The sequence below is a fragment of the Burkholderia sp. MR1-5-21 genome, assembly GCF_053427715.1.
This window is the reverse complement of the sequence record NZ_JBSAXD010000002.1, coordinates 1-460343: the sequence shown is the minus strand read 5'-3', so window position 1 is coordinate 460343 and position 460343 is coordinate 1. Positions and strand designations below refer to the sequence as shown.

Here is a 460343-nt window from a genome sequence, read left to right as displayed (position 1 = left end):
ACGGTCTGCTGAACCTGCAGGTGGAAGGTGGGGCAGTGGACGCGCAGGCGCACAACGGCGGCCTGCTGAAGGCGGACGGCGGCGAGGTGCTGATGACGGCGCGCGCGGCGAACGGGCTGCTGAACGCGGTGGTGAACAACAGCGGGACGATCGAGGCGCAGGGGCTGAACACGCGCGACGGGAAGATCGTGCTGGACGGCGGTCAGGTGCAGGTTGCAGGCAAGCTGAGCGCAGCAGGCGGCGACGTGACGACGCGCGGCGAGCGTGTGAAGGTGTCGGGCGATGCACAGGTCGATACGCGTTCGGCCTCGGGCCGCACGGGCACGTGGACGATCGAGTCGGCGAACGCGAACGTCGATAACGTGGAAGGCGCACTGAACGCGCAGACGCTGTCGCGCACGCTGGGCACGACGAACGTGGCGCTGACCAACACGTCGGGCGACCTGACGGTGGATGGCGCGGTGAACTGGACGAGCGACCATGCACTGACGCTGACGTCGCAGAAGGGTGACGTCGCGCTGAAGCAGTCGGTGACGGCGAGCGGCGCGAAGGCGAGCGTGGCGGCGAACGCGGCGGGCGAGATCCGCGTGGACGACAAGCTGGCGCTGACGGGCGAGCAGGCACGGCTGGAGCTGAACTCGACGAAGGGCCACCGGTTCACGCAGGACAACGCGTCGGTGACGCTGTCGGGCCGCGACGCGTCGTTCTCGTCGAACGGCGACGCGTATCAGGTAATCCACGACGTGGCGGGCCTGCGCAACGTGGATGCGAACCTGAAGGGCCGCTACGTGCTGGGCAACGCGGTCGACGGCAAGGGCGCAGCGTTCCGGAGCATCGGCGCGAACAGCTCGTTCGACGGCGTGTTCGACGGCCTCGGCAACACGATCGGCGATCTGTCGATCTCCAATCAGCGCAGCAACGCCGTCGGCCTCTTCGCGTTCAACTCTGGCCGCATTGCCAACCTCGGCCTGGACAAGGTGACGACGCACGTAGTCGTGCCGTCCTACTGGTCGCCCGTCACCGTCGGCACGCTGGCCGGCTACAACATGGGCACCATCTCGGACGTGAAGGCGACGAACGTCTACGTCAGCAGCGAGGGGCGCACGATCGTCGGCGGGCTCGTCGGCAGCAACTTCGGCGGATCGATCGAGCGCGCATCCGTTGCGGGGCGCGTCAGCGGCGGCAGGGATGCGCTGCAGGTCGGCGGTCTCGCCGGTGAAAACATCTCGTTCATGTCGCCGGGCGGCGACGACGCGATGATCCGCAACAGCCGTGCCGATGTCACGGTCGTCAGTTCGTCGACCGGCAGCGCAGGGGGGCTGGTCGGCGACAACCGTGGTGTCGTCGACGCGTCGACGGTCAAGGGGATGGTCACGGCGCTCGGCACCGGCGCGCGCGTCGGTGGCCTGGTCGGCACCAACGGCGGCGTGGTCAAGGCATCGACGGCCTACGGCGATGTGCGGGCCGCGCGCAATGCGGCCGTGGGCGGTCTCGTCGGCCACAATGCGGGGCGCGTGGACGCGTCCGGGTTCAAGGGGATCGTGGCGGCGGGCGACAGTGCTCGCGTGGGCGGCCTCGTCGGTGAAAACCGCGGTGTCGTCGACGCGTCGACGGCCGCCGGCAGGGTGATGGCCGGTGCGTCGAACGTCGGCGGCCTCGTCGGCGCCAACTTCGCGAGCGTCAGCAAGTCGACGTCCAGCGCCAACGTGGAAGCGGGTGCTGCCGGCGTGGCCGGCGGGCTGGTCGGGCACAACGCCGGCAAGGTCGATGCGTCGAGCGCGAACGGTTACGTCACGGCGGGCGCGAGAGGCATCGCGGGCGGGGTGGCCGGCCGCAATGCGGCGAGCGGCGAAGTGCTCGCTTCGTCCGCGAACGGCGACGTCGTCGTGCACGACTACGCGACGGCGGGCGGTCTCGTCGGCGCGAACGACGGCACGATCCGCGCGTCGTCGTCGCTCGGCACCGTGGCGGCTGGCATGCTCGCACAGGCCGGCGGGCTCGTCGGCGTCAATGCGGGCACCGTGCAGGCGTCCAGCGCGAAAGGTTCGGTGGCAGGTGACATCTCGAGCATCGTCGGCGGCCTCGCGGCGACCAACAGCGGTGTCGTCGACGGATCGTCCGCGTCGGGCGAGGTCTGGGCTGCATTCGACAGCACCGCCGGCGGGCTCGTCGGCCGCAACACGGGTTCGGTACTCGAGTCCGACGCGGAGGGCGCGGTGACGGTCGCGGGTTCGGGCAAGGCAGGCGGCCTGATCGGCTTCAACGCCGGGCGCGTGTCGTCGTCGAACGCATCCGGCGACGTCGCGGCGGGCGCCTACGGCTATGTCGGCGGTCTGATCGGCGACAACAACGTGGGCGCGTCGGTCGAGAAGTCCGGCGCGACCGGGTCGGCGACCGGCAGCCACAACAGCTATGTCGGCGGCCTGCTCGGCTTCAACAGCGGGAGGGTTGCATCGTCGTCGTCTGCGGGCACGGTTTCCGGCGGCTACTACGCGCGGCTCGGCGGTCTGGCCGGCGGGAATTTCGGCGTGATCGACAGCTCGACGACGAAAACCCGCGTTGCGCTGATGCCGGGGGCTGCCCAGCAGGCCGGCGCGCTCGTCGGCATGAACTTCGGCAACGTGACGGGCAGCAGCGCAACCGACAATGCCGCGGGGATGCCGCTCGCCGGCATCAACTACGGCATCATCCGCGACTGACCGGCGCCGTCCACGCCGGTGGTGCGGTCTGACCGACCTGCCGGCATTCCGGACGCCGGCGACGGTCTGTGCGGGACGGCAGACCGTCGCATTCCGGAAGCAGGACGCGGCGCGCCGGGCGTGTGCATCCGCATGCGCACCGGCGCGCCGACCGGCCGGAGCGAACGCAGGCGAATCGCATCGCGCGCGCCGTTCGGACCGGTTCGCCTGTCGTCGCGGAAAGCCTCGTTACGGCGCAAACTCGCTAGAATCGAGACTTTCCCGCGCCGAGCGTGAACGGGGCCGCCTGTGCAGGCGGCCCCGTTCGCCATGTCCTGATCGATGACCACCGCCGACTACCGCTTTTGCCCGCGCTGCGCGCGCCCGCTGACCGAGCGCGCCGATCCCGAACACGAAGGCGGCCGCGTTCGCCAGGCCTGCCCCGACGACACCTGCGGCTACGTGCACTGGAACAACCCGCTGCCCGTCGTCGCCGCGATCATCGAGCTCGACGGCAAGATCCTGCTCGCGCGCAATGCGGCGTGGCCCGAAGGGATGTTCGCGCTGATCACCGGCTTCCTCGAGCACGGCGAGACGCCCGAGGACGGCATCGCGCGCGAGGTGTTCGAGGAAACGGCGCTGAAGGCCGAGCACGTGTCACTCGTCGGCGTCTACGAATTCATCCGCAAGAACGAACTGATCATCGCGTACCACGTGCGCGCGTCCGGTACGGTCGCGCTGTCGCCGGAACTGCTCGAATACAAGCTCGTCGATCCGCCGCTGCTGCGCCCGTGGCGCGCCGGCACGGGCGTCGCACTCGCCGACTGGATGCGCGCGCGCGGCCTCGATTTCCAGTTCGTCGACCGGCCGGGGCAGTGACGGGCCGGCCCGCTCGCACAACCGCATGCGCCGTGCCGCGAGCGATCGCGATGCAGCGGCCGCCCGCATGCAGGCAGCACGCCGCCCGCGGTTTCGCCGCGCCGCCCGGCTGCCGCGCCTTCCTTTCATCGACCTGACCACCCTCTCCGCCGCCATGTCCGACAAGCCGCAGCCGCGTTCCCGCGACGCCTATCGCCACTTCCTGCCGATCACGACCCGCTGGATGGACAACGACGTCTACGGGCACGTGAACAACGTCGTCTACTACAGCTACTTCGACACGGTCGTGAACGAGTACCTGATCCGCGCCGGCGTGCTCGACATCGAGCACGCGCAGACGATCGGACTCGTCGTCGAGACGCAGTGCAACTACTTCGCGCCGCTCGTGTTCCCGCAGGCGGTCGATGCGGGGCTGCGCGTCGCGAAGCTCGGCACGTCGAGCGTGCGCTACGAGATCGGGCTGTTCGCGCAAGGCGACGCGGCGCCCGCTGCGCAGGGCCATTTCGTGCACGTGTACGTCGACCGCGCCACGCGCCGGCCCGTGCCGCTGCCCGACGCGCTGCGCGCGGCGCTCGATCCGCTCGCCGCCTGACGGCACACACGGTGCAGGCGTTCGCGATCCAGGCGTTCAACGGCCTCAGCTACGGCTTGCTGCTGTTCATGCTGTCGGCGGGCCTCACGCTGATCTTCAGCGTGCAGGGCGTGCTCAATTTCGCGCACGCGAGCTTCTACATGCTCGGCGCGTATGTCGGCTACAGCATCGCCGCGCGGCTCGGCTTCTGGCCGGCGCTCGTGCTCGCGCCGCTGCTGGTCGGCCTCGCGGGCGCGGCCTGCGAGCGCACGCTGCTGCGCCGCGTGCAGGCGCGCGGCCATACGAGCGAGTTGCTGCTGACGTTCGGTCTCGCGTACCTGATCGGCGAGGGCGCGAAGCTCGTCTGGGGCCTCGCGCCACTGGCAGCGCCGGTGCCGCCGCTGTTCGACGGCGCGCCGGTGACGGTGCTCGGGCTCGCGCTGCCGCGCTACCGGCTGTTCATGATGACGATGTCCGCCGCGATGCTGGTTGCGCTGGCCGGGCTGCTGCGCGCGTCGCGCATCGGCCTCGTCGTGCGTGCGGCGCTCACGCATCGCGCAGCCGTCGAGACGCTCGGCTACGACGTGCCGCGCCTGATGACGGGCCTGTTTGGCGCCGGCACCGCGCTCGCGGCACTGGCCGGCGTGATCGGCGCGCCGCTCGCGGTGATCGAGCCCGCGCTCGCCGAGACGGTCGGCTCGATCGTGTTCGCGGTCGTCGTGATCGGCGGGCTCGGCTCGCTCGGCGGTGCGTTCGCCGCGTCGCTCGCGGTCGGTTTCGCGCAGACCTTCGCGGCCGCCAGCGACACGTCGCTGCGCGACGTCGCGCAGTGGACAGGCGTCGCGTTGCCCGACAGCATCGCCGCGGTGACGGTCGCGCAACTCGCGCCGCTCGTTCCATACCTGCTGCTCGTCGCGGTGCTGGTCGTGCGTCCGCGCGGACTGTTCGGCGAGCGTGCCGATGCGTAGCCGCGCACATCCGGACGTGCTGCGCTGGGCGCTGTTCGCAGTTTGTCTCGTGCTGCCCGCTTGGCTGTGGCCGCAAGGCGCGGTGCTCGGCTATCTCGCGCAGACGGCCGCGCTCGTCGTGCTTGCCCTGTCGTACAACCTGCAGCTCGGCACGACGGGCCTGCTGTCGTTCTGCCATGCGGCGTTCGCCGGCCTCGGCGCGTTCGCGGCCGCGCACTGGTTCAACCGCTTCGGCGGCCCGCTGCCGCTGTTGCCGCTTGTCGGCGGCGCGGCGGGCGCCGCATTCGGCCTGCTGTTCGGCGTGCTCGCGACGCGCCGCGCGGGCACTGCGTTCGCGATGATCACGCTCGGCCTCGGCGAGTGCGTCGCGGCGGCCGCGTGGAGCGTGCCCGCATGGTTCGGCGGCATCGGCGGCGTGCCGATCGACCGGGCGAGCGGCACGTCGTTCGGCGGCTGGCAGTTCGGCGCGCCGGCGCACGCGTATGCGGTGATCGCCGCGTGGTGTTTCGTCTGCGCGTTCGCGATGCGCGCGCTGACGCGCACGCCGTTCGCGCGTCTCGCGAACGCGGTGCGCGACAACCCGGCGCGAGTTGCCGCGCTCGGCACCGATCCGCGGCGCGTGCGCCTCGCGATGGTCACGTGCGCGTCGTTCTTCGCAGGCGTTGCCGGCACGCTGACGCTGATCGACATCGAGCTCGCGACGCCCGACAGCGTCGCGATGTCCCGTTCGGCGACCGTACTGATCGCCGCGGTGATCGGCGGCACGGGCTCGTTCTTCGGGCCGGCGGCCGGCGCGGCCGTGCTGACGGCGCTGAGCGTCGCGGTCGCGGGCGTGTCGCGCGCATGGGCGCTGTATCTGGGGCTGCTGTTCGTCGTCGTCGTGGTTGCCGCGCCGCGCGGGCTCGCGGGCATCGCGGCGGCGCTCGGCGCGGCATTGCGGCCCGGCGCGCCGGCGCACGAACGGAGGCGGATGCTGGCCGGTGCCGCCGCGTGCCTGTGCTGGGGCGCCGCGATCGTCGTTGCGGCAGAACTCGGCTACGCATGGCGCTTCGCGCAGGACGACGGCACGTCGGCCGCGTTCGGCGCGTGGCACGTCGATGCCGGCGTGCCGCTCGGCTGGGCGCTGGCGGGCGCGGCAGCCGTCGCCGGCACGCTGCTGTGGCGCTGGCGGCGCAGGATCGCAGGCGAATCGAACGGAGGCGTGCGATGAACGGCAACGCGGTCGCCTTGCATGGCGTGACGCAGCGCTTCGGCGCGCAGACGGTGCTCGACGGCGTCGAGCTGTGCGTCGCGGCCGGCGAGCGCCATGCGCTGATCGGGCCGAACGGCGCGGGCAAGTCGACGCTCTTCAACGTGATCGCGGGCGCCGTGCGGCCGACGCGCGGACGCGTCGTGCTGCACGGCGTCGAACTGCGCGGGCGCGGGCCCGTTGCCGCGAGCCGGCTCGGCATCGGCCGCAGCTTCCAGCAGACGAGCGCGTTCGCGCGTCTCAGCGTATTCGACAACCTGCGCTGCGCGGCGCTGCATGCGCCGGCCGAGCGGCGGCGCTGGTGGAACCGCGTGCGCGAATCTGCGTCGGTCGACCGCGTCGCCGCGCAGGTGCTGCGCGACATCGGTCTCGACCCGCACCGCGACACGCCGGCCGCCGCGCTCGGCTACGCGGAGCAGCGCGCGCTCGATCTCGGGATCGCGCTCGCGAGCGGCGCGCGCACGCTGCTGCTCGACGAGCCGACGGCCGGCATGAGCCGCGCGCAGGCCGCGCGGATGATCGAGCTGATCCGCACGACGACGCGAGGCCGCACGGTGTTGATGATCGAGCACGACATGGACACGGTGTTCGGCTTCGCCGAACGGATTACGGTGCTCGTGCGCGGCGCGGTGGTCGCGACCGGCGCGCCGGATGCGATCCGCGCCGATCCGGCCGTGCGTGCGGCCTATCTCGGCGAGGGTTTCGCATGAACGCGCTGCTCGAGCTGAGCGGCCTGCGCGCGTGGTACGGGATGCAGCCCGTGCTCGACGGCGTCGACCTTGCGCTGGCGCCGGGCGAGACGCTCGCGCTGCTCGGGCGCAACGGCTCGGGGCGCTCGACGCTCGCGAAGGCCGTGATGGGACTCGTGCGCACCGCCGGTTCGGTGCGGATCGCGGGCGTCGAATGCGCGGGCGCGCGGACCTTCGAAATCGCGCGGCACGGCATCGCGTACGTCGCCGAGAGCCGCGACGTGTTCCCGTTGCTGAGCGTGCGCGACAACCTGCTGCTCGGCCTGCGAGGGTCGGGCGGCGCGGCGGCGCGCGCCGCGCTCGACCGGCTGTTCGCGCGTTTTCCGCTGCTTGCCGCACGCGCGGACGTAAAGGCCGGCCATCTGTCCGGCGGTGAGCAGCAGGTGCTCGCACTGGTACGGGCGCTCGCCGGCAGGCCGCGCGTGCTGATCGTCGACGAGCCCGCGGAAGGGCTCGCGCCGCTCGCGGTCGACGAGGTCGGCGCGTGTCTTGCAGGACTGCAGTCGGACGGCGTCGCGATCGTGCTGATCGAACAGCGGCTGCTGCTCGCGCCGCGGCTGACGCGGCGGGCCGCAGTGATGGGGCGGGGGCAGATCGTGTACGACGGCGCGCTAGAAGGCGTGGGCGGGGAGGTGGCCGACGCGTGGCTGAGTGCCGGCTGATGCGCGCGCCTGACGATTGTTCGGCTGGTCCCGCAACTCAATTCGTCCCGAGCCGCTTTATCGACGCCGATGAAGCGCCTAGATTTTCGTCAGCGTCGGCTACCTGCTTCGGCAGGACAGCCGGTCCGATTCATCATGCGATATCGAATTGAGGATGGAGATCATGAGCAAGCTTGCAGGCAAGGTAGCGGTCGTGACGGGCGGTTCGAAGGGTATCGGTGCGGCGATTGCAAAGGCGCTCGCCGCCGAAGGGGCGTCGGTCGTCGTCAACTACGCGAGCAGCAAGGCCGGCGCGGAAGCTGTCGTGAGCGCGATCGCCGCGGCCGGCGGCAACGCGGTCGCCGTCGGCGGCGACGTGTCGAAGGCCGCCGATGCGCAGCGCATCGTCGAGACGGCCGTCGAAACGTATGGCCGCCTCGACATCCTTGTCAACAATTCCGGCGTGTACGAATTCGCGCCGATCGAAGCGATCACGGAAGAGCATTTCCGCAGGCAGTTCGACACGAACGTGCTCGGCGTGCTGCTGACGACGCAGGCCGCCGTGAAGCACCTCGGCGAAGGCGCGAGCATCATCAATATCAGCTCGGTGGTGACCACCATCACGCCGCCGGCAAGCGCGGTCTACACCGGCACGAAGGGCGCCGTGGACGCGATCACCGGCGTGCTCGCGCGCGAACTCGGGCCGAGGCAGATCCGTGTGAACGCGATCAACCCGGGCGTGGTGGTGACCGAGGGCACGCACACCGCGGGGGTCATCGGCTCCGAGCTCGAATCGTCCGCGATCAGCCAGACGCCGCTGGGCCGCGTGGGGCAGCCGGACGACATCGCGTCCATTGCCGTCTTTCTCGCGTCGGACGACGCGCGCTGGATGACCGGCGAACTCGTCCGGGCCAGCGGCGGCATGCGCTGAGCGGGCAGGCGGGTTCGCCTGCCCCCGAATGCCCGCGCAGCAGCGCCGGGCGAATGTGCCGACGGGTGACGACCCTGTCGGCGCCTACGCGATCCGCAGCATGCCGGCCGCGCCGACATGCCAGCGGATGCTCTCGACGACGAGTTCGTGATTGCGGACCGAATCGAGTCCCGCGATCGTCATCGCGCCGACGAGCCCCGCGTGCTCGATGCGCAGCGGCACGCCGCCGCCATCCAGCGCGTAGTCGTCTCCGGACAGTCCTTCGGACTGCAGCGACAGTCCGGCGCGCGCGAATGCCGCGCCTACTTCGAGCGAACTCTTGCCGAAGCGGAGCACCGTGTTCTGTTTGCGCCGGATCGCTTCGCAGTCGTCCGCGCCGCTGCCGTCCAGCGCGCAGTAGAACAGCGGAGCGCGGGCGGAGACGACGCTCACCGCGATCGGCAGGCCGCGGCGCGACGCGATGTTGACGGCGATGTCGCCGAGCCGCCGCGCGGCGTCGGCGTTGAAGCAACGCAGCATCGTGCTCGACGCCTGTTGCTCGAAGGTGTCGTCCTCGATGCGGAAGAGTGATCTCATCATTGCCTCCAGTCACGGCGCGTCTCGTCCGTCCGGTTCCGGCGCGCGCGCCGGCATTGCCCCGCGCGTCGCCGCCCGATCAACCAGCCGCCGGCGGCTCGAGCATCCACTCGTGGGCCGGGTCGTTCTTGAACGCCCACGCGCGGCTCGGGCCGGCCATCACGTTCAGGTAGTACAGGTTGTAGCCGTGCGGCGCGACGACCGGATGGTAGCCGCGCGGCACCATCACGACGTCGTGGTTCTCGACGACGCATGCTTCGTCGAGACTGCGGTCGTCGGTGTACACGCGCTGGAACGCGAAACCCTGCGGCGGGTCGATCCGGTGATAGTAGGTTTCCTCGAGCACGGTTTCTTCGGGCGCGGCGTCGCGGTCGTGCTTGTGCGGCGGATAGCTGCTCGAATGGCTGGCCGGCGTGATCACCTCGACGACGAGCAGCCGGTCGGCCGCCGGGTTGTCGCCCATCAGGATGTCGCACACGTAGCGCGTGTTGGTGCCTTTGCCACGCACCATCCGGCGCATGTGTTCGCCGTCGAGGCGCCGCACCGTCTTGTCGCCGCTCACGTACGGCGCGGTGCACAGCGCGACTTCCGCGTCGCGCGTGGCGGTCACGGTGACGGTATGGCCGCCCGGCACGTACAGCGCGTCCGGCGAGACTTCCTCGAACACGCTGTCGCGCTTGCCAAGCCCGTCGAACGTGGCGCCGCCGGCTTCCGCGCGCACCGTGCCGGTGAGCACGACCACGCACAGCTCGCGCGAACCGGTGTCGACGGTTTCATGGTCGCCGGCCTTCAGGCGCAGCACGCGAAAGCCGACGTGTTTCCAGCCGGCCGATTCAGGCGTGACGTTGCAAATTTCGCGGTCGGGCGAGGCCTTGACCAGCAGGGGGGAGATCGTCATGGAAGCAGCTCCGCAAATCGGTGGCAGGGGGGCTCAGGCGCTCAGCCGGTCGACGATCGCGCGCAGCGACTCGTAGCCCTTCTTCGCGTACTGGTAGCTCGGCGCGACGGCCGGATCCTGCTCGGCCTCGACCACCAGCCAGCCCTCGTAGTTGGCGTCCTTCAACGTGCGCAGCGTCGCTTCGTAATCGAGCGCGCCGTCGCCCGGCACGGTGAAGGTGCCGTTGATCACGCCGTTCAGGAAGCTCCAGCCATCGTTGCGCGCCTGCGTGACGACCTGCGGGCGCACGTCCTTGCAATGCACGTGCGCGACGCGCGCGACGTGCTTCGTCAGCAATGCGACCGGATCGGCGGCGCCACCGAAGTACGCATGGCCGGTGTCGAACAGCAGGAACACCTTCGCCGGATCGGTCAGGGCCATCAGGCGGTCGACGTCGTCGGGCGACTCGACGTAGGCGCCCATGTGGTGGTGATACGCGAGCTTGATCCCGTAGGTGGCGAGCAGGTGCGCGCCGAATGCGTTCAGGCGCTCGGCGTAGCGCTGCCACGATGCGTCGTCGATGAAGCGCGGCCGCTTCGCGACGGGCGTGTCGATGTTGCCCTGGATCGTACCCGCGCACTCGCCGTAGACCACCACCTTCACGTCGTTGTACTGCAGCTTGGCCATATGCGCGTGGCAGCGCTCGATCTCGGCCGCGATCGCGTCCGTGTCGCTCATGCCGGGCGGGACTTCCGCGAGGAAGCCCGAATACCAGCCGGACACGCACACGAGCCCGTACTCGGCCAGCTTCGCCTTCAGCGCGGGGCCGGTCTTCGGAAACTTGTTGCCGAGCTCGAAACCGGCATAGCCGATTTCCGCGCCTTCCTGCAGCGCCGTTTCGAGCGGCGTTTCGCCGCCGAGGGACGGCAGGTCGTCGTTCATCCACGACAGGGGATTGATGCCGATGCGAACGTTCCAGCTCATGTCATTGTTCCTTGTATGGGGTGAGCCCCGGCGCGGACAGGTGCGCGTCGGGGCAGCATGTCAGTGCCGCTGCCGGGTCTTTTTGTCGAGATAGTCGCGATGCGCGCGCTCGACGTCGGGACGCGCGGACACCTGCGGCACCGCGACCTCCCACCATGCGCCGCCGTCGTCGGTCGTGCGATGGTGGGTCGTGTCGATCACGAGTACCTGGCTCGTCGTCGCGTCGCGCGCGCGGCGCAGCTCGCGGCGCAGCTCCGCGACGTCGCGCACGTGCACGGCTTCGGCGCCCATCGCGCGCGCGTGCATCGCGAAATCGATCGTCGAGCGCGCGCCGCCTTCCGGCACGCAGTCGTCGAGCATGTTGTTGAAGCTCGCGCCGCCGCACTTGAGCTGCAGGCGCTCGATGCAGCCGTAGCCGCGGTTGTCGAGGATCACGACGATGATCTTCCTGCCGAGCATCACCGACGTCGCGAGTTCGGCGTTGAGCATCATGTACGACCCGTCGCCGACCATCACGATGACCTCACGCTCCGGCCGCGCGAGCTTCGCGCCGAGGCCGCCCGCGACCTCGTAGCCCATGCACGAATACGCGTAGTCCATGTGGTAGTTGCCGGGCAGGCCGCTGCGCCACAGCTTGTGCAGCTCGGCCGGCAGCGTGCCGGCCGCGCACACGACGAGGTCGTCGCGCGCGCTGTCGCGGCCCGCGTCGGCCGCCGATTCACGCACCGCGCCGATCACCTCGGCGTCGTACGGCAGCGTGTCCTTCGGCACATGGTTCGTCAGCTCGGTCACGCGGGCGGCCCATGCGGCGCCCTGGTCGCGGCAGCTCGCGGTCCACGCGGCGTCGGCGCGCCAGCCGGCCAGCGCGGCCGACACCTGGCCGAGCCCGGTGCGGGCGTCCGCGACAAGCTGCTGGCCGCGCTTCTTGCCCGCGTCGAACGGCTGCACGTTCAGGCTCAGCAGCTTTGCATGGCCGAAGAGCGCGTGCGAGCCGGTCGTGAAATCCTGCAGCCGGGTGCCGACCGCGAACACCACGTCGCACTGTGCGGCCGCGCGATTCGCGGCGGGCGAGCCCGTCACGCCGATCGAGCCGAGATTCAGCGGGTGGTCCCACGCGAGGCTGCCCTTGCCGGCCTGCGATTCGGCCACCGGCACGCCGTGCGTGTCGGCGAACGCGCGCAGCGCATCCCACGCCTGGCTGTAAAGCACGCCGCCGCCGGCGACGATCAGCGGCTTCTTCGCGGACTTCAGCAGGTCGATCGCGTCGGCCAGCTCGATCGCGTCGGCGGGTGGGCGGCGCATCCGGATCACCGGCGGCGCGAAGAAATCCTCCGGCCAGTCGTACGCGAAGGTCTGCACGTCCTGCGGCAGCGCAAGGCACACGGGCCCGCATTGCGCAGGGTCGGTCATCACCTGGATCGCACGCGGCAGCGCGACCAGCAGCTGCTCGGGCGACGTGATCCGGTCGAAGTAGCGCGTGACCGGCCGGAAGCAGTCGTTCGCGCTGACGTCGCCCTGTTCGAAGCTCTCGACCTGCTGCAGCACGGGGTCGGGCTGGCGCGACACGAAGATGTCGCCCGGCAGCAGCAGCAGCGGCAGCCGCGCGACGTGCGCGAGCGCCGCCGACGTCAGCATGTTGGTCGCGCCCGGACCGATGCTCGACGTCACGGCCATCATGCGCTGGCGGAAGTTCGTTTTCGCGAACGCGACCGCCGCGTTGGCCATCCCTTGCTCGTTGTGCGCGCGCAGCGTCGGCAGCCGGTCCTGCTCGGCCTGCAGCGCCTCGCCGAGCCCGGCCACGTTGCCGTGGCCGAAGATCGCGAACACGCCGCCGCAATATGGCAGGATCTCGGTACGGCCGTCGGGCTGGATCACTTCGGCCCGCAGCGCGGCAAGGTAGCGCACGAGCGCCTGGCTGACGGTCAGTCTCACGGTTGTTTTCATCGTCTGTCGATCTCGTTTGTCGTCACGCCCGGGCGGTTCAGGCCGCGGGCCGCGCGAGCGCACGGCGGCCGAGCCACGCGTCCACCAGTTGCGCGAAGTTGCCGGCCACCTCGTCGATGAACGCCTGGTCGTCGATGTCGCCCGCCAGCCACTTCAGCGACGCGTCTGCCCACAGCGTCCGTCCCACCATGAAGCCCTTGACGATCGGGTTGGTCGCGAAGCGGAAGCTGTCGACCAGGTATTGCAGCGGCTGGTTCAGCCCGAGGATCACCGCGCCGCGGCAATGCGGGTCGCGTTCGGCGACCAGCGTCTCGAGCCGGGCCCAGCCATCCGCGCTCATCGGCGCGAGCTTCCACCATTCGGGCCGCACGCCGAGGTTGTAGAAACGCGCGACCGTGCGCAGCACCGCGTCGTCCTCGGTGCCCGCCGGCGTGACCGCGCGCGGCGGGATGATTTCCAGCAGCAGTTCGTTGCCGCTCGCGCGGGTCGCTTCCCACAGTTCGAGCACGCGCTGCTCCTGCGCGACGCGCAGGTCGACCGGGTCGTCCGGGTGATAGTGCACGAGGCACTTGACCACCTGTTCCGTCGGCCAGTGGGTGAGGGCGGAGCCGACCGAGCGCGTGTCGTCGAAGCGCAGCGGCCGGGAGCCCGGCAGTTCGACCGGCCGGCCGACCCACCAGCCGCGCCCGGTCGCGGACGCGAGCGCGTCGCTGCCGTATGCGCCGCCGTCGATCAGCACGCCGACGTGGCCGCCGATGCCGCGGTCGCGCTCGACCTGCTCGGCGGCGCGCACGAGCAGCCGCTTGAGCGTCTTGATCCGCGACTCGTCGGCGCCGGCCTGCACGGCGAGATCGTAGAACTGGCTGCGGTGGTCGAACGCCATCACGCACAGGTCGTTCCAGTCGCGGCGCGCGACCGTCACGCGATGCAGGTGCGCGAGCTCGCGGTCCGCATCGACGACCGGGTTGCGGCTGCCGTCGAACCAGTGGTCGAGTTCCGCGGGCGTCGGCATCGCTGCCGAGCACGCATGACGCGACACGACGATCGCGCCGCACGCATTGGCGATGCGCGTGGAGTCGGCCCAATCGCGGCCGCGCAGCAGGCCCGACAGCAGGCCCGACAGGAACGCGTCGCCCGCGCCGAGCACGTTGAGCACTTCGACACGTTCGCCGGCATAGGTCGGCGCGTCGTCGATGCGCTCGGGAATGACGCCGTCGATCAAGCAGCAGCCGAGCGCGCCGCGCTTGACCACCAGCACCGCGTCCGTGACCCGGCGGACCGCGCGCAGCGACGCCATCAGGTCGTGCGGCACGCCGCCGGCGATCAGGAATTCCTCCTCGGTGCCGACCAGCAGGTCGAATTCGCCGAGCACCTGCTGCAGCTGCCGTGACACGTGCTCGTCCGCGACGTAGCGGTTCTCGCCGGCGCCGCGGCCGGTCAGGCCCCACAGAACCGGCCGATAGTCGATGTCGAGGATCCGCACGACGCCGTGGCGGCGCGCATAGCCGAGCGCCGTCAGCGACGCCTCGCGCGTGGCCGGGGTCGACAGGTGCGTGCCCGTGATCGCCAGCGCGCGGCAGCCGGCGATGAAGTCCTCGCGGATCTCGTCGGCGCGCACGGCCATGTCGGCGCAGTTCTCGCGCACGAACAGCAGCGGGAACGTGTCGCGGTCCTTCAGCCCGAGCAGCACCAGCGCGGTCAGGCGTTCCGGGTCGGTCTGCAGCTGGCTCGTGTCGCAGCCTTCACGCTCGAGCGTTTCGCGCACGAAGCGGCCCATCTGCTCGTCACCGACCCGCGAGATCATCGCGGTCTTCAGGCCCAGCCGCGCGACGCCGAACGCGACGTTGCCCGACGAGCCGCCCAGATACATCTGGAAGCTGCGCGCGTCTTCGAGACGGCTGCCGTACTGCTGCGCATAAAGGTCGACGGCGACCCGGCCGAGACAGGCCAGATCGATGGGGCGACCACTCGGAAAGTTCAACAGGCTCATATCACTCGTCACGCTCGCGGCCGGCGTCTGACCTTGCCGGCAGATTGAGGACAGGTCGGGCGGCTGGCCGTCGCAAGCACTGGCGCGCAATGCGACGGACAGCCACCCTCCGGGGATTCGGGGCTACGGACGAAGTCTAGTGTTTTTGGAAATCCAGTTCCCTAGGTGAAATCACGTAGAAATTTATTTCCAAAAAGTAGTCGGAGTGCTCTACAGTTTCGTCCTGAAGCTTCGGTCCGTATCGGACTCGGTCGGACTCGGCCTGGTGGTGCATCGCACCCCACTTCCCCGCCCAAGAGAATGAAGGAGACAGATTGATCATGAAAACCAAGCTGATGGCTGTCGCTGCCGCCGCGATCCTGGTCATGCCGCTCGCGCATGCCGAGAAGATCGGGGTGACCATGGCGTCCTTCGACGACACGTTCCTGACGATCCTGCGCAACAGCATCGCCGACGCGGCGAAGAAGGACGGCGCTGGCGTGCAGATCGAGGATGCCGGCAACGACGTCGGCAAGCAGCTTAGCCAGGTGCAGAACATGATCGCGCAGAAGGTCGACGCGATCATCGTGAATCCGGTCGACACCGACGCGACGCCGAAGATCACGAAGATGGTCACCGCGGCGAAGATTCCGCTCGTCTACGTGAACCGCAAGCCGGTCGATTTCGACAAGCTGCCGGCCGGCGTCGCGGTGGTCGCGTCGGACGAGAAGCAGTCGGGCACGCTGCAGGCCCGCGAGGTGTGCAAGCTGCTCGGCGGCAAGGGCGACATCCTGGTGCTGATGGGCGAGCTGTCCAACGAGTCGGCGCGCGCGCGGACCCAGGACATCCAGGACGTGATCGCATCGAAGGATTGTTCCGGCATGAAGATCGTCGACAAGCGCGAAGGCAAGTGGAGCCGCACGCAGGGCCAGGACATCACGATGAACTGGCTCAGCTCCGGCACCCGGTTCGACGCGATCGTCTCGAACAACGACGAAATGGCGATCGGCGCGATCAACGCGCTGAAGGCCGCGCGCAAGTGGACGCCGAAGACGATCGTCGCGGGCATCGACGCGACGCCCGACGGGCTCGCGTCGATGAAGAGCGGCGACCTGAAGGTGTCCGTGTTCCAGAATGCGGCAGGGCAGGGTTCGCAGGCGGTCGACGCGGCGCTCAAGCTCGCGAAGAAGCAGAACGTGGACCGCTTCGTGAACGTGCCGTTCGAGCTCGTCACGCCCGACAACATGAGCAAGTACGCGAAGCACTGACCGGCCATCCGTCGCAGCGCGGGCCGGCGGCAACGCGGCCCGCGCGCGACATTCGAGGAACGTCCATGTCCACAGCCAAGATGATGGCCCGGCCGATGTCCAGCGAGGACGCGCCGTCCGGTGCGTCCACTTCGTCCGCCTCGTCTGCCCCGATCGCTTCGGACTGCCTGCTGGAAGTCCGCGGCGTGGGCAAATCCTTTCCCGGCGTCGTCGCGCTCGACGGCGTGCAGTTCCGCGTGCGGCGCGGCACCGTTCATGCGCTGATGGGCGAGAACGGCGCCGGCAAGTCGACGCTGATGAAGATCATCGCCGGCGTCTATACGCCGGACAAGGGCGAGATCCGCCTGAATGGCGAGCCCGTCACGCTGAACGGCCCGCTCGACGCGCTCGACCGCGGCATCGCGATGATCCACCAGGAACTCAACCTGATGCCGTACATGACGGTCGCGGAGAACATCTGGATCCGCCGCGAACCGAAGAACCGCTTCGGCCTGATCGACCATGCGGCGCTGCGCCGGCAGACCGCGGCGCTGTTCGAGCGCCTGTCGATCGATGTCGATCCGGACGCCGAGGTGCGCACGCTGACGGTCGCGAGCCGCCAGATGGTCGAGATCGCGAAGGCCGTGTCGTTCGACTCGGACGTGCTGATCATGGACGAGCCGACGTCGGCGCTGACCGACAAGGAAGTCGTCCACCTGTTCCGCATCATTCGGCAACTGCGCGAGCAGGGCAAGGGCATCGTCTACATCACGCACAAGATGAACGAGCTGTTCGAGATCGCCGACGAGTTCTCGGTGTTCCGCGACGGCAAGTACATCGGCACGCATGCGTCCAGCGACGTCACGCGCGACGACATCATCCGCATGATGGTCGGGCGCGAGATCACGCAGATGTTCCCGAAGGAGGCGGTGCCGATCGGCGACGTCGTGCTGTCGGTGAAGAACCTCTGCGTCGACGGCGTGTTCCGCGACGTGAGCTTCGATTTGCGCGCGGGCGAAATTCTCGGCGTCGCGGGCCTCGTCGGCTCCGGGCGCTCGAACGTCGCGGAGGCGCTGTTCGGCGTCGTGCCGGCTACCTCCGGCGAGCTCCGCATCGACGGCAAGCCGGTACGGATCGCATCGCCCGCGCAGGCAATGAAGCTCGGGATGGCGTTCCTGACCGAGGACCGCAAGGACACGGGCTGCTTCCTGAACCTCGACCTGCTCGCGAACATGGAAGCGGCGGTGCTGAAGAACCGCTACGTGAAGCTCAACTTCGTGCAGCACGCGCAGTTGAAGCGCGACTGCGAAGCGATGAGCAGGATGCTGCGGGTGAAGACGCCCGGGCTGCACGAGGAAATCCAGAACCTGTCGGGCGGCAACCAGCAGAAGGTGCTGATCGGCCGCTGGCTGCTGACCCAGCCGCGCATCCTGATCCTCGACGAGCCGACGCGCGGCATCGACGTCGGCGCGAAGGCCGAGATCCACCGCCTCGTGAGCGCGCTGGCCGGCAAGGGCGTCGCGGTGCTGATGATCTCGTCGGAAATGCCGGAAGTGCTCGGCATGAGCGACCGGATCATGGTCATGCACGAAGGGCGGATGACCGGCATCGTCGAGCGCAAGGATGCCGACCAGGTGCGCATCATGGACCTGGCGTCGCAGTGAGCCGAATCAAGCATGGAGACAACTGAAATGGGCAACCTCAATTCGATCGCGGACGCACAGTCCATGACAGCCAAGACGCGGCGCGCCAAGTGGCCGCCTGAACTCAGCATCTTCCTCGTGCTGGTGGGCATCAGCCTGTTCTTCGAGGTGGCGGGCTGGATCATCGTCGGCCAGAGCTTCCTCTTCAACGCGGAACGGCTCGAGATCATCATCCTGCAGATGGCCGTGATCGGCATCATCGCGGTGGGCGTGAACCTCGTCATCATCACGAGCGGCATCGACCTGTCGTCCGGGTCGGTGGTCGCGGCGGCAGCGGTGGTGTCCGCGAGCCTCGCGCAGGTATCCGACTTCCCGCGCGCCGTGTTCCCGCACCTGACGGACCTGCCGGTGATCTGGCCGATCCTCGCCGGCGTGTGCGTCGGCCTGCTGGTCGGGCTGCTCAACGGTTCGCTGATCGCGTTCACGGGAATCCCGCCGTTCATCGCGACGCTCGGCACGATGGTGGCCGCGCGCGGCTTCGCGAAATGGTTCACCAACGGGATGCCGGTGTCGATGCTGACCGACCCGTTCGCGGCGATCGGCGCAGGCGCGAACCCCGTGATCATCTTCATCGTGATTGCGGCGATCTTCCACGTCGTGCTGCGCTACACGCGGTTCGGCAAGTACACGTACGCGATCGGCGCGAACCGCCAGGCGGCGGTCGTGTCGGGCATCAACGTGACCCGTCACCTGGTGTTCGTGTACGCGATCGCGGGCCTCTTGAGCGGCATCGCGGGCACCGTGACGGCGGCGCGCGCGATTTCCGGCCAGTCGGGAATGGGCGTGATGTACGAGCTCGACGCGATCGCGGCCGTCGTGATCGGCGGCACGTCGCTGTCGGGCGGCCTCGGGCGCGTGACGGGCACCGTGATCGGCGTGCTGATCCTCGGCGTGATGACGTCGGGCTTCACGTTCATCCGCATCGACGCGTATTACCAGGAGATGGTCAAGGGCGCGATCATCGTCGCGGCCGTGATCGCCGACCAATATCGCAACAAGAAGTCGCGCCGCTGACCCGAAATCAACATCGAACGGACGGCACGGCCGAACGAGGCCGGCCGCCGGTCAATCGAATCACTTGAGTCACTTCAAGGAAACGCCATGAAGATTGCTCTGGATCCCTACATGATCCGACACGTGCCGATCGACCAGCTGCCGCGCGCGGTGGCCGAGCTCGGCTACGACCAGATCGAGCTGTCGCCGCGCAGCGACTTCCTCGACTGGTGGGTGATGCCCCGCGCGACGCGCGAACGCATGACGGCGTTCAAGCACGCGCTGCGCGCGAGCGGCGTCGGTCTCGCGTCGCTGCAGCCGATGTACCGCTGGGCGAGCCCGTTCGACGACGAACGGCAATGGGCCGTGCGCTGCTGGAAGAAGGCGATCGAGGTCGCCGTCGAGATGGAATGCCGGCTGATGGTGTCCGAGTTCGGCCGCGGCGCGTCGCCGGAGCGCTCGGTCGGCGAGCGGCCGGGCGCGAACCCGAAGGAGATGTGCGAAGCCGCGTGGTTCCGCTCGATGGACGAGCTGCTGCCGATCCTCGAGCGCGAAGGCATCACGCTGTCGGTCGAGCCGCACCCCGAGGACTGGATCGAGCAGCTCCAGCCGGCCGTCGACATCGTCACGAACATCGGTTCGTCCGCGCTGAAGGTTTCGTATATCGCGCCGCATACGTTCTATTACGGCGACGACATGGCCGCGATGATCCGCGAGGCCGCGCCGGTGCTCGCGCACGTGCGCGTCGCCGATACGTTCGACCACAAGAAGAGCAGCCAGCTCCGCTACATCGTCAATCCGCCGGGCTCGAACCAGATCCGCGTGCACCAGCATCTGGACATCGGGCAGGGCGAGATCGACTGGGACGTGTTCTTCCGCACGCTCGGCGAGGCCGGCTTCGACGGCGTGATGTCGTCGTGCGTGTTCGCGTGGGAAGAGCGCGCGGAAGCGTCGTCACGCTTCATGCGCGAGGAAATGCAGCGTTACGTCGACCGGTACTTCCGTGCCGCGGCGCGCTGAAATCGCCGGCGCGGTCCTGCCGGCGGCAAGCATCGACGGCCCGCGCGACGCGCGGGTCTGACAACGTGGAGACAAACATGACTTTGCAAATCGGCGTGATCGGCTGCGGCGCGATCGGCCAGGATCACATCCGCAGGCTGACCCGCACGCTGTCGGGCGCGAAGGTGGTCGCGGTAACCGACATCGACCCGCGGCACGCGCACGACGCGGTGACGAAATACGGGCTGTCGGCCGAGGTGTACGGCGACGGGCACCAGGTGATCGATGCGGCGGACGTGCAGGCGGTGCTGGTCACGTCGTGGGGTCCGACGCACGAGGCGTTCGTGCTGAAGGCGATCGCGCGCGGCAAGCCGGTGTTCTGCGAGAAACCGCTCGCGACCACGGCCGAAGGCTGCCTGCGGATCGTCGAGGCCGAACGGGCGCACGGCCGCCGGCTCGTGCAGGTCGGTTTCATGCGCCCGTACGACGAAGGCTACCGGGCGCTGAAGCAGGTGATCGCGAGCGGTACGATCGGCGCGCCGCTGATGCTGCATTGCGCGCATCGCAACCAGTCGGTCGGCGACCGCTACACGACGGACATGGCGATCACCGATACGCTGATCCACGAGCTCGACGTGCTGCGCTGGCTGCTCGACGACGACTACGTGAGCGCGCAGGTCGTGTATCCGAAGAAGACCCGCCACGCATCGGCCCATCTCGCCGATCCGCAGATCGTGCTGCTGGAAACGGCGGCTGGCGTGCGCATCGACGTGGAGATCTTCGTCAACTGCCAGTATGGCTACGACATCCAGTGCGAAGTGGTGGGCGAGGACGGCATCGCGAAGCTGCCCGATCCGCCCGCGGTCTCGATGAAGCACGCGGCCCGGCATGCGACGGCGATCATGACCGACTGGAAGGAGCGCTTCATCGCGTCCTACGACGTCGAGCTGCAGGCGTTCATCGACGGCGTGCGGCAGGGGGTGCTGACGGGGCCGACCGCATGGGACGGCTATGCAGCCGCGGTGGCCGCGGACGCATGCGTGCGTGCGCAGCAAAGCGGCGCGGTGGAGCGCATCGCGATGGCGGCGCGTCCGGCGTTCTATCAGGCGTGACGGCGGAACGGACATGAAACGACCCCCACGATCACTTTGTTCGCTGCCCCCCGAGGGGGCGGTCAGCCGTCCACGGCCGGCTTTGCAAAGCCGGCCGGCTACGCAGGCGCAGAGCGGTGCTCTGCGAATTCCCTGCTACGCCCTTGGGGCGGCCCGGCGGAGACTGACATGACAATGAAAATTGGTTGCGCGCCGTGCTGCTGGGGCGTCGACGACGTGAACAACCCGCATCTGCCGTCGTGGCGGCACGTGCTGTCCGAGGCATCCGAAGCCGGGTACTCGGGCATCGAGCTCGGCCCGTACGGCTACATCCCGCTGGAGCCGGACGTCGTCCGCGCGGAGCTGGACCTGCGCCGCCTGAGCATCACGGCCGGCACGATCTTCGACGATCTCGTGTCGCCGGAGAACCTGCCGAGCCTGTTGCGCCAGACGCGCGAGATCTGCGCGCTGATCAAGCAGTTGCCGCAACAGCCGACCCAGGACGGGCAGCGCTACGCGGCGCCGTACCTCGTCGTGATGGACTGGGGACACCCGGAGCGCGATTACGCGGCCGGCCATTCCGAGCGCGCGCCGCGCCTGTCGGCCGAACGCTGGGCGGGCATGGTCGCGCATATCCGCCAGATCGCCGAGATCGCGCGCGACGAGTTCGGCGTGCGCGCGGTCATCCATCCGCACGCGGGCGGCCATATCGAATTCGCGGACGAAATCGACCGGATCGTGGCCGACATTCCGGCCGAGACGGCCGGCCTGTGTCTCGACACCGGCCATCTCTACTACTCGGGCATGGATCCGGAAACGTGGCTGCGCCGGCATGCCGAACGTCTCGACTACGTCCATTTCAAGGACATCGACGCGACGACCTACGACGCGGTGATGGGCGAGCACATCGCGTTCTTCGCCGCGTGCGCGCGCGGCGTGATGTGCCCGATCGGCAAGGGCGTGCTCGACTACCCGGCCATCAAGCGCACGCTCGACGACATCGGCTACGCGGGCTACATCACGATCGAGCAGGAGCGCGATCCGCGCAACGCAGGCACCAGCCTGCGCGACGTCGCGGCGAGCCGCGCCTTCCTCGCGTCGGCGGGATTCGCCTGAACAGGCCTGATCAAATCACAAGGATCGCAAGGATCACAAGGAACGCAATCATCATGATCGACGGACAGATTTTGCTTGGACACTCGATTCCCTGGGGCATGGTCGGCGGCGGTCTGGGCAGCCAGATCGGCTACAGCCACCGCTCGGCCGCATTGCGCGACGGCAGCTTCCAGCTCGTCGCCGGCGCGTTCGACATCGATCCGGCGCGCGGCCGCCAGTTCGGCGTGAAGCTCGGCGTGGCCGCCGAGCGCTGCTATGCGGACTACCGGACGATGTTCGAGGTCGAGGCGAGCCGCCCGGACGGCATCCGCGCGGTGTCGATCGCGACGCCGAACAATACGCATTTCGAAATTTGCCGGGCCGCGCTGAACGCGGGGCTGCACGTGGTCTGCGAGAAGCCGCTGTGCTTCACGACCGCCGAGGCGGAGGAGCTGCAGCGCCTGGCGGCCGAGAAGAACAAGATCGTCGGCGTCGCGTACGGCTATTCGGGACACCAGATGATCGAGCAGGCGCGCGAGATGATCGCGCGCGGCGATCTCGGCGAGATCCGCATCGTGCAGATGCAGTTTGCGCACGGCTTCCACAGCGAGGGCGTCGAGGCCGCGAGCCCGGCCGCCCGCTGGCGCGTGGATCCGAAATTCGCGGGCCCGAGCTACGTGCTCGGCGATATCGGCACGCACCCGCTGTACATCTCCGAAGTAATGGTGCCGGACCTGAAGATCAAGCGGCTGATGTGCTCGCGGCAGAGCTTCGTGAAGAGTCGCGCGCCGCTCGAGGACAACGCGTTCACGATCATGGAGTACGACAGCGGCGCGATCGGCTACGTGTGGTCGAGCGCGGTAAACGCGGGCTCGATGCACGGCCAGAAAGTGCGCGTGATCGGCTCGAAGGCGAGCGTCGAATGGTGGGACGAGCATCCGAACCAGTTGCGCTATGAAGTCCAGGGGCAGCCTGCGCAGGTTCTCGATCGCGGGATGGGCTACCTGCATCCGCATGCGCTGCGCGACGACCGGATCGGCGCGGGGCACCCGGAAGGCCTGTTCGAAGCGTGGTCGAACCTGTACTCGCGGTTCGCGCTCGCGATGGACGCGACCGACCGGCGCGACGAGCAGACGCTGAAGGGGATCCGCTATCCGGACGTCCATGCGGGCGTCGAAGGGGTGCGCTGGGTCGAGAACTGCGTGCGCTCCGCGGACGGCGGCGGCGTCTGGGTCGACTATCGCTGAGCGCGAGCATCGCGTGCCGGCGCGACGGTTGCGTATCCTGACGTATGACGACTGGTCGCGCCGCGACCGATGTGCATTGGTAGACGCCCTAATATTGTCGGCGCAGGACGGCCGTTGGAAAATATTTTCCAATCGTGTCGTGCCGCGCTGGCAACGGTGAAACGGTGATCGAGCGCGTGGACGCGGCGACGTTGTCTGCGCAACGGGTTTAGAATCGCCCACCACGCATGTGTCCAGGTGAGCCCCGGGCCGGATCCTCCGCCGCAGGAGGCGAGTGCCGGGACTGTCAACTTCGTGCCATCCGATGAGTCCATCCCAGAAACCTCCCGCCACCGTCGAGCAGTTCCTGCAGCGTCTGACGCAGGAGTACGACGGGCTGAGCAATCGCCTCAAGGTGATCGCCCGTCACGTCGAGACGCAGCGGGACCAGCTTGGCCTCGAAGGCATCCAGTCGCTCGCCGAGCAGTGCGGCGTGCAGCCGTCCGCGGTGGTGCGCTTCGCGAAGCATTTCGGCTTCTCGGGTTTTTCCGAGATGCAGCGGCTGTTCCGCGACGGGCTTGCGCAGCAGATCGCGCCGGGTCGCGCGTACAACCTGCGCCTGCGCGACGTGATCGAATCGGGCTCGGCGAGCCTGCAGCCCGAGCAGATCGTCGACGAGTTCATCAAGGGCAGCATTGCCGGCATGCAGCAGCTGCGCCAGACGCTGGATCCGCAAGCGTTCGCGCAGGCCGTCGACATGCTCGCCGATACCCAGGCGATCTGGATCGCCGGCTCCCGGCGCGCGTTTCCGATCGCCGTGTACCTGGACTACGCGCTGCAGCACACCGACAAGCGCGTCGGCCTGTTCAGCGCGCTGGGCAGCATGCAGCTCGGGCAGATCCGCTCGGTGCGGGCCGGCGACGTGCTGATCGCGATTTCGTTCATGCCGTATGCGGAAGAGACGGTGCAGGTCGCGCAGCAGGCCGCGCAGCGCGGCGCGCGCGTGATCGCGATCACCGACAGCCGCATGAGCCCGCTCGCGCGCGACGCCGAAGCGACGCTGCTCGTGCAGGACAGCGCGACATTCGGTTTTCGCGCGCTGACGGCGACGATGGGCCTCGCGCAGAGCCTGTTCGTCGCGCTGGCCTATCGGCTCGAGCTGTCCTATCTGCCGACGACGCCCGACGGCTCGCGCGATACCAAGGCGACGACCTGACGGTTCGCGCCGGCCGGGGTCCGGCAGGCGCGGCAGACGCGGCGGGGCTGCGGTAAAATTGCCGTTTCCTCCAGCGCCGCATGCGGCGCGTCTTTCGAAGGTCGACAGCCGATGCAGATTCACAAGGAAGTGGACGCGCGCGGGCTCAATTGCCCGCTGCCGATTCTGCGCGCGAAGAAAGCGCTTGCGGACATGGAAAGCGGGCAGATTCTGAAGGTGCTCGCGACCGATCCCGGCTCGCAGCGCGATTTCGCCGCATTCGCGAAACAGACGGGCAACGAGATCGTCGAATCGTCGACGCAGGACAAGACCTTCGTGTTCCTGATGCGCCGCCGCTGACGGCGGTCGCGTTGCGCCGTGTCCCGCGGCGCACCCCGGCGCGTGCGTCGCCCGGTTCCGTGCCGCCGCGCCTCGGATTTCTGACAATCCTTAAACCTCGCTTCGCCGCCGGCTGCGTATACTGACCCGGCCGGTCGTCCGCGCTCGACGCACGCGCCGGCCACGGTACGTCGATTCGAGGCGGGCACGGGGGCCCTGCCTGACGCTGCCGTCGTACAACGGGGAAAGGACATGTCCTTCAGACCAGGGACCATTCGCAGTCCGTCCGCAGCGAATCGCACCGCGCATGCACGCGCATCGGGGTCGAGCCCGGGGTTGAGCCGTGTCGAGCTCGACCCGCAACGGGATCGTCACGCGCGCGCCGCGCTGGAAGCCTATGCTGATTCTGCCGCGGCGGACATGCCGTGGCTCGCCGAATGGCTGCGCGAAGCCGCACCGGACGGGGAGCCGGGCCTCACGCATTGCGGGGCCACCGTCGAACGCGTGTTCGACCTGGCCCATGCGTGGGCGGCGAGTCAGCCCGACTACGCCGCTGCTGCGTGGGAACGGGTGCGCGGCCAGCTGCAGCGGGTGCTGCGGCAACCCGCGCCGGCCGGCGATCTGCACGCGTGGGCCGAGCCCGCCGAATAGGCGTGCCGGCAGCGCTGCAAGAAGGATTATTCGAAGAAAGGACCGTAGTCCGCGCAAATCCTTGGCGAATTTCATACTACTATGGTGAAATCGCCGGTTCGTCCGTGCCCCGTTTTTGAGATATATGCCGGGACCGTCCGCATGCGCGTCGCGCTTGCGGGTGTAGACGCAGGTTGCCGGCCGGCAGTACCGATGCAGGTGCGTGTGTCGTGCAAGGTGCACGGCGGTGTGCGAGCGGCTGAACTGGACGACTGGATTTCGTTTTGCGGGGTGCTATGAGAATTGCTGTACTGGATGACGATCCGGCCCAGACGGACTTCGTCAGTCAAACGCTGACGGCCGCGGGCCATACGTGCTACGCCTTCAAGGAAGGCAAGGCGCTGAAGAAGCGTTTGCAACGCGAAACGTTCGATCTGCTCGTGCTCGACTGGAACGTGCCCGACATGTCCGGCGAGGAAGTGCTGAAGTGGGTGCGCGCGAATCAGACCGAGCACAGCCTGCCGATCATCTTCATGACGAGCCGCGACGACGAAGCGGGGATCACGCAGATCCTCAACGCCGGCGCGGACGACTACGTCGTCAAGCCTGTGTCGGGCCCGATCCTGCGCGCGCGCATCGGCTCGCTGCTGCGCCGCGCGTATCCGGTCAATGCCGAGGCGACGGTGCGCGAATTCGACCAGTTCCGCTTCGACGTCAACCTGAAGCAGGCGTACGTCGGCGACAAGCCGGTGAGCCTCACGCAGAAGGAATTCGAGCTCGCGCTGCTGCTGTTCCAGCATCTCGACCGGCCGCTGTCGCGCGCGCACATTCTCGATCTCGTGTGGAAGCAGGCCACCGACATTCCATCGCGCACGATGGATACGCACATCTCGATGCTGCGCACGAAGCTCGGCCTGCGGCCGGAGAACGGCTATCGACTCGCGCCGATCTACGGCTACGGCTACCGGCTCGAACGGGTCGGCCAGGGAGAACCGGAGTGACCATGTCGATCACGCAACGCGGATGGCGCGCGGCGGGGCTGCGGGCGGCGTGCGTGCTCGCCGCCGCGTTCGCGGTCCTGCAGGCGGTCGCGGCGCCGCCGGCCGGCGCCGCCGCGGGCAAGACGGTCACCTACCTGACGCGCGGGGGCGACACGCTGTACGACGTCGCCGCGCGCTACCTGCAGGGGCCGGACGACTGGCAGATTCTCCAGCAGCTGAACGGCGTGCCGGCGCCGAAGCGCCTGCAGCCGGGCGTCGCGCTGAAGCTCCCGGTCGCGCGGCTGCGCAAGGAGCGGCTGAGCGCGCGCGTGGTGGCCGTGCAGGGGCCGGCCGAGCGCGCATCGGGCGACGCTTTCGTGCCGCTTGCGGCCGATGCGACGCTGACCGAAGGCGACCGTGTGCGCACCGGCGCGAACGGTTTCGTCACGCTCGAGCTGGCCGACGGCACGCACATGAGCCTGCCGCCCGACAGCCAGCTCGACCTGAAGACGTTGCGCCGCACCGTGCTGACGGGCACGCTCGACCGCGAGTTCGAGCTGTCGCGCGGCTCGGTCGAAAGCGAGGTCACTCATCTGAAGAAACGCGACGACCGCTTCCAGATCCGCTCGCCGTCGGTCGTGGCCGGCGTGCGCGGCACGCGCTTCCGCGTCAACTACGATACGGCCGGCAACGCGACGACGCGTGTCGAGGTGCTCGACGGCGCGGTGGGCGTCGCGGGCAACCGGCGTCCGGCGGATACGACGCTCGTGCATGCGAACTACGGCAGCGTCGCGACGTCGTCCGGCTCGGTCGGCGCGCCCGTCCAGCTGTTGCCGCCGCCGGCGCTCGAGCATCCCGACGCGGTGCAGGACGAGCCGGACGTCGCGTTCGATCTCGCGCCGCTTCCGCGCGCGCTTGCGTACCGCGTGCAGCTCGCGCACGACGCCGGGCTGCTCGACCTGTTCAGCGAGGCGCGCATCGACACGCCGCACGCGGTGTTCCACGGCGTGCCGAACGGCAACTATTTCGTGCGGATCGCCGCGATCGACGACAACGGCCTCCAGGGCTTGCCGCGTACCTACGCGTTCGAACGGCGCCAGATGGGTCTCGATGCGAGCGCCGGTCCCGGCGAGGGCGGCTACGTGTTCCGCTGGTCGCCGAACGGCGCGGGCGCGAGCGCGCGCTACCGGTTCGTGCTGTCGAAGTCGAAGGACCTGAGCGCCCCGGTCGTCGACCAGGTCGGCCTGCAGGCGCACACGATCACGGTCGCGCATCTGCCGCCCGGCGATTATTTCTGGGCGGTGACCGTCGAGGAATTCGACGGCGGCAAGTTCTACGAGAAGACGAGTCCGGTCAGCGCGTTCACGCTGTCGCGCTGACACGCGGCGCATGAAACCCGAATCCGTGTCCCCGCGGCGGCGGCTTGGCCGCCGCTTCCTGATCGAATGGATCGCGATCGGCTGTCTCGGGGTCGCGGTGATCCTGTCGAGCGCGCTCGGCCGCGTGGCGGCGAGCGTCGACGGGCTGATCTACGATCGGCTCCTGATGCTGCGCAGCCTGCCGCTGTCGCCCGACATCGTCGTCGTCGACATCGACAACCCGAGCGTCCAGGCGCTCGGCCGCTGGCCGTGGCCGCGCAGCGTGCATGCGCGGCTGCTCGACACGCTCGCGCGTGCCCAGCCGGCCGCCGTCGTCTACGACGTGCTGTTCACGGAGCCGTCGCCGGACGACCGCACCTTCGCGGACGGGCTCGGCCGCGTGCCGACCTTCCTGCCGATCCTGCTGAGCCCGGAGCGTCCGGACGGCACGCGCAGCGTCGATCCGCCGGTGCCCGCGCTCGCTGCGCGTGCGGCGGGCCTCGGCCACATCAATCTCGAAGTCGACCCGGACGGCATCGTGCGCAGCGTCTCGCTGTTCGAAAGCGACGGCCGCGTGCGCTGGCCGCAGCTGACGGTGCCCGTGTTCGAATCGATCGCGGCCGGCAAGCTGCATCCGGCGGGCGGCGCACCGGACGCGCGCACGCACGACCTCGCGCGCGACGCGAGCGGCGAGGGCCGCTACCTGATCCCGTTCAACCGCAATACGCCGGCCTATCCGACGCTGTCGTTCGACGACGTGCTCGAAGGGCACGTGAAGCCGGACGCGCTGCGCGGCAAGATCGTCGTCGTCGGCGTGACGGCGTCGGGCCTGTACGACCGGTTCGCGACCCCCGTTTCCGGCGACTTCGGCCCGCTCGCGGGGGTCTACATCCACGCGAGCGTGCTCGACATGCTGATGACCGGCCGCGCGATTTCGCCGGTGTCGCGCGCGGGGCTGTTTGCCGTGTCGCTGCTGCCGCTTGCGGTGCTGCTTGCGGGCTTCCTGATGCTGTCGCCGTGGCGCGCGCTGCTGCTGACGCTGAGTCTCGCGGGGTTGTCCGTGATCGCGAGCGCGGCGCTGCTGTACGAAGCGCGGCTGTGGCTGTCGCCCGCGCCCGCGATCTTCGGGCTGATCGCCGTGTATCCGATCTGGAACTGGCGCCGGCTCGAGATGACGATGTCGTACCTGCGCCGCGAACTGCAGCGGCTCGCGGACGAGCCGCACCTGCTGCCGGAGGCGCCGGGCACGCGCAGCGTCGGCGGCGACGTGCTCGAACGGCAGATGGCGCTGATGGCGCAGGCGGCGCAGCGCGTGCAGGACATGAAGCGCTTCGTGTGGGACAGCCTCGACAGCATGCCCGAGCCGATCTTCGTCACCGACCTCGCCGGCACCGTGCTGATCGCGAACCACGCGGCGAAACGGTATGGGTCGCGGCTCGCGCTGTCGCTGCCGGAAGGGCGCCCGCTGCGCAGCGCGCTCGGCGAGCTGACGTTCGTCAAGACCGTCGAAGGCAATGCCGAGCACGACGCGGAGATCCGCCAGCACTGGCCGGCCGCGCTCGACCCGACGCTCGAGGCGGAAAACGACGCGATGGCGCGCGGCATCGAGGTGCGCGATCGCGACGGCCTCGATCATCTGCTACGCTACGCGCCGTGTACGAACGCGCAGGGCCACGTGACGGGCTGGATCGCCGGCCTCGTCGACGTGACCGAACTGCATGCGGCCGAACGCCAGCGCGAGGAGGCGCTGCACCTGCTGTCGCACGACATGCGTTCGCCGCAGTCGTCGATACTCGCGCTCGTCGAAATCGAGCGGCAGCGCGTCGAATCCGATGCGATGCGCGGGCTGCTCGCGCGCATCGAGCGCTATGCGCACCGCGCGCTGTCGCTTGCCGACGAGTTCGTGCAGCTCGCGCGGGCGGAATCGCAGGCGTACCAGCTCGAGGCGACGAGTTTTGTCGACGTGCTGATCGACGCGTGCGACGAGGTATGGCCGCAGGCGCAGGCGAAGCGCATCCGCATCGATACCGACGTCGGTGCCGAAATGAGCTGGGTGCGCGCGGACCGTTCGCTGATCACGCGCGCGTTCGTGAACCTGCTGAACAACGCGGTCAAGTACAGTCCGGCCGATACGGTGATCTCGTGTACGCTCGCGGTCGAGCACGCGTCGAAGCGGATGTTCTGTACGATTCGCGATCAGGGGTACGGCATTTCGCCGGAAGATCAGCGGCATCTGTTTGAGCGTTTCAAGCGGTTCCATGCCGGCGAGCGGCCCGAGATTTCCGGGTCGGGGCTCGGCATGGCATTCGTGAAGACGGTCGTCACGCGCCACGGCGGCAGCGTGTCGGTCGACAGCGAAGTGGGCGTCGGCACCGTGGTGACGGTGGCGCTGCCCGCGATCGACGAGCCGCCGGCCTGACAGGGCCGGGTGCGGCGGCAAGCATTTGGGGAAAGTCATGAAAATCGAATGGACGGCGGCCGTGCTCGCGGCGGCGCTGTTGACGGGCTGCGCCGGCATGACGGCCGGCGTGAGCGCGGTCGGGCAGCCGGACGTGTTCGCGTCGGGCGCGCCCGGCTACGGGTTTGTGCGCTCCGATGCGCAGGCGGACGATGCGGAATACCGGCAGATCGAGACGCTCGTGCACGACGAGCTCGCGCACCGCGGGTTCGACGCGCAGCCGCTCAAGGATGCACGCTACCGGCTGTCGATCGCCTATGCGACGCAGGCTGCCGCGATCGCGGCGACGGCCGAGCAGTGTGGCGGCGCGAGCAGCGCGTGCGTCGCGGTCGACGGGCCGGCGCCGTTCGGGCTGCCGTTCGCCGGCAAGGTCTATCGCCACGTGCTGACGCTGCGTTTCGTCGACGCGAAGTCGGGCGCGGATGTCTACCGCGTGTCGGCGGCGCTGCGCGACCGCGAGCCGGGTACGCAGCAGGCGGCGCCGGCGCTCGTGAAGAGCGCGCTCGCGAAGCTGCCGTTCGAGACGGGCGAGGGCTGGCTCGTGAAGACGAAAAAAGACGGCGCGGGCGGGATGCCGGGCGTCGTCTCGGTGAAGCCGGCCGCCGCGCACTGAGCGAGGCGGCGCTGCCGGGGCCCGCGGTGCCGCGGGCCCCGGCAGTCGCTATCGCAATCAGGCAGCGGGCGTGTCGCCGCCGCGCGTACGCAGGTATTCCTCGAATTCCGTCGCGACTTCGGGGTGGCGCAGCGCGAATTCGACGGTGGCCTTCAGGTAGCCGAGCTTGCTGCCGCAGTCGTAGCGCGTGCCCTGGTACTTGTAGGCCAGCACCTGCTCGTCGGCGAGCAGCGCCTGGATCGCGTCCGTCAGCTGCAGTTCGCCGCCCGCGCCCGGCTTCAGCGCGCGCAGGTGCTCGAAGATCCGCGGCTTCAGCACGTAGCGGCCGACCACGCCGAGGTTCGACGGCGCGACTTCGGGCGCCGGCTTCTCGACGATCGCCGACATCTTGATGATCGACTCTTCCCACTCCTTGCCGTCGACGATGCCGTACGACTTCGTGTCCGACGGCGGGATCTCTTCGACGCCGATCACCGAGCTGTGATAGTGGTCGAACACGTCGACCATCTGCTTCATCACGGGCGGGGTGCCGTCCAGCAGGTCGTCCGCGAGAATCACCGCGAACGGGTTGTCCGCGACGAGTTTCTCCGCGCACAGCACCGCGTGGCCGAGGCCGAGCGCTTCCGGCTGGCGCACGTAGAAGCAGTCGACGTGACTCGGCTTGATGCTGCGCACCAGCTCGAGCAGCTTTTCCTTGCCGCGTGCCTCGAGCTCTGCCTCGATCTCGTATGACTTGTCGAAATGGTCCTCGATCGCGCGCTTGCTACGCCCGGTGACGAAGATCATTTCCGTGATGCCCGCGGCGATCGCTTCCTCGACTGCATACTGGATCAGAGGCTTGTCGACAACGGGCAGCATTTCCTTCGGGCTGGCCTTCGTCGCGGGCAGGAAGCGCGTGCCGAGGCCTGCAACCGGGAAGACTGCCTTGGTGACTTTCAACATGATCGAACCTTTGCTCCTCTAATCGACTCGTCTATCGGGACTATGGTCATTCGCGCATTATAGTGAACGCAAATGACCTTACCGTTTGTTACGCGGGCAGCCGTTCGAGCTGGGCGCTGAGTTTCGCCAGCGTGCTCTGGAATTCGGCGAGCCGTTTCTGCTCCTGCTCGACCACCGCGGGCGGCGCTTTCGCGACGAACGCCTCGTTGCCGAGCTTCGCGTTGCACTTCACGATCTCGCCCGTCAGGCGCGCGACTTCCTTCGACAGGCGCTCGCGTTCGGCCGCAACGTCGATTTCCACCTTCAGCACGAGCTTGTTCTGGCCGACGATCGCGATCGGCGCGCCATGCGCTTCCTTGTCGAGCGCGGCTTCGTCGGCGAGGATCTGCACGTCGGACAGGCGGGCGAGGGCCTGCACGTACGGCGCGAATGCACGCAGGCGATCGGCTTCGCCCGCTGCGAGCAGCGGCACCTTCGTCGCCGGCGACAGGTTCATCTCGCCGCGCAGGTTGCGGCATGCGTCGATGATCGCCTTCAGGTCGGCCGCCCATTGTTCGGACGCCTCGTCGATCTTCTTCAGGTCGGCGACCGGGTACGCCTGCGTCATCAGCGACGCTTCGCCCTCGGCCTTGCCTTGCGGATAACGGCCCGCGAGCGGCGCGACCTTCTGCCACAGCGCTTCGGTGATGAACGGGATGACCGGGTGCGCGAGGCGCAGCACCGTTTCCAGCACGCGCAGCAGCGTGCGGCGCGTCGCGCGCTGCTGCTCGGGCGTGCCGTTCTGGATCTGCACCTTCGCGAGTTCGAGGTACCAGTCGCAGTATTCGTCCCAGACGAACTTGTAGATGCTGGTCGCGATGTTGTCGAAGCGGTAGTCGGCAAAGCCCTTCGCGATGTCGGCCTCGGTGCGCTGCAACAGCGACACGATCCAGCGGTCGGCGGCGGAGAAGTCGAGGTAGCCGCCCGGGCCGCAGTCGCCCGCGCCGCAGGCTTCCGGCTTGTCGAGCCCGCAGTCGTGGCCTTCGCAGTTCATCAGTACGAAGCGCGTCGCGTTCCACAGCTTGTTGCAGAAGTTGCGGTAGCCTTCGCAGCGCGCGAGGTCGAAGTTCACGTTGCGGCCGAGCGTCGCCATCGACGCCATCGTGAAGCGCAGCGCGTCGGTGCCGAACGCGGCGATGCCGTCCGGGAATTCCTTGCGGGTCTTCTTCTCGATCGTCGCGGCCTGCTTCGGGTTCATCAGGCCCGTCGTGCGCTTCGCAACGAGCGCCTCGAGGTCGATGCCGTCGACGATGTCGATCGGGTCGAGCGTGTTGCCCTTGCTCTTCGACATCTTCTGGCCTTCCGCATCGCGCACGAGCCCGTGCACGTACACGGTGTGGAACGGCACCTTGCCCGTGAAGTGGGTCGTCATCATCACCATCCGGGCGACCCAGAAGAAGATGATGTCGAAGCCCGTGACGAGCACCGACGACGGCAGGAAGTGCGCGAGCTCCGGCGTCTCGTTCGGCCAGCCGAGCGACGAGAACGGCACGAGCGCCGACGAGAACCACGTGTCGAGCACGTCCTCGTCACGCCTGAGCGCGCCCGTGTAGCCGTTCGCGGCGGCCTGCGCGCGCGCTTCTTCCTCGTTGCGCGCGACGAACACTTCGCCGCTTTCGCCGTACCACGCGGGGATCTGGTGGCCCCACCACAGCTGGCGCGAGATGCACCAGTCCTGGATGTTCTCGAGCCACTGGTAATAGGTGGTCGTCCAGTTTTCCGGCACGAACTTGATCTGGCCGCTGCGCACGGCGTCGAGCGACACGTCGGTGATCGACTTGCCCGGGTTGAACGTGCCTTCCGGCGCGGGCTTCGTCATCGCGACGAACCACTGGTCGGTCAGCATCGGCTCGATCACGACGCCCGTGCGGTCGCCGCGCGGCACCATCAGCTTGTGCGGCTTCACGGATTCGAGGAAGCCCTGCGCATCGAGGTCGGCGACGATCGCCTTGCGCGCGTCGAAGCGGTCGAGGCCGCGGTATTGCACGGGGCCGTTGTCGTTGATCTTCGCGTCGAGCGTCAGGATCTCGATCGGCGCGAGGTTGTGGCGCAGGCCGACCTGGTAGTCGTTGAAGTCGTGCGCGGGCGTGACCTTCACGACGCCGGTGCCGAACGCGAGGTCGACGTAGTCGTCGGCGATCACCGGGATCTCGCGGTCGGTCAGCGGCAGCTTCACGAACTGGCCGATCAGGTGCTTGTAGCGCTCGTCTTCCGGATGAACCATCACCGCGACGTCGCCGAGCATCGTCTCGGGACGGGTCGTCGCGACGGTCAGCGTGCCCGAGCCGTCGACGAGCGGGTAGCGGATGTGCCACAGGTGGCCGTTTTCCTCTTCGCTCGCGACCTCGAGATCCGACACGGCCGTCAGCAGCACCGGATCCCAGTTGACGAGGCGCTTGCCGCGGTAGATCAGGCCCTGTTCATAGAGCGTGACGAACACGTCGCGCACGGCGGCCGACATCTTGTCGTCCATCGTGAAGTATTCGCGCGACCAGTCGGGTGACGCGCCGAGGCGGCGCACCTGGCCCGTGATCGTCGAGCCGGACTGCTGCTTCCATTCCCACACGCGCTCGACGAACTTTTCGCGGCCGAGGTCGTGGCGCGACACGCCCTGCGCATCGAGCTGGCGCTCGACGACGATCTGGGTTGCGATCCCCGCGTGGTCGGTGCCCGGCACCCACAGCGTGTTTTCGCCGAGCATCCGGTGATAGCGGGTGAGGCCGTCCATGATCGTCTGGTTGAACGCGTGCCCCATGTGCAGCGTGCCCGTGACGTTCGGCGGCGGCAGCTGGATCGCGAAATCGGGGCGGCCCGGATCGAAGGCCGGGGCTGCGTAGCCGCGTTTTTCCCACTCGGGCCCCCATTGGGCTTCGATGGTGTGGGGTTCGAAACTCTTCGCCAGCGTGCTGTCGCTCATGGTCGGAAATCTGCTGAAAATTGCGTGAATTGGATACGTAAACTGGCAATTATAAATGGATGCGCATCGGCCGGTCACCGGCAGGCGCGCCGATGGGTCGCGCAGCGGCGGCGTCGGCAACGTGCGCGGCGGATTTATAATGGCGGGTCCGCATTCTTACGCTCGTCCGTTGCCACTCCATGCCCGATCTGCTCGCCAATCTCAACCCTGAACAATATGCGGCCGTCACGTTGCCGAACGAACCGGCGCTGATCCTCGCGGGGGCGGGCAGCGGCAAGACGCGGGTGCTGATCACGCGGATCGCGTGGCTGATCCGGCAGGGCTATGCGTCGCCCGCGACCGTGCTCGCCGTCACGTTCACGAACAAGGCCGCGCGCGAGATGATGGCGCGCCTGTCGGCGATGATGCCGATCGACACGCGCGGCATGTGGATCGGCACGTTCCACGGCCTGTGCAACCGGATGCTGCGCGCGCATTACCGCGACGCGGGCCTGCCGCAGACGTTCCAGATCCTCGACACGGCCGACCAGCTGTCGGCGATCAAGCGGCTGATGAAGGCCGCGAACATCGACGACGAGAAGTATCCGCCGAAGAACGTCCAGTACTTCATCAACAACGCGAAGGAGCAGGGGCTGCGGCCGGACAAGGTCGACGCGACCGACAGCTTCAACCGCAAGTTCGTCGAGATCTACCAGGCGTACGACCAGCAGTGCCAGCGCGAAGGCGTCGTCGACTTCCCCGAGCTGCTGCTGCGCTGCTACGAGCTGCTCGCGCACAACCCGCCGCTGCGCGCGCATTACCAGGCGCGCTTCAAGCACATCCTCGTCGACGAGTTCCAGGATACGAACAAGCTGCAGTACGCGTGGCTCAAGCTGCTCGCGGGCGGCCAGAACGCGATCTTCGCGGTCGGCGACGACGACCAGTCGATCTACGCGTTCCGCGGTGCGAACGTCGGCAACATGCGGGACTTCGAGGACGAGTTCCGCGTGCGCAACCTGATCAAGCTCGAGCAGAACTACCGGTCGCACGGCAACATCCTCGACGCGGCGAACCAGCTGATCTCGAACAACGCGCACCGGCTCGGCAAGAACCTGCGCACCGACGCCGGCCACGGCGAGCCCGTGCGCGTGTACGAGGCAACGACCGATTCGCAGGAGGCCGGCTGGATCGTCGAGGAGGTCCGCTCGCTGATCAATACCGGGATGGCGCGCAGCGAGGTCGCGATCCTGTACCGCAGCAACGCACAGTCGCGCGCGATCGAGCACACGCTGATGACCGCGGGCATTCCGTATCGCGTGTATGGCGGGCTGCGCTTCTTCGAGCGGCAGGAGGTCAAGCACGCGCTTGCGTACCTGCGCCTGATCGACAACCCGAGCGACGACACCGCGTTCGCGCGGGTCGTGAACTTCCCGGCGCGCGGCATCGGCGCGCGCTCGATCGAGCAGCTCGCCGACGCGGCGCGCCTGTACGGCTGCGCGATGGCCGCGGCGATTCCGTACGTGACGGGCAAGGCCGGCACGAGTCTCGGCGCGTTCGCGAACCTGATCGCGAAGATGCGTGCCGACACGCAGCAGATGAGCCTGCCCGAGACGGTCGAGTATGTCGTGCGCGCGAGCGGCCTCGCCGATTTCTACCAGGGCGAGCGCGAAGGCCAGGATCGCCTCGAGAACCTGCAGGAACTCGTCAACGCGGCAACGGCATTCGTCAGCGAGGAAGGCTACGGCCTCGACACGCCGGCCCGCTCGATCCCGTTGCGCGCCGGCGCGATCGCCGCGCCGGAAATTACCGCGGCGCCGGATGGCGCGGCGGCCGACGTGCTGGACCCGGCCGCGCTCGGCGATCCGTCACAGAACCCCGATACGATGACGCCGCTCGCGGGCTTCCTGTCGCACGCGTCGCTCGAGGCCGGCGACAACCAGGCGCAGGCCGGGCAGGACGCGGTGCAGCTGATGACCGTGCACGCGGCGAAGGGGCTCGAATTCGCGGCGGTGTTCATCACCGGTCTCGAGGAAGGGCTGTTCCCGCACGAGAACAGCGCGATGGAAGCCGCCGGGCTCGAGGAAGAGCGGCGCCTGATGTACGTCGCGATCACGCGCGCGAAGGAGCGGCTCTACCTGTCGTTCGCGCAGAGCCGGATGCTGCACGGGCAGACGCGCTACAACGTGCGCTCGCGCTTCTTCGACGAACTGCCGCAGCACGTGCTGAAGTGGCTGACGCCGAAGGTCGAGGCGGGCTCGCGCTGGGGCGGCCGCGCCGACAATGCAGGCTGGGGCCGCGACTGGTTCGCGCGGCCGGGCGGCTCGCGCGAGCAGATCGTCGACGCGGCTGTGTCGGCGCCGCTGCCCGCGTTCGCAAACCAGCAGCGTGCGGCCGACAGCGGTTTCAGGGTCGGTCAGCAGGTGTTCCACAACAAGTTCGGCGAAGGCACCGTCACCGCGCTCGAAGGCAGCGGTGCGGATGCAAAAGCCCAGGTGAAATTCAAGCGGCACGGCGAGAAATGGCTCGCACTCGCGGTCGCAAAACTACAGGCGGTTGAATGAGCGCATACACGACTTCTGCTTTGTCCACCCGGCCGCTCGGCATTCTCGCCGCGCTGCCCGAGGAACTCGGCGACCTGATTGCCGAGATGCGTGCAGAGGGCACGGTCAAGACGGTCACGTTCGGCCGTCGCGACTATCACGTCGGTTTCGTGCGCGGCGCGGCATGCGTCGTCACGCTCGCGCGGATCGGCAAGGTCGCGGCCGCCGCGACGGTCAGTGCGCTGATCCACGTGTTCGGGGTCGCGGGGATCGTATTTACCGGGGTCGCCGGCGGCGTCGCGCATGCGGTGCGGGTCGGCGACGTCGTCGTCGCGGACACGCTGATGCAGCACGATCTCGATGCGTCGCCGCTCTTTCCGCGCTACGAGGTGCCGTTGCTCGGCATCACGCATTTCGCAGCCGATCCCGAGCTGAGCGCCCGGCTGAAGACCGCGTGCGCGCAGTTCATCGCCGAGGAGGGCGGCGTGCTCGCGGACCGTTTCCGGCTCGCCGGCGCGCAATTGCGCAGCGGGCTCGTGATCAGCGGCGACCGCTTCGTGTCGAGCGAACGGGAAGTCGTCGCATTGCGCGACGCGCTGCCCGACGCGCTCGCGGTGGAGATGGAGGGCGCCGCGATCGCGCAGGTGTGCGTCGAGCACAACGTGCCGTTCGCGCTCGTGCGCACGATCTCCGATACCGCCGACGATCACGCGACCCAGTCGTTCTCGCACTTCCTGTCGGCGATCGCGGGCACCTATTCGACCGGCATCCTCAAGCGTTTCCTGGCGCTGCATGCGGCGACGGCGGCCTGAGGGCCGCCGCCGTTCGCGAATCCGTGATACCCCGGCACGCATCGACGCGCGCCGGCGGCAACCGCACTCCCGTCACGCCTTCTTCTTGCGCAGGCTCCCTTCGAGATCCGGCAGGAACACCGTCAGCACGCCGATGAGCGGCAGGAACGAGCACACCTTGTAGACGAACGCGATGCTCGTCGCGTCGGCGAGCTGGCCGAGCACCGCGGCGCCGACGCCGCCGAGACCGAACGCGAAGCCGAAGAACAGCCCCGCGACCATGCCGACCTTGCCGGGCATCAGTTCCGTCGCATAGACGAGGATGGCCGCGAACGCCGAGGCGAGCACGACGCCGATGATCACGGTCAGCACGCTGGTCCAGAACAGGTTCGCGTACGGCAGCAGCAGCGTGAACGGCGCGACGCCGAGGATCGACACCCAGATCACGTACTTGCGGCCGATGCGGTCGCCGATCGGCCCGCCGATCAGCGTGCCGGCGGCGACGGCCGCGAGGAACACGAACAAGTGGAACTGCGCGGCCTGCACCGACAGGTGGAACTTGTCGATCAGGTAGAACGTGAAATAACTGTTGATGCTCGCAAGGTAGAAATATTTCGAGAACACGAGCAGCACCAGCACGCCCATCGCGGCCATCACGCGGCCGCGCGGCAGCGTCGCGTGGGCGGCGTGCGCGGCCTTCTTCTTGATCGACGGATGCTTCTTGTACCAGTGGCCGATCTGCGTGAGCACGACGATCGCGACGAGCGCAGCCGCCGAGAACCACGCGATGCTGTGCTGGCCGTGCGGAATGATCACGAGCGCGGCGAGCAGCGGCCCGAGCGCGGAACCCGCATTGCCGCCGACCTGGAACACCGACTGCGCGAGCCCGTGCTGGCCGCCCGACGCCATCCGCGCGACGCGCGACGACTCGGGATGGAACACCGACGACCCGCAGCCTACCAGCGCGGCGGCAACCAGCAGCACCGGAAAGCTCGGCGCGACCGACATCAGCAGCAGCCCCGACAGCGTGAAGCCCATCCCGACCGGCAGCGAATAAGGCTGCGGGCGCTTGTCGGTATAGAGGCCGACGATCGGCTGCAGCAGCGACGCGGTGATCTGGTAGGTGAGCGTGATCAGCCCGATCTGCGCGAACGACAGCGCGAACTGGCTCTTGAGCATCGGGTAGATCGCGAGGATCAACGACTGGATCATGTCGTTGAGCATGTGCGAGAAGCTGATCGCGCCGAGCACCGGGTAGACGGTGCTCGATGCGGGAGCGGCGGGCGGCTGGGCTGTCGCCGGCGCGACTTGGCCGGCGGCACGCGTGTCGAGGCTGGTTTCCATGTGAGCTGAGCGAGTTGAGGTTGGGGCGCGCTCTGGGCGAAACGGCGCGTTGGAATCGTTGCAGCGTCAAAGAAGTCTAATGTGGCGCGTGGCGAATGTCAGGCCAACTTTTATCGCAAATCGGACATCTGTCCCGAAAATCGAGTTCCGAACGCCTTTTTGGCCGGCTATAACGCTGGCGGCGCGCGGTGTGGCGTGCGGCGTCGTACCGGATGCGCGTTTTACCGGACTCAAGGAATGCCGCCGGCCGCCGTTGAACCGACGCAACGACAGACGCAATCGCCGTCGCGATAACAAGACGAACGCGCCGATCCTGGCGCTGGCCGCGCGTCAGGCCGGACGCGCGGACGGCGGGCAGCCAGTGTGGTAACGCCGGAACCGACCTTTCCGGCGGCAAGGTCAATACGGGGACATATCGATGAAAGCAGCTTCACTGCGCCCGCAGGCGGGCGCTCCGGCCGCGATGAAGAACGACGGCGCCGCGCGTGCACGCCAACCCTGGAGCGTCAAGGCGACGCTGCGTGCCGCGTTCGCGGTGCTGCTGGCCGGCACACTCGCGATCGGCGTGTTTTCGCTCGCGCAGATCAACCGGCTGAACGGCTCGATCGCGTCGGTCTACGAGCAGGGACACGTTGCGAGCCGCGCGGCGGAGGAGGTCCGGGCCGAGATGCTGCGCGCGAGCCGCGCGCAGAAGTCGCTGCTGACCGCCACGACCGCGAAGGAGCGCGACGAACTCGGCGCGGAGATCGATGCGGGACTCGCATCGATCGGCCGCGCGCTCGGCACGCTGCAGCGCTACGCGGATCCGGCCGACGCGGACGATTCGGCGCGGCTGCGCGCGTTCGCGTCGGCCGTCGGCACGTGGAGCGGGCATCTGCGCGACTTCGTCACGCTGGTGCGCGCGCAGCCGCTCGACCTGTCGCAGATGAACTGGCAGGTCGGCACGCAGGACGTGTCGCTGCTCGTCGAGACCGGCAAGCTCGAAAAGCTCGTCGCCGATCTCGTCAAGACGCGCGGCGCGAAATCGAAGGCGACGCTCGATGCATCCGCAACGATCTTCTCGTCGTCGGTCGCGATGATCGCCGTGATGACCGTCGCATTGTTCGTGCTCGCGTTCGTGATCGCCGAGCGCGTCGTGCGCCGGCTCGTCGCGCAGCTCGGCGGGGAGCCCGCGTACGCGAAGGCGATCGCGGCAGGCATCGCGAGCGGCGACCTGACCCGGACGATCGCGCTCGGCCGGCACGACCGCGACAGCATGGTCCGCGCGCTGTCCGACATGCAGGCGGGGCTTGCGGCGACCGTCGGCGAGATTGCCGTCAGCGCCGAGGCGATCGCGGCCGCGTCCGGCGAGATCTCGATGGGCAACCTCGACCTGTCGCAACGCACCGAACAGCAGGCGGTTGCGCTCGAGCGGACCGCGGCCAGCATGGAGCAGCTCACGTCGACCGTGCGCCAGAACGCCGAGAACGCGCGGCAGGCGAGCGCGCTCGCGGCGAACGCGTCGGCGGTGGCGGAGGCGGGCGGCGAGGTCGTCGGCCGGGTCGTCGCGACGATGAGCGAGATCGACGACAGCGCGAAGAGCATCCGCGACATCATCGGCGTGATCGAGGGCATCGCGTTCCAGACCAACATCCTTGCGCTGAATGCGGCCGTCGAGGCGGCGCGCGCCGGCGAGCAGGGGCGCGGCTTCTCGGTGGTCGCCGGCGAGGTGCGCTCGCTCGCGCAGCGCGCGGCGACCGCCGCGAAGGAGATCCGCTCGCTGATCGGCGCGTCGGTCGAACGGGTCGCGAACGGCGCGGCGCTTGCGCACGACGCCGGCCGCACGATGGACGACATGGTGCGCGCGGTGAAGCGCGTGACCGACATCATGGGCGAAATCTCGGCCGCGTCGAGCGAGCAGAGCGCAGGCATCGACGAGATCGGCCGCGCGGTCACGCAGATGGACGCCGGCACCCAGCAGAATGCGGCGCTCGTCGAGCAGGCGGCGGCCGCGGCGCATGCGCTCGACGAGCAGGCGCAGTCCCTCAAGGCGCTGGTCGGGCGCTTCCGGTACGCGGCGTGACGGGGGCACACGCACGCGTTTGATCGCGCGACGCCGTTTGTGTCGCGCCAGCGCGGCCGTGTCCGGCGCGCCGATACCAACGCCCGTGACAGCAGCACGACCTATAGCACGCACGATCATGTCGATCAGGGACAAAACCAGCAGCCACGGCGCACGTTATCACTTACAATGCGCGTCCGATTTGACGGGGGCAGTGGCTGCGTGGGGGCCGCGCATCGCGATGGGTGCGGGTGGCGGCAGGCGAGCCGATCGACATAAGAATGATCGTTTATCTGACGGGGTATCTTTGCGTGTTCGCGGCGGCGCTGATCGGGACGCGCGCGCGCGTCGCAAGCTGGCGCTGGCTTGCCGCCGGCATCGCGCCGGCTGCGGTGATTGCCGTGCTTCGCGGGAGCACGGGCACCGACACGGCAGCCTATCTCGAAATGATCGAGGGCATCTGGACCGGCAACGTCGTCAACGTTCCGCGCACGCTCGAGCCCGGGTTCGCCTGGCTCGTGCGCGCACTCGAATGGGCCGGGCACGACCCGCACATCACGGTCGCGATCATTACGCTGCTGATCGTGGTCGCATGCGTCGTCGCGTTCGGGCGGACCGACGAGGACGCGCTTGTGTTCGCAACGCTGATCTTCCCGTTGTTTTTCTACGATATGGCGATGAGCGGCCTGCGCTATGGCCTCGCGTTCTGCCTCGCCAAGATCGCATCGGATGCATGGGACCGGCGCCGGCGCGGCACGTCGATCGCACTAGCGGTTGCGGGCGTCGGCATGCACGTATCGGCGGTATTGCTGGTCGTGCTGCTGCAGATCAGGCGGATGCGCGCGCTACGCTACGTAGGGCTCGTCGTGGCAATCGCTGTGGTCGTCGCGGCGACGCATCTGCAGGCGCTGCTCGCGAAGATCGGCTTCTATGCGGCGTTCACGCCGCCCGCGCAGATGTCGGGCACCGCGCCGCTCGCGCTTGCGCTATTGGCGTTGGCAATGGGCGGCGGCCTGCTCCGGCGCGTGCCGCGCACACTGGTTTTCCTGTTCCTGTGTGAAATTGCGAGCTTCCTGCTGTCGCGGATCAGCTACGCGGGCCTGCGTTTCCAGTGGCTCGTGCTGTTCGCGATGGGCTGCCAGTTCGTGCCGCTGCTGCGCGTGCCGAACGTGAACCGGCGCTGGGTGACCATTGCGCTCGTCGTGCTCGGCGCGATCGGCTTCGCGCTGCGGCTGCGCAACATGCTGGGGGAGTACGGGATCGGCCCGTCGCCGTTCCTGCCTTACCGGTTCTTCTGGAGCTGACGCGGCCGCGCGGACATGCCGCCGCGGCCGCGCACGGCCCTGCGGCCTACGACTTCTTCTGCTTGCTGTCCGGATCGATGACGACCGTGCACGTCGTGCCGGCCGACAGCAGCACACCGTCCGGCACCTCGTCGATCTTGATCCGCACCGGCACGCGCTGCGCGAGGCGCACCCAGTTGAAGGTCGGGTTCACGTCGGCGACGAGATCGCGGCTTTGCGGGTTGTCGCGATCGTAGATGCCGCGCGAGATGCTCTCGACGTGGCCCTTCAGCACGCCGCCGCTCATCAGCCGCATTTCGGCCGGCGCGCCGAGCTTCACGCGCGGCAGCTTCGTTTCCTCGAAATACCCGTACACCCAGAATGAATGGCTGTCGACGATCGCGAGCTTGGCCTGGCCGGCGGTCGCGTAGTTGCCCTTGAACGTCTGCAGGTTCGTGATGTAGCCGTCGACCGGCGCGACGACGCGTGTGCGCTCGAGATTGAGCTTCGCAGCGTCGAGCGCGGCAAGCGCCTGCTGGTACTGCGCATCGGCGCTCGATGCGCTGTGCGCGGCGTTCTCGCGGTTTTCCTTCGACACGACGAGCGCATCGAGGTCCGCGCGGCGGGCTGCGTCGTCGCGCCGCATCTGCAGTTCCGCGCGGCGGGCGGCGACGGCGGCCTCCGCCTGTTCGACCGCGATCTGGTAGTGCGACGGGTCGATCTGCATGATCAGGTCGCCTTTCTTCACGAGCTGGTTGTCGTGCACCGGCAGCTCGACGATCGCGCCCGACACGTCCGGCGCGACGTTGACGATGTCGGCGCGCACTCGCCCGTCGCGGGTCCACGGATCGTCCATGTAGTGCACCCATAACGAGCGCCCGATCAGAATCGCGACGATGAGGATGACGGCTGTCGCGACGAAGCCGAAGAGTTTTCGCAGGATCATGATTCTTCTATATCAACGCTATTTCAACGATAAACGGCGAGGCTGAGTCCGCCGCAGATGCAGACGAGGAGGCACGCCCGGAACAGCGACGGGTGCCAGACGAGACGGTAGAGCCCGGTGTAGGCGAGCAGGCGGTCGACTGCCCACGTGCCCAGCGCGCCGACGACGAACATCAGCACGACCGTGGGCATGTAGGCATCGAGAATGGCGATTTCACGCGGCATCATGACGAGGCTCCTTGTTGGGGACGCGCGGGGCGGTTGCGGTTCAGCGCCGCGAGCGGCGATTCCTGATCGAGCAGCGCAGTGCGCACGAAATGCAGGTGGCTCAGGATCCGCTGCAGCCGGTGGCGTTCGTCGCGCGGCGGCGCGAACGCGACGAGCGCCTGCTGGGTCGCGTCGATCGCGGCCGCGGTCGCGGCGAGCGTCGCGTCGAAACGGGCCGCGGACGGTTTCGTGAACAGCGCGGACAGCGCGGCGCGCATCGTCTCGATCGCGCGGCGCCACGGCATCGACGGCGCATAGCGCGGGTCGGCCGGCAGTGCCGCAAGCTCGTCGCGCAGGTCGATCGTCGCGTTGCCCGTCTCGAGCACGGCGAACATCCAGCGCAGCGCGTCGCGCTGCACGTCCGGCTGGTCGGCGGAAATCGTATGCGCCTGGTACATCAGGTCGCGCGCGCCGCTCTCGAAGCGCGTGCGCAGGCCGGCGAGCCGCGCGTGGCAGGCCGCGACGGCCTGGTGGCGCAGGTCCGCGAACAGGCGCTTCTTGAGCCATGGCGCGCTCGGCGGGAACAGCACCGCGAACGCGATCGCCGACACGAGCATCGACAGCACGAGTGCGAGCGCGTCGTTCATGAAGCCGCTCGGATCGTAGTGCACCAGGTTTTCCGGGCCCGCGAGCGTACAGAAGAAGATGCAGTAGCCGACGCCGTAGCCGGCCGTCTTCGGCTTCATCGTCAGGTACAGCCCGAGCGCGAGGAACGGCGCGAGCCCGACGCACAGCATCACGAAGCCATCGATGCGCGGATAGACGCCGAACATCGTGATCAGCCCCATGAACGACGCGAGCACGGTGCCCATCGCCATCTGGTACGCCATCGTGGTCGGCCGCGGCATCGACGACGCGAGCGCGCAGACGGCCGCCGCGTTCAGCACCATCGTCACGCCGTTCGGCCAGGCGCTCTGGATCCAGAACCAGCCGAGCACGAGCATCACGGTGGCCGTGCGGATGCCGGCGATCAGCGCGGCGGTCGCGTTCGTGCGCGGCTCGTAGCGTTCGATCCAGCGTTCGCGTTCGTGCGTCGCGGTCGCGAGCGACGCGTAGGTCGCCGCATACGCGTGCAGGTCGGTGATGAAGCGGTACAGCAGTTCGGCGGCGGTGTCGAAGTCGAGCAGCGGGACGTCCGACTGCGTCGCGAGCGCGGCGCGCGTCGCGCGGATGCGGCGCGGCAGCGCGTCGCGCCACGCGAGCAGCTTTTCGGCCGCGTGCGCCGCATCGGCCGACGTGCGCACCGGTTCGCCGCCGCGCGTGAGCAGCGGCGCGATCTCGCGGAAATACGGCTCGATCGCGTCGATCGCGGCCGTGGCGCCGGCCGCGTGCAGCCGGTTCATCAGCTGATGCAGCGCATGGAAGCGGCTCGACGCGCTCATGAACTCGCTGTTCAGGCGCGCGAGGCGGCCGCTCCTCATCCGCGTGTCGGGATTCTCGAACACGGCCATGCTGCGCGCGGCCTCGAAGCCGACCACGTCGGCGACGAAGCGGGTATGCACGCTTTCGATGTGCGCGCGGTCGAGCTGGCCGGACAGCGCGGACGCGACATAGTCGACGAACGCGCCGAAGCGCCGGCGGACCGTCGTGCGCATCTGCTCGCCGGTGTACTGCGGAAACACGAGCGCGCTGACGACGCCGGCCGACAGGATCCCGACCACGATCTCGGCGACGCGGGTCATCGCGGTCATGAACGCGCCGTCCGGGTGCTGCGACGCGGGCAGGCCGATCAGCGCGGCCGTGTAGCCGGCGAGCAGGAAGCCGTAGCTGCGGAAGTTGCGGTTGCGTGCGGCGCCCGCCGTGCACATCGCGACCCACAGTGCGACGGCCAGCAGGAACAGCGTCGGCTGCTGCGGAAACAGGCCGACGAACGCGAGCGTCGCGACGAGTCCGAAGAAGGTGCCCATCAGCCGGTAGAAGCTCTTCGCGAGCACGGCGCCGCTTTGCGGCTGCATCACGATGAACACGGTCGTCATCGCGGTCTTCGGCGCCGGCAGGTCGAGCCGCATCGATACGCCGAGTGCGATGAACGCCGCGAGCAGCGCCTTGACGAGATAGAGCCACGCGACGCCGTCGGTGCGGGCCCAGTCGCCGACGGCGACGAGCCAGGCCGAAAGCGGGCGGCCGGCGGATGTGGAGGCGGAGGAGGCTGACATCGCGCAGGCTCCGCGTTATCGGGCGGCCGGCGCGCTGGCCGCAGCGGCCACCGCACCCGCCACTACTTGAGTGGACGGCGCGGCGGCCGAACGTGCGGCGCCAGTCGCCGGCGTGTCCGACGCGACAGCGCCGGCGGGCGCCTTGGTGCCCGATGCTTGCGCACCCGGCACATCTTCACCCGTCTCGACGCCGCCGCCGAGCGCCGCCATCAACTGCGCATGCGCGGCAAGCCGTTCGGCGTCGATCCGGGCGCCCGTTTCCTGCGCACGCAGCAACTGCTGCTGCGCGACCAGCACGTTCACGTAGTCGGTCAGCCCGCGCCGGAAGCCCTCGCGCGACAGCTGATAGCTGCGGTCGTTCGCGGCGACCGAGCGCGCGGCGTCCTTCTGCTGCGTGTCGAGCGAGCGGATCCGCACGACCTGGTCGGCGATATCCTTCAGCGCGCCGACGATCGTCTGGTTGTAGTGCTCGACGGCCTGGTCGTAGCCGGCCGACGCCGCGCCGAGCTGCGCACGCAGGCGCCCGCCTTCGAAGATCGGCAGCGACAGCGCGGGGCCGGCAGTCCAGCCGCCGTTCATCGCGCGCAGGAAGTCGGCGAACGGCGCGGTCACGCCGAAGCCGCCGACGGTCGCGAGCAGGTCGATGTTCGGGTAGAACGCGGCCTTCGCGACATCGATGCCGCGCGCCTGCGCGTCGACCGTCCAGCGCGCCGCGACGACGTCCGGACGACGGCCGAGCAGGTCGGCCGGCATCGCGGACGGCAGGCCGGCCGGCGCATCGAGCGCGAGCTTCGGTCGCGTGATCGAATCGCCGGCGCCCGGGCCCTTGCCGGCGAGCGCGGCGAGCTGGTGGTGGGCGAGCTGGATGGCTTCCTCGTACGAATCGATCTGGCGCTCGTAGTCGGGCAGCGACGATTCCGCCTGGCTGACCTCGAGCTGCGTGCCGATGCCGGCCTGCAGCCGCTTGCGCGCGAGATCGGCGACCGCGCGCTGGCGCTCGAACGTCTCGTGCGCGAGGTCGAGCAGCGCGTAGTTCATCGACAGGCCGATGTACGCGCGCACGACATTGACCTCGAGTTCGAGCCGCGCGGCGCGGGCGTCGGCCGCGGTCGCATGCGCGACGTCGAGCGCACGCTCGGTCGCGTTCCTGTCCTTGCCCCACAGGTCGAGGTGATATGACAGGCTGAGCGTGCCGGTGTTGTTCCAGGTGTCGTTGTTCGCGAGCGGGCCGGGGCCGTAATACACGTTGTCCGGCCAGTGCTCGCGCATCAGCGACAGGTTGCCGTTGATCTGCGGCAGTTCGGCCGAGCGGGCGACGCGGGCCATCGCCTGCGCCTCGCGCACGCGTGCCTGGGCGGCCGCGAGCGACGGGTTGCCGGCCTGCGCGGCGGCGATCCACGCGTCGAGCTGCGGATCCTGATAAGCGCGCCACCAGTCGGCGGCGGGCCAGCCGGCGTCGCGGTCGGCCGCGCGAATCGCGGCACCGGCGTCGAGCGACGCCGGGTCGGTCTGCGTGGACTGCGGCTTGTTGTCGCCCATGCTCGCGCATCCGGTCATTATTAATGAGACTGCAAGAACCGCGACTGCAAGCGTCCCTTTTATTGCCGGAGACTGCACGATTTTCTCCCTTTCGGATATAGATGAGCCGAAGGGGATTATATTTTTCAGTGATTCCTGAATAAACGGACAACGGTGCAAGTCATTTTTACAGTAGCTGAGACAATATTTGTGCGCCTCTGTGCAACAATCCTCCCGGATTCAAACGGGTAATGGCATGGATACGTTACAGAACATGCGGGTATTCGTCCGCGTGGTCGACGCGGGGAGCTTCACCGCGGCAGCACAGCAGATGAATTCGACGACCGCCTATGCGTCGCGCGCCGTCTCGGACCTGGAGGCGCACCTGCGCACCCGGCTCCTGAACCGGACCACGCGCCGGATCGCGCTGACCGAGGCCGGCGAGCGTTATCTGCAGCGCTGCGAGCAGATTCTCGCGTACGTCGACCAGGCGGAAGCGGAGGCGAGCGACGCGCATGCGCGCCCGTCGGGCAAGCTGAAGGTGCATTGCTTCACGAGCCTCGGCCAGCACTACACGGTGCCGGCCGTGTCGCGTTATCGCGAACGTTATCCGGACGTGCACGTCGATCTGACGCTCGCGCAGCGGATGCCCGACCTGCTCGACGAGGGCTACGACGTCGCGATCGTCGTCGGCCGCGACCTGCCGGACTCGGGGCTCGTGTCGCAGCGGCTCGGCGAAAGCTACAGCGTCGTCTGCGCGTCGCCCGGGTACCTCGAGCAGCACGGCGTGCCGCAACGGCCGCAGGACCTCGCGCAGCACGTCTGTCTCGGCATGGTCGCGCCCGGTTTTCACTTCGACGAATGGACGCTGTCGGGGCCGAGCGGCGACGAGCGCATCGCGCTGTCCGGGCCGCCTTTCCGCGTGAACGTCGCCGAGGCGCTCGCGGTGGCCGTGCGGGAAGGGATGGGGATCGGCGTGCTGCCGCTGTACTCGGCGATCGCCGGGCTGCGCAACGGCAACTTCGTGCGCGTGATGCCCGAATACCGGTCGCACGTGATGAGCATCTACGCGCTGTATCCGTCGCGCCAGTATCTCGACGCGAAGATCCGGACCTGGGTCGATTTCCTGCGTGACGAGTTGCCGGCGACGCTCGAAGCCGACGAGGCCGCGCTCGAGCGGTACACGCGCGCGACATGATGTCGCGTCCTTACGCAATCTAACGAGATTTGTCGTTCGCGCAACACTTTTTTACCTTCGTCCGGCGGACAGTTTGATACTGTCTGATCCAGAGTGATCTGCAACACGGAGAAGCAATGGATACGCACCTGATGATCGGCCTTGGAATCCTGTTCGGCGTGATCGGCGCCGTCGCGTCGCGCGACCTGCTGCGCGCGATGAAGGCGCGGATGCAGCCGTTGCCGGTCCGCGTGCGCTCGGCGTCGGAAGCCGCCCGCCGCCTCGGGCGCTGAAGCGCCCGCCTACCCCTCACGCCGTCATTGCTGCCGCTCGGCGGGGACCGTCCCACGGATGGCGGCCCCGCCGACCGTCACGACCTTGTCCCACGCGAATGCCGTGTTTTCCCGCGCACCGGTGCGCCGGCGTATGTAGCCGCGCGGATTGCAGACGACGCGCGTGCCGTCCTCCGTCACGTAATCGAATGACGTGTGCGTGTGCCCGTGCACCCAGAGTGCGACCGGCGGGCGCACGAGTTCCGCCAGATCGCAGACGAATCCTGCCGACACCGGATCCTGCGCGTAACGCTCGGCGAGCGAACGCCGGTGCGGCGCGTGATGGGTGACGACGATCGTCGTGCCCGCAAACGGGGTCGCAAGCTGCGCTTCGAGCCACGCGCGCGAGCGGCGGTGCAGCGCAAGCGCATCGGCCGGCGTGAAATCCCGTTCGGCGCCGCGTTCCGGCGCAGCGTCGCCCGCATGCAGCGCCGCGTCGTGCGGCCACGTCACCTGGATCAGCCCCTTGAAATCGAGCATCACGCGCGACGCCGCGTCGATTGCGAGCGCGATGCTGGCGTCGTCACCGCCGAACAGCGCGAAGTCGGTCCACAGCGTCGTGCCGAGCACCCGGAAGCGCCCGGCGGGATCGACGTACACGTCGTTGTTCAGGTAATGCACGTTGTCGAGCGCACGCGCCGCGTCGCGCATCGCCGCTTCGAGCGCACCGAACTCGCCGTCGTAATACTCGTGATTGCCCGGCACGTAAATGACGGGCACATCCGGGTCGAACGTCTCGGCCGCCCAGCGCAGGCCCTCCGCATGGTTGTGGATGTCACCCGCCAGCACGACGAGATCCGCGCCGGCGTGCGGGATGACTTCGGGGACATTGCCTTCGAGATGCAGGTCGGACAGCACGCGGACTTTCACGGACGTTGCTCCGGGAGGGGGTGTCTTCAGCGTAGCACTTTGCCGGGGTTCATCAGGCCGTGTGGATCGAGCGCGGCCTTCAGCGCGCGCATCAGCCCGATTTCGACCGGCGACTTGTAGCGCTGCGCGTCGTCGATCTTCAGCTGGCCGATGCCGTGTTCCGCGCTGATCGTGCCGTGGTGGCGGTGCACGTTGTCGTAGACGACGCGGTTGATCGGCGCCTGGTATTCGGCGAGGAACGCCTTCGGGTCGCCGCCGTCGGGCGTCTGCACGTTGTAGTGGAGGTTGCCGTCGCCGAGATGGCCGAACGTCACCATCCGTGCGCCGGGCGCCGCCTGCTGGATCGCCGCGTCGGTCTCGTCGATGAAGCGTGCGATCGACGAGATCGGCACCGCGATGTCGTGCTTGATGTTGAGCCCTTCGTCGGCCTGCGCGAGCGGGATGTGTTCGCGCAGGTCCCAGAACGCGCGCGATTGCGCGAGATTCTCCGCGACCACCGCATCGACGACGATGCCGGCCTCGAACGCTTCTTCCATCAGCTTCTCGAACAGTGCTCGCGCATGCGCTTCGCTTTCGTTGTCCGACAGTTCGAGCAGCACCGTCTGCGGATGCGTCTGCTCGAACGGATAGCGCAGTTGCGGATAGTGCTTGCCGACGAGCTGCATGCAGAAATCCGACATCAGCTCGAAGCCGGTCAGGAGCGGCCCGGCCGCGCGCTGCGCGAGCGCGAGGAAGTCGAGCGCCGCATGCGGCGAGTCGAGCGCGGCGAGCGCGGTGACCTGCGCGGCCGGCAGCGGATGCAGCTTCATCACGGCTGCGGTGATGATGCCGAGCGTTCCTTCGGCGCCGATGAAGACGTCGCGCAGGTCGTAGCCGGTGTTGTCCTTGCGCAGCCCGCGCAGGCCGTCCCAGATCTCGCCTTGCGGCGTCACGACCTCGAGCCCGAGGCACAGCTCGCGCGCGTTGCCGTAGCGCAGCACCGCGGTGCCGCCGGCGTTGGTCGCGAGGTTGCCGCCGATCGTGCAGCTGCCCTCGGCCGCGAGGCTCAGCGCGAACAGCCGGCCGGCGTCGCGCGCGCGTGCCTGCACGTCGGCGAGGATCACGCCGGCGTCGACGGTGATCGTGTTGTTGTGCGGATCGAGCGCGCGCACGCGATTGAGGCGCGCGAGGCTCAGCACGGCCTGGCCGCCGCTCGCGTCGGGCGTCGCGCCGCCGGCGAGGCCCGTATTGCCGCCTTGCGGCACGAGCGCGACGCCGTGCGCGTTCGCGAGCTTCACGAGCGCCGCGACGTCGGCGGTGTTCGCGGGCTTCAGCACTGCGCAGGCGGCGCCCTTGTAGCGGCGGCGCCAGTCGGTCAGGAACGGTTCGGTGTCGTGCGGGTCGGTCAGCACGTAGTCGGCGCCGATCGCCTCGCGGCAGGCGGAGACGAAAGCTTCGGAAGAATTCATGACGTTCGGTCGCTCAAAGGGCAAGAGGCAGTCAGGGCGTTCGGGGCGCTCACGGCGCCGCGCGCTGCTTTTTCGCCGCGCGTTTGAATGGCGCGACGTACGCAAGCGCCGCCGCGAAGAAGCCGACGGCGAGCGCGGTCTCGCACCAGCCGAGCGTCGCGGACAGGCCGCGATCGGACATGCCGCGCACGACGCCTTCGGCGAAATAGACGAGGATCAGCATGCTCGCCCATTGCATCGTGTAGATGTTACGCCGCCAGACGCCCGGCAGCGCGAGCGCGAGCGGCACGGCCTTCAGCATCAGTGCGGACCCGCCGGGGCGCAGCGGGGCGAGCCACAGCTCCCATGCGAGCGACAGAGCGATCAGTGCGACGAGGCATGCGGCGGCGGCCTGCGCGCAGCGCGGCCGGGCGGCGACGGCGGGATCGTGGGCAGCGGCGGGCCGATTCATGCGGCGGCGAGGGCGGCGGCCGCGCGGGCCAGCCGCGCGCCGAGCGCGGCGGCGAGCGCCTTCTCGTCGGCGGACAGCCCGGCGGGCGCGGCGCGCTCATGCCGCGACACGTGCGACGCGCCGTACGGCGTGCCGCCCGTCTGCGTCGTGGTGAGTGCGGATTCGGTGTACGGGATGCCGACGATCATCATCCCGTGATGGAGCAGCGGCAGCATCATCGACAGCAGCGTCGATTCCTGGCCGCCGTGCAGGCTGCCGGTCGACGTGAATACGCACGCGGGCTTGCCGGTCAGCGCGCCGGACAGCCATTGCGGCGTCGTGCCGTCGAGGAAATACTTAAGCGGCGCAGCCATGTTGCCGAAGCGGGTCGGCGAGCCGAGCGCGAGGCCCGCGCATTCTTCGAGATCGCGCAATTCGGCGTATGGCGGGCCGTCGTCCGGGATGTCGGGCGCGCTCGCCTCGCAGACGGTGGACACGGGCGGCACGGTACGGATGCGCGCCTGCATGCCCGGCACGCTGTCGACGCCGTTCGCGATCGCGAGCGCGAGGTCGCGCGTCGCGCCGTGACGGCTGTAGTAAAGGACGAGGATGTCTTTCATAGGCCCCTGAATTGAGCGGCTATTATAGGGGCTGAAGCCGCCGCGCAGCGTGGCGGCGCGCGCCGTGCCGCGCGTGGCATGAAGAAGGAGAAGCCGTTTGCCGAAGCTGAGCGTCGATCTCGACACCATCAAGCGCCTCGCGCGCTTTGCGGCGAAACGCAGCGCCGAGGACCGCATCCCGCAAGTGGCGGGCAGCCTCACGTTCACGACGATGCTGGCGCTCGTGCCGCTCGTGACGGTCGCGTTCGCGCTGTTCACCGCGTTCCCGATGTTCGCGTCGTTCCAGATCTCACTGCAGGGGTTCCTCGCCGATCACCTGATGCCCACGCAGTTCAACATCCAGATCTTCAAGTACCTGAACCAGTTCGCATCGAAGGCGAAAGGCCTGACGACGGCCGGCCTGATCGTGCTGGTCGTCACGTCCGTGATGACGATGATGACGATCGAATCCGCGTTCAACCTGATCTGGCGCGTGCGCAAGCCGCGGCCGTTCGCGCAGCGGGTGCTCGCGTACTGGGCGCTGATCACGCTCGGGCCGCTGCTGTTCGGCGTGAGCCTGTCGATTTCGTCGTACCTGTTCACGCAGTCGCTCGCGTTTGCCGGTGCATCGTCGACGCCGCCCGTCGTCGATTGGCTGCTCACGTTCGCGTCGCTGCCGCTGACGGTGCTCGCATTCACGCTCCTTTACATTTTTTTGCCCAACTGCACGGTTGCATGGCGCGACGCGGTGATCGGCGGCCTGTTCGCGGCGATCGCGTTCGAGCTCACGAAGCGCGGCTTCGGCTACTACGTGCGCCGGATTCCGACCTACACGGCCGTGTACGGCGCGTTCGCCGCGCTCCCGGCGTTCCTGCTGTGGATGTACCTGAGCTGGTTCATCGCGCTGCTGGGCGCAATGCTGACGTCGGCGCTGCCGGCGATCCGCGTCGGCCAGTTCCACCGCGTCCATTACCCGGGCAGCGACCTGCTCGACGCGCTGGAACTGCTCGCGCGGCTTGCCGAGGCGCGCGCGGCCGGCAAGCCGGGCCATTCGGCGGTGCGGCTCGCGACGATGCTGCGCTGCGACATCGAGACCGCGCAGCGGTTGCTGGCATTGCTGGAGGAGCGCGAGTGGATCGCGCGGCTGGAGGGCGGCAACGGCGCGGCGCGCTACGTGCTGCTGGCGAACCCCGAGCAGCTGACGCTCGCGCAGCTGTTCGACGTGCTGGTGATCGACCGCACCGAACTGACCTACCAGTTGCAGCGGCGCCGCACCCACGTCGACGGCGCGGCGCTGCTCGACGTGCTGTCGAGCGACCGCTTCGACGTATCGCTCGCGTCGCTGATCGCCGCGCACCGGCACGCGGGCGCGCATCCGGCCGCTGCGGTGGCCACGCCCGCACCCGCGCAGGTACCGGACCCGGCGGACCCGCACGCGAGTCCGCACCGCACGGCTTAAGCCCGCGCCGTCGGCGCTCGGCGGGCGGGTGCAGGCTGCGAAGGCGGGGTTACAGCGGGATCTTGCCGGTGCAGATGTCCTTGAACATCACCCAGTCGCCCATCAGGCTGTAGATCGGGTGGCGGAAGGTGGCCGGTCGGTTCTTCTCGAAGAAGAAGTGTCCGACCCAGGCGAACGCGTAGCCGCAGGCGACGGCGGCCGGCAGCCAAGGCCAGTCACCGGTTGCGACCGCCATCGCGACGCAGCCGATCACGCCGAGCGAGCCGATGAAGTGCAGCCGCCGCGACGTCAGGTTCTGATGTTCGTTCAGGTAATACGGGTAGAAATCAGCGAAGCTGGCGAAATGCTCGGTATGCGAATGCGCCATGGCCGTCTCCTCGGGCCGCTGTCCATGGGGTCATTGTGCGGCGAGCGCCGGGTGTCCGCAAGCGGACCGGCTGGAGCGCCGGCTCGACGTTTGCCGCGGGCGTGCGGGGCGGGCAGGGCGCCCGTGGCCGGCCGCGCCGGCCGCCGCTTTCCTTTTGACAGGCTTTCCGATAGGATCGAAAGCCGGTTTTGCATATATGCATGAGGGGACTACGATGCGCGTCAGCGACATTCTGAAAGTGAAGGGCAACACGCTGTTTACGGTGACGCCCGATATGCCGCTGCGCGAAGCGGTCGATACGATGGCCGAGCACGACATCGGTTCGCTCGTCGTGATGGAGTACGGCGATCTCGTTGGAATGCTGACCTTCCGCGAGATCATCCTGCGCCTGCACGTGAACGGCGGCGCGATCGGCGACGTGCAGGTGCGCAAGGTGATGGACGAGCCGCTCACGTGCACGCCGGAAACGGACGTCAACGAAGTGCGCCGCATGATGCTCGAGCGTCACGCGCGCTACATGCCGGTGCTCGACAAGAAGGTGCTGATGGGCGTCATTTCGTTCTACGACGTCGCGAAGACGGTCGTCGAGGCGCAGAGCTTCGAGAACCGGATGCTGAAGGCCTATATCCGCGACTGGCCGGAACCGGAAGCCGAAGCCCACAAGCCGGTCGCCGGCTGAGCGCCGCGCCCGGGCCGCGGCGCGCGGGCGCAATCGCCCGGCGTCGGGCGGCGCGGGCCACGCGGCGAGCCTCCGGGGGCTGCTTTTCCGATGACCATACCAACAACACAGGGCCCGCGCAGCTTCGCCTGGACGAAGTGCGCACATTCGACATGAGCGATCACACGACAGTCTCGTCCGAGCGCGGCAGCGAACGGCGCGCGCACGCTTCCCAGTTCGACCTGCTGCGCGAACGCCGTTTCGCGCCGTTCTTCACGACCCAGTTCCTGGGCGCGCTGAACGACAACGTGTTCAAGATCGGGTTCACGTCGCTCGTCACCTATCACACCGCGCGGTTTTCCGGCGTCGACGCGAAGACCGCCGCATTCCTGATTTCCGCGATCTTCATCCTGCCGTTCGTGCTGTTCTCGGCGACGTCCGGCCAGATCGCCGACAAGTACGACAAGGCGCGCCTCACGCGCTTCGTGAAGACCTTCGAGATCGCGCTGATGCTGATCGGCGCCGCGGGCTTCGTGCTGCACAGCGCGGTGCTGCTGTACCTGTGCACGTTCATGATGGGGATGCACTCGACGCTGTTCGGGCCGGTCAAGTATTCGTACCTGCCGCAGCACCTGGCCGAGCACGAGCTGGTCGGCGGCAACGGCCTCGTCGAGATGGGCACGTTCATCGCGATCCTGATCGGTACGATCGTCGGCGGTGCGGCGGCGGGGCTCGCCGGCAGCGGCGAGACCGTGCTCGCCGTGAGCGTCGTCGCGATCGCGCTCGCGGGGCGGCTGGTTGCGCAGCGCGTGCCGCCGACGCCCGCGCCGCAGCCCGACCTCGTGATCAACTGGAATCCGTTCAGCGAGACGTGGCGCAACCTCGCGCTCGCGCGGCAGAACCGCACGGTGTTCCTGAGCCTGCTCGGCATCTCGTGGCTGTGGTTCGTCGGCGCGACGTTCCTCACGTCGTTCTTCAATTTCGCGAAGGACGTGCTGTCCGCGAGCCCCGATGTCGTCACGATCCTGCTCGCAACATTTTCGGTCGGCATCGGCCTCGGTTCGCTGCTGTGCGAGCGGCTGTCGCAGCGACGTGTCGAGATCGGCCTCGTGCCGCTCGGCTCGATCGGCATCAGCTTCTTCGCGATCGAGCTGTATTTCGCGAGCCATGCGTTGCCGCAGCCGGGGCACCTGCTGTCGGTCGGCGAGTTCCTGGCCGGCGCGCGCCACTGGCGCATCCTCGCCGACCTGTTCCTGCTCGCGATGTTCGGCGGCTTCTACAGCGTGCCGCTCTATGCGCTGATCCAGAGCCGCAGCGCGCCGACGCACCGCGCGCGGATCATCGCGGCGAACAACATCCTGAACGCGCTGTTCATGATCGTATCGGCGGTGATGGCGATGGGTCTCACGAAGGCCGGCGTCGACATCCCCGGCATCTTCCTCGTCACCGCGCTGCTCAACGTCGCGGTCGCGGCGTACATCTACCTGCTCGTGCCCGAATTCCTGCTGCGCTTCGTCGCATGGGTGCTCGTGCACACGTTCTATCGGATCCGCCTCATGCATGCGGAGCGGATTCCGGAAGAAGGGGCGGCCATACTCGTGTGCAACCACGTCAGCTACGTCGACGCGCTGGTGCTCGCGGCCGCGAGCCCGCGGCCGATCCGCTTCGTGATGGACCACCGGATCTTCAAGACGCGTTTCGCGGGCTGGGTATTCCGGCACGCGAAGGCGATTCCGATCGCGCCGCGCCACGAGGATCCGGCCATGCTCGCGCGCGCGTACGACGCATGCAAGGCGGCGCTCGACGAAGGGGAGCTGGTGTGCATCTTCCCCGAGGGCAAGCTGACGAAAACGGGCGACATCAACACGTTCCATCACGGCATCTCCGAAATCCTGCGCCGCACGCCGGCACCCGTGATCCCGATGGCGCTGCGCGGGCTGTGGGGCAGCGTGTTTTCGCGGCACGCCGATGCGCACTGGCCGCGGCCCGTCAAACGGGGCGTGATGAGCCGGCTGACGCTCGCGGTCGGCGAGGCGATACCGGCGGCGGTCGCGACGCCGGAAGCGCTGCAGGCCGCAGTGGCCGAGTTGCGCGGCGCGCGGAAGTAGCCGCGCGAGGGCGGGCGGCATCGCACGGCCCGCGTCGCCGGGACGGCTGGCATAATAACGGCTTACTCATTTTTTCGACCGGCGAACCAGCGATCTGCCCGTTGCGCGACAGGCAGCGTTCGGGTTTGCCTATTTCTCTTTGGGCGGTCCCACCATGTCCGGCAATACCCTCGGCACGCTTTTCACTGTCACGACCTTCGGCGAATCGCACGGCCCCGCGATCGGCTGCGTGATCGACGGCTGCCCGCCGGGCATGGGGCTGACCGAGGTCGACATCCAGGCCGAACTCGACCGCCGCAAGCCCGGCACGTCGCGGCACGTCACGCAGCGGCAGGAAGCCGACGAGGTCGAGATCCTGTCGGGCGTGTTCGAAGGCACGACCACCGGCGCGCCGATCGCACTGCTGATCCGCAACACCGACCAGCGCAGCAAGGACTACGGCAACATCGTCGAGACCTTCCGGCCGGGCCACGCCGACTATACGTACTGGCAGAAATACGGCATCCGCGACTACCGCGGCGGCGGCCGTTCGTCCGCGCGCCTGACCGCGCCGATCGTCGGCGCAGGCGCGGTCGCGAAGAAATGGCTGCGCGAGCGGTTCGGCGTCGAGGTGCGCGGTTGCATGAGCGCGCTCGGCGAGATCGAGGTGCCGTTCGTCGATTGGTCGCACGTGCCCGAGAATCCGTTCTTCGCACCGAATGCGGAGATCGTCCCGCAGCTCGAGGCCTACATGGACGCACTGCGCAAGGACGGCGACTCGATCGGCGCACGGATCGACGTCGTCGCGTCGGGCGTGCCGGTCGGCTGGGGCGAGCCCGTGTTCGACCGTCTCGATGCGGATATCGCGAAGGCGATGATGAGCATCAACGCAGTGAAGGGTGTCGAGATCGGCGCCGGGTTTGCGAGCGTCGCGCAGCGCGGTTCCGTGCATGGCGACGAGCTGACGCCGGGCGGTTTCGTCGGCAATCACGCGGGCGGCGTGCTCGGCGGCATTTCGACCGGGCAGGACATCACGGTGTCGATCGCGATCAAGCCGACGTCGAGCATCCGCACGCCGCGCCGGTCGATCACGAAGGCCGGCGACCCCGCGACGGTGGAGACGTTCGGCCGCCACGATCCGTGCGTCGGCATCCGCGCGACGCCGATCGCCGAATCGATGCTCGCGCTCGTGCTGATCGATCACGCGCTGCGCCATCGCGCGCAGTGCGGCGACGTCGAGACGACGACGCCGAAGATCGCCGGCAGCGCGACCTGACGAACGCGGGCAGGGCGCTTTGTTTGCGCTTTGTCCCCTGTGTCGTCAACATCTTCGATTTGAAATGGAACGGGGCGCTGCGGCAAGCAGCGCCCCGTTTTGCATTGGCCGGCCGCGCATCGCCGCGGCCAGCTTGCGGTGCCGGCGCGCCTGACGGCACCGTGGTCCGCTGCGTTCTTCGGCGGACCGTCAGTTCGATGCCGCGCTGCCCGGCGGCGGCGCGGCCGATTCCCGCGTCCTCAATTCGGGCAGCACGGCGCAGCCGGGCCCGGGCGCGCCGTTTTCGAGTGCGTCGAGCAGCGCATGGGCGGCCTTGCGCCCGATCGCATCGGTATCGACCCACATCGTCGTCAGCGAGGGCCGGATTTCGCGGGCGAGCGCGATATCGTCGAACCCGGTGATCGACAGTTGCGACGGCACGTCGATGCCGAGCGCCTGCGCCTCGAGCAACGCACCGAGCGCGAGCGCGTCGTTGCCGCAGATGACTGCGGTTGGCCGGGTCGTCCCGCTGTCGGCGATCGCGCGCAGGCTCGCGCGCCCGAACCCGATCGTGGCCGCACCTTCGTGCTGATGCACCGGGCGGACCGCGAGCCCGTGTGCGGCGAGCGTGTCGTGAATGCCGCGCAGGCGCGCCTGCACACGGTCGTTGTCGGTCGACGGCTGCATGATGATCGCGAAGTCGCGATGCCCGAGACCGAGCAGATGCTCGGTGAGTCGCGCGAAGGCCGCGCGGTTGTCGAAACCCACGCAGCAATGCGGGCTGTCGTCGCGATACGCGTAAGTGACGACATACGGCACACGATGCATCGAGAGCAGTTCGAACAGCTCCGGCGGATACGCCTCGCCGACCAGCGATACGGCTTCCACGCCGCGCGAGAGCATCGCGCGCACCTGCGTCAGCGCCTGTGCGGGATCGTAGTTCGAGCAGCCCAGGAACAGCGTGATGCCATGCTCGGCCATCACGGCCTGCATGCCCGCGACCTGCGACGCGAACACCTGGTCGTCGAGCGTCGGGATGATGGCGCCCGTGATGTGGGTGCGGGTCGACGCGAGCGCGCGTCCGGCCGCGTTCGGAATCCAGTTGAGCGCGCGCGCGGCGTCGCGCACGCGCTGCTGCACGTCGGCCGAAACCTTGCCGGGGTCGTTGTAGACGCGCGAAACGGTCGCGGTCGACACGCCGGCAAGCTTCGCGACGTCGCCGAGCACCGAGCGGCCGGTACCGCGGCGGGCCCGCGACGCGCCGCCGCGGGGCGGGGCGTCGCTCATCGGCTGGCTCCCGGCGTCCGTGTCCGGCGGACGCGGCAAGGTGTGAAAAGCGTCATCGTTTACCCTCGATTCGATGTAGCGGTGCTTGCATCCTCGCTTCCGCTTGTGAGAATGTAAGCGCTATCCGACATGATAGCCTGCATTATGTACGACGCAAATCCCGTCAAAACCCCGTGTTCTTTGTCGCTGCCGATCCACCCGGCCATTTTGTCGGGTGCTTATGTAAGCGATTACATTTGCCAGAGAACGACATGAATCCCCCGCGGATCGCCGTGGTCGGCAGCACCAACATCGATCTCGTCGTGCGCGCGCCGCGCCTGCCGTTGCCGGGCGAAACGGTGCCCGGTAGCACATTCCAGACCGTTCACGGCGGCAAGGGCGCGAACCAGGCGGTCGCCGCCGCGCGCCTCGGCGCGTCGGTCGCGATGATCGGCTGCGTCGGCGACGACGCGTTCGGCGCGCGTCTCCATGACGCGCTGGCGGCGGAGCGGATCGATGTGACGCACCTGCAGCGGATCGCCGGGGCCACGACCGGCGTTGCGGCGATCACGGTCGGCGAGGACGGCGCGAACAGCATCGTCGTCGTGCCGGGCGCGAATGCGTGCCTCGACGCCGCACGGATCGACGTGGCGCGCGAGACGATCGCGCAGGCCGCGCTGCTCGTCTGTCAACTGGAAGTGCCGATGCCGACCGTCGCGCGAGCGATCGCGTGCGCGGCCGCCCATCGCACGCCGGTGCTGCTGAATCCGGCGCCAGCGCAACCGCTGACGGACACGCTGCTGGCGCAAGTCGACTACCTCGTCGTGAACGAGAGCGAAGCGGCATCGCTGACCGGCATCGCGGTCGACGACGACGCGGGCGCGGCGCGCGCGGCCGACGCGCTCCGCGCGAAGGGCGTTCGCAACGTGCTCGTGACGCTCGGCGCGCGCGGCGTCTGCTGGCGCGGCGATGCCGGCTGCGGACGCCGTGATGCGAAGACGGTGGTCGCGGTCGACACGACTGCCGCCGGCGACACGTTCGTCGGCGGGTTCGCGGCGGCACGCGCCGGCGGCGCGTCGATGGACGACGCAATCGACTACGGCCAGCGCGCGGCCGCGATCAGCGTCACGCGCCACGGCGCGCAGACGTCGATCCCGACGCGCGATGAGGTTCCCGGCGCGCCCGTTATCAGCGGGAACAGGCCCTAGGCCCCGCGCGCCACCAGAACGGCCGGAACTGGACGAAACCGGCCGACACATACGACATGGAGACAATCGTCATGAGCGAAGCTGAAACCTTTCCGAGCGCGCCGCCGCGCATCCGGCGCGGGCAGCGCATCGCGCTTGCACTGCTGATGGTGAGCGGGATCGTCAACTACCTCGATCGCGGCACGCTGGCCGTCGCGAATGCGGCAATCCGGGGCGACCTCGGGCTGTCGCTCGGGCAGATGGGGCTGCTGCTGTCGGCGTTCTCGTGGAGTTACGCGCTATGCCAGTTGCCGATCGGCGGCCTCGTCGACCGCATCGGGCCGCGCCGGCTGCTCGGCATCGGGCTGATCGTCTGGTCGCTCGCGCAGGCGGCGGGCGGCATCGTGTCGACGTTCGGCTGGTTCATCGTCGCGCGTATCGTGCTCGGCATCGGCGAGGCGCCGCAGTTCCCGTCCGCCGCGCGGGTCGTCAGCAACTGGTTTCCGCTGCGCGCACGCGGCACGCCGACCGGCATCTTCAACTCGGCGTCGCCGCTCGGCACCGCATTGGCGCCGTTGCTGCTGTCGATTCTCGTTGTGTCGTTCAACTGGCGCTGGGCGTTCGTCGCGACGGGCGCGTTGGGCCTCGTCGTCGCCGTGGCGTGGTTCGCGTTGTACCGCGATCCGGCACGTGCGCAATTGTCGGCGGCCGAGCGCGACTATCTGGATGCCGGCGCGGACAGTGCGATCGCCACGCCGAAGCTGACCTTCGGCGACTGGCGCAGCCTGTTCTCGCATGGGACGACGTGGGGCATGCTGATCGGCTTCTTCGGTTCCGTGTACCTGAACTGGGTCTATCTGACCTGGCTGCCCGGTTACCTGACGATGGAGCGGCACATGAGCCTGATCCGCACCGGGTTTGCCGCGTCGGTGCCGTTCCTGTGCGGATTCGTCGGCTCGCTGGTCGCCGGCTGGTTCTCGGACCTGGTCACGCGCCGCAGCCACTCACCGGTCGCGAGCCGGCGCAACGCGGTGGTGGTCGCGATGCTCGGGATGGTCGCGTTCACGATTCCGGCCGCGCTCGTCGAGAGCAACACGGTCGCACTCGCGTGCATCTCGGTCGTGATCTTTCTCGCGAACGCGGCATCGGCCTGTTCGTGGGCGCTCGCAACGGCGGCCGCGCCGCCGAGCCGGGTCGCGTCGCTCGGCGCGATCCAGAATTTCGGCGGTTTCATCGGCGGCGCGCTGGCCCCGATCCTGACCGGTTTCATCGCGCAGCAATGGTCGTTCGTCCCGGCGCTGCTGACCGCGGCGGCGATCGCGTTCGCGGGCGCCATGGCTTATCTGCTGCTGGTGCGCAAGCCGATTCCCGAACAATCCGCGAGCGCCGCGCACGGGCCGTTGCCGGCCTGAGCGTGCGCTTCGCGTCACGCATTCACTGAAGGAAGGAGAGACAGATGCAATCACAGCGGCAATCGACCGTGACGATCGAGGGGATCGTGCCGGTGATGCTGACGCCGTTCGACGACACCGGCGCGATCGATTATGCGGGGCTCGAGCGGCTCATCGAATGGTATCTGGCGCATGGTTCGGATGCGCTGTTCGCCGTCGCGCAGTCGAGCGAGATGCAGTTCCTGAGCCTTGCCGAACGCGCGGCGCTCGCACGCTTCGTCGTCGACCGGGTCGCCGGGCGCGTGCCGGTCGTCGCGTCGGGACACGTCAGCGACAGCCTCGACGCGCAGGTCGCGGAACTGCGCGCGGCGGCCGAATCGGGCGCGCAGGGCGTCGTGCTCGTGACCAACCGGATCGATCCGGAGCGCAAGGGCAGTGCGGCGTTTCTCGACCACCTGCACCGGCTGCTCGCGCAACTGCCGTCGGATCTGCCGCTCGGCCTGTACGAGTGCCCGGCGCCTTACCGGCGGCTCCTGTCCGATGACGAGCTGCGCGCGTGCATCGACACCGGACGCTTCGTGATGCTCAAGGACGTGAGCTGCGACCTGGAGACGGTGAAGCGGCGTGTCGCGCTCGCCGAAGGGTCGCCGCTGAAGATCCTGAACGCGAACGCCGCGATCGCTTGGGACGCGATGAAGGCAGGCTCGGCTGGATTCAACGGCGTGTTCACGAACTTCCACCCCGATCTCTATCAGTGGCTGCGCACGCAAGGCGAGTCGGATCCGGCGCTCGCCGACGAGCTCTCGACGTTCCTGGTTGTCGCGGCCGTGTCGGAGGCGCTCGGCTACCCGGCGCTGGCGAAGCTCTATCACCAGCGGATCGGCACGTTCCAGTCGATCCGTTGCCGTGCGATCGACTACGACATTCGCGAGCGCTTCTGGGCGCTGGATGCCGTGCTCGACAAGATCGTGGCCGGCACCGAACATTTCCGCCGGCGGATCGCGGCGCGATAGCGCGTGCGGCGTCGCGCGGCACGTGTGCATGCCGCAGGCGCCTGACGGAATCGCGAGCGACGTGCGCGAAATGAAACGGGGCGCTGCGTCGAGCAGCGCCCCGTTTCGGTTCGGCGATGAAAAGGCGCCGCTCGAAGCGGCGCTTTCCGGTGCGTTACATGTTCGGGTAGTTCGGCCCGCCGCCGCCTTCCGGCGTCACCCACACGATGTTCTGCGTCGGGTCCTTGATGTCGCACGTCTTGCAGTGCACGCAGTTCTGCGCGTTGATCACCAGGCGATCGCTGCCGTCGTCGTTCTTCACGAACTCGTACACGGCCGCCGGGCAGAACCGGCCTTCCGGGCCTGCATACGTGCGCAGGTTCACGTTCACCGGCACGCTCGCATCCTTCAGCGTCAGGTGCGCCGGCTGGTTTTCCTCGTGGTTCGTGTTCGAGATGAACACCGACGACAGCCGGTCGAACGTCAGCTTGCCATCCGGCTTCGGATACTCGATCGGCTGGCATTGCGACGCGGGCTTCAGCATCTCGTGGTCCGCATGCTTGTGATGCAGCGTCCACGGCACGTTGCCGCCCATCAGCTTCTGTTCGATGCCGACCATCAGCGTGCCGAGGTACAGGCCCTTCGCCATCCATTGCTTGAAGTTGCGCGCACGGTACAGCTCGTTGTACAGCCACGATTGCTTGAACGCATCCGGATACGCGTTCAGTTCGTCGCTTTGACGACCGGCCTGCACCGCGTCGAATGCCGCCTCCGCCGCCAGCATGCCGGTCTTGATCGCCGCGTGGCTGCCCTTGATCCGCGATGCGTTCAGGAAGCCCGCGTCATCGCCGATCAACGCGCCGCCCGGGAACACCGTCTTCGGCAGCGACATCAGGCCACCGGCGGTGATCGCGCGCGCGCCGTACGACACGCGCTTGCCGCCTTCGAGGAATGCGCGGATCGACGGGTGCGTCTTGTAGCGCTGGAATTCCTCGAACGGCGACAGGTACGGGTTCGTGTAGCCGAGGCCGACCACGAAGCCGACGACGACCTGGTTGTTGTCCATGTGGTACAGGAACGAGCCGCCGTAGGTATCGGGCTTCAGCGGCCAGCCGGCCGTGTGGATCACGAGACCCGGCTTGTGCTTCGCCGGGTCGATTTCCCACAGCTCCTTGATGCCGATCCCGTACGCCTGCGGATCGGCGTTCGCGTCCAGCTTGTACTTCGCGATCAGCTGACGGCCGAGGTGGCCGCGGCAGCCTTCCGCGAACAGCGTGTACTTCGCGTGCAGCTCTATGCCGAGCTGGAAGTTCTCGGTCGGCTCGCCGTCCTTGCCGACGCCCATGTTGCCGGTCGCGACGCCCTTCACAGAGCCGTCGTCGTTGTACAGGATCTCCGCGGCCGGAAAGCCCGGGAAGATCTCGACGCCCAGCGCTTCCGCCTGTGCCCCAAGCCAGCGCGTGACGTTGCCGAGCGAAATCACGTAGTTGCCGTGATTCTTGAAGTTGTCCGGCAGCGCCCAGTTCGGCGTCTGCTTCGCGCTGTTCTCGGACAGGAACAGGAAGCGGTCTTCCGTGACCTCGACGGTCAGCGGCGCGCCTTGCTCCTTCCAGTCGGGGAACAGTTCGGTGATCGCACGCGGATCCATCACCGCGCCGGACAGGATGTGCGCGCCGATCTCGGAACCCTTCTCGAGCACGCACACGCCGATCTCGGCGCCTTTCCCGGCGGCGAGCTGCTTGAGCCGGATCGCCGCCGACAGCCCGGCGGGGCCGCCGCCGACGATCACGACGTCGTATTCCATCGATTCGCGCGGGCCGTACTGCTCGATGAGGCTTGCGGGGGTCATGGGCGTTCCTCTAACCGTTAGAATGCTTTTATTCGGGAGCGTATTGTCTGCGAAACGAAACGCTTGCCGCAACAGAATGCGGATAGATTAGCACGATCGTTCTATTTTTATGCTAGGGTAATGCCGCATGGACCGTGCCGTCCGCGGCGGTGAAACGACTTCGAAAGGGGATGCGCAATGGGTCGGTCGATCAATCTGGAAGGCAAGGTCGCGCTGGTAACGGGTGCTTCGAGCGGGCTCGGCCAGCGCTTTGCGCAGGTGCTGTCGCAGGCCGGCGCGAAGGTCGTGCTCGCGAGCCGCCGCGTCGAACGGCTCAAGGAGCTGCGCGCGGAGATCGAGGCGGCAGGCGGTGCCGCGCACGTGGTGTCGCTCGACGTCACTGACGTGCAGAGCATCAAGGCTGCCGTCGCGCACGCCGAAACGGAAGCGGGTACGATCGACATCCTCGTGAACAATTCCGGCGTGTCGACGATGCAGAAGCTGGTCGACGTGACACCCGCCGATTTCGAGTTCGTGTTCGACACCAACACGCGCGGCGCGTTTTTCGTCGCGCAGGAAGTCGCGAAGCGGATGATCATGCGCGCCAACAGCAACGGCAAGCCGCCGTACCGGATCATCAACATCGCGTCGGTGGCCGGCCAGCGCGTGTTCCCGCAGATCGGCCTGTACGCGATGAGCAAGGCGGCGGTCGTGCACATGACGCGTGCGATGGCGCTCGAATGGGGGCGCCATGGAATCAACGTCAATGCGATCTGTCCGGGCTATATCGATACCGAAATCAATCATTACCTGTGGGAAACCGAGCAAGGCCAGAAGCTGCAAGCGATGCTGCCGCGCCGGCGCGTCGGCAAGCCGCAGGATCTCGACGGGCTGTTGTTGCTGCTCGCGGCCGACGAGTCGCAGTTCATCAACGGCTCGATTATCTCCGCGGACGACGGCTTCGGCCTCGCCTGACTGGATGACCCTGAGCAACGAAGAAGACTGCAATGAGTGACTATTCCCCCGTTTTTGAAATGTCGATGCCGATCCGCTGGGGCGACATGGACGCGTTCGGACACGTGAACAACACGGTCTATTTCCGTTACATGGAGCAGGCGCGGATTTCCTGGTTCGAGCAGCTCGGCATCGCCGGCGGCAATGGCGAGGGGCAGGGGCCGGTCATCGTCACCGCATCGATGGAATTCCTGAAGCAGCTGCACTACCCGGGCGACGTGATCGCGAAGATGACGGTCGCGAAGCCGGGGCGCAGCAGTTTCGACACGGGTTTCGAACTGACCCGCGCGGACGATCCGACTCACCTCTACGCACGCGGCAATGCGCGTTGCGTGTGGGTCGACTACGCGCTCGGCAAGTCGGTGCCGCTGCCGCAGCTGCTGCGCGACACGATCGAGCGCGCGCTTGAGGCGAAGGTCGGCTGAACGCCGGCGCGGCAAGACCGGCATCCGGCGGTTGTCGCGCCATCGTTCGTTTTCACGGGATCGGCCGCGCTGCGCGGCCGATCGTCATTCCGGCGGTTCCCGCCGCTCAATGTCCGAGCAGACGCTGCAGCAGCTCGGCCGTATTGCCCGTCCCGTACTTGCGCATCAGCCGTGCGCGATAGATGTCGACCGTGCGCGAGCTGATGTCGAGCACGCGGCCGATCTGCTTGCTCGTCTTGCCGGTCGCGAGCTGCGCGGCGATTTCCCGCTCGCGCGGCGTCAGCTCGACCGCGACCCGGCGCGTCGCGCTCAGGTCTTCGAACGTCCACACCCCGGCCGCCAGCGGCGCGGCGCGGTCGAGCGCGCGGCCCGTCACATGGCACCAGAACAGGTCGCCGTCGGCGCGCTTCATGATCCGGTCGTCCGCATAGGTGCCGTTCGCGGCCATGCCCCGCGAAATGCGCTCGCCGATCCGCTGGAATTCGTCCGGCGACGGGTACAGCACCTCGTACGACTTGCCGATCAGGTCGGCCCGCGCGCAGCGGAAGATCGCCGCGACCGCGTCGTTGCAATCCTCGATCACGCGGTCGCGCGACAAGACGAGGCCGATCGGCGCGAGGTGGAAGGCGGTCTGGTAATCGAGAGCGGTCATGGACGCAGGCGGACGTGTGGCAAATGCTTATGTATTTTTGCGTATTGTGCCGCAACCGCGCCGCATCGTACCCTTTCAGACATCTCGCGGCGCTTGCCGCGGCATAAAAAGAAGCGCGTCGTCACGGCAGGCTTTGCCGCGCATGCATAGAATGATGCGGCGGGCTCGTGAGCCACGCCGGCGCGCGAACCCAGTTTCGCTGGTTTCCATAGAGGAAGGGACATACAGATGAACAAAGTCTATCCAAGCGCGGCCGCCGCGCTGGAAGGGATCGTCCATGACGGGCAGACCTTCGCGGTGGGCGGTTTCGGCCTGTGCGGCATTCCGGAGGCGCTGATCGCCGCGCTGCGCGATTCGGGCGTCAAGGGCATTACCTGCATCAGCAACAACGCGGGTGTCGACGGCTTCGGTCTCGGCCTGCTGCTGGAAACGCGCCAGATCAAGAAGATGATCTCGTCGTACGTCGGCGAGAACAAGGAGTTCGAGCGTCAGTACCTGGCGGGCGAACTGGAGCTGGAATTCACGCCGCAGGGCACGCTCGCCGAGAAGCTGCGCGCGGGCGGCGCGGGCATCCCGGCGTTCTTCACCAACACCGGCTACGGCACCGTGATCGCTGAAGGCAAGGAAACGCGCCAGTTCGGCGATCGCCATTACGTGCTCGAGCCGTCGCTGACGGCCGACGTCGCACTCGTGAAGGCGTGGAAGGCCGACAAGTCGGGCAACCTGATCTATCGCCGCACTGCGCGCAACTTCAACCCGATGTGCGCGATGGCCGGCCGGGTCACGGTCGCCGAGGTCGAGGAGATCGTCGAGAACGGCGAGCTCGATCCGGATCAGATCCACACGCCGGGGATTTTCGTGCAGCGGCTCGTGCTGAATGCGACGCCCGAGAAACGCATCGAACAACGCGTCGTGCGCGCGAAAGGAGACTGACATGGCTTGGAATCGTGACCAGATGGCCGCGCGCGCGGCGAAGGAACTGCAGGACGGTTTCTACGTGAACCTCGGCATCGGCCTGCCGACGCTCGTCGCGAACCACGTGCCGGAAGGTGTCGAGGTGTGGCTGCAATCGGAAAACGGCCTGCTCGGCATCGGCCCGTCGCCGACCGAAGAGGAAGTCGACGCGGACCTGATCAACGCCGGCAAGCAGACCGTCACGACGCTGCCGGGCTCGTCGATCTTTTCGTCGGCCGACTCGTTCGCGATGATCCGCGGCGGCCACATCAACCTCGCGATCCTCGGCGCGATGCAGGTCAGCAAGAAGGGCGACCTCGCGAACTGGATGATCCCGGGCAAGATGATCAAGGGGATGGGCGGCGCGATGGACCTCGTCGCGGGCGTGAAGCGCGTCGTCGTGCTGATGGAGCATGTCGCGAAGGGCGATCAGCACAAGATCCTCGAAGAGTGCAACCTGCCGCTGACGGGTGTCGGCGTGGTCGACCTGATCATCACCGACCTCGGCGTGATCGAAGTGACGCCGGCCGGCCTCAAGGTCATCGAACTCGCGGACGGCGTGACCGTCGACGAGATCCAGGCGAAGACGGGCGCGCCGCTCGACGTGAGCGCGGTCGCGTAAGCCGCAGTCGAGCGTATCGCGCGTCGAGCGCATCGCCTCTGGCGCCCCGCATGCCTGACGGTATGCGGGGCGTTTGTCATTGATGGCGCACAAGCCGGGCCGTCCTGTCTGCTGCCGGATGCAGGAGAACTGGCCGAAAGGCCGGGCGAGCCGACTCCGGCAACGGAAGCGGTTTACAATCGATCGCATCGGGCGGCGTGGTTCTTGCGCCGCCGTGCAGCACCCGTTCGACAGGATGCCACCGATGCCAACGACCTCAGCGAATCCCCCGGTTCCCCGCCAGCGGCGCGTGCAATGCGCGAGCATTGCCGGCCTTCACCATGTCGCCTATACCGAATGGGGCGACCCCGCCAATTCGCGCGTGCTGGTCTGCGTGCACGGGCTGACCCGCTCCGGACGCGATTTCGATCGGCTTGCCGCAGCGCTGTCCGATACGTATCGCGTCGTCTGCCCCGACGTCGTCGGGCGCGGCCAGTCGGACTGGCTCGCGGATCCGCGGCTCTATGCGATCCCGCAATACGTGGCCGACATGGTGACGCTGATCGCGCGCGCCGACGTCGAATCCGTCGACTGGTTCGGCACGTCGATGGGCGGCCTGATCGGTCTCGCGCTCGCGGGGCTGCCGGGCTCGCCGGTGCGGCGGATGATCATCAACGACGTCGGGCCGCGCATCGAGCCGGATTCGCTCACGCGAATCGGCGAATATCTCGGCGTGCAGCCGCGCTTCGCGACCGAGCAGGAGGGGATCGACTACCTGACGTCGCTGTCGCTGCCGTTCGGCGCACTGTCGGGCGACGAGTGGCGCGAGATCAATGCGCCGTTGCTGCGTGCGCAGCCGGACGGCAGCTGGACGATACGCTATGACCCGCGGATCGCGGAGCCGTTCAAGGCGACGACACCCGAACTCGCCGTGCTCGGCGAGGCCGCGCTGTGGCGCGCGGTCGAGACGACGGATGCGACGCTGCTGGTCGTGCGCGGCGCGTCGTCCGATCTGCTGTCGCGCGAGACGGTCGCTGAAATGCAGCAACGTGGCCGGCACGTATCGCAGGCGGAGATCGCCGGCACGGGCCACGCACCGGCGTTCATGAGCGCGGACCAGATCGCGCTCGCGCGCGGGTTTTTCCTCGGAGAGCGCACATACGCGTCATAATATACGGTTCGGCGATACGCGGGCCGCGTGGCCGCCGAACTCTTCACTGATTCATACAACCGGAACACTCCATGGCAGTTACTCGTCACCACGTCGGCGCCCGTCTTTCAGAAACCGCGATCCACAACGGTACCGTGTACCTCGCCGGCCAGATTGCCGAAGACACCACGCAGGACATCAAGGGCCAGACGCGCGAAGTGCTCGGCCACATCGACCGCCTGCTTGCCGAAGCGAACAGCGACAAGGCACATCTGCTATCGGTGCAGATCTACATCTCCGACCTTGCGAACTTCGCGGGCATGAATGAAGTATGGGACGCATGGGTCGCGCAGGGCAACACGCCGCCGCGTGCCACCGTCGAGGCGAAGCTCGCGGATCCCGCGCTGCTCGTCGAAATCGTCGTTGTCGCTGCGCAGCGGAGCTGAGCCCCGTCTCGCGATGAGCGCATTCCGTCAGGCCGCAAGATGACCGTCGAATCCGTATCCGCCGCCGCTGCGCCGTCGTTCGACGACGTGCTCGCGTTCGTGCGCGGTCATGCCGGCGACGTGCGACTGTCGTCGGGCGAATTGCTCGCCGATCACGCGGCCGGCACGGCGTCGATCATGCGCACGCTGAACGTCGACCCGCCCGCCGTGCAGGCGGCGGCGCTGTTCGCGCTGACGCCGCACCTGAGCGATCCGGAGCGCGAACTCGCGGAACGGTTCGGCGACGAGGTTGCGCGCCTCGTGTCCGACGTGCGCAAGCTGTTGCGGCTCGGCACGGTCAGCCTGCGTGCCGCGCAGAACGCGGTGCCCGACGTCGGGCGCGACGCCGCGGCCGCACGGCGTGCGCAGATCGAGGCGCTGCGCAAGATGCTGCTCGCGTTCGCGCAGGACATCCGCGTGGTGCTGATCCGGCTCGCGTCACGGCTGCAGTCGCTGCGCTATTACGCGGCGGCCAAGCTCGATCCGCCGCCGGACGTCGCGCGCGAGACGCTCGATATCTACGCGCCGCTCGCGAACCGTCTCGGCATCTGGCAGCTGAAGTGGGAGCTGGAGGACCTGGCGTTCCGCTTCGAGGATCCGGTGACGTACAAGCGGATCGCGAAGCTGCTCGACGAGAAGCGCATCGAGCGCGAGGCGTATGTGGCGGAGGCGATCGAGCGCCTGCAGCGCGAGCTGGCCGCCGCGCACATCCAGGCGGAGGTGAGCGGCCGGCCGAAACACATCTACAGCATCTGGCGCAAGATGCGCGGCAAGGAGCTCGATTTCTCCGAGCTGTACGACGTGCGTGCGTTTCGCGTGATCGTGCCGGACATCAAGGATTGCTACACGGTGCTCGGCATCGTGCATCACCTGTGGCAGCCGGTGCCGAAGGAGTTCGACGACTACATCTCGCGTCCGAAGCCGAACGGCTACAAGTCGCTGCACACGGTCGTGATCGGCGACGACGGGCGCGCGTTCGAAGTGCAGATCCGCACGCACGAGATGCACAACTTCGCGGAATACGGCGTGGCTGCGCACTGGCGCTACAAGGAAGCGGGCGCGCGCGGCTACGGCGGACAGTTCTCCGCGAGCGACAAGTACGACGAGAAGATCGCGTGGCTGCGCCAGCTGCTCGCGTGGAAGGACGACGTCGAGGACGGCAGCGGCGCGGCGGGCGGCAAGGCATGGGCGCAGTTGCGCGAAACGTCGCTCGACGACGATCACATCTACGTGCTGACGCCGCAGGCGCGCGTGATCGCGTTGCCGCAGGGCGCGACGCCGGTGGATTTCGCGTATCACCTGCACAGCGAGGTCGGGCATCGTTGCCGCGGCGCGCGCGTCGACGGCGCGATGGTGCCGCTCAATACGCCGCTTGCGAACGGGCAGACGGTCGAGATCGTCGCGGTGAAGGAAGGCGGGCCGTCGCGCGACTGGCTGAATCCGCAGCTCGGATACATGAAGAGTTCGCGTGCGCGGCAGAAGGTGCGCGCATGGTTCAACTCGATCGAGCACGAAGAGAACATCGCGCATGGCCGCGCGCTCGTCGAAAAGACGCTGCAGCGCGAAGGCAAGACGTCGGTCAATCTCGACAACCTGGCTGCGAAGCTCGGCTTCAAGACGCCCGACGAGCTGTTCTCGGTCGTCGGCAAGGAAGAGTTCAGCCTGCGCAATGTCGAGCACGCGCTGTCCGATGCGCCGCCGCCCGAGCCCGCGCCCGAGGCGCCCGCCGACTTCGAGAAGCGCAGCAGCGGCGCGAGTGTCGCGCACGGCGCGTCGACCGGCGTGCTCGTGGTCGGCGTCGACGCGTTGCTGACGCAGCTTGCGCGCTGCTGCCGGCCCGCGCCGCCGGATCCGATCAGCGGCTTCGTCACGCGCGGCAAGGGCATGTCGATCCATCGCAGCGATTGCGAGACGTTCCGCCGGATGGCCGAGCGCGCGCCCGAGCGCGTGCTGCAGACCACGTGGTCTGCCGACGTGCTGGGCGGCCGCGGCGTGTCGGTCTATCCGGTCGACCTGATGATCGAGGCGACCGACCGGCAGGGGCTGCTGCGCGACATCTCGGAAGTGTTCGCGCGCGAGAAGATCAACGTCGTCGGCGTGAAGACGCAGAGCCGCCGCAACGCTGCATTCATGCAGTTCACGGTCGAGATTTCGAATTCCGCGCAGGTGCAGCGTGCATGCACGCTGCTCGGCGAGGTGCAAGGCGTCGTCCGCGCCGCCCGGAAGGCCTGACGCAACGATCGGGTCCGAAACAATTTTGCTGCAGGTGCATAAAAACCCTTGCCAAGTGAAGGGCGGCTCCATATAATCTCTTTTCTTCAGGCTCGTAGCTCAGCTGGTTAGAGCACCACCTTGACATGGTGGGGGTCGTTGGTTCGAGTCCAATCGAGCCTACCAACGAACAGGAGCATCCGGCTTGCCGGGTGTTCGAAGCAGTAAATGCTCAACGCGCACAAGGCGAATACGGTTATGACACCGCGAACGTTGACCGAAACCACTTCGGAGCGACGCTAGTCGAGGAACGTTTTCGCCCTTACGGTTGAGTGAAGTATCGAATGCGGCCCCTCGAAAGCGGGGCCGCATTTTTTTTGTCGCGAAATTTCGCGCGTGACTGACATCGCGTGCTTGGTCTGCCGCCCACTGCCGGCATCACGGAGATTGCTATGGTTTCGATACGCTTGCCTGATGGCTCAGTTCGACAATACGAGCATCCGGTGACAGTCGCCGAAGTGGCGGCCTCGATCGGTCCCGGTCTCGCAAAGGCTGCGCTCGGCGGCAAGCTCGACGGCGAGCTCGTGGATACGTCCACGGTGATCGACCGCGATGCATCGCTCGCGATCGTGACGGACAAGGACGCCGACGGCCTCGACATCATTCGCCACTCGACCGCCCACTTGCTCGCCTACGCGGTGAAGGATCTGTATCCGGACGCGCAGGTGACGATCGGGCCGGTGATCGACAACGGCTTCTATTACGACTTCTCGTATCACCGGCCGTTCACGCCGGAAGATCTGGAAAAGATCGAAAAGCGCATGCAGGAGCTCGCGAAGAAGGACGAGCCCGTGACGCGACGCGTCGTGTCGCGCGACGAGGCGGCCGGGTACTTCCGCAGCATCGGCGAGAAATACAAGGCCGAGATCATCGAGTCGATCCCGCAAAGCGACGAAATCAAGCTGTACGCGCACGGCGGCTTCACCGACCTGTGCCGCGGCCCGCACGTGCCGTCGACCGGCAAGCTGAAGGTCTTCAAGCTGATGAAGGTCGCGGGCGCGTACTGGCGCGGCGACTCGAAGAACGAGCAGCTGCAGCGCATCTACGGCACGGCCTGGACGAAGAAGGAGGACCAGGACCAGTACCTGCACATGCTCGAGGAAGCGGAAAAGCGCGACCACCGCAAGCTCGGCAAGCAGCTCGACCTGTTCCACATGCAGGAAGAGTCGCCGGGCATGGTGTTCTGGCATCCGAAGGGCTGGGCGCTGTGGCAGCAGGTCGAACAGTACATGCGCCGCCGCGTGAACGAGGCCGGCTACCTCGAGATCAAGACGCCGATGATCATGGACCGCTCGCTGTGGGAAGCGTCCGGCCACTGGCAGAACTACCGCGAGAACATGTTCACGACGGAGTCGGAGAAGCGCGACTACGCGATCAAGCCGATGAACTGCCCGGGTCACGTCCAGGTGTTCAAGCATGGCCTGCGCTCGTACCGCGACCTGCCGCTGCGCTACGCGGAATTCGGTTCGTGCCACCGCAACGAGGCGTCGGGCGCGCTGCACGGCCTGATGCGCGTGCGCGGCTTCGTGCAGGACGATGCGCACATCTTCTGTACGGAAGACCAGATCATTGCCGAGTCGATCGCGTTCAACCGGCTCGCGATGAGCGTGTACAAGGATTTCGGCTTCGACCACATCGACATCAAGCTGTCGCTGCGCCCGGAGCAGCGCATGGGTTCCGACGAAACCTGGGACCGTGCGGAGCAAGGGCTGCGCGAAGCGCTGACTGCATGCGGCCTCACGTGGGATGAGCTGCCGGGCGAAGGTGCGTTCTACGGTCCGAAGATCGAGTACCACATCAAGGATGCGCTCGGCCGTTCGTGGCAGTGCGGCACGCTGCAGCTCGACATGATGCTGCCGGAGCGCCTCGGCGCCGAGTACGTCGCGGAAGACAACAGCCGCCGCCGGCCGGTGATGCTGCACCGGGCGATCGTCGGTTCGATGGAGCGCTTCCTCGGCATTCTGATCGAGCACCACGCTGGTGCAATGCCGGTCTGGCTCGCGCCGTTCCAGGCTGTTGTGCTCAATATCGCCGAAAGTCAGGCCGAATATGCGCAATCTCTGGCCCAAACGTTGCAAAAACAAGGGGTTAGAGTGACGGCCGATTTGCGTAACGAGAAAATTAGCTATAAAATACGCGAGCACACGCTGGAAAAGGTGCCTTATCTGCTCGTCGTGGGCGACAAGGAGCGTGATGCACAAACGGTAGCCGTGCGTGCCCGTGGCGGCATCGATCTGGGCGTAATGCCGGTCGAGGCCTTCGTTGAGCGACTGCAGGATGACCTGCGTTCGTTCAAGTAACCGCCCTGGCAGCGCGGCTCGTTTTTTTAATTTTTAGAGGAAACGTAACATCGCTACTGATAAGTCGTCGCATCGCATCAACGGTGAAATCACTGCGCCGGAAGTGCGTCTGGTCGGGGTCGATGGCGAGCCCATCGGCATCGTGAAGCTCGTCGAGGCTTTCCGCAAGTCGGAAGAACTGGATGTTGACCTGGTGGAAATCGCGCCGCAAGCGGTTCCCCCGGTGTGCCGTCTGATGGACTACGGCAAGTTCAAGTACCAGGAGTCCAAGAAGCAGCACGAAGCGAAGCTGAAGCAGAAGGTCATCCAGGTCAAGGAAGTGAAATTCCGCCCGGGTACCGATGACGGGGATTACAACGTCAAGCTGCGTAACCTCGTGCGCTTCCTCGAAGAAGGCGACAAGACGAAGATCACGTTGCGTTTCCGCGGCCGCGAAATGGCTCACCAGGAAATCGGCATGCGGATGCTCGAGCGTCTGCGTACCGATCTCGAGGAAGTCGGCCAGGTCGAGCAGATGCCGAAGATGGAAGGGCGCCAGATGATCATGGTGCTTTCCCCGAAGAAGAAGAAATAACGGGCCTGCGCGTGAAACACGCGCGGGTTCGGAAGTGGTTCGGCGCGTCGCCCGGTGAGGGCGGCGCGCCAACAATGACGGCGGCTGCGCAAGCAGCATGCCGTACACAAGTGGACTGGGTTTCGAAGGGCGGGTCAAGGGCGCAAGCCAACCGCACACCCATCGCCATCTAATAAACTGGAGTTGTTCGTCATGCCTAAGATGAAGACCAAGAAGAGCGCTGCAAAGCGCTTCGTGGTGCGTCCGGGCGGTACCGTCAAGCGCGGTCAAGCCTTCAAGCGCCACATCCTGACCAAGAAAACCACGAAGAACAAGCGTCACCTGCGCGGCGCAACGGCAGTTCATGATTCCGATCTGAACTCCGTCCGCGCGATGCTGCCGTTCGCGTAACCCCTCAATCGATACTCACAGGAGAGAAACATGCCTCGAGTCAAACGTGGGGTAACCGCACGGGCCCGTCACAAGAAGATCATCAACCTGGCCAAGGGTTATCGCGGTCGCCGCAATAACGTCTACCGCATCGCCAAGCAGGCGGTGATGCGCGCTGGTCAGTACGCTTATCGCGACCGTCGCAACAAGAAGCGTGTGTTCCGCGCACTGTGGATCACGCGTATCAACGCGGCAGTCCGCCAGCACGACATGACCTACAGCGTGTTCATCAACGGCCTGAAGAAGGCGTCGATCGAACTCGACCGTAAGGTGCTGGCCGACATGGCGGTGTTCGACAAGGCTGCTTTTGCTGCGATCGTCAAGCAGGTGAAAGCCGCCGTTGCAGCCTAATTGCGAAATTAGCACTGCGTGGTTAGTTGCAGCGATGTTCCGGTAGTCTCGGCCGCTGCAGCGAAAACGGGGCTCTTCCGAGCCCCTTTTTTTATCGGCCCTCGCTGGGCCGCCCCAAGAGGGCCGACCGCCCCCTCGGGGGGCAGCGAACGAAGAGAGCGTGGGGGCCGTTTTTTGTCGGTCGGGCGATTTTGCTCGCCGAAAACGAATGACGTTGGAAATGATGGGATCTATGGATCTGGACCAGATTGTCGCCGACGCGCAGCAGTCCTTCGAACAGGCTGCCGACATCACCACGCTCGAAAACGAGAAAGCCCGCTTCCTCGGCAAGTCGGGTGCGTTGACCGAGTTGCTGAAGGGCCTCGGCAAGCTCGATCCCGAAGCGCGCAAGACCGAAGGCGCGCGCATCAATGTCGCGAAACAGCAGGTTGAAGCTGCGCTGACCGCGCGCCGCCAGGCGCTGGCGGACGCGCTGCTGAACCAGCGCCTCGCCGCCGAGGCGATCGATGTCACGCTGCCGGGCCGCGGCGCCGGTGCGGGCAGCCTGCATCCGGTGATGCGCACGTGGGAGCGCGTCGAACAGATTTTCCGCACGATAGGCTTCGACGTGGCCGACGGTCCCGAGATCGAGACCGACTGGTACAACTTCACGTCGCTGAACAGCCCGGAGAACCATCCGGCGCGTTCGATGCAGGACACGTTCTACGTCGAAGGCAAGGATGCCGACGGCCGTCCGCTGCTGCTGCGCACGCACACGAGCCCGATGCAGGTGCGTTATGCGCGCATGAACCGCCCGCCGATCAAGGTGATCGCGCCGGGCCGGACGTATCGCGTCGACAGCGATGCGACCCACTCGCCGATGTTCAATCAGGTCGAGGGGCTGTGGATCGACGAAAACATCAGCTTCGCCGACCTCAAGGGCGTCTATACCGACTTCCTGAAGAAGTTCTTCGAGCGCGACGACATTCTCGTGCGCTTCCGTCCGTCGTATTTCCCGTTCACGGAACCGTCGGCCGAGATCGACATGATGTTCGAGCACGGCAAGAACGCCGGCAAATGGCTCGAGATCTCCGGCTCGGGGCAGGTGCACCCGACCGTGATCCGCAACATGGGCCTCGATCCCGAGCGCTATATCGGCTTTGCATTCGGCAGCGGCCTCGAGCGCCTGACGATGCTGCGCTACGGCGTGCAGGACCTGCGTCTGTTCTTCGAGAACGACCTGCGTTTCCTGCGCCAGTTCGCGTAACGCGCGCCGCGCCGACTTGTGCCCGTGCGCGCTCCGCAGCGAGCCGGGCGTCGATTCAACCTGTTTCGAACGTAGACACTCATGCAATTCCCTGAATCCTGGTTGAGAACCTTTGTCGATCCGCAGCTGACGACCGACGAGCTGTCGCACGCATTGACGATGGCAGGGCTCGAAGTCGAGTCGCTGAGCAAGGCCGCGCCGCCGACGTCGAAGATCGTCGTCGGGCGGGTGCTCGAAGTCGTCAAGCATCCGGATGCGGACAAGCTCAATGTCTGCCAGGTCGACGCCGGTACGGGCGCGACGCTGAACATCGTCTGCGGTGCGCCGAACGTCGCGCCGGGCATCAAGGTGCCGGTCGCGCTCGTCGGCGCGGAGCTGCCGCCTGCCGAAGAAGGCGGCAAGCCGTTCGCGATCAAGCTGTCGAAGCTGCGCGGCGTCGAGAGCCAGGGGATGCTGTGCTCGGCGCGCGAACTGAAGCTGTCCGAGGACCACAGCGGCCTGCTGATCCTGCCGGAAGACACGCCGGTCGGCCAGGACATCCGCGACACGCTGAACCTCGACGACACGATCTTCGAAGTCAAGCTGACGCCGAACAAGGCGGACTGCCTGTCGGTGTTCGGCATCGCGCGCGAGACCGCCGCGATCACCGGCGCGCCGCTCACACACCTCGACATCCGCCCGGTGCGCGCGGAACTCGACGAGACGCTGCCGGTGCGCATCGCCGCGCCGGACCTGTGCGGCCGCTTCTCGGGTCGCGTGATCCGCGGCGTGAATGCGCGCGCGAAGACGCCGCAATGGATGGTCGAGCGCCTCGAGCGCGCCGGCCAGCGCAGCGTATCCGCGCTCGTCGACATCTCGAACTACGTGATGTTCGAGCTCGGCCGCCCGTCGCACGTGTTCGATCTCGACAAGATCCACGGCGGCATCGAAGTGCGCTGGGGCAAGCGCGGCGAATCGCTGAAGCTGCTCAACGGCAACACGATCGAGCTGGACGAAACGGTCGGCGTGATCTCGGACGACCAGCAGGTCGAGAGCCTCGCGGGCATCATGGGCGGCGACAGCACGGCCGTCACGCTCGATACGACCAACATCTACCTCGAAGCGGCGTTCTGGTGGCCGGACAGCATCCGCGGCCGCGCGCGCAAGTACAACTTCTCGACCGATGCTGCGCACCGCTTCGAACGCGGCGTCGATTACGCGACGACCGTCGAGCACGTCGAGCGCATCACGCAGCTGATTCTCGACATCTGCGGCGGCAGGGCAGGCCCGGTCGACGACCAGGCGGTCAACCTGCCGCAGCGCGCGCCGGTGGCGATGCGCGTGTCGCGCGCGAACCGCATCATCGGCGTGAAGATCGACGCCGACGAGATCGCGAGCATCTTCACGCGTCTCGGCCTGCCGTTCGAGCGCAATGACGACGTGTTCTCGGTCACGCCGCCGTCGCACCGCTTCGACATCGAGATCGAGGAAGACCTGATCGAGGAAGTGGCACGCATCTACGGCTTCGAGAAGATTCCGGCGCGTCCGCCCGTCGCGACGAGCGAGATGCGCGCGACGAACGAGACGCAGCGCTCGATCCACGACATCCGTCACGCGCTCGCCGCGCGCGACTACGCGGAAACCGTCAACTTCAGCTTCGTCGATGCGGAGTGGGAGCACGATTTCGCCGGCAACGACAACCCGATTCGTCTGCTCAATCCGATCGCGAGCCAGCTGTCGGTGATGCGCACGACGCTGTTCGGCAGCCTGATCGCCGTGCTGCGCCACAACCTGAACCGCCGCGCGGATCGCGTGCGCGTGTTCGAGGCGGGCCGTGTGTTCCTGGCCGATCCGTCGGTCAAGGCAGGCGAACTGGCGGTCGAAGGCTATGCACAGCCGAAGCGCGTCGGCGCACTGGCCTATGGCCCGGCGGTCGACGAGCAGTGGGGCGTGCCGACCCGCGCGGTCGATTTCTTCGACTTGAAGGGCGATCTCGAGGCGCTGCTCGCGCCGACGTCCGCCCGCTTCGCGACGGCCGAGCATCCGGCACTGCATCCGGGCCGCAGCGCGCGCATCGAGGTCGACGGCCGCGCGGTCGGCTGGATCGGCGAATTGCACCCGCGCCTGATGCAGAAGTACGAGCTGCCGCATGCGCCGGTGATGTTCGAGATCGATACCGACGCGCTCGTCGCACGCACGCTGCCGGCGCCGACCGAGGTGTCGAAGTTCCCGCCGGTGCGCCGCGATATCGCGGTCGTGGTCGATCAGAAGGTCGAAGTCCAGGCGCTTTTCGACGAAATGAAGAAGGCGCTGGCCGATGATGCCTGCCGGTTCGTTCAGAAGGTTGTACTCTTCGACGAATTTCGTGCAAAATCAAATACTTCCGGTGGACTTGCCGCGCACGAGAAGAGCCTTGCCTTCCGCGTGACGCTGCAGGACACGGCCGGCACGCTACAGGACGAGGTCGTCGATCAGGCGATCCAGACGCTTGTCGAGCGGATGGCGCGCGTCGGCGCGCGCTTGCGCGGCTAAGGAGCCGGCAGCGCCCGGGTGCGAGGCGACACACGCGCCCGGGCGGCTGGTTCCTCATCGTGAGATTTGGTTTAACGCGCTGTATGGCAGATATGAACGACATGACCTCGAGTGAATTCGAAGCCCTCCTGACGGCGCAGCGCAGCGCCATGAACCGCGACGCTTCGGCGCCGGCGTCCACCGAGACGCCGACGCTGACGAAGGCGGAGCTGGCGGAGCTGCTGTTCGACAGCGTCGGGCTGAACAAGCGTGAAGCGAAGGACATGGTCGAAGCGTTTTTCGAAGTGATCCGCGACGCGCTCGAGAACGGCGAAAGCGTCAAGCTGTCGGGGTTCGGCAATTTTCAGCTGCGCGACAAGCCGCAGCGTCCGGGCCGCAATCCGAAGACGGGCGAGGCGATTCCGATCGCCGCACGCCGAGTGGTAACCTTCCACGCGAGCCAGAAGCTGAAGGCGCTGGTCGAGAACGGCGCGGAGCAAAACGACGCGCGCTGACGTCCCCGCGCGGCCGCCGCGCACCTTTACCGACGGTTAACTGACGATGACAACGACGGTTGAGAAAGTCGTCTTGCCTCCGATTCCCGCGAAGCGCTACTTCACGATCGGTGAAGTCAGCGAACTGTGTGGCGTCAAGCCGCACGTGCTGCGCTACTGGGAACAGGAATTCACGCAGTTGCGACCGGTGAAGCGGCGGGGCAATCGCCGGTATTACCAGCATCACGAGGTGCTGCTGATCCGGCGGATCCGCGAATTGCTGTACGAACAGGGCTTCACGATCAACGGGGCCCGCAACCGTCTCGATTCGCCGGGCGGTGTGCGTGACGAGGCGCCGGCGGCCGAGAGCGACGCGCCTGTTGCGGCGGAAACGCGGGCGCCGGCCCGTCCTGCGGGCCCGACCGTCGACGTTGCCGCGCTGCGACAAGCGCTGCTCGACGTGATCGACGGATTGAAGCACGACTGAGTGCAGGGTGGCGCGAACGACAGGAAAGCCCGGGTGGCGTGATGGCCCCCGGGCTTTTTCATGCGCGTCCGTCAAACAGGCGGCTCAGCGCGCGGCGAGCGGATTCTTCTGTCCCATGTCGACGACCAGCGTGCCGTCCGGCAGCATCCGCACCGAGCCTTGCGCGACCTGGCTGCGATATCCGTACAGGTCGAACCGCATCGGGCCGGTTTCCGCCGAATTCTGGATCAGCGCGCGTACGTTCAGTTCGAGCACGTTGAACATCTTCATGTCGCCGCCTTCCATCCACATGTAGCTGTGCGCGGCAATCTGCGGCGGCTTTGGCGCGGGCGCGTCCGACGCGCGCCGGAACGTGAGCCGCAGCCCGTCGGGTTCGACGGTGGCCTGCGCGAGCTTGCCGTTCAGCACCGGCGGCGGGAACACCGTGTACTGGTCGAGCACGAGCGTGTCGCCGCGCAGTTCCGCGCCACGCCGCTGCAGTGGCGTGAGTGACGCCAGCTCGATGCCGAGCGAACGCAGCAGCTTCGCCTGCGGGATGCCGAGCACCGATACCTGGGCCGGCGCATACGCGAGGTGACGGTCGTCGAGCACCGACAGCGAGCCCTTCATGTCGGTCGGCAGCCAGACGCCCGGCACGTGGTTCCACAGCTTGATCCCGCCTTGCACGCGCAGGTTCCGGCCGTCGGCGCTCAATTGCAGGTCGTTCAGCGAACGCGGCGAGTAGTCGAGCAGATAGTTGTTGAAGAGCGCCGACATCGCCTTCCACGATTCCACGACCGTCCCGCCGAGGATGCGGATGTCGTACTGGTTCGGGTCGTCGAGATCGACGGGCTCGCCGGCCCGTTTCGCGACGAGCTGGACGTCGAGATCCTCGACGTGGAAGCCGATGTCGCCGGACAGGTTGAAATCGACATTGCGCAGATGGATCGTCGGATTGCGGTTCGACACGTGCCGTTCGTTGAACGGTGTGTTCGAGGTACGGCGCATCGCCACTTTCTGCATGCCGGGCCGCGCTGCGTCGTTCGCGAGCGCATACGCCTCCCAGTGCCGGCGGACGTCGCGCAGCGCGCTTTGCTGTGCGGCGAGATAGCTGTCGTTCAGGCGTGCGGCCGGGTTGCCCGGCGGCGTGCCGCTCGCGGTTCCCGCGTACGACGGCATCCGGATCGACATCGCGCCGCTTTCGTCGAAATTGAAATAGCCGGCCGAGACCTGGTCGCGGTAGTGGTACAGGTCGAACACGAAATTCTGTCCGGACTTCGCCGGGTCGGCCGGGCCGATCACGATGTCCGCGTTCATCGGCATCGAGCGCATGAACTTCACGTCGCCGCCGCGGATGTACATCGCCTGCTGCGGCGCATTCGCGGGCATCGCGAAGCCGGCGTGCGTGCCGTCGTCGAGCGTCATGTCGAGCCCGGCGGGCGTCAGGCGCAGCGCCGTGATCGCGATCTTCAGGTGCGGCGGCGGCATCAGCCGGTCGACCGACATCACGAGATCGTCGCCGGACAGGCGCGCGATCGGCGTGTCGACCTTGAGCAGGTCGGCCATCTTCACGTTCGCGGCACGCATCACCGGTTGCGCGTCGAGGCCCGACACGCGCACGCCGCTCGGATGGAACACGAGCTGGCTGCCGTCGCGGATCGCGAGCGTGCCGGTGAGCGAGAATGGCACCCAGCCGTCGCGCTGCATTTCGCCCTGCAGATGGATCACGCCGTCGCCGCTCGAGACCACCAGCTTGCGCAGCGGCGCGTTGCGATAACCGAAGATGTAGGTATTGAAGAGCGCCGTCAGTTTCGCGCTGTCGAGCGTGACCGTACCCCGATGCACGTCGATCTCGAAGCTCGTCGGATCGTCGAACACGATCGGTGCGCCGGCCTGCGTCGGCACGAGCGTCGCCGACAGCTGGCGAATGTAGAAACCGAGATTGTCGACGATGCGGAAATCGACGTTGCGCAGGAAGGTCGTCGCGCCATTCTGGCCCGAGTCGCGCAACGTGAACGGGCGGGGCTGCGTGACGCGGATCGATGCGAGCGACGGGACGGCGCGCGCGATCTGCTGTTCGCGGGCGAGGCGCTCGGCCTTCGCGCGTTCGATCGACGTCGACGCTGCCGGCGTGCTGCCGTCGCGCTGCGCGGCGGGTTCCGCGCAGCCTGCGCCGAGCAGCGCAAGCGCGAGTGCGCCGCAGCCGAGTGCGCGCGACACGCGGTGCGGGGCCGCTGCGGCCGCGCGTCGCGGGCCGCCAATCCAACCGGGGGGTGCCAATGGCGAGCGATGGCCGCGCCGGACCGCATTCCGCATCGTCTGTCTCCGTATCTTGTCGTGATCGACTGCGGCGCACGCCGAGGCACGGCGCGGGCGTCGATGCGGTGCAGTGTGGCATAGCGCGCTAGAGCCGCGTTACCAAACATCCGGGGCGGCGGAGGGTGCAGCCAACGGGCGGCGGGACAACGGATTCGGGGCAGCGGGGCAGCAAAATAAAACGGTCGTTTGGTTTCCGGCGGAGCCCGTGCGGCATGATGTGCCGCGGACCGGAGCGCCCCGTGCCGGCCTTCGTCGACGCGGGTTCCGGCTCGGCTGTGACGCGCGGTCGGCGATGCCGACGAAGCTGTGCACGATCAGGCGTGGGACGCGGCGGCCCGCCGGGACGATCAGATCAGCATGCGCTGCCGGATCGCGTTCAGCGTCGCCTGGTCGAGCTGAAGGCCGTTTGCGATGTACGACGCCATCGAGCCGTACGATGCGGTGGCCTGATCGAACGCCGTCTGCAGGTAGCCGGCTTGCGCGCCTTGCAGCGCGGCCATCATGTCTGCCGCATCCTGGCCGCCGGTTTTCCGCGCCTGGGCCACGTACGCGGCGATTTCGGCCGCACGATAGGTATTGGTGAGCAGGTAGTCGGCAAAAATCGTCTGCTGCGGAACGCCGAGTATGGTGTGCAGAATGGCGGCGGCCCAGCCGGTGCGGTCCTTTCCGGCCGTACAGTGGAACACCAGGTTCCCGCTGCCGGCGGCAAAACCCGCGAACAGTTCGCGATAGCTCGTGCGCGCCGTCTCCGCCGTCACGAATGCCTGGTACATCGCCTGCATGAATGCAGTGCCGGTCGCGCCGGTGGTCGGAATGGGGCCGAGTTCGGCGACGCCCAGCACGTTGAAGTTCTGCCACGTGGCGCCGGCCAGCGGTACATCCGGCTGCGCGTGGATCTCCGAGGTCGTGCGCAGGTCGCGGACCTGCGTGATGCCCAGCGTGTCGACGGTGGCGAGATCGGAGGCCGACAGCGCGAGCGCGGGCGATCGGTAGATCACGCCTTTCTTCATCGTCGCGCCGCTTGCCGTCTCATAGCCGGTTCCTTCCGGTCCCGCCGTGTCCCGAAAGTTCGACGCCGAACTCAGTCTGGGTGTCGTTACCGGCGCGACCGAAATCGAGTCGCCACCGCATGCCGACAGAAGCGACGCGCTTCCCAGCGCCACGCCGAGCGCGCCGGCGCTCAGTTGCAGAAACCGTCGACGGGATATTTCGTTGTTCTGATTCATTCAATGGCCTTTGTTGGAGACAGTGACCGGAGCGTCGTCGCTGCGGTGGCGGCCGAAACCGCCGGGGGCGTTCCGCGCAGCGCGGCAAAGGCGGAATGAGCCGGATCGATCGGCATGTAGCCGGACGGCTCGCCGGACGCGTCGATCTCGCGCCGCGCCACCGCACGGTAGCGATTCGCAACAAAGCGGCCATCGTCCTCTTCGATTAGGGACAAACGCGGGTCGGCGGCCGTCGCCAAGGGATTTCACAAGAACATTCACAAAATGCATGCGACCCGTTCTAATTCTTCAAAGTGTCTGTTATACTTTTATGCTTTCGGGGCGTAGCGCAGCCTGGTAGCGTACCTGCATGGGGTGCAGGTGGTCGGAGGTTCAAATCCTCTCGCCCCGACCAGACAAGAACCCGCGTCAGCTAAGGCTGACGCGGGTTTTTCGTTTTTGCGGTCCCGCAATTCCGGGAGGACGTGCCGGCCGCGCGACGCGGCCCCAAGCACGGACCACCTTTCACTTGACCGCTTTTTGCACAGGCGGCCGCTGCACCGGTAAAATACAAGGTTGATCCACGGAAAAAAGCGCCGTGATTTAGCGGAAGAGGATTCCCAGAACATGACTGATCTTCGTCTTACCATGCGGTTCGCTGCAGTGCTCGCCACCGGCGCGCTCGTTGCCGGTTGCGGTACGTCGTCGCCCACGAAAGTGGACTACAAGAGCGACTCGAAATCGAAGGAGGTTTCGCTCGCAGTGCCGCCCAACATGCTCGACGAGTCGGCAGATCAGCGCTCGCTGCCGCCCCAGGGCGGCGCGACTTCCCTGTCGTCGCTGCAGCAGGTCCAGCAGGCGGCGCCGCCCACCGATGCTGTTGCACCGGCCGTGTCCGGCATGCATATCCAGCGTGACGGCACCGAGAGCTGGCTCGTCGTCGACGGCAAGAAACCGGCCGACCTGTGGCCGCAGATCCGCCGCTTCTGGCAGGAGCAGGGCTTCCTGCTCGTCGTCGACCAGCGCGACAAGGGCGTGATGGAGACCGACTGGAACGAAACCCATCCGCAGATCAACGACGGCCTGATCCGCAGCGTGATCACGAAGGCGATGGGCAATTCGTACGTGACCGCGGAACGCAACAAGTACCGTACGCGTCTCGACACCGCGCCGAGCGGCGGCACCTACGTGTTCATCAGCCAGAAGGGCATGCGCGAAGCGCTGACCGGCCCGAGCAACGATTCGAGCAAGTGGGAGCCGAAGCCGAACGATCCGGCGCTCGAAGCCGAATACCTGAAGCGGCTGATGGCTGTTCTCGCGCAGAACGATCTGCGCGCGAAGAACGGCGAGCCGCCGATCGCCAATATCAGCGACAACGCGCCGGCGAAGGACAAGAAGGCCGATGCGGCATCGTCGAAGGCGGCGGCAGCAATCGCCGCGCAGAACGTCGCGAGCGCATCGTCGCAAGGGTCGTCCGAAGCGTCCGACGTCACGGGCGCCGTTCCGTCGGAAGTCACGCTCGGCGAGCCGTACGACCGCTCGTGGCTGCGCGTCGGCCTCGCGCTCGATCGTGCGAACTTCACGGTCGACGATCGCGATCGCACGCAGGGTCTGTACTTCGTGCGCTATGTCGATCCGAAGGATCTGAGCGCTGCCGAGCAGGGTTTCTGGAGCCAGCTGTTCCACGGCAAGAAGGAAAAGCAGGCGAAGCAGTACCGCGTCAACGTGAAGGCGCTCACGCCCGACCAGACGCGCGTCGCGGTCGTGGACGACTCGGGCGCGGTCGATACGTCGTCGCCCGCACGCCAGATCATGGGGCTGCTCATGAACCAGCTGCGCTGATCGCCGAATCCTCGTGCGTTTCAGGAAGCCCGCCTTTCAGGCGGGCTTTTTTTATTCCCGCGCGCGGTTCGCGCGCGCGTCCGCACGCTTTCCGCGATCGGGCCCTTGACGTGACGTTACGTAACATCCGCATGTTACGGGCGACAGAACGTGCGAGCCGTCGCGCACCTTGAACAATTGTCCTTATAAATCAATGGCCTGCCTGTTTATTCCGGGTTGGCACGGAATCTGCTCCTGATAGGCAGATCGTTAGGACAGGGAGGATGACGTCAGATCCCGGGCATGCGCCGCGAACGCATGACAAACGGTATCGGCGTCGCCAAATGCCGGCGCAGCAAGCGTCGGTGCAACCGATGATGATCTGCGCATCGGCGCGGATCTCGATGGCCCCGTCGCCTATCCTCGTAGGGCGACGGTTTCGCCCGCGCTTTCTCGTGAAGCGCGGGCAATTTTTTTGGGGGCCTGTATTGTGCGGGGGTGGGCGTACGGCTGCCGCCGGAATCGCGTATGCTCGGACCTTTTGATCCGGGGAGCCGCAAATGGCGGAGATCGCAGTCGTGGCGTTGATCGTGGCGAAACCGGGTGCGGAAGAGAAGCTGCGCACCGTGCTTGAAGGTATCGTCGAGCCGACCCGCAATGAACAGGGTGCGCTGCAATACGACCTGCATCGCGACCTGAAGGAGCCGGCACGGTTCGTGTTTGTCGAGCGTTGGGAGAGCGAGGCGGCGCTGGCGGCGCATGCGCGTTCCGCGCATATCCTCGCCTATCGCGAGGCGGCGGCGGACTGGATTGCGAGTTCGGAGATCCGCGTGCTGTCGAAGATCGTCTGAGGGCGGGGCAGCCGGGCGCGTGGCGCCCGACTGCCGCGGCGACGCGTGTCAGTGCGACGTGTCGGGGACGTCGAGGATCAGGATGATCGTCCAGTCCGCATCGCCATCGTGGTGGTATTGGCGTTCGGCAACGATGAACGGCTGTTGCTTGCCTTGCGGGCCGAGAAAGAGCACGTCGCCTTCCATCGGCAGGCATTCGATCGGCGGCAGTGCGAGAAACGCGTCTTCCGAGCCGCGCGGCATCAGTTGCTTGATCTTGCGAGTGGCGGCTTCGGTCCACTCGATGTCGAGTTGAATGTTGCTCATGCTGTCCTCCGCACCGGGGTGCGTACGGGGTGGAAAAGTTCGGTGCGCGACTTTAGCACAGCGTACCGGTGCCGCAACCAAAAAAGCCGAACCCGGTTGCCCGGATTCGGCTTTTTCGCAATGCGGTACCGTTGCAGCTTACTGGCTGGCGGCGTCGGCCGGAGCGGCCTTCTTGACGGCCTTCTTCGCACCCTTGTGATGGGCTGCCTTTTTCATGTGATGCTCTTCGTGCATCGCCGGCTCGGCTGCCTGCTGAGCTTGCTGCTGCTGCAGCGCCTGTGCGCGCTGCTCGATCTCGGCAATCTTGGCCGGATCGGTGATGGTCCTGATTTCCGTGCTCTCTTGCGCATACGCTGCGCCAGTCAGCGCCGACATCGCAACCAGGATAGCCAGGGACGTCTTCTTCATTGCTTTACCTCCGCTAAGTGGTGATGAACTCGAGTGTTGCCGTTTCCATCTGGCGACTGCAACCGAGCGCGTGTCGAGTGTAACAAAAGTGACGGATCAGTGTGCACGGGAACGCTGCCCGGTGCAAGGTCGCGTTGAAGTCGCGCAACAGTTGCGGCACACAGTCACGCGCTTGCCATTCGGCGCTGAGCCGGGATGCCTGTCATACGTCGGACTCAGAACCATCCGAGCCGGCGGTACACATGAAATTGCGCAATGCCGACCAGCTCGTGCGCGGCATGCTCGGCGTTGACCAGATTCTGCCAACGCGGCAACCACCCCGTATTCGCATCGCGGCGGTTCGCGTAGACCGGTTGCGGATCGATGCCGAACCGGCGGAAATCGAGCAGTGCGCGCCGCATCTGGTATGACGACGTGACAAGGATCCATGCATCGTCATGTTGTGAGCGTAGTATAGGTGCCGTGAACTTCGCGTTCTCGTATGTCGTGCGGCTGTTCGCCTCGAGGGTCAGATCTTCCGGGGTGACGCCCCCGGCGACGAGATACGGCGCGTAGGTCGCGGCTTCGGTCGCGCCGTGTCGCTGCGGGTCTCCGCCGGACAGAATGACCGTGCATCGCTCGGCTTGCCGGCGGCACGTGCGGTACAGCTCGGCGGTCTTGCGGATGCGGGCGAAACCGTCGGCTGGCGGCTGGAGTCGTCCGTCGATGCGTTTCGTGCCGGCGCCGATCAGGATCAGCGCGGTGCGTCCGTGCATGTCCGGACGCTCGACCGGGGTCACACCCGCCTGCGACCACGCGATGAGCGGCGCCGCGAGCCAGCCGGTCGCAAGCAGCCAGAACAGCGCGAGCGTCGCGGCTGCAATCGCGCGCCGTTGCTTGCGGAAGAGCACGGATGCAATGAAGAGAAGTGCAAATGAATCGAACAGAATCAATTTGATTGGGGTAAGGTGTCTTTTTATGGACGGCTGATGTTCCGGCCCCGACTCGACGCCGAGCGTCCGGCCTCCAGCCTCCAGAATCGGTGGCGGCGCCGGCGGGCGGAGACCCCGCCCGGCGCGCCGCTTCGCATTGTCGCTGCACTTTAAGAAAGAATCGAGATGGCCACGTATTCCAACGAAGCGGTGCTCGACGCATTGAGGCGAGTGCAGTATCGCCAGGTACCGTGGGCGCGACGCCCCGGCGTATTCGAGTATCTCCGTTCGCTCGGGCTGATGGACACGGTCAGGCAGAAGACCGTTGCTCCCGCACCGGGTTTTCATGCGCCTGTCGACATCGCCGTGCTGACCGACACCGGCCGCGCCGAATTCGCGCGCCTCGAGCGCGACGAGAAATCGGCCGCCTGGACCGATCGCCGGATGGACGACTACGCGCTCAGCGAAGCGAGTGCCGTCGCGTTTCTCGAAAGCCGCCTGTAGCACGCTTCCAACACGTCACAAGCCGGGCGGCGTCGCAAAAAAAAGCCCGTATCACGAGGATACGGGCGTACCGGATACTTTTTGCTGCTGCCACGCTGTGCTCATGGCAACGTTGTGACTCGCCGCATGTCTGTCAGTTCCCGACTGCGGACATTTTCTTTGATCGGGACGTCAACGTGGCCGGTTACGGATGTCTGGGCGTGTCTTGCGGAGGCAGGCCGATGCGTGCACGTGCGTTGCTGGCGATATCGCCGCGCAAGTCGCCGCGCGGAACCGTCTGCCGGCCAGATTGCTCGGCGCCGGGCGGCGTGTGCAGGTTGCCTTTGTGCTCCTGCTGCCGATGCGGTTGCTTGTTGCGGTCGTCGGCATGTGCGGGCGATGCAAGCGCCAGTGAAACGACAATGCCGCATGCAGCCAGCAGTGACATTGGTTTCATGGCGGGCTCCCTCAAGCCGTCGATGCGGCCTGTCGATATGACGCTAAGGTAAGCGCGGGAGTGCAGGCTTGCTGTAAATATTGGTAAATAGATGTTTCGCCGCAAAACAACGCGATCCGGCGGCGTCGTTCATGCCGCGAAAGCGTTGCCCGGAAAGAAGCCGGGCGGCCGAAGCCGCCCGGTCGATATTCCGATTCAGGCCATCTTGACTGGCGCGCGCCAGGATTCCGGGTTGGTCCAGAATGCGCCGCGGAGGCGGTCGCGGCTCGGCGGTGCGGGCGGCTTGGCCGCGCTCGCGCCGATGCGGCCGCGCAGCGAGATCTGACGGCCGCTCGTGCCGAGTCGCTTGACGATTTCGGCGAGCGTGCCATCGGCCTGCCATTCGTCGAAGCGGCGGCGGCAGGTCGGCGGGGACGGATAGCGGCCGGGCAGCTTGGACCAGCCTTCGCCGGTCGACAGCACCCACAGCACCGCGTTCACCACCGAACGGGCTTCCACACGCGGACGGCCGCGACGCTCACTTCGTGCGGGCTCCGAACAAAACAGACCTTCCACCAGCGCCCATTCGTTATCTCTCAAATCGTCGAACAGCATCATGTCCTCACCTCAGCGAAGCAAACTCCGGTGCGCTGCCCTGCGCCGCGCACTCTTCAAGCACTCGATCATCGAGTGCCGGGTGGGGGCGTCCGGTTTATCGGCAACGGACTTCATCAATCCGTCGGACGAAACCTGCGCCCTGTGCGACAGGTAATGCACGAAGCGTGCCACGTCGAAGGAGAACCCCGCGAGAGCCGCTTGGCAGCGAGCTGACGGCTACGTCAGCTAGGGGCGTATAAGACGCCAAAAAGACCCGACAGCAAATCAGGGCAATCACCAATCTTGTGCAATTCGCCCGTGCCGCGTGCGTTTGCGGGCTTATTGCACCGCAGCGAAACATGTGAACCGAGTGCCGGATTGGCGCACTAGAATCGCGCATTGATGCCAGGGATTGATGAGGGAGGGACATGAACGTCACGTTGCGACAGCTTCGCGTGTTCATCGAGGTCGCGCGGCTCAAGAGTTTCAGCCGCGCGGGCGACGAGATCGGGCTCACGCAATCTGCGGTGAGCCGCTGCGTACGCGAACTCGAGGCGGAGCTCGGGCTGAAGCTGATCGACCGGGCCACGCGCGACGTGCAGTTGACCGACGTCGGCGCGAACCTGATCGCGAGCGTGTCGCGCCTGATCGACGATCTCGACGACACGCTGCGCGAAATTCGCGAAATCGGCGAACAGCGCCGGGGACGCGTGATCGTGGCGGCGAGCCCGACAATCGCGTGCCGGCTGATGCCGCGCGTCGTGGCGGCCTGCGAGCGTCAGTTTCCGTTCGTCACGCTCGGCCTGCGCGACGAGGTGCAGAGCGACGTGCTGCGCAAGGTGAAGTCGAGCGAGGCCGATTTCGGCGTCGTGATCGGGCCGCTCAGCGCCGCCGATCTCGTGAACGAGCCGTTGATGACCGACTCGTTCTGTCTCGTCGCGCGCGCCGACCATCCGCTCGCATCGCGCGGGGAGGTGCCGTGGACGGCGCTGAACGGCGAGCGGCTCGTGCTGCTCGATCATGCGTCAGGCAGCCGGCCGCTGATCGACGCGGCGCTGGCCGCGCATCGCGTGAGCGCGACGGTGATGCAGGAGCTCGGCCATTCGGCGACGGTGTTCGGACTCGTCGAAGCGGGCGTTGGCGTGAGCGTGCAGCCGTGGCTGTCGCTGCCGCTGCCTGCCGGCTCGACGCTCGTCGCGCGACCGCTCACGCCGCGCACGGAGCGCACCGTCGAACTGGTGCGCCGCCGCGACCGCTCGCTGTCGCCGGCCGCGCAGGCGATCTGGGAACTCGTGCGGCAGATGCCCGCGCGGGCCGAGGGCCTCGACTGACGAACGGCGCTCGACGCTACACTACGGACCGTGTCCCTTAATGGCGATATCCGATGATGCATTCGACAGATTCGCGCCCGGCGACGGGCGAAGCGGCTGCCCGCAGCGTCGTGCACGACTTGCGTGCATCGCTGATCCGGGAGGTGGCGAATGCCGGTTTCGGCGTGCCGGACGTGCTGCCGTTCTGGTTCGGTGAATCCGACCGGGTTACCCCGGACTTCATCCGCGACGCGGCTGCCGCGGCGCTGCGCGATGGCGCGACGTTCTACACGCACAACCTTGGCACCGGGACGCTCCGCGACGCGCTTGCCGCATACGTGAGCGCGCGCCACGGCGCGACGGCGGCGGATGCGATCGCCGTCACGAGTTCGGGCGTGAATGCGCTGATGCTCGCCGCGCAGCTTCTCGTCGGTCCGGGCGATCGCGTTGTTGCGGTGACGCCACTGTGGCCGAACCTCGTCGAGATCCCGAAGATCCTCGGCGCGCAGGTCGAATGCGTGCCGCTGGGCTACGGCCGGGCCGGCTGGCAGCTCGACGTCGGCCGCCTGCTCGCGGCGCTGACGCCCGGCACGCGCATGCTGCTGCTCAATTCGCCGAACAACCCGACCGGGTGGACCATGTCGCGCGACGACCAGCTTGCCGTGCTTGCGCATTGCCGCCGTCACGGGATCTGGCTGGTTGCCGACGAGGTGTACGAGCGGCTCGCGTTCGACGCCACGGGCGCGCGGTCCTTTCTGGACATCGCGTCGCGCGACGAGCGGGTCGTCGTCGTGAATTCGTTCTCGAAGGCTTGGGCGATGACCGGCTGGCGGCTCGGCTGGCTGGTTGCGCCGGCGTCGGTCATGGGCGACCTCGCGAAGCTCGTCGAATACAACACGTCGTGCGCGCCGGGTTTCGTGCAGGCCGCGGGCGAGGTTGCGTTGCGCGACGGCGAGCCGTTCGTCCGGACGTTCGTCGCGGCGCTGCGCGACGCACGCGATCACCTGGTCGCCGCGCTGCGTACGCTGCCGGACGTCGAGGTGCCGCCTCCGCCGGGCGCGATGTACGTATTCCTGCGCCTGCCCGGATCGGACGACAGTCTTGCCTTCTGCAAGACGCTGGTGCGCGACGCGGGACTCGGCCTCGCGCCGGGGCGCGCATTCGGCCCGGAAGGGGAAGGGTTCGTGCGGTGGTGCTACGCGTGCGATCCGGCGCGACTCGACGCGGGTGTCGAGCGCCTGCGCCGCTTCCTCGCGGGCCGCGCGGCGGCTCGCTGAAACGGGGCGCCACCATCGCGGCAAGCCGGACAAGGCCGCTCGGCTCTGCTTTACGCACTCGGCAATTTTGCGTAAGATGGCGCTCAGTCACGCGGTTCCGTCGTTGAATCGCGCTGTTCCGTCCGGTTAGGGCCTGGCTTGAAGTGGTTTCGCCGCCCCCGGTTCGTGCTCCCATCAATATGACCGATCAGAATCGGGCGAGCGCGTCTTCCGTTCATTTCGTCTGTTTGTTGATCCGGTTCGTTTGACCACAGGGTCTGGCCTAGCTGCATGAATACCCAAGAGGCGAAGATCGTCCTCGAGACTGCTTTGATCTGCGCGCAGGAGCCGTTGAAGCTCGGTGATTTGCGCAAGCTCTTTGCCGACAGCGTGTCGGCTGACACGGTCCGCACGTTGCTCGAAGATCTGAAACAGGAGTGGTCCGGCCGCGGTGTCGAACTGGTTGCGCTGGCGAGCGGCTGGCGCTTCCAGAGCAAGCCGGCGATGCGCAGCTTCCTCGATCGCCTGCATCCCGAGAAGCCGCCGAAGTATTCGCGCGCGGTGCTCGAGACGCTGGCGATCATCGCGTACCGGCAGCCGGTCACGCGGGGCGACATCGAGGAAATTCGCGGTGTCACGGTCAACACGCAGGTGGTCAAGCAGCTCGAGGATCGTGGCTGGATCGAGGTGATCGGGCATCGCGATGTGCCGGGGCGTCCGGCGCTGTATGCGACGACCAAGCAGTTCCTCGACGATCTCGGCCTGAAGGCGCTCGACGACCTGCCGATGCTCGAGCAGCCGGCGGCGAACATCGAGGCCGCGCTGCTTGCGCAGCAAGCGATGGACTTCGACGACGGCATGCCGGCCGCCGAAGCCGGGTCGGGCGATGAAGACGCGGTGGAGCAGCCGGATGCGACCGTGCGGCCGGCCGACGCGGGTCCCGATCATGCGTCGGCGCAGGAATTGCCGAACCGCGATACGCTCGAGGCGGGTGACGCACAGACGGAACAGGCTGGCGCCGAAGCAGCGCCGGCGGGCGTGCAGCCCGTGCCGCTGCACGCGGAGTTGTACGAGGAAGATCGCAAGCCGGACGCCGAAGCGGCGGCCGGCGACGGAACGGAAGCGGCCGACGACAGGCCTGGCGTGATCGTTCACGCCGGCACGGCGCATTCCCGTCCTGCGGATGACGAGATGCTGGACGACACGTCCGACAGTCTCGCGGATGCCGTACGCAGCGCCAGCGCCCCCTTCGGTGCGGACGAACTGCCGGACGACGAAGCAGAACCCGAACAGCGTCGCGCCTGAACGCGGCCGATTCCATGCCGCGCCCGAGCCGGGCGCGAGACCTGACATTTTGAGGTTGTTTTGACAGATATCCACGATATTGAATCGTCCGCGCCTGCCGTGCAGGCGGCGCGTGCCGACGATGCGCCCGAGCAGGGCGCCCAGGCCGAGGGCGGCGACGAGCGTCCCCGTCGCGGTTTGCGGCGCGGCCCGCGCAGCCTGATCGCGCGCCGTCGCGCGGCCGCGAAGTCGAAGGGTGGCGAGGGCGCGCCGCAGGAAGGCGAAGGTGCGGATGCGCCCGCCGAGGCGGCGCCAGCGCAGCCGGCGCGTGCGCCGCGCAAGGAAGGTGCGGCGAAGGGTGGGCGCAAGCCGGCAGCCAAGCGCGAAGGCGCGGCGCGCCAAGGTGCGCAGGGCGGTCAGGGTGGCCAGGGCAAGCGTGGCGGCGCGGTCAATGCCCCCGCCAGCGAGGCGGCCCAGGACGACCTGTTCGCGTACGTGACGTCGCCGGCGTTCGACGCCGACAATTCCGCTGCAGGCAGCGGCGTGCGCGCGCCGATGCTGCGACGCGGCCGTGGCCAGCCGGCCAACAAGCGCGTGCTGTCGCCGGACGACGACGCGCCGAAGCTGCACAAGGTGCTGGCCGAAGCCGGGATGGGTTCGCGCCGTGAAATGGAAGAGCTGATCATCGCCGGCCGCGTGTCGGTGAACGGCGAGCCGGCGCACATCGGCCAGCGCATCATGCCGACCGACCAGGTGCGGATCAACGGCAAGCCGGTCAAGCGCAAGCTGCCGAACAAGCCGCCGCGCGTGCTGCTTTACCACAAGCCGACTGGCGAAATCGTCAGCCATGCCGATCCTGAAGGCCGGCCGTCGGTGTTCGACCGCCTGCCGCCGATGAAGACGGCCAAATGGCTCGCGGTCGGCCGCCTCGACTTCAATACCGAAGGCCTGCTGATGCTGACGACGTCGGGCGACCTCGCGAACCGCTTCATGCATCCGCGCTACAGCGTCGAGCGCGAGTACGCGGTGCGGGTGGTCGGCGAGCTGAGCGAAGGCAACCGGCAGAAGCTGCTGCACGGCGTCGAGCTCGACGACGGCCCCGCAAACTTCCTGCGCATCCGCGACGGCGGCGGCGAGGGCACGAATCACTGGTATCACGTTGCGCTGGCCGAAGGCCGCAATCGCGAAGTGCGCCGGATGTTCGAGGCGGCCGGCCTGATGGTGAGCCGCCTGATCCGTACGCGTCACGGTCCGATTCCGCTGCCGCGCGGCCTGAAGCGTGGCCGCTGGGAAGAGCTCGACGAGGCGCAGGTGCGCAAGCTGATGGCGACCGTCGGCCTGAAGGCGCCGTCGGAAGAGAAGGGCAAGCGCAGCGGCGGCCAGACGGAGCGCCGCCAGCCGGACCCGATGCAGACGTCGATGGGTTTCATCGGTCGCGAGCCGGTGCTGACGACGCACGGCAACCTCGACCAGCCGCGGCGCGGCCCGCGGCGCGGCGCGGCGGGCGGCTTCGCCGGCCCGAGCGGCCCGAGCGGCCACGGCGGCATGCCGGGCATGTCGGCCGGCTATGGCGGTAATCGCGCCGGCGGGCGCGACGTCGACGGCAACCGCGCGTCGTATGGCGCGGGCGGCAAACGTGGCGGTGGCGGCGGCGGTGGCGGCGGCGCCGGCAAGGGCGGCGGCAACCGCAACCCGAACGGCAATCGCGCGGAAGGCGCCGGCAACGGCGGGGCGCGTGGCGGTCAGCGTCCGCAGCGCAATCGATCGCGCGGCCGCTGACCGGCCGAGCGCGGCGCAACCTGCCGCGCGACGCCGGCAAAACCGGTATGATTCACCGGTTTTGCCGGCTGACGCTTGGCGTTTGCACCAAAAATCGCTATAATCGCGAAGTCGCTGGGCGTACGGATTTGATGTGCGGCTCAGGTGCGACCACCGGTAAGAAGATGGGCGTTCCGCCCATTTTTTTTTGCTGAAACGGTTAGGCATCTCGGGTAGCGCTTCCTGCGCCGGCTAAGGCGCGCGCCCGCGGGTGATTCGCGAGCGGCGGGCGCGAACACCTGAGAGGACACTGTGCAACTGACGGAACTGATAGAAACCACGGTCACCGGACTCGGCTACGAGATGGTGGATCTCGAGCGCACCGGGCGCGGCATGCTTTGCATCTATATCGATCAGCCTGCCGGCATCACGCTCGACGATTGCGAAAAGGTTACGCGTCAGCTTCAGCACGTCTTGACGGTCGAAAACATCGATTACGAACGGCTCGAAGTCTCGTCCCCGGGGCTCGACCGCCCGTTGAAGAAACTGGCCGACTTCGAGCGCTTCGCTGGCTGCGAAGTCTCCGTGACCTTGAAAAAGCCGCTGGACGGGCGCAAGACGTACCGGGGCATTCTGCACGCGCCGAATGGCGAAACGATCGGTTTGGAATTTGAGAGGAATAAGGGCGAGGCAGCCATGCTGGATTTCACGCTGGCCGATATCGACAAAGCCCGCCTGATTCCGCAAGTTGACTTTAGGAGCCGCAAATAATGAGTCGCGAAGTGTTGATGCTGGTGGATGCGCTGGCGCGCGAGAAAAACGTCGACAAGGATGTCGTGCTGGGTGCCCTCGAGGCGGCACTCGCGTCGGCTTCCAAGAAGCTGTTCGACGAAGGCGCCGAGATCCGCGTCCATATCGACCGCGAAAGCGGCGAGCACGAAACCTTCCGCCGCTGGCTCGTCGTGCCCGATGAAGCGGGCCTGCAGGAACCGGATCGCGAGATTCTGCTGTTCGAAGCGCGCGAGCAGAAGGCCGACGTCGAAGTCGGCGACTACATCGAGGAGTCGGTGCCGTCGATCGAGTTCGGCCGCATCGGCGCGCAGGCCGCGAAGCAGGTGATCCTGCAGAAGGTGCGCGACGCCGAGCGCGAGCAGATCCTGAACGACTACCTCGAACGCGGCGAAAAGATCATGACCGGCACGGTGAAGCGCCTCGACAAGGGCAACTTCATCGTCGAATCGGGCCGTGTCGAGGCGCTGCTGCGCCGCGACCAGCTGATCCCGAAGGAAAACCTGCGCGTGGGCGACCGCGTGCGCGCGTACATCGCGAAGGTCGACCGCACCGCGCGCGGCCCGCAGATCGAGCTGTCGCGCACCGCGCCGGAATTCCTGATGAAGCTGTTCGAGATGGAAGTGCCGGAGATCGAGCAGGGCCTGCTCGAGATCAAGGCCGCGGCGCGCGATCCTGGCGTGCGCGCGAAGATCGGCGTCATTGCGTACGACAAGCGGATCGATCCGATCGGCACCTGCGTCGGCATTCGCGGCTCGCGCGTGCAGGCCGTGCGCAATGAGCTTGGTGGCGAAAACATCGACATCGTGCTATGGTCGGAGGATCCCGCCCAATTCGTGATCGGCGCGCTCGCGCCGGCAGCCGTCCAGTCGATCGTCGTCGATGAAGAAAAGCATTCGATGGACGTCGTCGTCGACGAGAACGAACTCGCTGTCGCGATCGGCCGCAGCGGTCAGAACGTTCGCCTTGCCGGCGAACTGACCGGCTGGCAGATCAACATCATGACGCCGGACGAGTCCGCCCTGAAGCAGGGCGAAGAACGCGACAGGCTGCGTGCGTTGTTCATGGCGCGTCTCGACGTCGACGAAGAAGTTGCCGACATCCTGATCGACGAAGGCTTCACGAGCCTCGAAGAGATCGCTTACGTGCCGCTCAACGAAATGCTCGAGATCGAGGCATTCGACGAGGATACCGTGCACGAGCTGCGCAACCGCGCGCGCGACGCGCTGCTGACGATGGCGATCGCGAACGAAGAAAAGGTCGAAAACGCCGCGCTGGACCTGAAGAGCCTCGACGGCGTCACGCCGGAGCTGCTCTCGAAGCTGTCCGAAAACGGTGTGGCCACGCGCGACGATCTCGCCGAGCTGGCAGTGGATGAACTGGTCGACATGACCGGGATGGAAGAGGATGCCGCTAAGGCGTTGATCATGAAAGCACGTGAACATTGGTTCCAGTGAGAAATGACCATGGCGCACTGATTTGATGGCGGCCGTATGGCCTGACCCGATGCTAACCGCAAGGAATCGGTCCTTGCACTAAGAGGAATGAATGGCGAGTAACAACGTAGCCCAATTTGCCGCGGAACTGAAAATGCCTGCTGGTGTGCTGCTCGAACAGCTGCAGGCAGCGGGCGTCCAGAAAGCGAGCGAGGACGATGCGCTGTCCGAGACGGACAAGGCGCGTCTGCTCGATCATTTGCGCAAGTCCCACGGCGCGACCGACGGCGACAAGCGCAAGATCACGCTGACCCGCAAGCATACGTCGGAGATCAAGCAGTCCGACGCGACGGGCAAGGCTCGCACCATTCAGGTCGAGGTGCGCAAGAAGCGCACGTTCGTCAAGCGCGACGACGTGAGCGATGTCGCGGAGCAAGGTCAGGCACAGGCCGCCGAGGCGGATGACGATGCGGAACTGAAGCGTCGCGAGGAAGAGGCGCGCCGCGAAGCCGAGCTGCTCGAGAAGCAGGCTCAGGAGCTTCGCGAGCGCCAGGAACGCCTCGAGCGCGAGGAAGCGGAGCGCCGCGCCCGCGAGGAAGCGGCCGAAGCGGAGCGTCGCCGCGCCGAGGAAGAGGCGGTGGCGAAGCGCACGGCGGCCGAGGCTGCGGCTGCGCAGCAGGCGGCGGCTCAGCAGGCTGCTGCGGCCGAGCAGGAAGCATCGCGTGCGCAGTCCGCACAGGACGAAGCGCGTGCGGCTGCCGAACGCGCAGCCCAGCGCGAAGCGGCGAAGAAGGCCGAGGACGCTGCCCGCGAGGCGGCGGACAAGGCGCGCGCCGAGCAGGAAGAGATCAGCAAGCGCCGCGCGGCCGCCGAGGCGGAAGCGCGTGCGATCCGCGAAATGATGAACACGCCGCGCAAGGCAGTGGTCAAGGCCGTGGAGCCGCCGAAGCCGGTGGAACCGCCGAAGCCGGCCGAAGCGAAGGGCACGCTGCACAAGCCTGCGAAGCCGGAAGGCGCGCAGGCGCGTCCGGCGGCGAAGAAGCCGGCCGGTGGCGCGGCACCGGCGACGACGCAGGCGCCGGCTGGCGCGGGCGACCGCAACAAGAAGCCGGGTGCAGGCAAGGGCGGCTGGCAGGACGACGCCGCGAAGCGTCGCGGCATCAAGACGCGCGGCGATTCGAGCGGCGGCGTCGACCGCGGCTGGCGCGGCGGCCCGAAGGGCCGTGGCCGTCACCAGGAAAGCGCATCGTCGTTCCAGGCGCCGACCGAGCCGATCGTCCGTGAAGTGCATGTGCCGGAAACCATCTCGGTGGCCGACCTTTCGCACAAGATGGCAATCAAGGCCTCCGAAGTCATCAAGGTGATGATGAAGATGGGCCAGATGGTCACGATCAACCAGGTGCTGGACCAGGAAACGGCGATGATCGTCGTCGAGGAACTGGGCCACCGCGCGGTTGCTGCGAAGCTCGACGATCCGGAAGCGCTGCTCGTCGAAGGCGAGACCAGTACCGATGCGGAGGCGCTGCCGCGTCCCCCGGTCGTCACCGTGATGGGTCACGTCGACCACGGCAAGACCTCGCTGCTCGACTACATCCGCCGTGCGAAGGTGGCGGCGGGCGAAGCGGGCGGCATTACGCAGCACATCGGCGCTTACCACGTCGAAACGCCGCGCGGCGTCGTCACGTTCCTCGATACCCCGGGTCACGAGGCGTTCACGGCAATGCGTGCGCGCGGTGCGAAGGCGACCGACATCGTCATTCTGGTGGTGGCGGCCGACGACGGCGTGATGCCGCAGACAAAGGAAGCCATCTCGCACGCGAAGGCGGGCGGCGTACCGATCGTCGTCGCGATCAACAAGATCGACAAGCCGGAAGCGAATCCGGACCGCGTGAAGCAGGAGCTGGTCGCGGAAGGCGTCGTGCCGGAAGAATACGGTGGCGATTCGCCGTTCGTGCCGGTCTCGGCGAAGACGGGCGTCGGCATCGACGACCTGCTCGAGAACGTGCTGCTGCAGGCCGAAGTGCTGGAGCTGAAGGCACCGGTCGAAGCGCCGGCCAAGGGTATCGTGATCGAAGCGAAGCTCGACAAGGGCAAGGGCCCGGTCGCGACGATGCTGGTGCAGTCCGGTACGCTGAACCGCGGCGACATCGTGCTCGCGGGCACGGCCTACGGCCGCGTGCGTGCGATGCTCGACGAGAACGGCAAGCCGACCAAGGAAGCCGGCCCGTCGATCCCGGTCGAGATCCAGGGTCTGTCGGAAGTGCCGGGCGCGGGCGAGGAAGTGATCGTGCTGCCGGACGAGCGCAAGGCGCGTGAAATCGCGCTGTTCCGTCAAGGCAAGTTCCGCGACGTGAAGCTCGCGAAGCAGCAGGCGGCGAAGCTGGAAAGCATGCTCGAGCAGATGGGCGAAGGCGAAGTGCAGAACCTGCCGCTCATCATCAAGGCCGACGTGCAGGGTTCGCAGGAAGCGCTCGTGCAATCGCTGCTCAAGCTGTCGACCAGCGAAGTGCGCGTGCAGATCGTGCACAGCGCGGTGGGTGGCATCAGCGAAAGCGACGTCAACCTCGCGACGGCGTCGAAGGCGGTCATCATCGGCTTCAACACGCGTGCGGATGCGCAGGCGCGCAAGCTCGCGGAAGCCAATGGCGTCGACATCCGCTACTACAACATCATCTACGACGCAGTGGATGAGGTGAAGGCGGCGATGTCGGGCATGCTGGCACCGGAGAAGCGCGAAGTCGTGACCGGCATGGTCGAGGTGCGCCAGGTGTTCAAGGTGCCGAAGGTCGGTACGGTCGCAGGCTGTATGGTCACGGACGGTATCGTCAAGCGCTCGTCGTCGGTGCGCGTGCTGCGCAACAACGTCGTGATCTTCACCGGCGAACTCGAGTCGCTGAAGCGCTTCAAGGACGACGTGAAGGAAGTCAAGCAAGGCTTCGAATGCGGTATGTCGGTGAAGAACTTCAACGACGTCATCGAAGGCGACCAGTTCGAAGTCTTCGAAGTGACCGAAGTCGCGCGTACGCTGTAATCATCGCGCATCGGCTCATGGGCGGGGCAGGCTTGGGCTTGTCCCGCCCATTTTTCATGGCGGCGCGCCAGAGGGCGACCGCTAAATCCTGATAAATGGATCAGGGATCGATCATGTCCAGGAAACGTACTTCTCCCAATCGCAACGTCCAGATCGCCGACCAGATTCAGCGCGATCTGTCCGAACTCATCATGCGCGAGGTCAAGGACCCGCGCATCGGCATCGTGACTATCCAGAGCGTGGAACTCACGCCGGACTACGCACACGCGAAGGTGTATTTCACGGCGCTCACCGGCGATCCGAACTCGACGCAGGAGGCGCTGAACCATGCGTCGGGCCACCTGCACAACCTGCTGTTCAAGCGGCTGCACATCCATACGGTGCCGACGCTGCATTTCCATTACGACCAGACGATCGAGAAGGCCGTCGCCATGTCGCGCCTGATCGAAGAGGCCAACTCGACGCGCGCGAAGGACGACGACGAGGCGGACGCGTCCGCCAAGGACGATTGAGCTCGCCCGGCCTATGACGACAGCAGCATCCCAACGTCCGCGCGTGCCGCGGCGCGCGCTTGACGGCGTTCTCCTGCTCGACAAGCCGGTCGGCCTGTCGAGCAACGATGCCCTGATTCGCGCGAAGCGCCTGCTTCTCGCGAAGAAAGCCGGTCATACCGGCACGCTCGATCCGCTCGCTTCGGGCCTGCTGCCGCTGTGCTTCGGCGAAGCGACGAAGTTCTCGCAGGACCTGCTCGAAGCGGACAAGACCTACGAAGCGACGATGCGTCTCGGCGTGCGCACGGCAACCGGCGACGCGGAAGGCGAGGCGATCGACACGCGGCCCGTCGAATGCGACCGGGCGGCCGTGGAAGCGGCGCTCGTGCGATTCACCGGCGAGATCGTGCAGGTGCCGCCGATGTATTCGGCGCTCAAGCGCGACGGCAAGCCGCTGTACGAATATGCGCGCGCGGGCCAGACGGTCGAGCGCGAAGGCCGCAACGTGACGATCCATGCGCTCGATCTGCTCGCGTGCGACCTGCCCGACGTGACGTTTCGCGTGACCTGCAGCAAGGGCACGTACGTGCGCACGCTGGCGGAGGATCTCGGTGAAACGCTCGGCTGCGGCGCGCATCTGACGATGCTGCGTCGCACGGGCGTCGGCGCGCTGACGCTCGAGCACGCGGTGACGCTCGACGCGCTGTCCGATGCCGACGAGGCGGCGCGCGATGGCTGGCTCCAGCCGGTCGATGCATTGCTGTCGACGTTTCCGCTCGTTCGTCTCGATGAGGCCTGCGCGAAGCGGTTCCTGCACGGCCAGCGCCTGCCGCTGTCGGCGCTCGATTCGATCGACGCGGCCGACGGCGAGCGTGTGCGCGTCTACGACGCGACGCGGCTGCTCGGCGTGGCGCGCAAGGCGAACGGCGTACTGGCGCCGGAGCGGCTCGTCGTCACGGCTGCTTGAAATAGCAGCGGTGCGGCGGCGGCGCGAACGCGTGGCGGTGGCGCGAACGCACGCCCGTCGTCATGAAAAAAAGCCCGGTCGACTTCGACCGGGCTTTTGTTTGCGCACGGGCAGGGCGCTCAGTGTGCCGCCGAGGCCGCCGCGCCGGCATCGCCGCCGCCCGCGCGTTCGGGCTTCGTGATCCAGATCAGTGCGATCAGCAGCACGAAGATTGCCGCCGAGATGTAGAACAGGTCGTTCACGCCGAGCTGCGCGGCCTGCTGCGTGGCCAGGTTGTTGATCAGGCCGTGCGCCTGGTCCTGCGTCAGCCCGAGATTGCCCATCTGCGTGACGGCCTGGTTGAACGTCGGGTTGTACGGGTTCGCCTGCTCGACCAGTTGCGCGTGGTGGAAGTTGTTCCGGTGATCCCACGCGGTCTGGAAGATCGACGTGCCGATGCCGCCGCACATGATCCGCACGAAGTTCGACAGGCCCGAGGCCGCGGGGATGCGGTGGCCGGGCAGGCCGGACAGCGTGATCGACACGAGCGGGATGAAGAAGCCGGCCATCGCGACGCCCTGCACGAGCGTCGGCAGCGTCAGCGACCACTCGTCGACCCCCGTCGTGTAGCGCGACCGCATCCAGAAGCACAGCGCGAACGTCAGGAACGCGGCGGTTGCGATGTAGCGCGGGTCGGTGCGCGGCAGGAACTTGCCGGTCAACGGCGACAGCAGGATCGCGAACAACCCGACCGGCGCCATCACGAGGCCTGCGTCGGTCGCTGTGTAGCCGATCTGCGTCTGCAGCCACAGCGGCAACAGCACGAGGTTGCCGAAGTAGAGGCCGTAGCCGACCGCCAGTGCGATCGTGCCGCCGGTGAAGTTGCGCCGGCGGAACAGCGACAGGTCGACGACCGGGTGATCGGCGGTCAGTTCCCAGATCACGAAGAACGCAAACGAGATGATCGCGATCAGCGCGAGCGCGATGATCGTCGTCGACGCGAACCAGTCGAGATCCTTGCCTTTGTCGAGCATGATCTGCAGCGAGCCGACCCACAGGACGAGCAGCGCGAGGCCGACGCCGTCGATCGGCGCGCGGCGCACGGTCGATTCGCGCGTGCGATAGATCGACCACGTCGCAAGCGCGGCGGCGATGCCGACCGGGATGTTCACGTAGAAGATCCACGGCCACGAGTAGTTGTCCGAGATCCAGCCGCCGAGAATCGGGCCGGCGACCGGCGCGATCAGCGTCGTCATCGACCAGAGCGCGAGCGCCATCGGCGCCTTCGCTCGTGGATAGCTCGACAGCAGCAGCGATTGCGACAGCGGGATCATCGGGCCCGCGACGGCGCCCTGCAGCACGCGCGACGCGAGCAGGAACGGCAGCGTCGGCGCGAGCCCGCACATCCATGACGAAATGACGAACAGGATGATCGACGCAAGGAACAGGCGGACCTGTCCGATGCGATCGGTGAGCCAGCCGGTCAGCGGCACGGAGATCGCGTTCGCGACCGCGAACGACGTGATGACCCACGTGCCCTGATCGGACGACACGCCGAGATCGCCCGAGATCGTCGGAATGGCGACGTTCGCGATCGACGTGTCGAGCACGTTCATGAACACGGCGAGCGACACCGCGATCGTGCCGAGCACGAGCTGCCCGCCCTGCAAGGGCGGGTGAGAGACAGGAGTCTGTGCCATGTCGGTGGGTTTCCGGGAACGGAACGGTTACATCATCTTCGCGACGTTGCCTTGCTTGACCGCGGCCGTCGCCGGCGCCGGCGACGCGTTACCGCCCGCATTCTCGGCAATGATGCGCGCGATTTCGGCGTCGGCTTCGTCGCCGTATTTCGCGAACACGTCGGTCTGGTAGACGGTGTTCTGCACGTTGCCGAGCTGGTTGCCGCTTTCGTCCTTGATGTCGACGTCGACCTGCATCGACAGACCGATGCGCAGCGGATGCTTGTCGAGATCCTTCGGATCGAGTTCGATCCGCACCGGCAGGCGCTGCACGACCTTGATCCAGTTGCCGGTCGCGTTCTGCGCCGGCAGCAGCGAGAACGCCGAGCCGGTGCCGGCCGAGAAGCCGACGACCTTGCCGTGATAGGCGACCGACGAGCCGTAGATGTCGGCCGTCAGCTCGACCGGCTGGCCGATGCGCATATGCTTGAGCTGGACTTCCTTGAAGTTCGCGTCGACCCACACCGCGTTCAGCGGCACGACCGACATCAGCGGAGTGCCCGGCGACACGCGCTGGCCGACCTGCACCGAGCGCTTCGCGACGTAGCCGGTGACCGGCGCGGGCAGCGTGTTGCGCGCATTCGCGAGGTACGCGTCGCGGACCTTCGCTGCCGAGGCGAGCACGTTCGGGTGCGATGCGATCGTCGTGTTCGCGGTCAGCGCGCGGTTCGACGCGAGCTGCTGCTGCGCGGCGTCGAGCGATGCCTGCGCGGCGCGCACCGCGTCGCGCGCGTGCGAGATCTCTTCCTGCGACACGGCGCCCGTCTGTGCAACTGCCATGCGGCGGCGCAGGTCATCGTCGGCCTTCGACAGGTCCGACTGGCGCAGCGCGACCTGCGCGCGGTACTGGTCGTCGTTGACGAACAGGCCGCGCACCTGGCGCACCGTCTGCGCGAGGTTCGCCTCGGCCTGCTGCAGGGCGACCTGCGAATCGGCCGGATCGAGCACGACGAGCGGGTCGCCCGCCTTCACGGTCTGCGTGTCGTCGGCCTTCACCGCGATCACGGTGCCCGTGACTTGCGGCGTGATCTGCACGACGTTGCCGTTCACGTATGCATCGTCGGTGCTCTCGTGGAAGCGCGCCACGAGGAAGTAGTACAGCCCGTACGCGATGGCCGCGATCACGATGACTGCGACGAGCAGCGTCATCATCCGTTTGCGCTTGCCGTTGTTCTGCGGCTGGGCGCTGGCGGCGTTTTGTTGAGGGTCGCTCATGGCGATGTTCTCCGTCCGTTTATTTCGAGTGTCTGCGTAGTGGTCGTGCCGATTCAGTTCGCGGCCTGCCGGGCGGCCTGTTGCGCGGGCCCGGCCTGCGCGGTGCGATCGGTATCGGGTGCGGCGAGGCGCGTGCCGGCAGCATCGAAGCCGCCGCCGAGCGCCTTGATCAGCGCGAACTGCATGTCGCGCCGCCGCATCTTCAGGTTGGTCACGGTCTGTTCCGACGCAAGGCGGTTGCTGTCCGCATTCAGCACCTGGAGCTGCGGCGACAGGCCGGCCTTGTAGCGGATCACGGCGAGGTCGTATGCGCGCGTCGATGCGTCGAGCGCGCGCTGCGCGTCATCCATCTGCCGGTCGATCGCGCGGATCGACGCGACCTGCGTCGCGACGTCGTTCATCGCGCCGATCAGCGTCTGGTTGTAGTTCGCGACCGACAGGTCGAAGTCCGCATAGCGGCCCTTGAGCTGCGCGCGCAGCGCGCCGGCGTCGAAGATCGGCAGGTGGATCGCCGGGCCGAACTGCGCCTGGCGGCTCGCGAAATTCAGGAATTTGCCCCAGCCGAACGCGTCGAAGCCGAAGCCCGCCGCGAGGTTGACGTCGGGGTAGAACTCGGCTTTCGCTTCCTTCACGTCGTGCATCGCGGCTTCGACCTGCCAGCGCGCGGCGACGATGTCGGGGCGGCGCGACACGAGATCGGCCGGCAGGTTGTCGGGCAATGCGACGGCGCCGCCCGGATTCAGCACCGGATCGGCGATCTTCAGTCCGCGGTCCGGCCCCTTGCCGAGCAGTGCGGCAAGCTGATAGCGGACCGTCGTGATCTGGCCGTCGAGGTCGGACAGCGACGCCTGGCTCGTCGCGACGTTGCCGCGCGCGGTCTGGCGTTCGACGTTCGTGTCGAGGCCGGCCGTCACGCGACCGTCGGTGATCTTGCCGACGTCCTGGCGGTTGACGATCTCGCGCTGCGCGATGTCGCGCAGCGCGTACAGCTGCGCGAGCGAGTTGTAGGTGCGGGCGATCGACGACGCGAGCGTGACGCGCGCCTGCTGCAGGTCGGCCTCGGCAGCCTTCTCCTGCGACACCGCCGTGTGCAGGCGCTCGCGATTCTTGCCCCACAGGTCGAGATCCCATGACGCGCTGGCAAGCGCGTTGTTCTCGCTGTACCACGCGCCGCCGTACGGGGGCGGGAAGAGTGCATTGGCCGAATACAGCTCGCGTGTCCACGAATAGCTCGCATCGACCTTCGGCAGCAGCGTCGAGCGCGACGACTCGATATAGGACGATGCCTTCGCGATCCGCGCCTGCGCCTGCGCGATCGACGGATTGTCGGCGAGTGCCTCGTCGATCAGCTTCGGCAGCTGCGGATCGCCGAACTGGGCCGCCCAGTCGAGCGACGGCCACTTGCCGCCCTCGGCCGGCAGGCTCTGGGCGGTTTCGAACTGCGACGCGGGAGCGATCTGCTTGTCGCTCTTGATGCCGATGTAGTTGGCGCAGCCCGCCAGCGCCAGCGCGGCGACTGCGGCAGCGACGGCGGCCCGGCACGACCCGGCACGCACGGACAACGGGGAGGATTTCATCGCGCTGGTCCCTGACTCGGAATGGATGATGGACACTGCAAGGATTCCCTTACATTAATCTGTCGAAGATGATTGTTATGGCAACTATTACGCGACGCCGACGCCGGGTGCTTCGCAGTAGTTGCTGAGGATCCGGCGCAGCATGCTCTTCAGGAAGCCGACTTCTTCCGGCGTGAAGCCGTCCAGCAACTGGTCGAGCACGCTGCGGAAGATGGGCGGCAGCCGCTCGGCGAGCGCGCGGCCTTCGTCGGTCAGTTCGAGCCGCACGACGCGCCGGTCCTCGATGCTGCGCACGCGCGACAGCAGCCCGCGTTTCTCGACACGGTCGAGCAGGCGCGTCACCGCGCTCGCGTCGATGCCGTATTCGCGCGCGAGCTCTGCGGCCGTCGAGCATTTGCCGACCGCGATCATGAACAGCATGCTCGCCTGCGTGCCGGTGATGCCGAGCTCCACCTGCGTGCGCTGCGTGACGAGGTTGGTCATCAGTGACTTCACGCGCGACATCAGATAGCCGACGCTGTCGTTCATCTGGTACGTCGACAGCGACGTGGACTGCGGCTGGGAAGAAGAAGGATCCGACATAAAACCCTGAAGCTGCAATAGTTGACTAGGCAGTAGTATAGGGTCAATTGCTTGCCTCGGCAAATGTTAATCGAACCGCCGACGCCGTGCTCGGTGTACGCGAATACCCCTGACGAATAAGGGTCTTTGACGGATCGGACCGGTCGGGCAGGGCGCCCGGCGCAATGCACGCATGAACGCGGGCGGGAAGGCGTGCCGTATCCGCCGTGTTGCGGTGCAATGTGCGGACGGCTCGCGTCATCCGGACGTGCTATAATTCTCGGCTTTCCAAGCTAGATCGCGCACGCACGTGACAAACGGGCGTGCGCGTTTGCGCACCCAAACGATTTCCAGGTTTCTATGACCCGCGCCCTTCGCAATATCGCCATCATCGCCCACGTCGACCACGGCAAGACGACGCTCGTCGACCAACTGCTCCGCCAGTCCGGCACCTTCCGCGAGAACCAGCAAGTCGCGGAACGGGTGATGGACTCGAACGACATCGAAAAGGAGCGCGGGATCACGATTCTCGCGAAGAACTGCGCGGTCGAGTACGAAGGCACCCACATCAACATCGTCGACACCCCGGGGCACGCGGACTTCGGCGGCGAAGTGGAACGTGTGCTGTCGATGGTCGACTCGGTGCTGCTGCTCGTGGATGCCGTCGAGGGCCCGATGCCGCAGACGCGCTTCGTCACGAAGAAGGCGCTCGCGCTCGGCCTGAAGCCGATCGTCGTGATCAACAAGATCGACCGTCCGGGCGCACGGATCGACTGGGTCATCAACCAGACCTTCGACCTGTTCGACAAGCTCGGCGCGACCGAAGAGCAGCTCGATTTTCCGATCGTCTACGCGTCGGGCCTGAACGGCTACGCATCGCTCGACCCGGCCGCGCGCGAAGGCGACATGCGCCCGCTGTTCGAGGCGGTCCTCCAGCACGTGCCGGTCCGTCCGGCTGATCCGGAAGCGCCGCTGCAGCTGCAGATCACGTCGCTCGACTATTCGACGTACGTCGGCCGGATCGGCGTCGGCCGCATCACGCGCGGCCGCATCAAGCCGGGCCAGCCGGTCGTGATGCGCTTCGGTCCGGAAGGCGACGTGCTGAACCGCAAGATCAACCAGGTGCTGTCATTCAAGGGCCTCGAGCGCGTGCAGGTCGAGTCGGCCGAAGCGGGCGACATCGTGCTGATCAACGGCATCGAAGACGTCGGCATCGGCGCGACGATCTGCGCGATCGAGGCGCCGGAAGCGCTGCCGATGATCACCGTCGACGAACCGACGCTGACGATGAACTTCCTCGTCAACTCGTCGCCGCTCGCGGGCCGTGAAGGCAAGTTCGTGACGAGCCGCCAGATCCGCGACCGCCTGATGAAGGAACTGAACCACAACGTCGCGCTGCGCGTGCGCGATACCGGCGACGAAACGGTGTTCGAAGTGTCGGGCCGCGGCGAACTGCACCTGACGATTCTCGTCGAGAACATGCGTCGCGAAGGCTACGAGATGGCGGTGTCGCGTCCGCGCGTCGTGATGCAGGAAGTCGACGGCGTGAAGCACGAGCCGTACGAACTGCTGACGGTCGACCTCGAGGACGAACACCAGGGCGGCGTGATGGAAGAGCTCGGCCGCCGCAAGGGCGAAATGCTCGACATGGCGTCGGACGGCCGTGGCCGCACGCGTCTGGAATACAAGATTCCGGCACGCGGCCTGATCGGCTTCCAGAGCGAATTCCTGACGCTCACGCGCGGCACGGGCCTGATGAGCCACATCTTCGACTCGTACGCGCCGGTCAAGGACGGTTCGGTCGGCGAGCGTCGCAACGGTGTGCTGATCTCGCAGGACGACGGCGCGGCGGTTGCATACGCACTGTGGAAGCTGCAGGATCGCGGCCGCATGTTCGTGAAGCCGGGCGATGCGCTGTATGAGGGCATGATCATCGGCATCCACAGCCGCGACAACGACCTCGTCGTGAACCCGATCAAGGGCAAGCAGCTGACCAACGTGCGCGCGTCGGGCACTGACGAAGCGGTGCGCCTCGTGCCGCCGATCCAGATGTCGCTCGAATACGCGGTCGAGTTCATCGACGACGACGAACTGGTCGAAGTGACGCCGCAGTCGATCCGTCTGCGCAAGCGCTTCCTGAAGGAGCACGAGCGCCGTCGCGCAAGCCGCGAAGCCGCGATCGACTGACCCGTGTTCCACGCGCCGGACTGATTCCGGCGACGAGTACGACGAAAAGGCTGCCTTCGGGCAGCCTTTTTTGCATCTCGGCGACCTGCAAGCGGCATGCCTGCAAAACTCTCTTTCACGGGGTCGCTGCAATCCGGCCGGAACCCCGCCAGGCCTTGTGCTTTCGTGTCTTTCGTGTGAATCCCGGTATCGGTTCTGTGATATGCTGCGCGCACGCAAGTTTTAGGTCCTTCCAAGCAAGACTTGATTCGCAATCCGCTAAACGGTCAGGCCGTGTCGCGGAAGGTTGAGCAACCCGCTATTTCTCGAGAAGCTCGAAGAAAGGTGAGCGTAAAATGTCAGATGTCATGAAGCAGTTTCAGCTGAACTCCTATCTGTTCGGCGGCAATGCTTCGTACGTTGAAGAACTGTACGATGCATATCTCGATAATCCGGCGTCAGTGCCCGAGAACTGGCGAGAGTATTTCGACGCGCTGCAGAATGTGCCTGCAACGGACGGTTCGAACGCCAACGACGTGGCGCATTTCCCGATCGTCGAATCGTTCGCAGAGCGTGCGAAGGCCAATGCCTTCATCCCGCGCGAAAGCACCAGCAACCTGGCCACCGCGCGCAAGCAGGTGCACGTCCAGTCCCTCATCAGCGCGTATCGCTTCCTCGGCTCGCAATGGGCCAATCTCGATCCCCTGAAGCGTCGCGAACGTCCCGCCATCCCCGAACTCGAACCCGCGTTCTACGACTTCTCCGAGGGCGACCTCGACCAGACGTTCAGCGCGAGCAACCTGTATTTCGGTTTCGACCAGGCTTCGCTGCGCGACATCGTCAAGGGCCTGCGCGACACGTACTGCGGCACGATCGGCGCCGAGTTCATGTACATCAGCGACCCGGAGCAGAAGCGCTGGTGGCAGGAGCGCCTGGAATCGACCCGTGCGACGCCGAACTTCTCGGCTGACAAGAAGAAGCACATCCTGAACCGCCTGACGGCAGCGGAAGGCCTCGAGCGCTATCTGCACACCAAGTACGTCGGCCAGAAGCGCTTCTCGCTGGAAGGCGGCGAAAGCTTCATCGCGGCAATGGACGAAGTCGTCCAGCACTCGGGCAAGAAGGGCGTGCAGGAAATCGTCATCGGCATGGCCCACCGCGGCCGCCTCAACGTGCTGGTCAACACGCTCGGCAAGATGCCGGCGGACCTGTTCGCCGAATTCGAAGGCAAGCACGTCGACGACCTGCCGGCCGGCGACGTGAAGTACCACAAGGGCTTCTCGTCGGACGTGTCGACGGAAGGCGGCCCGGTTCACCTGTCGCTCGCGTTCAACCCGTCGCACCTCGAAATCGTCAACCCGGTGGTCGAAGGTTCCGCGAAGGCTCGGATGGACCGTCGCGGCGACGAAGACGGCCTGCAGGTGCTGCCGGTGCAGATCCACGGCGACGCGGCCTTCGCTGGCCAGGGCGTCGTGATGGAAACGCTGAACCTCGCGCAGACGCGCGGCTACGGCACGCACGGCACGCTGCACATCGTCATCAACAACCAGATCGGCTTCACGACGTCCGACCCGCGCGACGCGCGCTCGACGCTGTACTGTACCGACGTCGTCAAGATGATCGAGGCGCCGGTGCTGCACGTGAACGGCGACGATCCGGAAGCCGTGATCCTCGCGACGCAGATCGCGATCGACTACCGGATGCAGTTCCACAAGGATGTCGTGATCGACATCGTCTGCTTCCGCAAGCTGGGCCACAACGAGCAGGACACGCCGGCCGTCACGCAGCCGCTGATGTACAAGAAGATCGCGCAGCACCCGGGCACCCGTGCACTGTACGCCGAGAAGCTCGTGCAGCAGGGCGTGATCGCAGCGGAAGACATCGACGGCTACGTGAAGGCGTACCGCAAGGCGATGGACGACGGTCACCACACGATCGATCCGGTCCTGTCGAACTACAAGAGCAAGTACGCGGTCGACTGGGTGCCGTTCCTGAACCGCAAGTGGACGGACGCAGCCGATACGGCCGTGCCGCTCGCCGAACTGAAGCGCCTCGGCGAACGCATCACGACGGTCCCGGAAAACTTCAAGGTTCACCCGCTCGTCGAGCGTGTGATCAATGACCGCCGCAACATGGCGCGTGGCGACCAGCCGCTCGACTGGGGCATGGGCGAACACCTCGCGTTCGCGTCGCTCGTCGCATCGGGCTACGCAGTGCGCCTCACGGGCCAGGACTCGGGCCGCGGCACGTTCACGCACCGCCACGCGGTGCTGCACGACCAGAACCGCGAGCGCTGGAACGACGGCACGTACGTACCGCTGCAGAACATCGCCGACAACCAGGCGAAGTTCACGGTGATCGACTCGGTGCTGTCGGAAGAGGCCGTGCTGGGCTTCGAATACGGCTATTCGACCGCCGAGCCGAACACGCTCGTGCTGTGGGAAGCGCAGTTCGGCGACTTCGTCAACGGCGCGCAGGTCGTGATCGACCAGTTCATCTCGTCGGGCGAAGTGAAGTGGGGCCGCGTGTCGGGCCTGACGATGCTGCTGCCGCACGGTTACGAAGGCCAGGGTCCGGAACACTCGTCGACCCGTATCGAGCGTTTCCTGCAGCTGTGCGCGGATCACAACATGCAGGTCGTCCAGCCGACGACGCCGGCGCAGATCTTCCACCTGCTGCGCCGCCAGATGATCCGCCTGTTCCGCAAGCCGCTGATCGTCGCGACGCCGAAGTCGCTGCTGCGTCACAAGGAAGCGGTGTCGGACCTGTCGGAACTGGCGAAGGGTTCGTTCCAGCCGGTGCTGGGCGAAACCGACGCCGGCATCGACGCAAAGAAGGTCAAGCGCGTGCTGGCCTGCTCGGGCCGCGTGTATTACGACCTGGTCGCGCACCGTCGCGAAACGAAGGCGAACGACGTCGCGATCGTGCGTATCGAACAGCTGTATCCGTTCGCGCACAAGCAGTTCGAAGCCGAAATGAAGAAGTACGAGAACGCGACTGAAGTGGTCTGGGTGCAGGACGAGCCGCAGAACCAGGGCCCGTGGTTCTACGTCGAGCACCACCTGAAGGAAGGCATGAAGGAAGGGCAGAAGCTGGCATACAGCGGCCGTCCGGCTTCGGCCTCGCCGGCGGTTGGCTACTACGCGAAGCACTACGAGCAGCAGAAGGCCCTCATCGAAGGTGCATTCGGCCGCCTGAAGAGCGCATCGATCGCGAAATAACCGACGGTAGCGAAACGGGAAAGCGCAACGCGCTTTCCCGAATCTTTTGGTCTGCAGGACGCGCATCGCGCCGCATCGGCCGGAAGACTCGCCAGAACCTCGTCATTACCCAGATTAAGCATCCAGGAAAATCACATGGCTATCGTAGAAGTCAAAGTCCCCCAGCTTTCGGAGTCGGTTTCGGAAGCCACCATGCTGCAGTGGAAGAAGAAGCCCGGCGAAGCTGTTGCGCAGGACGAAATCCTGATCGAACTCGAGACCGACAAGGTCGTGCTCGAAGTGCCGGCGCCGGCCGCAGGCGTGCTCGCGCAAGTGCTGCAGAACGACGGTGACACGGTGGTCGCAGATCAGCTGATCGCGACGATCGACACCGAAGCGAAGGCAGGTGCCGTCGCCGCAGCGGCAGGCGAAGCCGAAGTACAGCCGGCGGCCGCACCCGCTGCCGCACCGGCACCGGCCGCTCAGCCGGCTGCTGCTGTCGCATCGAGCTCGGCATCGGCATCGCCGGCCGCGTCGAAGCTGATGGCCGAGAAGGGCCTCGCCGCAGGCGACGTCGCCGGCTCGGGCCGCGACGGCCGCATCACGAAGGGCGACGTGCTGACCGCGGGCAGCGCGCCGAAGGCCGCACCGGCCGCTGCACCGGCGAAGACCGCCGCTGCCAAGCCGTCGCTGCCGGAAGTCAAGGTGCCCGCGTCGGCGACGACCTGGTTGAACGACCGTCCGGAACAGCGCGTGCCGATGTCGCGTCTGCGTGCGCGTATCGCCGAGCGTCTGCTCGAGTCGCAGCAGACCAACGCGATCCTGACGACGTTCAACGAAGTGAACATGGCTCCGGTCATGGAACTGCGCAACAAGTACAAGGACAAGTTCGAGAAGGAACATGGCGTGAAGCTCGGCTTCATGTCGTTCTTCGTGAAGGCGGCTGTCCACGCGCTGAAGAAGTTTCCGCTGGTGAACGCGTCGATCGACGGTAACGACATCGTCTACCACGGCTACTTCGACATCGGTATCGCCGTCGGCTCGCCGCGCGGTCTCGTGGTGCCGATCCTGCGCAACGCCGACCAGATGAGCCTCGCCGACATCGAAAAGAAGATCGCTGAATTCGGCCAGAAGGCGAAGGACGGCAAGCTGTCGATCGAGGAAATGACGGGCGGTACGTTCTCGATCTCGAACGGCGGCGTGTTCGGCTCGATGCTGTCGACCCCGATCATCAACCCGCCGCAATCGGCAATCCTCGGCGTGCACGCGACGAAGGAGCGTCCGGTCGTCGAGAACGGCCAGATCGTGATTCGTCCGATCAACTACCTGGCGCTGTCGTACGACCACCGGATCATCGACGGCCGCGAAGCTGTGCTGTCGCTCGTCGCGATGAAGGATGCGCTCGAGGATCCGGCACGCCTGCTGCTCGACCTGTAAGCCACGCCCTCTGCATTGACCCGCTCCGCACGGGTGCGCGACGCCGCGCGCCCGTGCGGACGCACAAGAAGAAAGGATTGCCATGTCCAAGGAATTTGACGTCGTCGTGATCGGCGCAGGCCCCGGCGGCTATATCGCCGCGATCCGCGCCGCTCAACTGGGCAAGACCGTTGCCTGTATCGAAAAGTGGAAGAACCCGGCCGGCGCGCTGAAGCTCGGCGGCACCTGCCTGAACGTCGGCTGCATCCCGTCGAAGGCGCTGCTCGCGTCGTCGGAGGAGTTCGAGAACGCGTCGCACCACCTCGCCGACCACGGCATCGCGGTCGACGGCGTGAAGATCGACCTCGCGAAGATGCTCGGCCGCAAGGACGCGATCGTCGAGAAGATGACGTCCGGTATCGAGTTCCTGTTCAAGAAGAACAAGATCACGTGGCTGAAGGGCCACGGCAAGTTCACCGGCAAGACCGATGCCGGCGTGCAGATCGAAGTGAGCGGCGAGGGTGAAACCGAAGTCGTCACCGCGAAGAACGTGATCATCGCGACGGGCTCGAAGGCACGTCACCTGCCGGGCGTCCCGGTCGACAACAAGATCGTTTCGGATAACGAAGGCGCGCTGACGTTCGACACGGTGCCGAAGAAGCTCGCCGTGATCGGCGCGGGCGTGATCGGCCTCGAGCTCGGCTCGGTGTGGCGCCGCCTCGGCGCCGAAGTGACGGTGCTCGAAGCGCTGCCGGCGTTCCTCGGCGCAGCCGACGACGCGCTCGCGAAGGAAGCGGCGAAGCTGTTCAAGAAGCAGGGCCTCGACATTCATCTCGGCGTGAAGATCGGCGAAGTGAAGACGACCGCGGATGGCGTGTCGATCGCATACACGGACAAGGACGGCAACGCGCAGACGCTCGACGCCGACCGCCTGATCGTGTCGGTCGGCCGCGTGCCGAATACCGACAACCTCGGCCTCGAGGCGATCGGCCTGACGGCGAACGAGCGCGGCTTCATCGACGTCGACGACCACTGCCGCACGGCGGTGCCGAACGTCTACGCGATCGGCGACGTGGTGCGCGGCCCGATGCTCGCGCACAAGGCGGAAGACGAAGGCGTGCTGGTCGCGGAAGTGATCGACGGCCAGAAGCCGCACATCGACTACAACTGCATTCCGTGGGTGATCTACACGTACCCGGAAATCGCGTGGGTCGGCAAGACGGAGCAGCAGCTGAAGGCGGAAGGCCGCGAGATCAAGTCGGGCAAGTTCCCGTTCTCGATCAACGGCCGTGCGCTCGGCATGAACGCACCGGACGGCTTCGTGAAGATGATCGCGGACGCGAAGACGGACGAGCTGCTCGGCGTGCACGTGATCGCGGCGAACGCGTCGGACCTGATCGCGGAAGCCGTGGTGGCGATGGAGTTCAAGGCGGCGTCGGAAGACATCGCCCGCATCTGCCATCCGCACCCGTCGATGTCCGAAGTGATGCGCGAGGCGGCACTCGCCGTCGACAAGCGCTCGCTGAACAGCTGAGCGCGATGTAGCGCCGGCCGGCGACTGGCCGGCGCCACCGTTACATGACGAAGGCGGGCGGGGTTTCCCGCTCGCTAGGGGCCGTTCGCCTATGTAACGCGCATGCGAATGCCCGAAATCGCGCGTAGGGCAAGGAGTGACGAGCGCCGTTTGGCCGAGCCAAACAAGCGAGGAACGACGCCGCCATACGGGCGATTTCGGGCATTCCCGTGGAATGTTTTTTTAAATTTGGGGTTGCCACGAGAACGGCCGCTCGCCGCGTTGCGCTCCTTGCGAATACGCCCAGTATTCGCAGCGTCGCGCGCCTCGCGAGCGGCCGTTGTCGTGGCAACGCATGCGCGTTACATAGGCGAACAGCCCCTATTTTTTGGTTTGCCCGATGAACGTCACCGAATACTACGCGCGGGAGCTGACCACGCGCGGCTATCAGTCCGACCCCGCGCAGCGCGCGGCCATCGACCGCCTGCAGCGTTGCTACGACGAATGGGTTGCGTACAAGGCGCGCCGCTCGAACGCGTTCAGGAAGCTCATCATCCATCCGGAACTGCCGCGCGGCGTCTACATGTGGGGGGGCGTCGGGCGCGGCAAGAGCTTCCTGATGGACAGCTTCTATGCGGTCGTGCCCGTGCAGCGCAAGACGCGCCTGCATTTCCACGAGTTCATGCGCGAAGTGCACCGCGAACTCGAGGAACTGAAGGGGCAGGCCGATCCGCTCGACGAACTCGCGCGGCGTATCACGAAGCGCTACCGGCTGATCTGCTTCGACGAATTCCACGTGTCGGACATCGCCGACGCGATGATCCTGTACCGGCTGCTCGACCGCCTGTTCACGAACGGCGTGCAGTTCGTGATGACGTCCAACTACGATCCGGACGACCTGTATCCGGACGGCCTGCATCGCGACCGGATGCTGCCCGCGATCGCGCTGCTCAAGGAGAAGCTCGACGTGATGAACGTCGATGCGGGCGTCGACTATCGCCAGCGCACGCTCGCGCAGGTGCAGATGTATCACACGCCGCTCGGCGCGGACGCCGACCGCGCGCTGCGCCACGCGTTCGCGAAGCTCGCGGCGGTGCCCGACGAGAGCCCGATCCTGCACATCGAAAAGCGCGAGCTGAAGGCGCTGCGCAAGGCCGACGGCGTCGTGTGGTTCGATTTCGCGACGCTGTGCGGCGGGCCGCGTTCGCAGAACGACTATCTCGAGCTCGCGAGCCGCTTCCACGCGATCGTGCTGTCGGAGGTGCCGCAGATGTCGCCGCGGATGGCGTCGGAGGCGCGTCGCTTCACGTGGCTCATCGACGTGCTGTACGACCACAAGGTCAAGCTGCTGATGTCCGCGGCGGTGCCGTCCGAGCAGCTGTACGTCGAGGGCCCGATGGCCAACGAATTCACGCGGACGGTATCGCGGATCGTCGAGATGCAGTCGAAGGAGTATATCGAGACGCCGCGGCGCATCGTGGATACATCGTTGACCTGATCGTGTACCCGGTCAACTGGCTGCATTCAATGGTCAATTCCGGTCAAATCGACGTGATCTCTCGTCAATTTCGGACGAGTCTTATATTCAACGCGGGGGCGAGCCGATATCGTTGCGTCATGGTTCCTAAGGCTGGAGATGTCCATGACACCGTATCGCGATCTGACCGACAACGAGTGGCACCGCGTTGCACCGCTGCTGCCCGAAATGCAGCCGCGCACCGAGTTGCGCGGCCGTCCCCTTGCCAATACGCGCGCCGTGATGAACGGCGTGCTATGGGTGATCTACAGCGGCGCAACGTGGTCGGCGATGCCGCGCCGATATCCTTCGTATCAGACTTGCCACAGGCGCTTCAAGGTGTGGCACGAGACGGGTACGCTGATGCAGGTGATGCGCACGTTGTACGGCGATGCGGGCATGAATCTGTGCAATACGCTCGCGACGCGAATGCGCAAGCACACGCAGTCGAAAGCAGCGCAGGCGCGTGGCGCTGCGGTGCCTGCGCATCGGGGTGCGCGTGGCGCGTATGCGCCGGATGCGCTGAAGCAGGCAGCGTGATCTTCCGGTATGCGCGCACGTCCGCCCAAAATGAAATCGGCCTGACGACTGAGTCGCAGGCCGATTTGCTTTATTTGCTTTGGTGGGCGCACCGTTGCGCGCGCATCGTTACTGCTGGCGAACCCAGGTTTGCGAGCGTCCGAGCAGCGACACGCCGATATACCCGCGCACGACCAGCTTCTGGCCGCCGTCGTCCAGCGTCATCTTGCACTTGTAGACCTTGCCGTTCTCCGGGTCGAGGATGTTGCCGCCATCCCAGTGGTCGCCTTCCTTCTTCATCGCCTTGATGATCGTCATGCCCTTGATCAGCTGATCCTTGCGATCATCCGTGCACGCGCTGCACCGGCGATCGGGCGTGTCGTTCGCGCCGAGGCCCTTGACGACCTTGCCCGACAGCGAACCGTCCGTGTCCTCGGAAATCTGTACGAGCGCCTTCGGCTTGCCGGTGCTGTCGTCGATCGTCTGCCACGTGCCGACCGGGCTGTCGGCCTGTGCAAATGCGTGAGCGGCACAGGCGAGCAGCGCGCCGGCCAGTGCCATCGAACGTAACGGGCGGGTCAGTTGAATCATCGTCTTCCTCCTTGATTTGCATGTCGTTTTCGAACCGCTCGCACGACCGTCTGCATGGGGCGGTAGCCTGTTGCGAGCTCTTTGCAGAATACGTGAAACCGCGCGTCGCGTTTGATAGAGGGGACTCTAATCGAAACAGCCCGCGGCGCGGGCTGTGTGGGGTGCGATCAGTTGAGCTGGTACGAGAACGCGGCGTTGATCCGCGGGCTGCGCGATGCGCTTTCGACCGGCGCGTCGCCGACCGGTTTCGCGACGGACAGGTCGAGGTTGTAGTAGCGGCTGTCGCTCAGCCGCACGCCGAGGCCGACCGACGACAGCCGGTTCGGCTGTGGCGTGCCGGCGTGCAGATACACGCGCGCCATGTCGTACGCGACGTACGGCGTGATCGTCTTCAGGTAGGTCCAGCCCGGCGAGAACCCGCGGTTGATCTCCAGTGACATGCCCCATCCCGAATCGCCCGACGTCTCGCCGGGCTGGTAGCCGAGCGCATAGCGTTGCGCGCCGAACGAGATCTGCTCGGATGTCGGCAGCGAATCGGGGCTGTACTGGCCCGTCAGAGAGATCGACGTGCCAATCCGGAACGGCCACTCGTTGGTCTGCGTGAACGTTGCGCCGGTGCGCACGAAGGTCAGCGAGATCGGGTCGGCGTACGTGATCGTGGTGCCGCCAAGCGTGCCTATTTGCGATTTCGACGCGCCGAGAATGTCGAACGCCTTTGCGACGTTGACACTCAGTTTCCGCACTTGCTTCGGCTCGACACTCGTGTAGTCGAGCTGCAGCTGCATCACGCGAACCTGCGACCGGTTGTCGAGGGTGCCACCGGTGTTCTGATTCTGGTAGCGGTCCTCGTTGTGCGACGCGTAGCCGGATACTGTTCCGAGCAGGCTGCGTTGGTTGTTCAGCAGAATCGGATAGGATGCCGAAAGACCGAGCTTTTCGTTCTTTACGGTGCGCTCGACTGATGACGGCAGCCCGGGGTTGTCTTGCGGCTTGCCGCGGTACGTGCTGGCGTCGAGCCGCGTGATGAGGCCGCTGCTGCCGACCGGCACCGCGCCGCTGAACGCGACGTAGGTCTGCTTATCGCGTCCCGGCGGCGCGAGCGCGGAGATGCTCAACTGCTCGCCGAGCGACGTGAGGCCGTTTTCGGTCGCGGTGATGAGGCCTTGCACACCCGGATGGTTGAAGTCGATCCCGGTACTGATGTTGAACGGCTTGCGGTCGACGTTCAGCTCGAGTGTCGTCGCGCCGTCGGTGGTTTGCGGCGGCGGCACGTTGGCCTTTACAGACACGCCGGGCAGCAGGCCGAACGTGTTGACGTAGCGTTCGAAGGTCGAACGTCGCAGCGGTCGATCGGCGGTGATGTGCGCGGCGATCGCGCGGATCTTCGATTCCATCGCGCCGGGCTTGCCGGTCACCTTCACGTCCGACACATAGCCTTCGACGACGGTCACGCGCACGACACCATTCTCGAAGGTCTGCGCGGGAATGAACGCGAACGACAGCACGTAGCCGTGGTCCTGGTACAGCTTCGTCACGCCGTTCGCGGTTTCGATCAACTGTCCAATCGTGATGTCCTTGCCGACGAGCGGCGTGAAGCGGCGCGAGATCTCTTCGAACGGCACCGACTTGACACCCTCGACCTGGAACGTGGACGGCGTCAGGTGCCGCGACAACAGTTCCTGCAGCTGGGGTGCCTGAGGCGCGACCTGCACGGTCACGTTCGGACCTTTCTTGGGGGCATTGATCTGGGGGAGGGCGTCGAGCGGGTTGCCTGCGACGCGCGTCTGTGCCTGCACTGTGCCTGCCGCCGCCGTGATGGCGAGCAGCATCATCCATGTATCGAGTCTGGATTTCATTGTTCTTCCTCGTTGGCCTTGCTTCTCGTCTTCTAATGCTCGCGCGCGGCATTCGAGGTGCCGCGCGTCGTGTGCCGCAATGCCGGTTGTGATGTCGTCGGCCGCGCATTCGCTCCGGCTTGGAACGCGCGGCCGCCGCGCTTACTTCCCGATGCTGCCCAGCGTGCCGAGCAGGCCTGTGACCGGCGACAGGAGTCCGGTCGAGCTGCCCGACGTGGAGCCTGTCGCGCCGCCCACGAGCGACGTGACCGGCGCGAGCGGGTTCGACGTGCCCCCGGTGCCCGCTGCGCCGGTGACGGTATTCAGCAGACCCGTAACGGGCGCGAGCGGGTTTGCACCGCTTGCGCCGCCTGTCGTGCCGCCCGCTGCGCTGCCCAATGCACCGGTGACGGTGGAGACGAGGCCGGTGACCGGGGCGAGCGGACTGCTGCCGCCCGCGCTGCCCAGCAGACCGGTGACCGGCGCCAGCGGATTGCTCGCGCCGCCCGAGGTCGCGCTGCCGCCGAGCGTGCCGGTGAGCGAGCCGAGCGGCGTCGAGCCGAGTCCCGACAGCAGGCCGCCGAGCGGGTTGGTCGAGCCGGAACCCGATCCCGTGCCGTTCTGTACGGTCACGCTCGTGCCGCCGACGAGGCTCGTGATCAGGCCGGGGATCGGCGCCGCGCCGTTCGGGCCGTTCGGATTGACGAGACCGCCTGCGTTCGTCACGGTGTTGCCGACTGCGGTGACGAGCTGGCCGACATCGCCGACAAGCGGCTGCTGCGACGTGCCCGCGACCTGCTGGCCAGCCGAGCTGACCGCGCCGCCGATCTGGCCGAGCAGGCCGGACACGGGTTGACCGAGGCCCGTCGTCGTGCCGACCTGTTGCGTGACCTGGCCGGCGGTGATCACGAGCGGCGTGATCGCCGAGCTGATCGGTTGCGTGATTTGCTGCACGGGGCCCGACGACAGCGTCGAGCTGACCGTATTGCCTGCTGCGCCGAGGCCGTTGGCGACCGTGTCGAGCACGGTGCCGACAGGCGTCGTGACGGGCGCCAGCGGCGACAGCGGGCCGGTGCCGAGCGCCTTGACGGTCTGGCTCAGGCCGGACACGGTGTTCCCCGTTGCGCCGACAACGTTGCCGAGGCCGGCGACCGTCGTGCCGACCGGGTTCTGCGTGGAGCCGATCTGTCCGAGTCCGTTGCTTACCGCGTCCGTGGCCGCGCCGAGGATCGTGCCGGTGCTGGAAACGGTGTTGCCGAGGCCTTGCGTCACGCCGTTGCCGGCGCCCGGCACGCTGACGTTGCCGACCGTGCTGCCGAGATCCGTGGCGGTGTTGCCGACCGTGCTGACGACGCCGGTGGTGCCGGTCTGCGTCGGGGTGGGCGTCGGCCCCGGGTTCGGGCCGCTCGTGCTGCCGCCGTTGTTGCTGCTGGCCGCCTGCGGCGGCGCGCTTGCGCTGTTGCCGCCGCAGGCGGCCAGCATGCAGGCGGCCGCGAATGCGGTGAGGGGAATGCGCCACTGACGCAGCGCGGCCGACGTGAGAGAACGTTGCTGGGACATGTTTGACTCCTCGCAGTCTTGGCGATGGATGGAACGAGCGGATTTACTTGCCGTGGATGCCGCCGAGCAGGCCGCCGAGCAGCCCTGTTACGGGCGCGAGCGGATTCGACGACGTGCCCGAGTTCGTGACGGCGCCAGTGCCGCCCGACAGCCCGGAAGTCACGCCGCCGACTGCGCTGGTCACCGTGGAGACGGCGCCCGTGACAGGGGCAAGCGGGCTGCTGCTGCCTGCGCCGCCGGTCGCACCGCCGAGCGCACCGGTGACGGTGGAGACGACACCGGTGACCGGCGCGAGTGGGCTGCTGCCGCCAGCGCTGCCGGTCGCGCCGCCGAGTGCGCCGGTGACGGTGGAGACGAGACCGGTGACCGGCGCGAGTGGGCTGCTGCCGCCAGCGCTGCCGGTCGCGCCGCCGAGTGCGCCAGTGACGGTGGAGGCGAGGCCGGTGACGGGCGCGAGCGGGCTGCTGCTGCCTGCGCTGCCGGTCGCGCCGCCGAGTGCGCCGGTGACGGTGGAGGCGAGGCCGGTGACGGGCGCGAGCGGGCTGCTGCTGCCGCCGGTCGCGCCGCCGAGCGCGCCGGTGACGGTGGAGACGAGGCCGGTGACCGGCGCGAGCGGGCTGCTGCTGCCTGCGCTGCCGGTCGCGCCGCCGAGTGCGCCGGTGACGGTGGAGGCGAGGCCGGTGACGGGGGCGAGCGGGCTGCTGCTGCCGCCGGTCGCGCCGCCGAGTGCGCCGGTGACGGTCGAGACGACGCCCGCGAGCGGCGCGAGCGGGTTGGTGACGCCGCTGCCGCCGGTCAGCAGTCCGCCGACTGCCTTCACTGTGTTGCCCGTCGACGAGACGGTGTTGCCGACGCCGGTCGTGACCGGGTTGCCGCCCGTCGATGCGATGAGTGCGCCGCCCTGGTTCAGGCCGTTGCCGAGCGTCCCGAGCACGGTGCTGATCGGTGCGCCAAGGCCCGTCGCGGAACCGATCGTCTGGGTCGTCGTGCCGACCATCGTCGTGATCGGCGTGATCGCGGAACTGACGGCCTGCGTGACCTGCTGGACCGGGCCCGTCGACAGCGCGTTGGTGAGCGTGTTGCCGCCGTTCGCGACGGCGTTGCCGACCGTGGACACGAGACCGCCGACGGCGCCGGTGACGGGCGCGAGCGGCGACAGCGGACCGCTGCCGAGGCTCGTGACGAGATTGCCGGTCTGCGTGACGGCGCCGCCGAGCTGATTGACCACGCCGCCCGTGCTGGCGACCGTGGTGCCGACCGGGTCCTTCGTCGCGCCGAGCTGACCGAGGCCGTTGCCGATGCCGTTACCGAGCGTCGACACCGCGCCGCCCACGCTTTGCAGGATGCCGCCGGCGGCTTGCGTCGTCTGCGGGTCGACGCCCGGCAGCGTCTGGCTGCCGACGACGGTGCCGAGGCCCGACACGGCCGAGCCGGCGTTGGTGACGAGGTTGCTGTTGCTTGCGAGGACGGTCCCCACCGCGTTCGACGACACGCCCGACGTACCGCTCGTGCCGCTGGTCGTCCCGCTCGTGGTGCCGCTGGTTGTCCCACTCGTGGAGCCACTGGTACTGCCGCTCGTCGAACCGCTCGTGCTGCCACTCGTCGTGCCGCTGGTGCTGTCGCTCGTACCCGATGTGCCGCTCGTCGAGCCCGAGGTGCCGCCGCCGGACGTGGAAATCGCATCGCCGCTGCTCGAACCCGAGCCGCTGAGGCCCTTGCTGATCGAACCGGAACCGCCGCACGCGGAGAGGGAAAGCATGGCTGCCACGGTGGCCGCGATCAGAGTCGTCCGGAGCCTGCCATGAGGGATTACCTGAATGTCCATTTCGTCCTCGCATTAAAACTGTGTTGTGTTGGGTGGAGCGCGGACTACTCTGCAACTGTCGTGCCATTCCGGCGGTCGTCGGTTCGACGAATTGTTTTAAACGGGACAACTCCTTTCAGGAAAGGGACTTAGGAGAATTGAAAGATTGTTGAAATTGTTTAAGCGGAGGTGAGTGAGAACGATTTCTGTCGTCTCGTAACGTAACATCACAACATTGGCGTTACGAGAGAGACGTAACGTGGGTGCGGAAAGCCAGGCGGAACGGGTGGTTTGTTTTACTGGTGGATTAGATGTGCACATCTAACCTATCGTTAATCCTATGTGTAAGCCGTACCGAAACACCGTACAAATACGTCGTGCTTCGAGTCGCTTTTTTTCGATCCGGCGTTGAAAGAGGTTGGAATTTAATAGGGATCGGAGATAAGATTTGGGGCAGGTGTAAGGTTTGTACGAATTGGTACATGACGTTCGGGGAGGGCTCCTATCGCGAATGTTAACTTGCATCAAACGACGATCCGCTCCCTTCGGGACGATCTATAAAGAAAGCGCACCTGCTTGTCGTCACGGCTGATGTGGCGAACGATGCGGGGCATGGCCAAATATGCGGGGCACGACAACGTATAAGCGGCCAGAGAAAGATAGATACAGGCACGAGGAAATAAAATGAAAGCAATGATGATTCGCTTCCTTCGGGAAGAAACCGGGGTTACCGCGATCGAATATGGTCTGATTGCGGGTCTGATTGCCGCCTTGATCATTGGTAGCGTGACGTCGATCGGCACCAAGGTCGAAGCGCTGTTTTCCCAGATCGCCAGCTCGCTGCCGTCTGGCTGACCGTTGCAGTCCGGTGTGTGGCGAGCGGGCCGTGATGCGGCTCGCTCGCCGTTACGTCTGCGTTCGCGGTCGGTTGCGCTATGGCACATCTCTTCAGCATCAGCATTTTTTTTGCCTGGGCGACGCTCGTCGCAGCGGGTGATATCCGATTTCGGCGCGTCCAGAATCCGCTCGTCCTGGCGGGACTGATTGCGGCATTGGCCAGTGCATTTGCCGGTGCCAATCCATTTGGCGTTTCGACGGATCGCGCATTGATCGGCATGCTTGTCGGGCTTGTCGGCCTTTTCCCGTTTTTCGCATTTCGCGTAATGGGTGCGGCAGACGTGAAGGTTTTCGCCGTGCTCGGCGCGTGGTGCGGCATGCATGCGCTGTTATGGCTGTGGGTCGTCGCCAGTCTCGCGGCCGGCGTGCATGCGCTCGCACTGGTGATGCTGTCCCATACGCCGCTCAATGCGCTATGGCAGCGCGGCACGCCGACGATGGCGCTCGGCGCGCGCCGCGCAACCCCTTATGCCGCGTGCCTCGTGGCGCCCGCAGCAATATGGCTCGCCTATCTTGTCGTCACCGGGGGCGCACGATGAAACGACAGCACCCGCCGCGAACCTGGCGGCGCCAGCGGGGCGCGACCGCGGTCGAGTTCGCGATGGTATTCCCGCTGTTCTTCGCGATCTTTTACGCGATCGTGATGTTCGGCATGATTTTCGCGATCCAGCAAAGCCTGACGCTGGCCGCAACCGAGGGCGCGCGAGCCGCATTGAACTATGTCTACGAGGCGAACGGATCGGCGACGAAGGCGCTGACCGACCGGGCGTCGGCCGCTCAGGCGACGGCGGTCGGTCTCACGACGTGGCTGCCGAACGTACAGGTCCCGACGCCGTCGTCGGGGCCGTGCAGCTACGACGGCACGATGTATTGCGTGACGGTCCAGGTGATCTACCCGTATCAGGCTTACCCGCTGGTTCCGTCGCTGCCGCTGTTCAGCTCCTTCATTCCGTCTCAGCTGACCAGCACGGCAACCGTGCAGATCAGTCCGGCGAGCATCCTGTGACGCATCGTGCACGGCGCGGCTCCGGGCCCGGAAGCAGCGCGCGCGCTTCGACATAACAACATTCACTACGGCACCCAACACTTACCATGGCCAACAACTTGACGAAGATCATCGCCGGGCTGCTGATCGCGATCGCCGTTCTGCTCGGGATCTACGCATGGATGCTCGGGCGCGGTCCGGCGCGCGCGCCTGTTGCGGCCGTGTCTCCGGCCGTCGCGACGAAGACCGTGCAGATCGTCGTGGCGGCGCGTCTGTTGCCGGCCGGCCAGCCGATTCCTGCCGACGCGTTGAAGCTCGCGCCGGCGCCGGCATTGCCGACAGGCGGGTTCAACGACCCGTCGCCGCTCGTCGGCCGCGTGCCGGCGAGCGACATCCTCGCCGCATCGCCGGTGCTCGAGAACGCGCTGACGTCGGGGCTCGCGGATCAGGTCGCGCCGGGCGAGCGCGCCGTCGCGGTCAAGGTCGACGAGTCGAATGCGGTCGGCAACCGGCTGCGGCCCGGCAATTTCGTCGACGTGTTCCTGAACCTGCGGCGCGACGGCGCCGGCGGCGTCCAGTCGAGCGCCGAGATTCCGATGACGCAGGCGCGCCTGCTGCTGTCGAAAGTGCGCGTGCTGTCGTTCGGCGACGCGACGCCCGATCGCGATGGCGGCGCAGGCGCGACGGGCGCGGTGCGCACGGCCGTGCTCGCGGTGCCGACCGCGCAGATCGACGCGCTGACGCTTGCCGAGGCGAGCGGCCGCCTGACGCTGGCGCTGCGCAATCCGCACGACGACGAGATCGCTACGCAGACCGTAGCAATGCGCACGGCGGTCAACCAGGCGCCGTCGGCCGTGGCCGCCGCCGGGATGTCGCTCGACGAGCTGTCCGCGGGACGGGCGCGCAACCTGCCGCGCGCACCGGCCGCGCCGAGGTCGCCGGTCGTCGCGCGATCGGGCAACGGCCGCATCGAAGTGATTCGCGGGGGGCGGACCGAGACGGTTGCCTATTGAACAACAGCGGAACGACAGCGCACACGATCATCGACAGCAGCAACGGAAGGGAGAGGGCCGCTCGACGGTCTCCGACACAATGACAAACAAATTGATTGCTTTCGCAATTGCCCTCTGGGCCATGACGTTCGCAGCGCTCGCGGGGGCCGCCGGCGTGAGCGGTTCGATCGACCTCGCAGTCGGTGCGCAGCGGCAGATCGCCGCCGGGCACGCGCTGCAGCGGGTTGCGGTCGGCGATCCGTCGGTTGCCGACGTGCTCGTAATGAAGGGCGGCCGTGCCGGCACCGTCCTGCTGGTCGCGAAGGCGCCCGGTTCGACGAACGTGATGCTGTGGGAGCGCGGCCGCGACGAGCCGACCGTATGGAACGTCAATGTCGTCGATGCGGCCGCGCAGGCCGTGCTCGATGATTCGACGCCCGGTGTGAAGGCCTATGGCGGCACGTCGGTGGTGTCCGGGTCGGCGGTGTCGCTCGATGCGCACGAGCGGGCCGCTGCCGTCGGCAAGCGCATGAGCGGCAAGGATGGCATGGTGATCGACACGTCGACGGTCGGCGGCAAGAACACTGTGCAGGTCGACGTGCGCGTCGTCGAGTTCAGCCGTTCGGTATTGAAGGAGGTGGGCCTGAACTTCTTCAAGCAGAGCAACGGTTTCGCGTTCGGTGCATTCACGCCCGGCGGACTGCAGTCGGTGACCGGCGGCGCGACGTCGGCGTTCCAGGCGACGGCCGGCCTCCCGATCGCATCCGCGTTCAACCTCGTCGTGAATTCGGCCGGCCGCGGCATTTTCGGGAACCTGTCGATTCTCGAGGCCAACAATCTTGCACGCGTGCTCGCGCAGCCGACGCTCGTCGCGCTGTCCGGCCAGAGCGCGAGCTTTCTCGCGGGCGGCGAAATTCCGGTGCCGGTGCCGCAGGCGCTCGGGTCGACGGCGATCCAGTGGAAGCAGTACGGTGTCGGCCTGACGCTCACGCCGACCGTGCTGAGCCCGCGCCGCATCGCGCTCAAGGTCGCGCCGGAATCGAGCCAGCTCGATTTCGCGCACGGCGTGACGATCAACAGCGTGTCGGTGCCCGCGATCACGACGCGCCGCGCCGACACGACAGTCGAGCTCGGCGACGGCGAGAGCTTCGTGATCGGCGGCCTGATCGATCGCGAGACGATTTCGAACGTCAACAAGGTGCCGTTCCTGGGCGACCTGCCGATCATCGGGACGTTCTTCAAGAACCTGAACTATCAGCAGAACGACAAGGAGCTGGTGATCATCGTGACGCCGCATCTCGTTGCGCCGATCGCGAAGGGCGCATCGTTGCCGGCGACGCCGGGCGAGCTGTCCGAGCAGCGCGACGGACCGGTGTGGCGGTCGTTCCTCGGCGGCATTGCGTCGCCCGATGCGGCGCCGGGGTTTTCGAAATGAACGCGGGGCGTGTCGTCGCGCGGAATGCAACCGGGGGTGTTCAACATGAACGCGAGAACCCTTTCCTTGGCTGAGCCCGCCGTGACCGACTATTTCGTGTGCGCGTCGCAGCAGGACAAGCACGTCAGCTGGCTGGGCAAGACGCTGGTGTCGGCCGGCGCGGTCGAGGCCGCGCCGCTCGAGCCGGCCGCGCTCGCACAGCGCATCTCGGGACTCAACCCGGCGATCGTCTTCATCGACTTCTCCGGCGCACAGGCGGCCGCGAGCGCGGCCGCCGCGGCAGTGCGGCTCTCGCATCCGGGGTTGCCGGTCGTCGCGCTCGGCACGCTGGCCGAACCCGAAAGCGCGCTGGCCGCGCTGCGGGCCGGCGTGCGCGACTTCATCGACGTGTCCGGGCCCGCGGACGACGCGCTGCGCATCACGCGCGGATTGCTCGAACACGTCAGCGGCGAGCCGGCGAACCGTCACGGCAAGCTCGTCGCGCTGCTCGGCGCGCGCGCCGGGATGGGCGTGAGCACGCTCGCCACGAACCTGGCGGTGTTGCTGCAAAAGCGCGCAGCGCCTGGCGCGGACAGTCGCGCGGCTGCGTTCGGCGCCACTGCGCCGCACGGCCGGCAGACCGCGCTCGTCGATCTCGGCCTGCCCGCGGGAGACGGTGCACTGTTCCTCAACACGCGTTGCGAATTCCATTTCGTCGAGGCCGTGCGCAACCTGCGCCGCATCGACCGCACGTTCGTCAACACCGCGCTGACCCGCCATGCGAGCGGCGTCGCGCTGACCACGTTGCCGCCGAACCTTGCCGACCTGCGCGACGTGTCGTATGCGTCGAGCGTCGGCCTGCTGAACCGGCTGCGCGCGTTCTTCGACCAGCAGATCGTCGATCTCGGCGGATTCTCGAACCGCGAGTTCGTCGCGCAGATCGCGGCGGCGGCCGACGAGGCGTGGCTCGTCTGCGACCAGGGCGTCGCGTCGATCGTGTCGGCCGTCGATCTGCTCGAAGGGCTGCGCGATACGGGCGTCGACATCGGCAAGATCCGGCTCGTCGTCAACCAGTACGATCCGGCGCTCAACCTGACGCCCGGCCAGATCGCCGAGCGTCTCGGGATCGGCCAGCTGGCGACGCTGCCCGCGCGCCGCGTGCCGATCGGCCATGCGGCCAACCAGGGCCGGCTCATCGTCGACGCGGCCGAGCGCGATCCGTACGTGCGCGCGCTCGAGCCGCTCGCCGAACGGCTGACCGGCGTCGCCGCCGCACCGCGCGCCGCGTCGGGCCTTTCCGCGCTGAAGCGCTTCATTCAACCTTCGTCCAAGCGGTCGTAAGCGATGGCACACGACATTCAATTTGCCGACGGCGCCGCGCCGTTCTCCCAGACGCAGCAATTCCACGACATCAAGAATGCCGCGCACGAGCACCTGCTGACGCGCATCGAGGAACTGGGCGCCGAATTCGGCCGCTGGTCGCGACAGGCGATCAACCAGTTCGTCGACCTGGAGATCGACAGCTTCGTGCGCCTGCGCCGCATTCCGCTGAACGAGAACGAGGTGCGCACGATCGCGGAGGCGCTGACGAAGGAGCTCGCCGGATTCGGGCCGATCGAGGATCTGCTCGCCGATCCGCACGTCGAGGACATTTTGATCAACGGCTACAACGACATCTACGTGTCGCGTCACGGAATCCTGGCGAAGCTGCCGGTGCGTTTCACCGACAACGCGCACCTGCTGCGGATCGTGCGCCGGATCCTCGCGCCGATCGGCCGCCGTCTCGACGAATCGAACCCGATGGTCGACGCGCGGCTGCCGGACGGCGGGCGCGTGAACGTGGTCATCGAGCCGCTGTCGATCGACGGGCCGGTCGTGTCGATCCGCAAGTTCCGCAAGGATCCGCTGAAGCCGGCCGACCTGCTCGGCAACGGCACCTACAACGAGGAGATCGGCGCGCTGCTCGAGGCCGCCGTCGAGGCGCGCTGCAACGTCCTCGTGTCGGGCGGCACGAGCTCGGGCAAGACCTCGCTGCTCAACGCGCTCGCGTTCCACATTCCCGAGCCGGAACGCGTCGTGACGATCGAGGACACGGCCGAACTGTCGCTGAACCACCCGCACGTCGTGCGGCTCGAGAGCCGGCCGGGCGGCTTCGACGGCACCGGCGTGGTGACGATCCGTGACCTGCTGCGCAACACGCTGCGGATGCGGCCGGACCGCATCATCGTCGGCGAAGTGCGCGGCGGCGAGGTGCTCGAGATGCTGCAGGCGATGAACACCGGCCACGACGGCTCGATGGGCACCGTGCACGCGAGTTCCCCGCGCGAGTGCCTGTACCGTCTCGAGATGCTGGCCGGCTTCGCGGGCTTCCAGGGCACGGAGTCGAGCCTGCGCCGCCAGATCGCGAACGCGATCGACTTCATCGTGCAGATCGGGCGGCTGTCCAACGGCCGGCGGCGCATCCTGTCGGTCACCGAGGTGACCGGACTGTCGGACAACATCATCGCGACGCAGGAGCTGTACCGCTACGAGGCGCGCGTGACGCCCGACGGCGAGGAGATCGACAACTGGGAATCCCTCGGCATCCATCCGCATTCGCCGAAGCTCGCGCGCTTCCGTCAGGCGCTGTCGGGCGGCGGATTCGGCGGTGGCGGCAGTGGCGGTGGTTTCGGCGGAGGCGGGTTCGGCGGCTTCGGCCGCGGCGGCGGAGGCTTCAATGTATAGCGTGATGGCGGGCGCGCTGGCGCTCGCGTTCATCTGCGTGGCCGCCGCGCTGCTGCTGTGGCGGCAAGGCGAACGCAAGCGCGAGCGCGCGGACGCGCAGCGCTTCATCGACAGCCGGATCGAGCCGGCCGCGCGCGCGGGTGCGGGCCAGCCGGCAAAGGGCGGACCTGCGACGGCGCAGGCCGCGCGCGCCGCGCAACAGCCGCCCGGCATGGCCGCGGCGCGTTCCGGCCCGCCGGCATCGCGCTGGGCGCGCTGGCGCGACCTCGGCGCCGAGTATGCGGCCAACCTGACGAGCCGCGCCGGGATCGAGGACGCGCGCGGCAAGGCCACGCTCGCGTTGCTGGCGCTCGCCGGCGTGGGGCTCGTCGCCGGCAGCCGCGGCGGGCTGCTCGCGTGCTGCGCCGCGCTGGTCGGCGGCGTTGCGCTGCTCACCTTCTGGCTCGTGTCGCGGATCCAGCGGCGGCGCCTGCTGATCGTCCGGCAACTGCCGTCGTTCCTCGACGGGATCGTGCGCCTCGTCACGCTCGGCAACAGCGTGCCGGCCGCATTCCAGGCAGCGCTGCTGACGACCGAAGCGCCGCTGCGCGGGTGTCTCGACCATGTGTCGCGGATGCTGCGTACCGGCATCGAGATCGACCGCGCGATGATGCACGTCGCGAACGTCTATCACACGAAGGAGTTCGAACTGGTCGGGTCGGTGCTGCGGCTGTCGGTCCGGTATGGCGGCCGCGCCGACGTGATGCTCGACCGCATGTCCACGTTCATGCGCGACCTGGAGCAGGCGGAGCGCGAACTCGCGGCGATGTCGTCGGAAACGCGGCTGTCGGCGTGGGTGCTCGTGATGCTGCCGATCGCGATCGGCAGTTTCGTGATCGCCGCCAATCCGCGGTATCTGCAGTCGATGTGGAACGATTACACGGGGCGGCAGCTGCTGTTCGTGGCCTTCCTGCTACAGGTCGCGGGCGGTCTCTGGCTGTACCGGATGGCTCGGCTCAGGTGACGCGATGACAGCCTATCAACTCGGATCGATTGCCCTGGCGCTCGGCGCTCTCGGGATGCTGCTGCTGGCGGTGCTCGCGGTGCGCCGCGCCGGCGCCCAGACGCGCAGCGGCCGCACGCTGGCCGACGCGCTCGAGCGGCGCGCGGCGGTGCTGGAGGCGGCGGGCGCGCGGGCGGCGCTGGACGCGGGGGCGGCCCGGCAGAACAGCGAAGCGCCGGCGGCAGCCAGCCGTCGGACGCGGGTCGCGATCGTGCTCGACCGCCTGTCGGCGGCCGGGATGCGCTGGCTCGATACGGGCATCGGCCGGCACGTGGTCGCGGAAGAGGACCGCCTGCTGCTCGAGCAGTGCGGCTACGTCGATGCGCGCACGCGCGGACTGTTCCTGAGCACGCGAATCGCCTGCGCGCTCGTCGTGCCGCTGCTGTTCATCGGGTTCGTCGGCGCGCACGTGCACGGCGGGAGATGGCTGCTCGGCGTGGGCATGTCGTTCATCGCCGGCTTCATGTTGCCGAAGCTCTACGTGCGGCGCCGTGCTGCAAATCGCCGGCAATGCGTCGTCGACGAACTGCCGCTGCTTGTCGACATGCTGCGCCTGCTGCAGGGCGTCGGCCTGTCGCTCGACCAGAGCATCCAGGTCGTGACGAACGACTTCAAGGGGATGATGCCGGTGCTGTCGTCGGAGATGGAAATCGCGCAGCGGCAGTTCGCGGCGGGGCGCACGCGCGAGCAATCGCTGCAGCGGCTGTCGTCGGGTTTCGAGAACGAGGATCTGCGCGCGATCGTGCGCTTGCTGATCCAGGTCGACAAGCACGGCGGCGCCGTGCAGGAGCCGCTCAAGCAGTTCGGCGACCGGCTGCGCGAGGCGCGCCGCGCGATGCTGCGCGAGCGCATCGGCCGGCTGACCGTGAAGATGACGGGCGTCATGATCATCACGCTGCTGCCGGCGCTGCTGATCGTGACCGCCGGGCCGGGGATGATCTCGGTGCTGCGCGCGCTCGGGCAGGCGCAGCACTGACGCTGCGAACGGAAGGAACGAAGATGAAACGGATCGGTGGAATCGCGAAACTGGCGGGCGTGGCGGCAATCGCCGCGTCGCTCGGCGCGTGCTCGACGTTCAAGGAAAGCGGCTACGGCGTCGGCGCACAGGCCGAGCGCGCCGCGCTGATGGATGCGGCCGGCCAGAAGCCGGCCGCGCCCGATACGCCGGGCATGTACCTCGGGCTGATCGAGCGGATGCAGTCGCAGGGCCTGTACTACGCGTCGCTCGCGCATATCGACGCGTACGAAAAGCAGTACGGCGCGTCGCCGGAGTCGATCCTGCTGCGCGCCGATGCGCTGCGCATGACCGACCAGCCGGCCGCGAGCGCGGCCGTCTATACGCAACTGCTGAACACGCCGCTCGCGGCGCGCGGGTATCGCGGGCTCGGGCTGATCGCCGGCGCCGCGGGCGATTTTGAGCGCGCGTCGCAGGCATTGTCGCAGGCGTCGGTGCTTGCGCCGACCGATGCGTCGATGCTGTCCGATCTTGCTTACGCGAAGCTGCGCAGCGGCGACGTCCAGGGCGCACGGGTGCCGCTGATGAAGGCGGCCGAGCTCGACCAGAGCAATCCGAAGATCATCAGCAACCTGACGCTGTACCTGCTCGCATCCGGCCGCACGCGCGACGCGCAGAAGCTGATGAGCCAGCAGAAGCTGTCGCCGGAAGTCCGCAACGACATCCGCAACGACGCGACGCGGATCATCGCGGCTTCGCACGTGTGGCGGCGCGCCGCGCCGGCCGTCGCGATGATCGGGTCGGGCAGCGTCGTCGACGTCGCGGAGAGCGGTGCCGCGAAGCGCGCCGCGCCGGTCGCGAGCATCCAGGGATTCGATCCAACCGCGCCGCTGCTGCAGCGGTTCGCGCAATGACAAGACAATCGGGGGAAGCGTCATGACGGACAACGACAAGAAATTCATCGGACCGGCACGCGTGCGCCGTGGCGTGGCGCTGCTCGCGCTGGTCGGCGCGGCCACTGCGGCATACGGCCAGCAGCCCGCGCCGAATGCTTCGGAGATCGGTCATTCGACGGACGCATGGCTCGCGCTGCAGCGCGACAACCAGGCGGCCGCTCCCGCGGCGCCGATGCTCGGCGACGCCGCGTCGCTCGTATACAAGCGCTATCTCGACTCGTTCAAGAACAAGATTCCGGACTCGATGGGCTCGCCGCTGAACGCAAACGGCGGCGTGGCGGGCGGCGGGCAGGGTTCGACGCAGTCTTCTTACTGAGGCAGCGATGCGTCCGGTTCGATTCTCAGGATTGCACATGACCCGGCCTGACTGCCCGCGCAGGCGCGGTCAGCGCGGCGCCGTCGCGGTGATGGCGGCCGTATGGGTGCTCGTGGCGATCGTGATCCTCATGTCGATCGACGTCGGCAACCTGTACTTCCAGCGCCGGGATCTGCAGCGCATCGCCGACATGGCGGCGGTCGCGGCGGTTGCGCGGATCAACCAGACGGACACGAACTGCACGAACGTCAAGACGAACGCGCAGAACAGTGCGACCGCCAACGACAAGAATGCGGTCGGCACCGGGTCGCCCGCGTCGGGGCAGGACCAGATCAACACGACGTGCGGCCGCTGGGATCCGCCGACCGTGCAGTCGTCCGCGTCGCCGCCGCCGAATTACTACGTGAGTCCGGCGACCGTGTTCCCGATCAACGCGGCGCAGGTCACGATGACGCGCAACATGACGTACACCTTCATGGGGCTGTTCGGCGGGCTGGGCGCCGCGCCGACGAAGATCTCGGCGAGCGCGACCGCGCGGGCGACCAATATCGACTCGTTCTCGGTGGCGGGCGGGCTGCTGTCACTCGGCTCGACGACGTGCGGCACCACGGGCGTGGCGGACTGGTCGTCCAACGGCCTGCTCAACATCCTGCTCGGCAGCCTGCTGGGCTCGGGGAGCGCGCTGAACCTGACCGTGGGCTGCTATGGGGCGCTGGCGAGCGCGAACATCCGCCTCGGGGATCTCGCGACGTCGCTGAATGCCGGCACGCCGTCGGGGCTCGTGAATACGACGGTCAGCGTGTCCAGCCTCCTCAACGCGTCGGTGCAGGCGCTCAACAAGAATGCGGCGGCCAACGTGAACCTGGCCGATGCGACGGCCGCACTGAACCTGATCATCCGTTCGCTGAGCGTCAACGTCGGCAACCAGCAGGTGACGGTCATCAACCCGAACCAGGGGCAAAGCCCGCCGACGTCGGCCGTGATTCAACTGGGCGTGCCGCAGGGGCAGAGTCCGGCCCAGGCCGCCAACGCGGCGGCGCAGGCGAATGTCGATCTGTTCGACCTCGTGATGGCCGCCGTGACCCTCGGGAACTCGACGTCGCAGTCTGCCGCGACCGTGAGTCTGTCGACCGGGCAATTGGCCGGTTTCGGATTCCCGACCAATCTCGCCGGGCTGCAGTTGCAGATTCTGACGCCGCCGTCGCCCGCGATCGGCGAAGCGGGGAAGGTCGGCGGCGTCTATCGCACGCAGGCGACGAACAGCCAGATCGGGTTGTCGCTGAATATCGCGCTGCCGGACATCAATCTGTTGGTAGCGACGATCAGCGGACTCAAGATCCCCATTTATCTGCTGGTGGGCGGCCCGGCGACCGCGAATCTCGAGACGATCGACTGCGAAAACAGCACCAGCCAGAAACCGAGCTGGGTCACGATCAGCGCGACGCCGAATGTGGCGAGCCTGTGCGTCGGCAATGCGCCAACGACCGCCTCGGGGTGGATCAATCTGGCGTCGAACAGCGGCTGCCCGGGTACCGCGACGTCGGTCGGGGTGACGGTGACCGTGCCGCTGATCGGGAGCTTTCCGCTGATCTCGTTGCCGATTTCGAGCACCGGGCCGATTCTCACGCTGGGCGCGGGCGGTTCGCAAGGCTCGTCCTCTCCGGCGTACTACAGCAACAGCGCGAGCCCGCCGCAGTTCTGCGTGGAGAAGGACGTCCCGTCGAATTGCCCGGCGTACTGGACGACGAGTTCCGTTCCGCTGAGTTCGCAGATCCTCAACCTGAACATGCTGTCGATCGGCCCGCTGACAATCGCGGGCATTATTTCCGTGCCGATTCAGACGGTGACGCCGCTGGTCGCGGCAATCCTGCAGCCGATCCTGAATCTGATCGTGCCGCTGCTCAACAGCCTGCTGGTGCCGATCCTGAACCTGCTCGGTGCCGGGATCGGCCAGGCCACCGTGCATCAGATCGGCCTGACTTGTGGCACGCCCCAACTCGTTTATTGAAGCTGCTCCCGAAGAATGAGAACCACGCCAGCAATCGAAGAGCTCGACCTGTACGTCTGGGAAGGTAAGGCGGACATCGTCGACCGCGTCGCCCGGTGTATGGCGAGCTTCGACGTCGAAGTGATCCGCGCCGACAACGCGGAAATCTCGCCCGAACGCGCCGCGCTGCGTCCGTCGCTCGCGATCATCAGCGTGACGATGATCGAAAGCGGCGCCGCCTTCCTGCGCGACTGGCAAGCCAACATCGGCATGCCCGTCGTGTGGGTCGGCGCCGCGCGCGATCACGATTCGTCGCAGTATCCGCCCGAGTATTCGCACATCCTGCCGCTCGACTTCACCTGCGCGGAACTGCGCGGGATGGTCGGCAAGCTCGTCACGCAACTGCGCGCGCACGCGGCGGAAACGCTGCGTCCGTTCGAGCTCGTCGCGCATTCGGAATCGATGCAGGCGCTGCTGCACGAAGTCGACACGTTCGCCGACTGCGACACCAACGTGCTGCTGCACGGTGAAACCGGCGTCGGCAAGGAGCGCATTGCGCAACTGCTCCACGATAAGCACTCGCGCTACCGGCTCGGCGAATTCGTGCCGGTCAACTGCGGCGCGATTCCGGATGGCCTGTTCGAGTCGCTGTTCTTCGGGCATGCGAAAGGATCGTTCACCGGCGCGGTTGTGGCGCATAAAGGCTACTTCGAACAGGCCGCCGGCGGCACGCTGTTCCTCGACGAGGTCGGCGACCTGCCGCTCTACCAGCAGGTCAAGCTGCTGCGCGTGCTCGAGGACGGCGCGGTGCTGCGGGTCGGCGCGACGTCGCCCGTCAAGGTCGATTTCCGGCTCGTCGCGGCGAGCAACAAGAAGCTGCCGCAGCTCGTCAAGGACGGCCAGTTCCGCGCCGATCTCTACTACCGGCTCGCGGTGATCGAGCTGAGCATTCCATCGCTCGAGGAGCGCGGCGCGGTCGACAAGATCGCGCTGTTCAAGTCGTTCGTCGCGCAGGTTGTCGGCGACGAAAAGCTCGCGCAGCTTCCGGACCTGCCGTACTGGCTCGCGGACGCCGTCGCCGACAGCTATTTCCCCGGCAACGTGCGCGAGCTGCGCAACCTGGCCGAGCGCGTCGGCGTGACGGTGCGCCAGACCGGCGGCTGGGACGCCGCGCGGCTGCAGCGGCTGGTCGCGCACGCGCGCAGCGCCGCGCAGCCGGTGCCGGCGGAGAGCGCGGCCGAAGTCTTCGTCGACCGCAGCAAGTGGGACATGGGCGAACGCAGCCGCGTGATCGCCGCCCTCGACGCGAACGGCTGGCGCCGTCAGGACACCGCCCAGCAACTCGGCATCAGCCGCAAGGTGCTGTGGGAAAAAATGCGTAAATACCAGATCTTCGACGAGGAGCCCGAGACCCGCGAAAACGAGTAATTAATGAGATAATGGCGCGCAAAATTACAACGACTTGGTGCGGGAATTGCATTTCATGAACCAGATTACGGGGATGGGGCGGGCATGCGTGATGCTCGTCATGTTGGGCGGCATGCAGGGCGCGTATGCGCAAGGCTTGGCGGGTGATCCATCGGCAGCGGTGCAGCAGGCGTCGGCGCCCGTCGTCGCGATTCCGTCGCTTGATTCTCAGGCGCCGATGCAGATGCAGGCGGGCGATACGACCGGCCCGAGCACGGTCGACGAACTGCAGCGCCAGATCCAGGCGCACTCGCTGACGGAAATGCGCACCAGCTACAACGGCAGCTACGGTGCCAGCCTCCTGTTCAACGTCAAGGACGGCGCGTATTTCGTCGCGCTGTTTCAGCAGAAGGCGTTCTGGCGCGTGATCAAGTCCTACGACGAGACGCGCGCGGAAGCGATCTACCGCGATTTCTCGCGCCAGGCCGAGCGTCTTGCGGTCAACGAATTGCGGGCGGCCCGGCTGGAATCGCAGAAGGCGCAGATGGATCGTCAGATCGATGCGGCGCAGGAGCGGGCGCGGCGCCTGCAGGCGGACATTTCGATCGCGCGCGAACAGCAGACGGCCGTGACGGATCGCCAGAAGACGGTGCGCAGCGAAACGGTGGCATTGCAAGCGCAGCAGGCGGAGCTGCAGTCGCAATTGCGCGCGTTGCAGCAGCAGGTGCGCTCGCTGCAGCGTGAAGCCGACGCCGGGTTGCCGGGCGGCGTGCGCTGAACGGAACCGGCCTCGCGCGTGCGGCGACAAGCCGCGCCGCGGCCGGCGTACGGTACAGGAAAGTGACAGAAAAAAAGGGCAAGCCCGCGGGCTTGCCCTTTTGCCTTATTGGCCGTCCGGCACGATTCGCCGGCGCCGGGTGACGATCACCGGCCCGTTGCTGCTGCGCGATTCCGACGGAGCGGAAGAGGCCGGCTGGTCGCCGGTATCGCGCGGCGCGCCGTAACCTTCGCGTGGCTCGCGCGGCGTGTAGCCCTCGCGGGGTTCGCGCGGCGCGCCGTAGCCTTCGCGGGGCTCGCGCGGGGTGTAGCCCTCGCGCGGCTCGCGCGGGGTGTAGCCTTCACGCGGTTCGCGCGACCCGTAACTGTCGCCGCGCGATTCGCGGGAGCCGCCGTGCGAGCCGTACGGGCTGTGGCCGCCGCCTTCGCGGCCGCCGGGACGGCCGCCGCCGGTGCGCGGGCCGCGCGGACCGCCGCCGCCCGGGCGCGAGCCGCCCGTGTCGAGCTGGATCGTGGAAATCGCACGCTTATAGATGCCTTGCAGACCCACGGGGGTGCGCAGCATCACCAGATACTGGTCGAACGACTCGATGCAACCCGTCAGGCGAATGCCGTTGACGAGATAGATTTCAACGCGCTTACGTTCCTTGCGCGCGGAATTGATGAAGTCGTTTTGCGGATGGGATTCTGCGGGATTGGCCATTGAGATGCGGCAGGAGCCTGCGTCAGAAAATATGTTGTGCGTGTGTGGCGTCGAATCCACAGGATGTTTGTGCGGGATTTTACCTTGTTCGATCCCGCTGCGCGCGCCCGTGATTGTGTCGAACCGTAACCCACTATAGACGGTTCCACGCGTTTCGGCGATCCGGCTAAACGGCCAGCCACCCTGTTACGTCGCGTTACGACTCTCGCAGCGCCGTTGCACCTGCCGCCGCGCCGCTCGATTACAGTCGTCGCGCGCGTCGGCGGAGCCGGCTTATCAGAGATCGAAAACATGAACAAGAGGCGAATGGCAGTGTGGGTCGGGGGTGCAGCGTTGCTGGCTTCCGGCAGTGCGATGGCGGGGCACGTCGACGTCGCGGTCGGCATCGGCTTGCCGGTTGCGCCGGTCTATGCCGAGCCGGCGCCGGTCTATGTGGCGCCGCAGCCGGCGGTGGTCGCCTACCCGGGCTACGGATACGGCTACGAAGGCGATGACGACGACGAGCACTATCGCAAGTGGCGCAAGCACTACTACAAGCATTGGCACCGGCATCACGACGACGATGACGATTGAGCGACGCCGACGTGACGCATGCATCCGGCGGCCTCGCGACACGCGTGCCGCCGGCGTGCCTCAGAACTTGTAGTCCGGATTCTTCGGATCGAACGCGGTGTCGTCGAGCGTCGCCGGCGCGATCTTCTCGATGACGATGCGCTCGAAGATCCGTCCGTCGTTGTCATACGATTCGACGGTCCGGAAATAGGGCGCGTGCAGGTCGAGCCCCAGGATTTCCTTCTTCGCGTAGAACTGCGGCCGACCCGTCGGCGTCTCGTAGGTGAGGGCGACGACCCGCACGCCGTCGACCGTCTTCGCTTCCACATGGGTCGGGCGCTCGACGGCCGCTTCGCGGTACTTCTTCCCCTCGGTCAGGTACAGGTTCGCGATGAATTCGGTGCCGAGATCCTTCACCTGGTGATTCGATTGCGCACGCGCAAGCGCGCCGTCGATCGCCGTCCACAGCGGCAGCTTGCCGAGCAGCCCGCCGAGATGGCCATACATCTCGTCCTTGCGCAACGTCGAGTCGTAGATGATTTCCTGGCCGGCATGCGCGCCGTCCGGCAGCCATTTCGCGTAGACCTTGAGCGGTTCCCGCGTGGTCTTGACGAGCATGTGATCGGGCGTGTCCGGCCACTTCCCGCTGATGCGTTCCTGGCGGCGCATCGTGAACTGATACGCCGGATAGCCGATCGGCCCGGTGCTGATGTATTCGGGCACGGCGAGCGGGTCGAGCGCCTTGAACAGCGCGGTGAGTGTCGCGTCGTCGAGCTTCGCGAGCGCCCCTTGCTGCGCGGCGGTCCGCAGCCATCGTGCCTGCTGCGCGGCGCTCGCGCGGGCCACTTTCGCGAGGTCGGCCGGCAGCGCTGCGGCGTCCGGCGCCGCACTCGCCGCCGTGGCGGCCTCCTGCGCGTGCACGCCCGCCTGTGCCAGCGCGAGCACGCCGGCGATGGCCGCGGCGGCCGCGTGCCGGCGCAGCGGCCGCTTCGTTCGTTCGTTCATCGGCTGCGTCTCCCGGTGCGATGGATTCAGCCGTGCGACGCCGGCTTGCGTTTGGCGAGCTCCTCGTCGCGCAGCGCGCGGCGCAGGATCTTGCCGACGTTGGTCTGCGGCAGCGCGTCGCGGAACTCGACGAATTTCGGCATCTTGTAGCCGGTCAGGTTCTTGCGGCAATGCGCGAGCACGTCGTCGACCGTGAGCGACGGGTCGCGGCGCACGACGAACACCTTGATCCGCTCGCCCTGCACGTCGTCCGGAATGCCGATCGCCGCCGCTTCGCTGATGCCCGGATGCATGACGAGCACTTCCTCGATCTCGTTCGGATACACGTTGAAGCCCGACACGAGGATCATGTCCTTCTTGCGGTCGATCAGCCGCACGAAACCGTGCTCGTCCATCACGCCGATGTCGCCGGTGCCGAGCCAGCCGTCGGCGTCGATCACCTTCGCGGTTTCGTCGGGCCGCTGCCAGTAGCCGCGCATCACCTGCGGGCCGTGCACGCACAGCTCGCCCGGTTCGCCGATGCCGGCCCACGTGCCGTCCTCGCGCCGGAAGCGCACGACGGTCGACGGCGCGGGCAGGCCGATCGACCCGCTGAATGCGGCCATGTCCTGCAGATTCACGGGGTTCATCGTGACGATCGGCGAGCATTCGGTCAGCCCGTAGCCCTCGACGACCGGCCGGCCCGTCACCTGCTGGAAGCGTTCGGCGACCGCGCGCTGCATCGCCATGCCGCCTGCCATCGCGAGCTTGAGCTTCGAGAAGTCGCGGCTGCGGAATTCCTCGTTGTCGAGGAACGCGTTGTACAGCGTGTTGATGCCGGTGATGCCCGTGAAGGTCTCGTGGCGGATGATCTTCATCACCATCTTCGTGTCGCGCGGGTTCGCAATCAGGATGTTGCGCCCGCCGAGCCCCATGAAGATGAACGCGTTCACGGTCAGCGAATAGATGTGATAGAGCGGCAGCGGCGTGAGCACCGTCTCGATGTCGCCCGAGACCTGATCGGCGATCCATGCCTTCGCCTGCAGCAGGTTCGCGATCAGGTTGCCGTGCGTGAGCATCGCGCCTTTCGCGACACCCGTCGTGCCGCCCGTGTATTGCAGGAACGCGAGATCGTCGCGCGTGAGCGGGACGGACTGCGGCTTGCCGCGCGCGCCGAGCGCGAGCGCCGAGCGCAGTGGCACGGCCTGCGGCAGGTGATAGGCGGGGACGAGCTTCTTCACGTGCTTCAGCACGAAGTTGATGAGCCGGCCCTTCGCATTGAAACCGTCCGCAAGCAGATCGCCGAGCGCGGTGACGATGACGTTCTTCACCTGCGTTTCCGGCAGCGCGTCCTGCAGCGTGCGTGCGAAGTTCTCGAACACGACGATCGTCTGCGCGCCGCTGTCCTTCAACTGATGCGCGAGTTCGCGCACCGTGTAGAGCGGGTTCACGTTGACGACGATCGCGCCGGCCTTCAGCGTGCCGAACAGCGCGACCGGATACTGGAACGTGTTCGGCAGCATGATCGCGACGCGGTCGCCGGGCTTCACGCCGACGCTCTGCAGGTACGACGCGAAGGCCGCGACCTTCTGCGCGAGCGTGCGATAGGTCATCGACGCGCCGGCGCTCACGTACGCGACGCGGTCCGCGAACTGCGTCGTGCATTCGTCGAAGAACTGGACGAGCGACGCGTACTGCGTGACGTCGATCTCGTGCGGTACGCCGGGCGGGTACGACGCGTACCAGATGCCGTCGGTGTTCGGCGGCACCTGCGCCGCGGCGGGCGCTGCGGAAGCGGACATGGTTGTCTCCTGAATCCTGAATCGTAGTGCTGAATTGTGATGATCATGCAGCGCGACGCGCCCCGTTAGGGGCGCCGCTGCGCGCGGGGCGGTCAGTTCGCGTGATGCAGCGTCGCGTCGTTGGCGGGTGCATCGGCCGGGGAATCGGCCGACGAATCGGCAGGTTCGGCGGCGGGTTCAGCGGGCAGGTCGTTCGCCACGTCGCGCGCGCCCGCATCGTCGAGCACCGCCGCGAAGATCGCGAGCTGCGCGCTGTCGGGCATCGGCGCCTTCAGCGCGGCGACGATCAGCGACGACAGCCGCGCGATCATCTGCACGTCGTTCATCGTGCGGCCCTGCGAGAACTCGTCGATCAGGCTCTCGGTCTCGGCGCCCGCGAGCGCACCGGACAGCGCGCCGATCGCGAAGTGCAGCCGCCAGCCGAGTTCGGTGCGCGGCAGGTTCGGCAGCGCGCGCTGGAACGCGTCGAAGAAGCGGCCCGCGACGCTCGCATAGTGCGCGGTCAGGAAGTTGCGCACGAACGGCGACGGATCGGTGTACGCGCGGCCGATCAGCCGCAGGAACGCACGGCCGCCGCGCTCGGGGTCGCGCGACGCCTTCAGCGCCGGGATGAACATCGCGCCGAGCACGTGCTCGCAGGTGACGTGCGTGCCGATCTGCGCGTCGAAGCGGTCGAGGATCAGCAGGCGCTCCTGGTTGAGCTGGTCGAGCCGGCGCGACAGCATCGCGTGGATCAGCGCTTCCTTGCTGCCGAAGTGATAGTTGACCGCCGCGAGGTTGACCGCCGCGCGCGACGTGATCTGCCGCATCGACATCGCTTCGAAGCCGTGTTCGATGAACAGGTCCTCGGCTGCGTCGAGAATGCGCGCTTTCGTCCCGCCGGCTTGCCGGCTGCCGGCCGGCCGCCCAACAGATGGCCGTCCCACCTGACCCACTGCCATGTTCCGCCTCCCATGCCGGTCGCCCGGCCGCGAACAACAATCGATTCAAATTTGTAATTCAAACAACTGTTTTTATTAAGATAAAAAAGCGCACGCTTAGCGGGCAAGCGTTGAATCTGGACAGAACCCTCTAGATCGATGTGCAAACGCGGAAAGATCGCCGTGTGGCCCTTGGAGGTCGGGCCGCACGGCATGATGCGCCGCATCAACCGGTGCGCTCAGCCGACGCTGCTACGCGTATTGACGGATTGCGTCATGTCGATGCCGCGCCGTTCCGGGCTGAACAGGATCAGGACCGCGATCACGACCGCGACGACGCCGCATACGAGCGCGAGCGCGAGGCTGTAGTTCTTGCCGTGCGATTCCGCGAGCGACGCCTGCATCGTCGCGTTGCCGGACGCGAGCAGGTTGCCGAGCTGGTAGACGAAGCCGGGGAAGGTGGCGCGGATCTCGTCGGGCGAGATCTCGTTCAGGTGCACGGGAATGATCCCCCACGCGCCCTGTACCGAGATCTGCATCAGGAACGCACCCGCGGCCAGCAGCAGCGGGCCGCTCGAGAATGCCCACAGCGGCAGCACCGGCAGCGCGATCAGCGCGGCGATGAAGATCGCGCGGCGGCGGCCGATCTTCTCCGAGACCGTGCCGAACGCGAGGCCGCCGACGATCGCGCCGATGTTGAGCACGATCGTGATCCACGACACCGTATGCGGATCGAAGTGATGCTGCTCGCGCAGGAAGGTCGGGTAGAGGTCCTGCGTGCCGTGCGAGAAGAAGTTGAAGGCGGTCATCAGCACGACCGCGTAGATGGCGAGCTTCCAGTTGTTCTGCAGCGTGGTCACGAGGCTCGGCCGCGGGCGCTCTTCCATCTGCTTCCAGGCCGGCGATTCGGGCACCTTCGCGCGCACGTACAGCACGAGCAGCGCGGGCAGCACGCCGACCATGAACATCCCGCGCCAGCCGATGTACTGGTACAGCACGCCGAACACGATCGATGCGACCAGATAGCCGCTCGGATAGCCGGCCTGCAGCAGGCCGGACACGACGCCGCGCGAGTGGGTCGGCACGGTTTCCATCGTCAGCGCGGAGCCGACGCCCCATTCGCCGCCCATCGCGACGCCGAACAGCGCGCGCAGCACGAGCAGCGACGTGAGGCTCGGCGCGAAGCCCGACGCCAGCTCGATCAGCGAATAGCACGCGATGTTGACCATCAGCGTCGGCCGGCGGCCGAAGCGGTCGGCGAGCCGACCGAAGATCAGCGCGCCGAGCGGACGCATCGCGAGCGTCAGCGTGAGCGCGACGGTGACCTCCGTGATGGTCGAATTGAATTCGGCCGCGATGTCCTTCAGCACGAAGACCATCAGGAAAAAATCGAACGCATCGAGCGTCCAGCCGAGGTAGGCGGCGATCGTGACGTTGCGTTGCTCGGGGGTCCAGCTCATGGCCGAGGTCTCCTCGTTGGCGCGCGCCCTGACGGTTCGCATACGCGTGCCGCCCGGCAGGCGCGCGGCGCGGGGGCATTCAACGAGTGTAGGTCGCGGCATTGCGTGATGTGGCCCGCGATACGGCCGAATCGGGAATAATCCCTACGAAATGCATTGTTGCCGGAAGCGAAACGCGCACGCGCCGCCCATGCGGACCTCGGTTGTCGTGTGCCGGAAGGCGCGGTGTATCGTTTTTGTAATGTAATCGCGCGCGAGCGCACCGAATCAGGAGTCCGGATGACTGCACTTCCCGCGCTCGAGACCGCCCGTCTGCAGCTGCGCCCGCGCGTGCTCGCCGATCTCGACGCGTGTCTCGCGATGGACCGCGATCCCGACGTCACGCGGCATATCGCCGGTCCGTGGCACGACCCCGTCGAGCATCGCCGCTTCGTCGAACACCGGATCACGCGCGACTATCCGCCGGGGCTCGGTTACTGGTCGATCGTCGAGAAAGCGGCGCCGGACACGTTCGTCGGCTGGGTGTTGCTGATTCCCGACTACGCCGATGGCGCACACGACGTCGAGATCGGCTGGCGGCTCGTGCGCACGGCGTGGGGGCGCGGCATCGCGAGCGAAGCCGCGGCAGCGGTTGTGCGCCACGCGTTCGACACCGTGCGCCTGCCGCGCGTGATCGCCGACATCGCGGCGGCCAACGCCGGTTCGCTGAACGTCGCCCGCAAGCTCGGGATGCGGCGTGTCGGCGTCGTGCAGGACGGCATTCCGTACGCGCGCCACCGGCTCGAGCGCGACGACCTGCGCGTGTAGCGCCGAGCGAGAGGAGCGGGCAGCGGGCCGGCCACAGGTGCGTCCGCGGTCGTCAGAAATCGTCAAACCGGGGCAGCCGAGGGATGCGCGGTATTAACGGCGCGCGCGATCCGGAGTATCGTTGCCGGAATTTCGTTACATAGGGTACGACCATGGCACTCGGCCGCGATGTTCATCTCATTCCCGTCAAGCTCGAAGCGCTGCGCCCGACGCAGATGACGGTCGGCTATCGCGAAGTGAAAGCGAAGCGCAAGCACTGGAAGTCGCTCGGCAAGCGCGAGCGCAAGGCAGCGATCGATTCGCACTGGTTTCCCGCCGTCGTCGGTCCCGGCGGGCATCACTTCATCACCGATCACCACCATCTCGGCCTCGCGCTGATGGAGGAAGAGGAGAAGAGCGTGAAGGCGATGCTGCTGAAGGATCTGTCCTGGCTCGACGAGACGATCTTCTGGCGGATGATGGAGCACAACCAGTGGGTGCATCCGTTCGGTCCGGACGGCGCGCGCCGCGATTATGCGCATCTGCCGACGGGGCTCACGGGGCTCGAGGACGACCCGTACCGCAGCCTCGCGGGCGAGCTGCGCACGGCCGGCGGCTATGCGAAGGACGCGACGCCGTTCAGCGAATTCCTGTGGGCCGACTACCTGCGGCAGCACGTGTCGCTCGACCAGATCCGCAAGAACTTCGACAAGGCGCTCGATGCCGCGCTCAAGCGTGCGCACGAACAGGATGCGCGCTACCTGCCCGGCTGGTCGGGCGTGATCGTCGTGAAAAACTGACCCGACCGCCGCGCCATGCCGACTCCGCAACCCCGTCTCGACGCCGGCCCGCAGCATGCCGACCACTTCGCCGCGCTCGACGCGGCGCCGCCACCCCGCGCGCAGCGCATCGGCCGCGACGCGCTGGCCGGCGTGTCGATCGCGGGGTTGCTGATCCCGGAAGCCGTCGCCTACGCGGGGCTGGCGAACCTGCCGCCGCAGGCCGGCCTGATCGCGCTGCTGTCGGGCCTCGTCGTCTACGCGCTGACGGGCAGCAGCCGCTTCGCGATCGTGTCGTCGACGTCGTCGTCGGCCGCGGTGCTCGCGGCCACCGTGTTCGCCGAGTCGGGGCTGGGGCTCGCCGCGCAGCTCGCGCTGGCGGCGGCGCTCGTCGCGATGACGGGCGTGCTGTTCATCCTTGCGGGCGCCGCGCGGCTCGGCGGCATGTCGGATTTCGTCGCGCGGCCCGTGTTGCGCGGCTTCACGTTCGGGCTGGCGGTGACGATCGTCGTCAAGCAGCTGCCGAAGATCCTCGCGGTCAAGGTGCAGCACAGCGATGCGCCGCGCGTCGCGCTCGACCTGATCGTCGGCGCGCCGCACGCGAACCTCGCGAGCGTCGCGCTCGGCGGCGGCGCGCTCGCGCTGCTGTTCCTGCTCGGGCGCCGCTCGCGGGTGCCGGCGACGCTCGTCGTGATCGTGCTGTCGATCGCGGCCGGCTACCTGATCGACTGGCAGCGCTACGGCATCGCGATCGTCGGCCACATCGACTTCGAGCACGTCGCATTCGGCCTGCCGTCACTCGATCGCAACGCGTGGATGCAGACCACCGAGCTGGCGTTCGCGCTGATGCTGATCCTCTATGCGGAATCGTACGGGTCGATCCGCAATTTCGCGCTGAAGCACGGCGACAGCGTGTCGCCGAACCGCGACCTCGTCGCGCTCGGCTGCGCGAACCTCGTGTCGGGGCTGTTGCACGGAATGCCGGTCGGCGCCGGCTATTCGGCGACGTCCGCAAACGAGGCGGCCGGCGCGCAGTCGCGCTTCGCCGGACTGTGGGCGGCCGGGGTGATCGCGCTGATCGTCTGGCTGCTGCTGCCGCAACTGGCGCGCACCCCCGAACCGGTGCTCGCCGCGATCGTGATCTTCGCGGTCAGCCATTCGCTGCATCCGACGGTGTTCAAGCCGTACTGGGTCTGGCATCGCGACCGGCTCGTCGTGATCGCCGCGGTGCTCGCGGTGCTGGTGCTCGGCGTGCTGCACGGGCTGCTCGCCGCGATCGGCGTGAGCTTGCTGCTGACGCTGCGCAAGCTGTCCGAGCCGAACGTCAGCGTGCTCGGCCGGCTGCGCGACAGCCACGACTTCGTCGACGTGTCGATTCACGAGGATGCGAAGCCGGTGCCCGGCGTGCTGATCGCGCGGCCGGAGGCGCAGCTGTTCTTCGCGAATGCCGACCGGATGCTGAACCGCGTGCGTGCGCTCGTGAAGGCGGCGAGCGACACGCACACGGTGATGCTGAGCCTCGAGGAGACGCCCGACGTCGACGGCACGACGATCGAATCGCTGCGCACGCTCGCCGCGGAATGCGCGGCGCGCGGCCAGCGTTTCGCGATCGTGCGGCTCAAGCTGCATGCGTTGCATGCGCTGCAACGCGCGGCGGACGACACGCTGCGCGCCGACGCAATGTCGGAGCTGAGCGTCGACGAGAACCTGCAGCAACTGCTGGCGGCAGGCGGCGCTGCGACAGCGCGCGCCTGACGGGATTCAGCCCGCTTCGGGCACGTCGAGCACGTCGAGCACGTCGAAGCGGTACGCGATCTCGAGCGGCCGCGCCGGGTCGAGCGTCACCGCGGTCGCGACGCCGCGCGCATTGATCGGGTTCGGCGCGAGCGACGCATGGCAGCCGAGCTCGAACGCGCTTGCGACCGGCTCCACGCCGACGCACAGGTTGCGGCCGTTCCATGGCGCATACGCGCGGCCGCGATTGCTGATCCACAGCAGCAGCGACGGCAGCACGGCCGCATCCCACGTCAGCCGGTATGCGGCGCCGGCGACGTCGTCGTGCAGCGTCACGCCGCCGTCGATCCCGCAAAGCTGCACGATTTCCTCGGTCGCGTCGTCGAACGGCAGCCGGTCGAACGCGCGGTGACCGCCGCCGGCGAGCGGCACGCGGTCGAGCGTCTCGAATGTCGCGCCGGACCGGCCACGCGATACGCCGGGTTCGGGGCCGCCGGGATGGACGATGCCGAACCGGAATGCGCCGGGATCGATGCGCAATGCGCCGGCGAGCGCCGGCAGCGCGAGATTCGGATGCAGGCCGGCGGGGCGGCGCGCGGCCCTGCGCGCGTCGATTCGCAGCATGACGTCGAGCGCCGGGCGCCGCGGGTCGGCGCGGATCGTGCGCGTGACGCGCGCAATCGGCGAGCCGGCCGGATAGTCGAGCGCGATCTCGATGTCGTGCGACGTACGCCGCACGCAAGTCCAGTCGGCGAAGCAGCCGTAGCCATGCTGGAGATCGTCGCTCGCGTCGAGCGGCGCGTCGTGCGTGGCGACCGGCGTCGCGACCGCGTGGCGCCAGCCGTCGGCGAGACCGTCTGGCGCATAGGGCACGCCGAACGGCACGCACGCGAATTCGCTGCGCATCGCGCCGAGCAGGCCATCGTGCCGCGCGTCGGGTTCGCCGAGCCACGGCGGTTCGTAAAACGGGCGGACGACGCGCGTGCCGCTGTTGAAGGTGATGCCACCGAGCATGCCGCCGCGTGCATGCACGTCGAATGCGCCGTGCGCCCATTCGAGATGCCAGACTGATTCCATGAGGTCGATGCGTGAGTGCAGGGGTCGTTGGGCGGCGTGCCGCCGGTCAGTTTTCTTCTTCGCGCCAGCAGGTGCCGTGCCGCGCGAGCAGCGCGCTCGCCGGTGCCGGCCCCCAGCTGCCGGCCGCGTATGGTCTCGGCTCGGGCGAGCGATGCGCGGTGCCGTCGAGAATCGGCGCGACCCAGCGCCACGCGGCTTCCTGCTCATCGCGGCGGACGAACAGCGCGAGACGTCCGGCAATCACGTCGAGCAGCAGCCGCTGGTAGGCTTCCATCCGGTTCTGCTGGAAGAAGCGGTCGAACGCGAGATCGAGGTGTACGCCCTGCAGCGACATCCCGAGCCCCGGCTGCTTCGCGAGCGTGCTGAGCCGGATCGACTCGTCGGGTTGCAGGCGGATCGTCAGCCGGTTCGAGCCGGGCCGCAGCGCGGCGGCGCCGAGCGCCGAATGCGGGACCGTCCGGAAGTTGACGACGATCTCGGCCACGCGGTCCGCGAGTCGCTTGCCGGTGCGCAGGAAGAACGGCACGCCGGCCCAGCGCCAGTTGTCGACCTCGGCCTTCAGCGCGATGAAGGTTTCGGTGGTGCTGTCGGGCGTCACGCCCGGTTCGTCGTGATAGGCGGGCACCGCGCTGCCGCGCACCGCGCCCGCGCGATACTGGCCGCGCACGACGCTGCGCGGGATCTCGTCGGCAGTCAGCGGCTTCAGCGCGCGCAGCACGCGCAGCTTCTCGTTGCGCACCGCGTCCGCTTCCATCGATTGCGGCGGCTCCATCGCGATGATCGCGAGCAGTTGCAGCAGGTGGTTCTGCACCATGTCGCGCAGCGCACCGGTCTGGTCGTAGAACGGGCCGCGGCCGCCGACGCCGAGTTCCTCCGCAACGGTGATCTGGATGTTGTCGATCCATTCGCGCCGCCACAGCGGCTCGAACATCACATTGCCGAAGCGCAGCGCAAACAGGTTCTGCACGGCCTCCTTGCCGAGGTAGTGGTCGATCCGGTAGATCTGCTCCTCGGTGAAGATCGTGCCGACCGCGTCGTTGATCGCGGCCGACGACGCGAGATCGTAGCCGAGCGGCTTCTCGAGCACGACGCGCGACGATGGCGGCGCGAGGCCCGCGGCCGCGAGCGACCGGCAGATCGGCACGAACAGCGACGGTCCCGTCGCGAGATAGAAGATGCGGCGGCCGGGCATCGGCTCGAGCCCGTCGCGCAGGTGCGCGAACGCGTCCGGCCGGCTCGCGTCGAGCTCGACATACGCGAGCCGTTCGACGAAGCCGCGCCACGCCGCGTCGTCGAACGACGCGCGGTCGACATGCGGGCGCACGGACGCATCGACCCAGCGCAGGTAGCCGGCATCGTCGAGCGGATTCTGCGCGACCGCGACGATGCGCCCGGTTTCCGCGAGCAGGCCGTCACGATGCGCGGCATACAGCGCCGGCAGGATCTTGCGCATCGCGAGGTCGCCCGTGCCGCCGAACAGCACGAACGTGAAGGCCGACGGATCGTGCGCGCCGGACGCTTGGGCGGCGTTCATCGCGGCAGTCCTGCGGCAACGCTCGACGCATCGAGCAACGCCGCGACCTCGGCGGCCGTCGGCGCGTACGCGCCCGGATGCGCGCATGCGACGGACGCGCACGCGGCCGCGTAGCGCAGATGTTCGGCGGCCGGCGCGTCGGGGCGCATAAGCAGGCTCGCCATCCAGCCGCCGACGCTCGCGTCGCCGCAGCCGACGGTGTCGGCGACGTCGGTCGGGAAGGCCGGCTGGAACAGCGTGTCGTCGCGATGGAACAGCTGCATGCCGGATGCGCCGCGCGTGACGAGCACGGCCGCATCGGGCGCCCACGCACGCAATTGCGCGAGCGCGGCGGTCTCGTCGAGTTCGGGGAACAGGCCCAGCAGGTCTTCGTCGGACACCTTGATGTAGTCGGCGAGGCCCGCCAGCCGGCGCAGCGTTGCGCGATACGACGGCGCGGCCATCGGTGCGCGAAAGTTCGGATCGAACGAGATCCGCTTGCCGGCCGCGCGCGCGGCCTGCGCGATGTCGATGAGGTGCGACGCGAGTGGCTCGCGCACGACGCCGAGCGAACCGACGTGCACGATCTCGGCGGTATCCAGCGAGCCGGCCGGCAGCGCAGCCGGGTCGAACGCGAGATCGGCGCTGTTCTCGCCGATGAAGAAGTAGTTCGGCGGCTGCTTCGACACGACCATCGCGAGGAACGGCGCGCGGTCGACCTGCCGCATGAAGCGCATGTCGAGCCCGGCCTCCGCGCTCTTGCGGATCAGCTCGTCGCCAAAGATGTCGCGGCTGACCGTGCCGGCGAAGCCGGTCGGCACGCCGAGGCGGGCGCCGACGCGGGCCACGTTCCAGCACGAGCCGCCGGCGACGCTGTGCCAATGCTGCGCGTCGTCGCGGATGAAGTCGGTCAGCGCTTCGCCGAATACGACCAGGCGGGGGAGGTTAGTCGTCATGTCAGAGCTTCACGCCGCAGCGTCGCGACGTGCCTTGTAGCGGTTGATCAGCTGGTTGGTGGAGCCGTCGTGCGATTCGACGGGGTCCGGTTCGCCGAGCTCGCGCTCGATCGCCACCGCGAGCCGCTTGCCGAGCTCGACGCCCCACTGGTCGAACGAATTGATCTGCCAGATCGCGCCTTGCACGAACACCTTGTGCTCGTACAGCGCGATCAGCGCGCCGAGCGACGCCGGGTCGAGCCGGTCGATGCAGATCGTGGTGGTCGGGCGGCTGCCTGCGAAATCGCGATGCGGCTCGCCGGCCGCGCGCGAGCCGTTCATCAGCGCTTCGGACTGCGCGAAGCAGTTCGCGACGAGGATGTCGTGGTGTTCGTCGAGCGCGTGCTGCGGTTGCATGCAGACGATCATGTCGGCGGGAATCACGGCCGTGCCCTGGTGCAGCAGCTGGAAGAACGCGTGCTGGCCGTTTGTCCCCGGTTCGCCCCAGATCACGGGGCCGGTCGCGTAATCGACGCGCTCGCCCGCGAGCGTCACCGATTTGCCGTTGCTTTCCATGTCGAGCTGCTGCAAGTACGCGGGCAGCCGGTGCAGGTAGCGGTCGTACGGCGCGATCAGGTGGCTCGTCGCGCCCAGGAAGTTCTGATGCCAGATGCCGATCAGCGCGAGCAGCGCCGGCAGGTTGCGCTCGAGCGGCGTGTCGGCGAAGTGCCGGTCCATCGCGTGCGCGCCGTCGAGCAGCGCTTCGAACGCGTCCATGCCGGTCTGCAGCGCGATCGGCAGGCCGATCGCCGACCACAGCGAATAGCGGCCGCCGACCCAGTCCCAGAACTCGAACATGTTGGCCGGATCGATGCCGAACGCGGCGACGGCGTCCGCGTTCGTCGACACGGCCACGAAGTGCCGCGCGATCGCGGCCTCGGGCGCGCCGCTCGCGAGCAGCCACGTGCGCGCGGTGTGCGCGTTGACGAGCGTTTCGCGGGTCGTGAAGGTCTTCGACGACACGATGAACAGCGTCGTCTCGGGATTCGCGCGCTTCAGCACCTCGGCGATATCCGCGCCGTCGACGTTCGACACGAAATGCATCGTGAGTCGCTCGTGCGCATACGGCTTCAGCGCTTCGCAGACCATCTTCGGGCCGAGGTCCGAGCCGCCGATGCCGATGTTGACGACATCGGTGATCGGGCGGCCCGTATGGCCGCGCCATGCGCCGTCGCGCACCGCATCGGCGAAGCGCCGCATCTTCACGAGGACGGCCGCGACCTGCGCGGCGACGTCCGTGCCGTCGACGACGCGCGGCGCGCTCGAACGGTCGCGCAGCGCGACGTGCAGCACCGCGCGATGCTCGGTCCGGTTGATGCGCTCGCCGGCGAACATCGCGTCGCGCCGCGCCTCGACGCCGCTTGCGCGGGCGAGCGCGACGAGGCGCGCGATCGTCTCGTCGACGACCGGATGTTTCGAGTAGTCGACGAACAGGCCGGCTGCCTCGAGCGAGAAGCGCGCGGCGCGGCGGGTGTCGCGCGCGAACAGCTCGGGCAGCGGGATGCCGGCCAGCGTGTCGCGATGGTCGGCGAGGGCGCGCCACGCGGGCGTATGGGTCAACGGAGTCATGGTCGGGTGACTGGGTTCGGATTCGGGAGGGTCAGTGCGGAGCGCTCCAGCCCTTGTAGCTCTTCACGTTGTCGCGCGTGATGAGCGCAGGCTCGATCAGGATCATCGGATTGGCGGGCTTCTGGCCGTTCATGATCCCGTAGCCGACGTTGACGGCCTGTTGCGCCATCGCCCACGGGTCCTGGCTGGACGATGCCTGCACGAGCGTGTTCGACTTGAGCGCGGTCTCGATGTCGGGCGCGCCGTCGACCGACGTGATCACGATGCCGGTGCGGCTCAGCTGCTTCGCGGCGAGATCGCTGCCGACCGCCTGCGGATCGTTGATTGTGAACAGGCCGTCGAGCTTCGGAAAGCGCGTCAGGTAGCCCTGCATCACGTTCATCCCGCCTTCGCGCGAGCCCTTGCCGTCCTGGTCGCTCGACAGCAGCTTGATGCCCGGGTTCTTCGCGAGCACCGACTTGCAGCCGTTCACGCGATCGATCACCGCCGACACCTGCGGGCCGTTCTCGATGATCACGTTGCCCTTGCCGTTCAGCTTCTTCGCGAGGTAGTCGCACGCGAGTTCGCCGGCCTTCACGTTGTTGGTCTGCACGGTCGCATTCGCGCCGGCCGCCGCGACGTCGACCGCGACGACGGTGATGCCGGCCGCCTGCGCCTTCTTCACTGCCGGCTCGATCGCCTTCGGATCGGCGGCGTTGAGCAGGATCATGTCGACGTGTGCCGAGATGAAGTTGTCGATCTGCGTGAACTGCTTGTTCAGGTCGTAGTCGGCCGACACGGCCGTGACCTTCGCATTCGGGTTGATCTGCTTCGCGCGCGCCTCGGCGCCTTTCGCGATCGTGACGAAATACGGGTTGCCGAGCGAACCGACGGTGATGCCGATCGACTTCAGCGGCTTGTCGGCCGCGTGGGCGGCGGATGCCGCGAAGGCAAGCGCGCAGGCGATGCCGGTCAGGACAGCTTTGTGTTTGAACATGTCGTTGTCTCCGTGAGGTCCGTTGGACGGCGGGCGCAGGAGGACCTGCCTGCGCCCCGATGGATGAGCGGGTAGGGCGGCGTGAGTCAGGTGCGGGCCGAATCGCGCTGGCGGTAGCGGTCGAGCGCGACCGCGCCGATGATCACGAGCCCCTTGATGATGTATTGCCAGATGTCGGAGACGCCGAGCAGCACGAGCCCGTTGGTCAGCACCGCGATGATCAGCGCGCCGATCAGCGTGCCGACGATCGAGCCGACGCCGCCGACGAAGCTGGTGCCGCCGAGGATCACCGCGGCGATCGCGTCGAGTTCGTACGACTGGCCGAGCTGCAGGCCGTTGGCCGCATAGAGCCGCGCGGCCGACATCACCGCGCCGAGGCCGGCGAGCAGGCCCGACGCCGCATAGACGAACAACTGGATCGCCCGCACGTTGATGCCCGACAGGCGTGCCGCTTCCGGGTTGCCGCCGACCGAGTAGATCCGCATGCCGAGCACCGTGCGACGCAGGATGAACCACGATGCGACGATCACCGCGCCGGCGATCACGACGAGCCACGGCACGCCGAGGATCGTGCCGTTGCCGATGAACGCGAACGGCAACTGCGGGTTGAAGATCGTCGTGTCGTTGCCCATCAGGCGCGCGACGCCGCGCACCGCAGTCAGCGCGCCGAGCGTGACGATGAACGGCGGCAGGCGCAGCAGCGCGATCAGCCCGCCGTTGATGACGCCGAACACGAGGCCGACCGCGAGCGCGGCCGGCACGCCGAGCCAGCCCCAGTTCGGGATGTTCGACGCGAGCAGTGCGGCGACTGCCGCGGCGGCGAGTACCGAGCCGACCGACAGGTCGATGCCGCCCGTCAGGATCACGAACGTCATCCCGGCGGCGAGCACGATGTTGATCGATGCCTGCTGCGTGACGATCGACAGGTTCTGCAGCGTGAAGAAGCCGTCCGTCAGCACGCCGAAGCCGATGCACAGGATCAGCAGGACCGGCAGCATGCCGGCGGTGCGCATCAGCGACTGCATGCGGGCGCGATGATCGGCGACGCGCGCCTGCGGTGCGCGGTCTTGTGCCGGATGGGCCGGCGCGGAGACGAGGTTCCGCTGCTTGGTCGGGTTGATCATTTCGGTAACCTAAGTGTAAGGTGGAAAATGAGCGGCGGCGCTCAGTGCGCGTCCGCCAGTTCCGTTTGCGAGCCGGTTGCGAGCGCGATGATCGCTTCCTGCGTGATCGGCGCATCGCTGTAGCCGCCGAGTTCGCCCGCGATCTCGCCTTCGCGCATCACCAGCACGCGGTCGGCGACGCCAATGATTTCCGGCAGTTCGCTCGAGATCACGATCACGCCGACACCCGCGCGGGCGAGGTCGTTGATGATCCGGTAGATCTCGGATTTCGCGCCGATGTCGACGCCGCGGGTCGGCTCGTCGAGGATCAGCACGCGCGGTTTCGTTTCGAGCAGCCGCGACAGCAGCACCTTCTGCTGGTTGCCGCCCGACAGCGCGCCGACGTTGACGTTCGCGTTCGGCACGCGGATCGACAGCGACGAGATTGCGCCGCGCGCGCGTTCGGCGCCGCGCCTGAGGTCGAGCTTGCCGAGCCGCGCGTCGCGGCTGCACACCGAGATGTTGATGTTGTCGCGCACGCTCATGTCGAGGAACAGGCCCTGGCGCTTGCGGTCTTCGGTCAGGTAGACGAGGCCCGCGTCGATCGCGTCGCGCGGCGAATGCGCGCCGAAGGTCTTGCCGTCAACCGTCACGTCGCCGCGCGTGCGCGGTTCCGCGCCGAAGATCAGGCGCGCGAGCTCCGTGCGACCGGCCCCCACGAGCCCCGCGATGCCGAGCACTTCGCCCGCGTGCAGGTCGAGGCTGCAGCCGCGCACGCGGCCGCCGTCCGCGACGTCGCGCACCGACATCAGCAGGTGGCCGCGGTCGTACGGCGCATGTTCCTTCTTGTAGAAGCCGGAGATGTCGCGGCCGACCATCATGCCGACGAGACGCTCGGCCGACAGCGACGCACGGTCGAGCGTGCCGACATAGGTGCCGTCGCGCAGCACCGACACGCGGTCGGACAGCTCGTAGATTTCCGCCATCCGGTGACTGATGTAGATGATCGCGAGGCCTTCCTCGCGAAGCTGGCGGATCAGCCGGAACAGGTGTTCGGTTTCGCGCGACGACAGCGGCGTCGTCGGCTCGTCCATCACGAGGATGCGTGCGCGGGTATGCACGGCGCGCGCGATCTCGACGAGCTGCTGCTCGGCGATCGACAGCGTGCCGACGAGCGTCTCGGGCCCGAACGGCGCGCCGAGGCGCGCGAGCACGTCCTTGCAGCCGCGCGCCATTGCCGCGCGGTCGATCGTGCCCCAGCGGCGGTTGCCGCGCCGCAGTTCGCGACCGACGTAGATGTTTTCGGCGACGGTCAGGTTGGGCGCCAGGCACAGCTCCTGGTAGATCACGGCGACGCCGGCGTCGCGCGCGGCGAGCGGGCCGTCGACGTCGATGCGTGCGCCGTCGATCAGGATCTCGCCGCCCGCATCGGCCTGGTATGCGCCCGACAGGATCTTCATCAGCGTCGACTTGCCCGCGCCGTTCTCGCCCATCAGCGAATGGATCTCGCCCGGATAGACGGTCAGGCTCACGTTGTCGAGCGCGCGCACCGCCGGGAACGTCTTGCTGATCCCGCGCATCTCGAGCAGCGGACGGGGCGACTCAGATCGCGACATGGTTGACCTCCTGCGATTCCGCGCTCGCACCCTTGAGGATGCCGGCCCGCGGGGAGAAGTTGAAGAACATCGGCAGCGTCGCGGCGCCGATCGCGCCGGCGTCGGCGCCGAACGTGCCGCGCACGAGCGTCGGCGTGCCGCGCGCTTCCGGCGCGGTCGCGACGAGTGCCGAGCGCAGGCGGGTCGTGACCGCGTCGATCAGGCCCGCGTCGGTGTCGGCGTCGAGCACGACGACCGGCGCGTCGACCACGCACAGCACCGCGCGCAGCGCGGGGGCGAGCGCATCGACGCAGTCGTCGATCCATTCGTCGACGGCGGGCAGGCCGCGCGCGATGCAGGCCTCGAGGTCGGCGCGGTTGTCGACCTGTTCGCCGCTGTAGCGCAGATGGCGCACGAGCGCATGCAGCGACGCGCGCGCAAGCAGGATGTCCCACGGGCCGCGCGGCGGCGGCGCCGACGGCAGCCGGCTCGGCGGCACCGGCATCACGCCGATGTCGCCGGCGTTGCCGGTGACGCCGCGCAGGCAGTCGCCGTCGATCGCGATGCCGCCGCCGATCGCCGGGCCGATGAACAGGTAGATGAAATCGTCCTGCTGGCGGCCGAAGCCGTAGAACAGTTCGGCGATCGCGGCGGCGTTGCCGTCGTTCTCGCCGAACACCGGCAGCGACAGCGCGCGCCCGAGCTCGCTCGCGAAATCGACGTCTTCCCACGGGCGGAACGTGTCGGGGGCGAGGCCGAGTTCGCGCATCCACGCGCCGAGGTTGTACGGCTGCGCGACGCCGACGCCCGTCAGGCGCTCGCGCTCGTGTGCGGGAAGGAGGGCCTGCATCGCGCCGATGTCGCGCCGGACGATCTCGAGGACCTCGGCGGGCGGCGGCAGCAGGGTGTCGTGCGTGACGCGGCCGAGCACGTCGCCGTCGAAGTTGACGAGCGCCGTCTCGATGCGCATCCGGTCGAGGTGGACGCCGATGCCGAACGCGCCACGCGGATCGAGACGGATCAGCGACGCGGGCTGGCCGCGCTGGCCTTCGACGCGGCGGCCGGTGAACTCGATCAGCTTCGCGTCGGCGAGCGACGCGATGATGCTGCCGACGGCCGTGCCGGTCATGTTCGCGAGGCGCGCGAGATCGGCCTTCGACGCGCTGCCCGCGCGGCGCAGGGCCTTCAGCAGCAGGCGCTCGTTGTAACGGCGCACGTTGGCCGAATTGCTTCCCTGGCCGATGTGCGGGCTTCGCATGGTGTCTCCTTCCATGGGGCGCCGGTCGGTGGCGCATTAAATAAATCACGTTGATTTATTTAACCGCGCGGAGAGCGGAATGTCAGCCTAGGGAAATCCCGGGCATGCGAAGCAGGTGAGCGCGCAGGGCGGTTCCGGGAGGTGCCGGGGGCGGCCGGCGAATGTCCGGCGGGGCGGCGGCGTGCAGCAGGCGATACCCGGCACGATCGAAAAGGCGCGATGACCCCGTTCGCGTTGGTTTGCCCACCGCGATTCCGACGTCGAGTCTGAATCCTGACTCGCGTCACATGCGAATTTCCGGATGGGGCCGGCAATGGCGGTCAGTCGTTGGGCCTGCCTCTCGAGAGCCCCAGTTCCTCCATCAGGCCATGTTTCCTGATCTTCTCGTAGAGCGTGCTCTTCGCGATGCCGAGCTGCTGCGCGGCCCGCGTCACGTTGCCCAGGTTCTGCCTCATCGCCGCCCGGATCGACTGGATCTCGGCGTCTTCGAGGGAGCGGGGCGGCGCGGACGCGGAAGGCGGCGACTCTTGCGACCTGGCGTCGGTGCCCGGAACCTCGGCCTGGCGCCTGGCCGCCATTTCAACGGGCAGATCCGACGTGGCGATCGTCCGGTCGCGCGCCATCAGTGCGGCGCCTTCGATCGCGTTCCGCAGCTCTCGCACGTTGCCGGGCCATGCGTAGCCGAGCAGGCATTGCCATGCCGCCTCGTCGATGACCGGACGTTCGATGCCGTGGCGCTCGCAGATGACGCCGAGCCAGTGGTCGATCAGCAGGGGCAGGTCCCCCTCGCGCTCTCGCAGTGGCGGGATCGCGATGCTCGTGACCGCGATGCGGTAGTAGAGATCCATGCGGAACGAGCCGTCGGCCACGGCCGTGCGCAGGTCGCGGTGCGTGGCGGCGATGAGCCGGAAGTCGACCTTGCGCGGTGCGCTCTCGCCGAGCCGGTAGAGTTCGCCCGACTCGAGCACGCGGAGCAGGTGTGGCTGGATGTCGGGCGGCATCTCGCCGATCTCGTCGAGAAAGAGCGTCCCGCGATGGGCGGACTCGATCTTGCCCGGCATGCCCGTCTTGCGTGCGCCCGTGAACGCGCCTTCCGCGTAGCCGAACAGCTCGCTCGTCAGGAGGTCACGCGAGAGACTGCCGCAATTGAGCGCGACGAACGGGCCGTCGGCACGGTCGCTTGCCTCGTGGATGCCTTGCGCGAACAGCTCCTTGCCGACACCTGTCTCGCCGTAGAGCAGCACGGGCACGGCTGTGCGCGCGAGCTGCCGGGCTTTCTGCAGCGATTCGCGCAGCGCCTCGCTGTTGCCGACGATCCGCGAGAACGCGGCGCCCGTGCGGGCTGCGCCGCGCAGCGCATCTCCAGGGTCCAGGCCGGTGTGTGGTGCATGCGGCATCGAGATGACGTAGCCGAGCGTGCCGGTTCCATCTTTCACAGCCTCGATCTGCACGCGCCGTAGCCACTCCGGCGTGTGTTCCGATGTGCGGCCTTCGGCAACGGCAGCGACGTCAGGAACCGGAAATGCTTGCTCGAGTCTGGCCGGCCCGCCGAGACGAGCCAGCGTGGCGCTTGCCTGCACGTTCGCCTTCACGAGCCGTCCCTGCTCGTCGACGACGGCCGCCGGATCGGTGCGGCTCAACCGGGTCATGCAGCGCTCGAGCAGCCGGTAGCGGCGCTCGGCGGCAGTGATCGCAAGCCGGCTCTCGATTTGGGCGGTGAGCGAGACGATCAGCGCGAGCGTGTGCTTGCTGTAGGTTTTCGTCAGGCCCGAGATGTCGATCACGCCGAGCAAGGAGGCGTCGAGCGGATCGTGGATCGCGGCTGCCGAGCAGGTCCAGCGTTTCACGCCTTCGCAGAAGTGCTCGGCGCCGTGAATTTGCACAGGGGCGTTGAGACTCAGCGCCGTGCCGATCGCGTTGGTTCCGCTGCTGAACTCGCTCCAGTTGCAGCCAGGTATCAGGCCGACCTCGCCGAGCGGTTCGAGAATGCGCGCATCACCGGCCGACTCGATGATCGTGCCTTCGCGGTCCGTCAGCAGCAGGATGGTTCCTGTCTGCGACAGACACTCTCGTGCCTGCTTGATGAGCGACTGGCTCGCCTGGACGAGCGGGTTGTTTTCCTTGAGCAGATCGAGCAGCCGGTTCTCGTCGACGGGTGGCGGCGCGCCTCTTGCGGCAGGGTCGACGCTCAAGTCGAGGCAGCGGCGCCACGATTCGTCGACCACCTGCCGCACCGTCGCCGCCGGCAATTCTCCGTGCAGCAGCCGCTCCCACGCGGACCATACGTCGCGATCGTGTCCGGGATCCGGCAGCCGGCCGGCCGGGCGAAAGCCTCGCCGCAGTGGCGCATCCTGAACGCTCATCTCCCATTCCCCTGGGGCGGCATGACTTGGCCGCTTCGGGTTTCATCCGAGCATCGGCGGCGCGGTCGGGCGTGCCGCACCGGACCGATCTGCCCGGCCTTCTTAATGCTACTCCGGTTGAAGGCATGCGTTCGACGTCGGCGTTCGATTTTCGAACACTCGGGTCAGATCGGGTGTCCGAAAATCGAACGGTCGGCGCGGCCGGTTTCGCCAGCTGAGCATGCACATACCCGAAATCCGCGGCAATCGGTTGCTCGTCGGGCGCATCGCGCAAGAAAGATCTGGCGCGATAGTTGCTCGCTGAAGAGCAAAGCCGATCGCGCGGGAACAGCTTCCGCATCGGCCAAACTTGGAGCGTGCAGGAGGCTATCATGGGCGCGGACAGAATTTCGTTGAGGATGCAGATCGACAAGTGGTTCGGGCTCGACTCGCGCAAGGCGCTCCACATCCGGCGCATCGGCCCGGCGAACGGCGATGGGGGCCGCTGCGTGAGCGTCGTCGGTCCGTACGCGCAAACCCCGCTGGCGATCGTGTTCTTCCTCCACGGCGACCAGTCGTGGCGCGTATACCCGCCCGAGGCGGAGCGGCCGACCATGAGCAAGCGGCTTTGCGCGGCTTGATGGGGCGGGGCGACGGCGGGAGTTGCATGCGTCGCGCCGAAAGAGCAAAAGGCCGGCTTGAAGCCGACCTTTTGAGACAGATGGTGTCCGGGAGAGGACTCGGTCACACGAGCGCGACCTCGGCCGCGCTTGCAAGCGCAGCCTTTCGAGTCCTCGCGCAAAGTGCGCAGGCACTTTGCTTCCTGGGCTTGAAATGAAAAAAGGCCGGCAGAAGCCGACCTTTTTTAAAAACAGATGGTGCCCAGGAGAGGACTCGAACCTCCACGGTGTTGCCACCGCTAGGACCTGAACCTAGTGCGTCTACCAATTCCGCCACCTGGGCACGTTTCGCTTGTTGCTGCATCGCGAAAGAACGCAATTATAGCGGGTCTGAAGGGGCTGTCAACACTATTTCAGATCGGGAACGAAAAAATATCGATCACGCTATCCGAGCGGTCGGTTGTGGCCCGACGCAACGTGTCCGGAGGAACAGGGTCGCGGGCGTCCACCGGAGCGAATGAAGGGAAGATGTCGTGCGTGGCCGCGGCGGAAGTTGCACGGCGCTCCACGCCGATCGTCGATGCTGTTCGCGGCGCATCGATGAATGCGGCGGGGCGAGTCCAGGATTCGGCAACGCGTATTCGGGCGCGACCGACCGCTGGCGGCGGGCCTCGTCGCTGGACATCAATCGTTCGACGTCCGACTGGGCCGGGCTATTGGTTTTCGTTGAGCATGACCCGTTGCGCAGGCGTCATGCTTCCTGGGCCGGAAAAAGAAAAAGGCCGGCAGAAGCCGACCTTTTTAAAACAGATGGTGCCCAGGAGAGGACTCGGTCACACGAGCGCGACCCCGGCTGCGCTTGCAAGCGCAGCCTTTCGAGTCCTCGCGCAAAGTGCGCAGGCACTTTGCTTCCTGGGCTTGAAATGAAAAAAGGCCGGCATAAGCCGACCTTTTTTAAAAACAGATGGTGCCCAGGAGAGGACTCGAACCTCCACGGTGTTGCCACCGCTAGGACCTGAACCTAGTGCGTCTACCAATTCCGCCACCTGGGCACGTTTCGCTTGTTGCTGCATCGCGAAAGAATGCAATTATAGCGTGACTGGAGGCCCTGTCAACGGCTTTTTTCGGCTGACCGTCGCGCTAGCGAAAACGCTCGGGCAACGGCGCGCCAAGGCGGGCTGCTTGCCGTTTTCGTCACGCCGCTTTCGCGGCGCGCCGCCTCAATCCGACGTCGCGTTGAACACGTCGCTGCCGAACGCCTGCAGCCCGCTTGCGTTCGCGAAGCCGAGATGCGGCACCCCCAGCAGATCCTCGACGCTACGCAGCATCGCGTAGTGGTTGTACGGCGTGTTGCTGACCGTGCCGGGCTTGATCGCCGGCGAAAGCAGCACCGCGCCGGTCCGGCCGCCGCCCGGACCGAGAATGCCCGGCAGCAGCGAATTCGGTCCCGGCATCTCGCCGCAGCACGCGCTCGTGTCGTTGGTGCCGGCCTCGTCGAACGTAATGACGATCAGGCCGTCCTGCTTGTAAGCGGGCGAGTTCATGATTTTCGGAATCAGCGTCTGCAGGAACTGGTTGACCGATGCGAGGCCGCCCGCGCTGCCGTCCGCGCACGGACTGTCGTGCCCGTCGTGGCACAGGTTCGGCGTGATGAACGCGTAGCTCGGCGTCGTCGACGCGCTCTGCAGGTCGGCATCGAGTTGCGACAGGTTGACGACGTGGCTGCCGCAGCCGGCCGGATCGTCGATCACCGCGTGGAAGTACATGAACGGGTCGTGGCGCACCGCGTAGCTGTCTGCGGCCGTTGCCTTCTGGGTCGGGTCCTGCGCGTTCAGCGCCGGGTGTGCGCAGACCGTGCCGCCGTCGCGTGCCGGATCGTTGCCCATGTCTTCCATGTACCCCTTCCACGCGAGGCCCGCGGCCTGCAACTGGTTGCCGATCGTGAACACGTTCGGCGGCAGCACGCACCCGAGGCCCGCGACCTGGCCGTTGCCGTCGAGCGCCGTGCTGCCGAGCCAGTCGGTGTAGAGCTGGCAGTCGGCCTGCGTCTGCGGATTCGGCGCCTGGCCGCTCACCATCGCGATGTAGTTGTCGAGGCTGTTGTGGCCGATCCCGTAGTACTGCGTGAGCAGTGCGCCTTGCGCGGGCAGCGTGCGGGCGAGGTAGGGCGCCGCGGAGGTCGGCCCGAAGGTCGCGTCGTAGCCTTCGTTTTCGAGCGCGACGACGAAGATGTGCTTCGGCAGTTTCGGCGCATCCGAACGGTCGCCGGCAAGCGCGCTGGCCGTGTTGGACGCGTCCGGGCCGTTGCCGGAGCAGGCGGCAAGCAGCAGCGTGGCGAGCGTGAACAGTGCGCTCGCAATGATGGTGCGGAGATTCATGGTGGCGTTCTCGATGCGTATTGGGGCAACAGGTTGGGCGGCAGGACGTTACGGTTTGGGAAAGCCGAGCGACGCGGCGAGCGTCGCAAGCCGGTCGATACCGGGAATGCCGCTCGTGACGGCGCCCGTGCAGGCGCCGCCGAACGGCCCGAGCGGCACGTCGAACAGCGGTCCGCTCGTGTCGAGCGGCGACGTGAAGTCCAGCGCGTACGCGAGGTTGTTCGTATCGCTTGCCGCGCTGCGTACGCCGAGCGGATCGAGCCCGAAACGCCACATCAGGAATTGGTGGATCGAGCTCGGATCGAATGCCCAGCTACTGATCGCGGCGCGTTTCGCGCGCGGCCCGATCAATACGAGCGGCACGCGAAAGCCGAGCAGGCCGTCGTTGCCGAGTTCGGACTCGGCGTACGAAATCGGCCGCTTGAACGGTGGCACGTGATCGAAGAAGCCGCCCCATTCGTCGTAGGTCACGATCAGCAGCGTGCGACTCCATGCCGGGCTCGTCCGAACTGCCGTGTAGATCGTGTTGAGGAAGGCCTGGCCATTGCGGATGTCGGACACCGGGTGGTCGTCGCCCGACAGGCCCTGCGATTCGCCGGCGAAGCGCGGATCGATCATCGAGAACGCCGGCAGTGCGCCCGCGGCCGCTTCCGCGAGGAACGCGGCGAACGGCTGCGAATTGCCGAGGTTGCGCGTGCCATAGAGTGCGGTGAACGGCACGTCGCTGTAGTAGTACGTCGACGGAATGCCCTTCGCATTGAAGCGGTCGAAGATCGTCGGCAACTGGCATATCGTCGAATCGTTGACGAGGCGGTCCGTTTCGCCGGACATCAGGTAGAGGCGGTTCGGGTAGGTCTCCGCGAGAATCCCGCAGTGATAGCTGTCGCAAATCGTCCAGTTCTGCGCGCAACCGGCGAAGAACGGCAGGTCGGCCGCCGTGTAATAGCCGATCGGGAACAGGTCGCCCTGCGTTTTGTTGGTGTCCGGCGTCATCAGCCAGCCGTCCATCTTGCCGCCATCGAGCTGGATGCGCCCGCCGTCGTAGCTGTGATCCGGATCGGCCTTGCTGCATGCCTGGTAGCCGTATCCTGGTGTCGTCGCGAGCGCAAACGTGCTCTGCGTCTGGCCGAATGCATCCTTGAACTGCAGTCCGGCCTGACGTCCGTTCGCGCCCGGCACCCAGCCGAGGTAATGGTCGAACGAACGGTTTTCCATCACGACGAGCACGACGTGATCGATGCCGCTCGCGGACGGCAGCGGCAAGGACGGTCGCGCGGCGCTTTGCGCGGCCAGGGTGCTGGCGGCGCCTGCGGCGCCTGTGCTGTCGGACGTTCCGCCGCATGCGCCGAGCGTGGCGGTGGCGGTGAGCGCGACGCCGCCTTGCAGCAGGCGTCGACGATGTGGGCTGAATGGTCGATTGAAGCGGGACACGAGTATTCTCCGGGCGGCCGATGAGTCGTTGAAAGCGGGCTGGGCGCGCGATCGGGCCGGAGTATCGGCAGCGTTCATGACGACTCGATGTAGGGGAAATCGTCGGCGGAATAGGCCGTCGTTCACTCGTCTCTGCGGGCGCCGGCGGGCACTGTAAGGCTGCGCGGAGAGGTGGCGCGGAGACGCGGCGGGTGCGTAAGCGACGGCGCGTCCGGTTGAAATTTCTTTGGGGTGCAGATGAAAGCGAAATGTCGCGTTAGAGTAGTTGGCCGAACTCATTTCGGGCGACGGTGCTTGACATCAGCGGGAGGGGGCTGGACGCGTGTGGTGGCCGGATCGGCAGGGCGGCAGGCGACGGGGATTTCCCGTTGTCGATGATGCGAGTCATGTCGACAGCAGTCGTGCTGCTTGCGGCTTGTTGGAAGCTCGACGGCTTGCGTCCGCATTCGCATCGTGATCGCGCGCGCAGCCATTCGCGTCATCGCATGCCGCGCGAAGTCCCGCTATTTTTTCGCGCTTTGCTTCCTGGGCTTGAAATGAAAAAAGGCCGGCATAAGCCGACCTTTTTTAAAAACAGATGGTGCCCAGGAGAGGACTCGAACCTCCACGGTGTTGCCACCGCTAGGACCTGAACCTAGTGCGTCTACCAATTCCGCCACCTGGGCACGTTTCGCCGCGTGTGTGCTGCGAAGGAGGCGAATTATAGCGCCCCAATTATTCGTGTCAACACTTTTTTGCATTGCATCGATGCGCGCCGGCCAGGCGGCGAACGCGGCGCTTCCGCGTCAATGGCGACACGGCCGGGTGTTAGAATGGCCGCCAACAATATGGACGTGTCTATATCGGCATGCTTGTATTGATGCCGCGCACCATCAGCCAACGCAACGAGAACAACCATCGACAAGCCCTTGAGCAAATATCCGTACCCCATTCCGAGCCGTGAAGAGATTCTCGGCGTGCTGCGTACGAGCGACGCGCCCCTCGCCGCGAACGACATCGCCGAGGCGCTGTCGATCAAGCGTCAGGAGCGTGAGGGGTTCTTCCGGCGTGTCGCCGCGATGGAGCGTGACGGCCAGATCCGACTCGACAAACGCGGCCACTACCAGCTGACCCATCCGTCCAATTTCGTCGCCGGGCGCGTGCAAGGCCATCGCGACGGCTACGGGTTCGTGATCCGCGACGACGGCCAGGACGACCTGTTCTTGCCGAACGGCGAAATGCAGAAGGTGATGCACAACGACCGCGTGCTCGCGCGGATCGTCGGCTACGATCGCCGCGGCCGGCCGGAAGGGCACGTCGTCGAAGTCACCGACCGCGCGAACAAGCGCGTGATCGGCCGGCTGCTGAACGAGAACGGCGCGCTGATCGTCGCGCCCGAAGACAAGCGCATCGGCCACGACATCCTGATCACGCAGAACGCGAAGAAGGCGAAGGTCGGCCAGGTCGTCGTCGTCGAGCTGACCGATTTCCCGAGCCGTCATTCGCAGCCGCTTGGCCGCGTGGTCGAGGTGCTCGGCGACATCGACGATCCGGGCATGGAGATCGAGATCGCGGTGCGCAAGTACGGCGTGCCGCACGAATTCAGCCAGCCGGCGCTCGACGACGCAGCCGCGCTGCCCGACAAGGTGCGGCCGGCCGACCTGCGGTTCCGCGTCGACCTGCGCGACGTGCCGCTCGTCACGATCGACGGCGAGGACGCGCGCGACTTCGACGATGCGGTCTATTGCGAGCCGACCAAGGTCGGCCGCGGCGACGGCTTCCGGCTGATCGTCGCGATCGCCGACGTATCGCATTACGTGCAGCCGGGCAGCGGGCTCGACGCCGATGCGCTCGAGCGCAGCACGTCGGTCTATTTCCCGCGCCGCGTGATCCCGATGCTGCCCGAGAAGCTGTCGAACGGGCTGTGCTCGCTGAACCCGCAGGTCGACCGCTGCGTGCTCGCGTGCGACATCGTGATCACCGCGCGCGGCGAGGTCAAGGCGTACCAGTTCTACCCGGCCGTAATCCATTCGGCCGCGCGTCTGACCTACACGGAAGTCGCGGCGGTGCTCGCGAACACGAAGGGGCCGGAGGCCGCGCGTCGTGCCGAGCTGCTGCCGCACCTGCAGAACCTGTACGGCGTCTACAAGGCGCTGTTCGCCGCGCGGCAGAAGCGCGGCGCGATCGACTTCGACACGACCGAGACGTACATCGTCTGCAACGCGCAGGGCAAGATCGAGCAGATCCTGCCGCGCCAGCGCAACGACGCGCACCGGCTGATCGAGGAATGCATGCTGGCCGCGAACGTCTGCGCCGCCGACTTCCTGAAGCGCAACAAGCACCCGGGCCTGTACCGCGTGCACGCAGGCCCGACCGCGGAGAAGCTCGAGAACCTGCGCACGTTCCTGCGCGGGATGGGCCTGACGCTCGGCGGCGGCGACACGCCGCACGCGAGCGACTACGCGGCGCTGATGGCGCACATCCGTGATCGGCCCGACGCGCAGATGCTGCAGCCGATGCTGCTGCGCTCGATGCAGCAGGCCGTCTACAGCCCGGACAACATCGGCCACTTCGGTCTCGCGTACGAGGCGTACGCGCACTTCACGAGCCCGATCCGCCGCTATCCCGACCTGCTCACGCACCGCGCGATCTACGCGATCCTGTCCGGCAAGAAGTACGCGCCGAAGGCCCCGGACGGCTTCGAGCTGAACACCGCGCTGTCGCCGCGCGCCCGTGCGCTGCAGCAGGCCGACGACGAAGCGCGCAGCCGCTCGCGGACGAACACGGCGATCTGGGAAGAGCTCGGCCTGCACTGCTCGGCGAACGAGCGGCGCGCGGACGAAGCATCGCGCGACGTCGAGGCGTGGCTCAAGTGCTATTTCATGCGCGACAAGCTCGGCGAGGAATACGGCGGGATGGTGAACGGCGTCACGTCGTTCGGCATCTTCGTGCAGCTCGACACGCTGTTCATCGAAGGCCTCGTGCACGTGACGGAGCTCGGCTCGGACTACTTCCAGTACGACGAGATCAAGAACGAGCTGCGCGGCGAACGCACGGGCATCCGCTACCGGCTGTCGGATCGCGTGCGCGTGCAGGTCAGCCGCGTCGATCTCGATGCGCGCAAGATCGATTTCCGGCTCGTGCGCGATACGCCGGTGAAGGCGCCGCGTCCGGCGGTCGCGCCGGCTGCTCCGGGCGTCGAGCGCGGCGGTCCGCGCGTGCGTGCGCTGCCACCGGCAGACGAGCCGGCCGTGCACCGCAAGAAGGCCGCGAGCGCGCCGAGCGCCGAAGTGAAGGAAGCGCGCGCGGCGCGCACTGCAGCCAAGAAGAAGGGCCCGTTGGCGAAGCCGGCCGCGAAGAAGGCGCGCGCCCGCAAGAAGTATTGAGCATCGGGGCGGCGTCAACGCGCCGCGCCCGCCGTATCGACAGACGCCGCGTTGCCGGTCATTGACCGGCAACGCGGCGCTTTCCGTTTCCATGGTTGGCGGCCGCACGTCCTGTGCGCCCGCCCGTTTGATCGAAGGTTGTTCCAGTCATGTCACGTCTGAAGGTTCTTTACGGTTTTCATGCGGTGACCGCACGCTTGCGGCACGATGCATCGACGGTTGCGGAGGTGCTGTACGACCAGACGCGCCGCGACCGCCGCATGCAGGATTTCCTGCACGCCGCGAAGGAAGCGGGCGTGCGGCTGATCGCGGCCGACGAGACGCGTCTCTGGGGGCTCGCGCACACCGAGCGTCACCAGGGCGTCGTCGCGCGCGTCGAGGACATTCCGCTTGCGCAGAACCTGTCCGAACTGCTCGACGGCATCCAGGGCCCGGCGCTGCTGCTCGTGCTCGATGGCGTCACCGATCCGCACAACCTGGGCGCATGCCTGCGCGTCGCTGACGCCGCCGGCGCGCACGCGATCATCGCGCCGCGCGACCGCGCGGTCGGCCTGAACGCGACGGCAGCGAAGGTCGCGAGCGGCGCCGCCGACACGGTGCCGTACATCACGGTGACGAACCTCGCCCGTGCGTTGCGCGAGCTGAAGGAAGCGGGCGTGTGGATCATCGGCACGTCGGACGATGCGTCGGCCACCGTGTACGAAACGAAGCTCGACGGTCCGGTCGCGCTCGTGATGGGGGCGGAGGGCGAGGGCATGCGCCGGCTCACGCGCGATACGTGCGACGAGGTGATGAGCATTCCGATGGCCGGCAGCGTCGAAAGCCTGAACGTGTCGGTCGCGAGCGGCGTGTGCCTGTACGAAGCGGTGCGGCAGCGGCGCGTGAACGCGTGACGGACTGACGGCTTCGCGTCGACCGCCGGTCGACGCTGCCGGTAGGCGGGCCTGAAGAGGGCGGCATCGGCAACGATGCCGCCCTTTGTCATGGTTGTCCGGACCGGGCGCCGCGCGTCCCGAGCGTGTGCCGGCGCGATTACGCGGCCTGACCGTGCTCGTCGCGCAACTCCCGCCGCAGGATCTTGCCGATGTTCGATTTCGGCAGGCTGTCGCGGAACTCGATGTATTTCGGCTTCTTGTAGCCCGTGAATTCCTGCTTGCAGTACGCCATCAACGCGTCGGTGGTGAGCGCGGGGTCGCGGCGCACGACGTACAGCTTCACGGCTTCGCCCGAATTCGGGTCCGGCACGCCGACACACGCGCATTCGACGACGCCCGGATGGGCCGCGATGACGCTCTCGATCTCGTTCGGATACACGTTGAAGCCCGACACGAGGATCATGTCCTTCTTGCGATCGACGATGCGCACGTAGCCGCGTTCATCCATGACGCCGACGTCGCCCGTCTTGAAGAAGCCGTCCTGCGTCATGATCTTTGCCGTTTCGTCCGGACGGTTCCAGTAGCCGGCCATCACCTGCGGGCCGCAGACCGCGATCTCGCCTGATTGTCCCTGCGGCACCGGCTCGTCGTTCTCGCCGAGAATCGCGATTTCCGTCGACGGCACGGGCAGGCCGATCGTGCCCGTGAACGCGGCGAGGGTCGCGGGGTTCAGCGTCACCGTCGGCGACGTCTCCGACAGCCCGTAGCCTTCGAGAATCGGGCAGCCGGTCGTCTTCGCCCACCGTGCGCTGACGGCTTCCTGCACGGCCATGCCGCCGCCGAGCGTGATCCGCAGCCCGGAGAAATCGAGTTCCGCGAATCCCGGATGGTTGAGCAGCGCGTTGAACAGCGTATTCACGCCCGGAAAGAAGTTCACGCGATAGTGCGACAGCTCTTTCACGAACCCCGCCACGTCGCGCGGGTTCGGAATCAGCAGGTTCATCGCGCCCCAGCGCGCGCCCATCAGCATGCACGCGTTGAGCGCGAGGATGTGATAGAGCGGCAGCGCGCAGACCGTCACGAGCGCATCGAGTTTCGGATCCTGGCGCAGCGCCGGCTGGCTCCACGCGTCGTTCTGCAGGATGTTCGCGATCACGTTGCGATGCGTGAGCGTCGCGCCTTTCGACACGCCCGTCGTGCCGCCCGTGTACTGGAGGAATGCGATGTCGTCGTGATCGAGCGCGGCGGGGCGGAAGGGCTGCCGCGCGCCGTCGTGGAGCGCCTTGCGGAACGGCGTCGCGCCCGGCAGCCGGTACGGCGGCACGAGCTTCTTCACGCGGCGTGCGACGAAATTGACGACCGAGCCCCTGACCGGGCCGAGCAGGTCGCCGAGCGACGCGACGACGACGTGCTTGACCGAGGTCCGTTCGATCACCTGCTGCAGCGTCGTCGCGAAGTTCTCGAGCACGACGATCGCTTCGGCGCCCGAATCGTGGAGCTGGTGCTCGAGCTCGCGCGGCGTATAGAGCGGATTCACGTTGACGACCGTATAGCCCGCGCGCAGCGCCGCGGCGACCGTGACCGGATACTGGAGTACGTTCGGCATCATCACCGCAATGCGTGCGCCTTTCGCGAGGCCCCGTTGCTGGAACCACGAACCGAGGCCGCGCGAATGCGCGTCGAGCGCCGCGTAGGTCATCATGCGGCCCATGCACGCGTACGCGTTGCGTGCCGCGAACATCGCGAACGATTCGTCGAGCAGGTGCGCGAGCGAGCGGTAGCGGTCGGGATCGATGGTCGCGGGAACGCCCTCGGGATAGGACTTCAGCCAGATTTTTTCCATTATGGTTCTCTCAGTGTCGCGGCTCTCACGCGCATCGGTTCATGGGTCTTCACGTCGCCGCCCGGCCCGGCAACGGAAGCCGATTGTCGCGGGATGACCTGCATGACACAGGCGATTTTAGCGGCCCGGCGCCGGTGCGGCCGCGCCGGACGGCGGGGCGCATCGACGCAGCGCGGGCCGCGGAAGGCCACGTGCGCAACGGACTGGCTAGAATGACGGGGCGGCACGGCCGCACCACCTGTCCGGATATCGATCGATGAGACTTTTCCATCGCGGCGCGCTATGCGCCGGCCTGTGCCTGCTGGCCGCGTGCACGTCCCCGTCGCTCGTCGGGCGCGGCACCTACTATGCGGATACGAGCCATCACGCGCAGGGCGCCGATTCGCGGATCCGCTTCCTCGTGATGCACTACACGGAAAGCGGCGAAGCGCAATCGCTGCGCACGCTGACGGGGGACGCGGTCAGTGCGCATTATCTCGTGCCGGCGCAGCCGCGCATCGAATCGGGCAAGCCGGTCGTCTATCAGCTCGTTCCGGAGGCGCAGCGCGCGTGGCATGCGGGCGTCAGTGCGTGGCAGGGCGCGACGGAACTGAACGCGGCGTCGATCGGCATCGAGAACGTCAACGGCGGCCCGACCGACACGCCGCAAGGGCGCACCTGGCAGCCGTATCCGCCCGAGCAGGTCGACGCGCTGATCCGCCTGTCGAAGGACATCGTCGCGCGCTACCAGATCCCGCCGACCCGCGTGGTCGGGCACAGCGACATCGCGCCGCAACGCAAGATCGATCCGGGGCCGCTGTTCCCGTGGCAGGCGCTCGCGCAGGCCGGCGTCGGCGCGTGGCCGGACGACGCGACGGTCGCCGCGCGTCTGGCCGGACGCGATCCGCATGCGAGCGTCGACGTGCGCCAGCTGCAGCTCGAGCTCGCGCGCTACGGCTACGACGTGCCGACGGACGGCGTGCTCGACGCGCGCACGCGCCGCGTGTTCGCCGCATTCCAGATGCATTTCCGGCCGTCGGACCATGCGGGCAATCCGGACGCGGAATCCGACGCGATCGCGCAGGCGCTGCTCGACAAGTACTTTCCCGGGCAGGCGCCGGCGGACGACGGGGCGGCCGGCGGCGCGCCTTGAGCATGTCGACGCCGCGGCGCACGCCGGAAACGTGCTGACGGTCGCACGACTCCGGTAAACTGGCGGTTTTCCGCAATCGCAGAGCATCACCCTCCCATGACTCAAGACGAACTCAAACGCCTCGTCGGCCAGGCCGCGGCCGATTACGTGATCCAGAACGTGCCGGAAGGCGCGGTGATCGGCGTCGGCACCGGCTCGACCGCCAACTGCTTCATCGACGCGCTCGCCGCGGTCAAGTCGCGCTACCGCGGCGCGGTGTCCAGCTCGATCGCGACGACCGAGCGCCTGAAGTCGCACGGGATTCCGGTGTTCGACCTGAACGACGTCGAGTCGCTGCAGGTGTACGTCGACGGCGCGGACGAGATCGATGCGGGCGGCGCGATGATCAAGGGCGGCGGCGGCGCGCTGACGCGCGAGAAGATCGTCGCGTCGGTCGCCGACACGTTCGTCTGCATCGCGGATGCGAGCAAGCGCGTGCCGGTGCTCGGCGCCTTCCCGCTGCCGATCGAAGTGGTGCCGATGGCGCGCACCGCGATCGGCCGGCGCGTGACGGCGGCGGGCGGCGTGCCGGTGCTGCGCGTGACGAAGGACGGCGCGCCGTACATCACCGACAACGGCAACGAGATCATCGACGTGAAGGGGCTGCAGATCGCCGATCCGCGCGGCTTCGAGGCCCAGGTGAACGCATGGCCGGGCGTCGTGACGGTCGGCCTGTTCGCGCAGCGCGGCGCGAACCTGTGCTTGCTCGGCACGGACAGCGGCGTCGAGACTATCGTTTATCCTGCCCGCTGAAAGAATTGAAAAGCAGTGCGTAACGCACGGCAAGATTTGAATGTTGCAGAAACACGGCCCGGCAAGCGCAAAGCGCTTCCCGGGCTTTTTTTGAAGCCGTATAAATCTCCCCCAACCGAAAAGAGGGATAACCCTGTCAGGTGTTTACCAGATAGCGGAACGGGCCCGAAACTCATCAACTTATAGATCATAAGAACAGTCGTAACCAGGGCCGGCGGAACTGCGGAGCAGGTGTTCGCAAATAGACGCACGGGGAGGTGTCATGGAGCAGGGCAAAGACCGGTCACTGGTCGCCAAAGTGATGGATGGGCTTGTCGCAGGCATCGTCGAGGACAAGTACGGCGGCATCCTGCCGCCGCAGGATGTGTTGTCGAAGGAATTCGACGTGAGCCGCACGGTGATGCGCGAAGCGTTGTCGATGTTGCTTGCGCGCGACATGCTCGACGTCCGTCCGAAAGTCGGTACGCGCGTTCGGCCCATGCGCGACTGGCGCATGATCGACGAGGATGTCGTGAGCTGGCGGTTCCGGGCGAAACCCGATCCGCAGTTCATGCGCGACGTGATCGAATTCAGGATGCTGATCGAGCCGCGGGCGACCGCGCAGGCGGCCGTGCGCGCGAGCGCGGCCGACGTGGCCGGCATCCGCGAGGCGTTCGAGGCGTTCAAGGCGCTGCAGCCGGGCGATGCCGGCTACGATGCGGCCGACGAGTTGCTGCATACGCGGATCGTGCATGCGAGCGGCAACCAGTTCTTCCAGCAGATGGCGGCGATCGTGCGCGGCGCGGTACGGCTCGTGAACCCGCGCGTCGTGAAGAAGGAAGGCGCGCATGAGGTCGCGGTCAAAGCGCATGCGCGCGTCGTCGAGGCGATCGAACGCCGCGATCCGCGCGAAGCCGAGGCCGCGTCGCTCGCGCTGATCGACTACAGCGCCGACGAGATCTCCCGGGATTTCTCCGTCGACGTGCCCGTGCGCGCCTGATCTCGCGCACGTTCCGCTTGTCCCTGCTCGTCCGGTTGCCGGCTTGCCGTTTATCATGACGGCCGGCCGGCAAGGTGTCGGCCATCGTGATACGACCGACACGGATGATCCGGATGAACGACCTCGACACACGGACGGTGCGCTTCGGCATCGTCGGCGCGGGCAGCATTGCGCGCCGCTTCGCGCAATGTCTCGCGCATGTACCCGGCGCCGCGCTCGCGGGCGTCTGGGCGCGCCGCGCGGACGCCGCGGCAGCGTTCTGCGCCGACCACGGCGGCACGCCTTTCGCCAGTGTCGACGCGCTGCTTGAAAGCGACGTCGACGCGATCTACATCGCGACGCTCCATGACAGCCACGCACATTTTGCACGGGCGGCGCTTGCGGCCGCCAAGGCCGTGCTGTGCGAAAAACCCGCGACGCTGAATGCCGCGCAGCTCGAGACCGTGCTGCGCGCGGCGCGCGAAGCCGGCCGGCTGTTCATGGAAGCGATGAAACCGCCGTTCTATCCGCTGTACCGGAGGCTGCGCGCGCACCTGCGCGACGATCCGATCGGCGAGATCCGGCTCGTGCGGGCCGGTTGCGCGTCGTCGGGCGTGCCGGGCGATCATCCGGTGTACCGCCTCGAACACGCGGGCGGCGCATTGCTCGATATCGGCATCTACGAGACGTTTCTCGCGGTCGACTGGCTCGGCGCGCCGCTCGACGTGCAGACGCTCGGCCGCGTCGGCGCGACGGGTGTCGACGTGTTCGCGAGCCTGAACAGCCGCCACGCGAGTGGCGGCATTGCGCAGCTCTTTTGCGGGCTCGACGTGATGGGGCGCGGCGACGCGCTGCTCGCCGCGACGGGCGGGCACGTGACGATTCACGAGAAATGGTGGAACCCCGCGCGCGCGACGATCTGCTATGCGGACGGACGCGTGGTCGAGCTCGACGAGCCGTTCGACGGCGGCGGCCTCAACTACGAGACCGCGCATTTCTGCGATCTGCTGCGGGCGGGTGCGCTGGAAAGCCCTGTGATGACGCACGACCACTCGCGGCAGATGATCGCGATGACGGATGCGGCGCGCACGGCGCTCGGCGTGCGCTATCCGGGGGAATGAAGCGGGCCGGCCGAGCCGCGGCTGCCGGCCGGGCTCGGCGACGTGGCGCCTGACGCGTCAGTGCCGCGCCGGCAGCGACAGCCGCCGTTCATACCAGCGCTGCACCCATTCGAGGATCTGGCAGAGCACCCAGTACACGGCGGCCGCGGCGAGATACAGCGGCAGCGGCTGGTAGGTCGACGCGATCAGTTCCTGCGCGCTGCGCAGCAGCTCGGTGACGGTAATCACCGACACGAGCGACGTGTCCTTGATCAGGCTGATCAGGCTGTTCGACAGGCTCGGCACCGCGATGCGCAGCGCCTGCGGGCCGATCACATAGCGCAGCGTCTGCCCCCACGACAGCCCGAGGCTGTATGACGCGAGCCATTGACCGCGGTGGATGCCGTTGATCGCGCCGCGCATGCTTTCGGACATGTAAGCCGCGACGTTCGCGGACAGCGCGATGACGCCCGCGGGCGTCGGGTCGAGCGAGATGCCGAGGCTCGGCAGGCCGTAGTAGATCACGAAGATCTGGACGAGCAGCGGCGTGCCGCGCATCACGCTGACATAGGCGCGCGCGAGCGCCGCGAGCGCGTTGACGGCGAAGCGTTCGAAGCCGGCGAGCCCGTCGTTCTGCCGGATGCCCATCATCGCCAGCACGACGGCGCCGAGGAGGCCGAACACCATCGACAGGACAGCGAACTTGACGGTCAGCACGGCGCCCTGGGCGAGCACCGGCATCGATTGGACGAGCAGGGAAGTGGTCGACATGAAATGCTGATCGGATGCGTGCGCGAAAGCGCAATCATAAACCGGACGAATAAAACAAAGGGCGGCATCGTGACGGATGCCGCCCTTTCCGGCCCGCGTCAGGCGGGCAATGTCTGCGTGCTTACTTGACCGGCTTCGTCACGTCGATGCCGAACCACTTGTCCGAGATCTTCGCGAAGGTGCCGTCGGCTTCGAGCTGCGTCATCGCATCGTCGATCGCCTTCTGGAACTTCGGATTGTTCTTCTTGAACGGAATGCCCGACGGGTTCGCCGAACCGACGTTCGCGCCCGGGCGCAGCGGCAACTGCGAGTTCTTCGTCAGGTACGCGAGCATCAGGCGGTCGTTCAGCGCCGCGTCGAGCCGGCCGGCTGCGAGGTCGCGCAGGTATTCGGGCGCGCCAGGATAGGTCTTCACATCGATGCCCGGCACCGACTTCGCCATGTCCATGTAGTTCGTGCCGAGCGCGACGCCGAGCTTCTTGCCCTTCAGGTCCTCGAGCGACTTGAATTCACGCGTGTCGTCCTTGCGCTGGATCAGCTGCGCGGACGAGTACGTGTACGCCGGCGAGAAGTCGAGCGTCTGCTTGCGCTGGTCGGTGATGCCGACCTGGTTGACGATCACGTCGAACTTGCCTGCCTGCAGGCCGGCGATGATACCGCTCCATTCGGTCGTGACGAATTCGGGCTTCACGCCGAGCTTCGCCGCGACGGCCTTCGCGATGTCGACGTCGAAGCCGACCAGCTCGCCCTGCGGGTTCTTCGAGTTGAACGGCGGGAACGTGCCCTCGAGGCCGACACGCAGCGTGCCGCGTTGCTTGACCTGGTCGAGGAGGTCGGCCGCGTGCGCGGTCGCCGCGGCGAGCGACGCGCCGATCAGGCCGACGATCAGCAGTTTCTTCAGCAGCGTAGTTTTCATTGTCTGTTTCCTTGCCCGGATCGGGCCAATGATTCCGAATCGAGGCCGATAATAGCAAAAATGCAATCGGCCTCTAAATATCGTTTGTTTATTCCTATATTACGACGCGCGCTGACGGGCGACGGCGTTCACGCATTCGGCGACGAGCGCCGGGCCGCGATAGATGAACCCCGTGTACAGCTGGACCAGCGACGCGCCGGCCGCGAGCTTCGCCTGTGCGTCCTCCCCGGAGAAGATGCCGCCGACGCCGATGATCGGCACCGCGCTGCCGACTTCGGCGTGCAGCTTGCGGATCACCTCGTTCGACGCCTCGAACACCGGCCGTCCGGACAGGCCGCCGGCCTCGTCCGCGTGCGGCAGGCCCTGCACCGCGGCACGCGACAGCGTCGTGTTGGTCGCGATCACGGCCTCGATCTTGTGGCGCAGCAGCGTGTTGGCGATCTCCTTGACCTGCTCGTCGTCGAGATCCGGCGCGATCTTCAGCGCGAGCGGCACGAGCTTGCCGTGCAGGTCGGCGAGACGCTGCTGCTTGTCCTTGAGCGCCGCGAGCAACGCGTCGAGTTCGCCCGCGCCCTGCAGCTGGCGCAGGTTCTTCGTGTTCGGCGACGAGATGTTGATCGTCACGTAGCTTGCGAACGGATAGACGCGCTCGAGGCAATACAGGTAATCGTCGGCGGCGCGCTCGATCGGCGTGTCGGCGTTCTTGCCGATGTTCAGGCCGAGGATGCCGCGGTAGCGGGCGGCCTGGACGTTCTTCACGAACTGGTCGACGCCGCTGTTGTTGAAGCCCATCCGGTTGATCAGCGCGTCGGCCTGCGGCAGCCGGAACATGCGCGGCCGCGGATTGCCGGGCTGCGGGCGTGGCGTGACGGTGCCGACCTCGATGAAGCCGAAGCCGAGCGCCGCGAGGCCGTCGATGGCCGCGCCGTCCTTGTCGAGACCGGCCGCGAGGCCGACCGGATTGCGGAACGTGAGCCCCATCACGGTGCGCGGCGCATCGGGCACGCGGGCCGACAGCGCGCAGGCGAGGCCGGTGCGGCCGGCCGCGCCGAGTGCGCGCAGCGTGAGGTGGTGAGCGTCTTCCGCATCCATCTTGAACAGGGATGCGCGGGCCAGCGGATAGAGGGAACTGAACACGGCGAGTGGGCGGACAGCCAGAATGATGACAACCCGCTATTTTACCGGGAGTTGAGCGGCCGGGGCTCGCTTCGCTTGGCACGCGCTTCGCCGGCTGGGCCGACGAGGCGGCGGCCGGCGCGCGAACGCGCGTCGTGCCCGGTCGCAGAGGCGCGCAGACGTGCTCAGCCGGCGCCGGAGTGTCCGCCTGGCAGCGGCGCGCGTGCGAGCGCCGCGTCGACGGGCGGCAGGTCGACGCGCTCCGGATCGAGCACCTTCCAGCGGCCGTCGATCAGGCCTTCGAGCGGATGGAAGTTCGCCTTGTACGCCATCTTCGGGCTCTCGCGGATCCAGTAGCCGAGATACACGTAAGGCAAGCCGAGGCTTTTCGCCTGTTCGATCTGCCAGAGGATGTTGTAGGTGCCGTAGCTCGTGTGCAGATCGTCCGGTTCGAAGAACGTATAGACGGACGACAGCCCGTCGCCGAGGATGTCGATCATGCTGACCATGCGCAGCTTGCCGGGTTCGCCGCCCGGCGCGTCGAGGTCGCGGAATTCGACGAGGCGCGAATTGATCCGGCTCTGCAGCAGGAACTGCTCGTACTGGTCGCGGCTGTCGCGGTCCATGCCGCCGCCCGCGTGGCGCGCGGACTGGTAGCGCATGTAAAGTGCGTAGTGCTCCTCGTCGTAATGCAGCGGCGATACCGTCGCGACAAGCGCGCGATGCCGCTTCCACATGCGCCGCTGCGTGCGGTTCGGCGCGAACGCCGCGACCGGCACGCGCACCGGCACGCACGCGCGGCAGCCGTCGCAGTACGGCCGGTAGGTGAACACGCCGGAACGACGGAAGCCCGCCTTGACGAGCTCGGTGTAGATGTCGGAGTTGATCAGGTGGCTCGGCGTCGCGACTTGCGAGCGCGCGATGCGGCCGTCCAGATAGCTGCACGGGTAGGGCGCCGTTGCATAGAATTGCAGCGCCGAAAGCGGTGAAAGCGGCAGCTCAGTCGGGTGAGTCATGGGCAGCTCTCGATGCAGGGATGGAGTGCCGCGCTAGCGCCCGAACCCGGAAAGGGGGCCCGCCGGTTCGCTGCGGCCCGCCAGCGCGGCGATCTCGCAGCCGCCGAGCGACGCTAGATGCGACGTGTTCTGCTGGCAGTTCATCATCGACCGCCCACAAAAACTGTTATCAATCAATGGCTTGTGTTTCGACTTTTGGCGAATTTCCCGCCAGATGGTCACGAAACCGGCTACAGGAAAATTAACATGAAAAGGGGGCTAAATGCATCATGTCCAGATTCAACAATAGGCTCATCGAACGGGCGCCACCAGCCAAGAATAAGGGGGACACCTTCCGGTCGGACAGAGACGGTTTGGGGTGAGGCCATGGCACCCCGTCCGGATCCGACGATCGGCTGCTGGTGTCTCGACAACGATTTTCGCCTTCGACGCACTCCGCCGTCGCCCCAAAGGGGTTCGATCAGGCGGCTGTCGTGTTATGCTGTATATTCATACAGTATTTCGCTGCAGCCATGCCGACGTGGGAATACATTTGGGAGTTCGTCGACGAAGTCGGCACGCGTGTCCAGACCGCCTGCCGAATGACCGCATTCGGGTTCGCGGATTGGCGCGGCGACATGCCGACCGGATTCCGCCGAATCGACGCGACCCGCCGGGATCATGACCTGACAAGCGGCGGGCTGACGTGAAAACCGCCAGCACCACGGTTTCGCTGATCGGCGGCATCGCCGTCCTGCTGATGCTGCTGCACACGTTCGGATTCATCGACTTCAAGGTGTGTGTGGCGTGGCCGGGCGAGTGCCGCGTCGAGGTCATCCATAAGGGCAAGTCCACGACCACCGCGGGAAGTTGACGAATGGCGTGGCGCGCTAGCGCACGTTTCCGGCCGGGGCCGCCGGCTCGCTGCGGCTCGCCAGCGCGGTGAGCACGTGCTTGTCGAACTGCCACGGAATAGGCGGTTCAGCCACTGCGCGGCGCACGTGAGCGACGAAGGCCTTGCGTGCGATCTCGCGGCCGCCGAGCGACGCCAGATGCGACGTGTTCTGCTGGCAATCGATCATCTCCAGTCCGCAGTCGCGAAGGTGGGCGACGAGCGCGGCCAGCGCGATCTTCGACGCGTCGGTCTCGTCCGCGTACATTGATTCGCCGAAGAACATCCGTCCGAACGCGACGCCGTAGAGCCCGCCGACGCGCCGTCCGTCGCGCCAGGTCTCGATGCTGTGCGCGTTGCCCGCGCGGTAGAGCGACGTGTATGCGTCGATGATCTCCGCGGTGATCCACGTGCCGCGCTGCCCGCGGCGCGGCGCCTGAGCGCACGCGCGCATCACACCCGCGAAATCGTGGTCGACGCGCACTTCCCACGCCGGTTCACGCAGCACGCGCCGCAGGGTTTTCTTCAGCGACGGCGACACCTTGAATTCTGCCGGCGCGAGAATCATGCGCGGGTCGGGGCTCCACCACAGCACGGGCTGGCCGTCCGAATACCACGGGAAGATGCCGTGCCGGTACGCGTCGATGAGGCGCGACGGCAGCAGGTCGGCGCTGGCGGCAAGCAGGCCCGGTGCGCCGGTCGCCGGGCCGAGCGCGCGTTCGACGGGCGGAAACGGATCGTCCGGGCCGAGCCAGGGGACCATGGGTCGCGGCTCAGCCGTTGCGCAGCGAGCGGAAGATGTCGCCGGTATGCACGCCGTAGTCGCCGGCGGCACGATCGGCAAAGAAGAATCGCAGGGTCTGGCTGACGGTCGGGAACGCGATCTCGTCCCACGGAATGTCGGCCTCGTCGAACAGCTTCACCTCGAGGCTTTCCTCGCCGGCCTCGAAGCCGGGGTCGACGAGCCGCGCCAGGTAGAACAGATGTACCTGGTGCACGTGCGGCACGTTGAGCAGCGTGAACAGGCTTTGCACCTCGACACGCGCGCCCGCTTCCTCGAGCGTCTCGCGCGCGGCGGCCTCGGCCGTCGTCTCGCCCATCTCCATGAAGCCTGCCGGCAGGGTCCAGAAACCGTAGCGCGGTTCGATCGCGCGACGGCACAGCAGCACCTGCTCGCCCCACACGGGGACCGTGCCGACGACGTTGCGCGGGTTCTGGTAATGGATCGTGCCGCAGTGATCGCAGACGAAGCGTTCGCGGTTGTCGCCCGGAGGGATGCGCGCAATGACTTCGTGACCGCAGACGGAGCAGAATTTCATGTCGAATGGAAGGGACGAGGTGTTGCGAGTGTATCACCCGAGACGGGCATTCTCGAACGGTGGCGTCGCGCGCGTACTGGCGCACGCGTGACCGGGCGGAAGGGCTGCAGCGGCGAAGGAACGGCGCGTGAAAAACAAAAAGCCCGGCGCTTGGGCCGGGCTTTCTGCATGAATCGGGACGCTTGGTTGCGGGGGTAGGATTTGAACCTACGACCTTCGGGTTATGAGCCCGACGAGCTGCCAGACTGCTCCACCCCGCGTCCGTCGAAAGATTGAATTATATGGACATACCCGAACGCGTGCAAGCACTTTTTGACAATTGGCTTGCGGGGCCGGTACGGCAACCCGTGCGCTAGAATCGAGCGGTTTGTGTCGTCACTCATGCAGCACGGTTGCGCGCGATCGCAGCGGCATCGGCTGCGTCTACTTTTTCGCTCTGACGGATTCATGGATATCGCTCTCGATCTGCAATCGATCGGCGCGCAGGAACAGGCGCTCGTCTTTCCCCAATTCGATGCTGCTCGCGCCTGGGCGCTCGGCAGCCGGCTGCACGCGCTTGCCGCTTCGCGCGGCCATGCAGTCGCGATCGACATCGGCACGTTCGGCCAGTCGCTGTTCTTCGCGGCGCTGAACGGCGCGACGCCCGACAACGCGGACTGGGTGCGCCGCAAGCGCAACGTCGTCGCGCATTTCCGCCGCAGCTCGTATGCGATCGGGCTGCGCATGCAGCAGGCCGGCACCACGCTCGCGGACAAGCACGGGCTGCCGTCGACCGAATACGCGCCGCATGGCGGCGCGTTTCCGCTGACGGTCGCGGGGGCAGGCGTGATCGGCACGGTGACCGTATCGGGGCTGCCACAACGCGCCGATCACGAGTTCGTCGTCGAGGTGCTGTGCGCGGAACTCGGTGCCGACTACGCGGCGCTCGCGCTCGCAAGGAGCTGAGCGATGCAGATCCCGGGTTACGCATGGCTGGCGATCGCGATCGTCGCGGAGGTGATCGGCACGTCCGCGCTGCGCGCGGCGGACGGCTTCACGCGCCTGTGGCCGTCGCTGCTCGTCGTCGCGGGCTACGCCACCGCGTTCTATTGCCTGTCGCTGACGCTGAGGACGATGCCGGTCGGCATCATCTATGCGGTGTGGTCGGGCGCCGGCATCGTGCTGATCACGCTCGTCGCGATGCTGCTGTACCGTCAGGTGCCGGACGTGCCGGCGGTGATCGGCCTGTCGCTGATCGTCGCGGGTGTCGTCGTGCTGAACCTGTTCTCGAAGATGCAGGCGCACTGAGCGTGCGTCCGCTACCCGCCGGATGTCATCCATGACCGATTCCACTGCCATCGATTCCACCGAGCCCGACGTGCGCGCCTACGTGGCGAACCGTATCGGCTTTCTCGAACTGAACCGCCCGAAGGCGCTCAACGCGCTGTCGGTCGGCATGATCCGCACGATGCATGCGGCGCTCGACGCATGGCGCGACGATCCCGAGGTCGTTGCGGTCGTCGTGCACAGTCCCCACGCGCGTGCGTTTTGCGCAGGCGGCGACGTGCGCTTCTTCCACGACGCGTGGCAGCGCGGCGACCGCGACGCGGTCGATACGTTCTTCATCGAAGAATACTCGCTGAACCATGCGATCTTCACCTATCCGAAGCCGTATGTCGCGCTGATGCACGGTGTCGTGATGGGCGGGGGCATGGGCATTTCGCAGGCCGCGCGGCATGCGGGCGGGCTGCGGGTCGTCACCGATTCGACGAAGATGGCGATGCCCGAGACGCGCATCGGCCTCTTTCCCGACGTCGGGATGAGCTGGTTTCTCGCGCGCACGCCTGGCGCGATCGGCCGCTATCTCGCAGTGACCGGCGCGACCCTCGACGCGGCGGGGGCGCTGTACGCGCAGCTCGCCGATGTCTACGTGCCCGACGCCGCGCTGCCGGCGCTGCTCGACGCGCTGCGCCACGAGCGCTTCGACAGCGGTGCGCAGGCGGTCGAGTGCGTCGCCGCGGCGGCGGCCGCGCACAAGGTCGTGCCGACGCCGGATACGTCGTCGCTTGCCGACGCGCGCGCCGGCATCGACCGGCATTTCGCGCAGCCCGATCTCGTTGCGATTCTCGCGTCGCTCGATGCGGAACAGGATTGCGTGGCCGTCGACGCGTGGGTCGAGAAGGCCACGCATGCGATGCGCAGCCAGTTGTCGCCGCTGTCGATGGCCGTGTCGCTCGAACTGATCGAGCGCGCGCGCGGCGCGACGATGGCCGACTGCCTGCGGCGCGATCTCGACCTGACGCGCTCGACGTTTGCGCACGGCGACGTGATCGAAGGCGTGCGTGCGCTGATCGTCGACAAGGACCAGCAACCGGTCTGGCGCTTCAAATCGATTGCGGACGTCAGTCGTGCGGACGTGCTGGCAATGTTCGACAGCCCGTGGACGCCGGATACGCATCCTCTGCGGAATCTGAAGGACTGACGCATCGGGGCGGGCAGCGACGGTTGCTGCCGCGTTCCGGTCTCGCGAAGCGGTGAAGCAAAACGGCACGGCCGCCTGCAGATGCAGGCGGCCGTGCCGTTTTCGGAAGTCGATCCGTCGAGCGCCGCGGTGGCGTTTGCGTGATGCGCGCCCGTCAGTCCTCGCCGGCGTCGTCGGACATGAACGCGCGCATGAACACGACCGAGCCCCAGCCCCACATCGCGTTCGCCGCGAAGCCGACCGCGAGCACCGGCAGCATGTTGCCGGACGGCCAGATGCCGCGCAGCGGATCGATCGCGAACACGCGCGCGGCCGTCAGGACGATCCCGCCGAACACCAGCGCGCCGATCCACGGCGCTTCGCGTTCCGGCGACACGCGCAGCAGCCACGCCATCGGGATCGCGCAGCACGCGCTGATCAGCGCGTTCGCGACAAATTCAGGAATGCCGAGCGGCGCGAACGGCGTGGTCGAGAAACCGGCCGCGGCGATCAGGTCGGCGGTGTGCAGCAGCGCGAGCGTCGCTTCGCGGAAGAAGAGGGCGGCCAGGAAGCCGGACAGGAACGGCAGGATGACTTTCTGCATCGATGAGTGCACCGCAAGCGCGCATGGCCAAGGCCGTTCGCGCGGAATTGTTCGGAATGGTGCGTCATTATAGGGGCGCTTGCCGCGATATTCGCTGCAGCGTCGTGCTAATCACGAAAGCGGAAAACCTAAGCTCAAAAAAATCGTTCCAAAGCCCACCCCCGATCCCTAGACTGATTTCCCAGAAACAGCCGCGCTATTGCGTATTTGCCCGCCGCGCGGCTGACCGGCAAGCCACCCCGATTCGAACCCGCACCATGCATGCGCCGCTCCACCGCTGCGCGAGCAGGGCCGCGTTTTATCTCAATTCTGGCAAGGACAGTCCGCAGGAGCAGCAGATGAATGTGTTCTGGTTTATCCCCACGCACGGCGACAGCCGCTATCTCGGTACCGCAGAAGGCGCGCGCGCCGCGGATTACGACTATTTCAAGCAGGTCGCGGTCGCGGCCGACACGCTCGGCTACGAGGGCGTGCTGCTGCCGACCGGCCGTTCCTGCGAGGATGCGTGGGTCGTCGCGTCGAGCCTGATACCGGCGACGCAGCGCCTGAAGTTCCTGGTCGCGGTGCGGCCCGGCATCGCGTCGCCGGGGCTTGCGGCGCGCATGGCCGCCACGTTCGACCGGCTGTCCGGCGGGCGCCTGCTGATCAACGTCGTGACGGGCGGCGACGCCGCCGAACTCGAAGGGGACGGCCTGTTCGCCGATCACGACACGCGCTACGCGATCACCGACGACTTCCTGCATATCTGGCGCGGGCTGCTGTCCGCGTCGCACGACAACGGCGGCTTCGACTATATCGGCAAGCACCTGCAGTCGAAGGGCGGCAAGGCGCTCTATCCGCCGGTGCAGCGTCCGCACCCGCCGCTGTGGTTCGGCGGCTCGTCGCCGGCCGCGCATGCGATTGCTGCCGATCACATCGACACCTATCTGACCTGGGGCGAACCGCCCGAGGCCGTCGCGAAGAAGATTGCCGACGTGCGGGCACGTGCGGCGGAACGCGGCCGCGAGATCAAGTTCGGCATCCGCCTGCACGTGATCGTGCGCGAGACCGAAGACGAGGCGTGGCGCGACGCGGAGCGCCTGATCAGCCGGCTCGACGACGACACGATCGCGCGCGCGCAGCAGGCATTCTCGAACATGGATTCGGAAGGCCAGCGCCGCATGGCCGCGCTGCACGGCGGCAAGCGCGGCGGCCGCGAGGCGCTCGAGGTGTATCCGAACCTGTGGGCGGGCGTCGGTCTCGTGCGCGGCGGCGCGGGCACCGCGCTCGTCGGCAATCCGGAGCAGGTCGCGGCGCGGATGCGCGAATACGCGGCGCTCGGCATCGAGACGTTCATCCTGTCGGGCTATCCGCACCTCGAGGAGTCGTATCGCTTCGCCGAGCTCGTGTTCCCGCTGATCAAGGGGCAGGGCGCTGCGAAGGCGACCGGTCCGTTGTCCGGCCCGTTCGGCGAGATCGTCGGCAACAGCTACCTGCCGAAGGCGAGCCAGAGCTGAGCGAAAGGAGGCCTGCGATGACAACGAATCCATCTGCGGCGATCACGAAACCGCCTGCAGCAGTCACGAAGCCGTCTGCGACGGGCGCCGCGGCCGCCCGCGTGTGGCGCGGCGTGGCGCCGTGGCTCGTGCCGCTTGCGCTGCTGATCGTCTGGGAAGCCGGCGCGCGCATCGGCTGGCTGTCGACCCGCGTGCTGCCGGAGCCGGTCGCCGTCGTGCGCGCCGCTTGGTCGCTCGTCGTGTCCGGCGAGATGTGGGCGAACGTGAAGGTCAGCACTTGGCGCGCGCTGCTCGGCTTTGCGCTCGGCGGCGGCGTCGGCCTCGCGCTCGGGCTGGCGACCGGCCTGTCGAAAGCCGCCGAGGTCGCGCTCGATTCGACGATCCAGATGATCCGCAACATTCCCGCGCTCGCGATGATTCCGCTCGTGATCCTGTGGTTCGGGATCGACGAGAAGGCGAAGCTGTTCCTCGTCGCGCTCGGCGTGTTCTTCCCGGTCTACATCAACACGTATCACGGGATCCGCTCGGTCGACGCGAACCTGATCGAGATGGCGAAGAGCTACGGCGTGCGCGGCTTGGCGCTCTACCGCGACGTGATCCTGCCCGGCGCACTGCCGTCGATCCTCGTCGGCGTGCGGTTCGCGCTCGGGCTGATGTGGGTGATGCTGATCGTCGCGGAAACGATCTCCGCGCAGTCGGGCATCGGCTACATGACGATGAACGCACGCGAATTCCTGCAAACCGATGTGGTGGTGGTCGGCATCCTGCTGTACGCGGTGCTCGGCAAGCTGGCCGACGTGCTCGCGAAATGGCTTGAGCGCGTGACGCTGCGCTGGCACCCCGCGTATCAATCAGGAGCACAGGCATGAATGCGACGATTTCGGCGGCCGCCTACGGGCCGATCGCCGCCGCGGACCTCGAGGCGGAATTCACGCAGGCGCGCGTCGCGGACGGCGACGCCCGCGACGCGGCGATCGTCGATCGCGACGGCGGCGCGGCGGTCGTGCCGCTCGCGCGGCGCCGCGCCGGCAGCCTCGCGCCGGACGACGCGGTCACGCTGAGCGGCGTCAGCAAGCGTTTCGGCGCGCGCACCGTGCTCGACAACGTCGACCTCGGCATCGCGCGCGGCAGCTTCGTCGCGATCGTCGGCCGCAGCGGCTGCGGAAAGTCGACGCTGCTGCGGCTCGTCGCGGGCCTCGAGCAGCCGAGCACGGGTTCGCTCGTCAAGCGCGGTGCCACTGACGGCGGCGCGCTCGACACCCGGATCATGTACCAGGACGCGCGCTTGTTGCCGTGGAAGACCGTGCTGCAGAACGTGATGCTCGGCCTGGGACGCACCGCGCGCGACGATGCGCGCGCGGTGCTCGATGAGGTGGGCCTGCTCGAACGGGCCGACGACTGGCCCGCGCAACTGTCGGGCGGCCAGCGCCAGCGGGTCGCGCTTGCGCGGGCGCTCGTGCATCGGCCGCAACTGCTGCTGCTCGACGAGCCGCTCGGCGCACTCGACGCGCTGACCCGGATCGAGATGCACGCGCTGATCGAGCGGCTGTGGCGCGAACATCGGTTCACGGCGCTGCTCGTCACGCACGACGTGCAGGAAGCCGTCGCGCTCGGCGACCGGATCCTGCTGATCGAGCAGGGACGCGTGGCGCTTGATCAGGCGGTGCCGCTCGACCGGCCGCGCGCGCGCGCGTCGGCCGCATTTGCGGCGCTCGAGGATCGTGTGCTGCAACGCGTGCTTGCCGGCGGCTCGGGTGCGGCGCCGCTTGCTGCGCATGACGCCGGCGCGGCGGACGACGCGCGCTCGGCAGGGCGGATCCGCTGGGCCGTTTGAGACCGTTTGAGACCGTTTGACCCCCGGGCGGCGCGTGCCGCCCGTTTTGAGACCCTTTCTTCGGAGCGATCAACCCGATGAGCATTACTGCAATCAACGTGCGAAACCAGTTCAAAGGCAAGGTGAAGGAGATCATCCGCGGGCCGGTGGTATCCGAGGTCGACGTGGAGACGCCGTTCGGCATCGTCACGTCGGTGATCACGACCCGCTCGGTCGACGAACTCGAACTGAAGGTCGGCGCCGAAGTCGTTGCGCTCGTGAAATCGACCGAGGTGTCGATCGCGCGGCTCTGAGCGCGGCTGACCTGGCCGGGATGCCGTTATAGGGCTGCGGCCCGGGATGGCGCCTGGCGCCTCCGCGATGCGTGCATGCATCGGTATTCGCCGTACGGATGAAGTGCTAGGATGGAGCGACACCGATGCCGGAGGTAGCGCATGACCCCCATCCTTTCTCCCGAAGCCATCGAGGCGCTGAAATGGATCGACCAGTTCGGCGACAGCCGGCCGGTGCCGCCGGCGTTCGGCGACATCGTCTACGTGTTGCTGAACGAAGGGCTGATCTATCAGACGGCCGGCGACCGGGTCGATCTCACCGCCGATGGCAAGGCCATCTTGTCAGATGAATATGACTGAGTGCCTCGCGCCGGCTTGCCGGCGCGCGCGGGGCGCCGCGTCCCGTCGGAGCGCGCGATGGAACTGAAGGGCAGTGACCTCGGCGACTACAGCGAGCCGTACCGCGGCTTCGAGATCGAAGTGAAGACCGAACAGGTCTGGGACGGCGAGCACGTGCACTACCGTGTGCTGCAAGGCGACGCGGTGCGGATCGACTGGCGGCTCGTGAAGGTCGACGGGCTGCTGTTGACCGAGCGGCGCGTGCTCGATCGGGTGCTCGATACCGCGCGGCGCGCAGTCGACGCGGAACTGGCCGGCGACGCGGACGCGTAGCGCCGGGTGGGCAGGGCGCCCGTTGCGGTAGAATGCCGGGTTGCTTCCGCGCCGTTCCCTGCCCGAATTCCATGTCCGTTTCGTCTTCGCTTCCTCCGCGCCGCGTATCGGTCGCGCCCATGCTCGATTGGACCGACCGTCATTGCCGGTCCTTCCACCGTACGCTCACGCGCAATACATGGCTCTACACGGAGATGATCACGACCGGCGCGCTGCTGTTCGGCGACGTGCAACGGCATCTTGCGTTCACGCCGAGCGAATCGCCGGTCGCGCTACAGCTCGGCGGCAGCGAGCCTGACGATCTCGCGCGCGCCGCGAAGCTTGGCGAGCAGTGGGGCTACGACGAAATCAACCTGAACTGCGGCTGCCCGTCGGAGCGGGTGCAGCGCGGCGCGTTCGGTGCGTGCCTGATGAACGAGCCGCAACTGGTTGCCGATTGCGTGAAGGCGATGCGCGATGTGGTGTCGGTGCCGGTGACCGTCAAGCACCGGATCGGTGTCGACGCGGTCGAGGACTACGCGTTCGTGCGGGACTTCGTCGGCACGGTGGCCGAAGCGGGCTGCGAGGTGTTCGTCGTGCACGCGCGCAACGCGATCCTGAAAGGACTGTCGCCGAAGGAGAATCGCGAGATCCCGCCGCTCAAATACGACTATGCGTATCAGCTGAAGCGCGATTTTCCGGCGCTGGGGATCGTCATCAACGGCGGCATCAAGACGCTCGACGAGGTCGCGCAGCATCTCGAGCACGTGGACGGCGTGATGCTCGGCCGCGAGGCGTATCACAATCCGTATCTGCTCGCGGGCGTCGACGCACGGTTCTATGGTGCGAGCGTTGCGGCGCCGACGCGAGAGGAAGCGGAAGCGCGGCTGATCGAATACTGCGCGGCGGAGCTCAAGCGCGGCACCTACCTCGGCGCGGTCGTGCGGCATGCGCTCGGGCTGTATCGCGGTGTGCCGGGTGCGCGCGGCTGGCGGCGCGTGCTGTCCGACAGCAAGAAGCTCTCGCCAGGCGATCTGGCCGTGTTCGACGAGGCGCGCGCGCATCTTTTCGCTGCCGACGAAATTTTTGAAAAAAACGCTTGGCAAGATTAAAGAGTCCCCATATAATCTCATTTCTCTGCTGCTGAACAAGAAACAGAGCGGCGGAGAACAAGCAGTATCAGTGGTGGCTGTAGCTCAGTTGGTAGAGTCCAGGATTGTGATTCCTGTCGTCGTGGGTTCGAGTCCCATCAGCCACCCCACCGAATACTCAAGTAGAACAGGCGCTTAGGCGCCTGTTTTGCTTTGCGGGGGTAACTCGGGGACATTAACGTCGATTCGAGCCTCGTCATTTCCAGAGCGTTCTGCTCGCCATCCATCCATTTCGCGTAAGTCGTCAGGACATCTCGATGCTGTGCCCGAGCTGTTTCGCGCAATAGGCGGGCGTCATGCCGGCCATCAGCATCGCAGTCGCGTAGCTATGCCGCATGTTGTGCGGGCGTCGATAGCGAATCTCGAGTCGTTTTAGGATCGGCGTTCAGAAGCTGCGACGGAATGTGCGCTTATCGTCCCGGCGCGTTCTGTATCCGGGATCGTGAAAGATGGTGTGCAGGCAATAACGCCGTAGCGTTTTACCTGACACTCGGCGTGGAATAGATCGGCGAGAAAGAATCGACCGTCATTCCGGGAAGGCTCATTTCGATTCTGCGGATACCAATCTGGCAGGCGATCATTTATGGATCGCATACTCTACACTTCAGATAAGTATGCGTGCCTCCCCGGGGAGAAGCCATGAAACGCGTCATGAAGAGTTTCCTGCTTGCCGTTGGCCTGCTGACCGCGATTGGTAGCACCGTCGGCACCTATGCGGTCCTCTCCGCCCCGTCGGCCCATGCTGAGCCGTGCGGCGGCCGCGGATATTCGCAGGACGGTAATGGCGGCCCACCCTGAGGAGTTGAGTCCGGATTGCCGACAAACGCATGCATCGCGTCTTGCCAGCCTGATATGTCGGGCTCAGGCCGCGCGAGCGTTGCGAAAAACAATCCACGACCAGAGCGCACCGCCAGCAACCTTTGCGACGAACTGCAGCGCAGCGATCAGCGGGAACACGGTTCCGAATGCGATCAGCGGAAAGATGACCGAATCGACGGCGGCGCCGGCGACGTTCGCGCCATTTGCGCGAGCCAATATCGGGTAGCGGCGCGCGACCTGAAATACGGCCGCACTGGCGACTGCCGCCGCGCTGAACGCGACCAGTGACGCCAGCGAAATTTCCTTGGACGCAGGGTTCAGCGCAAAGCTCACGAATCCTGCCGCCACGATCAGGCCGAACATCCGCGTCCACAGCGCGCGTCCGCGCCAGTCAAGATGCAAACGGTCCCGGATGGCGAGGTCGAGCCCGATCAACAGGAAAGCAATGACCGGCGTCACTGCCGGGCCAAAGCGCGCGACTGTCAGGTTCGCGACGGCAACAACTGCAATGTAGATCGCAACGTACATGGGTCATCAGCGGTGAATGGGATTGCGTGTACCGGTATGCCGCGATCTCCGGCGCGAATGGCGGCGTTACTCGCCCAGCTTCGGCCACGTTTCCGGATCGAATCCTTGCTGATCGTCCGCTGGAGGAAGGTCGAGAACGAGTTTGACGGTGCTCATGTTTGCCTTGAGCGAAAACACCCGGCCGATGACGAGAAACGTCTGCTGCATATCTTCGAGCTCGACGAAGTCGCCCGGTTGCGGAAGATGCGCACCCTGATCGTAGGAAAAGCTGGTGTTGGTTTGATCGCCTACCGCTTCCGCGGCATGGTCGGTGAATTCGATGGTGATGTGTGTGGTCATGCGAACACTGGTGTCCGGTGGTTGGAGAGATCCGATGCTTCGATTTTCGCATATCCATGGTCGCGTATCGCGTCCGTACTGCCCGCGCCAGGATGCGTAGGGGCAGGCACGACGAAGCAGGTGAATCGACCATGCTACGATCCACCTGTCTCAATAAAACGCCGGACCGATGAAGAAAAAGTTTGTGATGCGTGGCTACGAAATGAACTGCGAGCCGCGCGTGACCGGCGACGGCAAGTTCGCCGCCCAGGTCGAGGTAACGAAGATCGGTTTCAGCCGGGAGGCCGCATTCCGGAACCTCGGCGAATTCGACACGGAAGCCGAGGCTGTCGACTATGCGATGAAGTTCTCGGAAGAGTGGCTTAGCCGGTACGGTTGAGGTCGTGGGCCACCGATGCGTGGGTTTGACGACGCGCATCCGTCACCTGCGCGCGCGACTGGCGTGCGCCCAGCTTCACCAGCCGAACTGCGGAGCCTCATGTTCGAGCAGACTGTCGAACGGATTCAGAAGCCGCCCGTCACCGCCGGTCCGATCCGATATCCGCCGTCGGGCGTCGAGAGGTTGGCGCAGCCGGCCAGGGCAAGCATCATGAGTGCGGTCACAACGAACGAGGCGAGTTTCATCGGTCTCCGGATCCCATGTCGGTAATCGAATTGAAAGAGAAGCATATCTGATGTGTGCCGAGCCGCGCCAGTTCCGAATGTGTTTCGGACGCGCGGTGATCGCGTAGGCGTGTTTCTCCATCTGCGGACGGACTCGCGATTCCTGTCCTGCATACCGCATCTCGGACCGCCTGGTGAGTTGCGACGGGTTGGTGCGGTCGTTACACCGGCAACAATGGCCGAATCGGACAGGCGTTTGGCGGATTACGCCATTCCTACACAATCTTTCATCCGCATAACATTACGCCAATGATCCTCGTGCCTAAGCTTGCTCTTAGGCCCATTGTCGATGTCGTGTCGGCAATGCCTTGGTCCCGGCAGCGGCATACGTCGCTGTCGGGGTTTTTTTGCCTGCAGCCAGCGGCCCGGCCGAGCATGCCCGGTCGCGCAATGGTGCCGAGCCCACTGTCGAGCGGACCGAAGTTCGTGCGACGGCGAGCATCGTTCCGCATTCAGATTCAATACGCGTCTGAGTGGCGGCGATCGAATGCGCGTCATTCGGCGAACCGACAAATCAAATCCCTTCATTGCCGACTGGCGAAAGCAGTCCGGAAGCAGCGTGCGTCCCTGTAGCGCACCGGCGCTGGACAAGCACGCCGGGATTCGGAGATGATCGGCCAATGCACGTCGCCCGCGCGCGAAGCGCGCGGTGAATGCGTGTTCCCCGTGTGCGGACATGCTTGCTCGACGAAATGCCGCGAACTCCGCAGCCCGTTGTGCGGCACATCAAAGATATTGGTCGCGGCCCGGACGAATGTCCGATGCGAATCCGGTCGGCACCCACGCATTCGAACGCCCGCCACCTTTTCCACGGAGGTCCCGATGTCGGTGTTTGCAGTCAGTGGAGTCAGAATCGATCTGAGCAGTGGACGCGTGACTCATGTGCGATGGGGGCAGGTGAATCCGGCGAGCCGCGCGTGGGTTGCCGGGCCGCACGATGCGCACGTGTCGGAGGTGGTGCGTGCCGTTGTCGGCGGCGACGAGGTCTACGTGATCTTCGACGCGTCGGGAAATCGTGCGGCCGGCCCGAAATTGAAGCGTGTCTTTTACCGCGACGCGACCGAAGGCATCGAGCTCGATGTGGATGCAACCAGGGAGGCTCGCACGCTCAGGGATCTTCCGCAGATCTGATCTCGATGCGCGGCCAGTATCCCGGAGCTTGACCGATGAATGCTGAACACGAGCCGAATGATGCAGGATGGCATGTCGATCCCGCGTCGGGCGATCTGCGCGCGCAGTTGCCGTTGACGTTGCCCGTCGACAACCGCAGCCTGAAAAGAAAGGCGGCCGTATGCATCGTGCTCGCCGGGTTGACCTTCTATGGCTACTCGCTCGATCGTTCGCTGATACCCGTTGCGGGGCTCGCCGCATTACTGGCACTGGCCGGCATCGGTTTCTTCATCGGTGCGAGACGGCAAATGGCGCTCCGCATCGATGAAACCGGATTCGTGATGGTCGGTGCAGTGCGTGAAAAACCGGTCACGCGCTGGCGCGACGTCACGGACTTCGGCGTGGTGAACATTTACGGCAACCGCTTCATCCGATATCAATTTACCGAGCATGCGCAGCGCGCGAGGGTGCCGGGCGGCGTGCTCCTGCCGGTCAACCGCTTTGCCGAGCTTCCGCTCGAAGCCGTGGCCGCCATGATGGAGGCCTGCCGCGACACATTCACGACGTCGGCGTCACCGGCCGATACGTTGCGGTAAGCCGGACCGCTTCTCGACATCCGCGCAAGCGGCCCGGGCGCCGCAAGTCCGCACGGCCATGACGGTGCGCCTGGCGGCGCGCGATCCGATCGCCTGCGTTCAAGGCCGTGCGCCGTGCTTTCAGACGACCGTAGTGGCACCTTGGGTCACGTCACGCACGTCGATTCGATTCAAAAAATTTTCGGTCGACATGTCGATTCCGCATCCGCTCGTCCGTCGTATGGTCGGAGGCGTACGCATCGCGCGCCACGTCCCGCTTTCCGAATCGACAATCGACTGAAGGAGCCACGCCCATGTCCACGTCCGTCAAACCGATCCCCGAAGGGATGCGCACGCTGACCCCGCATCTGATCTGCGCCGGCGCTGCCGACGCGATCGACTTCTACAAACGCGCGTTCAACGCGGTCGAGCAGTTCCGGCTGCAGGCCCCGAACGGCAAGCTCGTGCACGCTTGCCTGACCGTCGGCGATTCGACGCTGATGCTCGTCGACGAGATGCCCGAGCATGGCGCGCTCGGGCCGAAGACGCTGAAAGGCACGCCGGTTGCACTTCACCTGTTCGTGCCGGACGTCGACGCGGCGATCGCGCAGGCCGTCGCGGCCGGTGCGACGCTGAAGATGCCGGCTGCCGATATGTTCTGGGGCGATCGCTATGGCCAGGTCGAGGATCCGTTCGGGCATCGCTGGTCGCTCGCGACGCACCAGCGCGACCTGACGCCCGAGCAGATCGCCGCCGCGATGGCGAGCGCGCCGGCATGCGGGGGCTGAATCAGGTGCGTGCCGCCGTGCCGCGCCGCTTGTCTACGTAGATCCGGAGGTCGGCCGACGCGAGCAGGTCCGACACGGTGTGAGGGCGGGCGGGATCGTACGCGACATGGCCGGCGCTGAACCGGATCGCATAGCCGCGCGCGATCGCCTCGTTGCGCACGGCCAGTGCGCGCGACACGTTCGACGGGTTCGTCGCCGCTGGAGGCATCGGTTGCGCTCGGCAGCGGACGAACTCGTCGCCGCCGAGCCGCGCGATCACGTCGCTGTCGCGCAGCGTGGCTGTCAGCGTCTCCGCGAACGTCTTGAGCGCGCAGTCGCCTTCAGCGTGGCCGAGGCGGTCGTCGATCGTCTTGAAGTCGTTCAGGTCGAAGAAGACCAGCATCGCGCGCCGGTCGAGCCGCGCGCAGAGGCTCAGCGCGTGGCGCGCGAGCGTTTCGAAACCGCGCCGGTTCGTCAGCTGCGTGAGTTCGTCGGTGGTCACGAGGTGCAGCACGCGCATATCGCGCGCCGTCTCAAGTCGCACGTCGCGGTGCCGTAAACAGGGGCGAACTGACTTGCCTACGACAACGCCACATGGTTCGATTTCTGTACGCGGGGTATCTCGCCCTGGCGCTCTACATCATCTATCCGATGGTGCACGGCTTTCTTGAAACCGACGTCGCCTGCCTTGGCGGTATTGCATCGATCGATGCTGCCGATGCGGCTCGGCATCCGGCGAGCGACGCGCAGGCGAGCAAGCGTGAGTGCACGTCGCTCGTGGCGCGGGCCAATCCCGCTTCCGGACGGGCGGACGGCATCCATTGACGGAGCCGGTTGGCCTGGGAATGCGCGCCGGTTATCCTTCATGGACCCGGTTCGTTGAGCGGCTGGATCAACGACCGGCGGTCGCGCGCGTACTGCAACGCGAAGGGGTAGCGATCGTCGGATAGGTCCGTGAGACCGTGCATGTCATCGTTCGCGGGCATCGAAACCTGATCGCGTCGATGGTCTGCCTTACGTCTCCCTTTGGTTCTTCCGAGGTCAGATCGCAAAATTGCGCAGGGCTAGCAATTGGAGCATCGCCTCTCGTATACTCTGCCGCCCATTCATTCAATACACTCTCCATGCGGAAATATTTCGCAGGCGTGCTGTTGGCACTATCGACGCACGTATTCGCATCCGACAATTGTTCCCAATTCAGCCCGCGTGGCGAGCTTCCCGTTCTGACCAATCCGAAGATGGCTGCGCAAGCGCGCCTTCTCTGCTATTCGGATTTCGAGGTGCTGCATTCGGGAATCACGCATGGCCCGCTGTGGTCGGCGGAACACCTGACACGCGCCCACCTTGTTGCCGCGAAGAGCGAGGTGCGCACCAATCGCTTTTTCGAAGAACGCCGTCTACCTGCCGGTGAGGGCGCTCGACTCGCAGATTATCGCAAGAGCGGCTTCGATCGAGGGCACATGAGTCCGGCGGGCGACCGCTGGAACGACGAGGCGATGGCCGAGTCCTTTTCGCTCGCGAACATGGTGCCGCAGAACCCGACGAACAATCGCCGCTTGTGGGCGCATATTGAGGAGGCCGTTCGCCGAATCGGCATGAGCGCCACTGACACTTTTGTTGTCACCGGCCCGATGTTCAAGGGAGCAGAGCTGAAAACGATCGGGGAAACCGGGGTGGTCGTGCCCACTCAGATTTTCAAGGTAGTCTATGTACCCGAGAAGCGCCTCGCGTTTGCGGTCGTAGTGAACAACACGGCAGCGAACCGCTACGACTTGACGACGGTGCACGAACTCGAGGCGCAAAGCGGATTGCGATTCCCCGGCATTCCGGAATCCCTGAAAGATACCCGTATCGGAGGTTTGAATGGAGTTTAAGGCGTTTGCGGATGACACTGCCGTCCTGAATATCCACGGCGACGACTTCACCGTCACAAACGACCCGGAGCGCGTCGTGCTGTCAGGAACATTGGAAGTGACGCGCGACAAGGTCGGCCTCGCAGCCGCGCTTGCGCTGCAACAGGCGATTGCGAGCATCGTCGAAGCGCTTCAGCATGATCCTTCGCTCCCCGAGCGCGTCAACGAGGAACCTCCCGCGCCAACGGGCAAGATCAAGAACCCGTTTGCCTGACGAGCTCGGCTCTCGTGGATTCAGTCAGCGAGAGCAGGGCAGCTTCCCGCCGTGGCTTCGTTTACGGCGTGATTGGCGGCTGGTGGAAAGGCACTCCATCGGCCGTCGCAAGGGGGCAAGGTCAAGGTGGCTCGAGGCAATCGCAACGATGTCCGTCTCGAGTTCATGCCGGCGCCACGGGTCGAGCAGGCTTGAATCTCGGTATTCTTCAAGTACGCCGAAGCTTTCGGTCAACATCCGGCCGGTTGAATCCAGTTTCGGCGTTGCCGACGGCCTCCATGAGTCCGACACCCGTTGCGTCCGACAGCGGATGCGTATGGCCGCAATAAAGGTTCTGCTCTTCCGAGAAAGGCAGTCTGTAGACGATCATCGGTCGTGCCCGCGCGGTGCCGGCCATCGCGCGCACCGGGCGGCGCTGCAATGCACGTTGCGATCCGCGGAATCAGTACGTGGAGCGGTACGCGGTGCCCTGATCGAAGCGGCTCTGCCAGTGCGCGAGATAGCGTGACGCGAGCTGCGGATTGTTCCAGACCACGACGACGTTCTCGGAGTTGCGCGTTGCCGCCGACGCGCTGTAGTTGAACGATCCGGTCTCGACGTGCTCGGCGTCGATCACGATGTACTTGTCGTGATGGATCGCGTACGCATCGATCGTGCGTGTCGGGATGCCCGCATTGACGAGCAGGTTCAGCGCCTGCTTGCTGCTTTTCGCGCGATTGCCCTTGTCGTCGACGACGACCGCGATATTGACGCCGCGCCGCTTCGCGGCGAGCAGCGCGCGTGTCACGGCGGGCGACGTAAACGAGTAGGCGGCGACGCGGATCGAACTGCGCGCGGCGCCGATCGCCTTCAGGACGAGCGCCTCGGCACCGCCGTCGGGCGAGAACGCCGATTCGACGACCTGGCTGGCCGGCGCCTCGTGCGTCGGGGCCGGCAGCAGGCGCGACACGAAATCGATCGCCTGCTGAAATAACGATTCGGGTTGCGTCTTGCCGAACGCGGTGAATGGGGTGACGAGCAGGGAAGAGGCAAGGCAGACAGCGGCGACGCGATTTCTCGACAACATCGTGGACAACGGGGCATTTTTGAGACAGCGGGCCGTGAGTGTAACGCAGGCGCGTTGCCGCGGCCATCGCCGACTTGTTGCGAAACGTAGGCGATTGCGGAACGGCGTGCGCGTGTGAGCGCGCTGTCGTTCGATGCAGATGTGTCGAACGGTTTTGGGTCGACGTGTGTCTGTTTGCGATGGTGGAGTGCGGCGCAGGCGCCGCGTGTGCCGCGAACAGCCGGTGCGGTCGACAGGCCTGAAACGAGATCGTTGCAAGCCGGCGAGCGCGGTTCGCTGCCGCACTCGAAAGGATTACTCGCCGGATGCGGCCGACGCCTCCGATGCAACCGACCCGACCCATCCCGGGCCCGCTTCGGGCTGCACGTCACGCGGATCGAGCGGTTCGCCGCATGCCGAGCACACGGTAGCCGCGTGCATCAATTGACCGCAGTTGCGATGGCGCAACTGCAGCGGCGGCCCGTGACCGTCGTCCTTCCAGCGGTCGCCCCACGCGAGCAGCGCAAGCAGTGCAGGGTAGAGGTCGCGGCCTTTCTCGGTCAGCCGGTATTCGAAGCGCGGCGGGCGGTCCTGATACGCGTGCTTCGCGAGGACGCCTTCGTCGACGAGCCGCGCCAGACGTTCGGCCAGCACGTGGCGGGTCACGCCGAGCTGCGCCTGGAACGCGTCGAAGCGGCGGCAGCCGAGAAACGCATTGCGCAGGATCAGCATGGTCCAGCGGTCGCCGAGCACGGCGAGCGTGCGCGCGACCGAGCAGTTCAGCGAGCCGATGTCATCCCATTTCATCGTCGGGTTCCGTGAGGCGGTGCGGGAAAGAGCGGGTTCGATTATAGAACCGACCCTCGAACACATCAGCCGGTACCGGCGTTGACAGCCGGATTTCCGTTGTGAATAATAAGTTCCAATTTGGAACTTACTACTGCGCCAACGCGCTTTCCATCAGGAGACACCCGATGAATCCGCTTTCGATGTCAGGCCTCGAGCTGTTGCGTGCCGCTGCGACGGGCGACGCGCCGCTCGCGTCGATTTCCGAGACCGTCCCGATGCGGCCGGTGGAGGTCGAGCTCGGCTACGTGAAGTTTTCGGCGCGCGCGGACGGCCGGCACCTGAATCCGCTGGGCGGCGTGCATGGCGGGTTCGCGGCGACGGTGCTCGATTCGGTGACCGGTTGCGCGGTGCATTCGATGCTCGACGCGGGCATCGGCTATGGCACGATCGACCTGCACGTGAAGATGCTGCGGCCGGTGCCGCGCGATGTCGACCTGGTCGCGGAAGGCCGCGTGATTCACCTGTCGCGCTCGCTCGGCGTCGCCGAGGGCACGTTGAAGACGCCGGACGACAAGATCGTCGCGCACGCGTCGGCGACCTGTTTCATTCAGCGGCCGCAGTAACGGACCGAAATCCGGACCGAAATCCGGACCGAAATCCGGACCGAAACCGCCGGCGAAGGTCGGCTGTAAGCGACCGGAAGGCCAAACTGAAGGAAACGCTGCAGTGTGTTAGCGTTTCTGCTTTCCACCGATGCGACAGGAACAGCATGGAATACCGCACACTTGGCGAGTCAGGCATCGAAGTCAGCCTGATCGGTCTCGGGACGATGACGTGGGGCGAGCAGAATTCCGAGCGCGACGCGCATGAGCAGCTCGACTACGCGATCGCGCAAGGCGTCACGCTGATCGACGCCGCGGAAATGTACCCGGTGCCGCCGCGGCCCGAAACCCAGGGGCGCACGGAGCAATACATCGGCACATGGCTCGCGCAGCACCGTGCGCTGCGCGACAGGATCGTGCTCGCGACGAAGATCGCCGGCCCCGCACGACAGCCGCACAACCCGCGCCACATTCGCGGCGAGGGCAACCAGTTCGATCGCAAGAACCTGACCGAAGCGCTCGACGGCAGCCTCGAGCGCTTGCAGACCGACTACGTCGACCTCTACCAGCTCCATTGGCCTGACCGCAGCACGACGACGTTCGGCCGTCCCGCCTATCCGTGGATCGACGACGCGTACACGGTGCCGATCGAGGAAACGCTCAGCGTGCTCGCGGATTTCGTGAAGGCCGGCAAGGTGCGCGCGATCGGCGTGTCGAACGAGACGCCATGGGGCGTCGCGCAATTCCTGCGTGCGGCCGAGAAGCTCGGGCTGCCGCGCATCGCCAGCATCCAGAACCCGTACAGCCTGCTGAACCGGACCTTCGAGAACGGGCTGTCGGAATTCACGCATCGCGAAGGCGTCGGCCTGCTCGCGTATTCGCCGCTCGCGTTCGGCTGGCTGTCCGGCAAGTACGAGAACGGCGCGCGTCCGGCCGGCGCGCGCATCACGCTGTTCGAGCGCTTCCAGCGCTACAGCAAGCCGCAGGCGGTCGCGGCGACATCGCGCTATGTCGCGCTCGCGAAGCGCCACGGCCTGTCGCCCGCGCAGCTCGCGCTCGCGTTCGTCAACAGCCGGCCGTTCCTGACCAGCAACCTCATCGGCGCAACGTCGCTCGAGCAGCTGAAGGAAAACATCGGCACCGTCGATGTCAAGCTGTCGGACGAGCTCCTCGCCGAGATCGACGCGCTGCACGAACTGCAGCCGAACCCGGCGCCGTAAGCGGCCCGATAAAGCGGCCCTGTAAGCGACCGAAGGCCCGCGCGGCAAGCGTTGCCGCGCGGGCCGTGACCGCTGTGTCGATCAGCGCATCCGCAGGCGCGTGCGCGCGACGAACAATGCCGCGAGGCTCAGCAGCGCGCAGCCCATCAGGTAGAGCGCCGGCGACAGCCGGTTCCCGGTCGCGCTGATGAGCCACGTGATGACGAACGGCGCAAAGCCGCCGAACAGCGTGACGCCCGTGTTGTAGCTGATCGCGAGGCCCGTCGCGCGCGTCTGCGCCGGGAACAGTTCGGCCATCAGCGCGGGCAGCGCGCCGCAATACATCGCCTTCAGCGCGCCGATCCAGATCAGCGCGGCGATCATCGTCGCGAACGACGCATGATGCGTAAGCCACGCGAACGTCGGCCAGACCGTGACGAGCATCAGCAGCGCCGCGGCCGTCATCATGCGGATCCGCCCGACATGATCCGACCAGTGTCCGACGAGGGGCGTGACGAGCGTCAGCACGAAGCCGGTCGCGAGCGTCGCCGCGAAGCCGGTCGACGCAGGCAGGCCGAGCTGCTTGATCGCGTACGTCGGCATGTACAGCACCATGTAGTTGACCGCGGTCGAGATCACGAGTGCGCCGATCGCGAGCAGCACGCGCGTCTTCTGGCCTGCAAACAGCTCGCGCACGGGCGCATCCGATCGCACGTGCGTCTTGAACTCGACGCCTTCGTCGACATAGCGGCGGATGTACAGCCCGACCGGCCCGATCGCAAGACCGAACAGGAACGGCACGCGCCAGCCCCAGCTTTCGAGCTGCGCGGGCGTCAGCGTGCTCGTCAGCAACGCGCCGAACCCCGACGCGAGCAGCGTCGCGAGCCCCTGGCTCGCGAACTGCCAGCTCGACATGAAGCCGCGCCGCTGCGGCGCGTGCTCGACGAGGAACGCAGTCGAGCTCCCGAATTCGCCGCCGGCGGAAAAGCCCTGCATCAGCCGCGACAGCATGATCCCCAACGGTGCGAGGATGCCGATCGACGCATAGGTCGGCATCGCGGCGATCAGCAGCGTGCCGCCCATCATCATCCCGATCGACAGCAGCAGCGATGCCTTGCGTCCGGCGCGGTCCGCGTACGCGCCGAGCACGATGCCGCCGATCGGCCGGATCAGGTACGACAGTCCGAACGTGCCGAGCGTGAGCAGCAGCGACGTCGCCTCGCTCGTCGCGGGGAAGAACAGCTTCGCGATCGTCACCGCGAAAAAGCCGTAGACGATCAGATCGAACCATTCGAGCGCATTGCCGATCGACGCGGCGAAGATGATGCGCCGGATCTTCGCGGCGCTCGGGCGTACGGCGTCCGGCGTGGTCAGGGTGGTGGTGTTCATCGTGTGCGCGTGCCCCTTGGTGGTGTGGACGACTGGCGATGCATGAAGTCTTGTCGGCGGCGTTGCGTCAGAGGCCGGCGCCGGCGGTATCGAGCGCCGCGTGGTGCACGGGCGGGGCGTCTTCGCCGAGATCCCAGAAGAGTCCTGCCATCATCTGGAGACCCTCGCGCACGACGCTGCCGAGCAGGTGCTCGTCGGGCGCGTGCTGTGCACACGCCGGATACGAGTGCGGCACCCAGAGCGTCGGCAGCCCGAGCGTGTCGGAAAACACTTCGTTCGGCAGCGTGCCGCCGAGGTTCGGCAGGATCGCGGGCTTCTTGCCGGTCGTGCGTGCGAGCGACGCGACGGCCCAGCGCACCCACGGATCGTCGGGCGGCACGCGGGTTGCCGGTGCGCCGCGCTCGACGTCGATGTCGACGTCGGCGAAACCATGCGCGTCGAGGTGCGCGCGCAGGTGCGCATCGAGCGCTTCCCAATCGGTGCCGACGACGAAGCGCAACTGGCAGTGTGCGTACGCGGCGGGCGGGATCGCGTTGACCGGGTGCTCGGGGTTGCCGGCCTTGAATGCGAGGACTTCGAGCGTGTTCCAGCCGAACACGCGTTCGGCCGCGGTGAGGCCCGGTTCGCCCCAGTCTGCGTCGATGGCCGGATCGCCGGGCCCGCCGCCGACCGTCAGGTCGGCGAGCGCGTCGCGCACGGCGGCCGGAATCGGCGGCGGACGCAGGCCGGCGACGCGAATCGCGCCGTGTGCGTCGACGAGGCTCGCCAGCGCATGCGCGAGCACGATCGCCGGGTTGCGCAGCAGCCCGCCCCAGTTGCCCGAATGATGTGCGCCGTCGCGCGCGCGCAGGCTCAGCTTGAAGTTGACGGCGCCGCGCGAGCCAAGGAACACGGTCGGCCGGTCGGCCGAGATGCGCGGCCCGTCGGATGCGATCAGCACGTCGGCGGCCAGCGCGTCGCGTTCACGGCGGCACAGCGCGTCGAGGCCCGGCGAGCCGGTTTCCTCGCCCATTTCGATCAGCAGCTTTGCGTTGAAGCCGAGGCGGCCGCCGCGCGCGGCCAGCACGCTCGCGAGCGCCGCGAGGTTGATCGAGTGCTGGCCCTTGTTGTCGGCGCTGCCGCGGCCGTACCAGCGGTCGCCGTCGACGGTCAGCGACCACGGCGACAGCGGTGCGCGCCACTGCGCGTCGTAGCCGCGCACGACGTCGCCGTGACCGTAGACCAGCACGGTCGGCAAGGCATCGTCCTCGTGTCGCGACGCGATCAGGAACGGGCCGCCGCCGTCGACGGGGTTGTCGGCGATGCGCGTCGTGAAGCCGAGGCGCTCGGCTTCGGGCGCGATCTCGTCGGTCAGGTACGCGCGCAGCGTGGCGGCCGAGCCGGTTTCCTGGCTTTCGGTGCGCAGGCTGACCCGGTGGCTGAGGGTGGCGAAGAACGCGCCGGATTCGAACTGGTTCAGCGCGTGCTGGATGGCGGCGGTGCGGCTCAAGACGTCTCTCCTGGGGTTCCGTGGCAAGACGGTTGACCGAAGCAGGTGTTCGGCACGTGCTCCGGGTCCCGTGCAAAGCTGTCCGGTGGCAGGCCGCGAACGCAGGCGACCCGAATTGCGATCGATTCTAGGAAGCCGTTTTTTTTGTCACAATGATCGAATTTCGAACCTTTCTTTGCCGAAAAGGCAAAGCGTGACGGCCGCCGGCGGCCGGGGGACAGAACGATGGCGGCGTTCCTTCACGGCCTCGGATTGCGGTATTTCGTCGAAGTGGCGCGCACCGGTTCGCTCAGCGACGCGTCCGCGCGGCTGCATGTCGCGGTGTCGGCGGTCAGCCGCCAGATCGCGAAGCTCGAGAGCGAGCTGGGCACGCCGCTGTTCGAGCGGCGGCCGCGCGGGATGGCGCTGTCGGAGGCGGGCGAGCGCCTGCTGACCTTCGCGCAGCGCAGCCTGCTCGAGGCGGAACATGTGATGAAGGAGATCGGGGGGCTCGACGCGCTGCACGGCAGCTTGCTGAAGATCGCGTGTTCCGAGGGGTTCGCGATCGACTTCCTGCCGCGTGTGCTCGCGAGCTTCAAGGCGCGCCACCCGGGCGTCGATTTCTCGGTGTGGGTCGTGTCGCCGGCCGACGCGACGCGGCGCGTCCGCGACGGTGATGTGGACGTCGCGCTGACCTTCAGCCTCGCGCCGGAGAAGGGCGTGCGCGTCGAACATACCGAACGGGCGCCCGTTTATGCGGTGGTGCGGCGCGACCACCCGCTCGCCGCGCGCGATGCGGTGTCGCTTGCCGACGTCGCGCGGTATCCGCACGCGCTGCCCGAGCCCGGCACCACGGTGCGCCAGCTGATCGACATCGCGTGCGCGCTCGACGGCGTGCTGCTCGAGCCCGATCTGACGAGCAACAACACGGCGTCGATGTACCGCTACGCGCAGCACACCGGCGCGGTGATGTTCGCGGGCCTGCTGTCGGTGCGCGATCGCTGCGACGCGGACGGCTTCATCCTGATACCCCTGACGAATCCGCAACTGCGCGAGCGCAGCATCCAGGTACAGACGATGGCGGGGCGCGACTTGCCGACGCCGGTGCGCGCGTTCCGCGATCATCTGATCGACGCGATCACCGCGGCGCCGGCCGTGCCGTCGCCTGCACAAGGCCCGCGCGGCCGCCGCGTGAGATAATCACCGATCCGCCCCTGCGCCGATGCGGCTCGCGACGCCGCTCTGCCATCGTTTGAAGCCAAATTGAAGAACCTGATTGTCACCCTCGATCGCGCCGGCGAGTTCGACGAGATCATCGACGTGCGCACGCCGCTCGAGTTCGCCGAGGACCACATCCCCGGCGCGCTGAACGCGCCCGTGCTCAGCAACGAAGAGCGCGTGCTCGTCGGCACGATGTACCGGCAGGTGTCGCCGTACGATGCGACGCGCGTCGGCGCGGCGATCGTCGCGCGCAACATCGCGCGTCATCTCGACTCGACGTTCGCCGACCGGCCGCGCAACTGGCGGCCGCTGATCTATTGCTGGCGGGGCGGTAAACGCTCCGGCTCGATGACGACATGGTTCAACCTGATCGGCTGGCAGGCGCGCCAGCTCGACGGCGGCTACAAGGCGTACCGCCGCTCGGTCTGCACGGCGCTCGACACGCTGCCGGCCCGGTTCCGCTACATCGCGCTCGTCGGCCACACGGGGTGCGGCAAGACGCGGCTGTTGCAGGCGCTGCGCGACGTCGGCGCGCAGACGCTCGATCTCGAGGCGCTCGCGCGCCATCGTGGCTCGCTGCTCGGCGCGCTGCCGGGCGTGCCGCAGCCGTCGCAGAAGGCGTTCGATTCGGGTCTCGTCGAGACGCTCGGGCGCTTCGATCCGGCATGGCCGGTGTTCGTCGAATCCGAGAGCCGCAAGATCGGGCTCGTGCAGCTGCCGCTCGCGCTGCTGCAGGCGTTTCACGCGGGGCCGTGGGTGCAGGTCGACGCCGCGCACGACGAGCGCATCGCGTTCCTGCTCGACGATTACGGCCACCTGTTCGACGAGCCGGCCGCGTTCAAGGCGCAGCTCGAGCGGCTGATCGGCCTGCACAGCCGCGACGAGGTCGCCCGCTGGGGCGCGCTGATCGACGCCGGTGCGCGCGCGGAACTGTTTGGCGAACTGATCGACCGGCATTACGATCCCGCCTATGCGCGCACCTACCGCGAGCAATTCGGCAAGCCGAGCCGGGCGCTGACGTTCCGGTTCCGGCCCAATGCGGGCGACGCCCGCGATCAGGCAACGGCGCTGCTCGTGCAGCTTGCGCAGGCGGGTCTGCAGGCGACAGCCGGCAGTGTGGCATCCACGACAGGCATTCAGCAGAGAAAATGACGACCACACGCACTTCACTCAATCCCGCGTTCGGCTGGATGACCTTCCTGCTGATCGCGGTCGCGGGGCTGTTCTACGTGAAATGGTTCCCGTACTACAACAAGGCGTTCGTTGCCGCCGAGCACCACTCGATCGGCCAGTCGATCCTGATGGGCACGTCGTCGGCGCCGCCGGAGCCGTCGCTGAAGGCCGCGCTCGACTACGCGTGGGCGTACGGCAAGGCGATCTGGCAGGCGATGGTGCTCGGGCTGCTGCTCGGTTCGGCGGTGCAGGCGCTGCTGCCCGTGCACTGGGTCGCGCGTGTGCTCGGCAAGACGGGTTTCGGCAGCGTCGCCGCGGGCGGCCTGCTGTCGCTGCCGGGGATGATGTGCACGTGCTGCGCGGCGCCCGTCGTCGCCGGCCTGCGTGAGCGGCACGCGTCGCCGGGCGGCGCGGTCGCGTTCTGGCTCGGCAATACGGTGCTGAACCCCGCGGCGCTGGTGTTCATGGGCTTCGTGCTCGGCTGGCACTGGAGTGCGCTGCGGCTCGTGCTCGGCATCGCGATGGTGTTCGGGATCGGCTACCTGCTGAACCGCATTGCGCGTCCGGAGGACCGCAGCATCGACGACACGCGGCTTGCGGCGCTGGCAGCCGAACAGGCGGCGGCCGGCAATTCGTTCGTGCGCTGGATCAAGATACTGGCGCGGATGACCGTGCGGCTCGTGCCCGAGTACATCGTGCTCGTGCTGCTGCTCGGCGCCGCGCGCGCGTGGCTGTTCCCGCACATCGGCCCGGAGATCGGCAACCACATCGGCTGGATCGTCGCGTTCGCGATCGCCGGCACGCTGTTCGTGATTCCGACGGCAGGCGAGGTGCCGATCATCCAGGCGATGCTGTCGCTCGGCATGGGCGTCGGCCCGGCCGGCGCACTGCTGATGACGCTGCCGCCGATCAGCGTGCCGTCGATTGCGATGCTCGCACGCTCGTTCAAGCCGTACATGCTGGTGATCGTCTCGGTGCTCGTCGTGTTGTTCGGGATCGCGAGCGGGCTGCTCGCGCTCGCGTTCGGGTTCTGACGGAGCACCAGTCGCGGGTGTCCGGCCGCGAATGTCCGGCCCTGGCCGTGCGGCCGCCGGCGCAACGATGGGCCGGGACACCCTGTCCGGATGCGTGGGCGGAGACCTCAGGCGGGCGGCACGCCGCCGAGGCCTGCCGATCGGACGTCCGGGCCGGCACAGGTAATCGTCATATTCACCCGGCGCCGCCGCTTCGTGCGTGCGGCGCCACCCACAAGAAGCAATCAGGAAAACGCATGACCCAACCCAAGATTCATCCTCGACTCGAAAAGGCGCTGACGCGCGGCGATCTCGCGATTCGCCAGGCCAATTCGGCGCGCGCGACCGCCGTGCTGAGCGCACTCGGCGCGATGATCGTCGAGGCGTCCGCAACGATCGGCGTCGATGCCAGCATCGACATTCCGCAGGGCGACCGCACCTACGATCCGGTCAACGGGCTGTGGCCGCAGAAGATGCTCGTGTCGTTCGACGGTCCGATCGACGACGCGGATCCCGAAGAGCTGCGCTCGGTCTATCTGGTGGCCGACGATCCCGGTACGCAGTTCCGCGTCGAATGGCATCGCGCCGACGGCAAGCTCGGTCGCCATGAGGGCGGCCCGCTCGCGACCGTCGCGTTCCTGACGGACGTCGAGATTCCCTGGAGCGACGACGACGAGTGACGGCGTGCATGCGCCGCGCGAGCGGCTTCGTGCGCGACACCGCCGGCACAAGCAGCGGCTCCGGACTCCCGGGGCAGGCGAGTCGCCGCGCCGGACGGGCGGGTGAAACGCGCGGTGCGCGAGACCAGCGGCTGACGTGCCAGCGATGTGCAATACGCGAGCGCATCGCACGCGGGCGTTCCCGGTGCGCAATGCACCGGTGTCAGCGCATCATTCGCCGCCGGAACAGCCATGCAGACAGCAGGAAACCGCCGATCGCATAGCCGGCCAGCACGGCGACGTGCGTGCCGACATGCGACGCGGGCCGGCCGAGCATCGCGGGCCGGATCAGCTCGACCGCGTGCGCGAGCGGCAGCGCATGCGCTGCATGCTGCGCAATTTCCGGCAGCTGCGTGAGCGGAAAGAACACGCCCGACAGCAGCAGCATCGGCGTCAGCACGAGCGTCTGATAGAACATGAAGAAATCGTATGACGGCGCCAGCGCGGTGACGATCATTGCAGCGCTGGCGAACGCGAGGCCGGCGAGCGCGATCACCGGCAACGCCGTGAGCATCGACGGGAAGCTCGCGTAGCCGAGCAGGCCTGCGACGATCATGATCGCGGCGCCCGACAGCATGGCCTTGCTGGCTGCCCAGACGATCTCGCCGAGCACGATGTCGCCGAGCGCGAGCGGCGTATGCATGATCGCTTCCCACGTGCGCTGCACGTGCATCCGCGAGAAGCCCGAATACATCGCTTCGAAGCTCGCCGACATCAACACGCTCGAGCCGGCCGTGCCGGCCGCGAGGAACGCGATGTACGACACGCCGTCCACGTGGCCGAGCATCAGGCCGAGACCGAAACCGAGCCCGAACAGGTAGATCATCGGATCCGCGAGATTGCCGATCATCGACGCGACCGCGAGCTTGCGCCAGACGAGGTAGTTGCGGCGCCAGACCGCGAACCAGTTGGTCGCGTTGGCGGGCATCGCGATCGCGAAGCGCGATTCGCGCGGCGGCGCGGACGGGGCGGAAGTGGAATAGTCGCGTACGTCCATGATCGGTCAGTCCTGCATTTCGCGGCCGGTCAGCCGCAGGAATACGTCCTCCAGATTGGCGGGTCGATGCAGATAGCGCAATCCGGCGCGGCCCTTGAGCCGCGCGTTCAGCGGCTCCGGATCGCTCACGTAGCAGAACAGCGTCTCGCCGCTGATCTCGGTACGCACCGCGTAGGCGGCGAGTTCGTCGCGCAGCGCGGACGGCTCGGGACCGTAGATCTCGATCACGTCGCAGCCGATTTCCGATTCGATCAGCGCGTGCGGCGCGCCTTCGGCAATTTTTCGGCCTTCCTCGATCACGCACAGGCGATCGCACAGGCGCTCGGCTTCCTCCATGAAGTGCGTGGTGATCAGGATCGTCTTGCCGCGTGCAAGCAGCGAGCGCAGCCGCTCCCACATCAGGTGCCGCGCCTGCGGATCGAGCCCCGTCGTCGGCTCGTCGAGCACCAGCACGTCCGGATCGTTGACGAGCGCGCGGGCGAGCGTCAGCCGCCGCTTCATGCCGCCCGACAGCTCGCTGACCTTCGCATCCGCCTTGTTCTCGAGCTTCGCGAATTCCAGCAGCGACGGCACGAGCGCGCGTGCGTCATGGGCCGACAGGCCGAAATAGCGGCTGAACACGAGCAGATTCTCGCGAACCGTGAAATCCGGATCGAGATTGTCGAACTGCGGAACGACACCGACCCGCTGACGGGCAAGGCGCGCGCGCGACGGCACCGGTTCGCCGCACAGCGAGATCGTGCCGGCGTCCGGGTAGGCGATGCCGAGCAGCATTTTCAGTGTCGTGGTCTTGCCGGCGCCGTTCGGTCCGAGGAGGCCGTAGCACTCGCCGGCGTGCACGCGAAACGACAGGCCGTTGACGACGAGCTTGCCGCCATAGCGCTTTTCGACATTCTGGAAATCGATCGGTGCGACGGACATGGGCGAGATTGTCGTTGGAGGTGTAGCGTATCAAACGTGTCCGGCGAACGCGTGCGCCATTACCGGTGCGCGATCACCGGCGCGCGGACGGTTCGGCCGGGCGCGCGTCGCACGGTCATGGTCCGGTGCGGCGACGTTTCGCGACACGCATGCGTGATGCGAATATGCGACACCGACGGGCCATTCTAGTGCATCGGTTGCATCTCTTCAGGGCGCGCATGCGCGATACGCGGGCAACATGCGGCGGATCATGCACTGCATCATCGCGAACAGGCCGCACGGGGCGAATCAGCGTTTTCCATCCCTTGCGTCCTGAATTGCGGCGCACCATGATGATTGCGTAGGGTTCGTTGTTGCGATAGGGAGGTTTCATGGCTAGCTACAACAAGATTCTGCTGTGCTACGACGGCACGCTCGAGGGACGCAAGGCATTGCGTTGCGGTGCCAATCTCGCGATGGACCTGAAGGCCGAGACGCATCTGTTGTCCGTCGTCGACATGCGTTCGAGCATCGCGCAAAGCGCCGGGCTGCTGACCGATGTCGCGTGCGGCCGTTTCGAGGAAACCGCGCGCGAAATCCTGCAGGAAGGGGTGGACTGGCTGCGCGAGCGGGGACTGCAGGCCGAAGGCCATTTCGCGTTCGGCTACCCGATCGACGAAATCGCGAATCTCGCATCGGAGCTGAAAGTCGACCTGATCGTGGTCGGGCACCGCTGCCGCAGCGGACTGTCGAGATGGTGGATGGGGTCAGGCAACACCCAACTGCTCGATCGGGTGAGCTGCAGCATCCTGGTGGCCTGCTCGACGGCGGAAGAACAGAAGGCCGAAATCGCCCGTGAACGCGACGCCGCGACGGTGAAGTGAGTGCCCGATGTGCGCGCCTGACCGGCGCCGGCTCACGCCGTGCGCCGGGTGCGGCCGGGACCGGCATGCCGCCGGTTCAGTCGTGCAGTTCGACCGCGGACAGCTTCCACGAAAACAGACCTTCGCGGTGGAAGATCGCCGCGTAGCGCGCGCCATCGACGTTGCGCCGGTAGGTGACGACAAATTCGTCGATGTTCCTGTATCCGGCGCTCGTTGGCCGTCTCTCGGGCGCGGCTGCGTGCGCCTGGTCGGTTGGCGGCGACGGCGGCGATGGCGCTGCTGCCGGCGCGCTGCCCGCGGGCGGATTCGCCGCGCCGGCAGCCTGCGTGCCCGAAGCGCCGCCCGGCGGTTGCGCCGCCCATTCGGGCGGACGCTCGCCCGGATTGCCGCGCGGCGGTATCCCGCTCATCAGCGCAGCGACGCCTTCGGGCGTTGCATACGCATCAACCAGCGGCCCGATCAACGCGGAGCCGATCAACGCGCCGATTATGGCGAACGGATTGTTGTCCTGCCGCTTCGGGTCGATCCGGCGCATCAACTCGTCGGTGACCTGCTGCTTGAGACTGATGCGCAGCGACGGAAAATCGACATAGTCGCTGACCGTTTGCGCATCGCGCGCATCGATCGCCGCTTTCAGGCGGCCGAGCGCGACATACGGTGACGCGTATGCGTAGCCGACCGCCGCAAGCACGGCGGCCACCAGCACAACGATCAACAGGGGTTTGAGCCGCTTCGCGCGGCCCGGTGCGTGATTCACGGCGCCTCCGGTGCGGGAACCTTCCGCAATCAGAGACCACCCTGCGCGGCAGAACGTTCCTCCGCAATACAGCGATCGATCATCCGGCACACCGCATCGATCGTCCCGACCATGATCAGGCGCGACCGGCCGTGGTAGACGCGCACCGGCGCACGACGCGCGGGCTCCGCGTGATTCAGTCCGGCGTTCAGCGATACCCGCGCGAACGCGGGCAGCGCCGACGGCAGCAGGGACGCATGCGGTTCGACTGCGACTTCTTCATGACCGACGGGCGCCGCGGACAGCGGCGCGCAGGGTGTGCGGCCGCGCAGGTGACGCAGACGGCCGAATTGACGGAAAGGCAGCAGGCGGGCAAGGCGTTCCATGTTGTTCTCCTGAGCGAGACGGATTGTCAGAATTCGCCCGAGCGGATCAGCCCGACGGCGATGCCTTCCAGCGCGAATTCCGCGCTGCCGGCCTTGACGAAGATGTTTTCGTAATCCGGGTTCTCCGCGATCAGCTCGAGGCCGCCGGGGCGGCGCTTCAGGCGCTTGACCGTGACGTCGTCGCCGAGACGCGCGACGATGATCTGGCCGTCCTTCGCTTCCGTGCGCTTCTGCACGGCGAGCAGGTCGCCGTCGAGGATGCCGGCGTCGCGCATCGACAGGCCGCGGACCTTCAGCAGGTAGTCGGGCTTGCTGGAGAACAGCGCGGGATCGCACGCGTAATGCTGCGAGATGTGCTCCTGCGCAAGGATCGGGCTGCCTGCCGCGACGCGGCCGACGAGCGGCAGCGACAGCTGCATCAGGCCTGCATGCGGCAGCGTGAACTGGTGCGGCGCGTCGTCGATGCCGAGCAGGCGGATGCCGCGCGACGCGCCGGCTGCCAGCTCGATCACGCCTTTGCGCGCCAGCGCGCGAAGGTGTTCTTCGGCCGCATTCGGCGAGCTGAAGCCCAGCTCGGCCGCGATCTCGGCACGGGTGGGCGGGAAGCCGGAGCGCTCGATCGCGCGGCGGATCAAGTCGAACACTTGCTGCTGGCGGGCGGTGAGTTTGGTCATGGCTCAACTGTATGGATAGACAGTGAGCTGTATTTTTATACAGTACTTCGCGAATTTCAAGTGTTACGTGAGGTTCGTCGCGATCGCGGCGATTCCGGCGCGATCCCGCGACGTCCGGACGCCGGTTCGTCTGCCGCAACCGTCCGTCCCGTCTGCGTTAGCACTTTTGAGTATTAAAAAATGAAGAACGATTATTTTTAATCATGTAACCCGTTCGTTAGACTGGCCCGCACATCGCAAGACCGACAACATGACCAACAACGCGGGAGAACGACGGATGGTGAAGCGCAACACGGGGCTGGTGGGCGGGGTAAGCCGCCTGATCGCAACATTCGCGCTGGGCGCGGCCGCGGCGCTGGGCGTCGCGGCGCATGCCCACGCCGATACGCCGTTCCTGAACGTGTCGTACGACCCGACACGCGAGCTGTACCAGGATTTCAACCAGGCGTTCGGCAAGGAATGGAAGGCGAAGACGGGCGAGACCGTCAACTTCAAGCAGTCGCACGGCGGCTCCGGCGCGCAGGCGCGTTCGGTGCTCGACGGGCTGCAGGCGGATGTCGTGACGCTCGCGCTCGCTTACGACATCGACGCGCTCGCGAACAAGGGACTCGTCGGCAAGGACTGGCAAAAACGCCTGCCCGACAACGCGTCGCCGTATACGTCGACGATCGTGTTCCTGGTGCGCAAGGGCAATCCGAAGGGCATCAAGGACTGGGACGATCTGACCAAGCCGGGCGTGTCGATCGTCACGCCGAACCCGAAGACATCGGGCGGCGCGCGCTGGAACTATCTCGCCGCGTGGGCGTACGCGGTGCACAAGCCGGCCGGCAACGAGCAGACGGCGAAGGACTTCGTCACGAAGCTCTACAAGAACGCAGGCGTGCTCGACTCCGGTGCGCGAGGCGCGACGACGAGCTTCGTGCAGCGCGGTATCGGCGACGTGCTGATCGCGTGGGAGAACGAGGCGTTCCTGTCGATCAGGGAATTCGGCGCGGACAAGTTCGAGATCGTCGTGCCGTCGGTGAGCATCCTGGCCGAGCCGCCCGTCGCGGTGGTCGACAAGGTGGTCGACAAGAAGGGCACGCGCAAGCTCGCCGACGCGTACCTGAACTTCCTGTACAGCCCGCAGGGCCAGGAGATTGCGGCGCGCAACTACTACCGGCCGCGTTCGAAGAACGTGCCGGCGGAACTGACGAAGCAGTTCCCGAAGCTGAAGCTGTACACGGTCGACGACACGTTCGGCGGCTGGACGAATGCGCAGAAGACGCATTTCGCGGACGGCGGCGTGTTCGACTCGATCTACAAGCCGCAATGACGACACGGGCACGGCGGACATAAGGCGGACATAACGACAGCGGCGCGCCACGGCAAGCGCCGCACACCCGACGGTACGCCGGCGCGACTCACAGCGCCGGCGCGCGCGTCGGACCCATGAGATTCGACCCAGCAAGAGCATCCGATGACGACGTACACCTTTCGCAAGCCGAGCGCGCTGCCCGGCTTCGGCGTGACGCTCGGCATCACGGTGGCCTATTTGAGCCTCGTGGTGCTGATCCCGCTCGCCGCCACCTTCCTGAAGACCGCGACGCTGTCGTGGGACCAGTTCGTCGCAGCCGTCGCGTCGCCGCGCGTGCTCGCGTCGTACCGGCTGACGTTCTCGGCCGCGCTCGGCGGCGCGCTGATCAACGCCGTGTTCGGCTTCCTCGTCGCGTGGGTGCTCGTGCGTTACACGTTCCCGTTCAAGCGCGTGGTCGACGCGATCGTCGACCTGCCGTTCGCGCTGCCGACGTCGGTCGCCGGCATCTCGCTCGCGGCCGTCTACGCGACCAACGGCTGGGTCGGCCAGTACCTCGCGCCGTTCGGCATCAAGATCGCGTTTACGCCGCTCGGCGTGCTGGTCGCGCTGACCTTCATCGGCCTGCCGTTCGTCGTGCGCACCGTGCAGCCCGTGCTCGAGGATTTCGAGCGCGAGCAGGAAGAGGCGGCCGCGTGCCTCGGCGCGTCGCGCTGGCTGACGTTCCGCCGCGTCGTGCTGCCGGCCGTGCTGCCGGCGCTGCTGACGGGCTTCGCGCTCGCGTTCGCGCGCGCGCTCGGCGAATACGGCTCGGTGATCTTCATCGCCGGCAACGTGCCGATGAAATCCGAGATCACGTCGCTCCTCATCATCACGAAGCTCGAGCAGTATGACTACGCGGGCGCGACCGCGCTCGCGGTCGTGATGCTCGTCGTGTCGTTCCTGATGCTGCTGCTGATCAACACGCTGCAGTGGTATCTGCAGCGCAGGACGAGCCGTGGCTCGTCCGGCAAGGGCGCGAGCGGTCCCGCGCCTGCGATCGCCGCTGCAGCCGCCACCGCAGGAGGCCAGTCATGAGCCAGGAGGCCAGCACCGTGCTGAAAACCCCGTCTTCCGCGGCGCGTGCGCGCGCCGCACGACAGCTCGACCCCGTCAGCGAGCCGCGCGCGGTGCGCTGGCTGCTGACCGGCGTCGCACTCGCATTTCTCGGCTTCTTCCTCGTCGTGCCGCTCGCCGCGGTGTTCGTCGAGGCGTTGAGGAAAGGCGTCGGCTTCTACGTCGAGTCGCTCGCCGATCCGGACGCGTGGTCGGCGATCAAGCTGACGCTGACCGTCGCGGTGATCGCGGTGCCGCTCAACCTCGTGTTCGGCGTGTGCGCATCGTGGGCGATCGCGAAGTTCGAGTTCCGCGGCAAGGCGCTGCTGACGACGCTGATCGACCTGCCGTTCTCGGTGTCGCCGGTGATCTCGGGCCTGATCTACGTGCTGCTGTTCGGCGCGCAGGGCTGGCTCGGGCCGTGGCTGCAGGCGCACGACGTGCAGATCATCTTCGCGGTGCCCGGTATCGTGCTCGCGACGATCTTCGTCACGTTCCCGTTCGTCGCGCGCGAGCTGATCCCGCTGATGCAGGCGCAGGGCAGCGACGAGGAGGAGGCCGCACGCGTGCTCGGCGCGTCCGGCTGGCAGATCTTCCGCCGCGTGACGCTGCCGAACGTGAAGTGGGGCCTGCTGTACGGCGTGATCCTGTGCAATGCGCGCGCGATGGGCGAGTTCGGCGCGGTGTCGGTCGTGTCCGGCCACATCCGCGGGCAGACCGACACGATGCCGCTGCACGTCGAGATCCTGTACAACGAATACAACTTCGCGGCCGCGTTCGCGGTGGCGTCGGTGCTGGCGTTGCTCGCGCTCGTCACGCTCGCGCTGAAGCTCCTCGCGGAGCGTCACCTTGCAGCCGATCTCGCCGGCGCGCGCGACGCCGTTCCCGCGCACGCCGGTCCCGCCGTCACCTCGTCGAATCCGTAAAGAGGCAACCAGAATGGGCATCACCGTACGTCATCTCCAGAAGCGCTTCGGCGATTTCACGGCACTCGACAACGTGTCGCTCGACTTTCCGGCGGGCGAGCTCGTCGCGCTGCTCGGGCCGTCCGGCTGCGGCAAGACCACGCTGCTGCGCGTGATCGCGGGCCTCGAGCACGCGGACGCGGGGCAGGTCGTGCTGCAGGGGCAGGACGTCGCGTCGGTCGGCGCGCGCGACCGCCAGGTCGGCTTCGTGTTCCAGCATTACGCGCTGTTCCGTCACATGACCGTATTCGAGAACGTCGCGTTCGGGCTGCGCGTGAAGCCGCGCCGAGAGCGGCCGTCGGACGCCGCGATCCGCGACAAGGTGCACGAATTGCTGAAGCTCGTGCAGCTCGACTGGCTCGCACAACGCTATCCTTCCGAGCTGTCGGGCGGGCAGCGGCAGCGCATCGCGCTCGCCCGCGCGCTCGCGGTCGAGCCGAAGGTGCTGCTGCTCGACGAGCCGTTCGGCGCGCTCGACGCGAAGGTCCGCAAGGAACTGCGCAGCTGGCTGCGGCGCCTGCACGACGACCTGCACATCTCGACGATCTTCGTCACGCACGACCAGGAGGAAGCGCTCGAGGTTGCGGACCGCATCGTCGTGCTGAACCGCGGCCGCGTCGAGCAGGTCGGCAGCCCGCAGGACGTCTACGATCATCCGGAAAGCGCGTTCGTCTACGAATTCCTCGGCGCGGCGAACCGGCTGCCGGGCACGGTCGCCGATCGTGGCTTCGTCGCCGCTGGCGCCGCCGCGCCGATCGCGGTCGATGCCGATTTCGCGGGGCCGGCGAACGCCTACGTGCGCCCGCACGACCTGCAGCTTCGGCCGGCGGACGGCGGGCATCGGGACGGCATCGCGGTCGACGTGCGCCGTGTCGTGCCGCTCGGCGGCTCGGTGCGCGTCGAGCTCGAGGCGCGTTCCGGCGGCGCGCTCGAGGCCGAACTCGATCGCGACGCGTGGCGCGCGCTCGCGCTGCAGGTCGGCGACGGCGCGACGGCCGTGCCGCGCGCGGTGCGCGTGTTCCCGGCGCGTTGACGCTTGCACGCCCGGCAACGCAGGCAACGGATTCATCAAACAACCAGATAAAAGACAGCCTAAGAGGCATACCCATGAACTTTCAGCAACTGCGCTTCGTGCGCGAGGCCGTGCGCCAGAACATGAACCTGACGGAGGTCGCGAACGTGCTGTACACGTCGCAGTCGGGCGTGTCGAAGCAGATCAAGGACCTGGAGGACGAGCTCGGCGTCGACATCTTCATCCGGCGCGGCAAGCGGCTGACGGGCCTCACCGAGCCCGGCAAGGCCGTGCACCAGCTGATCGAGCGGATGCTGCTCGACGCGGAGAACCTGCGCCGTGTCGCGCGCCAGTTCGCGGACCAGGACAGCGGCCACCTCGTCGTCGCGACGACCCACACGCAGGCGCGCTACGCGCTGCCGAAGGTGATCCGCCAGTTCACGGAAGTGTTCCCGAAGGTGCACCTCGCGCTGCGGCAGGGCAGCCCGCAGCAGATCGCGCAGATGATCCTGAACGGCGAGGCGGATCTCGGCATCTCGACCGAGGCGCTCGACCGCTATTCGGACATCGTCACGTTCCCGTGCTACTCGTGGCATCACACGGTGGTCGTGCCGAAGGACCATCCGCTTGTCGGCCGCGAAAACCTGACGCTCGACGACATCGCCGAATATCCGATCATTACCTACGACCAGGACTTCACGGGCCGCTCGCACATCGACCAGGCGTTCGCGCAGGCGGGCGCGGTGCCGGACGTCGTGCTGACCGCGATCGACGCGGACGTGATCAAGACCTACGTCGAGCTCGGCATGGGAATCGGCGTCGTCGCGGCGATGGCGTACGACCCGCTGCGCGACACGGGCCTCGTCGCACTCGATACGCAGCACCTGTTCGAGGCGAGCACGACGCGGGTCGGTCTGCGCAAGGGCGCGTTCCTGCGCGCGTATGCGTACCGGCTGATCGAAATGTTCGCGCCGCACCTGAACGAGGCCGAGATCGCCGGACAGTTGCGCGAAGCCGTCTGACGGCGACGCGCGTGCATTGCTCGCCGCGCCGTCCGGCTTCGGGATGGCACCGGCAGGCAGGGGCGCGCGGCGGCATCGCTGCCGCTTCGTTCCCGGGCGCATCGCGCGTCATTCGTTCGCGCCTGGCATCAAGTCATCGCGCGCGCCCGAGATCATGTTTCATCGCGACGCAATCATCCGCCGTTCGCGATTCGTCGAAAATCCGCGATTCAAAAATGCGCTAATGCGAGTCGGCGCGTGCATATCGGCTGCCATTCACGATTTTGCGAATCGGAACCGCATTGCAGTGGTAAATTCCCACATTGCCGATTGCGGCGATTATTTCCCGGTCAGTCCGGAAAGCGTTGATTGACGATCCACGGCCCGGCAGCGCATCCGGGGCGTCGGGTCGGACGTTGTGCCGCGCAGGGCCCAGGCGGCCGCCGCGCCGCAGGCAGCATGAGGCATCGTGAATGGTGGCTTGAGTCAACGTGAGACATGCGCGCAATTCGTGGCGATTCTCGGCAATGGCGGCGAGCGCGCAAATACGGAATGAACTCGCGAAATGAAGCCGCAAAATGAACCCACGATCACGAACGGAGCACGCGATGAATTTGAAATGGTTTCTGTTTTTCTTCAACGGCCGGATCGGGCGCCTGGAATGGTGGATTTACACGGTGATCACCGGGGTGATCAGCCTGTTGGTCGACGCAATGACGCGCGATGCCGGCGACGACGCGCCGATCTGGCTGGTGCTGAGCGTTCTCGCGATCGCCGTGCTCGCGGTATGGACGTGTCTCGCGGTCGGGGTCAAGCGCCTGCATGACATCGACAAATCCGGATGGTGGCTGCTGCTGTACCTCGTCCCGATCGTCGGCCCGATCGCACTGCTGGTGATGCACGGCTTCCTGGCCGGGACGCCGCACGCGAACCGCTTCGGCGAGCCGCTGAAGAAGGGCGACGACGCATCGTCCGCGGAAGGCGACCGCGCTTGATGCCGTTCCCGGCATGCTCCGAATAAACCCTTAAATATTGATCAGACGGGTTGCGCATGGCCGCGAAACGGTCCAGCATAGCCCTCACTTCGCCGGCGGCCTGCCGGCGGTGGCGTGTGAACGCCCTGCGCGCGCCCGGCAGCCGGCCGTCTGCCTCGCAACTCTTTCCGTGGTACCGACAGCATCGATGGCCGTTGTCCGGGACATGTGGCGCAAACGTTTGCTCACAATAAAACAACAGGTGGCCCCACGGGGCCAGTCGCCAGGAGATGTGTATGAATGTCACCTTTCGCCGTCGTTTCCTGACCGCCGCGCTCGCGGCCGTCGCGCTCGCCGCCGCGCCGATCGCCCATGCCGAGGCGGCCGGCAAGCCGAAGGTCGCGCTCGTGATGAAGTCGCTCGCCAACGAATTCTTCCTGACGATGGAAACCGGCGCGAAGGAATATCAGAAGCACAACGCGAGCCAGTTCGACCTGATCACGAACGGCATCAAGGACGAGACCGACACCGCGAACCAGATCCGCATCGTCGAGCAGATGATCGTGTCGAAGGTCGATGCGATCGTGCTCGCGCCGGCCGATTCGAAGGCGCTCGTGCCGGTCGTGAAGAAGGCCGTCGACGCCGGCATCATCGTCGTCAACATCGACAACCGGCTCGATCCGGACGTGCTGAAGTCGAAGAACCTGAACGTGCCGTTCGTCGGCCCCGACAACCGCAAGGGCGCGCGCAAGGTCGGCGATTTCCTCGCGAAGAAGCTGAAGGCCGGCGACCAGGTCGGGATCGTCGAGGGCGTGTCGACGACGACCAACGCGCAGCAGCGCACGGCCGGCTTCCAGGACGCGATGAAGGCGGGCGGCATGAAGGTCGTGTCGGTGCAGTCGGGCGAATGGGAGATCGACAAGGGCAACGCGGTTGCGTCCGCAATGCTCAACGAATACCCGAACCTGAAGGCGCTGCTGTGCGGCAACGACAACATGGCGATCGGCGCGGTGTCCGCGGTGCGCGCGGCCGGCAAGCAGGGCAAGGTGGCCGTGGTCGGCTACGACAACATCAACGCGATCAAGCCGATGCTGAAGGACGGCCGCGTGCTCGCGACCGCCGACCAGTACGCGGCGAAGCAGGCCGTGTTCGGCATCGACACGGCGTTGAAGGCAATCGCCGAGCACCGCAAGCAGGCCGACATGTCCGGCGTGGTCGAGACGCCGGTCGATCTCGTGACCAAGTAACGCCGCCCGGATCGGCTGCCGCCCTCAAGAATCCGGTGCGGTGGCCGTTATCCGGGGTGAGCGCGATCACGGCCCCAGCGTGCCACTTGTGAGCGTCAATCCCGCGTGCGCCGCGCGCGCGGCCGCAACCAGGATCGCGATGGAACCGACCTTCGAACCTTCCCGTTCAGCCGTCCCCGTGCTGACCGTCTCCGGCATCGGCAAGACCTATGCCGAGCCGGTGCTCGCGGACGTGTCGCTGACGCTCGCGCCGGGCGAGGCGCTTGCGCTGACGGGCGAAAACGGCGCCGGCAAGAGCACGCTGTCGAAGATCGTCGGCGGGCTCGTCGCGCCGACGGCCGGCGCGATGCAGATCGGCGGCCGCGCGTATGCGCCGGCGAGCCGCACGCAGGCCGAGGCGCTCGGCGTGCGGATGGTGATGCAGGAGCTGAACCTGCTGCCCACGCTGTCGGTCGCCGAGAACCTGTTCCTGAACCGTCTGCCGCGCCGCTTCGGCATCATCGACCGCCAGCGGTTGCGCGACGACGCACGCGCGGCGATGGCGCAGGTCGGGCTCGACGACGTCGATCCGGATACGCCCGTCGGCGCGCTCGGGATCGGCCACCAGCAGATGGTCGAGATCGCGCGCAACCTGATCGGCGACTGCCGCGTGCTGATCCTCGACGAACCGACCGCGATGCTGACCGCACGCGAGGTCGAGCTGCTGTTCGCGCAGGTCGACCGGCTGAAGGCGCGCGGCGTCGCGATCGTCTACATCTCGCACCGGCTCGAGGAGCTCGCGCGCGTCGCCGAGCGGGTCGCGGTGCTGCGCGACGGGCGGCTCGTGCATCTCGGCGACATGGCCGCGACGACGACCGAGCGCCTCGTCACGCTGATGGTCGGCCGCGAGGTCGGCGAGCACATCGACCTCGGCGCACGTCATTTCGGTGCGCCGCGGCTTGTCGTATCGGGGATGACGCGAGAGCCGGCCGTGCGGGACGTATCGCTCGAGGTGCGCTCGGGCGAGATCTTCGGCATCTCGGGCCTGATCGGCGCCGGGCGGACCGAACTCCTGAGGCTGATCTATGGCGCGGACACACCGGACGCGGGGATGATCGCGGTCGGCGAACCGCTCGAGCCGGCCGAGATCCGCTCGCCGGTCGACGCGGTGCGGCACGGGATCGCGCTGATCACCGAGGACCGCAAGGGCGAGGGCCTGCTGCTGTCGCAGTCGGTCACCGCGAACGTGTCGCTCGGCCAGCTCGACCGGCTCGCGCGCGCAGGCATCGTCGACGGCGCCCGCGAGGCGGCGCTTGCCGAGCGGCAGATCGACGCGCTGCACATTCGCACCCATGGGGCGTCGCAGCCGGTCGGCGAGCTGTCGGGCGGCAACCAGCAGAAGGTCGTGATCGGCCGCTGGCTCGCGCGCGACATGGGCGTGCTGCTGTTCGACGAGCCGACGCGCGGAATCGACGTCGGCGCCAAGTTCGAGATCTACACTTTGATGGGTGCACTCGCCCGCGAAGGGCGCGCGCTCGTCGTCGTGTCGAGCGACCTGCGCGAGCTGATGCTGATCTGCGACCGGATCGGCGTGATGTCGGCCGGCCGCATGACGGCCGTGTTCGAGCGCGGCAACTGGACCCAGGATGCGCTGCTGGCCGCGGCGTTCGCCGGCTTCGGCCGCCACGAGGCCGCGCGCGATCCCGATGCCTGGAAGGTACCGCCGGCCGAGCCCGGCGCTTCGACGACAGGACGACCACAATGACGCAACCCCCCGTTTCCCCGACCGACGCGCCCGTGCACGGCGCGAGCGGGCGCCGCGCGCGCACGCTGTCCGGCACGCGGCTCGGCGTGTCGAACTACCTCGGGCTCGCCGGCGCGCTCGCCGCGATGATCGCGCTGTTCTCGACGCTGAGCTCGCACTTTCTGACCTACGACACGTTCAGCACGATCGCGAACCAGATTCCCGATCTCGTCGTGATGTCGGTCGGCATGACGTTCGTGCTGATCATTGCGGGCATCGACCTGTCGGTCGGCTCGGTGCTTGCGCTGGCCGCGTCGATGGTCAGCGTCGCCGCGCTCAAGTGGCAGTGGGGGCCGCTGCCCGCCGCGCTGCTCGGCATCGCGGTCGCGGCCGTGACGGGCACGCTGACGGGCGCGGTCACGGTCGGCTGGCGGATTCCGTCGTTCATCGTGTCGCTCGGCGTGCTCGAAGCCGCGCGCGGGCTCGCGTATCAGCTGACGAATTCGCGCACCGCGTACATCGGCGACGCGTTCGATTTCCTGTCGAACCCGATCGCGGTCGGCATTTCGCCGGCGTTTCTGATCGCGGTGGGGGTGATGATCGTCGCGCAGTTCGTGCTGACGCGCACCGTGTTCGGCCGCTATCTTGTCGGAATAGGCACGAATGAAGAGGCGGTCCGGCTGGCCGGGGTCAACCCGCGGCCGTATAAAATTCTCGTATTCGCGCTGATGGGCGCGTTCGCGGGGCTGGCGTCGCTGTTCCAGATCTCCCGCCTCGAGGCGGCGGATCCGAACGCCGGCGTCGGACTCGAGCTGCAGGTGATCGCGGCGGTCGTGATCGGCGGCACGAGCCTGATGGGCGGCCGCGGGTCGGTGATCAGCACGTTCTTCGGCGTGTTGATCATCTCGGTGCTGGCCGCGGGGCTTGCGCAGATCGGCGCGAACGAGCCGACCAAGCGGATCATTACCGGGGCGGTGATCGTGGTGGCGGTCGTGCTCGACACATACCGCAGCCGGCGCGCTCGCGCCCGGTAAAAACAACAGAACAGACCAGAGAGAAACGGGATATGGCGACGATCAAGGATGTGGCGGCCATGGCGGGCGTGTCGTTTACGACCGTGTCGCACGTGGTGAACAATTCGCGGCCGGTGTCCGCGGACGTGCGCGCGAAGGTCGAAGTCGCGATTCGCGAACTGAACTACGTGCCGTCTGCGGTCGCGCGCTCGCTGAAGGCGCGCGCGACGGCGACCATCGGGCTCGTCGTGCCGAACAGCACGAATCCGTACTTCGCCGAGCTCGCGCGCGGGATCGAGGATCAGTGCGCGGCGAACGGCTATTGCGTGTTCTTCTGCAATTCGGACGACGACCCCGTCAAGCAGCGCAACTACCTGCGCGTGCTGCAGGAAAAGCGCATCGACGGGCTGATCGTCGCGTCGGCCGGCGAGGACGCGGTGCTCGCGCAGACGCTCGCCGACACGCACGCGCCGCTCGTCGTCGTCGACCGCAACATCGAGGGGCTCGCGGCCGACCTCGTGCAGATCGACCACGAACGCGGCGCGTACCTCGCGACCCGCCACCTGCTCGAACTCGGCCACGCGAAGATCGGCTGCATCACGGGGCCCGTGGAGACGGCCGTCAGCGCGATGCGCGTGCACGGCTTCATCCGCGCGATGGCCGAGCGCGGCATCGAGATCGTGCCGGGCGCGATCGCGCAAAGCGACTTCTCGTGCCTCGGCGGCTATCACGCGGCGTCGCGGCTGTTCGAAACGGTGCGGCCGAGCGCGATCTTCGCGGGCAACGACCTGATGGGCGTCGGCGCGCTGCGCGCGGCGGCCGAGCGCGGGATCCGGGTGCCGGAAGACTGCTCGATCATCGGTTTCGACGACATCGAATTCTCCCGCTACACGTATCCGGCGCTGTCGACGGTCGGCCAGTCGGTGCGCGCGCTCGGCGAGATGGCTGCGCAGACATTGATCGAGCGGATCGGCGGCGGCTCGACGGCCGCGCCGAGCCGGCGGCGCGTCGTGTCGCCGCGTCTCGTGCTGCGCGAGTCGACCGCCGTGTACCGCGAGCCGGCGCCGGCCGGGGGCGGCGCATGACGGCGCGTACGACGGGCGTCGCGGGCGCCGGCCGCGTGGCCGTCGTCGGCAGCCTCAATATGGATCTCGTCGTCCGCGCGCCGCGCTTGCCGCTGCCGGGCGAAACGCTGGCCGGCCATGCGTTCGCGCAGGCGGCCGGCGGCAAGGGCGGCAACCAGGCCGTCGCCGCCGCGCGGCTCGGCGCGCAGGTCGCGATGATCGGCTGCGTCGGCGCGGATGCACACGGCGCCGCGCTGCGCGCCGGTCTCGAGGCCGAAGGCATCGATTGCACGGGGCTTGAGACGAGCGCGACCGCGGCAACCGGCGTCGCGCTGATCGTCGTCGACGACGCGAGCCAGAACGCGATCGTGATCGTCGCGGGCGGCAACGGCGAGGTGATGCCGGACGCGGTCGCGCGCCACGACGCGGCGATCGGTGCGGCCGACGTGCTGATCTGCCAGCTCGAGACGCCGGCGGACGCCGTGCTCGCCGCGTTGTCGGCCGGGCGTCGCCTCGGCCGCACGGTCGTCCTGAATCCGGCCCCGGCCGTCGCGCCGCTGCCGGCCGGCTGGCTGCCGCTCGTCGATTACCTGATTCCGAACGAAGTCGAGGCGGCCGCGCTGACGGGGCTGCCGGTCCGCGATCCGGCCGACGCCGACGCGGCCGCCCGCGCGCTGCAGGCGGGCGGGGCGCGCAACGTGCTGATCACGCTCGGCGCGCGCGGCGTGCTGGCGCTGACCGCGGACGGCACGGCGCAGCACTACCCGGCCCCGGCGGTGCAGGCCGTCGACACCACGGCGGCCGGCGACACGTTCATCGGCGGTTTTTCCGCCCGGCTCGCGGCCGGCGACGACGTCGATTCCGCGATCCGCTTCGCGCAACGCGCGGCCGCGATTTCCGTCACGCGCGCGGGCGCGCAGCCGTCGATCCCGACGCTTGCCGAACTGGCCGGCTGACGCGCCGCCTCGCGCTGCGTGTGCCGATGGGCGTCGCCGCCCGATGGCATTCGCGGTGCGCGCTCGCCCGCGTGCGCCCGGCGCCATCCACTCCTGTCACTTCGCTCAACGATTATGCGTCAATGCGCGCGATTGTTTCTTTTCATGAAATTTACAGACGAATTGTTCGTGAAATTGCTGTGAATGCCATCAAGTCGCGTGCTTTGTTGTCGTAAATGCGTCCAGAGAAGCGAATGCTTCCGAGCGGCGGGCGTCGCCCGCAAATGACGACGCAAGACAGGAAGAAAGATGGTGTTCACAGACCTGACGATCCGCGCGCGCATCGGGTTCACGATGGCGTTTCTGGCCGCACTGCTGTGCGTGATCGGCGTACTGGGCCTGCTCGGCATGGGGCGCGCGAACGACGCGAGCCGCGACATTTTCATGAACCAGATGCCGAGCGCGGTCAACGTGGCGGCTGCCGAGCTGTTCGCCGCGCGCGAACGCCTTGCGCTCGATCGCGCCGCATTGCTGGCCGGCACGCCTGACTCGGCGGCGGCCGTCGAGCGCGGCCACACGATGCGCACGCAGTCCGACGCGTGGTGGCAGAAGTATCTGGACCTGCCCCGCGGCGCGGAAGAGGACCGGCTTGCGCAGGATGTCGCTGCGAAGCGGCAGACGCTGCAGCACGCGTTCGATGCGTTCGCGCCCGTGATTGCGGCGAACGATCACGACCGGATCGCCGACGCAGCGAAACATCTGCAGGTGCTCTACAACGACCTGGCTGTGTCGAGCGAAACGCTGCGCAACTTCCAGTTCACCGATGCGCAGGCGAGTTTCAGCCGCGCGGAATCCGTGTACGGCACGCTGCGGATCGTGTCGATCGTCGCACTCGCGGCGGGCCTCGGCGCCGCGCTGCTGTCGTACATCGCGCTGAGCCGGGCGATCGGCCGTCCGCTCGCGGACGCGCTCGCGCATTTCGACGCGATCGCCGCGGGCGACCTGCGGCGCCGGATCGTTGTGAAACGCCGCGACGAAATGGGCCAGTTGCTGGACGGTCTCGCGAAGATGCAGCGCGGGCTCGTCGAGACCGTGGGCACGGTGCGCGGCGGCAGCGAGTCGATCGCGACGGCGGCGAAGCAGATCGCGGCCGGCAACATCGACCTGTCGTCGCGCACCGAGGAGCAGGCGGCGGCGCTGCAGGAAACCGCGTCGAGCATGGAGCAGCTGACCGGCACCGTGAAGCAGAACGCGGACAACGCGCGCCAGGCGAGCGCGCTCGCCGCGAACGCGTCGGAGATCGCGAACAAGGGCAATGTCGTCGTCGGCCAGGTGGTCGGCACGATGGGCGAAATCAACCAGAGTTCGGCGAAGATCGCGGACATCATCACGATCATCGAAGGCATCGCGTTCCAGACCAACATCCTTGCGCTGAATGCGGCCGTCGAGGCCGCACGCGCGGGCGAGGAGGGTCGCGGCTTCGCGGTTGTCGCGGGCGAGGTGCGCAGTCTCGCGCAACGCTCGTCGGCGGCGGCCAAGGAGATCAAGATGCTGATCGATGCGTCGGTCGCGCGGATCCGGTCAGGTTCGACGCTCGTCGACGAGGCAGGGCGCACGATGACGGACGTGATCGGCGCCGTGCAGCGCGTGACCGACATCATGGGCGAGATCGCGGCGGCCTCCGAGGAACAGAGCGGCGGCATCGACCAGGTCGCGCGCGCGGTTGCGCAAATGGACGAGGTGACGCAGCAGAACGCGGCGCTCGTCGAGGAAGCGGCCGCGGCCGCGCAATCGCTCGAAGAGCAGGCCGCGCGCCTGCGCGAGACGGTCGCGGTGTTCCAGTTCGACGACGGCGCGATGCAGCGGCAGTTTGCTGGGGCGGCCGGGGCGGCCGCCGGTCATGCCGCGCCGCGCGCATTGGCGCCGCTGCCGACGGCCGCGCGCAACGGCGCCGACGCGCCCGCGCCGCGCGCAGCCGTCACGCCGCCGCCGGTTCGCAAGACGGCGCCGGCACCGGCCGCTGCCGCTCCGGCGCTGGCGGCTGCCGGCGACGACGACTGGGAGACGTTCTGACGCAACGGAACGATGCACGCACGACGCATCTATCCCCATTTGCAGGAACCGAAACGCCCGCATCAAGCGGGCGTTTCTGCATGCGCGACCGGCGCGGGAAATCTTCGCGCGCGGCGTCGTTCGCGCCGCGACGCGGGCGCATCGCCGCATATGTCATACGGGTATGTCCGTAAGGGTTCCACGCGAAAATAATTTGTAACGACGGCATTTGCGTGTCGTCGAAAACGCAGGCTCGAACGTCTAGGGAGGAAGGGGAGACGGCGGTGAATTTCGCGACGGCCGGCACGTCCAACGCACAGGACGTTCCGGTGTTCGATGAGACACGGCGGATGCAACGACGGACGCAGTTTCGGCAGCTCGGGAGATCGATTGTAGAGCGACGAAAAAAGTTCGTCCAAGCCGTGTGACGTCGATGACGAAGTTCCTGCAACGAGTTCGTGAAAAAAAATAAGAATGGGTTTACGATGAATTCGAACGCGCTTGCTTCTGCGCAGTCACACGAAGGCAGGCACGTCTTCAGACTAAGGCGAGGGAGGTAGCATGGATATTTACAGCAGCTTCGCGAACCGCTTCGAAAAAACGCGAGAAGAAGAGTTCTCGCTGGAGGAGTACCTCGCGCTCTGCAAGAACGATCCATCCGCGTATGCTGCGGCCGGCGAACGCATGCTGGCGGCAATCGGGGAACCAGAACACATCGATACCCGCAACGAGCCGCGCCTGTCGCGGATCTTTGCGAACAAGGTCATCAAGGTCTATCCCGCGTTCCGTGAGTTCTACGGAATGGAGGAAGTGATCGAGCAGGTGGTCGCGTACTTCCGGCACGCCGCGCAAGGGCTCGAAGAGAAGAAGCAGATCCTCTATCTGCTCGGTCCGGTGGGCGGCGGCAAGTCGTCGATCGCCGAGCGTCTGAAGCAGCTGATGGAGCGCGTGCCGTTCTATGCGCTGAAGGGCTCGCCCGTCAACGAATCGCCGCTCGGGCTGTTCGACTACGACGAAGACGGCCCGATTCTCGAAGAACAGTACGGCATTCCGCGCCGCTACCTGAAATGCATCCTGAGTCCGTGGGCCGTCAAGCGCCTGCACGAATACAACGGCGACATCCGCCAGTTCCGTGTCGTGCGCCGCTATCCGTCGATCCTGCGGCAGATCGCGATCTCGAAGACCGAGCCGGGCGACGAGAACAACCAGGACATTTCGTCGCTTGTCGGCAAGGTCGACATCCGCAAGCTCGAGCAGTACGCGCAGGACGATGCGGACGCATACAGCTACTCCGGCGGCCTGTGCCTCGCGAACCAGGGCCTGCTCGAGTTCGTCGAAATGTTCAAGGCGCCGATCAAGGTGCTGCACCCGCTGCTGACCGCGACGCAGGAAGGCAACTTCAAGGGCACCGAGGGCTTTGGCGCGATTCCGTTCGACGGGATCATCCTCGCGCACTCGAACGAGTCGGAATGGAAGGCGTTCAAGAACAACCGCAACAACGAGGCGCTGCTCGACCGGATCTTCGTCGTGAAGGTGCCGTACTGCCTGCGCGTGTCGGAAGAGGTGAAGATCTACGAGAAGCTGATCCGCAACTCGTCGCTCGCCGAGGCCGTGTGCGCGCCGGGCACGCTGAAGATGATGTCGCAGTTCTCGGTGCTGTCGCGCCTGCACGAGCCGGAAAACTCGAGCCTGTTCTCGAAGATGCAGGTGTATGACGGCGAGAACCTGAAGGACACCGACCCGAAGGCGAAGTCGTACCAGGAGTACCGCGACTACGCGGGCGTCGACGAGGGCATGACGGGCGTGTCGACGCGCTTCTCGTTCAAGATCCTGTCGCGCGTGTTCAACTTCGACTCGACCGAGGTCGCGGCGAACCCCGTGCACCTGATGTATGTGCTCGAACAGCAGATCGAGCGCGAGCAGTTCCCGCCGGAAACCGAACAGAAGTACCTGTCGTTCGTGAAGGACGTGCTCGCCTCGCGCTATGCGGACTTCATCGGCAAGGAGATCCAGACGGCGTACCTCGAATCGTATTCGGAGTATGGCCAGAACATCTTCGACCGCTACGTCACGTATGCGGACTTCTGGATCCAGGACCAGGAATTCCGCGATCACGACACGGGCGAGAGCTTCGATCGCGCCGCGCTGAATGCGGAGCTGGAGAAGATCGAGAAGCCGGCCGGGATCAGCAATCCGAAGGATTTCCGCAACGAGATCGTGAACTTCGTGTTGCGTGCGCGGGCTGCGAATGCGGGCAAGAACCCGGTGTGGACGAGCTACGAGAAGCTGCGCGTCGTGATCGAGAAGAAGATGTTCTCGAATACCGAGGAACTGTTGCCGGTCATTTCGTTCAACGCGAAGGGCTCGGCCGAGGAGCAACGCAAGCATGAGGACTTTGTAAACCGGATGGTCGCGAAGGGCTATACGCCGAAGCAGGTGCGGCTGCTTTGCGACTGGTACCTGCGTGTACGCAAGTCGTCATGACCTGCGTTGCGCAGCGCCCGTGCGGCTCGGCCGCACGGGCAACTTCAGAGACGCCGCCCGCATGACGGGAGACGGCATGCGGCGAGCGTCCCGGCATATCGACATTCGAGCGGGAGACCGGGCGTGCTTCATCAAATCATCGACCGCAGGCTAGCCGGCAAGAACAAGAGTATTGCCAATCGCGAACGCTTTCTGCGTCGCGTCAAGAACTACATTCGTCGTGCCGTGTCGGACGCGGTGCGCGATCGTAGCATCAAGGATATCCAGAGCACGCAGAGCATCACGATCCCGCGCAAGGACATCGCCGAGCCGACGTTCCGGCACGGGCCGGGCGGGCGCCGCGAATACGTGCATCCGGGCAACGAGGACTATGTGCGCGGCGACAAGATCCCGCGTCCGCAAGGCGGCGCGGGCGGCGGCGGGAGCCAGGCCAGCAACGAGGGCGAAGGTCAGGACGACTTCGTGTTCGAGCTGTCGCGCGACGAGTTCATGCAGTATTTCTTCGACGATCTCGAGCTGCCGCGCCTCGTGAAGACGCACCTGCTGACGGTGCCGAGCTGGAAGAACGTGCGCGCGGGCTGGGCGGCGGAAGGCACGCCGAACAACATCGACATCGTGCGTTCGCTGAGGAGCGCGCTCGGGCGCCGCATCGCGCTCGGCTCGCCGCTCGTCAACGAGCTGCACGAGCTCGAGGCGCAGCTCGAAGCGCTGAAGAACGACTCCGAAGACCGCCGCGCGGAGATCGCCACGCTCGAGGATCAGATCCATCACCTGAAGGGCCGCATCTGGCGGATCCCGTTCATCGATCCGTTCGACCTGCGCTACATCAACCGCGTGAAGCAGCCGCAGCCGTCGAGCCAGGCCGTGATGTTCTGCCTGATGGACGTGTCGGGCTCGATGGACGAGCAGCGCAAGGATCTCGCGAAGCGCTTCTTCATCCTGCTGTACCTGTTCCTGAAGCGCAACTACGAGCGCATCGAGGTGGTGTTCATCCGCCATCACACGCGCGCGGAAGAGGTCGACGAGGACACCTTCTTCCATTCGACCGAGAGCGGCGGCACGGTCGTGTCGAGTGCGCTCGAGCTGATGCGCAAGGTGATGAACGAGCGCTACTCGCCGACCGAATGGAACATCTACGGCGCGCAGGCGTCCGACGGCGACAACTGGACCGACGATTCGCCGAAGTGTCGCAAAATGCTGGAAGAGGATATCCTCACGAAGACGCGTTACTTCGCGTACATCCAGGTCGCACCGGAAGAGCAGAATCTCTGGCTGGAGTACGCGCAGCTGATGCAGTCGCAACCGCATCTCGCGATGAAAAAAGTGGAATCGGCTGCCGACATTTACCCGGTGTTTCGCGAATTGTTCGAAAAGCAGGTGGAAATGTCATGACATCCCGCCATCTGCACAGCGAATCGCGCGGCTACGAGCCGCACCGATCCGGCGACGACACCGCAGGCCATGCCGCAACGCAGCAACGCGGTCGGGCCGAACCGTCGACGCCGCCCGCGGACTTGCCCGGTGCCGGGCAGAAGGAAGCGCGTATGAACGTTGCCGATCGCAGGCCGCTGCCGTGTCCGTCCGACTGGACCTTCGAGTTGCTCGAGGAGTACGACACGCACATTGCGCAGGTCGCCGAGCAGTATGAACTCGACATCTACCCGATCCAGCTCGAGCTGATCAGCGCGGAGCAGATGATGGACGCGTACGCGTCGGTCGGGATGCCGGTCAACTACCGACACTGGTCGTTCGGCAAGCATTTCCTGTCGACCGAGAAGAGTTATCGCCGCGGCCAGATGGGGCTCGCGTACGAAATCGTCATCAACTCGAACCCGTGCATCGCGTATCTGATGGAAGAGAACACGATGACGATGCAGGCGCTCGTCATCGCGCACGCGGCGTACGGGCACAACTCGTTCTTCAAGGGCAACTACCTGTTCCGGCTGTGGACCGACGCGCACGCGATCATCGACTACCTCGTCTACGCGAAGAACTACGTCGCCGAATGCGAGGAGCGCTACGGTCTCGACCGCGTCGAGGAATTGCTCGACTCGTGCCACGCGCTGATGAACTACGGCGTCGACCGCTACAAGCGGCCGCAGAAGCCGTCGCTGTCGAAGGAAGCGGCGCTGCGCCGCGAACGCGAGGCGTACCTGCAGTCGCAGATCAACGAACTGTGGCGCACGCTGCCGAGCAGGAAGCCCGAGCAGATGGAGGAGCAGGAAGACCGCTATCCGCCGGAGCCGCAGGAGAACCTGCTGTATTTCGCGGAGAAGAACGCGCCGCTGCTCGAGCCGTGGGAGCGGGAAGTGATCCGCATCGTGCGCAAGATCGGCCAGTACTTCTATCCGCAGCGGCAGACGCAGGTGATGAACGAAGGCTGGGCGACGTTCTGGCATTACACGCTGCTGAACACGCTGTACAACCAGGGCAAGCTGGAAGACGGCTTCATGATGGAGTTCCTGCATTCGCACAGCAACGTGATCTACCAGCCGCCCGTCACGAAGCCGTACTACAGCGGGATCAACCCGTATGCGCTCGGCTTCTCGATGATGAGCGACATCCGGCGGATCTGCGAGGCGCCGACGGACGAGGACTACAAGTGGTTCCCCGAGCTCGCGGGCAGCCCGTGGCTGCCGGCGCTGCACTATGCGATGCGCAACTTCAAGGACGAGAGCTTCATCGCGCAGTACCTGTCGCCGCACCTGATCCGCGAGATGCGCCTGTTCTCGGTGCTTGACGACGACATGCGCGATTCGCTCGAGGTGTCCGCGATCCACGACGACTCCGGCTACCAGTACGTGCGGCAGGCGCTGTCGCGTCAGTACGACATCCATCATCGCGAGCCGAACATCCAGGTGTGGGCGGTCAACACGCGTGGCGACCGCAGCCTCACGCTGCGCCATTTCATGACCGACAACCGGCACCTGTCGAACGACAGCGACGAGGTGCTCAAGCACATGGCGCGGCTGTGGCAGTTCGACGTGTACCTGGAAAGCGTCGACGAGGCAGGCACGGTGCGCAAGCGCTACGAGTGCCGCTATACGCCGCCGGAGATCCGCCTGTGAGCATGGCCGCCCGGTCGCGGACCTTGCATCGGACGCCAGCCTTCGGGCTGGCGTTTTCAATTGACGAGGCGCCGGCAGGAGAAGCATTCTCTCCATCCGGACGAACCCCGAAAGCCCGTTTCTTTACGTTTCGCTAAAATCCCGATGCGCGATGCGCCGGAACCGGTGCCACGCCTATCCGCACGCGGCGGTCTCGCAGCCGCCACGCCCAAAAGCACTAGAAAGGAACAGACCATCCCATGGACGTCCAGACCGACCAAGCCGTGCTGTCCGCGCACGATACCCGGCGGCGCGTGTTCGCCATCGTCGGCGCCTCATCGGGCAACCTCGTCGAGTGGTTCGACTTCTACATCTACTCGTTCTGCGCGCTGTACTTCGCGCCCGCGTTCTTCCCGAGCGGCAACACGACGACGCAGTTGCTGAACACGGCCGGCGTGTTCGCGGCCGGCTTCCTGATGCGCCCGATCGGCGGCTGGCTGTTCGGCCGCATCGCGGACCGGCACGGCCGCCGCACCGCGATGATGATCTCGGTGCTGATGATGTGCGGCGGCTCGCTCGTGATCGCAGTGCTGCCGACCTATGCGCAGATCGGCGCGTTCGCGCCGTTGCTGCTGCTGGTCGCGCGCCTGTTCCAGGGGCTGTCGGTGGGTGGCGAGTACGGCACCAGCGCGACCTACATGAGCGAGGTCGCGCTGAAGGGCCGGCGCGGCTTCTTCGCATCGTTCCAGTATGTGACGCTGATCGGCGGCCAGCTGTGCGCGCTGCTCGTGCTCGTGATCCTGCAGCAGACGCTGTCGAACGCGGAACTGAAGGCGTGGGGCTGGCGCATTCCGTTCGTGGTCGGCGCGGCGGCCGCGCTGATTTCGCTGTATCTGCGCAAGTCGCTCGACGAGACGTCGACGAGCGCGTCGCGCGACAAGAAGGACGCCGGCACGATCCGCGGCGTGTGGCAGCACAAGGGCGCATTCTTTACGGTGGTCGGCTTCACCGCCGGCGGCTCGCTGATCTTCTACACGTTCACGACGTACATGCAGAAGTACCTCGTGAACACGGCCGGCATGCACGCGAAGACGGCCAGCAACGTGATGACGGTCGCGCTGCTCGTCTACATGCTGCTGCAGCCGGTGTTCGGCGCGCTGTCCGACCGGATCGGCCGCCGCACGTCGATGATCCTGTTCGGCCTGGGCTCGGTGATCTGCACGGTGCCGCTGATGCATGCGCTGAAGGACGTGCAGAGCCCGGTCGCGGCGTTCGTGCTGATCACGGTCGCGCTGGCGATCGTCAGCTTCTACACGTCGATCAGCGGCCTCATCAAGGCCGAGATGTTTCCGCCCGAAGTGCGCGCAATGGGCGTCGGCCTGTCGTATGCGGTCGCGAACGCGCTCTTCGGCGGCTCGGCCGAATACGTCGCGCTGTGGTTCAAGTCGATCGGCAGCGAGGAGACGTTCTACTGGTACGTGACCGTGCTGTGCGCGATCTCGCTGATCGTGTCGTACCGGATGCGCGATCCGAGCAAGGAAGGGTATCTGCGTCACGAGCCGTGATCCGGCGCGTCGCGCGCCTGGCGACGCACGAACGGCGTTCCGCGCGATGCGGGACGCCGTTTTTTTCGGCGGGCAGTGCGGTTGCGCGGCGATGCGAAAGCAAGAGCGAGCAAGCGCAAGCTCATCGCGCCGCATCCGATAAGGATATCGAAATCGCTTCGTTGCCGGCAGAGCGCGAACCGCTTAATCTGGGCCCGTAGTTCGTGTGACACCTCCTTGACTGGGATTCGCGCCCGCTGCCTGCAGCGGGCGTTTTTTTGTGCGGCACGTGCGCTGCGCGTCGATGCACGTCGCGGTCAGCCCGGCCGAATCGGGCGTGCCGTCCGCGGCTGCCTTCATCACGAAAGCCGCTGAGCAAAGCAGCATTTGTTGGTTCGAATCGGCGCGACCCGCTGGTACGTTAGCGGCTTCGCGGCATCACTCCGCCGCGATATTCCTCGAACCGGGCCGCCGCGCGATCCGCGGCGGCCGTCATGACAAATCAGGTCGTGCTCATGAAAATCCACATTCTCGCTACGTGGCTCGTCGGGGTTGCGCTCGTGACGGCGGGCACCGCCGCGCATGCGGACCGCCTCGACGACATCAGGAAGGCCGGCGTGCTGCGCGTCGCGACGTTCGACAGCAACCCGCCGTTCGGCTATGTCGATGCGAAGACCAACCACATCGTCGGGCTCGACGTCGATTACGCGAAGGCGCTCGCCGACAAGCTCGGCGTGAAGCTGCAGCTGCAGCCGACGAACCCCGCGAACCGCCTTCCGTTCCTGACCTCGGGCAAGGTCGATCTCGTGCTCGCGAATTTCACGATCACCGACGAACGCGCGAAGCAGGTCGATTTCAGTATTCCTTACTTCTCGTCGGGCCAGCAGTTCCTCGCGAAGAAGGGCGTGCTGAAATCCGCCGATCAGTTGAACGTGCTGCGGGTCGGCGCGGACAAGGGCACGACGAACGAGATCACGCTGCGCGAAAAATATCCGAAGGCGACGATCGTCGCGTATGACGACACGCCGTTCGCGTTCGCCGCGCTGCGCGCCGGCAACGTCCAGGCGATCACGCAGGACGGGCCGAAGCTGATCGGCCTGCTCGCGAACGTGCCGGACAAGCAGAACTACGAAATCCCGCCGTTCACGATCTCGAATGACTACATGGGGGTCGGCGTGCCGAAGGGCGAGACGCGCCTGCTCGGTTTCGTCAACGACACGCTGAAGGGGCTCGAGGCGAACGGGCGCGCGGTGCAGATCTACGACGCATGGTTCGGCCCGACGACGAAGACGCCGCTCACGCGCATCTTCCGGATCGGCGACAGGACCTGATCCGGTCGTCCCGCGCCGCGCGCCGTATGGCCGGACCGGTCGGCCACGCCGGCGCGCGGATCGCAGCGCATCCCGCTTCTTTCCCGTTTTCTTCCAGTTCCTTCCGATGATCGCGGGCGCGGCGCGCCCGCACGATACCCATGTTCGGCATGTTCGGGTTGGCTCCCAAATACCTGTCGTGGCTCTGGCAGGGCTTTCTGCTGACGCTTGGCCTCGCGGCCGCGTCGGCCGTCGCCGCGACGGCCGGTGGGCTCGCGCTCGCCGTGCTGCGCCACGCGCGAGCTCACGTGCTGCGTGCGATCGCCGCGGGCTATATCGTCACGTTCCGCAATACGCCGCTGCTCGTGCAGCTGCTGTTCTGGTATTTCGGTGTCGCGTCGCTGCTGCCCGACACGTGGGTCGCCTGGCTGAATGCGCGCCATGCCTGGCACGCGGGCCCGTTCACGCTCGCCTGGCCGTCGTTCGAATTCGTCGCCGGCTGGGTCGGGTTGAGCACCTACACGGCCGCGTTCGTCGCCGGGGAATGCGAGGCCGGTCTGCGCGGCGTGCGTGACGCGCAGCGCGACGCAGCCGCGGCGCTCGGCCTCACGCCGTGGCAGTCGCTGCGCTACGTGATCCTGCCGCAGGCCGTGCGCATCGCGTTGCCGCTGCTGTTCGGGCAATACATGAATCTCGTGAAGAACTCGTCGCTGACGATGGCGATCGGCGTGGCGGAGCTGTCGTATGCGTCGCGGCAGGTCGAGACCGAGACGTTCAGCACGTTCGCCGCGTTCGGCGTCGCGACGGTACTGTACGTCGCCGCGGCGGCTGCGATCGAGGCGATCGCGTATGTGTCCGCGCAATGGCGCGACCGCCTGGGGGCAGGGCATTGACGATGGATATCACGCTGCTTGCCGGCAATCTCCCGTACTTGCTCGTCGGCGCATTCCCGGACGGGCCGCTCGGCGGCGCCGCGCTGTCGCTGGTGCTCGCGATCGCGTCCGCGTGCGCATCGGCGCTGCTGGGCGTCGCGCTCGGCGTCGCGATGGCGCTCGCGCGCGGGTGGGTGCGCATGCTGCTGCTCGCGTTCATCGGGTTCTTCCGTGCGATCCCGGTGCTGATGCTGATCTTCTGGACGTATTTCCTGATGCCGATGCTGCTGCACGTGGACGTGCCGGGGCTCGCGACGGTCGTGTGCGCGCTCGCGCTGATCGGCGGCGCGTATCTCGCGCACGCGGTGCATGCGGGTATCGTCGCGGCGGGTGCCGGGCAGTGGCAGGCCGGACTGTCGCTCGGGCTCACGCGCTGGCAGACGGTGCGCTACGTGCTGCTGCCGCAGGCGATCCGGATCATGACGCCGTCGTTCGTCAACCAGTGGGTCGCGCTCGTCAAGGACACGTCGCTCGCGTACATCGTCGGCGTGCCGGAGCTGTCGTTCGTCGCGACGCAGGTGAACAACCGGCTGATGGTGTACCCGGCGCCGATCTTCCTGTTCGTCGCCGCGATCTATCTGGTGCTGTGCACGTCGCTCGACGGTGCCGCACGCTGGCTGCTGTCGCGCCGCCCGCGCGCGGAGCGCATCGCAGGCGCGGCGGCCGAGCCCACGCAAGCCGCGCGCGGCGCGCGTCAGGACGCCGTGTAGTGCGTGTTGAAGACGGCGCGCAGCGTCGATTTGTCGCTGGCGAAGTCGCTCCACAGCGGGCCGTCGGTCTGCGCGAATGCGAACGGCGCAGTGTTGATCGACGCGAGGCGGAAGCGCCACGCTGCCGCTTCCTGGCGGAATGCGGTGCGCTGCATGTCGGACAGGTCCGTCTGTGCGCTCGCGAGCGTGACGAGCGGATCGACGGGCTGGTTGGCGATCCGCACCTCGAAGTGCAGGTGCGGGCCCGTCGCCGCGCCCGTCATCCCGACCGAGCCGATGCGCTCGCCCTGCTTGACCGTGTCGCCCACCTTGAGGCCGTGCGCGAACGCGGACAGGTGCGCGTAGTAGGTCGAATAGCCTTCCGCATGATCGACGATCACGTACCGGCCGTAGCCGCCCGGATCGGTGCCGACGAACGAGACGGTGCCGTCGGCGGCCGCGTCGACGCGCGTGCCGGTCGGTGCGGCGAGGTCGACGCCGGTGTGGAACGACATCGCCTGCGACAGCGGATGGATGCGCTCGCCGAAGAACGAGCTGATGCGCGTCCACTTGACGGGCATCGTGAACGCGGCGGCTTCGAGCGGCGCGCCGTCGAGCGTGTAGTACGCGCCCTTGTCGGCGCCCGGCGGCTTGAACCAGATCGCGCCGAACGTGCGGCCCGCGACGCGCAGCTCGAGCGCGGTGAGGCGCGGCGCATCGCCGCTCGCATCGAACGCGAGGCGGTAGTAGTCGCCGCGACGCGCGCTGTCGCGCATCGGCACCTTGCCGCTGACGAGATCGCCGAGCTGGATGCGCACTTCCGGCGGCAGGTCGAGGCGGTTCAGCGTATCGGACAGCGTCAGCTCGATGTTGCCCGCGCGCAGGCCGCGCTCGGCCTCCGGCGGTGCGAGCGTAAACAGGTTCGCGTAGCCGAGCATGTCGTTGCGATGCGCGCTGAGCGGTGCGAACAGGCCAGGCTGCGCGGTGCGCTCGCCGAGCGTCTGCGCGAGCTCGTTCGTGACGAAATGCTGCGCGGTCGGAAACGGCGTGTCCGACAGCACGCGCTGCGGCAGCGCGGCCGCGCCCGTGTCGATGGCGCCCGGCAGTTGCGACACGGCGGGCAACGTCACGGCCAGGCCGAGCGTGGCGAGGGCGCCGAGCACGGAGGCCGGCAGCAGCGCGCGCACGAAACGTCGGGCACGGGCGGGGCGCGCGGCGGGAAATTCAGGGTATGCGGCAGACTTGACCAAGGGTGTCCACATCCAGGAAAGCGGTTCGACGAAAGGGTGTGGGCAAGAGCCGCCAGCCGGACGCGCGTCGGGTGGCGACGGGACGGATGGCGGGCGTGCAACAAAACAGGCCCCTTCCGGGGCCCGTGTCGTTTCCGCTCGACCCAACGGCGCGGGACGCAGCCCGCTTCGAACGGCGGCGCGATTGCCGGGTCGGAACCCGGTTATCACGAAGACGCTAAATGTAAGTGACCGCGTCAGTCTACCGACGTTCCGTAAATTGTGAAAAAATTTAAATCAGGGTCGGTTTCGTCATTCCGGTGTGCGGAAAATCGGGATAAATCAGAATGTTTTGCGCATCCGAACCTTATTTCGGCAATTTTTGCGCACGGCGCCGTAGCGCTGCGGACTCGCGCACCGCGTCGAAACCGGCGTCGAGCATTGCCTCGGCATCGCTCCACAGATTGCCGCGCAGGCGGTTGGTCCAGACCATCGACGCGAACACGCCTTCGAGCAGCGACACGAGATAGACGGCCGCGAGATGCACGTCGAGATCGGCCGCGATTTCGCCGGCCGCGATCGCGCGGCGCAGCAGCGCCTTCGTGATTCGCAGCATCTGCAGCTCCAGCAGCATCCGGCGCCGCTGCAGCGCGCCGTTCTCCTCGCTCTGTTCGCACTTCGTATACAGGATCACGAGCACGCGCTGCATCGAGCCCGGTTCACCGCATTGCTGCAGGTAGTGCGATGCGGCGCGCCGCAGCGTGGCGAGCGCGGGGAGGCCATCGCCGGCGTCGAAGCCCTCGGACGTGCGCGCAAACGCGCGGTCGCACATCGCCAGACACACTTCCATCTTGTTCTTGTAGTGGCCGTAGACAGCGCCCCGCGACATGCCGGCGGCTTCCGCGAGGTCCGCCATCGCGGTTTGCGCGACGCCGCGCTCGAGCAGCACGAGCTCGGCGGCGTCGAGGATCCGGTGCTTGATGGCAAGCGATTCTTCCCGGGTCTTGCGGGCCATATTGCGAGATTCCTTACGTTTTGCTGTCGTTTTATTGAGACAGTATGACGACAAGTTTAAAGCTGAATGTAATTAATCAGTCGTGACTGATTATAATCAGCCGCCCTGAGCCGCCGCATTTTAAAGGCGGCGCACGATCCGAGGTCCATATGAACAAGAACAATCGCTCCCTGTCGCGCCGCGGGTGGCTGGCGCCGTTCGCGCTCGCGGCCGCGCTGGCCGTCGGCGGATGCGGAAACGGCGAACGGGACGGCGCGCCGGAGGCCGCGCGGCGCGCGACGGTGCTGACCGTGCGGCCGACCGAGGTGCCGCTGTCCGTCGAGCTGCCGGGGCGGCTCGACGCTTACCGGCAGGCGGAGGTGCGCGCGCGGGTCGCGGGCATCGTCACCGCGCGCACCTACGAGGAAGGCCAGGAAGTGAAGCAGGGCGCGGTGCTGTTCCGCATCGACCCGGCGCCGCTCGCGGCCGCGCGCGACGCCGCGCGGGGCGCGCTGGCGAAGGCGCAGGCCGCAGCGCTCGCGGCGACCGACAAGCGCCGCCGCTACGACGACCTCGTGCGCGACCGTGCGGTCAGCGAGCGCGATCACACCGAGGCGGTCGCGGCCGACACGCAGGCGAAGGCCGAGGTCGCGTCCGCGAAGGCCGAGCTCGCGCGTGCGCAACTTCAGCTCGACTACGCGACCGTCACTGCGCCGATCTCGGGCCGCGCGCGGCGCGCGCTCGTCACCGAGGGCGCGCTCGTCGGCCAGGACCAGGCGACGCCGCTCACGACCGTCGAACAGCTCGACCCGATCTACGTGAACTTCTCGCAGCCGGCCGCGGACGTCGAGGCGCTGCGCCGCGCGGTGCAAAGCGGTCGTGCGACCGGCATCGCGCAGCAGGACATCGCGGTGACGCTGATGCGCGCGGACGGCACCGCGTATCCGCTGAAAGGCAAGCTGCTGTTCCGCGATCTCGCGGTCGATCCGACCACCGACACCATCGCGATGCGCGCGCTGTTTCCGAATCCCGAGCGCGAACTGCTGCCGGGCGCGTACGTGAGGATCGCGCTCGACAGCGCGATCGACCGCCAGGCGATCCTCGTGCCGCGCGACGCGCTGCTGCGCACGGCGGACCGCGCGTCGGTGCGGGTCGTCGGCGCCGACGGCAAGGTCAAGGACGTCGAGGTCGCCGCCGACCGCATGTCCGGCCACGACTGGCGCGTGTCGCGCGGCCTGAAGGGCGGCGAGCGCGTGATCGTCGACAACGCCGCGCAGTTCGCGCCCGGCACCGCGGTCACGCCCGTCGAGCAGGCCCGGCCGCCCAAGGCGGAGCCATCCGCGGCTGCTGAAACGGCGGCCGCCCGACAAACCTGACCGGTTCGAACCAACATGGCACGTTTCTTCATCGATCGCCCCGTGTTCGCGTGGGTGATCGCACTCTTCATCATGCTGGGCGGCGTGTTCGCGATCCGCGCGCTGCCCGTCGCCCAATACCCGGACATCGCGCCGCCCGTCGTCAGCATCTACGCGACCTATCCGGGCGCGTCCGCGCAGGTCGTCGAGGAATCGGTCACCGCGCTGATCGAACGCGAGATGAACGGCGCGCCGGGGCTGCTGTATACGTCGGCGACGAGCAGCGCCGGCATGGCGTCGCTGTACCTGACGTTCAAGCAGGGCGTGAATGCCGATCTCGCGGCGGTCGAGGTGCAGAACCGCCTGAAGACGGTCGAGGCGCGGCTGCCCGAGCCCGTGCGGCGCGACGGCATCCAGGTCGAGAAGGCCGCCGACAACATCCAGCTCGTCGTGTCGCTGACGTCCGAGGACGGCCGGATGAATGCGGTGCAGCTCGGCGAATACGCGTCGGCGAACGTCGTGCAGGCGCTGCGGCGCGTCGACGGCGTGGGCAAGGTGCAGTTCTGGGGCTCGGAATATGCGATGCGGATCTGGCCCGACCCGGTCAAGATGGCCGGCCACGGGCTCACCGCGTCGGACATCGCGTCGGCCGTGCGCGCGCACAACGCGCGCGTGACGGTCGGCGACATCGGCCGCAGCGCGGTGCCGGACAGTGCGCCGATCGCGGCGACCGTGTTCGCCGACGCGCCGCTGAAGACGCCCGACGATTTCGGCGCGATCGCGCTGCGCGCGCAGCCCGACGGTTCGTCGCTGTTCCTGCGCGACGTCGCGCGCATCGAGTTCGGCGGCAACGACTACAACTATCCGTCGTACGTGAACGGCAAGGTCGCGACCGGCATGGGCATCAAGCTCGCACCGGGCTCGAACGCGGTCGCGACCGAAAAGCGCGTGCGCGCGACGATGGACGCGCTGTCGGCGTTCTTCCCGCCGGGCGTCAAGTACCAGATTCCGTACGAGACGTCGTCGTTCGTGCGCGTGTCGATGAACAAGGTCGTCACGACGCTGATCGAGGCGGGCGTGCTCGTGTTCCTCGTGATGTTCGTGTTCATGCAGAACCTGCGCGCGACGCTGATCCCGGCGCTCGTCGTGCCGGTCGCGCTCGCGGGCACGTTCGGCGTGATGTTCGCGGCGGACTTCTCGATCAACGTGCTGACGCTGTTCGGCATGGTGCTCGCGATCGGCATCCTCGTCGACGACGCGATCGTCGTCGTCGAGAACGTCGAGCGGCTGATGGTCGAGGAGCGGCTCGCGCCGTATGAGGCGACCGTCAAGGCGATGAAGCAGATCAGCGGCGCGATCGTCGGCATCACGGTGGTGCTGACGTCGGTGTTCGTGCCGATGGCGTTCTTCGGCGGCGCGGTCGGCAACATCTACCGCCAGTTCGCGCTGTCGCTCGCGGTGTCGATCGGCTTCTCGGCGTTCCTCGCGCTGTCGCTGACGCCCGCGCTGTGCGCGACGCTGCTCAAGCCGGTCGCCGACGGCCATCACGAGAAGGGTGGCTTCTTCGGCGGGTTCAACCGTTTCGTCGCACGCGCGACGCAGCGCTATGCGCTGCGTGTCGGCGGCGTGCTGAAGAAGCCCGTGCGCTGGCTCGTCGTGTACGGTGCGCTGACGGGCGCGGCGGGGCTGATGCTCACGCAGCTGCCGACCGCGTTCCTGCCGGACGAGGACCAGGGCAACTTCATGGTGATGGTGATCCGGCCGCAGGGCACGCCGCTTGCGGAGACGATGCAGAGCGTGCGCGCAGTCGAGTCGTACGTGCGAAGCGAGGAGCCATCCGCGTACACGTTCGCGCTCGGCGGCTTCAACCTGTATGGCGAAGGACCGAACGGCGGGATGATCTTCGTGACGCTGAAGAACTGGACCGAGCGCAAGCGCGCGCATGACCAGGTGCAGGCGATCGTCGCGCGCATCAACGAGCGCTTCGCGGCGACGCCGAACACGACGGTGTTCGCGATGAACTCGCCGCCGTTGCCGGATCTCGGTTCGACGAGCGGTTTCGACTTCCGGCTGCAGAACCGCGGCGGGCTCGACTACGCGGCGTTCGTCGCCGCGCGCGAGCGGCTGCTCGCCGAAGGCGGCAAGCATCCCGCGCTCACCGACCTGATGTTCGCCGGCACGCAGGACGCGCCGCAGCTGAAGCTCGACATCGATCGGGCGAAGGCGTCCGCGCTCGGCGTGTCGATGGACGAGATCAACACGACGCTCGCGGTGATGTTCGGGTCCGACTACATCGGCGATTTCATGCACGGCACGCAAGTGCGGCGCGTGATCGTGCAGGCGGACGGGCAGCACCGGGTCGATCCGGACGACGTGAAGAAGCTGCGGGTGCGCAATGCGCGCGGCGAGATGGTGCCGCTCGCGGCATTCGCGACGCTGCACTGGACGCTCGGCCCGCCGCAGCTCACGCGCTACAACGGCTTCCCGTCGTTCACGATCAACGGTTCGGCCGCGCCCGGCCACAGCAGCGGCGAGGCGATGGCCGCGATCGAGCGGATCGCGGGCGACTTGCCGGCCGGTATCGGCCACGCGTGGTCGGGGCAGTCGTTCGAGGAGCGGCTGTCCGGCGCGCAGGCGCCGATGCTGTTCGCGCTGTCGGTGCTCGTCGTGTTTCTCGCGCTCGCGGCGCTGTACGAGAGCTGGTCGATTCCGTTCGCGGTGATGCTGGTCGTCCCGCTCGGCGTGATCGGCGCGGTGCTCGGCGTCACGCTGCGGATGATGCCGAACGACATCTATTTCAAGGTGGGACTGATCGCGACGATCGGGCTGTCCGCGAAGAACGCGATCCTGATCGTCGAGGTTGCGAAGGATCTCGTCGCGCAGGGGATGTCGCTCGTCGACGCCGCGCTCGAAGCCGCACGGCTGCGGCTGCGGCCGATCGTGATGACGTCGCTTGCGTTCGGCGTTGGCGTGCTGCCGCTCGCGTTCGCATCGGGTGCCGCGTCGGGCGCGCAGATGGCGATCGGCACCGGCGTGCTCGGCGGCGTGATCTCGGCGACCGTGCTCGCGGTGTTCCTCGTCCCGCTGTTTTTCGTGATCGTCGGCCGGCTGTTCAATGTCGGCGCGCGCCGCCGCGGCGGTGCGCAACCGGCGACGATGGAGGGTTCGTCATGATGTTTCGCCTGACCGCGCGCGCGGGGCTGCGTGCACAGGTCGCGCTCGCCACCACACTCGCGCTGACCGGCTGCTCGCTCGCGCCGCGCTACGAGCGCCCGGCGGCGCCGGTGCCAGCCACCTATGGGACGACCGCCGGGACGACCGGTGGCGCGCCGGCGCAGTCGTCGAGCGCCGCGCTGCTCGGCGACTGGCGCGCGTATTTCACCGATCCGGCGCTGCAGGCGTGGATCGATGCGGCGCTCGCGAACAACCGCGACCTGCGGATCGCGGCCGGCAGGCTCGAAGAAGCGCGCGGGCTGTACGGCGTGCAGCGCGCGGACCGCTTGCCGTCGGTCGACGCGAACCTTGGCTACGAGCGCACGCGCCAGTACGACCCGGTGGTGCGCGAGAGCGCGGTGAGCGGGCTGTATCGCGCGGGCGTCGGCGTCAGCGCGTACGAGCTCGACCTGTTCGGCCGCGTGAAGAACCTGTCGGACGCCGCGCTTGCCGAGTATTTCGCGACCGCCGAGGCGCAGCGCACGGTCCGCATCGGCGTGATCGCCGAGGTCGCGGGCGCCTATGTGTCGGAGCGCGCGCTGCACGAGCAGCTCGCGCTGGCGCAGCGCACGCTCGACGCGCGCGAGCGCATCGCGTCGCTCACGCAGCGGCGCTATGCGGCCGGCACGAGCGACGCGATCGAGCTGCGTTCCGCGCAGATGCTGGTCGCGGCCGCGCGCGCGTCGCAGGCCGCGCTGCAGCGCGAGCATGCGCAGGCCGTGCGCGCGCTGCAACTGCTCGCGGGCGACTTCGCGCGCGCAGCGCCCGGCGACGGGCTGACGCTCGACACGTTCTCGATCGCGCCCGTCGCGCCGGGCGCGCCGAGCGAACTGCTCGCGCGGCGGCCGGACATCCGGCAGGCCGAGGCGCGCCTGCAGGCCGCGAACGCGCAGATCGGCGCGGCGCGCGCGGCATTCTTCCCGCGCATCGCGCTGACGACCGACATCGGCTCCGTCAGCGACGCGTTCTCGGGCCTGTTCGCGAGCGGCACGGGCGTCTGGACGTTCGCACCGCGCATCACGCTGCCGATCTTCGCCGGCGGGCGCAATCGCGCGAATCTCGACGTCGCGACCGCCCGCAAGCACATCGCGGTCGCCGAATACGAGAAGAGCGTGCAGGTTGCGTTCCGCGAAGTGGCGGACGCGTTTGCCGCGCGCGACTGGATCGATGCGCAGCTTGCCGCGCAGCAGGCCGTCCATGAAGCGGACGGCGCGCGGCTGAAGCTCGCCGAGCGCCGCTATGGCGGCGGCGTCGCGACCTATCTCGAGCTGCTCGACGCGCAACGCAGCACGTATGAATCCGGACAGGAGCTGATCCGCCTGAAGCAGCTCCGGCTCGCCAACGCGATCGCGCTGTACCGCGCGCTCGGCGGCGGCTGGTCGCAGGCCGCCGAGACTGCCGGCGCCGATGCGTGACCGTACCGCGCTTGTCATATCCGGTAACCTGACCGCCGTCGTCGCGCGAGCGCGGCGCACGGCGTCTCGCGCGATCCCCGGTAGCCGCGCCTGCCCGTCACGCCGCTCGGCGGCTGGGCGCGGCAGGCGTCGGGGATCGCGGCACCGCGCGTCGTGCTGCTCGGCCATTCGGCGGGCGCGCAGTTCCTCGATCGCGTGGCCGCATCCGGCGCGCCGGATGCCGCACGCATCGTGATCGCGAATTCGTCGACTTGTGTGATGCCGAGTACGGCCGAGGCCGAGCGCCGCGGTTGGGCGTTCGGCTGGCGCCTCGTCGAGGCGCCCGGTGTCGGCCACGATGCGGGCCGCATGTTCGCCTCGCCCGGCGCCGTCGGCGCGGTGCAGGGCACCCGCTGAATCCCTTTCTTCCTCCCCCGTTCCCAGTCGTGCACGCGTGACGGTTTGCGATGGCAGCACGCGTTCCGATCCGCGCGCAATCACGCATCGCCCGGCCGAATTTAATCTTTCATAAGAATTACATTCAGTGTTCGAAGCGGTGACAAAATGACGCGGGTTTAACGTTCAAATCGAGCTCGCAAACGATTGCGCTAATAAAACAGGGCTAGATTCAAAAAGATTAATTTCCTTAATATTGAAAATAGGCGGGCACCATCGTCGCGAATCGACAACGCTTGGCGGAGCGTTACAGCATTTTGTCCTTTGAGTGCATGGCTTCGGATGGCTTGTCAGACAAGGCTTCGTACCGGTTGTTTGGCTTCGTATGAAAAATATCTTTAATCTTCATACGGTTTTGCATGGCAATGCAGGACTGCAAAACAAAATGGCCGGATTGCAAACTAACAGGAAGTAATGGCAAATGATCGGATGAATATGGCATTGTCAGCCAGGATTTGACAATGATTTACAGAAAACTTTCGACGTTATCTCAATAATGCCGCCTCGTGACGGACAGGGCGCACCACACGCTTCGGTTTGTGTCCGCCACGTCATTCACTTCTTCAGCCATTCATACGGAAATGACCATGAAAAAAACCTTCCTGTCCGCCATCGCACTCGCGGCGCTGTCCACCTCGGCTTTTGCGGCAGGCTCCGGCACGGTCAACTTCACGGGCGAAATCGTCGCCGGTGCGTGCGGTATCGATTCGGGCTCGGTCGACCAGACCGTGAACCTCGGCAAGGTTCCGACCAACAAGTTCAAGCAGGCAGGCGACAAGTCCACGCCGACCAACTTCGACATCAAGCTGACCGACTGCGACACCAGCATCGCGCAGAACGCGTACTTCAAGTTCACGGGCACGTCGAACGCGGCACAGCCGAAGCTGCTCGCGACGATCGGCTCGGCGACGAACGTCGGCATCCGCCTGCAAGGCGCATCGGGTGAATTCCTCGACAACGGCGTCGAGCAGAAGGGCCCGACCGTGCTGCAGAACGGCACGAACGTCGCACGCTTCTCGGCGATGTACGAAGCGACGGCAGCTGGCGTGACGCCGGGTACCGCCGACGGCGTCGCGAACTTCACGGTCCGCTACCAGTAAGCCCCCGTGCAGGAGGAAGGGTGCGTGTGCACCCTTCCTCCTTCTTTTTTTCCTCCCGTTTTTTCCCTTCGATACTTCGGTAGCGCCGTTTTGCGAATCAGACATTCCTTCCTTTGCGTCTCCGTGCTGGTCGTCGGCAGCCAGAGCCATGCGACGGAATTCAATTCGTCGTTTCTCAGCATCGACGGTGCGAGCAACGTCGACCTGTCGCAGTTTTCGCAGGCCGATTTCACGCTGCCGGGCGAATACATGGTCGACGTGCAGGTCAACGACCTGTTCTACGGGCTGCAGACGATCGAGTTCGTTGCCGGCGACGCGTCGGGCGGCGGCAGGCCGTGCCTGCGACCGGAGCTCGTCGCGCAATTCGGCCTGAAGCCATCGCTCGTGAAGGACCTGCCGCGGTTCCAGGGGGGAAGCTGCGTCGACCTGTCCGCGATCGAAGGGGTGACGGTGCGTTACCTGAAGGGCGACGGGCGCCTCAAGATCACGATTCCGCAAGCCGCGCTCGAATACACGGACGCGTACTACCTGCCGCCGGAGCGCTGGACTGACGGGATTCCCGGCGCGATGCTCGATTACCGCGTGATCGCGAACACGAACCGCAACTACGGCTCGGCCGGCGGCCAGACGAATTCCGTGCAGGCGTACGGGACGGTCGGCGCGAACTGGGGCGCATGGCGCTTTCGCGGCGACTACCAGGCGCAGAGCAATTCGGGCAACGCGGTCTATCAGGACCACTCGTTCCGTTTCAGCCGCCTGTATGCGTTTCGCGCGCTGCCGTCGATCCAGTCGACGATGTCGTTCGGCGACGACTACCTGAGCTCGGATATTTTCGATACGTTCGCGCTGACGGGCGCGACGATCCGCAGCGACGACCGCATGCTGCCGCCGTCGCTGCGCGGCTATGCGCCGCTGATTTCCGGCGTCGCGCGCACCAATGCGACCGTCACGGTGTCGCAGCAGGGCCGCGTGCTGTACGTGACGCGCGTGTCGCCGGGCGCATTCGCATTGCAGAACATCAACACGAGCGTGCAGGGCACGCTCGACGTCGCGGTCGAGGAAGAGGACGGCACGGTGCAGCGCTTCCAGGTGACGACCGCGTCGGTGCCGTTCCTCGCGCGCGAGGGAGCGTTTCGCTACAAGGCCGCAGTCGGCAAGCCGCGCCTGTTCGGCGGCGCCGGCATCACGCCGTTCTTCGGTTTCGGCGAGCTTGCGTACGGCCTGCCGTTCGACGTCACCCTGTATGGCGGCTTCATCGCCGCGTCCGGCTACACGTCGGTCGCGCTCGGCCTCGGCCGCGATTTCGGCGCGTTCGGCGCGGTGTCGGCCGACATCACGCATGCGCGTGCCCGGCTGTGGTGGAACGGCGCGACGCGCAACGGCAACTCGTACCGGATCAACTATTCGAAGCATTTCGATTCGCTCGACGCGGACGTGCGCTTCTTCGGCTACCGCTTCTCGGAGCGCGAGTACACGAACTTCGCGCAATTCACGGGCGACCCGACCGCGTTCGGCCTCGCGAACAGCAAGCAGCGCTATTCGGCGACGCTGTCGAAGCGCTTCGGCGACACGTCGACCTATTTCTCGTACGACGAGACGACCTACTGGGCGCGTCCGTCCGACCAGCGCGTCGGCCTGACGCTCACGCGCGCGTTCTCGCTCGGCGCGCTGCGCCACGTGAACGTCAGCGTGTCCGCGTTCCGCACGCAGGGCGCGGCCGGCAGCGGCAACCAGTTCTCGGTGACCGCGACGCTGCCGATCGGCGATCGCCAGACCGTCACGTCGAACCTGACGACGGGCGGCGGCAGCACGAGCGTGAACGCCGGCTACATCTACGACGACCCGGAAGGCCGCACGTACCAGCTCTACGCCGGCACGACCGATGGCCGCGCGTCGGGCAACGCGAGCTTCCGCCAGCGCACGTCGTCGTACCAGCTCACCGCGCAGGCGTCGACGGTCGCGAATGCGTATGCGGCCGCGTCGCTCGAAGTCGACGGCTCGCTCGTCGCGACCCAATACGGCGTGACCGCGCACGCGAACGGCAACGCGGGCGATACGCGCCTGCTCGTGTCGACCGACGGCGTGCCCGACGTGCCGCTGTCCGGTTCGCTCGCGCGCACCAACGGGCGCGGCTACACGGTGGTCGACAGCATCTCGCCGTACAACGTGTACGACGCGACGGTGAGCGTCGAGAAGCTGCCGCTCGAAGTGCAGGTGTCGAACCCGATCCAGCGCATGGTGCTGACCGACGGCGCGATCGGCTTCGTCAAGTTCTCCGCCGCGCACGGCCGCAACCTGTACCTGACGCTGTCGGACACGAGCGGCAACACGCTGCCGTTCGGCGCATCGGTGCAGGACGCGGCGAACGGCAAGGAGCTCGGCATCGTCGGCGAAGACGGCGCCGCGTACCTGACCCAGGTGCAGCCGAAATCATCGCTGGTCGTGCGCGCGGGCGAACGCACGCTGTGCACGCTCGACGTGCTGCCCGACCAGCTCCAACTCGAAGGCACGCCGATTCCGGTGACGTGCCAGCCGTCCGGCGAGTCGCATGCGGCGACGGGCCGGACCGACCGATGACCCAACGGATTCCGCGATGAAACCCTTTTCCTTTCCTTTCCTGCGGCGCGCGTCGTGCGCGCTTGCGACCGCCGGCACGCTGCTGGCCGGCATCGCGCACGCGTCGATCGTGCCGGACCGCACGCGCGTGATCTTCAACGAAGGCGAGCAGGCCGCGATCGTGACGATCACGAACAAGAGCGCGACCTATCCGTACCTCGTGCAGTCGTGGATCGAGGATGCGAACGGCAACCGCATCACGTCGCCGCTGATGGTGGTGCCGCCGCTGCAGCGCATCGAGGCGAACGAGCGCAACGTGCTGCGGATCGCGAAGCTGCCGGGTGGCGCGCTGCCGGCCGACCGCGAGACGGTGTTCTACCTGAACATCCGCGAGGTGCCGCCGAAGACCGATACGCCGAACGCGCTGCAGATCGCGCTGCACACGCAGATGAAACTGTTCTACCGGCCGAAGGGCGTGCAGCCGTCGCGCGACCAGGATCCGACGCTGCCGATGACGCTGCGCGTCGATAGTGCCGCGCACAAGCTCGTGTTCGATAACCCGACGCCGTTCCATGTGACGGTGGTCGAGGTGACGGCCGGCGCGCAGAAGGCGCCGGTGCCGCTCGATCCGGTGATGGTGAGCCCGATGGGCACGGCGGACGTGCCGTTCAAGGGCGCCGCGCCGGCGACGCTGTTCGTCACGCATGTCGATGACTACGGCGGCCAGGTGGCGGTCGAGTATGCGTGCGAGGCCGGGGTTTGCAAGAGCGTGAAGAAATGAGCGGGGCACAGCGAAGCGCCTGTGGCATACGCATGCGCGCTTGGCTCGGATGGTGCGTGTTCGTGCTGCTCGTCGTTGTCGCCCAACCGGCATGGGCGCTGCGCTGCATCGCGGATGGTGGCGGCACGTCGCTGACCGAATCGATCGGCAACGTCGCCTCGTATCAGACCGATGCACCAGACGGCTACGTGATCTGGGTGTCGCCGCCGCGCACGACGACCGGCTATTGCTACAAGGATCTTGGCAACACTCTGCAGTACTTCGACGAGAAGGTTTACTTCTACGCCAACCCCGAGGGGCAGAATCCAGCCGCGTGGGGGCTCGAAATCGGCATTCGCGTCGGCGGCCAGGACTACTTCGGGCGCAGCAGTCAGCCGGGCGACGGTATCGAGACGGGCAGCACCGTCTTCGCGTGCAACATGAGCGACCGGGAGGTCAAGGCCGGGCTGTGCAAGAAATGGCCGATCAGCATCACGTATCAGGTCGTCGTACGGAAGCGGGGAACGTGGGTGACGCCGCCGTCGGACGTGTACGCGGTGTTCCAGTTCGACGGCAAAGGCGGGCTGAACTACATCAATCCGAGCTTCCGCTACAAGATCAGCGGCCTGCAGAAACTCAAGCCGACGCCCTGCACGGTCGATGTGACGGTCACGCCCGAGCCAGGCATCGTCAATTTCGGGCAGGTTCAGGCGTCCGGCAACGGCTTCATGCCGGCCGTGCCGCGCAAGCGGTTTTCGATGTCGCTGACCAAGAAATGCAGTATCCCGGTGCGGGTGGACGGCTATTTCGAAGTCACGAAAGGGACCGTGCAGAACGGCCTGCTGATACCGGATGCGAAAAGCAACTTCGGCATCGGCATCGAGGACAGCCAGGGCAAGGCAATCCGGTTCAACGAGCAATTCACGCTTGCGCAGTTTCCGGCCAACGTGATGAACCAGAGCGTGATGCTTGATGCGGTGCTGAAGTCATTCGGGCCGCCGAAGATCGGGCCGTTCAACGCGTCGGCGACGATCCGGATTTTCCTGTATTGAGGCGCGGTGCGTGCCAGCGCGCCTGCCCATACCCCGAGGCGCCGGTTTTCCGGCGCCTCGTTTCGAGTGGATCGTACGAGTCCGCGAAATTTCACGTGGTAATAAGCTGCTACGGCACATGACAGCCGTGCGCCGTCCGCTGGGCGAATGAGAACGCGTTGTCCGGCGCGTTCCGAGTCGCAGCCCGCGCGCCTTCCGACAAGTTTTTCATTGTTCATACAAATCCGAGTTGCCTGAAGGGGCATTCCGCAATCTAATTGAGAATGATTCGTGTTTACGTTAGATTGCGCTATCTCGAAATTTGACGGAGCGAATCGATGGCGATGGCGGAAGTGCTCGAACGACCGGTCGCGGCAACGGCGAAGCCGTTCCGCGGAAGTCATCCGGACCTGCCGGCCGGACCCGCACGGCGCACGCACGGCGCCGCCGTGCCGAGCGCGCAGGGTGCGTTGCTCGACGTGCTGATCGCCCATCGCGCGATGCTCGTCAATATCGCGCGCGGCTTCGTCGGCTGTGCAAGCCGTGCGGAGGACGTCGTGCACGACGTGTTCGTGAAGCTCGTCGATTTCCCGAACCAGGACGCGGTGCGCCAGCCGGTCGCGTATGTGACGCGGATCGTGCGCAATGCGTCGATCGACGCGTGCCGCCGCCAGAGTCTCGAGAACGTGTATCACGCGGAAGAGGACGACGGCTACGACGTGCCATCGCCCGAGCCGACGCCCGAAGCGGCACTGATGACGCGCGACGCGCTGCGGCGCGTGTCGGCGGCGCTCGACGACTTGCCGGCGCGCAGCCGCGCGGCGTTCGAGATGGTGCGGTTGCGCGACGAAACGCTGCAGAGCGCGGCGCGCGCGCTGAACGTGTCGCAGACGCTCGTGCATTTCATGGTGCGCGACGCCGAGCGCCATTGCGCCGAATGCCTCGACGCGTGCCACCGCGGCGTCGCGTGCCCGGTGTTCTGCGGCGGCCGCGCGCGCCGCCGGTAAAAAAGCGCGCCGGCCAATCGTCTATTCGACAGGGACGGACGATCCGCTCCGTTTCCTCTCCGATTCCATTAACCGCCTCCAGCGATTTCCGACCGATTCCCGCCATGACGCAAGCCACACAGCCTTCCGCCGACACAGAAGATCTCGTCTACACGGTCGTCATCAACGACGAAGAACAGTATTCGATCTGGCCCACGTTCCGGCCCGTGCCGGCCGGCTGGCGCGAAATCGGCGTGCGCGGCCCGAAGGCCGACTGCCTCGCGTACATCGAGACCGTCTGGACCGACATGCGGCCCGCGAGCCTGCGCCGCGCGATGGACGGCGAAGCCGCGCGGCGCGCGTCGTGACCGGCGCCACCGCGATCCGGCGCACCACCTGAAGAGGACGTTGCATGACCCTGCTTTCGTTGCCGACGCTCGACGACCTGCGGATCGAGCCGGGGCTGCCCACCGTCGTGTCGCCGAAGAACGGCGGCGGGATGTCGCTCGACGACGTCGCGCCGCTTGCGCGCACGATCGCCGCCGACACGCTCGAACGCGCGGGCGGCGTGCTGTTCACGGGCTTCCACGTGCCGTCGATCGACGCGTTCCAGCAGTTCGCGGCCGCGTTCGGCGATCCGCTGATCGGCTATGAATACGCGTCGACGCCGCGCAGCCAGGTCGAAGGCGCCGTGTATACGTCGACCGAATACCCGCCGCACCGCGCGATCCCGCTGCACAACGAGCAGTCGTACACGCGCGAGTGGCCGATGCGGATCTGGTTCCATTGCGCGCTCGCCGCCCTGCGCGGCGGTGCGACGCCGATCGCGGACAGCCGCGCCGTGTATCGCGCGCTCGATCCCGCGCTGGTCGCGCGATTCGAGCAACGCGAGCTGCTGTACGTGCGCAATTTCGGGCAGGGGCTCGACCTGCCGTGGCAGCAGTCGTTCGGCACCGACGACCCGCGCGAGGTCGAGCGGATGTGCGCGGCGCGCGGCATCGAATGCGCGTGGCGCACCGGCGACGACGGCGAGCTGCTGCTGCGCACCCGCGAGCGCTGCCAGGCCGTCGCGCGGCACCCGCGCACGGGCGAGCGCGTGTGGTTCAACCAGGCGAACCTGTTCCACCTGTCCGCGCTCGACGACGACATGCAGGAGGCGCTCGTCGACGCGGTCGGGCTCGACAACGTGCCGCGCAATGTCTACTACGGCGACGGCGCGCCGCTCGAAGCCGACGCGCTCGCGGAAATCCGCGCGGTGCTCGACCGGCAGCGCATCGTGTTTCCGTGGCGGACCGGCGACGTGCTGATGCTCGACAACATGCTGACCGCGCACGCGCGCGATCCGTTCGAAGGACCGCGCAAGGTCGTCGTCGCGATGGCGCAGAGCGTCAGCCCGGCGCGCGACGGCACGGAGGCGCGATGACGATTCCCGCCGGACGCGCCGCGCTTGCCGCGCGCGGGCTGACGGTCGGCTATCGCGACCACGTCGTGCTCGACAGGCTCGACCTGTCGATCGCGGCCGGCCGCGTGACCGCGCTGTGCGGGCCGAACGGCTGCGGCAAGAGCACGCTGCTGCGCACGCTCGCGGGCCTGCAGCCTGCGCTTGCCGGCCACGTCGAAGTCAACGGCCGGCCGCTCGCGTCGTTCAAGCGGCGCGCGCTCGCGCGCGAGCTGACGATGCTCGCGCAGTTCAACCAGATTCCGTCCGGGCTCACCGTGCGCGAGCTCGTCGCGTACGGGCGCTATGCGTACGGCGGCTTCCTGCGCGGGCTGTCGCGCGCGGATCACGCCGCGGTCGACGAGGCGCTCGCGACGAGCGGCCTCGCCGACGACGCGGGCCGCGACGTCGGCGCGCTGTCCGGCGGCGAGCGGCAGCGCGCGTGGATCGCGATGGCGCTCGCGCAGCAGGCGCCGATCGTGCTGCTCGACGAGCCGACCACCTATCTCGACATCCATCACCAGCTCGACATCCTCGACGCGCTGCGCAGGCTCAATCGCGCGCGCGGGCTGACGATCGTCTGGGTGCTGCACGACCTGAACCAGGCGGCCGCCTACAGCGACGAGATCGTGCTGATGCGTGCGGGCCGCGTCGTCGCGCAGGGCGCGCCCGACGCGATGCTCGATCCCGCGCGGCTGCGCGCGGCGTTCGGCGTCGAGATGCTGAAGCTCGCGCATCCGCAGACGGGCGCGCCGATGTGCGTGCCCGCATATGGGCCATCGCCCGACGATGCGCGGCACGCGGCCGCGTTCGACCGGGATCTCGCCGTATGACGACGCTCGCCATGCGCAGGCGCCGCGCGGCACGCGCCGGCGGCAGGGGCGCGCAAGCGAGCCGCGTCGGCGCCCTCGCGGCCGGCATGTTGCTGCTGATCGCGTGCGTGGCGGTGCTGCGCGTCGCGCCGGACCTGCGCGCGTGGTGGAGCGCCGCGCCCGGCAGCGACGCGGCCGCGCTCGCGCGCGTGTTCCTGTTCGATCTCAACCTGCCGCGTGTCGCGGCGGCGCTCGTCGCGGGCGGCTGTCTCGGCGTCGCGGGCGCGCTGTTCCAGTCGCTCACGCGCAATCCGCTCGCGTCGCCCGACCTGCTCGGCGTGACGGGCGGCGCGCAGCTCGGCCTGCTGGCCGCGATGCTCGTGCCGTCGCTCGCGGGCGTCGCGTCGGTGCCGGTGCTGTTCGTCTGCGGGCTGCTCGCGGCGGCGTGCCCGCTGCTCGCGGCCGGCGGGTGGCGCGCGACGCCGCTGCGGCTCGTGCTCGCGGGCAGCGTCTGCATGCTGCTGTTTGCCGCGTTGTCGACGCTGCTGCTCGCGTTCTTCGAGCAGAACATCGCGGGCGCCGCGCTGTGGTCGAACGGCAGTCTCTATCAACCGGGCGCGGCCGGCCTGGTGCTCGCGGCGAGCTGGCTCGTCGTGCCGCTCGCCGCGCTGCCGTTCGTGATCCGGCCACTCGACCCGCTTGCGCTCGGCGACGACGCGGCGGCCGCGGCCGGCGTGCCCGTCGATGCGGCGCGGCTCGCCGCGACGATCGTTGCGGTCGCGTTCACGAGCGTCGCGGTCAGCATCGCCGGGCCGCTGTCGTACGTCGGCCTCGTCGCGCCGAACCTGCTGCGCCAGGTGCGCGGTGCGCGGCCGTCGCGGCTCGCCGCGCTGGTGCCGCTGTCGGCGCTCGCGGGTGGTGCGCTCGTGCTCGTGACCGACAGCGCGGTGCTCGCGTCGGGCCTCGATGCGACGCTGTCGACCGGCGTCGCGATCGCGCTCGTCGGCACGCCGCTGATGCTCGCGATGATCCGGCGCGGCGCCGCATGGTCGGGCGTGCTGCATGCGGGCCCCGAACGCGCGGCGGGCGGTGGCTCGACCCGCTTCGTCGCGTGGTTCGAGCGCGTGCGCTGGCCGCTGCGCGCGGCGCTCGTCGTCGGCGCCGGTGCGCTCGTGCTGGCCGCGGGTGCGTCCGCCGGCCCGGAATGGCAGACGTGGCTGACGCCCGCGCGCTGGCTCGCGGCGCTGTCGGGCGCCGACCCCGTTGCGCGGATGCTGATCGACCTGCGCGTGCCGCGGCTCCTGTGCGCGCTGCTCGCCGGCGCGCTGCTCGCCGCGAGCGGCGTCGCGATGCAAAGCGTCGTGCGCAATCCGCTCGCGGGCCCGGAAGTGCTCGGCGTCACGCAGGGCGCGGCGCTCGTCACGCTGTTCGCGCTGACGACCTGGCCGCTCGCGGGCCACGGCGTGCTCGCGGCCGCGGCGCTGGCAGGCGGCGGCGTATCGCTCGCGATCACGCTCGGCCTCAATCATCGGCACCGCTATGCGCCGCTTGCGGTCGCGCTGTCCGGCATCGTGATCGGCACGCTGTGGACGACGCTCGCGCAATGGCTGATCACGCAGCAAAGCGTGCAACCGGCGCGCTTCGTCGTGTGGCTCGTCGGCGGCACGTACGGCCGCAGCTGGGGCGAGGTCGCGATGCTCGTGCCGTGGTGCGTGCTCGCTGTGCCGGTGTTCGCGCTGCTCGCGCGGCCGCTCGACATGCTTGCGCTCGGCGACGACCAGGCGGCCGCGCTCGGCCTGCCGGTCGCCGCGCTGCGGCCGCTCGCGCTCGTGGTCGCGACGCTCGCCGCGTGCGCGGCCGTCGCGGCGGTCGGGCCGGTCGGCTTCATCGGGCTGATGGCGCCGCACGTCGCGACGATGCTCGGCGCGCGGCGGCATCGCACGCGACTGTGGCTCGCGGCTGCCTGCGGCGCGCTGATTCTCGGCTTCGCGGACATTGCGGCCCGCACGGCCGTCGCGCCGCGCGAGGTGCCGGCCGGCGTGCTGACCGCGCTGATCGGCGCGCCTTATCTGCTCGGACTACTGATCGTCGAGGCGCGCCGCGCGCGGCGCGTGGGCCGATGATGCCGGCGGCGCTCGACGCGCAGGCGACGTGCGCGACGTGTTTTGCGTCGTTCGCGCCGGACGTGTTCGCTCCGTATCTCGACACGGTCTGGCTCGGCGTGCCCGACGACGCGTGGAGCTCCGGCGCGCACATCGTGCCGGTCGCCGCACTGCCGGACCATCGCGACGCGCTGCTCGATGCGATGGCCCGCCATTACGGCGGCGACCCCGCCGTGCACGCGCGCGCGTTGCTGTCGCAATGGAGCAAGTATTACTTCGGCCGGGTGGCGCCTGCGGGCGTCGTCGCGGCGCTGACGCTCGGCCGGCCCCTCGCGATGCCGATCGAGCGCACGTTCGTCGCGCTCGACGACGGGATGCCCGCCGCGCTGTATTTCGCGCCGGACGCGCTCGGCGCGCCGTGCGACGACCCGGCGACGCGTCACGCAGCGCTCGTCGCGCATCTCGGCGCGGTGATCGACCTGCTGGCCGCAATCGGCCGTGTCACGCCGCGCGTGCTGTGGAGCAACGCCGGCAACCTGCTCGACTATCTGTTCGACACCTGCCGCACGCTGCCGTGCGCGGCCGATCCCGTGCGCGATGCCGCGTGGCTGTTCCGCGCGACGTGCGCGGACGGCGAACCCAATCCGCTGCGCACGCCGGTGCGCGACGCCACGCCGCGCTCGCCGCTGCTGCCGACGCCGTTTCGCGCACGCCGCGTGTGCTGCCTGCGCTACGAAATCCCTGGAGAAACGCAACTGTGTGGAAGCTGCCCCTTGCTACTGACGATGGACGACGCGGCGCTGGCCGGGCAGGACGCGATCCGCTGACGATGCCCGCGTGGCCCGGCCGGCGTCATGCGTTCGCGCAACTGGCGGCGCTGGGCGCCGCCTGCTGCTGGCCAGCCGGCGCGCAGGCCGTGACAGGGCAGCCAGACGATGTGCGGCACGGGCAGGGTGGTGGCCCACAACCCGGCGCGCATCCGGTGTCCGGCGCGTCGCTGGCAGCCAACCCGGTCGTCTCGCAGGCGAGCGCGACGATACCCGTGCGCCCGCAGCGCGTCGTCGCGCTCGAATTCATGTTCGCCGAAAGTCTCGCGGCGCTCGACATCACGCCGGTCGGCACGGTCGATACCGCGTTCTATCCGGGCTGGCTCGGCTACGACAACGCGCGGTTCGCGCACGTGACCGACATCGGTTCGCGGCAGGAGCCGGGGCTCGAGGCGATCGCCGCGGTGAAGCCGGACCTGATCATCGGCGTCGGCTTCCGGCACGCGCCGATCTTCGCGGCGCTCGACCGGATCGCGCCGACCATCCTGTTCCAGTTCAGTCCGAACGTGACCGCAGGCGGCGTGCCCGCGACCCAGCTCGACTGGACGCGGCAGATCTTCCGCACGATCGGCGCGGTGACGGGCCGCGACACCCGCGCGCGGGCGATCGAGGCGACGCTCGATGCGGGCCTCGCGCGAGATGCGGCGCGGCTCGCGGCGGCCGGACGGCGCGGCGAGCGCGTCGCGCTGCTGCAGGATCTCGGGCTGCCGGACCGCTACTGGGCCTATACGGGCAACAGCACGGCGGCAGGTCTGTCGCGCGTGCTCGGCCTCGACCTGTGGCCGAAGAGGCCGACCCGCGAGGGCACGCTCTACGTGACGTCGGCCGACCTGCTCGCGCAGCGCGACCTGGCGGTGCTGTTCGTGACGGCGACCGGGGCGGACATGCCGCTCGACGCGAAGCTTGATTCGCCGGTCTGGCGCTACGTGCCGGCCCGGCGCGACCACCGGATCGCGCTCGTCGAGCGCAACATCTGGGGCTTCGGCGGCCCGATGTCGGCGCTGAAGCTCGCCGACGTGATGACCGACACGCTGCTCGGGTTGCCGCCAGCGCGCAGGTGAAACGACGGAGCGCTCATGCCGGGTGGGCCGACTTCTGAAGTCGTCGGGGCGCGGCTGCGTCGTACACGCTTCGTTATCCTGCTTGTCGTCACGAAAACGTGCTGTGCCGTCACCGTATGGCCAACCCACGATCCGCTGTCGAGTTGAAGCAGCCGGCCGGCCAGGCCGAAACAACAGTCATCATGCAGAGTACGCCGGCACCGCTGAAATCCGCCACGGCGCCGGCGGTTTCCGTCAGGCGTCCACCGCATCGACACGTTGCCGTGCCGGTGTCGTATCGCTGACAATGCGCCCGTTGTCGAGCTTCAGCACGCGGTCGGCCAGATCGAAATACCGGTCGTCGTGCGTGATCACCACCACCGCCTTGCCGCGCGCGCGCAGCTCGGGTAGCAGCTGCTCATAGAACACCGCCTTGAACGCGGGATCCTGGTCGGCCGCCCATTCGTCGAACAGGTAGAACGGCCGGTCCTCGAGGTACGCGACGACAAGCGCGAGCCGCTTGCGCTGCCCGGTCGACAGGGCGCGCGTCGAGAATGCGCCGTCGACGACCTGCACCTTGTGGTCGAGCGCGAGCTTCGCGACGAGTGCATTCGCGCGCGCATCGGCCTGCGCGCGTGCGGGATCGTCGGGGTCGACGATGCCGAGCAGCGCATCGAACAGGTGGAAGTCGTTGAACACCGCGCTGAAGCACTGCCGGTACGCGGCGCGCTCGCGCCAGCCGATCGGGCGTCCGTCGACCTCGATCATGCCTTCCTCGGGCTCGTAGAGCCCCGTCAACACCTTCGCAAGCGTGGTCTTGCCGCTGCCGTTGCCGCCGACGATGAACACGAGCTCGCCGGGCTTGAGCGTCAGGTCGATCGGCCCGATGCGGAACATCCGCTCGTCGCGCTCGTGGAAATACGCGTGCGTGACGCCGCGCAGCACGACCGTGCCGGCAGGCGACACGTCCGGCGAGCCGCTCGCGGGCGGCGCCGTGCGCAGCGTGCCGAACTCGGCCATCACGTCCTCGATGCGCGCGAGCGATACGCGCGCCGCGTTGACGGTCGGCAGGTTGTTGAGCAGGCCGTCGAGCGGCACCAGCATGAACAGGAACACGACGACGTAGCCGGCAGCGGCGACCGGGTCCGCGTGCACGCCGAGCTGCGGCCAGAACGCGGCCACCCCGAGGAATGCATAGAACAGGAAGATGATCCAGCCGACGCCGACCGCATACGCGCTGAACGCGCGCCGGCGGTGGTCGCGCACCTCGCCGATCGCGGTGCCCAGCTGGCCGTCGACGAACTGGCGTGCGCGCGCGTCGTGCAGCTTCAGCTCCTTCGCGCCGGAGAACAGCGCGCCGAGATAGCCGAACAGCCTGTCCTGCGCGCGGCCGGCCGCTTCGAGCGACGCAATCGCACGGCGGTCGCCCGTGTGGTAGCCGAACGAGCCCGCGACGATCGCCGCGAGCGCGAGCACGCACACGGGCCACGACAGCCACGCGAGATAGCCGAGGCAGCCGAACACGATCGAGCCGTGCATCACGAGGTTCGGCAACGCGAAGAACAGCATCGACACGTTGGTCGCGTCGTCGGTCAGCACCGACTGCACGGGGGCGGCGCCGATGCGCTCGATGTCGCGCAGCTCGGCGGCGCCGACGCGCCGCGCGAGGTGCACGCGCAATCGCGCCATCGTGTCCTGCGACAGCCGCGCGAACAGCACGCCCGACACGATCCGCGTGACGAGCGCGACCACCGCGCACAGCGCGAAGCGCCACGCGAGCGCGGCGTCGGCGGCGACCGGCTGCGCGAGCGCGCGGTTCAGCGTCGCGACGAGCAGCACGCTCGCAACGCCGTTCAGCACACACGCGACGAGCGCGAGCGCGAGCGCGGCGCGGCTTTCGCGCAGCAGCGCGAGGATCAGGCGGGCGGCCGGGCGTCCGGGCGGGACGGCATCGGCGGCCGGTGGGCGGGACGGCGGGGGAGAAGACTCGTGAGCGGCTGTCATCGGCAACGTCGGGTATTGGAAAAAGGCAGGAAACAAGCGGGAAGCAGGCAAAAGCGGCAGGCGGACGCGCAGTGCGCGTGCCGCCTTCCTGCCGAATAGACGAATGGGCTTCGCAAATATTTAGCAGCACGCGGCCACCGGGGCGTGCGCGGCAGATGCATGAGCGGATTGCGCGCGGCCTGAACGCGGATTGAGCGCAAAACGGTAAAAAATCCGCCGCGCCGTTCGTCACACCCATGAAGCCGCCCAGCGCGGCACCGTGACTTGGCCGAAGCGGCCGGACCCGAAGGACTTCACGCCCATGACGAGTTTCCCGACTGCGTTGCATCACCGAATCCGCGAACTGGCGCGCCGCGCGCCCGACGCGCCCGCGCTCGATGTCTCCTTTCCGAACGAGCACCGCCTGTCGCGCGGCGCGCTCGACCTGCATGCGTCGCGGCTCGCCCGGCGGCTGCGCGCGGCGGGCGTCGGCGCCGAGGTGCGGGTCGGCGTCTGCGTCGAGCGTTCGTGCGAACTCTTCGTCGCGTTGCTGGCCGTGCTGAAGGCGGGCGGCGTGTTCGTGCCGCTCGACCCGCGCCATCCGGCCGCACGCCTCGACTGGATCGTGCGTGACGCGAACCTGCGGCACGGCATCGTCGACGCGGCGGGCCGCGCGGCGCTCGGTGCGCCGTTCGCGCACGCGTTCGACGTCGACGAATACGCGGCGGCCGATTCGATCGACATGGCCGACGGCACCGACGATGCAGAAGACGCCGACGCGCCCGTGCATCCGCACGCGGCCGCATACATGATCTATACGTCCGGCTCGACCGGCACGCCGAAGGCGGTCGTGGTCGAGCACGGGCCGCTCGCCGCGCATTGCGATGCGCTCGCGGCCACGCTGCCGATCACGGCCGGCGACCGTCTGCTGCATTTCGCGTCGGTCAATTTCGACGCCGCGCACGAATGCTGGCTCGCACCGCTCGCGGTCGGCGCGAGCGTGACGATCGCGCCGCCGCAGCCGTTCGCGCCGGATGCCGCGCATGCGTTGCTGGTGCGCGAGCAGGTGAGCGTTGCCGCGTTTCCGCCGGCGTACCTGCGCGAATTTGCGGCGGTCGCCGCGCGCGATGGCGTGCCGCCCGCGCTGCGCGTGCTCGCGTTCGGCGGCGAAGCGCTGCCGCAGCAGGCGTTCGAGTTCGTGCGCAGCACGTTTCCTGCAGTGCGGCTCGTCAACGGCTACGGGCCGACCGAAGCGGTGATCTCGCCGATGCTGTGGCCGGTCGGGCCGGGAGAAACGCCCGCGCTCGCCGCGGACGACGCGTATGCGGCGCTGCCGATCGGGCGTCCGATCGGGCCGCGCGTCGTGCGCATCGACGGGAGCGGCAATGGCGCTGGCGAGCTGCTGCTCGGCGGCGCCTGTCTCGCGCGCGGGTATCACGGCCGTGCGGCGCTGACGGCGGAACGCTTCGTGCCCGACCCGGACGGCGCGCCCGGCGCGCGCGTGTATCGCACCGGCGATCTCGCGCGCGTGCGCGACGACGGCGCGTTCGACTATCTCGGCCGCGTCGACGATCAGGTGCAGGTGCGCGGCGTGCGCGTAGAGCCGGCGGAAGTTGCCGCTTGCCTGCGCGCGCATCCGGCCATCGCCGACGCGGCGGTGGTCGCGGAAGCGAACGGCGGCCCGACCCGTCTCGTCGCGTGCGTCGTCATGCGCACGGAGGCCGACGATGCCGCGCTGAAGGCGCACATCGCCACATACCTGCCGGCCGCGTGGCAGCCGCACCAGGTCGTGCGCTGCGACGCGCTGCCGTACACGCTGAACGGCAAGCTCGACCGCGCGGCGCTACGTGAACGGATCGCGGCGGCACGCATGCCGCGCGCTTCGGGCGATGCGGCGCGCACGCCGACGGAGCAGCGCGTCGCCGGCATCTGGCAGACGCTGCTCGGCCTCGATACGCCGCCGTCGCGCGACGATCGCTTCCTGTCGCTTGGCGCGGACTCGCTCGCAGTGATGCAGCTGCAGGCGGCGATTCGCGCCGAATGGCGCGTCAACCTGCGGCTCGACATGCTGTTCGCGAACCCGGCGCTTGCCGTGCTGGCCGACACGATCGACCGCGCGGAGCGCGAGACTGGCGCCCCGGTCGGCACGATCGTCGCGCGCGGCATCACGCCGACCGCGCAAGCCGCGTCGCCCGAGGGTGCGCCATATGTCGAACGTGCCGCATCGCTCGCGCAGCAGCGCTTCTGGGTGCTCGCCCAGACGCGTGACGCGAGCGCCGCGTACCACATCGCCGCGCACTGGACGATCGAAGGCACGCTCGATCGCGATGCGCTGCAATGCGCGCTCGATCATGTGATCGAGCGGCACGAAGCGTGGCGCACGACGCTCGTCGAGAACGACGACGGCGTCGTGATGCAGCGGATTCACGCGCGCCTGCCGGTGTCGATCGCGCACGTCGATCTGCGCGACCTGCCGCCGGCCGGCCGTGACGCACAGGCGGCGATCCTCGCCGAACGCGACGCGGCCGCAGCGTTCGACCTCGCGGACGGCCCGCTCGTGCGTGCAACGCTCGTCGCGTTTGCCGACGACCGTCACCGGCTGATGCTGAGCGCGCATCACGCGATCACCGACGGCTGGAGCTCGCGCTGCGCTTTCGAGGAGCTGGCGGCGGCCTATCGTGCGCATGCGAACGGCGAAGTGCCGGCGCTGCCCGCGCTGCCGATCCAGTACGCGGACTATGCGGACTGGCAGCGCGACCTGCTCGCAGGCGGCGAGGGCGAGCGGCAATTGACCTACTGGCGCGCCGCGCTGCGGGACGCGCCGGGCCCGCTCGCGCTGCCGGTCGACCGGCAGCCGCCCGCGGCGCGCACGCTGCGCGGCGCGCGCACGTCGCTGCGGCTGCCCGACGCGGTCGCGGCCGACGTGCGGCGGCTCGCGCGCGACATGCACGCGACCGTCTTCACGGTGCTGGTCGCCGCGTTCGATGCGTGGCTGTCGCGCCTGACGGGCGAGACGGACGTCGTCGTCGCGGTGCCGGTCGCGCACCGGCAGCGGCCGGAAACCCGCGCGCTGCTCGGGCTGTTCCTGAACACGGTTGCGCTGCGTGTGCGCGTCGCACCGGCCGAGCCGTTCGCGGCGCTCGTCGCCGCGGCGCGCGCGGCGGCGCTCGACGCGCTCGCGCACCAGGATGTGCCGTTCGAGCGCGTCGTCGACGCGGTGCAGCCGCCCGTCAAACGGGGCGACGAATGGCTGCGCGTCAAGTTCGCGCAGCAGTTCGACGCGCGGCTCGACAGCGTGCTGCCGGGCGCGACCGCGGTTGCGACGCCGGGGCCCGATCTCGCCGCGCGCTTCGATTTCGCACTGGATTTCACCAACGATGCGAACGGCATCGAACTCGTTGCCGCGTATGCGACCGACAGCATCGAGGCCGATACCGCGCGCGCATGGCTCGACGGCTACGCGGCGCTCGTCGCGGCGGCTGCTCGGGATCCGCGGTGCGCGGTCACGGCGTTGCCGTGCGGCGGTCAAGGCGCCGCGCGGCAGCCGCGCGACGGTCGAGCGCTGACGCCCGAGCATGCGGATGTCGTCGCCGCGTTCGCGCGGCAGGCCGCCGCGTATCCGCACCGCGTCGCGCTTGTCGACGGTTCGGCATCGCTGACGTTTGCCGAACTCGACGATGCGTCCGACCGTGTCGCCCGCGCATTGCAGACGCGCGGCGCGGCTGCCGAAGAACCGGTCGTCGTCTGCATCGCGCGCTCCGCGCGCTTCGTCGTCGGCCTGCTCGGCGCGCTGAAGGCCGGCGCGATGGCCGTGCTGCTCGATCCGGCGCAGCCGGCCGAACGGCTCGCGGCCGCCGCCGCCGATTGCCGCGCGCGCTGGGCACTCGTCACGGGCGACACCGGATGGCCGGCCGGTACGGATGCGGGGCCGCTCGACGTCGATGCGCTCGCACTCGACGAGTCGCTCGCGCATGCGGCCGGCGCCCGCATCGCGCCGCGCGCCGACCAGGGCGCGTACCTGATCTACACGTCCGGTTCGACCGGCACGCCGAAAGGCGTCGTCGTCACGCATCGCGCGCTGGCCGACTACGTGCAGGGGATGCTCGACGAACTCGCGTTCGCACCCGACGCATCGTTCGCAATGGGTTCGACGGTCGCGGCCGATCTCGGCCACACGACGCTGTTCGGCGCGCTGTGCGCGGGCCGCACGCTGCATCTGCTGCCCGCGTCGTGCGCGTTCGATCCCGATGCGTTCGCAGCCGAGATGCGCGGCCGCGACGTCGGCGTGCTGAAGATCGTGCCGAGCCATCTGCAGGCGCTGCTCAACGCACGCGTGCCGGCCGACGTGCTGCCGAGCCACGCGCTCGTCACGGGCGGCGAGACGCTCACGTGGGCGCTCGTCGCGCGCATTGCGGCGCTCAAGCCCGGCTGCCGCGTGATCAACCATTACGGGCCGACCGAGGCGACTGTCGGCGCGCTGACCTGCGACACGGCGTCGATGGCCGACCACGCGCGCGACGCGGCGAGCGGCGTGCCGCTCGGCGGACCGTTGCCGAATGCGCGAGCGTGCGTGCTCGATGCGTTCGGCGCGTGCGTGCCGGCCGGTGCGACCGGCGAGCTGTATCTTGGCGGGCCGGGCGTTGCGCGCGGCTACTGGGGACGGCCCGGGGCGACGGCCGAGCGGTTCGTGCCCGATCCGTTCACGCCGGGCGAGCGGCTTTATCGGACGGGCGACCGCGTGCGGCTGCGCGCGGACGGACAGATCGCATTCGTCGGCCGGATTGACGACCAGGTGAAGATCCGCGGCTATCGCGTCGAACCGGGCGAGGTGAGCGCGACCGTGCGCGCGGCCGACGGTATCGCCCAGGCGGAGACGCTCGCCGTCGAGCAGGACGGCCGGCTGCGGCTCGTCGCGTTCGTCGTCGCACGTGACGGCGCGGCGTGCGACGAGGCCACGCTGCGCGCGACGCTCGCGGCGCGGCTGCCGGACTACATGGTGCCCGCGCAGATCGTCGCGCTGCCGCGTCTGCCGGTGACCGCGAACGGCAAGGTCGACCGTGCGGCGTTGCGCGTGCTGGCTGCCGCGCCGGCGGCAGTTTCGCGCGGCGACGCGCCGCAGGGTGCGGTGGAAGCGGCGCTCGCGGAAACCTGGCGGGCCGTGCTGAAAGCGTCGCGCGTCGGCCGCGACGACAACTTCTTCGAACTCGGCGGCGACTCGATCCTCGTGCTGCAGGTGATCGCCCGCGCCCGCAAGCGCGGCGTGCGGTTCACGCCGAAGCAGCTGTTCGACGGCCCGACGATCGCCGAACTCGCGCGGGTCGCGAAGACGGAGGAAGCGGCGGCATCGCAGGCGACGCAGCCCGTGACGGCATCGACGACCGCAACTGCCGACCGCAGCATCCTGACGCCCGCGCAGCAGCGCTTCTTCGCGCTCGATGTCCCGCAACCGGGCCACTGGAACCAGTCGGTCGCATTCGACGTGCGCGGATCGTTCGACGCCGGCGCGTTCGCATGCGCGTTCGACGCACTGCTCACGCATCACGATGCGTTCCGCCAGCGCTTCTCGCGTGCCGACAACGGAACGTGGCAGGCAACCGGCGCCGCACGTCCGTACGATGCGCTGCCGTTCGTCGAAGCCGCGGCACGCGACAACGCCGACGCGCTCGCGCGCTTCGATGCGCTGCAGCGCCGGCTCGATCTCGGTCGCGGCCCGCTCGCGTGCGCGTGTGCCGCGCGGTTGCCGGATGGCGCGACGCGGCTCTTCATCGCGATTCACCACCTGATTGTCGACGGCGTGTCGTGGCGGATCCTGCTCGACGACCTCGACGCCGCGTATCGCGCCGCTTGCGAACGCGCGCCGATCCGCCTTGCGCCGCAGGGGATGCGCGCGGACGCATGGGCCGCGCGGCTGGCGCGCGCGGCGACCGGTCCGGCATCGCCGTTCGCGGACGAAACCGCTTACTGGGCCGGTATGGCCCAAGGCGACGACATCGCGCCCGACCGTCCCGGCGCGCCGGCAACGAACGCCGACGCGGCCGTCGTCGTGCAGACGATCGACCCGGCGCTGACCCGCGCGGCGCTGACCGACGCGCACGCGGCCTATCGCACGCAGACGATCGAGCTGCTGGCCGCCGCGCTAGCGCTTGCGCTGACCGACGGGCGCGGTGGGCACGGCGGGCACGGCGGGACGTCGTGCCGCGTCGAACTCGAAGGGCACGGCCGCGAGGCACTGTTCGACGATGCCGACGCGAGCCGTACGATCGGCTGGCTGACGAGCCATTACCCGGTCGTGCTGCCTGTCGAATCCACGGCACGCGACACGCTGTGCGCGATCAAGGACACGCTGCGCGCGGTGCCGCACAAGGGGCTCGGCTTCGGCGTGCTCGCACGCTACGGCGATGCGGCGACGCGCGCGGCGCTGGCCGCGGTGCCGCGTCCGCGCGTCACGTTCAACTACCTCGGCCAGTTCGACGCGCCGCGCGACGCGACGCTCGTGCCGCGCTTCGGCGGCACCGGCGTCGAGCGCGATCCGGGCGGCCCGCTCGGCAACACGCTCGCAATCCATGCGTATCTCGACGACGACCGCGACGGCGCGCGCACGCTGAAGCTGCATTGGGTCTACGGCGCGACGCAGTTCGAGCGCGCGACGGTCGACGCGTTCTCCGCGCGTTTCGCGAGCGCACTGCGCGATCTCGTCGACGCATGCGCATCGCGCGTCGCCCATCGCGGCGGCGGCGCGACGCCCGGCGACTTCCCGCTCGCGCGGGCCGCGGGCCTCACGCAGGCCGCGATCGAGCGCGCGCCGCTCGACTGGCGCACGATCGACGACGTCTATCCGCTGTCGCCGATGCAGCAGGGGATCCTGTTCCACGCGCTGTTCGCGCCGGGCCATGCGAGCTACGTGAACCAGCTCGTCGCGACCGCGACGCGGCTCGACGCGGACCGGCTCGTCGCGGCGTTCGATGCGTCGATCGCGCGGCACGACATCCTGCGCACGAGCGTGATGCCGGACGAAGCCGCGCCGCTGCAGCGCGTGCATCGCCAGGCCGCGCTGCCGGTCGAGCAGCTCGACTGGCGTACGCGCGGCGCGACGCTCGACGCGGAGTGGGATGCATGGCTCGCGGCCGACCGCGCGCGCGGCTTCGACTGGCGCGAACCGCCGCTGATGCGGCTCACGCTGATCCGCGTGACGGACGACGCGTGGCGCATCGTGTGGACCCGCCATCACGTGCTGCTCGACGGCTGGAGCACCGCACGCCTGCTCGCCGACGTGCTGCGCGACTACCGCGACCCGGACGCCGTGTCGCCGTTCGCAAGCCGCCCGGCGTTGCGCTACCGCGACTTCATCGCCTGGCTCGGCAAGCGCGACCGCGACGCGGACGAACGCTTCTGGACCGAACGTCTCGCCCGCCTCGACGCGCCGACGCTGATCGCCGAGCGCACGACCGATCGCGCCGAGACGGCGGTCGTCACGTGGCGCGCGCGGATCGATGCGGACGCGTTCTCGCGCGTCGCGCAGGCCGCACGCACGCTGAAACTGACGGTCAACACGCTGGTGCAAGGCGCATGGGCGCTCGCGCTGCAGCGAATGACCCATCAGCCGGCGGTCGCGTTCGGCGCGACGGTCGCAGGCCGCCCGGACGCGTTGGCGGACGTCGACGCGGTGCTCGGCCTGTTCATCAACACGGTGCCGGTGATCACCGCGCCCGTACCGCAGCAGCGCGCGGCCGACTGGCTGCAGGCGCTGCAGCGCGACAACGCGGCGGCCGCCGAACATGCGCATACGCCGCTCGCGGACATCCAGCGCTGGGCGCGCGGCGCGGGCGGCGCGCTGTTCGACACGCTGGTCGTGTTCGAGAACTTTCCGGTCGACGCAGCTGGCCACGACGGCGATCCTCGCGCGCTCGTGCTGGGCGACGTGCGCAGCATCGAGTCGACCGATTTCGCGCTGACGCTCGTGATCGAAAGCGGCGCGGAACTGACGATCGACTACGGCTACGACACGGCGCGCATCGATGCGGAGCAGGTGAGGACGTGGCATCGCGCATTCGCGTGCGCGCTCGACGCGCTGGCGAGCAGGCCCGATGCGCTGCTCGGCACGCTGTCGATCAACGGCGACGCGGCGCACGATGCGATCGAACGACAGCAGGCGACCGCACGCACGTGGCCTGCGCAACAGCAGCTGCCGCTGCACGTGCAGTTCGAAGCGGCGGCCCGCGCGACGCCCGAGGCGATCGCGCTCGAATACGCAGACGCGCACGGCGGCGTGCACCGGATGACCTATCGCGAACTGGACGCAAGCACGTCGCGGATCGCGGCCGTATTGCGGCGTCAAGGCGTGCAGCCCGACGCGCCGGTCGCGCTATGCGTCGAGCGCTCGTTCGACATGGTGATGGCGCTCGTCGGCGTGCTCAAGGCCGGTGCCGCCTACCTGCCGGTCGATCCCGACTATCCGGCCGAGCGCATCGCGTACCTGCTGCGCGATGCGCGGCCGGCGGTCGTGCTGACGCAGGCGCATCTTCACGCGCAGGTCGTGGCCGCGCTCGGCGACGGGGCGGATACCCGAGTGCTCACGGTGGCGGATCTGCTCGCGCAAGACGTCGCAACGGCTGCAACGGCCGTAGCGGAACCCGCCGGCGTCACCGGCGCGCAGCTCGCGTACCTGATCTACACGTCCGGCTCGACCGGCAAGCCGAAGGGCGCAGGCAACACGCACGGCGCGCTCGCGAACCGGATCGCGTGGATGCAGGATGCGTATCGGCTCACGCGTGACGATGTCGTGCTGCACAAGACGCCGTTCGGTTTCGACGTGTCGGTGTGGGAGTTCGTGTGGCCGCTGTCGGCGGGGGCGAAGCTCGCGATCGCCGCGCCGGGCGACCACCGCGATCCGGCGCGCCTGACGGCCGCGATTCACGCACACGGCGTGACGGTGCTGCATTTCGTGCCGTCGATGCTGGCCGCGTTCGCCGCATACGTCGACGATTTCGGCGCGGCCGCGCAATGCGACAGCGTGCGCCTGATCGTCGCGAGCGGCGAAGCGCTCGCGCCCGAACTGGTCGCGAAGGTCGCGCGGCTGCTGCCGCGCGCGACGCTCGTCAACCTGTACGGGCCGACCGAGGCGGCGATCGACGTGTCGCACTGGACTTGCGGCCCGGCCGACGCGCATGCGCACGCGGTGCCGATCGGTCATCCGATCGCGAACCTGCAGCTGCATGTGCTCGACGCCGCATGGCAGCCGGTGCCGGCGGGCGCGACGGGCGAGCTGTACCTGGCCGGCGCGGGCCTCGCGCGCGGCTATCTCGGCCGCCCGGGGCTGACGGCAGAACGCTTCGTGCCCGATCCGTTCGTGCCGGGCGCGCGCCTGTACCGCACGGGCGACCTCGCGCGCCGACGCGCGGACGGCGCGTTCGACTACCTCGGCCGTGTCGACACGCAGGTGAAGCTGCGCGGCCAGCGAATCGAGCCGGGCGAGATCGAGGCGCTGCTGCGCGCGGCGCCCGGCGTGCACGACGCGGTCGTCCTGGTGCGCGACGAGCAACTGATCGGCTATGTCGCGCGCGGTAACGCGGGTTCGCTCGACCTCGAGGCAATGCTCGATTCGCTGCGCGCGCAATTGCCGGCGTACATGGTGCCCGCGCAGCTGATCGCGCTCGACACGCTGCCCGTCACGCCGAACGGCAAGTGCGACCGCCATGCGCTGCCCGCGCCGGTGCGGGCGCCCGTGACGGCAGCCGAGCTCGCGACCGATACCGAGCGCGCGCTGGCGGCGATCTGGCAGCGCGTGCTGCACGTCGACGCAATCGGCCGCGACGGCGATTTCTTCCTGCTCGGCGGCCATTCGCTGCTCGCAACGCAGGCCCATGCGCAGGCGAACCTGCACTGGAGCCTCGCGCTGCCGCTGCGCACGCTGTTCGACACCCGCACGCTCGCGCGCTGCGCCGCGGCGATCGACGCGGCCTGCGCGGCGCGCGGCGCGACCGATGCGGCGAGCGCGATCGACGCTTTGCTCGGCGAACTGGAAACCCAATAAGGACAACGGATGACGACGGTTCAACCCGACTGGCTGGCGCTCGCGACGCGCTTCGCGCAACTGCCCGACGCGCAGCGCGCAGTCTTCATCGACAAGCTCGGCGCGGCCGGCATCGATTTCCGCGTGCTGCCGATTCCGCCGCGCGCGCCGCGCAGCGAGCGCGTGCCGGCGTCGTTCGCGCAGACGCGGCTGTGGCTGCACGCGCGGCTGATCGACGCGAGCGACGCGTACCACATCACCGAGCGGCTCGCGCTGACCGGCCCGCTCGACGCGCATGCGCTGCGGCTTGCGTGCGATGCGCTGATCGCGCGTCACGAGGCACTGCGCACGACGTTCGACGAAACGGCCGACGGTGTCGCACAGACGATTCATCCGCCGCTGCGCTGTCCGTGGCGCGACACCGACCTGTCGTCGCTCGCGGAGCCGCAACGCAGCGCGCGCGCCGACCAGGTCGCGGCGGCCGACGAGACACAGGCGTTCGATCTCGGCGCCGCGCCGCTCGTCCGCGCGCACCTGATCCGGCTCGACGCGACGCATCATCGGCTTGCGCTGACCGTGCACCACATCGTGTCGGACGGCTGGTCGTCCGGCGTGATGCTCGGCGAGCTGGCCGCGTTCTATCGCGCGTATGCGACGAACACGCCGGTCTCGCTTGCGCCGCTGCCGATCCAGTACGCGGACTATGCGCTGTGGCAGCGCCGCTGGCTCGACGCAGGCGAACGCGAGCGGCAGCTCGCGTTCTGGCGCGCGCGGCTCGATCCGCAACGCGGCGTGCTGACGCTGCCCGGCGCGGCCGCGCGGCCGGCCCGCCGCAGCGTGCGCGGCGCGCGTCACGTATTCGGGCTGGCCGCGCCGCTCGCCGCGCAGTTGCGCGCGTTCGCGGCCGCGTCGGGTGCGACACCGTTCGCCGTGCTGCTCGCCGCGCTCGACGTGCTGCTCGCGCGTGCGACCGGCGATGCGCGGATCTGCGTCGGCGTGCCGGCCGCGAACCGCGAACGCGCGGAGACGGCCGGGCTGATCGGCTTCTTCGTCAACACGCTCGCGATCGATATCGACGTGCCGCCGCATGAAGGCTTCGCGGCGCTCGTCGCGCGCACGCAGCATGCGCTCGTCGACGCGCAGATGCACCAAGACGTGCCGTTCGAGCAGGTGGTCGACGCGCTCGGCGTGCCGCGCAGCGCGAGCCATCATCCGCTGTTCCAGGTGATGGCCGCGTACGGCGAACGGCGTGCGCTGCCGCCGCTCGGCGATACGGCCGTCGCGGTGCTGCCGTCCGGCACGCCGTCCGCGAAGTTCGACCTGACGCTGGCCGTCGAGGCGACGCCGGACGGCACGTTCGACGCCGCGTTCATCCATGCGCTGGACCTGTTCGACGCCGACGCGATCGCACGGCTCGCGCAGCGCTTCGTCACGCTGCTCGCCGACGCGCTTGCGCGGCCCGACGTGCCGGTCGGCGATCTCGACTGGCTGCCCGAAGCGGAGCGCGCGCAGCTGTTCGCGTGGAACGTGTCGCCCGACGCCGGCGGCAACGAGCCCATCGAATCCTTTGTTCCCGTGCATGCGCGGATTGCTGCGCATGCGCACGCACGGCCGGACGCACGCGGCGTCGCCGACACCGATCGCGCGCTGACGCGCCGCGAAGTCGATGTGCGCGCGGCCCGGCTCGCGCGCCATCTGGTCGCGGCAGGCGTGCGCCCCGAAATGCGGGTCGGCGTCGCGCTGCAGCGGTCGGTCGATCTGCTCGTCGCGCTGATCGCGGTGCTGAAATCCGGCGCGGCGTTCGTGCCGCTCGATCCCGCGCATCCGCGCGAGCGGCTCGCGCAGATCGTCGGCGACGCGCGTATCGCGCACGTGCTCGCCGACGCGCAGAGCGCGCCCGCGCTGCCGGACTTGCCGACGCTGCGCGTGTGGCGCGCGGATGCAATCGACGCGCTCGACGCGTTCAACGATGGGGCGGATGTCGTGCTGCCCGACGTGCTGCCGGGCCACGCGGCCTATGCGATCTACACGTCCGGCTCGACCGGCACGCCGAAGGGCGTGATCGTCGAGCACGGCGCGTTCGCGCGGCACTGCGCAGCGATCGCCGAGCGCTACGGCGCGGGCGAAGACGACGTGTTCCTGCTGTTCCAGTCGGTCAATTTCGACGGCGCGCACGAGGGCTGGTTTTCGCAGTACATGTCGGGTGCGGCCGTGTCGGTGACGGCCGACGTGTTGTGGCCGCCCGCGCAGACCTGCGCGATGATGATCCGCGACGGCGTGACGATGACCTACGTGCCGCCCGGCTGCGCCGCGCAGCTCGCCGAATGGGCGCTCGCGCACGGTGCGCCGCCGACGCTGCGCTCGCTGACCGTCGGCGGCGAGGCGACGTCGCGCGAGGCGTTCGCGATGCTGCGCCGCGCGCTGCCGCACGTGCGGGTCGTCAACGGCTACGGGCCGACCGAGACCGTCATCACGCCGACGCTGTGGATGTTCCGTCCGGACGACGCGCTCGCGAAGCTGGGCGATGCCGCGTACCTGCCGATCGGCACGCTGGTCGGTGCGCGCACCGCGCACATGCTCGACGCGCGCCTTCATCCGCTGCCGGTCGGCGTGATCGGCGAGCTGTATCTCGGCGGCGAAGGGATCGGCGTCGCGCGCGGCTATCTCGACCGGCCGGCGCTGACGGCCGAGCGCTTCGTGCCCGACCCGTACGGCGCGCCGGGCGCGCGGCTGTATCGCACGGGCGATCTCGTGCGGCGCCGCGCGGACGGTGTGTTCGACTTCATCGGCCGCGTCGATCACCAGGTGAAGCTGCGCGGGCTGCGAATCGAGCTCGGTGAGATCGAGGCTCAGCTCGCCGCGCACGACGCGGTGCGCGAAGCGTGCGCGGTCGTGCACGGGCAGGGCGGCGACGCGCAGCTCGTCGCGTATGTCGAGCTGACCGCCGACGCGCGGATGGCCGCGCAACCGGTCGATGCGGCGGTGCTCGATGCGCACCTGCGGCGTACGCTGCCCGACTACATGGTGCCCGCGCAGCTGATCGTGCTCGATGCGCTGCCGCGCAATGCGAACAGCAAGGTCGATCGGGCGCGGCTGCCCGCGCCGGTGCGCGTCGAACGCGCGTATGAAGCGCCGCGCGACGGCGACGAGACCGCGCTCGCGGCGATCTGGCAGGACGTGCTGCGGGTCGCGCGCATCGGTCGCCGCGATCATTTCTTCGAGCGTGGCGGCCATTCGCTTGCCGCGGTGCGCGTCGCGACGCGCGTCGCCGAGCAGCTCGGCCGTGACGTGCCGGTGCGCGCGCTGTTCGACGCGCCGATGCTCGCGCAGTATGCGCAGCAGGTCGCGGATGCACCGCGCGTCGCGCGCGATGGCGCACGGGCGTCCGGCATGACCGGCACGGCGGCATTGCGGCCCGACGCACACGGTGTGTGGCCGCTGTCGCCGGCGCAGCTCGGCCTGTGGTTCCTGTGGCGCGCGCAGCCGGACAGCGCCGCGTACATCATTCCGGTCGCGCTGCGCGTGTGCGGCCCGCTCGACATTGACGCGCTGCGCACCGCATTCGCGGACGTCGCCGCAGCCCATCCGGCGCTGCGCACGCGGCTCGTCGTGCGCGACGGCGCGTTGCCGGGCCAGCGCATCGACGCGCAGCCGCCAGTCGCGCTGCCGGTCGTCGATCTGTCCGCGTCGCCCGATGCGCTCGCGCGCGCCACCGAGCTGACCGACGACGATGCGCTGACACCGTTCGACCTCGCCGCGTCCGCGCCGCTGTGGCGCGCGCGCGTGCTGCGGCTCGGCGCGGACGACCACGTGCTGTCGATCGCGATCCACCATATCGTGTCGGATGGCGAATCGATCGAGCTGTGGCTCGATGCGATCCGGCAGCGTTATGTCGCACGCGTGCAGGACGGCGACGATCCGGTTCCGGCTGTTGACGCGCCGCTCGTGCTGCCCGCATCGGGCGCGTCGGCACGCGTCGCTTACTGGCGCGACACGCTTGCGAACCTGCCGCGACGTGTGCTGCCCGAGCGCGCCGACGCGGGGTTCGTCCCGCAATGGCATGCCTCGCGCATCGCGTTCGAATTCGACGCTTCGCTGATCGGCGCGGCGCGCGAAGCCGCGTCCGCCGCGCACGCGACGCTGCCGATGCTGCTGCATGCCGCGCTGAACGCCGCGCTGTTCCGCTGGACCGGCGCGGCCGACCAGCCGGTCGGCGTGCTCGCGTCGACGCGCGAACTGGCGGGCGAGCGGACGGGAGAGGCGGCGCGCGGTGCGCTTGGCCTGTTCATCAACGCGGTGGTCGTGCGCACGCGGCTCGGCGCGGCGGACCGCCGTGCGGACGTGCTCGGCCGCGTGCGCGACGCGGCGCTCGCCGCCTATGCGCATGCGGACGTGCCGTTCGCCGACGTCGTCGCGGCGTTCGGCGCGTCGCGCGCGGCTGCCGCCAATCCGCTGTTCCAGGTGATGTTCAACTACCTGCGGCCGACGGGCGCGGCCGCGCGCGACTGGGCCGGCCTGTCGCTCGCCGGCTTCGGCGACGTGCGTCACCGCGTCGTGTTCACGCTCGAGCTCGACGTGGTCGAGCATCCGGACGGGCGCGTGATGGCGGCGTTCTCCTACGCGAACGAACTGCTCGACCGCAGTTTCGTCGACGGGCTCGTCGATGCGTACCGCGACGAGGTCGTGCGCTTTGCCACGGCGGCCGATACGGTGCTCGGCGCGCCTGCCGGGAAGGGCGCAGCGGGGGTGGATGCCGCGACGCATGCGATTGGCGCGCCAGGTGCCGGCGCCGCTGCACGCACCGCGGCGAATGATCGGGCCGACGCGTCCGCATTCCGCACCGTCACCGCGCTCGCGGCGCTATGGTCGGACACGTTCGCGACGGCCGCGCCTGCGCCGGACACCGACCTGTTCGAGGCGGGTGCGACGTCGTTCGACGTCGTGCTTTTCGTCGATGCCGCCTGCCGCGCCGGACATGCGCTGACGGTGGCCGACGTGTTCGCCGCGCCGACCCTTGCCGCGCTCGGCGCACGACTCGACGCACAAGCGGATGCCGGTCGGGAGGTGCGCCATGCCGGCTGACGTGCGTCCGGGCAGCCTGATGGCAGCCGGCACCTGCCGTCTCGCGTTCGCCGGCGACCTGTTCGCGGTACGCGACGGCGCGCTGCTGGCCGCGCTGCATCGCCGGCTGGTTGCCGCCGGCCGTCCTTTACCTGTTCCTCGACGACCCGCGCACGGAGGCGGTGGGCTGCGCCGTGCCGGCCGGCCATGCGCGCGTCGCCGACTACCTCGCGCGCTGCGGCTTTGCACGGCAGCGGCGGCTTGCACGGTTTGCCGCGCAGCCGCTGTTGATGCGCACGCAGCGCGAGGCGTTCTTCTCCGGCCGTCACGTCTGACGCGCCGGTTTCACCGACAAGGGAGCTGAGACATGCAGAGAGAAACCGTATTCGACCTGATCGGCGTCGGCTTCGGGCCGTCGAACCTGGCGCTGGCCGTGCGCCTTGCCGAACGCGGCGGCGCACGTCGCCTCGCACAGTGCTTCATCGAACGGCAGCCGGAGTTCGGCTGGCATCGCGGGATGCTGCTCGACGACTGCCGGATGCAGATTTCGTTTCTGAAGGACCTCGTCACGCTGCGCGATCCGAAGAGCCGCTACACGTTCATCAACTACCTGTTCGAGCGCGGCCGGCTGAACGAATTCGTGAACCTGAAGAACTTCTATCCGACCCGCGTCGAGTTCCACGACTACCTGAGCTGGGTCGCCGACGCATTCGACGAGCAGGTTCACTACGGCGAGAGCGTGACGGGCATCGAGCCCGTGCGCGGCAGCGGCGCGCGGATCGACGCGCTGCGCGTGGTGTCGCGCGACGCGCTCGGCCACGAGCGGCAGCGCGTCACGCGCGCGCTGTCGGTCGGCATCGGCGGCGCACCGGCGATTCCGGACGCGTTCGCCGCGCTCGGCGGCGAGCGCGTGATCCACTCGTCGTCGTACCTGACGGACATCGGGCGGCTCGCGGGCGCGCCCGGCAGCGAGCGCCGCCGCATCGCGGTGATCGGCGCGGGGCAGAGCGCGGCCGAAGTGTTCATCGATCTCGCGCGCCGCTTCCCGCACGTCGACGCGAGCCTCGTGATGCGCGCCGGCGCGCTGAAGCCGGCCGACGACAGCCCGTTCGTCAACGAGATCTTCAGTCCGGCGTTCACCGACGTCGTCTATGCACAGCCGCACGACGCGCGGCGCTCGCTGCTCGAACGCTATCGCGATACGAACTACGCGGTGGTCGACCGGCCGCTGATCGAGCAGATCTACGAAATGCTGTACCTGCAACGCGTCGACGGCGCGCCGCGCCATGCGCTGCTCGCGAACAGCGCGATCGAGGCCGCCGTGCGCACCGCGGACGGCCGGATCGAACTGACGCTGTGCGACCGGATGAGCGGCGCCACGCGCACCGAGCGTTTCGACGCTCTCGTGCTCGCGACCGGCTACCGGCGCGATACGCATGCGGCGCTGCTCGACGGACTCGCGCCGCATCTGGGCGATGCGCTCGCGCGCGGCAACGTGACGCGCGACTACCGGCTCGAGACGCCCGAGCACTTCACGCCGCGCATCTACCTGCAAGGCTGCTGCGAAGACAGCCACGGGCTGTCCGACACGCTGCTGTCGGTGCTTGCGCGCCGCGCGGACGAGATCTGCGCGTCGCTCGACAGCCGGCACCCGCACGCGAACGACGACAGCGTCGCGCCGGCAAAACAAGAAAACGGGGCGAGCACCGGCCGGCTGGCCGTGGCTCTTTGACAAAGGCGCGGTCGGGAGACCGCCAACACAACTGGAGCAACGAAAGATGGAGTGGGGAACAGGCACGCGTCGGCGTGCGATCGCAGCCGCGGTGGGCGTGGCATTCTACGCGGCGGCGGGCCATGCGATGGCCCAGGCGGCACCGGACACTGCGGGCAAGGCGAACGCCGGCGCGCAGGCGAACGGCACGCTGCCGGCGATCAGCGTCAACGCGGCGTCGGCAGGCAACGGCACGGTCGGTCTCGTCGCGCGCCGCAGCACGACCGGCACGAAAACCGACACGCCGATCAACGAGATTCCGCAGACGATCAACGTCGTGACCGCGCAGCAGATCGAAATGACGGGCGCGACCGACGTGAACCAGGCACTGCACTACGTGCCGGGTTTCTCGTCGTTCGGCTCGGACAACCGCTCCGACTGGTATGCGGCGCTGCGCGGCTTCACGCCGACCGCGTACGTGAACGGCCTGCAGGTGCCGAATACGATCAACCTCGCGAGCTGGCGCGTCGATCCGTATATGATCGACAGCATCACCGTGCTGCGCGGACCGACGTCGGTGCTGTACGGCGCGGGCGACCCGGGTGCGATCGTCGACGTGCAGACGAAGACGGCCGACGGCGAGCGCGTGCGCGAAGCGGGCGTGCAGGTCGGCAACTACGCGCGCAAGCAGTTCATGTTCGACATCGGCGACAAGCTCGATGCGGACGGCAAGTATGCGTACCGGTTCGTCGGCGTCGCGCGCGACGGCAACGCGCTGACGGGCCCGAACAACGACCAGCGCGTCGCGCTCGCGCCGTCGTTCCGCTGGCGCCCGAACGCGGACACGTCGCTGACGGTGTCGGCAACCTACCTGCAGGACTGGGGCGACATCTCGTCGAACTTCCTGCCCGCGCAGGGCACGGTGCTGCCGAACCCGAACGGGCAGCTCGATCACGACGTGTATTCGGGCGATCCGAACTTCAACTACTACCGCAAGAAGCAGTGGTCGCTCGGCTACCAGTTCGAGCACAACCTGAATTCGATGTGGACGGTGCGCCAGAACGTCCGCTGGATGCACCTGTCGCTCGACAACGGCTCGGTGTTCGGCAACGGCTTCGTCGACGGCAGCACGACCGACATCTCGCGCTGGGCCGGCGTGTTCCAGATGAACTACAGCCGCTTCGACATCGACAACAACGCGCAGGCGCGCTTCGGCACGGGCCCGCTCGAGCACACGCTGCTGCTCGGCTTCCAGTACAACCGGCAGACCGCGACCGACAGCGAATGGCTCGCGGCGGCGCCGGTGCTGAACATCTACAACCCCGTCTACACGCCCGTCACGACGGCCGTGTTCTCGGATCCGAACACCACATACCGCACGAACACGTACACGACGATGAACACGTTCGGCGTATACGCGCAGGATCAGGTCAAGTGGAATCGCTGGACGCTGACGCTCGGCGGCCGCGAGGACTGGGTGAACATGCGGCAGGACGACCGCGCGGGCGGCACGCAATCGAAGGCGGACGTCAGCGCATTCACCGGACGCGTCGGCCTCACGTACCAGGGCGACTACGGGCTGTCGCCGTACATCAGCTACGCGACGTCGTTCAATCCGCTGATCGGCGTGAAGATGTTCGGCGGCGGCCTGCCGCAGCCGACGCGCGGCAAGCAGATCGAAGCCGGCCTGCGCTGGCAGCCGCCCGGCAAGAACCTGATGCTGAACGCGGCGATCTACCAGATCAACCAGACCAACGTGCTCACGCCGACGCCGTCGAATCTCGACGATACGAACACGACGTCGGTGCAGACGGGCGAGGTGCGCTCGCGCGGGATCGAGCTGAGCGCGACCGGCAAGGTCACGCCGAACCTGTCGATCATCGCGTCGTATGTGTATCAGGACGTGAAGAACGTGCAGGCGAACGACGCGTCGCTGAACAACTGGCCGGTCGACATTCCGCGCCCGCGCCAGATGGCGTCGCTGTGGGCCGACTGGACGTGGCACACGGGGCCGCTCGCGGGCTTCGGGCTCGGCGGCGGCGTCCGCTATCAGAGCGCGTCGGCCGGCGCGCCGGACAACTCGCTGACGGTGTCGAGCTATACGCTGTTCGACGCAGCGATCCATTACGACGTGCGCAACTGGCGCTTTGCGCTGAACGCGACGAACCTGTTCGACCGCCACTACATCAGCGGCTGTCAATCGACGTCCGTCTGCCTGTTCGGCAACGAACGCACCGTGCTCGCGACCGCGAAATACAACTGGTGACGGCGTGCGCCGCGGTGCGCGTGCCGGCCATCGCGGCCGGCGCACGCGGGCCGCGGCGCTGGCGGCCGTCTTTCATCACGCACTTTTCATTTCGCGCTTCTCAGCTCGCGTTTTTCATCTCGCGCTTCTCATTTCGAACCCATGCCGAAGAAAAATCTCGTCTACATCCTGTCGCTGCGCAACGGCGCGGCCGATCGCGCCGGCCAGCCGGTTGCGTACCAGGGCGGCACGCGCTACATGAAGGCGCCGCTCGAATTCCTCGTCGAACGGCTGAACGGCTCGCCGCTCGGCGAGCGCTACACGCTCGCGGGCGTGATCTGCGACGACGACGACGGCTCGCCGGCCGACCGCGCGAAGCTCGCCGACTACGGGTTCGCGCGCACGCCGGGGCGGCCCTGGCTGTTGCCCGACGGCCTCGCGGTGCAGGGCCGGCCGGTCGACGAACTGTTCAGCACGATCCCGTCGACGTACCGCCGCCTGCCGCGCAATGGGCACGATGTGCACGGCGCACGCGAACGCGCGGCCGGCAAAGCGGCGTTCGAACGGCGGCTGCTCGAACGCCTGATCGAGCTGAAGGCCGACGTCGTCGTGCTCGACGGCCTGCTCGTGATCCTCGACGAGCTCGTGCGTCCGGGCGCGCGCTTTCACCGGCGCATCGCGAACATCCACCCGGGCATCACCGCGGACGGCTCGCCGTTCCAGCGGCGCGGCGCCTGCGCGACGCTCGATGCGCTGCACGGCGCGCGCGGCGAGCGGGTGGACTGGGCGACTGGCGTGACGACGGCGGTGGAGCCGGTGCGGATGACGGGCGCGTCGTTCCACTACGTCGACAACGGCATCGATTCCGGCGAGGTGATCTGCGACGTGCTCGGCACGCCGATCGCGCCGGACGATACGATTCTCGAGCTGCGCTGGAACAACTTCGAGCGCAGCCTGTTTCCGGCGCTCGAGCGGGGGCTGGCGATCCTCGCAGACCGTCACGACGCGGGAGCCCTGTCATGAACGACACGCTGACGAACGCTGCCGGCGCGGTGGACGCGATCGAGGATGCGGTGGCCGTGGCAGTTGAATTCGGCGCTTGCGGCGATCGCAACGGGCAGCCGGGCGCCGACCGCCTCGTCGACGCATGGCGGCCCGACGATTCGCCGGCCGCGCTGCTCGCCGAATGCGGCGCGCTGTTCAACACGGACACGCGGCGCGCGTCGGCGACGCTCGCGGTGCCGGTGGCAGGCATCGATCCCGCCGCGGTCGCGGCGTATGTCGCGCGTGCGGTGCGCGAAGGCGTGATCGACGATGCGCGGCCCGCGGGCGACCGGCTGCACCTGCGCGTGTCGCGCGAGACGTTCTGGCAGCATCCGCTGCCGTGGCTGAAGGCGCCGGGGTCGGGCGGCATGCCGCTGCGCTACACGGTCACGAACGGGCGCCGCCACCCGGTGCGTCCGCCGATCGTGCCGGGCGAGATCTATGCGCGCGACATGCCGCAGGTCGGGATGAGGTTCAGCCTGCGCACGGTCGACGTCGACGCGCATGCGGACCTGTTCAGCGGCTGGATGAACCTCGAGCGCGTCGCGCAATTCTGGGACCAGCGCGGCACGCGCGACGAGCATGCCGCGTATCTCGCGGAACGGCTCGCCGACCCGCACATGCATCCGATGATCGGCTATTTCGACGACACGCCGTTCGGCTATTTCGAGTTCTACTGGGCGAAGGAAGACCGCCTCGCGCCGTTCTACGACGCGCACGACTACGACCGCGGGCTGCATCTGCTGATCGGCGATTCGCGCTTCCAGAGCGCGGGCAAGCTGCATGCGTGGTGGAGCGGGGTGCTGCACTACATGTTTGTCGACGATCCGCGCACGCAGCGGCTCGTCGGCGAGCCGCGCGTCGATCACGTGCGGCATATCGCGTACATGCACCGGCTCGGGTTCCATACGGTGAAGGAATTCGATTTCCCGCACAAGCGCGCGGCGCTGACGATGATCGAGCGGGACACGTTCTTCGAGACGTTCCGGCTGCCGTGACGGGGCGGGGCACGCCGATTTCGTGTCCGCGTTCGTTGCGCGGCTCGACGGCGTGCTGCCGTGGGACACTGCGGCGATCGATGCGACGACCGCCGTTCGCGCCGGGCTTGCCGCGCGCGGCACGCCGATCGGCGCCAACGATGCATCGATCGCGGGACACGCGATCGCGGCCGGCGCGGTGCTGGTGACGAACAATATCCGCGAATTCAGCCGCGTCGACGGCTTGGCGTTCGAAGACTGGGCGGCCTGAGCGCGGCGTACTTGACGGGCGCCGACCCGTACGTCGACGGCGGCACCACGCTGATCCGGGCATCCGGCGATGCGATGTGATGGGCCCGGCGGCCGGTCATCCGGACACCGATCGCAGCGTGGCGTCGCACCGGCTACTTCAAATCATGCAGGAACTCGTTCCTGAACGCCGCGAGATATCGGGCCGGGTCGTCGGCGAATTCGCCGAGCAGCAACGCGGACGCGCGCGCGAGCAAATCCTGGCCGAGTGTTGCATAGGTGGCCGTGTCGGCAAGCAGCGCGTGAATGGCGTCGCGCGTCTCGGGCAACGCAATCCGCTTCGCGTCGCGCGCGAGCAACGCGGCCGCGGCCAGTTCGGGCTCGAACGCGTGCGCTTCGAGCAGGTCGGGCGCGACGTCCCAGATCCGCTCGCGGTTGCCTGCGTCGTGAAAATGCGTGAGCAGGAACAGCAGGTCGTACGCGTCGCTGTTCTGGCGCGCGCGCCGGTCTTTCCACGCGAGAAGCTTGAGCAGCGCGAGAGCCGGCAGGCTCGCGACCGGCACGTCGAAACGGTCGCCGACAGTCACGGCGATCGCGGTGTCGACCGCCTCCCGGAAGCCGAGCACGTTCAGCACGAACTCGCCGTCGGGCGGCCACGCGATCGCGCCGGCCGGCGCTTCGAGCGGACCGAACGGCACGAGATCCAGCTCGGTGCGAAAGCCGCCGGGTTCTCCGGTAAAGAAGAATTTCTGCTGCGCCTTCGGTACCGGCGAGAATCGTCCGGTCGCGACCAGCGCGTCGACGAGACGGTCATGTGAGGTCCAGCTCACCGCGCAGACGGCGACATCCACGTCGCGCGTCGCACGCACTGCCCGGATGCCATGCACGTGCCACATCAGGATGTCGCGCGCAGTCGCGCCGGCCACCACGAATTCCGTGTCGAGGCGGGTGCATGCCGCCGCGATGTGCCGGAGCATCGCGACCGTCGAAGGTTCGAGCGGTCGCTCCCTGCCGACTTCAAGCACGGGGTTGTGCGAGATATTGGTCATGGATCGTTGCGGCGGCGGAGAGATTGCGGCTGTCGCCTGTCGCGACCAGATCCGCATAGACGAGCAGCGGCGGCACGAGCGGCACGTCCTGCACGCGCCATTCGAGCATCGGCGACGGCGTCCAGAATGCTTCGAGGATCTCGACGTCGCCGCGTTCGTCAGGACGCAGGCGGGCCTGGAGCAGGAAGCGGTTCGGGACGGCGCCGTGCGTGTAGATCGTGACCGCGGCAGGCTTCAGGTCGTGCGTCAGCAGGTCGGCGGCCGGCTCGCCGCCGAGCCGCGCATCGAATGCCGCGAAGTCGAACCCGCGCCACCAGTCGGGCGTGAGACCGGAGAACCGGCGGCTCGGCAGTTTGGCGCGCAGGCGGCTCGGGTAGAGCGCCACCCATTCCTGCACGAAACGCTTCCAGTCGGCGATCACGCGTTCCCCGTTGCGGCGCTGCACGACGAGGCCACGGGTGGCGAGATCGTCCATCGCGAGGTTGACCGTGCCGAGCGCGACGCCCGATGCTTCCGCGATCGCGCGGTAAGGGCGCGCGACGAGGTCCGGCCGGGTCGCCAGCGCGAACATGATGCGCATCCCCTTGGGCGTCGTCGCGCGGGCAGTCGGCAGCCGCTGCACGCCCGATGCGCGCGCCGGCTTCGGCCGGCCCGTGATCATCACGAGGGCTTCCGGCCGGTTCAGGTATGCATTGCCGGCCGCATCGAGAAACGGGATGTCGTGCTCGATCAGGCGCGCAGCGAGGTCGGCGGACACGTGCGGCGCGACCAGCATGAGCGGAGGCACGGCGGCGTCGCGCCGCAGCCGCGCGAGGATGCCCGGCACCGATGCGGCGCGCAGCGAAACGGCTGCCGGCATGTCGAACCGGTGACCGGACAAGGTGAAGCGGACGACACCGTCGACTTGCCCCCTGAGCGCGGCGGGGATGCGGATCGATTTCGCATCGAAGCGTTGCGTTGCGCGCCCGAAGGCGGCACACGCTTCGTCGAGCACGTGCTGTTCTGACAGAGGGAGGTTGGCGGTGTCGGACATGACGCCTCGCTTGTACACTTTTCTGTCAGCGTACACAAAAAATGAACGAGCGTCAAAAAGTGAACAAGATCGACTTAAGTCATTGATGCTGAATGAATTGATAATCGCGTTGTTCAATGCCTCACTCCCGAAGCAAGCGTGGATGGATCGATCTGCGACGCGCACCCGCCGCAGCCGGCCCGGCTGCGCGGGGCGACGCCCGCCAGTGGATCCTGCCACCGCGCCGGACGATCCGGAATCGGCCGCATGGCCAACTTTGCCGATCGACATGATCCAATCGCGCGACACGCCCAGGGCTCGACCAAACGCTTGATCAACGGCAACCCCTGGTTGCTGCAATCACGACTCTTCGTCTATTCGGTTGTTGCTTGTGCGGCTATGCTTGCCCGCACATTTCCCGCAACACATGGGGCCGGAGTAAGCGCTAAAGCGCCAACTCCGGCCGACCGCGAAGCATGGGACCCGAGTAAGCGCTAAAGCGCTAACTCGGGTCGACAAAGGAGACGAAACCGTGACGCACAGCGTGATTCCCGCAGGCCTCGCCGATGAAATGATCGAGATCCGGCACCGCATCCACTCCCATCCTGAACTGGGCTTCGAGGAATTCGCGACCAGCGACCTGGTCGCCGAGAGCCTGCAGGCCTGGGGCTACACGGTGCATCGCGGACTCGGCGGCACGGGCGTCGTCGCGCAGCTGAAGGTCGGCGACGGCACGAAGCGTCTCGGCCTGCGCGCCGACATGGACGCGCTGCCGATCCACGAAGCGACCGGCTTGCCGTACCAGAGCACGATCCCCGGCAAGATGCACGCGTGCGGCCACGACGGCCACACGGCGATGCTGCTCGCGGCGGCGAAGCATCTCGCGCGCGAGCGGCGCTTCTCGGGCACGCTGAACCTGATCTTCCAGCCGGCCGAGGAAGGGCTCGGCGGTGCGAAGAAAATGCTCGACGACGGCCTGTTCGAGCAGTTCCCGTGCGATGCCATCTTCGCGATGCACAACATGCCCGGCTTTCCGACCGGCAAATTCGGTTTCCTGCCCGGGCCGTTCATGGCGTCATCGGACACGGTGATCGTCGACGTGCAGGGGCGCGGCGGCCACGGCGCGGTACCGCACAAGGCGATCGATCCGGTCGTTGTGTGCGCGCAGATCGTCGTTGCGCTGCAGACGATCGTGTCGCGCAACGTGTCGCCGCTCGACATGGCGATCGTCACGGTCGGCGCGATCCATGCGGGCGACGCGCCGAACGTGATTCCCGACCGCGCGCAGATGCGCCTGTCGGTGCGCGCGCTGAAGCCGGACGTGCGCGACCTGCTGCAGACGCGCATTACCGAAGTCATTCACGCGCAGGCCGCCGTGTTCGGCGCGACTGCGACGATCGACTACCAGCGCCGCTATCCGGTGCTCGTCAACGATGCCGGGATGACCGCGTTCGCGCAGGATGTCGCGCGCGAATGGGTCGGCGACGCGAACCTGATCGAAGGGATGGTGCCGCTCACGGGCAGCGAGGATTTCGCATTCCTGCTCGAGAAGCGTCCGGGCTGCTACCTGATCATCGGCAATGGCGACGGGGAGGGCGGCTGCATGGTGCACAACCCCGGCTACGACTTCAACGACGCGGCGCTGCCGACGGGCGCGTCGTACTGGGTCAAGCTGACCGACGCGTTTTTCGTCTGATCGATGCAGATGCGCATGCCCGCGGCGCCGTCTCCGGCGCCGCGGGCATGCTTGCGTCATCGGCAGAGCGCCTGCCGTATCGGGCTCAAGCGGGATTTGACGCTCCTTGACATCGCGGCCGGCAGGTCGCGTGCTACGCTGCGCCGCATCACCGGTCCTTCTCGCGAGGCCCGCATGGCCGCCTCGTTCGGCGAGGCCGGCGCGCGGCGTCGAACCGGCTCAATCGATACGGCACTTACGAAATGCGAAAACTCTTCCTGACCGCGCTGACGGCATGCGCGGCCGGCTTGCTTGTGGCGGGCTGCGACGACCAGAAGGTCGCCGACGCGGTCAATGCCATCAAGCCGGACAACGTCGCGTTCGGCAAACTGCAGCCGGGCGTGTCAACGGTCGAGGACGTCCTCCGCGACGCGGGCAAGCCGGAGATGGTCAGGCAGAACGAAGACGGTTCGCAGCGTTTCGAGTACCCGCGCGGCCCGTTCGGCACGAGCACCTACATGCTCGATTTCGGGCCCGACGGCAGGCTCGTTTCGATCACGCAGGCATTGACGGCGGACAACATCGCGAAGGTCGTGCCGGGCATGTCGAAGGACGATGTGCGGCAACTGCTCGGCAAGCCGACGTCGGTCGCGCAATACGCGTTGAGCCACGAAGAGGTATGGAGCTGGCACTGGGCCGAGGGCGGCGTATCGGGCGATGCGATGTTCAATGCGCATTTCTCGCCCGACGGGACCGTCATCAGAACGTCGAGATCGGAGGCGCCCGGACGGGAAAAGCCGTGACGGCGCGGTGCCGCGGCTTGCCGGACTGAGCAGCCCCATCGTGGCGGTGCGACCCGCCGCAACGCGTGCGCGGGTCTGCATCGGACGATCAGCACGCGCGGTGATTCCGGGGCAGCGCCTCGTTCCGCATGTGATCCGCTCGTTCGCGGACGCGTCCTTCCCTCAAAACGCGTCACCGTCGAACAACGCTGCCGCCGCAAGCGGATTCGACGGCCAGTACATGTGCATGTAGGTCGCGACGATCGATCCCGTCCGATAAACCGCCTCGCCGCTGCCTGAATTGCCGTCCGGGCGGACAGCCGCCGCGACCGGCGCAAGCGGCGTGTCGAGCCGCGAATAGTGGAACGTATGCCCGCGCATCGGCCCGGCGCGCGTGTCGAGCTGCTGCATCCCCAATGCCGCGAAGCGGCGCTGCATCGTTGCGTGGCCGGGCAGCAGGCCGAGCATCGGCGTCGCTGCACCGTCCACGTCGGTCAACGATTCGCACAGATACACCATCCCGCCGCATTCGGCGACGATCGGCTTGCCGGCCGATGCATGCGCGCAGATCGTCCGCGCGCTCGTCACGTTCGCCGCGAGCGTCGCCGCATGCAGTTCCGGATAGCCACCCGGCAGGAACAGTGCGTCGCAATCGCCGGGGACGGGCTCGTCGGCAAGCGGCGAGAAGAACCGCAACTGCGCGCCGAGCGCTTCGAGCAGTGCGAGATTCGCCGGATAGATGAACGAGAACGCGACATCGCGTGCGATCGCGATGCGCTTGCCCGCCAGCACGTGCGGCAGCGGCGCGATGTCGTCCGGCGCCGCGAACGCGACGGCGGGCGGCAGTTCGGCCAGTGCGGTCTGCGCGAGTGCGTCGGCCGCGCGGTCGAGCCGCGCGTCGAGGTCGTCGATGTCGTGCGGTTGATGCAGCCCGAGATGACGCTCGGGCAACGCGATGCCCGCGTCGGCCGGCACGTGGCCGAGCCAGCGCAGGTCGCCGGGCAGCGCTTGCTGCAGCAATTCGGCATGACGCGCGGAACCGACGCGGTTCGCGAGCACGCCGTGGAACGGCAAGCCTTCACGAAAATGCGCAAGGCCGAATGCGATCGCCGCGAAGGTCTGCGCCATCGATTTCGCGGAAATCACCGTGACGACCGGCACGCCGAATGCCGCTGCGAGATCCGCGCTGCTCGGCGTGCCGTCGAACAGCCCCATCACGCCTTCGATCAGGATCAGGTCGGCGTCGCGCGCCGCATCGGCGAGCAGCGTGCGGCAGCCGGCTTCACCGACCATGCCGAGGTCGAGCGCATGCACGGGCGCGCCGCTCGCGCGTTCGAGCAGCATCGGATCGAGAAAATCCGGCCCGGTCTTGAACACGCGCACGCGGCGGCCGAGCCGGCGATGCAGCCGCGCGAGACCGGCCGTCACCGACGTCTTGCCCTGGCCGGACGCGGGCGCGCTGACGAAGAGCGCAGGGCAGGCGCGCATCGCTCAGAACTCCACGCCGCGCTGCGCCTTCACGCCCTGTTCCTTGTACGGATGCTTGACGAGCCGCATCTCGGTGACGAGGTCGGCGGCTTCGACGAGCGCATCGGGCGCGTGCCGGCCGGTCACGACGACATGCAGCGAAGCGGGGCGGGCCGCGAGCGTCGCGAGCACTTCGTCGAGCGGCAGGTATTCGTACTTGAGCACGGTGTTCAGCTCGTCGAGGATCACCATCTGGTAGTCGCCGCTTTCGATCATCCGGCGCGCTTCGTCCCAGCCCTTGCGCGCGGTCGCGATGTCGGCGTCGCGGTTCTGCGTGTTCCACGTATAGCCGTCACCCATCGTCACGAAGTCGCACTGCGCGACCGCGCCGAGGAAATCGCGTTCGGACGTATGCAGCGCGCCCTTGATGAACTGCACGACGCCGAGCCGCATCCCGTGGCCGAGCACGCGCACGGCCATGCCGAACGCGGCCGTGCTCTTGCCCTTGCCGTTGCCGGTGTTGACGATCAGCAGGCCCTTTTCGTTGACGGCGGCGGCCTGCTTCTTCTCGTGGCCGGCGCGGCGGCGTTCGGTCATCCGCTGATGCGCTTCGGGATCGGTTTTCATCGGAGTTCGTCCTGTCGTAACAAAGGGTTCAAAGCGGGATCACAGCGGGCCGGCGAGCGCGACCGTCACGCCGTCCCGTGCGAGTTTCGGGCCGAGTAGCCGGCCGCGCGGCGCGGCGAGCCGCGCGCACGGCTCCGCGATGCCCGCCACGCCGAAGCGGGCGAGCGCGGCCGCCGACGGCTCGCTCGCCGCGAGTTCGGGATGCGCGGCGAGCTGCGCCGCGCCGAACGCGACGAGCGGCCAGCCGCGCCGTGCGCACAGCGTGCGCAGCGCGCGTGCGCTGGATTTTTCGGCGAGCGTCGCGACGACGGCCGGCTGCGCGTCCGGATGCCGCGCGAGCGCCGCGCGGACCGCGGCGTCGAGCTGCGCGGCGCTGACGCCCGCGCGAAAGCCGAGACCGAGCGCGACCTGCATCACGCAGGCTCCGGCGCTGTGCCGCCCGCCAGCGCCGCGACGCGGCCGATCACGACGATCGCGGGCGAGCCGATGCCGGCTGTGCCGACTGTCGAGACGACGGTCGCGAGCGTCGCCAGTGCGTGACGCTGCGCAGGCCGCGTCGCCGATTCGATCGCCGCGCACGGCGTGTCGTCCGGCAGGCCGCCGGCCTGCAGCGCGGCGACGATCGCGCCGAGGCGGCGGATGCCCATATAGATCACGAGCGTCATCCGGGTGGCGGCGAGCGCTGACCAGTCGGGCTCGTCGTCGCCCGCGCCGTGCCCGGTCACGAAAATCACGCCCTGCGCGTCGCCGCGATGCGTGACCGGAATGCCGAGCGCGGCCGGCGCGGCGATGCCGGCCGTGATGCCGTTCACGACCTCGACCGGAAACCCCGCTGCGCCGAGCGCGATCAGCTCCTCGCCGCCACGGCCGAACACGAACGGGTCGCCGCCTTTCAGGCGCGCGACGCTGCGGCCCGCGCGCAAGTGCGCGAGCATCGCGGCGACGATCGTTTCCTGCGGCGTCGATGCGTGGCCGCCGCGCTTGCCGACGTGCTCGATCAGCGCATCGGCGCGCGCATGCTGCAGGACGTCGGGATTCACGAGATCGTCGACGAGCAGCACGTCGGCCGCGCCGATCGCGCGCACGGCCTTGAGCGTCAGCAGGTCGGCGTCGCCGGGGCCGGCGCCGATCAGCCACGCGCGGCTCATCGGAGGCAGCACGGCGCGAACCGTGTCGAAGCGGGGGAAAGCGGCGAACGGACGGCGCGAAACCGGCCTGCGGAATGGCGATGCATAGCAGAATGAAAGCAGCCCGCTCGAAGCGGGCATAAGCGCACGATACGCGCACACGATCCGTCCCCCGCGGATCGGGCGTTCGGCAAGCGACTCGCTCACCCCTTGCGTCGGCCGGTATCCGGGCTGACCGCTTGCCAGGCCGCGGCCTTCCCACCCGAGGCAGGCGGGCAGTGGCATCGTGGGCGACCTGGGCGCGTGCGCTCGAAAGCGCATCGCGCGGGCGGCGTACCGTTGCGGGGACAGCACAGGCCGGGCGGACGTCCGCCTCCTGTTTCCCGTTTGACTGCATGTGCGGAATGCGCATGCGAGCACCGAACGCGGCGCATACGATAGCACAGCGCGCCGGCGCAAACGCAGGCGGGGCCGGCGCTCGCCAGCCCGCGACGGCGTGCGATGCGCGGGCCGCCGCGGTACCGGTCAGCGATACAGGATCTGCCGCTTCAGGTCCTTCGAGATGCTGCGTGCGGCGTCCGCCCACTCGGCGAGCTTCGCGCCGCTGCATACGTTGCCGCCGAGGTCGCGATCGAGCACGCGCGACACGTCGACGGTCCGGCCGTCCCGGCGATAGGTCGAGCGGTACGTGATTTCGCCGGCGCGGACGTCGACATCGGGCGGAATCGCGAGTATCTCGACGTCGGCCGGCAGCGTGATCCGGTAGCGCTCCTCGAGCCGCGTTCCGGCGCATACGCCTTCGAAACGCTTGTCCTTCTGCTGAAGGACGAAGTCGGCGAACTCGCGGATCCGCCCGAAATTCGGCAGCGACGGCACCGCGAACGCCGCAGGGCCCGGCATCAGCGACAACTGGTTCAGCGTGCCGCGCAGCGCGATCGAGAATGGCTGGTCGAGTGCGTCGAGATGATGCGGGGTCATCTGCAACTCGCCGGAAAGACCGGAGCGGCGCAGCATCTCGTCGGCAAGCCGTTTCGGCTGCACGTACCGGAACATCTGCCGCGCGTGCTGGACGGCCTGGCCGTCGAGCGCGATGTCGCCCGTCATCGTCGCGTTGCCGTCGCGGTCGAGATCGAGCGTGTAGGCGAGCTGCGAACGGCTGTTGCGGCCGTTTTGCGGCGGCGTGCGGATCACGTTGCCCGTCGCGGTGTCGAGCGCGGGCTTGCCGCTTGCCTCGAACGGCAGCGCGCCGAACGGCAGCACACCGGCCGTCGTATCGGCAAACACGTCGAATTCGGGCAGCCACACGATCGCGTGATTGAACGTCAGCACGTCCGGCGCGTCGGGCAGGCGGTAGCGATCGCCGAGGTTGACCAGCACCGCGCGGCTCTCGATGCGCTTCGCCGCGAGCAGCGCGGACAGCAGCGTCACCTGGTCCTTGCAGTCGCCGTAGCGGTTCGCGAGCACGTCGTTGGCCTGATGCGGGACCACGGGGCCGGCGCCGAAATACACGCCGACGTAGCGGATGTTGCGGGCGACCCACGCGTACAGCCGCATCGCCTGCTCGCGACGGTCGTCGACGCCCGCGGTGATCTGATCCGCGAGCGTCTGGATCGCGACGGCGGGCGCCTGCTTGTCGGCGGCGCGCGCCTGATACGCGCGCGCGATGTCCGCATACCCCGAGAAATTGCTCGCGATGAAGACGGGACCGACGTCCGTCCACGCGACCGTGTTCGCCTGTTCTTCGATCGGGCCCGGCGCGGGCGTTTCGTAGTGGTACGCGCGAATCCGGCGCCCGTCGCGCGTCGCATCGGAAGTCGCGCGCATCCCGCGCGCGTCGATCGCGACAGCCATGCCGGCCGGCGTGTCGAGCGTGACGTTCGCGGCGCGGTAGTCCTCGATCGGTGGAAACGCGAGCTGCACGCTGAATTTGCCGGGGAACAGCGTATCCGTGTCGGTCAGCGTGTACGAAAGCCGGATCGAGTCGCCTTTCGCGAGCGCGGGAAACGCGACGATGCGCAGGTGCTCGGCGCTGAATTGCGGCGCCGCGACCGTGACGGGCGCCGGCCGGTCGAAGATGCCGTGCTGGACATCGACCGGCACCGTCGAGCCGTCGGCGTGCACCGTCTGTGCGGTGTTGACGGCGAGCGTCTGAAGCTGCGCGTTGTACGGCAGCACGTACTGGCCGAAGCGGGCGATCGCCGCGTCCGTCAGCAGCTTGATCGACAGATCGACCTGTGCGGTGCGCTTGCCGGATGCGTCGACCCTGATCGTGTTGTCGAGTCGCTCGACCTGGTAGTCGGCGGCGAAAGCAGGCGAAATCTTGAGCAGCAGCGCCGCGATGCCGTAGTGGGCAATACGCGAGAGAGTCATGTCGGTCCCCGTGGTTGGAAGGTTGGTGACGCCGGCTGCGAAAGCCTGGATGAGCCTGAATGAGAAAAACGAAGAGGATGAAAATGACGACCGGGCCTGCCGGCCGGTTTCCCCCGTATCGGCCTTCGGCAGCGGCGCGAACACCGGATCGACCCTATCCAAGCCGCTCAGTGGCGTCAATTGTCTGAGTATTCGGCGGGCGGCTGCACGGCGGCCGGATACCGTCCGGTGCCGCACGCAGTCGACCCGGCTTCCCGGGCGGCAGTTTGAACGACTGTCAATTGCGCACGCCGGTTCTCCGGGGACCGGAACGTCGGATCGCCGCTGCAGCCGTCCCCGCCGCCTTGACGCTCCCGCCCGCTCCACCTACACTCGCACGCGTTTCGGTGCTCGCGCGCACCCTCCGGCGCGCGCAGTTAAACGGGAAACAGGGAGCGAGCCTGCATCGCAGCCGCGCCAACCTGTGCTGCCCCCGCAACGGTAAGCGAACGCTTCACGCCACGCGCGAAGCAGCGCCGCTTCGCCGCATGCCACCCGCATGCGGACGACTGCCACTGGACGCCTCGTGCGTCCGGGAAGGCGAAGTGGCGTGTTCGTCAGCCCGGATACCGGCCGAGACGAGGGGTTCAGCGCCGCGGGGATGCGGCGCATTGTCCACGGCCGCAGCCGCAGTGCGTCCGGCATCCGAGCGTTTCCCGTTTCCCGACCCGCTGTGCGTTTCGCGCAGGCCGGTCGAGCATCCGGGGCATGTGCGGGCCCGGGCATCCGGTGCCGGCCGTGTTGGCATTCACCATGTCGACCGTTCGCAAGGGAGCACCATGCTCGACTCGTTTTCCCGCCTGTTCAACGACAGCCCGTCCGGGCTGCGCGGCAAGATCATCGCCATCTATTCGTTGCTGATCGCGTTCAACGTCGGCGCGTGGATCTGGGCGTTCATCGCCTTCCACGGCCAGCCGGTGCTGCTCGGCACCGCGCTGCTCGCATACGTGTTCGGCCTGCGCCACGCGGTCGACGCCGACCATATCGCGGCGATCGACAACGTCACGCGCAAGCTGATGCAGGAGGGCCGCAGCCCGCTCGGCGCGGGCCTGTTCTTTTCGCTCGGCCATTCGACGGTGGTGATCGTGATGTCGGTCGTGGTCGCGCTGACGGCGGCGTCGATCGCCCGCTTCGACGGCATGCGGGCGATCGGCGGGACGATCAGCACCTGCGTGTCGGCGTTTTTCCTGCTGCTGCTCGCGGCCGCGAACCTGATGATCCTGATCTCCGTGTACCGGACGTTTCGCGCGGTGAAGCGCGGCGAACCGCTCGTCGAAGAGGATCTCGACCTGCTGATGAACAAGCGCGGCGTGCTCGCGCGCATCTTCCGGCCGCTGTTCCGGCTCGTGTCGCGCAGCTGGCACCTGTATCCGATCGGCTTCCTGTTCGGGATCGGCTTCGACACCGCGACCGAGATCGCGCTGTTCGGCATCTCGGCGACGCAGGTGCAGGGCGGGCTGTCGTTCTGGTCGGTGATGGTGCTGCCCGCGCTGTTCACTGCCGGCATGACGCTCGTCGACACGACCGACGGCATCCTGATGATGGGCGCGTACCGCTGGGCGTACGTGCGGCCGATCCGCAAGCTCTACTACAACATCACGATCACGTTCGTCTCCGTGCTGGTCGCCGCGCTGATCGGCGGCATCGAGGTGCTCGCGCTCATCGCCGACAAGCTGTCGCTGCAAGGCCCCGTCTGGGACTTCGCATCGATGGCGGCCGCGCATTTCGGCATGCTCGGCTACCTCGTGATCGGGCTGTTCGTCGCGAGCTGGCTCGTGTCGGCCGTGATCTACCGCGTGAAGCGCTACGACGAGATCGACGTGACGATCTCCGCCTGATTTCCCTTTTCGACACAGGACATTCCATGACCATGCGCAAGCTGCCCGTCACCATCGTCACGGGCTTTCTCGGCAGCGGCAAGACGACCTTGATGCGCCACATCCTGCAGCACGCGCAGGGCCGCCGCATCGCGGTGATCGTCAACGAGTTCGGCGAACTCGGCATCGACGGCGAGATTCTGAAGGGGTGCGGCATCGGCTGCGACGACGCGCAGGACGAAGCGTCCGGCCAGCTCTACGAACTCGCGAACGGCTGCCTGTGCTGTACCGTGCAGGAAGAGTTCTACCCGGTGATGGAGGCGCTCGTCGAGCGCCGCGCGGACATCGACCACGTGCTGATCGAGACGTCCGGCCTCGCGCTGCCGAAGCCGCTCGTGCAGGCGTTCAACTGGCCGACGATCCGCAACAGCTTCACCGTCGACGCGGTCGTGACCGTCGTCGACGGGCCGGCCACCGCGAGCGGCCAGTTCGCCGAGAACCCGCAGGCGGTCGACGCACAGCGCCGCGCCGATCCGAACCTCGACCACGAATCGCCGCTGCACGAGCTGTTCGCCGACCAGCTGTCGTCCGCCGATCTCGTGATCGTCAACAAGGCCGACCTCGTCGACGGCGCGCAGCTCGAGCAGGTCGAGGCGGCGATCCGGGAAGAGATCCCGCCGCAGGTGAAGATCGTCCGCGCGACGCGCGGCGAGCTCGATCTCGCGATGCTGCTCGGGCTCGAGTCGGCGTCCGAGGAAACCATTCACCTGCGCCACGACCATCACGGCTCGGCCGACGACGAAGATCACGACCATCATCACGACGATTTCGATTCGGTGGTCGTCAGCGGCGACGCGGGCTCGCGCGACGCGACGATCGCCGCGCTGCAGCGCGTCGTCGAGACGCATACGATCTATCGCGCGAAGGGCTTCGCCGCGCTGCCGGACGCGCCGATGCGCCTCGTGATCCAGGGCGTCGGCCGCCGCTTCGACAGCTACTTCGACCGCCGCTGGCAGGACGGCGAAGCGCGCGCGAGCCGCTTCGTGCTGATCGGCGAGGACCTCGACGCGGCCGCGCTGCAGCGCGCGTTCGACGCGGCGCTCGCGGCCGAGACGCAACAGGCGTAACGCACGATGCATCTGCTGCGCACCACGCCGGGCGGCTTCGTCGACGATACACAGGGCGTCGTCCGGATCGACCAGCAACCCGCCGAAATCGTGATCCTGAGCTCGGCGGACACGACGCTGTCGCTGCTCGCGAGCATCGTGCCGCGTCTGCCCGAAGGTTTCCCCAGCGTGCGGCTCGCGAACGTGACGTTCCTGCGCCAGCCGGCATCGGTCGATTTCTACGTCGACGACGTGCTGAAGCACGCGAAGGCGGTCGTGATCGACCACCTCGGCGGCGAAGCGTACTGGCCGTACGGGATCGAGCAGGCCGTGTCGCTCGCGTCGCGGCACCGGCAACGGCTCGCGATGTTCTCGGGCGACCTGCAGGAAGATCCGAACCTGATCGCGAAGAGCACCGTCGCGCCCGAGCTGTGCCGGTTGTGGTGGCGCTATTTGCGCGAAGGCGGCGCGCACAACGCCGAAGCGCTGTTGCGCAGCATCGCGTTTCACGCGCTCGGCTTCGGCGACGAGCCGGCGCCGCCGCGTCCGCTGCCGGCCGCCGCGCTGTATCACCCGGCGCGCGACCCGGCGAGCATCGACGACTGGCTGCCGCGCTGGACGCCCGGCGCGCCCGTCGTCGCGATCCTGTTCTACAAGGCGCACTGGCAGGCCGCGAACACCGCCGTGTTCGACGCGCTTGCCGATGCGCTGATCCGTGAAGGGCTGAATCCGCTGCCCGTCGCGGTGACGTCGCTGAAGGATGCGGTGAGCCGCGAAGTGGTCGCGCAGCTCTGCGACGCGCACGACGTCGCGCTCGTGCTGAACACGACCGCGTTCGCCGCGGGCGCAATCGATGCGCCCGAACCCGACATCCTCGCCGGCGACGCCCCGGTGCTGCAGGTGATCCTGTCCGGCGGCAACCGCGACGCGTGGCTCGCCGACAACCACGGACTGCATGCGCGCGACATCGCGATGCACGTCGCGCTGCCCGAGGTCGACGGCCGCATCGTCACGCGCGCGGTGAGCTTCAAGGGGCTCGCGTACCGTTGCGCGCACACCGAGGTCGACGTCGTGCGCTACCAGCCCGACGCGGAACGCATCGGCTTCGTCGCGGCGCTCGCGCGCGGCTGGTGCCGGCTGCGCACGCTCGACAACGCCGACAAGCGCGTCGCGCTGATCCTCGCGAACTATCCGCAAAGCGAAGGGCGGATCGGCAACGGCGTCGGGCTCGACACGCCCGCGTCGGCGCTCGGCGTGCTCGCGACGCTGCGCGACGCGGGCTATCGCGTCGCCGACTTGCCGGCCGACGGCGACGCGCTGATCGCGCGGCTCACCGAAGGCGTGACCAACGATCCGGCGATGCAGGCGTTGCGGCCTGCGTTCCAGAGCTATGCGCTCGCCGATTACCTGACGCATTTCGACCGGCTGCCGGCGGCCGTGCGCGATGCGCTGAGCGAACGCTGGGGGCCGCCGGAGGCCGACCCGACGCTGCGCCGCGGACGCTTCACGATCGCCGGCTGGCGCGCGGGCAACGTGTTCGTCGGGATCCAGCCGTCGCGCTCGCGCGGCGAGAACGACTACGCGAGCTATCACGATGCGGACCTCGTGCCGCCGCATGCGTATCTCGCGTTCTATTTCTGGCTCCGTCATGCGTTCGGCGTCGACGCGGTGATCCATCTCGGCAAGCACGGCAATCTCGAATGGCTGCCGGGCAAGAGCGTCGCGCTGTCCGATGCATGCTGGCCCGACCTGACGCTCGGGCCGCTGCCGCATCTGTATCCGTTCATCGTCAACGATCCGGGCGAGGGCAGCCAGGCGAAGCGGCGCGCGCAGGCGGTGATCGTCGATCACCTGATGCCGCCGCTCACGCGCGCGGAAAACTACGGCCCGCTGCAGGATCTCGAGCGGCAGGTCGACGAATACTACGAAGCGCTGATGGTCGACGCGCGACGCGCGAAGCTGCTGCGCAAGACGATCCTCGCGACGATCGCCGAGCACCGCCTGCACGACGAGCTGAGCGTCGCGCCGCCGCTCGACGCGAGCGGCGAGGACGAATTGCTGACGCGCGTCGACGCGTGGCTGTGCGAGCTGAAGGAAGCGCAGATCCGCGACGGGCTGCATGTGTTCGGCGTGTCGCCGGTCGACCGCCAGCGGCGCGACACGCTGCTCGCGCTCGCGCGCTTTCCGATCGGCGACGGGCAGCACGCGCGCGCCGGGCTGATCGGCGCGCTCGCGCGCGATCTCGCGCTCGGCGACGATTTCGATCCGCTTGCCGCCGACTGGGCTGCGCCGTGGCAAGGTCCGCGGCCCGCGCTGCTGGCGGACCTCGACGATACGCCGTGGCGCCACGCGGGCGATACGCGCGAACGGCTGGAACGGCTCGCGCAGCAGTGGCTCGATCGCTTGTGCGAGGCCGCGCCAGACGGGCATTGCGAGCCGCCGCCCGGCGAGTGGCCGCATACGCTGCCCGTGATCGATCGCGTGCGCTCGACGCTGATGCCGGCGCTCGACGCATGTGGCGGCGAGGAGCTGCGCCAGTTGCTGCGCGGGCTCGACGGCCGCTTCGTGCCGCCGGGGCCGAGCGGCTCGCCGTCGCGCGGACGCCCCGACGTGCTGCCGACGGGCCGCAATTTCTACTCGGTCGACACGCGCGCGGTGCCGACGCAGGCCGCGTGGTCGCTCGGCCTGAAATCCGCGCAGCAGCTGATCGAGCGGCATCTGCAGGATCACGGCGACTACCCGCGCGCGATCGGCCTGTCGGTATGGGGCACGGCGACGATGCGCACGGGCGGCGACGACATCGCGCAGGCGTTCGCGCTGATCGGCGTGCGGCCGAAATGGGCGCACGGCAGCCATCGCGTGACCGACTTCGAGATCCTGCCGATCGAGATCTTCGACCGGCCGCGGATCGACGTGACGCTGCGCGTGTCCGGCTTCTTCCGCGATGCGTTCCCGAACCTGATGCACCTGTTCGACGCGGCCGTGCAGGCCGTCGCGGCGCTCGACGAGCCCGAGCACCTGAACCCGATCCGCGCGCGCATCGAACGCGAGCGCGCGAAATGGATCGCGCAGGGCGTGCCGCCGGACGACGCGCGGCGCCGCGCGGGCTGGCGCGTGTTCGGCGCGCGGCCGGGCAGCTACGGCGCGGGCCTGCAGGACCTGATCGACCAGCGCCGCTGGCAGACCGATGCCGATCTCGCCGATGCGTACCGGCAGTGGGGCGGCTACGCGTATGCGCAGAACAGCGCGGGCGACGCGGCGCCGGACGTGTTCGGCGAGCGGCTCGCGGCGATCGACGTCGTCGTGCAGAACCAGGACAGCCGCGAGCACGACATCCTCGATTCGAACGACTACTACCAGTTCCAGGGCGGCATGACGGCGGCGGTGCGGCATCTGTCGGGCCGGCAGCCGAGCCTCTATCACGGCGACCACGCGAACCCGGCCGCGCCGAAGATGCGCACGCTGCGCGAGGAAATCGCGCGCGTGATCCGCTCGCGCGTCGTGAACCCGAAATGGCTCGACGGCGTGAAGCGTCACGGCTACAAGGGCGCGGCGGAAATGGCCGCGACCGTCGACTATCTGTACGGCTATGACGCGACCGCGCGCGTGCTGGCCGACCATCAATATGCGCTCGTCGCCGATGCGTACCTGTTCGACGACGACACCCGCGCGTTCCTCGAACGGCACAATCCGCGCGCACTGCAAGGCATCTGCGAACGCTTCGTCGAGGCGATGCAGCGCGGGCTGTGGCAGCAGCCGGGCGACTATCGCGAGCGGATCGAAGCGGTCTGGCTCGCGAGCGAACATCTTCAGGAAGGAGGACGGCGATGACCGATCCGACGCACCGTCCACGCGCGGTGCTTTCCGCAGTGTTGCCCGCAGTGTTTCCATTCGCCGCGCTCGTCGGACAGACGGCACTGCAGCAGGCGCTGCTGCTCGCGGCCATCGATCCGTCGCTCGGCGGCGTGCTCGTCAGCGGGCCGCGCGGCACCGCGAAATCGACCGCCGCGCGCGCGTTGGCCGAACTGCTGCCGGAAGGCCAGTTCGTGACGCTGCCGCTGTCGGCAAGCGACGAGCAGGTGACGGGCACGCTCGATCTCGCGCACGCGCTTGCGGAGAACGGCGTGCGTTTTCAGCCGGGGCTGCTCGCGCGCGCGCATCGCGGCGTGCTGTACGTCGACGAGGTGAACCTGCTCGCGGACGGGCTGGTCGATACGCTGCTCGACGTCGCCGCAAGCGGGATCAACATCGTCGAGCGCGATGGCGTGTCGCACACGCACGATGCGCGCTTCGTGCTGGTCGGCACGATGAACCCGGAAGAGGGCGAACTGCGTCCGCAACTGCTCGACCGCTTCGGGCTGATGGTCGCGCTCGAGAACTGCTACGACGCGGCGCAGCGCGAACAGATCGTGAAGGCGCGGCTCGCGTTCGATCTCGAGCCCGACGCATTCCGCGCGCGGCACGACGCGGCGCACCGCGACCTGGTTGAACGGATTCGCGCGGCGCGCGAGCGGCTCGCATCGCTCACGTTCGACGATGCCGTCCATGCGCGGGTCAGCGCGCTGTGCATCGAGGCGGCCGTCGACGGACTGCGTGCGGATCTCGTGATGCTGCGCGCCGCGCGTGCGCTGGCCGCGCTCGACGGCGCGGACACGGTGACGGTCGGGCACGTCGAGCGGGTGGCGGAAGCCGTGCTGCAGCATCGGCGCAACACGCGGCACGCACCGTCCGATGTTCCGCCTCACGGGCGCACGAACGACGACCGCTCGCCGCGCGACATGCGCGAGGAACGCGCCACGTCGTCCGACATGGACGGCTCGTCCGGACGCGACACGGCCGATCCGCAGGGCGAATGGGGCTACCTGCCGCCGGAACCGGCCGGGTTGCAGGCGGTCAAGTGCGTGGTGCCGCTGCCGCTAAAAAAACGCTGAGCCATCGAGCCGGCGCCGCCGCGAACACGGTTCGCGGTCCTCGATGGCAGCAGGGCGCAAGCGGGCGTGCGGCGGCCGCGCCGGGCGTTGCACGCGCCGGCGCGGCCGTCGCCGCCGTTGCATGGCCGGCGACGTTCGCGGCCAAGCGCGGCGACCCGTTGCATGCCGATCATCTGCGTTTCCGGAGACGGGCCGCCGCGCCGCGCGCGCTGCATTGCTTCGTGCTCGACTGCTCGGCGTCGATGCTGTCGTTCGACCGTCTCGCAGCGGCGAAGGGATTGATCGTCGCGTATTTCGATCAGGCCGCGCGCGTGCGCGCGGAGACGGCGCTGATCTGTTTCGGCGGGGCGGGCGCGCAACGCCGCTTCGGGCCGGCGGTGCCGCGCTGGTGGAATGCGCGCTGGCTCGAACCGGTCGACGGCGGCGGCGGCACGCCGCTCGCGGACGGGATCGATGCGGCCGCGGCGCTGCTCGCGCGCGACGCGCGGCGCGATCCGGACAAGCAGCGGTGGCTGTGGGTGCTGTCCGACGGACGCACACGCGAGATGCCGGCGAAGCCGGCGGCGGCCGATCACGTCGTGTTTGTCGATTTCGACGATGCGGCGGTGAAGGTCGGGCGGGGGGCGCGCCTTGCCGCTGTGTGGGGGGCGGAGTGGGTCACGCCGGAGACGCTGTTGCGAGGTTGAGCGTTCGGACCTGCTGCACAAGATTGGCCTCCCGATCGTGTTCGTTGTCGAAGCACACGGCCGACAGACGTATCTGCTGACCATTGGTTTCCACTGACAAAATTCCGGCCGGATCGACGGCGGGCGACGAGCTCGCCGTCACAGCGGCCCAGCGGCGCATGGCGCCAGGTCGGCGTTCTCTGCAGGATGCTCGCGGGAGTTTCCCCACTGTGATCGCGCGACTTTGCGCCTAAGATGAAAGCGTGATTCGGCGCAGGCCCGCGAATGTCGGGAGCCGGGAGGCAGCGCCTGGGTCGACGTCAACGAATGTTTTCATCATGCATGTGAGGGTGTGCACGGCGCCTGCCTGTCATGCGGCTGCAATGACGCCAAGGAGCGCGGCGATCGACGCGCGGGCGACCTCTGGTCGGTCTGGCTGGACGGTCTCGCTTCGCCACGCCTTGCTCGCAGTGGCTTGCGTGCTGGGCGCGGCACCGGCTGCGCTCGCCGACACCCCCGCCAATAAAGTCGCGCCAGCCGATACGGCGCGCGCCGTCACCGCCGCGGGCCGCGCCGATCCCGTCATTTCGCCACGCGACGCCGCCGTGCGCCAGGTCGTCCTGGGCATCATCAGCTTCACGCACTGGCCGGCAACGCCCGCCCGCCTGCACCTGTGCGTGACGGGCCGACCCGACCACGCGCGTGGCCTGGTCGACACGCTGCAGGCCGGCTCGACGCCGCTCGACGTGCAGCGTGTCCACTCTGACGATTCCGCCCTCGGCGCAGCCTGCGAAGTCGTCTATCTCGGCACCTTGAGCGACGACGAGCGGCAGCAGGTCAGAGCCGCCGTGGCCGGCCATCCGGTCCTGACCATTGCGGAACACGATCCGTCCTGCACCGCGGGCAGCATGTTCTGCCTCAACGTCGATGGCGATCGCGTCACGTTCGACATCAATCTCGACGCCGTGGCGCGCAGCGGCGTGCGGGTACACCCGAATGTGCTCAATCTCGCGCGACGGCCGGTGACGCCATGAAGCAGCCCGCGCGCCCCATTTTCCCTCCGCGCACCCCGCGCCCGACGCTGCAGAACGTGTTGCGCCGCGCGCACCTGCGTCTGGCATTCGTTGCCGTCGCAATGGCCGCGGTGTCGTTGATCGTGGTCGCCGTGATCGCATTGCGTGCCTATGCCGGCAACAACCTGAACCTGCTGGCGCGCTCGCTCGGCTATACGGTCGAGGCGGCGCTGGTGTTTGGCGACCGCGTCGCGGCGACCGAGGCGATCGGGATGATCGCCAAGGACGAGGACGTGGCCGAGATCGTCGTCACGGATAGCAGGGGCCGGCCATTCGCGGCATGGCAGTTGCCCGCCGGCAGTGCGATCGCCAGGCTCGAGCGGGGCGTTGCCGACGTCGTGCTGCCCGGGCCCGTGACCGTACAGGTGGCGCACGACGGCGTCGTCGTCGGCTACGTCGAAGTGCGTGGTCAGGGCCGCCAGTTCTTCGGCTTCCTGCTCGGCGGCGTCGGCGGCATCCTGGCCTGCCTCGCCGTCAGCGTGCTTGGCGCTTATGTCAGCTCGAAGCGCCTGTTGCGCAGCATCGTCGCGCCGCTGCGCGCGCTGGCCGGCGTCGCCCACGCAGTGCGGCGCGAGCGCGCGTTCGAGCGGCGGGTCGAGCCCGCTGCGATCGCCGAATTGAACCAGCTCGGCGACGACTTCAACGCGTTGCTCGACGAATTCGAAGACTGGCAGAACAACCTGCGCCACGAAAACGCGTCGCTCGAACACAAGGCAACCCACGATGCCCTCACTGGCCTGCCCAACCGCGGGCAGTTCGAGGCCCGCCTCACGCACGCCCTTGGCGAGGCCGTGGTGACGGGGCAGCGGGTCGCCGTCCTGTATCTCGACTGCGACCGTTTCAAGGAGATCAACGACTGCCTCGGCCATGAAGCCGGCGACGCGGTGCTGATCGGCATCGCGGCGCGGCTGCGCACGCAGTTGCGCGAGGCCGACCTGGTTGCTCGCCTGGGCGGCGACGAATTCGCCGTGATGCTGGCGCCGATGCGCGATGCGGCCAGCGCCGCCCGTATCGCCGAGGACATCCTGTCCAGCATGACGCCGTCGATCGTGTTGTCCGATGGCCGCACGGCGGCCACCATGCTGAGCATCGGCGTCGCGCTGTATCCCGATCACGCGTTCGACGCGACCGGCCTGCTGCGCGCCGCGGATGCGGCGATGTACCGGGCCAAGCGCGCACGGCCGGGCTCGTGGCAGTTTGCCGAAGGCGTCACCGGACCGGCTTGACATGATGGCCCGGCGCCGCAGCCGGGGCCGTCGCAAGGAGTCGAAACGACGTTTGAAACAACGCGCGCAAAGGGCGCGCTCGAGGGGAATGCGATGAACAGACACTCGTTTCCTGCAAGCAACCGGCGGATGGTCATCGGGAGCGTACTGCTCCTGTGCATGCTGCTTGCGGGTTGCAAGTCGCCGCCGCTTTACCGCGGTCTGACGCAGCATCAGGTCGAGACACTCAAGTCGGCGGGATTCGAGGAGACCGAGCAGGGGTTCGAGTTCGGCTCGGCCGGACCGATCCTGTTCGACTTCGACCGCTACAACCTCAGACCCGACGTCCGCCGGATCGTCGAGCGCATCGGCCACACGCTTACGTCGGTGGGGCTCAACAGCGTGCGCGTCTATGGCTACTCCGACACGGACGGCGGGGACGCCTACGACTTTCAGTTGTCCAAACGCCGTGCCGAGGTCGTGGCGATCGAACTCGTCGACACCGGCCTCGCTGCCGGGCGCGTCGAGGCCATCGGGAAAGGCAAGCGCGACCCGGTGGGCGACAACCACACGGCCGCCGGCCGTGCGCAGAACCGTCGCGCGGCGATCGTCATCTCGACGCATTGAGCCGGCGCGGCGGGTTGCCTTTGCCGACTCGAACCGCCAATCGGGTTGACGAGGGGTTGTGCTCACGACTCGCAGCACAACCGTCGAGCTGTTCCGGATGTTCCGGTCGGGGCGTCCTGCGTCGGTCGCGGCCGGCAGCCAGCGGTCAAAAGTTGCAGCTCACCGTTCCGCGAGAGCCGTCGTTCGAACGGCGGGTCCATTCTGGAACCAGCACGCCACGAACGTTTCAGAATAGAAACATTTTCACGCATCGATCGACCGTCGCGTTCCACGCATCCCCTCCCGAGAACCGATTGGATCGAGCACGTGTCGCAAGCGGTCCGGGAATTGCTTCGGACATCAAGTTGTCCATGCACCGGTCCGGCCATCATGTCCGGCCTCGCGGCCGGCGCGCTCCCCCCACTACACTGCATTGAAGGATCACCGAGGAGACCGACATGAAGCCCCAGCCCTTGTTCGTGACGCCACAAACCTACGCACGCCCGCTGAATGTGCTTGGCGAAAAAATCACGGTCCTTGCCGATCATGCCGCCACGCAAGGTTACGAGGTCTTCCTGCAGCACGGCGCAGAAGGCAGCGGCCCGCCCCCGCACGCGCATGACTGGGACGAATCGTTCTTCGTGATCGACGGCAGCGTCGAAATCACTTGCGACGGCACCACGTCGGTCGCGACCGCCGGCTCGTTCGTGCACGTCCCGGCCGGCACGGTACACAGCTTCCGCTGCGGTTCCGGCGGCGTCGAGATGCTGTCGATCACCAGCCACACGAGCCAGGCGGCAAACCTGTTTGCGACGATCGATCGCGAAGTCACCGCGATGCCGCCCGACGTCTCGAAGCTGGTCGAGATCGCAACCCGGTGCGGCGCGCGCCTCGGCAGGTGACGGATGCAGTAGGTCGGCTAACGCGGGCCGCGTCAGCGTTCGTGATAGATCGCAAGCCAGACGGATTGCGCTTCCGCATGCGTCCACGCGACGCGATGCCGGCAATGCGGCTCGATCAGCACGTAGTCGCCGGGACGCATTTCGAGCCGCGTCGCGTTCTCTTCGAACTCGAGCACGGCGGCACCGGACAGCAGCACGACCCATTCCGCTCGCGAGTCGTCATACCAGAACCCCTCGGGACTCGCGTGCCCCATCGACACGATCCGCTCCACGTTCAGGCGTGGCCCCGTGACGAGCAAGTCGATCCGCTCGCCGCCGCTGCGCTCCCCTTCGGAGCTGAACAGGTTGCCGGTTTGAAGTTGCATAGGGCTCGACCTCACGTCAACCGTCGTGTGAAGGCGGTTGGCTCAACAGGTGTCGGGAAGATGTCCACTGGACAGCCGACCATCGTGTTACAGGAGCCATTCGATCGGCAGTATCGAAAGCTTTTGCATGGAGGCTCGAGCCTGAACTGCCGAACTGGCCGGCGCTGAAGTACTTGTGCGCCGTGGCGCCTGCCGCACGACGCAGTTCGTACAGGTGCACGCCCCCTTGAAGCAGTTCCACGCGTCTTTTGCCTTAACCGGCATGGACGGGCACGACATCCGTCGCTTCGAGGGAGTTGGTCAGCACTCGCAAGGCCGTCAGCACAGTCACACAGAGCGCGGAAAGCGCCGCCGAACGGTATCGGCTCACGAGAGGCTCGTCTGGAGGACGTGGGCGTCGAAGACGCATCGGCGTCGCTATGGTCCGGACACCTTCACATCGTTCAGCGATCGACTGGCCCTGGCGATCGCACGGGACAGCCGGGCGACCTCGTTGAGATGCTCGATCATGTCGTTCGCCAGGCGGAAGTTCACCGCATCTTCCTGGCTGCGCAGTTGCAGGTCGGACAAGATGTGCTGACGCGCAATGTCGGCCTGCACCTCGATCGCAGGCTTCGCGTTGACGATGCGCGTCACGACGTCTGCGTCCGGATGCGCGATCGTGTTCACGGCAAGCGCGAAATGTTCGATCACGGCCGTGACAAATCGGGAAATTTCGGCACTGCGCAGCTGGGCCATGTCCGCGCCTTGCGACAGCCGTCGTTGGCTCAGGGCGAGCATGCTGGTGGTGGCAACTTCCCGGATCGCGTCCAGACAGGTCGCGATACGGGCCAGGTCCACCAGCTGCCTCCCTTCGTCGTCCGTATGGATGGCATCCGAGAGCTGGCCGACATAGGTGAGAATGGCGGTGCTGAGGGTATCGGCAGCCTTGTCTTCGTCCGTCAGTGCGCCAAGCCCCACCGCGCTGCTTTCGATGACAAGCGCTGCACTGCGCTCGACCAGGTGCTGGACCTGTTTGCCGAGCGAGACCAGTTCGAGCTGCACGCGGGTGATCGCCAGCGCCGGCATTTCCACGAGTGTGTCATCGAGATAGCGCGGCGCGCCGGGGTCCTGCCAGCCCTTGGCGGTCGACGGGGCAAGCCGTTCGGCGAGCTTGCCGATGGGCTTCGTGAACCAGATCAGCACCGCGGTGGAAAAGACGCTGAAAACGGTATGCGCATTGGCTGCCTGACGTGGCGTTTCGGCCGCGAGGCGGGCGGCGCCTGTCAGTTCAGGCGCGGAGGGCGAGACCTGGCGAATGATGTCCGCATATTGCGGAATGACGAAGGCGAGAAACAGCACGCCGAGCAGATTGAAAAGCAGATGGACGATGCCGACCTGCGCGGCTTCTGCGGATTTGCCGATCGATGCCAGCAGCGCCGTGCCGCAGGTGCCCACATTGGCACCCAGAATGAGCGCGATGCCGGATTCCAGCGGAATGAGTCCCTGGCTGCCCAGCGCAATCACGACCGCGAGCGTGGCGGCCGAACTCTGCACGATCGCCGTAAAGACCGCGCCGATCGCAATGCCGAGCAATGGATTGCGCATGTCCTGCATCGCGGCGATGAACGGCTCGTAATTGCGCAGCGGCCGCGTGGCATTGCCCATGAACTCGATGCCGAGAAACAGCAGGCCAAGGCCGAGCAGCACGCCGCCGAGCTCGCGCGCCAATTCCCGTTTCGAGAAACCGTAAAGCAGGAAACCGCCGGCGAGCAGGAATGGCGTAATCGCCGAGATATTGAATGCGATGATCTGCGCAGTCAGCGTCGAGCCGATATTGGCGCCCATGATCATCGGTATCGACTGCTGGAGCGTCATGAGCCCGGCGGACACGAAGCCCACCAGCAATACGGTCGTAATGGTCGACGAATTCAGCAGCGCCGTGATGCCTGCGCCGGCGAGCACGCCACGAAACCGGTTGGCCGTCAGCGTGCCCAGCAGCGACTGCAAACGGGAACCGGCGATGGCCTTGAGTCCTCCCGTCATGAGTTCCAGCCCGAACAGGAACAGCGCCAGGCCGCCGACCAGCAAGCCGACGATCTCGATCAGGTTCAGGTTGGCACCAGGCTGCATGGCGATGGGGCGTCTCAAACCGGCGATCGTGTCATTGTACGAGCTTCCTCGATCGATCATCAGTCAAGGCCGACGCGAGTGCTTCAGCGATTGTCATGACCATCGGCGGACGCGGACCCGTAATTCCCCGCCGCCGGGTTGCCGATGCTTCGTACCTGGCCCTCTCCCTGCAGATGGCGGTCGGCTACGATCCGGTCGAGACACACGACGTTCGCAGGCCGCTGGCCCTCGTAAAAGTGGTAGCGGCAACGCCCGGCCTGCTTCGCGACATACATGGCGCTGTCGGCGCCTGTCAGCAAGTCATGCGGATCCGCGATCCGATCCGGATACGTGGCAATTCCGATGCTGACACTGATGGGAAAACGCCCGTCGTGCATGTCTCGACCGAGCGCCTGCGCCTCTGTCACGAGTCGCTTCGCGATCCTGTGAAGCTCTTCGTCCGAGTCGATGCCAGGAAGGACGACGACGAATTCGTCTCCACCGATCCTGGCCAGGCAGTCGTCCTGACGAAGGCACCCGGCGAAAATGGTTCCCGCCGCGCGCAGGACATCGTCCCCGGCAGCATGGCCGAGTGTGTCGTTGACCGATTTGAACCCGTCGAGATCCAGGTACATCAGTCCGACGCGCCGCACGCCAATCGTCGCCGGCGCGCACTTTGCCTGGAGGTACGCGAGCAAGCCGCGGCGGTTGGACAACCCGGTCAGCGCGTCCTTGGTCGACGCGGCATCGAGCGTGGCCACGTGAGAGGAGATCGCCGACATCGCCCGGCGCTGAAGCCTGGCTGTCGCCAGCAGCATGGCGAGGACAAGCAGGCCGAACGCAACAGACGCCGCCCCCATGTACATCAGGCGCCGATGGAGATCGGCGAACGCATCCTCCCGCAGGTTGAACCAATGGCCAATCAGGACGGCCATGTCTGCGCGCAAGCGGTCCATCACGCGTTTGCCCACGTCGGTACGTACGACGGCAAGCGCGGCATCGCGGCTCACTTCATCGCGCAGTGCGATCGTCTGCGCCATCTCGGCCAGCTTCCGGTCCCGGTCGCGCATCAATCGTTCAAGCAAGGGTCGACCTGCGGTTTCGTCAGCCAGCGCGCTCTGAAGCGCGGCAGAGGCGGTCACCGCATTCCTTGTGCCTTGCTGATACGGTTCCAGGTACTTTGGATCGTCAGTGAGCAGATAGCCCCGCTGACCGGTTTCGGCGTCCTTCAACGCATCCAGAAGGCGGTGCGCAGCGGGCAGCACATTCGTTGACCGACGTGCAGTCGCGATGTCATCCAATACCCCGCGCATTTCCAGGCCCACGATGCTGCCCATGACCGACAGCCCGATCATGACGAACAGCACCAGGTTGCGAAACCGCTTGCGTTCGGCAAGCGCTGCGTTTGCAATTGTCTTCATTGGATGCAGTGGGCTCCCTGTAGTCGACACCAGTTCTTGGGAGTGCAACCGATGCGCCCGGTTCGTAAATATTTGTTCGCACTACGGGCGATTTTGCTTCTCCCGCGAACGTATCGACCATCCGCCTGTTGGTACTCAGCGGCACCGCCGCGCGCAACGCAACTGAAGTCAATCCTATGACGAGTTTGCACACCGTACAACCCGCAGGCGGTCAGCGCCTGCTGAAGCTTGTGTAGCCGTTTTCAATTTTGCGTGTAGGTGTTTTCCGACGCTCGTTGCGCCGACATCCTTTCATTTCAATTGCATTGTCAGCCAACAGGCGCTCATGCCAGGGTGGGCAAGGTGAGCCAGCCGGGCTGGCCGGTCCGGAAATGACGGCGAGCGTGGATGAGCGCTGCCGCCTCACCTGCGGCGACACGACCATACGAATGTCCGTCGGGCCTTGGAGCCGGCCTTCGACTTGCCGCAACGGCTTGTGACGGGAGAGGGGCGGGCAGCGACCGGCCGACGAATCGCAAACCTGGTCTCCCGTCGATTGAAAGGAGATTGTCATCGGAATGCGAAAGACATCCGCCAGTCATCGCGCGCCACGGAACAAGGACTTGCCCGGCGGGCAGCCGTCGGCCGGGCCGGGGTAAAGGTTTCCCGATCCGTGCCGATATACCTGCCTGAAGTGTCGTCCGATCGCGTGACAGGCCCGCTTTCACCTGTATTGACGCTTGTCTTCCCGCTTATGCAGGCAGTATCGGGCTCGCAGGTTCAGCACGTCATTCGGTCGAACGGGTGAGCCCGTGCCAACGAGGCGCTGTCTGCGTTGGCATGTACGACTGGGTCGTCCCAAGCAATCCGGAAGATATGATGCGAATCGCAAGTTCCTTTCTCGCGAAACCGGCCCTGTTCATTTTTGCTGGAATTGGCATCACGCTCGCCACCACCGCTGTCACGGCAGTCTCGTTGTACCAGATGAGACTGGACGCGATGGCGCAGGCGCGCGACGCGACACGAAACCTCGTGATCTCCCTGCAAAAGGAGACCGAGCGCAATCTCGACATCTATCAACTCGCGATGCGCGATGTCGTGACGAGCATCGAGACGCCCCGCATCTTTCATCTCCCGCCGGAAATCCGGCAGCTTGCCGCATTCAGCACGGCCAGCAATGCCAAGGATCTGGGCTCGTTATTTGCGACCGATGCAACCGGCAATATCATTCTCGACGCCCATGCGGTTCCGCCGCGCAAGTTCAATGTGAGCGACCGCGACTACTTTCAGATTCAACGACAGCAAAAGGATGCCGGCTTGTATCTCAGCAAGCCCTTCCTGCCGCGCGTGGGTGACCGGGAACAGCCGCAGATCGCGTTGAGCCGGCGGCTCGAGGACGAGAACGGCCAATTCGCAGGCGTGGTTGCCAGTACGCTCCAGCTCAGCTATTTCCACCAGCTGTTCGAAGATTCGATACTCGGTCAGCACGGGACCATTACGCTGCTGCGCACCGACGGGACGGTGCTGATGCGGCAACCGTACCGCAAGAAGGACATCGGCAGTTCGCTCGCCGGCGGGCATTCGTTTCCGCCACTCGTGCAATCCGATCACGGAACCTATATCGACATCGCGGTGCTGGACCACATCGAGCGCCTGTACAGCTTCAGGCGGATCGGCAGCTACCCGCTGGTCGTCGTCGTCGGCTTTGCGACCGAGGATATCTACGCAGGCTGGCGCAAGCGGGCGATTGCCATCGGCATCGTCACGGCGATTGTCGACGCGCTCCTCATCATGTTGTGCCTGATGTTCAGCGCACAGCTGCGCAAGCGACTGGCGATGGAGCGCCAATTGCAAAGGCTGGCCTGGTTCGACTCGCTGACGGGCTTGCCCAACAGGACGCAACTGCAGAGAGAAGCACACCGTGTCCTGACGGACGCCAGCCGGAATTCGTCGAGTTTCGCGACAATGTTCATCGATCTGGACCGTTTCAAGCGCGTCAATGACACGCAGGGGCATGCCGCCGGTGACGAGGTGTTGAGCGAAATCGCAAGACGCCTCCGGGATCATGTCCGCGGGGAGGACCTGATCGGCCGCCTCGGCGGAGACGAGTTTCTCGCCATATTGCAAGACTGCGACGTACGCAGGGCCACCCACATCGCCACACGCATGCTGCAAGCGGTGTATGAGCCGATCGTCACCAATTCGAAGCATGACGCGGGCATCACGATCAGTGCCAGCATCGGCATCTCGATCTATCCGCACGACGGACAGGACAGCGATACCCTGCTGCGAAACGCGGACCTGGCCATGTACCAGGCGAAGAATGCGGGACGTAACCAGGTGCATTTCTACGCGCCCGAGTATGAGCGTGAAGCCAAGGAACATCTGGAACTGGAAATCGCGCTGCAACGCGCGTTGCGAGCAAATGCACTCGGTGTGCTCTACCAGCCCAAGATCGATGTGACGGGGGCGCTGCGCGGTGCCGAGGCCCTCGTCAGCTGGTACAACGACAAACAAGGATTCATTCCGCCGGATCGATTCATCGCCATAGCGGAGGAGAGCGGCCTGATCGCGGAGATGGATGCATGGGTGCTCGGCGAGGCCTGCCGCCAGCTTGCCGAGTGGCGGGGCCGGGGCATCGACGTACCCACGATATCGGTGAATGTCTGTGCCGCAGACTTCAAGCGTCCGGATTACCCCGCGTTTGTCGCCCGCACCCTGCAGGCGCATGGCCTGGATCCTGCAGACCTGATCCTGGAGATGACCGAACGCGTCATGTTCGACGAGTCGGTCGATGACATTCGCACGTCGCTCAATGCGATACATGCGCTTGGAATCGCGCTGTCGATCGATGACTTCGGTACGGGCTACTCGTCCCTGAGCTATCTCCACCGATTCCCGGTCAAGGAACTGAAAATCGACAGAAGCTTCGTGCAGGGCATAGGCGGCGATGCAATGGCCGAATCCCTGGCGCAGACCGTGATCAACATCGGCAACATGCTGCAGCTGACGGTCATTGCCGAGGGCGTGGAAACGCGAGCGCAGCGCGACTTTCTGCACAAGCACGGCTGCCTCACGCAACAGGGGTATCTTTACGCGCCGCCGCTCCCGCCGGGAGACTTTGCGCTGTGGGTGGAAGCGCATCGGCAGCGGACCCCGGCAAGCGAATCAGGCTCCATTCACATTGCCACGAGAAGCCCGAACGCGCAGGCAAGCGAGTGCGACGCACCGACGGGCCTGCGTCATGATGGCGAGCCCGTTCCTTCCAGTGCATCCGATTGCGCTCGATGACGCCGTAGATCCAGGAGTCGAATTCGCTGACGAGACGGCGTCATGCGACGCTGGTCCGGGACGTGACTTCCAGCGCGCGTGCCCCATCGCACCGGGCTTGTTCTTCCGTCGCGAATTCTTCCCGGCTGAATGCGATCAACTTGAACCCGCTCCCCTGAGCGCGAGGAACGGTAATTCCCCAGTGCCATCCGCCGTCCTGTTCGAACACGTGCAGGGCGAGCGGTGACGAAGCGGGCGGGACCTGTGCTGGCATCACGGTTTCCGGCTGAGAGGCGTCAAGATGCGAGCCACGACAAGTTCAGTCTAGGAGAGAGATTGCTGCGTCGCAATATGCGGTGTTGTTGTATCGATGCAGCACTTCGCATGTCACATTTTTGAAAAACCATTGTGCCCGCCGAGCTTGTGCGACCATGAAAATGTCGAAACCGTGACATCAATACCAGGCTTGATCGGAGGATCTATGGATCGCACTTCGCTCATATGGGCGGCGGTGCCACACAACAGCGACGGCGTTGTGTTTCAGGTTCGGATGGGGCGAGGTCAGCAGCGCTTCCACATTTCGCGCGACACCCTCCGGGCAATTTTCGATCTCGGTCGCGATGCGACCGACGCGGTGCAGCTGGATCACTTTTACATGAACGTGGAGTGCATCTTGAGAGAGGCACTCCGAAAACGCTCGAAAGCCGGATCGGATACGTTGCGGCTGGACGTGAACGACTTCATCGCGAAGCGCTCGGCGAGATCGGATGAGGACCGCGTCGCGCGAATCTGACGAGCGCTCCCCGTGATGCGAGGGGAAGGGCTGGAATGCGATTCGACATGCTCGGGTAAGATGGAGGACCTATCCGTCGCGCCCATCGAATACGCGTCCAGCCTGTCTCCGAGGTCACACGATGAACGAAGTCAACACCTTGCTTGCGCTTGCCGGCGTCCTGCTGCTGAGTGTCGCCAGTCCCGGACCGAATTTCGTGATCGTCACGTCGACGGCGGTCGCATCGCGACGCGCGGGCCTGATGACCGGTGTCGGACTGGCTGCCGCGTCCGGCACCTGGGCATCGATCGCGATCGCCGGGCTGAGCCTGATCGTCACGCACGTGACCTGGATCGAGACCGTCCTTCGGCTGGCCGGCGCCACGTACCTGATCTGGCTCGGCGCCAAAATGATCCTGGGCGCGCGCCGGCCGTTGCCCGTTGCAGCCCGGGCCGTCGCCTCCAATTGGACCGCCGCGAAGAAGGGCTATGTCGTCAGCATGACCAGCCCCAAGTCCGTTGCGTTCTACGGCAGCATCTTCGCGCTGATGGTGCCCGCCCATGCGCCGATGGGGCTCAACATCGCGGTCGTCGGCATCGCGATCGTCATTTCATGCACGTGGTACTGCGCGATGGCGCTGCTTGCGTCGCATTCGGTCGTGCGCGGCATCCTGGTTCGGCGCAAGGCCGTGCTCGATACGACGGCGGGCCTGCTGTTGATGGGTGTCGGCGGCCGGATGCTCGCCGGGCGATGACGACCCGATGATGACCCGATGATGACCATTTCCCGCCGAACCCGCCTGCGTGGCGGCCTGCATGGCGTGCTGGTCGGCGACGCGCTGGGCGTTCCGTACGAATTCCACGGCGTCGCATCGATCCCGTCACCCGCCGAGATCGACATGACGCCGCCGCCGGGCTTTGATCGCGCTCACGACGGCGTGCCGCCCGGCACGTGGAGCGACGACGGCGCCCAGGCACTTGCGCTGCTGGATGCGCTGTTGAGCGATCGAGCGCTGAACCTCGACACGTTCGCCGCGAACCTGCTGAACTGGTTTCATCGAGGCGCGTTCACACCGGACGGCAATGTCTTCGATGTCGGGCTGCAGACCCAGAGGGCATTTCATGCGCTGGCGTCAGGCGCCGCCCCGGCGGTTGCCGGTCCTGGCGACGAGCGCGACAACGGCAACGGGTCGCTGATGCGATGCTTTCCCGTGGTGATGGTGGCATCGTCGCGGGACGACGCGATCCGCCTGGCATGCAAGCAAAGCCTGGTGACGCACGGGCACGTACGCGCGCAGCTCTGTTGCGCGCTCTACTGTTTGACAGCGATGGGCATCCTTGACGGCCTGTCCGCGGCCGATGCCGTGCGGACGGCGGAGGACGAGCTGCTGGCGCGGCATGCCGGCACGACGGAAGAAGCCGAGCTGAAGGTCGTGCTCGACGGCCGCTTCGATGCGCCGCAAGGGTCCGGCTATGTCGTCGACAGTTTCTGGTCGGCCATCCATTGCGTGCTGTCGACGCGCAGTTACGAAGACTGCGTGAAACGCGCGGTCTCGCTCGGCAACGATACGGATACGACGGCTGCCATCGCAGGCGGCCTTGCCGGCGCGCTGTATGGCGAAGACGCGATACCGGCGCGCTGGCTCGCGGCGCTGCGCGGGAGTGAGATCGTCGAGGATCGGCTGGCCCGGATTTGAACGGCGGGAACGCGCGCCGCGTCCGTTTCGGACTCACGCCGGCGGCGGGCAGGGGCCGAGCAGGGTTTCAAGGTCGCGAAGAAAGGCCGCGGATGCATGCGTGGCGGGCTTGTCGTTACGCGTAATCGCGACCAAAGGACCGATGTGCAGCGGCAATTCGCACTGCACAGGCTGCAGGCGATACCGTTCGCATAGCTCTTCCGCGATACATTGCGACGACAGGACGAGCGTATCGCTCTGGCTCGCCATCCGGAAGACCAGTGGCGATACCTGCGACGACACCACCTCGGACGGGAGTCGCAGCCCCATGTCGCGGGCCGCAAACTCGAGCTGCTGCCTGACGATGTTCGGCTGGGCGGGGAGTACCCACGGAAACGCCAGCAGGTCCAGGAGCGTCATCGGCTCCAGGGTGGCCGGATGTCCGTGCCGGGCGAGAAAAACGGGCATGTCATGCTTCAGCATGTCGAGCTTGTACAGCTCGCTGCCGAATCCGCTCGCCGTCCGGCCGATGACGACATCGACGACATCCTGGTCGAGCCACTCGAGCAACACTTCCATCGGACCTTCGCGAAGGGTGAGCCGCATGCGCGGCCATGTGCTCCGGAAGTCGTTCACGCAATCGGAAAGCGCCCCCCACCATGCGAGCGGAGCGAATATCCCGATCGACAGATTGCCGACATCGCCGCTCAGCAATGCGTCGAGTTCCGCCTCGGCCCGCTGGACGTCGCTGGCGATCAGATAGCCATGGCGCACGAGGGTTTCGCCGTAGATCGTCGGACGCATGCCGCTCGGCGTGCGTTCGAACAGCTGCGCGCCGACGATCGCCTCGATCTCTGCCAACGTCTTGGATATCGCCGACTGGCTGACATTCTGCGCTTCGGCCGCCTTTTGCAGGCTGCCGAGCCTCGCGATCTCGACGACCACGGTGATGTGCCGGAGCTTCAGGCGTTGATGCAATGCGTTCATGATCCAGCCCGGGTTGAATTTTGGTCATGAGGGGGCGGTGAAGAATTCCGTTTTCTTTCCGCAGGCGATCCGTAACCTCATGGTTGCCGGAAAACTTGGGGCCCGCCGGGGACGACGGCGGCACCGGGAAACGACCGGCCGGGATCCGGCCGATTGTGGATTGTGACGAAACACCGCACAGAATGAAGGAGGGCGGCATGAAGGGCACCATACTTGCCCAATGCGAGCAGGGCATGCTCGAAGGCGTGACTCACGAACGTGTTCACACGTTCTACGATATTCCCTATGCGTCGAATGGCGGCCGTTTCAAGCCTGCCGCGGAGCCGGCGCGCTGGACCGGTCTGCGCGATTGTACTCGACCCGGGCCGGTCTTTCCGCAGATGCCCAGCCGGCTGGATTTCGTGATGGGGCCGACTTGCCGGGGCATCGAGCAGTCCGAGGATGCGTTCAGGCTGAACGTCTTCACGCCGGGCCTGGCGGGCCGGCTGCCGGTCGTATTCTGGATCCACGGCGGGGGCTTCATGACCGGCGGCACGCTGCCTTGCTACTCCGGCGAATCGATCGCGCGTCTCGGTCGCGCGGTGGTCGTGACGATGAACTATCGTCTCGGCGTGCTCGGCAATCTCTGCATGGACGGCATTTCGACGGGCAATCTTTCCGTGTCGGATCTCGAGTGCGCGCTGCGGTGGGTCAGGCAGAACATTGCGAACTTCGGAGGCGATCCGGATTCGATCGTGGCGGCAGGCCAGTCGGCGGGCGCCTGGTACGCGCAACTGCTGGCCGCGATGCCCACGACGCATCGGCATGTCAAAGCGATCGCCATGCTCAGCTACCCCGGTCTTCAGCCGATGGACCCGGCGAAAGCGCATGCAACGGCAGTGCGCATGTGCGAGAACACGGGTATCGCGCCCACCGGCGAGGCGCTGCTCACCCTGCCCGTGGAGCGCATCCTGCAGGAGCAGACCAGGGCGGTTGTCGCCTCGGCGAAATTTGCCGAGGTTCCGATCGCCTTCATGCCCGTCGCGCGCGACGGCGTGCCGGCCGATCCCGGCGCGGCCGCGCAGGCCCGCTTTGCGGGGAAGCCGATCTTCATCGGATGGACGCACGATGAGGCAGGCAGCTTCTTTGCGAGCAGCCCGAATGTCCTGGCGGTGACGGAGGAGCAGGCGCGCAACACGTACGATCTCGAGTTCGGCGACAACGGGGCGACGCGATATGAAAGCGCCGCCGACGGCCGATTCGATCACCGGCCGTATGCTGCGCTGGTGGCGTTGCGTTCCGAAAAACTGTTCGCCGGACCGGCCCGCCGATTCGCGAAGGGAATGGCCGAAGCGGCAAGCGACGTATTTGCCTATCGCTTCGATTTCCAGTCGAGGCAACCGAACGTGGGCGCTGGCCATTGCTTCGAGCTGCCGTTCTTCTTCGGCAACTTCGACAACTGGGTCGACGCGCCGATGCTCGACGGAATCGACGAGCAGCGCAGCCGCGCATTGTCGGCCCGGATCCAGGCCCATTTCCTCAACTTCGTGGAATCCGGGAATCCAAATGGACCGGGGGTGCCGCCGTGGAGGGCGTTCCGCGGCGAAGACGGCGAGTTGATGCATTTCGACTGACGCGTCGGTGATCCGCTGTCGTCCCGTGATTGACGGGACGATGGCTGATCGGACGACGATTCGAATAAACAATCAGGATTGCAGATTAAAAATCCGAATCCGACAACAAGGCCACGAGCCGCCAGACTGGAGATATGACCGTCATGAAATTGAAGTGGAGTGTCGCCTTGCTGGCCGCGGCGACGGGGCTTGCGCACGGTCAGAGCAGCGTCACGCTGTACGGCATCATCGATACCGGAATTTCCTACTACAACCATGCGACCGCCAACGGCGGTACGTCGATCGGCATGGCGTCACTGACCGGGAGACTGCCATCCCGTTGGGGCTTGAGAGGCACGGAGGACCTGGGTGGAGGCTTCAAGACGTTCTTCGTGCTGGAAGACGGCTTTCAGCCGACGAACGGCACGTTGAATTACGGCGGTCGCCTGTTCGGCATTCAGGCGAACGTCGGCATCAGGAGCGACTATGGCGCGCTCACGTTCGGCAGGCAGCTCGGCATGACGATGTACGCGCTGATAAACGCGGATGTGATCGGCCCGTCGATTCATTCGCTGAGCGTCTTCGACGCATATCTGCCGAACGCGCGCAGCGACAACGCGATCGGCTATCTCGGCAAGTTCGGCGGCTTGACGATCGGCGGGACATACAGTTTCGGCCGCGATGCCGCCGGCCCCGCCGGGCCGGCGGCCACCAACTGTCCGGGGCAGGTGCCGGGCAACATGCTTGCGTGCCGGCAATATACGGCGCTCGTCGCCTACGATTCGGCGAGCTTCGGCGTGGCGGCGTCTTACGACGTGCTGCGCGGCGGCTCGGGTGCTTCGGCGCCGCTGAACAACAGCGCATACACCGATACGCACAACATCGTCGACGGCTACGTGATGTTCGGTTCGACGAAGATCGGCATCGGCTGGATCAGGAACAACCTGGCCGCCGCGACCCATCTGCAGACGGACATCTTCTTTGCCGGCGCGACTTACTTCGTCACGCCTGCATTGTTCTTCGACGCACAAGGCGTGCGCTATCTTCAGCGCGGGTCGGAGGGGAGGAAGGACGCGAGTTCGACGCTGCTCGTCGGACGTGCGAATTACCTGTTCTCGAAGCGCACGATGGTGTACGCGTCCGTCGGGACCATGTTCAACGGCGCGCAAGCCGCGAACGCGGTGGCGGCCGGCGGCACGGTCGCGACGGGCGCAAACCAGCTCGGGATCACGGTCGGATTGCAGCAAAGATTCTGAGACGGTCCTGCGCAGAGGCGGCGGCGCGATGTTGCATGCGTGGTTCGCCGCGCGCTTCGATTCAAGTCGGCTTGTGTAGGCGTGATGCGATGGCGCATCTCGCCGCCCCGGAGATGCCCGACCGTCGTCACGTCCATTTGCCGTCGGCCGGCGGCGTCAGCCACCGCCGTCGGCATCCCGACGGTTGATTTCAACGGAGTCGGCCTCGGCGAATTCGGCGAGGCTCGCGTCGTATCGCGCCCCCGTGCCGCCCAAGGCGGCTGTCGCGCGCTTCGCGCTGTCGAGCAATGCCTTCAGCGCAATGTTGATGGTGTCTGGAACATCGAATCTGCCTTTGGGCCCGGAAAGCGTCAGAGCGCCCACGAGTTGACCGGTCGAATCGAACACCGGCACCGATGCCGACGTTGTTTCAGGATCGCGTTCACCGTATGAGACCGCCCAGAGTCGTGCGCGCACGTCATCCCAGCGCGGGTCCGACGATTCAGTGAATGCGAGCAGTACCTTGCCGGACGCGCCCTTGTCGATCGCGAATTCCTCGCCGACACGTATCGCGACCCTCACGCTCCTTGACGGTTCCACGCGGTAGAGCACCAACCGTTGGTCTCCCTGCCGCACGTAGAAAGATGCGGTCTCGCCCAGGTCTCGACTCAACTGCTGAAGGATGGGTTCGACAACCGGACCGACTTGAAAGGATCGCTGGTAAAGCGATGCGAGACGCAGGGGTTGATGGCCGATCGCGTACTGCCCGTCATTCAGCTTCCGTATGAATCCGCCGTGCTCCAAAGCGCCGAGCAGGCGCAGGACCGTGCTCTTGTACAAGCCGGTGCGGCGCGAGAGCTCCGTCAGCGTCAGCCGGTCGTCGCTCGGCCCGAATGCGTTGAGAATCGCAAACGCGCGATCCAGGACCGCAACGCCGCTGGACGTCTCCGAGGCGTCGGCCGACGACTCCGTCGGCGAGAGCGCATTGATAGGCACGTTTTCTCCTCATTTGTCGTAACCGTCACTCTACAGTTCCGTCTGATAGAACTCAAGTTCTATTATTTGCAGATTTCCGGGGTTTACCCGTCTTAATCACACCGGGTTGCCGGCCTATAGTTCTCTTCCATAGAACGCAGGTCTGGCAGATAGAACTTAGGAGTGAAGGGTGAACACGTCCAATCCAAGGGTATTGATCAGCGAAGTCGGCCCGCGCGATGGCCTGCAAAGCATCAAGCGCGTGATGCCGACAGCGGCGAAGCTGCGATGGATTTCGGCGCTGGCGGCCGCCGGGCTGAAAGAGATCGAGGTGGGCTCGTTCGTTCCACCGAAGTTGCTGCCGCAAATGGCGGACATCCGTGACGTCGTCGCGCATGCGCTGTCGATTCCGGGGCTGCATGTGGCGGTGCTCGCGCCGAACCTGCGTGGTTCGCAGGGCGCCTTCGAAGCCGGTGTGCACAAGGTGACGCTGCCCGTCTCGGTGACCGACGAACACGCGATGGCCAATGTCCGCAAAACGACGGCGCAGATGATCGACGAGGTTCGCAACATCGTCACGTTGCGCAACGCGCAGTTTCCCGGCGTGCAGATCGAAGCGGGCGTGTCGGTCGCATTCGGCTGCACGATTGCCGGCGCGGTCACCGACGACGAGACGATGCGCATGTGCGTGGCGATGGCCGAGTGCGGCGTGGACGAGATCGGCCTGTCCGATACGAGCGGATACGCGAACCCTGCGCAGGTTCGCCGCCTGTTCCGCCGATTGCAGTCCGAGCTTGGGGACAAGGCGGGCGGCGCGCACTTTCATAACACGCGCGGTCAGGGGCTGGCCAATGTCGTTGCCGCGCTTGACGTTGGCGTCACGACGATCGATTCGAGCCAGGCGGGTCTTGGCGGCTGTCCGTATGCGCCGGGCGCTACCGGAAACATCGTCACGGAAGACCTGGCGTTCCTGCTGGAAGCGATGGGCTACGACACGGGCGTGGACATCGACAAGCTCGTCGCTGCGCGCGCGATTCTGGCCGACGCGTTGCCGGGTGAGGCTTTGTACGGGCATGTGCAGGATGCCGGGCTGCCCAAGGGATTCACCTATTCGGACGGGCGCGTACCGAGCGCGCCGCAACCGGAAGGCTGTCTGCTGGGAGTCGCGCAATGAGCGAAGTGCACGCGAATCAATCTCTGCCGTACAGCGGCGTGCGCGTTGTCGAGATGACGCACATGGTGATGGGCCCGACATGCGGCATGGTCCTGGCTGATCTGGGAGCGGAGGTGATCAAGGTCGAACCGATCGCCGGCGACAGCACGCGCACGCTTCGCGGGTCCGGCGCCGGTTTCTTCAGCACCTTCAACCGGAACAAGAAGAGTATCGCCGTCGATGTGAAGGACGCGCGCGGGGTCGAGATCGTGCACAAGCTGCTTGCCGGTGCAGACGTCTTCAGCGAAAACTTCAAGAGCGGCACGATGGACAGGCTGGGCCTCGGCTATGCCGCGCTTTCCAGGCTCAATCCGCGTCTCGTCTATGTGTCCCACAAGGGATTTCTGCCCGGTCCGTACGATCACCGTACCGCGCTCGACGAGGTCGTGCAGATGATGGGCGGCCTCGCGTACATGACGGGACCGGAAGGGCGTCCATTGCGGGCCGGCACGAGCGTCAACGACATCATGGGCGGCATGTTCGGCGCAATCGGCGCGATGGCGGCGCTCGCTCAACGCGAGCGCACCGGACGCGGCCAGGAGGTTCAAAGCGCGCTATTCGAGAACAACGTGTTTCTCGTCGCGCAACACATGATGCAGTTCGCCGTGACCGGACAAGCTGCCGCACCGATGCCCAGCCGGATCTCCGCATGGGCCGTCTACGACGTGTTTTCGGTCAGGAACGGCGAGCAGATTTTCCTGGCGGTCGTGTCCGACACGCAATGGGCGATCTTCTGTGACGCGTTCGGCCTGTCGGCGCTGAAGGCGAACGAGCGCATCGCGACCAACAATCAGCGGGTGCAGGCGCGCGACTGGCTGCTGCCGCAGCTTCGCCAGCACATGGAATCGTTCACCGCAGCCGAGATCAGCGCCATCTTCGAACGCTGCGGATTGCCGTACGCGCCGATTACCAAACCGCAGGACCTGTTCGACGATCCACATCTGCTCGCAACCGGCGGGCTTGCCGATGTGACGCTGCCGCCCGACGCCAGTGGTGCCGGCCAACCCGTCTCCACGAAGACAGCGCTGCTGCCGTTGACGCTTGACGGGCAGCGCTTGCAACTGCGCGCTGCGCCTCCGTCCCTGGGCCAGGACACGCGCGCGCTGCTCATGCAGCTCGGTTACACGCCTGAAGAAGTCAGACAGCTGACCGAAGCGGGCGTCGTCGGGTGTCGGGAGCGACAGCCTGGCGATGCATCGAGCCCCTCGGCCAACGAACTCGCCAGCGCCTGACACCTGAAAACCACACCAGGAATCACTGCGCCCGCCCATCGGGCTGCATGGTCCGGTTCGGCCAGTGATTTCACAGGAGACGAAACATGACATCGATATCTTCGGATATGACGGCCGAACAGGCCGTCGATTCCACCCTGGAGCAACAGGCGGTCAAGAAAGCCGCGTGGCGCTTCATCCCGCTTCTCGCGCTCGCGTACTTCTTCAATTATCTGGATCGAACCAGCGTCGGCTTTGCTGCGCTGACGATGAACCACGATCTCGGGTTGACTGCGACGCAGTTCGGGTGGGGTGCCGGCATCATGTTCGCGGGCTACTGCTTGTGCGAAGTCCCCAGCAACCTTGCGCTGTATCGCTTCGGCGCACGACGCTGGCTGGCGCGCATCATGATCACGTGGGGCTTCTTCGCGGCGGCTACCGCGCTTGCGGAGGGACCGGCCAGCTTCTACGCAATCCGGCTCTTGCTGGGTATCGGCGAAGCGGGCTTCTTCCCGGGCGTGATCTTCTTCCTCGCAGTCTGGTTTCCGGCGAGCTATCGCACGCGCGTGCTCGCGTGGTTCACGGTCTCCACGCCGCTGTCGTCACTCGTCGGCGGCCCGCTGTCGACGTGGCTGCTCAGGATGGACGGCTTCCTTGGGCTGGCCGGCTGGAAATGGATGTTCATCGTGGAGGGGTTGCCCGCGTGCGCGCTCGGCTTCCTCGTGCTGAAGATGCTCGCGGACAAGCCCGCCGATGCCACGTGGCTGTCGCCGCAGGAGCGGCAGGCGCTGCAAAGCGCCTTCGACCGCGAGGGCACAGCCAGGCAGAAGAAGGATTTCGGCGCCGCGTTGAAGGATGCCCGCACGTACATCCTTGCGATGATCTCGTTCGGCTTCACGATGGGCTCCTACGGTATCGGCATCTGGCTGCCGCAGATGCTCAAGGCTCACGGCATGAGCGTGACGCAGACCGGGTGGGTTTCGGCGATACCGTATTTCTTTGCAACCATTGCACTGCTCTGGTGGGCCAAGCGTGTCGATCGGCGCGGCGGACCCGTCGCGAATCTGGCCGCGGGTCTGTTGATCGGCGCCGTGGCGCTCGGCGTATCGACCCACTTTCATCAATTGGCGCCTGCCATGACCGGCGTCACGCTGGCGCTCATCGGTACGATCGCGGGCCGCACGATTTTCTATACGTTGCCGAACAGGTTTCTCTCCGGGCAGGCCGCTGCCGGCGGCCTCGCGCTGATCAATTCGATCGGCGCGCTTGGCGGGTTTGCGGGACCGTACCTCGTCGGCTATCTCAAGGACAGCTTCGGGACGTTCACGGCCGGGATGATCGGCCTGTCGGTCGTGCTGCTCGTCACGACCTTGCTGACCCTCTCGCTCTACGCTTTCAACACGGAGAAGACGTGACCATGGCACAGCTTCGTTCGCCCCAGCGACGCCGGCTTCTCGGCGCGGCGGCAGCATCGATCATGATCCCGGCCGTCACTGCGCGACCGGGATTCGCAAAAGAGGAAACGCGCAGCATGAGCACGACCAGCAACTATCTTCCCGTTTGCGCGGCGTGGCTCGCGTCGGGCACCGAAGCCGCGCTTGAACCGGACATGCCGATCATCGACGCGCATCATCATTTCTATGAACGGACGGGGTGGACTTACCTGCTCGATGAATATCTGGAAGACGCCAGATCGGGGCACAACATCACCGCGTCCGTGTACATGCAGGCACTGACGCGTTATCGAAACGACGGTCCCGAACCGATGCGCCCGGTCGGCGAAATCGAGTACGTGGTCGAAGCCACCGCATCGTTGCAGAACGGCAAGCCGCAGGTTGCGAAGGGCATCGTCGGATATGCGGATCTGCGTCGCGGCGCGGCAGTGCGAGACGTGCTCGAAGCCGAGCTTCACGCGGGCGACGGCCGTTTGCGCGGCGTGCGGCATCTCGTGACATGGGACGCCGACCGGACGCTCGTGAATCCCCTGTCGGCCGCGCCGCGCGGATTGCTGCTTGACCCGACCTATCGGGCAGGCGTCGCGCAACTGGGGGCGCTCGGTCTCTCCTGCGACGCATGGCTCTTCTTCCCGCAACTGCCCGAACTCTTCGATCTGGCGAAGGCGTATCCCGATACGCCTTTCATCATCAACCATTGCGGCGGTGTCGTGCGAATCGCCAGTTATGCAGACAAACGCAAGGACGTGTTCGACGCATGGTCGCGCTCGATGCGCGAGCTGGCGCAGTTGCCCAACGTGTATGTGAAGGTCGGTGGCCTGGGCATGCGCATCAACGGCTTCGACTTCGAAAAAGGAGAGCGTCCGCCTTCCTCGATCGAGCTGGCGGAAACATGGAAGCCGTGGATGCATACCTGCATCGAGGCCTTCGGCGCGAACCGCTGCATGTTCGAAAGCAATTTTCCGGTCGACAAAGGCTCGTATCCCTATAGCAACGGCTGGAACGCGTTCAAGCGCTTGACCGCGCAGGCGAGTGCGCAGGAACGGGAGGCACTGTTCCGGGGAACCGTCACCAAGGTGTACCGTCTCGCGTGACCTGATCGTTAGCCACGGCGCCGCGGGCGAATGCATCTGCTGGCAGCCGCGGCGATGGCAGCAGTTTCATGTTGGGGGCGGCGGTGTCCGCCAGCATCACGGACACCGCCGCCCTCCGTATCGCGACAGGTCGGGGAGGTACCCCAATCGTCAGGCAGAAGGCGCGGGAATCGAAGTACCGAAAACCCGCGCCCGAGGTCGGGCTCAGCGCCGCTCATCGCAAGCGACCTGGCGAGCGAGAGCCCATCAGGGACACGACTAACGGGAGTCGTGGACCAGCACCTTTTTCCCCTCGAAGTGTTCTTGCACACCTTGCTCGCAATCCGGTGGGCACTTTGCCAGGCCGTCCGCGCTCTGGCCCGACACGGTGACCGCCCGGTAGACCACGGATTCGACGAGCGTCCCGCCGGCAGAGACGACGATGTTCAGGTCAGTCTCGACGCCGGCCGGCACGGGTCCGCCGGCCGTATAGGTGGTTTTCATCGTGCCGGTGCAATCCGAGTTCACCGTGTAGGTGCCGGTCTGGTCAGGATTGAATGTCGTTTGCCCGCCTTTCGGCAGCCCACCGATCACGCCGAAGTCGGTGCGTGAAAAATGGCCCACACCGTCGAACGTCACCAGGGCGACGTCATCGAGAATCGACGTGGCGGCGTACGGATGCACCTTGCCATCGGCACCGATCAATCCAAGAATGTCTCCGTGACCGATAAACCCGAAGGCTCCCTTTAGCGTTGCGCTCGAGCAAAGGCCGTCGGCCTGCGCGGCACCACTGAGCGACAGAAGTGCAATGGCTGTTGCCGCCGCAACGCTTGAATGCTTGATCTTCACGATCATCTCCTTGCCGGCGAACCGGGCGCTCGACATCACGACGCGCAGGGGCCTGTTGCCTGGCTGGATCGGGCACCCGATTCAAAATGAAATTCAAAAAGGCTGCAGTGAACCCTGGCTGCCGCCGTTTGATCAGGCAACGATCATCGATCGCGCTCGTCTCCGTTCCCGCCTCCCTGTCTGACCTTGACGGAATGTGCGCTTGCCTGGATCGCGATATCGCAACCCTTGTCGCACAGTGTCCCGTCGAGGGCGGGCGCGCCGCTCGCAAGATGCTGGAAGCTCGTGACGCCGTAGAACTCATTCCCGTGGTCGACGATCACGATTTTTTGCGTCAGCGTGGTGCCATTCGGAAAAGTAACGCTCAGCTCGCCGGTGCAATCCGCATTCACGGAGTACGAGATCGTTTCGTTGGTTGCAAACGCTTCAGGCGGCGAGCCCGGCCTGACCGTGCCGTTGAACATCGCGAAATCCACCTGCGTGCCGGTTCCGGCGCCGTCCAGTACCGGCAGGGCAACGACGTCGATTTCAGTGGGCGTGGCATAGCGGTGAAGGACCTGGCTCGGGGCCGTCCCGGTGAGGATTCCGAGCGCCTGCGCATGAACCGAGGTGCCGTATGCGCCTTTCAGGGTCGCAATCGTGCACGCGTGGTTCTGTGCATGAGCCATACTGTTCAGTGTCAGCAATACAATCGCGGCGGCCGCCGCTTCTTTCAGGAATCTGCCATTCATCTTCATCTCCTTTTGTGCCGATTCAGCCAGGATGTCCAAAGCGAAAAATGGCGCGCATCGTTGTGATTGAAATTGACCTTCGCGCGAGACGGGCCATCTCGGCGTCGCCGATATTCGCTTGGGACGCGCGGTCAAAGCGATGAATCCCAATCAATGCCGTTTAATGAAGGGCGGAGAAAATGGCACTTTGACGATGCCGGGGATGATTCCGGTATCGAGCTTGCCATTCGCGTCGTTTTCAGTGCATGCGCGAAGTCACGCCGGTCCCGTTTCGGCAGGTCGGACGAGGGGACTCGCCGGACCCGTATCGAGGGCCGGGAAGGCATGTGCTTGCATGCGCCGAAACGGGCGCTGGAGCACTACTGGCGGGTGCTGGTGAGAGTGTGTCGGCAGCAAGTGTCGATAGTCGCCATTCGTATTAGTTAACTACATTGCCCCCGGACGCGAGAAAGTCCACCGCGAGGTGGACGATGATTTCATTCTGTGGATAGAGCATAGATCAGCACTTGATGGATTTCAATTTTCCACCATGGCAATGCAATCGATTTGAAATGAGATGTTATTGAATCGTCGCGGAATATATTGGCGTCGTCCTGCTGAAACCCGTGTTGCATGAATCGGCAATGGCCGAAGTTGTCGAAAGTTTTTATACGACCATTACAAAATCGTGAAGCGGCAAACGCCGCGCGCGTTTCATTCGCTTAACGCACGGCCCGGCTTCGCGCGGCCTCCGGGGTCATGCCCGTCCACGCGTTGAACGCCCGGAAAAACGAGTTCGGATCCTGGTAGCCCAGCAGGAACGCGATCTGGCTGTACGGCAGATCGGAGCGGTCGATGTAGTGCCATGCGAGCCGTTCGCGAACGTCGGCCAGCACGTCCTTGAAGCTGGCGTCTTCCGCCTCGAGCCGCCGCTGCAACGTGCGTTTGCTGATCGCGAGCTTGCGCGCGACGTCGTCGACGGTGGCGAGCCCGCTCGGGATCAGCTCGAGCAACGCGGCCCGGACCCGCTCCGAGATCCCGGTGTCCGCGGACAATGCGGCGAGCCGCTGGCGCAGGTCGGGTTCGAAGACCTTCCACATCGCGTCGTTCTGCGTGACGAACGGACGGCGTGCATCGGGAAGCGCAAAGCTGACGCTCGGCGAATCGCCGTAGCGCGGCGCCACGCCGAAGAAGCGCGCATAGCCTTCATGCCGGGCCAGTTCACCCGGCAGCGTGACGTCGCTCGCCGCCACGCGCACGCGGGTCGCGATCCGCGCGAGTTGTACGAAGAAGCCGAGTTCCATCGCGATCAGCGTACCCGGCGCGGGCACCTCCCGCTCCAGAAAATCGAGCGCAAGCGTGAGCGTTTCCGCCGCCGGCGTCACGCGCAGCCGCATCGGGCCGATCAGCGGCTTGAACTGGCTGATGCGGCGCACCGCGACGTCGAGATTGGGGCTGCACAGCGCCGCAAAGATCGGCGGATCGAACGTCTCCACCGACAGCTTGTCGAGCACGCGCAGCGGCAGCGGCGGCAGCGACGGGTCTCCGGCCGCGTCCTCCAGAGCCTGCCAAAGGCCGAGATACTCGCGGGTCGACAGGCCGGCGTCGGTGCGCACGAAGCGGTCGGGCGGTAGCTGCGCCCGCCGCAGGATCTCGTCGGACGACAGGCCCATGTCCGTCAGCAGGATCCGCCAGCCCGGCGCGATCGCGAAGCGGTTCATCGGGACAACTGTCCGGTCTCGACGAGCTGCCCGAAGAAATCGTTCATCGATTCGGCGAGCGGCCGATAGCGGATCCCGAGTTCGTTGCGGCTGCGGCTGTTGTCGGCCCGCCACGGACGTCCGACGTTGAGGGACACCATCTTGTGCGTAACGGCCTTGTTGGCGAGCGGCCCGGCCAGCCACACGAGCCATTTCGGCAGCGTGCGCGTGGGGATCGGATAGTCGTGGCCGTATCGCGCGACCAGCGTCGCGGCCATCGCCGGGAAAGTCGTGTCGTGCCCGGACGTGATGTAGCGGCCGCTGGCGCCCGGCGTGAACGCCGCGCGGAAGTGCGCTTCGGCGACGTCGCGCACGTCGACCGCACCGATGCCGATGTCCGGCACGCCGATCTTCATCGTGCCGTCGCCCATCTGGCGGACGATCGCGAAGCTCTCGGACGTGCCTTCAGGATTGATGCCGGGCCCGATGACCAGCGACGGATTGATCGTGACGAGATCCCAGCGATGCTGCGCGCCGGCGATCTTCCAGGCCTCCCGTTCGGCCAGCGTCTTGGAGTATGCGTACGGCTGGTGCGTCAGCGACGAGCTCGTGTTCCAGATCGCCTCGGTGAACACGCCGTTCGGCACGCGATCGAGATCGGCATTGTCGCCATAGATGGCGGCACAACTGCTGGTGAGCACGACACGCTTGACCGACGGCGTCGCGTTGACCGTTTCGAGCACGTTTCGCGTGCCGAGCAGCGCGGGGTCGATCAGCTCCGTCTGCGGATCCCGGACGTCGATCTTGAACGGCGACGCCGTATGAAACACGACCTGGCAGCCCGCCATCGCGTCCGCATACGATCCGGGCCGCAGCAGGTCGGCGCGGAAGTAGCGGAGCTTTCCCGGCGCGCTTGCGGCGATGCGGTCCAGGTGCCGCAGCTTCGCGGCATCGTCAGGGTTGCGTACCGCCGCGTGGACCGTCAGGCCCGCGTCGAGCAGCCGTTTCACGAGCCAGCCCGCGACGTAGCCGGTTGCGCCGGTCACCATGACCGGTGTGTCTTTGTCGATGTCCATTGTGTCGATTCCACGGCGAACGATGATCGACATGATGCATTGCCGGTCACGCGATGTAACTGGCAAAGCGCGCCAATCGGCTTGCGATCCGCGCCGCAGGCGGTGGCGCGATGGCGCGCGTCGCCGGCGAAACGGTTGGCCCGAATGTGCGCCGCCGCGCTCGGGTAAGATGGCGGCGGCCACCGCCTACGCTACCGCCAGTCATGGCTCGACATATCGCCCAATGATCCATTTCAATCTCGCCGAAGGCGTGTTGGTCTCCAGCCTGCAGCAACTCGACCGCTTCGATCTGGCCGGCATCACCGTCGCCCTGTTGCTGGGCGGCATGGTCAAAGGCGTCACGGGCATCGGTGTGCCGCTCGTTGCCATGCCGATCCTGAGTCAGTTCCTGCCGATCAGGCATGCGGTGCTCCTGCTGTCGATGCCGATCATCCTGGGCAACATTCCGCAGGCGCTGGAAGGTGGCGAGATACTGGCGACGGCACGGCGGATAGCCGCACCGATCGCGGGCACCGTTGTCGGCAACGTCGTCGGCGTCGCCATCCTCCTTTCCCTCAATGCGCGGCATGCTCAAGCCGCGTCCGGCGCGCTGTTGATCGTCGCCGCGACGCTGATGCTCGGCTCGCCGAAGCTCAACCTGCCGCAAGCGTGGCAAAGACCGGTCGGCTTCGCGCTCGGATTTGGCGCGGCGCTGATGGAAAGCATCGCATCGGTCCCGGGCCCGTTGCTCGCCACTTACCTGATTTCGTCCGGCGCAACCGGACGGGCATTCACGAAGCAGATTGCGATCATCCTGGTGGTGTCGATCGTCACGCTGATCACGACGTTCAATGGCGCTGCGCACGCAAGCGGTGCCGACCTCTTGGTTTCGGCGGCTGCCAGCCTGCCGGCCATCGCCGGAATGTGGATGGTTCGCCCGCTGCGCGACAAGATGCCTCCAAAGACGTTCAGGATGGTCGTACTGCTGTTCGTGCTCGTTGCGGCAGCCCAAATGATCTGGAAATCAGGCGTCTTCGCGCATGGAGGATCGTCTGTCGCTCAGTTGGATCGCCGCGTGCACACCAACCACGGCGACACCGCACGCACGGCCGCGCAGGCAGATCGCGCCATCGGACGGGACGATACATGACGAGAGCGTTGTTCATCTGCAGCCGGAACCGGCTGCGCAGCCCGACGGCAGAAACGATATTCGCTCAGTGGCCGGGCATCGAAACGGATTCCGCGGGGCTCGCGCCGGATGCAGAAACGAGGGTGTCGGGCGAGCAGATCGCGTGGGCCGAGATCATCTTCGTGATGGAGCGCACGCACAAGGCCCGGTTGTCGAAGCAATTCGGCGCGGACCTGAAAGGCAAGCGTATCGTGTGTCTCGACATTCCCGACCAGTATGCATACATGCAGCCGGAACTGGTCGCGCTGCTTGAACGCAAGGCCGGCAGATTCCTGCGGTCGTGACTGGCGCGATGGATCTGCACGACGTCCGCCCGCCGCCTCTCGTAAGTGGCGCAGCGCCCGCGTGTTCAAGCGCCGCCGAAGCCGGCGTTCGTCAGCAGATCGTCGACGATGATCTCCCCGGCGGTGCGTCCGGCACTGAGGGCATCGAGCGTGTCGGCGAACGGTTTCCCGGTATCGTCGGACAGTCGCACCGGCGAAAAGAAGATCGACGATGTGTCGCCCTCGCGAACCTGCACGACGGCGACGTAGCCGGGCGCGAGCGCGGTCGCGCCGGCGTCGGCGGCCGGATGATGTTCGCAGCGGACTTCGATCGTGTAGCCGCGATAGGTGTACGTGCTGGTCATGTCGGGCTCGCTAAGGGGGCGCGGTCGCGCGGCAACGGATTTCCGGCGAACGGCGTCAGCCGGCCTCGGCGTACACCGTCCTGAACGTCCGGTCGAGCTGCAGCAACTCGATGATCTTCAGAGTCGGAATGCTGGCGCGCAGCGCCTCCAGGCGGTCGAGCGCAAACCACTTGCAATGGACGATCTCGTTGCGCGCTCGCGGCGCCTGGTCAACAGGAACATGGGTCACGAATACGTGGTGCAGCTTCGTGAGGCCGCCGAACTGGACCGCGTAGGTCAGCGCGAGCCCCTCCAGCGCCGTTTCCTCCGACAATTCCCGATGCGCGGCCTCCAATGGCGTTTCGCCGCGCTTGATCACCCCGCCCGGCAACGTCCAGCGCGACGCCGTTCGCGCGACCAGCAGCACGCGCCGGCCTTGGCGGCACACGATGGTCGCCCGTTCCTTGACGAGCGAAGAGGTGTCAATTCGCGAGCTCATGAGTGTCGATGCGTTGCCGCAAGCATAGATGAATTCAGGGGGATTTGTCAGGTGCAAATCGTTCGTCATCCGAATGGGATCATGACGGCTCGGTCAATGTGAATCGTACGTGTCATCCGTGTGAACATTCACGAGCAAGCCGCCTGCATGAGCCCGCTGCATCACGTGTGCCGATAGGTTCCGTGCCGCGCATGCCTGACGTGTCGCGTGTGCCCGTGTTTGTGAACCGCATGCCGGTAATGGCGCCGATGCGGGCTCACGTGGTGTCGCCGCGAAACGGGACGTGCCTCGGGCACCGCACCCTGCGGCAGCGGCGCGACCTCGGTGGCGCCCGGCAACGGCGCGGGTTGCGCCGGCCGCGCGGTGCTTTGCGGCTGGGTCTGCCCTTCGCCGAACTGGTAGGTCTGCGCGCGTGCGACGCCCAGCGTCGATGCGAGCGCGACGGCGGCCAGCAGCATGCGTTTCATGAAAGCTCCGGACTCGTGGGGAAGGCGTGCGACCGCAAGCTTAGCGAACGGCGGACTATCTCGGCAACCCGGTCGCGATCGACAAGGCCGGCAAGACACAGATGCCTGTCCGGGCACGCTCGCCGCTGCCTCGATCAGGAGCCCGCCCGCTTGACAACAAATTTCCCCAATGTGAATATAAATTCGCCCACAAGAATTCATGGCCCGATCGGAAACGGCCCCGTGCAGGCGACGGCGAGCCGGTCCGGCGGTCCGGACATCGGAACCAGGAGCGAGACGAATGACGCAACACGAACGGCAGGGCGCGCTGGGGGGCTTGCGCATCATCGATCTGTCGCGGGTGCTGGGCGGCCCGTATGCGACGCAGATCCTTGCGGACCACGGCGCGGAAGTGATCAAGGTCGAGCCGCCGTCCGGCGACGAGACGCGCACGTGGGGGCCGCCGTTCGACGGCGACACCGCGTCGTATTTCCTCGGCGTGAACCGCAACAAGCTGGGCGTCACGCTCGACCTGACGCAACCCGGCGACCGCGAGCGGCTGCTGGGGCTGCTCGAGCATGCGGACGCGCTCGTCGAGAACTTCAAGATCGGCACGATGGAGCGCTGGGGGCTCGGCTTCGACGCGCTGCATACACGGTTCCCGCGGCTCGTCCATTGCCGCGTGTCGGGCTTCGGCGCAGACGGCCCGCTCGGCGCATTGCCCGGCTACGACGCGGCGGTGCAGGCATTCACGGGGCTGATGAGCGTGAACGGCGAGGCGGGCGGGGCGCCGCTGCGTGTCGGCGTGCCGATCGTCGATCTCGTCACGGGGCTGAACGCGGCGCTCGGCGTGCTGATGGCGCTGCGCGAGCGCGATGCGAGCGGCAAAGGGCAGTTCGTCGAATCGACGCTGTTCGACTGCGCGCTGTCGATCCTGCACCCGCATACGCCGAACTACTTCCATTCGGGCAAGGAGCCCGTGCGCACCGGCAACGCGCATCCGAACATCACGCCGTACGACAGCTTCCCGAGCGCCACCGTCGACGTCTTCCTCGCGGTCGGCAACAACGGACAGTTCGCCGCGCTGTGCGCGGAACTCGGCACGACCGCTTGGCTCGACGATCCGCGCTTCGTCGACAACCGCGCGCGCAGCCTGAACCGCGCGGCGCTGCGCGCACTGCTCGAAGCCGAGCTCGCGAAGCACGACGGCGCGGCGCTCGCCGACCGGCTGATCCGCCGCGGGGTGCCGTGCGCGCCGGTGCTCGGCCTCGCCGACGCGCTCGATCATCCGCATGCCGCGCATCGCGAGATGCGGGTCGAGATCGGCAACCATCGCGGGATCGCGTCGCCGATCAAGCTCGGCCGCACGCCCGCCACGTACCGGATGCCGCCGCCCGCATTGAACCAGCACGAGGAGCAGGTGTTCGGGGCCGCCGCGAACCGCGAGTCCTGATCGATGCCGCGCGTGGCGCGACGATCTTCCAACGTTTCAAGCGCTCGTCATGGACGTCAAACTTGTCGCCCGGACGCTCGACCTGTTCGAGCTGTTCGCCACCGAACGGCGGCCGCTGCCGCTCACCGAACTCGCACGCCTGCTCAATGTGCCGGCGTCGAGCTGCCTCGCGATGGCGCGCACGCTCGTGAGCCGCGGCTATCTGTACGAAGTGCGCAAGCGCGGCGGCTACTATCCGACGCGACGCCTGCAGGCGATCGCCGCCGCGATCGACGCGACCGATCCCGTCGTCGACATGGTGCACCCGCATCTCGTCGCGCTGCGCGACGCGTGCGGCGAAACGGCGGTGCTCGGCAAGGTTCACGGGACGTCGGTGATGTACCTGGACGTCGTCGAGTCGGAGCAGGCGATCCGCTACGCGCGCCAGCCCGGCGAGCTGCGGCCGCTGCATGCGAACTCGATCGGCAAGGCGATCTTCGGGGAAATGACGGCCGATGCGCAGCAGGCGCTCGGCGGCCGGCTTTCGTTCGAGCGCTACACGGATGCGACGGTGACGAGCCTGCCCGCACTCGTCGAACAGGCTGCACGCTTTCATGCGCAAGGCTGGGCGGACAATTGCGGGGAAAGCGCGCCGGAACTGTCGGCGATCGCGGTCGCGCTGCCGATCGACGGCGACTGGTACGGGCTGTCGGTCGTCGGGCCGACCGAGCGGATCCGCCAGCATCACGACGCGCATGCCGCCGCGCTCGTCGACGCGAAGACGCGGCTGCTGGCCGAGCACGCGCGGGATTGATGCGGCGCGGGCCGTCGCACCGAGAATCGATCCGGGAATAGACCCGCGAACCGAGCCGCGAATCGACCTGGTAAGGCGTCGTCCGGATCGCGCCGGCATCGTCCGACGCCAGCGCGATTCCGTTCGGCTCAAGTCACGTGGGCGCTACGCGCGACGTCAGGACTTCACCCACACGCCGCCCGCACTCGGCGTATCGCCCTGGGTCCACCATTTTGCGCAGTACTTCGCGCCCTGGTACATCACGCAGGCGCCGCCCTGATACGCGGCCGTCGGCGACCACGTCGGCGTGCCGCCGCCGAGCGCCTTCCATACCGGCGCCTGGCCGGGAACGTCGCCCTGGGTCCACCATTGCGCCTGGTAGGTCGTGCCCTGGTACGTGACCGTCGCGCCAGCCGTATACACCTGGCTCGCGGACCACGGCGCGCCCGGCTGCGGCGTGCCGCCGCCGCTCGAACCGCCGCCGTAGTTCGGGTCCTGCGTGACGCCCGCGCCCCACTTGCCGTCGAGCTTCTTGAAGATCGACGCGAAAGCGTACGGCTGCTGGGCGATCCCCGAGCAGGTCGGCGACGTGTATGCGCCATTGTTCGGGCACGGCTGGTCGCGGCCGACCGACCAGTTGCCGAAGAACCCGTAGCCGTTGTTGACGGCCGCATTCAGCACGCTCTGCGCGTTCGCGAGCGTAAACGTTTCGCCCTGTACGTCGTTCATGCCGATCATCGGCGTGACGCCGACCATCTGCCACAGCTGCACGCTGCTCTTCGTCTGCCCGGCCGACCGGTAGCCGGTGTCGAGCTGCGAGTAGAGCGCCTGCGCGGCGCCGATCGCGGCGGCGCCCATGTCGATGCCGGCGGGACCATAGTCCATCGTCATCAGGTTCACGGCGTCGAAGCCGACGTGGTTCGCGATCGCCGCGTTGACGACGTTCAGCCCGTCCTGCGTGAGCCCGGTCGGCATCGTCGGCAGCGTCAGCGTGACGTGCAGCGGCTTGCCCTTCGCTGCATAGTCCGCCTGCAACTGCGCGACTGCCTGGAAATTGCGGGCGACGGCCGCCGTATCCTGCTGCGACGCGCCCTCGATGTCGAAGTCGACGTGCGTGAGCGCGTACGTGTCGATCACGCTCTGGTATGCGGTCTTCAGTGCGGGAACGGTCGTGCAGGCCTGCATCAGCGGCGTGCCGTTCGCGCCGCCGAACGACACGGCGACCTCGCCGCCTTTCGCGCGATAGCTGGCGATCGATGTGCCGAGCGACGTGAGCAGGTCGCCGGTCGCACCGTTGCCGATCGCCTGCACGCCGCCCCACGACGGCGTGCAGCCGTTGCCCGCGACGACGAACGCGAGCGTGAATTGCTGGATGCCTTGCTGCACGCCGATCCGGTCGACGAGCGGAGTCGGATACAGCGTCACGTCGACGTAAGGCGCGTACACGCCCGCCGCCTGAGACACGCTCGCCGCGGCGAGCAGGACGCCCGCGGCGAACGCGCGCGGGATCAAACGCGACAACTCTCGGTTTTTCATTTTGTTCTCCATGATGATGAGCGATACGCTGGCCGGCATATCGTGGCCATGTCATCGCCGCGTCGGACCGGGCAATGGACAGCCCCGGCCGGCGGCGCATCCATCATGGAGGATTCCCGACGAATCGGGAACGAATCGCCGTTCTTTTCGTTATTTGACTCGCGATACGTAACGATCTTGCCGATTCGACATCGTTTCGATACGCGCGGCGGGCACGTTTCCCGAGCGGCGCTCAGCGATACCAGCGCGGCGTATAGACCCACTCCCGTCCGTTGCCGATTGCAAAGCGCCGCGTCGTCGACGAGCCGACGATCACCATCGTCCGCATGTCGACCTGGTCCGAGCGCAGCGCGCCGAGCGTCGTGCTGACGAGCGTCGCGCCGGGGCGGCCGATGTCGCGGCCGAGCACGACGACGGTGTCGGCCGCGCGATGCGCGCGCACGACGTCGAGCGCTCGGTCGAGCTGCCACGGCCGTGCACGCGAGATCGGGTTGTAGAACGCCATCACCAGATCGGCCTCGGCCGCATGCGCAAGGCGCGTCTCGATCACGTCCCACGGTTTCAGGTTGTCCGACAGCGAGATCACGCAGAAGTCGTGGCCGAGCGGCGCGCCAGCCTGTGCGGCGGTCGCGAGCGACGCCGATACGCCGGGCTCGATGCGCAAGTCGACCGCGGCCCACTGCGGGTCGCGTGTTTCGTCGAGCGCTTCGAGCACCGCGGCGGCCATCGCGAACACCCCCGGGTCGCCCGACGATACGACCGCGACGCGCCGGCCTTCGGCCGCGAGCTCGAACGCATGGCGCGCGCGCTGCATCTCTTCCCGGTTGTCAGTGCCGTGCACGCGCTGGTCCGCGCGGAACGGCCCGGCCATGTTCACGTAGGTCGTGTAGCCGAGGATGTCGGTCGCCTCCGCGAGCGCCGTGCGCGCGGCGGGCGTCAGCCACGCGGCGCTGCCGGGGCCGAGGCCGAGCACGGTCAGGCGGCCGCGCGCGCGGCCGAGCGTCGCGGGATCGACGGGTTGCGAGGCGACCGCGCAGGCCAGGCCGGCATGCGCGTCGTGCGCATCCCGCAGCGCATCCCGCAGCGCATGCGGCACGCGCAGCGCACGTTGCAGCACGGTGGTGGCATCGGCTTCTGCATCGGCGGAATCGACGAAATCAACGAAACGCAGCGGCACGCCTAACGCGTCCGCCGCCGCTTCGAGCGCGGCATCGCCGATCGCATCTGCCGGCGCAACGATGGCGGCCAGCGCCTGCGGCGCGAGCCCGTGTGCGTCCAGCAGCGCGTTCACGCGCGCGTCGAGCGGCATGTCCGCTGTGGCGTATTCCGCGCCGATGCCGATCACGACACTGCGCGGATGGATCACGAGTTCGTCGCGCGCGCCGCGCCACGCGAGCGGCGTTACGCGAATCGCATGCGCTGCCGCGTCGTCGCGCGGCAGCGCGACATCGTCGAGCCACGGCGCGGCGCCGTCGACGCGCGTCGACGCGCCGGCCAGCAGATCGGACACGAAGCGCTTGCCCTGCGACAGATCCGCGAGCGCATAGCCGTCGGGCGGATTGAGCACGCAGGCGCCGAAGCGCAGTTCGCCGCTCGTCGTGATCGCCGGCGCGACACCGAGCCAGTCGGCCAGCTCGCGCGCGATCACGTTCACGCCGGTGAGGCCGCCGAGCAGCGGCACGACGGCCGAGCCGTCCTCCGCGACCGCGAGCACCGGCGGCTCGACGCCCTTGTCGGTCAGCGCGGGCGCGACGCAGCGGATCGCGATCCCGGCCGCGCACAGCGCGACGATCGGCACGCCGCGCGCGTACAGCTCGCGCAGGTGCGCGCCGAGTTCGTCGAACGGCACGTCGGCGGCGACGCGCGACGCAAGCGCGTGCACCTGCGCGCCCGGATAGCGCGCCTGGATGCGCCGTGCGGTGTCGAGTGCGCCCGCACCGAGGATCACGATCGCGGGCGGGGTCGTCATCCTTGCCATTTTTCCCCCGGCACGACGAGCAGCGAGAAATACGGCGACGCCATCGGATCGACGTCGTCGAGCGGCACGATGCGCTGGTTCGCCATCGTCGCGCGCTCGACGTACAGCGCGCGCTTGGCGAGGCCGAGCGCGTCGAGCACGCGCCGCACCTTGTCGAAATTGCGGCCGAGCTTCATCACGACGGCCGCGTCGGCCTGCGCGAGCCGCGTGCGCAGCTCATCTTCAGGCAGCACGCCGGACAGCACCGACAGGCTCTGGTTGCGGTACACGAGCGGCTGGCCGAGCACGGCCGTGCCGCCGAGCATCGAGCACACGCCCGGCACGACTTCGGTGTCGTAGCGTGGCGCGAGGCGGTCGTGCAGATACATGTACGAGCCGTAGAAGAACGGATCGCCTTCGCAGATCACCGCGACGTCGCGGCCCGCATCGAGATGCGCGGCGACGACGTCGGCGGCGGTGTCGTAGAAATCGGCGATCACGGTCTCGTAGCAGAGCGGCGGCGGCAGCACTTCGGTCGTCACCGGGTAGACGAGCGGCAACTGCACCTGCGAGTCGAGCAGATGCGCCTCGACGATCCCGTATGCATTGCCTTTCTTGCCCTTCGCGACGAAATACGCGACCACGGGCGCAGCCTGCAGCAGGCGCAGCGCCTTCAGCGTCATCAGTTCGGGGTCGCCCGGGCCGACGCCGAGGCCGAACAGGCGTCCACGCGCGGCCGTCATTCGACCTCCGTCGCGAGTGCGTTGACGGCGGCGGCCGCCATCGCGCTGCCGCCGCGCCGGCCGAGCAGCGCGACGTACGGCACGCCGCGGCTGTCGGCCGCGAGCAGCGCCTTCGATTCGGCCGCGCCGATGAAGCCGACCGGGAAACCGAGGATCAGCGCGGGGCGGGGCGCGCCGGCGTCGAGCATGTCGAGCAGATGGAACAGCGCGGTCGGCGCGTTGCCGATCACGACGACGCTGCCCGCGAGGTGCGCGCGCCACAGTTCGAGTGCGGCGGCCGAGCGCGTGTTGCCGAGCTGCCGCGCAAGGTCGGGCACCTCGGGTTCGCCGAGCGTGCACAGCACGCGGTTGCCGGCCGGCAGCCGCGCGCGCGTGATCCCTTCGGCGACCATCTTCGCGTCGCAGAGGATCGGCGCGCCGGCGGCCAGCGCCGCGCGGCCCGCCGCGCCCGCGCCGGTGGAGAAGCGCAGATCGTCGACGACGTCGACCATCCCGCACGCGTGGATCACGCGCACCGCGAGTTTCTCGAGGTCGGGCGGGATGTGCGACAGGTCGGCCTCGGCGCGGATCGTCGCGAACGACTGGCGGTAGATTTCCTGCCCGTCGCGAATGTAGTCAAGCATCGTTGAAGTCCTGGCTTTGCCGCGCATCGCCCAGTCGGGCCGCGGCTTGGTCGATCGTCAAATGGCGCGCGAGCAGGGTGCCGAGGCCCGCTGCGTCGTCGCGCCGGTACAGGTCGTAGCGCGCCGGCGCGACCGCGACGAGCGTGTGCTCCGCGGCGCGCGGCAGCGCGCAGTGGCGCTCGCAGCCGGTCAGGTGCGCGTCGAGCGCATGCCCGACGCGTTCGGCCAGCGCGAGCGCATCGCGCTTCGTGTCGGCGCGCGCTTTTGCGCAGCCCGCGCTGCCCGCGCACGCGGCGAGCCGCGCGAGCGGATCGGCCGGCGACACGACGAGGCCGAGCGCGGCAAGCGCTTCGCGCACCGCGCGTGCATCGGCGGTCGCGACGCCGTGGACGAACACGCCTTGCCACGGCGTCATCGACAGCGTGCGGTCGCCGTGCGTATCGGCCAGCGCCGCGAGCGCGTCGAGCCGCGCAGCGTCGAGACGGCCGAGCGCGAACTGCGCGCCGACGCTGCAGCGGCCCGCATCGTTCGACGCATGGACGCCGAAGCGCAACGCGAAATCGGACGGCGCACGCCGCCAGTCGGAAAGCGCGGGATCGGCGGCAAGCGGAAACGGAAGGTAGGTCTGCGCGCGCTCGAGCAGTGCCCGGGCGCCGCACGTCGGGAGCAGCGCGCGCATCCGCGTCACGTCGGCCGGCGCGAGGTCGAGAAACGCGAGCAGCAGCGCGCGAACGAGCGCGACGGTTTCTTCAGGCGAAACGTCGACGACGGCGGGCGCATCGCCGCGCGCCACGGGCGGGCAGCCGGCGAGCCCGGCCGCGATGCGCGCCGCGCCGTCACCGCGGCGCCACGCGGCCAGCCAGATGTCGTGCGGATGATCGAGCGCCGCGACCGCCTCGCCGCCGTCGAGCTGGATCGCGAATTTCGGCGACAGTTCGAACCGGCGCGGCTCGCGCGCGAGCATGTCGAGCAGCGGCGCGGCCAGCGCGCGGCTGTCGATCAGCGCGGCGGGATCGCGCCCGCCAAGGGGGTTCAGCATCAGGTTGCGGACGTCGTCGCTCGCCGCGAGCGCGGCGGCATCGCCGCCGGCGTCGACGAGCGGGCCGAGCCCCGCGTCGAGCAGCGCGCGGGTGAGTGCGTCGCTCTCACCGTCGCGGATGCCGCGCAACTGAAGATTCGCGCGGTTGGTCGCTTCGATCACGCCGGAGCCGTGCGCACGCGCGACGGCCGCGATCGCGCGCGCCTGCGCCGTGTCGAGCCGGCCGCCCGGCAGCTTGATCCGGCACAGCCCGCCGTCGGCCGCGGCGACGACGCGCACGAGCCCCGGGCACGCGGACGGCCGCACGGCAGGCAAAGCGGGGGATGAATCGGGGGCGGAACTCAACGGGGCACCGGGATAGTGTCGGGCCGCGGCCAACGCATCGGTACACCCCGCCCGATGCCGGCTGGCACGCACGCACTTTCAGGCCGGCAGGTCTCCTGGCTGGCAGGTCGACGCCCGCTCCAGGCCTTCCCGGTGAAACCAGTGGCGTCGGGTGGAGGCGGACTCGCTGTCTACAGTTGCGGGGGCAGCCACAGCGGCGCGGCACGCGCCCTGTGTTCCCTCTTCGGCCCCGAAGGGGCACCGGCGAACGAACGCCGTAGGATACCCGATTTTGCAGGGGGTTCGCGACGCCCGCCGACCCGCCTGCGAACGGTGCAGTTCCGGGCGTCCGGTCCGTGCCGGCCCGCAGGTGAAACGCGCGGTGGAACACGGTACCATGCCGTCTTTCGCAACGCGGACGGACGCGCCGGCGGCTTCACGGCCGCCTGCGGCGACACGATGGAATCGAACGATGGGGAAGGGTGCATGACGGCGTGGCTGACGGTGGTGGGCATCGGCGACGACGGTTTCGCGGGGCTCGGGCGCAGCGCGCGCCGCGCATTGCTCGACGCGACGCTCGTCGTCGGCGCGCCGCGGCACCTCGACATGCTGCCCGCGCGGCTGCGCGCTGTGCGCGAACCGTGGCCGTCGCCGTTCGATCTCGCGGGCGTGCTCGCGCGGCGCCATTCCCCGGTCTGCGTGCTCGCGAGCGGCGACCCGATGCTGTTCGGCGTCGGCGCGACGCTCGCGCGCCAGCTTTCGCCTGGCGAATGGCGCGTGCTGCCCGCGCCGTCGTCGCTGTCGCTGGCCGCGGCGCGCCTCGGCTGGGCGCTGCAGGACGTCGGCGCCGTGTCGCTGGTCGGCCGGCCGCTCGCGACGCTCGCGCGGCATCTGCTGCCCGGGCGGCGCCTGTTCGTGCTGAGCGCGGACGGCCGCACGCCCGCCGCGGTCGCAGCGGAACTGGCCGCACGCGGCTTCGGGCCGAGCCGGATCAGCGTGTTCGAACATCTGGGCGGCCCGCTCGAGCGCCGCATCGACGGGCTCGCGCACGACTGGTCCGTCGACGAAACCGCGGCGCTGAACCTCGTTGCGCTCGACTGCCGCATGGCGCCCGATGCGCCGCGGCGCGCGCTGACGCCCGGTTTGCCGGACGACGCATACCGCCACGACGGCCAGCTCACGAAGCGCGACATGCGCACGCTGACGCTCGCGCGCCTCGCGCCCGCGCCCGACGAACGGCTTTGGGACGTCGGTGCCGGATGCGGGTCGATCGGCATCGAATGGATGCGCGCGCATCCGTCGTGCCAGGCGATCGCGATCGAGTCGCATGCGGAGCGGCAGCGCTTCATCGAACACAATCGCGACGCGCTCGGCGTGCCGGGGCTGCAGCTCGTCGCCGGGCGCGCGCCCGATGCGCTCGCGGGGCTCGCCGCGCCCGACGCGATCTTCATCGGCGGCGGCGTGACCGTGCCGGGCGTGCTCGATGCATGCTGGTCGGCGCTGAAACCCGGTGGCCGGCTCGTCGCGAATGCCGTCACGCTGCAAGGTGAAATGGCGCTCGCCGTATGGCGCGACGGGCACGGCGGCACGCTCACGCGCGTGTCGCTCGCGCAAGCCGAGCCGCTCGGCCGCTTCGACAGCTGGCGGCAGGCGCTGCCGGTCACGCTGTACGACGTGCGCAAACCCGCGCCGGACGACACGAACCCCGCGACGTGATGCGCGACGAAACGCCCGAACAGCCCGCACCGCTGCGCTTCGGCTATACGACCGGGAGCTGCGCGACCGCGACGTCGCTCGCCGCCGCGCGTCTGCTGCTCGCCGGCATCGCGGACGACGCGGTCGAGATCGTGTTGCCGAAAGGCCAGCGCGTGATGATGCGCCTCGAGTTCTGCCGGATCATCGGAAACAGCGCGGAAGACGGCGCGGAACGTGCTGCGGAAGCCGGCACAATCAAGGACGCCGGCGACGATCCGGACGTCACGCATGGCGCGCTGGTGTTCGCGCGCGTCGCGCTCGCGGCGGCGCCCGGCGCGCGCTTCCATGCGGGGCCCGGCGTCGGCACGGTCACGCGTGCGGGGCTCACGCTGCCGGTCGGGGAACCGGCGATCAACCCGGTGCCGCGCCAGATGATGACGACGCACCTGACCGCGCTCGCGGCCGAGCACGGCTATGCGGGCGGCTTCGACGTGACGATCGGCGTCGAGGGCGGCGAGGCGCTCGCGCTGAAGACGATGAACCCGCGGCTCGGCATCGTCGGCGGACTGTCGATCCTCGGCACGACCGGCATCGTGCGGCCGTTCTCGTGCTCCGCGTATATCGCGTCGATCCACCAGGGCATCGACGTCGCGCGCGCGAACGGAGTCGGCCATATCGCCGCCTGCACGGGCAACGCAAGCGAGGACGCGATGCGTGCGCACTATCACCTGCCGGACATGGCGCTGATCGAGATGGGGGATTTCGCGGGCGCGGTGCTGAAGCACCTGCGGCGCGCGCCGATTGCGCGCGTCTCCATGTGCGGCGGCTTCGGCAAGCTCAGCAAGCTTGCCGGCGGTCATCTTGACCTGCACAGCCGCCATTCGAGCATCGACCTGCCGCTGCTCGCGCAATGGGCGGCCGAGGCCGGCGCGAGCGACGCGCTGCAGGCCGCGATGCGCGCGGCGAACACGAGCCAGGAAGCGCTGAAGCTCGCGCACGCGGACGGCGTGCCGCTCGGCGACATCGTGTGCGCGCATGCGCTGCGTGTCGCCCGCGACATCGTGCCCGCGTCGGTCGCGCTCGAGATGTTCGCGATCGACCGGCAGGGCCGCTTCGTCGGAGCCGCGCGATGAGCGCGCGGATCCTGCTGCTCGGCGGTACCGGCGATGCGCTGAAGATCGCCCGCGCGCTCGGCCCGAGCCACGTGTACAGTCTCGCCGGGCTCGGCAAGGTGCCGGCCGATCTCGCGTGCGAGGTGCGTGTCGGCGGCTTCGGCGGTGCGGCGGGTCTGGCCGCGTACCTGCGCGAAGCCGGTATCGGCCTTGTGATCGACGCGACCCATCCGTATGCGGCGCGAATCAGCGCGAACGCGGCCGCCGCCGCGCGCGACGCGGGCGTGCCGTGCTGGGCCCTGCGCCGCGCGCCGTGGCAGCCGCAGCCGGGCGACGACTGGCGGATGGTCGACGACTGGGCCGGCATCGAGGCCGCGCTCGCGCCGTTTCGCCGGCCGCTGTTCACGCTCGGCCGCGAGCCGCTCGCGCATCTCGACGCGATACCGGCGCACCAGTTCTGGCTCGTGCGCTGTCTCGACCCGCATCCCGGCAACGCGCGCGCGCAGATCGTCGCGGCGCGCGGGCCGTTTACGCTCGACGGCGAACGCGCGCTGTTCGCGCTCGCGGGCATCGACGTCGTCGTCAGCAAGAACAGCGGCGGCGCCGCGACCGAAGCGAAGCTCGACGTCGCGCGCGAGCGCCGGCTGCCGGTCGTGATGATGCGCCGGCCGCCGCTGCCCGATGTCGACCGCGCGTTCGACTCGGCCGCCGAGTTGCTCGATGCGCTCGATCCGGCCGCACGCGCGTGATGGCGCGCCACCGGCCGCACATGACTTGACGGAGTTTTTCGATGACGGTGTATTTCATCGGCGCGGGTCCCGGCGACCCGGAGCTGATCACGGTGAAGGGCCAGCGCCTCGTGCGCACGTGCCCGGTGATCCTGTATGCGGGCTCGCTCGTGCCCGAGGCCGTGCTCGACGGCCATCGCGCGGAGCAGGTCGTCAATACGGCGGACCTCGATCTCGACGCGATCGTCGCGCTGCTCGCCGGTGCGCATGCGAAAGGGCAGGACGTCGCGCGCGTGCATTCCGGCGACCCGTCGCTGTACGGCGCGATCGGCGAGCAGATCCGCCGGCTGAAGGCGCTCGGGATTCCGTATGAAATCGTGCCGGGCGTGACGGCCACCGCCGCGTGCGCGGCCACGCTCGGCTGCGAACTGACGCTCCCTGGTATCTCGCAGACGGTGATCCTCACGCGCTACGCGGGCAAGACGACGATGCCGGAAGGCGAGACATTCGGTTCGCTCGCCGCGCATCGCGCGACGCTCGCGATCCATCTCGGCGTGCGCCATCTCGCGAAAATCGTCGACGAGGCGCTGCCGCACTATGGGCCCGACTGCCCGGTCGCGGTGATCTACCGCGCGAGCTGGCCGGACGAAGAGCGGGTCACCGGCACGCTGGCCGACATCGTCGGCAAGGTCGCGGGCACGCGCATCGAGCGCACCGCGCTGATCCTGATCGGCCGCGTGCTCGATGCGGAAGGGTTCGCGGATTCGACGCTGTACGCGAGCGAGGCGTAGCGCCGGGAGGTCTGAAGCCGCGACGCGGGCTCCGCAGCAGTCGTCGCGCCGGCGAAGACCATTCGGTCAACACAGTCTCGCTCGATCACGCACGTGCGACCCGCCGCGCGACCTGCGGCGCGAATCCGGTCGCGAGCGCGAACAGCGCGATGCACAGGCACGCCATCACGATCCACGCGGGCGTCAGGTCCGCGAGATGCTGGCGGACGACGCCCGCCGCGAACGGGAACAGGCCCGCGATCAGGTAGCCGACACCCTGCACGAAGCCCGTCAGCGACGCCGCGTCGGCCGGCGTCGCCGCGTGGTCGACCGTGACGATCAGCGACAGCGGGAACAGCGCGCCGATGCCCGCGCCCATCAGCAGCGCGGCGGGCAGTGCGAGCGTCTCCGGCGCCACGAGCATCAGCACGAGCCCGACGAACAGCGCCGCGATTGCCGCAACCAGCACCGGCCGGCGGTCGGGCACGCGGTCGATCGTCGCCGAGACGGTCAGGCCGGCCACGACTTCCGCGAGCGTGATGCCGCCCAGCAAGCCGCCCGCAGCCGCGGGCGACCAGCCGAGCCGCATGTAGAACGGCGGCAGCCACGCGAGCACCAGCGTATACGCGCCCGTTGCGATCCCGAAGAACAGCGCGAGACGCCATGCGTGCGCGGCGCGCGACGGCCGTGACGCCATCGCCGTCGGCGCGGCGATCGTCACGCCGCCGCGGCACGCGACCGGCCACGCGAATGCGGCCGCGATGGCCGGCACGGTCCAGCACGCGAGCGCCGCGAGCCAGCCCCAGCGCGTCGCGACGAGCGGCGCGGCGACGCTTGCGAGCACCGCGCCGCCCATGATCGACGTCGAGTAGACGCCCATCACGCCGCCGATGCGCGTCGCGAAGTTGGCCTTCACGAAACCGGGCAGCAGCGCCTGCACCATCGCAATGCCGACGCCCGCGCAGCACGCGCTCGCGATCAGCAGCCACGCGTGCTGCGCACCGACGCGCACCGCGCACGCCAGCCCGATCAGCGCGATGCCGATCCCCACGCCGCCCGCGATCCCCGGCGCGCGCTGCAGGCGCCGCGCGCACAGTGCGCCGAGCCCCATCAGCAGGATCGGGATCGTCGTGAGCAGGCTCGCGGTGCTGTCGTCGATGCCGGTCGCGCGCTGGATCATGTCGAGCAGCGGGCCGACCGCCGCGAGCGCCGGGCGCAGGTTCAGCCCGACGAGCACGATCGCGGCAAGCCGCCATCCGGGTGTGTTGAAACGATTCATCTTGAGGCCCTCGGAGTCGAACGCGGCATCCGGGCAGGGCGCCGCGCGTTTTGGTGTAAATTGTCTCGACGTCAAGATAAATGCCGATTTATCTCGACGTCAAGATAACTTGTTCGCCGAGGAGGGTTAATGGATCGAGCAGCACAGGCGGTCGCGCAATGGCGCGACGAACGTCCGGATCTCGACGCGTCGTCGATGCTCGTGATGGGGCGGCTGCAGGAGGCGGCGCTCGTGATCGCGCGCGACCGTCTCAATCCGCTGTTTGCGCGCTACGGCATGCAGCCGGGGGAATTCGACGTGCTGGCGACGCTGCGCCGCAGCGGCGCGCCGTTCGCGCTGACGCCGACCGCGCTGTACGACGCGCTGATGATGTCGTCGGGCGGGATGACGGCGCGCATCGACCGGCTGCAGAAGGCGGGCTGGGTCGAGCGCCGGCCGAATCCGGCCGATGGCCGCGGCACGCTCGTCGCGCTGACGGATGCGGGCCGCGCGCTGATCGACGACGCGGTGGTTGCGCACGTCGAGAACCAGCAGGCGATGCTCGCGTTGCTGTCGGATGCGGAGGAGGCGCAGCTCGCGCGGCTGCTCGGGAAGCTGCTGGCCGGGTTGGGCGAGACGGGCGGCGGAATCGGTTAGTCCGGCGGGTTGGCCGGAAGCCGGGCGGCGGTGATTTGCGCGGTGATTCGGGGAGGGGCAGGCGGCATCCGTCGTGCAGGCGGCGGAATCGGCCGGCGCGGGTCTGCGCCCGCGCATTCACGCCGATTTACGTCGACAGCCGGCCAGGCTTCGCAGTCGCCGATCGACCGCATCGGCCCGCCGCGCAACGCTGCAGGGCGACAAATGACCAGCGTCCGGCGCGGTGGCAGTCGCACCGGCCGCAGGGATCAGTTGCGCGCCGGAATATTGAGCCCGCGTGCGACAGCCGGGCGGGCGACGAACGCGTCGAGCGCACGCGCGACGTGGCGGAATTCGCTGAAGCCGACCAGGTCGCCCGCTTCGTAGAAGCCGACCAGGTTGCGCACCCACGGGAAGATCGCGATGTCGGCGATCGTGTACGTGTCGCCCATCATCCACTTGCGGTTGGCGAGGTGCGCGTCGAGCACTGCGAGCAGCCGCTTCGACTCGTCGACATAGCGGTCGCGCGGACGCTTGTCCTCGTATTCACGACCGGCGAACTTGTGGAAGAAGCCGACCTGGCCGAACATCGGGCCGATGCCGCCCATCTGGAACATCACCCACTGGATCGTCTCGTAGCGGCCCGCGAGATCCTTCGGGATCAGCTGGCCCGTCTTGTCCGCGAGGTAGATCAGGATCGCGCCGGATTCGAACAGCGCGAGCGGCTTGCCGTCCGGGCCGTTCGGGTCGAGGATCGCGGGGATCTTGTTGTTCGGGTTCAGCGACAGGAACGCGGGCGAGAGCTGGTCGTTCGTGTCGAAGCGCACGAGATGCGGTTCGTACGGCAGGCCGGTTTCCTCGAGCATGATCGACGCCTTGACGCCGTTCGGCGTCGGCAGCGAGTAGAGCTGCAGGCGGTCGGGATGCTGGGCCGGCCATTTTTGCGTGATCGGGAAGGCGGACAGATCGGGCATGGAAGATTCGCTCGTCGGGGTGGATCATCCGCGTGTCCGCCACGCCGCCGCGCGTTGCGCCCGTTTCGCGTGTCCGGAACGGGCGGTTGCGCCGGCGGGCGCGGCGGGCCGCGCCAAAGGGGCCACTGTAGCCGATCCGCGCAATCGGTGCAGGAAGCGGCCGCCGGGCTTACGTGCCGAAAGCTTTGGCGCCGGCTGGGGGATTGCTGATCAAAAGTTATGCCGGATCCCGACCATCGCGGCCGTCGTGCCGACACCCGGCGCGACCGGCTGCCCGTACACGAGCATCTGGTCCATCGTGCCGCGGTTGTTCACGTGGCCGACCTGCGCATACACCATCGTGCGCTTCGACAGGCTGTAGTCGGCCGCGAGCACGACTGCCGTCGATTTGTTCGCCGAACGATTGCGGTCCTTCAGGTAGTACATGGCCGACGTGACCTGCAGCGCGGGCGTGAAGCGATAGCCGACGCCCGCCGACATCATGTCGAAATTCGCCTGGTTCGAATGTGCGGGGTTCTTGCCGTTCCCGTACGAAGCCGACACCGAGAAATCGTGAATCGTGTACTTCGCGCCGACGTACATGAACCGGTTGTTGTCGACGCCGGTCGGCGTCGAGCCGGGCGCCGGATTCGTGTCGTGGCCGTTGTAGTAGACGGCGGCGACATTCAGTCCGTAGTTCGAATACTTGAGCACGGCCGACTCGCGCGTGCCGCCCTGGATCTGCCCCGCGACGCCGCCCGGCGCATACTCGAGCGCGACCGACACGCCGCCGAACGTCGGCGACTGGTAGACGAGCGCATTGCTGTCGTACAGCGCGCCGATCGCGCCGTTCGTGCTCGTGCCGGGCCAGCCCGCCGCGGTGTTGATGCCGAGCCACGCGGTCAGGATGCTGCCGAAGAACTGCGCGTTGCGCACGTCGGTGTCGGCCATCGCGTAGATCATCGGCACGACCTGGCGGCCCGCGGTGAAGCTGCCGAACGGGCCGGACACACCGACCGACGCGATCTGGTTGAACATCGCGACCGCGCCCGGCGTGTCGCTCAGCTGGAACTTGCCGGTGCCGCTGTCGAACGAGCCCTGCAGCTTGAAGTTGACCTTGTAGCCGCCGCCGATGTCCTCGCTGCCCTTGATCCCCCAGAAGCTCGAATAGATCCCGCCATCCTTCATCCGGAACACCTTGCCGGTGTTCGGCGCGCTCGGGCTGAACGACGCGGCCGACGTGCTCTGGTACAGCATGCCGGTGTCGATCACGCCGTACAGCGTGACGGACGATTGCGCGTGCGCGAGCGCCGAACAGGCGGAAAGCGCGGCAAGCGCAGCCAGTTTCGTCTTCATCGAAGTCTCCATGTTGGTGTGATGACCGGACCGGAGCGAGCCTGCCCGGTTGCAGCGGGGGAAATCGTCCCGCGTTGCGGGCCGATGCCGGGGCAGCATCGGGGCAACGTCAGGCCGACATCGGAGCGACGTCGGTTTGCGTCCTGCGGAAAGACTACGCAACGACGCGCGGCCGCTCCCCCCCACGCACGGGGGGCAGGGTTACGGAGAATCGAAGGGAAAGAGGGGCGCGATTGCGCGCCTTTTGGCAGGACTTGTTGCAGGGCTTATTGCAGGGCTTATTGCAGGGCTTATTGCAGGGCTTGCAGCAGGACTTATTGCGCGCTTTCGAGAAGCCCGAGCACCAGCGCGCGGCGCACCGCGTGCTTGCGCGAGCTGGCGTCGAGCTTGCCGAACAGGTTCTTCAGGTGCCACTTCACGGTTTCCTCGCCGACGGCGAGCGCGACCGCGATTTCCTTGTTCGACAGGTTCCGCGCCAGCAATTCGAGGATCGCGCGCTCCTTCGGCGTCAGCACGACGCTCGGCACCGCACGCGGCCCGGCGGCGCTGCGCGGCGCGGGCGGCACGACGCGCGGCGGCGGCAGCGCATGCCGCGCGTGGCCCGTGCCCGCGGCTTCCTCGTCGCTGACGCGGCGCGCCCAGTCGGCGACGGCCGGATGCGCGTCGGCGAGCGTGCGCGTCAGGCCGAACACGTCCGCGAGGTTCATCGCCTCGACGAGCCGCGCGCGGCCGTCGCGGCCCGACTGTTCGAGCGCGAACGCGTTGAGCGCCATGATCTCGATGCGCGCACGGCCGACGTTCATCTCGCGAGCGAGGGCCGCCGCTTCGTCGAGCGCCGCGCATGCGTCTTCCCAGCGGCGCGCGGCCAGCGCCGCGTCCGCATGCGCGCTCGCCTGCAGCAGCACGACCGGGCGCCGCCACAGCGCCCCGTGGGCAGGGAATTCAGCAGCCGCGATCGCATCGATCCGCTCGACCAGCGCGTGGCAGGTCGCCTCGCGATAGCGCGCCGCGTGAATCCGCACCTGCTCGGCGAGGCTCGCGACCGACAGCCGCGGCAACGCGCGCGCGACGCCCATCGCGTCCAGCGCTTCGAGCAGGTCGATCGCACGATGCTCGACGCCGCGCAGCATCGCGATGCGTGCCGCGGTGCAGTAGCCGAACAGCACCGTGTCGGGGATGCCCGCGTGCTCGAGCACGTCGAGCCGGTTCGCGAGCAGCGCGGCCGCCTGGTCGACGCGATCGGCCTCGTACGCGATCGCCGCGCACATCGCCGCGAACATGCAGGTCAGCGGATGGCGGCGGCCGAGATCCGTTTCCGCACGGGCCAGCGCGGGCGACAGCACGTCGTCCGCGAGCTGCACCTGCCCCTCCGACAGATAGCTGAGGCCGGTGATCAGCTCGCCCCAGCGCGCGACGTAGCCGAACCCGGCTGCCTTTTCACCGCGCGCGCCGGGCACGCTCTGCTGGAAACGGCGCGCCTGTGCCGGCTCGCCGAGGATGATCGCGCGCGCCGACAGCCGGTTCGCGTGCATCTGCGCGAGCCAGGTTGCGGCGGGCGGCGCGAACGCCGCCCACGGCTCGAACAGCTCGACGAACCGGTCGATCTCGTCCGCGTAGTACGCGGCGGCGCTCAGGATCAGTGCGCATTCGTAACGCATCGCGCTCGGCGTGTCGGGCGCGGCAAGGATGCCCGCAATCTGGCGCCGCGCCTCGACGTGCCGCTCGCCGAGCGCCAGCGCCCACGCGACCGCGATCCGCAGCGTCGGGCGCTTGTCGAGCTCCGCGTCGGGCAGGCGTGCGAGCCAGTCGAGCACGTCGTTGATGCGGCCTTCCTTGATCGCATCCTCGAGGCACCGCTGCGCGAGCGCATAGGCCGTCTCGAGCTGGCCGGCCGCGTAGGCGTGGCGGGCCGCTTCGTCCGTCATGCCGTGCGCGTCGAGCCAGCCGGCCGCACGCGCGTGCAGGCCGCTCTTCACCGCATCCGGGCCGGCCCCTAGGCGATCGCGCAGCGCGTCGCGCACGAGCGGATGCAGCCGGCACCAGTCCGAATCGTCCGACGCGATGAAGAGCGGCGTGTCGCGCGCGAGGCGGGCGAGACGCGCGGACGCGCCGGCGTCGTCGAGCAGTGCGTCGCACAGCGACGGGTGGAGGCGGTCGACGACGCTCACGTGCGTGAGGAACGCCGTGTCGTCCGCGGACAGGTTCGCGAGCAGCAGTTCGACGAGCCGGTCGCGCGTGCCGCCCGCGCGCGCGGCGAGCGCATCGACGGCCTGGCGCGGATCGGCCGCGCGCGCCATCGCGGCCATCGCGAGCTGCAGCCCGAGCGGCCAGCCATCGACGCGCTCGAACAGCCGCGCGCAGGCGTCGGCATCGACACGTTGCGCGAAGCGCGCGCCGACAAGCGCGATCGTCTCGTCGAGCGTGAAGCGCAGCCAGTCGGAGCCGACCAGCAGGCATTGGCCGCCCGCGAGCAGGTCGGCGGCCGCCTGGTCGAGCCCGCGCCGCGCGGCGACGACGACGCGCAGGTTCTGCGGCGCGTTGTGCAGCACGTAGGTCAGCGCGTCGAGGCCGGCGGCGGGCAGCCGCTCGGCTTCGTCGACGATCAGCAGCGCGTCGATCGACAGCAGTGCGACTTCGGCGAGCCACGCGGTCATCCCTTCGAGCGCGCGCGCCGCATCGGGTGCGCCGCGTGCGATCAGCCGCCCGAAGCCGGGCCGCGCGCAGCCGGTCCGCACGGCCTGCACGAGCCCCTGCAGCAGCCGCGGCGCGTCGTCGCGCTCGTCCGCCGACAGCCACACGACCGCACGGCCGAGCGCCAGATATTCGCGGCGCCACTGCGCGAGCAGCGACGTCTTGCCGTAGCCGGCCGGCGCCTGCACGAGCGTGATCGGGCGTTCGTCGAAACCCGGCGCAGACAGGCTCAGCCGCGCGCGGGCGAGCAATTGCGCCGGCACGCGCGGCGCGGTCGTCTTCAGTACCAGCTCGGTGGGGGCGGTGTCGGCGCGATCGGGTGGGTGGGCCATCTGGGGAGCAGGTCGGAATGTCGGCGTATCTGAGTGTCGGACGCCCGGCGGTGCCGTGCGGGCCAGCGTCCGGTGCGGAACGTGGTGGGAAGCATCGGCCGAACCCCCTGCGTGCGTCAATCCCCCCCGTCGCGAGTGGGGCCGCAACGGCACGGCGCCGATAGCATCGGTTCCAGCGAATCACGCATGGCACGAGGGGGCACCGATGGCGAAGCATCGACCGGTCGGTTCCGACGCATGACGAATGGCACGACGGAGAGGACACCCATGACGACTGCATCGACCGGAACGCGCCAGCGCGTGCCGCTCGCCGGATAAACGGAGCGGCACGATGTATCGCCATCTGCTCGTGAAGGTCGACGGCGCGCCCGGCGGCATCGACGCGGTCGGCCATGCGCTGGAGCTTGCGCGGGCAATGAGCGCGCGGGTCACGTTCGTGCTGCCGGACGGGCTGCCTGAAGCCGCGCCGGACTCGTATTTACCCGGAGCGCGCACGCAGGAGCAGGGTGCGAAAGTGGAAGCGGCCGCGCGGGCGCAGGGCGTGTCGTTTGCGATCGCGCCTGCCGGACGCACGCCGCTTTGGGCGCTTGCCCGCGTGCTCGGCTGCGACCTGATCTGCGTCGCGGCGCTGCCGCCCGGCGCCGACGCCCGCGCATGCACGCTGCGGCAGCGGCTGTTCGCCGCGAGCGGCGTGCCGGTGCTCGTGTGCGCGGTGTCGCACTCGCCGGCCGCGGCACGCGTGATCGCCCGCTGTCTCGACGCGCATCGCGCGGTGGCCGCGCTGCTGCACGCGCTGACGCGCTACGCGACGCAAGCGGGCGAACCGGGGCGGGATGCCGTCGCGTGCCGCGGCGTGCTTGCGGATCTCGCCGGCCTGCAGGCGCGGCGGTTCGGCGCGGGCGCCGAAGCACGGCTTTTTGCCGCGTTGCGCTCGCGCACCGAGAGCGTCGAGGCCGAGCTGGACGAACTCGACCGCCAGCATCGCCGCGATGCGCAAGCGCTGGACGCGCTGGCGCGGATGGCCGACGGCGCGCTGCCGTGCGCCACGTTCGACACGGCGCTCGCCCGCTATGCGCGCGGCGTGTTCGAGCAGATGGGGCGCAAGGAGGGCGTGATTTTCCCGGCGGCGCGGCGCTACCTGAGCGACGCCGACTGGACGGAACTGGACGAGGGCCCGGCGGATGACGCAGCCGCGACGCCGGGCGCAGACGAACCCGAGGATGCGCCGCGCGCATCCGACTGACTTATCACGGAGAAACACATGGCACATGCAGTGCGATTCCATCAAACCGGCGGCCCGGACGTGCTGCGCTGGGAAAGCGTCGAAGTCGGCGCCCCGGGGCCCGGCGAAGTGCGCGTCAAGCACGCGGCGGTCGGGCTCAACTTCGCGGACACCTATTTCCGCAGCGGGCTCTACCCGGTGCCGCTGCCGTCCGGCATCGGCGTCGAGGCGGCGGGCGTGGTCGAGGCCGTCGGCGACGGCGTGACGCACGTCGCGGTCGGCGATCGCGTGACCTATACGGGCTTCATCAACACGCTGGGCGCATACAGCACCGAGCGCCTGGTGCCCGCCGCGCCGCTGATCAGGCTGCCCGACGCGATCGCGTGCGACACCGCGGCCGCGATGACGATGCGCGGCCTCACGTCGGCTTACCTGATGCGGCGCATCCATGCGTTCAACGCAGGCGACACGATTCTGCTGCACGCGGCGGCCGGCGGCGTGGGCCTGATCGTGTCGCAGTGGGCGAAGCTGCTGGGGCTGAACGTGATCGGCACGGTGTCGAGCGAAGCGAAGGCGGAGATCGCACGCGCGCACGGCTGCGACCACGTCGTCCTCTATCGGCAGGAAGACATCGCGAGCCGTGTGCGCGAGCTGACGGACGGCAAGGGCGTCGACGTCGTGTTCGACAGCATCGGCAAGGACACCTTCGATGCGTCGCTCGATTCGCTGAAGCGCCGCGGCCTGATGGTGTGCGTGGGCACCGCGTCGGGCCCGATCCCGCCGTTCAATCCGCAACTGCTCGCGATGAAGGGATCGCTCTACATGACGCGCCCGGCGCTCGCCGACTACATCGCCGATCCGGCCGAGAAGGCGGAGCTGGCGGGCGAGCTGTTCGACCATGTCGCCGCCGGACGCATCCGGATCGAGATCAACCAGCGCTACGCACTCGAGGACGCGGTGCGCGCGCATCGCGACCTGGAGGCGGGCAAGACCACGGGCTCGTCGGTGTTCGACGTCTGAGGAGGCGACCATGCGAGTCGAACCACTGACGTGCGCGATCGGCGCGGAGCTGTCCGGCGTGAATCTCGCGGACGCCGCGCACGACGACGGCCTGTTCGCCGAGATCCGCGCACTGCTGCTGAAGCACCGCGTGCTGTTCCTGCGCGACCAGGACATCACGCGCGCCGAGCACGTCGCGTTCGCGCGGCGCTTCGGCGAGCTGGAAGATCACCCGGTCGCGGGCAGCGACCCCGACCATCCGGGCCTCGTGCGGATCTACAAGTCGCCCGACCAGCCGAACGACCGCTACGAGAACGCGTGGCACAGCGATGCGAGCTGGCGCGTGGCGCCGCCGCTCGGCTGCGTGCTGCGCTGCGTCGAGTGCCCGCCGGTCGGCGGCGACACGATGTGGGCGAACATGGTGCTTGCGTACGAGAACCTGCCCGCGCACGTGAAGGCGCAGATCGACGGGCTGCGCGCGCGGCACAGCATCGAGGCGAGCTTCGGCGCGGCGATGCCGATCGACAAGCGGCTCGCGCTGAAGGCGCAGTACCCGGACGCCGAGCATCCGGTCGTGCGCACGCATCCGGACACGGGCGAGAAGGTGCTGTACGTGAACGCGTTCACGACGCACTTCACGAACTTCCACACGCCGGAGCGCGTGCGCTTCGGGCAGGACGCGAACCCGGGCGCGGGGCAGCTGCTGCAGTACCTGGTCAGCCAGGCGTATATCCCCGAATACCAGGTGCGCTGGCGCTGGACGAAGAACAGCGTCGCGATCTGGGACAACCGCAGCACGCAGCATTACGCGGTGATGGACTACCCGCCGTGCGTGCGCAAGATGGAACGCGCCGGGATCGTCGGCGACGTGCCGTTCTGAGCGAACGATCGACACCCGTTTGACGCGACACACAAGACACAAGACGCGAGACGCAACACACGAAACGAGCGACACGCGGCGCGACGCCATGACGCTGCGGCGCACGTAACGATTCAAGCAGAACGATTCAATCTGGAGGACGACATGCAATTTCTCGACGATTCGCTGCACCCCGAAAACCAGGACAAGGTCGTGATCACGGTCGCGCCGTACGGCCCCGAATGGATGCCGGAGGATTTTCCGGAAGACATCCCGGTGACGATGGACGAGCACGTACAGAAGGCGATCGACTGCTACAACGCGGGCGCGACGGTGCTGCACATGCACGTGCGCGAACTCGACGGCAAGGGCAGCAAGCGGCTGTCGAAATTCAACGAGCTGCTCGGCCTGCTGCGCGAGGCCGTGCCCGACATGATCCTGCAGGTCGGCGGGTCGATCTCGTTCGCGCCGGAAGGCGAGGGCGCCGACGCAAAGTGGCTGTCCGACGACACGCGCCACATGCTCGCCGACCTGACGCCGAAGCCCGACCAGGTGACGGTCGCGATCAACACGGTGCAGATGAACATCACCGAGCTGATGGATCGCCGCGACATCGCCGGCACGTCGCTGAACGACGCCGCGTACTGGGAGGCCTATCGCGAAATGACGGTGCCGGCCGGGCCCGGCTGGGCCGACGAGCATCTGCGCCGGCTGCAGGAGGCCGGCATCCAGCCGCACTTCCAGCTCACCGGCATGCATTCGCTGGAAACGCTCGAACGGATGATCCGCCGCGGCGTGTACCGCGGTCCGCTGAACGTCACGTGGGTCGGCATCGGCGGCGGCTTCGACGGCCCGAATCCGTACAACTTCATGGAATTCGTGCGGCGCTGCCCGGACGGCGCGTGCATCACGCTCGAATCGCTGATGAAGAACGTGCTGCCGATCAACACGATCGCGATGGCGATGGGCCTGCATCCGCGCTGCGGGATCGAGGACACGATCATCGACCAGAAGGGCAACCGGATGACGTCGGTGCAGCAGGTCGAGCAGTGCGCGCGGATCGCGCGCGAGCTCGGCCGCGAGATCGCGACCGGCAAGGAAGCGAAGGCGATCTACAGGATCGGCGTCCAGTACGACAGCGTGGATGAGACGCTCGCGCAGCTCGGGATGGCGCCGAACCGCCGTCCAGGCCAGGTGAACGTACCGCTGCGCGCGGCCTGATACGGCGCGCAGCCGGGCGGCCGGCCGTCGCGGCCGCCGCCCGTCGATCGTGATCGTTGTGGCGTGGCCCCCATCCTTGCGCGCGGCGCAAGGCGGACTCCGGCCAACGGAGCGGGGCGACGCAAATCGTGCCGACGCGCCGACGCGCGGCACCGGAGGAGACACGCATGCTGATTCATCATGTCGAGCCGTCGATGCAGGACATGGCCGCGGCCCGCGGCCGCGCGCCCGCGTTCGCGTGGCTCGTGTTCGGGCTGACCGTCGGCCTGCTGCTGTCCGATTACATGTCGCGGCAGGTGCTCAACGCGGTGTTTCCGCTGCTCAAGCATGCATGGGGCCTGTCCGACATGCAGCTCGGCTCGCTGAGCGGCATCGTCGCGCTGCTGGTCGGCGTGCTGACGTTTCCGTTGTCGGTGCTCGCCGACCGTTTCGGCCGCGTGCGCAGCATCGTGCTGATGGCCGCGCTGTGGAGCCTTGCGACGCTCGGCTGCGCGCTGTCGACGAATTACACGGAAATGCTCGTGTCGCGCGGGCTCGTCGGGCTCGGCGAAGCCGCGTATGGCAGCGTCGGCGTCGCGCTGATCCTCAGCATCTTCCCCGCACATCTGCGCGCGACGCTGACCGGTGCATTCATGGCGGGCGGCGCGTTCGGCTCGGTGTTCGGGATGGCGCTCGGCGGCGTGGTCGGCGCGCATCTCGGCTGGCGCTGGTCGTTCGGCGTGATGGCCGCGCTCGGGCTCGTGCTGCTCGTCGCGTACCGCTGCGTCGTCACCGAACGGCGGCTCGCGGCATGCCGCGCCGAACCGTGCCGACGCGATGCCGGTGCATCCCGCAGCGTGCGCGGCAGTCTGCGCATGCTGATGACGGGCCTGTTTTCGTCGCGCTCGGTGATCTGCGCGTACGTCGGCAGCGGGCTGCACCTGTTCGTGCCGGGCGCGATGTTCGCGTGGCTGCCGAGCTACCTGAACCGCTACTACGCGATGGCGCCCGACCGCGCCGCGGTGCTCGCGGCGGGCTTCGTGCTGCTCGCCGGCATCGGGATGGTCGGCTGCGGGATCGTCACCGACCGGCTCGGCAAGGCCGACGGATCGCGCAAGTGGCTGACCGCGATCGTCTATTGCCTGCTGACGTGCGCGAGCCTCGCGCTCGCGTTCCGGCTGCCACCCGGGCCGCTGCAGCTCGCGCTGATCGGCGTCGGGATGCTGGTCGGCGCGGGGGCGTCCGGCGCCTCGGGCGCGATGGTCGCGAACCTGACGCCCGCCGCGATCCACGCGTCGGCATTCGCGACGCTCACGCTCGCGAACAACCTGATCGGCATGGCGCCCGGGCCGCTCTTGACCGGCTGGGTCGCAGATCACGCCGGGCTTATCGGCGCGCTGCAATGGATTCCCGCCGTGCCGCTCGCGGCCGCGGCGATGTTCGCGATCGGGCGTTCGAGCTACGCGGCCGATCTCGCGCACCTCGAACGCGCACGGCGTGCGCCTGCGCATTCCTGAACTGAACCCTTACGGAGGCTGCATGACCCTGGCGAAAGCGCCCACCATCCTGATCGTGCCCGGCTTGCGCGATCACGTCGAAGACCACTGGCAAACGCATCTCGCACGGCGCCTGCCGAGCGCACGCTCGGTCGCGCCGCTCGAACACGACAAGCTGAGCCGCGCCGCGCGCGTCGCGGCGCTCGACGCGGCGCTGGCCGAGATCGACGGTCCGGTGATCCTCGTCGCACACAGCGCCGGTGTGATGATCACCGTGCAGTGGGCGCGGCACGCGACGCGCGCGATCCAGGGCGCGCTGCTCGTCACGCCGGCCGATCTCGAAACGGCGATGCCCGCGCCGTATCCGTCGATCGACGCGATCCGGGACAACGGCTGGCTGCCGGTTCCGCGCGATCGCCTGCCGTTTCCGAGCATCGTCGCGGCCAGCCGCAACGATCCGCTCGCGCGCGTCGAACGCGTGGAAGCGTTTGCCGCAGGGTGGGGCAGCCGGCTCGTCGATCTCGGGGAGGTCGGACATATGAATCCGGCGTCGGGGTATGGCGAGTGGCCCGGCGCCCTTGCGCTGATCGCCGAAGTCCAGGCGCTGGGCGCGAATTGAGCGCAGGCTGGCCGGGCATGCCGTGATGCATGCACCGCCGGCCGCTTTCCTGATTTTCTGAAGCTGTCTTCGCAGTGGACAGACGACCGCATCGGCGCTGCCCGACACACCGCGCGCAGCCAGCGTCGTCTGCTGCGACGCCCATCATCCGTCTCGTTTCCGCCTCGCCTCCTGTCGTCTGACGTATGCACGCTTGCGTCGCTGCGCCGGCCTCCACGTCGCGCCGTCATGCCGAACCGGTTCCAAGTCGTCATTTCTTGATGTATGACGTCTTAACACGATGATTTGCCGATCGCCAGAATCGCGTCAATCCCGTCCTGCACACGAATCGACATGCGGCGGAAGGGTTTTTGTTAGGGAAACTCCCGCCCCGTCTGTCACGGTTTTTTGTTGACCGACATCGTATAACAAAGTCATGATTTCCCGAAAGAAAGGTCCCATCCACCTGACCGCAAGAGAGGAGACATGAACTTATCCAGGATCGCGCGCCGCGTCCGCCGCATCGCCTTGGCGCTGGGCTTCACGCTGTCGGCTGCGGCGGCTGTCGCCGCGCCGGTATCGATCAACGTCGTCGACGTCGCAGGCAATCTGCAGCTCACGCAAAAGGCGATCGAGGCGTTCAGGGACAAGAATCCGAACCTCGTGTCGAACGTCACGTTCACGAACGCGCCGGCGCCGCAGCTGCCCGGCAAGATCAAGGCGATGCAGGCGGCCGGCCGCTCCGACATCGACCTCGTGCTGACCGGCACCGACGCGCTCGCGGCCGGCATCGAGCAGAACCTGTGGCTGAAGCTGCTGCCCGACAACGCGGGCGCGTTCCCCGGCGTGCTCGACAGGTACGCGCCGGGCCCGCGCAAGATGCAGGATCTCGCGCAAGGCTTCGGCCTCGAAGTCACGTACATGCCGGCCGGGCCGCTGCTCGAATACAACCCGTCGAAGGTCAGCGATCCGCCGAAGACGCCCGCGCAACTGCTCGCGTGGTGCAAGGCGCACCCGAACAAGCTGATCTACGCGCGGCCGGCGAACTCGGGCCCGGGCCGCACGTTCCTGATGGGGCTGCCGTACGTGCTCGGCGACAAGAACCCGCAGGACCCGATCAACGGCTGGGACAAGACCTGGGCGTTCCTCAAGGAACTGAACGACTGCGTCCCGTACTACCCGGGCGGCACGTCGGCCGTGATGAAGGAGCTCGGCGAGGGCACGCGCGACATGACGGTGACCGTCACCGGCTGGGACCTGAACCCGCGCGCACTCGGCATCGTGCCGGCCGAGTTCCGGATCCAGGCGTTCGACAACATGACGTGGGTCAACGACGCGCACTACATGGTGATCCCGAAGGGCGTGCCGAAAGAGAAGCTCGACGCGCTGTACAAGCTGATGAACTTCCTGCTCGAGCCGCCACAGCAGGCGATGACCTACGACGACGGCTACTTCTATCCGGGCCCGGCCGTGAAGGGCGTGACGCTCGAGATGGCGCCCGCGCACAGCCAGGAGGTGATCCGGAAGTTCGGCCGTCCCGAGTACGCGAAGCTCCTCGCCGATCGTCCGCACGTGCAGCCGCTCAACGCGCAGGCGATGGTCGCCGCTTTCCAGAAGTGGGACCGCGAGATCGGTTCGCAGAAGTCGAAGTAACGCGACGAAAAGCACGCACCGGAATCACGCATGACATCGCGGGCGCTGCGGCGCCCGCGCCATCGGAGGCAGTCAGGAACACGTGATGAAGCACACTTTCGAACAGCTGCGCCTCGACGCGGTATGCCGCAGCTTCACCAATGCGGAAGGCGCGCAGGTCGCCGCGCTGCGCGGGCTCGATCTCGACATCCGGCGCGGCGAGTTCATCGCGCTGCTCGGCCCGTCCGGCTGCGGCAAGTCGACGGCGCTCAACTGCATCGCGGGCCTGCAGCCGCTCACGAGCGGCGGCATCTGGCTCGACGACACGCGTATCGACGTGCTGCCGCCCGAGCGCCGCGGGTTCGGCATGGTGTTCCAGAACTACGCGCTGTTCCCGCACATGTCGGTGCTCGACAACGTCGGCTTCGGCCTCAAGATGCGCGGCATGTCGAGGCAGGAAACTCGCACGCGCGCGAAGGAGGCGCTCGAGCTCGTGCAGCTCGTCGGCCACGAAGGCAAGCTGCCCGGCCAGCTGTCGGGCGGCCAGCAGCAGCGCGTCGCGATCGCGCGCGCGATCGTGATCGAGCCGCCGCTCGTGCTGATGGACGAGCCGCTGTCGAACCTCGACACGAAGCTGCGCATCGAGATGCGCGCGGAGATCCGCCGCATCCACACGCAGCTCGAACGCGCGACGATCTACGTGACGCACGACCAGGACGAGGCGCTGTCGATGGCCGACCGGATCGTCGTGATGAAGGAGGGCGTCGTCCAGCAGGTCGCGTCGCCGAAGGAGGTCTATACGCGGCCGCACAACCTGCACGTCGCGCGCTTCATGGGCTATCGCAACGTCATGTCGTTCACGCTCGAAGGAATGGCGGGCGACTACGTGACGGTCGCCGCGTCGGGCGTGCGGCTCACCGGCGTGCCGATGGCCGGCTTCGACCGCAAGGACGTCGTGGTCGCGCTGCGCCCCGACGATTTCGAGCGGGCCGATGCGGCCGACGACAATGCGTTCGACGTCACGGTCGAGACCGTCGAATACGGCGGACGCGATTCGCTGATCCGCGCGGTCGCGCCGTTCGGCAAGATCTGGGCGCGCGTCGCCGGCGAATTCGCGGAGGGCGAGCGCCTGCGCCTGCGCGTCGCGCCATCGTGCACGCTCGTCTACGACGGAGAAACGGCATGAACGCGTCCCACGCTCGCATTCGTTCGCTGCCCGCTGAAGGGGTGGTCCGGCGGGAGGCGGCATGAGCACGCTCCTCGCACCCGGCGCACCGCGCGACGCGAAAGGCTGGCTCGTCACGCCCGCGCTCGGCTTCATCGTCGCGCTGTTCATCTATCCGTTCGCTTATGGGCTCGCGCTGTCGTTCCAGCCGATGAACGGCGGCGGCGTGCTCGCGAACTACGTGCAGTTCTTCACCGACACCGCGATGTGGCCGACCGTGATCGTCACGCTGAAGCTCGCGGTGCCGGCGACGCTGATCAATGTCGGCGTATCGGTGCCGGTCGCGTTCGCGCTGCGCCGCAACTCGCCGTACCAGAAGTTCGTGACGACGCTGCTCGTGATCCCCGTCACGCTCGGCACGGTGCTCGTCGCGGACGGGATGCTCACGTACTTCGGCCCGAACGGCTGGTTCCCGCAGGCGCTGCAGGGGCTGCACCTGTACACGGACGAAGTGCGCCTCACGCACAACTACTGGGGCGTGCTGCTGTCGCTGATCGTGTCGGGCTTTCCGTTCGCGTTCCTGCTGATGCTGTCGTACATCAGCGGCATCGACCCGACGCTCGCCCGCGCGGCGGCCACGCTCGGCGCGAACCCATGGCAGCAGTTCCGGCAGATCTACCTGCCGCTCCTCGTGCCGGGGCTCACGATGGCCGCGTGCCTGTCGTTCGTGCAGGCGTTTTCAGTGTTCCCGTCGGCCGTGCTGCTCGGCGCGCCGGCCGGCCCGACGCGCGTGATCTCGATTGCCGCGGCCGAGGCCGCGTTCGAGAGCTACGACTATTCGCTCGCGTCGGCGATCGCGATGGTGATGGGATTCGTGCAGTTGCTGGTGGTCGCGTCGATGCTCGGCGCGCGCCGTTTCTTCTATACGGGTCCGGTGACGGGAGGCAAGGGCTGATGGCGACCGACAACCATGCCGCGCGGACCTGGCCGTCGCAGTCCGGCCAGCACGACGCGCGACGCGACGACGGCACGCGGCCCGTCAACGCGATGAAACCGCCCAAGGTGCGCAGCAGCGTCGCCGCCCGGGCGTGGCGGGCGCTCGTCTGGGGCGTGATGGCGTTCTTCCTGCTGAACGTTATGCTGCTGATCGCGACCGTCGCCGTGAACTCGGTCGCGACCCGCTGGTTCGGCACGCCGTTGCCGCAGGGCTTCACGCTGCACTGGTACGCGAAGGCGTGGGAGGACTTCCAGCTCGCGAGCGTGCTGTGGGTGACGGTCGAGGTGGTCGGCGCGGTCGTGCTGCTGTCGATCGCGCTCGGCGTGCCGGCCGCGTATGCGCTCGCGCGCGCGCAGTTTCCGGGCAAGCGCTTCGCGCTGCTGGTGTTCCTGTTGCCGCTGATGGTGCCGCCCGTCACGTACGGCATTCCGATGGCGACCGTGATGTACAAGGTCGGGCTCGCGGGCACGCTGTCCGGCGTGATCCTCGCGAACCTCGTGCCCGCGCTGCCGTTCGTGATCCTCGTGATGACGCCGTTCATCGAGCAGATCGACCCGAACCTCGAATCGGCCGCGCGCATCTTCGGCGCGAACACGTGGCGCTATTTCCGCTACGTGCTGCTGCCGCTGCTGGTGCCGGGCATGCTCGCGGCGGGGCTGCTCGTGCTGGTGCGCACGATCGGGATGTTCGAGCTGACGTTCTTCACGGCCGGGCCGAGCACACAGACGCTCGTCGTCGCGCTGTACTACGCGGTGTTCTCGACCGGCGTGCGCGCGCCGCAGTCGATCGACGCGATGGCGATGATCTACATGGCGATCACGCTCGTGTGGGTCGTGATCGCGCTGCAGTTCGTGAGCCCGACGCAGCTCGTGAGCCGCGTGAAGCAGGAGCGGCAGTAGCAGCAGTAGCGGACTCATCCTTCACGCGGGACGGGCAGGGTGGCGGCGGTCTGTCGTTGGCCGCCCTTCGTCCGGATCGGCCGACGGCTTGCTGCCATGCGCCGGTTTGCGGCAACGCGATACGTACCGCGGATGCTTACCGCGCCACGCCGACGTGCAGTGCCGCGCGACAGCCCCATGCAATTGGTTACAAATGGATACCGCGTACGGGGCGCGAACGTTGCAGACTACGCGGCATACCGGCGCGCAGCCGGCGTCTTCCGGGGCGCCGGCGCGGCGCGCTTTCCGACGCACCCCGAATCACGGATTGCCATGAAGCTCCACACGCTGCTGACGCTCGGCGTCTCGACGATGCTCGTCGCCGCCTGCAACCTGTTCCATGACGGCCCCGGCGCGACCGACATCGACGCGGCCGTACGGCGCTCGCTCGAAGCCGAAAACCACGGCGGCCTGAACGCGCTGCTCGGCCAGCCGCTGCCGGTGTCGGCCGACGTCGTGTCGATCAAGGCCGACGGCGACTGCAAGAAGGCCAGCGAGCGCACCTACACGTGCAACGTCGTGTTCACGTGGCGCAACCCCGACAATGCGCCGACGCGTGCGGAACTGACCTTCGTGCAAGGCGCCGACGGCGCATGGCAGACGTCGAACGTCGACGCGGCGCTCGCGACGGGCGCGGCGAAATCGATGATCGACCGGATCGGCAAGGCCTGGCCGGGGAACGCGGCGAGCGCGGCGTCGGCGCCGCAGTAAGCGGCTGTCCATGCACCGGCTGCGCCGGCGCGCGTTCGCTCGAACGTCGTCCATCGGCGCGGCCCGCACGTTATCGTCAGACGAATGACGCGATGCGCAACTCACGATGCCGGTCGACTTTTCGCGTACCGCCGGATACCGCGTCACGCCCGCCAATACCTCATCAGGGAAAACCCTGATTTTGAGATATAATGTCGACCTTGAAGAAAGGTCGAACCATGCCTGAACGTTTCCAAGCTATTGAAAGAATTGCTTTTTCGATGATCTGCATGTCCGCGGTCGTGTGTTCCGCGTTCCTCGCGTACGCGCAGCATCCGGAGATCAAGGATGCGCTGCATCAAGGCGAAGCGCTGATGCGCGAAAGCGCGAAGTATTCGGCCGTTTGCGCGCCGACGTCGGCCGACCCGTGCGTCGAGATGTCCGCATACTGATCGCGATGGCGTGCCGCAACGGCACGCCGGTTTTCCCGCCCGACACCCACCCCGCATCGCCGTCCGCGCCGGCCCGAGCCGTTCGATCCGCCCGATCCGCCCGATCCGCCCGATCCGCCCGATCCGCCCGATCCGCGCCGCGGTCCTCGTCCATTCCTTGCGCATCCCCGCGCACCGCGCCCAGATGACCGGAATGTAATGTCCGGGTGCGCAGCAGGTAAGGTCGCGCACGCTACGCTGTCTCGCATCCCATCCCCGAACCGGGTCGATCCGCGCCGGCGCCTGGCCGTGCGGGCTTCTGCTGCTGCCGTGATCGTCCCGGGTTCCATCCGGAGCGCGTCATGAACCAGCTTGCGTCCATTCGCACCTTCGTCAAGGTAGCCGAGCACCGGAGCTTCGCGAAGGCCGCGAAAAACCTCGGCGTCTCCGCATCGGTCGTCACGCGCAGCGTCGCGCTGCTCGAAAAGCATCTCGGCGCGCAACTCGTCAACCGCACGACGCGCAGCATGTCGCTGACGACGACGGGCGAACTCTACCGGCAGCACTGCACCGAACTGATCAGGCTGCTCGAATCGATGGACGCGTGCATCGCGATGGCGGCCGGCATGCCGGCCGCGACGCTGAAGCTTGCCGCGTCCGCGTCGTTCGCGTCGACCGACCTGCCGCGCCTGCTCGCCGCGCATCGCGCGTTCGAGCCGCGCACCACGTTCGATCTGACGGTGTTCGACAGCATGGCCGACGTCGCCGTCACCGATTTCGACGTGTGCTTCGGCACCGAGCGCCGGCTGCGCGATTCGACGCTCGTGTGCCGTTCGCTCGCGCGGATGGGCGACGTGATCGTCGCCAGTCCGGACTATCTCGCGCGCCACGGCGCGCCGCAGGCGCCTGACGAGCTGGCGTCGCACGACGCGCTGCTGACCACGGACGCGCCGGGCAGCTACTGGGAATTCGGCGACGACTACGGCACGTACCGTGCGGCCGTGCGGCCGATCCTGAATGCGCAGCCGCCGCTGACGGTCAAGCGCGCGGCGCTCGCGGGACTCGGCATCGCGCGGCTGCCGCGCGCACTGATCGCGGCTGAGCTGGACAGCGGCGCGCTGCGGCCGCTGCTCGCGCATGCCGCATTGCGCGACGGCGAGCGTACCGTGTGGGCGCTGTATGCGAAGCAGTCCCGTCAGACGTTCGCAGTGCAGAATTTCGTCGAATTCGTCGTCGCGCACTACCGCCGAAACGACCCGGCATGCAACGGCAATGCGGCGGCCGGCGTGGACGGGACGCGACACGAGCCGGTCAATTCTGAATTGATCCCGACCGAAAATTCGTAGCACCTACAGTGTGTGCGGCCGTCACGTTTCCGTCATCGAACGCGAATGCAATCGCGCATGCGGAAGCGGCCGGCGATTCTCAACGCACACCTGGAATCCCGACCATCATGAAAAAGCGATTCATCGCCGGCTTTGCCGCCGGCGCCGCACTCGTGCCGCTGACCGGATTCGCGCAAAGCAGCGTGACCCTGTACGGCGTGATCGACGAAGGACTGAACTATACGAACAGCGCGGGCGGCCACGCGACCTGGCAGATGCAGAGCGGCTTCGCGCAAGGCAGCCGCTGGGGGGTGAAGGGCGCCGAGGACCTCGGCGGCGGACTGAAGGCGATCTTCCAGCTCGAGAACGGCTTCGACGTCAATTCCGGCGCACTCGGGCAGGGTGGCCGGATGTTCGGCCGGCAGGCGTATGTCGGGCTCGCGTCGGACCGGTACGGCTCGCTGACGTTCGGCCGCCAGTACGACTCGGTCGTCGACTACCTCGCGCCGCTGACTGCGAACGGCAACTGGGCCGGCTACCTGATGTCGCACCCGTACGACAACGACAACACCGACAACTCGTTCCGCCTGAACAACACCGTCAAGTACACGAGTCGCACCTACGGCGGCTTCTCGTTCGGCGGCCTGTACGGTTTCAGCAACCAGGCCGGCGGGTTCGCGAACAATCGCGCTTACAGCGTCGGCGCGCAGTACACGGGCGGATCGCTGACCCTCGCCGCCGCCTACATGCGGATCGACAATCCGGGCGGCAGCCAGGCGGGCTCGCTCGCGACCGACGACACTGATTTCTTCGCGGGCCGCCAGCAGGTGTGGGGCGCCGGGATCAACTACTCGATCGGCGCGCTGCTGCTCGGCTTCGTGTACAGCCATACGAGCGTCGACGACGCGACGGGCTCGACCTACGTCGGCAGCTTCGCGAACCCGGCGAACAGCCTCAAGTTCGACAACTTCGAGGTGAACGCGAAATACCAGTTCGCCAAGAACCTGTTCGTCGGCGGAATGTACACGTACACGCTCGGCCGCTTCGACAGCGCGGCCGGCAACGTGAAGCCGAAATGGCATCAGGCGGGCCTGATGGCCGACTACTTCCTGTCGCCACGCACCGACGTGTACGTACAGGGGATGGTTCAGCACCTGGCGGGCGGCAACGCGATCGCGGCGCCGCTCGACACCGCGTACATCACCGGCGCGGCGTTGCCGTCGTCGACGTCGAACCAGTTCGTCGTGCGCGTCGCAATGCGCCATCAGTTCTGATGTGCACACCTGCCGGACGCGGCGGCCTCGCGCCGCGCCCGGCGCGGCGTCATTGCGATGACGTCGACACGTCGGCCGGCGTGCCGATCGACGCGGTCGCGGTCGGCATCGGCAGATCATGCTGGATCGCATAAAGCTGGCGATTCCGCGCGACCTGGGCCGGCGACGGCGGATAGTCGTTCCGGTTCGACGGCAGCAGACCGTCGGCTTGTGCGTCGATCAGCTGCTGACGGACTTCGGCGCGCGTGAGCGGCGCCTGGGTGGACTGGGCGAACGCCGACGCGCCGAACGGCAGCGTGAGCGCGGCAACGACGAAGGCAGCGACGATTTTCATGGCGACTCCTTGGCGAATGAATGAGTGGGGGGGCCCACGCTTTCCATTCTGGTTGCCGCGCCCGTCGCGAAACTGACCCGCGGATTACAGTTCGGTAATCAACGGCCTTCGCGCGGCCGCGACGCGTTCCGCGCCAACCGTTTCCCGGTAACATCGGCGCATGGGATCACCGGAGCCGATCATGCGCATCCTGATAGTCGAAGACGAGCCGAAGACGGGCGCGTACCTGAAGAAGGGGCTCGAGGAATCCGGCTTCAGCGTCGATCTCGCGAAAGACGGCGCGGAAGGGCTGCTGCTCGCGCAGGAAGAAACCTATGACGTGATCGTGCTCGACGTGATGCTGCCCGTGCTCGACGGCTGGGGCGTGCTGAAGCGGCTGCGCGAGACGCACACGACGCCCGTGCTGTTCCTGACCGCGCGCGACGACGTGCAGGACCGCGTGCACGGGCTCGAGCTCGGCGCGGACGACTATCTCGTGAAGCCGTTCGCGTTCGTCGAGCTGCTCGCGCGGGTGCGCACGCTGGCGCGCCGCGGGCCGCCGCGCGAGACCGAGCGGATCACGGTCGGCGACCTGGAAATGGACGTCGTGCGCCGCCGCGTGCGGCGCGGCTCCGTGCGGATCGACCTGACCCCGCGCGAATTCGCGCTGCTGCAGCTGCTCGCGCGCCGGCACGGCGAGGTGCTGAGCCGCACGCAGATCGCGTCGTACGTATGGGACATGAACTTCGACAGCGACACCAACGTCGTCGAGGTCGCGATCCGCCGCCTGCGCGCGAAGATCGACGACGATTTCCCCGTCAAGCTGATCCACACGGTGCGCGGCGTCGGCTACGTGCTCGAACCGAAGGAAAGCGCATGACGCTCGGCCGTTCGCTGACGGCGACCCTCGCGGTGGCGTTCGGCGCGACCACGCTCGCGGTGTTCGCGCTCGTCGGCAGCTATGTGTATGTCGGGCTCGAGCGGCAGGTGCGCACGCAGGACGATCTCGACATCGTGCTCGCCGCGCGGCACGCGCGCCGGCTCGCGGGCGAGCTCGACTCGCTCGGCGGCGTGCGCGCGCACGCGGATCGCCTGACGAGCCTCGTGCTTGGCAACAAGGCGCTGTCGATGGCCGTCGCCGATGCGAAGGGCAACGTGCTCGCGCGTCACAACGTCGAGCGGACCGAATTCGAGGACCTGCCGGCTTCCGCATCTCCCGCAACTCCCGCGTCCGGCACGCCCGACACCGCACCACCCGATGCCGAACTGTTTCCGCCGCACGTCGCGCCCGTGCCCGCCGACGCGCGGATCACCGACGCGCAGATCGCGAGCTGGACCGCCGACGACGATATGCCCGTGCGCGGCGTCGTCACCGATGCCGCGCTGCGCGACCATACGCTGATCCGGATCGCGGTCGCGCGCAACATGAGCGACCGCATGCGCCTGCTCGACAGCTATCGCGACAAGCTGAAGCTTGCAGGCGCGCTCGGCGTGCTGCTCGCGATGCTGCTCAGCTACTGGCTGATCCGCACGACGCTCGCGCCGCTGCGCGAGATCGTGACGAACACCGGCCGGATCACCGTCGACAAGCTCGACACGCGGCTCGACGCATCGCGTGCGCCGCGCGAGCTGCGCACGCTCGTCGACGCGCAGAATGCGATGCTCGGCCGTCTGCAGCAGGCGTTCGGGCACCTGTCGCAGTTCAGCGCGGATCTCGCGCACGACCTGCGCACGCCGCTGAACAACATGCGCGGCGCGACCGAGGTCGCGCTCGCGCGGCCGCGCTCGACCGACGAGTACCAGGCGCTGCTCGAATCGAATCTCGAGGAATACGACCGGCTCGCGCGGATGATCGAGAACGTGCTGTTCCTCGCGCGCGCCGAGCATCCGGGTTTCGTCACGCGCCAGCGCGCGTTCGACGTGCACGACGAGCTGACCCGCATCGCCGGTTATTTCGAAGGGCTCGCCGACGAAGCCGGCTCGGTGCTCCGGGTCGAAGGCAGCGGCCGGCTGACCGCCGACATCGAGCTGTTCCGCCGCGCGGTCAGCAACCTGCTCGCGAACGCACTGCGCTATACGCCAAAGGGCGGCGAGATCACGCTGAGCGTGCGCGAAACCGCGGCGTCGGTGCAGGTCGTCGTCGCGAACCCGGGCGAGCCGATCGATCCGGCGCTGTTGCCGCGCATCTTCGAGCGCTTCGTGCGCGGCGATCCGGCACGCAGCGGCGGCGGCCCGGGCGGCACCGCCGGGCTCGGCCTCGCGATCGTACGCTCGGTGATGGAGCTGCACGGCGGCACCGCGCGCGTCGAGAGCGACGCGGCGGGCACGCGTTTCATCCTCGATTTCCTCAAGACTTAGGCGGCGTGACCGCATCCGCGCGCGCAGCCTGCCAGCCGCCGCCGAGCGCTTTCAGCAGCGCGACCGCGGCTTCCATCCGGCGTGCGGCGATCTGGTCGGCGAGGCGCCGGTTCGACAGCGCGATCGTCTGCGCGGTCACGACGTCGAGGTAACTCACCGCGCCCGCGTTGAAGCGGTTCGTCGTCAGCCGCAGCGACAGGTCCGCCGCGTCGCTCGCGCGCTGCTGGCTGCCGGCCTCCGACGCCAGCGTGTTCATCGCCGACAGTTCATCCTCGACCTGCTGGAACGCGACGAGCACGGTCTGCCGGTAGTCGGCGACCGCGCCGTCGTACTGCGCGGTCGCGCCGCGCAGCGTCGCGCTGCGGCGCCCGCCGTCGAACAGCGTGCCGACGAGTTGCGGGCCGAGCGACCAGAACAGGCTCGGCGCGGTGAGCCACGGCGCGAAGAACGAACTCTCGAGGCCCGCGCTCGCCGACAGCACGAGATCGGGGAAGAATGCGGCGTGCGCCTCGCCGATCTGCGCATTCGCGGCGGCGACGCGGCGTTCGGCGGCCGCGATATCGGGCCGGCGTTCGAGCAGTTGCGCCGGCATGCCGGCAGGAATCACCGGCACGTCGAACGGTTGCACGCGCGGCGGCAGCGTGAAGGTCGAAGCGTTCTCGCCGACGAGCGTCGCGATCGCATGCTGGAGCTGCGCGCGCGACACGTCGATGTCGGCATTCTGCGTGCGGGTCGATTCGAGCTGCGTCGCGGCCTGTGCGACCGCGGACGCATCGATCGCGCCCGCCGCGAGCTGCTGCTTCAGCAGTTTCAGCGCATCGGCGTACGCGTTCACGGTGTCGTCGAGCAACTGCTTTTGCGTGTCGAGCGAGCGCAGCGCGAAATAGTCGGTCGCGAGTTCGGCAGCGACCGACAGCTTCACGGCCTGCAGGTCGGCGGCACTCGCGTCGGCGTTCGCCTGTGCGCCGGCCACCGCGTCGCGCACGCGGCCGAATACATCGGGTTCCCAGCTCGCGGTGAGGCCGGCCAGATAATCGGGCGTGGTCTTGCCCGCGAGCGACGAGCCGAGCTTGTTCTGCGAAATGCGTGATCGGCTTTGCGCGACGCCCGCCGTCACCGTCGGCAGGAAGCCGGCATGCTGGTAGTCGACCATCGCGCGTGCTTCCTGCAAGTTCGCGACCGCTTTCTTCACGGTCTGGTTCGACACGTCGACGCGCGCCTCGAGCGCGTTCAGGTCGGTGTCGCCGAACACGGTCCACCACGTGCCGCGCGGCACGGCGTCGGCCGGTGCCGCGACATTCCAGCCGGGCTGCGCGGCCGGCGCGCCCGCGTAATGCGCGGGGATCGCGACGGCGGGACGGGAATAGGGCGGCAGCGTCGAGCAGGCGGCGAGCATGGCGGCGACGCCGAGCGCAACGACGCGGCGCGCGAATGGGAGTGGTCTGAAGGGGCGCATGCTTTGCAATCCTTGCTGTTCGGTTCGACGGGTCAGCCCCGGCCACTCGCCCCTGCGGGCGGGATAGTGTTGCCCGCAGCGGAAACCGCCGCGACAGGCTTGGGCAGCGTGCCTGCTGCGCGAGTCGTCGCGACAGCCGATCCCGCGACGACGGGCGTTGCCGGTATCGTTCCGTTAGCGGACGTGCCGGCGGTCGGTGCAACGGATGCATTGGGCCGGGCGGCGGCCGAGCCGGCGGACGGCGACACGGCGCCCGACGCGCTTGCGGCGATCGCGCCGGACGCCGAAGCCGCGCCTGCCGGCACCGCGCTGTGCGCAACCGACACGACCCGCACGGCCTCGCCGGCCGCAATCGAATCCCCCGGGTTGTCGATCACGCGATCGGTCGCGCCAAGTCCCGAAACGATCTCGACGTGCGTGCCGAAATCCCGCCCGATCTGCACGGTCTTCAGCGCGGTGCGGCCGTTCGCGCCGACGGTCGCGACCGTCACGCCGTCCGGCCGGTACAGCAGCGCGCTGACAGGCAGCTCGAACGCGGGCGCCGCGCTCGGCACGAGCAGGTGGGTCTGTGCGTACGCGCCCGGCATCAGCGCGCCGTCGCGGTTGTCGACGTCGATCTCGACGCGCAGCGTGCGCGTGACGGGATCGATCGCGCCGGCGCTGCGTGCGACGTGCGCGGCGAAGCGCCGCCCCGGGTACTGCTGCGTGGTCAGGTAGACGGCCGTGCCGGCCGAGATGCCCGCCGCGCTGTCCTGCGGCACGTCGACGAACACGCGCAGCCGGTCGGTCTGCTCGAGATGGAACAGCTCGCCGGAAAGCCCCGGACTGCCCGGCGTGCCGCCCGCCGTGACGAGCGTGCCGACGTCGACGTTGCGCGCGGTGATCACGCCGTCGAACGGCGCGGTGATCGCCTCGTACGACACGAGCTCGGTCAGGTGCGCGACGTTCGCCTGCGCGGACGCGAGCATCGCGCGCTTCGCATTCATGTCGGCGACCTTCGTGTCGGTGTCCTGCTGCGACACCGACTGCGTCTTCAGCATGTCCTGCCAGCGCCGCGCGGTCGATTTCGCATAGTCGTAGTTCGCCTGCGCGGTCGCCGCGTCGGCGCGCGCCTGCCGCAACTGCGCGTCGAGATCGGGCGCGGCGATCTGTGCAAGCGTCTCGCCGGCCGTCACGTGCGTGCCGATGTCGGCGCGCCAGTGCGCGATGTAGCCGCTCGTGCGCGCGTAGATCGATGCCTCCGCGTAGGGCATCACCGAGCCGGGCAGCGTCAGCGTCTGGCTCGCGGGCGCGGCGCCGGGCAGGATCACCGAGACCGGCAGCGCCTGCTGCGCGGCGACCTGCGTGCGCTGTGCGGCGCGCGCGTCGATACGCGGCACGATGCCGATCGCGAGCAGCGCGACGGCGGCCGCGATCGCGGCGAGCGGGGCCTTCAGCGATCGCCGGCGGCGAGGCGGCGCCGATTCGGGAGCGTCGTGCTCGCCTCGTGCATCGGGGGCATCGTGCGCATCGGCACGCGCAGTCGCAGCCGCGGGTGTCTCGAACGTATTGGATGTATTGGACGCAACAGGCGCATCGGCGCTCGGCGGCGGGGCGAGGGGTTCGGTCGAGTCGTTCATGGTCGGTGGGATCGGGCGAGTCGGACGGAATCGGAACGGGTCAGGATTGCTCGGGACGAATCAGGGCATCGCGGGCGTGTCCTGCGCGCGGCGCGCAGCGGCCGCGTCGCGGCGCCGCGCGAGCCACGCATGGACGAAGCCGAACACGACGGGCACGAACAGCAGCGTCGAGATCGTGCCGAACGCGAGGCCGCCGATCACCGCGCGGCCGAGCGGCGCGTTCTGCTCGCCGCCGTCGCCGAGGCCGAGCGCCATCGGCAGCATGCCGATCAGCATCGCGAGCGCGGTCATCACGACCGGGCGGAAGCGGCCGAAGCCGGCGTCGAGCGCGGCCTGCCACGGCGGCGCGCCGTCGCCGATCCGCTCGCGCGCCGCGTTGACGACGAGAATGCTGTTCGCGGTCGCGATGCCGATGCACAGGATCGTGCCGGTCAGCGCGGGCACCGACAGCGTCGTGTTCGTGACGAACAGCATCCACGCGATGCCCGCGAGCGACGCGGGCAGGCCGCTGACGATCACGAGCGGGTCGAGCCACGACTGGAAGTTGACGACCATCAGCAGGTAGACGAGCGCGATCGCGAACACGAGGCCGGTGAGCAGCCCGCCGAACGCTTCGTGCATCGCCTGCACCTGGCCGCGCAGCACGATCGACGAGCCGGGCGGCAGCTGCGCGCGCGCGTCGTCGACGAGCTTGGTCACGTCGGCCGTGACGCCGCCGAGGTCGCGGCCCTGCACCGACGCGAAGATGTCGAGCACGGGCTGCACGTTGTAGTGCGATACGACCGCCTGCTGCGTCGCGCGCGTGAAGGTGCCGAGCGTGCCGAGCAGGTTTTGCGCGGGCGCGCCGGCGGCCGGTCCGTCGGCGGGCGTCTGCGGCGCGCGGGCGTCGGTCGGCAGCGGCACGTTCGCGAGCGCCTGCAGCGAATCGACCGCGTACTGCGGCGTCTGCACCAGCACCGGATAGCTGACGCCATTGCGCGGATCGAGCCAGAAGTTCGGCGTCGTCTGCGAACTGCCGGACAGCGCGATCAGCAGGTTCTGCGACACGTCGCGCTGCTGGAGCCCGGCCTGGATCGCCTTCGTGCGGTCGACGTTTACGTCGATCGCCGGTTCGTCGCCGGGTTGCTGGATGCGCGCGTCGACGAGGCCGCGCACGCCGCGCAGTTGCGCGAGCAGGCGGTTCGCAACCGCGCGGTTCTGGTCGAGCCTGTTGCCGACGATCTGGATGTCGATCGGCGCCGGCAGCCCGAAGTTGAGGATCTGGCTGACGATGTCGGCCGGCAGGAACGCGAACGTCACGCCGGGGAACGCCTGCGCGAGCTGGTTGCGCAGCGTCGACACGTACGTGGCGGTCGGGTGGTGGTTCGGCTTCAGCGTGATCATCACGTCGGCGTCGCCGGTGCCGACCGGGTCGGACGAGTCGTACGTGAGGTTGATCCCGCTCACCGGCACGCCGATGTTGTCGAGCACGCCGGCCAGTTCGTTCGCCGGAATCACCGAGCGGATGCGCGCCTCGACCTCGTCGGTGATGCGCGCGGTTTCCTCGATCCGCGTGCCGGTCGGCGCGCGCAGGTGCAGCCGGATCTCGCCCGTGTCGACCGACGGGAAGAAGTCGCGGCCCGCGAATGCGAACAGGCTCGTCGACGCGACGCACGCGAGCAGGAACGCGGCCGCGAAGCGGCGGCGATGCGCGATCGCCGCCGACAGCAGCGCGCGATAGCGCAGCCGGGCGGCCTCGAAGCGACGCTCGAAGCCCGCCTGGAAGCGCGCGATGGGCGCGAACACGCCGCGCGGCGGCCTGCCGTGGCCGCGTGCGCGCATCAGCACCATCGCGAGCGTCGGCACCAGCGTGCGCGAGAAGAAATACGACGCGGCCATCGCGAAGATCACGGCTTCGGCCATCGGCACGAACAGATAGCGCGCGACGCCGGTCAGCAGGAACATCGGCACGAACACGATGCAGATCGACAGCGTCGACACGAAGGTCGGCACCGCGATCTCGCCCGCGCCGGTCAGGATCGCGTCCTCGAGCGGCGCGCCGCGTTCGAGGTGGTGCGTGATGTTCTCGATCGCGACCGTCGCATCGTCGACGAGGATGCCGACCGCGAGCGCGAGCCCGCCGAGCGTCATGATGTTGATCGTCTCGCCAAGTGCCGACAGCGCGAGCAGCGAGCTCAGCACCGCGAGCGGAATCGACACCGCGATGATCAGCGTCGCGCGCCAGCTGCCGAGGAACAGCAGGATCATCAGCGCGGTCAGGCACGCGGCGATCAGCGCCTCGCGCACGACGCCCTGGATCGCCGACTTCACGAACACCGACTGGTCGCCGAGCGCGCTGATGTGCAGCGCCTTCGGCAGGCCGGCCGCGATCTTCGGCAGCATCGCCTTCACCTGGTCAATGATCGTGAGCGTCGATGCGCTGCCGGTCTTCTCGACGGTGAGCAGCGCCGCGCGCTTGCCGTCGGCGCGCACGATGTTGGTCTGCGGCGCATAGCCGTCGCGCACGTGCGCGACGTCGCGCACGTAGACGACATTGCCGCCGATGGTCTTGACCGGCAGGTTGTTCAGCGCGGCGACCGTCTGCGTGCTGCCGTTCATCTGCACGTTGTATTCGCGCGTGCCGATCTTCGCGGTGCCGCCCGGCAGGATCAGGTTCTGCGCGTTGATCGCGTTGACGACGTCGATCGGCGCGAGGCCCTTCGCCTGCAGCGCGCGCGTGTCGAGATCGACGACGATCTGGCGGATCTTGCCGCCGAACGGCAGCGGCACGGCCGCGCCTTGCACGGTCGCGAGCTGCGTGCGGATGAAGCTGTTGCCGAGGTCGTACAGCTGCTGCTCGGCGAGCGTGTCGCTCGACAGCCCGAGCTGCAGGATCGGCACCGTCGACGCGTTGTACGTGATGATGTTCGGCGGCAGCGTGCCCGGCGGCAGGATGCGCAGGATCGACGCCGAGTTGCTCGCGGCTTCCGCGATCGCGCGATTGATGTCGGCGCCCGGGTGGAAAAAGATCTTCACGACCGACACGCCGTTCAGCGACTGCGACTCGATGTGCTCGATGTCGTCGACATCGGACGTGAGCGCGCGTTCGTAGTTCGACGTGATCCGCTTGGCCATGTCCTCGGCCGAGAAGCCGTTGTACGACCAGACGATGCTGACGACCGGAATGTCGATGTTCGGAAAGATGTCGGTCGGGGTGCGCAGGATCGCGAGCGGCCCCGCGATGAAGATCAGCAGCGCGAGCACGACGAACGTGTAGGGCCTGCGCAATGCGAGGCGGACGATCCACATGATGTTGTTCCTCGAAGCAGGGCACGGTCGCCGCGTCGATACGGCGAGTGCGCAGTGTGCTGCCCGCGCGTTGACCCGCGTCTGACCCGAAGATTACGAACCTGTTATCTGCCCTCTACACGAATCCGGCGCGATCCAGCACAAATCCGCGATCTGCACGACGATCGGCAGATTGCGAATTTGTCATCTGGCGGTCAGGGTCGTGCAGGGGCCGCTCGCCACAATGAACGTGTCGGCCGATGCACCGCACCGGCGGTCAGGCCGGCCGCGCAGCGACGATGCGCGTGCATCGACATTTCGACACTTCATCGAGGAGCACCACCATGAAACGCAAACTGATGGCCGCCGCCGCACTGCTCACCATCGCGATCGGCATGCCGGCCGCCGCTTTCGCGCAGACGACCACGACAAGCGGCGTGACGCGCGCACAAGTGATCGCCGATCTGATCCAGGCGCAGCGCGACGGCACCGTACCCGCGCCGAACTGGGACTATCCGCCGAGCCAGCGGACGATCGAGCGCAATCGCGAGCTGTATGCGCTCGGCCACGGCGAACAGGGCGTCACCGCCAGCCACGCGTCGGCGTCCGTGCCGACGTCGAGCGAGCAGTGACGCGGGCGTATGCACGATGAACCTCCCGTCCCGACTCCCGCTGATCGTGCTGCTGGCGCTGCTGGCGTCAGCAGTCGCGCCGGCCTTTGCACGAGGGCAGCCGCAATTGCCGGACGACAACGGCAATCGCGCGAACGTGTTGCGCGAGCTGCAGCCGCTGAGCGCGGCCGACAGTGCGGCCGAAAGCGCGGCCCCGCGTGCGACGCGGCACATCGATGCGAACGCGCCGCAGCCGGCGCCGGACACCGGCCGCGGGGCTGCGCCGGCGCACTGAGGTCCGCCGTCGTCGACGCGTTCGCCGCACGCATGCGGCACAGGCCGTGCGGGCCGCAACGACGGCGGCCCGCGTCGCGCGCGGACTTCAGCTCGCCGTCACGACGTTGCTCGGCGCGCCGTCATGAAACGCGGCGACGTTGTCCACCAACTGATCCGCGAGCGCCTGCATCGCCTCGTCGCTCGCCCAACCGACGTGCGGCGTGAGGATGAACCCCGGATGCGACAGGATTGCGTGGAACGGATGCGCGGCCGGCAGCGGTTCTTCGGTGACGACGTCGAACCCTGCGCCCGCAATCTGCCCCGAGCGCAACGCATCGACGAGCGCCGCTTCGTCGACGAGCCCGCCGCGCGCGGTGTTGATCACGAGCGGCCGGCGCGCCATCCGCGCGAACGCGGCCGCATCGACCAGATGCCGGGTCGCGGGCGTCAGCGGGCAGTGCAGCGACAGCACGTCGCACTGTTGCAGCAGCGTATCGAGCGGCGCGTAGCCCGCTTGCGGATCGGTATGGGCGCCATGCGCGGCGAACAGCACGCGCATGTCGAGCGCGCGCGCGATGCCCGCGACCGCACGTCCGAGCACGCCGTCGCCGACGATGCCGAGCGTCGAGCCGGCCAGGTCGCGGATCGGAAAATCGAAGAAGCAGAACTGGCCGCTGTCGAGCCAGCGGCCCGCGCGCACCGCGTCGCGATACGCGACGAGACTGCGGCGCAGCGCAAAGATCAGCGCGAACGTATGCTCGGGCACCGTGCGCGCCGCGTAGCCGCGGATGTTGGACACGACGATGCCGCGCGCCGCGCAGGCGTGCAGGTCGACGTTGTCGGTGCCGGTCGCGGCGATCGCGACCAGCCGCAGCCGCGTTGCGCCGGCAAGCGCCGCCGCGTCGAGCCGGACCTTGTTGACGATCACGACGTCCGCGTCGCGGATGCGCGCGGCGACATCGCTTGGCGCGCTCCGCTCGAACGTGCGCAGTTCGTGCGGAAACGGAAACGGCTTCAGGACGGTGTGCGGCGACAATGTCGCGCGATCGAGAAAGACGATGTTCAGCGAAGCTGACGAGTGGGACATGGCGGCGCCTGTGGGGTTCGATGACATGCGGGTGACGTGAGGGTGACGTGCGTCCGGCGGACGCGGCAAGCGCACGATTGTGCGCGCCGCGCGGCGTCGCGCATTGCCCGTTGCTCCACCGCACTTTCCGATACGGAAAGCCGGCTCGCGGGCGCCTCGGCCCGCCGGTGAGCGATCGCACGCCGACGCGTGCCTTTCCGATCCGGAAAGGCTGCTTGAGCATCGATCGATATTCGGCGCTTCCGAACCCGGTCATGATCGCCGCCATGGACAACACGACTTCTTCGGAGACAGCCATGACGAGACCGCTGGACGGCATTCGCGTGCTGGAGCTCGGGCAACTGATCGCGGGGCCTTTCGCAGGCCGGATGCTCGCCGAGTTCGGCGCGGACGTGATCAAGGTGGAACCGCCGGGCACCGGCGACCCGCTGCGCAAGTGGCGGATGCTGCACGACGGCACGTCGGTCTGGTGGGCCGCGCAATCGCGCAACAAGACGTCGCTGACGCTCGACCTGCGCACGCCGGAAGGCCAGGACGTGATCCGCCGGCTCGCCGCCGACGCCGACGTGCTGATCGAGAACTTCCGTCCCGGCACGCTCGAAGGCTGGGGGCTCGGCTGGGACGTGCTGTCGGTGCTCAATCCGCGGCTGATCATGCTGCGCGTGTCGGGCTACGGGCAGACCGGGCCGTATCGCGACCGGCCGGGCTTCGGCGTCGTCGCCGAGGCGATGGGCGGCCTGCGGCACCTGACCGGCGAGCCGGGCCGCACGCCGGTGCGCGTCGGCGTGTCGCTCGGCGATTCGCTGTCCGCGCTGCACGGCGTGATCGGCGTGCTGCTCGCGCTGCGGCATCGCGAGCAGCAGGGCGGCAACGGTCAGGTGGTCGACGTCGCGCTGTACGAGTCCGTGTTCAACATGATGGAGAGCCTGCTGCCCGAATACTCGGCGTTCGGCGCGGTGCGCGAGGCGGCCGGCAGCAGCCTGCCCGGGATCGCGCCGAGCAATGCATACGCGTGCCGCGACGGCAAGTACGCGCTGATCGCGGGCAACGGCGACAGCATCTTCCGGCGCCTGATGGACCTGATCGGGCGGCCCGACCTCGGCAATGATCCCGCGCTCGCGCACAACGACGGCCGCGTCGCGCAGGTCGCGCGCATCGACGCGGCGATCGGCGCGTGGACCGCGCAACACGCGCTCGACGACGTGCTGGCCGCGCTGAACGAAGCGCGCATTCCGTCGGGCCGGATCTACGACGTCGCCGACATCGCGGCCGATCCGCATTACCGTGCGCGCGACATGATCGTCGACGACACGCTGCCGGACGGCACGCCGGTTCTCGTACCGGGCATCGTGCCGAAGCTCGGCGCGACGCCCGGACGCATCGAGCGCGCGGCGCCCGCGCTCGGCGCGCACACCGACGCCGTGCTCGACTCGCTCGGCATCGATGCGGCGACGCGCGACGGCTGGCGCGCGCGCGGCGTGATCTGAACCCTGACGGACGACCTGACGATGAAAGGCAAACGGCTCTACCTCAATGAAGTCGCGACACGCGACGGCTTCCAGAACGAAGCCCGCTACGTCGACACCGACGACAAGATCGCGCTCGTCGACGCGCTGAGCGCGTGCGGGTACGCGAAGATCGAAGTGACGTCGTTCACGTCGCCGAAGGCGATCCCGGCGCTGCGCGATGCGGAAGGCGTGATGCACGGCATCGTGCGCGTGCCGGGCGTCGTCTATACGGTGCTCGTGCCGAACGTGCGCGGCGCCGAGCGCGCGCTGTCGTGCGACGTCGACGAAGTGAACCTCGTGATGTCGGTCAGCGAGAGCCACAACCGGACCAACCTGCGGATGACGCGCGAGCAGTCGTTCGCGCAGCTGCGCGATGTGATCGATGCGGTGCGCGGCACAGGCGTCGCGGTCAACGTGTCGCTGTCGACCGCGATGGGCTGCCCGATGGAAGGCGATGTGCCGGCCGAAGCCGTGCTCGCGTGGATGCAGCGTTTCGCGGATCTCGGCGTGCAGGGCGTCACGCTGTGCGACACGACCGGCATGGCGTACCCGTCGCAGGTGCGCGAGCTGTGCGAACGCGCGACAGATCGCTTCGGCGCGCTCGAACTCACGCTGCACTTCCACAACACACGCGGGATGGCGCTCGCGAACACGCTCGCCGCGCTCGACGCGGGCATCGTACGCTTCGACGCGTCGCTCGGCGGGCTCGGCGGCTGCCCGTATGCGCCCGGCGCGACCGGCAACGTCTGTACCGAGGAGCTCGTGCACATGCTCGAGCTCGACGGCTACGATACGGGCATCGACCTCGCGGCGGCGCTCGACGCGGCCGCGCGGCTGCCGGCGCTGATCGGGCATGACGTGCCGAGCCAGATCCTGAAGGCCGGGCGCCGCTCGGACCTCCATCCCGTTCCCGCGGACGGCCAGATGCCGTCGCAGCAGGCGTTTTCATGACGGTGCGCGCGACGCTTCGCGACGTCCGGACATCCACGACAAGGAGAAGAACATGGCGCTGATCGACCACCTCGATCACCTCGTGCTGACGTGCGTCGACCCCGACGCGACGAAGCATTTCTATACGGAAGTGCTGCAGATGCAGCTCGAAACCTTCGGCGCGGGACGGATCGCGTTCCGCTTCGGCAACCAGAAGATCAACCTGCACGTGCGCGGATCGGAGTTCGAGCCGAAGGCGCACCTGCCGGCGCCGGGGGCGCTCGACCTGTGCTTCATCGCGTCGGTGCCGCTCGACGACGTGATCGCGCACCTGAAGCGCATGGAATGGCCGATCGTCGAAGGGCCGGTCGAACGCACGGGCGCAACGCAGAAGATCCGCTCCGTCTACGTGCGCGATCCGGATCTCAACCTGATCGAGATCTCGGAACTGATCTGACGTTTGCCTGCGGCTTGCCGTGCGTCGATTGCGCGGCAACGCGGAAGTCTCGCGCGCGCGGCCGGGCGATCCGGCCCCCGCGCGCGTTTGCGTTGCGCCGCAAGACGCACACGCGTCGGCGATCGCGATCGCCGACTGGTGGAGGGCCAACGGGTCGGGCGATGCTCGCCGCGCCGTTGCGCTGGAGGACAGAAGACGGCGCTATGCGTAGCTGTTGCCTTGCCATCCGGGCGGGACCGCGTCCGACGCCCGGCTTCGAATGGTGCGTTATCCCGTACTTTGTCGCGCGTTCCACTACCGGTACAGTGAGCATTCGAACGACATGAGGGCGCCGGGTCTCGATCCGTCGGCCGCTGCGATTCCTCATGCCGGCGCGACGCGCATAGATTCATGACCGGCAACGGATCGCGTATCGGTCTGCCTGCGTCGAATGCAATCGCATCCTTCTTCCACGCGTGCCGCGCGACACCCTCGGGACCCACGATATGGTGAATCCGCTTCATTTCGATCTGCAGTCGCTGCGGGTGTTCGCGCTCGTCGCGGAACACGGCAGCCTGACGAAGGCGGCCGAGCACGGCCAGCTCACGCTGTCCGCGGTCAGCAAGCGGATCGCGGAACTCGAGAGCGTGACCGGCAGCGCGCTGTTCGTCCGGCACGCGCGCGGCGTCGAACTCACGCCTGCGGGCCGCGCGCTGCTCGACCATGCGGCGAAGGTGATCGACCAGGTGAACCGGATGGCGCACGAGATGAGCGACTACGTCGCCGGCGTGCGCGGACACATCCGCGTGTGGGCGAACACGTCCGCGATCGTCCAGTTCCTGCCGGTCGACCTCGCCGGTTTCCTGACCGCGCATCCGGGCATCAAGGTCAGCCTCGAAGAGCGCCTGAGCCACGAGATCGTCGATGCGCTCACGGCCGGCAAGACCGATCTCGGCGTGTTCGCCGACAACGTGCCGGCGCCCGGCATCGAGCGCCGTCTGTACCGGCGCGACGAACTCGTGCTGCTCGTGCCGCGCGGGCACCGGTTCGCCGAGCGCGCATCGATCCGCTTCGCCGATACGCTCGACGAGGACTATGTCGGGCTCAGCGACGGCAGCTCGCTGCTCGCGCGAATGACCGACGCCGCCTTCGCGGTCGAACGCTCGTTGAAGCTGCGGATCCAGGTGTCGAATTTCGACGGGGTGAGCCGGATGATCGAGGCGGGGCTCGGGATCGGCATCCTGCCGCGCGACGCGGTGACGACCGAACGCGCCGGCTCGCGGCTGTGCGTGGTGAAGCTCGACGATGCGTGGGCGACGCGCACGCTGTGGGTGGGCGTGAAGGCGGGCACCGTGCTGACGACCGACATCGCGAACCTGTTCGATTTCATGTCGGCGCGCTGAGCGCGCATCGCCGTCATTGCATGACGGTCGTGTGGCCTGTGTGCTTCGCCGTTTCCCTGCGCCACGCGCGAACACGACGAAAGCCGGGCGCATCGGCCCGGCTCTTCGAAGCGAACGACAGCCGGCGATGATCGCTCACCGCGCCGCTAGCTGCGAACGCCGCCGTCACACCGGATTGATCTCGTCCTGGCTGCGCCGCGTGGTCAGCGGCCCGAGCACGCGCAGGGTGACGGCGACGATCCCGAGCGCGACCGAGATCACGCCGAACATCGCGCCGGCGCCGTATTGGGCCAGCACCGGCAGCAGCACGAACGGCAACGCGCCGCTGACGATGCGCGACAACGCATAGGTGCTGCCGATCGCGGTCGAGCGCACGCGGGCGGGAAAGATTTCGGCCTGGTACACGTGGTACGCGTTGCTGAACACGTTCGACGCGCAGGTCGTCAGCAGGCCGAAGCAGACGATCAGCACGGTATTGCCGGAATACGCGAAGCCGAGGCCGCACGCGGCGATCGCGAGGATCGAGCCAATCACGAGCGTGCGGCGCTCGATCCAGTTGAGCAGCGGAATCGACAGCAGCGAGCCGATCGGATAGCCGATGAACGACAGCGCGATGAACAGCGTGCTGTCCGTCACGTCGAAGCCGCGGCTCTTCACGACCGTGCCCGCCAGCGTGCCGAAGCCGTAATAGCCGAAGCCCTGGAACAGGTGGAAGATCGCGAGCATCAGGTAGCGCCGGTCGTACGGCTTGCGGCGCAGCAGCGCGATGCGCTCGGAGAGCGACAGCGGCCGCTGCGGCTCCGAGGAGGCGGCGAACTGCGCCGGCACGCGCACGCCTGCGCTGTCCGCGAAGCGCCGCAGCGCCGCCTGAGCTTCGTCCGTGCGGCCCTGCGCGAGCAGCCAGCGCGGGCTTTCGGGCAACCGGCGCTGGACGAGCAGCACGTAGACGGCGCCGAGACTGCCGATCGCGAGGATGATGCGCCAGCCCGCGATCCCGCCGATATGCAGCGGATTGAGCCACAGCGCGAGGAAGCCGACGAGCGGCACCGCGACATACGACGTCGTGTACGCCCACGCGGCGAGGCGGCCGCGCCGCTCCTTCGGCAGGATCTCCGACAGGAAGCTGTCCGCGACCGGGTAGATCGCGCCGACGCCGATGCCCGTCAGGAAACGGCACACGACCAGCATGTCGGCGTTCACCGAAAAGGCGCCGATCAGCGAGAACGCGCTGTACCAGGTCAGCGTCAGCAGGAACGCCTTGCGCCGGCCGATGCGGTCGGCGAGGCTGCCGAGGCACAGCGCGCCGAAGAACATGCCGATGAATGCGGACGCGAGCAGCAGCTTGAAATCGCCGCTTTGCCGGTTCAACCCGTATTCGTTCTGCAGCGCGGTGCCGATCGTGCTGACGAGAAAGATCTCGTACATGTCGAAGAACAGCCCGACGCCGATCACCCAGACGACGAACCGGTGCAGCGCGCCGACCGGCATGTCGTCCATGAAATCGCCGAACGTGACGTCGCGGGTCGCGCGCGGCGCCGTATCGGCATCGGCGGGGCGGGCGACGGGCGCGGTTCTGCCCGCGTCGCCGCCCAGTTCGAGAGATTGGCTGTTCATCGTGTCTCCTGATTATCGGAATGCCGCGGCGCACGTCCGGGCTGGCTGCGGCCGTTCCGCCGTTGAAGCGGCCGGCCGCACGACCGGGCGTTCGCCGGTCCGCAAGCCGTCCGTCGAACGGTCAGGCGATCCGGTGCACGCCGATCGTCCGGCAGAGTGTGGGCGATTTGCCCGCTCACGATAATTGCGGATGTCTCAAGCATCCTTTCCTGGCCAGAAAGGCTTCGTCTGAACCTGTCCCCATCGGCGCGCAGTCAGGTCGGCCGCCCGGGAGAGAACGCCGCGCAAGTGCTGACGAGCGCCAGCGCCGCGAGAGGGGCAGGGGCGGCCATCGCATGCAATGCCGCGTCGTTCCCTAGAACATCGCGTCCGCGCGCATCGACACGCTGTCATCCGGCAGCGCGGTCCACAGCAGGTACCCGTCGGCCGTGCGGGCCGCGTTGAGCGTCAGCGCGTTGCCGAGCAGCGCCGGCTGCACGCCGCGGTAGTTGAACGCGCGCAACGGCTTGCCGGCGACGCGCTCCGCAAAGCCGGCGAGCAGCGTCGCGTTCAGCGGCCCGTGAATGACGAGGTTCGGGTAGCCCTCGACATCGCGGCAGTAGTCCTGGTCGTAATGAATCCGGTGGCCGTTGAAGGTCAGCGCGGAGTAACGGAACAGCGTGGTCGACGTCGCGACGAATGTGTCGCGGTGCTCGGGCACGGCCGGTGCAGGCGCCTGCGCGGGCCGCGCGGTGCCGCCGGGCGACGCTTCCTTGTAGACGATGTCGTGTTCCTCGGTGATCGCGACTTCGCCGGCCGTCGAGATTTCGTGCAGCACCGTCACGAACACGAGGTCGCCCGAGCGGCCGCGCTTGTGCTCGACGGAGCGGATCGTCGAGCACCTGGACACCTGCGCGCCGAGCGGCAGCGGCGCGTGGAACTGCACGCGTCCGCCCGCCCACATGCGATTCGGCAGCGGCACCGGCGGCAGGAACCCGCCACGCTGCGGATGGCCGTCGCGCCCGAGCTGGTCGGGCGGCAAGCCTTCGAGGAAAAAGAGCCAGTGCCACAGCGGCGGCAGCGGTGCGCCGGTTTCGAGCCGCGACGGGTCGCTGCCCAGCGTGGCCGCCATCAGCCGCGCATGGCGGACCGACAGCTCGTCGCGGTCGTCGATCGACCGGCCGACCCATTCGCACAGCAGCGGGAGGTCGATGCCGTTCATGCCGCCACCTCGCCGCGGGCGGTCGCGCGTTCGGCGCGGATCGCAACGGGGTGCTGGCCGAGCGCGGGTGCTCGGGCGAACCGCCCGCTGTCGCATCGCGCGCGCGCCTGCGTCGCGGTCAGGACGGCCGCGACGACGGTCAGGCCGGCGAGCGGCAGCGGGGAATGGGGATGATAGGGTTGAATCATTCGCGTCTCCGGAACGGTGCCTGCTTGCGCGCAGTATCATCCCGCGTCGCAAGGACAACCATCGGGAAGATCCAAATGCACCGTTTGCCAGATCCGAACACTCGCCGCACAATCGGCGGATCCCGTTCCGGAGCCGACAGATGCGATACGAATTGACCGACCTGGCGGTTTTCCTGGCCGTCGCGGAGGAAGGCAACCTCACGCGCGGCGCCGAGCGCTGCCATCTCGCGCCGTCGTCGGTGAGCCTGCGCGTGAAGGGGCTGGAGGGCGCGGTCGGCGCGCCGCTGCTCGAGCGGCTGGCGCGCGGCGTCGCGCCGACGCCCGCCGGGCGCATCGTGATGGAGCACGCGCGCCGTTGCCTCGCGCAGCTCGAGCAGATGAACGCGGATCTTGCGCCGTTCGCGCACGGGCTCATCGGCCACGTGACGTTCTTCGCGAACAACAACGCGATCAACGCCTATCTGCCGGACGATCTCGGCCGGTTCTTCGCGCGCTATCCGAACGTGCGGATCTCGCTCGAGGAGCGCACGAGCCACGAGATCGTCGCCGCCGTCGCGGCAGGCCGCGCGGACATCGGCGTGGTGGCGCTCGAAGCCAGCCACCCCGATCTCGAGTTCGTCCCGTACCGGCAGGACGAGCTCGTCGTCGTCGCGCCGCGCGGCAGCGACATTGCGGAGTGCGCGGAGATCGCGTTCGCCGCGTGTCTCGGCCGGCCGTTCATCAGCCTGCAGACGGGGGCGGCGCTGCACACGTTCCTGATGGGGCATGCGGGCGCGCTCGGGGGGCTGCTGGACGTCCGGGTGCAGGTGTCGAGCTACGCGTCGATCGTCAAGCTCGTCGCGTCGGGAGCGGGAATCGGGATCGTCGCGCGTTCGGCCGTGGCCGACGGCACGCCCGCGAACGCGGTCGTGCTGAAGCTTGCCGAGACGTGGGCGCGCCGCGACCTGCGCGTATGCGTGCCGCGCGTCGCGGCCACGCCGAATCCGTTCCGGGACCGGCTGCTCGAAACGCTCACGGCGGTGCCGCACGGCCCGCAGAACGACGCACCGCGTTGATGTCGCCACGCGAGCAAGCACACGACACGGCACGCAGGAAAAGAGGGCGCGCCGCACGTTCGACGCATTCGTCTGCGGGTTGCGGACAATCGCGTCGCCGCAGATCTGCAGCGAGAAGCACGGACAGAAATGCGTGTTAGTGTTTCGGAGCGAGAATCCCAATATGAGCGAGAGGTGAGCGATGGATCGGCCAGACAAGTCGGCAAAAGCGCGCGCGGCACTTGACCAGCTGTTCTCGGGCGTTCCGCCTGCGGAAGCGAATCGCGCGTCACGTTCCGGTAATCCGTTCGACGCGCCGGATGACGGCGCCGGCGTCGATCCAGCCGTGCGCGGCCGAGTCGAAGTCACGCTGTCGACACGAATCCAGCTGCGCGGCTACCCGAATGCGGACGCGTTCATGAAGCGCATGGCCGAAGCCTGGGGCCTGGAGTGGGGCGCATATGACGACGTTCATGCCGTGGCAACGCTGCCTGCCGGATGGCGATCCCGACAGCTTCCTGGCGTCACGCAGATCGTCGACCGGCACGATGTCCTGCGAGCGGAGAGCAGCTTGCAGGGCGGCGAGATGTCCTATCTGAAAGTGCATCCCCGTTACTACATCGACGCTCGCAAGGGCTTCGACTGGGGACGATCAGGGACGGCGGCCGATGATCCGGAGCTCGAAGGCCCCGACTGGCACTGCTTCGTGATCGATCGGGAAAAAGTCAGCGAAGTGCATGAATTGACGAGTTCGTCGTTGAAAGCCGATCTGGACCGTGCCCGTGCGACCTTGCTGAAATGGCTGGACGAGAACTACCCCAATCATCGCGATCCGTTTGCGTATTGGACAGATTGCGAACGTGCGTCGTAATCCGGTCGCGATTTTCTGGGCCGCGTTCGGCGCGGCGGTCGCGTCGACGGTCGTGGAAACGCTGCTCTGGGGGATCGCCGGCGACGACGTCATTCGGAACCTGATTCGCGACGCGCGCCTCACGGCAGCCATCGTGATGGGACGACGCGTGCTCGCATCACCCGGCGGCTTCGATCCGCTGGTCATGGGCGTGGCGACAGTCGTGCATTTTTCCCTGTCGCTTGCCTATACGGCCTTGCTGGCGAGGTTGGTCCGCAGCATGTCGTTCCGGTCGGCGCTGGCCGCCGGGGGCGCGTTCGGACTCGTTCTGTATGGCATCAACCTCCACGCATTCACTGCGATCTTCCCGTGGTTCATTCCGGTTCGTGGCGTGATTACGCTCGCGGCCCATCTGGGATTCGGGATTGCGGCAGCTGCGATTTACCGCGTCGTTCGACGGTAACGAACGGCAACGATTGTCACAGGTTCCCGGTCGAGCCCGTGGAATAACCGGGCGTGCCGCGCCGTTTAATCGACAAGCGACCCTGCACCGGGCAGCGAGCTGCTACGGCGCGTCATGATTTTGCTCAAGCAAATCGATGAGCCGGGCGTCAAGCGGTCGCGAGCCATGCAGGAGCCGATCATGCGCAACTTGCTTCGATTCGGGATGGGTCTCGTCTGTGCCGGTTTTCCCGCGGCTGTGTTTGCGCAGATGTATGACAATTCAGCGGCCGACAGCACCGATTGCCGTGCGGTCGTCGGGCAGGCGGAAATCGACGGCACCGAGCAGCATGTCGCGGGGCGTGCGTGTCTGCAAAGCGACGGGACATGGCAGATCGTGCAAAGTCCCGACGGCAGCATCCTGTGGTATCCGCTCGCGGCTTACCCGTATGCCGACCCTTGGTATTGGGGGCCGCCGCTGTTCCTCGGCGCGGGCGTGAGCTTCATCTTTGTCGACCGTTTCCATCGCTTCCATCATTTCCATCGCTTTGATCATTTCGGCCGCTTCAATCAGATGGATCATCGCCGCTTTGGTGTGCCGATGGGAACGGGCTTTCATCGCGCGCCATCCCCCGTCGGTGCGGGTAGCGGGTTCGGCGGAATGCATCGATTCGGCGGGATGAGCGGTACCGGCGGAATGCGACGGCGTTAGGCCGACGTTTCGAGCGCGCCGCGCTTCTTGCTGTCGGCGGCAAGTATCGATTCGACCGGGATCGACGCGGCAATCGAACCGCGTCTGCCGTGCGGTAGACTGCACGATCGTCTTTTCTGCCGCCTCTGACCGGACATGGACCGAATCGATGCGATGAAGGTGTTCGTCGCCACGCTGGACGAGGGCAGCCTCGCAGGAGCGGGCCGCCGCCTCGGCCGCTCGCCGGCGGCGGTGAGCCGAGCCATCGCGTTTCTCGAGGAGCATACGGGCACCGCGTTGCTGTACCGCACGACGCGGACGATCCGGCTGAGCGAGGCGGGCGAGCGGTACGCGGCCGCCTGCCGCCGCATCCTCGCCGATCTCGAGGAGGCCGACGTGCTGGTGGCCGACGAGCGGTCGGCGCCGCGCGGCCTGCTGACCGTGACGGCACCGGTTGCGGCGGGCGAGGACGTGCTGCGCCCGCTCGTGGACGAATTCATCGACCGCCATCCGGCCGTGTCGATCCGCCTGCAGTTGCTCGACCGTCCCGTCAGCCTGATCGACGAGGGCATCGACGTCGCGCTGCGCATCGCGCACCTGGCCGATTCGACGCTGGTCGCGATTCCGGTCGGCGCGGTGCGGCGCGTCGTGGTCGCGTCGCCCGACTATCTCGCGACGCATCCGCCGATCCGCGAGCCCGCCGATCTCGCGCAGCACCAGATCGTATCGATGACGCACTTCGGGCTCGATTCGTGGAGCTTCCCGCAAACGGGGCAGGCGGCGATTCCGCAAGTGGTCCAGTTCACGCCGCGCTTCATCGTCAACACGATTCGCGGCGCGGTCGCGTCGGCGGTTGCCGGCCGCGGCGTCACGCGGATGTTCTCGTATCACGTCGCCGACCAGGTCAAGGCCGGCGCGTTGAAGATCGTGCTGCGCGACAGCGAGCATGCGCCGCTGCCGATTCATCTGCTGACGCCGCACGGGCGCCTGTCGGTTCCCAAGGTGCGGGCGTTCGTCGATTTCGCGGCGCCGCGCCTGCGCGAGCACTTTGCGCAGATGGCGTCGATCACCGACAGCGCCTGAACCACGCTTCAGCAGCATCGTTTCCGCCGGCCGGCGATATGCGTCGTTCCCGCTTCTCTGCCCACTTTGCGCGCGATGGGTGGTCGAATTGAAACGCGGTGTATCGATGCGCGACGCAGATACATCGCGATACATGGCGATCCGTCGCATGCGCTATAACACAGGCTCTACCTCACTCGGAGCGCACCATGCAAGAAGCTGCCTGGCTCAAAGGGTCCTGCCACTGCGGGGCCGTGAAATTCGAAGTCCGCACCGCCATCACGCCGGCCGGCCGCTGCAACTGCAGCCTGTGCCGCCGCAAGGGCGTGCTGATGAGCCCGATGTTCGATGGCCACGAACTCAGGATCCTCGAAGGCGAGCACGCGCTGACGCTGTATCAGTTCAACACGCGCGTGGCCCGGCACTATTTCTGCAAGCACTGCGGGATCCATCCGTTCCATCAGACGCGCAAGGATTCGGCTCTCTGGCGCGTCAATCTCGGCTGCCTCGACGGCGTCGATCCGTACGCGCTCGACGCGACGGTCGCGGACGGCGCGAGCCTGTCCGTCGTGGAGGACGCGTGAAACGCCTGCTGGCCATCGTCCTGTTCGTCGCGGGCGGGTTCGCGGCCGAGGTCGCGCATCCGGTGCAGTGTTTGCTGATTTCGGAAAGCCGGTTGGCGGGCGGAAAAGGCACGGGGCGTAATCGCCAACGGCAACAGTAGCCCCGAATTTCGGGCGCAGCACTTTTCGCATGGATTTTTCGGCACCTCTGCGTAAACGCTACGCGATATGCACCTTCCGTGCCTTTCGAAGTCGTCCATCGTGATCAGAGGGTTCCCGGCAAAAGTCGAACTTCTAGTGTCTCGACTGCCCGGCAGGGGGCTTTCCTTGTTTACCGAGTCCCCAGTCGTCGGATCGAACGACTGTTGCGCTTTCGGAGACACGGGATGGCCGAAACGATGGCCTCGCTGGTCGAGATGTTTCGATAACCAGTCTTGCGATGTACAGGTGTTCTCCCAGCGCAGATGGATTATGCGAATATCTTTATCTCATATTGTCATCTCAATATCTGCGCATCGTTGATGCGTCGCAAGTTACAAACAAATTACAAAATTGCTTGCCAGAAATAAAATTGAAGTGCTACCGTAAACCGCCATCCTTGAAACGATGTGGCCAACTAACGTAACTGCTATGTTGTACTAAAAGGTGGCAACAGGTCTGGCAGCGGCAATCTTCGTTCTTGTCCTGAATTACACGTGACGGATTAGCTCTGCCTGAAATCGTGTGTCTTGTGTTATCGATAAAAGGAAAATCTAATGGACCTGCATGTGTTCAAAAATGAAATGATGGCTGGCGAGCAGCAATCTGGGAGCGAAAAGCCCAATGAGCTCGATCCCGAATTGCTCGCACTAGTCAGTGGTGGCACCAATTCGCAACCCAGTCAGCGCGGTTGGTTTGTCAACGCAACCTGGTCGAAGGCCTGGCGGTAATCAGCACGTTCCTGCGCTATTAGGGTAGTGGTCAGCGCGATACGCCTTCGCTGCGTATCGCGCCAATCCCGTCACTCCAAATAACATTGACGAGTTCGCCGAAAATGGCGCTCATTGCTTCGCCGCTCACAAAAAACATTCAATATCGATCGAGACGTAATCCATTCAATCCAGATCGGCAATTTTTCATCAAGCGAACAGGGTGATCATTAAGTTATCGAACTTTGACAAATAACTGAAATCGACACGATGGAACACAATAAAATCAATAGGCTTGAGGTAATACTCAAGGTAACCGAGCGGTGCAATATCGACTGCACTTATTGCTACTACTTCAACGGCAGAAATGGTGATTACGAAAGCCAACCTCCTTACCTGACCATCAATACAGCAAAATCTCTTGCCATTTACTTGCGCAATGCGATCTACTCCCACTCAATCGATGAGTTGCAGATTGACTTACACGGCGGGGAACCTCTGTTGATTAACAAGTCGCGAATGCGCGCCATACTCGGAATTTTCAGGAGCACTATCCAGAATTCCACGGACCTAAGGATTTGCGTCCAGACCAACGCAATATTGCTGGATGATGAATGGATTTCCATCTTCGATAAATATGACGTTTCCGTAGGAGTGAGTTTGGATGGCCCGCCAAAAGAAAATGATCTGCACAGAATTGATAAAAGGGGGCGTGGAACTCATTCCGCGGTCGCAAGAGCAATCGAAATACTGAGGGAGGCAAATAAGCAACATAAAGGATTGTTTGCCGGGGTTATTTGCGTTATTAACCCGGATTTTGACGGTAGAAAGGTATATCGGCATTTCGTTGACGACCTGGGAATCGAGAGAATTCATTTCCTTAAACCAAATCAAACAAGAGATGCCGCCGACACTAAAGTAGTGGAGGGCACTCACAGGTTTCTAATGGATGCCTTGGGTGAGTGGATCAACGATGGAAATCGCAAGGTGTATGTGCGGCAATTCACCGATCCCCTTAGGCGCCTATGCTCATCTGACTCTCCGATGCCATCCACTTATCGATTTGTCACCATGACAGTTAGGTCGAGCGGAGAAATAGCCATCGATGATGATTTTCGAAATACTCTTCCTGCGCTTTTTAAGTTAAATTTGAAGATCTCGGATAGCGTGCTGGCAGACTTCCTCGATCAGCCAGGAGTGTTTAATTTTCACCGAGCTTGTGACGAGGTGCCACCCTCATGTATGCAATGCGGTGCGAGAGGAATCTGTCAAAGTGGTACCGGGCTTGGGGAATCTGTCCTGCACAGATATAGCTTCATTAACAAATTCCGCAATGCCAGTCTATTCTGCCAAAGTCATCAGGCCATCATTATCCGATTGGGGAAATTTGCTCTTTCGCATGGTGTACCGTGGGCGACAATCGAGAAGAACATGACAAGAATCGATTACGTTTAAGCAACTAATTTTAAATGATATTGCGCGCGCCACGCCAAATTATAAAATGACATGCTGGCACCCCCTTTATTTTCTCGCGACAGACCGCCAAGTAAATTTGCTAATTATCCATAAATCGATAGATGACCATTAAATCATTGCCATTATTTGCCTTGACACTGGCACTTGTCTTGCAAGTCACAAAATCCAGTGCGGAAACTTCATTCAATGCAGCCAATCACAGAATTGACTTTTCCGTTCCAGTCGTCACGTCTCCAGAATTTCCATTCTCAGGTACTGAAATCACAAGTTCTGACGGATATCGGCTTCGCTACTATTCGTCAGATATGTCTGCGCAAGACAAGCCGCTAGTCATTTTTCTTCCAGGAAGCGGATGTAGCGGTGCCTTTTCCAAGTTACCTGATGGAGGTCACTCCATGGGGCCGGAGGGATTCGCTCTAAAATTCGCCGAAAAGGCTCGTCTGGTCGTTGTCGAGAGCCCGGGCATAGAAAAGCGTTTTTCACATGAAACAGCCTCCGGATGCTCGTTGAATTTCATGAAAATGGCAAATATGCAGGCACGATTGGAATCATTGCATGTCATTGTCGACGACCTACGACATCGTGGTTGGGTTGGTCATCAACCCTTTATGATTATTGCTGCTTCCGAAAGTGTTTCTACAGCATCTCGCTTTGCCATGTCGACCGGAGAAATATCACATCTTCTGCTGATTTCTGGATTTGGAATTGGGCAAACCTTGGCAACAGTTCACGCCGCACTAACGGGATGGGGAAATTGGAGTTTCGTGTCGGAGAATGAATCGAGCGGGCCACTTGGCCGATTGCAATCTACTTTGACCACTTGGGAAAATGTGCGCCGGAACCGGGTGCCGGATTCGACTAGAGCAATCGCAGGTTACGATGAAACATATTGGCGAACAATGGGCATGGCATCACCGGCGAAAGATGTGCTCGCGTCCAAGGCACAGCTGTACTTGGTCCAGGGAGGGCGCGATCAAAGTTCGCCCTCAGTCAACTATGAGGCTGGGATTGCATACCTCGTAGCACATGATCGTCGCTTTGTAACCGAGTACATTCCATGCGGTGACCATTTTTTGACGTGTCCAAACGACAATGGAGAACCTAAAAACCTTCAAGGGATCATTGAGCGTGGTATGGAATGGTTCCTAACCGCTCAGGTGCAAAGCACCTCTGCGGCATCGTTCAATCCCACAGCCACGTTAGAGTAGCTTGTGGTCGACCGCAACAAGCGAAATTAAACAATCTCGATTCCGGCACGCTGCTCTGGTGACACTGTGTGGACCTGCACTTGGGGAAGGTGTCCTCGTACGCCGCGTATCGATTTCAATGCTCCAACCGCTATGGTTTTCATGGCACTCAGTCTGACGCTGCTGCTCGCGTTCGGCAGTCGCACGCGCTGCACTATAGTTGTCTCGGCTGCCTCGACGGCGTCGATCCGTACGCGCTCGACGCGACGGTCGCGGACGGCGCGAGCCTGTCCGTCGTGGAGGACGCGCGAAACGCCTGCTGGCCATCGTCCTGTTCGTCGCGGGCGGGTTCGCGGCCGAGGTCTCGCATCCGGTGCAGTGTTTGCTGATTTCGGAAAGCGGCGTGCGGATCTGCAGAACAGCCGAACGCGACGACGAACGGGTGTAGCGAACGCAATCGGTGTGCCATCGGCGGCATTGCGCCGATGGCCAGACGCCCCGCGTCGAGAAACAACCCCTCGATGCTTCACGCCCGGGTGCTTCCGCAGCACCGCGGCCGCGGTCAATTCAACTGCTTCCGATAAGATCGCACGCGATATATAATGCTGGAATTCGCGAGCCACTTTTCCGAGGAGCACGGCCATGAAATCGACCGACACGAATACGCGCACCGCGCCGAAGCTGGGCGACTTCCTGTGCTTTGCCATCTATTCGGCGAACCTCGCGTTCGGCAAGGCGTACAAGCCGATCCTCGAGGAACTGGGCCTCACGTACACGCAATACATCACGATCATCGCGTTGTGGGAAGAGGACAACCAGACCGTCGGCAGTCTCGGTGAAAAACTGTTCCTCGAGTCCAATACGCTGACGCCGATCCTGAAGAAGCTCGAGGCGATGGGCTACGTCGAACGGCACCGCGATCCGTCGGACGAGCGCCAGGTCCTCGTCAGCCTGACGAAAAGCGGGCGGCGGCTGCGTGAAAAGGGCCTCAACATGGATCTCGTCGAAGCCACCGGCCTGAAGCCCGATGAATTTGCGAAGATGCAGAAGGCGATCGTGACGCTGCGCAGCAACCTCATTCGCTCCGTCGAAGAACAGGAACAGGCGTGATGCCGGGCGGCGGTGCCGCCGCCGGCGCAAACCAGCTCACTGATTGACCACTGTTCGTGCGCGGGCGCAATCGCGCGTCATGCGCGCGCCCGACCCAAACCTTCATGCACGCTTCGCTCGGGTGCTACGTGCTCGACACGCTCGCACGCGAACCCATCGACGCGTGACGGGCGAGGATTCCCGCGGGACAGGGATCGGCAGTGGGGAAGGCGGGAGAGAGGGGTGTCCCCGGTCTTGCGGACGGCCAACCGGGGACGTTCATGCAGCAAAGACATCACTTATACATCGCGTGTGATTACATCGCATGCGATGTATTTGATGGGGTTGTGTTAGGCGGAAGCATCCGGGAGCAACCCCAATCGGTCAGTCGCAAACCGTCACGACGGCATCGATCGGACACGCGATCCGCTCAATGACCGAAATAGATCGAGCGGTCAGCGCTGCGGATCACGTTCCGGCTGCCGCTTTCCGCCACGGCAGCGCCGTTGCCGCCATAGCCGGACGCGGACGCGTCGTCGCCGTGAATCCGCTTCAGCGCCGCCTGGATGTCGGCCGGATAGTGCGGATCGTTCGCCCGGTTCGGCAGAAAGCCTGCCTGTTCGAGCTGGGCCAGCTCCGCACGGACTTGCGCGCGCGTGACGGCGCCGGACGACGCGTTTTCGTCGCTGGCGAACGCCGGGGTGGCAACGGCCGCCGTAGCGGCGACGAGAAGGGCGGCAATCAGTTGGGTCTTCATCATTAACCTCGACAGGAAAAATTCAATGGGATGGGCGCCGACGTGCCGGGCCGATGGGCGTGGTCGTCAGGCTGGTTCACGAATGTGGTCAGACGATCTGGATGGCAACGTCGATGTTGCCCCGCGTCGCCTTCGAATACGGGCAGGTCTGGTGCGCGGTGTCCACGATGCGCTGCGCGACGTCCCGATCGAGACCGGGCAGGCTGACGTTCAGGCGAGCCTGGATGAAATACGCGCCGCTGGTCGTGCCGAGGTCCACTTCGGCGTCGACTGCAAGATCCGCCGGAAGCGCGACCTTCGACGCACGCGCGGCAAGCTGCATTGCGCCGATGAAGCAGGCCGACCAGCCCGCGGCAAACAGTTGCTCCGGATTGGTGCCGCTGCCGGCGCTGCCCGGCGACGACAGCTGAAGATCCAGCCGGCCGTCGGAACTGCGGACTGCGCCGTCGCGGCCGCCGGAGGAGGTATGGGTCTTGCCGGTGTACAGCACGTTTTCGATCTTGCTCATCTCGAACTCCTGGGTGGTGAAGCATCTTTGGCTTATGCGATTCGATCGCATGCGATGCAGTTTGGTCGAGGCGTCGAGCCATGTCAAGCGCTTTCGATTAAATCGCATACGATATAAATGGGGATCGCAACACATCTGAAAGATGCGTCGCGGAGCGCCAATGACATGCATTGGCGACGCCCCGAAACGAACAACGTCGCACGCCCGCTGCAACTGCGTCCGCCGCGGGCGCGCGCGGGACTCAAGCCGGCAGGATCTGCGCGATCACGACGATCTCGACGGCCGCGTTGCCGGGTAGCTGGTTGTGCGAGAACGCGGAACGCGCATGCCCGGCCTTGTCGCCCAGGACGGCAGCGAACAGGTCCGACGCCCCGTCGAGCACCGCAGGCTGGCGATGGAATCCGTCCGCGGAGCTGACGTGGCCTTCGACCCGCACGATGTGATGAAGGCGGTCGAATCCGCCCAGATGCCGGTCGATCTGCGCCAGCACGTTCAATGCGGCGAGCCGCGCGGCGAGCTGGCCTTCTTCAACGCTCAACTGCTCGCCGACACGTCCCGCATAGGCCATTATCCCGTCCGCGAGCGGCACCTGCCCGGAAATGAACAGCAGGTCGCCGGCTTCGCTGGCCGCCGTATAGTTGCCCATCGGTTGCGGCGGAGCGGGCAGGGTGTAGCCGAGTTCGGCGAGTTTCCGCTGGACTGTCATGTCGTTCTCCATTCGTGTCGAAACGTGAAGGTAAGCGTGAGCGTGAGTGTGGTCGGGATGGAGCGGTCCGCTGCACCCCGCATGCCTGTCAGTCACTGTAGTCATGCGATCACCGGCGGTAAATGTCGTCGGCGCAAAGGTATCGAGACGCGATGTAACGAATGCCGCGGCGCCGCGCAAATGCAGAAACGGCATGTGCTTGCGTTCGCGCCGCGTCCTCCGCGAACGCCGTTTCGGAACGCATCACGAATGCGGTGGCGGTACCGCCTTTATTCCCGCACGATCTTCGTGCACACTCACCGCATTCACGGCAGCGATCACGCGTGCCCGCCTCGCGCCACCGACGGGCGTGCATCACCATCCCGCAACGCACCCGAGACGGCAGGGAACCGCGCATGCAACGAAAATTCGACGACCTGCTGCTCGGCAGCATCGAGCTGTTCTGCCTCGCGGCAGAACTCGGCAGCTTCACGCTGGCGGCGACCGCCGCGAGCGTCACGCCTGCCGCCGTGAGCCGCTCGGTGGCGCGGCTCGAGGAGCGCCTCGGCGTGCGCCTGTTCGTCCGCACGACGCGGCAGATCCGCCTGACCGATTCAGGGCGGCGCTACTTCGAGCAATGCCGGCAGGCGCTGTCGCAGCTCGTCGACGCGGAGCGCGAAGTGACCGGCCAGCAGACGACGCCCGCCGGCATTGTCCGGATCAGCATGCCTACGCCGTACGGGCACTATCGCGTGCTGCCGCTGCTGCCGGCGTTCCGCGCGCAGTATCCGGAAGTCGACGTCGACGTGCACTTGAGCAACCGCAACATCGACTTCGCGGAAGAGGGCTTCGATCTGGCAATTCGCGGCCGGGCGCCCGACGATTCGAGCCTGATCGCGCGCAAGCTCGAAGATGCGGAGCTCGTCGTGGTCGCGACGCCCGGCTACCTGAAGCGCGCGGGCGTGCCGAAATCGGTCGACGACCTGCAGTCGCACGACTGCATCCAGTTCGAACTGGCGAGCAGCGGCCGCAATTTGCTGTGGGCGTTCCAGGATGCGAACGGCGAACTCGACGTCGTGACGCAAGGCGGGTACGGAACGTCGGGCGACGTGCTGTCCGGCGTGACGCTCGCGCGCAGCGGCGCGGGCCTGTTCCAGACATACCGCTTCATCGTCGACCAGGACCTGCGCGACGGTCGGCTCGTGGAGGTGCTGGCCGAGCGCGGCGGCCGGTCGCGGCCGTTCATCCTGTTGTATCCGCACGCGCGCTACCTGTCGTCGCGCGTCAGGGTGTTGGTCGATTACCTCGTCGAACATCTGGCGCACGCACACGAGGTCCAGCCGGGATTCGCTAAAAATCCGCCACATCTCGGCCTAAGCTGATGATTTGAATGCGAAATTCCCCCCGAGCGGGCGTGGACGGGATCCCAGAAGAGCTGCGGAGCGGAATAGAGGGGCCATCAAATACCTGGGAATGTGGCGTTGGCTCCGGGCCGACGAGTTGTCCGTCCGCGTGGGCATACGCAATCGCATGGTAGTGTTTAACTTTTTGTAGCCCACCAACATTGATTGAATTCTTGATCTCTACGAGCCACTCGACTTCATAAGCTTAACTAAGTAACATCGCCATTACGGACGGATGAAATGCGTGGTTCTAAGCCTCACTCGATGCTGAATGAGCCGTTGTAACTCGACAATTGAAGGACGGGTCAAGCGGATGGCTTTGGGGGGCGTAGTTTCTTGTTCAGCTGGTCATAAATGGCTGGCTTGAGAATAATGGTGTTGAATATTGATGTCAAAAGATAGTTTGAAATAACAGAAAGCAACCCTATCATTCCGGCAAAAATGAATGACATCTCACCTGGAATGAGCCCCCATCTGATGAATGCGGAAGCGAACAAAATAGGGGGGAGAAAAAATGAAACGACAAAGGAGTACCCGGAGTATTTTCTGATTCTCGGAATGGACGATTGCCTCGCGGATTCCACCAGAGATTCGATTTCATTTTTTGAAAGCCCTTTGACTTCCGGAATGAGCCTCGTAAGCACAAATGTGAATTGGATTGACATGGCTGTAGACATTCAGATACGGGGTTGCTCTATGCCGTTACTGACGAACCAATTCCAGGACGTCCCGGCGGCAGAGTTCGGTGACAAGTTGGCGCAACTTGAGCAAGTCCAACTCGGGAAGTCGGGTCGCCAAATCAGCGAGAGTGATTCCGGGGGCCGCCACGATGCAGTGAATGAGCCGCTGGCTTTGCTCACTGAGATTCAGTTTAGCGCCGTTGGCCAGAACGTAACCTTCGGGTAACCAATGAGGCAAATCGGTCGCCAAGCGCAGGCCGACATTCTCATCGATACTGCCGGCAGCCGCGTTTCCGAACATTTCAATGGCCAGTGGAGATTCGACGCGCGTTTCGCCAACGAATGCATCCATAAAACGGCCGTAGTTTTCCCGGTCGCTCAGAAGCACGCCAATATGTTTGGCGATATCGGCAATGGTACCCTCGTCGTATTCCCAGTCACGCAGCGATGTTCTCGCGGGTAGAAAGTCAGGCATCTGGTCCAACGCCCAGGCGAGATAGTCGATGGCAAAAGCGGGAAAGGTGCCGACTGCCAGGTGAAAGCTACCCTCGCCAATCGGCAGTGGATTGTGCCACCAGCCGCGAGGGACGTAGAGAATGTCCCCTGCCTCCAGAACAACATCCAGATAGGGCTCGCTCGGGCAAGGGTACAGGTGTCCGTAATCCCGGCTCTGCTGTGTGTACAGGGGCAGTTCCAGCGACGGCTTATGCAGAATCCAGCGCTTCCGGCCAAGCAACTGAATTGCGAAGACATCGCGGGTGTCCCAATGGCTGCGATACGAGTCCTTGGTGCCGAACGCCGCATATGCGCTGGTGACCACCCGCCGGCCGGTGTAATCCGCGATACGTTTTGAGAATGCGTGGACCTTTGGCTCATTGTTGATTTTGGCTGCGATCAGTGTCGCGCCTCTACGCAGGAAATCGTATACCGCCGACTTGATCAAGCGGTATCGCAACGTTCCGACATCCAGGTAACTTTCGACGTACTCTTCCTTGGGCCGGATGCCATCGTAGGCCAGCTTGAAATCCTTGGAGGCTACGTCGCTTCTCTCGAAGATCTCATTGGCGTCCCGCCACGAGAAAATCTCGGTGGTAGCCGCAGCTTTCATCAGGAGTGGTTTTTGCTCCTGAAAATTCTCAATGAAATCAGATGACGAGATATTGAATCGAATACTCATGGGATTAGTGGCGGAGCTTGGCGTCGCGAGTGGCGGGCCAAGCTCTTTTCCTATGAAAATTAACGGATTATTGGTAGTCGGTGCCGGCTTGGTTATCGCGTCCATGTGAGCCGCCGCTCAGGATATAGCCAATGCCAACACCTGCTCCGACGATACCTCCTATTGCGCCACCTGCCGGGCCGCCGATAGCAACACCAGCAATAGCTCCTGCAGCTGCTGAGGCCGCAACACCAGCCAAGGTCATAGCGATATCGCCGGCTACGGTGGCCCCGGCAACAAGCTCCAACTCCTCAATGCTCAGTTCTCTCATCGGTTTGGTCTCTCCTGGTTTTCGAAGTAACACGTTGATCAGAGAATCCTCTGCCAACGCACTTTCAAGTGTATTACACTAATATTTTGCTTTGCAATATGCTTGTCCAATTTTCCCGTTTAATCTCAATATTCCCGTGGAATCTCAATATTCCCGTGGAATCTCAATATTCCCGTGGAATCTCAATATTCCCATCGGATCAAAATATGCCGGAAAATCGTCGCTCGAAGTTCACGTTCGTGGTTGCCATAAGCATCGGCATTGTGATATTGCGACTAATCATCTGACACACTAGTACAGACGAGTCCCAATGGATTCGAACAAGCGGACGGTGTTTTCGCTAAAAACGACGTCGCCAGCCACATCGGCGCGACGGCGTTAGCGAAATCTATTGCAGTCCGTAATATTTTCGTGGTACCGGAGACCGAACGTTACCGACCCGGACCCGCATCATGACCACCTTCCAGTCACGCACACATTCTTCAATAAAAGCAAATGCTTACGACGAGATTCGGTGGATTAATGCGAATCCCGGACAGCCCTCATTTGCGGCACACATCAGGAGGCAATCTTGGATCATTGGCAACGTATCGAAGCGGCGGCGTCGGGTGAGCGGGCCGATCGCATACCCGTTTCGCTGTGGCGGCATTTTCCTGAATGCGACCTCGACGCCGGAAAACTCGCCGGACATACGCTCGCGTGGCAACGAAAGTGGGAATTTGACCTCGTGAAGTTCATGCCGTCCGGTACCTACGGAGTCGAGGATTGGGGCGCGGTAACTGCGTACGAGGGTGCTCCGAATGGGGCAAGGAATGTCCTCAAGCCAGTCATCTACGAGCCGGAAGAATGGACGAAGCTGGCTCGACTCGATGTGACCAAGGGCTTCTATGCGCAGCAAAACCAGGCGTTGCGGACGGTCGCAAGGGAGCTGGGAGGAAGAGTACCTCTGTTGCAGACCGTATTCAGCCCGCTAACAACCGCGCGCAAACTTGCGGGAGATAAGGTATTGACGGACCTGCGTTGCAACCCGGGTGCGCTTGAAGCAGGGTTGCGTGTTATTACGGACGTTACGATTGACTTCTCGCTCGCAGCCATCGACGCGGGTGCCCATGGTGTGTTTTTCGCCAGTCAACTCGCGACGAGCCGTCACCTGACTACAGACGAATATGGCCAGTTTGGTCGGCGATACGACTTTGAGGTATTGGAGGCTTTGCGAGGAAAGTCGAGGTTGAATATGCTGCATGCACACGGCGACGACATTATGTTTCCGATGCTTGCAGAGTACCCCGTCGACATGCTGAATTGGCACGATCGTCTAACCAAGCCGAGTTTGAAAATGGCCGCCACTGCATTTCCGAAGATGCTTGTTGGCGGCTTGAACGAGCACCAAACAATCTTGAGAGGTGGGCCCGATGCAATCGCGGCGGAGGTCAGCGATGCCATTGCCCAGACAGAAGGGAGGCGGCTGATGATTGGACCTGGATGCGCTTTGCCACTCGCTACTTCTGAGGAAAATATTCAAGCGGTGTTAGACGCCGCCGAGAAGGGGGCTCTCGACCAATGAAGCGATGAGCGATGTGCTTCTTTTGTTGCCTGGTGGTGCCAAGCTGTAATGGCAAGTCGCCGATTGAAAACTCCGCCGAAAACTCGCTCACATCATGGCACTGTTTACTGGGGGCCACTCAATCGACGCGAGACTCACTGCCTGGCTGGCTACAAAATTCCGCCGCAGGTCATCGAGGTACTGAAGGTAGTGCGTTAATGACGCGGAGCCTCATCGAGACCACCTTCTGATCATGAGGGCAATCCATTTTCAAATCAAATACTTACGATGAGGTGTGGCGGATTCTATTCGAATCCCGGCCGCCCCTTCACACGCGCGCGCCAAGCGGTCACGCTGAGCGGCGGCGCAGCGAACCGCCGATCCCTGTCGCGGCCCCGCCTGTCGGGTGCTGTCGATCGCACCGCGATCGAACGACGCTGCATCGCGCTCAGTGGCCGGCGCTCTGGCCGCCGTCGACATGCAGGATTTCACCGGTCACGAACGACGCCGAATCGAGATACAGGATTGCGTCGACGATGTCGGTCATCTCGCCCATCCGGCCGACCGGGTGCAGCGCCGCGAGCGTCGGATGGGTCTCGACCGCATGCATCGGCGACTTGATGACGCCCGGCGCCACCGCATTGACGCGAATGCCGGCCTTCGCATATTCGATTGCGAGCGATTTCGTCGCGGCGTTCAGGCCGCCCTTTGTCAGCGACGCGAGCACCGACGGCACGTTGCTGTTCGCATGATCGACGAGGCTCGTCGTGATGCTCACCACGTGGCCGCCGCCGTTCTTCTGCATCGCGTCGATCGCGCGCTGCGTGATGTGGAAGAAACCGTTCAGGTTGACGTTGTTGATGGCCGCGTATTCGTCCGCCGTGTATTGCGTGAACGGCTTCGCGATGAAGATGCCCGCGTTGTTCACGAGCGTGTCGATGCGGCCGAAGCGTTCGATCGCGGCCGCCACGACGCGACGCGCGGTGTCCGGGTCGCCGATGTCGCCGGCGACGGTGACGAGATCGGGATCGTGCGAAGGCTCGATCGAACGGGACGTCGCGATGACGCGATGGCCGCGTGCGCGGAACGCGTCGACGGTGGCAGCGCCGATACCTTGCGATGCGCCGGTGACGATGATGACTTTGGATGCGCTCATGATTTGCCTCGAATGTTCAATGGGATTCGGCTTCGGTGCCGACCGGATCGACGGATCCGATGGATGCGACTGTAGGCGCATCCCGTCCGGCTTCGAACACCCACCATGGAGCAACAGTCTTGCGTCGCGGTAACAAATGGCGGGGGTGAACGGAAGGCGCGGCGGGCACCGCGAGGCAACGCGGCGGGCGGGAAAGACAGGAAGGGCGTATTTCGAGCGCGTGCTGTAGAAGCCCGCGAAATGGCGCTGGTCGACGGGCAGCGGTGTGCCCGTCGGGATCCGCGGCGGGATCGATCCGGGGCCTGCTCAAGCCCCCGCATCACCGCGGCGGATCAGTCGTGTATCAGTCGCGCATCAGCGAACCGTCTCGGCCGTCTGCCCGAACAGGATGCCGCGCGATTGCGCATCGACGACGGGCGCCACGTTGACTTCCTGCGCACGCGCATAGGCGCGAATCGTCGCCGGCCGCGCGCCGATCCGCTCGAACCAGCGCGCGAGATGCGGAAAATCGTCGAGATTCTGACGCTGGCGTTCGTGCGGCACGATCCACGGATAGCACGCGATGTCGGCAATCGAGTAATCGCCCGCGATATACGCGCGACCATCCGCCAGATGCTTGTCGAGCACGCCGTACAGCCGCGACGTCTCGTTCACGTAGCGATCGATCGCGTACGGCAGCGGTTCGGGCGCGTACTGGACGAAATGATGGTTCTGCCCGGCCATCGGCCCGAGCCCGCCCATCTGCCAGAACAGCCATTGCAGCGCGAGGTTGCGTCCGCGCAGGTCCTGCGGAATCAGGCGCTGCGTTTTGTCGGCCAGGTACAGCAGGATCGCGCCCGATTCGAAAACCGGCAGCGGTTCGCCGCCGTCGGCCGGCGCGTGGTCGACGAGCGCCGGAATCCGGTTGTTCGGCGCGATGCGCAGGAAGTCAGGCGCGAATTGCTCGCCACGGCCGATGTTCACCGGGACGATCCGGTACGGCAGTCCGGTTTCCTCGAGAAACATCGTCACCTTGTGCCCGTTGGGGGTCGTCCAGTAGTAGAGGTCGAGCATCTCAGGCCTCCGTGGCGACGCCGGCTTCGAGCCGCGCGTTCTGCGGGAACATCGCGCGGCGCGCGTCGTCGTCCATGTCGGTCTTGAACGCCTGGCGCGCCTTCAGCGCTTCCGCGCGCTGCGCCGCCGGCCGGGCGCTGATTTCGTCGAGCAGGCGCTTCACGTGACGCAGCTCGTCCCAGGCCGTTTCGCCGAGCACGTACGGCACGGCGCGCGCCCAGCCCCATACCGCCATGTCGACCAGCGTATAGGTGTCGCCGAGCATGTAGCGCGACGCCGCAAGACGCTCGTCGATGATGCGCCAGTGTCGCCACGCCTCGAAGTCGTAGCGGTTGACCGCGTAGGCATTGGGTCCCGGCGCATGGTGCTTGAAGTGCACCGCCTGACCCGAATACGGGCCGATGCCGGTCGCGACGAACATCAGCCACGACAGCATGGCGCCGCGTGCGGCCGGCGTGTCGTCGGGGAGAAACTTCCCGGTCTGTTCCGCGAGATACAGCAGGATCGCGTTGCTGTCGAACACCGTGACGTCGCCGTCGACGAGCGCCGGGGTCTTCGCGTTCGGGTTGATCGCCTTGAAGGCGGCACTGTGCTGCTCGCCCTTGCGCGTATCGACCGGCACCAGTTCGTACGGCAACCCGGCTTCCTCGAGAAACAGCGCGATCTTCGCGGGATTCGGGGACGGGTGGTAATAGAACTTGATCATGGAGGGGCTTCCTTGGTTGCATGACGTTGACGTCAAGGGACCCCAATTTACAGGAAGCGCTGGGATGATAAGTTACAATTCGTCCGTAAATCCCCACCGAGCGTCCCATGCCCGACCGACTCTCCAATCTCATCAGCCGCTTCGATCTGCAGGCGCGCGTGTTTCCGGACATCGCCCGATGCGGTGTCGACGATGCCGTCGCCGGCGAAGGGGCCGGCCATCTGTACCTGCTGCGCGCCGGGCAGATCGTCGTGACGGGCGGCTCGATCGGGCGCAGCTTGATCGACGGGCCGAGCGTGCTGTTCCTGCCGCGGCCGCAGTCGTTCCGGGTCGACACGGGCGTGCGCGACCCGGCCGATCTCGTGTCCGCGACGATCGAGTTCGGCTCCCGTGACGAAAACCCGCTGCTGCACAGCCTGCCCGACCTGCTGGTCGCGCCGCTGACCTGCGTGCCGTCGCTCGACGCGGTCCAGCAGATCCTGTTTGCCGAAGCGGCGGAGCCCGCATGCGGCCATCACGCCGTCGTCAACCGGCTCATCGAAGTGCTGATGGTGCAGTTGCTCCGCTTCGCGATGCGCCGGCAGCTCGTCGACAGCGGCTCGCTCGCCGGCCTGTCGGATCCGCGGCTCGGCAAGGCGCTGACGGCGATGCATTCCGACCCGTCGCGCAGCTGGACCCTCGAGGACATGGCCGAGACGGCCGGCATGTCGCGATCGCGCTTCGCCGCGCATTTCGCGGACATCGTCGGCGTGCCGCCCGGCGAATACCTGCTGCAATGGCGGATCGGCCTCGCGAAGTCCTTGCTGCGCCGCGGCCGGCCGGTCAAGCTGGTCGCCACCGAAGTCGGCTACGGCAGCGCCAGCGCGCTGGCGCGCGCGTTTGCGCAAGGCGTCGGCCTCACGCCGACGCAATGGCTCGCGCAACGAGGCGGGTGAAGGGACGCTTTCGCGAGCGCCGGGGCTGGGGCAGGGCCGCAGCGAACAGGTGACGCGATTGTCCAGGGCGGGCGCGCACTCCCTTGTGCCTATTCCGGGGTCATTCGCCAAATACTCGTTGGTATAGACTGAAAGGCGGCCTGTTCGAACGCCGCGTGCCCGGTATCCGCCGGATTCCCGGCGGATACCGCAGGCCGATCCTTTGCATCGCGCCTTTCAGCCTGATTTTTCCTCGCCCTGGAGATGTGACCATGGATTACATCGAAAGCATGCGCATTTTCCGGACGGTGGTCGAACTGAAGAGCTTCAGCCGTGCGGCGGATGTTCACGGCATGGCGCCACCGGCCGTGTCGCGCGCGATCGCGGCGCTCGAGCAGCGGATGGGATGCCGGCTGCTGAACCGGACGACTCGCCGGTTATCGCTCACGGAAGCCGCGGAGCGGTTCTACGAAAGCTGCGTGCGCATTCTCGAGGAGGTCGATGCAGTCGAGGCGGACGTCGCGAACCAGACGCGGGAAGCCCGAGGCGTGTTGCGCCTGGTCGCGCATGCGACTGCGACGATACAACGGCTCGTTCCACTGATTGCGGGATTCAAGCGGGCCCATCCGCAGGTCACGCTGGACGTGACACTGACGGAACGGCCGGTCGACCTGGTCGGCGAAGGGTACGACCTCGGAATCGTCGTACCGTTCATGCTGGTGAGCGAGACGACGGTCATCCGGGTGCTCGACCGGATTCCGGTGGTCATCGTCGCGACGCCCGATTACCTGAAGACCACCTCGACCCCCGCGCATCCGTCGGATCTGGCCGAGCACCATTTCGTGCCGCTGTCGCCGTCGATCCGCCGTCCCGACCTCCGCTTCCGGATCGACGGGCAGGAACTCGCCGTTGCGCTGCGCTTCGACGTGTCGTCCAACAGCCCCGCGTTCAACCGCGAGATGGTGCTGCAAGGGCTCGGCATCGGCATCACGCCGCTGGCGCTGGTCGAAAAAGACCTGGCTTCCGGCGCACTGCTGCGGCTGCTTGCCGATTTCCCGCTGGTCGACGACAGCATCGAGCTTCAGCTCGCCTACAGCAACCGGACGCTGCTGCCGGCCAAGGTGCGCGCCTTCATCGACCACGCGGTCGATTTCTTCGACAAGTCGAAAGCCCGGTAACCCGCATTCCGCGCGCGATTACTGCACGAAGCGACAACAATCTGATAACCCGCCCGCCATCGTCCGGCGGCGGGCCGCGCACTACTCTGTGCGCATGCACTCAACTGACCTCCTGAACGACGACTGTTTCGCGCTCCGTCAGGCTTCCCGGCACATTTCGAAGCTTTACGAGCATCACTTGTCCGCCGTCGGCATCACCCCCACGCAGTTCAGCATCCTCAGCACGCTCGGCCGCTGGTCGAGCCTGACGATGGCCGAACTGGCCCGGGCGATGGTGATGGACAGGACGACGCTCGTGCGCGTACTCAAGCCGCTGCTTCGGCGCGGCCTCGTGGCTGCCCCCGCTGAAGGAAAGAACCAGCGGCGGCTCCGGGTCGTGCTGACCCCGCACGGGTCGGCGAAGCTCGACGAAGCGGCCGTTCATTGGGCGTCCGCCCAAGCCAGCTTCGAACGCAAGTTCGGGCGGGAGCAGGCCGCTCATTTGCGAAGCGAGCTGTTTCGGATGACGGGCGACGTGTCCGGAAGTTAGTCAACCAGGCAACAGATTCATGCAGTTCCGCGCATTGATGCCCGAACACCTGCTGGCTAACGTGTGCATATGCACTGACTGATCGTGCGAACCCTTGATAACCCAATGGATTAAAGGACATGGAAACGATGACGATCCACCCGCTCCGCCAACCGCAACCGCGTGCACGGAGGGGACTGATAGCCGCGGCGGTGCTGGCGTTGAGCCTGGCCGGATGCGTGAACTACGCCGGCATCAAGAGCGACAAGCAGATCGCAGCCCCGGCAAAGTTCGAGACGACGCAGAGCTTGCCCGCCGAAGGCGGACAGTGGCCGGCGATGAACTGGGCCACGCAGTTCGGCGATCCGCAACTGTCCGCGCTGATCGACGAGGCATTGCGCGGCAATCCGACGATCGACCAGGCGCGCGCCCGGATCGAGAAGGCATCGTCGTATGTCGGCACCGCCAATTCCGCGCTTTATCCGAATGCGAACGGCAGCTATACGTGGACGCGCCAGCGCTACACCGCCAACGGCATCGTGCCGCCGCCGTACGGCGGCACGTGGCAGAGCGAGAACAGCCTGCTCGCGAGCGTGTCGTGGGACCTGGACCTGTGGGGCAAGAACCGCGAACGGCTGCGTCAGGCGATCTCCGACGAGAAGGTGGCCGACGCGGAAGCCGAGGAGGTGCGCATTTCGCTCGCCGCATCGGTGGCGAGCACGTACAACCACCTGGCGCAACTCTATGCGCTGCGCGATATCCAGGTCCGGGAAGTCAGCAATCGCGAGAACATCGCACACATCACGGACGGCCGGGTTCACGCGGGGCTGGACAGCAATGTCGAACGGCAGACCGCCTACGGCGAAACCGCGACGAGCCGCTCGAGCGTCAGCGATCTCGACGGACAGATCAAGACGGTGCGCTACCAGTTGGGCGCACTGCTCGGCGCGGGGCCGGACCGTGGCCTGCAGATCGCCAATCCGTCGCTGCGGGACGGCGACAGCGTCGTGCTTCCCGACAACCTGCCCGCCGACCTGCTGTCGCGTCGGCCGGACATCGTCGCCGCGTACTGGCAGGTGGACGCGGCCATGCACGACGTGAAGGAAGCGAAGGCCGAGTTCTATCCGGACGTCAATCTGTCGCTCGCGGCCGGGCTGGACGCGTTCGGCTGGGGGCGGCTCCTGACGGCCGGCAGCCGGCAGCTTTCCGCGGCGCCGGCGATCCATCTTCCGATCTTCGACGCCGGCGCACTGCGCGCGCAGCTGAAGGGCCGCTACGCAGACTTCGATTACGACGTCGCCACGTACAACCAGACGCTGATCGGCGCGCTGTCCGACGTCGCCACGCAGGTCACGCAGATCCGCTCGACCGATCGCCAGCTCGTCGATGCGCGGCAGGCACTGGATGCGCAGACGAGCGCCTACCAGCTGGCCGTCGTCCGCTACCAGGCAGGACTGAACCAGCAACTGCAGGTGCTGAACGCGGACGACAACCGGCTCGCGGCCGAGACGGCCGTCGTCAATCTCGAGATGGGACGCCGCAACCTGCAGATCGGGCTGATCAAGGCGCTCGGCGGCGGATTCGATGCGTCTCGCGCCGGCCTCGCGGCGACTGCCGAGACGCCGATTCCTGCGCCAGTTGCCGCGCCGTCCGACGGCGCCCCGCGTTCCTGAACGATCCGATCGGCCGCCCGGCGCGAATGCCGGACGGCGCCATTCAAACCTTGTTCTTACCTTGTTGGAGCTATCGATGACTACCCCCCAGACCGCGCCGGCCGACGAGCCGACGCAGAAGCCCGGAAAACGCAAGACGCTGATTGCGCTGCTCGCCGGTTCGCTTGCGATCGCGAGCGCCGCATACGGCGCCTACTACTTCCTCGACGCCCGTTACCACGTGGAGACGGACGACGCGTACGTGAACGGCAACGTCGTTCAGATCACGCCGCAGATATCGGGCACGGTGATCGGGGTCAATGCGGACAATACGCAGATCGTCAAGGCGGGCGAGCCGCTCGTGCAGATCGATCCCGCCGACGCGAAGATCGCGCTGCAGCAGGCCGAGGCGAATCTTGGCCAGACGGTCCGCCGGGTCCATGGGCTGTATGTCGACGACGACAAGTATCGGGCCGATATCGCGCAGCGGCAGTCCGATCTTGCGAAGGCGCAGGACGACCTGCGGCGGCGCCTGTCCACCGGCATGACGGGCGCCGTGTCGGACGAGGAGATCTCGCACGCGCGGGACGCCGTGCGATCGGCACAGGCTGCGCTGGATGCCGCGAAGCAGCAACTCGGCGCCAATCGGGCGCTGACGTCCAATACGTCCGTCGACAAGCATCCGGACGTGCTGGCGAGCGCCGCGCACGTTCGCGACGCGTACCTCGCGTATTCGCGTACGACCCTGCCGGCGCCGGTCACCGGATACATCGCGCAGCGCTCGGTTCAGGTCGGGCAGCGCGTTTCGCCGGGCGCGGCGCTGATGTCGGTCGTCCCGCTGAACCAGGTCTGGGTCGATGCGAACTTCAAGGAGTGGCAGCTTCGCCAGATCCGGATCGGCCAGCCCGTCGACCTGGTCGCCGACGTGTACGGCTCGTCGGTCGTCTACCACGGCAGGATCGCGGGCTTCACGCCGGGCACCGGATCGGCACTGGCGCTGCTGCCGGCACAGAACGCGACGGGCAACTGGATCAAGGTGGTGCAGCGCTTGCCGGTGCGGATCGAGATTCCGCCCGCGGAGCTCGAGAAGCATCCGTTGCGCGTGGGGCTGTCGATGAACGTGGATGTCGACGTGAAGGATCGCGCCGGCGCCCGCGTCGACACCGATCCGCCGTCGACCTACAAGACCGACGTATTCGCGAGTTACGGCGACAAGGCCGACGCCGCGATCGCCCACATCATCGCCGAAAACGAATGACCTCCCATCGCCCGGCGAGCAGGCGCGCGACGCTGCGCGCGCCCATCTCGCCAGACCTACCGTAACCGGATTATCACCATGACCGCCAACCATCCGAATCCTCCCCCGCTGACGGGCGCGACACTCGCGCTGGGCTCGTTGAGCGTGGGCCTCGCGGGTTTCATGACCGTGCTCGATTCATCGATCGCCAACGTCGCGATTCCGACCATCTCGGGAAACCTCGGCGTATCGGTCGACGAGGGCACCTGGGTCATCACCGTCTTTGCCGCGGCCAACTCGGTCGCGATTCCGCTGACCGGCTGGCTGACCCAGCGACTGGGCCAGGTGCGCCTGTTCGTCGGTTCGATCCTGCTGTTCGTGCTGGCATCGTGGCTGTGCGGCGTCGCGCCGTCGCTGCCGGTCCTGCTGTTCGCACGCGTGCTGCAAGGCGCCGTGGCCGGACCGCTGATCCCGATGTCGCAGGCGCTGCTGCTCAGTTCGTGGCCGAAGGCGAAATCGTCGCTGGCGTTGTCCCTGTTCTCGATGATCGTGGTCACCGGGCCCATCGTCGGGCCGTCGCTGGGCGGCTGGGTGACGGACAGCTATGCGTGGTCGTGGATCTTCTATATCAACATCCCGGTGGGGCTGTTCGCCGCGGCGATGGTCTGGATCCTCTATCGCAAGCGCGACACGCCGACCCGGAAACTGCCGATCGATTTCGTCGGGCTGACCCTGCTGATCGTCTGGGTGGCCTCGCTCCAGGTGATGCTCGACAAGGGCAAGGATCTCGACTGGTTCTCGTCGAACACGATCATCATCCTGACCATCGTCGCGGTCGTGGGGCTCGTGCTGTTCGTGATCTGGGAGCTGACCGACAAGAATCCGATCGTCGACCTGACGCTCTTCAAGGAGCGCAACTTCCTCGGGGGCACGATTTCGATTGCGATCGCGTACGGGATCTTCTTCGGCACGCTCGTGCTGCTGCCGCAGTGGATGCAGGAGTACCTCGGCTACCGGGCGGTCGATTCCGGGCTCGCGACGGCGCCGCTCGGCATCTTCGCGGTGATCGGCGCCCCGATCATGGGCAAGATCCTGCCGCGCTCGGACGCGCGCATCATCGGCACGTTCGCGTTCATCGGCTTCGCGATCGTCTATTACATGCGCTCGTTCTTCTACACGGACATCAGCGAGGGATACATCATCCTGCCCACGTTGCTGCAGGGCATTCCGATGGCATTGTTCTTCGCGCCGCTGACCGTGATCATCCTGTCCGGGCAGCCGCCCGAAAAGGTGCCGGCCGCTGCAGGCCTGTCCACCTTCGGGCGCATGTTCTTCGGCGGCATCGGCACGTCGCTCGCGGGTGTCGTGTGGAACAACCGGACGATCATGCACCATGAAATCCTGACCCAGCAGTCGAGCCCGACCAACCCGATGTTCAATGCGCAGATGGATGCCTACCATTCGGTGCTGGGCCTCGGCCAGGGGTCGTCGTATGCGCTGTTCGACCATGTCGTGCAGACGCAGGCCGCGATGCTGGGGCTGAACGACGTGTTCTACGGCGCGGCGATCGTGATGATCATCATCATCCCGCTCATCTGGATCACCAAGCCGGGCAAGGCCGGCGGCGCGAGCGACGCGGCAGCGGCCGCGCATTGAAAACCTGATGATGAAACAAGGCCGCGGATCTCACGATCCGCGGCCTTTTCGTTTCGGCGAAGCGAAGGTTTCGGGTTCGGTTCAGAGCGTCTCGATCGCGAGCGCAATCCCCTGGCCGCCGCCGATGCACAGCGTCACGACGCCGCGCTTGATGCCGTCGCGCTGCATCGAATGAATCAGGCGAGTCGTCAGCACCGCGCCCGTCGCGCCGATCGGATGGCCGTGCGCGATCGCACCGCCTTCGACGTTGACGATCGCCTCGTCGATGCCGAGCTGACCGGCGACCGCGATCGGCACGACCGCAAACGCTTCGTTGATCTCGAAACGCTCGACGTCTGCCAATGCCCAGCCGGCACGATCGAGCGCGATCTTCACCGCCGGGACGGGACCGAGCCCGAACATGCCCGGTTCGACCGCGGCGACGCCGAACGCCACCAGCCGGGCGCTCGGCGCGATGCCGTGCGCGTCGGCGAACGCGCGATCGGCGACCAGCATCGCCGATGCGCCGCTGTTCAGGCCCGGCGCATTGCCGGCCGTGATCGTGCCATCGGGGCGAAAGGCGGGCTTCAGTTTCGCGAGCGCGTCGAGCGTCGTATCGGGGCGGGGCGTCTCGTCGCGCGCAAACGCGACGCGCGCCTTGCGCTGCAGGACCTCGACCGGCACGAGCTCGGCGTCGAACTTGCCTTCCGCGAGCGCGGCGGAGAAGTGCTGTTGCGAGCGCAGCGCCCAGCGGTCCTGGCGCTCGCGCGAAATGTCGAGCTGGCTGGCGAGATCCTCGGTGTGCCAGCCCGAATGCTGGTCGGAAAACGCATCGACGAGACCATCGCGCAGCAGGCTGTCGACGATCTGCGCATCGCCCATCCGGTAGCCCCAGCGTGCGCCGCCGAGCAGGTACGGCGCACGTTCCATGCTTTCCATGCCGCCGGCGACCGCCGCGTTCGCGTAGCCGAGCAGGATCTCCTGCGCGGCATTGACGATCGCCTGCGCGCCGGATCCGCAGACGCGGTTGACCGTCAGCGCGGGCACCTGGACCGGGACGCCGGCGCCGATCGACGCCTGTCGTGCGGGGTTCATCTTGTTGCCGGCCTGGATGACGTTGCCCATCACGACCGTATCGACCGTCGTGCCGTCGAGCCCGCTGCGCCGCAGCGTCTCGCGCACGGCGATCGAACCGAGCTCGGTCGCGGGCGTGTCCTTCAGGGATCCGTTGAACGTGCCGATCGGCGTCCGGACGGGGTGGCAGATGACGACTTCACGTGTACTCATGATGCATTCCTCGATCGCGTAGACATTTGCGCGGACAGACAAAGACGGACGGTGCACGCTGCGCAATGCGTGTCGCCGTTGCATTCGATTCCCGGATCACGGGGCTTCATGTGATGGAAAATTATCTATGCATATGCATATTGTCAACGTGGAATTGCGCGGCAGCGCCGCAGAAGCGGGGAGCGATCCCGGCCCGTCTCCATCATCGGGAATTCGTGCCCGAGCGCCGGGAGCATTTCAGTTGCGACAACGGAGCGTTGCGCGCGGCCGGCTTCCGCGAACCGGCATCGTGGCTTACAGTCGTCGTGCCACATCAACGTGCGTCCGCCTTTTTCCCATGTCCGACGATCCGATCCGCGCTGACGACCCCGCGCCGACTTACGCAGTGACACGCGAACAGCTTGCGAAGGGCACGCTGCTTCACGCGCTGCGTGCGAATCCGCCGGTCGGCGTGACGGTACGCAGCGACGCGGAACTGGAGCGGACGCTGCGCGCGACGCTCGACCATCATGATCGCGACCGCGATCTGCACGTGTTCGGCTATGGATCGCTGATGTGGAACCCGGCACTCGACGCGGCCGACAGGCGCGTGGCGCGCGTCGACGGCTGGCACCGGCGCTTCTGCCTGCGGCTCGTCCTCGGGCGCGGCACGCCGGAGCAGCCCGGCGCGATGCTCGCGCTCGACCGCGGCGGCGCGTGCAACGGCGTGCTGTACCGTATCGACGCGGCGAAGGCCGAAGCCGAATTGCGGCTGCTGTGGCGGCGCGAGATGCTGGCCGGCTCGTACGACCCGCGATGGATCGCGGCGACGGCCGGCGGCGAGAAGATCCGGGCGTTGACGTTCGTCGTCAACCGCACGCACGACCGCTACCTCGCCGGCTGGCCGCCCGAGCGCGTCGCGCAGCTGATCCGCACGGGGTGCGGGCCGCTGGGCACGTCGCGCGCGTATTTCGACGCGACCGTCGCGACGCTCGAGCGCCTCGGCCTGCACGATGTCGGCATCGAGCGCCTGCGGCGCGCGATACGCGCCGCGGACGAGGCGGACAGGCAGGGTGGGGCGGCCTGAAGGCCGCTAGCGCTTCAGGTGTTCGTCGCGCTCGAACAGCGCGACGACCCAGTCGATGAACACGCGCACTTTCGCGCTGAGATAACGGTTTGGCGGATAGATGACGTTGATCGGGTTGGCCGGCGGCCGCCAGTCCTCGAGCAGCGGCACGAGCGCGCCGGCCGCGATCGCGTCGCGCACCGCGTAGGTCGGCGCCTGGATGATCCCGAGACCCGCGAGGCCCGCGGCCAGGTACGCGTTCGTATCGTTGACGACGAGCTTGTGATTCAGCGCCAGCTCGCTCTTCGTGCTGCCAGTGCCGCCCGTGCCGTCGCGCGAGAACTGGAACGGCAGCGCGCGGCTGCCGCGCGACGCGCTCATGCCGATGGTCGGCAGATCGCGCAGCCGGTCCGGCGACGCAGGCCTGTCGTGCCGCTCGAGAAACGCGGGCGCCGCGCACGTCGTGAAGCCGAAACTGCCGATCTGCCGCGCGACGAGGAACTGCTCGTCGACGTCGCCGGCCCGTATCGCGCAGTCGATGCCGTCGGCGACCAGGTCGGTGCGCTTGTTCCCGATGTCGAGTTCGATCCCGACGTCGGGATAGGCGGCATAGAAATCCGCGAGCGCCGGCACGAGCACGAGCGTGCCGATGGCGGCCGCCGTATCGACGCGAATCTTGCCGGACGGTTTCGCGCGGGCGTGCACAGTCGACGATTCGATGTCCGCGAGGTCGGCGAGCAGGCGCACGACCCGCTCGTAGTAGATCGCGCCCTCCGGCGTGACCGTCAGCGAGCGCGTGGTGCGATGCAGCAGGCGGACCTTCAGGTCTTCCTCCAGCTTCTGGATGAGCCGCGTCACCGTTGCGTTCGGCATGTCGAGGGTGTCGGCCGCTTTCGTGAACGTCCCGGCTTCCACCACGCGGACGAATGCATTCATCGCAGCGATGCGGTCCATGATGCGCGCCTCCATTCCCGACAGGGGACACGCTATTAGACCGCAATCGCGACGACCGCTGCCAGGGCCTGTTCACACTAATAACGAACCCTAGTTTCCAGTGAAATCCATCACCGGGCGCGGGCGGCCCTCGTTCAGCGCATCGACGGCCGAGCGGATCCCGCGCCGCGCGTCGTCGGACTCGAACAGCGGCATCGCGATGTCGAACATCGCGTCGTCCGCAGCCGCGATGCCGCCGACTGCCGATGCGCGCAACAGCGCCTTGTGCGCAGCATACGCGCGAGTGGGCCCGGACGCGACCTTGCGCGCGAACGCGGATGCTTCGGTCAGCAGGTCCGCATCGGCGACGACGCGATTCACGATGCCGAAGCGCTCCATCGTCGCGGCCGGCACCTTTTCCGACGTCATTGCCCACTCGGACGCGCGTGCGCGGCCCGCGCGCTCCGCGACGCGGTAGATGCCGCCGAGGATGGTGACGATCCCGAGCGTCTGTTCGGGATGGCCGAACGTCGCCGATTCGGCCGCAAAGATCACGTCCGCACGCAGCGCCAGTTCGAAGCCGCCGCCGAAGCACAGGCCCTGGACCGCGGCGACGACCGGCAGCGGCAACTGCTCGAAGCGGTTGAAGACCGACATGTAATGGCCGAAGCGGGCGCGCAATTCGCGCACGCTCGCATCGGGCCAGGTCATGATGTCGCCGCCGAACGAGAAGTGTTCTCCTTCGCTGCGCACGAGCACCGCGCGCGCGTCGCTGCGCTCGATGGCGGTAACGGCCGCGGCGAGTTCGTCGACCATCCGGTCGTCGATGCGATTCTGCGGCGGTCGATCGATGACGATCGTCGCGAGGCCGTCGTCGAAGTTCACAGTCAGGTGAGACATGGGGATTCCTTGGTCGTGAAAGCGGCCATCAGCCGAGGTGCTGCCGGAACCACGCGGTCGCGGCTTCGCTGGCGCGGCGGAATTGCGACAGGTACGGATCGAAATGGCCGCCTTCGATCGTCACGAGCTGCTTCGGCTGCAGCGCGCGCTCGTAGGCCGCGAGCTCCAGGTCGGTCAGCGTGATCGTGTCGCGCGTCGCGACCACCATCAGCAGCGGCGTCGGCGACACGCGCGCGATCCAGTGGCCCGGCTCGTACATGCGTGCAGCGCGCGTCGAGCGGACCGTCACGTTGTTTTCCCACGCACCGTCGGGCAGCGGCTGCTGATAGAAATCGATCGCGTCCTTCGCGCGATACGACGCGGGGACCGCGGGATCGGCGCTGACGATCGCCTGGCGCCGGGGCGGCTCGCCGCGCAGCTGCGCACGGTCGTCGTCCGCGAAGGCTTCCTCGATCGTCGCGACCTGTTCGGGCGGAATGCGGCGCAGCCCCTGCTCGAAGCCGCTGATCGTCGGCACCTGCGCGACGACGCAGCGCAGCCGCCGGTCGGTCGCGCCCAGCACGATCGCATGGCCGCCCGCGTAGCTCGTGCCCCAGAGGCCGATGCGCGCCGGATCGACGACATCGAGGCTTTCGAGGAAGCTGATCGCGCGACGCCAGTCCGCGACCTGCCGCCACGGATCGATGTCGTGACGCGGCGCGCCTTCGCTGGCGCCGAAGCCGCGATGGTCATGCAGCAGCACGACGAAGCCGGCTTCGGCGAACGCGCGCGCGAACGGCTCGAGCGCGTGTTCCTTCACGCCGGCGTAGCCGTGCGTCATCGTGATCGCGGGGCGACGTCCTTCGCCGGGCGGAACGAAGAGCCAGCCGCGCAGCTTCACGCCGCCATCGACTTCGAATTCCACGTCGGTACGTTTTACCATTTCGATCTCCTGGATGGGCGCGAATCACGCGCCGCGATAGAAAAAGCTCGTGTCGACCTGCCCATGCAGGCGACGAGCGAGTTCGGCCGAGAATTTCAGCGCACCGCCGAGCGGGCGGTGATGAATCGCGATGTGAACGATCCTGCCCTCGGCATTCTTCGTCAATACCGTGATCCCGCGCATCTGCTCGCCGCCGAACGCCTGCACTTCCCATTCGAGGTAGTTGCGCAAGCCCTCGCGCGCTTCGTGCGTGAACGCGAGCGCCTCGTAGATCTTGCTCGCGGTGGACATCACGATCTTGACCTGCTCGATGCCGGCGACCGGTTTCGCGAGCACGCTCGCTTCGAGCACGACGTCCGGCGCGAACGCATCCGCGAACGACTCCGCGGACTTCTGCTCGAACGCGCGGGTCCATCCTTGCGGGGCGACGGGTGCGTGCGGCGCATCGGCGGCCGAATCGAGGTTCGACACGAACGATCCGACGAGCCGCGCGACCGCGGCCGGCTGCTCGACGTGCGGCCAGTGGCCCGCGTGCGCGATCGACACGACGGTCGGCGCTTCGAAGCGCGGCGCGACGCTCGACGCGATCAGTTCCGCGTTGACGAACGCGTCGCCATCGCAGTAGACGATCAGCACGGGGCCGCGGTATCGCGCGGGGCTGGCGCCGGACGGATGGCCGCTGTTCCACAGTTCGGCGATCTTGCCGACCGACGCCGGGGCGACGCGATCGCCGAGCTGGCCGAGGCGTTCGAGCCGCGCGTCGTCGAGGTTCACCGACTGGCTGCGGCGCAATGCGCGCTGGGCGGCCGGATCGCCGCCGATCGCGTGGAACGCACGCATCGCGTCGTCGGGCATGCCGGCGCCGCGCAGCGGCACCGGCGTCAGCAGCGCGAGGCCGTCGACCTGCTCGCCAAGCTGTTCCGCGACGAGCTCGGCGACCTGTGCGCCCATGCTGTGCCCGACCAGCACGACCGGTCGCGACAGCGCGCGCACCTGCGTCGTCACGTCCGCCGCATAGCGGTCGAGGCTGTACGGGCCGGGTTCGCCGGCGCGGGCGCCCATCCCCGGAAGATCGACGCGCAGCGCATCGGCCGCGCGGTCGCCGAGTTGCCGGACGACGTCGTCCCATGCGGCGGCGCCGTCGAGAAATCCGTGGATGAACACGAGCGTGGGGCGGGGTGGTTGAAGCAGATCCATGGTTGTCTCCTGTCGAATCGTTCGGCGGGCCGATCGCGCATCAGCGCGTCGCGCCGGATGCAGACCAGTTTTTTGCGTCGATCGGCGAATAGCCGTCCTCGAATCCGTCGAGCCGGCCGATCCGTTTGCTTTGCAACCGGGTGAGCACCTGCGGGTCGAGCGGCGTCGTGAACGCGTTCTGCACGACCGTGTATTCGGCAGCGAGGCGGCCGACCGCCTGCAGCGCAGCGGTGTCGATGCGACCGCGGTCGAGGTACAGGTCGTCGCGAATCTGGAAGCGCAGCACTTCACCGAAAATCACGTGGTCGTGCTGGTCGCCGATCGGAATGATCCGTTCAAGCCTGCATTCGAACGCGATCGGCGCCGCCTTCACGCGCGGCGGACGGACCATCGCCGACTCGGCCTTCTCGAGACCGACCGCGTCGAACTCATCGACGTCGGACGGGAATTCGAATGCGCTGCGATGCATCGCGTCCGCGAGTTCGAGGTTCACGATATTGACGACGAATTCACCGGTATCGCGGATGTTGACAAAGGTGTCCTTCAGCGTGACGCCGTCGGAACGCGGCTGCATCGAGATCGACACCATCGGCGGCTTGCGTCCGACCGCGGTGAAGAACGAGATCGGCGCAAGGTTCGCGACACCGTCCTTGGACAGCGTGCTGACCCATGCGATGGCGCGCGGCAGGATCGAGCCGATCAGCAGCTTGTAGTTCGCGGCGGCGTCCTGGGTGGTGGGATCGACGATCATGGTGAATGTCCTTCAAAAGGCATCGGGCGATGCGCGTCAAGCGGTGCGGCGCGCGACGATCAGCCTGGCGGTCATGTTCTGCACGACGTCGCCATGCTGGTTGATCGTTCGGGTGCGCAGCACGAGCTTCCCGTAGTTGGGTCGCGAACGGGAAGGGGTCAGCTCCGCCACTTCGCCTTCGACGCGCAGCACGTCGCCGGCGCGCGTCGGCAGCGTCCAGTCGACCTCTACGCCGGCGCCGAGCAGGCCATTGGCCAGCTTCGGCCCGCCGGCGACCAGCAGCCGCATCGTGATGGCTGCGGTATGCCAGCCGCTCGCGGCGAGCCCGCGGAACGACGTGTCGCGCGCGGCATCTTCGTCGAGGTGGAACGGCTGCGGATCGAACTCCGCCGCGAACCGCTTGATGTCCGACGCGCTCACTTCGTGCGCGCCGGTAGTGAAGGTGTCGCCGACCGCGAGATCGTCGAAATAGAGGGGCTGCGGGTTCATGAGCGTTTCCGTTTCAGATGGAAAGGCGATCCGGGCGGTGACGTTGGTGCGTTGTCGTTCCGGGCTTGTGGCAACTGTAGGAAAGGTTCCGGAGCGGAGGAAGAGGGGGACGCCGAATGCGGCATTTCAGATTGATCAATAATCGGCGCGCCGGCACGCATGCGGCGACGACCGGCGCCGATGCCCGGATGGCCGCCCGGCGCGGCCCACGCCGAGATTGCGGGTTGTCGTTCGCATGAGCACGCCGCGTGTCGGCATGCGGTCCGGATTGTTGTTCCGGGTGAAAAACCGCGTTGATCCGGTTTGTCCGCGGCGAAGACTTGTCTGGAGAAAGGCGAGCGAGACATTCGCTGCGTGTCGACGGCGCGAATGGTGGTGCCTGATGCATGTGAGCCGCAGTCGCCACGCCTCAAAGCAGCGTTTCCGCAGCATGACTAGTGCAATTTCAGGATGACCGAGATTGCGCTTCAATTGCTCACTTAGGATAAGTTTTCTTATCATAACGGCATCATTTGTACCCGAAACTCGCGCATCGAAAAACGCGTCTGCGCCGACACGGTCCGTGACACTTCGCCCTGCGTCGACGAAAAGCGTGGGCCACGCATGCTGGATCCGACCGTGACGGATCAAGCACCGTATGCAGGGAAGGGCGTCGCCGCCACTGGAGCGACACCGGAACGCAACGCGCTTGCGCCCGTTCGCAGCCGGCCGCGATTGACACCGCCGCCGCGCTGGCAAGCGCGGTCGAGCGGCTGCCGGTCAGGGTCGGCGCGATCGCGCTCGACGAAGGTTTCGCGCTGCAATGGCGCAAGACGCGCGTGATGCATCGAGGCGTGCGGCAGCGGCTCGCGGGTGTCGTCGTCAACCGGCACCCGAATCTCGTCCGCGACGGATTCGACACGCTGAAGGCGATGCTCACCAACTGCGTCCGGCATGGCCCCGCATCGCAGAACCGTCACGCGCATCCGGATTTTCGCGGCTATCTCGCGGGCCGGGTCGCACATGCGACGACGCTGAATTGGGCCCGCGGGGCGAAGCTGCAGGCGATCTTCGACAGGATCGACTGGGATACGGACAACGTCGGCAGCTGAATCGTCGCGCAACGTATGAGGTGTAACCCGACCTGGAGCGGCAACACGCCTTTCTGACAATCTGCTTTCGAAGTTGCTCTCCCGCATCTGCGGCCTCCCGTCGGCCCCCGAGCGCGCCCGACGCGCCGCCTTCCTTCCCAACCCGCACCAACTTCCCGCGACCAGATCCGACGCGACGAAAGACCCGCTCGCCGTCGACCGCTCGCGACACCCCGGCCCGTCAACCCGCCTCGCTGCGGCGTGTCATGCGGAGCAAAACGCCCCCCACCTCGCTGGGCCTCCCCCTACGCAAAAGTAGGAGGGTGACCCATCCCGGGCTTTCGCGCGCATCTGCAGAATCCAGATACGGGTCAGTGTGAAGGTGTCGCCAGCCCGCGTTCGCAGCAAAGCATGGCGTCCAGCGCGTATCGCTGGTTGACCCCAAGGATGGAGGTCATATGTTCAGTACCCGCACGTGTTGCAGCAGTGTGGCGGCACTGCTGTTCCTGGTGTTCGCCGCTCCGTCGTTCGCACAATCGTTTCGCGTCCAATGCCCGTTCACCACGCCCGCCCATCCGACGGCGCTGCCGCTCGGCGCCGGCGAGCCCGCGTACACCCAGCCGACCTACACCGGACAGACTTCCACGCCGACCGGCACCGTGAACGGCGCGATCAAGTGCCAGCAGATCTCGGGCGGCGACGGTTACGCGACGATGGCCAATGGCATACAGACGTATCTGTTCGCGTTCGGTCCGCTGTCCGGACTCGCCGACATCAAGGCCGGCCTGCCCGGCACGCAGTTCGCGTCGGTGTTCAATACCGTCGGCGACCCCAGAACGGATTCGAACTACAACGGCGCGGTGGGCCTCGCCCCCGATCCTGACGCCGGCGGCGCGCTGACCGGTCACGTCGATCCGCGCCCGATCATGGATATCGGCGTGATGAACGGCAACGAACCGGCGCCGCTGATGGCGATCGACGAAGACGACGAGTTCTTCCTCACGCTCACGAACGTCGGGATGATCATGCGCCCCGACCTGTTCGAGAAGCACACCGTGCACTTCCACGGCTATCCGAACGCGTCGTCGTTCTACGACGGCGTGCCGGACGCGTCGGTCGCGATCAACATCGGCGCGAGCTTCACTTACTACTATCTCGCGCCGGATGCGGGCACCTATTTCTGGCACTGCCACATCACGCCGCCGGAGCACCTGCAGATGGGCATGGTCGGCCAGATCTACGTGCGGCCGCGCCAGGACCGCGTGCCCCAGGGCCAGTCGCTATACGCGTCGCTGGTCACCCAGCAGGCTGACCTGCGGACCCGCTGCGGAAACGACATTCTGTGCTCGACGCCGCTGCCTCCGCAGGACACCGGGCTCACGCGGATACCCAACGCCAACATCACCGTGGCCCCGGGGGCTGCGACACCGCAGCTGCCGCTTTACGCGTACAACGACGGCGACGGCTCAACGGCGTACGACGTCGAGTATCCGGTCCAGATACACGGTTTCGATCCGAACTTCCACTTCGTCGGCATGACATTCAATCCGGAGCCGTTCACCGACATGAAGGACAAGTTCTTCCTGCTGAACGGGCGCAGCTATCCGGACACCGTAACCGAGGGAGCGATGCAGACGCCGTCGTCGGATGCCGCGATGCATCCTTCGCAGCCGCTGCCGACGATGATCAACATCCCCGTCGGTGGCAGGGCGCTGTTGCGGATCTCGGATCTCGACGTCACCGAATACCAGACGCTGGCGTCGCTCGGCATCCCGATGCATGTGATCGCGATCAATGCCCGCATGCTGCGCGACATGGCCGGCAACAACATGGCCTATGACACGAACTCGATCACGCTCGGCGGTGGCGAGTCGCTCGATCTGATTCTCGACGCAAGCGACACGACGAAATACCACGCGGGTCAGATTTTCTATCTGTACACGCCGAATCTCGATCATCTGTCGAACGATCAGGAGAATTTCGGCGGATTGATGACCGAGGTCCACATCTGCGGTTCGGTGGATCCGAACAAGAAGCTTTGCAATCCTTGATGATCAAGGCCCGCCCGCGTCATCGGGCGGGCCCGACCGGGAAGTCCTGCACTGAGGAGAAAAGCCGTGGGACACATCACTCACCTCGCGTGGACCGCGACGCTCGCGCACCTTCGACAGCTCGCACGCGGCGTCGTTGCGACGCTTGCTGCGCTGCTGTCGCTGCATGCGCAAGCGGCAGCGCCGGGCATCACCGGCACGGTTTTCAACCTGACCGCCCAGGAGGCTCGCATCACGCAGCCCGATGGTTCGAGCGTCTATTCGTGGGGCTACGGCTGCGCGGCGAACATCGCGACGCCGCTCGTGTTCTCGCCGTCGACGATCGCCGGCGCGACCTGTCCGACGATGCAGATTCCCGGCCCGACGCTGATCGTCAGGCAGGGCGACATCATCACCGTGACGCTCACCAACAACCTGCCCGTGGCGGCCGGCAACACGTCGATCCTCTTTCCGGGATTCAACGTGTGCACGGGGACGCTGAGCCCGGATGGCAAAACCTGCACGCCGTCGGCCACTAACGGCACCCCCGGACTGCTGGCACAGGAGGCGCCGAACGGCCAGACGGTCACGTACACGTTCGTCGCATCGACGCCGGGCACGCATACCTACTACAGCGGCACGCAGGGCGACCTGCAGGTCGAGATGGGGCTCTACGGCGCGATCATCGTGCTGCCGAACACGTCGGCCAACACGGCAGGCTGCATGGCGTTCCCGGATGCGGGCAGGCCCTTCGGCCAGCACGATTTCCGCAATGCGCCGGCGGCCTTCGACAACAGCGCGGCCTGCTACGATCGCGAGTATCTATTTCAGTTCTCCGAAATGGATCCGCGCATCCACCAGCAGGCGGAACAGCAGGTCGCGGCCAATACGTCGTGCACGAAACCGAACGGCTGCATGACCGTCGAGACCGAGCCTTATCACCCGGCGTATTTCATGGTCAACGGCCGCTCGATGCCGGACGACATGGATCCGAACTACGCGCCGCAGTACCCGCACCAGCCGTACAACGGCAATCCGCACATGCATCCGGGCGAACTGGTGCTGCTGCGGATCATCGGCACGGGCCGCTGGCAGCATCCGTTCCACGAGCACGGCAACCACGTGCGCGTGCTCGCGCGCGACGGCAACCTGCTGCTGAGCCCGGTCGACCCGAACAACCCGGGCAAGCCGCAGTTGCCGGCCGGCCCGCTGATGTTCACGACGACCACGACGCCGGGCCTCACGATGGACGGGATCTTCTACTGGACGGGCAAGGGCCTGAACTGGGACGTGTACGCACACTACCCGGGCGACGGCAGCGTCTGCGTCCCGGACGCGAACGGCTACTACACGACGGCCTCGGTTCCGCCGGCCCCGCGCGACGCGCCGAACTACTACGAGTGGTGCCAGGACCACGGCAAGGCACTCGAGAAGGCGCCGTTCGGCCAGGTCGCCAGCGGCGGGCCGGTCACGCTGCCGGACTCGCACGTGCTGACGAACGGCTTCTGGTACGGCGGCAGTCCTTATCTCGGACCGGATGCGACCACGCGCGCGACGTCCCCGACGGGAACGTCGCCACCGACGAGCACGAACCTGAACCCGGCTGCAACGGAAGCAGGCTTCGCGTTCATGTGGCACTCGCATAACGAGCGCGAGATCACGACGAACAACATCTTCCCGGGCGGAATGATGATGATGATGCTCGTCGATCCACCGGTATTTCCGATCGACGAATCCAATTAGAGGTGGGGAGAAAGGCGATGAGATCCACCAAGCTCACAGCGACGCTCTTCGGTCTGTTCAAGGCAGGGGTCGCAGCATCCATGCTGCTGACGGCCGGCGAGGCATGTTTCGCGCAAGCGGTCGTCAATCTGACGGCGAAGGCCTCCACGGCGCTGTTGCCGGACGGACAGTCCGTACCGATGTGGGGTTACACCTGCACGCCGGCTGCCAACGCGACGGTGCCGGCCGCGAACGCCACCTGTGCGGCCGCGAATCCGGCCGCCGGCGCGAACTGGTCGCCGGTGGTGATTACCGCGCCGGCAGGGCAGTTGCAGATCAACCTGACGAACAACCTGCCGGCCCCGGTGCCGACCTCGCTTACCATCGTCGGGCAGCTCGGTGGCGGGCTGGGAAACGCGCCGACGACCAAGCCGAGTCCGCCGCACCCGACACAAACCGCGACGACCTGGCCGATCGTCTCGTCTTCCACCGCCCCCGCGACGCCGTACACGTCGCCGCCGGCCGCATTTACGCCGCCCCCGCAAGGGCCGCGCATCCAGTCGTTCGGCACGGAAGTGGCGCCGTCGACCGATCCGAAGGCGTACACGGCGCTCACCTGGCCGAACCTCAAGCCCGGCACCTATCTGCTCGAGTCGGGCACGCACCCGTCGATCCAGGGGCCGATGGGCCTGTACGGCGTGCTGGTCGTGACGAGCCCGAGCGTTCCCAGCTCGACCTGCGCGTCGACGCACCAGGCGTATCCGAATACGGCGACCTGCTATGACGCGGACGTGCCGCTCGTGATGGGCGAGATCGATCCGGTGCAGAACGCGGCGGTCGCCGCGGCCGTCGCGACAAAGGGCTTCAGCGAAACGGCGGCGTGGTCGGGACAGCCGGGGGGATGCGGCGACTCGAAGTCCGTATCGTTCGGCACCTGCTATCCGCCGGTGGTGAACTACGATCCGCGCTATTACCTGATCAACGGCGTGGCCTTCGATCGCACGAACCCGAACGCGTCGGCCTTCCCGCCGAGCGCGAGCGTGACGCCGTCGACCGGACAGGTCCTCGTGCGCCTCGTGAACGCCGGCCTGCGCATGCACATTCCGGCCGTGGTCGGCGCGCAAACGGGCAACCCGTCGATTCCCGGGTTCTCGCTCATCGCCGAAGACGGCAACGTGATGCCCGGCAACCCGCGCATCCAGAACTCCGTGTTCATGGCCGCCGGCAAGACCTACGACGCGCTGGTGAACGCACCGGCCGCAGGGGCATTGCCCGTGTACGACCGCCAACTGAGCCTGTCGACCAATAACCAGCGCGACGGCGGCATGCAAGGCTATATCGCGGTCAACAACGCGTTGCCGGCGTCGACCGCAGGCATCGGCGAAACGCCGACCGCCACAGGCGCGAATTACTACTTCGTGCCGGGCACGACGCTGACCGTGTCGGATCCCGCCAAGGGCGTGATCGCGAGCGACTCCGCCGTATACGGTGTGAAGCTCGTGACCCCGCCTGCCCACGCTGTCGTCGGCACAACGTTTACGCTGAACACGGACGGCACGTTCACCTATCTGTCGAGCAGCGCGACGAACGACAGCTTCGTCTATCAGTCGACGAACGGCACGCCGCCGGTGACGGCGACGGTCACCTTGACCGCCTGCACCGCGGGCAATGGCTGCCTGTCGATGCCTACGGCGGGTAACGCCAGCTTCACGAGCAACATTGCGTCGCGCGTGCAGATCGGCGCGCCCGGCGTGCTCGCCAGCGCGAACGATCCGGCCGGGCTGCCGCTCACGGCGCAACTCGTCGCATCGAGCAACAGCGGCGGGTCGGTCGTGCTGAATCCGGACGGATCGTTTACCGCATCGCCGGGGACGATTCCGCTTGCCTCGAGCGGTACGGCCGCGCAGTCGATGACGTTCAAGTACACCGTCACCAACACGCAAAACCAGACGAGCCAGCCCGGGACCGTGACCGTGACCTTCAATCCCGGCAGCGGGCTCCAAATCAACGTGATGGATGCGCCGAGCATGGCGCCGAACGCCACCGCGCCCAACAAGAACGTTCAGATCGCGGACTACCGCTGGATCATCGAGGAAGACCGCACGATGCAGATCGACCCGGCCTGCCAGGTGAACTCGGCGACGTCGCGGCCGGCGAACTGTCCGCCGCTGCCGGTCCCGACGCTCGGCACGAACTTCCATACGAGCTACATGCCGGTGGTCGCCGCGGGCTGCGTGGGTGTCGTCGCATGCGAATCCGGGCAGACCGTGTACGACCCGTCGACCAACACGCACCTGCCGGCCGTGTGCGATGTCGGCAACGGCAAGTGCCGTACCGGGACGGGCGTGTCGCAACAGACGGCGGTCGATCCGAAGTACGTCGCGCTCGATCCGACCAAGCACTACTACATCTCGATCCTGCCCGGCGACGCCGGCAACACGTTCTCGAACGGCGGCGGCAATGCGCCCGCCCACCTGAACCGGCAGTTCAGCATCGCGCTCGACTGCCCGTCGGGCCCGAGCGGCAAGGATTTCGCGCCGGGCACGGGCCTGTGCGGGCACACGATGGGCGGCGCGCCGATCGCGCCCGCGCAGATCGCGGCCGCGCAGGCAGGGCAGACCGCTGCCGGACAAGCGGGGCAGGTCAACGTGCTGCTGACGCAAACGCCGTATCCGACCGCGAAGCTCTCGGTGTTCGTCTTCGAGGACGACGCGCCGCTGAACGGCGAAGTGGATGTCAGCGGCGGAACTGACGGCTTCGGCACGGCGCGCGAGCCCGGCCTCGGCGGGTTCGAGATCAAGCTCTGGGATGACGCCGGCGGCACAGGCGATCCGACCGGGCAGATGACCTACGACATGTTCAACATGCCGCTGTCGAATTCGCTGCAGGGAACCATCGATCCGATCACGGGGCTCAATGCATGCCCGATCACGACGGCGCCGGACGGTCTCGTCGGCATGATTCCGACCTGCCCGAAATACGAGTCGGACGGCAAGACGCTGTCGCCGCTCGTCGGTCAGGCGGTGATTGCCAACCTGATGCCAGGCCGGTTCGGCGTGGTCGCGACGCCCGCGGCCGACCGGATCGGGCGTGGGGAGGAATGGCTGCAGACCAACACGCTCGACGGCGAAAAGGGCCACGATGCGTTCGTCAAGGCCGGCGGCCCCGCGTACTTCCAGGAATTCGGACCGGCGGGCTATCACGTTGCGATCGGCTTCGCGAATCCGAAGATCATCAACGCGCGCAGGACCAATGCCGCCAAGACGGGGCTGTGCGACACGGGTGCGTGCCCGAACTCGATCAAGGGTCACGTGACGAACCTGCACTACAGCCGTCCGCCCAACGAAAACCTGTACAGCAGCGGGTCGCGCGATTCGCTGGCCTTCACGCAGTGCTACGTGAGCGTCGGCGATCCGGACGGAGAGGATTACGGCTTTGCCAAGTGCGACAACAAGGGCAACTTCCAGATCACCGGCCTGCCCAGCGGCACGACGCGCATCACGATCTTCGATCAGTGGAACGACCAGATCGTCGATGGGCTCGCGAAGGCGGTCCAGCTGCCGGATGCCAATGGAAACGCGGCGGTCGACGTCGGCGACATTTCGGTGCTCCAGTGGCAGACGAACCTCTATACGCGGACCTTCATCGATCTGCACGGTGACGGCATCTCGCATCCGGACGACCCCGGCATCGCGCTGGCGTCGGTCAACATGCGGTTCCGCGACGGCAGCTACTCGAACTTCAACGCCACGGACGGGAACGGCTATGCGCCGTACAACGAAGTGTTCCCGCTGTTCAACTGGTATGTGGTGGACGACGACATGACGCGCTTCAAGCCGACCGGCACGCACGTGGTGTATGACGCGGGCGGCCCGGTCGACGGCACCGGCGCACCGGGCAGCGGGAATTCGACCATTGCCAGGTACTTCGCCAACACGACCGAATCCGTGCCGCTTCCGTCGAACCTGCAGGTACCGGGCGCGCGCTATTGCGCGGACGCGGACTGCTCGACGACGGGCAGCGGTTCGACCGGCAGAGTCGACCCGCCCTGGGTGACGTCGGAGGCGTGGCAGGGCTTTTCCGGTCAGAACTCGTTCATCGAGTTCGGCAAGACGCCGTTTGCGAAGGGCGAGAACGGCGGGATCCGCGGCGAGGTCATCTACGCATCGACGCGGCCGTTCGACGATCCGACGCTGCTCATCCACACGAAGTGGACACCCAACGTGCCGAACGTCACGGTGAACCTGTATCAGGAGGGCACGGCCGCGGACGGCACCTCGAACCTGACGCTCGTGGACACGACCAAGACGTCGAGCTGGGACGACTGGGCGCAGGGCTTCCGCGCCGACGGCGTGACGCCGAACATGAACTGCCCGGGACAGGATCCGAACGACCCGTACCTGTTCACGCTGCAGAACAGCACGATGTGGCTCGATCCGTTGCATCGCCAGTTGCCGGCGAACGCGCAATACAAGTGCTACGACGGCATGCACTCGTTCAACCAGATCCAGCCGGCGCCGTATGACGGGATGTACAAGTTCCCGAGCGTGACGGCGACGGATTCGACCGGCAAGCCGGTCGCGTCGAACTGCACGATCTGCGTCGGAAAGAATCCTGCCGACGGTACGCCGATGCTGCCTCCCGGCAAGTACGTGGTCGAGATCATCGTGCCGCCGGGCTACGAGCTGGTGAAGGAGGAGGACAAGAACATCCTGATCGGCGACAACTACATCGCGCCGGTGACGCAGCAGTTCGGCGGGATCGGCAACGTGTTCATCATTCCCGACCAGGCTGCGGTGAACTCGAGCTACAACAAGAACAACGCGCAGAACATGACCACGGACCTCGGCTCCTCGCCGCACGCCGAAGGCGACACCGGCAGCGTCGAGCGGTTCTGGCCGTGCGTCGGCGAGCTGCGCATCGTTCCGGACTACATGAGCATCTTCCCGGGATCGACCGAGGTCGCACCGTTCGCGGGCGCATCGCGACATCTGTGCGATCGAAAGGAAGTGTTGCTCACGGACGAGGAATCGGTGCTCGCGAAGTTCTGGATTTTCAGCTCGACGCACGTCGCCGCGCACTACACGGGCTTCATGCTCGACGACTTCTCGTCGGAGTTCGACCCGTATTCGCCGCAGTTCGGCGAAAAATTCGCGGTGCCGAACGTGCCGATTTCGTTCAAGGATTACACCGGCAACGAAGTCTCGCGCACGTATTCGGATCAATGGGGCATCTACAACGGGCTGACGTTCTCGACATGGCAGGTCAACCCTCCGAACCCGACCGGCTATGCACCGACGATGATGGTTGCGTGCATGAACGATCCGGGTCCGATACCCGATCCGAACAACCCCGGCAAGACGATGAACGATCCACTGTTCAACCCGGCGTATAGCCAGTTCTGTTACGAGATTCCGTTCATGCCCGGACAGACGCAATACATGGACACCCCGGTGGTGCCGGTGCAGGCCTTCGCCGACGGGTACAACCAGCCCGACTGTGCGTATCCCGACGCGACGCCCGCGATTTCGAGCGTGACCGGCGATGCGTTCGGCACGGGAGGGGCGGGCCCGTGGGTCAGCGCGCCCGGCAACCAGCTGACGATCAACGCGCTCGGCGACAAGCCAGTCCCGAACAACGCGTACACGGGACCGAGCCAGACCACGGCGCCGTTCAACCAGAAGTTCGTGACACGCCACTATGGCTTCGGCGCTCAGCAGGGAACGGGATCGGTGACGATCGCGGGGGTCAATGCACCGGTGGTGTCGTGGAGCGACCAGCAGATCGTCGTCACCGTGCCTGACCTGAGCCTCGCGATTCCGCCGCTGACGTCGCAGGCCTCGACCTGCACGATCCAGCAGATGGGCGCACCCGCGACGCAGTGCGGCGAGCTCGTGATCACGGCCGGCAACGGCAAGCGGTCGATCGACACGGTGACCGTGACGATCGGCGGCAACCCGCCGACCTACGTGAGCGGCGAGAACGGCGCGAGCAACGCGATCCAGAGCGCGATCGACAACGCGAACGCGGGCGACATGATCGTCGTCGGTCCTGGCATGTACAACGAAATGCTGGTGATGTGGAAGCCGGTCCGGCTGCAAGGCGTCGGCGCGGCGTCGGTGACGGTCAACGCGAACACGCATCCGTCGGGCAAGCTCGATCCGTGGCGCCGGCTGGTTTCGTGCCTGTTCGGCACCTCGCTGGACGGCGGAGCCATTTCGCCCGCTTACGACCCGACGAAGCCGATCTCGCCGACCAACAACCCGTACGATCCGTCCGGCACCTATCAGTGCCCGGCGCAAATGCTGGGTCACGTTGATCCGATACCGTTCGAGCCGACCATCGGTTGGGACAGCACGCAAAACGGCAACCTGGGCGAATTGCTGATGGAGCCCTCGCTGCTGGGTGCGTATGAAGGCGCGGGCATCACGGTGCTCGCCAAGGGCGTGCAGCCGAGCACGAACTGCAGCGCGAACGGCATCTGCACGCTGCTGACCAACACGGATTGCACGACGGACAAGAACAACCCGAACTACAGCAACTTCCTGTGCAATCCGTCGCGTGTCGACGGCATCACGTTCACCAACAGCTCGCAAGGCGGCGGCGGCATCTTCCTGCACGGCTGGAACCATTACACGGAAGTGTCGAACAACCGGGTGACGGGCAATGCCGGCACGCTGACGGGCGGCATCACGGTCGGCCAGGTGGAGGTGCCGGACGGCACCATCGCGTCGGACGGCGTAACGCAGCTGCCGTTCCTGTACAACACGTACGTCAACGTCCATCACAATGCCGTCACGGGGAACGCGTCGTATGGCGATGAAATCAACTCGACCACGCCCTCGTCGGCCGGCGGCGTGACCTTCTGTTCCGGCGCCGACTACTACCGCTTCAACTACAACTGGGTCTGCGGCAACATCAGCAGCGGCGACGGCGGAGGCGTCGCTCACTTCGGGTTCAGCTACAACGGCGACCTGTCGCACAACGTGGTGCTGTTCAACCAGAGCAACAACCCGACGCTGCCGACCTACGGCGGCGGCATCATCGCCCAGGGTGTGCCCCCTGACGGCACGTTCTGCGAGAACTCGCTCGTCGACGTCGATTGCGCGCCTCAGCTTTCCGACGGCATCGGCCCGGACCTCGTGATCGACGGCAACCTGATCATGGGCAACACCGCGGAAAGCGGGAAGGGCGGTGGCCTGCGGCTGCAGAACGTCAACGGCACCGATGTGCAACGCAGCCTCAAGGACCCGGACCAGTGGTATCAGGTGCGCGTGATCAACAACATCATCGCGGACAACGTGGCCGGCTGGTCGGGCGGCGGCGTGTCGCTGCAGGACGCGGTGCGCGTGAACTTCGTCAACAACACGGTGATCGCGAACGATGCGACGGCGTCGGCGGGCGTGCTGTTCAATACGCCGGCTGCCGCGCAGTCGAACGTGCTGCCGCCGGGATGCACGAGCAGCCCGAACAGCGCGGAAACGACCTGCACCGGCTACATCGGGACCTCGACGATCCAGCCGGCCGGGCTGGAGACTGCGACCCATTCGCAGAATCTGCTGAACGCGTTCACGCCGCCCGCGAACTTCAACGGGCAAATCACGTGCCCGCCGAACGAGCCGAACTGCATGAAGTTCTCGAACCCGGTGCTGACCAACAACGTGTTCTGGCAAAACCGCTCGTTCTACATCACGGTGAGCGCCCAGCCGAATCCGAACATACCCGGCGTGCAGAACGCGGTCACGTTGAACCCGGACCTGAACCAGAAGGGGCAATCGACAGGCTTCTGCGTGACGGGTGGCCAGACGCCGCCGGTCTACTGGGACATCGGCGCGTATGGCGACACGGGGCCGGCCAACCCGCAAGCGGGGATGACGATGAACCCGACGTACTCGATCATGACCAGCACCGCGGGCTACGACGCGAGCAACATGGCGGCGGACCCGCAAACGATCGGCCAGTACTGCAACGGCTCGCGCGTGCCGCCGGAAGCCGGCGGGAACGGCTTTGCCGTGCCGCCCGGCATCTCCGATGCGATCATACCGAACCCGCTGTTCGGCCTGCTGCCGACGGCGACGCCCGATGAAGGCAACCAGTGGATCAACATGTCGTATGGACCGCTGTCGCTGATCAACGCGGCGCTCACGTCAGGCCAGCCCGGCTACAACACGATGATGGGCAACTACTCGATCACGGCCGGTTCGCCCGCGATCGGCGCGGCGACGGGAGACGGTGCACCGAATCACGACATCTTCGGCACGCCGCGGCCGTCAATCAACGGGTTCGACATCGGCGCAGTCGAGTACGCGGATCCCGGCTTGCTCGGCGGCCTGCTCGGTGGCGGCGCTCCGATCGACCCGCTTGCGCTGGGGAGCCAGCAAGCCGGCCTGGCCAGCCTCTTCCCGCTGGGCCTCGGCAGAGTCGCGCGCTTGCTCGGCGGCGGGGTGCCGCGGCCGCAGGTCTTCGCCCCGGCGCTGAGGCGGCTGCGTGCCGCCGGCGTGCCGCGGCAGGCTCCGGCGCCAAGGCAGCCGCAGGCCGGCGCGTTGACGCAGCGTCCGGCGCTCGCGCGGCCGCAGTCGGGCGTGCTGCTGCAGGCACCGACGCCGACGCCGCCGCGCAACCGCGCGCAGCCGCAAGCGCGCACGCAGCCGCGGCCGCCGACGCTGACCCCGGCGCAGGCGACGCCCACGCCGATCACGAGGGCGGCGCAATGAAACCGTCGACCCTCCGCACGGCATCGGCGCTGCTGCTCGCGTGCGGCGCCTGCCTCGCCGCGGTCCGGCCTCAGCCGGCCGCGGCCGGGCAGGCCGCACCGGCCGCCCAGGCGCACTCGCCGTACCGGCCCGTGAGCCTGCCGCGGCACGCGAGGGCCTATTACCAGCTGGCGAAAGGCATCGACGACCTGCATGTGCGCAGCACCGCGTCGGGCAATCTGATCCGCTTCAGCTATCGGGTGACAGATCCGCAGACGGCACGAGCGATCGCCGACACGAAGGCAGCCGCATATCTGTACGGGCAAACCAGCCACGCACTGCTCGTGATTCCGGTGATGGACCAGATCGGCGCGCTGCGGCAGACCGGTCAGCTGGTGGCCGGCCAGGAGTACTGGATGGTGTTTTCCAACAAGGGCGAGCCGATCAAGCGCGGCGAACGCGTCAGCGTCCTGATCGACACGCTTCATATCGACGGGCTGGTGGTCGAGTAATCGCGCGCAGGCGCACTTGGTCGCACGATGGCGACCGGCGACATTTTGACGGGGAGTCAAGCCATGAACCGGGTTCTATTCAAGTCGATTTCGGCGGCCTGTGCCGCCGGCTTGCTGGCCTGCGGCCAGGGCGCATTCGCGGCATCGGCGGCGGGCAATGCACAAGCGCCGTCGGCCCAGCATCTGAGCGCGGCGCAGATCGTCGAGCGCAATGTCGCGGCCCGCGGCGGGCTGCAGGCGTGGCACGCCGTGTCGACGATGAAGATGACCGGGCAGCTCGATGCGGGCGGCACGAAGAATACGAAGCTGCCGTTCACGCTGACGTTGAAGCGTCCGCACAAGAGCCGGCTCGAGATCGTCTTCGCGCAGCAGACGGCGCTGCAGGTGTTCGACGGCTCGAAAGGCTGGACAGTGAGGCCGTACCTCGGCCGCAACGAAGTCGACCCGTATACGCCCGCGCAGGCCAAGTCCGCCGCGGCGTCGGCGGAGCTCGATGGCCCGCTGATCGACTACGCGAACAAGGGTACGACGATCCAGGCGCTCGGCACCGAGCAGGTCGAAGGACATCGCGCCTACGTGCTGAAGCTCACGACCAGGGACGGCTCCGAGCGCCGCCTGTGGATCGATGCGGCGAGCTTCCTCGAACTGAAGATCGACGGCGAGCCGCGCGTGCTCGACGGCCGGACGCACAGCGTCGCGATCTTCTATCGCGATTACAAGAAAGAGAACGGCCTCGTGATGCCGCACACGCTCGAGACCGTCGTGAGCGGCGTCACGCCGACGCGCAAGATCACGATCGAGCATGTCGCGGTGAACGAGCCGGCCGACGACGCCATGTTCGGCAAGCCGGCCCTCAGCCTCGCCAAGGCGACGAGCCACTAGCGACCCGCCTGACATCCGGACGAGGTGAAGGCCATGGGACGAATCGGATCGTGGGTGCTCGCCGGCTGCGTGACGGCGGCCTTGTGCGCGTGCGAGCAATTACCGGGGCAGGGTCTGAGCGCAGACCAGATCGTCGAGAAGAACGTCGCGGCGAGAGGCGGGCTGGACGCATGGCGCAAGGTCCAGACGATGGTCTGGTCCGGCCATGTGGACAGTGCGAACGCGCCCGTGCGGGACATGCCGTTCATCCTCGCGATGAAACGCCCGAACAAGACGCGCTTCGAGCTCACCGTGTTCAACCAGAAGGCCGTGCGCGTGTTCGACGGCCACGAAGGCTGGAAGCTGAGCGCGAGCGGCTCGGGCGGCCCGAGCCTGCGGCCATACTCGGTGGACGAGCTGACGACCGCGCGCGACGAGCAGGTGATCGACGGGCCGTTGATCGACCATGACGCGAAGGGCGTCGGCGTGACGCTGGATGGCGTCGAGCAGATCGGCGGGCACGACGCCTACCGTCTGTCAGTGAAGCTGCCCTCCGGTGCGGTTCGCCACGTGTGGATCGACGGCCGGACCTTCCTGGACGTAAAGGCCGACCGCCAGGTGCGCGGGCCGCGCGGCCAGGTCACCGTGGAGGTGAGCTACGGCAACTACAAGCGCATCGATGGCCTGCAGATCCCGCTCAGGATCGAAAGCGGTACGGCGGCGTCGCCGAACAAGGACACGCTGATCATCGACAAGGTGTCGCTGAACCCGCCGCTCGACGATGCGATCTTCGCCAGGCCGCCGGCATCGCCCGGGCCCGGGCGGCGCCGCCCGGTTTCGATCGATGCCGATGCGTCGCCGGCGCGGTCGGCCACCGACCAGACGACGCCACGGCCATGAACGGCATCCGGGGGCGGCTGCGAGCCCTCGCGGGCGCTTGCCCGCTTGCAGCGCGCATGGTCGTGCGCGGCATGCTGCTCGCTGCGCTGATCATGCCCGCGGGTGAGGCGGCCAGCGGCGAGACAGCGGCGAGCGTCGCACCGGTGGACGCGGGAGAGGCGATCTTCCAGCGCGGCGTCCTGGGTTCGGGTGAAGCGCTCGAAGCAGTGCACAACGACGGCGTGCGCCTGCAGGGCGCCGCTGCCGCGTGCGTCAATTGCCATCGGCGCAGTGGCCTGGGCTCGAAGGAAGGCAACAGCACCATCCCGCCGATCACGTGGCGCTATCTGGTCCATCCTCGCGCGCAATCCGCCGAGGATCTCGACATCCCGTACGTTCCCGGCATGCACACCGATCGCGAACCGTACACGGAGGAATCGCTCGCGAGGGCCGTGCGCGAAGGGGTCGACTCCGAAGGCCGGCCGCTTGGCAGCCTGATGCCGCATTACACGCTCGACGATGCCGACATGGCCGCGCTCACCGCTTATCTGAAGCACCTCGATCAGCGCAAGCCGTCGGGCGTGACGGACACGGTGCTGCATTTCGCGACGATCATCACGCCGGACGCGGATCCCGTGAAGCGGGCAGGCATGCTCGACGTACTGCAGCACTATTTCGCGGACAAGAACGCGTTTCCGATCGGCTCGACGCCGCCGCTGCGCTCGACGCGAAAGATGATGTTCATGGTCAATCGCCGTTGGGAATTGCATGTATGGCAACTCACGGGGCCGCCCGACACGTGGCATCAGCAACTGACGCAGTACCTGTCGCAGCAGCCGGTGCTCGCCGTGATATCGGGATTGGGCGGCAGGAACTGGGCACCGGTCCACGACTTCTGCGAACAGGAGGCCGTGCCTTGCCTCTTTCCGAACGTCGAAGTGCCGGTCGAAACGGATCACGATTTCTATTCCGTGTACTTCTCGAGAGGCGTACTGCTCGAGGCGGATCTGATCGCGAAGCGCATTCTGGACGAAGCCGGTGCGAGGCCGGCGCCGAAAGCGGTCAAGACGGTCTGGCAGGTCTATCGCACGGGTGACAACGGCGCGCGGGGCGCGCAGGCGCTCGCCGCCGCGCTGAAAGGGCGCGGCATCGCGGTGTCGAATCACGCGCTCGCGCCGAGCGAAAGCGTCGCACACGCATTGCATCGGATGCCGCGCGACGATGTGCTCGTGCTGTGGCTGCGGCCGCCCGACGTCGCGGCGCTCGACCATGTGCCGCCCGGGTCCGACACGGTCTTCATGTCGGGGCTCCTCGGGGGGCTCGACAACACGCCGTTGCCGACGAGCTGGCGCGGCGTCACGCGAATCGCGTATCCGTTCGACTTGCCGGAAGGGCGGCGCGTACGCGTCGACTATGCGTTCGGCTGGTTCACGATCCGGCAGATTCCGATGGTCGCGCCACAGGTGCAGGCGGACACGTATCTCGCGTGCGGCCTGCTCGCCGAAACGCTCAGCCACGTCGTCGATGCGTTCGTGCGCGAGTACCTCGTCGAACGCATCCAGGACATGCTCGAACGCCGCATCCTGACCGGCTACTATCCGCGCCTGACGCTTGCCCCCGGGCAGCATGTCGCGTCGAAGGGCGGCTATCTCGTCCGGTTCGGCGGGCCGGATCGCTTGAAGCTCGTCGCCGACGGCGGCTGGATCGTCCCCTGAGTGGATGTACGCGCCGCGATGGAGGAGTGATCAGACCGCGACAAGAGGGGATCGCCCCATGCCGGTTTTCACGGGCGGTTCGCACAATGAAGACATCGCGCGACGTTCGGATGTCGCGCCGGGCAGTGGCGGGTAGTGGCGGGTAGTGGCGGGTAGCGACGGCATACGGCGTTGGGGGAAACAGCCATGACACGGATCGTGGTCAGCAATGGCATACGTCATCACTGGCTTCGTACAGGATGGACGCTCGTGCTCGCGATGCTGGCATTGCTGCAGGTTACCGCCGTTCATGCGCTGCCGATCTTCGCGCGCCAGACGGGCCAAAGCTGCGTGGCGTGCCACGCCGGCGGACAGTTCCCGGAACTCACGCCATATGGGCGGATGTTCAAGCTGAACGGCTATACGATCGGCGAACGCACGATTCCGCTCGCTGCGATGGCGATCGGCGACCTGAGCAAGACGCGGTTCAACAGCGACGCGAACGGCAACCCCATCAATACCAAGGATGGCCTGCCGATGTTCGACTTCGCGAGCGTCTTCCTCGCCGGGAAGATCACCGACATGATCGGCGGCTTCGCGCAATTCACGTACATCAACTACGATCACCAGGACCCGAGCGGCCGCTGGAAAGGCCACTGGACGTCGGACAACACCGACTTCCGTTTTGTCGACCGGATCATGTCCGACGCGAACGATCTCATCATCGGCGCGACGGTGCACAACAATCCGACCGTGCAGGACGTCTTCAACTCCGCGCCGGCATGGGGCTACCCGTACATTTCGTCGACGATCAGCCCCGTTGCCAAAATCCCGAACCTGCCGGTCATCGAAGGCGGCAGCCTCGCGTCGCAGGCCATCGGCACGGGCGCCTACGTGTACTGGAACAAGCTGGTTTACGCCGAGCTGACCGCATACAGTACGGCCGACGGCATCTGGTCGTTCCTGAGCCACGGCAACAAGGAGGGCAATCCGGTCCATCCGCAGATCTATCTGCGCGGCTACAACCCGTATGCACGCGTCGCATTGACGCACGACTGGGGCGCTCATAGCCTGATGGTTGGCGCGTTCGGATTCAGCGTCAACCTCTATCCGAACGACGGCAACAATTTCCCGATCTTCGGCACGGGCGCGACGCGCTTTCGCGATTACGGCCTCGACGCGCAGTACGAGTATCTGCTGGAACCGCACACGGTCACCGCGCAGGCGCGCTATGTGCGTGAGAACATCCACGACCCGAACAATTTCACCCTGGGCGACAACACGGCGGCGAATCTCAATTCGCTGCGGCTCAAGGCTTCGTACATTTTCCAGGCCAAGTACGGCGTCAGCCTCTCGTTCTTCAACACGACGGGCACCCCGGACAGCGTGCACTACTCGGCCAGTGCGAATTTCCATCCGAATACGCAGGGCTGGATGCCGGAAATATTCTGGATGCCGGACCAACGCGTTCGTATCGGCATCCAGTACACACATTTCACCAAGTTCCTCGGTGCGACGACCAACTATGACGGCAACGGACGCAACGCGCGGGACAACGACACGCTGTTCCTGTACCTATGGGTCGCTTCGTTCTGACATCCCGTCCGGCGTTTCCCGTCCGCGTGCCCGACTGGAGCACGCGTCACGAGCGGGCGGCGCGCATCTCGCATCGCGTGTCGATGCAGATGCGCACCGCCGCCGAACGGAATCGATTCAGAGGGCGGCAAAGATTGCGGCAAGGAGGTTCGTGACATGTACAAAGTGGCCCATCTCGTGTCGATTGCGATGCTGCTGGCCGGGTCGGCCTGTCACGACCTGGAGCGGTCTCGGCAGGTCGACAACCCGGCCGTATCGGGCAAGACCATCGCGCTGCAGGTGTGCTCGAACTGCCACGGCGCGAACGGCGTGTCGGTGTCGCCGACGTTTCCGAAGCTCGCCGGGCAGCGCAAGGAATATCTCGTCGATCAGCTGACGGACTTCAAGAATCACGCCCGTGCCGATCCGAATGCGAAACGGTTCATGTGGGGCTTCACGCATCTGACCGACGCGCAGATCGATGAGCTCTCCACGTATTTTTCAAGTCAGCCTGCGGTCCTCGGTGAAGCCGACGATCCCGCGCTCGTCAGCGAGGGCAGGGCCATTTTCGTGTCGGGCCTGCCCGACAAGGGCGTCGCGGCATGCATCGGGTGTCACGGCCAGCATGGGGAGGGAGTGGAGCGGTTTCCGCGTCTCGCGGGGCAGCATGCGGACTACGTGATGAAGCAGCTGAAGGTCTTCCGCGAAACCGACACACGGCCGCGAGGCGCGATCATGAAGAGCGTGTGCGCGAACATGTCGGAGCAGGACATGCGTGCCGTCGCGGCCTATGTCGAGGCATTTCCACGGGAGGCAGAGGTCTCGGCGAGTCCGCCGGCCGATCAATGAGCACATGGCACCGGACCAGCGTCGCCAGCGGCATGCACGGCAGGCCGTTCGGACAAACCGACGCTGACGGTGAATGTTTCGGTGTCCCGTCTCCCCCGGGGCGTGGCACCGCTTTTTCTTCCTGCAGCACGCGGCTCGATCCAGGTGAAGACCATGAAATTGATTCAATCCTCTCGTCGAGGCGCCGCGTGTGTCGCGAAGCCGGCCCATCAGCGTCGAGCCGTGTCGGGCTCCGTTCGAGCAGGTGCGGCGGACGACGCGCATCGGTCGCTCGCGCGCCTGCCGCTGGTCAACGGGCTGTTCGCGCTGGCGCTGGTGCTCGGCGCGGGCTACGCGTTCGTGCACTACAACGCGCACATGGATGACTACGACAAGGCGGTGCTGTTCGGCACCGTCCCGGCGCTCGTCGTGCTCGGCTGGCGCTGGAAGCCGGCCCGGCTGCTGATGGCGTCGATCGCGGTGCTGTCGCTGCTGTCGATCCAGATCTACCAGGGCGACCTCGCGCGCGCGGATTCGGCGTTCTTCCTCAAGTATTTCCTGTCGAGCCAGTCGGCGATACTGTGGATGAGCGCGCTGTTCGTGCTCGCGACGATCTTCTACTGGATCGGCACGCTGACCCGCTCGGAGACGGGCGGCGCGATCGGGCAGAAGCTCACGTGGGTCGCGGTGCTGATGGGCTTCACGGGGATGATGGTGCGCTGGTACGAGTCGTACCTGATCGGCGCCGACGTCGGCCACATTCCGGTGTCGAACCTCTATGAAGTATTCGTGCTGTTCAGCCTGATCACCGCGCTGCGCTATCTGTACTACGAAGGCCATTACGGCACGCGCGCACTCGGCGCGTTCGTGCTGCTGGTCATCAGCGCGGCCGTCGGCTTCCTGATGTGGTACTCGATCGCCCGTGACGCGCAGCAGATCCAGCCGCTCGTGCCGGCGCTGCAGAGCTGGTGGATGAAGATCCACGTGCCCGCGAACTTCATCGGCTACGGCAGCTTTGCGCTGTCGGCGATGGTGTCGGTCGCGTACCTGATGAAGGAGCGCGGCGTGCTCGCCGATCGCCTGCCGGCGCTCGACGTGCTTGACGACGTGATGTACAAGTCGATCGCGGTCGGTTTCGCCTTCTTCACGATCGCGACGATCCTCGGCGCGCTGTGGGCGGCCCAGGCGTGGGGCGGCTACTGGAGCTGGGACCCGAAGGAAACCTGGGCGCTGATCGTCTGGCTGAATTACGCGGCGTGGCTGCACATGCGGCCGATGAAGGGCCTGCGCGGCACGTTCGCCGCATGGTGGGCGCTCACCGGGCTCGTCGTCACGACGTTCGCGTTCCTCGGCGTCAACATGTTCCTGTCCGGGCTGCACAGCTACGGGCAACTGTGACCGACGCGCGAGCAAGACAGCCTCTACTGCTTTTTACCCATGCATTTCGGCGAGTGTTCCCACTTCAAGCGGGTTATGCGCCGGACAAGAATGTCATCAGCGACATCGACGCATTCCTGACGCAAGGGAGGAGGAGGGGTAGCCATGAGACGCGTATATTTTCTGTTGCCGACGCCGCAGTGCGCGCAGTCGATCGTGACCGAGCTTCTGGTGCAACGAGTCGAATGGCGGCATATCCACGTCATCGCGAACCACAACATCGTGCTCGACGGCTTGCCGGGGGCCACGCTCGCGCAACGCAGCGACCTGCTGCCATCGCTCGCGCGAGGCACGGCGGTCGGTTGTGCGACCGGGATGCTGGTGGCGCTGATTGCGCTGGTGTTTCCGCCCGCGGGCCTGCCGATCGCCGGCGGTGCCGTCGTGACGATCACGTTGTCCGGCGCCGGCTTCGGTGCGTGGGCGGCGTCGATGATCGGCGTCGACGTGCCGAACACACGCTTGAAGCGTTTCGAAGAAGGAATCGGGCGTGGCGAGCTGCTGATGATGATCGATATTCCGAAGGACCGCGTCCACGAGATCGAGTCCCTGATCACGCAGCATCACGTGGACGCGCATCTCGAAGGAGAGGATCCGACCGTTCCCGCGTTTCCTTGAGCCGTCAGCCGGCGAGCGCAGGCTGGCATGCGTTGTCGAACGTCGCCCGTTCGTGGCGCTCGACAACGCTTTCGTGTGCGCGGCAACCGCTGCGTCACGATGCGCGGACAGCGCGGATACTCAATTCGCAGCGAGGAACTGCTTGTAGCGCGCGAGCACACGCGGCACGTACAGGCGTGTCTGCGGCGACGACGGAATGCGATAGCCGGCGCGAATGACGGCGTTTTCTCCGGCATTGTAGGCGGCCAACGCGAGCTCGACGTTCTCGTTGAACAGGTCGAGAAGGAACCGCAGATAACGCGCGCCGGCCAGCACGTTGTCGCGTGGATTGAGCATGTTCCCGTTCGAAAAACGCCGCGCCGTGCCAGGCATCAACTGCATGAGGCCGAGCGCGCCTTTGTCCGACACCGCCTTCGGGTTGTATCCCGATTCGACGTCGATCACCGCGCGAAGCAGTTCGGGCCGAACGTGAAATGCGCGACTCGCTTCCTCGATCACGTCCGCGAACGAGGACAGCACGGCGCCGGCTCCGCCGGCCAGTTTCGAAGCGGCATGCCCGATACCGGGCTCGGCGGACGGGTCTGCCGCGACGATCATTTTCATGCCGGCTTTACCAGGCTCATTCGTTAAAACGATTGCGCCATTGCTCGCGACCGTGCCGAATATCTGCGCTTCCGCAATGCACGGCCATACCCAGCCGAGCCACACGCATATGGCAACGATTACGCTTCCCAATCGGAATGAAATGCGGCCTTGCATCTTCCAGGTCTCCTGCAACTGGATTCTGGTCGATGAAAAACCGGATCGCCAATGGGGCACCTCCCTACACTTCGATCCCGAAATGGCCGCCGCGACAAACGGTGCAAGTTTGTTACATCCGTAATGGCCGGTAATCGACGGCGATTAAAGAAAATTGACAAACCTTACGACGGGGGCGTTGTTTTTTCTAATTTTGGTGCCACCGCAACCGGATTGTTTTCAGGCATCTTGAAGGAAGAGAGATTTTCGCGCGATCGGTATTCGCCCTGACGCCCGAAAAAGGTTCATACGATTCAATTCTGAAACATTCCGCACGGGGCGCGTTGTTTCATGGCTGACGCGCCGCAGTCCGATCTCTGCTGCTGATACGCCGCCGCGCGATGGCACGAAGCTTGCGCGAGACGGCGACATAGCAGTCGGTTGTCGGAAAATTCACTAATTAAATTGAGCTGGGAAAACACTCAGCGAGAGTTCCCGGAATTGCGCAAAAGCGCGTCGACCTGAACGCGGCGCAGGTCCCGGGGGGGTGGCAACCGGGAGTGGAAGACGTGAATACAAAATATCGCGTAGTGATTGCGGAGGACCATGATCTTCTGCGAAATGGTCTGCGTTCAATGCTTTGCGCGCAAGGCGATTACGACGTCGTCGGCGAAGCGAGGGATGGCAAGGAGGCGTGTCACCACGCGATGACGCTCGCCCCAGATCTGATGCTCATGGATCTGTCGATGCGGGGGATGAACGGCATCGATGCGAGCGCAACGATCAAGCGACGATCGCCGAACGTGCGGATCATCGCGCTCACGGTTCACCAGAGCGAGGAATACGTGCGGGAGGCGCTGCGCGCAGGCGTCGACGGCTACGTGCTCAAGGACGTTTCGTTCGATGAGCTGCTGCTCGCGATGCGAACGGTCATGCAGGGCAAGAAGCACCTGAGCGCAGACGTGTACGGGTACATGGTCGACTCGTTCGTGAGCGGCCGGGAAATGCCTGCACCGAGAAAGGCCTGGGACATCCTGACCGCGCGCGAGCGCAGCGTGCTGAAGCTGATTGCCGAAGGGCGTACCAACAGGCAGGTCGGTCAATACCTGAATCTGAGCCCGAAGACGATCGAGAAGTATCGTGCGAGCATGATGCACAAGCTCCATATCGCGAATCTGACGGAGCTGGTGCTCGTCGCGATGAGCATGGGCCTGTTGACGTCGCTCGCGGCGAAGTGCGCGGAGCCGAATGCGGACGACGCGCCCGCGCACCCGATCGACGACGTGGGTGAGGCGGACGACGCCGATGCGCAGGCACGACTGGACGACTATCCGCTGGACGAGGCGAAGGGCTGATTGCGATCACGCACGTCAGAGCGCCCAGGCCGCCGAGACGAGCGTCCCCGTCGTCGCCGACGACCGGATCGAGAACGTGCCGCCGTGCGACTCGACGCGGTGCTGCATGCCGATCAGACCGAGGCCCGTCGTGTGCGCATCTTCTGTCATGAGCGGGTGGCTCTCGTAGCCGATGCCGTTGTCCTGGATCGTCAGCAGCACGCCGCCCGCATCGTGACGCAAGCCGAGCGAGATCTCGGTGGCCTGCGCGTGCTTGACGATGTTGTTGAGCGCCTCTTGCGCGACCCTGAACATGTCCGCCTTCAGATGCTCGGGCACGTCGTCGTCGTCGACGTCGCAATTGAACTCGACCGACAGCGTTTCCGTGTCGCGCTCGATGCGCCGGCACAGCGACGCCAATGCCGCGGGCAGTCCGAGCTTGTCGAGTATCGGCGGCCTCAGTTCGCCGCATATCTGCCGCACTTCGCCGATCGTCTCGCGGATCCGGAGAACGGTTGCGTCGAGCAGATTCGCCGCGTCGCCGATTTCGCCGCGCCGAAGGCGCATGAGCGCGTCCTCGTTCATCAGCTTGATGAGCGTCAACGCCTGACCGAGGCCATCGTGCAGTTCCGCGGCAAGCCGATGACGCTCCTTCTGCTGCCCCATCAGCAGACAGGCCTGGCGCGTGCGTGCGCTCGCATCGAGCACCTCGGCCGCGTCTTGAGGTTCGGGCTCGAAGGTGAGCGGTTCTTCGAACAGCGTCAGCAACAGGCTGACGCCCGTCTCCGTGGCGGGAAGCGCTTGCTGATGCAGCACGAGATGCACGGAATGACCGGTGCGCCCGTTGAGTACCGCATCGAACGAGTGACACTGGCGAGCGACGCTGCCGGACAATTTGTCTGTCAATTCGGCGTGAACGTCTTCGGGCGCCAGGTCGACCAGGCGCTTGCCGACGAGGTCGGTGCTCGAATAGCCCAACAGCGCCGCGGCGCTGCGATTCACGGCGACGAACGCGCCGTCGGCAGTGAGAATGGCAAGCGCCGCCCCGCGCGCGTCGGTGACGATCCCGGCGCTGCGCTCACCTGGACAGACCGCGCTGCGAAGCTGGCGCATCGCATCGATCAGATCGAGCAGCCTTATCTGCGGCCCTGCGGACTGACGTTCAATCATGGCAGCTCCCGATACGCGGTCTTCAGGGAATCGTAAGGTTTTTTGCCATTCTAGGACGCGACCGATGCAAGTCGCAACGGGGTGATTGCGGGGTCGTGGTGGGGGTCTTCCCGCAGCACACCGCGGGTATTCCAGCAAGCGGACTTCCCCTACCTGCCTTTGGGTGGCGTCATCCAATGACGCCTGCGCCCAAATTCCTGACACTGCATTCGCGGGCAGAGAAGCCATCACGGCGTTGCTTGTCATCAGGGAGACCGCTATGAAGAGGATTGCCAAATCAACGCTGGGCGCATTCGTGGCCGCGGGCGTCACGCTCGCCGCGTCCGCTGCATGGTGCGCGACTGTCGACAGCGCCATCGAAAGTCCCGGCGGGAACGCCATCGGGAATCCGGCTGCGAATGCGGCCGAAGGCGTCGCCGCGAGCGCCAGCGAGACCATGATCGAGGATGCGACGCAGAACACGAGCGCGAAGCCCGACGAGAACGCGACCGAAAGCGCCTTCGGGAGCAGCACGCCGGACGCTTCGGAGAACACCACCGCGAAGCCTGGCGGGAACGCCACCGAAGATGCCGCGATGCCCATGCCGGATGCTTCGGACAACACCACTGCGAAGCCCGACGGGACAGCCACCGAAGACGCCGCGATGCCCATGCCGGATGCTTCGGACAACACCGCTGCGAAGCCCGACGGGACAGCGACCGAAGATGCCGCCATGCACATGCCGGACGCTTCGGAGAACGCCACCGCAAAGCCCGCCGAAAGCGTCGTCGGGACAGCCATGCCGGACACTTCGGAAAACGCCGTCGCGAAGCCCGACGGGAAGGCCGCCGAAGGCGCCGCCATGCACATGCATCACGCTGTCATGCCGGGCACGACGCACTCGATGGTCCAATACACGCTGCCATCGGTCGAGCTCGTGCGGGACGACGGCAAGACCGTGTCGCTGGTCGATGAAGTGGACGACGGCCGGCCGGTGGTCCTGACGTTCGTCTACACCACCTGCACGACCATCTGCCCGATGATCAGCCAGACGCTCTCACGGCTGCAGAGCGAGCTGGGCCCCGACCGCGACAAGGTGCACATCGTGTCGATCTCGATCGATCCGGAAGAGGACACGCCCGCACGGCTCAAAGCCTACGCGACGCGCTTCGAGGCCGGCCCCGAGTGGCAGCACTACACCGGCACGGTCGACGCGAGCATCGCCGCGCAGCGCGCGTTCAACGTCTATCGCGGCGACAAGATGAACCACACGCCGGTGACGTTCCTGCGGGCCGCACCCGGCCAGCCGTGGCTGCGCATCGACGGTTTCGCGACGCCGTCGGAACTGCTCGACGCCTATCGCGACGTCGTCGCATCCAACTAGGCGCAACCCGTCCGGCAAGGAGCCGCGAAATTGGAAAAAAAACATCGCGTGCTGATCGTCGAGGACCAGCACCTGCTGCGCGTCGGCCTGAGCCGCATGGTTTCCGAGCTGGACGACTACTGCATCGTCGGAGAGGCGAGCGGCGGCATCGAGGCCTGCCGTCTCGCCGCGCTGACGCTCCCCGATCTGATCCTGATGGATCTGTCGATGCCGGGCGGCAGCGGCTTCGAGGCGATCGCCGCAATCAAGCGCAATGCGCCGCACACGCGGATCATCGTCCTCACCGTCCATCGCAGCGAGGACAACGTGTGGGAATCGTTCGCGTCCGGCGCGGACGGATACGTGGTCAAGGACACGTCGTTCGCCGATCTGGTCCGCGAGATGCGTTTCGTGATGCAGGGCAAGTGCGTGGTCAGTCTCGACGCATACCGCGCCCGCGCAGGCCTGCACGGCATGCACGACGAGCACGCGCACAAGGCGCGGCTGTGGAATACGCTGACCAATCGCGAGCGTACGGTGCTGCGTCTCATCATCGAAGGGCACACGAGCCGGCAGGTCGGCGAGTGCCTGCAACTCAGCCCGAAAACGGTCGAGAAGCACCGCGCGAACCTGATGCACAAGCTCGGCATCACAAACCTGACCAGCCTGATCCACTTCGCGATCGACATCGGCGTGCTCGCGTTGAGCGACGACGACCGGGTGTGAAAACCCTCCAAAAACGAAGCGCGCAACTGGGGGGGCTTTACCCATGTCGATGGACGGCCCTCCCTACTTCTGGCGCGTATCGGCCTGAACAAGAATGCAATCAACGGCTTCAGCGGCGCTGACGCCATGAGTCGATACAGGGAGGGGGCCGTGCGCGACGAATTGACCTCGATCCGGTCCGGCGTGCCGGGACATTCACGGCGTGGCGCCAGGCTCGCTTGCCGCGCGCGCGCAAGCCGCGGCTTCACGTTGCTCGAATTGCTCGTCGTGATGGTCATCATCGGGTTGCTGGCGGGTCTCGTCGCGCCACGGTATTTCGAACAGGTCGGCAAGTCGAACGTGAAGATCGCGCGTGCGCAGATCGTCTCGCTCGGCCAGGCGCTCGATCAATACCGGCTCGATACCGGTACCTATCCGACGACCGAAGAAGGCCTCGATGCGCTCGTGAACAAGCCGCAGAACGAGCCGCGGTGGAGCGGCCCCTACCTGCAGAAGGCCGTTCCCGCGGATCCGTGGGATCGTCCGTATCAGTACCGTTCGCCGGGCGAGCATGGCGACTACGACCTGTATTCGCTCGGCAAGGACGGGCGCGGCGGTGGCACTGGCGAGAACGTGACGATCTCGTCGTGGTAGGGCTGCGCCGCGAGGCAGCGGCGCCAGTCGTGGGCAAGTCTGCAAGGAGAGTCGACGTGAAGTTCGTGCTGCGTGTCTTCGATACGAGTGGCTTGGTCCAGACACTTCGCATCGACAGCGACTCACCGGCGAGCGCGGCGGCGCTCGCGCGCTCGCGCGGCCTTCGCGTCGTATCGGTGGCCGCGGACGCCCGGCGGCAGCGGCGCGGCGCGAACCGGCTCGGGATGCCCGGCGCGCGGTTCAATGTCGAGATGTTCGCGCGCGAGCTCGCGGCGCTGCTCGATGCCGGCGTAGGCGTCGTCGACGCATTGCGCACGCTGGGCGGCAATGCGCGGCGCGAGGCGTCCGCGCACGTCTATCGCGAACTGCTGCGGCAACTGGAAGAGGGGCAGTCGCTGTCCGCGGCGCTCGAGCACGCGAGCGACATCTTCCCGCCGGTACTGGTTGCGTGCGTGAAGGCGAGCGAGCAGACCGGCGGTCTCGCCGACAGCCTGACCCGCTACTCGCGCAACAGCGCAACGCTCCACGAGCTGCGCGCACGCGTCGTGTCGGCGGCGATCTATCCGACGGTTCTGCTGTTCGTCGGCGCGGCCGTCGTGCTGTTCCTGCTCGGCTTCGTCGTGCCCCGGTTCGCGACGCTCCTCGAACATAGCGGGCGCGAACTGCCGCTGATGTCGCGCCTGCTGATGGCGTGGGGCGGCATGGTGCATGCGCATGGCGCCGGGCTGGGCGCCGGCCTCGCGGTGCTGGCCGCGGCAACCGGCATTGCATTGCGCCGGCCCGCGCTGCGGATCTGGATCGCCGATCGCCTGCTGGCGCTGCCTGGAATCGGGCAACACTTCCGCGTGTTTCGCCAGTCGCAGTTCTATCGCACGACGGCGATGCTGGTCGACGGCGGCATACCCGCCGTGCGCGCGTTCGACCTGGCGCGCGGCCTGGTCGGTCACACGGACCAGGCCGCGCTCGCGGGCGCGCTGCAGCAGGTCCGCAACGGCGCGAGGATCTCCGATGCGTTTCAGCAGGCTGGCCTCGCGAACGCGATTGCCTACCGCCTGCTGACGGTCGCCGAAAAGACGGGCGGCCTCGGGCCCGTGCTCGACCGGATCGCCGCGTTCCAGGAGGCGCAGGTGTCGCGCACGATCGACCTGATCTCGCGACTGATCGAGCCCGCGATGATGATCGTGATCGGCGTGGTCATCGGCGGAATCGTCGTGCTGATGTATCTGCCGATCTTCGAGATCGCGTCGAGCATTCAGTAGACCGCATTGGGGAACACGCGTGGATACCGTCACCGCCACACCGGAAAACGTCCCTGACGCGGGCGTGGAACTGCGCGACAAGCTTCGTGCGCTCGGCGAGCGGCACGGCTCCGGCATTCGCGCCCTCGAGGTACTGATGGAGCAAACGGCCCTCAGTGCGGACGAGATGCGCGCGCAGCTCGCCGCGCAGTTCCGGATGAAGCCGATCGGGATGCGCGACCTGAATCGCCTCGAACCGGATTTCGACGTGGTGCCGTTCGTCGAAGCGACGACGCGCCTGTGTGTCTGTTTCCGCGATCCCGACGGCGGCAACGCACTGCTGTTCGCGATCGCCGATCCGCTCGATGCACGTACGCGCGGCTGGGTCGAACACCGGATGCGCTCGCGGCCGGCGGTGCCCTACGCGTGGGCGCTCGCGAGCGCCGGGGACATCGGCGCCTACCTGGCCGTACGCGAGAAGGACATCCGCGCGATGGACGCGCTCGCGTTCGACGATCCGGTCCAGAGCACGCCCGATCCGGCGTCGCTTGCGCTGACGCTGCAGGGCATCAGCAGCGACGACAGTCCGGTGGTGCGCCTGCTCAATTCGACGATCTACGACGCGCTCAAGATGCTCGCGAGCGACATCCACCTCGAATGCCGCGCGAACGGATTGACGATCAAGTGCCGTATCGACGGTGTGCTCACCGTGGTGGGGCGCGCCGACGGGCGCGACGTCGCGGACCAGGTGCTGTCGCGCGTGAAGGTGATTTCCGAACTCGACATCGCGGAGCGCCGCGTGCCGCAGGACGGACGCTTCAAGGCGATGTACGCCGGCCGCGAGATCGATTTCCGCGTGTCGATCATGCCGAACCAGTTCGGCGAGGACGCGGTGTTGCGGATTCTCGACCGCTACCAGCTTTCCCAGGCGTCGGGCGGCCTGACGCTCGAGGCATTGGGATTCCAGCCGGGCGACACGCGCTTCATGCGCGCGATCGCGTCGATGCCGTACGGGATGCTGCTCGTCACCGGGCCGACAGGCAGCGGCAAGACGACGACGCTTTACGCGATTCTCACGGAAATCAACAACGGCCTCGAGAAGATCGTGACGATCGAGGATCCGGTCGAATACCAGCTGGGCGACATCCTGCAGATTCCGGTCAACGAAGCGAAGGGCCTGACATTCGCGCGCGGCCTGCGGTCGATTCTGCGGCACGACCCGGACAAGATCATGGTCGGCGAGATCCGTGACCCGGAAACCGCGCAGATCGCCGTGCAGGCCGCGCTGACCGGCCACCAGGTGTTCACGACCGTCCACGCGAACAACGTGTTCGACGTGATCGGCCGCTTCACGAACATGGAGGTGGATCCGTACAGCTTCGTCTCCGCGCTCAACGGCGTGATCGCTCAGCGGCTGCTGCGCCAGTGCTGCCAGGATTGCGCGATCGAGGACAAGGTCGATGCGGATGCGCTCGTTCGCTCAGGCATCGACCCGGATACGACCGGCACCTATCTGTTCCGGCGCGGCGCGGGCTGTGCGATGTGCCGCGGCAGCGGCTATCGCGGACGGCGCGCGATCGCGGAGGCCTTGCGCATGAACGACGAGCTGAGGCAACTGCTGTCGGAGCGCGCGCCGCTCGGGCACATCAAGGCGGCCGCGATGCGCTACGGGATGAAGACGCTGCGCTCGGCGGCAATCGAGCTGGTCAGGTGCGGCGAAACGACGCTTGAGGAGATCAACCGTGTCACGATGGTCGAATAGTCCGGTTGCGATCGGCGTCGGCACGCGCGAGATCGTCGTCGGGATCCGTGCGCCCGGACGGTGGCACGCGCGCAAGCACTTGCCGGCCATCGATCCGGTCAGCGTCGCGATCCCCGACGAGCAGTTCGGCGCCGAGCCGGGCGTGCTCGATGCATTGCGCGCCGCGCTCGCCGGCACGCCCGGCGCCGATGCCGCGCCGGCGAAAGAGGGCGGCGCAAAGCCGTCGAAGCGCAGCGCGCACATCGTCCTCGACGATTTCTGGTGCCACCACGCGATATTGCGCGGCGACTTTCGCACGCTGCGCATGCGCGAGCTCGAGGAGATCGCGCTCGCCCATTTCTCCGACACCTACGGCATCGACGGCGCAGCGCTGGTCGTGCGCTTCTGCGTACAGCGTGGCGGGCGGGCGCTCTTTGCGAGCGCGATATCGCGCTCGCTGCATGACGGCATGCACGACGCGGGCGCATCCGGGGAGATTCGCATCCGCAGCTTGAGATTGTGTCTTCCGGAAATGCTGAATCGCGTGGCGGTGGCGGCCAGCGGCGATGCGCTGCTGCTGTTCGTCGCCGACGAGTTGATGCAGGCGGTCAAGATCGAGCGCGGCGGCTGGGCTGCTTATGATGCGCAGCGGCTCTTTCCCGGCGATTCCGGTGACCCGACGCGGCTTGCCGAACTCGCGGAGCACCTGTTCGAACGTTCGGCGACGCGGGCAGGCCTGAGGCGCGAGGACTGCAAGACCTATCTGTCCGGGATCGACACGGACCCGGCACCGTTCGAGTCGCGTTTCGCGGCCGTGATCCGGCTGGGCAAGCCCGCGGACGACAGGTCGCCCGCGCGCCGGCTGATGGAGTATGCGCGATGATGCCGATCCTCGATATCGACTTCTGCCGGCGCCGTGCCCGCACCGGGACGAGCGGCATGATCCTGCTTTGCGCCGCCGCGCTGCTGTTGTTCGCGTGCGGTGCGCGACTGTGGCATGCGTACGCGGAAAGCGCGCGCGCGCAGGCGGAAGTGGACGCTGTCCAGCATCGGACGCTCGCGCAGCGGCACGTCGCGAAGGCGCCGCCGACGGCGGCCGCCAGGCTGGCGGAAAAGCAGAGCCAGGCGGTCCTGAGTGAATTGACCGTGCCGTGGCAGGCGCTGTTTTCGATCGTCGAGGACTATCCGGACCATGATGTCGCGCTGATCGGCATCGACCAGAACCCCGCACAGGGCCAGATCCGCATCACGGCCGAAGCGAAGGATCTCGACGCGATGATCGCTTACCTGAAGTATCTGCAGGCGAGCGTGCTGCTGCGCGAAGCGGTGCTCAATGGTCACCTCGTCGAGAACAACGTGCCGGGAAAACCCGTGCGGTTCCAGATCACGGCCGTCTGGAGGCAACCATGAAAGCCGACCGCTTGCGCGACATGCTGCTCACGCTGCGTTTCGAGTTGCAGCGCTCGTTCGGCCTGCCGGGATTCGCCGGCATGCTGATGATCGGCGCGGCGGCAATCCTGGCTGCGGCGATCGCGAGCGTGGAATCCGATACCCGCGCGCTGCGGGACCCCGCCGGGATCGTGCGCGCGGCGGCGCAGCGCCATCGTCAGGTCGACGCGCGCGACGCGGCGGCGGATGCCGTGGCGCTCGACGCGTTGCCCGATCTTTTCCCGCGCTTCTCGCAAAGCGCGGACGACATCGCATCGATCTTCGCGCAGGCGCGCGACAGCCATCTGACGCTCGGATCCGCCGAGTATCAGGTGACGACCGTCTCGGGCGCGCGCTTCGCGCGATATCAGGTGCTGTTGCCCGTCAAGGACCAGTACGGCACGATCCGCCATTTTCTTGCGTCGGTGCTCAACAACGTGCCGAATGCGGCGCTTCAGGAAATCCACGTCGAGCGTCCCGCCGTGAACGGCAACATCCTCGACGCGCGCGTGCGTTTCGAACTCATTTATCGGAGCGCGCAGCCATGAACGCCACCGTCATGAAACCCGCTCCACGCAGGCGCATCGTGCTGGCGTTGTGTTGCATCGTCGTGGCCGGCGTCGGCTATCGCGTGCTTGTCGCGGCGACGCGGGTGCCGACGCCGATCGCGGCATTCGGCGCCGTGCATCGCGACAGCATCCGTGCGAAACCGGCCCCCGTGCATCCCGCGCCGGCGTCTCAGGCGGCCACGCACGCCGCGGCTGCAGCGAGCGCATCGCAATCCGCGCCGGCCGGCACGGCGGCGGCGGCGGCGGCGCCGAACGACAAGCTCGCCGCGCTGCGCGCGCCGGTTGCCGTGGAGGCGTCGAACGATCCGTTTACGGCTTCGTCGTGGCTGCCGCCGCCGCCCGTCGTGGCGCCGACGCTTCCCGAAACGCGTCCGGCGCCGCCGTCGGCGCCCCCGGTGCCGTTCACCTATGTGGGGGAACTGGACGCCAAGGCCGTGAAACCGCAGGTATTTCTCAGCAACGGCGATCAGTTGCTGATCGTTTCGCCAGGCGACGTGATCGATGGCCAGTATCGCGTCGACTCCGTTTCAGAGTCGAACGTGGTCCTCACCTATCTGCCGCTGAACCAGGTGCAGGTGGTGTCCATTCCAGTCGAAGGAAAGTAGATGAAAACCTCACGCACAAGGGGTGCGCGCCGCGGCGGGGACAGCGGCCCATCGACACACCTCCCGCCTGTCGACCCGTTCGATCCCCGGCGCACGCCGGCAAGCCGGCTCGCGACGAAACGCGCACTGGCGATCGCCGCGGCGCTGCTCGCGTGCGGCGGCTGCGCGCACGTGCCGAACCTTCACGACGATCCGACCAATGCGCAGGTGAAGATCGACGCGATGCACAACCGCGACGCCGAAATCAACCAGCTCCTCGACAACGCCGACAAGTTTCGCCAGGACAACCAGTTCGACGACGCGGCCCGGTCCGTCTATATGGCAACCGAACTCGATCCGTCCAGCGAACGCGCGCGCAAGCTCGGCGCGATGATCGAGCAGGATCGCAAGCATCTGGCGATCCTGCAGGAAGCCGACCGGATGATGAAGCGCGGCTCGTATGCGCAGGCGGCCGAACGCGTGCACCGCGTGCTGGTCGAGGATCCGGCCAATGCGATGGCGTTGCGGATGCAGCGGGAGCTCGACGAAAAGCGCCGGCAGCAGCATGCGGAACGGGACGACAAGCTCGCCGCTTCGTCGATCATGCGCACGCCGGTGTCGCTGCAGTTCCGCGACGCGAACGTGCGGATGGTGTTCGAGGCGCTGTCGCGCACGTCGGGATTGAACGTCATTTTCGACCGCGACGTGCGTGCCGACCTGAAGACGACGATCTTCGTGCAGAACGCGTCGCTGCAGGACACGGTGGACATGATCCTGTTGCAGAACCAGCTCGACAAGAAGCAGATGAACGCGAACACGCTGTTCATCTACCCGGCGACCCCCGCGAAGGAGCTCGAGTACCAGGAACTCAAGGTGCGCACGTTCCAGTTGTCGAACGTCGACGCGAAGCAGGTCCAGTCGCTGCTGAAGGGCCTGCTGAAGGTGAAGGAGGCCGTGATCGACGAGCGCGCGAACACGGTGACGATCCGCGGCACGCCGGACATGATCAAGGTCGCTGACGAGATGATCGCCGCGCAGGACCTGCCGGAGCCGGAGGTGATGCTCGAAGTCCAGGTGCTGGAGGTGTCGCACGAACGGATGTCGCAGCTCGGCATCGACTGGCCCAATTCGTTCACGGTATCGACGCCGAGCTCGGTGAATACGTGGGGCGCGCTGCACCATCTGCCGGTCAATGCGCTGAATGTCAGCGGCCTGTCCGCCACCGCGGACTTCAAGCTCACGGATACCGATGCGAATCTGCTCGCGAGCCCGCGCATCCGCACGCGCAACAAGGAGAAGGCGCGCATCATGATCGGCGACAAGGTGCCGGTGATCTCGAGTTCGAGCACGCCGAGCACGAGCGGACCATCGTACACGCAGATGATCCAGTACCTCGACGTCGGCATCAAGCTCGAAGTGGAGCCGCAGGTCTATCGCGACGGCGACGTCGGCATCAAGCTGAATCTCGAAGTCAGCAACATCACCAATACGATCTCGACCAGCAATGCGCAGGGCCTGAGTTCGCTCGCCTATCAGATCGGCACGCGCAGCGCGTCGACGAGCCTGCGTCTGCGGGATGGTGAAACCCAGATCCTCGGCGGGCTGATCTCGGATGAGGACCGCCAGAACGCGAACAAGGTGCCGGGCCTCGGACAGTTGCCGCTGCTCGGCCGCCTGTTCTCGGATCACGGCGGCGACCACAAGAAGACCGAGATCGTGCTGCAGATCACGCCGCACATCGTTCGGCCGCAGGTCGCGGCGGATGCGGACACGCAGGAGGTGTGGTCGGGCACCGACGTCAACGTGCATGCGGACCAGTTGCGGCTCGATCCCGTCGCACAGAACGCGGACGCCCCCGCCGCACCGGCTGCCGACGCGAAGCCGGCCGTGCGAGCGGTTCCCGGCCACGTGGGCGGCGGTACGTCGGGCGGCGCTTCGTCGCCGGCGTTGAACGCGGCGGCGAACCGTGCCCAGCCGTCGGCCGAGACCGGCGCGTTCGGCCAGTTGCCCGCGGCGCCTCGGACGACGCCGCCGCCCGAACCGTACGGCGGGCGTTTCTCGAGGCCGCAGCCGGCGCTGCCCGCGCCCGCGGCGACGCCCGCACCGGCGGCGGCGCCTGCACAAGGCGAGGCGCCCGCGGGCGCCGCTTCGCAGGCGGCGGAACCGGCCGGCAACGAAGTGGAGCCGGCTCCGGGCACCGCCGTGACGCCGGTGGCGACGCCGCAGCCGGCCGCGCAGCCCGCTGCGGCGGCACCGCCGCCTCCGACGCTGCAGATGCCCGCGGGCGACATCCCGAGCGAAAACCCGCTTCACCCGATTCAGAACGGGAATTGAACCGTGGCGACCCGGAACGGCACGATGCGCGTCGGCGGCCGAGGTCGGCGCAGCCACCATGGCTTCACGCTGATCGAGATGGTGATCACGCTGGCGCTCGTGGGCATCCTCGCGCTCGCGATCATGCCGTTTTCCGAACTGATCGTGCAGCGACAGAAGGAGCAGGAGTTGAGTGTCGCGTTGCGCGAGATCCGCACCGCGCTCGACGCGTACAAAGACGCGAGCGACGCCGGGAAGATCGAGAAGAAAGCGGAAGCGTCCGGCTATCCCCCGTCGCTGACGGTGCTCGTCACGGGCGTGAAGGACGCCAGGGATCCCAACGGCGGCCTGTTGATGTTCTTGCGCCGGGTGCCGCGCGACCCGTTCTTCGCCGGCGATCCGGATACGCCTGCCGAGGAGACCTGGAACGTGCGCGCCTACGGCACGCCGCCGGATCCGGCGGCGGCCGGCGAGGCGTCCGGGAATCAGGAAGCCGACAAGGACGTGTTCGACGTGACCTCGAAATCCGAGCGCGTCGGCATCAACGGCATCCCGTACAAACAATGGTGACGACGCATCATGAAACCCGCTCGCATGCGCAGGCCTCGTGGATTCACGCTGATCGAAATCGTGGTCGTGATGGCCATCATCGGCCTGCTGCTGACATTGGCGGTGCCGCGTTACATGCATGCCATCGAACGCGGCAAGGAGCAGGTGCGGCAGCAGAACGTCTCGGTGATGCGCAATGCGATCGACCAGTACTATGGCGACAACGGCCAGTACCCCGAGACGCTCGACGAACTGGTCGCGAAGCATTACTTGCGCGCGATCCCGCTCGATCCGGTGAATGGCGATGACAAATGGGCAGTGATCGCGTCGCCGGACGAGACCAAGCCGGGTGTCTACGACGTGGCGCCAGCGAGCAGCCCGCAGGGCGAGCCGCCGCGCACCACCGGAGCGGCAAAATGAGCCACGCCGGCCGGGCTGCGTGCGGCGGCGTCCGCGCGAACGCGTGTGCGATTCGCCGCCGCCCGCGCGCCGCGCGTCAGCGCGGGCTCGTGCTGCTGGCGCTGCTGATCGCGCTGATGCTGATGTCGATCGCGTTGTCGGGCGCGCTCGATGTCTGGGCGCTGCAACGGCGCCGGGAGCAGGAGAAGCAGCTGCTGTTCGTCGGCGACCAGTACCGGAGAGCGATCGTTCGGTACTATCAACTGGGTCGTGCTTACCCGTTGACCGTCGACGATCTGCTGAACGACACCCGTTTTCCGAAGCCGATGCACCATCTGCGCCGCGCGTATCCGGATCCGATCACCGGACAGAACGACTGGGGCTTCCTGTGGCGAGCCGATCGTTTCTACGGCGTCTACAGCAGCTCGGATCAGGCGCCGGTCAAGCGCGCGGAATTTCCGCAGCGCTACTCGGATTTCGACGGCGACGAGACTTACAGGAAGTGGAAGTTTCTTTACCTCGCGCCCGGGCTGAGCATGCCGGCCAGCGATGCAGTGGCGGCCGCGCCCGATCAGGCGGCCAGCGTTCCGAGCCTGTCCGGATTCGCGGGCGGATACCTGCCCGGACAGTCACCGCCCGGCCTGCGCTGACGTGTGGGGTCAGGAAAGGCAGTGCGCCCCTGACGTGTCGCCGCCGGTCGACGGGAACGCGCAGCGCGGGACGAACGGCCGCGCGCTCGTGACCTACACTAGAAGCCCGTTCTTCGCGGGCCGGAAAGCCGCTCTGGCGCAACGCAACATGTGTCCACCACGGCTGCTGCCCGCGTTCGGCGATCGACCGGGCAACGCGGCCCAATCTGCTGCCCGCGCTCATGCCGGACTGACGTTCGGGAAGGAGGACATCATGTTGCAAGCCAGTGAGTTTCAGCAACGCTTCACGCATCTGCAGCAAACGGTCAGCGAGGCGTCACGGACGTGCCATTCGGACAAGACGATCCCCAAGGATCTGATGAACTGGATGGACGAGCTGGACCGGGAATGCAAGTCGGCAAAAAAGGTCATCGCATCCCATGACGAAGGCCGCATCCGGCAATGGGTCGACGATCTCGAACGGATCGGCGATCGCGCCGAGCGCGCCTGCCAGCAGGCCGGCGGCCTCGATGCCAAGATCAGGAGCGCAGTGACTTCAATGCATTCGGAGCTATCCGATCTCCAGCGTCAACTGCACTGAATGTTCCGACCGCCCCGGCGCAGTCTGCCGGGGCGGTCCCCGACGCTTGCCCGTCGGCAGGCGGCGCACGCTGTCACGGGTCGTCGTTGCGCCGGGCGGGTAAACGGCAAGCGGGTTTACGCGTCTCGAACGCCGGATTTTCGAGGTGTAGGATCAGCCATCCTTTTGGACAAAGGATTCTCAGAGCGAAGCTCGCCCGCGTAATGCGGGCTTTTTTTTATCTGTCCCGCGTGAGTTTGAAACGCGGACCGGTGGGCTGCCGGTGTCCGCGTCGACATCGATGCGCGGTGCGCTCAGGCTGCACTCAAGCTGCACTCAAGCTGCACTCAGGCCGAGAATGGCGCGGGCCTCGGCAGGCGTGGCGACCGGGCGCCCGTACTCGGCACAAAGCTCGGCCACCCGCGCGACCAGCTGCGCATTGCTGGAGGCAAGCGTGTCCTTGTCCCAGCGCACGTTGTCCTCCAGGCCGGTGCGGCAATGCCCCCCCATCTGCAACGTCCAGTGGTTCACCTCGAGCTGGTGCCGCCCGATGCCGGCGGCGGTCCAGGTCGCGTCGGGCAGCAACGCGCGGAGCTGTTCGACTTCGAACGCGAGGATTTCGCGCCGCGCGGGCAGCGCATGCTTGACGCCGAACACGAACTGGACATGCACGGGCGACTTCAGCAGGCCCTGCTGGACGAGGTCGACGGTGTTGTACAGCATCGCAAGATCGAAAATCTCGATCTCCGGCTTGACGTCGTACTGCAGCATCGTCGATGCAAGCGAGCGGATGAAGTCGGGCGGGTTCTCGTAGACGATGGTCGGGAAGTTGACCGACCCCGTGGCGAGCGACGCCATGTCCGGACGCAGGTCGAGCATGGCGCCGCGCTGCTCGAACGAGCGGCCGCGGCCGCCCGTCGAGAACTGCACGATCATGCCCGGGCAGTGCTTGCGGATGCCGTCCTGGAGCTCGGCAAAACGCGAACGGTCGGAGCTGGACTTTTCCTCCTCGTCCCGCACGTGCAGATGCACGAGCGTGGCGCCGGCCTCGTAGGCCTCATGCGTGCTTTCGATCTGCTCGGCGACCGAGATCGGCACGGCCGGGTTGTCCTTCTTGCGCGGTACGGACCCGGTGATCGCGACGGTGATGATGCAGGGTGAGCTCATGTCGATCTCCTGATGATGAGCGGTCGGGGCGGGGCGCCGCGCGCATCCGTGCGGCGCCGCATCCGATGCGGCATTGAAGGCATTGGGTGAACGGAGCATAGGTCCGCACCGCGGCCCACACAATTGCCTTGACGCACGTCATGAGCGGTTATCGCTCAATCGCGCTCGATGATCGAACGCATTACGGGTTAGCACCGAGCCGACCCTGACCTGTCCAGCGTGCGCATCGTCATCATGATCGTCCCATTCGCATTCAGCGAGCGAGCTGAGCACGTGCGAGTTTTCCCAACAGCCGGACACCTTCTTCAATACGGCTGCTCCACGCGTATGCGGCGCTCAGGCGCAAGCAGTTCCGGAAGCGCCGAGTCGCGGAGAAGACATCGCCGGGCGCGAAGCAAATGCCGTGCTCGAGCGCTTCGTCGAACAACACGCGCGAATCGAATCGTTTCGGCAATTCGAGCCAGAGCACAAATCCGCCGGCGGGCCGGCTCACCTTCGTGTCGGGCGGAAAGCTCGCCTCGATCGTGCGCGTCATGCGCGCGAGATTCTCTTCGAGGATGCGGCGGAGGCGGCGCAAGTGCGTTTCGTAGGCGCCGCTCGCCAGATAATCCGCGAGCGCGACCTGCGGCAGGGCAGGGCCGCACAGGCTGAACGCGAGCTTGCGTTCCATCACCTGCTGCGCACGGGCGCCCGCAGCGATCCAGCCGATCCGGTAGCCCGGCGCGAGGCTTTTTGAAAACGAGCTGCAGTAGATCGTATTGGCGCCGCCGTCGAGCGCGATGAACGGCTTGGGCCGTTCGCGACCGAAATGAATATCGCCATAGACGTCGTCTTCGATCAGCGGCACGTGGTGCCGCGCGAGCAACTTCAGGAGTGCGATCTTGTCTGCCTCTTCCATCACGGAGCCGAGCGGGTTGTTGAACGCCGACGACAGCACGCAAGCCGTGACCGATTTTGATTCAAGCCAGCGCGCGAGCACGCTGATGTCGATGCCGTGCGTCGGGTCCGTCGGCAGCTCCAGCGCCTTCAGGCCGAGTGCTTCCAGCGTATGCAGCAAGCCGAAATAAGTCGGGGATTCGACAGCGATCGTGTCGCCATGCTTCGCGACCGCGCCCAGCGCGAGTGTCAGCGCCTCGGTACAGCCGCTCGTGACGAGTATGTCGTCCGGCGATAGCGCATGCCCGAATCGCATCGCCCGCTTCGCGATTTCCCGGCGCAGACGCGGGTCACCGTACGGCGGGGAATAGACGTTGTAGCGCACGCCGTGCTGGCGCGCGGCGCGTGCAAGCGCAAGGTCCAGTCGCTGCGATTGCAGCAAGGCCGGATCGGGCACGGCACAGCCGAGCGGAACGAGCGCCGAGTTGGCCGCGTGCTCGAGCAGCGCCGCGACGGCGCCGCTGATCGACACGGTCGATGCTTTCGCGCGCGGACGCGAAGCTGACGGCAACGCGAGTGTGCCTCGGTGTGCGGCCGCGACGTAAAAGCCCGACTGCGGCCGCGCGACGAGGACGCCACGATCTTCGAGCAACCGGTACGCCTGCAGCGCCGTGGAGACGCTGATGCGGTGCTGTTCGCTGACCGCGCGCACCGACGGCAGGCGCGTGCCCGGCGCGAGCGTGCCGTTGTCGATCATCCCGACGATGAGGTCGGCCAACAGCTTGTAGCGGTATGACGCGTGCGAGTCCACGGAATGACCTCGTATCGAAGAATGTCGCGATTATCGGTCCGGAATCCGCAGCGCGCCACGCGAAATTGTGCTGGTCCATTCCGCAGAAAATTGTGGCTGTTATGGTTGGCGCCCGAACGCTACGATGCATGTATTCCGAGCGTAGACGAGGGGCACGAGCATGCAGGCTTTCCAGCAGGATGTCGACGGAAAACGACGGTCAGGCTTCGACCGAACCGATGCCGGCGAGTGGCGGGGGAGATTTCCGTACAACGAAATCATTTCGCTCCTCGACGTGAATCGCCCCTTCAACCTGGCGGAGAGCACGTCGCAAGACCTGACGGTCGGCGAAGTACTCGACCTGGCCGGCCTCGAGCGCATACGCGATCTCAAGCTCGGCTATAGCAAATCGGCCGGCGCTGATGTGCTTCGCGATGCAATCGCGGATGCCTGCAAGATTCCGGCCGCGCAGATCGTCACGACACAAGGCACGGCGCTCGGACTCTTTCTGCTCGCATTCGAAGTCTGCCGGCCCGGTGACGAGGCCGTACTGGTGACGCCATGTTTTCCGCCGTGCCGTGACAGCCTGCTCGGCGCCGGCGTGACGGTCCGTGAAGTCCGGTTGTCGTTCGACAGCGGCTATCGTCTGGACCTGGAGCGGATAGAGGCAAGCCTTTCGCCGAAGACAAGACTGTTGAGTCTTGCCTCGCCGCAGAATCCTGCCGGCATTCAGACCGCCCGTGCCGAAATCGAGAAGCTTATTGCGCTGATGAGCCGGCGCGCTCCGGAAGCCATCCTGTTCGTCGACGAAACCTATCGGGAGGCCACCTATGGCGACAATGTCGTGGCCGACAGTGTTGCGGCGCTCGATCCGCGGATCGTCACGGGCGCGTCCGTATCGAAGGCGCTCGGCGCGCCCGGCTTGCGGACGGGCTGGATCACGGTGGCCGACGCAGGCCTGCGCGCACGCCTGACCGTCGCCAAGATGAACACCGTCATCTCGGGTTCGGTGCTCGACGAGTCGCTCGCCGCAGCGCTGCTGCGCAACCGCGAGGCGGTACTTGCCCCCCGGCGGCGGCTACTCGCTGGCGCCGTCGAAGCAGTGGCAAGCTGGTGTGCGACAGAAGTGAAGCGTATCGAGTGGGTGCGGCCGGATGCCGGTGCGTTGTGCTGCGTCCGTCTGCGTTCCGATGCGCTGGACGACGATGCCGTTGCGCGCTTCTGGAACCTGCTGCCCCGTTACGACTTGCAGCTTGCGTCGGGGGCCTGGTTTGGCGAAAGCGATCGTGTGTTCCGGCTCGGCTTCGGCTATTTGCCGCCTGCAAGCCTCGGCCCTGCATTGTCCGCACTTTCATTGACTCTGGACGCCGCTACCCAATGAGGAAAACCATGAAGGTAAGAATCGCATACATCGAAGAGCCGCCGTTCTACCGGACCGGCGAAGACGGATCCGCAACGGGCGCGGACATCGAACTGGCCGAGGTCGTGCTTCGCGCGATCGGGGTGTCAGCCATCGAATACCGATTGACCACGTTCGAAGAACTTCTGCCCGGTGTGAAGGAAGGTCGCTGGGATATGAACGTGCCGATCTTCGCAACGGCCGAACGTGCCGAGCACGTCGCATTCAGCGTGCCGGTCTGGTCGCTGGGCGACGGCTTCGTCGTACATCGCGGCAATCCGAAAGCACTGACGAGCTATGCCTCGGTAGCGGTGCGACGCGACGCACGGCTGGGACTCATTCCCGGGCAGATACAGGTCGACTCTGCAAAGGCGGCGGGCGTGACCGACATCCAGATCGTCATGTTCAAGGACCAGCCCGATGCGGTTTCCGCGTTGCTTGCGGGAAAGATTGACGCATTCGCGGCCACGGCGGTCGGCAATCGGGTCATTGCGGATGCCAACAGGGCGCTGGAAGCCGTCGCGCACGAAACGGGCGACGAGGCGAGGGCGCCAGTCGGCGCCTTCTCGTTCAGCAAGAGCAATCGCGACCTTCTGCAGGCCGTGAACGAGCAGCTCCGCCAGTATCTGGGGTCGCCCGACCATCGCGCCCGCATGGCAAGGTACGGCATTACCGCGACCGAGATCGACGGCGTGGTAGCGGGAAACGTCTCGAAATAGTGCCGCTGTCAGTTGCGCCGGTGCGGCGCTCTGGATCCCGAACGCTTCCTGCCCATCGCTCGAAGCGGGAATATGCTGAATGGAGGTCGATGTGAAGCGCTCCTTCAAGGTAGTCGACGTTTTTACGTCCCGGCCGCTTCTGGGCAATCCGGTAGCGGTGGTGCTGGACGCGGAAAACCTGTCCTCGGAAACGATGCAGGCGATCGCGGGCTGGACCAATCTATCGGAAACGACATTCGTGCTTCCGCCCGAGACGGTGGACGCCGACTATCGTCTGCGCATATTCACGCCGCGGAGCGAGCTTCCTTTCGCGGGACACCCGACACTCGGCAGCGCGCACGCCATCCTGGAAGCAGGGCGCGTTACGCCGCGTCAGAACGGCCGATTGATCCAGCAATGCGAGATCGGGCTCGTCGAAGTGACGGTCGACGAACATGACGGAGAACGCGCGCTCGCTTTCCGCTTGCCGCCCGCGAAGATCGAACCGCTGCTCGCGGAAGATGTCGCGGACCTCGAGCGCATCCTCGAATGCAAAGTGGGCATGCGGTGCGCGCCGGCGACCGTGGACGTCGGCCCCATCTGGGTCATCGCTCATCTGCACGATGCGGCGTCCGTACTCGACTTGCGCCCGGATTTTGCCGCGCTGGCGGCATTCGAGCGCCGCGTCGGCGTCACCGGCCTGACCGTATTCGGCCATCACGAGCACGGCGACGCGGCAATCGAAGTGCGCACGTTCGCACCGTCTTGTGGCGTGGAGGAAGACCCGGTCTGCGGAAGCGGCAACGGCAGCGTAGCCGCCTTCCAGTGGGCACGCGGCATGTTGCCGCCCGGCGGACAGAAGTATGTGGCGGCCCAAGGACGCCGTGTCGGTCGAGACGGACGAGTCAAGGTGACGGTGGATGCGCAAGGGCGTGTCGGTGTCGGCGGTGCGTGCGTCACCTGTGTGGACGGATCGCTCGCACTTGAGTGAGACCGGGCGAAATACCGCTCCGCCGAATGCGGAGCGAACGACGCGACATACGCGTCTTCATCGAACCAGCCGGCGAATCTGCCGCGTCGTCAGCCCGAGTCGCTCGGCCGCACGCCACGGCTTGAGCTTGCCGCCCGCGACGTCCTGAATCACCTTGAATCTGTCCAGCTCGCGCATCGTCATCGTGATCCGTTCCGTCGCTGCCATTGAAGCCTCCAGCGCCGGAGCCCCGGCGGCTGGTCAGCTTGGCGACAAAAGCGGACATTTCTATGTAGCTAAAAGCG

General features: G+C 67.1%; 392 protein-coding genes, 7 tRNA genes, 7 pseudogenes and 3 riboswitches. Of the genes and pseudogenes, 269 read left to right on the top strand and 137 right to left on the bottom strand.

The genetic code is table 11. From position 1 onward, the window contains the following. The 8 genes from ACV229_RS04620 to ACV229_RS04585 all read left to right on the top strand — a co-directional run. On the top strand, positions 1–2699 hold a 2699-nt coding region (locus ACV229_RS04620; RefSeq protein WP_448081933.1), incomplete at its 5' end, for a beta strand repeat-containing protein. 321 nt (positions 2700–3020) lie between these two features. After that, complete coding sequence (locus tag ACV229_RS04615) at positions 3021–3557, top strand: NUDIX domain-containing protein (RefSeq protein WP_448081932.1); 537 nt, start codon at positions 3021–3023, stop codon at positions 3555–3557. A 154-nt stretch (positions 3558–3711) separates the two neighbouring features. Further along, entirely contained in the window at positions 3712–4149 is a 438-nt protein-coding gene (locus ACV229_RS04610; protein ID WP_448081949.1) for an acyl-CoA thioesterase, read from the top strand. An 11-nt stretch (positions 4150–4160) separates the two neighbouring features. Further along, positions 4161–5096 (top strand): branched-chain amino acid ABC transporter permease, encoded by a 936-nt coding sequence (locus ACV229_RS04605; protein WP_448081931.1) that lies wholly within the window; start codon positions 4161–4163, stop codon positions 5094–5096. Continuing rightward, complete coding sequence (locus ACV229_RS04600) at positions 5089–6306, top strand: branched-chain amino acid ABC transporter permease (protein WP_448081930.1); 1218 nt, start codon at positions 5089–5091, stop codon at positions 6304–6306. Before ACV229_RS04605 ends, ACV229_RS04600 begins: the two co-directional genes overlap by 8 nt. Then, entirely contained in the window at positions 6303–7055 is a 753-nt protein-coding gene (locus tag ACV229_RS04595) for an ABC transporter ATP-binding protein (protein WP_448081929.1), read from the top strand. The genes ACV229_RS04600 and ACV229_RS04595 overlap by 4 nt, the downstream gene beginning before the upstream one ends. Further along, the gene (locus ACV229_RS04590) at positions 7052–7756 is read left to right on the top strand and encodes an ABC transporter ATP-binding protein (RefSeq protein ID WP_448081928.1); all 705 of its coding nucleotides are present in this window, start codon (positions 7052–7054) and stop codon (positions 7754–7756) included. Before ACV229_RS04595 ends, ACV229_RS04590 begins: the two co-directional genes overlap by 4 nt. 163 nt (positions 7757–7919) lie before the next feature. After that, a complete protein-coding gene (locus ACV229_RS04585; protein ID WP_448081927.1) occupies positions 7920–8666 on the top strand; it encodes a glucose 1-dehydrogenase in 747 nt (248 codons plus the stop codon). 84 nt (positions 8667–8750) lie between these two features. Here the strand turns inward: ACV229_RS04585 and ACV229_RS04580 are convergent, their stop codons facing one another. The 5 genes from ACV229_RS04580 to ACV229_RS04560 form a co-directional block, all read right to left on the bottom strand. Then, entirely contained in the window at positions 8751–9245 is a 495-nt protein-coding gene (locus ACV229_RS04580) for a heme-degrading domain-containing protein (protein WP_448081926.1), read from the bottom strand. Positions 9246–9321: 76 nt separating this feature from the next. Next, positions 9322–10140, bottom strand: a complete 819-nt coding sequence (gene iolB / locus ACV229_RS04575; protein ID WP_448081925.1) for a 5-deoxy-glucuronate isomerase — start codon at positions 10138–10140, stop codon at positions 9322–9324. A 33-nt stretch (positions 10141–10173) separates the two neighbouring features. Beyond that, positions 10174–11103, bottom strand: coding sequence for a myo-inosose-2 dehydratase (iolE, locus tag ACV229_RS04570; RefSeq protein WP_448081924.1), 930 nt, complete (start codon positions 11101–11103; stop codon positions 10174–10176). 60 nt (positions 11104–11163) lie between these two features. Beyond that, positions 11164–13047, bottom strand: a complete 1884-nt coding sequence (gene iolD, locus ACV229_RS04565) for a 3D-(3,5/4)-trihydroxycyclohexane-1,2-dione acylhydrolase (decyclizing) (protein ID WP_448081923.1) — start codon at positions 13045–13047, stop codon at positions 11164–11166. A gap of 37 nt (positions 13048–13084) precedes the next feature. Further along, the gene (locus ACV229_RS04560) at positions 13085–15037 is read right to left on the bottom strand and encodes a bifunctional 5-dehydro-2-deoxygluconokinase/5-dehydro-2-deoxyphosphogluconate aldolase (protein WP_448081922.1); all 1953 of its coding nucleotides are present in this window, start codon (positions 15035–15037) and stop codon (positions 13085–13087) included. 320 nt (positions 15038–15357) lie between these two features. Between ACV229_RS04560 and ACV229_RS04555 the strand changes: the two genes are divergently transcribed. The 14 genes from ACV229_RS04555 to ACV229_RS04490 all read left to right on the top strand — a co-directional run bounded on the left by ACV229_RS04555 (position 15358) and on the right by ACV229_RS04490 (position 30943). Further along, positions 15358–16284, top strand: a complete 927-nt coding sequence (locus tag ACV229_RS04555) for a sugar ABC transporter substrate-binding protein (protein WP_448081921.1) — start codon at positions 15358–15360, stop codon at positions 16282–16284. 65 nt (positions 16285–16349) lie between these two features. Beyond that, positions 16350–17927 carry a sugar ABC transporter ATP-binding protein gene (locus ACV229_RS04550; RefSeq protein ID WP_448081920.1) on the top strand — a complete coding sequence of 526 codons (1578 nt, stop codon included), beginning with the start codon at positions 16350–16352 and terminating at the stop codon, positions 17925–17927. A 27-nt stretch (positions 17928–17954) separates the two neighbouring features. Next, entirely contained in the window at positions 17955–18980 is a 1026-nt protein-coding gene (locus ACV229_RS04545) for an ABC transporter permease (RefSeq protein WP_448081948.1), read from the top strand. An 87-nt stretch (positions 18981–19067) separates the two neighbouring features. Beyond that, positions 19068–19979: a sugar phosphate isomerase/epimerase family protein gene (locus ACV229_RS04540; RefSeq protein ID WP_448081919.1), complete on the top strand. Its 912-nt coding sequence runs from the start codon at positions 19068–19070 to the stop codon at positions 19977–19979. Between the two features lie 77 nt (positions 19980–20056). Next, positions 20057–21070, top strand: coding sequence for a Gfo/Idh/MocA family protein (locus ACV229_RS04535; RefSeq protein ID WP_448081918.1), 1014 nt, complete (start codon positions 20057–20059; stop codon positions 21068–21070). Positions 21071–21238: 168 nt separating this feature from the next. Continuing rightward, positions 21239–22165 carry a TIM barrel protein gene (locus ACV229_RS04530; protein WP_448081917.1) on the top strand — a complete coding sequence of 309 codons (927 nt, stop codon included), beginning with the start codon at positions 21239–21241 and terminating at the stop codon, positions 22163–22165. A gap of 53 nt (positions 22166–22218) precedes the next feature. After that, positions 22219–23391, top strand: a complete 1173-nt coding sequence (locus ACV229_RS04525; RefSeq protein WP_448081916.1) for a Gfo/Idh/MocA family protein — start codon at positions 22219–22221, stop codon at positions 23389–23391. A 304-nt stretch (positions 23392–23695) separates the two neighbouring features. Beyond that, a complete protein-coding gene (locus ACV229_RS04520) occupies positions 23696–24586 on the top strand; it encodes a MurR/RpiR family transcriptional regulator (protein WP_448081915.1) in 891 nt (296 codons plus the stop codon). A 111-nt stretch (positions 24587–24697) separates the two neighbouring features. Next, positions 24698–24925: a sulfurtransferase TusA family protein gene (locus tag ACV229_RS04515; protein ID WP_038713912.1), complete on the top strand. Its 228-nt coding sequence runs from the start codon at positions 24698–24700 to the stop codon at positions 24923–24925. Positions 24926–25156: 231 nt separating this feature from the next. Next, a complete protein-coding gene (locus ACV229_RS04510; RefSeq protein WP_448081914.1) occupies positions 25157–25555 on the top strand; it encodes a hypothetical protein in 399 nt (132 codons plus the stop codon). Positions 25556–25830: 275 nt separating this feature from the next. Further along, positions 25831–26535: a response regulator transcription factor gene (locus tag ACV229_RS04505; protein ID WP_448081913.1), complete on the top strand. Its 705-nt coding sequence runs from the start codon at positions 25831–25833 to the stop codon at positions 26533–26535. Continuing rightward, the gene (locus ACV229_RS04500) at positions 26532–27893 is read left to right on the top strand and encodes a FecR domain-containing protein (RefSeq protein ID WP_448081912.1); all 1362 of its coding nucleotides are present in this window, start codon (positions 26532–26534) and stop codon (positions 27891–27893) included. The genes ACV229_RS04505 and ACV229_RS04500 overlap by 4 nt, the downstream gene beginning before the upstream one ends. Positions 27894–27903: 10 nt before the next feature. Beyond that, positions 27904–30291, top strand: coding sequence for a CHASE2 domain-containing protein (locus tag ACV229_RS04495; protein ID WP_448081911.1), 2388 nt, complete (start codon positions 27904–27906; stop codon positions 30289–30291). A 37-nt stretch (positions 30292–30328) separates the two neighbouring features. Then, entirely contained in the window at positions 30329–30943 is a 615-nt protein-coding gene (locus tag ACV229_RS04490) for a DUF4136 domain-containing protein (RefSeq protein ID WP_448081910.1), read from the top strand. Positions 30944–31000: 57 nt separating this feature from the next. Here the strand turns inward: ACV229_RS04490 and galU are convergent, their stop codons facing one another. Further along, positions 31001–31885: a UTP--glucose-1-phosphate uridylyltransferase GalU gene (gene galU, locus ACV229_RS04485; RefSeq protein WP_448081909.1), complete on the bottom strand. Its 885-nt coding sequence runs from the start codon at positions 31883–31885 to the stop codon at positions 31001–31003. A gap of 88 nt (positions 31886–31973) precedes the next feature. Next, positions 31974–34841 (bottom strand): valine--tRNA ligase, encoded by a 2868-nt coding sequence (locus ACV229_RS04480; RefSeq protein WP_448081908.1) that lies wholly within the window; start codon positions 34839–34841, stop codon positions 31974–31976. 179 nt (positions 34842–35020) lie between these two features. On the opposite strand from ACV229_RS04480, the gene ACV229_RS04475 reads away from it, so the two are divergent. After that, positions 35021–37381, top strand: a complete 2361-nt coding sequence (locus ACV229_RS04475) for a UvrD-helicase domain-containing protein (protein ID WP_448081907.1) — start codon at positions 35021–35023, stop codon at positions 37379–37381. Continuing rightward, positions 37378–38172, top strand: a complete 795-nt coding sequence (locus tag ACV229_RS04470) for a 5'-methylthioadenosine/adenosylhomocysteine nucleosidase (RefSeq protein WP_448081906.1) — start codon at positions 37378–37380, stop codon at positions 38170–38172. Before ACV229_RS04475 ends, ACV229_RS04470 begins: the two co-directional genes overlap by 4 nt. Before the next feature lie 72 nt (positions 38173–38244). Here the strand turns inward: ACV229_RS04470 and ACV229_RS04465 are convergent, their stop codons facing one another. After that, complete coding sequence (locus tag ACV229_RS04465; RefSeq protein ID WP_448081905.1) at positions 38245–39495, bottom strand: MFS transporter; 1251 nt, start codon at positions 39493–39495, stop codon at positions 38245–38247. Positions 39496–39913: 418 nt separating this feature from the next. On the opposite strand from ACV229_RS04465, the gene ACV229_RS04460 reads away from it, so the two are divergent. After that, positions 39914–41557 (top strand): methyl-accepting chemotaxis protein, encoded by a 1644-nt coding sequence (locus tag ACV229_RS04460; protein ID WP_448081904.1) that lies wholly within the window; start codon positions 39914–39916, stop codon positions 41555–41557. 260 nt (positions 41558–41817) lie between these two features. Next, positions 41818–42840, top strand: a complete 1023-nt coding sequence (locus ACV229_RS04455; protein WP_448081903.1) for an EpsG family protein — start codon at positions 41818–41820, stop codon at positions 42838–42840. Between the two features lie 46 nt (positions 42841–42886). Here the strand turns inward: ACV229_RS04455 and ACV229_RS04450 are convergent, their stop codons facing one another. Genes ACV229_RS04450 through ACV229_RS04435 form a run of 4 tightly spaced genes read right to left on the bottom strand, consistent with a single transcriptional unit; the run spans position 42887 to position 47804 of the window. Beyond that, the gene (locus ACV229_RS04450; RefSeq protein ID WP_448081902.1) at positions 42887–43765 is read right to left on the bottom strand and encodes an efflux RND transporter periplasmic adaptor subunit; all 879 of its coding nucleotides are present in this window, start codon (positions 43763–43765) and stop codon (positions 42887–42889) included. 23 nt (positions 43766–43788) lie between these two features. Then, positions 43789–43992, bottom strand: coding sequence for a DUF1656 domain-containing protein (locus tag ACV229_RS04445; protein ID WP_205799289.1), 204 nt, complete (start codon positions 43990–43992; stop codon positions 43789–43791). Next, the gene (locus tag ACV229_RS04440; RefSeq protein ID WP_448081901.1) at positions 43989–46187 is read right to left on the bottom strand and encodes an FUSC family protein; all 2199 of its coding nucleotides are present in this window, start codon (positions 46185–46187) and stop codon (positions 43989–43991) included. Before ACV229_RS04440 ends, ACV229_RS04445 begins: the two co-directional genes overlap by 4 nt. A gap of 15 nt (positions 46188–46202) precedes the next feature. Next, entirely contained in the window at positions 46203–47804 is a 1602-nt protein-coding gene (locus ACV229_RS04435) for an efflux transporter outer membrane subunit (protein ID WP_448081900.1), read from the bottom strand. 157 nt (positions 47805–47961) lie between these two features. On the opposite strand from ACV229_RS04435, the gene ACV229_RS04430 reads away from it, so the two are divergent. Together ACV229_RS04430 and ACV229_RS04425 are read left to right on the top strand one after the other, a co-directional pair. Beyond that, complete coding sequence (locus tag ACV229_RS04430; protein ID WP_448081899.1) at positions 47962–48903, top strand: LysR family transcriptional regulator; 942 nt, start codon at positions 47962–47964, stop codon at positions 48901–48903. 116 nt (positions 48904–49019) lie between these two features. Then, entirely contained in the window at positions 49020–49175 is a 156-nt protein-coding gene (locus tag ACV229_RS04425) for a hypothetical protein (RefSeq protein ID WP_448081898.1), read from the top strand. Positions 49176–49199: 24 nt separating this feature from the next. Here ACV229_RS04425 and ACV229_RS04420 read toward each other — a convergent pair whose 3' ends face one another. From ACV229_RS04420 to wrbA, 4 genes are read right to left on the bottom strand one after another with little or no spacing between them, the layout of a single operon-like run. Next, positions 49200–50084, bottom strand: a complete 885-nt coding sequence (locus ACV229_RS04420) for a metallophosphoesterase (protein WP_448081897.1) — start codon at positions 50082–50084, stop codon at positions 49200–49202. A 26-nt stretch (positions 50085–50110) separates the two neighbouring features. Then, on the bottom strand, positions 50111–51532 hold the full coding sequence (locus tag ACV229_RS04415; RefSeq protein ID WP_448081896.1) for an FAD-binding oxidoreductase: 1422 nt from the start codon (positions 51530–51532) through the stop codon (positions 50111–50113). A 49-nt stretch (positions 51533–51581) separates the two neighbouring features. After that, complete coding sequence (locus ACV229_RS04410; protein ID WP_448081895.1) at positions 51582–51983, bottom strand: DUF2069 domain-containing protein; 402 nt, start codon at positions 51981–51983, stop codon at positions 51582–51584. Continuing rightward, entirely contained in the window at positions 51980–52582 is a 603-nt protein-coding gene (wrbA, locus tag ACV229_RS04405) for an NAD(P)H:quinone oxidoreductase (protein ID WP_448081894.1), read from the bottom strand. The genes ACV229_RS04410 and wrbA overlap by 4 nt, the downstream gene beginning before the upstream one ends. 97 nt (positions 52583–52679) lie before the next feature. On the opposite strand from wrbA, the gene ACV229_RS04400 reads away from it, so the two are divergent. Continuing rightward, complete coding sequence (locus ACV229_RS04400) at positions 52680–54020, top strand: YihY family inner membrane protein (protein WP_448081893.1); 1341 nt, start codon at positions 52680–52682, stop codon at positions 54018–54020. 49 nt (positions 54021–54069) lie between these two features. Here ACV229_RS04400 and ACV229_RS04395 read toward each other — a convergent pair whose 3' ends face one another. Then, positions 54070–54387, bottom strand: a complete 318-nt coding sequence (locus tag ACV229_RS04395; protein WP_448081892.1) for an Mpo1-like protein — start codon at positions 54385–54387, stop codon at positions 54070–54072. 214 nt (positions 54388–54601) lie between these two features. Here ACV229_RS04395 and ACV229_RS04390 point away from each other — a divergent pair, with 214 nt between their 5' ends. The 3 genes from ACV229_RS04390 to aroC all read left to right on the top strand — a co-directional run bounded on the left by ACV229_RS04390 (position 54602) and on the right by aroC (position 58408). Further along, complete coding sequence (locus ACV229_RS04390; protein WP_448081891.1) at positions 54602–55066, top strand: CBS domain-containing protein; 465 nt, start codon at positions 54602–54604, stop codon at positions 55064–55066. A 152-nt stretch (positions 55067–55218) separates the two neighbouring features. Then, entirely contained in the window at positions 55219–57153 is a 1935-nt protein-coding gene (locus ACV229_RS04385; RefSeq protein ID WP_448081890.1) for an MFS transporter, read from the top strand. 154 nt (positions 57154–57307) lie between these two features. Beyond that, on the top strand, positions 57308–58408 hold the full coding sequence (gene aroC / locus ACV229_RS04380; RefSeq protein WP_448081889.1) for a chorismate synthase: 1101 nt from the start codon (positions 57308–57310) through the stop codon (positions 58406–58408). Between the two features lie 189 nt (positions 58409–58597). Here aroC and ACV229_RS04375 read toward each other — a convergent pair whose 3' ends face one another. Further along, positions 58598–59674 carry a LacI family DNA-binding transcriptional regulator gene (locus ACV229_RS04375; RefSeq protein WP_448081888.1) on the bottom strand — a complete coding sequence of 359 codons (1077 nt, stop codon included), beginning with the start codon at positions 59672–59674 and terminating at the stop codon, positions 58598–58600. Between the two features lie 251 nt (positions 59675–59925). On the opposite strand from ACV229_RS04375, the gene rbsK (ACV229_RS04370) reads away from it, so the two are divergent. From rbsK (ACV229_RS04370) to ACV229_RS04360, 3 genes are read left to right on the top strand one after another with little or no spacing between them, the layout of a single operon-like run. Next, the gene (gene rbsK, locus ACV229_RS04370) at positions 59926–60861 is read left to right on the top strand and encodes a ribokinase (RefSeq protein WP_448081887.1); all 936 of its coding nucleotides are present in this window, start codon (positions 59926–59928) and stop codon (positions 60859–60861) included. Positions 60862–60917: 56 nt separating this feature from the next. Further along, positions 60918–62252 (top strand): MFS transporter, encoded by a 1335-nt coding sequence (locus ACV229_RS04365; protein ID WP_448081886.1) that lies wholly within the window; start codon positions 60918–60920, stop codon positions 62250–62252. A 44-nt stretch (positions 62253–62296) separates the two neighbouring features. Further along, positions 62297–63244: a dihydrodipicolinate synthase family protein gene (locus tag ACV229_RS04360; RefSeq protein ID WP_448081885.1), complete on the top strand. Its 948-nt coding sequence runs from the start codon at positions 62297–62299 to the stop codon at positions 63242–63244. Positions 63245–63398: 154 nt separating this feature from the next. Here the strand turns inward: ACV229_RS04360 and ACV229_RS04355 are convergent, their stop codons facing one another. Further along, positions 63399–65072, bottom strand: a complete 1674-nt coding sequence (locus ACV229_RS04355) for an electron transfer flavoprotein-ubiquinone oxidoreductase (RefSeq protein WP_448081884.1) — start codon at positions 65070–65072, stop codon at positions 63399–63401. Positions 65073–65249: 177 nt separating this feature from the next. Here ACV229_RS04355 and ACV229_RS04350 point away from each other — a divergent pair, with 177 nt between their 5' ends. After that, positions 65250–66026 carry an SDR family oxidoreductase gene (locus tag ACV229_RS04350; protein ID WP_448081883.1) on the top strand — a complete coding sequence of 259 codons (777 nt, stop codon included), beginning with the start codon at positions 65250–65252 and terminating at the stop codon, positions 66024–66026. A gap of 32 nt (positions 66027–66058) precedes the next feature. Further along, complete coding sequence (locus ACV229_RS04345) at positions 66059–66490, top strand: acyl-CoA thioesterase (protein ID WP_448081882.1); 432 nt, start codon at positions 66059–66061, stop codon at positions 66488–66490. 106 nt (positions 66491–66596) lie between these two features. Here ACV229_RS04345 and ACV229_RS04340 read toward each other — a convergent pair whose 3' ends face one another. Further along, positions 66597–67142, bottom strand: coding sequence for a LuxR C-terminal-related transcriptional regulator (locus ACV229_RS04340; protein WP_448081881.1), 546 nt, complete (start codon positions 67140–67142; stop codon positions 66597–66599). 228 nt (positions 67143–67370) lie between these two features. On the opposite strand from ACV229_RS04340, the gene ACV229_RS04335 reads away from it, so the two are divergent. The 14 genes from ACV229_RS04335 (at position 67371) to ACV229_RS04270 (ending at position 80974) form a co-directional block, all read left to right on the top strand. After that, on the top strand, positions 67371–68075 hold the full coding sequence (locus tag ACV229_RS04335; protein ID WP_448081880.1) for a CoA transferase subunit A: 705 nt from the start codon (positions 67371–67373) through the stop codon (positions 68073–68075). 1 nt (position 68076) lies between these two features. Further along, complete coding sequence (locus ACV229_RS04330) at positions 68077–68718, top strand: CoA transferase subunit B (protein ID WP_448075511.1); 642 nt, start codon at positions 68077–68079, stop codon at positions 68716–68718. 244 nt (positions 68719–68962) lie between these two features. After that, positions 68963–69868 (top strand): alpha/beta fold hydrolase, encoded by a 906-nt coding sequence (locus ACV229_RS04325; protein WP_448081879.1) that lies wholly within the window; start codon positions 68963–68965, stop codon positions 69866–69868. 71 nt (positions 69869–69939) lie between these two features. After that, positions 69940–70293: a RidA family protein gene (locus tag ACV229_RS04320; protein ID WP_448081878.1), complete on the top strand. Its 354-nt coding sequence runs from the start codon at positions 69940–69942 to the stop codon at positions 70291–70293. A gap of 39 nt (positions 70294–70332) precedes the next feature. Then, a complete protein-coding gene (locus ACV229_RS04315) occupies positions 70333–72564 on the top strand; it encodes a RelA/SpoT family protein (protein ID WP_448081877.1) in 2232 nt (743 codons plus the stop codon). 88 nt (positions 72565–72652) lie between these two features. Further along, positions 72653–72729 (top strand) — tRNA-Val (locus ACV229_RS04310). Positions 72730–72995: 266 nt separating this feature from the next. Beyond that, entirely contained in the window at positions 72996–74903 is a 1908-nt protein-coding gene (gene thrS / locus ACV229_RS04305; protein WP_448081876.1) for a threonine--tRNA ligase, read from the top strand. 49 nt (positions 74904–74952) lie between these two features. Next, entirely contained in the window at positions 74953–75477 is a 525-nt protein-coding gene (gene infC / locus ACV229_RS04300; protein ID WP_081059888.1) for a translation initiation factor IF-3, read from the top strand. Between the two features lie 192 nt (positions 75478–75669). Further along, a complete protein-coding gene (gene rpmI, locus ACV229_RS04295; RefSeq protein ID WP_004191477.1) occupies positions 75670–75867 on the top strand; it encodes a 50S ribosomal protein L35 in 198 nt (65 codons plus the stop codon). 30 nt (positions 75868–75897) lie between these two features. Beyond that, a complete protein-coding gene (gene rplT / locus ACV229_RS04290; RefSeq protein ID WP_004192938.1) occupies positions 75898–76257 on the top strand; it encodes a 50S ribosomal protein L20 in 360 nt (119 codons plus the stop codon). Between the two features lie 232 nt (positions 76258–76489). Next, complete coding sequence (pheS, locus tag ACV229_RS04285; RefSeq protein ID WP_448081947.1) at positions 76490–77503, top strand: phenylalanine--tRNA ligase subunit alpha; 1014 nt, start codon at positions 76490–76492, stop codon at positions 77501–77503. A gap of 81 nt (positions 77504–77584) precedes the next feature. Next, positions 77585–80014: a phenylalanine--tRNA ligase subunit beta gene (pheT, locus tag ACV229_RS04280; protein ID WP_448081875.1), complete on the top strand. Its 2430-nt coding sequence runs from the start codon at positions 77585–77587 to the stop codon at positions 80012–80014. A 92-nt stretch (positions 80015–80106) separates the two neighbouring features. Next, positions 80107–80508: an integration host factor subunit alpha gene (locus ACV229_RS04275; RefSeq protein WP_448081874.1), complete on the top strand. Its 402-nt coding sequence runs from the start codon at positions 80107–80109 to the stop codon at positions 80506–80508. Positions 80509–80554: 46 nt separating this feature from the next. Next, positions 80555–80974, top strand: coding sequence for a MerR family transcriptional regulator (locus ACV229_RS04270; RefSeq protein ID WP_448081873.1), 420 nt, complete (start codon positions 80555–80557; stop codon positions 80972–80974). Positions 80975–81058: 84 nt separating this feature from the next. On the opposite strand, the gene ACV229_RS04265 is transcribed toward ACV229_RS04270, so the two are convergent. From ACV229_RS04265 to ACV229_RS04255, 3 genes are all read right to left on the bottom strand, one after another. After that, positions 81059–83269 (bottom strand): hypothetical protein, encoded by a 2211-nt coding sequence (locus ACV229_RS04265; protein ID WP_448081872.1) that lies wholly within the window; start codon positions 83267–83269, stop codon positions 81059–81061. A gap of 350 nt (positions 83270–83619) precedes the next feature. Then, complete coding sequence (locus tag ACV229_RS04260) at positions 83620–84498, bottom strand: tyrosine-protein phosphatase (protein WP_448081871.1); 879 nt, start codon at positions 84496–84498, stop codon at positions 83620–83622. Beyond that, positions 84495–84737, bottom strand: coding sequence for a hypothetical protein (locus tag ACV229_RS04255; RefSeq protein WP_448081870.1), 243 nt, complete (start codon positions 84735–84737; stop codon positions 84495–84497). The genes ACV229_RS04260 and ACV229_RS04255 overlap by 4 nt, the downstream gene beginning before the upstream one ends. Positions 84738–84815: 78 nt before the next feature. On the opposite strand from ACV229_RS04255, the gene ACV229_RS04250 reads away from it, so the two are divergent. The 3 genes from ACV229_RS04250 (at position 84816) to ACV229_RS04240 (ending at position 87149) form a co-directional block, all read left to right on the top strand. After that, positions 84816–84892, top strand: a tRNA-Pro gene (locus tag ACV229_RS04250). A 212-nt stretch (positions 84893–85104) separates the two neighbouring features. Then, a complete protein-coding gene (gene bamC / locus ACV229_RS04245; RefSeq protein WP_448081869.1) occupies positions 85105–86319 on the top strand; it encodes an outer membrane protein assembly factor BamC in 1215 nt (404 codons plus the stop codon). 539 nt (positions 86320–86858) lie between these two features. Continuing rightward, positions 86859–87149, top strand: coding sequence for a putative quinol monooxygenase (locus tag ACV229_RS04240; protein ID WP_448081868.1), 291 nt, complete (start codon positions 86859–86861; stop codon positions 87147–87149). A 48-nt stretch (positions 87150–87197) separates the two neighbouring features. Here the strand turns inward: ACV229_RS04240 and ACV229_RS04235 are convergent, their stop codons facing one another. The 3 genes from ACV229_RS04235 to ACV229_RS04225 form a co-directional block, all read right to left on the bottom strand. After that, positions 87198–87455, bottom strand: a complete 258-nt coding sequence (locus ACV229_RS04235) for a hypothetical protein (protein WP_059608571.1) — start codon at positions 87453–87455, stop codon at positions 87198–87200. Between the two features lie 138 nt (positions 87456–87593). Continuing rightward, positions 87594–87863, bottom strand: a complete 270-nt coding sequence (locus ACV229_RS04230) for a hypothetical protein (RefSeq protein WP_448081867.1) — start codon at positions 87861–87863, stop codon at positions 87594–87596. Positions 87864–88078: 215 nt separating this feature from the next. Further along, complete coding sequence (locus ACV229_RS04225) at positions 88079–88795, bottom strand: YdcF family protein (protein WP_448081866.1); 717 nt, start codon at positions 88793–88795, stop codon at positions 88079–88081. Positions 88796–88960: 165 nt separating this feature from the next. Between ACV229_RS04225 and ACV229_RS04220 the strand changes: the two genes are divergently transcribed. Continuing rightward, positions 88961–89278 carry a hypothetical protein gene (locus tag ACV229_RS04220; RefSeq protein ID WP_448081865.1) on the top strand — a complete coding sequence of 106 codons (318 nt, stop codon included), beginning with the start codon at positions 88961–88963 and terminating at the stop codon, positions 89276–89278. Between the two features lie 184 nt (positions 89279–89462). Here the strand turns inward: ACV229_RS04220 and ACV229_RS04215 are convergent, their stop codons facing one another. Together ACV229_RS04215 and ACV229_RS04210 are read right to left on the bottom strand one after the other, a co-directional pair. Beyond that, the gene (locus ACV229_RS04215) at positions 89463–89714 is read right to left on the bottom strand and encodes a hypothetical protein (RefSeq protein WP_448081864.1); all 252 of its coding nucleotides are present in this window, start codon (positions 89712–89714) and stop codon (positions 89463–89465) included. Positions 89715–89912: 198 nt separating this feature from the next. Beyond that, positions 89913–90308 (bottom strand): annotated as a pseudogene (locus ACV229_RS04210) (transposase); the annotation flags it as partial. Between the two features lie 410 nt (positions 90309–90718). Between ACV229_RS04210 and ACV229_RS04205 the strand changes: the two are divergent. From ACV229_RS04205 to truB, 9 genes are all read left to right on the top strand, one after another. Continuing rightward, the gene (locus tag ACV229_RS04205; RefSeq protein ID WP_448081863.1) at positions 90719–91621 is read left to right on the top strand and encodes a LysR substrate-binding domain-containing protein; all 903 of its coding nucleotides are present in this window, start codon (positions 90719–90721) and stop codon (positions 91619–91621) included. Positions 91622–91674: 53 nt separating this feature from the next. Continuing rightward, positions 91675–92877, top strand: a complete 1203-nt coding sequence (locus tag ACV229_RS04200) for a pyridoxal phosphate-dependent aminotransferase (RefSeq protein WP_448081862.1) — start codon at positions 91675–91677, stop codon at positions 92875–92877. 270 nt (positions 92878–93147) lie between these two features. After that, on the top strand, positions 93148–94161 hold the full coding sequence (gene scpB / locus ACV229_RS04195) for an SMC-Scp complex subunit ScpB (RefSeq protein WP_448081861.1): 1014 nt from the start codon (positions 93148–93150) through the stop codon (positions 94159–94161). 60 nt (positions 94162–94221) lie between these two features. Beyond that, positions 94222–95919 (top strand): 23S rRNA pseudouridine(2605) synthase RluB, encoded by a 1698-nt coding sequence (rluB, locus tag ACV229_RS04190; RefSeq protein WP_448081860.1) that lies wholly within the window; start codon positions 94222–94224, stop codon positions 95917–95919. A 291-nt stretch (positions 95920–96210) separates the two neighbouring features. Next, positions 96211–96669 carry a ribosome maturation factor RimP gene (rimP, locus tag ACV229_RS04185; RefSeq protein ID WP_448081859.1) on the top strand — a complete coding sequence of 153 codons (459 nt, stop codon included), beginning with the start codon at positions 96211–96213 and terminating at the stop codon, positions 96667–96669. Then, complete coding sequence (nusA, locus tag ACV229_RS04180) at positions 96669–98144, top strand: transcription termination factor NusA (protein WP_448081858.1); 1476 nt, start codon at positions 96669–96671, stop codon at positions 98142–98144. Before rimP ends, nusA begins: the two co-directional genes overlap by 1 nt. 91 nt (positions 98145–98235) lie before the next feature. After that, on the top strand, positions 98236–101154 hold the full coding sequence (gene infB / locus ACV229_RS04175) for a translation initiation factor IF-2 (protein ID WP_448081857.1): 2919 nt from the start codon (positions 98236–98238) through the stop codon (positions 101152–101154). Between the two features lie 113 nt (positions 101155–101267). Beyond that, positions 101268–101666, top strand: coding sequence for a 30S ribosome-binding factor RbfA (gene rbfA / locus ACV229_RS04170; protein ID WP_448081856.1), 399 nt, complete (start codon positions 101268–101270; stop codon positions 101664–101666). Positions 101667–101679: 13 nt separating this feature from the next. After that, positions 101680–102612, top strand: coding sequence for a tRNA pseudouridine(55) synthase TruB (truB, locus tag ACV229_RS04165; RefSeq protein ID WP_448081855.1), 933 nt, complete (start codon positions 101680–101682; stop codon positions 102610–102612). 119 nt (positions 102613–102731) lie between these two features. Here the strand turns inward: truB and ACV229_RS04160 are convergent, their stop codons facing one another. From ACV229_RS04160 to ACV229_RS04145, 4 genes are all read right to left on the bottom strand, one after another. Further along, complete coding sequence (locus tag ACV229_RS04160) at positions 102732–104291, bottom strand: DHA2 family efflux MFS transporter permease subunit (RefSeq protein WP_448081854.1); 1560 nt, start codon at positions 104289–104291, stop codon at positions 102732–102734. A gap of 27 nt (positions 104292–104318) precedes the next feature. Beyond that, positions 104319–105545 carry an HlyD family secretion protein gene (locus tag ACV229_RS04155; RefSeq protein WP_448081853.1) on the bottom strand — a complete coding sequence of 409 codons (1227 nt, stop codon included), beginning with the start codon at positions 105543–105545 and terminating at the stop codon, positions 104319–104321. Between the two features lie 53 nt (positions 105546–105598). Continuing rightward, positions 105599–107122, bottom strand: coding sequence for an efflux transporter outer membrane subunit (locus tag ACV229_RS04150; protein WP_448081852.1), 1524 nt, complete (start codon positions 107120–107122; stop codon positions 105599–105601). Between the two features lie 87 nt (positions 107123–107209). Then, positions 107210–107704 (bottom strand): MarR family winged helix-turn-helix transcriptional regulator, encoded by a 495-nt coding sequence (locus ACV229_RS04145; protein WP_448081851.1) that lies wholly within the window; start codon positions 107702–107704, stop codon positions 107210–107212. Positions 107705–108043: 339 nt separating this feature from the next. Here ACV229_RS04145 and typA point away from each other — a divergent pair, with 339 nt between their 5' ends. From typA to ACV229_RS04115, 6 genes are all read left to right on the top strand, one after another. After that, the gene (typA, locus tag ACV229_RS04140; protein ID WP_448081850.1) at positions 108044–109870 is read left to right on the top strand and encodes a translational GTPase TypA; all 1827 of its coding nucleotides are present in this window, start codon (positions 108044–108046) and stop codon (positions 109868–109870) included. A gap of 335 nt (positions 109871–110205) precedes the next feature. Beyond that, positions 110206–113070 carry a 2-oxoglutarate dehydrogenase E1 component gene (locus ACV229_RS04135; RefSeq protein WP_448081849.1) on the top strand — a complete coding sequence of 955 codons (2865 nt, stop codon included), beginning with the start codon at positions 110206–110208 and terminating at the stop codon, positions 113068–113070. A 135-nt stretch (positions 113071–113205) separates the two neighbouring features. Next, a complete protein-coding gene (gene odhB / locus ACV229_RS04130) occupies positions 113206–114486 on the top strand; it encodes a 2-oxoglutarate dehydrogenase complex dihydrolipoyllysine-residue succinyltransferase (RefSeq protein WP_448081848.1) in 1281 nt (426 codons plus the stop codon). A gap of 82 nt (positions 114487–114568) precedes the next feature. After that, entirely contained in the window at positions 114569–115999 is a 1431-nt protein-coding gene (lpdA, locus tag ACV229_RS04125; protein ID WP_448081847.1) for a dihydrolipoyl dehydrogenase, read from the top strand. A gap of 379 nt (positions 116000–116378) precedes the next feature. Further along, the gene (zapE, locus tag ACV229_RS04120) at positions 116379–117476 is read left to right on the top strand and encodes a cell division protein ZapE (RefSeq protein WP_448081846.1); all 1098 of its coding nucleotides are present in this window, start codon (positions 116379–116381) and stop codon (positions 117474–117476) included. 144 nt (positions 117477–117620) lie between these two features. Then, positions 117621–118034 carry a transposase gene (locus ACV229_RS04115; RefSeq protein WP_448081845.1) on the top strand — a complete coding sequence of 138 codons (414 nt, stop codon included), beginning with the start codon at positions 117621–117623 and terminating at the stop codon, positions 118032–118034. Between the two features lie 108 nt (positions 118035–118142). Here the strand turns inward: ACV229_RS04115 and ACV229_RS04110 are convergent, their stop codons facing one another. The 4 genes from ACV229_RS04110 to ACV229_RS04095 all read right to left on the bottom strand — a co-directional run bounded on the left by ACV229_RS04110 (position 118143) and on the right by ACV229_RS04095 (position 123824). After that, positions 118143–118604 (bottom strand): DUF2147 domain-containing protein, encoded by a 462-nt coding sequence (locus ACV229_RS04110; protein WP_448081844.1) that lies wholly within the window; start codon positions 118602–118604, stop codon positions 118143–118145. Between the two features lie 167 nt (positions 118605–118771). Continuing rightward, positions 118772–120460, bottom strand: coding sequence for a ShlB/FhaC/HecB family hemolysin secretion/activation protein (locus ACV229_RS04105; RefSeq protein WP_448081843.1), 1689 nt, complete (start codon positions 120458–120460; stop codon positions 118772–118774). Positions 120461–120601: 141 nt separating this feature from the next. Next, a complete protein-coding gene (locus ACV229_RS04100; protein ID WP_448081842.1) occupies positions 120602–121999 on the bottom strand; it encodes a collagen-like triple helix repeat-containing protein in 1398 nt (465 codons plus the stop codon). A gap of 43 nt (positions 122000–122042) precedes the next feature. After that, entirely contained in the window at positions 122043–123824 is a 1782-nt protein-coding gene (locus ACV229_RS04095) for a collagen-like triple helix repeat-containing protein (RefSeq protein WP_448081841.1), read from the bottom strand. 663 nt (positions 123825–124487) lie between these two features. Here ACV229_RS04095 and ACV229_RS04090 point away from each other — a divergent pair. The 14 genes from ACV229_RS04090 to ACV229_RS04025 all read left to right on the top strand — a co-directional run bounded on the left by ACV229_RS04090 (position 124488) and on the right by ACV229_RS04025 (position 138256). Further along, entirely contained in the window at positions 124488–124658 is a 171-nt protein-coding gene (locus ACV229_RS04090) for a Flp family type IVb pilin (RefSeq protein WP_448081840.1), read from the top strand. Positions 124659–124738: 80 nt separating this feature from the next. Beyond that, positions 124739–125239, top strand: coding sequence for an A24 family peptidase (locus ACV229_RS04085; RefSeq protein WP_448081839.1), 501 nt, complete (start codon positions 124739–124741; stop codon positions 125237–125239). Then, positions 125236–125706: a TadE/TadG family type IV pilus assembly protein gene (locus tag ACV229_RS04080; protein WP_448081838.1), complete on the top strand. Its 471-nt coding sequence runs from the start codon at positions 125236–125238 to the stop codon at positions 125704–125706. The genes ACV229_RS04085 and ACV229_RS04080 overlap by 4 nt, the downstream gene beginning before the upstream one ends. Positions 125707–125792: 86 nt before the next feature. Next, a complete protein-coding gene (gene cpaB / locus ACV229_RS04075; protein WP_448081837.1) occupies positions 125793–126698 on the top strand; it encodes a Flp pilus assembly protein CpaB in 906 nt (301 codons plus the stop codon). Between the two features lie 79 nt (positions 126699–126777). Beyond that, entirely contained in the window at positions 126778–128112 is a 1335-nt protein-coding gene (locus ACV229_RS04070) for a type II and III secretion system protein family protein (RefSeq protein WP_448081836.1), read from the top strand. Between the two features lie 45 nt (positions 128113–128157). Beyond that, positions 128158–129432 (top strand): fimbrial protein, encoded by a 1275-nt coding sequence (locus ACV229_RS04065; protein ID WP_448081835.1) that lies wholly within the window; start codon positions 128158–128160, stop codon positions 129430–129432. A gap of 3 nt (positions 129433–129435) precedes the next feature. Next, the gene (locus tag ACV229_RS04060; protein WP_448081834.1) at positions 129436–130815 is read left to right on the top strand and encodes a CpaF family protein; all 1380 of its coding nucleotides are present in this window, start codon (positions 129436–129438) and stop codon (positions 130813–130815) included. Further along, complete coding sequence (locus ACV229_RS04055) at positions 130808–131818, top strand: type II secretion system F family protein (protein WP_448081833.1); 1011 nt, start codon at positions 130808–130810, stop codon at positions 131816–131818. The genes ACV229_RS04060 and ACV229_RS04055 overlap by 8 nt, the downstream gene beginning before the upstream one ends. Before the next feature lie 4 nt (positions 131819–131822). After that, positions 131823–132833: a type II secretion system F family protein gene (locus ACV229_RS04050; RefSeq protein ID WP_448081832.1), complete on the top strand. Its 1011-nt coding sequence runs from the start codon at positions 131823–131825 to the stop codon at positions 132831–132833. A gap of 23 nt (positions 132834–132856) precedes the next feature. After that, the gene (locus tag ACV229_RS04045; RefSeq protein WP_448081831.1) at positions 132857–133726 is read left to right on the top strand and encodes a pilus assembly protein; all 870 of its coding nucleotides are present in this window, start codon (positions 132857–132859) and stop codon (positions 133724–133726) included. A 22-nt stretch (positions 133727–133748) separates the two neighbouring features. After that, a complete protein-coding gene (locus ACV229_RS04040; protein ID WP_448081830.1) occupies positions 133749–134084 on the top strand; it encodes a DUF3613 domain-containing protein in 336 nt (111 codons plus the stop codon). A 37-nt stretch (positions 134085–134121) separates the two neighbouring features. Then, positions 134122–136092: a TadG family pilus assembly protein gene (locus tag ACV229_RS04035; protein ID WP_448081829.1), complete on the top strand. Its 1971-nt coding sequence runs from the start codon at positions 134122–134124 to the stop codon at positions 136090–136092. A gap of 15 nt (positions 136093–136107) precedes the next feature. Beyond that, positions 136108–137499, top strand: coding sequence for a sigma 54-interacting transcriptional regulator (locus ACV229_RS04030; protein ID WP_448081828.1), 1392 nt, complete (start codon positions 136108–136110; stop codon positions 137497–137499). A gap of 55 nt (positions 137500–137554) precedes the next feature. After that, a complete protein-coding gene (locus ACV229_RS04025; protein WP_448081827.1) occupies positions 137555–138256 on the top strand; it encodes a DUF2968 domain-containing protein in 702 nt (233 codons plus the stop codon). 105 nt (positions 138257–138361) lie between these two features. Here ACV229_RS04025 and hfq read toward each other — a convergent pair whose 3' ends face one another. Next, positions 138362–138958: an RNA chaperone Hfq gene (gene hfq / locus ACV229_RS04020; RefSeq protein WP_448081826.1), complete on the bottom strand. Its 597-nt coding sequence runs from the start codon at positions 138956–138958 to the stop codon at positions 138362–138364. Between the two features lie 291 nt (positions 138959–139249). Here hfq and ACV229_RS04015 point away from each other — a divergent pair, with 291 nt between their 5' ends. Then, positions 139250–139531 carry a hypothetical protein gene (locus ACV229_RS04015; RefSeq protein WP_448081825.1) on the top strand — a complete coding sequence of 94 codons (282 nt, stop codon included), beginning with the start codon at positions 139250–139252 and terminating at the stop codon, positions 139529–139531. Positions 139532–139591: 60 nt separating this feature from the next. Here ACV229_RS04015 and ACV229_RS04010 read toward each other — a convergent pair whose 3' ends face one another. From ACV229_RS04010 to ACV229_RS03995, 4 genes are all read right to left on the bottom strand, one after another. Then, positions 139592–140515: a DUF1571 domain-containing protein gene (locus ACV229_RS04010; protein ID WP_448081824.1), complete on the bottom strand. Its 924-nt coding sequence runs from the start codon at positions 140513–140515 to the stop codon at positions 139592–139594. A 26-nt stretch (positions 140516–140541) separates the two neighbouring features. Continuing rightward, a complete protein-coding gene (locus ACV229_RS04005; protein WP_448081823.1) occupies positions 140542–142296 on the bottom strand; it encodes an AMP-binding protein in 1755 nt (584 codons plus the stop codon). A gap of 92 nt (positions 142297–142388) precedes the next feature. After that, a complete protein-coding gene (locus ACV229_RS04000) occupies positions 142389–143237 on the bottom strand; it encodes a TetR/AcrR family transcriptional regulator (protein ID WP_448081822.1) in 849 nt (282 codons plus the stop codon). 218 nt (positions 143238–143455) lie between these two features. Next, positions 143456–144676 (bottom strand): MFS transporter, encoded by a 1221-nt coding sequence (locus ACV229_RS03995; RefSeq protein WP_448081821.1) that lies wholly within the window; start codon positions 144674–144676, stop codon positions 143456–143458. Positions 144677–144955: 279 nt separating this feature from the next. Here ACV229_RS03995 and ACV229_RS03990 point away from each other — a divergent pair, with 279 nt between their 5' ends. From ACV229_RS03990 to ACV229_RS03980, 3 genes are all read left to right on the top strand, one after another. After that, entirely contained in the window at positions 144956–145483 is a 528-nt protein-coding gene (locus ACV229_RS03990; RefSeq protein ID WP_448081820.1) for a GNAT family N-acetyltransferase, read from the top strand. Between the two features lie 152 nt (positions 145484–145635). Further along, the gene (locus tag ACV229_RS03985; RefSeq protein WP_448081819.1) at positions 145636–146262 is read left to right on the top strand and encodes a ParB-like protein; all 627 of its coding nucleotides are present in this window, start codon (positions 145636–145638) and stop codon (positions 146260–146262) included. Between the two features lie 15 nt (positions 146263–146277). Further along, entirely contained in the window at positions 146278–147996 is a 1719-nt protein-coding gene (locus ACV229_RS03980) for a SulP family inorganic anion transporter (RefSeq protein ID WP_448081818.1), read from the top strand. A gap of 6 nt (positions 147997–148002) precedes the next feature. On the opposite strand, the gene ACV229_RS03975 is transcribed toward ACV229_RS03980, so the two are convergent. The 9 genes from ACV229_RS03975 to ACV229_RS03935 form a co-directional block, all read right to left on the bottom strand. Further along, positions 148003–149052, bottom strand: coding sequence for a hypothetical protein (locus ACV229_RS03975; RefSeq protein WP_448081817.1), 1050 nt, complete (start codon positions 149050–149052; stop codon positions 148003–148005). 46 nt (positions 149053–149098) lie between these two features. After that, on the bottom strand, positions 149099–150586 hold the full coding sequence (gene zwf / locus ACV229_RS03970) for a glucose-6-phosphate dehydrogenase (protein WP_448081816.1): 1488 nt from the start codon (positions 150584–150586) through the stop codon (positions 149099–149101). Beyond that, on the bottom strand, positions 150583–151521 hold the full coding sequence (locus ACV229_RS03965; protein ID WP_448081815.1) for a carbohydrate kinase family protein: 939 nt from the start codon (positions 151519–151521) through the stop codon (positions 150583–150585). Before ACV229_RS03965 ends, zwf begins: the two co-directional genes overlap by 4 nt. A gap of 9 nt (positions 151522–151530) precedes the next feature. After that, positions 151531–153129 (bottom strand): glucose-6-phosphate isomerase, encoded by a 1599-nt coding sequence (gene pgi, locus ACV229_RS03960; protein WP_448081814.1) that lies wholly within the window; start codon positions 153127–153129, stop codon positions 151531–151533. A gap of 31 nt (positions 153130–153160) precedes the next feature. Beyond that, a complete protein-coding gene (locus ACV229_RS03955; protein WP_448081813.1) occupies positions 153161–154105 on the bottom strand; it encodes an ABC transporter substrate-binding protein in 945 nt (314 codons plus the stop codon). A gap of 86 nt (positions 154106–154191) precedes the next feature. Continuing rightward, positions 154192–155229 carry an ABC transporter permease subunit gene (locus tag ACV229_RS03950; protein ID WP_448081812.1) on the bottom strand — a complete coding sequence of 346 codons (1038 nt, stop codon included), beginning with the start codon at positions 155227–155229 and terminating at the stop codon, positions 154192–154194. Positions 155230–155270: 41 nt separating this feature from the next. Next, positions 155271–156824, bottom strand: coding sequence for a sugar ABC transporter ATP-binding protein (locus tag ACV229_RS03945; RefSeq protein ID WP_448081811.1), 1554 nt, complete (start codon positions 156822–156824; stop codon positions 155271–155273). Then, positions 156811–158061: an ROK family protein gene (locus tag ACV229_RS03940; protein WP_448081810.1), complete on the bottom strand. Its 1251-nt coding sequence runs from the start codon at positions 158059–158061 to the stop codon at positions 156811–156813. The genes ACV229_RS03945 and ACV229_RS03940 overlap by 14 nt, the downstream gene beginning before the upstream one ends. A gap of 320 nt (positions 158062–158381) precedes the next feature. Then, positions 158382–160424: a sigma-54-dependent Fis family transcriptional regulator gene (locus ACV229_RS03935; RefSeq protein ID WP_448081809.1), complete on the bottom strand. Its 2043-nt coding sequence runs from the start codon at positions 160422–160424 to the stop codon at positions 158382–158384. Positions 160425–160795: 371 nt separating this feature from the next. Here ACV229_RS03935 and ACV229_RS03930 point away from each other — a divergent pair, with 371 nt between their 5' ends. Further along, positions 160796–161044: a hypothetical protein gene (locus tag ACV229_RS03930; protein ID WP_448081808.1), complete on the top strand. Its 249-nt coding sequence runs from the start codon at positions 160796–160798 to the stop codon at positions 161042–161044. A 235-nt stretch (positions 161045–161279) separates the two neighbouring features. Here ACV229_RS03930 and ACV229_RS03925 read toward each other — a convergent pair. The 5 genes from ACV229_RS03925 to ACV229_RS03905 form a co-directional block, all read right to left on the bottom strand. Then, a tRNA-Leu gene (locus tag ACV229_RS03925) sits at positions 161280–161366 on the bottom strand. Between the two features lie 622 nt (positions 161367–161988). After that, positions 161989–162075: transfer RNA gene (locus ACV229_RS03920), tRNA-Leu, on the bottom strand. Between the two features lie 168 nt (positions 162076–162243). Further along, positions 162244–163401: an alkaline phosphatase family protein gene (locus ACV229_RS03915; RefSeq protein WP_448081807.1), complete on the bottom strand. Its 1158-nt coding sequence runs from the start codon at positions 163399–163401 to the stop codon at positions 162244–162246. 48 nt (positions 163402–163449) lie between these two features. Further along, on the bottom strand, positions 163450–164832 hold the full coding sequence (locus tag ACV229_RS03910) for an alkaline phosphatase family protein (RefSeq protein WP_448081806.1): 1383 nt from the start codon (positions 164830–164832) through the stop codon (positions 163450–163452). Positions 164833–165410: 578 nt separating this feature from the next. Beyond that, positions 165411–165497: transfer RNA gene (locus ACV229_RS03905), tRNA-Leu, on the bottom strand. Between the two features lie 243 nt (positions 165498–165740). On the opposite strand from ACV229_RS03905, the gene rnr reads away from it, so the two are divergent. Together rnr and rlmB are read left to right on the top strand one after the other, a co-directional pair. Beyond that, positions 165741–168197: a ribonuclease R gene (gene rnr, locus ACV229_RS03900; protein WP_448081805.1), complete on the top strand. Its 2457-nt coding sequence runs from the start codon at positions 165741–165743 to the stop codon at positions 168195–168197. A gap of 149 nt (positions 168198–168346) precedes the next feature. After that, complete coding sequence (gene rlmB, locus ACV229_RS03895) at positions 168347–169090, top strand: 23S rRNA (guanosine(2251)-2'-O)-methyltransferase RlmB (protein WP_448081804.1); 744 nt, start codon at positions 168347–168349, stop codon at positions 169088–169090. 139 nt (positions 169091–169229) lie between these two features. Here rlmB and ACV229_RS03890 read toward each other — a convergent pair whose 3' ends face one another. Continuing rightward, positions 169230–170915: a long-chain-fatty-acid--CoA ligase gene (locus ACV229_RS03890; RefSeq protein WP_448081803.1), complete on the bottom strand. Its 1686-nt coding sequence runs from the start codon at positions 170913–170915 to the stop codon at positions 169230–169232. 256 nt (positions 170916–171171) lie between these two features. On the opposite strand from ACV229_RS03890, the gene ACV229_RS03885 reads away from it, so the two are divergent. From ACV229_RS03885 to ACV229_RS03870, 4 genes are all read left to right on the top strand, one after another. Continuing rightward, a complete protein-coding gene (locus ACV229_RS03885; RefSeq protein WP_448081802.1) occupies positions 171172–172047 on the top strand; it encodes an N-acetylmuramoyl-L-alanine amidase in 876 nt (291 codons plus the stop codon). Positions 172048–172143: 96 nt separating this feature from the next. Further along, a complete protein-coding gene (rpiA, locus tag ACV229_RS03880) occupies positions 172144–172839 on the top strand; it encodes a ribose-5-phosphate isomerase RpiA (RefSeq protein ID WP_448081801.1) in 696 nt (231 codons plus the stop codon). Between the two features lie 262 nt (positions 172840–173101). Then, a complete protein-coding gene (locus ACV229_RS03875; RefSeq protein WP_448081800.1) occupies positions 173102–173818 on the top strand; it encodes a FadR/GntR family transcriptional regulator in 717 nt (238 codons plus the stop codon). A gap of 113 nt (positions 173819–173931) precedes the next feature. Beyond that, positions 173932–174918 (top strand): Gfo/Idh/MocA family protein, encoded by a 987-nt coding sequence (locus tag ACV229_RS03870; protein WP_448081799.1) that lies wholly within the window; start codon positions 173932–173934, stop codon positions 174916–174918. A gap of 57 nt (positions 174919–174975) precedes the next feature. Here ACV229_RS03870 and ACV229_RS03865 read toward each other — a convergent pair whose 3' ends face one another. The 5 genes and pseudogenes from ACV229_RS03865 to ACV229_RS03845 form a co-directional block, all read right to left on the bottom strand. Further along, positions 174976–175668, bottom strand: a complete 693-nt coding sequence (locus tag ACV229_RS03865) for an amino acid ABC transporter permease (protein WP_448075611.1) — start codon at positions 175666–175668, stop codon at positions 174976–174978. A 121-nt stretch (positions 175669–175789) separates the two neighbouring features. Then, a complete protein-coding gene (locus ACV229_RS03860; RefSeq protein WP_448081798.1) occupies positions 175790–176584 on the bottom strand; it encodes a cystine ABC transporter substrate-binding protein in 795 nt (264 codons plus the stop codon). Between the two features lie 99 nt (positions 176585–176683). Next, on the bottom strand, positions 176684–177721 hold the full coding sequence (locus ACV229_RS03855; protein ID WP_448081797.1) for a quinone-dependent dihydroorotate dehydrogenase: 1038 nt from the start codon (positions 177719–177721) through the stop codon (positions 176684–176686). A 164-nt stretch (positions 177722–177885) separates the two neighbouring features. Then, positions 177886–178716 carry an arginyltransferase gene (locus tag ACV229_RS03850; RefSeq protein WP_448081796.1) on the bottom strand — a complete coding sequence of 277 codons (831 nt, stop codon included), beginning with the start codon at positions 178714–178716 and terminating at the stop codon, positions 177886–177888. A 33-nt stretch (positions 178717–178749) separates the two neighbouring features. Then, positions 178750–178872: pseudogene (locus ACV229_RS03845) on the bottom strand (leucyl/phenylalanyl-tRNA--protein transferase); the annotation flags it as partial. Between the two features lie 529 nt (positions 178873–179401). Here ACV229_RS03845 and ACV229_RS03840 point away from each other — a divergent pair. Then, on the top strand, positions 179402–179569 hold the full coding sequence (locus tag ACV229_RS03840; protein WP_448081795.1) for a hypothetical protein: 168 nt from the start codon (positions 179402–179404) through the stop codon (positions 179567–179569). A 16-nt stretch (positions 179570–179585) separates the two neighbouring features. On the opposite strand, the gene aat is transcribed toward ACV229_RS03840, so the two are convergent. The 3 genes from aat to ACV229_RS03825 all read right to left on the bottom strand — a co-directional run bounded on the left by aat (position 179586) and on the right by ACV229_RS03825 (position 181166). After that, entirely contained in the window at positions 179586–180350 is a 765-nt protein-coding gene (gene aat / locus ACV229_RS03835; protein ID WP_448081794.1) for a leucyl/phenylalanyl-tRNA--protein transferase, read from the bottom strand. 10 nt (positions 180351–180360) lie between these two features. Beyond that, the gene (locus tag ACV229_RS03830) at positions 180361–180906 is read right to left on the bottom strand and encodes an NUDIX hydrolase (protein WP_448081793.1); all 546 of its coding nucleotides are present in this window, start codon (positions 180904–180906) and stop codon (positions 180361–180363) included. Positions 180907–181089: 183 nt separating this feature from the next. Further along, positions 181090–181166 (bottom strand) — tRNA-Met (locus ACV229_RS03825). A gap of 187 nt (positions 181167–181353) precedes the next feature. On the opposite strand from ACV229_RS03825, the gene ACV229_RS03820 reads away from it, so the two are divergent. Genes ACV229_RS03820 through ACV229_RS03810 form a run of 3 tightly spaced genes read left to right on the top strand, consistent with a single transcriptional unit; the run spans position 181354 to position 183367 of the window. After that, entirely contained in the window at positions 181354–181851 is a 498-nt protein-coding gene (locus ACV229_RS03820; protein ID WP_448081792.1) for a heme-degrading domain-containing protein, read from the top strand. A gap of 3 nt (positions 181852–181854) precedes the next feature. Next, positions 181855–182193 carry a DMT family transporter gene (locus ACV229_RS03815; RefSeq protein ID WP_448081791.1) on the top strand — a complete coding sequence of 113 codons (339 nt, stop codon included), beginning with the start codon at positions 181855–181857 and terminating at the stop codon, positions 182191–182193. 31 nt (positions 182194–182224) lie between these two features. Then, positions 182225–183367, top strand: a complete 1143-nt coding sequence (locus ACV229_RS03810) for an enoyl-CoA hydratase/isomerase family protein (RefSeq protein WP_448081790.1) — start codon at positions 182225–182227, stop codon at positions 183365–183367. A 154-nt stretch (positions 183368–183521) separates the two neighbouring features. Here the strand turns inward: ACV229_RS03810 and ACV229_RS03805 are convergent, their stop codons facing one another. Further along, positions 183522–183950 (bottom strand): hypothetical protein, encoded by a 429-nt coding sequence (locus ACV229_RS03805; protein ID WP_448081789.1) that lies wholly within the window; start codon positions 183948–183950, stop codon positions 183522–183524. A 338-nt stretch (positions 183951–184288) separates the two neighbouring features. Between ACV229_RS03805 and ssuD the strand changes: the two genes are divergently transcribed. The 9 genes from ssuD (at position 184289) to ACV229_RS03760 (ending at position 190152) form a co-directional block, all read left to right on the top strand. Further along, positions 184289–185446 carry an FMNH2-dependent alkanesulfonate monooxygenase gene (ssuD, locus tag ACV229_RS03800; RefSeq protein ID WP_448081788.1) on the top strand — a complete coding sequence of 386 codons (1158 nt, stop codon included), beginning with the start codon at positions 184289–184291 and terminating at the stop codon, positions 185444–185446. 17 nt (positions 185447–185463) lie between these two features. Further along, positions 185464–186315, top strand: coding sequence for an aliphatic sulfonate ABC transporter permease SsuC (gene ssuC / locus ACV229_RS03795; RefSeq protein WP_448081787.1), 852 nt, complete (start codon positions 185464–185466; stop codon positions 186313–186315). Next, a complete protein-coding gene (locus ACV229_RS03790) occupies positions 186312–187280 on the top strand; it encodes an ATP-binding cassette domain-containing protein (RefSeq protein WP_448081786.1) in 969 nt (322 codons plus the stop codon). The genes ssuC and ACV229_RS03790 overlap by 4 nt, the downstream gene beginning before the upstream one ends. A 77-nt stretch (positions 187281–187357) precedes the next feature. Further along, positions 187358–187573, top strand: a complete 216-nt coding sequence (locus ACV229_RS03785; protein WP_006400187.1) for a TOBE domain-containing protein — start codon at positions 187358–187360, stop codon at positions 187571–187573. Between the two features lie 141 nt (positions 187574–187714). Continuing rightward, positions 187715–187912, top strand: a complete 198-nt coding sequence (locus ACV229_RS03780) for a hypothetical protein (RefSeq protein ID WP_448081785.1) — start codon at positions 187715–187717, stop codon at positions 187910–187912. A 57-nt stretch (positions 187913–187969) separates the two neighbouring features. Beyond that, complete coding sequence (locus tag ACV229_RS03775; RefSeq protein WP_448081784.1) at positions 187970–188224, top strand: hypothetical protein; 255 nt, start codon at positions 187970–187972, stop codon at positions 188222–188224. 71 nt (positions 188225–188295) lie between these two features. After that, a complete protein-coding gene (gene dusA / locus ACV229_RS03770) occupies positions 188296–189315 on the top strand; it encodes a tRNA dihydrouridine(20/20a) synthase DusA (RefSeq protein WP_448081783.1) in 1020 nt (339 codons plus the stop codon). A 73-nt stretch (positions 189316–189388) separates the two neighbouring features. Then, positions 189389–189464 (top strand) — tRNA-His (locus tag ACV229_RS03765). Positions 189465–189993: 529 nt separating this feature from the next. Continuing rightward, entirely contained in the window at positions 189994–190152 is a 159-nt protein-coding gene (locus ACV229_RS03760; RefSeq protein WP_448081782.1) for a hypothetical protein, read from the top strand. A 63-nt stretch (positions 190153–190215) separates the two neighbouring features. Here the strand turns inward: ACV229_RS03760 and ACV229_RS03755 are convergent, their stop codons facing one another. Further along, positions 190216–190701, bottom strand: coding sequence for a VUT family protein (locus tag ACV229_RS03755; protein ID WP_448081781.1), 486 nt, complete (start codon positions 190699–190701; stop codon positions 190216–190218). A 66-nt stretch (positions 190702–190767) separates the two neighbouring features. After that, on the bottom strand, positions 190768–191040 hold the full coding sequence (locus tag ACV229_RS03750; RefSeq protein WP_448081780.1) for a hypothetical protein: 273 nt from the start codon (positions 191038–191040) through the stop codon (positions 190768–190770). Between the two features lie 169 nt (positions 191041–191209). Here ACV229_RS03750 and ACV229_RS03745 point away from each other — a divergent pair, with 169 nt between their 5' ends. From ACV229_RS03745 to ACV229_RS03725, 5 genes are all read left to right on the top strand, one after another. Then, entirely contained in the window at positions 191210–191419 is a 210-nt protein-coding gene (locus tag ACV229_RS03745; protein WP_448081779.1) for a hypothetical protein, read from the top strand. A 1106-nt stretch (positions 191420–192525) separates the two neighbouring features. Next, on the top strand, positions 192526–192834 hold the full coding sequence (locus ACV229_RS03740; protein ID WP_448081778.1) for a phosphatidylserine/phosphatidylglycerophosphate/cardiolipin synthase: 309 nt from the start codon (positions 192526–192528) through the stop codon (positions 192832–192834). 113 nt (positions 192835–192947) lie between these two features. Next, positions 192948–193409, top strand: a complete 462-nt coding sequence (locus tag ACV229_RS03735) for an aspartyl-tRNA synthetase (protein WP_448081777.1) — start codon at positions 192948–192950, stop codon at positions 193407–193409. Between the two features lie 58 nt (positions 193410–193467). Then, positions 193468–193689 carry a hypothetical protein gene (locus ACV229_RS03730; RefSeq protein WP_448081776.1) on the top strand — a complete coding sequence of 74 codons (222 nt, stop codon included), beginning with the start codon at positions 193468–193470 and terminating at the stop codon, positions 193687–193689. Positions 193690–193702: 13 nt separating this feature from the next. Then, complete coding sequence (locus ACV229_RS03725) at positions 193703–194176, top strand: VOC family protein (RefSeq protein WP_448081775.1); 474 nt, start codon at positions 193703–193705, stop codon at positions 194174–194176. Between the two features lies 1 nt (position 194177). On the opposite strand, the gene ACV229_RS03720 is transcribed toward ACV229_RS03725, so the two are convergent. Beyond that, entirely contained in the window at positions 194178–194699 is a 522-nt protein-coding gene (locus ACV229_RS03720) for a GGDEF domain-containing protein (RefSeq protein ID WP_448081774.1), read from the bottom strand. Positions 194700–194749: 50 nt separating this feature from the next. Between ACV229_RS03720 and ACV229_RS03715 the strand changes: the two genes are divergently transcribed. The 3 genes from ACV229_RS03715 to ACV229_RS03705 all read left to right on the top strand — a co-directional run bounded on the left by ACV229_RS03715 (position 194750) and on the right by ACV229_RS03705 (position 196282). Continuing rightward, positions 194750–194980, top strand: coding sequence for a hypothetical protein (locus tag ACV229_RS03715; protein ID WP_448081773.1), 231 nt, complete (start codon positions 194750–194752; stop codon positions 194978–194980). A 299-nt stretch (positions 194981–195279) separates the two neighbouring features. Continuing rightward, on the top strand, positions 195280–196029 hold the full coding sequence (locus tag ACV229_RS03710; protein WP_448081772.1) for a DNA/RNA non-specific endonuclease: 750 nt from the start codon (positions 195280–195282) through the stop codon (positions 196027–196029). Further along, positions 196019–196282, top strand: a complete 264-nt coding sequence (locus tag ACV229_RS03705) for a hypothetical protein (protein ID WP_448081771.1) — start codon at positions 196019–196021, stop codon at positions 196280–196282. Before ACV229_RS03710 ends, ACV229_RS03705 begins: the two co-directional genes overlap by 11 nt. 442 nt (positions 196283–196724) lie before the next feature. Here the strand turns inward: ACV229_RS03705 and ACV229_RS03700 are convergent, their stop codons facing one another. After that, on the bottom strand, positions 196725–197348 hold the full coding sequence (locus ACV229_RS03700; RefSeq protein WP_448081770.1) for a phospholipase D family nuclease: 624 nt from the start codon (positions 197346–197348) through the stop codon (positions 196725–196727). 294 nt (positions 197349–197642) lie between these two features. Beyond that, positions 197643–198134 (bottom strand): winged helix-turn-helix transcriptional regulator, encoded by a 492-nt coding sequence (locus ACV229_RS03695; RefSeq protein WP_448081769.1) that lies wholly within the window; start codon positions 198132–198134, stop codon positions 197643–197645. Positions 198135–198301: 167 nt separating this feature from the next. Here ACV229_RS03695 and ACV229_RS03690 point away from each other — a divergent pair, with 167 nt between their 5' ends. Together ACV229_RS03690 and ACV229_RS03685 are read left to right on the top strand one after the other, a co-directional pair. Beyond that, positions 198302–198739, top strand: a complete 438-nt coding sequence (locus tag ACV229_RS03690) for a PaaI family thioesterase (RefSeq protein WP_448081768.1) — start codon at positions 198302–198304, stop codon at positions 198737–198739. Between the two features lie 146 nt (positions 198740–198885). After that, positions 198886–199938 (top strand): NADP(H)-dependent aldo-keto reductase, encoded by a 1053-nt coding sequence (locus tag ACV229_RS03685; protein ID WP_448081767.1) that lies wholly within the window; start codon positions 198886–198888, stop codon positions 199936–199938. Positions 199939–200019: 81 nt separating this feature from the next. Here the strand turns inward: ACV229_RS03685 and ACV229_RS03680 are convergent, their stop codons facing one another. Continuing rightward, positions 200020–201306 (bottom strand): MFS transporter, encoded by a 1287-nt coding sequence (locus ACV229_RS03680; protein ID WP_448081766.1) that lies wholly within the window; start codon positions 201304–201306, stop codon positions 200020–200022. A 67-nt stretch (positions 201307–201373) separates the two neighbouring features. After that, on the bottom strand, positions 201374–202795 hold the full coding sequence (locus tag ACV229_RS03675; RefSeq protein ID WP_448081765.1) for a M20 family metallopeptidase: 1422 nt from the start codon (positions 202793–202795) through the stop codon (positions 201374–201376). Between the two features lie 225 nt (positions 202796–203020). On the opposite strand from ACV229_RS03675, the gene ACV229_RS03670 reads away from it, so the two are divergent. The 4 genes from ACV229_RS03670 to ACV229_RS03655 all read left to right on the top strand — a co-directional run bounded on the left by ACV229_RS03670 (position 203021) and on the right by ACV229_RS03655 (position 206861). Next, a complete protein-coding gene (locus ACV229_RS03670) occupies positions 203021–203974 on the top strand; it encodes a LysR substrate-binding domain-containing protein (RefSeq protein WP_448081764.1) in 954 nt (317 codons plus the stop codon). Positions 203975–204037: 63 nt separating this feature from the next. After that, positions 204038–205147: a tRNA 2-selenouridine(34) synthase MnmH gene (mnmH, locus tag ACV229_RS03665; protein WP_448081763.1), complete on the top strand. Its 1110-nt coding sequence runs from the start codon at positions 204038–204040 to the stop codon at positions 205145–205147. Beyond that, complete coding sequence (locus ACV229_RS03660; RefSeq protein ID WP_448081762.1) at positions 205144–206202, top strand: permease; 1059 nt, start codon at positions 205144–205146, stop codon at positions 206200–206202. The genes mnmH and ACV229_RS03660 overlap by 4 nt, the downstream gene beginning before the upstream one ends. A 236-nt stretch (positions 206203–206438) precedes the next feature. Next, positions 206439–206861, top strand: coding sequence for a hypothetical protein (locus ACV229_RS03655; RefSeq protein WP_448081761.1), 423 nt, complete (start codon positions 206439–206441; stop codon positions 206859–206861). Between the two features lie 202 nt (positions 206862–207063). Here ACV229_RS03655 and ACV229_RS03650 read toward each other — a convergent pair whose 3' ends face one another. After that, positions 207064–207897: an ABC transporter permease gene (locus ACV229_RS03650; RefSeq protein ID WP_448081760.1), complete on the bottom strand. Its 834-nt coding sequence runs from the start codon at positions 207895–207897 to the stop codon at positions 207064–207066. A 6-nt stretch (positions 207898–207903) separates the two neighbouring features. Then, positions 207904–208818 (bottom strand): nodulation factor ABC transporter ATP-binding protein NodI, encoded by a 915-nt coding sequence (nodI, locus tag ACV229_RS03645; RefSeq protein ID WP_448081759.1) that lies wholly within the window; start codon positions 208816–208818, stop codon positions 207904–207906. A gap of 371 nt (positions 208819–209189) precedes the next feature. Here nodI and ACV229_RS03640 point away from each other — a divergent pair, with 371 nt between their 5' ends. Continuing rightward, positions 209190–209681: a universal stress protein gene (locus ACV229_RS03640; protein WP_448081758.1), complete on the top strand. Its 492-nt coding sequence runs from the start codon at positions 209190–209192 to the stop codon at positions 209679–209681. 76 nt (positions 209682–209757) lie between these two features. Here the strand turns inward: ACV229_RS03640 and ACV229_RS03635 are convergent, their stop codons facing one another. From ACV229_RS03635 to lexA, 3 genes are read right to left on the bottom strand one after another with little or no spacing between them, the layout of a single operon-like run. After that, positions 209758–210438, bottom strand: coding sequence for a DUF2939 domain-containing protein (locus ACV229_RS03635; RefSeq protein ID WP_448081757.1), 681 nt, complete (start codon positions 210436–210438; stop codon positions 209758–209760). A 29-nt stretch (positions 210439–210467) separates the two neighbouring features. After that, a complete protein-coding gene (locus tag ACV229_RS03630; protein ID WP_448081756.1) occupies positions 210468–210803 on the bottom strand; it encodes a hypothetical protein in 336 nt (111 codons plus the stop codon). A gap of 26 nt (positions 210804–210829) precedes the next feature. Beyond that, on the bottom strand, positions 210830–211477 hold the full coding sequence (lexA, locus tag ACV229_RS03625) for a transcriptional repressor LexA (protein WP_448081755.1): 648 nt from the start codon (positions 211475–211477) through the stop codon (positions 210830–210832). Between the two features lie 277 nt (positions 211478–211754). Between lexA and ACV229_RS03620 the strand changes: the two genes are divergently transcribed. The 20 genes from ACV229_RS03620 (at position 211755) to ACV229_RS03525 (ending at position 235879) form a co-directional block, all read left to right on the top strand. Next, positions 211755–212792, top strand: coding sequence for a sulfate ABC transporter substrate-binding protein (locus ACV229_RS03620; RefSeq protein WP_448081754.1), 1038 nt, complete (start codon positions 211755–211757; stop codon positions 212790–212792). Positions 212793–212936: 144 nt separating this feature from the next. Beyond that, positions 212937–213848, top strand: coding sequence for a sulfate ABC transporter permease subunit CysT (gene cysT, locus ACV229_RS03615; protein WP_448081753.1), 912 nt, complete (start codon positions 212937–212939; stop codon positions 213846–213848). Beyond that, positions 213845–214792, top strand: a complete 948-nt coding sequence (cysW, locus tag ACV229_RS03610; RefSeq protein ID WP_448081752.1) for a sulfate ABC transporter permease subunit CysW — start codon at positions 213845–213847, stop codon at positions 214790–214792. The genes cysT and cysW overlap by 4 nt, the downstream gene beginning before the upstream one ends. A gap of 13 nt (positions 214793–214805) precedes the next feature. After that, positions 214806–215864: a sulfate/molybdate ABC transporter ATP-binding protein gene (locus tag ACV229_RS03605; RefSeq protein ID WP_448081751.1), complete on the top strand. Its 1059-nt coding sequence runs from the start codon at positions 214806–214808 to the stop codon at positions 215862–215864. 74 nt (positions 215865–215938) lie between these two features. Then, the gene (locus ACV229_RS03600; RefSeq protein ID WP_448081750.1) at positions 215939–216865 is read left to right on the top strand and encodes a CysB family HTH-type transcriptional regulator; all 927 of its coding nucleotides are present in this window, start codon (positions 215939–215941) and stop codon (positions 216863–216865) included. 16 nt (positions 216866–216881) lie between these two features. Beyond that, entirely contained in the window at positions 216882–217217 is a 336-nt protein-coding gene (locus ACV229_RS03595) for a hypothetical protein (RefSeq protein WP_448081749.1), read from the top strand. Positions 217218–217452: 235 nt separating this feature from the next. Then, complete coding sequence (locus tag ACV229_RS03590; RefSeq protein ID WP_448081748.1) at positions 217453–217839, top strand: DUF805 domain-containing protein; 387 nt, start codon at positions 217453–217455, stop codon at positions 217837–217839. Positions 217840–218114: 275 nt separating this feature from the next. Further along, positions 218115–219065 carry a substrate-binding domain-containing protein gene (locus ACV229_RS03585; RefSeq protein WP_448081747.1) on the top strand — a complete coding sequence of 317 codons (951 nt, stop codon included), beginning with the start codon at positions 218115–218117 and terminating at the stop codon, positions 219063–219065. Positions 219066–219204: 139 nt separating this feature from the next. Next, positions 219205–220809 (top strand): sugar ABC transporter ATP-binding protein, encoded by a 1605-nt coding sequence (locus tag ACV229_RS03580; protein ID WP_448081746.1) that lies wholly within the window; start codon positions 219205–219207, stop codon positions 220807–220809. Then, positions 220806–221822, top strand: coding sequence for an ABC transporter permease (locus tag ACV229_RS03575; protein ID WP_448081745.1), 1017 nt, complete (start codon positions 220806–220808; stop codon positions 221820–221822). The genes ACV229_RS03580 and ACV229_RS03575 overlap by 4 nt, the downstream gene beginning before the upstream one ends. 32 nt (positions 221823–221854) lie before the next feature. Beyond that, on the top strand, positions 221855–222886 hold the full coding sequence (locus ACV229_RS03570; protein WP_448081744.1) for a LacI family DNA-binding transcriptional regulator: 1032 nt from the start codon (positions 221855–221857) through the stop codon (positions 222884–222886). Beyond that, on the top strand, positions 222883–223821 hold the full coding sequence (gene rbsK / locus ACV229_RS03565; RefSeq protein ID WP_448081743.1) for a ribokinase: 939 nt from the start codon (positions 222883–222885) through the stop codon (positions 223819–223821). Before ACV229_RS03570 ends, rbsK (ACV229_RS03565) begins: the two co-directional genes overlap by 4 nt. 288 nt (positions 223822–224109) lie before the next feature. Continuing rightward, positions 224110–225873, top strand: coding sequence for a methyl-accepting chemotaxis protein (locus ACV229_RS03560; RefSeq protein ID WP_448081742.1), 1764 nt, complete (start codon positions 224110–224112; stop codon positions 225871–225873). A gap of 540 nt (positions 225874–226413) precedes the next feature. Then, positions 226414–228336, top strand: coding sequence for a PrkA family serine protein kinase (locus tag ACV229_RS03555; protein ID WP_448081741.1), 1923 nt, complete (start codon positions 226414–226416; stop codon positions 228334–228336). Between the two features lie 123 nt (positions 228337–228459). Next, entirely contained in the window at positions 228460–229728 is a 1269-nt protein-coding gene (locus ACV229_RS03550; RefSeq protein ID WP_448081740.1) for a YeaH/YhbH family protein, read from the top strand. Then, positions 229725–231404 (top strand): SpoVR family protein, encoded by a 1680-nt coding sequence (locus ACV229_RS03545; protein ID WP_448081739.1) that lies wholly within the window; start codon positions 229725–229727, stop codon positions 231402–231404. The genes ACV229_RS03550 and ACV229_RS03545 overlap by 4 nt, the downstream gene beginning before the upstream one ends. A gap of 239 nt (positions 231405–231643) precedes the next feature. Continuing rightward, entirely contained in the window at positions 231644–232948 is a 1305-nt protein-coding gene (locus ACV229_RS03540) for an MFS family transporter (protein ID WP_448081738.1), read from the top strand. A 494-nt stretch (positions 232949–233442) separates the two neighbouring features. Then, positions 233443–234258, top strand: a complete 816-nt coding sequence (locus ACV229_RS03535; protein WP_448081737.1) for an ABC transporter substrate-binding protein — start codon at positions 233443–233445, stop codon at positions 234256–234258. Positions 234259–234407: 149 nt separating this feature from the next. Next, on the top strand, positions 234408–235130 hold the full coding sequence (locus ACV229_RS03530; RefSeq protein ID WP_448081946.1) for an amino acid ABC transporter permease: 723 nt from the start codon (positions 234408–234410) through the stop codon (positions 235128–235130). Between the two features lie 2 nt (positions 235131–235132). Continuing rightward, positions 235133–235879 (top strand): amino acid ABC transporter permease, encoded by a 747-nt coding sequence (locus ACV229_RS03525; protein WP_448081736.1) that lies wholly within the window; start codon positions 235133–235135, stop codon positions 235877–235879. Here ACV229_RS03525 and ACV229_RS03520 read toward each other — a convergent pair. Further along, complete coding sequence (locus ACV229_RS03520) at positions 235864–237120, bottom strand: M23 family metallopeptidase (RefSeq protein ID WP_448081735.1); 1257 nt, start codon at positions 237118–237120, stop codon at positions 235864–235866. The two genes, ACV229_RS03525 and ACV229_RS03520, sit on opposite strands and share 16 nt — an antisense overlap. Before the next feature lie 334 nt (positions 237121–237454). Continuing rightward, complete coding sequence (locus tag ACV229_RS03515) at positions 237455–238102, bottom strand: TetR family transcriptional regulator (RefSeq protein ID WP_448081734.1); 648 nt, start codon at positions 238100–238102, stop codon at positions 237455–237457. Between the two features lie 149 nt (positions 238103–238251). Between ACV229_RS03515 and ACV229_RS03510 the strand changes: the two genes are divergently transcribed. The 15 genes from ACV229_RS03510 to ACV229_RS03440 all read left to right on the top strand — a co-directional run bounded on the left by ACV229_RS03510 (position 238252) and on the right by ACV229_RS03440 (position 257172). Continuing rightward, entirely contained in the window at positions 238252–239457 is a 1206-nt protein-coding gene (locus ACV229_RS03510; RefSeq protein WP_448081733.1) for a MexX/AxyX family multidrug efflux RND transporter periplasmic adaptor subunit, read from the top strand. A gap of 15 nt (positions 239458–239472) precedes the next feature. Beyond that, complete coding sequence (locus tag ACV229_RS03505; RefSeq protein ID WP_448081732.1) at positions 239473–242610, top strand: multidrug efflux RND transporter permease subunit; 3138 nt, start codon at positions 239473–239475, stop codon at positions 242608–242610. Further along, positions 242610–244064 (top strand): efflux transporter outer membrane subunit, encoded by a 1455-nt coding sequence (locus tag ACV229_RS03500; RefSeq protein WP_448081945.1) that lies wholly within the window; start codon positions 242610–242612, stop codon positions 244062–244064. Before ACV229_RS03505 ends, ACV229_RS03500 begins: the two co-directional genes overlap by 1 nt. A gap of 153 nt (positions 244065–244217) precedes the next feature. Continuing rightward, complete coding sequence (locus tag ACV229_RS03495) at positions 244218–244460, top strand: hypothetical protein (RefSeq protein ID WP_448081731.1); 243 nt, start codon at positions 244218–244220, stop codon at positions 244458–244460. A gap of 626 nt (positions 244461–245086) precedes the next feature. Continuing rightward, a complete protein-coding gene (locus ACV229_RS03490) occupies positions 245087–245599 on the top strand; it encodes a fimbrial protein (RefSeq protein ID WP_448081730.1) in 513 nt (170 codons plus the stop codon). 123 nt (positions 245600–245722) lie between these two features. Further along, positions 245723–248176: a fimbria/pilus outer membrane usher protein gene (locus tag ACV229_RS03485; protein WP_448081729.1), complete on the top strand. Its 2454-nt coding sequence runs from the start codon at positions 245723–245725 to the stop codon at positions 248174–248176. Between the two features lie 16 nt (positions 248177–248192). Beyond that, entirely contained in the window at positions 248193–248936 is a 744-nt protein-coding gene (locus tag ACV229_RS03480; RefSeq protein WP_448081728.1) for a fimbrial biogenesis chaperone, read from the top strand. Then, positions 248933–249967: a fimbrial protein gene (locus ACV229_RS03475; protein WP_448081727.1), complete on the top strand. Its 1035-nt coding sequence runs from the start codon at positions 248933–248935 to the stop codon at positions 249965–249967. Before ACV229_RS03480 ends, ACV229_RS03475 begins: the two co-directional genes overlap by 4 nt. Before the next feature lie 317 nt (positions 249968–250284). Then, the gene (locus tag ACV229_RS03470) at positions 250285–250953 is read left to right on the top strand and encodes an RNA polymerase factor sigma-70 (protein ID WP_448081726.1); all 669 of its coding nucleotides are present in this window, start codon (positions 250285–250287) and stop codon (positions 250951–250953) included. A gap of 104 nt (positions 250954–251057) precedes the next feature. Further along, positions 251058–251300: an MbtH family protein gene (locus ACV229_RS03465; RefSeq protein ID WP_448081725.1), complete on the top strand. Its 243-nt coding sequence runs from the start codon at positions 251058–251060 to the stop codon at positions 251298–251300. Between the two features lie 44 nt (positions 251301–251344). Continuing rightward, positions 251345–252355, top strand: coding sequence for a TauD/TfdA family dioxygenase (locus tag ACV229_RS03460; RefSeq protein ID WP_448081724.1), 1011 nt, complete (start codon positions 251345–251347; stop codon positions 252353–252355). Further along, on the top strand, positions 252352–253203 hold the full coding sequence (locus tag ACV229_RS03455; protein ID WP_448081723.1) for an ABC transporter ATP-binding protein: 852 nt from the start codon (positions 252352–252354) through the stop codon (positions 253201–253203). Before ACV229_RS03460 ends, ACV229_RS03455 begins: the two co-directional genes overlap by 4 nt. Beyond that, on the top strand, positions 253200–255305 hold the full coding sequence (fhuB, locus tag ACV229_RS03450; RefSeq protein ID WP_448081722.1) for a Fe(3+)-hydroxamate ABC transporter permease FhuB: 2106 nt from the start codon (positions 253200–253202) through the stop codon (positions 255303–255305). Before ACV229_RS03455 ends, fhuB begins: the two co-directional genes overlap by 4 nt. After that, positions 255305–256111: a siderophore-iron reductase FhuF gene (fhuF, locus tag ACV229_RS03445; protein ID WP_448081944.1), complete on the top strand. Its 807-nt coding sequence runs from the start codon at positions 255305–255307 to the stop codon at positions 256109–256111. The genes fhuB and fhuF overlap by 1 nt, the downstream gene beginning before the upstream one ends. 2 nt (positions 256112–256113) lie before the next feature. Next, complete coding sequence (locus ACV229_RS03440) at positions 256114–257172, top strand: ABC transporter substrate-binding protein (protein ID WP_448081721.1); 1059 nt, start codon at positions 256114–256116, stop codon at positions 257170–257172. A 234-nt stretch (positions 257173–257406) separates the two neighbouring features. On the opposite strand, the gene ACV229_RS03435 is transcribed toward ACV229_RS03440, so the two are convergent. After that, on the bottom strand, positions 257407–259155 hold the full coding sequence (locus ACV229_RS03435) for a cyclic peptide export ABC transporter (protein WP_448081720.1): 1749 nt from the start codon (positions 259153–259155) through the stop codon (positions 257407–257409). Between the two features lie 301 nt (positions 259156–259456). On the opposite strand from ACV229_RS03435, the gene ACV229_RS03430 reads away from it, so the two are divergent. The 8 genes and pseudogenes from ACV229_RS03430 to ACV229_RS03395 form a co-directional block, all read left to right on the top strand. Then, positions 259457–269164, top strand: a complete 9708-nt coding sequence (locus ACV229_RS03430) for an amino acid adenylation domain-containing protein (RefSeq protein WP_448081719.1) — start codon at positions 259457–259459, stop codon at positions 269162–269164. A 9-nt stretch (positions 269165–269173) separates the two neighbouring features. Next, a complete protein-coding gene (locus ACV229_RS03425; RefSeq protein WP_448081718.1) occupies positions 269174–274225 on the top strand; it encodes an amino acid adenylation domain-containing protein in 5052 nt (1683 codons plus the stop codon). Positions 274226–274320: 95 nt separating this feature from the next. Continuing rightward, positions 274321–274539, top strand: a pseudogene (locus ACV229_RS03420) (GNAT family N-acetyltransferase); the annotation flags it as partial. A 32-nt stretch (positions 274540–274571) separates the two neighbouring features. Continuing rightward, positions 274572–275936, top strand: coding sequence for a lysine N(6)-hydroxylase/L-ornithine N(5)-oxygenase family protein (locus tag ACV229_RS03415; protein WP_448081717.1), 1365 nt, complete (start codon positions 274572–274574; stop codon positions 275934–275936). Between the two features lie 46 nt (positions 275937–275982). Beyond that, positions 275983–278181 (top strand): TonB-dependent siderophore receptor, encoded by a 2199-nt coding sequence (locus tag ACV229_RS03410; protein WP_448081716.1) that lies wholly within the window; start codon positions 275983–275985, stop codon positions 278179–278181. A 141-nt stretch (positions 278182–278322) separates the two neighbouring features. Then, positions 278323–279183: a formyltransferase family protein gene (locus ACV229_RS03405; protein ID WP_448081715.1), complete on the top strand. Its 861-nt coding sequence runs from the start codon at positions 278323–278325 to the stop codon at positions 279181–279183. Next, positions 279180–280202 (top strand): GNAT family N-acetyltransferase, encoded by a 1023-nt coding sequence (locus ACV229_RS03400; RefSeq protein WP_448081714.1) that lies wholly within the window; start codon positions 279180–279182, stop codon positions 280200–280202. The genes ACV229_RS03405 and ACV229_RS03400 overlap by 4 nt, the downstream gene beginning before the upstream one ends. Positions 280203–280212: 10 nt before the next feature. Next, positions 280213–280452 (top strand): annotated as a pseudogene (locus ACV229_RS03395) (PIN domain-containing protein); the annotation flags it as partial. 133 nt (positions 280453–280585) lie between these two features. On the opposite strand, the gene ACV229_RS03390 reads toward ACV229_RS03395, so the two are convergent. Both ACV229_RS03390 and ACV229_RS03385 read right to left on the bottom strand, forming a co-directional pair. Continuing rightward, positions 280586–281479: a nucleotidyl transferase AbiEii/AbiGii toxin family protein gene (locus ACV229_RS03390; protein ID WP_448081713.1), complete on the bottom strand. Its 894-nt coding sequence runs from the start codon at positions 281477–281479 to the stop codon at positions 280586–280588. Beyond that, positions 281448–282782, bottom strand: coding sequence for a type IV toxin-antitoxin system AbiEi family antitoxin (locus ACV229_RS03385; RefSeq protein ID WP_448081712.1), 1335 nt, complete (start codon positions 282780–282782; stop codon positions 281448–281450). The genes ACV229_RS03390 and ACV229_RS03385 overlap by 32 nt, the downstream gene beginning before the upstream one ends. Positions 282783–283023: 241 nt before the next feature. Here ACV229_RS03385 and ACV229_RS03380 point away from each other — a divergent pair, with 241 nt between their 5' ends. Together ACV229_RS03380 and bamE are read left to right on the top strand one after the other, a co-directional pair. Continuing rightward, a complete protein-coding gene (locus tag ACV229_RS03380; RefSeq protein ID WP_448081711.1) occupies positions 283024–284187 on the top strand; it encodes a M20 aminoacylase family protein in 1164 nt (387 codons plus the stop codon). Positions 284188–284429: 242 nt separating this feature from the next. Continuing rightward, on the top strand, positions 284430–284969 hold the full coding sequence (gene bamE, locus ACV229_RS03375) for an outer membrane protein assembly factor BamE domain-containing protein (RefSeq protein WP_448081710.1): 540 nt from the start codon (positions 284430–284432) through the stop codon (positions 284967–284969). A 162-nt stretch (positions 284970–285131) separates the two neighbouring features. Here bamE and ACV229_RS03370 read toward each other — a convergent pair whose 3' ends face one another. From ACV229_RS03370 to ACV229_RS03350, 5 genes are all read right to left on the bottom strand, one after another. Then, complete coding sequence (locus ACV229_RS03370) at positions 285132–286436, bottom strand: cobyrinate a,c-diamide synthase (protein WP_448081709.1); 1305 nt, start codon at positions 286434–286436, stop codon at positions 285132–285134. A gap of 3 nt (positions 286437–286439) precedes the next feature. Continuing rightward, positions 286440–287042, bottom strand: coding sequence for a cob(I)yrinic acid a,c-diamide adenosyltransferase (cobO, locus tag ACV229_RS03365; RefSeq protein ID WP_448081708.1), 603 nt, complete (start codon positions 287040–287042; stop codon positions 286440–286442). Positions 287043–287081: 39 nt separating this feature from the next. Beyond that, a complete protein-coding gene (locus tag ACV229_RS03360; protein WP_448081707.1) occupies positions 287082–287456 on the bottom strand; it encodes a cobalamin biosynthesis protein in 375 nt (124 codons plus the stop codon). Next, positions 287456–288190 carry a uroporphyrinogen-III C-methyltransferase gene (gene cobA, locus ACV229_RS03355; protein WP_448081943.1) on the bottom strand — a complete coding sequence of 245 codons (735 nt, stop codon included), beginning with the start codon at positions 288188–288190 and terminating at the stop codon, positions 287456–287458. Before cobA ends, ACV229_RS03360 begins: the two co-directional genes overlap by 1 nt. A gap of 179 nt (positions 288191–288369) precedes the next feature. Next, a riboswitch (cobalamin riboswitch) is annotated at positions 288370–288609 on the bottom strand. Positions 288610–288694: 85 nt separating this feature from the next. Continuing rightward, entirely contained in the window at positions 288695–290539 is a 1845-nt protein-coding gene (locus tag ACV229_RS03350) for a DUF3857 domain-containing transglutaminase family protein (protein ID WP_448081706.1), read from the bottom strand. A 367-nt stretch (positions 290540–290906) separates the two neighbouring features. Then, a riboswitch (cobalamin riboswitch) is annotated at positions 290907–291170 on the top strand. A 187-nt stretch (positions 291171–291357) separates the two neighbouring features. Between ACV229_RS03350 and ACV229_RS03345 the strand changes: the two genes are divergently transcribed. The 9 genes from ACV229_RS03345 to ACV229_RS03305 all read left to right on the top strand — a co-directional run bounded on the left by ACV229_RS03345 (position 291358) and on the right by ACV229_RS03305 (position 302883). Continuing rightward, positions 291358–292416, top strand: coding sequence for a HoxN/HupN/NixA family nickel/cobalt transporter (locus ACV229_RS03345; RefSeq protein ID WP_448081705.1), 1059 nt, complete (start codon positions 291358–291360; stop codon positions 292414–292416). Positions 292417–292442: 26 nt separating this feature from the next. Next, positions 292443–293522 (top strand): cobalamin biosynthesis protein CobW, encoded by a 1080-nt coding sequence (cobW, locus tag ACV229_RS03340; RefSeq protein WP_448081704.1) that lies wholly within the window; start codon positions 292443–292445, stop codon positions 293520–293522. Between the two features lie 6 nt (positions 293523–293528). Continuing rightward, positions 293529–297332 (top strand): cobaltochelatase subunit CobN, encoded by a 3804-nt coding sequence (gene cobN / locus ACV229_RS03335; RefSeq protein WP_448081703.1) that lies wholly within the window; start codon positions 293529–293531, stop codon positions 297330–297332. Next, positions 297329–298432: an ATP-binding protein gene (locus ACV229_RS03330; protein WP_448081702.1), complete on the top strand. Its 1104-nt coding sequence runs from the start codon at positions 297329–297331 to the stop codon at positions 298430–298432. Before cobN ends, ACV229_RS03330 begins: the two co-directional genes overlap by 4 nt. A gap of 158 nt (positions 298433–298590) precedes the next feature. Continuing rightward, positions 298591–299118, top strand: coding sequence for a vWA domain-containing protein (locus ACV229_RS03325; RefSeq protein WP_448081701.1), 528 nt, complete (start codon positions 298591–298593; stop codon positions 299116–299118). A gap of 317 nt (positions 299119–299435) precedes the next feature. Further along, positions 299436–300131, top strand: coding sequence for a YfiR family protein (locus tag ACV229_RS03320; RefSeq protein WP_448081700.1), 696 nt, complete (start codon positions 299436–299438; stop codon positions 300129–300131). Then, positions 300128–301396, top strand: coding sequence for a diguanylate cyclase domain-containing protein (locus ACV229_RS03315; RefSeq protein ID WP_448081699.1), 1269 nt, complete (start codon positions 300128–300130; stop codon positions 301394–301396). Before ACV229_RS03320 ends, ACV229_RS03315 begins: the two co-directional genes overlap by 4 nt. A 93-nt stretch (positions 301397–301489) precedes the next feature. Next, complete coding sequence (locus tag ACV229_RS03310; protein WP_448081698.1) at positions 301490–302002, top strand: OmpA family protein; 513 nt, start codon at positions 301490–301492, stop codon at positions 302000–302002. Between the two features lie 437 nt (positions 302003–302439). Then, entirely contained in the window at positions 302440–302883 is a 444-nt protein-coding gene (locus ACV229_RS03305) for a cupin domain-containing protein (RefSeq protein WP_448081697.1), read from the top strand. 32 nt (positions 302884–302915) lie between these two features. Here the strand turns inward: ACV229_RS03305 and ACV229_RS03300 are convergent, their stop codons facing one another. From ACV229_RS03300 to ACV229_RS03285, 4 genes and pseudogenes are all read right to left on the bottom strand, one after another. After that, the gene (locus ACV229_RS03300) at positions 302916–303248 is read right to left on the bottom strand and encodes a cupin domain-containing protein (protein WP_448081696.1); all 333 of its coding nucleotides are present in this window, start codon (positions 303246–303248) and stop codon (positions 302916–302918) included. Positions 303249–303363: 115 nt separating this feature from the next. After that, positions 303364–303561, bottom strand: a pseudogene (locus tag ACV229_RS03295) (phospholipase D family protein); the annotation flags it as partial. 104 nt (positions 303562–303665) lie between these two features. After that, positions 303666–305360, bottom strand: a complete 1695-nt coding sequence (locus ACV229_RS03290; protein ID WP_448081942.1) for a Na/Pi cotransporter family protein — start codon at positions 305358–305360, stop codon at positions 303666–303668. 83 nt (positions 305361–305443) lie between these two features. Further along, positions 305444–306760 (bottom strand): diguanylate cyclase domain-containing protein, encoded by a 1317-nt coding sequence (locus ACV229_RS03285; protein ID WP_448081695.1) that lies wholly within the window; start codon positions 306758–306760, stop codon positions 305444–305446. Positions 306761–307579: 819 nt separating this feature from the next. Between ACV229_RS03285 and ACV229_RS03280 the strand changes: the two genes are divergently transcribed. The 4 genes from ACV229_RS03280 to ACV229_RS03265 all read left to right on the top strand — a co-directional run bounded on the left by ACV229_RS03280 (position 307580) and on the right by ACV229_RS03265 (position 312477). Continuing rightward, positions 307580–310030: a bifunctional diguanylate cyclase/phosphodiesterase gene (locus ACV229_RS03280; RefSeq protein ID WP_448081694.1), complete on the top strand. Its 2451-nt coding sequence runs from the start codon at positions 307580–307582 to the stop codon at positions 310028–310030. Between the two features lie 460 nt (positions 310031–310490). Next, entirely contained in the window at positions 310491–310802 is a 312-nt protein-coding gene (locus tag ACV229_RS03275) for a hypothetical protein (protein WP_448081693.1), read from the top strand. Between the two features lie 121 nt (positions 310803–310923). Further along, positions 310924–311535: a LysE family translocator gene (locus tag ACV229_RS03270; protein ID WP_448081692.1), complete on the top strand. Its 612-nt coding sequence runs from the start codon at positions 310924–310926 to the stop codon at positions 311533–311535. An 18-nt stretch (positions 311536–311553) separates the two neighbouring features. Beyond that, the gene (locus tag ACV229_RS03265) at positions 311554–312477 is read left to right on the top strand and encodes an ADP-ribosylglycohydrolase family protein (RefSeq protein WP_448081691.1); all 924 of its coding nucleotides are present in this window, start codon (positions 311554–311556) and stop codon (positions 312475–312477) included. 33 nt (positions 312478–312510) lie between these two features. Here the strand turns inward: ACV229_RS03265 and ACV229_RS03260 are convergent, their stop codons facing one another. Next, positions 312511–313443, bottom strand: a complete 933-nt coding sequence (locus ACV229_RS03260) for a LysR family transcriptional regulator (protein ID WP_448081690.1) — start codon at positions 313441–313443, stop codon at positions 312511–312513. A 197-nt stretch (positions 313444–313640) separates the two neighbouring features. Here ACV229_RS03260 and ACV229_RS03255 point away from each other — a divergent pair, with 197 nt between their 5' ends. Together ACV229_RS03255 and ACV229_RS03250 are read left to right on the top strand one after the other, a co-directional pair. Next, the gene (locus tag ACV229_RS03255) at positions 313641–315056 is read left to right on the top strand and encodes a carboxylesterase/lipase family protein (protein WP_448081689.1); all 1416 of its coding nucleotides are present in this window, start codon (positions 313641–313643) and stop codon (positions 315054–315056) included. A 143-nt stretch (positions 315057–315199) separates the two neighbouring features. Further along, positions 315200–316291, top strand: a complete 1092-nt coding sequence (locus tag ACV229_RS03250; RefSeq protein ID WP_448081688.1) for a porin — start codon at positions 315200–315202, stop codon at positions 316289–316291. Between the two features lie 156 nt (positions 316292–316447). Here the strand turns inward: ACV229_RS03250 and ACV229_RS03245 are convergent, their stop codons facing one another. After that, positions 316448–317266: an IclR family transcriptional regulator gene (locus tag ACV229_RS03245; protein ID WP_448081687.1), complete on the bottom strand. Its 819-nt coding sequence runs from the start codon at positions 317264–317266 to the stop codon at positions 316448–316450. 169 nt (positions 317267–317435) lie between these two features. Here ACV229_RS03245 and ACV229_RS03240 point away from each other — a divergent pair, with 169 nt between their 5' ends. From ACV229_RS03240 to ACV229_RS03225, 4 genes are all read left to right on the top strand, one after another. Next, positions 317436–318419, top strand: a complete 984-nt coding sequence (locus ACV229_RS03240) for a hydroxymethylglutaryl-CoA lyase (protein WP_448081686.1) — start codon at positions 317436–317438, stop codon at positions 318417–318419. After that, positions 318416–319690, top strand: coding sequence for a CaiB/BaiF CoA transferase family protein (locus ACV229_RS03235; RefSeq protein WP_448081685.1), 1275 nt, complete (start codon positions 318416–318418; stop codon positions 319688–319690). The genes ACV229_RS03240 and ACV229_RS03235 overlap by 4 nt, the downstream gene beginning before the upstream one ends. A gap of 86 nt (positions 319691–319776) precedes the next feature. Next, positions 319777–321084, top strand: coding sequence for an MFS transporter (locus ACV229_RS03230; protein ID WP_448081684.1), 1308 nt, complete (start codon positions 319777–319779; stop codon positions 321082–321084). Positions 321085–321086: 2 nt separating this feature from the next. After that, positions 321087–322217: an amidohydrolase family protein gene (locus ACV229_RS03225; protein ID WP_448081683.1), complete on the top strand. Its 1131-nt coding sequence runs from the start codon at positions 321087–321089 to the stop codon at positions 322215–322217. A 258-nt stretch (positions 322218–322475) separates the two neighbouring features. Here the strand turns inward: ACV229_RS03225 and ACV229_RS03220 are convergent, their stop codons facing one another. From ACV229_RS03220 to ACV229_RS03205, 4 genes are all read right to left on the bottom strand, one after another. Further along, positions 322476–323045 carry a hypothetical protein gene (locus ACV229_RS03220; protein WP_448081682.1) on the bottom strand — a complete coding sequence of 190 codons (570 nt, stop codon included), beginning with the start codon at positions 323043–323045 and terminating at the stop codon, positions 322476–322478. Between the two features lie 143 nt (positions 323046–323188). Beyond that, positions 323189–323776, bottom strand: a complete 588-nt coding sequence (locus ACV229_RS03215; RefSeq protein ID WP_448081681.1) for a hypothetical protein — start codon at positions 323774–323776, stop codon at positions 323189–323191. Positions 323777–324477: 701 nt separating this feature from the next. Continuing rightward, positions 324478–325476, bottom strand: coding sequence for an AraC family transcriptional regulator ligand-binding domain-containing protein (locus tag ACV229_RS03210; protein ID WP_448081680.1), 999 nt, complete (start codon positions 325474–325476; stop codon positions 324478–324480). After that, entirely contained in the window at positions 325473–326531 is a 1059-nt protein-coding gene (locus tag ACV229_RS03205) for an NAD-dependent epimerase/dehydratase family protein (RefSeq protein ID WP_448081679.1), read from the bottom strand. Before ACV229_RS03205 ends, ACV229_RS03210 begins: the two co-directional genes overlap by 4 nt. Before the next feature lie 223 nt (positions 326532–326754). Between ACV229_RS03205 and ACV229_RS03200 the strand changes: the two genes are divergently transcribed. Together ACV229_RS03200 and ACV229_RS03195 are read left to right on the top strand one after the other, a co-directional pair. After that, positions 326755–327660, top strand: a complete 906-nt coding sequence (locus tag ACV229_RS03200) for a sulfite exporter TauE/SafE family protein (RefSeq protein ID WP_448081941.1) — start codon at positions 326755–326757, stop codon at positions 327658–327660. Further along, on the top strand, positions 327657–327983 hold the full coding sequence (locus tag ACV229_RS03195) for a low molecular weight protein tyrosine phosphatase family protein (protein WP_448081678.1): 327 nt from the start codon (positions 327657–327659) through the stop codon (positions 327981–327983). The genes ACV229_RS03200 and ACV229_RS03195 overlap by 4 nt, the downstream gene beginning before the upstream one ends. Positions 327984–328048: 65 nt before the next feature. Here ACV229_RS03195 and ACV229_RS03190 read toward each other — a convergent pair whose 3' ends face one another. The 3 genes from ACV229_RS03190 to ACV229_RS03180 form a co-directional block, all read right to left on the bottom strand. After that, a complete protein-coding gene (locus ACV229_RS03190) occupies positions 328049–328327 on the bottom strand; it encodes a hydrogenase maturation factor (RefSeq protein ID WP_448081677.1) in 279 nt (92 codons plus the stop codon). Between the two features lie 55 nt (positions 328328–328382). Further along, positions 328383–328805: an NUDIX hydrolase gene (locus ACV229_RS03185; RefSeq protein ID WP_448081940.1), complete on the bottom strand. Its 423-nt coding sequence runs from the start codon at positions 328803–328805 to the stop codon at positions 328383–328385. A 161-nt stretch (positions 328806–328966) separates the two neighbouring features. Then, positions 328967–329272: a hypothetical protein gene (locus ACV229_RS03180; protein ID WP_448081676.1), complete on the bottom strand. Its 306-nt coding sequence runs from the start codon at positions 329270–329272 to the stop codon at positions 328967–328969. Positions 329273–329552: 280 nt separating this feature from the next. Between ACV229_RS03180 and ACV229_RS03175 the strand changes: the two genes are divergently transcribed. Both ACV229_RS03175 and ACV229_RS03170 read left to right on the top strand, forming a co-directional pair. Beyond that, on the top strand, positions 329553–330704 hold the full coding sequence (locus ACV229_RS03175) for a CaiB/BaiF CoA transferase family protein (RefSeq protein ID WP_448081675.1): 1152 nt from the start codon (positions 329553–329555) through the stop codon (positions 330702–330704). Between the two features lie 49 nt (positions 330705–330753). Continuing rightward, complete coding sequence (locus tag ACV229_RS03170) at positions 330754–331497, top strand: IclR family transcriptional regulator (RefSeq protein WP_448081674.1); 744 nt, start codon at positions 330754–330756, stop codon at positions 331495–331497. Between the two features lie 156 nt (positions 331498–331653). Here the strand turns inward: ACV229_RS03170 and ACV229_RS03165 are convergent, their stop codons facing one another. From ACV229_RS03165 to cobG, 5 genes are all read right to left on the bottom strand, one after another. Further along, entirely contained in the window at positions 331654–333012 is a 1359-nt protein-coding gene (locus tag ACV229_RS03165) for a chitinase (protein ID WP_448081673.1), read from the bottom strand. 232 nt (positions 333013–333244) lie between these two features. Further along, on the bottom strand, positions 333245–334981 hold the full coding sequence (cobJ, locus tag ACV229_RS03160; RefSeq protein WP_448081672.1) for a precorrin-3B C(17)-methyltransferase: 1737 nt from the start codon (positions 334979–334981) through the stop codon (positions 333245–333247). Further along, positions 334978–335712, bottom strand: coding sequence for a precorrin-2 C(20)-methyltransferase (locus ACV229_RS03155; RefSeq protein WP_448081671.1), 735 nt, complete (start codon positions 335710–335712; stop codon positions 334978–334980). The genes cobJ and ACV229_RS03155 overlap by 4 nt, the downstream gene beginning before the upstream one ends. Then, positions 335709–336335, bottom strand: coding sequence for a precorrin-8X methylmutase (locus tag ACV229_RS03150; RefSeq protein WP_448081670.1), 627 nt, complete (start codon positions 336333–336335; stop codon positions 335709–335711). The genes ACV229_RS03155 and ACV229_RS03150 overlap by 4 nt, the downstream gene beginning before the upstream one ends. Next, positions 336328–337719 (bottom strand): precorrin-3B synthase, encoded by a 1392-nt coding sequence (gene cobG, locus ACV229_RS03145; RefSeq protein WP_448081669.1) that lies wholly within the window; start codon positions 337717–337719, stop codon positions 336328–336330. Before cobG ends, ACV229_RS03150 begins: the two co-directional genes overlap by 8 nt. Positions 337720–337787: 68 nt before the next feature. Further along, positions 337788–337979, bottom strand: a riboswitch (cobalamin riboswitch). Between the two features lie 205 nt (positions 337980–338184). On the opposite strand from cobG, the gene cbiE reads away from it, so the two are divergent. From cbiE to cobM, 4 genes are read left to right on the top strand one after another with little or no spacing between them, the layout of a single operon-like run. Continuing rightward, the gene (cbiE, locus tag ACV229_RS03140; protein ID WP_448081939.1) at positions 338185–339414 is read left to right on the top strand and encodes a precorrin-6y C5,15-methyltransferase (decarboxylating) subunit CbiE; all 1230 of its coding nucleotides are present in this window, start codon (positions 338185–338187) and stop codon (positions 339412–339414) included. After that, complete coding sequence (locus ACV229_RS03135; protein ID WP_448081938.1) at positions 339414–340526, top strand: cobalt-precorrin-5B (C(1))-methyltransferase; 1113 nt, start codon at positions 339414–339416, stop codon at positions 340524–340526. Before cbiE ends, ACV229_RS03135 begins: the two co-directional genes overlap by 1 nt. Continuing rightward, positions 340523–341254, top strand: a complete 732-nt coding sequence (locus tag ACV229_RS03130) for a cobalt-precorrin-6A reductase (RefSeq protein ID WP_448081668.1) — start codon at positions 340523–340525, stop codon at positions 341252–341254. Before ACV229_RS03135 ends, ACV229_RS03130 begins: the two co-directional genes overlap by 4 nt. A gap of 41 nt (positions 341255–341295) precedes the next feature. Next, positions 341296–342024, top strand: coding sequence for a precorrin-4 C(11)-methyltransferase (gene cobM / locus ACV229_RS03125; protein ID WP_448081667.1), 729 nt, complete (start codon positions 341296–341298; stop codon positions 342022–342024). Positions 342025–342109: 85 nt separating this feature from the next. Here the strand turns inward: cobM and ACV229_RS03120 are convergent, their stop codons facing one another. Continuing rightward, complete coding sequence (locus ACV229_RS03120) at positions 342110–343282, bottom strand: MFS transporter (RefSeq protein ID WP_448081666.1); 1173 nt, start codon at positions 343280–343282, stop codon at positions 342110–342112. A 129-nt stretch (positions 343283–343411) separates the two neighbouring features. Here ACV229_RS03120 and ACV229_RS03115 point away from each other — a divergent pair, with 129 nt between their 5' ends. Beyond that, positions 343412–343918: a MarR family winged helix-turn-helix transcriptional regulator gene (locus tag ACV229_RS03115; RefSeq protein WP_448081665.1), complete on the top strand. Its 507-nt coding sequence runs from the start codon at positions 343412–343414 to the stop codon at positions 343916–343918. A gap of 248 nt (positions 343919–344166) precedes the next feature. On the opposite strand, the gene ACV229_RS03110 is transcribed toward ACV229_RS03115, so the two are convergent. From ACV229_RS03110 to ACV229_RS03100, 3 genes are all read right to left on the bottom strand, one after another. Then, positions 344167–344871: a glutathione S-transferase N-terminal domain-containing protein gene (locus tag ACV229_RS03110; RefSeq protein WP_448075737.1), complete on the bottom strand. Its 705-nt coding sequence runs from the start codon at positions 344869–344871 to the stop codon at positions 344167–344169. Positions 344872–345081: 210 nt separating this feature from the next. Next, on the bottom strand, positions 345082–346206 hold the full coding sequence (locus tag ACV229_RS03105) for a porin (protein ID WP_448081664.1): 1125 nt from the start codon (positions 346204–346206) through the stop codon (positions 345082–345084). Positions 346207–346520: 314 nt separating this feature from the next. After that, positions 346521–349229 (bottom strand): LuxR C-terminal-related transcriptional regulator, encoded by a 2709-nt coding sequence (locus tag ACV229_RS03100; RefSeq protein ID WP_448081663.1) that lies wholly within the window; start codon positions 349227–349229, stop codon positions 346521–346523. Positions 349230–349560: 331 nt separating this feature from the next. Here ACV229_RS03100 and ACV229_RS03095 point away from each other — a divergent pair, with 331 nt between their 5' ends. From ACV229_RS03095 to ACV229_RS03030, 14 genes are all read left to right on the top strand, one after another. Next, positions 349561–350472, top strand: a complete 912-nt coding sequence (locus tag ACV229_RS03095; protein WP_448081662.1) for a hemerythrin domain-containing protein — start codon at positions 349561–349563, stop codon at positions 350470–350472. Between the two features lie 18 nt (positions 350473–350490). Further along, entirely contained in the window at positions 350491–351471 is a 981-nt protein-coding gene (locus ACV229_RS03090; protein ID WP_448081661.1) for a quinone oxidoreductase family protein, read from the top strand. A gap of 10 nt (positions 351472–351481) precedes the next feature. After that, on the top strand, positions 351482–352330 hold the full coding sequence (locus ACV229_RS03085) for a TauD/TfdA dioxygenase family protein (protein ID WP_448081660.1): 849 nt from the start codon (positions 351482–351484) through the stop codon (positions 352328–352330). A 144-nt stretch (positions 352331–352474) separates the two neighbouring features. Continuing rightward, complete coding sequence (locus ACV229_RS03080; protein WP_448081659.1) at positions 352475–353530, top strand: 3-keto-5-aminohexanoate cleavage protein; 1056 nt, start codon at positions 352475–352477, stop codon at positions 353528–353530. Between the two features lie 167 nt (positions 353531–353697). Beyond that, positions 353698–355026, top strand: coding sequence for an MFS transporter (locus tag ACV229_RS03075; RefSeq protein ID WP_448081658.1), 1329 nt, complete (start codon positions 353698–353700; stop codon positions 355024–355026). A 22-nt stretch (positions 355027–355048) separates the two neighbouring features. After that, positions 355049–355624 (top strand): RBBP9/YdeN family alpha/beta hydrolase, encoded by a 576-nt coding sequence (locus ACV229_RS03070; RefSeq protein WP_448081657.1) that lies wholly within the window; start codon positions 355049–355051, stop codon positions 355622–355624. A gap of 465 nt (positions 355625–356089) precedes the next feature. Continuing rightward, positions 356090–357256: an ABC transporter substrate-binding protein gene (locus ACV229_RS03065; RefSeq protein ID WP_448081656.1), complete on the top strand. Its 1167-nt coding sequence runs from the start codon at positions 356090–356092 to the stop codon at positions 357254–357256. Between the two features lie 85 nt (positions 357257–357341). Continuing rightward, positions 357342–358421, top strand: coding sequence for an ABC transporter ATP-binding protein (locus tag ACV229_RS03060; RefSeq protein ID WP_448081655.1), 1080 nt, complete (start codon positions 357342–357344; stop codon positions 358419–358421). Between the two features lie 61 nt (positions 358422–358482). After that, complete coding sequence (locus ACV229_RS03055) at positions 358483–359355, top strand: ABC transporter permease (RefSeq protein WP_448081654.1); 873 nt, start codon at positions 358483–358485, stop codon at positions 359353–359355. After that, the gene (locus ACV229_RS03050; protein ID WP_448081653.1) at positions 359355–360296 is read left to right on the top strand and encodes an ABC transporter permease; all 942 of its coding nucleotides are present in this window, start codon (positions 359355–359357) and stop codon (positions 360294–360296) included. The genes ACV229_RS03055 and ACV229_RS03050 overlap by 1 nt, the downstream gene beginning before the upstream one ends. A 312-nt stretch (positions 360297–360608) precedes the next feature. Further along, a complete protein-coding gene (locus tag ACV229_RS03045; RefSeq protein WP_448081652.1) occupies positions 360609–361046 on the top strand; it encodes a hypothetical protein in 438 nt (145 codons plus the stop codon). Between the two features lie 218 nt (positions 361047–361264). Further along, complete coding sequence (locus tag ACV229_RS03040) at positions 361265–361477, top strand: hypothetical protein (RefSeq protein WP_448081651.1); 213 nt, start codon at positions 361265–361267, stop codon at positions 361475–361477. A 341-nt stretch (positions 361478–361818) separates the two neighbouring features. Next, positions 361819–362802 (top strand): LysR family transcriptional regulator, encoded by a 984-nt coding sequence (locus ACV229_RS03035; RefSeq protein WP_448081650.1) that lies wholly within the window; start codon positions 361819–361821, stop codon positions 362800–362802. A 107-nt stretch (positions 362803–362909) separates the two neighbouring features. Beyond that, entirely contained in the window at positions 362910–364055 is a 1146-nt protein-coding gene (locus ACV229_RS03030; RefSeq protein WP_448081649.1) for a porin, read from the top strand. Between the two features lie 49 nt (positions 364056–364104). Here ACV229_RS03030 and ACV229_RS03025 read toward each other — a convergent pair whose 3' ends face one another. After that, the gene (locus ACV229_RS03025) at positions 364105–364389 is read right to left on the bottom strand and encodes a DUF4148 domain-containing protein (protein ID WP_448081648.1); all 285 of its coding nucleotides are present in this window, start codon (positions 364387–364389) and stop codon (positions 364105–364107) included. Positions 364390–364570: 181 nt separating this feature from the next. Between ACV229_RS03025 and ACV229_RS03020 the strand changes: the two genes are divergently transcribed. Continuing rightward, positions 364571–365248 (top strand): heavy metal response regulator transcription factor, encoded by a 678-nt coding sequence (locus tag ACV229_RS03020; RefSeq protein WP_448081647.1) that lies wholly within the window; start codon positions 364571–364573, stop codon positions 365246–365248. Next, the gene (locus ACV229_RS03015; protein ID WP_448081646.1) at positions 365245–366726 is read left to right on the top strand and encodes a heavy metal sensor histidine kinase; all 1482 of its coding nucleotides are present in this window, start codon (positions 365245–365247) and stop codon (positions 366724–366726) included. The genes ACV229_RS03020 and ACV229_RS03015 overlap by 4 nt, the downstream gene beginning before the upstream one ends. Here the strand turns inward: ACV229_RS03015 and ACV229_RS03010 are convergent. From ACV229_RS03010 to ACV229_RS03000, 3 genes are read right to left on the bottom strand one after another with little or no spacing between them, the layout of a single operon-like run. Then, a complete protein-coding gene (locus tag ACV229_RS03010) occupies positions 366716–368182 on the bottom strand; it encodes an efflux transporter outer membrane subunit (protein WP_448081645.1) in 1467 nt (488 codons plus the stop codon). The two genes, ACV229_RS03015 and ACV229_RS03010, sit on opposite strands and share 11 nt — an antisense overlap. Positions 368183–368214: 32 nt before the next feature. Continuing rightward, positions 368215–369801 (bottom strand): efflux RND transporter periplasmic adaptor subunit, encoded by a 1587-nt coding sequence (locus ACV229_RS03005; RefSeq protein WP_448081644.1) that lies wholly within the window; start codon positions 369799–369801, stop codon positions 368215–368217. 60 nt (positions 369802–369861) lie between these two features. Then, the gene (locus ACV229_RS03000) at positions 369862–373089 is read right to left on the bottom strand and encodes an efflux RND transporter permease subunit (RefSeq protein ID WP_448081643.1); all 3228 of its coding nucleotides are present in this window, start codon (positions 373087–373089) and stop codon (positions 369862–369864) included. A 323-nt stretch (positions 373090–373412) separates the two neighbouring features. Between ACV229_RS03000 and ACV229_RS02995 the strand changes: the two genes are divergently transcribed. Together ACV229_RS02995 and ACV229_RS02990 are read left to right on the top strand one after the other, a co-directional pair. Beyond that, positions 373413–373700: a DUF4148 domain-containing protein gene (locus tag ACV229_RS02995; RefSeq protein WP_448081642.1), complete on the top strand. Its 288-nt coding sequence runs from the start codon at positions 373413–373415 to the stop codon at positions 373698–373700. Between the two features lie 16 nt (positions 373701–373716). Next, complete coding sequence (locus tag ACV229_RS02990) at positions 373717–373974, top strand: hypothetical protein (protein WP_448081641.1); 258 nt, start codon at positions 373717–373719, stop codon at positions 373972–373974. 87 nt (positions 373975–374061) lie between these two features. Here ACV229_RS02990 and ACV229_RS02985 read toward each other — a convergent pair whose 3' ends face one another. Further along, the gene (locus tag ACV229_RS02985; protein ID WP_448081640.1) at positions 374062–375042 is read right to left on the bottom strand and encodes a D-2-hydroxyacid dehydrogenase; all 981 of its coding nucleotides are present in this window, start codon (positions 375040–375042) and stop codon (positions 374062–374064) included. A gap of 296 nt (positions 375043–375338) precedes the next feature. Here ACV229_RS02985 and ACV229_RS02980 point away from each other — a divergent pair, with 296 nt between their 5' ends. From ACV229_RS02980 to ACV229_RS02965, 4 genes are all read left to right on the top strand, one after another. Next, complete coding sequence (locus ACV229_RS02980; RefSeq protein WP_448081639.1) at positions 375339–376529, top strand: CaiB/BaiF CoA transferase family protein; 1191 nt, start codon at positions 375339–375341, stop codon at positions 376527–376529. 21 nt (positions 376530–376550) lie between these two features. Next, positions 376551–377501 carry a hydroxymethylglutaryl-CoA lyase gene (locus ACV229_RS02975; RefSeq protein ID WP_448081638.1) on the top strand — a complete coding sequence of 317 codons (951 nt, stop codon included), beginning with the start codon at positions 376551–376553 and terminating at the stop codon, positions 377499–377501. A gap of 52 nt (positions 377502–377553) precedes the next feature. After that, entirely contained in the window at positions 377554–377937 is a 384-nt protein-coding gene (locus ACV229_RS02970) for a VOC family protein (protein ID WP_448081637.1), read from the top strand. 485 nt (positions 377938–378422) lie between these two features. Further along, a complete protein-coding gene (locus tag ACV229_RS02965) occupies positions 378423–379319 on the top strand; it encodes a LysR family transcriptional regulator (protein ID WP_448081636.1) in 897 nt (298 codons plus the stop codon). 165 nt (positions 379320–379484) lie between these two features. On the opposite strand, the gene ACV229_RS02960 is transcribed toward ACV229_RS02965, so the two are convergent. The 3 genes from ACV229_RS02960 to ACV229_RS02950 form a co-directional block, all read right to left on the bottom strand. Next, entirely contained in the window at positions 379485–380933 is a 1449-nt protein-coding gene (locus ACV229_RS02960) for an MFS transporter (protein WP_448081635.1), read from the bottom strand. A gap of 355 nt (positions 380934–381288) precedes the next feature. Next, on the bottom strand, positions 381289–382134 hold the full coding sequence (locus tag ACV229_RS02955; RefSeq protein ID WP_448081634.1) for an FAS1-like dehydratase domain-containing protein: 846 nt from the start codon (positions 382132–382134) through the stop codon (positions 381289–381291). Then, entirely contained in the window at positions 382131–382322 is a 192-nt protein-coding gene (locus tag ACV229_RS02950) for a hypothetical protein (RefSeq protein WP_448081633.1), read from the bottom strand. The genes ACV229_RS02955 and ACV229_RS02950 overlap by 4 nt, the downstream gene beginning before the upstream one ends. 140 nt (positions 382323–382462) lie before the next feature. On the opposite strand from ACV229_RS02950, the gene ACV229_RS02945 reads away from it, so the two are divergent. The 12 genes and pseudogenes from ACV229_RS02945 to ACV229_RS02890 all read left to right on the top strand — a co-directional run bounded on the left by ACV229_RS02945 (position 382463) and on the right by ACV229_RS02890 (position 391644). Further along, on the top strand, positions 382463–383377 hold the full coding sequence (locus tag ACV229_RS02945; RefSeq protein ID WP_448081632.1) for a LysR substrate-binding domain-containing protein: 915 nt from the start codon (positions 382463–382465) through the stop codon (positions 383375–383377). A 181-nt stretch (positions 383378–383558) separates the two neighbouring features. After that, positions 383559–384227 carry a nitroreductase gene (locus ACV229_RS02940; protein ID WP_448081631.1) on the top strand — a complete coding sequence of 223 codons (669 nt, stop codon included), beginning with the start codon at positions 383559–383561 and terminating at the stop codon, positions 384225–384227. Beyond that, positions 384217–384669, top strand: coding sequence for a sodium:proline symporter (locus tag ACV229_RS02935; RefSeq protein ID WP_448081630.1), 453 nt, complete (start codon positions 384217–384219; stop codon positions 384667–384669). The genes ACV229_RS02940 and ACV229_RS02935 overlap by 11 nt, the downstream gene beginning before the upstream one ends. A gap of 180 nt (positions 384670–384849) precedes the next feature. Further along, positions 384850–385359 (top strand): hypothetical protein, encoded by a 510-nt coding sequence (locus tag ACV229_RS02930; protein ID WP_448081937.1) that lies wholly within the window; start codon positions 384850–384852, stop codon positions 385357–385359. A 135-nt stretch (positions 385360–385494) separates the two neighbouring features. Continuing rightward, positions 385495–386421: a LysR family transcriptional regulator gene (locus ACV229_RS02925; protein ID WP_448081629.1), complete on the top strand. Its 927-nt coding sequence runs from the start codon at positions 385495–385497 to the stop codon at positions 386419–386421. Positions 386422–386609: 188 nt separating this feature from the next. After that, positions 386610–386984 carry a GFA family protein gene (locus tag ACV229_RS02920; RefSeq protein ID WP_448081628.1) on the top strand — a complete coding sequence of 125 codons (375 nt, stop codon included), beginning with the start codon at positions 386610–386612 and terminating at the stop codon, positions 386982–386984. After that, on the top strand, positions 386981–387124 hold the full coding sequence (locus ACV229_RS02915; protein WP_448081627.1) for a hypothetical protein: 144 nt from the start codon (positions 386981–386983) through the stop codon (positions 387122–387124). Before ACV229_RS02920 ends, ACV229_RS02915 begins: the two co-directional genes overlap by 4 nt. Positions 387125–387718: 594 nt before the next feature. Continuing rightward, entirely contained in the window at positions 387719–387892 is a 174-nt protein-coding gene (locus ACV229_RS02910; protein ID WP_448081626.1) for a hypothetical protein, read from the top strand. Between the two features lie 249 nt (positions 387893–388141). Further along, entirely contained in the window at positions 388142–389326 is a 1185-nt protein-coding gene (locus tag ACV229_RS02905) for a radical SAM protein (protein WP_448081625.1), read from the top strand. Positions 389327–389448: 122 nt separating this feature from the next. Beyond that, positions 389449–390555 carry a hypothetical protein gene (locus ACV229_RS02900; protein WP_448081624.1) on the top strand — a complete coding sequence of 369 codons (1107 nt, stop codon included), beginning with the start codon at positions 389449–389451 and terminating at the stop codon, positions 390553–390555. 86 nt (positions 390556–390641) lie between these two features. Next, positions 390642–390842 (top strand): annotated as a pseudogene (locus tag ACV229_RS02895) (hypothetical protein); the annotation flags it as partial. A gap of 334 nt (positions 390843–391176) precedes the next feature. After that, entirely contained in the window at positions 391177–391644 is a 468-nt protein-coding gene (locus ACV229_RS02890) for a MarR family winged helix-turn-helix transcriptional regulator (RefSeq protein ID WP_448081623.1), read from the top strand. Between the two features lie 409 nt (positions 391645–392053). Here ACV229_RS02890 and ACV229_RS02885 read toward each other — a convergent pair whose 3' ends face one another. The 3 genes from ACV229_RS02885 to ACV229_RS02875 form a co-directional block, all read right to left on the bottom strand. After that, positions 392054–392383, bottom strand: coding sequence for a DUF4148 domain-containing protein (locus tag ACV229_RS02885; RefSeq protein ID WP_448081622.1), 330 nt, complete (start codon positions 392381–392383; stop codon positions 392054–392056). 85 nt (positions 392384–392468) lie between these two features. Continuing rightward, on the bottom strand, positions 392469–392888 hold the full coding sequence (locus ACV229_RS02880) for an organic hydroperoxide resistance protein (protein ID WP_448081936.1): 420 nt from the start codon (positions 392886–392888) through the stop codon (positions 392469–392471). Between the two features lie 241 nt (positions 392889–393129). Further along, positions 393130–393594 carry a RidA family protein gene (locus ACV229_RS02875; RefSeq protein ID WP_448081621.1) on the bottom strand — a complete coding sequence of 155 codons (465 nt, stop codon included), beginning with the start codon at positions 393592–393594 and terminating at the stop codon, positions 393130–393132. A 395-nt stretch (positions 393595–393989) separates the two neighbouring features. Between ACV229_RS02875 and ACV229_RS02870 the strand changes: the two genes are divergently transcribed. Next, the gene (locus ACV229_RS02870) at positions 393990–394955 is read left to right on the top strand and encodes a LysR family transcriptional regulator (RefSeq protein WP_448081620.1); all 966 of its coding nucleotides are present in this window, start codon (positions 393990–393992) and stop codon (positions 394953–394955) included. Between the two features lie 723 nt (positions 394956–395678). On the opposite strand, the gene ACV229_RS02865 is transcribed toward ACV229_RS02870, so the two are convergent. Beyond that, the gene (locus ACV229_RS02865; RefSeq protein ID WP_448081619.1) at positions 395679–396938 is read right to left on the bottom strand and encodes a JmjC domain-containing protein; all 1260 of its coding nucleotides are present in this window, start codon (positions 396936–396938) and stop codon (positions 395679–395681) included. After that, positions 396901–397143 carry a hypothetical protein gene (locus ACV229_RS02860; protein WP_448081618.1) on the bottom strand — a complete coding sequence of 81 codons (243 nt, stop codon included), beginning with the start codon at positions 397141–397143 and terminating at the stop codon, positions 396901–396903. Before ACV229_RS02860 ends, ACV229_RS02865 begins: the two co-directional genes overlap by 38 nt. A 571-nt stretch (positions 397144–397714) precedes the next feature. Between ACV229_RS02860 and ACV229_RS02855 the strand changes: the two genes are divergently transcribed. Further along, positions 397715–398707, top strand: coding sequence for a uroporphyrinogen decarboxylase family protein (locus ACV229_RS02855; protein WP_448081617.1), 993 nt, complete (start codon positions 397715–397717; stop codon positions 398705–398707). Between the two features lie 427 nt (positions 398708–399134). Here the strand turns inward: ACV229_RS02855 and ACV229_RS02850 are convergent, their stop codons facing one another. From ACV229_RS02850 to ACV229_RS02840, 3 genes are all read right to left on the bottom strand, one after another. After that, positions 399135–399842 (bottom strand): SDR family NAD(P)-dependent oxidoreductase, encoded by a 708-nt coding sequence (locus ACV229_RS02850; RefSeq protein WP_448081616.1) that lies wholly within the window; start codon positions 399840–399842, stop codon positions 399135–399137. Positions 399843–400196: 354 nt separating this feature from the next. Beyond that, positions 400197–400895 carry a glutathione binding-like protein gene (locus tag ACV229_RS02845; RefSeq protein WP_448081615.1) on the bottom strand — a complete coding sequence of 233 codons (699 nt, stop codon included), beginning with the start codon at positions 400893–400895 and terminating at the stop codon, positions 400197–400199. Between the two features lies 1 nt (position 400896). Beyond that, positions 400897–401601, bottom strand: a complete 705-nt coding sequence (locus tag ACV229_RS02840; protein WP_448081614.1) for a glutathione S-transferase family protein — start codon at positions 401599–401601, stop codon at positions 400897–400899. A 107-nt stretch (positions 401602–401708) separates the two neighbouring features. On the opposite strand from ACV229_RS02840, the gene ACV229_RS02835 reads away from it, so the two are divergent. The 6 genes from ACV229_RS02835 (at position 401709) to ACV229_RS02810 (ending at position 408746) form a co-directional block, all read left to right on the top strand. Beyond that, positions 401709–402536 (top strand): cupin domain-containing protein, encoded by an 828-nt coding sequence (locus tag ACV229_RS02835; RefSeq protein ID WP_448081613.1) that lies wholly within the window; start codon positions 401709–401711, stop codon positions 402534–402536. Between the two features lie 251 nt (positions 402537–402787). Beyond that, positions 402788–403693: a LysR family transcriptional regulator gene (locus ACV229_RS02830; protein WP_448081612.1), complete on the top strand. Its 906-nt coding sequence runs from the start codon at positions 402788–402790 to the stop codon at positions 403691–403693. Between the two features lie 178 nt (positions 403694–403871). Beyond that, positions 403872–404222 (top strand): MarR family winged helix-turn-helix transcriptional regulator, encoded by a 351-nt coding sequence (locus ACV229_RS02825; RefSeq protein ID WP_448081611.1) that lies wholly within the window; start codon positions 403872–403874, stop codon positions 404220–404222. A 119-nt stretch (positions 404223–404341) separates the two neighbouring features. Next, entirely contained in the window at positions 404342–405874 is a 1533-nt protein-coding gene (locus ACV229_RS02820) for an efflux transporter outer membrane subunit (protein ID WP_448081610.1), read from the top strand. Between the two features lie 76 nt (positions 405875–405950). Then, complete coding sequence (locus tag ACV229_RS02815) at positions 405951–407111, top strand: HlyD family efflux transporter periplasmic adaptor subunit (protein ID WP_448081609.1); 1161 nt, start codon at positions 405951–405953, stop codon at positions 407109–407111. Between the two features lie 78 nt (positions 407112–407189). After that, the gene (locus tag ACV229_RS02810; RefSeq protein ID WP_448081608.1) at positions 407190–408746 is read left to right on the top strand and encodes a DHA2 family efflux MFS transporter permease subunit; all 1557 of its coding nucleotides are present in this window, start codon (positions 407190–407192) and stop codon (positions 408744–408746) included. Positions 408747–408827: 81 nt separating this feature from the next. Here ACV229_RS02810 and ACV229_RS02805 read toward each other — a convergent pair whose 3' ends face one another. After that, on the bottom strand, positions 408828–410012 hold the full coding sequence (locus tag ACV229_RS02805; protein ID WP_448081607.1) for a thiolase family protein: 1185 nt from the start codon (positions 410010–410012) through the stop codon (positions 408828–408830). A gap of 337 nt (positions 410013–410349) precedes the next feature. Between ACV229_RS02805 and ACV229_RS02800 the strand changes: the two genes are divergently transcribed. Next, on the top strand, positions 410350–411078 hold the full coding sequence (locus ACV229_RS02800) for a gamma-glutamylcyclotransferase (RefSeq protein ID WP_448081606.1): 729 nt from the start codon (positions 410350–410352) through the stop codon (positions 411076–411078). Between the two features lie 6 nt (positions 411079–411084). Here the strand turns inward: ACV229_RS02800 and ACV229_RS02795 are convergent, their stop codons facing one another. The 6 genes from ACV229_RS02795 to ACV229_RS02770 form a co-directional block, all read right to left on the bottom strand. Continuing rightward, on the bottom strand, positions 411085–412011 hold the full coding sequence (locus ACV229_RS02795; protein WP_448081605.1) for a LysR family transcriptional regulator: 927 nt from the start codon (positions 412009–412011) through the stop codon (positions 411085–411087). A gap of 90 nt (positions 412012–412101) precedes the next feature. Further along, positions 412102–412890 (bottom strand): enoyl-CoA hydratase/isomerase family protein, encoded by a 789-nt coding sequence (locus ACV229_RS02790; protein WP_448081604.1) that lies wholly within the window; start codon positions 412888–412890, stop codon positions 412102–412104. 28 nt (positions 412891–412918) lie between these two features. Then, the gene (locus ACV229_RS02785; protein WP_448081603.1) at positions 412919–413812 is read right to left on the bottom strand and encodes an alpha/beta hydrolase; all 894 of its coding nucleotides are present in this window, start codon (positions 413810–413812) and stop codon (positions 412919–412921) included. A 24-nt stretch (positions 413813–413836) separates the two neighbouring features. Beyond that, entirely contained in the window at positions 413837–415009 is a 1173-nt protein-coding gene (locus ACV229_RS02780; RefSeq protein ID WP_448081602.1) for an alpha/beta fold hydrolase, read from the bottom strand. Between the two features lie 40 nt (positions 415010–415049). Continuing rightward, a complete protein-coding gene (locus ACV229_RS02775) occupies positions 415050–415760 on the bottom strand; it encodes a flavin reductase family protein (protein WP_448081601.1) in 711 nt (236 codons plus the stop codon). 36 nt (positions 415761–415796) lie between these two features. Next, entirely contained in the window at positions 415797–416249 is a 453-nt protein-coding gene (locus tag ACV229_RS02770) for a MaoC family dehydratase (protein WP_448081600.1), read from the bottom strand. Between the two features lie 725 nt (positions 416250–416974). Here ACV229_RS02770 and ACV229_RS02765 point away from each other — a divergent pair. The 12 genes and pseudogenes from ACV229_RS02765 to ACV229_RS02710 form a co-directional block, all read left to right on the top strand. Further along, positions 416975–417340, top strand: a pseudogene (locus ACV229_RS02765) (reverse transcriptase family protein); the annotation flags it as partial. 437 nt (positions 417341–417777) lie between these two features. After that, a complete protein-coding gene (locus ACV229_RS02760; RefSeq protein WP_448081599.1) occupies positions 417778–419370 on the top strand; it encodes a multicopper oxidase domain-containing protein in 1593 nt (530 codons plus the stop codon). A 66-nt stretch (positions 419371–419436) separates the two neighbouring features. Beyond that, positions 419437–421092, top strand: coding sequence for a multicopper oxidase domain-containing protein (locus tag ACV229_RS02755; protein ID WP_448081598.1), 1656 nt, complete (start codon positions 419437–419439; stop codon positions 421090–421092). A gap of 17 nt (positions 421093–421109) precedes the next feature. Continuing rightward, positions 421110–429785 (top strand): choice-of-anchor Q domain-containing protein, encoded by an 8676-nt coding sequence (locus tag ACV229_RS02750; RefSeq protein ID WP_448081597.1) that lies wholly within the window; start codon positions 421110–421112, stop codon positions 429783–429785. Continuing rightward, the gene (locus tag ACV229_RS02745) at positions 429782–430276 is read left to right on the top strand and encodes a hypothetical protein (protein ID WP_448081596.1); all 495 of its coding nucleotides are present in this window, start codon (positions 429782–429784) and stop codon (positions 430274–430276) included. The genes ACV229_RS02750 and ACV229_RS02745 overlap by 4 nt, the downstream gene beginning before the upstream one ends. 63 nt (positions 430277–430339) lie before the next feature. Beyond that, on the top strand, positions 430340–431158 hold the full coding sequence (locus ACV229_RS02740) for an outer membrane lipoprotein-sorting protein (RefSeq protein ID WP_448081595.1): 819 nt from the start codon (positions 430340–430342) through the stop codon (positions 431156–431158). Positions 431159–431191: 33 nt separating this feature from the next. Then, positions 431192–432037: a hypothetical protein gene (locus ACV229_RS02735; RefSeq protein WP_448081594.1), complete on the top strand. Its 846-nt coding sequence runs from the start codon at positions 431192–431194 to the stop codon at positions 432035–432037. Continuing rightward, entirely contained in the window at positions 432034–433731 is a 1698-nt protein-coding gene (locus ACV229_RS02730) for a c-type cytochrome (RefSeq protein WP_448081593.1), read from the top strand. The genes ACV229_RS02735 and ACV229_RS02730 overlap by 4 nt, the downstream gene beginning before the upstream one ends. A gap of 186 nt (positions 433732–433917) precedes the next feature. Beyond that, positions 433918–435306, top strand: coding sequence for a cytochrome C (locus tag ACV229_RS02725; RefSeq protein ID WP_448081592.1), 1389 nt, complete (start codon positions 433918–433920; stop codon positions 435304–435306). A gap of 156 nt (positions 435307–435462) precedes the next feature. After that, the gene (locus ACV229_RS02720; RefSeq protein WP_448081591.1) at positions 435463–436134 is read left to right on the top strand and encodes a c-type cytochrome; all 672 of its coding nucleotides are present in this window, start codon (positions 435463–435465) and stop codon (positions 436132–436134) included. Positions 436135–436287: 153 nt separating this feature from the next. Then, the gene (gene ccsB / locus ACV229_RS02715) at positions 436288–437511 is read left to right on the top strand and encodes a c-type cytochrome biogenesis protein CcsB (protein WP_448081590.1); all 1224 of its coding nucleotides are present in this window, start codon (positions 436288–436290) and stop codon (positions 437509–437511) included. A 144-nt stretch (positions 437512–437655) separates the two neighbouring features. Further along, entirely contained in the window at positions 437656–438165 is a 510-nt protein-coding gene (locus ACV229_RS02710) for a DUF1269 domain-containing protein (RefSeq protein WP_448081589.1), read from the top strand. A gap of 120 nt (positions 438166–438285) precedes the next feature. Here the strand turns inward: ACV229_RS02710 and ACV229_RS02705 are convergent, their stop codons facing one another. Continuing rightward, positions 438286–438924, bottom strand: a complete 639-nt coding sequence (locus ACV229_RS02705) for a lytic transglycosylase domain-containing protein (protein ID WP_448081588.1) — start codon at positions 438922–438924, stop codon at positions 438286–438288. A 548-nt stretch (positions 438925–439472) separates the two neighbouring features. Between ACV229_RS02705 and ACV229_RS02700 the strand changes: the two genes are divergently transcribed. Next, positions 439473–440258, top strand: a complete 786-nt coding sequence (locus tag ACV229_RS02700) for a response regulator (RefSeq protein WP_448081587.1) — start codon at positions 439473–439475, stop codon at positions 440256–440258. A 15-nt stretch (positions 440259–440273) separates the two neighbouring features. Here the strand turns inward: ACV229_RS02700 and ACV229_RS02695 are convergent, their stop codons facing one another. After that, a complete protein-coding gene (locus ACV229_RS02695) occupies positions 440274–442187 on the bottom strand; it encodes an ATP-binding protein (protein WP_448081586.1) in 1914 nt (637 codons plus the stop codon). Here ACV229_RS02695 and ACV229_RS02690 point away from each other — a divergent pair. The 14 genes from ACV229_RS02690 to ACV229_RS02625 all read left to right on the top strand — a co-directional run bounded on the left by ACV229_RS02690 (position 442186) and on the right by ACV229_RS02625 (position 454159). After that, on the top strand, positions 442186–442770 hold the full coding sequence (locus ACV229_RS02690) for an SCO family protein (protein ID WP_448081585.1): 585 nt from the start codon (positions 442186–442188) through the stop codon (positions 442768–442770). The genes ACV229_RS02695 and ACV229_RS02690 overlap by 2 nt on opposite strands. A gap of 30 nt (positions 442771–442800) precedes the next feature. Beyond that, on the top strand, positions 442801–443475 hold the full coding sequence (locus tag ACV229_RS02685; protein ID WP_448081584.1) for a response regulator: 675 nt from the start codon (positions 442801–442803) through the stop codon (positions 443473–443475). A gap of 126 nt (positions 443476–443601) precedes the next feature. Continuing rightward, positions 443602–444108 carry a type II secretion system major pseudopilin GspG gene (gene gspG / locus ACV229_RS02680; protein WP_448081583.1) on the top strand — a complete coding sequence of 169 codons (507 nt, stop codon included), beginning with the start codon at positions 443602–443604 and terminating at the stop codon, positions 444106–444108. 56 nt (positions 444109–444164) lie between these two features. After that, on the top strand, positions 444165–445367 hold the full coding sequence (locus ACV229_RS02675) for a type II secretion system F family protein (protein ID WP_448081582.1): 1203 nt from the start codon (positions 444165–444167) through the stop codon (positions 445365–445367). A 19-nt stretch (positions 445368–445386) separates the two neighbouring features. Continuing rightward, a complete protein-coding gene (locus tag ACV229_RS02670) occupies positions 445387–447108 on the top strand; it encodes a GspE/PulE family protein (protein WP_448081581.1) in 1722 nt (573 codons plus the stop codon). Continuing rightward, entirely contained in the window at positions 447089–447970 is an 882-nt protein-coding gene (locus ACV229_RS02665) for a hypothetical protein (protein WP_448081580.1), read from the top strand. The genes ACV229_RS02670 and ACV229_RS02665 overlap by 20 nt, the downstream gene beginning before the upstream one ends. Beyond that, a complete protein-coding gene (locus ACV229_RS02660; protein WP_448081579.1) occupies positions 447967–448497 on the top strand; it encodes a hypothetical protein in 531 nt (176 codons plus the stop codon). The genes ACV229_RS02665 and ACV229_RS02660 overlap by 4 nt, the downstream gene beginning before the upstream one ends. Further along, a complete protein-coding gene (locus ACV229_RS02655) occupies positions 448494–449063 on the top strand; it encodes a hypothetical protein (protein ID WP_448081578.1) in 570 nt (189 codons plus the stop codon). The genes ACV229_RS02660 and ACV229_RS02655 overlap by 4 nt, the downstream gene beginning before the upstream one ends. Then, entirely contained in the window at positions 449060–449689 is a 630-nt protein-coding gene (locus ACV229_RS02650; RefSeq protein ID WP_448081577.1) for a hypothetical protein, read from the top strand. Before ACV229_RS02655 ends, ACV229_RS02650 begins: the two co-directional genes overlap by 4 nt. Then, entirely contained in the window at positions 449690–452002 is a 2313-nt protein-coding gene (locus tag ACV229_RS02645; RefSeq protein WP_448081576.1) for a secretin N-terminal domain-containing protein, read from the top strand. It begins immediately after the preceding gene. Positions 452003–452026: 24 nt separating this feature from the next. Continuing rightward, on the top strand, positions 452027–452551 hold the full coding sequence (locus ACV229_RS02640) for a type II secretion system protein (RefSeq protein WP_448081935.1): 525 nt from the start codon (positions 452027–452029) through the stop codon (positions 452549–452551). 9 nt (positions 452552–452560) lie between these two features. Then, on the top strand, positions 452561–452950 hold the full coding sequence (locus ACV229_RS02635) for a type II secretion system protein (protein WP_448081575.1): 390 nt from the start codon (positions 452561–452563) through the stop codon (positions 452948–452950). Further along, positions 452947–453579, top strand: coding sequence for a type II secretion system protein (locus ACV229_RS02630; protein WP_448081574.1), 633 nt, complete (start codon positions 452947–452949; stop codon positions 453577–453579). The genes ACV229_RS02635 and ACV229_RS02630 overlap by 4 nt, the downstream gene beginning before the upstream one ends. 253 nt (positions 453580–453832) lie before the next feature. Continuing rightward, a complete protein-coding gene (locus tag ACV229_RS02625; RefSeq protein ID WP_448081934.1) occupies positions 453833–454159 on the top strand; it encodes a hypothetical protein in 327 nt (108 codons plus the stop codon). 315 nt (positions 454160–454474) lie between these two features. Here ACV229_RS02625 and ACV229_RS02620 read toward each other — a convergent pair whose 3' ends face one another. Beyond that, on the bottom strand, positions 454475–455305 hold the full coding sequence (locus ACV229_RS02620) for a 3-keto-5-aminohexanoate cleavage protein (protein ID WP_448081573.1): 831 nt from the start codon (positions 455303–455305) through the stop codon (positions 454475–454477). Between the two features lie 253 nt (positions 455306–455558). Next, complete coding sequence (locus ACV229_RS02615) at positions 455559–456992, bottom strand: aminotransferase-like domain-containing protein (protein ID WP_448081572.1); 1434 nt, start codon at positions 456990–456992, stop codon at positions 455559–455561. 160 nt (positions 456993–457152) lie between these two features. Between ACV229_RS02615 and ACV229_RS02610 the strand changes: the two genes are divergently transcribed. The 3 genes from ACV229_RS02610 to ACV229_RS02600 all read left to right on the top strand — a co-directional run bounded on the left by ACV229_RS02610 (position 457153) and on the right by ACV229_RS02600 (position 460059). Beyond that, positions 457153–458352, top strand: a complete 1200-nt coding sequence (locus tag ACV229_RS02610; RefSeq protein ID WP_448081571.1) for a pyridoxal phosphate-dependent aminotransferase — start codon at positions 457153–457155, stop codon at positions 458350–458352. An 8-nt stretch (positions 458353–458360) separates the two neighbouring features. Then, the gene (locus ACV229_RS02605; protein WP_448081570.1) at positions 458361–459089 is read left to right on the top strand and encodes a transporter substrate-binding domain-containing protein; all 729 of its coding nucleotides are present in this window, start codon (positions 458361–458363) and stop codon (positions 459087–459089) included. A 79-nt stretch (positions 459090–459168) separates the two neighbouring features. Continuing rightward, complete coding sequence (locus ACV229_RS02600; RefSeq protein ID WP_448081569.1) at positions 459169–460059, top strand: PhzF family phenazine biosynthesis protein; 891 nt, start codon at positions 459169–459171, stop codon at positions 460057–460059. Between the two features lie 57 nt (positions 460060–460116). Here the strand turns inward: ACV229_RS02600 and ACV229_RS02595 are convergent, their stop codons facing one another. After that, the gene (locus tag ACV229_RS02595; protein WP_448081950.1) at positions 460117–460266 is read right to left on the bottom strand and encodes a hypothetical protein; all 150 of its coding nucleotides are present in this window, start codon (positions 460264–460266) and stop codon (positions 460117–460119) included. Between the last annotated feature and the right edge of the window lie 77 nt (positions 460267–460343).

Bases quoted from the DNA above. Each gene is read 5' to 3' on its own strand.
- ACV229_RS04615 (WP_448081932.1), top strand. From the start codon at position 3,021: ATGACCACCGCCGACTACCGCTTTTGCCCGCGCTGCGCGCGCCCGCTG.
- ACV229_RS04610 (WP_448081949.1), top strand. From the start codon at position 3,712: ATGTCCGACAAGCCGCAGCCGCGTTCCCGCGACGCCTATCGCCACTTC.
- ACV229_RS04600 (WP_448081930.1), top strand. From the start codon at position 5,089: ATGCGTAGCCGCGCACATCCGGACGTGCTGCGCTGGGCGCTGTTCGCA.
- ACV229_RS04595 (WP_448081929.1), top strand. From the start codon at position 6,303: ATGAACGGCAACGCGGTCGCCTTGCATGGCGTGACGCAGCGCTTCGGC.
- ACV229_RS04590 (WP_448081928.1), top strand. From the start codon at position 7,052: ATGAACGCGCTGCTCGAGCTGAGCGGCCTGCGCGCGTGGTACGGGATG.
- ACV229_RS04585 (WP_448081927.1), top strand. From the start codon at position 7,920: ATGAGCAAGCTTGCAGGCAAGGTAGCGGTCGTGACGGGCGGTTCGAAG.
- ACV229_RS04580 (WP_448081926.1), bottom strand. From the start codon at position 9,245: ATGATGAGATCACTCTTCCGCATCGAGGACGACACCTTCGAGCAACAG.
- iolB (WP_448081925.1), bottom strand. From the start codon at position 10,140: ATGACGATCTCCCCCCTGCTGGTCAAGGCCTCGCCCGACCGCGAAATT.
- iolE (WP_448081924.1), bottom strand. From the start codon at position 11,103: ATGAGCTGGAACGTTCGCATCGGCATCAATCCCCTGTCGTGGATGAAC.
- iolD (WP_448081923.1), bottom strand. From the start codon at position 13,047: ATGAAAACAACCGTGAGACTGACCGTCAGCCAGGCGCTCGTGCGCTAC.
- ACV229_RS04560 (WP_448081922.1), bottom strand. From the start codon at position 15,037: ATGAGCCTGTTGAACTTTCCGAGTGGTCGCCCCATCGATCTGGCCTGT.
- ACV229_RS04555 (WP_448081921.1), top strand. From the start codon at position 15,358: ATGAAAACCAAGCTGATGGCTGTCGCTGCCGCCGCGATCCTGGTCATG.
- ACV229_RS04550 (WP_448081920.1), top strand. From the start codon at position 16,350: ATGTCCACAGCCAAGATGATGGCCCGGCCGATGTCCAGCGAGGACGCG.
- ACV229_RS04545 (WP_448081948.1), top strand. From the start codon at position 17,955: ATGGGCAACCTCAATTCGATCGCGGACGCACAGTCCATGACAGCCAAG.
- ACV229_RS04540 (WP_448081919.1), top strand. From the start codon at position 19,068: ATGAAGATTGCTCTGGATCCCTACATGATCCGACACGTGCCGATCGAC.
- ACV229_RS04535 (WP_448081918.1), top strand. From the start codon at position 20,057: ATGACTTTGCAAATCGGCGTGATCGGCTGCGGCGCGATCGGCCAGGAT.
- ACV229_RS04530 (WP_448081917.1), top strand. From the start codon at position 21,239: ATGACAATGAAAATTGGTTGCGCGCCGTGCTGCTGGGGCGTCGACGAC.
- ACV229_RS04525 (WP_448081916.1), top strand. From the start codon at position 22,219: ATGATCGACGGACAGATTTTGCTTGGACACTCGATTCCCTGGGGCATG.
- ACV229_RS04520 (WP_448081915.1), top strand. From the start codon at position 23,696: ATGAGTCCATCCCAGAAACCTCCCGCCACCGTCGAGCAGTTCCTGCAG.
- ACV229_RS04515 (WP_038713912.1), top strand. From the start codon at position 24,698: ATGCAGATTCACAAGGAAGTGGACGCGCGCGGGCTCAATTGCCCGCTG.
- ACV229_RS04510 (WP_448081914.1), top strand. From the start codon at position 25,157: ATGTCCTTCAGACCAGGGACCATTCGCAGTCCGTCCGCAGCGAATCGC.
- ACV229_RS04505 (WP_448081913.1), top strand. From the start codon at position 25,831: ATGAGAATTGCTGTACTGGATGACGATCCGGCCCAGACGGACTTCGTC.
- ACV229_RS04495 (WP_448081911.1), top strand. From the start codon at position 27,904: ATGAAACCCGAATCCGTGTCCCCGCGGCGGCGGCTTGGCCGCCGCTTC.
- ACV229_RS04490 (WP_448081910.1), top strand. From the start codon at position 30,329: ATGAAAATCGAATGGACGGCGGCCGTGCTCGCGGCGGCGCTGTTGACG.
- galU (WP_448081909.1), bottom strand. From the start codon at position 31,885: ATGTTGAAAGTCACCAAGGCAGTCTTCCCGGTTGCAGGCCTCGGCACG.
- ACV229_RS04480 (WP_448081908.1), bottom strand. From the start codon at position 34,841: ATGAGCGACAGCACGCTGGCGAAGAGTTTCGAACCCCACACCATCGAA.
- ACV229_RS04475 (WP_448081907.1), top strand. From the start codon at position 35,021: ATGCCCGATCTGCTCGCCAATCTCAACCCTGAACAATATGCGGCCGTC.
- ACV229_RS04470 (WP_448081906.1), top strand. From the start codon at position 37,378: ATGAGCGCATACACGACTTCTGCTTTGTCCACCCGGCCGCTCGGCATT.
- ACV229_RS04465 (WP_448081905.1), bottom strand. From the start codon at position 39,495: ATGGAAACCAGCCTCGACACGCGTGCCGCCGGCCAAGTCGCGCCGGCG.
- ACV229_RS04460 (WP_448081904.1), top strand. From the start codon at position 39,914: ATGAAAGCAGCTTCACTGCGCCCGCAGGCGGGCGCTCCGGCCGCGATG.
- ACV229_RS04455 (WP_448081903.1), top strand. From the start codon at position 41,818: ATGATCGTTTATCTGACGGGGTATCTTTGCGTGTTCGCGGCGGCGCTG.
- ACV229_RS04450 (WP_448081902.1), bottom strand. From the start codon at position 43,765: ATGATCCTGCGAAAACTCTTCGGCTTCGTCGCGACAGCCGTCATCCTC.
- ACV229_RS04445 (WP_205799289.1), bottom strand. From the start codon at position 43,992: ATGATGCCGCGTGAAATCGCCATTCTCGATGCCTACATGCCCACGGTC.
- ACV229_RS04440 (WP_448081901.1), bottom strand. From the start codon at position 46,187: ATGTCAGCCTCCTCCGCCTCCACATCCGCCGGCCGCCCGCTTTCGGCC.
- ACV229_RS04430 (WP_448081899.1), top strand. From the start codon at position 47,962: ATGGATACGTTACAGAACATGCGGGTATTCGTCCGCGTGGTCGACGCG.
- ACV229_RS04425 (WP_448081898.1), top strand. From the start codon at position 49,020: ATGGATACGCACCTGATGATCGGCCTTGGAATCCTGTTCGGCGTGATC.
- ACV229_RS04415 (WP_448081896.1), bottom strand. From the start codon at position 51,532: ATGAATTCTTCCGAAGCTTTCGTCTCCGCCTGCCGCGAGGCGATCGGC.
- ACV229_RS04410 (WP_448081895.1), bottom strand. From the start codon at position 51,983: ATGAATCGGCCCGCCGCTGCCCACGATCCCGCCGTCGCCGCCCGGCCG.
- wrbA (WP_448081894.1), bottom strand. From the start codon at position 52,582: ATGAAAGACATCCTCGTCCTTTACTACAGCCGTCACGGCGCGACGCGC.
- ACV229_RS04395 (WP_448081892.1), bottom strand. From the start codon at position 54,387: ATGGCGCATTCGCATACCGAGCATTTCGCCAGCTTCGCTGATTTCTAC.
- ACV229_RS04390 (WP_448081891.1), top strand. From the start codon at position 54,602: ATGCGCGTCAGCGACATTCTGAAAGTGAAGGGCAACACGCTGTTTACG.
- ACV229_RS04385 (WP_448081890.1), top strand. From the start codon at position 55,219: ATGAGCGATCACACGACAGTCTCGTCCGAGCGCGGCAGCGAACGGCGC.
- aroC (WP_448081889.1), top strand. From the start codon at position 57,308: ATGTCCGGCAATACCCTCGGCACGCTTTTCACTGTCACGACCTTCGGC.
- ACV229_RS04375 (WP_448081888.1), bottom strand. From the start codon at position 59,674: ATGAGCGACGCCCCGCCCCGCGGCGGCGCGTCGCGGGCCCGCCGCGGT.
- rbsK (WP_448081887.1), top strand. From the start codon at position 59,926: ATGAATCCCCCGCGGATCGCCGTGGTCGGCAGCACCAACATCGATCTC.
- ACV229_RS04365 (WP_448081886.1), top strand. From the start codon at position 60,918: ATGGAGACAATCGTCATGAGCGAAGCTGAAACCTTTCCGAGCGCGCCG.
- ACV229_RS04360 (WP_448081885.1), top strand. From the start codon at position 62,297: ATGCAATCACAGCGGCAATCGACCGTGACGATCGAGGGGATCGTGCCG.
- ACV229_RS04355 (WP_448081884.1), bottom strand. From the start codon at position 65,072: ATGACCCCCGCAAGCCTCATCGAGCAGTACGGCCCGCGCGAATCGATG.
- ACV229_RS04350 (WP_448081883.1), top strand. From the start codon at position 65,250: ATGGGTCGGTCGATCAATCTGGAAGGCAAGGTCGCGCTGGTAACGGGT.
- ACV229_RS04345 (WP_448081882.1), top strand. From the start codon at position 66,059: ATGAGTGACTATTCCCCCGTTTTTGAAATGTCGATGCCGATCCGCTGG.
- ACV229_RS04340 (WP_448081881.1), bottom strand. From the start codon at position 67,142: ATGACCGCTCTCGATTACCAGACCGCCTTCCACCTCGCGCCGATCGGC.
- ACV229_RS04335 (WP_448081880.1), top strand. From the start codon at position 67,371: ATGAACAAAGTCTATCCAAGCGCGGCCGCCGCGCTGGAAGGGATCGTC.
- ACV229_RS04330 (WP_448075511.1), top strand. From the start codon at position 68,077: ATGGCTTGGAATCGTGACCAGATGGCCGCGCGCGCGGCGAAGGAACTG.
- ACV229_RS04325 (WP_448081879.1), top strand. From the start codon at position 68,963: ATGCCAACGACCTCAGCGAATCCCCCGGTTCCCCGCCAGCGGCGCGTG.
- ACV229_RS04320 (WP_448081878.1), top strand. From the start codon at position 69,940: ATGGCAGTTACTCGTCACCACGTCGGCGCCCGTCTTTCAGAAACCGCG.
- ACV229_RS04315 (WP_448081877.1), top strand. From the start codon at position 70,333: ATGACCGTCGAATCCGTATCCGCCGCCGCTGCGCCGTCGTTCGACGAC.
- thrS (WP_448081876.1), top strand. From the start codon at position 72,996: ATGGTTTCGATACGCTTGCCTGATGGCTCAGTTCGACAATACGAGCAT.
- rpmI (WP_004191477.1), top strand. From the start codon at position 75,670: ATGCCTAAGATGAAGACCAAGAAGAGCGCTGCAAAGCGCTTCGTGGTG.
- rplT (WP_004192938.1), top strand. From the start codon at position 75,898: ATGCCTCGAGTCAAACGTGGGGTAACCGCACGGGCCCGTCACAAGAAG.
- pheS (WP_448081947.1), top strand. From the start codon at position 76,490: ATGGATCTGGACCAGATTGTCGCCGACGCGCAGCAGTCCTTCGAACAG.
- pheT (WP_448081875.1), top strand. From the start codon at position 77,585: ATGCAATTCCCTGAATCCTGGTTGAGAACCTTTGTCGATCCGCAGCTG.
- ACV229_RS04275 (WP_448081874.1), top strand. From the start codon at position 80,107: ATGAACGACATGACCTCGAGTGAATTCGAAGCCCTCCTGACGGCGCAG.
- ACV229_RS04270 (WP_448081873.1), top strand. From the start codon at position 80,555: ATGACAACGACGGTTGAGAAAGTCGTCTTGCCTCCGATTCCCGCGAAG.
- ACV229_RS04265 (WP_448081872.1), bottom strand. From the start codon at position 83,269: ATGCGGAATGCGGTCCGGCGCGGCCATCGCTCGCCATTGGCACCCCCC.
- ACV229_RS04260 (WP_448081871.1), bottom strand. From the start codon at position 84,498: ATGAATCAGAACAACGAAATATCCCGTCGACGGTTTCTGCAACTGAGC.
- bamC (WP_448081869.1), top strand. From the start codon at position 85,105: ATGACTGATCTTCGTCTTACCATGCGGTTCGCTGCAGTGCTCGCCACC.
- ACV229_RS04240 (WP_448081868.1), top strand. From the start codon at position 86,859: ATGGCGGAGATCGCAGTCGTGGCGTTGATCGTGGCGAAACCGGGTGCG.
- ACV229_RS04235 (WP_059608571.1), bottom strand. From the start codon at position 87,455: ATGAGCAACATTCAACTCGACATCGAGTGGACCGAAGCCGCCACTCGC.
- ACV229_RS04230 (WP_448081867.1), bottom strand. From the start codon at position 87,863: ATGAAGAAGACGTCCCTGGCTATCCTGGTTGCGATGTCGGCGCTGACT.
- ACV229_RS04220 (WP_448081865.1), top strand. From the start codon at position 88,961: ATGGCCACGTATTCCAACGAAGCGGTGCTCGACGCATTGAGGCGAGTG.
- ACV229_RS04215 (WP_448081864.1), bottom strand. From the start codon at position 89,714: ATGAAACCAATGTCACTGCTGGCTGCATGCGGCATTGTCGTTTCACTG.
- ACV229_RS04205 (WP_448081863.1), top strand. From the start codon at position 90,719: ATGAACGTCACGTTGCGACAGCTTCGCGTGTTCATCGAGGTCGCGCGG.
- ACV229_RS04200 (WP_448081862.1), top strand. From the start codon at position 91,675: ATGATGCATTCGACAGATTCGCGCCCGGCGACGGGCGAAGCGGCTGCC.
- scpB (WP_448081861.1), top strand. From the start codon at position 93,148: ATGAATACCCAAGAGGCGAAGATCGTCCTCGAGACTGCTTTGATCTGC.
- nusA (WP_448081858.1), top strand. From the start codon at position 96,669: ATGAGTCGCGAAGTGTTGATGCTGGTGGATGCGCTGGCGCGCGAGAAA.
- infB (WP_448081857.1), top strand. From the start codon at position 98,236: ATGGCGAGTAACAACGTAGCCCAATTTGCCGCGGAACTGAAAATGCCT.
- rbfA (WP_448081856.1), top strand. From the start codon at position 101,268: ATGTCCAGGAAACGTACTTCTCCCAATCGCAACGTCCAGATCGCCGAC.
- truB (WP_448081855.1), top strand. From the start codon at position 101,680: ATGACGACAGCAGCATCCCAACGTCCGCGCGTGCCGCGGCGCGCGCTT.
- ACV229_RS04160 (WP_448081854.1), bottom strand. From the start codon at position 104,291: ATGGCACAGACTCCTGTCTCTCACCCGCCCTTGCAGGGCGGGCAGCTC.
- ACV229_RS04155 (WP_448081853.1), bottom strand. From the start codon at position 105,545: ATGAGCGACCCTCAACAAAACGCCGCCAGCGCCCAGCCGCAGAACAAC.
- ACV229_RS04150 (WP_448081852.1), bottom strand. From the start codon at position 107,122: ATGAAATCCTCCCCGTTGTCCGTGCGTGCCGGGTCGTGCCGGGCCGCC.
- ACV229_RS04145 (WP_448081851.1), bottom strand. From the start codon at position 107,704: ATGTCGGATCCTTCTTCTTCCCAGCCGCAGTCCACGTCGCTGTCGACG.
- typA (WP_448081850.1), top strand. From the start codon at position 108,044: ATGACCCGCGCCCTTCGCAATATCGCCATCATCGCCCACGTCGACCAC.
- ACV229_RS04135 (WP_448081849.1), top strand. From the start codon at position 110,206: ATGTCAGATGTCATGAAGCAGTTTCAGCTGAACTCCTATCTGTTCGGC.
- odhB (WP_448081848.1), top strand. From the start codon at position 113,206: ATGGCTATCGTAGAAGTCAAAGTCCCCCAGCTTTCGGAGTCGGTTTCG.
- lpdA (WP_448081847.1), top strand. From the start codon at position 114,569: ATGTCCAAGGAATTTGACGTCGTCGTGATCGGCGCAGGCCCCGGCGGC.
- zapE (WP_448081846.1), top strand. From the start codon at position 116,379: ATGAACGTCACCGAATACTACGCGCGGGAGCTGACCACGCGCGGCTAT.
- ACV229_RS04115 (WP_448081845.1), top strand. From the start codon at position 117,621: ATGACACCGTATCGCGATCTGACCGACAACGAGTGGCACCGCGTTGCA.
- ACV229_RS04110 (WP_448081844.1), bottom strand. From the start codon at position 118,604: ATGATTCAACTGACCCGCCCGTTACGTTCGATGGCACTGGCCGGCGCG.
- ACV229_RS04105 (WP_448081843.1), bottom strand. From the start codon at position 120,460: ATGAAATCCAGACTCGATACATGGATGATGCTGCTCGCCATCACGGCG.
- ACV229_RS04100 (WP_448081842.1), bottom strand. From the start codon at position 121,999: ATGTCCCAGCAACGTTCTCTCACGTCGGCCGCGCTGCGTCAGTGGCGC.
- ACV229_RS04095 (WP_448081841.1), bottom strand. From the start codon at position 123,824: ATGGACATTCAGGTAATCCCTCATGGCAGGCTCCGGACGACTCTGATC.
- ACV229_RS04090 (WP_448081840.1), top strand. From the start codon at position 124,488: ATGAAAGCAATGATGATTCGCTTCCTTCGGGAAGAAACCGGGGTTACC.
- ACV229_RS04085 (WP_448081839.1), top strand. From the start codon at position 124,739: ATGGCACATCTCTTCAGCATCAGCATTTTTTTTGCCTGGGCGACGCTC.
- ACV229_RS04080 (WP_448081838.1), top strand. From the start codon at position 125,236: ATGAAACGACAGCACCCGCCGCGAACCTGGCGGCGCCAGCGGGGCGCG.
- cpaB (WP_448081837.1), top strand. From the start codon at position 125,793: ATGGCCAACAACTTGACGAAGATCATCGCCGGGCTGCTGATCGCGATC.
- ACV229_RS04070 (WP_448081836.1), top strand. From the start codon at position 126,778: ATGACAAACAAATTGATTGCTTTCGCAATTGCCCTCTGGGCCATGACG.
- ACV229_RS04065 (WP_448081835.1), top strand. From the start codon at position 128,158: ATGAACGCGAGAACCCTTTCCTTGGCTGAGCCCGCCGTGACCGACTAT.
- ACV229_RS04060 (WP_448081834.1), top strand. From the start codon at position 129,436: ATGGCACACGACATTCAATTTGCCGACGGCGCCGCGCCGTTCTCCCAG.
- ACV229_RS04055 (WP_448081833.1), top strand. From the start codon at position 130,808: ATGTATAGCGTGATGGCGGGCGCGCTGGCGCTCGCGTTCATCTGCGTG.
- ACV229_RS04050 (WP_448081832.1), top strand. From the start codon at position 131,823: ATGACAGCCTATCAACTCGGATCGATTGCCCTGGCGCTCGGCGCTCTC.
- ACV229_RS04045 (WP_448081831.1), top strand. From the start codon at position 132,857: ATGAAACGGATCGGTGGAATCGCGAAACTGGCGGGCGTGGCGGCAATC.
- ACV229_RS04040 (WP_448081830.1), top strand. From the start codon at position 133,749: ATGACGGACAACGACAAGAAATTCATCGGACCGGCACGCGTGCGCCGT.
- ACV229_RS04035 (WP_448081829.1), top strand. From the start codon at position 134,122: ATGACCCGGCCTGACTGCCCGCGCAGGCGCGGTCAGCGCGGCGCCGTC.
- ACV229_RS04030 (WP_448081828.1), top strand. From the start codon at position 136,108: ATGAGAACCACGCCAGCAATCGAAGAGCTCGACCTGTACGTCTGGGAA.
- ACV229_RS04025 (WP_448081827.1), top strand. From the start codon at position 137,555: ATGAACCAGATTACGGGGATGGGGCGGGCATGCGTGATGCTCGTCATG.
- hfq (WP_448081826.1), bottom strand. From the start codon at position 138,958: ATGGCCAATCCCGCAGAATCCCATCCGCAAAACGACTTCATCAATTCC.
- ACV229_RS04015 (WP_448081825.1), top strand. From the start codon at position 139,250: ATGAACAAGAGGCGAATGGCAGTGTGGGTCGGGGGTGCAGCGTTGCTG.
- ACV229_RS04010 (WP_448081824.1), bottom strand. From the start codon at position 140,515: ATGAACGAACGAACGAAGCGGCCGCTGCGCCGGCACGCGGCCGCCGCG.
- ACV229_RS04005 (WP_448081823.1), bottom strand. From the start codon at position 142,296: ATGTCCGCTTCCGCAGCGCCCGCCGCGGCGCAGGTGCCGCCGAACACC.
- ACV229_RS04000 (WP_448081822.1), bottom strand. From the start codon at position 143,237: ATGGCAGTGGGTCAGGTGGGACGGCCATCTGTTGGGCGGCCGGCCGGC.
- ACV229_RS03995 (WP_448081821.1), bottom strand. From the start codon at position 144,676: ATGAGCTGGACCCCCGAGCAACGCAACGTCACGATCGCCGCCTACCTC.
- ACV229_RS03990 (WP_448081820.1), top strand. From the start codon at position 144,956: ATGACTGCACTTCCCGCGCTCGAGACCGCCCGTCTGCAGCTGCGCCCG.
- ACV229_RS03985 (WP_448081819.1), top strand. From the start codon at position 145,636: ATGGCACTCGGCCGCGATGTTCATCTCATTCCCGTCAAGCTCGAAGCG.
- ACV229_RS03980 (WP_448081818.1), top strand. From the start codon at position 146,278: ATGCCGACTCCGCAACCCCGTCTCGACGCCGGCCCGCAGCATGCCGAC.
- ACV229_RS03975 (WP_448081817.1), bottom strand. From the start codon at position 149,052: ATGGAATCAGTCTGGCATCTCGAATGGGCGCACGGCGCATTCGACGTG.
- zwf (WP_448081816.1), bottom strand. From the start codon at position 150,586: ATGAACGCCGCCCAAGCGTCCGGCGCGCACGATCCGTCGGCCTTCACG.
- ACV229_RS03965 (WP_448081815.1), bottom strand. From the start codon at position 151,521: ATGACGACTAACCTCCCCCGCCTGGTCGTATTCGGCGAAGCGCTGACC.
- pgi (WP_448081814.1), bottom strand. From the start codon at position 153,129: ATGACTCCGTTGACCCATACGCCCGCGTGGCGCGCCCTCGCCGACCAT.
- ACV229_RS03955 (WP_448081813.1), bottom strand. From the start codon at position 154,105: ATGTTCAAACACAAAGCTGTCCTGACCGGCATCGCCTGCGCGCTTGCC.
- ACV229_RS03950 (WP_448081812.1), bottom strand. From the start codon at position 155,229: ATGATCAACCCGACCAAGCAGCGGAACCTCGTCTCCGCGCCGGCCCAT.
- ACV229_RS03945 (WP_448081811.1), bottom strand. From the start codon at position 156,824: ATGTCGCGATCTGAGTCGCCCCGTCCGCTGCTCGAGATGCGCGGGATC.
- ACV229_RS03940 (WP_448081810.1), bottom strand. From the start codon at position 158,061: ATGCGAAGCCCGCACATCGGCCAGGGAAGCAATTCGGCCAACGTGCGC.
- ACV229_RS03935 (WP_448081809.1), bottom strand. From the start codon at position 160,424: ATGAGCGTTCAGGATGCGCCACTGCGGCGAGGCTTTCGCCCGGCCGGC.
- ACV229_RS03930 (WP_448081808.1), top strand. From the start codon at position 160,796: ATGGGCGCGGACAGAATTTCGTTGAGGATGCAGATCGACAAGTGGTTC.
- ACV229_RS03915 (WP_448081807.1), bottom strand. From the start codon at position 163,401: ATGAATCTCCGCACCATCATTGCGAGCGCACTGTTCACGCTCGCCACG.
- rlmB (WP_448081804.1), top strand. From the start codon at position 168,347: ATGTCACGTCTGAAGGTTCTTTACGGTTTTCATGCGGTGACCGCACGC.
- ACV229_RS03890 (WP_448081803.1), bottom strand. From the start codon at position 170,915: ATGGAAAAAATCTGGCTGAAGTCCTATCCCGAGGGCGTTCCCGCGACC.
- ACV229_RS03885 (WP_448081802.1), top strand. From the start codon at position 171,172: ATGAGACTTTTCCATCGCGGCGCGCTATGCGCCGGCCTGTGCCTGCTG.
- rpiA (WP_448081801.1), top strand. From the start codon at position 172,144: ATGACTCAAGACGAACTCAAACGCCTCGTCGGCCAGGCCGCGGCCGAT.
- ACV229_RS03875 (WP_448081800.1), top strand. From the start codon at position 173,102: ATGGAGCAGGGCAAAGACCGGTCACTGGTCGCCAAAGTGATGGATGGG.
- ACV229_RS03870 (WP_448081799.1), top strand. From the start codon at position 173,932: ATGAACGACCTCGACACACGGACGGTGCGCTTCGGCATCGTCGGCGCG.
- ACV229_RS03865 (WP_448075611.1), bottom strand. From the start codon at position 175,668: ATGTCGACCACTTCCCTGCTCGTCCAATCGATGCCGGTGCTCGCCCAG.
- ACV229_RS03860 (WP_448081798.1), bottom strand. From the start codon at position 176,584: ATGAAAACTACGCTGCTGAAGAAACTGCTGATCGTCGGCCTGATCGGC.
- ACV229_RS03850 (WP_448081796.1), bottom strand. From the start codon at position 178,716: ATGACTCACCCGACTGAGCTGCCGCTTTCACCGCTTTCGGCGCTGCAA.
- aat (WP_448081794.1), bottom strand. From the start codon at position 180,350: ATGGTCCCCTGGCTCGGCCCGGACGATCCGTTTCCGCCCGTCGAACGC.
- ACV229_RS03830 (WP_448081793.1), bottom strand. From the start codon at position 180,906: ATGAAATTCTGCTCCGTCTGCGGTCACGAAGTCATTGCGCGCATCCCT.
- ACV229_RS03820 (WP_448081792.1), top strand. From the start codon at position 181,354: ATGGATATCGCTCTCGATCTGCAATCGATCGGCGCGCAGGAACAGGCG.
- ACV229_RS03815 (WP_448081791.1), top strand. From the start codon at position 181,855: ATGCAGATCCCGGGTTACGCATGGCTGGCGATCGCGATCGTCGCGGAG.
- ACV229_RS03810 (WP_448081790.1), top strand. From the start codon at position 182,225: ATGACCGATTCCACTGCCATCGATTCCACCGAGCCCGACGTGCGCGCC.
- ACV229_RS03805 (WP_448081789.1), bottom strand. From the start codon at position 183,950: ATGCAGAAAGTCATCCTGCCGTTCCTGTCCGGCTTCCTGGCCGCCCTC.
- ssuD (WP_448081788.1), top strand. From the start codon at position 184,289: ATGAATGTGTTCTGGTTTATCCCCACGCACGGCGACAGCCGCTATCTC.
- ssuC (WP_448081787.1), top strand. From the start codon at position 185,464: ATGACAACGAATCCATCTGCGGCGATCACGAAACCGCCTGCAGCAGTC.
- ACV229_RS03790 (WP_448081786.1), top strand. From the start codon at position 186,312: ATGAATGCGACGATTTCGGCGGCCGCCTACGGGCCGATCGCCGCCGCG.
- ACV229_RS03785 (WP_006400187.1), top strand. From the start codon at position 187,358: ATGAGCATTACTGCAATCAACGTGCGAAACCAGTTCAAAGGCAAGGTG.
- ACV229_RS03780 (WP_448081785.1), top strand. From the start codon at position 187,715: ATGACCCCCATCCTTTCTCCCGAAGCCATCGAGGCGCTGAAATGGATC.
- ACV229_RS03775 (WP_448081784.1), top strand. From the start codon at position 187,970: ATGGAACTGAAGGGCAGTGACCTCGGCGACTACAGCGAGCCGTACCGC.
- dusA (WP_448081783.1), top strand. From the start codon at position 188,296: ATGTCCGTTTCGTCTTCGCTTCCTCCGCGCCGCGTATCGGTCGCGCCC.
- ACV229_RS03760 (WP_448081782.1), top strand. From the start codon at position 189,994: ATGAAACGCGTCATGAAGAGTTTCCTGCTTGCCGTTGGCCTGCTGACC.
- ACV229_RS03755 (WP_448081781.1), bottom strand. From the start codon at position 190,701: ATGTACGTTGCGATCTACATTGCAGTTGTTGCCGTCGCGAACCTGACA.
- ACV229_RS03750 (WP_448081780.1), bottom strand. From the start codon at position 191,040: ATGACCACACACATCACCATCGAATTCACCGACCATGCCGCGGAAGCG.
- ACV229_RS03745 (WP_448081779.1), top strand. From the start codon at position 191,210: ATGAAGAAAAAGTTTGTGATGCGTGGCTACGAAATGAACTGCGAGCCG.
- ACV229_RS03740 (WP_448081778.1), top strand. From the start codon at position 192,526: ATGTCGGTGTTTGCAGTCAGTGGAGTCAGAATCGATCTGAGCAGTGGA.
- ACV229_RS03730 (WP_448081776.1), top strand. From the start codon at position 193,468: ATGACGGTGCGCCTGGCGGCGCGCGATCCGATCGCCTGCGTTCAAGGC.
- ACV229_RS03725 (WP_448081775.1), top strand. From the start codon at position 193,703: ATGTCCACGTCCGTCAAACCGATCCCCGAAGGGATGCGCACGCTGACC.
- ACV229_RS03715 (WP_448081773.1), top strand. From the start codon at position 194,750: ATGGTTCGATTTCTGTACGCGGGGTATCTCGCCCTGGCGCTCTACATC.
- ACV229_RS03710 (WP_448081772.1), top strand. From the start codon at position 195,280: ATGCGGAAATATTTCGCAGGCGTGCTGTTGGCACTATCGACGCACGTA.
- ACV229_RS03705 (WP_448081771.1), top strand. From the start codon at position 196,019: ATGGAGTTTAAGGCGTTTGCGGATGACACTGCCGTCCTGAATATCCAC.
- ACV229_RS03700 (WP_448081770.1), bottom strand. From the start codon at position 197,348: ATGTTGTCGAGAAATCGCGTCGCCGCTGTCTGCCTTGCCTCTTCCCTG.
- ACV229_RS03695 (WP_448081769.1), bottom strand. From the start codon at position 198,134: ATGAAATGGGATGACATCGGCTCGCTGAACTGCTCGGTCGCGCGCACG.
- ACV229_RS03690 (WP_448081768.1), top strand. From the start codon at position 198,302: ATGAATCCGCTTTCGATGTCAGGCCTCGAGCTGTTGCGTGCCGCTGCG.
- ACV229_RS03685 (WP_448081767.1), top strand. From the start codon at position 198,886: ATGGAATACCGCACACTTGGCGAGTCAGGCATCGAAGTCAGCCTGATC.
- ACV229_RS03680 (WP_448081766.1), bottom strand. From the start codon at position 201,306: ATGAACACCACCACCCTGACCACGCCGGACGCCGTACGCCCGAGCGCC.
- ACV229_RS03670 (WP_448081764.1), top strand. From the start codon at position 203,021: ATGGCGGCGTTCCTTCACGGCCTCGGATTGCGGTATTTCGTCGAAGTG.
- ACV229_RS03660 (WP_448081762.1), top strand. From the start codon at position 205,144: ATGACGACCACACGCACTTCACTCAATCCCGCGTTCGGCTGGATGACC.
- ACV229_RS03655 (WP_448081761.1), top strand. From the start codon at position 206,439: ATGACCCAACCCAAGATTCATCCTCGACTCGAAAAGGCGCTGACGCGC.
- ACV229_RS03650 (WP_448081760.1), bottom strand. From the start codon at position 207,897: ATGGACGTACGCGACTATTCCACTTCCGCCCCGTCCGCGCCGCCGCGC.
- nodI (WP_448081759.1), bottom strand. From the start codon at position 208,818: ATGTCCGTCGCACCGATCGATTTCCAGAATGTCGAAAAGCGCTATGGC.
- ACV229_RS03640 (WP_448081758.1), top strand. From the start codon at position 209,190: ATGGCTAGCTACAACAAGATTCTGCTGTGCTACGACGGCACGCTCGAG.
- ACV229_RS03630 (WP_448081756.1), bottom strand. From the start codon at position 210,803: ATGGAACGCCTTGCCCGCCTGCTGCCTTTCCGTCAATTCGGCCGTCTG.
- lexA (WP_448081755.1), bottom strand. From the start codon at position 211,477: ATGACCAAACTCACCGCCCGCCAGCAGCAAGTGTTCGACTTGATCCGC.
- ACV229_RS03620 (WP_448081754.1), top strand. From the start codon at position 211,755: ATGGTGAAGCGCAACACGGGGCTGGTGGGCGGGGTAAGCCGCCTGATC.
- cysT (WP_448081753.1), top strand. From the start codon at position 212,937: ATGACGACGTACACCTTTCGCAAGCCGAGCGCGCTGCCCGGCTTCGGC.
- cysW (WP_448081752.1), top strand. From the start codon at position 213,845: ATGAGCCAGGAGGCCAGCACCGTGCTGAAAACCCCGTCTTCCGCGGCG.
- ACV229_RS03605 (WP_448081751.1), top strand. From the start codon at position 214,806: ATGGGCATCACCGTACGTCATCTCCAGAAGCGCTTCGGCGATTTCACG.
- ACV229_RS03600 (WP_448081750.1), top strand. From the start codon at position 215,939: ATGAACTTTCAGCAACTGCGCTTCGTGCGCGAGGCCGTGCGCCAGAAC.
- ACV229_RS03590 (WP_448081748.1), top strand. From the start codon at position 217,453: ATGAATTTGAAATGGTTTCTGTTTTTCTTCAACGGCCGGATCGGGCGC.
- ACV229_RS03585 (WP_448081747.1), top strand. From the start codon at position 218,115: ATGAATGTCACCTTTCGCCGTCGTTTCCTGACCGCCGCGCTCGCGGCC.
- ACV229_RS03580 (WP_448081746.1), top strand. From the start codon at position 219,205: ATGGAACCGACCTTCGAACCTTCCCGTTCAGCCGTCCCCGTGCTGACC.
- ACV229_RS03575 (WP_448081745.1), top strand. From the start codon at position 220,806: ATGACGCAACCCCCCGTTTCCCCGACCGACGCGCCCGTGCACGGCGCG.
- ACV229_RS03570 (WP_448081744.1), top strand. From the start codon at position 221,855: ATGGCGACGATCAAGGATGTGGCGGCCATGGCGGGCGTGTCGTTTACG.
- rbsK (WP_448081743.1), top strand. From the start codon at position 222,883: ATGACGGCGCGTACGACGGGCGTCGCGGGCGCCGGCCGCGTGGCCGTC.
- ACV229_RS03560 (WP_448081742.1), top strand. From the start codon at position 224,110: ATGGTGTTCACAGACCTGACGATCCGCGCGCGCATCGGGTTCACGATG.
- ACV229_RS03555 (WP_448081741.1), top strand. From the start codon at position 226,414: ATGGATATTTACAGCAGCTTCGCGAACCGCTTCGAAAAAACGCGAGAA.
- ACV229_RS03545 (WP_448081739.1), top strand. From the start codon at position 229,725: ATGACATCCCGCCATCTGCACAGCGAATCGCGCGGCTACGAGCCGCAC.
- ACV229_RS03540 (WP_448081738.1), top strand. From the start codon at position 231,644: ATGGACGTCCAGACCGACCAAGCCGTGCTGTCCGCGCACGATACCCGG.
- ACV229_RS03535 (WP_448081737.1), top strand. From the start codon at position 233,443: ATGAAAATCCACATTCTCGCTACGTGGCTCGTCGGGGTTGCGCTCGTG.
- ACV229_RS03530 (WP_448081946.1), top strand. From the start codon at position 234,408: ATGTTCGGGTTGGCTCCCAAATACCTGTCGTGGCTCTGGCAGGGCTTT.
- ACV229_RS03525 (WP_448081736.1), top strand. From the start codon at position 235,133: ATGGATATCACGCTGCTTGCCGGCAATCTCCCGTACTTGCTCGTCGGC.
- ACV229_RS03520 (WP_448081735.1), bottom strand. From the start codon at position 237,120: ATGTGGACACCCTTGGTCAAGTCTGCCGCATACCCTGAATTTCCCGCC.
- ACV229_RS03515 (WP_448081734.1), bottom strand. From the start codon at position 238,102: ATGGCCCGCAAGACCCGGGAAGAATCGCTTGCCATCAAGCACCGGATC.
- ACV229_RS03510 (WP_448081733.1), top strand. From the start codon at position 238,252: ATGAACAAGAACAATCGCTCCCTGTCGCGCCGCGGGTGGCTGGCGCCG.
- ACV229_RS03505 (WP_448081732.1), top strand. From the start codon at position 239,473: ATGGCACGTTTCTTCATCGATCGCCCCGTGTTCGCGTGGGTGATCGCA.
- ACV229_RS03500 (WP_448081945.1), top strand. From the start codon at position 242,610: ATGTTTCGCCTGACCGCGCGCGCGGGGCTGCGTGCACAGGTCGCGCTC.
- ACV229_RS03490 (WP_448081730.1), top strand. From the start codon at position 245,087: ATGAAAAAAACCTTCCTGTCCGCCATCGCACTCGCGGCGCTGTCCACC.
- ACV229_RS03480 (WP_448081728.1), top strand. From the start codon at position 248,193: ATGAAACCCTTTTCCTTTCCTTTCCTGCGGCGCGCGTCGTGCGCGCTT.
- ACV229_RS03475 (WP_448081727.1), top strand. From the start codon at position 248,933: ATGAGCGGGGCACAGCGAAGCGCCTGTGGCATACGCATGCGCGCTTGG.
- ACV229_RS03470 (WP_448081726.1), top strand. From the start codon at position 250,285: ATGGCGATGGCGGAAGTGCTCGAACGACCGGTCGCGGCAACGGCGAAG.
- ACV229_RS03465 (WP_448081725.1), top strand. From the start codon at position 251,058: ATGACGCAAGCCACACAGCCTTCCGCCGACACAGAAGATCTCGTCTAC.
- ACV229_RS03460 (WP_448081724.1), top strand. From the start codon at position 251,345: ATGACCCTGCTTTCGTTGCCGACGCTCGACGACCTGCGGATCGAGCCG.
- ACV229_RS03455 (WP_448081723.1), top strand. From the start codon at position 252,352: ATGACGATTCCCGCCGGACGCGCCGCGCTTGCCGCGCGCGGGCTGACG.
- fhuB (WP_448081722.1), top strand. From the start codon at position 253,200: ATGACGACGCTCGCCATGCGCAGGCGCCGCGCGGCACGCGCCGGCGGC.
- fhuF (WP_448081944.1), top strand. From the start codon at position 255,305: ATGCCGGCGGCGCTCGACGCGCAGGCGACGTGCGCGACGTGTTTTGCG.
- ACV229_RS03440 (WP_448081721.1), top strand. From the start codon at position 256,114: ATGCCCGCGTGGCCCGGCCGGCGTCATGCGTTCGCGCAACTGGCGGCG.
- ACV229_RS03435 (WP_448081720.1), bottom strand. From the start codon at position 259,155: ATGACAGCCGCTCACGAGTCTTCTCCCCCGCCGTCCCGCCCACCGGCC.
- ACV229_RS03430 (WP_448081719.1), top strand. From the start codon at position 259,457: ATGACGAGTTTCCCGACTGCGTTGCATCACCGAATCCGCGAACTGGCG.
- ACV229_RS03425 (WP_448081718.1), top strand. From the start codon at position 269,174: ATGACGACGGTTCAACCCGACTGGCTGGCGCTCGCGACGCGCTTCGCG.
- ACV229_RS03415 (WP_448081717.1), top strand. From the start codon at position 274,572: ATGCAGAGAGAAACCGTATTCGACCTGATCGGCGTCGGCTTCGGGCCG.
- ACV229_RS03410 (WP_448081716.1), top strand. From the start codon at position 275,983: ATGGAGTGGGGAACAGGCACGCGTCGGCGTGCGATCGCAGCCGCGGTG.
- ACV229_RS03405 (WP_448081715.1), top strand. From the start codon at position 278,323: ATGCCGAAGAAAAATCTCGTCTACATCCTGTCGCTGCGCAACGGCGCG.
- ACV229_RS03400 (WP_448081714.1), top strand. From the start codon at position 279,180: ATGAACGACACGCTGACGAACGCTGCCGGCGCGGTGGACGCGATCGAG.
- ACV229_RS03390 (WP_448081713.1), bottom strand. From the start codon at position 281,479: ATGACCAATATCTCGCACAACCCCGTGCTTGAAGTCGGCAGGGAGCGA.
- ACV229_RS03385 (WP_448081712.1), bottom strand. From the start codon at position 282,782: ATGTCGATCGGCAAAGTTGGCCATGCGGCCGATTCCGGATCGTCCGGC.
- bamE (WP_448081710.1), top strand. From the start codon at position 284,430: ATGCGAAAACTCTTCCTGACCGCGCTGACGGCATGCGCGGCCGGCTTG.
- ACV229_RS03370 (WP_448081709.1), bottom strand. From the start codon at position 286,436: ATGCGCGCCTGCCCTGCGCTCTTCGTCAGCGCGCCCGCGTCCGGCCAG.
- cobO (WP_448081708.1), bottom strand. From the start codon at position 287,042: ATGAAAACCGATCCCGAAGCGCATCAGCGGATGACCGAACGCCGCCGC.
- ACV229_RS03360 (WP_448081707.1), bottom strand. From the start codon at position 287,456: ATGCAGGTCGCGCTCGGTCTCGGCTTTCGCGCGGGCGTCAGCGCCGCG.
- cobA (WP_448081943.1), bottom strand. From the start codon at position 288,190: ATGAGCCGCGCGTGGCTGATCGGCGCCGGCCCCGGCGACGCCGACCTG.
- ACV229_RS03350 (WP_448081706.1), bottom strand. From the start codon at position 290,539: ATGACTCTCTCGCGTATTGCCCACTACGGCATCGCGGCGCTGCTGCTC.
- ACV229_RS03345 (WP_448081705.1), top strand. From the start codon at position 291,358: ATGCTCGACTCGTTTTCCCGCCTGTTCAACGACAGCCCGTCCGGGCTG.
- cobW (WP_448081704.1), top strand. From the start codon at position 292,443: ATGACCATGCGCAAGCTGCCCGTCACCATCGTCACGGGCTTTCTCGGC.
- cobN (WP_448081703.1), top strand. From the start codon at position 293,529: ATGCATCTGCTGCGCACCACGCCGGGCGGCTTCGTCGACGATACACAG.
- ACV229_RS03330 (WP_448081702.1), top strand. From the start codon at position 297,329: ATGACCGATCCGACGCACCGTCCACGCGCGGTGCTTTCCGCAGTGTTG.
- ACV229_RS03320 (WP_448081700.1), top strand. From the start codon at position 299,436: ATGCATGTGAGGGTGTGCACGGCGCCTGCCTGTCATGCGGCTGCAATG.
- ACV229_RS03315 (WP_448081699.1), top strand. From the start codon at position 300,128: ATGAAGCAGCCCGCGCGCCCCATTTTCCCTCCGCGCACCCCGCGCCCG.
- ACV229_RS03310 (WP_448081698.1), top strand. From the start codon at position 301,490: ATGAACAGACACTCGTTTCCTGCAAGCAACCGGCGGATGGTCATCGGG.
- ACV229_RS03305 (WP_448081697.1), top strand. From the start codon at position 302,440: ATGAAGCCCCAGCCCTTGTTCGTGACGCCACAAACCTACGCACGCCCG.
- ACV229_RS03300 (WP_448081696.1), bottom strand. From the start codon at position 303,248: ATGCAACTTCAAACCGGCAACCTGTTCAGCTCCGAAGGGGAGCGCAGC.
- ACV229_RS03290 (WP_448081942.1), bottom strand. From the start codon at position 305,360: ATGCAGCCTGGTGCCAACCTGAACCTGATCGAGATCGTCGGCTTGCTG.
- ACV229_RS03285 (WP_448081695.1), bottom strand. From the start codon at position 306,760: ATGAAGACAATTGCAAACGCAGCGCTTGCCGAACGCAAGCGGTTTCGC.
- ACV229_RS03280 (WP_448081694.1), top strand. From the start codon at position 307,580: ATGTACGACTGGGTCGTCCCAAGCAATCCGGAAGATATGATGCGAATC.
- ACV229_RS03275 (WP_448081693.1), top strand. From the start codon at position 310,491: ATGGATCGCACTTCGCTCATATGGGCGGCGGTGCCACACAACAGCGAC.
- ACV229_RS03270 (WP_448081692.1), top strand. From the start codon at position 310,924: ATGAACGAAGTCAACACCTTGCTTGCGCTTGCCGGCGTCCTGCTGCTG.
- ACV229_RS03265 (WP_448081691.1), top strand. From the start codon at position 311,554: ATGATGACCATTTCCCGCCGAACCCGCCTGCGTGGCGGCCTGCATGGC.
- ACV229_RS03260 (WP_448081690.1), bottom strand. From the start codon at position 313,443: ATGAACGCATTGCATCAACGCCTGAAGCTCCGGCACATCACCGTGGTC.
- ACV229_RS03255 (WP_448081689.1), top strand. From the start codon at position 313,641: ATGAAGGGCACCATACTTGCCCAATGCGAGCAGGGCATGCTCGAAGGC.
- ACV229_RS03250 (WP_448081688.1), top strand. From the start codon at position 315,200: ATGAAATTGAAGTGGAGTGTCGCCTTGCTGGCCGCGGCGACGGGGCTT.
- ACV229_RS03235 (WP_448081685.1), top strand. From the start codon at position 318,416: ATGAGCGAAGTGCACGCGAATCAATCTCTGCCGTACAGCGGCGTGCGC.
- ACV229_RS03230 (WP_448081684.1), top strand. From the start codon at position 319,777: ATGACATCGATATCTTCGGATATGACGGCCGAACAGGCCGTCGATTCC.
- ACV229_RS03225 (WP_448081683.1), top strand. From the start codon at position 321,087: ATGGCACAGCTTCGTTCGCCCCAGCGACGCCGGCTTCTCGGCGCGGCG.
- ACV229_RS03215 (WP_448081681.1), bottom strand. From the start codon at position 323,776: ATGAATGGCAGATTCCTGAAAGAAGCGGCGGCCGCCGCGATTGTATTG.
- ACV229_RS03210 (WP_448081680.1), bottom strand. From the start codon at position 325,476: ATGAACCGCTTCGCGATCGCGCCGGGCTGGCGGATCCTGCTGACGGAC.
- ACV229_RS03205 (WP_448081679.1), bottom strand. From the start codon at position 326,531: ATGGACATCGACAAAGACACACCGGTCATGGTGACCGGCGCAACCGGC.
- ACV229_RS03200 (WP_448081941.1), top strand. From the start codon at position 326,755: ATGATCCATTTCAATCTCGCCGAAGGCGTGTTGGTCTCCAGCCTGCAG.
- ACV229_RS03195 (WP_448081678.1), top strand. From the start codon at position 327,657: ATGACGAGAGCGTTGTTCATCTGCAGCCGGAACCGGCTGCGCAGCCCG.
- ACV229_RS03190 (WP_448081677.1), bottom strand. From the start codon at position 328,327: ATGACCAGCACGTACACCTATCGCGGCTACACGATCGAAGTCCGCTGC.
- ACV229_RS03185 (WP_448081940.1), bottom strand. From the start codon at position 328,805: ATGAGCTCGCGAATTGACACCTCTTCGCTCGTCAAGGAACGGGCGACC.
- ACV229_RS03180 (WP_448081676.1), bottom strand. From the start codon at position 329,272: ATGAAACGCATGCTGCTGGCCGCCGTCGCGCTCGCATCGACGCTGGGC.
- ACV229_RS03175 (WP_448081675.1), top strand. From the start codon at position 329,553: ATGACGCAACACGAACGGCAGGGCGCGCTGGGGGGCTTGCGCATCATC.
- ACV229_RS03170 (WP_448081674.1), top strand. From the start codon at position 330,754: ATGGACGTCAAACTTGTCGCCCGGACGCTCGACCTGTTCGAGCTGTTC.
- ACV229_RS03165 (WP_448081673.1), bottom strand. From the start codon at position 333,012: ATGAAAAACCGAGAGTTGTCGCGTTTGATCCCGCGCGCGTTCGCCGCG.
- cobJ (WP_448081672.1), bottom strand. From the start codon at position 334,981: ATGACGACCCCGCCCGCGATCGTGATCCTCGGTGCGGGCGCACTCGAC.
- ACV229_RS03155 (WP_448081671.1), bottom strand. From the start codon at position 335,712: ATGACGGCCGCGCGTGGACGCCTGTTCGGCCTCGGCGTCGGCCCGGGC.
- ACV229_RS03150 (WP_448081670.1), bottom strand. From the start codon at position 336,335: ATGCTTGACTACATTCGCGACGGGCAGGAAATCTACCGCCAGTCGTTC.
- cbiE (WP_448081939.1), top strand. From the start codon at position 338,185: ATGACGGCGTGGCTGACGGTGGTGGGCATCGGCGACGACGGTTTCGCG.
- ACV229_RS03135 (WP_448081938.1), top strand. From the start codon at position 339,414: ATGCGCGACGAAACGCCCGAACAGCCCGCACCGCTGCGCTTCGGCTAT.
- ACV229_RS03130 (WP_448081668.1), top strand. From the start codon at position 340,523: ATGAGCGCGCGGATCCTGCTGCTCGGCGGTACCGGCGATGCGCTGAAG.
- cobM (WP_448081667.1), top strand. From the start codon at position 341,296: ATGACGGTGTATTTCATCGGCGCGGGTCCCGGCGACCCGGAGCTGATC.
- ACV229_RS03120 (WP_448081666.1), bottom strand. From the start codon at position 343,282: ATGAATCGTTTCAACACACCCGGATGGCGGCTTGCCGCGATCGTGCTC.
- ACV229_RS03115 (WP_448081665.1), top strand. From the start codon at position 343,412: ATGGATCGAGCAGCACAGGCGGTCGCGCAATGGCGCGACGAACGTCCG.
- ACV229_RS03110 (WP_448075737.1), bottom strand. From the start codon at position 344,871: ATGCCCGATCTGTCCGCCTTCCCGATCACGCAAAAATGGCCGGCCCAG.
- ACV229_RS03105 (WP_448081664.1), bottom strand. From the start codon at position 346,206: ATGAAGACGAAACTGGCTGCGCTTGCCGCGCTTTCCGCCTGTTCGGCG.
- ACV229_RS03100 (WP_448081663.1), bottom strand. From the start codon at position 349,229: ATGGCCCACCCACCCGATCGCGCCGACACCGCCCCCACCGAGCTGGTA.
- ACV229_RS03095 (WP_448081662.1), top strand. From the start codon at position 349,561: ATGTATCGCCATCTGCTCGTGAAGGTCGACGGCGCGCCCGGCGGCATC.
- ACV229_RS03090 (WP_448081661.1), top strand. From the start codon at position 350,491: ATGGCACATGCAGTGCGATTCCATCAAACCGGCGGCCCGGACGTGCTG.
- ACV229_RS03085 (WP_448081660.1), top strand. From the start codon at position 351,482: ATGCGAGTCGAACCACTGACGTGCGCGATCGGCGCGGAGCTGTCCGGC.
- ACV229_RS03080 (WP_448081659.1), top strand. From the start codon at position 352,475: ATGCAATTTCTCGACGATTCGCTGCACCCCGAAAACCAGGACAAGGTC.
- ACV229_RS03075 (WP_448081658.1), top strand. From the start codon at position 353,698: ATGCTGATTCATCATGTCGAGCCGTCGATGCAGGACATGGCCGCGGCC.
- ACV229_RS03070 (WP_448081657.1), top strand. From the start codon at position 355,049: ATGACCCTGGCGAAAGCGCCCACCATCCTGATCGTGCCCGGCTTGCGC.
- ACV229_RS03065 (WP_448081656.1), top strand. From the start codon at position 356,090: ATGAACTTATCCAGGATCGCGCGCCGCGTCCGCCGCATCGCCTTGGCG.
- ACV229_RS03060 (WP_448081655.1), top strand. From the start codon at position 357,342: ATGAAGCACACTTTCGAACAGCTGCGCCTCGACGCGGTATGCCGCAGC.
- ACV229_RS03055 (WP_448081654.1), top strand. From the start codon at position 358,483: ATGAGCACGCTCCTCGCACCCGGCGCACCGCGCGACGCGAAAGGCTGG.
- ACV229_RS03050 (WP_448081653.1), top strand. From the start codon at position 359,355: ATGGCGACCGACAACCATGCCGCGCGGACCTGGCCGTCGCAGTCCGGC.
- ACV229_RS03045 (WP_448081652.1), top strand. From the start codon at position 360,609: ATGAAGCTCCACACGCTGCTGACGCTCGGCGTCTCGACGATGCTCGTC.
- ACV229_RS03040 (WP_448081651.1), top strand. From the start codon at position 361,265: ATGCCTGAACGTTTCCAAGCTATTGAAAGAATTGCTTTTTCGATGATC.
- ACV229_RS03035 (WP_448081650.1), top strand. From the start codon at position 361,819: ATGAACCAGCTTGCGTCCATTCGCACCTTCGTCAAGGTAGCCGAGCAC.
- ACV229_RS03030 (WP_448081649.1), top strand. From the start codon at position 362,910: ATGAAAAAGCGATTCATCGCCGGCTTTGCCGCCGGCGCCGCACTCGTG.
- ACV229_RS03025 (WP_448081648.1), bottom strand. From the start codon at position 364,389: ATGAAAATCGTCGCTGCCTTCGTCGTTGCCGCGCTCACGCTGCCGTTC.
- ACV229_RS03020 (WP_448081647.1), top strand. From the start codon at position 364,571: ATGCGCATCCTGATAGTCGAAGACGAGCCGAAGACGGGCGCGTACCTG.
- ACV229_RS03015 (WP_448081646.1), top strand. From the start codon at position 365,245: ATGACGCTCGGCCGTTCGCTGACGGCGACCCTCGCGGTGGCGTTCGGC.
- ACV229_RS03010 (WP_448081645.1), bottom strand. From the start codon at position 368,182: ATGCGCCCCTTCAGACCACTCCCATTCGCGCGCCGCGTCGTTGCGCTC.
- ACV229_RS03005 (WP_448081644.1), bottom strand. From the start codon at position 369,801: ATGAACGACTCGACCGAACCCCTCGCCCCGCCGCCGAGCGCCGATGCG.
- ACV229_RS03000 (WP_448081643.1), bottom strand. From the start codon at position 373,089: ATGTGGATCGTCCGCCTCGCATTGCGCAGGCCCTACACGTTCGTCGTG.
- ACV229_RS02995 (WP_448081642.1), top strand. From the start codon at position 373,413: ATGAAACGCAAACTGATGGCCGCCGCCGCACTGCTCACCATCGCGATC.
- ACV229_RS02990 (WP_448081641.1), top strand. From the start codon at position 373,717: ATGAACCTCCCGTCCCGACTCCCGCTGATCGTGCTGCTGGCGCTGCTG.
- ACV229_RS02985 (WP_448081640.1), bottom strand. From the start codon at position 375,042: ATGTCCCACTCGTCAGCTTCGCTGAACATCGTCTTTCTCGATCGCGCG.
- ACV229_RS02980 (WP_448081639.1), top strand. From the start codon at position 375,339: ATGACGAGACCGCTGGACGGCATTCGCGTGCTGGAGCTCGGGCAACTG.
- ACV229_RS02975 (WP_448081638.1), top strand. From the start codon at position 376,551: ATGAAAGGCAAACGGCTCTACCTCAATGAAGTCGCGACACGCGACGGC.
- ACV229_RS02970 (WP_448081637.1), top strand. From the start codon at position 377,554: ATGGCGCTGATCGACCACCTCGATCACCTCGTGCTGACGTGCGTCGAC.
- ACV229_RS02965 (WP_448081636.1), top strand. From the start codon at position 378,423: ATGGTGAATCCGCTTCATTTCGATCTGCAGTCGCTGCGGGTGTTCGCG.
- ACV229_RS02960 (WP_448081635.1), bottom strand. From the start codon at position 380,933: ATGAACAGCCAATCTCTCGAACTGGGCGGCGACGCGGGCAGAACCGCG.
- ACV229_RS02955 (WP_448081634.1), bottom strand. From the start codon at position 382,134: ATGAACGGCATCGACCTCCCGCTGCTGTGCGAATGGGTCGGCCGGTCG.
- ACV229_RS02950 (WP_448081633.1), bottom strand. From the start codon at position 382,322: ATGATTCAACCCTATCATCCCCATTCCCCGCTGCCGCTCGCCGGCCTG.
- ACV229_RS02945 (WP_448081632.1), top strand. From the start codon at position 382,463: ATGCGATACGAATTGACCGACCTGGCGGTTTTCCTGGCCGTCGCGGAG.
- ACV229_RS02940 (WP_448081631.1), top strand. From the start codon at position 383,559: ATGGATCGGCCAGACAAGTCGGCAAAAGCGCGCGCGGCACTTGACCAG.
- ACV229_RS02930 (WP_448081937.1), top strand. From the start codon at position 384,850: ATGCGCAACTTGCTTCGATTCGGGATGGGTCTCGTCTGTGCCGGTTTT.
- ACV229_RS02925 (WP_448081629.1), top strand. From the start codon at position 385,495: ATGGACCGAATCGATGCGATGAAGGTGTTCGTCGCCACGCTGGACGAG.
- ACV229_RS02920 (WP_448081628.1), top strand. From the start codon at position 386,610: ATGCAAGAAGCTGCCTGGCTCAAAGGGTCCTGCCACTGCGGGGCCGTG.
- ACV229_RS02910 (WP_448081626.1), top strand. From the start codon at position 387,719: ATGGACCTGCATGTGTTCAAAAATGAAATGATGGCTGGCGAGCAGCAA.
- ACV229_RS02905 (WP_448081625.1), top strand. From the start codon at position 388,142: ATGGAACACAATAAAATCAATAGGCTTGAGGTAATACTCAAGGTAACC.
- ACV229_RS02900 (WP_448081624.1), top strand. From the start codon at position 389,449: ATGACCATTAAATCATTGCCATTATTTGCCTTGACACTGGCACTTGTC.
- ACV229_RS02890 (WP_448081623.1), top strand. From the start codon at position 391,177: ATGAAATCGACCGACACGAATACGCGCACCGCGCCGAAGCTGGGCGAC.
- ACV229_RS02885 (WP_448081622.1), bottom strand. From the start codon at position 392,383: ATGATGAAGACCCAACTGATTGCCGCCCTTCTCGTCGCCGCTACGGCG.
- ACV229_RS02880 (WP_448081936.1), bottom strand. From the start codon at position 392,888: ATGAGCAAGATCGAAAACGTGCTGTACACCGGCAAGACCCATACCTCC.
- ACV229_RS02875 (WP_448081621.1), bottom strand. From the start codon at position 393,594: ATGACAGTCCAGCGGAAACTCGCCGAACTCGGCTACACCCTGCCCGCT.
- ACV229_RS02870 (WP_448081620.1), top strand. From the start codon at position 393,990: ATGCAACGAAAATTCGACGACCTGCTGCTCGGCAGCATCGAGCTGTTC.
- ACV229_RS02865 (WP_448081619.1), bottom strand. From the start codon at position 396,938: ATGGACGCGATAACCAAGCCGGCACCGACTACCAATAATCCGTTAATT.
- ACV229_RS02860 (WP_448081618.1), bottom strand. From the start codon at position 397,143: ATGAGAGAACTGAGCATTGAGGAGTTGGAGCTTGTTGCCGGGGCCACC.
- ACV229_RS02850 (WP_448081616.1), bottom strand. From the start codon at position 399,842: ATGAGCGCATCCAAAGTCATCATCGTCACCGGCGCATCGCAAGGTATC.
- ACV229_RS02845 (WP_448081615.1), bottom strand. From the start codon at position 400,895: ATGCTCGACCTCTACTACTGGACGACCCCCAACGGGCACAAGGTGACG.
- ACV229_RS02840 (WP_448081614.1), bottom strand. From the start codon at position 401,601: ATGATCAAGTTCTATTACCACCCGTCCCCGAATCCCGCGAAGATCGCG.
- ACV229_RS02835 (WP_448081613.1), top strand. From the start codon at position 401,709: ATGCCCGACCGACTCTCCAATCTCATCAGCCGCTTCGATCTGCAGGCG.
- ACV229_RS02830 (WP_448081612.1), top strand. From the start codon at position 402,788: ATGGATTACATCGAAAGCATGCGCATTTTCCGGACGGTGGTCGAACTG.
- ACV229_RS02820 (WP_448081610.1), top strand. From the start codon at position 404,342: ATGGAAACGATGACGATCCACCCGCTCCGCCAACCGCAACCGCGTGCA.
- ACV229_RS02815 (WP_448081609.1), top strand. From the start codon at position 405,951: ATGACTACCCCCCAGACCGCGCCGGCCGACGAGCCGACGCAGAAGCCC.
- ACV229_RS02810 (WP_448081608.1), top strand. From the start codon at position 407,190: ATGACCGCCAACCATCCGAATCCTCCCCCGCTGACGGGCGCGACACTC.
- ACV229_RS02805 (WP_448081607.1), bottom strand. From the start codon at position 410,012: ATGAGTACACGTGAAGTCGTCATCTGCCACCCCGTCCGGACGCCGATC.
- ACV229_RS02800 (WP_448081606.1), top strand. From the start codon at position 410,350: ATGTCCGACGATCCGATCCGCGCTGACGACCCCGCGCCGACTTACGCA.
- ACV229_RS02795 (WP_448081605.1), bottom strand. From the start codon at position 412,011: ATGGACCGCATCGCTGCGATGAATGCATTCGTCCGCGTGGTGGAAGCC.
- ACV229_RS02790 (WP_448081604.1), bottom strand. From the start codon at position 412,890: ATGTCTCACCTGACTGTGAACTTCGACGACGGCCTCGCGACGATCGTC.
- ACV229_RS02785 (WP_448081603.1), bottom strand. From the start codon at position 413,812: ATGGTAAAACGTACCGACGTGGAATTCGAAGTCGATGGCGGCGTGAAG.
- ACV229_RS02780 (WP_448081602.1), bottom strand. From the start codon at position 415,009: ATGGATCTGCTTCAACCACCCCGCCCCACGCTCGTGTTCATCCACGGA.
- ACV229_RS02775 (WP_448081601.1), bottom strand. From the start codon at position 415,760: ATGATCGTCGATCCCACCACCCAGGACGCCGCCGCGAACTACAAGCTG.
- ACV229_RS02770 (WP_448081600.1), bottom strand. From the start codon at position 416,249: ATGAACCCGCAGCCCCTCTATTTCGACGATCTCGCGGTCGGCGACACC.
- ACV229_RS02760 (WP_448081599.1), top strand. From the start codon at position 417,778: ATGTTCAGTACCCGCACGTGTTGCAGCAGTGTGGCGGCACTGCTGTTC.
- ACV229_RS02750 (WP_448081597.1), top strand. From the start codon at position 421,110: ATGAGATCCACCAAGCTCACAGCGACGCTCTTCGGTCTGTTCAAGGCA.
- ACV229_RS02745 (WP_448081596.1), top strand. From the start codon at position 429,782: ATGAAACCGTCGACCCTCCGCACGGCATCGGCGCTGCTGCTCGCGTGC.
- ACV229_RS02740 (WP_448081595.1), top strand. From the start codon at position 430,340: ATGAACCGGGTTCTATTCAAGTCGATTTCGGCGGCCTGTGCCGCCGGC.
- ACV229_RS02735 (WP_448081594.1), top strand. From the start codon at position 431,192: ATGGGACGAATCGGATCGTGGGTGCTCGCCGGCTGCGTGACGGCGGCC.
- ACV229_RS02730 (WP_448081593.1), top strand. From the start codon at position 432,034: ATGAACGGCATCCGGGGGCGGCTGCGAGCCCTCGCGGGCGCTTGCCCG.
- ACV229_RS02725 (WP_448081592.1), top strand. From the start codon at position 433,918: ATGACACGGATCGTGGTCAGCAATGGCATACGTCATCACTGGCTTCGT.
- ACV229_RS02720 (WP_448081591.1), top strand. From the start codon at position 435,463: ATGTACAAAGTGGCCCATCTCGTGTCGATTGCGATGCTGCTGGCCGGG.
- ccsB (WP_448081590.1), top strand. From the start codon at position 436,288: ATGAAATTGATTCAATCCTCTCGTCGAGGCGCCGCGTGTGTCGCGAAG.
- ACV229_RS02710 (WP_448081589.1), top strand. From the start codon at position 437,656: ATGAGACGCGTATATTTTCTGTTGCCGACGCCGCAGTGCGCGCAGTCG.
- ACV229_RS02705 (WP_448081588.1), bottom strand. From the start codon at position 438,924: ATGCAAGGCCGCATTTCATTCCGATTGGGAAGCGTAATCGTTGCCATA.
- ACV229_RS02690 (WP_448081585.1), top strand. From the start codon at position 442,186: ATGCCGGACACTTCGGAAAACGCCGTCGCGAAGCCCGACGGGAAGGCC.
- ACV229_RS02695 (WP_448081586.1), bottom strand. From the start codon at position 442,187: ATGGCTGTCCCGACGACGCTTTCGGCGGGCTTTGCGGTGGCGTTCTCC.
- gspG (WP_448081583.1), top strand. From the start codon at position 443,602: ATGAGTCGATACAGGGAGGGGGCCGTGCGCGACGAATTGACCTCGATC.
- ACV229_RS02660 (WP_448081579.1), top strand. From the start codon at position 447,967: ATGATGCCGATCCTCGATATCGACTTCTGCCGGCGCCGTGCCCGCACC.
- ACV229_RS02655 (WP_448081578.1), top strand. From the start codon at position 448,494: ATGAAAGCCGACCGCTTGCGCGACATGCTGCTCACGCTGCGTTTCGAG.
- ACV229_RS02650 (WP_448081577.1), top strand. From the start codon at position 449,060: ATGAACGCCACCGTCATGAAACCCGCTCCACGCAGGCGCATCGTGCTG.
- ACV229_RS02645 (WP_448081576.1), top strand. From the start codon at position 449,690: ATGAAAACCTCACGCACAAGGGGTGCGCGCCGCGGCGGGGACAGCGGC.
- ACV229_RS02640 (WP_448081935.1), top strand. From the start codon at position 452,027: ATGCGCGTCGGCGGCCGAGGTCGGCGCAGCCACCATGGCTTCACGCTG.
- ACV229_RS02635 (WP_448081575.1), top strand. From the start codon at position 452,561: ATGAAACCCGCTCGCATGCGCAGGCCTCGTGGATTCACGCTGATCGAA.
- ACV229_RS02630 (WP_448081574.1), top strand. From the start codon at position 452,947: ATGAGCCACGCCGGCCGGGCTGCGTGCGGCGGCGTCCGCGCGAACGCG.
- ACV229_RS02625 (WP_448081934.1), top strand. From the start codon at position 453,833: ATGTTGCAAGCCAGTGAGTTTCAGCAACGCTTCACGCATCTGCAGCAA.
- ACV229_RS02620 (WP_448081573.1), bottom strand. From the start codon at position 455,305: ATGAGCTCACCCTGCATCATCACCGTCGCGATCACCGGGTCCGTACCG.
- ACV229_RS02610 (WP_448081571.1), top strand. From the start codon at position 457,153: ATGCAGGCTTTCCAGCAGGATGTCGACGGAAAACGACGGTCAGGCTTC.
- ACV229_RS02605 (WP_448081570.1), top strand. From the start codon at position 458,361: ATGAAGGTAAGAATCGCATACATCGAAGAGCCGCCGTTCTACCGGACC.
- ACV229_RS02600 (WP_448081569.1), top strand. From the start codon at position 459,169: ATGGAGGTCGATGTGAAGCGCTCCTTCAAGGTAGTCGACGTTTTTACG.
- ACV229_RS02595 (WP_448081950.1), bottom strand. From the start codon at position 460,266: ATGGCAGCGACGGAACGGATCACGATGACGATGCGCGAGCTGGACAGA.